The organism is Bradyrhizobium tropiciagri (assembly GCF_018130505.1).
Taxonomy (GTDB): domain Bacteria; phylum Pseudomonadota; class Alphaproteobacteria; order Rhizobiales; family Xanthobacteraceae; genus Bradyrhizobium; species Bradyrhizobium tropiciagri_B.
The window spans coordinates 1-387,770 of sequence record NZ_JAFCKH010000009.1 but is presented as its reverse complement, the minus strand read 5'-3'; the positions used below and the strand labels follow the sequence as shown (position 1 = coordinate 387,770).

The following is a 387,770-nucleotide window of genomic DNA, read 5'->3' as shown; positions in this document are numbered from 1 at the left end:
AACTGCACCAGCTGGTTGTCGACCGTGTCCAGGCTCTCGCTGCTCTCCGTCAGGAACTCGCGCAACAGATCGTCCATGAAACCAACCTTCAAATACGCAGCGGCGCGCGACATCGACGCGCCTAACGGAACCGGGCCAGCTTCTCCGCAAAGCGTTTAAGTTTGGTTGAGTAAATGGAAAAGAACGGGATCAACAAATAGATAAGGCTGCGCGATCAAATCGCGCAGCCGCTGGTAACGCCTGATTAACGAAGTTCGCCCAGGGCGCGTCTCAGGACGCGGCGATAATCACCTTGTCGCCGTCGAGCACGAGCGTCACCTTCAGCCCGCAGGCATCCGCCAGCAGGCGCGTGTAATGCGGCTGCACCGCGTGCGCATCCACCGTGTTGGACGACGTCGCACTAAGCAGATCGACGATGTTCTGCGGCACGCGCGCATTGAGGCCGGCGGACGTGATACGGAAGCTCATCGCCTCGCCCTCGCCCACCGGATCGATCGTCAGCGTGCCGCCGCGCGGAATCGTCTGCTGCGCGATCACCAGCATGTTGAGCAGCAGCTTGACCCGGTTCTTGGGCAGCAGCAGTCGCGGCAGATTCCAGCTCAGCGTGATCTTGCCGTCCTCGAGATGGCCCTTCGCCATGGTCTGGGCATCGCCGAGGTCGATCTGCGCGCCGGAGGACCCGGCGGCGCCGAACGCGAGGCGGCAGAACTGCAGCCGCGCCGAGGCGGTCTTCGCGCTCTTGCGGATCAGGTCGAGCGCGAAATCGCGGTCCTCGGGCTTGGGATTGTCATCGAGAACCTCGAGCCCGTTGACGATCGCGCCGACCGGACTGATGAGGTCGTGGCAGACCCGCGAGCACAGCAGCGCCGCGAGTTCGAGTGCGTCGGGGGCGGGACCGGGAGACGAAGTGCCAGACATTGATTGTTCCTGGAAAGCCGCACGCCGCGGGAGGAGTGCGAATCATGCATGCCTGTGGGCTTGATACACCGCGCAGACGCATGCTGCCAGCTTGCGGCGGGGCTTATAAGGCATGATCAGGAAAAGTGGGCACCGATTTTCCGAAAAAGATCATGCTCAAACAACGGCATGAGAACATGATGCGCTGCCTTGTCATCGCATCATGTTCTCAGGGGAACACGAACAGGATATGAGATTCGCCCATGAATGAGGCAGAACCGCCGGTGATCGGCTGCGACAGCGCAGCGACGCTGCTCGAATCACTCACCGAACTGGTGATCCGGGCCGGCGAGGCGATCCTCGCGGTCAACCGTTCCACGATGGACGTCACCGGCAAGAGCGACGGTTCGCCGGTCACCGAGGCCGATCTCGCCGCCGACCAGATCATCGTCGAAGGGCTGGGACGGCTGGCGCCGCATGTATCGCTGCTGTCGGAGGAACGCGTTCACCTGGCGACGCCGCCCTACAAGGACAGCTTCTTCCTGATCGATCCGCTCGACGGCACCAAGGAGTTCGTCGCCGGGCGCAACGAGTTCACCGTCAATCTGGCGCTGGTCACGCGCGGCGCGCCTCTGCTCGGCATCGTCGGCGCGCCCGCGCTCGGCTTGATCTGGCGCGGCATCGTCGGCAAGGGCTCGGAACGGCTGACGCTGAACGGCAGCACGGTCGCAAAGGCGGTGCCGATCAGGACCCGGCCGTGTCCGCCGCGCGGTCAGCCGTGGACGGTGGCGGTCAGCCGTTCGCACGGCGATCCGCGCACCGAGGGCTTCATCGACGCACGCGGAAACGCGGTCCGCGCCGTGCTGGGCTCGGCGGTCAAGTTCGGCCGCGTCGCCGAGGGCGAGGTCGACATTTATCCCCGCCTCTCACCGACATCCGAATGGGACGTTGCCGCGGGCGCCGCGGTCGTCGTCGCGGCCGGCGGCAAGGTGACCGACGCTAACGGCGGTCCACTGCAATTCGGCCTCGGCCGCGAGAATTTCCTGGTGCCGGAGTTCATCGCCTGGGGCGACCCAGGCGCCGCATCTTGATGCGGCGTTTCTGATTACTGCGCGAGACTTTCCTGAACCTCGGGCCAGCGCATCTTCGCCTCCTTGAGGAAGCGTGCCGGATCGGCGGCAAAGGCATCGCGGCTGGTTTCGCGGTTGAACAGATAGAGCCTGTTCCCGGCAACCACCCAGAACCGTGGGTTGCCCGCGCAGCTGACGCCGCGCACGAGATCGGTCGGGTCGTAACCGCCGAACTGCGGACCATAGATCTCGGGATGGGCCACGAACGACGCGCGGTTGCCCTCGTTGCGGAAACGCCAGACCACGCCGGCTTCGGCGGCCTCGAATTCCGGCCGGCCCTGGGTGGCCGCAGCATCGGTGAAATAGGCGACGGGATCGAAGCCTTCGATCGCGAGGCCCGAATAGCGGTTCGTCACGACGCGCTCGGTGGTGGTGGCCCAAGCGGCCGCATCAACACCGATGGCCGCCAAAATGCCCGCCAACAGGCCGAAAAAGGCCATTCCACGGCACCAACCATATCTTTCCTGCCGTTGTGCCGTCATAGTTGCTACCGATAACATCCGAGTCGAGGGGACACCGGGCGCAACCTAGAGCCGTGCTTGTTGGCATCAGGTTAAGGCGGCACCCGGAATTCGATAGCAGGGGTTCTTAATGAGATTCGCATCACGCCTTGCCGCGGTCGGGTTCGCCGCGCTGATGTGCTGGACGGCGGGGGCATCCGCGCAACAGGGCCCGCCGCCGCAATATCCGCCGCCACAGCGTGAATCGACCCCGTATACTTACGGGCCCGACGAACTGACCAACGCCGGGCACAAGTTCTTCGGCAATGTTTCGCGCGGGCTCGCCTCGGTGATCGAGCGCGCGGTCAGCCAATGGGGCCTGCCCAACGGCTACGTGCTCGGCGAGGAAGGCTCCGGCGCCTTCGTGGCCGGCCTGCGCTACGGCGAAGGCACGCTCTACACCAAGAACGCCGGCGACCTCCGGGTCTACTGGCAGGGTCCCTCGGTCGGCTTCGACTGGGGCGGCGACGGCGCCCGCACCATGACGCTGGTCTATAACCTGCCCTCGACGCAGGCGATCTACCAGCGCTTCGTCGGCATCGACGGCTCGGCCTATATCGTCGGCGGCTTCGGCATGACGGCGCTGACCTCCAACAACATCGTGCTGGTGCCGATCCGCTCCGGCATCGGCCTGCGGCTCGGCGCCAATGTCGGGTACCTGAAATACACCCCGCGCGCGACCTGGAACCCGTTCTAGGCCATCACCGGGCTGTGATTGCGATCAGTACGGTTAGCGATTCACGTTAACGCGGCAAACGGGCTGGCCTTCGGCCGGCCCGCCGTGGCATTGTGATTAACAATTCCTTCTTTGCTTGGAGTGACCCTTCATGATCGAACCGATCATGTACGCGGCGATCGGTTTCCTGATCTCGATGCTGTGTGGCCTGATGATCGTGCCGCTGGTGCACAACCGCGCGGTGCGGCTGACCACGAAGCGCCTGGAGGCGGCCACCCCGCTGTCGATGGCCGAGATCCAGGCCGACAAGGACCAGCTCCGCGCCGAGTTCGCCATGTCCGCGCGCCGGCTCGAGATGAGCGTCGACCAGCTCAAGAGCAAGACCACCAGCCAGCTCGCCGAGCTCGGCAAGAAGACCGACGCGATCAACCGCATGAAGATCGAGCTGGGCGAAAAGAACGCCGCGATCTTCGCGCTGGAGGCGCGCGAGAAGGCGACGACGGAGCAGCTGCGCGCCACCGAGGGGGAATTCTCCGCCAAGTCCGAGCTGCTGCGCAGCGCCGAGCAGGCGCTGACCGACAAGCAGGCCGAGCTCGGCAAGATCAATGCTGCACTCAACGACCGCTCGATGACGGCCGACAGCCGCCAGATCGAGCTGGTCGCAGTGCGGACGCAGGTCGAGGAATTGCGGAACCGGGTCGGCGATGCCGCGCGGGATTTTGCCGCGACCGAGGCCCGCCTCGCCCAGGAACGCAACCAGTCGGAAACGGTCACGCGCGACCTGACCGATGCGCGCGGACGGGTGGAAAATCTCAGCCACCGCGTCACCGATCTCGACCGCCAGCTGATTGCCCAGGTCAAGGAAGCCGAGACGCTCGGCAACCGCGTCAACGACCTCGAAAGCCGGCTGGCGACCCAGGGCAAGCTGCTCGCCGAGCGTGAATTCGAGAATGGCCAGCTCACGCAGGCCAACGCCGCCGCCGAGCGCGCCTTGCAGGAACTGCGCGAAGAGCTCGCCGCGACCGACGGCGGCGGCAAGTCGCCGGCGCTCGAGAGGCTGCGCCAGGAGAAGGCGGCGGCCGAGGAGCAACTGCGGATTTCCCTTGAGGAGCGCGGCAAGCTGCAGCGCGACATCAACGCGATCCAGCAGCAGGCGGAAAGCTCGTGGGCCACCGAGCGCATGGAGAACGCGCTGCTGCGCGAGCGCATCAACGACATCGCCGCCGAAGTCGCCAAGCTCGCGATCCAGCTCGAGGGCCCGAATTCGGCGATCGAGGCCATGCTGGCCGCGGAGCCGACGGTGCCGGCCAAGACCGCCACGAGACCTGCCAATGGCTCCGCAAACGGCGTCGCCGCCGCCAGCGGGATGCCCGAAGGCGGCGGGACGCTCGCCGAGCGCATCCGCGCCCTGCAGTCGCACGCCTCCCGGGCCCGCCAGCAAGGAGCTTGATTTCAACAGGGCAATTCGACGGGCATTTCGAGCGCCATTTCGCGGTCTTGGCTTGACACCCCTACCCGGCACTTCGTAAATCGCACGCTCTGACGAAGCGCCTTTCGACCGGCCGCCGACCAGCGGCCCTTCGCACGTTAGATCCCGGACGCATAGCTCAGCGGGAGAGCGTTCCCTTCACACGGGAGAGGTCCAAGGTTCGATCCCTTGTGCGTCCACCATTCATCTCAATAAATCAACTAGTTACCGGCTCGATCCCCGCGGAAGAGTGCCCTCAAACCACTGGGCACGATGCGGGCGCATCGCGCCTTGCGGCGGTTGCAGGTGGAGCGCTACCGCCTCTCCCATCTCCGGACGGCTTGCACACCTTTCCGCGCTCATCCCGCACGATGAACGCCGCTTCCCCCAGCCTTAGATCTGCATCACCTGACGATAGTATTTGTAGAACGCCCGGATCTGTCCTTCGCTCAACATGTGGCTGGTATCAGCCGTATCGCGGCCGCCAAACTCGACCAAGCCGACGTGATCCTGATAGCTTTCCGCTGTCGCCTGGACGAATTTCAACACCTCTGTATCGTCGACCGAGACCAGGCCGGCGGGGCCGAACAGGTTGGCCTGCTTGCGCCGGCGGAGAGTCATTTCTTCGGTGTCGCCTTCGTAGCCGAAGAAGGTCCAGATCAGCTCGGTTTGGCCCGGCCCCTTCGGAACCAGATGCCTGATCGCGATGCTGTTCGCCTGCTGGTGCATCACGCTGCTGGGATGCAACGTGCCGCCGGTCACCTTGCCGTCCGCGAATTCAGGAATCGGGGTGACGAGTGTCGGGTCCGCCAGCGTTAGCCCCTCTCCGAAGCGGCCGATCTCGCCGGTCGAATCCTTTTCCTTCTTTCCGGTATTTTCGGTGACTGTGACGGAGTGGGCTCCGCCTGCCGCGGTCCCCAGCAGGAACTTGTTGCCGGCACGCAGCAACCCGAACGTCACGTAGAACGTGTGCAACAGCGTCGCATGATACGGATCGCGCAGGTTCTCGATGTACAGCTTCCAGTTACAGGATAGCAGCTGCCGCTGATAACCGAGCACGCGGGTTGGCCGGGAGAACACCCGGTCGAGCCCTGGCAGGGCTTCGGCGAAATAGGTTTCGAGATCCGGCGGATCTTCCGAGAACGTCGCCCAGATCAAGCCGCCGCGTTCGACATGCTTCAGCTTGCGAATGCCGTGATCCACCGTGTCGAAGTCCGAAGGATATCCTCCCTCCCCTTTCAATCCACGCTTGAAGGGGACGCCGACCAGATCGCCCTTCAGCGAAAACGACCATTGGTGATAAGGGCACGTCAGGCGGCTACCGTTGCCCTTGGCGCACCACACGACACGCGTGCCCCTGTGGGAGCAAGCATTCTCCAGAACGGATAGCGCGCCGTCATGGTCGCGTGTGACGATGACACTGCGTTCGCCGATCCAGCTGCTCTTGTAGTCTCCCGGCTGCCTGACCTCGTCGACGCACCCGACATAGTTCCAGGTCGGACCATAGAACATCGCCTGAAGCTCACGGTCATAGAGATCCCGATCGACATACAGCCAATAGGGCACGCGCGACACGTCGTCCTTCGGCCACGCTCGCACCGGCGAGTTGTCTGAATTCCGGGACTCGGAGAGGTTTACTTGCTGCATTGAGGCTCTCTCTTAAAGTGGGAACACGAGCGAATTGTCGATGCGGTCGTGATCGTAGATCACCGTGCGACGGGCGAACCGAAGCCGGTCGCCATTCACCGCTATCTCATCGATTGATCGTCCGACCGAGAAGAACGTCGGCGCCTCGTCCGTCACCGAACGCACGGCGAGATAGGACATCGTGCTTGAAACCAGATCACCCTTGCGGGCGGCCAGTTTCAGTGCCCCCGGAAAATGACGGATCGTCTGCCGTGCGTGGACCGAGGTGTTGGCCGTGGCCGCGGCCCGATCGCGGAACATCGCGATCCCGTCGCAGTAGATGTCACCGATCAGCAGCCCGCTCCGGTGGCTTTGATCCGATTGAACGAGGTACACGGCGTCTTCGGTGAAGAACGACGGCCACGCGGTCAGATCCTGCGCTTCGAGACACGCGAAATACTCCTCATAGAGCTCGCGCACGCGGATCTTCAGCGGATGGTCGAGGGTTGTAGCGCTCATATCTGCAGACATCGATCAATCCCGGCTCAGGCGTGGTTCGGACCAAACGGGAGCACCGGCAGCACCAGCGGCCCGTGCGTAAGGAAAAACTGCGAGTACTCGATACGCTCGAGAGGGACGGCCGCCGCCATATTTGGAAATCTCTCAAACAGCATCGCCAACGCGATCCTGCCTTCCATTCTGGCGAGAGGAGCGCCAAGGCAGTTGTGCACGCCATGCCCGAACGACAGATGCCCCTTGTCTGCGCGCTCCGCATCGAACTTCGCTGCGGAGAGGCCGTATCGTGCGGGATCGGTCGCGGCTCCGCCGATGCATAGCAGCAGAGGCTCGCCGGCGGGGACGGACACCCCGGCGATTTCGGTCGGCGCCAGCGTATAGCGGAAGATGACGCCGGAGATCGGCGGATTGAGCCGCAACGTCTCCTCCACCAGATCGTCCCAGAGGCCGTCGCGCCGTGGCGCCATCAACTGATCAGGGTGCTTGAGCACATTGACGATGGCGTGGCCGAGGAGATGCACCGTGGTCTCATGACCCGCGATCAGCAGCAGGAAAAGCGAATCGACGAGCTCTTCAGTCGACAGACTGTCTTCGTCGTCATGCGCGCGCACGAGAGCCGTGGTGAGATCCTCGCCCGGCTCACGGCGCTTGTCCTCGACCAGTCGTTCGAGAAGAGCGACGAGGTCTCGATGGGCCGCATAGATCTCTTCGGGCGGGCCCGCTTGGGAGACGAGAACCCGTGTCCATTCGCGCAGGCTTGGCCGCTGCGACTGAGGGACGCCGAAGAGCTGGCAAATCACCGCGATCGGAAGCGCTTCCGTGAAATGCGGCACCAGATCGACGGCGGAGCGGCCGTCTGCTCCTTCTGCCGTCACATTGTTCAGCAGCTCATCGACGATGCCTCCGATCCAGGGCCGCATCGCATCGATACGCGCGCGCGTGAACGCCTTCGAGAGCAGCCCGCGCAGTCGCCGATGCGCGGCGCCGTCGCGCATCAGCATGTGTTCGCTGCGCACCAGGGGAAGCAGCGGCCAGTCGGCCGGGACCCTCCCCTCCTGGAGAGCTGCCCAGTGCGAATAGTGCTTGCCGTACGTCTTGTTGTCGCCGGCGAAGACCTCACGTATGGCATCGTGGGTCGTGACGGCCCAGGCCGCGACCTCGCCGGGTAGCGTGACGCGAACGACCGGTCCGGCCTCGCGGAACCGCGCGTAGGTCAACGGGAGTGGCTCGCCCGGCACCGGCAAGAAGAACGAATTTGTCATTGGTGGATTCCGAAATTCTGTTGAGAGCATCGCCTCAACCAAACAGGTCATCTGTGTACGTCGGCGACTTCTTCGGCTCCGGAGCTTCGGAGATCGCGAACCGGATCGTGTCCGTCCGGTCCCATTTCTCCATCCCCGCGGCCCACGACTGCTGGTCGGCCACGTAGCGCATGATCGACAGCTGCGCGTCGTCGTAGATGCCGAGCGCGTCCATGCGGTCCGGCAGGGCGGCCGCCGCGGCAAGGTACTCATTCACGCGCAATGCGATGCGGGCGGTTACGGCGTCAATCGCCTGTTGCGTGTCGAGTCCGTGATGGTGCGCGAGGACCGTGACAAAGTTGATCGGATCATCCTGTTCCATATGCAGGGAATGGATGTCGTTCACCCAGCACATGATGTCCGCCGTACCAAGCAGCAGCGTTTGGAAATCGTCGCTGGCGTAGAGCGCGTCCGAAATGTGCGCGCCTTCGATCGACTCGACGAGGTCAAGCGTCGGGAAGACGGTCGACGCATCGCGTCGCACCGAGATGTAGCTCTCGATGGTCGGTATGGAGCCCGACACGCGGTAGGCGTTCTCGCTGAGGTGCCCGGTGAGCCACGCATTGAGATTTCGCCGAAACCTCGCCACCCAATAGGCAGGCCGTCGCGGCACGCTGCGGTCGAGCAAGTCGTCGAGAGCGCCCAACAGCGGGTGGCGCCCTGCTCGCGGGGCGCCGGATTGTCCCGAGATGGCCGCGCGCATGCCTTCGATCAGATCTTCGTACGCACGCGTCCGGTCGGTCCGGACCGCGTTGTTCTGCTGATCATCCGTGATGAAGAAGAAACTGTTCCAGTCGGCCACCAACGCAAGCCCGGCAAACGGAGCATGCGGCAGCAGCGTCGACATCACGCGTCCATAGCCGAGCGCGTGGAATTTCGCCGCGACCGACGGCGAGCGCAACAGGTCGAACTCGCGACACCAACGTTCGGTCGATGCCTGGATCTCGGCAGATCTCGGATGCATGGCCGTCCGGAACGGCAGAACCAACTCCGGGAGCAGAACGGGCTTCATGACGACGCTCCGGCCTGGTTGCGACGATGAACGGTCATCGGCAGATGGTTGGGGCGCACCAGCGCGGTTGCGATCTCGCGGACTTCGGCGCCGGCGACCGGCTCAAGCCGCCAATTCGCGCAGATCGCGGCGGTCACCATCTTCAGCTCGACCGTGGCAAACAGCTTGCCGATGCATTGATAGGCGCCGGCCGCGAAGGGGATGAACGCGCCCTTCGGGATGCGGCGCCTGTTCTCCGGAAGCCACCGATCCGGATCGAAACGATAGGGATCGTGGAACCAGCGCGCGTCGTGGTGCAGCAGATAGGGGCTGTAGACCAGCTCGGAATCGGCTGGAATCGTCGTGTTGCCAATGCGCACATCGATCAACGTGCGGCGCATGAACACCAGCGGCGTATGCATCCGCAGTACCTCGTCGATGACGCGATCGAGATAAGTCAGCCGCTCCAGGTCGTCGTAGGTGGGAAGACGCCCGCCCAGCACTGCATCGAGCTCGGCGCGGACCTGGCGCGCCACGTCGGGGTTGCTGCCGATCTCGTGCATCACCCAGCCGAGCGCAGCCCCGGGCGCTTCGATGCCGGTCAATGCCAGCGTCATCACCTGGGCATGGACTTCGCTGTCCGAGAGTTGCTGCCCGTCATCGTCGCGTGCCGCGAGCAGAGCGGAAAGCACATCGCCGCGATCCTGATCGGCCTTCCTGTAGTCAAGGATCACGTCATCGATGGCGCGGTGCATCCTCGCCATGGCGCGTCGAAAGCGAATATTTCCAGGCGTCGGCACCGATTCCCAGGCCGTCGGCAGAATGGTCCGCAGCAACAGCCCACGCGTCAGCTGATGCATTCCGTCCTTGATGGCCTCGGCGGTTTCGGGGCTCGCCGTGAAGCGAAAAAGGCTTCTTGTCAGCGCGGTGAGCGCCAGATCATTCATGACGGTGTCGACGGCGATCTGATCGCCGTCGCACCAGCCTGCAACGGTCTCCCGGGCCGCCGCCCCCATGATTGCCGCGTAATTGGCGATCCGCTCCCGCGTGAAGACCGGCTGCAACATCTTGCGCTGCCGATGGTGTTCAGCGCCGGACACCGTTGCTATGCCCTTGCCCAACGCCGGCTCGAGTTTCTCGAAGATGCGTCCGCGCTTGTAGGCCCGATCACCCGGAACCAGCATCTCGCGCACCGCACCAGGATGCGTCAGGACATACACGGGAAGCGTTCCAAACCGCAGTCGGACCACGTCTTCCCCGTACCTCGCCAAGCCGGGCAGGAACTCGAGCGGACGCCTTAGCATCGGCACGATGTGGCCGAGAACAGGCCATCGACCAGGAACGTCGTACGCATCGATCGCGACCGAACGACGCTCGAACGACGATATGGTACGCGACCTGCGCAGGGCGTGGTCGCTCGCGGAATCTGACATTGCTGCAAGCCTTACTGGTCGCGCGGCATTGCCCGCCGGGACCGTGGATGTGGGGGGAGCGTTCTCGATCGGGGAAGGTGCGAGTTTCGCGGCTCGTCACGCAGCTGCTTTGTGCCGAAACTCATCGGGCACGATCGGAATTCATCACCTGTCGTTGTTGAACGTTATCTCCGATACTTATCGGACCGCGCGCACGCCGGGCGGAGACGATTGCCGAACACTGCGAGCCGCGGGTGATGACGCAAAGCCCGCAGCTTGTCTCTCGCACGATTGCCGTGATGCCCGCGGGATTGCACTTCGGTGGGCGATGTGATGCGCGACAAGTCCTGGCGCATGGTGCCTCATGTAGTTCCAGATCGATGCGCGGAAACTAGTGGAGGCAAGTATCGATCTCAAGATGACGCCGCGAATCGCGCATCAACTTGCAGTGATATTATATTTATAATGCCATTTTCGATAATTGGCCGAATCGCTGAACGATGGCGACGTGGTCGCCGAGAGACAACGACTCAACGAGGAACGCCGCGCCCCGCCGGTAAGTCGATCCGCGGCGGATGTTGGTGGTCGCATTACTGAAGGTCAGCCGCTGATCGCGAGCGAGCGGCGCAAGGCGGGAATCTGAATTATCGGCCTTCTTGAGGCCCCGGTTGGGACTTGCTCACTTTCGAGGGAATACACTTCGCGCCAGGCGCCCTAATCCGCAACGTCACCAGTTGCGGGCATGCGCATGTGTGTACTCGGATTGGAAGTGTCAACACCGAGAACGATCAACCGCCAGGACGTTTTCCCTTTTTAGTCAAGCCATACGTCTGCAGCGCACCGGTGGAATGGAGGACGTGACGTGTCACGTCCTCCTCCTCTAGAAATCCGATCGTGCATCTCGCCTGGCCGTCACCAGCGCCGGAACCAGCCGCCTCGGCTGACGCTTCCGCCGTTTGGTCCTGTCGTCGTTCGATTGTATGCATAGCTGCGAACGCCCGTGCGCGAGATGCTGCCCGCGCGGGATACGGTGCGGCCGTTGGGACCGGTCACCGACGCGGAGCGCGAGCACGTCCCGCCGCCGCAGCTTCCACTCGCGGTTCTGGTATAGGTTCCGCGTTGCGTCGTGACGCTGCCCGTCCTCGTCCATGCGCTGGCCTCCGATGCCGCCCCGATCATCAGCAAGACCGAGAGCGCGATGGTTTTGATTGCAACTTTCATGATGTGATCCTTCCAGTTTGAACGCCCGCATCCTGAGACGAGCGTCATGGCGGGAGAGTCACTTCGGCCATTTGCGTCGGAATGTACCGCCCGCATCAAAACGTAACGGAGTGTATCGGCGGCCGCGCGGATCCGAGTGAGCGCTAGACGAGCGAGCCACCCCAACTTTCAGGTGCGACGTCGGCGATCGTCTGCGAGAAGGTCCAGACGTATCCGGCCGGATCGCGACAGGAATATTGGCGCTCTCCGTAGGGATAGTCGGTCGGCGGCCCCGAAACCGACGCGCCTGCCCGGAACGCGCGCTCATAATGGCTGTCGACGTCATCGACGCGCACCATGACACCGAACCGCTTCTCCGGATGGCTGAACGACGATGTTGCACCGGCTTCGGTGAGAACGACTGCGCCGCCGCAGATGTCGAGTTGGGCGCGGTGATGACCTATGCGCAGGCGCAACCTGAATCCGAACACCCTGCAGAGCCAGTCAGCGGCCTCGCCGACCTCCCGATAGGCCAGCTCCGGAATGACGCGCGCTTCCGGCATCGATCGATTTGCATTCACTTTGAACTCCTGTCTCAGCTCGTGGAATTCTTGTCCGCTCGGTTCTATTGCGAGCGCCGCGAGGCGATGAGCGCCTGAAATGCGGTGAGCTCGTGCGCGTCGATGATGCCATCGTGGTTGGTGTCCGCCCGATCGAACAGCAGGCTCGGCCCGTTGACGAACTCGTCCCGGCTGACACGGCCGTCGCCATTCTTGTCGAGCATTGCCATGGCCTGTTGCAGGCGGCCGCCATCATCGTCGCGGCGCGCCAGCAGCCGCCGGCGTGCGTCCTGCTTGTCGAGATAGCCGTCGCCGTTTCGGTCGAGCCGGGCAAACAGGCCGGCCCGCGCCGCGGTGAATTCGGCGCGCGTGATCTTGCCGTCACCGTTGGTGTCGGCATTCGCGAGCATCTGGCCCGGATCAGACCGCGCGCCTGTTGCAAGGGCATTCCGCGCGACAAGGGCGCAACCGGATGTGGATAGGGCAACAAAAACCAGGACAAGAAGACGACGCATCGGGCGCACCTCTGTTGGAGAAGTCAGGGTCACCCTCTTCATGCGCCGCTGTATTCAGGATGTGAGCCGAGCGTGACCTAATGTAACAAAGTGTATCGATGCCGTTTTCGTGCTTTTTCTGCCGCTTTGTTCCGGTGTAGCTGGCTGAGGAGTTGGGACTTTGGCTCAAGACACTCTCATCGCCGTCGTCGAGGACGATCCGGAGATCCGATCGCTGGTCGGCGGCTTGCTGCTGCGCGAGGGATTCGAAGTCGCGCTATGCAACGGCGCGGACGATCTCGATCGCGAGCTAGGGCGGCGCCGCGTCGACCTCGTCGTGCTCGATCTGATGCTCGCCGGCGAAGACGGCCTTTCGATCTGCCGCCGTCTGCGCACCGGCCCGATGGGGACCCCCGTTCTGATGGTCACCGCGAAAAGCGATGATCTGGACCGCATTATCGGATTGGAAATCGGGGCGGACGACTATCTCGGCAAGCCGTTCAATCCGCGCGAGCTCGTGGCACGCGTGCGAGCGATCCTGCGCCGGACGCGCGACGTTCATCGCGTCGCAGCCAATCCCCCGCCGGACCTCTATCGCTTCGCCGGCTGGAGCCTGAACGCCGCATCGCGCCTGCTGCGGGATCCCGATGGCGATCCCGTCGATCTGACCGGCGGCGAATTCGATCTCCTGATGGTATTCCTCACCCATCCTCAACGCGTCCTCAATCGCGACCAGTTGCTGGACTGGACACGCGGCCGCAGCGCGGGACCGCTCGACCGCACCATCGATGTTCAGCTCAGCCGCCTGCGCCGGAAACTGGGAGACGACGCCAAGGTACCGTCCGTGATCAAGACCGTGCGCGGCGGCGGCTATCTGTTCTCGGCAACGGTCGACCGAGACCGGAGCTGACATGCGAGGTGTCCTTGGAAGCCTTGCCTTTCGAATCGGGACGGCTTTCCTTCTCGGCCTCGTTCTCCTCCAGATCGTGATTGCGGCTGCCGTGATATGGCCGGACGGCCGACCCGCGATATTCCGTCTCGTCTCGCCGCGGGAAGCGGCTGCAATGGCCCGGGCCCTCGAAGCCGCATCCGGTCAGCAGCGCGACCTGCTGGTCGCAGCGCTGAACATCGGATCCCTGATCGTCCATCTGGAAACGCCGTCACCCGATACCAAGCCGCTCGCGGAAAACGAGGCTGCCCCCTATCTGACCCGGCTCTATAACAACTATGCGGCTGAGCTCGAAGGGCGTGACTTCCGCGTCGAAGGGCGCGGCGACCAGGCAATGCAGGAGCGCGGATACGCCGCGGCGGGTCGGCCGGGCGCCGTGCGTCTGCTCGTCCGCCTGCACACGGGCGATCTTCTCGTGGTTGAACGCGCCCCGATGCTGCTGCAGCGGCTGGTGGCGCGCTTTGCCATCATTGGTGGCGCCGCCACGGTGATCCTGCTGCTCGTGCTTCTCTACTGCATTCGCGCGGTTGTGCTGCCCGCGCGGCACCTGGCGCAGGCGACCCGCGATCTCGCCGTCGATATCAACACCCCCGACCTGCCGGCGACAGGAGCCACGGAGATCGGCCAGCTTGCAGTCGCATTCAACAACATGAAGCATACGATACGCGGCCTGATGAACGAGCGGACCAGAATGCTTGCCGCCATCGCCCACGATTGCCGCACCTATCTGACGCGTCTCAGGCTGCGGGTGGACTTCATCGACGATCCGCAACAGCATGCGCGTGCGATCCGCGATCTCGACGACATGAGCCTGCTGCTCGACGACACGCTGGTCTTCGCGCGCGAAACGACGGCTGCCGGTGACAGGCCGCCTGAACGCTGCGATGTTGTCGCAGAACTGGCGTCGTTGACGCGGATCAGGCAGGAAATCGGCGAGCCGGTCACGCTCGAGACCCCGACCGCCGAACGTCTCGACGCGCGATGCGCCCCGCTGGCGCTGCGGCGCATGCTCGCGAATTTGACGGACAATGCGCTGCGCTACGGCAAGACCGCCGAACTCGGCGCGCTGCGGGAAGGCAACACGATCCGCCTGTCGATTGCGGATCGGGGGCCGGGCATCCCCGGCGATGAACTGGAGCGGATACTAAAGCCATTCGAACGACTGGAGCCCTCGCGCAGCCGGCAGACCGGAGGTGCAGGGCTCGGCCTCGCGATCGTGAGCGCGTTGGCGAAAAGTCAGGGCGGAGAGCTCAAGATCGAGAACCGGAGTGAAGGCGGCCTCTGCGCTATCCTCTCCCTGCCAGCCGCCGACTGAGGCCGCGGCCGCACGTTACATTCTGTTACCGCCAGTTCACACCGCAGAAGCGGCTCGCATCGACTATGGCTCCTTCATCAGGAGTCCCCACACATGCCGCCCGAACGCTTGAGGAAGGCCGGACAAGCCATGTCCCGGATTTTCTGGGACGCGCTATTCGTCCTCCTCCTCATCATCCTGGCTTGCCTGATGGCGGCGGCGTTCGTTCCTGCCATCGCCGCGCCGATGCCGCCCCCCGCCGATGTCGTTGCCAGCCTCGAAAAAATCATCCGGCAGGATGCAATCAGGGGAGTGACGCTGATTGTCTTCCGCCACGGCCAGCAGCTCTATCGTGTCGATGCCGGCGACATCGATCCGGACGCGCACTTCCCGGTGGCTTCCGCATCGAAATGGGTGGCGGCGGCCCTCGTCATGACCGTTGTCGACGAAGGCAAGCTGTCGCTTGACGAGCCGATCGGGGCGCGGCTGCCGAACTTCACCGGCACCGCCGGCAAGATCACGCTGCGCCAGCTATTGTCCTACACCTCGGGCCAGGGCGGGCTGCGAGGATTGGCGGATATCCGCCAGGACCCGCGGATTTCGCTGGCGGATTCCGCCTCCGCCATCGCTCGACTGCCGCTGCAGGATGCACCCGGAACGGTCTTCCGCTACGGAGGCCCCGCATTTCAGGTGGCCGGAGCGCTCGTCGAGCAAGCCACGGGAGAAAGCTGGACCAAACTGTTCGAGGCGCGCATCGCGCGTCCGCTTCGCATGGAGCATACGTCCTGGGGCAATCCACTTTGGCCCGAGCTTTCCACCGCGGAGATCCGCAATCCCAACCTTCAGGGCGGGCTCGTCACGACAGCCGCGGATTACGGAAAATTCCTCACCATGCTGGCTGCCGGCGGTCGATATGAAGGGAAGCGAATTCTTTCCGAGCAAGCCATCGCGGAGATGGAGCGTGCGCAGACGCTCGGCGCGCGCATTGCGGTTCAAGCAATCGGGACGCGGCGCAGGCTGCAATATGCGCTCGGCAACTGGTGCGAAGCGATGCGGCGCGACCGGACCTGCGACGTGGCGTCAAGCCCGGGCGCGTTCGGAACCTATCCATGGATCGATCGACGGCACGATCTCTACGGCCTGTTCTTCATGCGAGATCGCCTGCCGAATGTCGAACGCGAAATCCAGGCAACGCGGCGCGTGATCCTGCAGGCCGATGCCGGCGCTCACCCTTGAACTGAAACTCGACGATTACATTCCGTCACACTTGCTTACGCGGCGCTCACGCCGCCGTTGCAGAGCGAAGTGAACTTGCGCGGAGAAAATGGAGGTACTGATGCATCACACCGTTCGCCGCTCCCGACTTCCGCGGATCACCAACCTTGCACGTTCCACGGCATTCGCACTTGCGACACTGGCCATTCTCGCCGGTACGCCGACAGCAGGCCGCGCGCAATCTTCCGGCTTCGACCCTTCCGACGTCGATGGCGACGCGGGCATCGCCGCTCCCGGTGTATTCGTCGCCGCTCCACCGCCCGCACGAATGGAAGTTGCCCCCGTGGCGCGCCCGGGATGGATCTGGGCGCCGGGATACTGGCGTTGGACCGGGCGCCGCTATGTTTGGATCGAAGGCCGCTGGCTCGCCGTGCGGCGCGGCTATCAGTACGTCCCGGCACACGGGGGACGGCTGCGCGGCGGCTGGATATTGGTACCGGCACGCTGGGTGGCCCATGTTCTTTGATCGATCAAGCTTCCCGGGCACGACGGCTGCACCACGCCGCGTCGACGAAAACAAACAGAGCTTGACTGAGCGATACCTGGATCGTCCCAGCCATCTCGTTCTCTTCCTGCTTTGGCACGATGCCCGAGCAAGCTTGCGCGGCTTGCGCCGCCGCGATCTCGCGTCGCTGATATTGGGCGGAGGCTGCCTGTTGGCCTATGGGATCGCCGATGTCCTGACGATGCTACTGGCGCATGCCCGGACATTGCGTCAGTTCGCAGTGATCTGGACGATCGGACTTCCCGCTGCAGCCGCGCTTTCGGGATTGCTTCTGGCCATTCCTCTCACCAACCTGATCCTCGCGAAGGCGTGCTCACGCTTTCTCCAGCCGCTCCCGTTGTCTCTCCAGGCAAGGCGTCGAGCCGTCGGCCTCGCTGCGGCGCTGATCGGTGGCCTTCTGACCTTGCCGCTTGCCGGGCTTGCGGGCCTCGCCGCTTTCGTCGTTGCGGTTGACGATCCCTTCGTAAACGGCCTTCGCGCGGCCGCGGCATTCATCCTCGCGTTCGGCGCGGTTGCTGCGGCGAAGGTACGGCGCATGCGGCTGTTCGATCATGCCGAACATCCGGACGGACAATCCCGGCGAGCGATCGCTTTGCCCTGGCTGGAGACACTCGATCGCGCGCCACTTCGCTGGTTCAATTCGTGGGCCTGGCGGTTGCGGGCCGGCGGCGCCGCCTGTTCTGTTCCCTGGCTGGCCGCAGTCGCTGCGGTGAGCACCGCGGCATCCCTCGCCATCGGCACAAGTCTCGCCACACGGTCCGCCGCTCCCGCCGCCGTCGGCGCAACCGCAAGCGGGCTCGCAATGTTCATGCTGACCGTCCGTTGCTGCCCGCTTGCGTCAGCGGCCCTGCGCGCCTCTCCGGTCGGCTTCCTCCAGGCCTGGCTGCGATTGATGCGGCTGCCGTCCTTGATATCCGCCGTGTCTTTTGCGTTGCCGGCATCGGTCACCCTCGCGGCAGATCCGTCGGGCTGGGCCGCTCCGATTGGTGGCGGCTTCATGCTGATGGCGCTGAATTGCTGCTATGGCGTGTTTGCCGCCTACTTCGCCAATGCGCCGGTTGCGGCAGCGATCGGCTTCATCGCAACCATCGCCTACGCCTATTACGAGTCTTTCGAATACGGCCGCACGGTTGTGCTCGTTGTCGTGGGCATGGTCGCCTGGCTCTGGGGCCGGGCCTATCGGAGATACCGCTATGAATCGTACTGATCCGCGGTCGCAGGCTCTTCTCGAGACGAAGGGTCTCGCCGCCGGATATGGTGGGCAGAGTGTCGTCTCCGGCATCGATCTCGCCATCCATCGCGGTGACATTCTCGGCCTGCTTGGCGCCAACGGATCGGGCAAGACGACGCTCCTGAAAGCCGTCACCGGCCAGTTGCCCTTGATGGCGGGACAAGTGTCGCTCGGCGGGGTCGATCTTGCGACCGCACCGGTCGCTGCAAAAGCGCGTTTCGGTCTTGCCATCGATCCGGCAGACCTGCCTACCTCGCTGTCGGGCCGCCAGTATCTCGAGCTCGTTGCTTCCATTCGGGGATGCGAGGGTGACGTCTGGCCCACCGGCGATGTGATCGGCAGCCTTGGCCTCGGTTCATGGCTCGGCCGGCCCATCGCGGATTACTCGCTTGGTACCCGCGCGAAGGTCGCGATCGCCGCGGCGCTCGTCGGCGCCCCGCCTCTCCTGGTCTTTGACGAGTCCTTCAATGGGCTGGATCCGGAGGCGGCATGGGAGGCCAGGTGCATGATCGGCGAACTCGCCTTCACCCGGGATCACGCCGTCATTCTATCGACCCATGTGATCGAGACGGTACCGGCCTTTTGCAACCGCGCCATATTTCTCGCGGACGGACAGATCGTCGAGAGTTGGGACGGCCCCTCGCTCGTGAATGCCTCGCCGACGCCTGGCGCCTTCGAGGCTCATATCATCGGCCGATTGAGGCGATCGAAAGCGCAGCGCGCCGCAAAGCGCCTTACCGGACGTGTCGTCCTGTGAAGATCACCTTTCCGACGAGCTTTGCAGTCCGGCCAACGGCGAGACGCGGCTCAGCATCGAGGCGGATCGTTCCGGGCGGCGGTTGAGCTCGCCGAGCAGGTCGCGCACGGCGCCGTCGAATTCCTCGGACCGGGTCTTGGGATCGACCGGCTGGCCGGCATCCGGCAGGGACTGGCGGCGGCGGCCGGTGATGTCGTCATTTGCGGCGACGAGGAGACGCTCGAGATTGATGGCGTCGTCTGCCGCAGGCGCCACCGCAGCTTCGCTTCGCTGTGATTCCCCCCGCTCGCCGCGCGCGGCGCGGCGGCGCCGGCGCGAGATCATCTCGCGCACGCCGTAGCCCACCCCGAAGCCGATAGCCATCGCGATCAGAAGGATCAGAAGTCCCATGGCGTTGTCCCCGCGATCACCCTGCCGCGGTGCAATAAGCCGGGACAATGAGGCAGAGGCTTGACCATCCCGGTTCGCCGCCATGGCACGGCCAGTCCCAACCACGGAATCCTACGGGGTTTTATTTGCAAACCTCCTCCGCTACCTTCCCGGACCTCGCGGGGGCGCGGGGGAACTGCGATGCGCAAGAGCAATGACTACATCCTCAGTCTGCGGCCGTGGTCGTTGTCGACTTTCGCCGTAGCCCTGTTGGCCGTGGTATTCGCCGCCGCGATGCAGGAGCTGTTCGCGACCTTCGGCTTGCAGTTCTATTTCGCCGGTTTCGTCCCGGCGATCCTGATCGCCGGCCTGCTTGGCGGCGCGCCTGCCGGCGCCTTTGCCACCATCATCACGGTCCCGATCGTCTGCTGGGGGTTCCTGCCGCCGTATTTCGAGTTCAGCTGGCCCACGGCCGCCGACTACGACCGGATCTCGACGTTTCTCCTGTCGAGCGCGCTGATGGTCTCCTTCTCGCAGCTCTACCGGGAAGCACTCATTATCCTGCGAAAATGAGCCGGATTCCTTGCTGAAATGAGCCGGTAGCCTCTCGTTTCCAGGCGCGCGCCCCTTCCTCCATCATCACGCGCCGCTCACGGACAGCTGATCCGTGTAAGGGAACCCTGCGACATTCTGTCACGTTGGGGTGCGCCGGAAACCAACTTGGGAGACCTATCCGATGCGAACACTGATCCTCGCCGCCACCGCCGTCGCCTTGCTGTCATCCACCGCCCTCGCGCAGGACAAGGCAGGCGCCAGCCCGGCGCCCGCGGCGCAGAGCGCCGACACCACCACCAAGGGCGAGGCGTCCAAGATGGCGCCGAAGAAGAAGGCGAAGAAAACCGCCGCCAAGAAGTCGAGCGCCAAAAAGGGCGACGATGCGGCCAAGCAATAAGCAGACCCGTTCGGTAAGAACGCCGAAGGCCGCCCTCGGGCGGCCTTCCAGCATTCCCTGCGCCTCATGCGCCTGCGTCGGAGATCCGACGCATCGAAGTTCGCTGAATGAAAGTGCGGAAGGGGGAGCGAAAGTGAAACGAAACCGGTGATGCGCACCGCCATCGGATCGTACTGAAAAAAACCACCAGCCCCAGAAATTGCTCCACCTTCCGCGCCACACTTGTGGCGTACGGACACGACCGGCGCATGACCCAAACGGGGTATCACGCAAAACACGGTCGTCAGAGTTAATGCGCGCCGTTGTCGCGCGGCTCCGCAAGACCGCTGTCGCGCAGCCGCTCCGCGAACCAGAGCGATGTCATGCGTTCAACAACGCCGCCGACATAGACTTCCGTAAAGCCCACGCCTCCGCGGCCGAGCGTGACCAGCACGCCGGTCGCAAAGGCGAACCAGACATGAGGATCGGTCAGCGCCTGCAGTTTTTGCAGGTCGTGCTCGATCGGCTGGTGATTGCTGTCCTTGCGCACCTCGATCGCGAGCAGATTGTTGGGAATGTCGCGCTGATGCACCACAATGTCGGGATAGATCGATTTGCCGAGATGGTCATCGGTCGAGGCGGCCGAGCCGCGCGGCAGCCGCAGCGTGCGTTCGCCGAGCCGGTCGTAGTTGCAATCGATCTGCCAGCCGGAAAATTGTCGTTCGACATACACCGCAAGGCGGTGAGTGAGTGTCCGCTCGCCGAGATCGCGCTCCAGCAAGAACTGCTCATGCGCGTAAAACTCGGCCAGGGCGGCGATCACCTTGTTCAGCTCGGTCTGCACGACGCCTCCGACTGTACCGGACCGCCGCCGCGGCCATTGGGAAAATCCCTTACATCTGCACTTCGATCAGCCTTGGCCCCGGCTCGGCGACGGCGTCCGCCAGCGCCTTGTTGAACTCATCCGCCGTCGTGACGGCACGGGCAGGCACACCCATGCCCTTCGCCAACGCGACGAAATCGATCGTCGGCCGATCGATCTTCAGCATGTCCTGCGCGCGCTTGCCGGGCTCGCCGGCGCCGACGCCGTCGAACTCGCCGCGCAGGATCTGGTAGATGCGGTTGGCGAACACGATGGTCACGACATTGAGTCCCTCGCGCGCCTGCGTCCACAGTGACTGGATCGTGTACATCGCGCTGCCGTCGCCGACCATGCAGATCACCTTGCGGTCCGGACAAGCGACCGCGGCGCCGGTCGCGACCGGCGTCGAGAAGCCGATCGAGCCGCCCATGTTCTGCAGCCAGTCATGCGGCGCGGCCGCCGCCGTCGGCGGGAAGAAGCCGCGTCCGGTGGTGACTGACTCGTCGACCATGATGGCGTTCTCGGGGATCGCACAGGCGATCGCCTGGGCGATCGTGGCGTGGTTGAGCGCGCCGGTCGGCTTGACCAGCTCCTGCAATTGTTGCGGCTTGACGTCCTGCGCCGTCGCATGCAGCGCGTTGGCGAGCGCCTCGAGCGCGGCAACCGAGTTCTCGCCCCACGAGGTCATGCGATGCACGTCGCAGCCCTCGGCCTTCAACATGCTCGGCTTGTTCGGATAGGCGAAGAACGCCACCGGATCGTTGGCCTCGACCAGCACGATGTGACGGAAATTCTTCAGGATCGGCAGCGCCTGCTCGATCACATAGGGAATGCGGTTGATCGAGAAGCGGCTGCGGCCGCGCGCCATGCGCGGATGATAGGTCTGGCCCATCACGGTGCAGCCAGTCTTGCCGGCGATGCGCTCGGCGAGCGCCAGGCCCTGCTCGGTCAGCGCGCTGCCGGTGACGAGCAGCAGCGTGTGCGCGGCATCGCCGTGCAGGATCTTGGCCGCGGTCTCCACCGCCTGCGGCGAATAGCTCGGGCGCTGCGTATCGGCCGGCACCTCGGCGATGCCGTCGGCCTCGTTCCAGGCGGTGTCGGCGGGCAGGATCAGCGTTGCGATCTGCGGCGGCGCGCTCTTCGCCGCGGCGATCGCGGCGGCGCCGTCGGAGGCGACCGACTTGGCATCCGGCGAGGTGCGAACCCAGGCCGACATCGGCCGCGCCAGGCCCTCGATGTCCGACGTCAGCGGCGCGTTGTAGCCGATGTGATAGGTCGCGTGCTGGCCGACGATGTTGACGATGCCGGAATGCGCCTTCTTGGCGTTGTGCAGGTTGGCGAGCCCGTTGGCGAGGCCCGGCCCGAGATGCAGCAGCGTCGAGGCCGGCGTTCCCTTCATGCGGAAATAGCCGTCGGCGGCCCCCGTCACCACGCCCTCGAACAGGCCGAGCACGCAGCGCATGCCGGGCACCTTGTCCAGCGCGGCGACGAAATGCATCTCCGACGTGCCCGGATTGGTGAAGCAGACGTCCACGCCGCCCGCAACCAATGTCCGCACCAGGCTTTCCGCACCGTTCATTGTCTCGCTCCCGTTTCGAGATGTTCTTGAGGTGGGTCCAGATCAACCATTGTTCACCCGCTTCGTCAAAGGCTTGGCCGGACAATGCAGGTATCGGTTGCGGTGTGTTGCCTTTTTAAACCGTGTTGCCGGAAACTGCATGGGTCACGGCTTCGTCGCTTGCGAAAGACCGTCGATTGTGGCCTCTCTGGCCTCATATTTTGATGTTCGCGAGGACGATGATGATGCGCCCGATTGCCCTGATGTTTGCCGCGCTCACCGTGTTGGCCGGCACCGGCCAGGCCCTGGCCGAGAGCACCGATTTCACCGACTTCTTCGGCGGCGGCACCACCTACTCCGGCAGCCGCGCCAGCTCGATCCCGCGCACCACGGTCACCTACCCGACCAACTACGCGCCTGGCACCATCGTGGTGAACACCGCCGAGCGCCGGCTCTATCTGGTGCTGCCGGGCGGCGAGGCGCTGCGCTACGGCATCGGCGTCGGCCGCGACGGCTTCCGCTGGAGCGGCGTGCACCGCATCACCGCGAAGAAGGAATGGCCGTCCTGGACGCCGCCCTCGCAGATGCTGCGCCGCCGCCCGGACCTGCCGCGCCACATGAACGGCGGTATCGAGAACCCGCTCGGCGCCCGCGCGATGTATCTCGGTTCGACGCTCTACCGCATCCACGGCTCGAACGAACCGGAGACGATCGGCCAGGCGGTGTCGTCGGGCTGCTTCCGCATGACCAATGACGACGTCACCGACCTCTACAGCCGGGTCTCGGTCGGCACCACCGTCGTGGTGAAGAACTGATCGTGCCGGTATCGGCGGAACCCCGCACTGCCATGCGGCATGCGCGCTGATGCCCGCTTGAACTGCCGCAGGCCTTGCGGCAGCGTTGTCCGAATGCACCGAAATCATCACTCGATCCTGCTCCTCCTCGCGCTGGCGCTCGCGCCTCTCGCGGACGCCCTCGCGCACGCAGCCGCCGCCGAGGTTCCGGCGATCGCGGCGCGCCAGCGCCACGAGAAGAAGGCCTTCACCGACACCGAGATCGTCGAGGGCTTCCTGAAGACGGCGTTCGGCGCCGAATATCATCTCGCCGGACGGGTCGATCGCATCCGCAAATACGACAGTCCGGTGCGGGTGTTCGCCGACGGCAAGCGCGCCGACCGCAAAGCCCAGCTCGCCAAGGTCGTCGCCGACATTCGCGCCAAGGTGCAGCATCTCGACATCGCGATGACCGAGGACGCTGACGCCGCCAACGTGCAGGTCAAGCTGGTGCACGACCGCGACCTCTATCGCACCATCGCCACCTTCTACGGCCAGGAACGCGCAAAGGAGATCCGCTCCTCGCTCGACCCGCAATGCCTGTCCGGCTTCCGCAAGAACGAGAACTACGAGATCGAGCATTCCGACGTGATCCTGACCGTCGACAATGGCGACTTCGTCTTCCTCGACTGCGCCTATGAGGAGCTGTTGCAGTCGCTCGGCCCGATCAACGACACCGCCACCGTGCCCTGGACCATGTTCAACGACAGCGTCTCGATGGGCTATTTCGACGTCTACGACCAGTACCTGCTCAACATGCTCTACGATCCCCGCATCAAGCCCGGCATGACCGTGCAGGATGTCAAGGCGGTGCTGCCCGAGGTGCTCGCCGACGTCCGCGCCTGGGTGAAGAAGGTGAATCATCTGGAGTGAGGTGGAGCGGCCGTCGCACTTGACGGACGCAAACGCTTGCCACCCAACACGGTGTCATCACCCGGCTTGACCGGTTGATCCAGTATTCCAGAGGCAGTCATTGTTGAGCCGAGAGGCCACGTACCGGATCGCCCGGTCGAGCCGGGCGATGACGGCGGTGGGTGGGGATGCAGCGGCGCGCAACAACGGCTTCTGGAATCGATTACCGGCGCCTTCAAGTTCTAACGCTTCACGCAATAGGACGACCGTGGCTGCACCGCCAACGCGGCCTCCTGCTCGAAATGAATGTAACGGCTGTCGTAGCGCGGACAGGCCAGGGCGGCACCTTGGGCGATGATCGCGCGACTGATGTCGATACCACCGGCTGTGGTGCAATAGCCGACCTCGCGGTCATAGGTCTTCTCCCCGGTCAGGCGACAGGTCAGCAGCCCGGTGACGAGCGTAACCATCACCCGCCGGGCGTTCTCGCCTCGCACCGTCCCCAGCTCGGCGGCATCGACGCCATTGAGGCGTACCTTGATGCCCGCGACGACGACGGTGTCGCCGTCGATCACGCGCGCGGGGCCGCTAACGGTTTTCGTGGTGGTGGGGGTGCTGGGCGCGATGGTGGTACGGAGCACGGGATTCGGGATCGGCCAACGCCGTGCCGGGACTTCGCTGGCGACGTAAATCACCACGGCAGAAAGAACAACAGTCACGGAGAGGCGATTGAAGAAAGCGCTCCGCCCGCCCTCAGCAGGCTGTCCAAGGACACTGTACAGGCGCAGTCCTATGAAGATGGCCAGCGCCGCGAAGATGATGGTGTAAGTATCCAGGTCGTCTTCCGATACACAGGATGATTGGCCCTCAAAGGCACAGCGAATCCGTCCGCCGCCCGGCGTTGAAGCGAGCAAGTGCGGGCTGGAGAAATGTCTCGCAGGTTGCCGAAGCTTCCCGGTCGTTCAGGCGTATCGACGCGGGCTTTAATGTAGATTGGACCCGGCAAAAGTCCTTTGGGATTTGCTGCCATTTACTTGCTCTGCCGGGCCAAAGAAGCGCGGTTGTACGCGCGCCTGCGATCAGCTCGATGCCGTCGGCAGCGACGAGGCCATCATCCTGTGCCCGGCCCATCACAGCCCGCCGACCTCGGTCAGGCCAATCCCCGGCGCGCCCGGCTATGAGGCGGTTGCGACCTGCCTCGCCTCGCCCGAGGCCCCGCGCGAGAACCGAAGGCATGATCGCGGGGCGGCCGGCATGAAGACAACCCCAGCTTGCATTCGGGCCGCACCGTGACCTCAACGCACGGTTCCGGTCGGATATGCGGCCAAAACTGTGCTATAAGCGCGCCGGATGAGCGAGCTTCCCCGTACCCAGGCCCTGCGCTGCTTCATCACGGTCGCCCGTGAGGGCACCGTGTCGCGTGCCGCATCGGTGCTGAAGCTGACGCAGCCGGCGGTGAGCCTGCAATTGAAGGCGCTGGAGGAAAGCACCGGGCTGCAACTGTTCAACCGCACGCCCTCGGGCTTCACGCTGACCGAGGCCGGCGCCGCGCTGCTGCCGCTGGCGCACAAGGCGGTGGCCGCGGCGTCCGACTTCAAGGCGACGGCCGATTCGCTCAAGGAAGCGCAGCGCGGCACGCTGCGCGTCGGCACCATCCTCGATCCCGAATTCACCCGGCTCGGGCCGTTCGTGCGCAGCCTCGCCACTTCGGCGCAGCGCACCGAGGTGTTCCTGCGCCATGGCGTCAGCGACGACGTGCTGGCGCAGGTCGGCCGCGGCGAGCTCGATGTCGGCTATTATGTCGATGCCACGCCGGCGGACCAGCTTGCCCATCACAGCTTTGCCGAGCGCAGTATCGAGGACGGCCGCTTCGTGCTGGCGCCGCTGCTCAGCTACGACTACCGCGTCATCGCGCCGATCGGCTGGAGCGACAAGGTGATGGGCAAGGACTGGGGCGAGCTGGCGCAGCTGCCCTGGCTCGCGACGCCGATGCATTCCGGCCACCGGCGGCTGCTGGACGACATCTTCCGTCCGCTCGGCGCCCTGCCGAAGCGCGTCGCCTTCACCGACCAGGAGGAGGCGATGATCGACTTCGTCGAATCCGGCATCTGCCTCAGCCTGGCGCGCGACGTCGTGCTGGCGCCGCGGCTGGCGCGGCCGCGGCATTTCGTGGTCGCCGACCGGGTCAAGATCACCTGCGACCTCAGCCTCGCCTGCCTCGCCGCCCGCCGCCACGAGCCGGCCATCGCGCAGGCCTTCGCCGCGGTGCGCGCGGTCTGGAACGTCAAGCCGGCAGTCGCCGGCGCCGGTGCCGCGCGGACGCGCAAGGTGGCGAAGAACGTGTAGCTGCCGAGCGGACCGGCGAACTCAGATCGCCGCGCGGCGGGACAACGGTGTTGACCCTAACAGGCATAGCCACCGGCACGCGAAGAGCGTAGCCTGACGCGACACAGCGACCGAGAGTTTGCCGAGAGTCCGCCATGACTTTCGTTGCCTGGATGATCGTTTGGCTGGCGCTGTTCGTCGCCGGACTAGTGCTGGTGTACTGGACCGGCGTTCGCATCGAGCGATCTTCGCCGTCGCTGGCCGTGGTCTATCTCGTCACCTTCGGCGCTGCGGTGCCGATCGCCAGCTGGGTTGCGACCCAGCATATCGTTCGGATCGAGCAGGCGGGCTGCGACGAGCTCGACCCCAGCCTCGACCGGCTGAACGGCGCATCACCAGCGGAATTCCGCACCCGGTGCATCGCCACGCAGGACAATTCGGAATGGCTTGGCCGGCGCAGGCAGGCGCACGGCACGTCGTTCTGAGACGTATGAATCAGATTGAATCAGAGACAGGCCGGATAAAGTTGTCCGGCGATGTCGGCGATCTTCCCGTCGGCGCTCTGACCGACAACGACAAAGTATCGCTCCAGGCACGGACCTGCGTTGCGGCTCCACACCAGCTCAGCTTTGTTCAGTGCGGTTGCGCCTTCGGTCCTGAAGCCAGCATTGGTCATTCGGGAAATCGCGTCCTTCGCGTCGGAGCCCACGGGGAACATTGCGGTGACGAATTGCGCGAACGTCTGACGCGCCTCTTCATAGGTGCGAGGACCTTTCGGCGACATCGCCTTTTCCATGAAGGCCGGATAGGGGTCCAGGGCGCGTCAAGCCGTAAGCGAGAAACAAAACGGGGGCACCTACCCCAACGATGGCGGCGATCCCCAGCAGTATGCTGAAGATGACCAGCATTCGTTTCATCACGCGTCCTCCAGCGTCGGTAGCCACGCCAAGACATCTTACTCCAGCTCTGTGGGCCGGTTGACGAGTCCGGTGACCTTGCCGGTCAAAGCAGCGTGATCTTCGCGGGAAGGCTTACTGCTGAGCGGACAAAGCAGAACCCGGCAACGGCGCGAACTGCATCTCCGCAACCGCGGATCCGGCGTATGCGCTCGCGAGCAGGATCATGATCCGAATAGCAACCAGCATGACGCGTCCCTTTTCTTTTCCCGACTTCACTCCTGAATGCAGCAAACTCCTTGCCAGCGGGTGAGGAAGACTGGTTGCCGAGGCGTTGAATGTGTTGGTAAGCCGCCCGTTTACGCATCCCGTTCACGAAGTGAAAACCGTGTCGGCCGATCGCCCGGCCGGCTAAACACAGGGTTCACCCTGACATGGGCATTGTCGCCGCAATCAAGAAGGCGCAAGCACAATGCCTGTTTTCAGAATTTTTATTTCGGTTGTTGCCGTATTCCTTGCCGGTCTCTATCTGCACGATGCCTGCTTCGGTGACGGCGGCCCGTTTGCGCGTCCGGTCGAGACCGTCGTTGCGCGTCGCTGGCCGGACGCAGACGAATTCCGTCCCACCACGAATGTCGTTGCTGCGGCGCCTGTCGATACGACTCCGGCGGCGCGCGTGCGGGAGACATTCGCGCTGTTCACTCTGAGAGACGCCCGGCGATGCCGGCAGCTCGAACAGCCGTGCGCCTCGTGAGGCGACCGGCAAACGCGTGACGGATCGGCGCGCAGCACGGTGCGTCAGTTCGGCAGGCCGCGCAGAAACTCGATCAGCGCGGTGTTCACCTCCGCGGGACGCTCCTGCTGGGTCCAGTGGCCGCAGCCGGGCAGCATCCTGATGTCGCGCAGCTGCGGCACGACCTGCTTCATGTTGGCGATCAGCTCGGCAGAGCCGGGAAACGCCACGACCATGTCGTGGTCGCCGGCGACGTAGAGCGCAGGCACCTCGACCTTCACGCCCTCGAAGGCGGCCATCAGCTCCCAGTTGCGATCGACATTGCGATAATAGTTGAGCGGACCGCGGAAGCCGCTGCGGGCAAATTCCCCGGCATAGAACTCGAGCTCGGCGTCGCTGAGCCATGACGGCAATGGCGGAGCGACGGGCGGCAGCCAGCCGCCGCCACGCGGCACCATGCCGACGCCGGGCGGTCGCCCGCTGCTTGCGGCCATCGCGCGGATCGCAACGACGCCTTCGCCGGAGCCGCCAAACAACATCGATCGCAAAGTCAGGCGCGGGTCCTTCTCGAACTCGGCTTCGGCCACGCCGGGCTGCTGAAAATAGAGCTGGTAGAACTGGGCCTCCGCCGTTTGCGGCATCAGCGTGGTCGGAGGCACCGGACCGCGCGGCCGGTAGGGAACGCTGAGGCAGGCAACGGCGCGAAAACGATCCGGGCGCAAGCGCGCCGCGTGCCAGGCGATGGCCGCGCCCCAATCGTGGCCGACCACGACCGCGCTCGCCGCCTCGAAGGCGTTCACGACCCCGACGAGATCGCCGATCAAATGGAGCACCGTGTATTGATCGATCGCCTCCGGCCGGTCGCTCTTGCCGTAGCCGCGCATGTCGGGGGCCACGGCATGGAAACCGGCGGCGGCCAGCGCCGCGAGCTGGTGACGCCAGGAGTACCAGCTTTCCGGAAAACCGTGGCAGAGCAGAACCAGTGGGCCCTCGCCCTGCTCGGCGACGTTGAGGGTGATGCCGTTGGTCTTGATGGTCCGCTCGGTCGGTTTGCTCATGGTCTGCTCCGCTCGGGAAACGACAGACGTGGCCTACGCAGCTCGACGTTGACGAAAGCATCGTGCCACGACACCGCAACGACCGCAATGCGGTGTGCCGTCTTGACCATGGTTGCGGACCGCGAGCGGGCCGTCATCAGCTGCAGTCGAAGGTCCCGGCCGAATTGATCGCCTTCTTCGCGACGCTGTGGCTGTGCATCATGTTCTTCGCGAGGAAATCCTTGACGAAGTTCACCGTCTTCGGAGCGACCGTCACCGTGTGGCCGCCGGCTTTGGCTGCACGCCTGAACTTGGCGCCGAGCCCCTGGCTTTCGATTGTCGCCAGCAGGTCGGCCACGTCGTGCGCGCCGATCGCCGTCGGCCGCGCGGTGGCTTTCATGTAGACCGGCGTCAGCGCCTTCATCGCCTTTGCCTTGACGACCTTCTTCGCCTTCTTCTTTGCTGCCTTCTTCGATTTCTTTGCCATGCGAACCTCCCGGCTCAGTTGGTGTTGATGTTGATGACCGGCTTGAACACCTGTTGCGTGAGCACCTGATTGACCGCGATCGCCGCGGCGGTCTCGGCGGAACTGGTCGACTTCGGCGGGAACAGCAGCGGCCCGAGCGGCCCGGGAGCAAAGATCTCGGATCGTAGCCCGGCCACCTGGGCGAGGCTCGCCTTGTCCTGCAGCGCGAGACCGATCGTGACCGTGTGGGTGTCGGTGCGCGCCGCCTTGAGACCGATCGAGGCATCCACAAAGGTCCTGACCGGCGCGAAGGTGACCTTCGGGGTCGCCCCCAGGCTGACCGTCGTGACGAACTGGAGCTGATCGACCATCGTCGGCGGCCCCTTCGAGGCCGCGGTGTTCGGATTGCTCGGGCTGGTCGGCGGCGGTCCCAACCCGCCGAACAGCGTCAGGTTGACGAAGTCGCCGATCATGCGGTCGATGCCGACCTTGCCAGCGACCGGATAGATGTAATTCTCGCCCTTGATATAGCCGCTGCAATAATCGTTGTTGTTGGCGGGATCGTCGGGGATGTTGTTGATCAGGAACTCGAACGTGTCGGTGACGGTAAAGGTCCGCAGGTTCTGACGCGTGCGGTCCGCCTGTCCGTTCACCGGCGAAGAGAACGTGTTCTTGCCGCTGAAAGTAAGGAGATTGGTGGTGGGATCGACGTTGTTGGTCTCCAGCGCCTGGAGCTGGAAATTGTAGGCAATGCCGGTTGCCGCGAACAGCTGGACGTAGCGGCGCACCTCGCCCGTGAACAGCTTGTAGCTGAGCTGGTGCACCGGCCGCAGGCCTTCCCTGAACTGGTTGCCGATTTCCCTGGCCTGCGGATCGAGGTTCTTCGGACCCGTCAGCCAGTTGATGGCATAGTCGAACACCGCCTGTCTTGCCTCGCAGCGGATTTGCCGGACGATGTTGTAGGTCGAGACCCCCGTGACATCCTCGGGCAGCGGATGGATTGCGCAGCCGGTCGTCGTGACCAATAGCGCGATTGGCGCTGCCCACAGCGCGCGAAACATTGTTTGCCCCCAAAATCTACAGTTAGAAATATTTCCAGAATACAGCGTATGGTAGCACGCGCGCCGTGCGTGTAAATATCTGTTTGGGCTATCGATGGGTCGCGATGGCCCACCGCGCGGGGCAGGGCGGGCATCAGCGCGCGGGAGATTGGGCCGCGGGCACCGCCGCTGCACCTGATGTCCCCAATCCGTGGGACAGACGCCACCAGCGCAATCAATATGATGCGGGATCGACCAGCCGTCGGCTATCATCGGCCGCACGGCAAACAAGAGTTTTCGGGAGGATCTGCAATGAAGCTGGCGATGGCCGGACTTTGGATATTCGCGGGCGTGGCCCTGATCGCCTCACCGGCACGGGCCGACATCAAGGTCGGCGTCGTGGTGTCGGGATCTGGCCCGGGTTCGGCGCTCGGCCAGCCGCAGATGCGGGCGATCGCGGCGCTGCCGAAGGAGATCGGCGGCGAGAAGGTCACCTACATCGCGCTCGACGACGAGTCCGACCCGACCAAGGGCACCCAGAACGCCCGCCGCCTCGTGATCCAGGACGGCGTCGACATCCTGATCGGCTCCTCGCTGACGCCGGTGACGATGCCGATGCTCGACGTCGCCTTCGAATCCAAGACGCCGATCATCTCGCTGGCGGCGGCGACCGCGATCGTGCAGCCGATGGACGACAAGCGGCGCTGGGCGTTCAAGGTGGTGCCCAATGACGATCTGATGGCGTCGGCGATCCTGAAATACATCGCAAAGTCCGGGATCAAGACGCTGGGCTATATCGGCGTCTCGGACGGCTATGGCGAGGGCTACTACAAGGAAGTCTCCAAGATCGCGCCCGGCCTCGGCATCACCGTAACGACACACGAGGTCTACGCACGCGCCGACACCAGCGCGATGGGCCAGGCGCTGAAGGTGATCGCGACCAATCCGGAGGCGGTGTTCATCGCCTCGGCCGGCACGCCCGCGGTGCTGCCGCAGGAGGCGCTGCGCGGGCGCGGCTATCAGGGCAAGATCTTCCAGACCCACGGCGTCGCGTCGGAGGAATTCATCAAGCTCGGCGGCAAGAATGTCGAGGGCGCGGTGTTCACCGGCGAGGCATTTACCATCGCCGACGATCTGCCGGCGAACGATCCGTTCCGGCAGGCGCGCGACGAACTGGTCTCGGCCTATGAGAAGGTCAACGGTTCGAAGCCGAACATCTTCGCCGCGCATCTGTGGGATGCCGTGACGCTGTTCAAGCGCGCGGTTCCGAACGCGCTGAAAGCGGCCAAGCCCGGCACACCGGAATTCCGCGCCGCGCTGCGCGACGAACTGGAACGCGGCAAGGACGTCTATCTCAACAACGGCCTGTCGACGATGAGCCCGACCGACCACAACGGATATGACGAGCGCTCCGCGTTCCTGATCAAGGTGGAGGGAGGTAAATTCCGCTTGGTGAAGTAGCACGCGTGCACGCGCAGGTTCCTGCAACCACGTCATCAAGCTTTCACCGATTGTCTCAATCTGCATCATCGTGCGCGGCGATTTCATCGCCGCGCAGCGGTTCCCTGCACGCGGTCAAACTCTCTCCCGATTTCCTGCAAATCCCTGCCATCTACCCAAAGTAGATTCACTCCCGGTGAAGCGTGTCGATCGAACGTCTCGCGAAGATTGTGCAGGCGTCAGGCGCGCTTCCGACAATGAACCGGGAGTTACGTCATGCAGCATCTGCCGAACGACAGCTACGACCTCACGCTTGACCAATTTGGCCAAATCGAGACCGTGTACGGAGATCCCGGTTTTCCGGCATCCACTGATACCGCAGGCGGCAACGACACCGTGACGGCCACGGTCACCGCGCTCAACACCCGATTGACGATCTTCGGCGATGATCACACGATGCTGCTTGGTCACTCCCAGGGCGGGAACGACTCCCTGTACGCCGACATCGGTGGCGGCTGGAACAATGCCGTCGTGGTCGGCGATACGCAATCGATGATCGACGATGCCAAGGGCGGCAACGATACCATCGTCGCAGACGCCCACGGCACCGTCTACACCACGGTATCGGCCTTCGGCGATGTCGCGGCCGACATGTCGGGCAATGCGCACGGCGGCAATGACGACATCACGGGCTCGATCGGATGGCGCGGCGGCGCCAATTTGTTCGCGGGCGATGCCGGCGGTTCCATGATCGACACCTCGCATGGCGGCAACGACACGCTCGATGTCAGCGTGCTCACGACGGACGGCGCGGCAACCGTCAGCGGTGATGCCATCGGTTCCCTCAGGGGCATTGCGCAAGGCGGCGACGACAATCTGACTGTCACCCTGGACGGCAGCGGCCCCGTATCCGGCGCAAGGCTGTCGGGCGATTCGTCGACGTCCCTGATGGATCTCACCCAAGGCGGCGATGATGTGCTGACCGTCAAGATCGACGGCCAGGGCACGGACTCGATCTCGCAGATGTACGGCGATGCGCCGATCATGGAAGGCAACTCCCATGGCGGCAACGATATCCTGACCGGCGGCGCGGGTCGGGACTTCATGTATGGCGATGCGTGGACCTATAAGCCGGCGTCGGCCGGCTCGATCACCGGCGGTATCGATACGCTGGACGGCGGCGCCGGCAACGACCAGATGTGGGGCGGAGGAAACAGCGACTTCTTCGTCTTCGACGCCGGTTCCGGCAACGACACGATCAACGACTTCGACCAGGGCAACAAGGCCGTCGGCAGCACCGCGATGGAACACGACCTGATCGACGTGCAGAACTACGGCTTTGCGGACTGGACGGCGCTGTCGAAGCTGATCAGCGACAATAGCGCCGGCGATGCCGTGATCCATCTCTCCGCGAACGACTCCATCACGCTGGACGGAGTTCACGCGGCCAACCTGCATCAAACCGACTTCATCATCTAGGAAAGTCGCTCGGAGGCGGCGATGTCGCGCCCACAACTCGCGGGGCGACATCGCGGTTGCCGCCGCGCGACGACGAGTTCCGCCGCGCTGCTGCCAATCACATCGCGATCAAACTCTGTCCCGAATTCCAGCAAACCTCTGCCATCGACGCAAACTAGATTCGTCTCCGTGAAGCGTGGTCACAACGCGTCGCGCAACAATTTGCCGGCGTCAGGCCCGCATCCGACAATGAACTGGGAGTTACGCTATGCAACATCTGCCGAATGACACCATCGACGTCCTGCTCGATCAGTTTGGTCAAATCGAAACCCTCTACGGAGATCCGAACTTTCCGACCACCACCGACGCCTGGGGCGGCAACGACACCGTGACTGCAACCCTTCGCCAGCCCGAGGCAGGAGTCACGATCTTCGGCGACGACAACACGACGCTGCACGGCCAGTCCCACGGCGGCAACGATACGCTCACGGTCAACTTCAACTACGGCTGGAACAACGCCGTCGTGGTCGGTGATGCCCAGGCGATGACCGACAGCGCCAGGGGCGGCAACGACACGATCCATACCGAGGACCACTCGATGTACACCACCGTGCATGCGTTCGGCGACGTCGCCGGCGACATGTCCGGCGATTCGCACGGCGGCAGTGACACCATCACCGGCGCGGTGGGCTGGCGAGGCTACGACAATCTGTACGCCGGCGATGCCGGTGGTGCCATGAGCGGCACCGCGCACGGCGGCAATGACACGCTCGACATCAGCCTGAACACCCGGGAGGGCTCGGCGACAGCGAGTGGCGACGCCATCGGTTCGATCGGCGGCGATGCGCATGGCGGCGATGACCACCTCGCCCTGACCATGAGCGGCGAGAACGTCTTCTCCGGCGCCTCGATGTCGGGAGATTCCTCGACGTCCCTGACCGACAATGCCAAGGGCGGCGATGACGTTCTCAGCGTCAAGATCAGCACCGACTACACCGACGATGCGACGGACGTGCTGTACGGTGATGCGCCGACCATGTCCGGCAATGCCCATGGCGGCAACGACATCCTCACCGGCGGCGCGGCAACCGACCGCCTGTTTGGCGATGCGGCGAGCTACAACCCGGCGACGCCGGGCTCGATCACCGGCGGCAAGGACATCCTCAACGGCGGCGCCGGCAATGACCAGCTCAATGGCGGGGCCAACAGCGATACGTTCGTGTTCAACACCGGCTCCGGCAACGACCTGATCACCGACTTCGATCAGGGCAACAAGGCTGTCGGCAGCACCGCGACCGAGCACGACATGATCAACGTGCACGACTATGGCTTCGCGGACTGGACGGCGCTGTCGAGCCTGATCAGCGACAATGCCGCCGGCGATGCCGTGGTTCATCTGTCGGCCAACGACACCATCACGCTGGATGGGGTGCACGCGGCGAACTTGCATCAGACCGATTTCATCATCTGAGCACGTCAAGAAGCGGGCGTAGCTGCCGCCGCATACACGATGTCGTCCCCCGCGAAAGCGGGGGACCCGGTACGCCGCGGCCTTTCGGTCGATCACTGCTGTCTCTGGAATACTGGATCGCCCGGTCGAGCCGGGCGATGACAGCGGAGTTTGGGGCGGGCCTCCGTGGCACACGCGAGGCGGCACACCGCTGTTACAGCTTCTCCGCCCCTGCCCCGCAAATGCCCTTCAGCGCGCGCCACTCGGCCGCCGACAACAGCGGCGCGCCGGACAGCGTGTTGCCGGCGTCGGCCTTGCCCATGTGCGCGAGGCGGTCCTCGGACAGCGGATGGCTGGAGACGATCGACAGCCCCTTGCCGCCTTCCTTGCCGGTGACACGGACCATCAGTTCGCCCATCGGCTTGGCCGGGCGGCCGAGCCGGTGCATGGTCTCGATCGCAAAACTGTCGGCGTTGGTTTCGGCATCGCGCGAATAGGACGACGTCACCAGCGTGCGCGAGGCGAAGATCAGCGCACCGGAACCGGTGATGTCGCCGAACAGCAGCCCGATCAGGAACGAGGTGCCGCCATTGTGGATCAGTTCGCGCATGCTGTCGCGGTGGCGGAGATGGCCGAGCTCGTGGGCCAGCACGCCGGCGACCTCGTCGGCGCTTTCGGCCTTGGCCAGCAGCCCGTCGAACAGATAGACCTTGCCGCCCGGCAGCGCGAAGGCGTTCGGGATCGGCGTCGCCAGCACGCCCGATTGCACCGAATTGTCGAGCCCGGCGGACTGCCGGAGCGCGCCGACCATTTTTTCGAACGCAGCCTGTCCGGCGGCATTGTCGCAGCGCTTGGCGCTGAAGATCACCTTGACCTGCGCCTCGGCGACATCGCCGAGCCGCCGCTCGAAGCTGTCCGGCACCAGCGGCGTCAGCCGGTCGGCAGCGAGCGGCACGCCGAACAGCACCACGAGCACGATCGACACCGCCGCCGCCAGCGACCAGCCGACGATCGCGGCGACGCCCTTGCGGCCCGGCAGATTTTCGTCGAGCTGCCGGCAAAGCGTAACGACCTTCGCGGCAAGCGTGTCGTCGCGGATCTCGAGCCGCGCCAGATTAGGCGCGGTCAGGCAGCTCAGCCGCAGCAGGCCGGCCGGGCTGTCGGCACGGCGGATGTCGGCATAGGCCCAGCGCGCCAGCCGCTGGCCGTCCTCCCTGATCTCAAGCGCGTCCGACAGTTTGAGCGCGACCACGCGCCGCCGGTTCGACGTACCGTCGAAATAGATAGCCGACGCGCCGGGTGCGGGAGATGCGGCAGCGGCGGCGTCGCCGTCCAATGTCATGGTTCTAGAAGCCTCCGACGTCGAGACCGTCGGCAAAGCCTTCGCCGAGCGCATTGGCAAGCTCGCCGCGCGCGCTGACATTGGCGGCCGCCGCGATGTTGTGCACGATGGTGGTCGACAGCACGCGGACCCAGAGATCGCGCAGCAGGTAGATTCGCATCACCACATTCATCGCCAGCGCGAAGGCGAGATAGCCGATGCCGAGCAGCACCAGCAGCGGAATGCTCTTGGCGAACGCCTCGGTCTTGAAGAAGTCCTCGATCGAGGAGCCATCCATGCTCGCGACCAGCAGCGTACAGAGCACGACATAGGCAGCGAACACGATGCCGAGCAGCATCGTCCAGCCGATCACCTTCCAGTACAGCCCGATCAGCGCGCTCCGGCGCAGGGTGGATTCCAGCCGGACCTCGCCGAAGCGGATGCCCGACAGCCACCAGCGCCACTCGATCGCCTTGAACGCAGCCCAGACGAACGGAATGAAGATCGTGCTGTACAGCGCGAACGGCGTCAGCAGCCACAGCCACCAGCCACGCTTGAAGAACTCCCAGCCACGGCCCTCGAACGAGCCTTGAAGGTCGCCGTAGTAGGAATGGCGCATCTTGTAGCGCTCAAGCGCGGCCTCGCGCCACGGTAGCGCCAGGCCGAACGTCGCCAGAACCAGCAGCCCCCATAGCGAGGCCTTCAGCGCATAGACCCAGCCCGAGCCGCTCATCCAGAAGCGCACGCCGCGCCACACCGTGCGCGTCAGGCGATAGCGCCGGGCGCGGTAGATCGCGAACTGGCCGAACATGTAGAAGAAGGCAACCAGCGGGATCGAGGCGAACGCCCGGACATGCTCCGCCTCGATGCCAACAAGGAAATAGCCCAGATAGATCGGCACCAGGATCGCCAGCGCGACCAGAAAGCCGATCAGGAGTTCCTTGCCGCGACCGGTATATTCCGGCGCGTCGCCGTCGATATGGGTGTTCGACCAGAGATGACGGCGGATATCGGTGGCGAGCCAGAAGCGGTAAAAACCCACTGTCACGAGTTCGAGCCCGGCGCCGCGGGCCACCAGATGGAAGAACTCCTTCCGGTTCCCGGAGAACGCCACCGGCATCGGCGGCGGAACCGGCGGCTGCGGCGGCTGCGGCGGCCCCAGCGGGGTCCAGCTCATGTCATTCACGACGTCGCTCCAGGACGGGACAATCTCTGCGCATCAAAAGCACAGATTTGTCGCTGCGAGTGTGATCCAGGTTTCAAACGACGTCGAGAGCGCGGCACGGTTTTTGGCCGGATGCGGTTGGCTTGGATTAACGGGGTGTTGCGCCGATTCGGCAGCATCGCAGGCGGACTTCCAAATGCGAAGAACAACCCCATGCAAAGTAGCCGGCGGCCGCCGGCGGTCGACATGGCGGGCGGTGGATGTGGCCGATTGCCATATGCGATTGCCGGCTCGAACACCGTTTCAAACAGCCACCCCGCCCGTCCGCCGCCACGAAAGGTCCGGAATCGGCCGCTTTGTCCGGCTACCGATGCGGCCAAATGCGCGAGGTGGGCTCTTGCGCGAACCGCGGAATGGGAATGTAATTCGCTAAAACATCGGCCGGCCACGCCCCGGCCGCGAAAACGGTTGAGGAGCCGCACATGCACGGGACCATCGATCTCGGCAAAGACACCGATCTGGACGCCGCACGCGAGCGCGCCAACACGCTTGCGCTTACCGATTACGATCCCGGCGATCCCGAATTGTTCAAGTCGGATACGTTCTGGCCCTACTTCGACCGGCTGCGCCGCGAAGACCCCGTGCACTATTGCAAGGATTCGATGTTCGGGCCGTACTGGTCGGTTACCCGGTACAACGACATCATGGACATCGAGACCAACCACTCGGTGTTCTCATCCGCCGCGTCGCTCGGCGGCATCACCATCCGCGACGTGCCGCCGGACCTGCGCCGCGAGAGTTTCATCGCGATGGACCAGCCGCGGCATTCGGCGCAGCGCAAGACCGTGGCGCCGATGTTCACGCCGACGCACCTCGACGATCTCGCCGTCAACATCCGCAAGCGCTCGACCGAATGCCTCGACAACCTGCCGCGCGGCGAGGTGTTCGACTGGGTCGACAAGGTCTCGATCGAACTGACCACGCAGATGCTCGCAGTGCTGTTCGACTTCCCCTGGGAAGACCGCCGCAAGCTGACGCGCTGGTCCGACGTCGCCACCACCCTGCCCGGCGCCGGCGGCCTCGTCGCCACCGAGGACGAGCGTCAGGCCGAGCTAATGGAATGCGCGAGCTATTTCGCGAGGCTGTGGAAGGAACGCTCGAGCCAGCCGCCGAAGAGCGATCTGCTGTCGATGATGGCGCACAGCGACGCGACGCGGAACATGGACCCGAAGAACTTCCTCGGCAACCTGATCCTGCTGATCGTCGGCGGCAACGACACCACCCGCAACACGCTGTCCGGCAGCATCTACGCGCTGAGCAAGCATCCGGAACAGTATCGCAAGCTGAAGGCAAACCCGGCGCTGATCGACTCCTTCGTGCCGGAAGTGATCCGCTGGCAGACGCCACTCGCCCACATGCGGCGCACGGCGCTGGCCGACTACGAGTTCCGCGGGCGCCAGATCAAGAAGGGTGACAAGGTCGTGATGTGGTACGTCTCGGGCAACCGCGACGAGGAGGCGATCGAGCGGCCCTACGAATTCGACATCGAGCGCGCCCGGCCGCGCACTCATATCTCTTTCGGCTTCGGCATCCACCGCTGCGTCGGCCTCCGCCTCGCCGAGTTGCAGCTCAAGATCATCTGGGAAGAGATCCTCAAGCGCTTCGACACCATCGAGGTGGTGGAAGAGCCGCAACGGGTGTATTCAAGCTTCATCAAGGGCTACGAGACGCTGCCGGTCCGCATTGCCGCCTGACGCCTCACGAGCCAACCGGGATCAAGAACCATGAACGTCCAGACCGCAATCCGTGCCGACCGGGCCGAGCAGCTGCGCCAGGCGCGCGAGGAGGCCTACGCGACGCCGCTGAAGGATTTCCATCCGGGCGCGCCGAGGCTGTTCCGCGACGACACGCTGTGGCCGTGGTTCGAGCGGCTGCGCAAGGAAGAGCCGGTGCATTACTGCACCAACTCGCCGATCGAACCCTATTGGTCGGTCGTGAAGTACAACGACATCATGCATGTCGACACCAGCCACGGCATCTTCTCCTCGGACTCCACGCTCGGCGGCATCTCGATCCGAGACGTGCCGCCCGGCTACGACTATCCGAGCTTCATCGCGATGGACCAGCCGCGGCACGCCCATCAGCGCAAGACCGTCTCGCCGATGTTCACGCCGACGCATCTCGACGAGCTCGCCAAGCTGATCCGGCAGCGCTCGCAGAGCGTGCTCGACAATCTGCCGCGCAACGAGACCTTCAACTTCGTCGAGCGCGTCTCGATCGAGTTGACCACGCAGATGCTGGCGACGCTGTTCGACTTCCCCTGGGAAGAGCGGCGCAAGCTGACGCGCTGGTCCGACGTCTCGACCGCGCTGCCGAAGAGCGGCGTCGTCGATTCGCCGGAGCAGCGGCGGCAGGAAATGGACGAGTGCTACGCCTATTTCTCGCAGCTCTGGAACGAGCGCGTCAACTCGACGCCGCGCAACGACCTGCTGTCGATGATGGCGCATAGCGACGCCACGCGGCACATGGATCCCGACAATCTGATGGGCAACATCATCCTCTTGATCGTCGGCGGCAACGACACCACGCGCAACACCATGAGCGGCTCGGTGCTGGCGCTGCACGAGCATCCCGAGCAGTTTGCCAAGCTGAAGGCGAATCCGGCGCTGATCGACACCATGGTGCCCGAGGTGATCCGCTGGCAGACCCCGCTGGCGCATATGCGGCGCACCGCGCTGCAGGACACCGAGATCGGCGGCAAGACGATCCGCAAGGGCGACCGCGTCGTGATGTGGTACGTCTCGGGCAACCGCGACGACGAGGTGATCGAGCGTCCCGACGAGTTCATCATCGATCGCGCCCGGCCGCGCATCCATCTGTCGTTCGGCTTCGGCATCCACCGCTGCGTCGGCATGCGCCTCGCCGAGCTGCAGCTTCGCATCGTCTGGGAAGAGATGCTGAAGCGCTTCGACCGCATCGAGGTGGTCGGCGAGCCGAAGCGGGTCTACTCCAGCTTCGTCCGTGGCATCGAGAACCTGCCGGTGCGGATCCCGGGCTGACGCCAGCGTCGAACTTGCCGCGCATGAGCGGCGGGATTCAGAATTGAAAAGGAACGACCGAGACGGATATCTTGCCGTCCGGCTCCTGCTGGACCGTGAACTCAATCTCCTTCGACGCTTTCGCATCTCCAACACTCGCCGAAATCCCGCCGCTACAGTGCAGCGTGCGCTTGTCCGCGCTCGTCGACGTCGTGACGATCCTCTCACCGAGCTGGTAGAGCGGCTTGCTGTTCTCCGGATTCGGCTTCGCTGTCGATTCCTTGGCGGCGTAATTGACCAGCGGATTGCGATGGTCGTCCGCGACCTTCTGCAGCACCGCATTCCGTGTCTCGATGGAGTCGCACGCGACCTTGTCGCCGCCGCAACCGCCGAGCAGAAGCAGCAACGGAAAGCTCAGAACGGCAAGCGATCGATTGGAAAAATACGGCATTCAATGTGCTTTGCGTGATTAATGACAACCGACAACCAAGCCGGCGAAGCATGGTTCCAACGAGGCTTCCCGGTGCGAGCTCACTTGGCCATTCCGCGGATCACAGGAAGACCGCGAACAATCCGAATGCCGTAGTCGTAGCAGGCAATGTCGGCCGGAGGCCTGTCGCGCTCCAAGATCACGAGCGGCTGGTGGCATCGGCACTTGACGTCTGGCTTGATCTGCCCGGCCTTATCGATCTGACACCACTCACGGCGGTCAGGAAATGCCGCCCAGGCCGCGCCATCATTGAAACTACTCACGGCGTCAAATTGCGGCGCGATCACGAACTTTCCTGCTGGATCGACAAATCCCCATTTACCGGTCCCGTCGTCGAGCTTTGCCGCGAGCCCCTCGGACCACGGCAGCCGTGGCGTAAGACGCCTGGTCAAGACGTCAGGATTGCGCGCCAGTTCGGCGATCAGAGATTTGTCGAGCGTCCTGTAGCCTTCCTCGAATTCGATGCTGTACTCGCCGGCGCCGCTGGTAACGATGCCTCTCGCCAGCTTGAGTGGCCCGAGCAGAAACGATCCGTCCTCCCCGATGACAGCCCATTGTCCCTTCTCGCTGATCGTCGCGATCCCGTCGTGAAACGCATTCGCCCGATCGAAATAGCGTCCGGCCAAAAGCGTGCCATCCGTCAGGATGAAGCCCCATTTGACATCGTGCTTGACGATGGAAGGTGCATTGCACGCCAGTTCAACGTACTCGAACGCCGTATCGGGCGCCGGCCGGTCGTCAGCCGCCATGATGGTCCAGTGTCCCCGCGCGAAATCGAGATGACGGCCGTCCGGGCACTTCGGATGATCGGTGCCGAGCAATCGGGTGCCGGCCTGATCGGTATAAAGCGGCTTGCCGTCGACGACAGCGCCGAGCTTGCCGTCCAAACTCGAGGGCCGAGCAGCCTCATCCGAAAGTATGTTTCCGTCACGGTCGATCCGTCCCTCACGTCCGGCCAGCCGATAGGGCGCCCAGCCGTCACGAAAATAGCCGAGCCAGTCGAATTTCAGCGGGACGACGATTTCGCCCTTGCCATCGACGGCGCCCCACTGTTTGCCACGACTGACAATGGCGCGATCCTGCCCACGCTGGATCTTCTGCACCTGGTCGAATCGGTCGTCGTTGACCGGCACCCCCTTCAAATCCATCAACTGCCACCGGGCATCCGTGTGCGCAGGATTCGCCGCCCAGAACAGCCCATTCGGATCGTCCGAGAGCAACTGCACCTGCGCGAATACCGGTCGGACGATCCAGCTGCCGCCGCTGGCGACGATGCCCCATCGCTTGCCATACGCATGAGGAGTTAGATATGAACTCGGCCACTCGAGCCGTCGGCGCGAATCGACGTAAAACGGCTCCGCAACGAGGAACGCATCCAGCGAGAGACGGATGATCGCGCCATATTCCGCCGGCACGATCGATTGGCCGTTCTCGTCGATCACGCCCATCCGATTTCCAACAACGACCAGTGCCAAGCTATGATCGAGGCTGCTCATCTGATCGTAGGCCGGGTCAATCACGAAACGACCCGTCGCGTCGATTGCGCCATATTTTCCGGCGCTGCGAACCAGCGCCCGGTCGGCGACGAAGCGGTCGGCCCATTCAAATTGAGGAGCGACGACCGTGTTGCCGTTGCGATCGATGTAACCGCATCGAGCCCCCTCAAACCTGCATGTGGGGATCAGCGCGTCGCCCTTCTTTCGCGCCAGGCTTTCCAGCAGATCGGCCTGCCCCTCCGAACCGACGGTGCGAGGCAGGCCCGCGGCGGATTGTCCGAACGCGTCTTGCGCCGCTGCAAGCATGATGACGGCGCCGGCGAGCAGACGAAAGCATGAATTCAAGGCCGAGCTCCCTTGCCATGCGCGAGATGCGACGAGCACAACTTCAGGTAATGTAGCGCATCTCCGGCCGTCGAGCCGGTTGTTCCGGCGCATTGCTGAATCGTCGGTTACCGCTAACTATGAACAAATGTGATAGATCACTCCGGGCGGTAAGCGCCGTCGCTTCAACGCTTGGACAATACCATGAACCGGAAAGAACGACGTGCGGCCGAGAAGCAACGCGGCGCCTCCGCGGGCGGGGCGAACGCGCCCGCCTTCGCGGCCGGCATCGGCATCGCCGACCTCGCCGCCGAGGCAAGCCGGCTGCGTGCGATGGGACGCTTCAGTGAAGCGCAAGCGGTTTGCCGCGACATCCTCGCGCGCGAGCCCGATCATGTGCCGAGCCTGAACCTGCTCGGCTTGATGGCGCAGGCCTCGGGCGATCATCGGGGCGCGGTGAAGATGTTCACCAGGGCGATCGCTGCGGACGAGGTGAACGCCGCGTGCCATTACAATGCCGGCAATTCGCACCAGGCGCTCGGCAATCGCGGCAAGGCGGTCGCGCATTTCAGCAGGGCGCTGGCGCTCGGCATGGAAGGGAAGGCCGTCGGCTTCATCCTGCAGAGCCCTGTTATCGCCGCGTATGTCGAGCGGATCGCCCGGAAGTGGCCGCTGGCGGTTGCCGGCGCCGAGCTGTTCGGCAATGAAGGTCTCGCGCCGCTTGCGAAGGACCTCTTTCTGCGCTGTGCGATGGAGGCAACGACGCTGGCGAGCGTGCAGCTCGAAGTGCTGCTGGGATATGCGCGCGCCGAGCTGCTGCGGCTCGCCACTGAGCCGGGCAAGGCCGGTGGCGAGACTGGCGACGACGTCCTCGCCTTTGCCTGCGCCCTCGCCCGGCAGTGTTTCATCGGCGAATATGCCCTTGCGGAGAGCGAGGCTGAATGCGGACATGCGACCGCCCTGCGCGATCGGTTGCTGCAAGATCTTGCGTCGGGGACCGCGATCGCTCCGCTCGCGCTGGCCGTCGTTGCGGCGTATGTCCCGCTTCACACGCTGTCGATGGCGGACACGCTGCTGCGGCGGGACTGGCCCGCGGCCGTCGCCGGCCTGTTGCAGGTGCAGCTCCGCGAGCCGATCGAGGAAGCGAACGATCGCAGCGCGATCGCGGCGCTCACCCCGGTCAAGGACGGCGTCTCGCTCGAAGTGATGCGCCAGTATCAGGAAAATCCCTATCCGCGCTGGACCATCAATCCGCTCACCGCCTTCGCGGCCGATCAGGCGCGCGGCAAGGTCGTGCCGTCGGCGGAACGGCAGGCCGCATTGGACATCCTGATCGCGGGCTGCGGCACCGGCTCGCACGCGGTCCAGATCGCACAGGTCTATCCGAACGCCCGCCTGCTCGCGGTCGACATCAGCCTGACCAGCCTTGCCTATGCGCGACGCAAGACGCGGGAGCTCGGCCTGCGCAACATCGAATATGCGCAGGCGGATATTCTGGAGCTCGGCACGCTCGGCCGCAGCTTCGATCACATCGAGTCGGTCGGCGTGCTGCATCACCTTGCCGAGCCGACCAACGGCTGGCGCGTGCTGGTCTCGCTGCTGCGGCCGGGCGGCAAGATGCGGATCGGGCTCTACAGCGAACTGGCGCGCCGCGTCATCGTGGAGGCGCGCGCGCGCATCGCGGCGCGCGGCTATCGCACCACCGCCGAGGACATCAGGCGGTGCCGCCAGGACATGATCCGCGAGCCGCAGCAATGGCAGGCGCTGATCGGCGCGCGGGATTTCTACAGCATGAGCGGCTGCCGCGACCTGCTGTTCAACGTCATGGAGCACCGCTTCACGATCCCCGCGATCGCGGCATTCCTGAACGACAACGGCCTGTCGTTCCTCGGCTTCGAGCCGTTCGACGACCCGGCGGTGATCGACACGTTTCGCCGCCAGTTTGCGGACGCGGCCGACGAGACCAACCTCGATCAGTGGCACCGTTTCGAGGAACGCCATCCGGCGACGTTCTGGGACATGTACGTCTTCATGGCGGGCAAGAATGCCGACTGACGCGCCTACTCGATCACTTCATCCGCGCCGCTGATGACCGAAGCCGAGAACTCGCGGCCGAGCAGCTTGGCAGTCTTCAAATTGATGACGAGCTCGACCTTGGTGACCAGTTGCACCGGCAGATCGGCCGGCTTCTCGCCCTTGAGCACCCGTCCGGCGTAGATGCCGGCGCGCCGATGCGACTGCACGAAGTCCCCGCCATAGCTCATCAAGCCGCCGGCGATCGGGAAGTCGCGGGTCTGCGTGATGGCCGGCAGGCCGTATTTGATGGCGAGGTCGGCGAGGCGCCGGCTGCGAAATGCAAAATAGGGATCGGAGGTGAAGACGATCCCGTTGGCCGCCTCGCCGGCGACCGTCGAGAACACGGATTCGAATTCCTCTTCCTTGCTTGCGTTCAGCACCCGCAGCTGGACACCGAGAGTTTCGGCGGCAGAGTGCAGCTTCTGCACCTGCGAATTGGCGGTCGGGCTGGTCGGGTTGACGGCAACCGCCAGCGTGGTCGCGGCCGGCAGCAGCTCGTGCATCAGTTCAAGCCGCTTCGGCGACACGTCGACGCTCAGGCTCGACACGCCGGTGATGTTGGCGCCCGGCCGCGGCAGGCTGTCGACGACGCCGAGCTGAACCGGGTCGCCCCCCATCTCGAAGATGATCGTGCTTGTGGTGCCGGTGCCCTTCACGGCGAGCGCAACCGGCGCGCCGCCGGGTGCGACCACGACATCGACGTTGCGCGCGACCAGTTCGGCGGCCAGGGCAGGCAGCCGCGCATATTGCCCGTGGGCCCATTCATATTCGATCGCGACGTTGCGGCCTTCGACGAAGCCGGCTTCGCGCAGCCCCTGGTGGAAGGCGCGTAGCCGGCTGCCGAACAGCTCAGGCGATTCCGGGCAGAGATAGCCGATGACCGGCATCGACGGCTTCTGCGCACGCGCAGACGTGGTCCAGGCCGCGGCGGCGGACATCAGCATGAGGACGTCGCGGCGCCTCATGCGTCCGCGCGACGTTGCTGCACTCGAATCAGCGCTTCTCATGCCCAGGCAACCTGCCGCCATTCGCCGCCGCTCGAAGCATAGCCCACGAGACAAGGCCAGTCGCCAGCGGATTGTGCCATGCAGCTGCGCGGCAGCATCGGCTAATGCGCATCGAAGGGAATTCCAAATACCGGAATGGCTTCGTCGAAGCCCTTGATTTGTCGATTCCCCATGTCGTTCAGGGAGCGCGCGCCCCTGACGTTCGCGGCGATCACGGCATCGACGAGGATTTCCCGGTCTGCGGCAGAAGCGCACAGGCGGGCGGCGAGATTCACGGCGCTGCCGATCGCCGTATAGTCGAGCCGGTCCTCATAGCCGATCCGGCCCACGATCGCCGATCCCTCGGCGAGCCCGACGCCGAAGCCGACTTGGTAGCCGCGCGATCGCCAGCCGACAATCAGCCCCTGCACCCGCTTCTGCATCTCGATCGCAAGGTCGACGGCCCGCAGCGCCGGCTGCTCGACCGGAACGGGCGCGTTGACCAGCACCATCAGCCCGTCGCCGGAGAAGCTGATCAGCGTCGCCTCGAACTGCGCGATCACCCGGCCGAGCACGTCGTAATAGTCCGACAGCACGCCCATGACTTCCTCGGGGGTGACGCCCGCGGAAAACGCGGTGAAGCCGCGCAGGTCGCAGAACACGACGACGACGTCGGTGCGGCGGCCGTCCAGCACGCTGTCGTCGCCGGCCCTATCGACGAGATCGGCGACCTGCGGCGCGAGGAATCGCTTCAGCTTGGCGATGCGCTCCTGATGCTGCTGCGCCAGCGCCAATTCGCCGGCCATCCGGTTGAAACTGTCGGCGAGCCGCTGAAACTCGTCGCCGGTCTGGATCGAGATGCGGTGCTCGAAGGATCCGGCGCCGATCCGCTCGGTGCCTTCTTCGAGCAGCTTGATCGGCTCCGTCATCCGGTGCGCCAGGCCATAGGCCAGCAGCCCGGCGAAGATGGTGCCGACCGCGAGCAGCACCGCCGTCCGCCACAGCGACGCGTAGATCGGCGCGTAGGCTTCGGAGAGCGGCTGCTCCACCACCACGGTCCAGTCCGGCCCGGCCACCGCAGCCGCGCTGGCGGCGACCATCCGCCCACGGCCATCCTGGCTGGTCGCAAAGCCGACGCCCGGACCAATCGCTTCACGCAGGCTGCGAAACGGCTGGGAGGTCGAGGCCTCGGCACCGCGCAGCACCAGGCTGATGTCGGGATGCGCGATCAGCCGGCCCGGCTCGTCCAGCACGAAGGCGATGCCGGTCTGTCCGACCTTGATCGCCGATATCACATCCCAGATCAGCTTCAGATTGACCTCGGCGATGACGGCGCCGGCCGCCTGCCGGTTGCCCACCACGGCAACCGTCAGATAGGGCTCGGAGCCTCTGTTGTAGCTGACGTCGCTGAACCAGATGCGGTTGGCGCGGGCGCCGACCAGCGCCGGATCGGTCGAGCGATCGGTGCGGCTTTCGATGCGGTTCAGGCCGACCCGCGAGACGTAAAGCCGCTCGTGTCCCTTGTTGTCGATCAGCGTCAGGCTGGCGATCGCCGGTGCCTGCCGCAACAGGCGCTGCGCATCGGTGCGCCGCTGCTCGTCCGGCTCGTCGGTCCAGGGCTGCTGCACCAGCCAGCCGAGCTGGGTGGTGATGTCGAAGATGAAGTTATGGATCTCGGCGGCCGCCGAAGACGCCTGAACGCCGAGCAGCTGATCCAGCTGCGCGCGCTGATCGCGATAGCCGAACCAGGCCTCGATCCCGCCATTGACTGCAAGCGGGATCGCGACGGCCATGAAGAGCGCGAGGAAATACTTCGGAAAGAGGCCGCGAAACCGATCTCGGACAATCATGCCCTGGTACCTGAAAATGCGACGAGTATAGCAATATGCGAAAGAAATTGCGCTGTGCGTTGCCGCCTGGCGCTCGCTCGGGCTCCGAGCCGCTTTTTAAGCTGTAATGAGGCTGCCGGCCGAGCCCGCCGATGGACGCAGCCGCGGCCGCGTCGCCCGCCCTTGGGCGGTATAAAATTCCGGCATAGCTGCGCGACACAGATGCGAAGAGAACATGGTGCGCTCGCACGCTATGCCCTGAGGGGTGAGGCCGCGCCGTTGCGCTGGCCCGAGCCGAGGCCAAGATGGACCAGATTGCCGTACATCAGGACAGCGCGACCAGCACCGACTGGCCGGTCGCGATCTACCGCACGCTGAAGGATTTCGGCGTGGCGCAGCTGTCCTACGTCCCCGATGCGGGGCACTCCAAGCTGATCAAGCTGTCGCACGCCGATCGCGCGATCAAGACCACCGTGCTGACCACCGAGGAGGAAGGCGTGGCGCTGTCCGCCGGCGCCTGGCTCGGCGGCGACCGCGCGGTGCTGCTGATGCAATCCAGCGGCGTCGGCAATTGCGTCAACATGCTGTCGCTGATGGCGAGCTGCCGCTTCCCGCTGCTGACGCTGGTGACGATGCGCGGCGAATGGGCCGAGTTCAATCCCTGGCAGATCCCGATGGGCAAGGCGACGCCGCAGGCCTTCGAGATCATGGGCGTTACCGTGCTGCGGCTGGACAACCCTGACGATGCCGAAGAGGTGATCTCGGCCGCGGCTTCGCTTGCCTATGACGGCGACCAGCAGGTCGCGGTCTTGATTTCGCAGCGGATGATCGGCCGCAAGAAGTGGACGAAGGAGACTCACTGATGTCAGCGACTTTGGGAACGCTCGACCGCCGCGCCGCCGTGAAGGCGCTGCTCGCCGACCGCGGCGACCTGCTGGTGATCTCCGGGCTCGGCTCCTCGTCCTACGACGTGTTCGACGCCGGCGAGCATCCCGGCAATTTCTATCTCTGGGGCGCGATGGGTGGCGCGGCGATGATGGGGCTCGGGCTTGCGCTGGCGCAGCCGAAGCGCCCGGTGCTCGTGATCACCGGCGACGGCGAGCAGCTGATGGGAATCGGCAGCCTCCTGACCATCGCAACCAAGCAGCCCGGCAATCTCTCGATCGCGGTGCTCGACAACGGCCATTTCGGCGAGACCGGGATGCAACTCAGCCATTCCGGGCTCGGTGCGAAGCTGGAAGTGATCGCGAGCGGCGCGGGCATCCGTTCGGTCTCTGATATCGCAGACATGGCCGGCATCGAAGCCTTCCGCACCAGCCTGCGCGACGTCGGCAGCGGCCCGCGGCTGGCGCGGATCAGGATTGCCGCCGGCGAGGTCGAGCGCGCGCTACCACCGCGCGACGGCGCGTATCTGAAGAACCGCTTCCGCGCTCATCTTGGCTTCGCGGTGAGTTGATGCAAAGCCGCGCTCAGGCGAGCTGGATGTCCCAGAGCCCCTCGGCGCGGCAGGCGGCGACCTCGTCGCGCAGCAGCTTTGCGATCAGCGAGATCGCGCTGGAGCCGGGATGCTCGACCGGCGAGGCCAGCGCCAGCTCGCGCCGCGGCGCCGGCCGCGCCAGCGGCGCGGTCTCGAGCCGGCCATCGGCGACCTCGGCGCGGACCGAGGACGGCGGCAGCAGCGTGTATCCGAGCCCCTCCTCGACCAGGCTGGTCAGCACGCGGAACGAATCCGCCTCGAGCTTGACGTCGATATCGAGCTTGCGCTTCGCCGCGGCGTGCTCGATCAGCGCACGGAGCCCGTGCGAATGACTTGGCAGCACCAGGCGCTGGCGCAGCAGCCAGCCGATATCGACCTGCTTCTTCTGCTTCAGCCCGCTGCCGCGCGGGCCGACCGCAACGATGCTGTCGCGGCCGAGGCTCTGCACCGCCAGATGCAGATCGACCGACGGCCCGTAGATCACGGCAAGATCCATCTCGCCTCGATGCAGCCATTCGATCAAATGGCCGCTGTAGCTCTCGACGATGCAGAGCGAGATGCCGGGGTAGCGCTCCACGGTACGCCGTGCCAGCCGCGCCGACAGCACGCAGCTCACGGTCGGGATCAATCCCAGTACCACCCGGCCCGAGGGCGCGCCGCCGGCGGACTGGATGTCGTCGCGGATCTGGTCGATCTGCCGCACGATACCGCTGGTGCGCGCCAGCAGCAGCCGGCCAGCATCGGTCAGCACCATGCCGCGGCCGTTTCGCGTGAACAATTCGGTGCGCAGCTCGTGTTCCAGCAGCTTGATCTGGCGGCTCAGCGCCGGCTGCGCGACCCGCAGCGTATCGGACGCCTTGCTCAGACTCCCGAGTTCCGCGACGCACGCAAAGGTCCTAAGCTGGCGGAAATCCATACTTGCCAATCCTGGAAGGCAGGTTCATACGCTATAACAAAACAGCATAGGGAGTTTACCGGGGCCCCACAATGGCGGGCGCGTTGTCCGCAACCTCGCGACAAGAAGAACCCATGACCGCACACGACATTCAGCAAGACGACCATTCCGACATCCGCGACGCCGTCGCCAAGCTCTGCGCGCAGTTTCCCGGCGAATACTGGCGCAAGCTCGACCGCCAGATGGCGTATCCGAAGGAATTCGTCGATGCGCTGACGGAGGCCGGCTACCTCTCGGTTCTGATCCCCGAGGAATATGGCGGCGCGGGCCTGAAGCTGTCGGCGGCGGCGGCGATCCTGGAAGAGATCCAGCGCGCCGGCTGCAACGGCGGCGGCTGTCACGCCCAGATGTACACGATGGGCACCGTGCTGCGGCACGGCAATGACGCACAGAAGGCGAAGTATCTGCCGAAGGTCGCAACTGGCGAATTGCGGCTGCAGGCGTTCGGCGTCACCGAGCCCACCAGCGGCACCGACACCTCGTCGCTGAAGACTTTTGCGCGCCGCGAGGGCGATCATTACGTCGTCAACGGCCAGAAGATCTGGACCAGCCGCGCTGAATATTCCGACCTGATGATCCTCCTGGCGCGCACCACGCCGAAGGAGGGCGCCAAGAAGCGCACCGACGGCCTGTCGGTGTTCATCGTCGACATGCGCGAGGTGAAGGGCAAGGGTCTGGAGATCCGCCCTATCAGAACCATGATGAACCACGCCACCACCGAAGTGTTCTTCACCGACATGAAGGTGCCGGCGGAGAATCTGATCGGCGAGGAAGGCAAGGGCTTCCGCTACATCCTGTCCGGCATGAACGCCGAGCGGATCTTGATCGCCGCCGAATGCGTCGGCGATGCCAAGTGGTTCATCCAGAAGGCGACCAACTACGCCAAGGAGCGCAGCGTGTTCGGCCGGCCGATCGGCCAAAACCAAGGCATCCAGTTCCCGATCGCCAAGGCCTATGCGTCGATGCGCGCGGCCGAACTGATGGTGAAGGAAGCCACCCGCAAATACGAAGCCGGGCAGGACTGCGGCGCCGAGGCCAACATGGCCAAGATGCTGGCGGCGGACGCTTCCTGGGAAGCGGCCAATGCCTGCGTGCAGACCCATGGCGGTTTCGGCTTCGCCGAGGAGTACGACGTCGAGCGCAAGTTCCGCGAGACCCGGCTCTATCAGGTGGCGCCGATCTCGACCAACCTGATCCTCTCCTTCGTCGCCGAGCACGTGCTCGGCATGCCCCGCTCCTACTGAGTTCGCATCATGCTGCCGCTTGAAGGATTGACCGTCATCGCCGTCGAACAGGCGGTTGCCGCGCCGTTCTGCTCGTCACGCCTGGCGGACGCCGGCGCCCATGTCATCAAGATCGAGCGGCCCGAGGGCGATTTCGCCCGCGGCTACGACGCCGCGGCGAAGGGCCAGAGCAGCTATTTCGTCTGGCTCAACCGCGGCAAGGATTCCGCGGTGGTCGATCTCGCCACCAAGGAAGGCCGCGCGCAGCTCGAACAGCTGATCGCCGGCGCCGACGTGCTGCTGCAGAACCTCAAGCCCGGCTCGATGGACAAGCTCGGCTTCGCGCGCGAGCGGCTGCGCAAGGACTATCCGAAGCTGATCATGTGCACCATCACCGGCTATGGCGACAGCGGCCCCTATGCCGACCGCAAAGCCTATGACCTCTTGATCCAGGCCGAGAGCGGCCTCGCCTCGATCACCGGCGGCCCCGAGGGCGCCTCGCGGGTCGGCATGTCGATCGTCGATGTCGCGACCGGCGCCACCGCACACGCCTCGATCCTCGAAGCACTGATCGGCCGCGGCCGCACCGGACAGGGTGCCGACATACGGATTTCGATGTTCGACGTGATGGCCGACTGGCTCACCGTGCCGCTGCTCAATGCCGAGGACGGCAAGGCGCCCAAACGCATCGGCCTCGCCCATCCCTCGATCGCGCCCTATGGCGTGTTCCGCTCGAAGGACGGCAAGGAGATCCTGATCTCGATCCAGAGCGAGCGCGAGTGGAAGACGTTGTGCGCCAAGGTGCTCGATCAGCCCGGCCTGCCCGACGATCCGCGTTTTGCCAACATGGTCGAACGCGTGCGCAACCGCGCGCTGACCGACCAGATCGTTGGCGACGCCTTCGGCAGGCTGACGCGCGAGGACCTGTTGGCAAAGCTTGCCGCAGCCGACATCGCCTTCGCCGAGGTCAACAGCATGGATGACCTCGCGAAGCATCCGCATCTGCGCCGCATCGAGGTCGACACGCCGAACGGCAAGGTGAGCTATCCGGCGCCGGCCGCGATCGTCGTCGGCGAGGACAGGCATTACGGCAAGGTGCCCGCGATCGGCGAGCGCACCAAACGCTCTTAAGACATCTCCCGACCGGAGCAGAAAACGCATGACCGACAAACTCGACCTCGATCATCTCCGCCAGTGGATCGGACGCAGCATGGAGGCGACCGACGTCGTCACCGCGCATCTGGTGATGGGCCTGCGCGCGACGCTATTCCAGGAGATCGGCGAGCCGAAGAAGGGTGATGCCGCGCCATGGACCACGCATTGGTGCCTGGGCCAGCCGGTGTTCCCGATGGCGCAGCTCGGCCCGGACGGCCACCCGACCCGCGGCGGCTTCCTGCCGCCGGTGCCGCTGCCGCGCCGGATGTGGGCCGGCGGCGAGCTGGAATTTTTCGACAGCCTGCGCGTCGGTGACGAGCCGAAGCGGACCGCGACGATCGCTGATGTCACGGTGAAATCGGGCTCGACCGGCACGCTCTGCTTCGTCTCGGTCAATCACGAGGTGACGACGTCGCGCGGCCTCGCGATCCGCGAGCGGCAGGACATCGTCTATCGCGAGATGACCAGCACCCCGTCTGCCGCGCCGGCGAAGGCGCCGCCGCCTCCCCCGGTTGCGCAGCATCGCGAGACCCATGTGTCCGATCCGGTGCTGCTGTTCCGCTACTCGGCGCTGACCTTCAACGGCCACCGCATCCATTACGATCGCGACTACGTCACCAAGGTCGAGGGCTATCCGGGCCTGATCTTCCACGGCCCGCTGCAGGCCGCCTTCATCGTCGAGCTCGCGGCGAAGCTGCGCGGCGGCAAGCCGCCGAAGAAGTTCTCCTATCGCGGCGTGCAGCCGTTGTTCGAGGGCAGCGAGTTCTCGGTCAATGCCAGCGAGAAGGACGGCGCCATGGAGCTGTGGACCGCCAACGCCGAGGGCCAGCCGACCATGAAGGGCACGGCGAGCTGGTAACATCTGAATCGCACGAAAGCCGATTGCGCTCTTCGATCGCAAGCGGCTTTCGTTGCGGCTCGGCATCCCCTAGTGTGCGGCGATCATCCGCCAGGTCGCAAAATCATGAGTCGTTTCTGGAGTCCGGTCGTCCACAATCTGTCGCCCTACGTGCCCGGCGAGCAGCCGAAGATCGACGGCCTCATCAAGCTCAATACCAACGAGAACCCCTATCCGCCCTCGCCGCGCGCGCTGGCGGCGATCGCCGCCGCGACCGATCGGCTGCGGCTCTATCCCGATCCGCGTGCGACCACCCTGCGCGAGACCGTCGCGGCCCGCTACGGCGTCGCGGCGGACGAGGTGTTCGTCGGCAACGGCTCGGATGAGGTGCTGGCCCACACCTTCCCCGCGCTGCTGAAGCACGACGCGCCGCTGCTGTTCCCCGACATCACCTACAGCTTCTATCCGGTGTATTGCCGGCTCTTCGGCACCAGCTACGAGGAGGTGCCGCTCGACGCCGCTATGCGCGTGCAACTCGCCGACTACCGGCGGCCCGGCAGCGCCATCCTGCTGTGCAACCCGAACGCGCCGACCGGCATCGCGCTGCCGCGCGCGGCGATCGCCGCGCTGCTCGCCGAGCAGCCCGATCGCCTGGTGGTGGTCGACGAGGCCTATGTCGATTTCGGCGCCGAGAGCGCCGTGCCGCTGGTCGCGCGCCACGACAATCTGCTGGTGATCCAGACCCTCTCCAAGTCGCGCGCGCTGGCCGGTCTGCGCGTCGGCTTCGCGATCGGCCAGCGTCCGCTGATCGAAGCGCTGGAGCGGGTGAAGGACAGTTTCAACTCCTATCCGCTGGATTGCTTCGCGCTCGCCGGCGCCGCCGCGGCGATCGAGGACGATGCGTGGTTCGCCGAGACGCGGGCCCGCATCATCGCGAGCCGCGACGCGATGGTCCGCAGCCTCACCGGGCTCGGCTTCGAGGTACTGCCGTCGCTCGCGAACTTCGTCTTCGCGCGCCACCCTGGCCATCGCGGCGCCGATCTCGCGGCCCGGCTACGCGAGCGCGGCGTGCTGGTCCGGCATTTCAGCAAACCGCGGATCCAGGATTTCCTGCGTATCACGGTCGGCACCGACGATGAATGCGGCCGCCTGATTGCACTGCTGCGTGAAATGGTCTGATCGGCATTCGCGTGTTGCCGTGGTATGGTCGCGGTACCACCGGATTACGGGACAGGAGCCGTCATGCGTTTTGCGATTGGCGACACGACAGTCGACGTCATTGTCGATGATGACAATTTTACCAGCCCGCTGCCCGAGTTCTTTCCCGGATACGATCCGCAGGTGATCGAGGCGCATCGCGACGTCCTCGAGCCGGTCTTTGTCGACCGTGGCCTCGCCAGATTCGCGATCCAGAGCTTTGTGCTGCGGACCGGCGGGCGAACACTGCTGATCGACTGCTGCATCGGCGAGCACAAGGACATTCCGGAAATCCCGGCCTGGCATCAGCGCCGCACCAGCAGCTTCCTCGAGCAGCTTCGGCGTGCCGACGTCGACCCGGCCGAGATCGACCTGGTGTTCTGTACCCACCTGCATGTCGACCATGTCGGCTGGAATACGCGGCAGGACAACGGCCGCTGGACGCCGACCTTTCCCAACGCGCGTTATCTGTTCGGCCGCCGCGAGCTTGCCGACTGGATGGCGCAGCACGATGCCGGCAAGGCGCTGCCGATCCATGCCCGCGCGCTGGAGCAGAGCGTGATCCCGATCGTCGAGGCCGGCCGTGCCGATCTGGTCGATGACGGCTACGAGCCCGGCCGGGGTCTGCGGCTGGTCCCGCTGCCGGGCCACACCGGCGGCCAGATGGGGCTCGTCGTCGAGCAGGCGCGGCACCGCGCGATCTTCTGCGGGGATGCGATCCACAATCCGCTGCAGATCTTCCAGCACGGCCTGTCGACGTCGAGCTGCGTCGACCCGAAACTGGCTGCCGAAACCCGGACCAAGATTCTCGCAGAAGCCGCGGACAGCGGCCGCCTCGTGGTGCCGGCGCATTTCCGCGGCCCGCGTTGCGCGCATATCCACGCCCACAGCGGCGGCTACGCGCCGGTGTTCGACACCAACGCATAGCGTCTTCGGGGGCCGGCTTATTCGGGCAACGGCTTGCCGGCCTGCTCGCGGACGATGTACTCCGCGTACCAGTCCGGCCAGTTCGCATCGGGGCCACCGGTCCGCTTCTCATGCTCGCCATGAGCGGCGGCGGCCCGGCGCAATGCGGCGGCAAGGTCCGCCGGTGAGGCGAAACTCGTGCTGGCGCCACTGACGCGTCCCGGCAGCCGCTGCGTCACCTGCTGCAGCAGCCAGACATTGCCGTCGGGATCGTTGAAGGTGGCGAGCGAGCCGTAGCTCGGCCGCTGCGGGTCCGGCCCCTTGATGCGGCCTTCCGCCCCGCGGTGAAACACCTCGCTCACCTCGACGCCGCGCGCGAGCAGGTCGGCGCGCGCCGCCTCGATGTCGTTGACGATCAGGAAGCGCGGTAGCGCGGCGCCCTTGTCGAGATGGATCGAGGCCGGCGAACCCGGCGGCGTGAGCTGAAGCGCGCGGGACCCGTCCGGCCGGACGAAATCGGCATCGAGCCGCCAGCCCAGATTCTCATAAAACCGCTTGGCGCGGTCGACGTCGGACACCGGGATCACGACGACCTCGAGCTTCATATCGACCGTGGCCGGTTTGAAAGCCTGGTTATCGGTACTCATGGCTCGCTCCTCTAACTGTTACCAGCCCGCCAAAGACGCCCGTTGCGTCGGGATCGACCATAGCACATATTACTATGAAAATCATAGCAACAAGCCGCAACAAAGCTCGATGAAGAAAACGTGATGGCAAAGCTCAAAGCCGCCCCCTCCCCCCAGACGCTCTGTCCGGTGGCACGTGCGGAAACCGTGGTGGGTGACCGCTGGACGGTGCTGGTGCTGCGCGAACTGTTCGCGCGCAACCACCGCTTCGAGGAGATCCAAGCCTATACCGGCGGAACGCCGCAAATGATCGCGGCGCGGCTGAAGACGCTGGAGGTGGACGGGCTGGTGACACGGCGCGTCTACAGCAAGCGGCCGCTGCGCCACGAGTACCACCTGACTAACAAGGGCGAGGCGTTCTTCCCGGTGCTGTTCGCGCTGCGCGCCTTCGGCGAGACCTGGTGCAAGTCGCCCAGGGAAGGCCTTTCCATGAACTACACGCATCTGACCTGCGGCAAGCCCGCCGGGCTCGGCCCGGTCTGCCAGTCCTGCGGTGAACCGCTGCACCGCGCCGACATGGTTGCCGAGCGAACGCCCAAATACCAGCGGGAACGCGACGCGCGGTGGGAGGCCTTCAAGGCCAGCCGCTGAATTGAAACGCGCCGCCGGCGCAACACCAGGAGAGCACCATGCCATTCGTTCGTATCGACCTGAAGCGCGGCAAGTCCGCCGAGTACCGCAAGACGCTGGGCGAGATCGTCTACAAGGCGATGCGCGATTTGATCAATGTGCCGCAGGATGACAAATTCCAGGTCATCACCGAGCATGATCGCGGCGACCTGAACTATGCCGAAAGCTATCTCGGCAACACCTACAGCGACGATATCGTCTTCATCCAGATCACGCTGAACGCCGGGCGCACCGTCGAGATGAAGAAGGCGTTCTACAAGCGGATCGTCGAGGACTTCCAGAGCCAGTTGCAGGGACGACCTGATGACATCGTGATCAACCTCGTCGAGGTGGCCAAGGAAAACTGGTCGTTCGGCCACGGCATCGCACAATACGCGAGCTGAGCGCGCAGGGCTGCCAGCGCTTGCGATCGATCGCGGCAGCACGCATAGTGCTGCCGCGTACACGAACAACAAGAACCAGCAGGGAGGCAACCCATGAGGACGATCGCGGCCGCGCTATGCACATTGGCGCTGCTCACATCCGGCGCGCAGGCGCAATCCATCAAGGACTTCATGGCTGTTGTCATGAAGAAATGGACCACGCCGTTCGAGCCGTTCGATCTGATCGGAAACATCTATTATGTCGGCACCGACGGCATCGCCGTCTACATCATCAAGACGTCGGACGGATTGATCCTGATGGATACCGCGATGCCGCAATCGACCGGCATGATCAAGGACAGCATCGCCAAGCTCGGCCTCAAGGAGGCCGACATCAAGATCATCCTCAACACCCACGCCCATCTCGATCACACCGGCGGCTTTGCCGAGATCAAGAGGGAGACCGGCGCGCAGCTGATCGCCGGCGAGCGCGACAAGGCGCTGCTCGAGGGCGGCTACTATCCGGGTGACGAGAAAAACGCCGATCTGTTCTTTCCGCCGGCCAAGGTCGACCGCACCGTCAAGGAAGGCGACAAGGTGACGCTCGGCGACGTCACGCTGACCGCGCACGCGACGCCCGGTCATTCACCCGGCTGCACCAGTTGGGAGATGACGGTGAAGGACGGCAACGAGAACCGCAGCGTGCTGTTCTTCTGCAGCGGAACGGTGGCGCTCAACAAACTGGTCGGCCATCCGACCCATCCCGGCATCGTCGACGACTACCGCGCGACCTTCGCCAAGGTCAAGGCGATGAAGGTCGACGTGCTGCTTGGGCCGCACCCGGAAGTCTACAACATGCAGGACAAGCGCGCGCAGATGAAGGACGGTGCGCCGAACCCGTTCGTCAAGCCGGGCGAGAACGCCACCTACGTGGCCGGACTGGAGCAAGATTTCGACAAGCAGCTCGCCAAGCAGACGGCCGCGCTGCAGAAGGCGAACTAGCCGGTTCCTTCCGGGTCCGGCGCGCTTGACATTGCGGAGCAATCCACCGACACGTGGATTGCTTTTCGCGTCTGCGTTCTGCGCAATGGCGGCAAAGCCAAGACACCAGTAATGGGGAGCCGCCCAATGTCGTCCCGCACGCCCGCCGCCGCGAAAGGCAAGACCGTCACCGTCAAGGACGCCACCTTCGGCCTGTTGCGCGCGTGGGGTATCAAGAAGGTCTTCGGCAATCCTGGCTCGACCGAGCTGCCGTTCCTGAGCGACTGGCCCGACGACATCGATTACGTGCTCGGCCTGCAGGAGGCCTCGGTAGTCGGCATGGCCGACGGCTATGCACTGTCGACGCGCAATGCCGGCTTCGTCAACCTGCATTCGGCGGCCGGCGTCGGCAATGCGCTCGGCAACATCTACAACGCCTATCGCAACCAGACCCCGCTGGTGATCACCGCGGGGCAGCAGGCGCGCTCGATCATGCCGCTGCAGGCGTTCCTCTACGCCGAGCGCGCATCGGAATTTCCGCGGCCCTACGTGAAGTTCGCGGTCGAGCCGGCGCGCGCAGAGGACGTACCGGCCGCGATCGCGCGCGCATATTACGTCGCGATGCAGCCGCCGTGCGGGCCGACCTTCGTCTCGGTGCCGATCGACGACTGGGCGCGCGCGACGCAGCCGGTCGAGGCGCGCCAGGTCAGCCGCGAGGTCGGCGCGGATCCGGCGGCGCTCAAAGCGCTGGCTGCGGCGCTCGGTGAGGCGAGGCGCCCTGCCCTCGTGATCGGCCCCGCGGTCGATCGCGCCGAGGCGGTCGATCTCATGGTGAAGGTCGCGGAGCGCACCAAGGCCGCGGTCTGGGCCAGCCCGTTCTCGGCGCGCTGCTCGTTCCCCGAGCGCCATCCGCAATTCGCCGGCTTCCTGCACGCCTCGCCCGGCCAGCTGTCCGACGCGCTGCGCGATCATGATCTCGTCGTCGTGATCGGCGCGCCGGTGTTCACCTTCCATGTCGAGGGCCACGCCGCGATCTTCGACGGCGCGACGGCGATCTACCAGATCACCGACGATGCCGACGCCGCCGCGATGACGCCGGCCGGCCACAGCATCATCGCCACGATGAAGCCGGCGCTGTCGGCGCTGCTCGAAATGCTGCCCGAGACGAGGCGCAGCGCGCCCGCCGGCCGCGTGCTACCGCCGGCGCCGGCGGCCGGCGATCCGATCCCCGCCGAATATGCGCTGCATGCGCTCGCCGCCGCGATGGGCCCACAGGATGCGCTGGTCGAGGAAATTCCCTCGCACCGTCCGCTGATGCAGAAAGCGATGCCGATGCGCGGCCAGGACAGTTTCTACACCATGGCGAGCGGCGGCCTCGGCTACAGCCTGCCGGCCGCGGTCGGCATGGCGCTCGGCCGCCGCGAGGGCCGCATCGTCTGCCTGATCGGCGATGGCTCGGCGATGTATTCGATCCAGGCGCTATGGACCGCGGCGCAGCGCAAGCTGCCGCTGACCGTCGTCGTGATGAACAATTCCGGCTACGGCGCGATGCGCTCGTTCAGCCAGGTGATGCAGGTGCGTAACGTGCCGGGCCTCGAGCTGCCGAACATCGATTTCGTCAAGCTCGCAGAGGGCATGGGGTGCGACGCGGTGCGGGTGACGAAATCGTCCGAGCTCGCCGGCGCCTACCAGCGCGCTTTGTCGCATCAAGGCACCAGCCTGATCGAGGTGATGGTGGATTCCGCGGTGCCGCTGCTCTACGCGCAGAAGAGCTGACGACAATCCGTAGGATGGGTGGAGCGAAGCGATACCCATCGCCAGGAAGATGATGGGTATCGCTTCGCTCCACCCATCCTACAAAGTCAATCACTCCCAAACCCGTCATCCTGAGGTGCGAGCCCAGCAGCGCAAGTGCGCTGCAAGGCTCGCACCTCAGGATGACGGGATGACGGTGCGCTCTCCGGCGATGTCGCGCGCTCGATCATTTTTCGCAATTTGTCGGCCGCGTCACACTCTTGTTGCCCGCCGTGATGTCAAATCCGCTGCGATTTGACCTTCCCGTTGGGAGAGTGCCATGCCCCCTAGCACGACCGTCGCAGCCAAGGCCGCAGCCCCCGCCGCCGCGCCTCCCGCCAGCCGCGCTCATACGCCCGAGCGTTCCGAATACGACGCGCTCTCGATGCTCGATCTGCTCGACGCCCGCGAGCAGTATCACGTGCACCTGATGCGCCATCCCAAGGTGGTGGCGACCGCGATCGGCTATTACCGGATCCGCAAGGACGACGTGGCGCCCGACGGACCGCGCAACCTTGGCAATTCCGAGGTGCGGTCCTATTCCTGGCCGGCAGTGCTGGTGTTCGTCGACGACTGGATCGCAGCCACCGAGTTCGGCGCCGGCCGCCGCTACAACGCCGACGACATCGTGCCGAAGACGCTGTATCTGCCCGATGGGCGGCGCGTTCCGGTCTGCGTCATCGAGGCGCCGAAGGATCCGGTGAGCCCGCCGGCGCCTGCCGTAAAGCGGCATCCGCTGAACAATATCGGCAGCGGCCATCCGGTGTTCGTCGACGTGCAGAGCCGCAATCATTTCGCGACGGTCGCCTGCCTCGTGACCGACGGCCACAAGGCCTACGCCTTGACCAACCGTCACGTCACCGGCGAGCCGGGCGAAGTGCTGTCGTCGCAGCTCGGCGGCCGCTCGCAGCCGATCGGCACCTCGTCACGCGGCCAGGCGACGCGCGTGCCGTTCACCGACGTCTATCCGAGCTGGCCGGGCAAGTCGGTCTACGTCAACATGGACGCCGGCCTGATCGACATCAAGGATGTCAACGCCTGGACGGCGAAGCTGCAGGACGGCTCGGTGATGGGCCCGATGGTCGACCTGTCCTCGGCCAATTTCCCGATGGCGCTGCTCGGCCGTTACGTCCGCGGCTATGGCGCCGCGTCGAACCAGTGGATCAGCGGCGAGATCCAGGCGCTGTTCTATCGCTACAAGTCGAAGGGCGGCTTCGAATACATCTCCGACTTCTTCATCGGGCCGCGCACCCCGACCAAAGAACTGCCGACGCCGCCCGCGTTCGCCACGGTGCCCGGCGACTCCGGAACGCTGTGGCTGCTGGAGCCGAATGATGCCGCCGGCCGCATCGACAGTGCCGGCGCGAGCGACCGGCTGCGCCCGCTGGCGCTGCAATGGGGCGCCAACCGGCTCTACTCGGCCCTGAGCCAGCAGCCGCATTGCTACGCGCTAGCGACCTGTCTCAGCACGATCTGCGACCGCCTCGATGTCGACGTCGTCAGGGACTGGAATCTCGATCAGCCCGACACCTGGGGCGCGGTCGGGCATTTTGCCATCGCAAGCCGCGTCAGCGGCGCGCTGTCGGACGCCGCGCCGAAGCTGAAAGAGTTGATGGACAACAACGCCGCCATCATCAGCCACGATGACGGCACCATCCTCAAGAGCGACTTCAAGAAGATGGGCGATCTGGATTTCATCCCGATGGCCGACGTGCCGGATTTCTTCTGGAAGCACGGCAACCAGGGACACACGCGGCACTTCGAGGGCCCGAACCATTTTGCCGACATGGACCAGAAGCGCGACGAGGACGGCGTCGACCTGCTGACGCTGTGCAAGGACCCGAAGAACATCGATCCCAAGGTGTGGAACGAATTCTACACCAGCGTCGAGGACCTGCTCGACCAGAAGCCGATCACGATGGAGCATCGCGGCCTGCTGCCGTTCCGGGTCTGGCAGATCTTCGACAAGATGGTCGAGTTCGTGCGCAACGACGAGATGGCCAATTTCGTCTGCGCCGCGGGCGTCCTGACCCACTACATCGGCGACTCCTGCCAGCCGCTGCACATCTCCTATCTGCACGACGGTGACCCGAAGCAGGCGACCAACCACACCGTCCATCACCGCGACGGCACCACCGACGTCACGCGCGTCCCGCTCGGCCAGGGCCTGCACAGCGCCTATGAGGACGGCATGGTCAACGCCCACCGCAAGGACATCCTGACCGGCCTCGACAAGACGCCGCTCGTGGAGCAGGCCGAGCTGTTCGACACCGGCTTCGCAGCTGCCAAGGCAACGATCGACCTGATGCGCAAGACCTTCGAGGCGTTGCCGCCGGCCGACATGCTGCGCGACTACCTGGCCGCGATCAAGAACCACAAGGACACGAAGGCGATGTTCTGGGAGAAGTACGGCGCGGGCACGATCACGGCGATGCAGGACGGCACGCATCTGCTCGCCGTGCTGTGGGAGAGTGCCTGGGTCGCCGCCGGCGGCGAGAGCAAGGAGCGCGACACCACCGCGCTCAAGCCGCAGCAAGCGATGGACATCTGTGCCGACCGCGATTTCCTGCCCTCGCGCAGCATCGCCGATGTCGGCGAGCTCTTGAGCGACAAGCCGGCGAAACCGAAGAAGAGCAAGAAGAAGTAGCGCGACTATCTGCGTCGCATGGATGTGAGGGAGGCACCAGCGGTCGGGTTCCCTCCCCTTGCGGCGGAGGGAACCTGACTGGCGTGCTCACTTCACGGGCGCGAGCTCGTTCTCCGACACCGGCGCGAACGGCTCCGGCACCTCGCAGCCCGTCGCGCAGCAGCGGCCGGGCTGCTTTGACACCCGGCGCCCCTCGTCGACGAGGCCGCGGCCGAGCAGGTTCTCGACCAGTTCGGCCTTCTCCATCACGGGATAATTGCGCCAGATTTCGCGCTTCATCGCTTCCGGCGAGCCGCCGCCGTGCAGCGAGATCACGGAGTACCAGCCGGCTTCGTGCGAGACGGTGAGGTCCTCGATCAGCCGCGCCACCTCGGCGCGCTGCTCCGCCGGAATGTCGGGACGTCCGCCCATCACCGCGGCGAGCGAGGCGCGCGTCTCCGGATTGTGGTCCTCGTCCGGGCCCGGCAGCGCGACGATCAGCCCGCCGGAGACGTAATGCGCGACGCGGTGCATGTCGTAGATCTTGGTCGCCAGCAGCAGCTTGCCGATGTTGGAGAACACCGCGTCCGGCATCACCGAGCCCGCGGGATCCCTGGTGCAATAGACCGAGGATGCGACGCCGCAGGCATAGAAGCTCTCGGTGATGGTGATGAGTTCGACCATCGCCTCGCGGATATGCGCGTGCCGTTCGGCATCGAGCCCGTTGGCCTCGATCATCAGCGCGCCGGCGCCGATCAACAGATCGCCGAAGCCGGCCCGCGCGCCGATGCAGGAATGCCGGTGGTGCGTGGCGTAGGAGGTGGTGAGGAAACCGCCCTCCTCGGTTTCGCCCGCGAGGAAGACGCGGTCATGCGGCACGAACACGTCGTCGAAGATCACGACACCGACCGACTGGCCGTATTTCGCCGAGAATTTCGCCGCTGCATCGCCGGGCCGGCCCGCCGGCCGCGCGACGATGGTGACGCCGGGCGCGTCGACCGGAACGGCGCAGCACACCGCAAAGTCCTTGTCCGCCGGCACGTGGGTGCGGCAGGGCATCACGAGGAATTCGTGCATGTAGGGCGCGCCGGTCACGATCGCCTTGGTGCCGCGGATCACGATGCCGTCCGCGCGGCGCTCCCTGATATGGACGTAGACGTCGGGATTGGCCTGCAGGCCCGGCCGCTTGGAGCGGTCGCCCTTGGCATCGGTCATCGCGACGCCGAGCGTCAGGTCGTTGTCCTGCACCTCGTGCAGATAATTGAGGAAGCGCTCGCTGTAGTCGGTGCCGTGGCGATCGTCGGTCAGCTTCGTCGCCTGGTAGAGCCCGTTCAGCGCATCATGGGTGAGATAGCGCTGGGCGCAGCCGGAGGTCCTGCACACCAGCCGCACCGCCTCGAGCTTGTAGAGCAGGTCCTGCGAACTCTCGTTGATGTGGAGCATGCGGTTGACGGTCTTGCCCGAGGTGCCCTGCCGCGCCGTCATGATCGGCACGTGCTCGGCGCGATGGGCGAAATCGTAGGTGACGCCGACCCCGGCGACACCAGGGGCCAGCAACGGCTCGTCCGCGACGCTCGCCACGGCCTCGCCATTGACGAACACCCGCGGCTTGTAGCGGCGCAGGGATTCCCGGTAGTCGGCGGCCGTCATCAGCATGGTGCTTCTCCCTTGCTCATTTATTCTAACATTGTTAAATTATCTAACGGTGTTAGAATTGAGTCAAGGACGGAATCGGCGGATGCAGATGCGCGAGAGCAGGAAGGAAGCTGTCAGCCGCCACAAGCGGGAGCTGATCCTGGATGCGGCGCGCAGCGTGTTCGCCGAAGAGGGCCTCGAGGGCGCCAGCCTGCGCGCGATCGCGAACCGCGCCGGCTACACCCCGGCGGCGCTCTACTTCCACTTCGATTCCAAGGAGGCGATCTATGCCGAGGTGCTGCGGCAATCGCTGGCCTCGCTCGGCGAGACGGTGAGCGCAGCCGTCGCAACGACGCGCAGCGCCAGGCAGAAACTGCAATCCGCCGGCATGGCGTTCTTCCGCTATTATGCCGACAACCCGCGCGACCTCGACCTCGGCTTCTATCTGTTCCGCGGCGGCATGAAGCCGGCCGGGCTCGGCCACGATCGCGACCGCGAGCTGAACGCGGCGCTGGAGGCCGCGCTGCATCCGATCGCCGAAGCCGCCGAAGCGCTCGGCGCATCCAGGCAGAAGGCCAACACGGTGATGGTGGATTGCTTTGCCCATGCGACCGGGCTGTTGCTGTTACTGCACACCGGCCGCATCAGGATGTTCGGCGCCTCCGCGCCCGATCTGATGGACGCCTATCTGCGCGAGCGGATCGCGCAACTCGGAAAGGAGTGAAGCCATGCTGACGATCGATCCGAGACGATCGCTGCTCCTGATCGTCGACTTCCAGTCCCGCCTGATGCCGGCGATCCACGACGGCGCCGCGGCCGTGAGGAACGCACAGCGGTTGCTCGACATGGCCGCGCTCATGGAGATCAGGACGGTCTTCACCGAGCAGAATGCCAAGGGCCTCGGCGCGACCATCGCAGAACTTTCGATCGGCAATGCCCGGCTGGTCCACAAGATGACCTTCGATGCGGTCCGCGAGCCCGAATTCCTCGGCGCCATCCCGGCCGACCGGGACATCGTGGTCGCCGGCTGCGAAGCCCATGTCTGCGTGCAGCAGACCGTGCTCGGCCTGCTCGACGCCGGCCGCAAGGTCTACGTCGTGCGCGACGCCCTCGGCTCGCGCCGGCCCGAGGACAAGGAGACGGCCGTCCGCCGCATGGAGCGGCACGGCGCGGAGATCGTGACCACCGAGATGGTGGTGTTCGAATGGCTGGAAACCGCCGAGCACCGGCACTTCCGCGCGGCGATCGCGCTGGTCAAGTGAGAGGCATTGGGAAGCACGCCTCTTCGCGTCATTGCGAGCGAAGCGAAGCAATCAATGGCGCCACATATGCGGACGGATGGATTGCTTCGTCGCTGCGCTCCTCGCAATGACGGGGAGAGAGCGAGTACACCGCTCGCGCCGCCCTCACTTCCCGTGCGTCTCGCGCATCTTGGCCTGGATCTTGGCCATGCCGCCGATCCAGCGGTCGTAGTTCTCGGTCTTCTTGCGCATGTAGCCGAGCACTTGCGGGTGCGGGAGGATCAGGAACGTCTCCTGCTCGATGCCCTTCAGCGCATCCTGCGCGACCTGCTCGGCTGACAGATCGCCGTCGCCGGATTGCGGGCCTTTCGGGATCGAGCGCAGCATGTTGGTGTCGACGCCTTGCGGGCAGAGGATCGAGACCTTGATGTTGTCGGCTCGGTGCGAGATCGCGAGGTTCTCGGCGAAGCCGACCGCGGCGTGCTTGGTGGTGGAGTAAGCCGGGCTGCCGACCTGCGACAGCAGGCCCGCGGCGGAAATCGTGTTGAGGAAATAGCCCTCGCCGCGCGCCTTCATGCGCGGCACCAGATGCCGCGCGGCATAGACGTGGGCCATCACGTGGATCGCCCAGCTCCGCGACCATGGCTCGTCCGAGGTGCCGCCGGCGTTCTTCGACAGCGGGTCGAAGCCGCCGCCGATCCCGGCATTGGAGCAGAACAGCGCGATCGGGCCGAACATCCGCTCGGTCTCCTCGATCACATGCAGGATATTCTTCTCCTGCCCGACATCGCATTTGAACGCCGCGCCGCCGACGCCGGCTGCGACCTTCTCCGCCGCAGCATGGTCGAGGTCGACCACCACGACCTTGGATGCGCCTGCGGCGTGGAACGCCTCGCACAGCGCCTTGCCGATGCCATTGCCACCGCCGGTGACCACCACGACCTTACCCGCCACCTGCATGGCCATCCTCCCGGAGTCTGAGTGCTATCGGGGGATATGATAGCCCATCCACCGCGGTTGGCGAGGGGTTCAGCTCGCCAGCACGACGTCGAACACGGCGGTATAGTGGCAGGCGGCGCCGAGCAGCACGAAGCTGTGCCAGATCGCGTTCTGGAAACGCAGCCGGCGCCAGGAGTGGAAGATCACGCCGAAGCTGTAGAGGATGCCGCCGGCCAGCACGAAGCCGAGCGCCGTCGCCGGCAGCGTCTTCACCACGGCATCGTAGAGCATGACGCCGCTCCAGCCCATTGCCAGATAGAGCCCGATCGAGAGCCGGTCGAAGCGGCCGGGATAGCGCAGCTTCAGCCAGATGCCGAAGATGGCCACGCACCAGACGCCGACCAGCAGCGTGATCGCCAGGTAGCTCTCCTTCAACTGCACGATGAACGGCGTGTAGGTCGCCGCGATCAACAGATAGATCGCCGAGTGATCGAACCGCCGTAGCACCCACTTCACGCGCGACACCGGCCAGAGATTATAGGTCGCCGACAGCACCAGCATCGCCAGCAGGCCTGCGACATAGACCGAGACCACGGTGATCTCGAACGGCCCGGCATAGACCGCGGTCAGCACGATCAACGCGGTGGCGGCGACCAGCCCGAGACAAAGGCCGACGATGTGCACGACACCGTCGGCGATCAGCTCGGCGCGATCGTAGTTCCACAGCGCGGCGCCGGCCGCGTGGATCGAGGTCGAGGCGAGTTGCTTCAGGCGGAAGACCGTCATGCCGGAACGCTTTCCTCAGGGCCGATAGGAGATCGTATCGTTGTCAGGACGAGGCGTTCAACCCCTCGCCTGCAAAGGCGCCGGAAATGTGAAGCTTGATTTTGGCCCGATAATCGCCACCTTGCGGGTGACCGCCCGCCCCTTTTGGCCCTGTTCTGCCGGGTTTCCGTTAACCCTCCATGACCCCCAGCTTCTCAGATATCGTCGAGGAAGCGCGTCTCTCGGCGCGGGCGCTGCTCGACTATGGCGAGGGGTTCTTCAACCCGACCGTGCGGCTCGGCGTCACCGGGCTGTCGCGCGCCGGCAAGACCGTGTTCATCACCGCGCTGGTGCACGGGCTGACCCGCGGCGGGCGCTTTCCGGTGTTCGAGGCCTATGCCTCGGGACGGATCGCGCGCGCCTATCTTGCACCGCAACCCGACGATGCGGTGCCGCGCTTTGCCTATGAGAACCATGTCCGCACCCTGGTCGAGGAACGGCGCTGGCCGAACTCGACCACGGACATTTCCGAGCTGCGGCTTGTGATCGAGTATCAGCGGCAAAATGGCGCGGACCGCACGCTCACGCTCGACATCGTCGACTATCCCGGCGAGTGGCTGCTCGACCTGCCGCTGCTGGCCAAGAGCTATGAGCAGTGGTCTGCGGAAAGCCTCGCGCTGTCGCGCGAGCCTCTGCGCGCCAAGCTCGCGGCGCCGTGGCATGCGCATCTCGCGACTCTCAAGCCCGAGGCCAAGGAAGACGAGCAGGCTGCGCTCACCGAGGCACGGCTGTTCACCGACTATCTGCGCGCCTGCCGCGACGAACGCTTCGCGATGAGCCTGCTGCCGCCCGGCCGCTTCCTGATGCCGGGCAATCTCGCCGACACGCCGGCGCTGACCTTCGCCCCACTCGACGTGCCCATCGATGGCAGCGCGCCCGACGGCTCGCTGTGGGCGATGATGCGGCGGCGCTATGAGGCCTACAAGGACGTCGTGGTGCGGCCGTTCTTCCGCGATCATTTCGCGCGGCTCGACCGCCAGATCGTGCTCGCCGATGCGCTCGCCGCGTTCAATGCCGGGCCCGAGGCGCTGCACGATCTCGAGGCCGCGCTGGCCGGCATCCTCGACTGCTTCCGGATCGGCCGCAGCACGCTTCTGAGCGCGCTGTTCCGGCCGCGCATCGACCGCATCCTGTTCGCGGCGACCAAGGCCGACCATCTGCATCACCAGAGCCACGACCGGCTGGAGGCCGTGCTGCGGCGGATCGTGGCCAAGGCGGCCGAGCGCGCCGAATATGCCGGCGCCGCGATCGACGTCGTGGCACTCGCCGCGGTGCGCGCCACCCGCGAGGCGCAGGTTCAGCGCGGCCGCGACAGACTGCCCTCGATCCTCGGCACGCCGGCGCCGGGCGAGATCGCCAATGGCGGGACGCTGGACGGCGAGACGGAAGTCGCGACCTTTCCGGGCGACCTGCCCGACAATCCCGAGGAGCTGTTCAAGGGCACATTCCGCGGCCTCGCCAGCGCCGGCGCCGATGGCGCCGACTACCGCTTCCTGCGCTTCCGCCCGCCGAAGCTGGAGCGCAACGGCGATGCGGAGCCGGTGCTGCCTCACATCCGCCTTGACCGAGCGCTCCAGTTCCTGATCGGAGACAGACTGCAATGAACGAGAAGACGCCGCCACGGCGGCCGGCGACGTTCAAGCTCGACGATCCCGGCGTGGTCGTGATCGATCCCGATGACACCGGCCGCCTCACCCGCGGCACGATCCAGATCGTGCCCGAAGCCGAGCCCGCGCAGCTGCCGGCCACCGTCGACACGCCGCTGGTGCCGGCGCGGCGCGGCTTCCGCTGGGGCACGGTGTTCTGGAGCGCGGTCGCCGGCCTCGTCGTGCTCGGCACCGGGCTCGGCGTCATCAACCTGGTCGAGGATCTGTTCGCGCGCAACGAGGGGCTCGGCTTCCTCGGCCTCGCCCTTGCGGCGATCGCCGCAGTGGCACTCGCGGTCGTGACCATGCGCGAGTTGGTCGGACTGGCGCGGCTGGCGACCATCGAGAAGCTGCATCTGCGCGCGGCGGAAGTCCTGATCAGCGACGACCGCACGGCGAGCCGGGCGATCGTCGCCGACCTGCTCAAGCTCGCGCACCAGACCCCGCAGCTGGCGCGCGCCCGCAGCGCGCTGCAGAGTCACACCGATGACATCATCGACGGCGCCGACATGATCCGCCTCGCCGAGCGCGAACTGATGACGCCGCTCGACGAGGAAGCGCGGCGGCTGGTGTCGACGGCGGCGCAGCGCGTTTCCGTCGTCACCGCGGTCGCGCCGCGCGCATTGTTCGACGTGCTGTTCGTGTTCCTGGCGAGCTTGCGGATGATCCGGCAGCTGGCACGGCTCTACGGCGGCCGCCCCGGCGCGCTCGGAATGATCCGCCTGCTGCGCCACGTCATCGCGCATCTCGCGATCACCGGCGGCATGGCGGCGAGCGACAGCCTGATCCAGCAGATGCTCGGCCACGGCATCGCCGCCAAACTATCCCAACGTCTCGGCGAAGGCATGCTCAACGGCCTGCTCACCGCAAGGCTCGGCCTCGCCGCGATCGAGGTGACGCGCCCGATGCCGTTCAACGCCCTGCCGCGCCCCGCGCTGACCGATCTGGCCAAGGATCTCCTGCGCAAGCGCGAGGAAGACGACGAACGCACGTAGGGTGGGCAAACGAGCGCAGCGACGTGCCCACCATTCCCGACGTGCTCGTGATGGTGGGCACGCTTCGCTTTGCCCACCCTACGAGGTTTCAGCACAAGACGGCGCCCGTTGCTGCGCCCTCTCCCCTTGTGGGAGAGGGCAACTCCACAATCAGCCACACGCTCGCTCGGGTGAGGGGTATCCCTCCACACGCACCGCACTCGCGGAGAGACACCCCTCATCCGGCAGCCTTCGCCTGCCACCTTCTCCCACAAGGGGAGAAGGAAGGAACGCCAGCACGCGCCAGCGGAAGAAGGTGCTGTCCGGCGGCGGCAAGAGGTCCGGCGTCCAGCCGCTGAGCTTCTGCAGCGCGTAGCTATCCATCACGGTGCCGCGCCACGTCCGCACCACCCGCTCCAGCGGCTGGCGTACCGCGGAGGTCTCGTCCCACAACGGCAGCCTGTCCTCGGGCTCGCGGCCGACGTAGAGACCGGTGTGGTCGCGGATCACGTTCATGCCGGGATCGGCAAAACCCTGGAAGCGGCCGCGCTCGGTGACCTCGATGACCGGCACCTTGCCGCGCAAGAACCAGCGCAGCATCGCATAGGTACGGTAGTCCGTGGTCGCAACCCATGTCGCGCCGGTGGCCCGCAACTGGGCCTCGACACGCGCAGCAAGCTTGTCGTAGCCGGCCTCGGCGCCGATCGGATCGGTATGGCCGATCAGATTCCACGGCGCGAACATGTAGTACAGGAACACGCAGACGACGAAGGCGATGCCGGCGGGGACCGCGGTGCGCGCCCAGAAGATGGTCGATCTGACCAGCCCGGCCGACCAGCCCTCGAACGGCATCCGGGTGACGTTGATGGCGACCGCGGCAAATCCCGCCGGCCACAGGAACATCGGCCAGGTGTCGCCGACCCGCAGCGTCAGCGACTTCCAGAGGAAATAGAGAAACGGCACCAGCACCGCCGTCGACAGCAGGATCGCGACCGGCTCGCGCCGGCGATAGCCGCGCCACGCCGTCAGCGCGGTGCCGAACAGCACGACCGGCAGCAGCACGAAGCCGACCAGGCCGAACTGCATGCCGATGAATTCGCCGGCGGTGCGCAGCGTGAAGGCGCGCTCGGCGGTGGCGCGCACCGCCTGGAAGCGGAACGAGGCCCAGTCGTGCTCCGCGTTCCAGATCAGCACCGGCGAGAACACGAGGATCGCGATCAGCGCGGCGAGCCAGGGATACGGGCTGCGCAGCCAGCGCCAGCGCCAATCCGGCACCAGTGCGAACGCCAGCACCGCCGGCACCAGCATGATCGCGGTGAACTTCGACAATAGCGCCAGCCCGGTGAACAGGCCGGCGGCGAGCCACCAGCGCCCGTCATTGCTTTGCGCCAGCCGCACCAGCGACCACAGCATAGCGACTGAAAAAGGGATCAGCGCGGTGTCCGGCGCGACCTTGGCCATCAGCAGCCCGTAATACAGCGCCGCCTCCGGCAGCAGCAGCGCGAGCATCACGGCGCGGACATTGTTCGACGTCACACGGCGGACGATGTCGGCGAGCAGCAGCTGGGTCACCAGCATCGCAACGATGCCGCCGAAACGGACCCCGAGATTGGTGTCGCCGAAGATCGCCGTGCCGAAGCGGATGAACCAGGCGATCATCGGGGGATGGTCGAGGAACGACAGCACGCTTTCCTTCGACCAGGTCCAGTAATAGGCCTCGTCGGTGCGCAGATCGAGCGCATGGGCATAGACCAGCCGCATCGCGGTCATCGCGACGATCACGGCAACGACGCCGCGCCAATCGGGCGCGCGCGCGCGGGCCGGCTTAACGCGGTTGTTATCGGTGGAGGCTATCGTCACGGCGCGCTTTTTGTTCGACTCTTGCGGGGGTGTCAACGTGCGCGGCGCCCGCCATCTGCGGCTGTGCCGGCCGGCGGTGGTGTTCACCACGGGAATTAACCACTAGACTTGCCGATCATGAATCACATGGCCTCCCCTTCGCGTGAACATCTCCAGGACATGGCCCGCGGCGTCGGACTGCGGCAGGTCCGCCTGGTCTCCGGCACGATCATGTTCGCCTATCTGGTGAGCCATTTCCTCAATCACGCGCTCGGCAACATCTCGATGGAGGCGCTGTCGGTCGGCGTCTACTACCACACCGAGTTCTGGCAGTTCCTCCCGGTCGCGATCATCTTCTACAGCGCCTGCCTGGTGCATACCGCGCTCGGCATCTGGGCGCTGTACCAGCGCCGCGAATTCCGCTGGCGGGCGATCGAGCCGCTGCAGCTTGCGCTCGGCCTCAGCATCCCGATGCTGATCGTCGCCCATATCGTCGGCGCGCGGCTCGGCCAGGCGCTGTACGGCCACCAAAAGCTCTACCCGCAGGAACTGTATCTGTTCTTCATCGCTTCGCCGATGCGGCTGTGGACCATGCTGACGGTGCTGGTGATCGCCTGGGTGCATGGCTGCATCGGGCTGTATTTCTGGCTGCGGCTGCGGCCGTTCTTCCACCGCGCCGCACCGTTCCTGCTCGCCGCCGCCGTGCTGATCCCGACGCTGGCGATGCTCGGCATCTACCAGGCTGGCCGCACCACGATATCGGACTATCAAGATGCCGACTGGCGGCGCGAGGAGCTGTCGGTGCAGAAGCTCGGCACCGCGGCGCAGGGCAACATGCTCGATGCCGTCACCAGCGGCCTGACGATCGGCTATCTCGGCCTGCTCGGCCTCGTCCTGCTCGCGCGCGGCGCGCGCGCCCTGCTCGAGCGCCGCGGCGGCATGATCGCTCTGTCCTACGGCAACGGCCGCACCGTGCGGGTACCGAAGGGGCTGAGCGTGCTGGAGGCGAGCCTGCGCCACAACGTGCCGCATGCCAGCGTCTGCGGCGGCCGCGCGCGCTGCTCGACCTGCCGCATCCGCGTCATCGGCGACCACGTTGCACTGCCCGAGCCGTCGCCGCGCGAGGCTTTCGTGCTGCACCGGGTCGGCAGCGACGATCCGTCGATCCGCCTCGCCTGCCAGCTGCGGCCGACCGGCGACCTGACCTTCTTCCAGCTGTTCCTGCCGCACACGATGTCGGCCAATGCGACCGCCGATAATCCGGCACGGATCGGCCAGGAGCGCTACCTCGTCAGCCTGTTCGTCGACATGCGCGGCTCGACGCAGCTCGCCGAGAAGCGGCTGCCGTTCGATACCGTTTTCATCGTCAACCGCTTCCTCGGCGCGGTGTCGCAGGCGGTGCTGGAGGCCGGCGGCCGGCCGAACCAGTTCATCGGCGACGGCATGCTGGCGCTGTTCGGGCTGACCGTCAGCCGCGAAGAGGCCTGCCGCCAGGCGCTGCGCGCCGCGGCGCTGATCGCGGTCAATATCGACGAGCTGAACCAGTTCCTCAGCCACGATCTGCACGAGCCGATCCGTTTCGGCATCGGCATCCATGGCGGCGAAGTGATCGTCGGCGACATCGGCTATCGCGATCACATGGTGTTCACCGCGCTCGGCGATGCCGTCAACGTCGCGGCTCGGCTGCAGGACATGACCAAGGCGCTGGCCTGCGAGGCCGTGATCTCGGACGAGGTCCGCACCACGGCCGGCCTGGCCGAGGATGCACTGCCCGCACAGGAGGTCGCGATCCGCGGCCGCAACGAGCCGATGACCGTGCGCACGGTCGAATCGACCCGCGTGCTCGCGGCGCTGCTCGACGAGCGGCGTGCCGTCGCGGCGTGAAAGGTTCTGGCGCCGCAGCCACGATGTGATGGCTGTCGGCCTCTGTGTGACCTGCCGCACACCTGAACAGGCGTTCATCGAACGTGCGTGGTCGCGAGCTCGACTGATTGGCGATGGGCAACACCGCAACCCGCGCCGCGACAGAGCTCAACGCGCAACTGAAGGAGAACACCATGTTTCGCAAAGTGACCCTCGCTCTCGCCACTGCCGCTACAATCGGTGCCGCCGCGCTGGCGCCCACCGCTGCCTCCGCCAAGCCGTTCGGCGGCGGCTGGCATCCGCATCATAATCACTACTGGGGTGGCCACGGTTTCGGCATCGGCGTCGGCTTCGTCGACTCCGGCTGCTACGTCACCCGCATGGTGCTGACGCCCTACGGCTACCGCTATCGCACCGTGAACGTCTGCTACTGATCGACCCTTCCGTCGGATGGAAATGCCCCGGCCGCCAACGTGGCCGGGGCTTTTCATTGTTGCAACGCAATGCTGGTGGACGCTCCGAAAGCATCAATTGACTTCGGGTTCCCGGGTGCGACATTTGCTCCCGGTGCGCATGTCGTGAACCGAGTGCGCGAGACAAACTGAGCCTGGTGATGACCAGCTCACGACTGACTAGCTTCGGGGGAAGCGGAATGCTCGATCGACGAGACTTGATGAAACGTGCCGGCCTGGCCGCTTTGGTTACCGGGCTGGGATCGAAGGGCGCGTTCGCGCTCGACACCGTGACACTGCCGTTCGGCAACGGCGAACGGCCGCTGGTGCGCTATCCGCAAAAGCGCCCGATGATCGGCCTGACCAGCCGGCCGCCGCAGCTGGAAACGCCGTTCTCGATCTTCAACGACGGCCCGCTGACGCCGAACAACGCATTCTTCGTCCGCTATCACCTCGCCGACCTTCCCTACAATCTCGATCCCGACAAGTTCACGCTCGAGATCAAGGGCAAGGTCGACAAGCCGCTGAAGCTGTCGCTCAAGGAAATCATGAAGATGAAGGCGACGGAGATCGTCGCCGTCAACCAGTGCTCCGGCAACAGCCGCGGCTTCTTCAATCCGCGCGTCGCCGGCGGCCAACTCGCCAATGGTGCGATGGGCTGCGCGCGCTGGCGCGGCGTGCCGCTGAAGACCGTGCTCGACATGGCCGGCGTGCAGTCCGGCGCCAAGCAGGTCACGTTCAACGGCATGGACGGGCCGGTCAGCGACAAGACGCCGGACTTCGTCAAGGCGCTCGACATCGACCACGCCCGCGACGGCGAGGTGATGCTGGCCTATGGCATGAACGGCGAGGACCTGCCGTTCCTCAACGGCTTCCCGCTGCGCCTCGTGGTGCCCGGCTATTACGGCACCTACTGGGTCAAGCACCTCAATGAAATCACCGTGATCGACAGCGTGTTCGACGGCTTCTGGATGAAGTCCGCCTACCGGATCCCGGATACGCCGAACAACGCGGTCGAGCCCGGCACCGCGCCGAAGGCGACGATCCCGATCAACCGCTTCACGGTGCGCTCGTTCATCACCAGCGTCACCGACGGCGGCAAGCTGAAGGCCGGCCGCACCACGCTGCGCGGCATCGCCTTCGACGGCGGCAAGGGCATCAAGGAGGTCGCGGTCTCGACCGACGGCGGCAAGACCTGGACCAACGCCAAGCTCGGCAAGGATCTCGGCAAATACGCCTTCCGCGAATGGAAGCTGCCGGTCAAGCTCGCCGCCGGATCGTACGATCTGAAGGTGCGCGCCACCAACAATGCCGGCGACACCCAGCCGATGGACCCGCTGTGGAATCCGGCCGGCTACCTGCGCAACGTCGTCGAAACCACGCGCGTCACCGTCGCGTGAGGAGAAGCATCATGACCAGCAAGCTGCTTCTCACGCTCGGCGCGATCGCCACGCTCTCGATCGCCGCCGCCACCGCCGCCCCGTTGAACTACACGGTTCCCGAGGAAACCACGACCTTCAAGCCGGGCCCCAACCTCGACGTCGTGCAGAACAACTGCACCGCCTGCCACTCGGCCGACTACATCAAGACCCAGCCGCAGGGCGAGAAGTTCAAGAAGGATTTCTGGCAGGCCGAGGTGACCAAGATGATCAAGGTCTACGGCGCGCCGATCGACGACGCCGACGTCGGCAAGATCGTGGAATATCTCGCCGCAACGTATTGAGGGGGGTGGCGACCGTCGTGCCTGGAGACGCTCGCCACACAACACGCCGTCATCACCCGGCTCGACCGGGTGATCCAGTATTCCAGAGACCGTCGTGATTGAACCGAGAGGCCGCAGCGTACTGGATCGCCCGGTCAAGCCGGGCGATGACAGCGGCGGGTGGGGATGTAGTTGGCTTTCGCCACGACGACACCAGGTACGGTCCGCATCGCTCGCCAAACTACGCGGCGTCATCACCCGGCTTGACCGGGTGATCCAGTATTCCAGAGGCCGCAGTGATTGAACCGAGAGGCCGCGGCGTACTGGATCGCCCGGTCAAGCCGGGCGATGACAGCGGCGGCGATGTAGTTGGCTTTCGCCACGACGACACCAGGTACGGTCCGCATCGCTCGTCAAACTACGCGGCGTCATCACCCGGCTCGACCGGGTGATCCAGTATTCCAGAGGCCGTCGTGATTGAACCGAGAGGCCTCGGCGTGCTGGATCGCCCGGTCAAGCCGGGCGATGACGGCGGAGAGTGCGGACGAAGTCCCGCAGGATGGGTAGAGCGCAGCGAAACCCATCATTTTTCACCCGTACGGAAGGATGGATGGGTATCGCTGCGCTCCACCGATCCTACGAACCGCACCGTCCGCCCTGCAAGAACACCTGGTCTTTTTGCAGTGCATCAATTGATCATGAAACAGGCACCCCAGCACCAAATCGCCGCAAAGCGGGTTGTTTCGGCCCGAAAACACACTGTCGTTTGATCTACCCAGCTTTTTTCAAACTGCTATCCTGTGCGGCGCGGACAAGCCGGTTGTGCGGGGACCGGCGGGTCTGTTTCGATTTGATTCCGCGGAGACGACTGGAATGCCCAAAGGTACCGTGAAGTGGTTCAACCCGACCAAGGGTTATGGATTCATCCAGCCCGCATCGGGCGGCAAGGACATTTTCGTGCATATTTCTGCAGTTCAAAAGGCTGGTCTTCAGACGCTCAACGAGGGTCAGTCGGTCGAATACGAAGAGATTGCTAATCGCGGCAAGACATCAGCTGAAAACCTCAAGGTCTAGCGCGACCGCGCAAGACCAAGCGGCGCACTCTCGGACAGCATTCGGGAGTGGGGCCCAAGCAGCAACCCAGACAACGTGACGTTCGGCGGGGCGGGCACGATGCCCGCGCGCCATGACGCCGGGTTGCCGTGCGGTCGCCCTCGCCGGCGGGCCGCTTCCATTGCTCCAGAATGCCCGGTCAGCGCCGTACTCACAGGCAGGTGCCGCCATGGCCGGAGCCGCACGGCACCTTCTTCGACAATTCCTCGATCTTGCGCCGGGACTCCGCCTGCGCCAGCACGTCGAATATGCTCGACGGCGCAAGCTGGGTGGCTTTGCGGAAATCGTCGCTCGCCTTGCCGGGATCGTTGAGTGCCTCATGCGCCCTGGCGCGGGCGAACAGGCTCTCCACCGTCTCCTTCTGCGCGATCGCGCGGTCGAGATCCTCGATCGATCTGGCGTAGTCGTGCTGTGCCGACCGCGCGATGCCACGCAGTGTCAGCGCCTCGTGATAGTCCGGCCGGCTCGCCAGCACCCCATCGAGATCCTTCATCGCCTCGTCGATCTTCTTCAGGCCGAGCCAGGCCCGCGCGCGCAGCACGTGAGCGAACGGGTCGTTGGGCGCCTTGGCGACGATCTGGTCGAACGCCGCGACGGCCCGGTCGTATTGCGCCGAGGTCAGCATCGCGAGCCCGCGGCCAAGCTGCGCCGTCGGATTGCCGGGATTGCGCTCCAGCACGGCGTTGATATCGACCATGCCCTCATCCGTGCGGCCCTTGAGCAGCAACTCCAGCCCCCGCCAGGACTTCGCCAGCAGATTGGCCGGTGCAAGCGCCAGCGCCTGGTCGAAATCGAGCAGCGCCTTGTCGATCTGGTTGAGGCTGACATAAGCCAGTCCACGCTCGGTGAATGCCAGAGAGTCCTTGGCATTGAGCGCGATCGAATGACTGTAATCGGCGAGCGCGTCCTGCGCCTTGCCGGTGCCGGCCTTGGCCATGCCGCGGCCGATATAGGCCAGCGCATTGTTCGGATCGAGCGTGAGCGCGCGTTCCGCGTCGGCCATCGCATCGTCGAACAGCCGCATTCCCGCCACGTGGATCGCACGGTGGGCAAGCAGCTCCGCGCCGTTCGGCCTGAGCTTGACCAATTCGTCGAGATCACTTCGTGCGTCCACGGAACGACCGAGCACGGAATACGTCATGCCGCGCAGCCGCAGCGCCGCTTCGTTGTGCGGATCGCCTAACAGCACCTGACTGAGCGTGGTGATCGCGGCTGCATAATTGTGTTGCGCGAGGAGCTGCTTTGCCTGATCGATCCGCTGGTTGGTGGAGGCCGACGGGGCGGTCGGCGCGGCCGGAGCCGGTATTGCGGACGGCGGCGCGGCGGGGCCTGTGCCGGCCTTGGCAAGTTCGGCCTGCATCGCAACTGCCTGCTGGCGCTGCTGCTGCACCTCCTTGTTGCCGGGAAGCAGTGTCAGCAGCCTGTCGAAATCGGCGATCGCACGGGCATAATCGCCCTTGGCGCTGTAGAGCTGGGCACGCGCGAAATAGGCGCCGCGCTCGGTCTGCGGCGCCTGCGCGATGGCGCGCGTGAAATCGGCAATCGCACGGTCGACATCACCCTTGCGGCGATAGGCCTGGCCGCGCCAGTAGAACGCGCCTTGCGCCGCCGGGGTGATGGCAAGCGCCGTGTTGAGATCGGCCAGCGCCGCATCGAGCTGCCCGGTTTCGACATTGACCCGCGCCCGTCCGACATGCGCGGCCACAAGATCCTGCCGTAGCGCAATCGCATGGTCGTAATCGGCAAGCGCATCCACCCAGGCGCGCTGGTCGGCGCGCAGATTGCCGCGCGCTGCGAAGACGAAGGCATTGTTCGGCTCGAGCTCGGCAGCGCGATCGAGATCGGCCCGCGCCTGATCGATCTTGCCCTGGTGCTGGCGCGCATAGCCGCGCGAGAGCAGCGCGGCCACGAATTGCGGGTTCAACTGCAGCGCCGCTTCGGTATCGGCTGCGGCGGCATCGAACTTGCCATGATTGTTGTAGAACCGCGCACGGCCCGCAAAGGCTTTGACGCGGTCGTCGGCCGGCCGCGCGGCATCGTCGATGACGGCCGAACAGGCGGCCTCGACCTTGTCGCCGGCCTGCCCGGCGCACTCTTCGAGAGCGCCCGCCCGTGCCGGCCCGATGGCCGCGGACACCGATAGCGCAATCGCCAGCAAGCAAAGGTGACCGCCGATCACGACATCAGAGCAGATCGAACGGAACCGCATGGCGTGACCCCGGCAATTGATCGGAAGCTCCCGGCCTCCGGGCAATCAACGCCTAAGACACGTCACGGTGCCAGTTCCACCACGATCGGCAACCGTTCAATCTTCCGTCACCCATTTGGCGACGGTCATGACATCGGGCGGCTGCAGGTAGCCGCGCGGCCAGAGGTCGACCGCCCATTCCACCTTGGTGGCGCGCTCGACCAGCACGGCGGTGTTGTGCGGCGTCTGGCCGAACGAGAAGCCGCGGTAATGCGGATTGCCGACGTCGTGGAACTTGAACAGGTTCCACATCTGCATCACCAGCATCAGGCTGGTGGTGTTGCGGGTGGTGTCCCAGCAATCGTAATTGTGCTTGTCGTCGTTGGCGCGGAAATCCGCTTTCGCGACGCGCTTGTCGGTGCCGAGGATCGGCGCCATGCGACGATCGAACCAGATCACCGCCTTCTGCACGGCCGCGCGCTCGGCGGCGGCATTGGCGCGGCCTGCGGCCATGATCTTGCCGAGCGCGGCCCGGTCGGCCGCGGAGAAGTCGAGCGTCTCGCGGCGCCGGCAGACGAAGCCGTAGCAGACCGTCATCGCCGACGCCGACGGCGGATAGATCGAGACCGACGTATAGAGCTGCGCGACGCCGGCGCTGAGTTCGGCCGCATTGGTTGGAGCCGTTGCCGGCAGCAACAGCATGACCGCAGCCAACGCGCCGGCAAATCCGGCGCGCATCGTTCGTATCGGCTGATCGGTCTCTTGCATGATCGCTGCCCCAATTGGGCCGCAGGATTAACGCGCCCGGAATGCGATGCCAAGACACCAGCGGCATGGCTGTGGATCACATCGAGCAGCCGTTTCCTGTTTGCCTGTGATTTCCGCGCAACCGCCTCGCGCTCAGCCGACCGGCAGCGGCGCGTCGCGCTTGACCTCCTCCATCACGGCATAGGTTCGCGTTTCGCGCACGCCGGGCAGCGCCAGCAGGGTTTCGCCGAGGAAGCGGCGATAGGCGGTCATGTTGGCGACGCGCGCCTTGACCAGATAATCGAAGCCACCGGCCACCATGTGACACTCCAGCACTTCGGGTGCGGTCTGCACCGCCCGGGCGAACTTCTCGAACACGTCGGGCGTGGTCTTGTCGAGCAGCACTTCGACGAAGACCAGCAAGCCAAGGCCGAGTCGGTGCGGATTGAGCCGCGCGCCGTAGCCCTCGACGAAGCCGTCGCGTTGCAGCCGCTTCAAGCGCTCGCCGACCGACGTCGGCGACAGGCCGATCCGCTCGGCCAGTTCCACGTTGGCAATCCGGCCATCCCCTTGCAAAATCGAGAGGATTTTACGGTCAATCTTGTCGATATCTGTCATTTATCCGGTCTATTTGATTATCATCCGGATTTTCTAAGGCAAATCTGCTAATTTGTCTATCGAACTACGGTTCGCGCGCGCGTAGGTGTTCCCTGCGGACTTCAAAAGGAACGACCATGCCAGACCCGTCCCCCATCCCGCCGCCGTTCAGCGCGCCCTACGCGCCCGATGACGCAGCGATCGCCACCCGCCTGCGCCAGGACGCAGAGCTCGGCGCGGATCGCGAGGGGCGGATCGACCGCACGGCAACGCGCCTGATCGAGGCGATCAGGGCCAATGACGATCCGCTCGGCGGGGTCGAGGACATGCTGCGCGAGTTCGCGCTCTCGACCAAGGAGGGGTTGGCGCTGATGGTGCTGGCGGAGGCGCTGCTGCGGGTGCCCGACGCGCGTACCGCCGACCAGTTCATCGAGGACAAGCTCGGCCAGGGCGACTTCGTCCATCACGAGACCCGATCGAGCGCATTCCTGGTCAACGCCTCGGCCTGGGCGCTCGGCATGTCGGCGCGGGTGATCCAGCCCGGCGAGACGCCGCAGGGCACCATCGGCCGGCTGACCAAGCGGCTCGGCGCGCCGGCGGTGCGCGCCGCGACACGGCAGGCGATGCGGCTGATGGGCAGCCATTTCGTGCTCGGCGAGACCATCGCGGCGGCGCTTGCCCGCGCGCAATCGCATACCGAGCGCGGCTCGCGCTATTCCTTCGACATGCTCGGCGAGGGCGCCCGCACCGCCGACGATGCCAGGCGCTATTTCGAATCCTATGCCCGCGCCATCGATGCGATCGGCAAGGCGGCCGGCGAAAATCCCCTGCCCGACCGGCCCGGCATATCCGTGAAACTCTCGGCGCTGCATCCGCGCTTCGAGGCGGTGAGCCGCGCGCGGGTGATGACCGAGTTGGTGCCGCAGCTGGTCGATCTGGCGCACCGCGCCAAGGCGTATGATCTGAACTTCACCGTCGACGCCGAGGAGGCCGACCGGCTGGAATTGTCGCTCGACGTCATCGCCGCGGCGTTTGCCGATCCGTCGCTCGCCGGCTGGAACGGCTTCGGCCTTGCCATCCAGGCCTATCAGAAGCGCGCCGGTGACGTGATCGACTATGTCGCGACGCTGGCGCGCGGCCTGAACCGCAGGATGATGGTGCGCCTCGTCAAGGGCGCCTATTGGGACACCGAGATCAAGCGCGCGCAGGAGCGCGGCCTCGACGGTTATCCGGTGTTCACCCGCAAGGCGATGACCGATCTCAACTACGTCGCCTGCGCGCGAAAGCTGCTGGGCCTGCGGCCGCTTCTGTTTCCGCAATTCGCGACCCACAACGCGCTGACGGTCGCGACCATCCTCGAACTCGCCGACGATCCCACCAGTTTCGAGTTCCAGCGGCTGCACGGCATGGGCGAAGCGCTGTACGAACAGCTGCGCAAGGACCGTCCCGAGATCGCACATCGGACCTATGCGCCGGTCGGCAGCCATCGCGACCTGCTGGCCTATCTGGTGCGCCGCCTGCTCGAGAACGGCGCCAACTCGTCGTTCGTCGCGCTGGCGGCGGACAACCGGGTGCCGATCGCGGACCTGCTGCGTCGCCCGGCCGGAATCATCAATGCCGACAGCGCCGCCACTCATCCGGGTATTCCGCTGCCGGCCGATCTCTATCGGCCACAGCGCGAGAACTCGCACGGCATCGAATTCGGCGAGCGCAAGGCGCTCGACGCGCTGACATCGGCGATCGCGGCAGAGCGCGAGGCCGCGTCCGGCGGCGTTGCACTAGCGACGACCACGCAGGCGAGCGCCGCCGTCGCCGCGGCACGGCGCGGCTTCAAGGCCTGGAACGATACGCCCGCCGCGCGGCGTGCGGCCGTGCTGGACAAGACCGCCGACCTGCTCGAGCAGCGCCGCGCGCATTTCATCGCGCTGCTGCAGAGCGAGGGCGGCAAGACGCTCGACGACGCGCTCTCCGAGCTGCGCGAGGCCACCGACTTCTGCCGCTACTACGCGGCGCTCGGGCGAGGCGTGTTCGGCGCCGGCGAAGCGATGCCGGGACCGACCGGCGAAAGCAACGTGCTGGCGCTGCGCGGCCGCGGCGCCTTCGTCGCGATCTCACCGTGGAATTTTCCGCTGGCGATCTTCCTCGGCCAGGTCACGGCAGCGCTGATGGCGGGCAATGCGGTGATCGCAAAGCCGGCCGAGCAGACGCCGCGCATCGCGGCCGAGGCCGTCGCGCTGCTGCACGAGGCCGGCGTGCCGGCGTCCGCGCTCTATCTGGTCCAGGGCGACGGCGCTGTCGGCGCCGCGCTGGTCGCGCATCCAGCGATCGCCGGCGTCGTCTTCACCGGCTCGACCGAGGTGGCGCGCGCGATCAACCGGACGCTCGCGGCCAAGGACGGCCCGATCGTGCCGCTGATCGCGGAGACCGGCGGCATCAATGCGATGATCGTCGATGCCACCGCGCTGCCCGAGCAGGTCGCCGACGACGTCGTGATGTCGGCGTTCCGCTCCGCCGGCCAGCGCTGCTCGGCGCTGCGGCTGCTGTTCGTGCAGGACGACGTCGCCGACCGCATGATCGAGATGATCGCGGGCGCCGCACGCGAATTGAAGATCGGCGAACCATCCGAGCCGTCGACGCATATCGGGCCGGTGATCGATGCCGAGGCCAAGCAGCGGCTCGATGCGCATATCGCAACGATGACGCGGGAAGCGCGCGTGCATTTCGCCGGCACGGCTCCGTCAGGCAATTTCGTCGCGCCGCATATCTTCGAATTGTCGGCGGCTGGCCAGCTGACCGAAGAGGTGTTCGGCCCGATCCTGCACCTCGTGCGCTACCGCGCCGAGAAACTCGGCGAGGTGCTGGCCGCGATCGAGGCGACCGGCTTCGGGCTGACGCTCGGCATTCACTCCCGCATCGACGACACCATCGAGGAGGTGATCGACCGCCTCCAGGTCGGCAACATCTATGTCAACCGCAACATGATCGGCGCCGTCGTCGGCGTGCAGCCGTTCGGCGGCAGCGGCCTGTCCGGCACCGGCCCCAAGGCCGGCGGCCCGCATTACCTCGCGCGCTTCGCCACCGAGCAGACGGTGACGATCAACACCGCCGCCGCGGGCGGCAACGCGGCGCTGATGGCGGGAGTGGAGTAGCCACACGGAGACCACGTAGGGTGGGCAAAGCGCAGCGTGCCCACCATCACGAGCACGGCGTGGATGGTGGGCACGGCGCTACGCGCCTTTGCCCACCCTACGAAATCTGCCCACGGATTTGCGCCGTATCGCCCTGCCCTGGCTTGGGTTGCATCGCGCCCCGTAGATGGGTCAAATGGCCGCCAGACCGGGATCATCGTTCGCGATATTCCAGCCACCGGAAAAACACCAACAAAGCGCTACGGGAGCAAGGGCACGATGGAAAAAGGCATCTTTGACGGGCTCAAGGTTCTGGACTGCGCGAGCTTCATCGCGGCGCCCGCGGCCGCCACCGTGCTGTCCGACTTCGGCGCCGACGTCATCAAGATCGAGCCGCCGGGCGCCGGCGATCCCTATCGCAATCTGCCGAACCTGCCCGGCTATCCCTCGAGCGAGCACAATTTCGCGTGGATGCTGGAGGCGCGAAACAAGAAGAGTCTCGCGCTCGACCTCACCAAGCCGGAGGCGCAGCAGGTGCTCTACAAGCTCGTCACCGAGGCCGACGTCTTCATCACCAACATGCCGCCGCAGGTGCGCGCCAAGCTCGGCATCACCTACGACCATCTCGCCCATCTCAACGACCGGCTGATCTACGCTTCGTTCACCGGCTATGGCGAGAAGGGTGAAGAAGCCAACAAGCCCGGCTTCGACTCCAACGCCTACTGGGCCCGCTCCGGCCTGATGGATCTGGTGCGCGCCGACGAGGACACGACCCCGGCGCGTTCGGTTGCCGGCATGGGCGATCACCCTTGCGCGATGGCGTTCTACGGCGCGATCGTCACCGCGCTGTTCCAGCGCGAGAAGACCGGCAAGGGCTCGCACGTCGCGACCAACCTGATGGCCAACGGCGTCTGGGCCAACGGCGTGCTGGCGCAGGCCAAGCTCGCCGGCGCGACGTTCAAGAAGCGCAAGCCGCGCGAGGAGGCGCTGAACGCGGTCACCAACCACTACAAGTGCAAGGATGGCCGCTGGCTGATCCTGTCGCTGCTCAACGAGGACCGGCAATGGCCGACGCTGGCGCGCTGCATGGACCGCGAGGATCTGGTCGCCGATCCACGCTTCGCCACCAAGGCGGACCGCCACGCCCGCTCGATTGAGCTGATCAAGATCTTCGACGAGATCTTCGCGACCAGGGACCTCGCCGAATGGCGCAAGGTGCTCGACGGCAACGGCCTCGTGTTCGGCGTCGTCGGCATCCTCGACGACATCCCGAACGACAAGCAGATGATCGAGAACGAGGTACTGGTGCGCTTCGAGAACGACACCATGCTGACCGTCAACAGCCCGATTTTCATCGACGGCGCGAAGAAGGTGCAGCCGCGCAAGCCGCCCGAAGTCGGCGAGCACTCCGACGAGATCCTGCGCCAGGCCGGCTACGACGAGGCCACGATCCGGCAGCTGCGCGCCTCCGGGGCGGTGGCATAGAAGGCGGCGCCGTCTCCGGCGTCATTGCGCCCCCCTCGCAATGACGCCCCGATCGTGCACGTAGCCCGGATGCAGCGAAGCGAAATCCGGGGAAAGTCTCGCGACCGGACGATGCCGTCCCGGATTGCGCTGCGCTCCATCCGGGCTACGCAATCCCCGAGTTAGGTTCAGCGGCTCATCCAGGACCAGACGATGGCCACGGCGATGATGCCGACGATGACCGTGAGCCCGATCGCCCAGCTGCTGACGCGGACGGCGCTGATCTTCTCGCGCTCGGCCTGATTGGCCGCGATCTCGCGGTTGCGCTGCGTGTCCTCATCGGGGGCGCTCATCGGCCGGTCTCCGCTCAAGGTCTGGGCTGATAGGTCCTGGTCGCGAACCGGACTGTAGCATCAAATAATGACGCGCAGGCGTGTCGGTTCCGGCCGAAATCACCGCCCCTTCACGAAGCACATGCCCATGCGCGAGGTCTTTCCGGCGACCTGGCAGGCCAGCCCCTCGGCGCAGCTCCAGCCGCGGAAGCTGCGGTCGGTCTCGGCCGGCTTGGCCGCCGGCAGATAGCAATGCGCGCCCCAGCCGTCGCTGTATTCGGTGCCGGCAAGCTCGGCGCTGCCGCGCAGTTGCGGCCGGTTGGCGAAGCCGCGGGAGAAATCCGGCGCCTTGCCGTCGCGGAAGCCGGCGAGGATATCGCGGCGGCGGACCTGGTCGCCGAAGAAATGCGGCGAGGCCGGCACCACCGTCGAATTCGACGGCTTCGCCGCCATCCAGTCGACGCCGGGGAAATGGAAGCCGCCGATGCCGCGGGTCTGGTGGCAGCCCGCGCAGGTGACGTCGTTGAGCCGCCGCTCGAAGCCGCCCAGTGACTGGATGTTCTGCAGCTTCGCCCCGTCGGCGGCGGCCTTCTTCAGAGCCCCGACGACGTCGCCCTCGGAGAACACCGCGTTGCCGGATGCGCCCTCGCCCTGCACCAGCCCGAACTCGGGATTCAGGTCGCCGATGTCGAAGCCGGCCGGTGTCGGCGCGACGGCACCTCGCGCGAGGAACTTGTCGGGGATCACCAGCGTGCCACGATCGAGCTCGGCGAAATGTTTGGGATCGAGCAGCCACGCCTTGAATTCGTGCCGCAGCCCATCGTCGGCAAGAATGCGGTCGCGATCGATCTGGTTCTCCATCGGCGCTTCGGCAAAGACCTTTGCCGCGCCGTCATAGTCGAACACCTTAAGCAGATAGTCGGTGCGGAAGTCGCGCACCGCCGATTTCGGTGCATGCGCGATCTGCAAATTGGTCTCGATGCGATCGATATTCCGGTCACTGATCAGTGCAAGCGGGCCGTCCTTGCCGATGAGTTGTTCCATCGTCGGCGATGCGCTGCCCGCCGCCAGCCAGCGCCGCGCGAGCTCGCTGCAGGTCAGCGCCGCATCGTTGCCCTCGCCCTTTGCCTTCAGCACCAGGTTCAGCGTCATCGGCAGGCGCTGCGAGACCGCGTTCTCGCCGATCGGCGGCACGTCGGTGCGGGTCAGGCGATAGATCAGCCGGATCTCGCCGCAACTGTCCGGTGCCACATAGGCGCGGTCCATGCGGTTGACGATGCCTGCAAGCACGAAGCGAACGTCGGCCGAGTCGAACAGGGCACGATCGAACAGCTGGAAGGCAAAGCCGTCGCCGACGCCGATGCTCTCATCCGGCAGGCTGGCCTTGTGTCGCTCGACATAGCGATTGAACTCGCCGATCAGCGCCTCGCGCACCGGCAGCATCGACGCCAGCTTGAACAGTTCGCCGTTGGACAGCGGCGCATCCGCGGACCGCTGCGGCGCCAGCATGCGGCCGAGTCCGAAGCGGCCCTGATCGAGCTCGCGCAGAATGACAGGATCGATGATCGCCGCGCCGCGCTCCAGCGCGCGGTCCTCGCCTGCGCGCGCCGACACGGCGCCGCAGAGCAGAAGGAACACAGCAAGGAGGCATCGCAGCACGCGGGTCATGCTCCACTAACACCGCGCCGCAAATCCTATTCAAGAAAAAAGGCGCTTCACATCGCGGTGAAGCGCCATTCTTTTGGCATGATCTCCTTCGGAAAACCGCGTCGCACTTTTCCGGATCATGCCCGTCTTGATCAGCCGATCAGCGCGAGACGATCAGGCCCCTGCTGGTGACGACGACCCAGCGGCCGTCCTGCTTGCGGATCGCGTCGACCCGGCCGAGACCGGGAACGGGATCGCCGGCATAGACCTCGTAGATGCCACCACGGCCCTCGATCAGCGCGCTGCCACGGCCGACGTCGCGCAGCGCCCAGCCGTCGACCACCGGCAGGCGGCCGACTTCGGGCTTGGGCGCGGCGGGCGCCGCAGCGGCGGCGGTAGCCTGCGGCGGCGCCACGGTGCCGGTCACCTCGCGGGCGGCGGCGGGCGTTGCAGCGGGAGCCGCGGCGGCCGCGGCCTGCGGCGCGCGGAGCTTGTCGACGGCCTCGCTGAGCCTGGCCAGCTTCGCCAGCGGCTCGGCCTGCGCCTTCTCGACCTTCTCGATGCGGTCGTTGGCCTTGCCGAGCTGGGCCTGGCCGGTCTTCGCGGCCTGCTCGACGCTGGCTTTCAGCGTCGCGATTTCGGATTCGACGCGGGCGATCGAGGCGTCGACCGTCTCCTTCGCCGCTGCGTCCCTTGCGGTAGCATCCTGCGCGGCCGCGACATTGCCATGGGTGAGATGGCCAAGCCCGGCGGTCGCGAGCGCGCCGCCGATCGCGCCGGCCACGGTCGCCAGCGCCACCACCGCCGCCATCGCCGCGAACCTGCGGTTGCCGGACGATTTGGCAGGCTGCTCGGGGGTCGGCTTCGACGCCGTCGCCTCGTGCTCCCAGTTGCGGTCGCCGGGGGCCATGATCATCAGCTTGCCGGGGAAACGCGGTTCCTCGCGGCTGCCGGTCTCGACCTTCGGCGCCTCCATCCGGGTCGGCTCAACCTTGGGTTCAAGCGGGGGCGGCGTGACCTTGGGCGCGTCCATGTTCGGCGCCTCCGCCTTTGCTGTGTCCGACTTTGGCACATCCGCCTTGGGGGCGGTCTCTTCCTGCTCCGGCGCGAGCCGGGGAGCCTCAACATGGGCCGCGGCCGACACTGGCTCGCTTTTCGCCGCCATTTCGGCGCCGGCTTGGCTGCTGACCGGCTCGCTCTGCTGCTCACTCACGTTTCAAAGTCTCCAGGCTGGGTTGACAATTCGGTAACTTTTATTGCTTGCGAAATCCTTACCCCCGCGCCGCATTACCCAAATTTTAGGGAGTTTTCCGGGCCGGATTTGGGCGATGCTGCCCTGCGGCAATCCGCGCCAACTCCGTTGCGCCCGCCACCAGCCCGATTAACATACCGCCAGCATCCAGCCAGAAGGCAGGCCATGACGATCGAGAAATGCATCAAGGAATTTGATGTCGATGACGTCATTTTTGAGGAAGGCTCGACCGGGCGCGAGCTGTTCGTCGTGCTCGACGGCAGGGTCGACATCGCCAAGATCGACGGCAGCAACAAGACGATCATCGTCGGCCTCGGCAAGGGCGAGTTCTTCGGCGAGATGGCGGTGATCGACGGCTCGGCGCGCTCGGCGACCGCAATCGCCGCCGCGCCCCACACGCGGGTGATGCGGATCAACCACGCCCGCTTCGTCTATCTCGTCAGCCAGCAGCCGGCCTTCGCGCTGATGGTGATGGACGCGCTGTCGAAGCGCCTGCGCGCTTCCAACGCGGTCACCTACCGAGCGGCGGCCAACCCATGAGTGACCGTCGCCCCAGCCCGTTCAAGACGCTGTTCGACAACGACGTCGCGAGCCTGATCCAGGCCGCCGACGACGTCTACCAGATCCGCTTCAAGAATCGCGCGGCGAACGCCTATCTGGTGCGCGGCAGCAAGCGCACCATCATGATCGACGTCGGACTGTCGACCAACTATCCGCACCTCGTCGCCTGCCTCGGCCATATCGGCGTCACGCCCGAGATGATCGACATGGTGGTGCTCAGCCACGAGCATCTCGACCATATCGGGGCGGCCTATCATTTCCACGGCCAGGCCTACATCGCCGCGCACCGGCTCGCCGCCAACAAGATCATGCTGCGCGACGACTTCTCGATGCTGCGCAAGATGTTCAACGAGCCGAACGTGCCGATCGACATCGACCTCTGGCTCGAGGAAGGCAATCTGATCGACCTCGGCAATTTCCGTCTCAACGTGATGTACACGCCGGGCCACACCTCGGCCTGCATCACGCTGTTCGACCAGGACAAGGGGCTGTTGTTCGCCTCCGACACGCTGATGCCCGGCGGCGTGATGGGCGGCGTGTTCGGCTCCGGCTCGATCGCCGACTACATCCAGTCGCTGGAGCGGCTGAAGGGATTGAATGCGAAGATCCTGCTGTCCGGCCACGGCCGGCTGTCCGACACGCCGCTGGACGACGTGCGGATCGCGCTGCAGCGCTCACATGCGCTGCTCGAGGACACCGCGCAATTGTTCGACGCGCTCGATGCGCGCTCCAATTTCGAGCCGATCATGCAGTCGGTTCGCGACCTCAACAAGCTCGACGATTGATCTCCCACCGCATTTGACAAATCCGCGCCCGGCCTGTTCAACGGTGGCAACAACACCAAGAACCGGGAGCGAGGACCATGAAGCTGTACGACTCGATCGGGCCGAACCCGCGCATTGTGCGCATGTTCATGGCCGAAAAGGGCATCGAGATACCCAAGCAGGCCGTCGACCTGCGCAAGGGCGAGAACCGCGAGGACGCGCATCTGAAGCGCAATCCGCACGGCCAGATGCCGACGCTCGAGCTCGATTGCGGCAACTATCTCTCCGAGATCACCGCGATCTGCGAATATCTGGAGGAGAAGCACCCTTCGCCCGCGATGATCGGGGCGACGGCTGAAGAGCGCGCGGAGTGCCGGATGTGGACCCGCCGCGTCGATCTCAACATCGCCGAGCCGCTCGCCAACGGCTACCGCTTCGGCGAGGCGCTGAAATTCTTCGAGCGGCGGATTCCGGTTGCGCCCGAAGCCTCGCCGGGGCTCAAGATGATCGCCGCCAACCGCATCAAATGGCTGAACGACCAGATGGCCGACGGCCGCGCCTACATCTGCGGCAAGCGCTTCACGCTCGCCGACATGCTGCTGTATTGCTGGCTCGATTTCGGCAACCAGGTCGGCCAGCCGCTGGACCAATCGAACGCCAACATCGTGGCGTGGTTCAACCGCGTGGGCGAGCGGGCTTCGGTGAAGGCGTAGTGCACTCGTCGTTCCGGGGCGTGCGAAGCGCGAACCCGGAACCTGGAGGTCGTGGCGCGAGATTCCGGGTTCGCGCTACGCGCGCCCCGGAATGACGGACATCAAATCACCACCGGCTGGTCCGGCAATTCATTCGGTCCGTCTGCCGCATGCGGAAAGTGTTTCGCCAACTCGCGCGACACCGCCGCGATCCCCTTGATCGCGCCCTGCTCGAACCGGCCGGCGGCGAAATCGGTTTCCATCGCGCGGCAGACCGTTTCCCAGCCAGCATGGCCGACCTTGGCATCGATGCCGCGGTCGGCGACGATCTCGACGTCGCGGTCGGCAAGCAGGAGATAGATCAGCACGCCATTGTTGTGCTGGGTGTCCCAGATCCGCAGATGCGAGAACACATCGAGCGCGCGCTCGCGCGCCGGCTGGTTGCGGAACAGCGGCACGCCGTCGAGCGCGCCCTCGACGACGAAGCGGACCTGGCCGGCATGCGTGGCCTCGCCGGCCTTGATCGCCCGCTCGATGGCCGCGAGCACGCGCGGCGGGAAATCCCGCCGCACCTTCCAGCGGTGTTCGACGAGGTGCCTGGTGATGCGCTTGATGCTCATGTGCCTACCAGCTCCCCGAGGCGCCGCCGCCACCAAAGCTGCCGCCTCCGCCGCTGAACCCGCCGCTGCTGCCCGAGCTCGAGCCGCCGCTCCAGCCGCCGCCGGACCAGCCGCCGGGAGAACTGCCGCCGCGGCGATAAGGTCCCGAGCCGACCACCGGCCCGCCGAAATTCAGCCCGCCGAAGATCAACGCCGCAACGAAGCCGAACAGTCCCACCAAGACTGCGGTGGCAAGCGAGCCGACGGCTATCCAGGCGAACACGCCGACGACGCCCCCGGTCGCGACCGAACCCAACAGCCGCCCAAGCAACCCGCGCAAAAAACCCGCCACGATGATCACGGCGAAGATCGCGACCGGATTGGCGAGATCGACGAGGTTCGGCGCCTGCCAGTGCTCGGGCTCCGGCGCCGGCAGCTTCTCGCCATTGACCAAACGGATCATCCGGTCGACGCCGGCCGAAATGCCGCCGGCGAAATCGCCGGCCTTGAATTTCGGCGTGATGTCCTCGTCGATGATGCGGTGGGTGACGGCATCGCTCAGCACGCCTTCGAGGCCGTAGCCGACCTCGATGCGCAAGCGCCGGTCGTTCTTGGCGACGACCAGCAGCGCACCATCGTCGATCTTCCTGCGCCCGATCTTCCAGGCTTCGGCGACGCGGATCGAGAACTGCTCGATGGTCTCATCGCTGATGGTCGGCACGATCAGCACCGCGATCTGGCTGCCCTTGCGGGTCTCCAGATCCTTGAGCTTGTCGGTCAGCGCAGCGATATCACCCGACGACAGCGTCCCGGTCTGATCGACGACGCGGCCGGTGGGCTGCGGCACTGCGACCTCGGCCAGGGCCGGGCAGACGAAGCCTAGCAGCAAAGCGAGCAGAATGACGCGCGCGGCAGCCATCGCGATCGGATCGCGCGCCGCTACTTGGACGGCGCCGGCGCCGGATTGAAATCGACCTTGGGCGCGGTCGAAATCTCCTTCTCGTTCTCGACGCTGAAGTTCGGCTTCTCCTTGTAGCCGAACATCATCGCGGTGAGATTGTTCGGGAAGGTGCGGATGTCGACGTTATAGTCCTGCACCGACTTGATGTAGCGGTTGCGCGCCACGGTGATGCGATTCTCGGTGCCTTCGAGCTGCGCCATCAGGTCGCGGAACAGCGCGTCCGACTTGAGCTGCGGATAGTTCTCGGTGACGACCAGCAGCCGCGACAGCGCGCTGGTGAGCTCGCCCTGCGCCTGCGTGAACTTCTGGAACGCGGCTGGATCGTTCAGCACCTCGGGCGTCGCCTGGATGCTGCCGACCTTGGCGCGCGCATTGGTGACGCCGAGCAGTACATCCTTCTCCTGCTGCGCAAAGCCCTTCACCGAGTTGACGAGGTTCGGCACGAGATCGGCGCGCCGCTGGTACTGGTTGACCACCTCCGACCAGCTCGACTTGACCTGTTCGTCATTGGTCTGGATCGCGTTATAGCCGCAGTTGGTCAGGCTCAACGTCGCCAGCGCTGCCAGCACGGTCCAAAGCTTGCGCATGAATGTCCTCCCGGTGGAATTCCACGACACGGTAGCAGATCACTTTCGCCGGGTAATCCATCTTCTCCCGTCATTCCGGGGCGATGCGCGAGCATCGAACCCGGAATCTCGAGATTCCGGGTCTGGTGCTAGCGCACCATCCCGGAATGACGGGAATCAATTGGCCCTTGCCTAGCGCGCACCCGGCCGTTCATCATGGCAACAAAATCGATCGAGCAAAAATCGATCCCGGGAGGATCCATGGCGTCAGGACAATTCGAGACGATCGTCGTCGAGCGGCCGGAGAGCGCGATCGCGCGCATCGTCATGAACCGCCCCGAGGCGCGCAACGCCCAGAACCTGCAGATGACCTACGACCTCAACGCCGCCTTCGACCAGGCGGTGCAGGACGACGCGGTCAAGGTCATCATCCTCGCCGGCAACGGCCCGCATTTCTCCGCCGGGCACGACCTGCGGCCGGCGGGTAAGAACCAGGCCGGCGTCGATTTCCCGCCAGTCGGAAATTGGGGCGGCTTCGCCGAGCCGAACGCGCACGGCCGCTTCGCGCGCGAGCAGGAGATCTACCTGCAGATCACCCGGCGCTGGCGCAATCTCGCCAAGCCGACCATCGCCGAGGTGCACGGCAAGTGCATCGCCGGCGGGCTGATGCTGGCCTGGGCCTGCGACCTGATCGTCGCCAGCAACGACGCCGAATTCTGCGATCCCGTGGTGACGATGGGCGTCTGCGGCGTCGAATGGTTCGTGCATCCCTGGGAACTCGGCGCGCGCAAGGCCAAGGAGATGCTGTTCACTGCCGACGTCTGGAGCGCCGACGAGGCGCATCGCCTCGGTATGGTCAACCACGTCGTGCCGCGCGAAAATCTCTCCGCCTTCACGCTGGCGCTGGCGCGCAGGATCGCGGCCAAGCCGGCCTTCGCGCTCAAGCTCTCCAAGGAAGCGGTAAACCGCACCACTGACATCATGGGGCAGCCGGCCGCGATCGATCAGGCCTTCGCGCTGCATCAGCTCTGCCACGCCCACAATCTGCAGGAATTCGGCATGGTGGTGGACCCCGCCGGCCTGCACCCTTCCGTCAAGAAAACCGCCAACGTGAAGTAGACCAGATGGACCTCACTCCCAGCGACGAGCAGCGCCTGCTGCGCGAAAGTGCCGACCGCTTCGTGGCGGAAACCTTCACCGCCGATCACCGCAAGAAAGCTGCGAACGATCCGCTCGGCTTCTCGCCCGCGATCTGGAAGCAGTTCGCCGAGCTCGGCTGGCTGGCGCTGCCGATCAGCGAAGCGGACGGCGGACTCGGCGGCGGCGCGATCGAGATCGGCATTCTGATGGAGGCGTTCGGACGCGGGCTGGTGTCCGAGCCGTTTCTCTCCACCGTGGTGCTTGGCGCCGCGCTGGTCGCCGAATGCGGCACTGAAGCGCAGAAGCAGGCGGTCCTGCCGAAGGTCGCGGAAGGCGCGCTCTATCTCGCCTTCGCGCATTCGGAGCGCGCCGCGCGCTTCGATCTCGCGCATGTCGATACGACCGCCACGAAGACCGCCGACGGCTTCCGATTGAGCGGCAGCAAGGTCGCCGTGCTCGATGGCGCCGCCGCCAACCAGATCATCGTCTCCGCCCGGATCGCCAACGCCAACGGCGCATCCGGCAAGCTCGCTCTGTTCCTTGTCCCGGCCGGATCGCCCGGTCTCACCTTGCGCGATTACGCGCGGCTCGGCGGCGGGCGCGGCTGCAGCCTCGATCTGAAGAACGTCGCACTTCCGGCCGATGCATTGCTCGGCGACGGCAGCGACGCGCTGCCCGCGATCGAGGCCGTGGTCGATCGCGCGATGGCGGCGCTCGGCGCGGAGGCCGTCGGCATCATGCAGACGCTGCTCGACACCACGCTCGAATACACCAAGATCAGAAAGCAGTTCGGCCGGCCGCTGTCGGCCAATCAGGTGATCCGCCATCGCCTCGCCGACATGGCGATGCAGGTCGATGAGGCACGCTCGATGGCGCTGCGCGCGGCGCTGATGGCCGGCGCCGAACCCGTGGCACGCGGCCGCGCGGCGGCAGGCGCGAAAGCAAAGATCGGCAAATGCGCGCGCTTCGTCGCCGAGCAATCGGTGCAGCTGCACGGCGCCATGGGCGTCACCGAGGAGCTCGACATCGGCGCCTATTTCAAGCGGCTGCTCGCCTTCGACACGCTGTTCGGCGGCAGCGCCCATCATTATCGCCGCCATGCCGCGCTCAGCGGCCGGCAGGCCTGCTAATCCGGTCGAGGCAACATGCTCGCCCGAACCATACTTCTCAGTTCGCTGCCAACCCCGTTTTTGGCGTGCGCGTATTGGCACTACAAGGTCTTCACCTTGTACAAGCAACTCGGACCTCGAGTCCGAAGCCTTGGCTATTACTGGTTCTCCACGCAAGTCCAGACGCCAAGTCTCGCAACACAGCTATTCGGCACCGTTGATTTTTCTAGCTATCTCTCGAAGGACGACCTCGCGCACGTTGCCTTGGTACGCCGCAATGTGCGCGTCGTGCATGTCGTGGTCGCACTCTGGATGATAGTTGCAGTCGCGCTGTTCTGTCTTCCGGCGCTTGGCGACAATCCAACATGACGAATTAGACGGAGCGCAAGATGGATCTCACTTTCAGTGCCGAGGAACGCGCCTTCGAGCAGGACGTGCGCGATTTCATCTCAGCCAATCTGACGCCGGAGATGAAGCGCGCCACCGCGCTGACGCCGTCGGTGTTCTCCGACCCCGACATCGGCATGGCCTGGCAGCGCGCGCTGCATCGGAAAGGCTGGGGCGCACCGGGCTGGCCGGTCGAGCACGGCGGGCCGGACTGGACGCCGGCCCAGCGCTGGATCTTCGAGGCCGAAAGCGCCCGCGCCGGCGTGCCCAATGTCAACGTGATGGGCGTGAAGATGGTCGGTCCCGTCATCATCGGCTTCGGCTCGCCGGAGCAGAAGAACTTCTATCTGCCGCGGATTCTTTCCGGCGAAGACTATTGGTGCCAGGGCTATTCCGAGCCTGGCTCTGGCTCGGACCTCGCCTCGCTGAAGACCCGCGCGGTGCGTGACGGGGACGACTACATCATCAACGGCACCAAGATCTGGACCACGCATGCGCATCACGCCAACCGCATGTTCGCGCTGGTGCGCACCAATGACGGCGAGCGGCAGCAGGACGGCATCAGCTTCATCCTGATCGACATGAAGACACCCGGCATCACGACGCGGCCGATCCTGACCATCGGCGGCGATCACGAGGTCAACCAGGTGTTCTTCGACGACGTCCGCGTGCCCGTGGCCAACCGCGTCGGCGAGGAGGGCAAGGGCTGGACCTACGGCAAGTACCTGCTCGAATTCGAGCGCGGCGCCGGCATCGCGTCGGCGAAGCTGCGCGAGGCGCTGCGGACGATCGCCGAGCTCGCGGAATCCGACGTCACCGGCCGCGCCATCGAGGACCCCGACATCGCGCTGCGGATGTCGGAAGTCGAGGTCGACATCGATGCGCTCGAAATGACCGAGCTGCGGGTGCTGTCGGCGTTGCAGACCGGACAGAATCCCGGCGCAGTGTCGTCGGTGCTGAAGCTGCGCAACAGTGAAATCCGCCAGGCCGTGACACGGCTCGGCGTCGACGTGATCGGCAATGACGGCCTCGCCGTCGAGCCGGCGCGGCCGTTCTACAAGTTGAACCACGAGCCGGCGATCCCCGAGGAGCTGCTGCCGGTGGTGCCGGAATATCTCAACGGGCGGGCCTATACGATCTTCGGCGGATCGTCGGAAATCCAGCGCGAGATCATCGCGAAGATGGTGTTGGGGTTGTAAACCCGTCGTTCCGGGGCGATGCGAAGCATCGAACCCGGAACCTCGAGATTCCGGGTTCGCACTGCGTGCGCCCCGGAATGACGCGCTCAGGGTGCGCCGCTTAAGCCGCCCCCACCTTCGCATCCCGGATCGCCTGCCAGATCTTCACCGGCGTCAGTGGCGTATTCAGCTGCTTGATCCCCACCTCGCTCAGCGCATCCATCACGCCGTTGGTGATGCAGGGCGGGCCGCCGATCGCGCCCGACTCGCCGCAGCCCTTCGAGCCCAGCGGGTTGGTCTTGCAGGGCGCTGAGCCGTCGAGCGTCACCGAGAGCGGCGGAATGTCGCCGGCGCGCGGCACGCAGTAATCCTGATAGCTCGCGGTGAGCAGCTGGCCCTCTTCGCTGTAGGCGACGCCCTCGTAGAGCGCCTGGCCGATGCCCTGCGCGACGCCGCCATGGATCTGGCCGGTCACCAGCATCGGATTGACCGCGACGCCGACGTCGTCGACCGTGGTGTAGCGCACCACCCGCGTAACGCCGGTCTCGGGATCGATCTCGACCTCGCAGATATGGGTGCCGTTCGGCCAGCTCGGTCCGTCGACCTCGCCTTCGCTGTCGACCGAGAGCTTTGCGCCGGTCTCCTTCTTCGCGATCTCGAACAGGCTGATGCGCTTGTCGGTGCCCACGACCGTGAGGAAGCCGTCGCGATACTCGATGTCCTCGATGGCGGCTTCCAGCAGGTTTGACGCCTTCTCGCGCGCCTTGGTGATCATGTCGCTGGAGGACACCGCGACCGCGGTGCCGCCGACGAACAGCGAGCGCGAGCCGACGCTGCCGAAGCCGGTGGCGAGGTCCGTGTCGCCCTGCACCACGTCGATCTTGTCCATGGCGATGCCGAGACTCTCGGCGATCATCTGGGTGTAGGTGGTCGCGAGGCCCTGCCCCATCGCCATGGTGCCGGAATGCAGGATGATGCGGCCTTCGGCGGTGGCGTGCAGCGAGACCTTTTCCGTGTGGGCGCGGCCGCCGGTCCATTCGATGTAGCTGGTCAGGCCGCGGCCGTAGAGCAGGCCCTTCTTCTTCGCCGCCTTCTTGCGCGCGGCAAAGCCGTCCCAGTCGGCGAGTTCGGAGGCACGCTGCAGCATGTGCGCGAAGGCGCCGGAATCATAGACCTGCCCGACCGCGTTGGTGTAGGGCAGCTGCGCCGGCTTGATGTAGTTCGCCTTGCGGATGGCGCGCGGGTCCATGCCGATCTGGCGCGCGGCGGCATCGAACAGACGCTCGACGATGAACACCGCCTCAGGCCTGCCCGCGCCGCGATAGGCACCGACGGGGGCGGTGTTGGTCATCACCGACTTCACCTCGAAATGCACCAGCGGCAGATCGTAGACGCCGGTCTGCACGAACGGGCCGAGCACCAGCGGAATGATGTTGCCGGTGCCGGACGAATATGCGCCGGTGCCGCCGATCGAGCGCACCCGGTAGGCCAGCACGCGGCCCTTGGCGTCGAGCGCGAACTCGCCGGTCGAGGTGAGATCGCGGCCGTGGGTGCCGCCGACGAACTCGTCCGTGCGGTCGCCGCGCCAGCGGATCTTCCGGTTCAGCTTCGTTGCCGCATAGGCGACGATGCCGTCTTCCGGATAGAGGCTGGTCTTCTGACCAAAGCCGCCGCCGATATCGCCGACCAATACGCGCACGCTGTCCTTCGGCCGCTTCAGGATCGATTCGGCGAGCAGGTCGCGGGTCGAGCCCGGCGTCTGCGACTGCACGTGCAGCAAGAGGCGCCCGGTCTTCTTCTCGATCTCGGCAATCGTCGAGCGCGGCTCCATCGCGGACGGCACCAGGCGCTGGCTGACGAGGTCGAGCGACACCGTGTGCGCGGCGCTCGCAAATGCTTCCTCGACCTTGGCGGCGTCGCCATAGCTCATCGCGGCCACGATGTTGTCGGGCGCGTCCGGCCAGACCGCCGGCGCGCCCGGCTTGATCGCCTCGACCGGATCGACCACCGAGGGCTTGACCTCGTAGTCGACCGCGATCGCTTCCGCCGCGGTTTGCGCCAGCACGCGCGAGGTCGCGACCACGGCCGCGACGGCCTCGCCGGCGAAGCGCACCACCTCATGCGCCAAGAGGCGCCGCGGCGGCACCGTCATCGGCTTGCCGTCCGGCCGCTTGAAGATCGCGAGCGTGGGCAGCGTGCCGATATCGTCCTTGACGAGGTCGGCGCCGGTATAGACCGCCTCGACGCCCGCCATCGCCAGCGCCGCGCTGGTGTCGATCGACCTGATGTTGGCGTGGGCATGCGGCGAGCGCAGCACGTGCAGCCACAGCGCGCCCTCCTCCGGCTTGTCGTCGATGAAATGCCCCTTCCCGGTGACGAGGCGCTGGTCTTCCAGACGCTTGACCGGCTGGCCCGCACCAAAACGTAGATTGCCGGGAAGAATGTTCATCAGAGGGTCCTTAACGTGTGAAGTTTCGGCGGGGTTTTAGCGGATTTCGCCGGCGTGGCAACTCGCCTCCGCTGCTCGTCATTCCGGGGCGATGCGTCAGCATCGAACCCGGAATCTCGAGATTCCGGGTTCGGCTCTGTGAGCCGCCCCGGAATGACCAGGTGGTGAGAGCTTATGTAACGCGCGACCCAGTCCTCAGCCCAGATCGCGCAGCGCCGCCTCGACCACCTTGCGTTGCTCGGCGGTCAACGGCGCCTGCGGCGGTACGGGGTCGCCGACATCGTAGCCCTGGAATGCGAGCCCGGCCTTGATGCAGGCGGCGAGGTTGAAGCGGGCGAAGGCCTCGTTGATGCGCCAGAGCTTGCGTTGCAGCGCCATCGCCTCGTCCCAGCGGGTGCGGCGGCAGAGATTGTAGAGCTCGACGCTTTGCCTCGGAATGATGCAGGCCGGGCCGGCCATCCAGCCATGGCCGCCGATCAGCATCACCGCGGCCGGGATATGCGCAGAGGCCGAGAACACTTTCAGGCTGTCGCCGCAGCGGTTCATGATCGACAGCAGCCGCCCGGTATTGGTCGAGGCATCCTTGATGTAGCCGATGCGCGGATGCGCGGCGAGCCGCGCGATGACGTCGAGCGTGAGATCGGAGCGCTGGAAATTCGGATTGGTGTAGATCACGACCGGAATGTCGACCGCATCGGCGATGGCGCGGAAATAGGCTTCGACCTGCGCGTCGGCGACCGGGAAATAGGCCTCCAGGATCGCGAGGATGCCGTTGGCGCCGCGCTTCTGATAGGCCTTGGCCTGCGCCACCGCGTCCGCTGTCGTCGTCGCGGCAACGCCGGCGACCACGGGCACGCGGCCCTCCGCGGCTTCGATCGTGGTCTGCACCACCTGCATACGCTGGGCGTTGTTGAGATAGGCGAACTCGCCGGTCGAGCCGAGCGGCGTCAGGCCGTGCACACCGGCCTTGATCAGATCGTCGCAGAGCCGCCCCAGCACCTCGGTGCGGATGTGGCCGGCGGGATCGACCGGGGACACCAGATACGGAAAGACGCCGTGGAAATCAGCCATGTGCGAGCCTCGTTGACGGCGAGACATAGTCGGGATCGTGCGCGAAGGGAAGCGGCGCATCCCTGCGCAGGGCGTCCAGCACGGCGGCGAAATCGGTCGTTGCGCGGAAGCCGAGCAGCCGTTCGGCCTTGGCGGGATCGTAGATCCTGCCGATCGATTCCGGCAGCCGCCAGCCGCGCCGCGCGAACAGCGCCGGGGCATCGGGGAAATGCCGCGCGATCACGGCGGCCGCATCGCTCTTCAGCGCAGCGACGTCGCCGCGCGCGAACGGCGTCGGCGCGCTGATCACGAACACCTCGAAGCCGCTGATGCGCTCGAGTGCCACGACATGGGCATCGGCGGCGTCCTCGACCGTCAGGCGGCGATACAGCAGCTCGGTCGCTTTCAGGTTCTCGCCGTGGGTGTCGCGGATGGTGTCGTCGTCTTCCGGAAAGAAGCGGCTGGCGCGCAGCACGGCGCAGTTCAGACCGTGGTCCTTGCTGAACAGCCGGCACAGTCCCTCGGCGGCGAGCTTGGTGATGCCGTAGATGTTGCGCGGCTCGAGCGGGCCTGCATTCTCGTCGAGCCAGACGGCGTGGGCGCCCTCATCGTCGCGGATCGCCTGCGAGATCATCAGCGACGTGGTCGAGGTGAAGACGAAACGATCGTGGCCCGCGGCCACCGCCGCCTGCAGCAGATTGAGCGTGCCGGTGACGTTGACATCGACAAACGCCTGCGGCGCGAACCGCGCAATATCCGGCTTGTGCAGCGCGCCGGCATGGATCACGGCCTCGATGCCGTGCGCGGCGAACGCGCGATCGACCACGGATCGCTCGGCCACCGAGCCGACGATGTCGGTCGCCTCGCCCGGAACCACGTCGAGGCCGACCACGCTGTGGCCCGCTCGCCGCAGCCGCGGCGCGAGGAAACGGCCCAGCCAGCCGGAGGAGCCCGTCAACAAGACACGCATGACGTCCGCCCGGCCCGCCTCTTCAGAACGCCTTGGCGATCGCGGCTCGCGCGTCGCCCTGGATCTGCTTCAGATGATCCGGCCCGCGAAAACTCTCGGCGTAGATCTTGTAGACGTCCTCGGTGCCGGAGGGACGGGCGGCGAACCAGCCGGAGGCGCTCTCGACCTTGATGCCGCCGAACGGCTGGTCGTTGCCCGGCGCCTTGGTCCTGACCGCGCTGACCGCATCGCCGGCGAGGCTGGTCATGTTGAGCTGCTCGGGCCCGAGCGCCTTCAGCGCGCTCTTTTGTTTGGGCGTCGCCGCGACGTCGATGCGCTCGTAATAGGGCACGCCGAGCTCGGCGGTCAGCTCGTTGAACAATTCGCTGGGATCGCGTCCAGTCTTCGCAATGATCTCCGCCGCCAGCAGGCCGAGGATGATGCCGTCCTTGTCCGTGGTCCAGACCGAGCCGTCGCGCTTCAGGAACGAGGCGCCCGCACTCTCCTCGCCGGCGAAGCCGAAGCCGCCGCTGCCGAGGCCATCGACGAACCATTTGAAGCCGACCGGCGTCTCGACCAGCCGGCGGCCGAGCTTCTTGGCGACGCGGTCGATGATCGAGCTCGACACGATGGTCTTGCCGATCGCGGCACTCTCGCTCCATTGCGGGCGGTGCGCGAACAGATAGGCGATCGCGGTGGCGAGGAAATGGTTCGGGTTCATCAGCCCGTTGGAACGCGTCACGATGCCGTGGCGATCGGCGTCGGTGTCGTTGGCGAAGGCGACGTCGAACCGGTCGCGCATCCCGATCAGGCTCGCCATCGCATAGGGCGACGAGCAGTCCATCCGGATCTTGCCGTCCCAGTCCGCGGTCATGAAGCGGAAGGTCGGATCGACCGCGTCGTTGACCACCGACGCGTTGATGCCGTAGCGATCGATGATCGGCTGCCAGTAATGCACCGCCGCGCCGCCGAGCGGATCGATCCCGATCTTCACCCCGGCGGATTTGATCAGCGCGAGATCGACGGAGTTGCCGAGGTCGGCGACATAGGGCGTGATGTAATCGTGCAGATGCGTGGTCGCGGCCTTGCGCGCGCGGTCATAGGGCATCCGCGCGACGCCCTTGAGGCCGGCCTCGATATAGCGGTTGGCGTTCTTCTCGACGACGCCGGTGACGTCGGTATCAGCGGGGCCGCCATGCGGCGGATTGTACTTGTAGCCGCCGTCCTCCGGCGGGTTGTGCGAGGGCGTGATGACGACGCCGTCGGCAAGACCCGAGCTGCGTCCCTTGTTGAAGCTCAGGATCGCGTGCGAGATCACCGGCGTCGGGGTGTAGCCGCCCTGCGCGTCGATCATGATCTCGACGCCGTTGGCGGCGAACACCTCCACCGCGCTCGCCAGTGCCGGCTCCGCCAGTGCATGCGTATCGATGCCGATGAACAGCGGCCCGGTCAGGCCTTTCTCCCGGCGATAGTCGCAGATCGCCTGCGTGGTGGCGAGGATATGGTCCTCGTTGAACGAGTTCTTCAGCGACGAGCCGCGATGGCCGGAGGTGCCAAACGCGACGCGCTGAGCCGGATCGCTCGCATCGGGCTTGCCGGCGAAATAGGCCGTGACCAGCCGCGGCACGTTGGCGAGCAAGGCAGGATCGACGGGTTTGCCGGCGGCGGGATTTGGTGCAGTCACGTGACCTCACATATCTTTCACGAAGAGATCTCTTTCAGGAAGAGATCGCCCGATATCGCCGGCCATCAGCACGAATAAGTCTGATGCGCCGGCGTGCTACCATGACGGCCTACTCCCAATCAACCCGGCGGCATTTCGTTCCTTGACCGCCGTGACGAGCCGTCACGACACGTCGATCTGCTGCACCTTCTCGCGCAGTTCGTCGACCAGCACGCGCTTGTTCTCGCTATAGTCGACGGGAACCACGACGAGATGCACGCCGCCGCCACCGAACGCGCGCTCCAGCGTCGGGATGATCGCCTCGGTGCTCTCGATCCGCGAGCCCTTGGCGCCATAGCTCTCGGCATATTTGACGAAATCCGGATTGCCGAAGGTGAGGCCGAAATCCGGGAAGTGATCGACCGCCTGCTTCCAGCGGATCATGCCGTAGGCCGAGTCTTCCAGGATCAGGATCACGAGGTTGAGTTTGAGGCGGACCGCGGTCTCCAGCTCCTGCGAATTCATCATGAAGCCGCCGTCGCCGCACACCGCGAGCACCCGCGTCTTCGGATAGAGCATCGCCGCCATCATCGCCGACGGCAGGCCGGCGCCCATGGTCGCCAGCGCATTGTCGAGCAGCAGCGAGTTCGCCAGCAGCGTGCGGTAATTTCGCGCGAACCAGATCTTGTACATGCCGTTGTCGAGCGCGACGATGCCGTCCTCGGGGATCACCTGCCGCGCGTCATGCACGATACGCTGCGGCGTCGGCGGCCAGCGGCCCTCGGTGGCGCGATCGGTGATCTTCGCCAGAATGCCGTCACGCAGGCTGTGCAGTGCGCTGGCGCGCGGCAGCTTGCCCTCGACCCGGTCGGCCAGCAGCGCAAGGCTCGGGCCGACATCGCCGATCACTTCCACCTGCGGGAAATAGACCTGCTCGACATTGGCCGGCATGTAGCTGACATGGATCACCTGCGGCCCCTTCGGGCCCATGATGAAGGGCGGCTTCTCGATGGTGTCATGGCCGATCGCGATGATCAGGTCGGCACGGTCGATCGCCTCATGCACGTAGTCGCGCTCGCTCAGCGCGGCGGTGCCCATATAGAGATTGGTGCCGCCGGACACCGTGCCCTTGCCCATCTGCGTGGTGAAGAACGGGATCTTGGTCCGGCGCACGAAATCGCCGATGTCATCAGTGCTGCGCGGGCGCGACGCAGCGGCGCCGAGCATGATCAACGGCCGCTGCGCCTTCAGGATCATCTCGGCGGCGCGGTCGAGCGCTGCGGCATGCGCGATCGGAATCTCGATCGGATGCGGCGGGATCATCGCCACCGGCTCCGCCTCCTCGCCGGCGATATCCTCGGGCAATTCCAGCAGCACCGGCCCGGGCCGCTCCTGCATCGCGATCCGGAACGCGTCGCGCACCAGCGTCGGGATCGTCGCAGTCGAGACGATCTGCAGCGACAGCTTGGTGAGGGGACGGAAGGTGCTGACGATGTCGACGATCTGGAACTTGGCCTGGCGGCTGCTCAGAATGCCCTTCTGTCCGGTGATCATCACCATCGGCATCGCGCCGAGCAGCGCGTAGGCGGCGCCGGTCGTCAGATTCAGCGCGCCGGGTCCGAGCGTCGTCATGCAGACGCCGGGCTTGCCGGTCAGCCGGCCATAGGTCGCGGCCATGAACGCCGCGGCCTGCTCGTGGCGCGTGACGACCAGCTCGATCGAGGATGTGCGCAGGCTCTCGACGACGTCGAGGTTCTCCTCGCCGGGAACGCCGAATACACGCTCCACGCCCTCGTTCTCGAGGGCCTTCACCAGCAGATCGGAACCTTTGACCATGTCAGCCTCGCGCATTGGATTGCATGCTACCCGCCGAGCATAGCGGCATCGCATGCCGTCGGGGAGTCCTTCGCCGGCTCACGGCCGATGCGTCCTGATCCAGTCCTCGACCGCGGGCAGCACGCGCGCCACGAGGCCGGCCGAGATCGCGATCGATTCCAGCGATCGCGCCACCATCACCCGGCCGCCGCTGGTCGATCGTGACGGGGCAAAGGCGGCAAGTTCGGCGGCGTGGGCCTCGTCGGTGAAATTGGTCATGAAGTTCGGCACGAACTGGTCGCGGAAGTTCGGCCCTTGTTTCGCCAACAGCGCATCGAAATGCGCCTGTACGAAATCCCAGGCGAGCTGCGGCTGCTCGCCTGATGACGCCACCGTCGATATCATGCCCGGCACGATCGTGTCCGGCAGCTCGCTGGTCAGCGTCAAGGCCAGCGTCATCCGCGCCAGTTCGGAATCGTGCGCACCCGCGGCGGCGAAATAATAGCGCAGCCGTTCATTGGTGACGGTGCTCTTGCGCGCGAGCGCCAGCAGCCCGTCATAGCCCGCGCGGTCGGCCGTGATGCCGACGACGTGGGTGACCGCGTCGCGCAACGAATTCGGCAGCGCGTCGGGATCGAGCAGGAACGCGGCGAACCGCCGCTTCGCCTCGGCGATGACGACATCGTCGCCGAGATCGCCGAGCGTCGAGATCAGACTTGCGCGCAGCAGTGCGTTGTCGTCGTCGGCCGAGCCGCTGCCGTCCCATCCGAGCCGGTCGAGCACCGGGCGCAGCTTTGCCCGCGCATAGGCCTGGATCAGCGGCCGCTCGGGATGGCCCCGCGACAGGCGGTTGAGCGCGGCAAATGTCGAGATCACCTGATCCCACACCGTGCGATGATCGCCGGTATCGAGCGCATCGAGCAGAGCGAGATAGGACGACGGCTCGGCGCGGCCGGCCAGCACCAGCGCCCAACTGTCGGTGATGATGTTGAGCCTGTCCTCGACCTGCATCCGCGGGAACGCACTGAGCAGCGCGCCGCGGTTCTTCGGGCCGTATTCGACCCTGAAGTAGCCGATGTCGCCGAGATTGACCTTGATCGCATCGCCGCAGGCGCCGGCCGGAATCGTGGCGCTGCCCTGCAGCAGGATTTCGTCGAACGGCTTGCCGCCGACCGGCCCGATCGCGACTGGAATCTGCCAGTTGCGCGCCGGCAACTCCGCCGCGCCCGCGCCGAGCGGTGCGATCACGAAACGCTCCTGCCGCAGCGTCAGCCGCTGCGCCGTGCCGTCGCACTCCGTCTCGGCGACCACCAGCGGCACGCCGTCCTGCTCGGTGAAGGACGCGGCCACGCCGGTGATCCGCTTGCCGCCGGCGCTCTCCAGTGCCTGCCAGAGATCGGCGGTGGTCGAATTGCCATAGGCATGCTCGGCCATGTATTTGCGGATGCCGTCGCGGAACGGCTGCTCGCCGAGATAATTCTCGAGCATGCGGATCAGCGCCTGGCCCTTGTTGTAGGTGATGGCGTCGAACGCCGTGACCGCCTCGCTGTGATCGGCGATCGGCTGCTGGATCGGATGCGAGGTGCGGCGTGCATCCAGGCTCAGCGCGAACTGCTTGGCGCCGTAGCCGTTCAGCCAGCTCTGCCACTGCGGATAGAATTGCTGCGACGCCTTGGTGGCCATCCAGCTGGCAAAGCCTTCGTTGAGCCAGAGATTGTCCCACCAGGCCATGGTGACGAGATCGCCGAACCACATATGCGCCATCTCATGCGCGATGATGCCGAAGATGCCGCGCTTGGCCGTCTCCGCATTGGTTGCGGGATCGAACAGCAGCCGGCTCTCGAAGAAGGTGATGCCGCCCCAGTTCTCCATCGCGCCGCCGAACCCGCCGGGCACCGCGATCAGGTCGAGCTTCGGCAGCGGGTATTTGACGCCGAAATAATCGTTGTACCAGGCCAGCAGCTTTGCCGCGCTGTCGAGCGCAAAGCGGCCCTGCCCGCTCTTGCCTTCGGTGGTGACGAGGCCGATCGTGACCCCGCCGGCATCGACCGTGGCGCGCTCCAGCTCGCCGACGGTGAGCACGAACAGATAGCTCGACATCTTCGGCGTCGGCGCGAACACCACCTTCTTGAGATCGCCGGCGACCGGTTGCTCGCTGCTGACCGGCATGTTGCCGACCGCCAGCAGGTTGCGCGGAATCACGACGGTGAGCGCAAAGCTCGCCTTGAACGCCGGCTCGTCCCAGCACGGAAAGATCCGCCGCGCGTCCGCCGGCTCCAGCTTGCTGGTGATCAGCCGCTTGACGCCGGCCTTGGTCGGATAATCGACCGAGAACAGGCCGGCGCCGAACTTGTTGATCGCTGCCGTGAAGGCGATGCGCAGCGTGTGGCGACCGGCCGCGAGCGGCTGGGCGAAGGCCAGCGTCGCCGTCTGCGTGGCGACGTCCAGCGCCACCTGCGCGCGCTGTGCGCCGTTGTCGGCGCTGACCTCGCCGAACGTCGTGTCGACCGCGTTCAGCGTCACGCGCGCGGTCGGTTCGCGGACCTCGATCTCGACCGTCTCGACGCCGGGCAGCGCAAGGCTTGCAAGATCCGGCGTCAGCTCGACGGCATAGCTCAACGGAATGACGGTTTTCGGCAGCTTCCCGGGCGTGCTGTCGAACGAGAACGTCGGTTCGGCGCGCGCGCCCGCCGTCGCCGCCAGCAGCAGGACCGCCGCCGCAGCAAGATGACGCAGCGCCGTTCGGGGATGACTTGCGGAGTTGTTCATTGCGTCCGGTTCAGCGGGGGCTTCGAGGGGCTTGGCGCGATGGTCAATCTAGGGGAGAAATCGCTGCGACAAAACTGGCAAGGTTAAGACGGCGGCCGCATTGCTTGTTGCCCGACCGCGCCATCAAGGGCTAATTTGGGCCGCTATCCCGCTGCTGCTGCCCTGACCCAATTGATGACCGGCGAATGACGACACGATTTCTGGTCACGATCGGCCTCGTTGCGGCGTTCACGCCGGCGCTTGCCGCTGAGGGGCCGCAGGATGCCCCGCCCGAATTGACCCTGGCCGTCACCACCGATCCCGCGACGATTCAGTGCCGCAAGGTCGGAACGCAGGGCATCGATGCGCGCGCGTTCCTGCCGATGCGCCGGACCTTCAATGACGATTTCGACGAGCATCCGCTGTCGAGTGGACGCTGGGTGCCGCATTACGCCGGCGGCGCGGCATGGCCGGAAGCGCGCTACTGGGGCGGCGACGGCTCCGACTTCAAGCGCAAGACCAGCGCCAACGGCGAGCAGCAGATCTATGTCGATCCGCGCTACGCCGGGCGCGGCACCACTCCGCTCGGCCTCGATCCGTTCCGCGTCCATGACGGCGTGCTCTCGATCGTGGCACGGCGCACGCCGCCGGAACTGAGGGACGTGCTGTTCAACAACGACTACATCTCGGGCATCCTGACCACGCAGGGCACGTTCGCGCAGAAGTACGGCTATTTCGAAATCCGCGCCAAGATCCCGACCGGCACCGCGGTGTGGCCGGCGTTCTGGATGCTCGCCGACGACGGCGGCTGGCCGCCGGAGGTCGATGTGATGGAGGGGCGCGGGCAGCAGCCCGGCGCCGTCGTGATGACCACGCATTGGCGCATCCCCGCGACCGGCAAGATCGAGCATTGCGGCTTCGACTACATGGTCCCCGGCGCCGACGCGAGCTTCCACAATTACGGTGTGCTGTGGGAGCCGGACCGGCTGGTCTATTTCATCGACCGCGAGCCGGTATCTGACATCAAGGTGCCGATCGGCTTCGACGATCCGATGTACATGATCGTCAACCTTGCGATGGGATCGAAGTTCTTCCTCGGCGTCGGCTTCGTCGACGCCGCCACGCCGGCGACGGTCGCCTTCGAGATCGACCGCATCTCCGCCTACCAGATCGACATGAATTTCGCGGGAGCCAGCAATGTCAGGTAATTTCTCGCGCCGGCAGTTTGCGGGCCTTGCAGGCCTCTCGGCGCTCGGCCTGTCGGCCCCCGCCGCTGCGGCGGATGGCGCGGCGGCGCCGAACGGTGCGAGCTTTCCCGCCGATTTCGTCTGGGGCACGGCGACCTCCTCCTATCAGATCGAGGGCGCCGTCGACGAGGACGGCCGCGGCAAATCGATCTGGGACACGTTCAGCCACACGCCGGGCAAGATCGAGGACGGCACCACCGGCGACCGCGCCAACGATCACTACCACCGCTACAAGGAAGACGTCGGCCTGATCGGGGAGCTCGGTGCCAAGGCCTATCGCTTCTCGATCGCCTGGCCGCGGGTGTTTCCGGACGGCACCGGCGCACCGAACCCGAAGGGCCTCGACTTCTATAACCGCCTGGTCGATGAGCTCTTGGCCAACGGCATCGAGCCCTACGCGACGCTCTATCACTGGGACCTGCCGCAGGCGCTGCAGGACCGCGTCGGCGGCTGGCGCTCCAGCGACACGTCGAAGGCATTCGCCGACTATGCGGGCTATGTCGCGGAGCGGCTGACCGACCGCGTGAAGAACATCTTCACCCTCAACGAGGTCGGACGTTTTCTGCCGTTCGGCTACGCCCTCGGCATCGACGCGCCCGGCCTGAAGCTGCCGCCGCGCGAGGTCAACCAGGCCCGCCACCACGTCGCGCTGGCGCATGGCCTCGCCGTGCAGGCGATCCGCGCCAGGGGCCGTGCCGGCACGCGAGTCGGCCCTGCGGAAAACATCACCGCCTGCGTGCCCGCGATCAACACGCCGGAGAATATCCGCGCCACCGAGATCGCGACGCGCGAGTTCAATTCGGGCTTCCTCGGCGTCGTGCTCGAAGGCAAGTACACCGAGGGCTTCCTGGCCTATTCCGGCGCCGACGCGCCGAAATTCACCGCGGAGGAGCTGAAGATCATCAGCCAGCCCAACGACTTCGTCGGGCTCAACATCTACGCGCCGCAATTCTACGTGGTCGCGACCGACAAGCATCCGGGCTGGCAGCCGTTGCCGATGCCGGACTCGTTCCCGCATATGAGCTCGGAATGGCTGCGCATCGCGCCTGAAGTGATCTACTGGGCGCCGCGGATCGCAGCAAAACTCTGGAACATCAAGAGCATCTATATCAGCGAGAACGGTACGTCCGGCGAGGACAAGGTCCATCCGGACGGACAGATCTACGATCTCGACCGCATCATGTTCCTGCGCAACTATCTTGCCCAATTGCAGCGCGCGACCAGCGAGGGCGTGCCGGTCCACGGCTATTTCCTGTGGAGCCTGATGGACAATTTCGAATGGATCTTCGGCTACGAGAAGCGCTTCGGCCTCTACCGGGTGAATTTCGAGACCCAGGAGCGCAGACCGAAGTTGAGCGCGGCGTTCTATCGCGACGTGATCGCGCGCAACGCGGTCGGCGTGTGACGCCCCGCATGCCTGTCCGGCCTGACAGGTGAGTGGCTGCGACCTCGTGATGTCCGTGCGCTGAATCAGCCGCGCCGCCATTCGCTCGGCGTGCAGCCGAAGCGGTGGCGGAAACGCCGGGTGAAATGCGACAGGTCGCAAAAGCCCCAGTCGAACGCGATGTCGCCGATTGCTCGGCCGAACATCGTCGGCTGCTTCAGGTCGCGCGCGGCGCCGTCGAGGCGGCGATCCATCACATAGCTGGCGAATGTGCTGCCTGCCCGCTCGAACAGCTTGTGGACATAGCGCTCGCTGATGCCGATCGCGGCGGCGATGGCCGCGACGCCGAGCCCGGGCTCGCGCAGCCGGCGATCGACGGCACGGCGGACCGCGAGCCATGTCGCGTCCGCGAGGCTGGCCGCCTCGGCCGCGCCTGCGCGGCTGCCGCGCGACAGGCTGAGCGCCACCAGATCGAGCAGCACGCCGAACAGCCGGGCGTTCTCTCCATCCGAGGCGCGCAGCGCCGAGGCGTTCAGAACCTGCGCGGTCTCGGCGATCAGATGGCCGACGAACGGATCGTCGGAGACCCGCGCCGGCGCGACCTCCGGCGCCGACGGCAGCCGTTCATCCAGCGCCTCCGCCGGCACCCAGAACGAGGCAACCTGTAGCGCCGGGCCGCGATCATGCAGTAGCGAAAACTGCTGCCCGCTGTCGAAGATCCCGACTTGTCCCGGCGACAGGCTGATCTCGCGCCCCGCCTGCTGGATGCGGCAGCGGCCGGCGAGCTTGAGATTGAGGTAGTAGCAGCGCCGGCTCGACGCGGCGATGTCAGCGGTCGAGCGCCGCACGACATGCTCCGGGAAATCGACGCGGTTGACCGCGCCGTCGCCCAACCCGACGGTCTCGACATGCGCGAGGAATCCCGCCGTCGCGGGCGGCTCGGGCGTCAGGTTCATGAAGGCCTGACAGATCGCCTCGCGGTAATAGGCGAACTGCTCGCCCGGTTTGGTGTCGGCCGTATTCCAGCTCAGCCTGCGCGAACGATCCGCGGCGGCGATTTGCTGCATCAGTTCACTCCGAGCCTAGTCCGGTTCGCTTACAGCCAAGCGCGTTCCGCGGGTCCGGGTCAATATCAATTGAAAATCCATTGAAGCCGTAAGCGAGCTGCCTAGATCACACCGCCAAACCCCACTGGAGACACCGCATGTCCACTTACGTTCTCGTCCACGGCGCCTGGCATACCGGCGCAGAATTCGAGCCGGTCGCCGCTGCGATCCGCAAGGCCGGCCACGTCGTCCACACGCCGACCCTCAAGGGCAACCGGTCCGGCGACCGCAAGGACTCCGGCCTCCCCGAGGCGATCCAGTCGATCGTCGACTATCTCGCCGAGCACAATCTGAACGACATCGTGCTGGTCGGCCACAGTTATGGCGGCATGATCATCACCGGCGTCGCCGACGCCGCGGCGAACCGCATCCGCCGGCTGGTCTACTGGAATGCCTTCGTGCCCAACAACGGCGAGTGCCTCAACGACATGGTCCCGCCGACCTATCTGGGGCTGTTCGATGCGATCGCCGCCGAGCGCGGCGACGGCTCGGTGGTGTTGCCGTTCCCGATCTGGCGCGAGGCCTTCATCAACGACGGCGACCTCGAGACGGCGCAGCGCGCCTACGACGTGCTCAATCCGCACCCGCTGAAGACGTTTCAGGACAAGATCGTGCTGAAGACCAATCCGGCCGAGATGCAAATCGCAAAGTCCTACATCAACTGCACCGAGGACACCGCGATGCCGCACGGCCATCCCTGGCACCCGCGGCTGTCGCAGAAGCTCGGGCTGTTCCGCCTGGTGCAGATCCCGGGCAGTCATGAGCTGTGCTTCACCAATCCGGAACGCCTCGCGCAGGCGTTCATCGAAGCCGGGCGGGACTAGTCCAGCTGCCAGCGCGTGGCGGGCGACCGCGGGATTTCGGAATAATGAAAAAATACCCCTGAGTTGCCCGACGAGTCAAGTCGCGTTTCCAGGTGCCGGCGGCCGCCCGCTACTTTGCATGGGGTTGTTCTTCGGTATTTGGGAGCGCGCATCTTTCTACGCCACCGCTTTGTAGTCCGGCGCCGTCGCCAGGAAGCGCGCATAGGCATCGGCGTCCGGCGGGGTGAACTTCTCGACCAGCGGGTTGCGGCGCGAGGCCTTGGTGCCGATGTCGGCGAGCAACTCGTCGAAATGCTTGAAGTGGTAGGGCGCGACGCACAGCCCGCCGTAGACGCCCGCGGCCGGACGTTCGACGCGCCTGAAGTTCAGCATCATCGCGATGTTCTCGTTCATCTCGGCCGCGCCCGGCTGCCGCGCCAGCTGGCCGTCGGCGTAGCGCACCAACCAGTTCGCGGCCAGATCGGCGCACAGCACGGTGCAGAAGCTGGAGTTGAAGCCGACAAAGCCCATGTCGGGCAGATCGGGGTTGGCGATCAGCCGATACAGCCGGTACTGCCCGTCGGGCTCGACCAGTTTGGCCTGATACTCCTGCGGCAGGAACGGCACGCCGAGCTTGTAGCCGATCGCGAGCACCGCGACATCGGCGGCGACACGCTGGCCGCCGCTCATCACGATGCTCTTGCCGTCGTAATGATCGAAGGTGCCGCGCACCGCCTTGATACGGCCGTCGGCGACCATCGGATAGAAGCCGGGCGTTGCGATCGGCACCGAGCAGTTGACGCCGTCCTCGATGCGCTCCTTCGGCACCATGCCGCATTGCTTCAGCTTGAGCTGCATCTTGAGCATACTCTCGAGCCCGCGCCAGTTGGCCCACACCAGCGGCTTTGCGACCGCATGCGCGAGCCGCGCCACGGGGCCGATGCCCCAGCTCGCGAACATCTGCTCCTGCGCGCGGATGTAGAGGATGCGCTTGAAGTTGACGAGGCCGCCGACGAAGTAGGGGATGCGCCAGACCGGCTCGCGAAACACGATGGTGACCTCGCTGGCGCCGGAATTGACCGCATTCACCGCGATGTCGGTCGCCGATTTCGAGCCGCCGAGCACGACCACCTTGCGTCCCTTGGCGAGATCGGCATGGCCATATTGCGACGAGTGCAGGATCCGGCCGCCCTGCGCCCTGAAGCCGTCCTCGCCCGGCAGCGGCAACGCTTGCGGCTCGTTGAACTGGCCGGTGCAGACCGCGACGAAATCGAAATCCTCATGCCCGGTGGCGCCGTCGGTCGAGCGCAGGTCGAGCGTCCAGCCCCGCTTGCCGTCGACGCGGCGCTTCATCGCCTCGACCTTGGTCTCGAACCGAATCGCGCCGTCGAGCCCGTGGCTGCGGGCATAGTCGCGCAAGTAGGCATGGACCTGCGGCCCCTTCGGCCATTCCGGATACGACGCCGGCATCGCCTTGTCGGTGTAGCGATAGAGGTCCTTCGGGCTCTGGGTCTGCACGTCGGGATAGGAACGCGCCGGCTCCCAGACGCCGCCGAGATCGCCGCTGCGCTCGATGACGCACACCTTGTGGCCGCGCGACGCAAACGCCTTGGCGGCGGCGAGCCCGGACACCCCGGCGCCGATCACGCACACGTGCTTCTGCTTGACCATGACTCCGCTCCGCAATGAGTGAACTGCAATTTTCCAAGGCGTACGCGTCCCCGTCATCGCCGGGACCAGCCCGGCGATTGCCGCATCGTGTACGCAATTGCCTGTTTCGGCCGCCGGCCTAGTCGTTGGCCTCGGGCGGCAGGAAATCCACCTCGTGCTCGGCGGAGATCCGCACCACCTCGGCCGGGTCCTGCAGATTGTGCAGTCTGTCGAACAGCGCCTCGAGCTTCCGCATCGGCGACACCCAGAACAGCGCTCGCGCCGGCTTGTCCGACTTGTTGAAATAGCCGTGCGGGATGCCGCGCGGCATGCGCACGAGGTCGCCGGCCTTGGCCTGCACCCAGACGCCGTCGAGCTTGAGGTCGAGCACGCCCTCCTGCACCAGGATGAACTCCTCCTGGGTCGGGTGAACGTGCACCGGCACGAACTGGCCGGGATCGCTGTTGGTCTCGAACGCGAAGGTCGAGTCGGTGATGGCCTTGGGATAATAGACCTGGCCGAGGATGTTCCAGGTCTTGCCGCTGTAGCCGGTGCCGTTGCGGGTGATGCCTTTTTCGAGCGCGCCCATGTCAGCCTCTCCAGTTTGATGCGCATTGCCGGCACCGAGCCTGTCGCCGGCCGCGGGGGCTGTCTAGCCGATAAACGAATCCCTGCCCGAAACGCTCATGCTGCGCCGCAAAAGCCACCGGCGGCGCGAGGCCTTCGACCCGGCTGCGCCCCGATTGAGCAGATTGCGCGATGAAACGGCGTTCCTCTTTGGCCGAAGATACATTACGCTCGGGAAGCTTTAGACCTCAAACAACTCCGGACGGCCGGCGTGATCGCGACGGGCAACGAGATTCTTGCCAGGACGAGGCTGAAGGATTTCGCGCGCGTTAAGACCGAACGCGTCGACGACGCCGCCGAATCCGTCGGCCGTATCTTCTGCCCGCACAAGCTGACGCCGATCGATCGCTCGGAAGCGGACTTCTTCGCGATCCACAATTGCGCCGGTTTCGATGGCTTCTCCGTCAACTATGTCGCCTATGGCGGATCGGTGGCGATCGATCCCGGCTGTCTCGACCGCTTCTTCCTGCTGCAGCTGCCACTGCACGGATCGGCTGCGATCAGCACCGCCGCGCGCGAGGTGACGACCGGGCCGCAGCACACTGCGTCGCTGCTGTCCCCGACCATTCCGACCGAGATGATTTGGCGCGGCGATTGCGCCCAGCTCATCCTGCTGCTCGACCGCAAACTGGTCGAGCATCGCGCCGCCGCGCTCGGTGGCGGGGCCGCGCAAACGGTCGAGTTCGATCCGGCGGTGGCGCTGACCGGTCCGCTCGGGCAAGCGCTCGCGGCGAAGATCGACCATCTCGTCACCCACGCCGAACAACTCGGGCCGCGCAGGGAAATGTCCGCGGTCGCGTCCGCCGAGTGGCGCGAGACATTCCTCAACGCGCTGCTCAACGGTCAGCGGCACAGCCTGAGCGCTGCCATCGACGTCTTCAACGGCCGCGCCGAGACCCAGCCGGCCGCGCTGAAGCGGGCCCGTGCCTATCTGGAGACGCGCGCGACCGAACCGCTCGATCTCGCCGAGCTTGCCGAGATCGCCGGCACCGGCATCCGCGCGCTGCAGCTCGGCTTCCGCCGCCACTTCGGCGCGACCGTCACCGAGATGCTGCTCGATATCCGTCTCGCCCAGCTCAATGCGCGGCTGAAGACGGCGCGGCCGGGTGAGCGGATCGTCGATATTGCATTCGACCTCGGCTTTACCCATCTGAGCAGGATGGCGAGTGCCTACCGCGCCAAGTTCGGCGAGAGCCCGAAGGCGACCCTGCACCGGCTGAGCTGAGCGCAGGTTCCGGCCACTCCCTGCCCATCCGGCCAGTTTCGCCGCCAGCCGCAACCTTCCAGATTGAGGGAAGCCAACGGAGCTTCTCATGACCGACCCGACCACCCTCGCCTCGCTCTCAGCCGCCCTCTCGGAGACCGTCGCCGGCGTTGCGCCGGCCATCGTCTCCGTGCATTCGCATCGCCTGCGCGCCTCCGGCTTCGTCTGGAAGGCGGGCCTCATCGTCACCGCAGACGAAGCCCTCGCCGACGACGGCGAGATTGAGATCGCGCTGGCCGACGGCAGCACGCGGAAGGCGACCATCGCCGGACGCGACCACACCACCGACATCGCGCTACTGCGGTTCGATGGCGACGTCGCACCGGTCAAGCTCTCGACCGAAATCCCCGCGCTGGGATCGCTGGCGGTCGTCGTCGCCGCCGACCACGGCGCGGCCATCGCGCGGCTCGGCATGGTGTCGCGCTCGGGCTCGGCGTGGCGCAGTATGCGCGGCGGCGAGATCGATGCGCGGATAGAGCTCGATGTCCGGCTGCGCCATAGCCAGCAGGGCGGGCTCGCGCTCAACGCCGCCGACTCGCCGTTCGGCATGGCCGTGCTCGGTCCGCGCCGCGTGCTGACGATTCCTGCGGCGACGATCGAGCGCGTCGCGGCGCAGCTCGAAAAAAGCGGCCGCGTCGCGCGCGGATATCTCGGCGTCGGCCTGCAGCCGGTGCGGCTCGACGACGGTTTCGGCGCGATGGTGATGGATGTCGACAAGAGTGGCCCCTCGGCCGCAGCAGGCATCCGGCAGGGCGATGTTATCGTGGCCGTCAATGGCGAGAAACTGGCCGGCGTACGGGCGCTGTCGCGCAGCCTCGGGCCGCAGAGCGTCGGCACCGTGGTCGAGCTGACGGTGCATCGCGGCGGCGAGCCGCTGAATTTCAAGGTGACGATCGGCGAGAGGCCCGAGACGTGAGCGATGAGCCTGCGCCCGATATCGTGATCTCGCTCGAGATCGACGACCCCGCGCTGGCCGACCGGCTGGCGACGCTGCTCGGCGGCGTCGCCGGGCTGCGGCTCGCGGCGCCGGGCGAGCAGACCGCCGCGGCGATTGTCGCGCGTAGCCGTGATCCGGCAGGCAACGGCGAATTCGAGCTGACGCCGCGTGAACTCGACGTACTGGCGCTGCTCGCCGAGGGCGCCTCCAACAAGATGATCGCGCAGCGGCTCGGCATCTCCGTGCATACCGCCAAGTTTCACGTCGGCTCCCTGCTCGACAAGCTCGACGCCACCGGCCGCACCGACGCGGTCGCGCATGCGGCAAGACGTGGGGTGATCAACTTGTGAGGGGTCCCGGCCTTCGCCGTGACGACAGCGAGTTTGTGGCACATCGCTCGCCAAACAAAGCGGTGTCATCACCCGGCTTGACCGGGTGATCCAGTATTCCAGAGGCAGCGGTTATTGAGCCGAGGTGCCGCGGCGTACTGGATCGCCCGGTCAAGCCGGGCGATGACAGCGGTGGGCGGGGACGCGGCATTGCACCTCCTCCCGTCATTCCGGGGCATGCGAGGCATGAACCCGGAATCCATTCGTCCCCGATGCTGCGGCGAAATGGATTCCGGGCTCGCGCTGCGCGCCCTTGAATGACGGTGAGAGGCACACCCTACGCTTTACGTTCCGCAGCCGGAAAGCACAGCCTGACGCGCAGCCCCGGCGCGTTGTCGTGCAGTTCGATCCGCCCGCCGTGCAGGCTGGCGACGGCGGCGACCAGGCTGAGGCCGAGGCCGTTGCCAGGCGTGTAGCGGCTCTGCTCCAGGCGGTAGAAGCGCTTGAAGACGCGGTCGTGCTGGTCCGCGGGAATCCCTGGACCGTTGTCGGCGACCGCGATCACGGCACCCTCTTCACTGTTACAGCAGGTCACGCTCACCCGCCCGCCGGCGCCGCCGTGCTTGATGGCGTTGTCGACGAGATTGGCGATGGCATCGAACAGCAAGTCGCGGTCGCCGGTCATCAGCACCTCGCCGTCGCCGGCAAGATCGAGCCGGGTCGTGTCGCGCTCGGCCGCGGCGTCGTAGAGCTCGACCACCTCGCCTGCGATCTCGACCAGATTGACGGTGCGGAAGGCGCCTCTCCTCGCGCGGGTCTCGATCTCGGAGATCCGCGTCAGCGAGGCGAACATGGCCAGCACCGTATCGAGATCGGCGATGGTGTCGCCGATCAGCGCCGCATCGGCCTCACCGCTGCGTTGCGCGTGATAGGCCTTCTCGAGCCGGCCGCGCATCCGCGTCAGCGGCGTGCGCAGATCGTGCGCGATGTTGTCGCTGACCTGCTTGACGTCGCCCATCAGCGTCTGGATGCGGTCAAGCATCAGATTGAGATTTTCGGCGACGCGGTCCCATTCATCGTGGCTACCGTGCAGCGGGATGCGCTGGTCGAGCCCGGAGAGCATGATGGCGCGGCTGGTCGCATTGATGGACTCGATGCGGCCGACCGTCCGCCGCGTCACCCCGATGCTGGCGACGGCCGCGAGCAGGACGATCAGCGCGGCCACGGCGATGCCGGCCGTCGTGATCCGCGCCATGAAGCCGTCGAGATCGCCGATATCGCGGCCGACCAGCAGCCGGTCGCCATTCGCCAGCCGCTCGGTCACGCCGCGCACCAGCGGGTTCGAGGGCAACGAACGCGCGCGGAATTCAGTCCAGCCCGGCTCGTTCGCCCCGGACGGCCACTGCCCGAGGTTTCCGGCCAGCACCGCCGCATCGGGCCCGGCGAGCATATAGACGTGACCGGCAAAGCTCCGGTCGGCGATGCGCTGGCCGATCAGTGCGACCAGGCCGTCGCGCCCCGAATGCGCGAAAGCCTCGCGCAGATTGGCCTGCTCGGCCATGATCGCGCGATCCGACTCGCTGCGCACATAGGCGACGGTCGACCAGTAGACATAGGCGAAGATCGCCGAGACGATCAAACCGAACGTGCCGATCGCGATCAGCGCCAGGCGGAATGTCGACGACCTGAGGGTCTTAGCCAGGAGCACGGAGGCAGTATCCGATGCCGCGGATGGTATGGATCAGCGGATAGGCCTGCTGGTCGTCGACCTTGCGGCGGACCCGGCCGACATAGACGTCGATGATGTTGGTCGAGGGATCGAAGTGCAGATCCCAGACGTGCTGCAACAGCATGGCGCGGGACACCACCCGGCCCTCGTTGCGCGCGAGATATTCGAGCAGCTGAAACTCCTTCGGCAGCAGCGGAATCTTGCGGCTGCCGCGGCTCGCGGTGCGCGCGATCAGGTCGATCGCGAGATCGCCGACCCGCAGAATGGTCTCCTTGACGACGGTCTCGCTGCGGCGGCCCAATGCTTCCAGGCGCGCGAGGAGCTCGACGAAGGAGAACGGCTTGACCAGATAATCGTCGCCGCCGGCGCGCAGGCCGCGCACCCGGTCATCGACCTCGCCGAGTGCGCTGATGATCAGGAACGGCACCGCGATGCCGTCGTCGCGCAACTGGCGCATCACCGCGATGCCGTCGATATCGGGAAGCATGCGATCGATCGTGATGACGGCATAGTCGCGCGCCGCGCCACGGTCGAGCGCCTCGCGCCCGCTGGCGGCGAGGTCGACATCGTAGCCACTGGTCGTGAGCTGGTCGACGAGCTGGTCAGCTGTCTCTGGATCGTCCTCGACGACGAGGATACGGCGGTGGGCTCCGGTCATTTGACTAAAGTCTTCGTTTGAAGTCTCCGAACGCCCCCGCGACGGCCGCCGCCAGACTATCCCATTTTGGGGCAGGCTGGAACGCCTGGCGACGACCGCGACAACCCGTGCGCGGTTGGAGCTAGTACAAATAATCCCCGCACGTGTTGATCCATTGCACGCCGTAAGGCGTGTACGTCCGGCGCCAGCAGCCATCATAGTAGTCGCCATAGTACGGACCGCCGACGAAGGCGAAGCGGTGGAAGCGGTGATGGAAGCCGTGATGGAAGCCATGCCCGCCGTGGAATCGGGCGCCAGCAAACCGCGGCCCGAATGCAGCATGCCCGACCGGTGCACCGACAAAGCGGGAGCCGCCGAAAGCCGGGCCCCCGCCGGGGCGAGCGAACGCCATGGCACCGCCGCCGCGCATGCCACCGCCGAAGCCACCGGCATGCATGCCGCCACCAAATCCGCCGGCGTGCATACCGCCTCCGAAGCCGCCACCGCGGCCACCGCCGAAGCCGCCGCCACCGAAGCCGCCATGGCCGCCACCGCCACCGCCGTGACCGCCGCCACCACCGCCGCCGCCTCTGGCAAGGGCCGCTGCCGGCGCGAGCGCGACGCTGGCGCTGAGCGTCACCGCCATGAGACATTTGAGAAACTTGTTGTTCATGGAAAACCTCCTTGATGAGGATCGCGGCGAGCAGCGCACCGCCGCTTGCAGAACCCAAGCAGACGCGCGCGGACCACCAACTTCAACTTACAAATGCGCCAGATTCTGACGCCGGATTTAGTTTGCGCGACACCTTGCCAGTGCCGATCCGATTGCTCGCCGCCGCCACGCTTATCGATCGCGCTGCACGACCGGACCGCATGGTCGCGCATCATCACACGGGCTATTGATCACCGGTGATCCTCCGTGCGCAGCGTGGCCGGGTTCGGCGGACATTTGGCCGGATTCGGCGGACCTCGCGCGTTGAGCCCTCACGCCGGAGCTCCTAATTCTGGCCGCGATCCAGCAAGGGATGCGGCGGATACGGCAAGGAACGACAAGCCGGCCTCAGAACTCTCGCGACCTATAGCCTTCCATCACCAAACCAGGAGCTTTCCGTGAGCGACAACAACAAGCGACCATTTCTGACGCAGGCCTCGGGCGCGCCTGTCACCGACAATGTGAACATCCTCACAGCGGGGCCGCGCGGCCCGGCGCTGCTGCAGGACGTCTGGCTGATCGAGAAGCTGGCGCATTTTCACCGCGAAGTGATCCCGGAGCGGCGCATGCACGCCAAGGGCGCCGGCGCGCACGGCACCTTCACGGTGACCCACGACATCACGCGCTACACCAAGGCGAGCATCTTTGCCGAGATTGGCAAGCAGACCCCGATGTTCGCGCGGTTCTCGACGGTGGCCGGCGAGCGCGGCGCGGCCGACGCCGAACGCGACATCCGCGGCTTCGCGCTGAAATTCTACACCGACGAAGGCAATTGGGACGTGGTCGGCAACAACACGCCGGTGTTCTTCTTCCGCGATCCGCTGCGCTTCATCGACCTCAACCACGCCATCAAGCGGCATCCGCGCACCGGGATGCGCGATGCCGACATGAACTGGGATTTCTGGACCCTGCTGCCGGAGGCACTGCACCAGGTCACCATCGTGATGAGCGAGCGCGGTATCCCGAAGAGCTTCCGTCATCAGCACGGCTTCGGCAGCCACACCTACAGCTTCATCAACGCCAACAATGAGCGCAGCTGGGTGAAATTCCATTTCCGCACCCAGCAGGGCGTGCAGAACCTCACCGATGCCGAGGCGCAAGCGCTGGTCGGCAGGGATCGCGAGAGCCATCAGCGCGACCTCTACGAGAGCATCGAGCGCGGCGATTTCCCGCGCTGGACGCTGTTCATTCAGGTGATGACCGACGCGCAGGCCGAGACGTTTCCGTTCAACCCGTTCGATCTGACGAAGGTCTGGCCGAAGGCGGATTATCCGCTGATCGAGGTCGGCTATTTCGAGCTGAACCGGAATCCGGAAAACTTCTTCGCCGAGGTCGAGCAGGCGGCGTTCACGCCGGCCAATGTGGTGCCCGGCATCGGCTATTCGCCGGACAAGATGCTGCAGGCCCGGCTGTTCTCCTATGGCGACGCGCAGCGTTACCGGCTCGGCGTCAACCATCACCAGATTCCGGTCAACGCGCCGAAATGCCCGTTCCACAGCTTCCACCGCGACGGCGCGATGCGCACCGACGGCAATCTCGGCGGCACGCTGAGCTACTGGCCGAACAGCGCGGGCGAATGGACTGATCAGCAGCAGCTCAACGAGCCGCCGCTGGAGCTGTCAGGCGCGGCCGCGCATTGGGACCATCGCGTCGACGAGGACCACTGGCAGCAGCCGGGCAATCTGTTCCGCAACATGAATGCCGAACAGAAGCAGGCGCTGTTCGACAACACCGCCCGCCAGGTCGGCAACGCCGCGAAGCACATCCAGGAACGGCACGTTGCCAATTGCAGCAAGGCCGATCCGGCCTACGGCAAGGGCGTCGCGGATGCGCTGAAGCGGTTCGCGGCGGGCGAGCTGTAGTTTGCGGGTGCCGCTCGTCGGTCCGGCATGCCGAGAAAATCGGATGTACGGCTGACGAGCGGCACCAAACATTCAGTGTCGTCCCGGCGAAAGCCGGGACCCATAACCACCAAAAGTCATTGTTTATGCGACGCCGGGGCCCCAGCCTTCTTCAACAATTGAACCCTGTGGTTATGGGTCCCGGCTTTCGCCGGGACGACACCGGATATGTTGCTCCGCTGCTCAAACAATCACGGCGCCCTCAAGTCGGCTTGCCGCGGCCGTTCTTCTCGGCGGCGCGGCGGAGCGCGTCGGCGAGCGCGCCGCCGGGTTGCTCCTGCGGCCGGCGCGGGGCGGACGACGTCATCTTGGCCGAGCCCCGCGAGAAGTCGCGCGATGCGCCGGCGTTGTCCTTCTTCGGGCCGATCTCGTCGTCGAGACGCAGCGTCAGCGCGATGCGCTTGCGTGCGACCTCGACGTCCAGCACCTTGACCTTGACGATATCGCCCGGCTTCACCACCTCGCGCGGGTCCTTGATGAAGGTTTTCGACATCGCCGAGATGTGCACCAGGCCGTCCTGATGGACGCCGATGTCGACGAAGGCGCCGAACGCGGCGACGTTGGTCACCGTGCCCTCGAGGATCATGCCCGGGCGGAGATCCTTGACCTCCTCGATGCCTTCCTTGAACTCCGCGGCCTTGAACGCCGGGCGCGGGTCGCGGCCGGGCTTTTCCAGCTCGCGCAGGATGTCGGTGACGGTGGGCAGACCAAACGTGTCGTCGACGAAGGCCTGCGGCTTGAGTCCGCGCGTCACACTGGCATTGCCGATCAGCGCCTTGATGTCGCTCTTGGTTGCTTCCAGAATCCGCCGCACCACCGGATAGGCTTCCGGGTGCACGCCGGAAGAATCCAGCGGGTCGTCGCCGTTGCTGATGCGCAGGAAGCCGGCGCATTGCTCGAACGCCTTCGGCCCGAGCCGCGGGACGTCCTTCAGCGATTTGCGCGACTTGAACGGGCCGTTGGCGTCGCGGTGCTGCACGATGCTCTGCGCCAGGCCCTGCCCGATGCCCGACACGCGGGACAGCAGCGGCACCGAGGCGGTGTTGGCGTCGACGCCGACCGCGTTCACGCAGTCTTCCACCACGGCATCGAGCGATTTCGCCAGTTTGGCCTCACCGAGATCATGCTGGTACTGACCGACGCCGATCGCCTTCGGATCGATCTTCACGAGCTCGGCGAGCGGATCCTGCAGGCGCCGCGCGATCGAGACCGCGCCGCGCATGGTGACGTCGAGCTCGGGCAGTTCGCTCGAGGCGAAGGCGGAGGCCGAGTAGACCGACGCGCCCGCCTCGGAAACCACGATCTTGGTCATCTTGCGCTCGGCCAGCCGCTTGACCAGTTCGGTCGCGAGCTTGTCGGTCTCGCGTGAGGCGGTGCCGTTGCCGATCGCGATCAGCTCGACGCCGTGCTCGATCGCGAGCTTGCCGAGGATCGCGAGCGCCTCGTCCCAGCGCCGCTGCGGCTCGTGCGGGAAGATCGCGGTCGTCGCCAGCACCTTGCCGGTGGCATCGACCACCGCGACCTTGACGCCGGTGCGATAGCCGGGATCGAGCCCCATGGTGGCACGCGCGCCGGCCGGCGCAGCGAGCAGCAGGTCGCGCAGATTGGAGGCGAACACGCGCACGCCCTCGGTCTCGGCCGCGGTCCACAGCCGCATCCGCAAATCGATGTTGAGATGGATCTGGATCTTGGTGCGCCAGGCCCAGCGCACCGTCTCCGTCAGCCACTTGTCGCCCTTGCGGCCCTGGTTGGAGATCGCGAAGCGGTGCATGATCTTCAATTCATAGCGGCTGGGAACGCCGACCACCGGGTCCTGCGCCTCCGGCTTGATCGCGAGGTCGAGGATCTCCTCCTTCTCGCCGCGGAACAGCGCCAGGATGCGGTGCGACGGCAGCTTCGGCAGCGGCTCGCTGAAATCGAAATAGTCCTTGAACTTCTCGCCTTCGGTCTTCTTGCCGTCACGCACGGTCGAGGCCATGATGCCGTTCGACCACATCTCCTCGCGCAGCGCGCCGATCAGATCGGCATCCTCGGCGAAACGCTCGACCAAGATGGCGCGCGCGCCGTCCAGCGCAGCGGCAACGTCGGCGACCTGCTTCTCGGCATCGACGAACGGCACCGCGGCCTCGTTCGGATCGTTCTCGGGCTTGGCCATCAAAAGGTCAGCAAGCGGCTCGAGCCCGGCCTCCCTGGCGATCTCGGCCTTGGTGCGGCGCTTCGGCTTGTACGGCAGATAGATGTCTTCGAGGCGGCCCTTGCTGTCGGCGGCCATGATCTGGGCTTCGAGCGCGGCATCGAGCTTGCCCTGCTCGCGGATCGAATTGAGCACCGCGGTGCGGCGCTCCTCGAGCTCGCGCAGATAGGTCAGCCGTTCTTCCAGAGTGCGCAGTTGCGCGTCATCGAGCGCGCCGGTGAGTTCCTTGCGGTAGCGCGCGATGAACGGGACGGTGGCGCCGCCGTCGAGCAGCGTCACCGCCGCCTCGACCTGCTCGTCGCGAACCCCCAGCTCCTGCGCAATCTGATGATGAATCTTTGCCACGCTCGTCTCTCTGACTTCGTTGCACCGCCGGACTTCTCATTTGAGCATGGTCTCTCCGGAAAACCGGTATCCATTTTTCCGGACCATGCTCCGGCGACGCGGACGCCGCTTATGGACCATCCCGGAATGATTCATCAAGGCGCGCTGTGGATCAAATTTGGCGCTCGCCCGCAATCTATTTCAGGGATGTCGGGCGCCCGCGACTTGACAAATAGACGCGCGCCGCATTGCCGCCAAAAATCGCATCCTTTGCATCACTTGACAAATCAGTCAGCAACGTCCCGCTGGCCGCGAACCACTGCGCATAGCCGCCGGCGAGATTGACCACCGGCCAGTCGCTGCCCCACAGCATCCGCTGCGGCCCGAAGCAGGCCAGCACGTGATCGACGGCCCCGCGCAGATCGGCGACCTGCCAGTTCGGCGCCGCCTCCGTCGCAAGGCCCGACAGCTTGCAGACGATGTTGCTGCGCGCGGCAAGCGTCGCGATATCGTCCTTCCAGGCCGCGATGTCGCCGCTGGCGAGCTGCGGCTTGCCGAAATGGTCGAGCACGAAGTGCAGATCGGGATGACGGTCGACCAATTGCACGAGCCGCGGCAGATGGCGCGGCAGCACCAGCGCATCGAACACGAGCTCGTGCCGCGCCATCGCCTGCAGCGACGCGGCGAGTTCCTCGCGCAACAGCCAGTCGTCATCGACGATGTCCTGCACCATCGGACGCAGCCCGACCAGCAGCTCCCGCGCCGCGATCGCATCGACCCTCGCCGCGGCATCCTCGGCGTCGAAATCGATCCAGCCGACCACGCCGCGGACCAGCTCCGAGCCCTTGGCAACGTCGAGCATGAACGCGGTTTCCGCCTCGGTCGGGGCTGCCTGCACCAGGATCGTGCCCTCGATCCCGGCGGCATCGAGATGCGGCTGCAGGTCGGGCAGACCGAAATCGCGGTAGATCGGTGCGAGCTCGTCGGTCAGCCAGCCGTAATCGGCACGTGCCAGCGTCCAGACATGGTGATGGGCGTCGATCCGCATCACGCCGGCACCGGCGCGTTGTCGTCGAGCAGGCGTTCGGCCTTGAGATCGCGCCACAGCGCGGCTGGCACCGGCACCGACAGCGCGGCGACATTGCGCTCGACCTCCTCGGGCACATGTGCGCCGAGCACGAGGCTCGCGACCGCCGGATGGCCGAGCGCGAAATGCAGTGCCGCGACCGGCAGCGCCACACCATGGGCGCGGCAGACGCGCTCGATCGCGGCGACCTTCTGCATCACCTCGGGAGGCGCGTCCTTGTAATTGTACTTGGCGCCGGCGACCGCGCCGGTGGCGAGGATGCCGGAATTGAACACGCCGCCGAGCATGACGCCGATACCCTGCTCCGCCGCCAGCGGCATGAATTCGGCAAGGGCCGGCTGCTCCAGCAGCGAATAACGTCCCGCGAGCAGCATGGTGTCGAACGTGCCGGCTTTGGCGAAGCGCACGCACATGTCGGCCTCGTTGACGCCGACGCCGATGCCCTTGACCACGCGCTCGGCGCGCAGCTTATCGAGCGCGACATAGGCGCCCGCCATCGCCTCGCGGAACCGGGCCTCGATCGCCTCCTTGCCGTGGGTCCAGACGTCAACGTCATGGATCAACAGCAGATCGATGCGATCGGTTCCGAGCCGCAGCAGCGACTGTTCGACCGAGCGCATGGTGCCTTCATAGGAATAGTCGAACACCGCGCGATGCGGCTGTCCCCCGACAAAATTGGAGCCTTCGCCGCGTCCGTGGAACGGATCCATCCAGCGCCCGACCTTGGTGCAGACGACGATCTGATCGCGCGCTACCCGCCGCAGCGCGGTGCCGCAGCGATGCTCGGCGAGGCCATGGCCATAGAGCGGCGAGGAATCCAGGAGATTGACGCCGAGCGAAAACGCGCGCTCTACCGCAGCGATCGCCGCGGCATCGTCGAGCCGCGCGAAGAGATCGCCGAGCGGCGCGGTGCCGAGACCGAGGATCGAAACGTCGAGCCCGGTGCGGCCGAGCTTTCGGCGTGGCAATGCTGCGACGGGGGCCGGACTCGAGGACGGGTGCTGATTCATCACGACGGCTCCCTGCAGTCTTCTTGCTTGCAGGCAGACTAGCCCCGCAAGCTCGTCCGACACAAGCCGGGAGCACGATGGGGACATCACGCAGGGCATGAGTTCCGGGGCTTGCGACGACCTTCAAACCTCATCTTGTGAGATGTGAATGCATGACTCTCGAGATACACCAAGCGTTCACTGTCGTCCCTGCGAAAGCAGGGACGACACCGAATGTTTTGGTGCCGTGTCAGTCTATTCGTCGGCAAGAATCTGCTGCGTGACGTTGTCGACGATCACGGGGCTTTCGAAATAGGTCACCGTCGGCTCGGTGCCGTATTTCTCGCGAACGAATGCGCGCCACCTCTACAACGCCTATGGCGACAAGGAAGCGATCTTCCTGCGCGCCTTCGACCAGTATGCCGAAGCGTTTTTGCAGGCGGCCGGCGACGCGCTGGCGCGGGGCGGTGCGGTGGCGGGCTTGCGGAACTTCTTCGACATGATCGTCGTCAACATGACCGGCGGCTCGCCGCCGCGGGGATGCTTGACCACCCGCACCGCGCTCGATGCGGCGATTTCGAGCGCCGACGTGCGTGAGCGCGTACAGGGCGTGCTGAGCCGGCTCGAGCAGCTGATTGCGAGGACACTCGGCGCGGCGCCCACCGGACGAAGCGCCACCGATGCCAATCGGCTGGCGCGCGTCATCGTGACGTTCACGCGCGGCCTCGCGGTGATGGAGCGTGCCGGATACAGCCGCAAGCAGCTGAAGGAATCGGCGGCAACCTTCATCGACGCCGTGGTAGGTGACGCCTGAGACGTGCGGCGAGATGGCTTGCGCCGGGCGCGGCGCGCTTTGCGCAGAATGTCCGCCACGGCAAGCCGAATTGGAAGAAGCAGCCGCGACACCGGAGCGCCGGTGTCGTGGCATGCGATCACTGCTGGGACTGTAGTTCGGCGTAATTGCCGTCCTTGTCGCGCTTGTAGACAACGTAGTCGATCAGCGTGATGTCGCCCTTCGGCGTATAGCTGATGTTGCCGAGCACGGTATCCCACTTGCCGGCCTTGATGGTCGTCGCGACCTTCTTGGCATCGGTGGTCTGGGCCTTGGCGACGGCCTGGCTCCAGATCTGGAACGCGGCGTAGCTGTAGAGCGTGTAGCCGTCGGGATCGATGCCCTTGTCCTTGAACTTCTTCAAGGTTGCGGCCGCGGTGTCCTTCTTGCGCGGATCGGGCGAGAAGGTGAACAGCGAGCCTTCGGCGAGCGGACCTGCGATCGCCGCGAACTGCTTGTCGACCAGCGCGTCGCCGCCCATCAGCACCGCATTGACGCCCTGCTCGCGCATCTGGCGCAGGATCAGCGCGGCCTCGGCGTAGTAGCCGCCGACATAGACGAAGTCGATTCCGTCGCGCTTGAAGCGGGACACCAGCGCGGCGAAATCCTTGTCGCCCTTGGTATAGGCTTCATAGAGCTTTTCCTTGACGCCGGCCGCGTTGATGGCGTTGCGGGTCTCGTCGGCGAGGCCTTTGCCGTAGGTCGTCTTGTCGTGGATGATCGCGACGTTCTTGCCCTTGTAGTTCTTGATGATGTAGGCGGCCGCGACCTGGCCCTGCTGGTCGTCCCGGCCGCAGACGCGGAACGTGTTCCACAGCCCGCGCTCGGTATAGAGCGGGTTGGTCGAGCCCGGCGTGATCTGAAGCACGTTGCCCTCGGCGTAGGAGTCCGAGGCGGGAATCGAGGTCGACGAGCAGAAATGGCCGTCGACGAACGGAATCTTCATGCTGGCCATCTTCTCGGCGACCGAAACCGCCTGCTTCGGATCGCAGGCATCGTCGCCGATCTCCAGCTTCAGCTTCTTGCCGAGCAGGCCGCCCGCGGCGTTGATGTCGGCGACCGCCAGTTCGGCGCCGTTCTTGAACTGCTGGCCGAAGCTTGCCTCCGAACCCGTCATCGGGCCGACCACGGCAACACTGATATCCTGCGCCATGGCGGCGCCGGACAGCGCCAGGCTGGCGCCGAACGCAAGACAAACTCCGCGAAGTGGAAACTTCATCACATTCTCCTCGATGGTCTCAAGCCGCGAGCGCAACGATCATCGGGGACTGCCTTATCAGATGCGTGACGACCGGCAGGCGCGGACCGAAGCGACGGGGATTGGACATATGCGACATCGCGCAACAATGTGAAACACGTTGTCGTGCATTGACCGCTTGAGAATCACGAAAACAGCGACAAGCTGGACGCTTTCCAATCAGACCGAACTGTATCGGCGCCGGTGATGAGCGCGTCAGTGTGATGTGAGCGACAGGACCAGTCACGAAGACCGCGGTGCCGACCGGACATGTCGCGCCGATGGCCGCTCGCAGCCGCCGTGCGAGTTATTATAATTGACCGTCCGGTTGGTCAATAGTATGTCATGACAGGCCATGCGATCCTCGGTCGTCAGAAGCCGCAAACGGAGAGATAATCATGATCAGCGATTTGGCCGCGACCAAAATGCGCGGCGAGCGCGCTTGACCCTCCGGATTGAACATTCCGCCTGTCAGGCCAGACTCAATCATAGATCACGGATTCACGGGTGAGACTCCGATGGCACAGCCCCAAGACATCATGAAACTCGACAGCTTCGTCCGCGGCAACTGGACCGGCCCCGGCGAGCCCGCCGCCGAGATCCACAGCGCGGTGACCGGCGACGTGGTCGCGCTCGCGACGAGGAGCGATCTCGACATGCGCAAGATCCTCGCCTATGGCCGCGCGGTCGGCGGCAGCAACCTGCGGAAGCTGACGTTCCACCAGCGCGCCGGCCTCTTGAAGGCGCTGGCCGACTATCTCTCCCAGCACAAGGACCGGCTCTACCAGCTCTCGTTCCACGCCGGCTGCACCCGGACCGACGCGATGATCGACGTCGACGGCGGCATCGGCACATTGTTCAGCTATGCCGGCAAGGGACGCCGCGAGCTGCCGAACACCAAGTTCCTGCTCGACGGCGCCGTCGAGGGCCTCTCCAAGGGCGGCGCGTTCGCCGGCCAGCATGTCGTGACCTCGCTGCGCGGCGTCGCCGTGCACATCAACGCGTTCAATTTCCCGTGCTGGGGCATGCTGGAGAAGCTGGCACCGGCGCTGCTCGCCGGCGTTCCCGTCGTCACCAAGCCCGCGACGGTCACCTCCTATGTGGCCCATGAGCTGGTGCGGATCATCACCGAATCCAAGGTGCTGCCCGATGGCGCGCTGCAATTCATCGTCGGATCGACCGTCGATTTGTTCGACCATCTCACCTGCCAGGACGTCGTCTCCTTTACCGGCTCGGCCGACACGTCGCAGAAGCTGCAGCGGCATCCGGTGATCGCGCGCGAGGCCGTCCGCTTCATCGCGGAGCGGGATTCGCTCAATGCGGCGATCCTCGCGCCTGATGCCGCGCCGGGAAGCCCGGAGTTCGACCTCTTCATCAAGGAAGTGGCGAAGGAGATGACGGTGAAGGCCGGGCAGAAATGCACCGCGATCCGCCGCGCCCTGGCACCAGCGGCGCATGTCGACGCCGTGATCACCGCGCTGCGCGAGCGGCTCGGCAAGGTCGCGATCGGCGATCCCGCAAGCGACAAGGTCAGGATGGGGCCGCTGGTGGGCCTCGGCCAGCGCAGCGACGTGCTGGCGCATGTCGCTAGGCTGCGCAGCGAGGCCGAGCTGGTCGCCGGCGATCCAGACAATTTCGCGCTGGTCGATGCCGACGCCAAACGCGGCGCGTTCGTGCCGCCGCTGCTGCTGCATTGCGCCAGGCCGATGGCCGCAACCGCGGTGCACGAGATAGAGGCGTTCGGCCCGGTTAGCACCGTGATGGGCTATGACGACCTGGAGCAGGCGATCGCGCTGACCAATCGCGGCGGCGGCAGCCTTGTCGCATCGATCTATTCGCACGACATCGCGGCCGCGACCGAGCTGGCGTTCGGCATCGGCAGCTTCCATGGCCGCGTCGCCATTATCGACCGCGATTGCGCGGCCGAGCATACCGGCCACGGCTCGCCGATGCCGCAGATGCTGCATGGCGGCCCGGGCCGCGCCGGCGGCGGCGAGGAGCTGGGCGGCGTGCGCAGCCTGCAGCACTACATGCAGCGCACCGCGCTGCAGGGCTCGCCGCACATGCTGAGCGGGGTCACCGGCCGCTGGTTCAAGGGCAGCCCGGTGCTCGACGGCGCCTTGCATCCGTTCCGCTATCACTACGACGATCTCGAGATCGGCCGCACCATGGTCTCGAAGCTGCGGCAGATCACGCTCGAGGACATCGAGCATTTCGCGCACTTCACCGGCGACACCTTCTACGCCCACATGGACGAGGAAGCGACCAAGGGACATCCGTTCTTCCCGGGCCGGGTCGCGCACGGCTATCTCTTGCTGTCGTTCGCGGCCGGCCTGTTCGTCGATCCCGATTACGGCCCGGTGCTGGCCAATTACGGCCTCGACTCGCTGCGCTTCGTCAAACCGGTGCAGCCGGGAGAATCGATCCAGGTACGGCTCACCGCGAAGGAGAAGACTCCGCGCAACAAGCAGTATGGCGAGGTGCGCTGGGACGTCGAGATCACCACCGGCACCGGCGAGACCGCGGCGACCTACGAGCTGCTGACGATGAACGCGATGCGGAGCTAGAGCGTGCGCGATGAGCGACTAGCGGCGGCGGTATGCTCCCTCTCCCCGTTCTTACGGGGAGAGGGTTGGGGTGAGGGGCCGCTTCCGCACAAACGGTCATAGTTGGACTCGCGGAGACTCCCCCTCACCCGGAACGCATCTAACGATGCCTTCCGACCTCTCCCCGCACGCGGGGCGAGGTAAAGCGGAGGCCGTCGCTCAGCGCTTCTCAGAGCAGCGCGGCCAGTCGCCTCCCCCTGGCCGGCTTCGCCTTGCCGCGCGGCCGGCTGACGGCCGCGGCCGCCTCTGCGGCGCCGGTCAAAACCAGCTGCACGACGAAGTCCGCATAGTCGGCGCGGCTCATCAGCCCGCCCTCGCGGAACCACATATAGTGCCAGTTCAGCATGCCGAAGACGCTCATCGTCAGCGGCTTGAGGATGCGCTTCTGCTTCGCCGCCGGCACCGCCGCGGCGAGTGCATCCGACATGATCTCGACCAGGATGCGCTCGCTCGCGAGCAGCGGTTGCTGCTTGTCTTTCGGCAGCAGCTTGAGGCTTGCGATCTGCACCTGATGCTCGGCATCGGCATGCCGGTAGAGCTCGAGCAGGGTGACGACGATCGCGCGCAGGCGCTCCACCGGCTCGGCAGCCGAGGCGCTCGCCTCCTGGACCGCTGCGACCAGCTCCTTGAGGTGGGACGAGAGGATGTCGAAGAGGATGGCTTCCTTGTCGGAATAGTAATGATAGAGCAGCGCCTTCGAGACCCGGCAGGCGTCCGCGATGGTGTTCATCGAGGTGCCGACATATCCCGCCGCGGCAAACAGCTCCGCCGAGCGATGCAGGATGGAGCGCCGCTTGTCGTCATAGTCCTTGGCGCGCGATCGGGCCATGTCTTGTTCCACCAGCCGGCCGTCCGGCCGTCGTTTCGAGATTCACGTCAATCACGGCAAGTGCCGAACCCGCCGCCCCCCTCATTTATTGACCATCCGGTCGGATAATTCCATGGCCTGCGTGGAATGGCCGCCCGGGCGTGCAGGCATGAGCGCGGCGCCTGCCGGACAATTTTCTGATAGGGTAATGGCCAAGCGGTGAGTTAAGAAAGGAAGTTTCGCGATGGACAGCCAGGGCGCAGGCGCCAAGCCGCCGGTCAGGTCGCAGGAGGATCTTCGCGCGCATTTCGGGCAGGTGAGCCCGCTCGCGGAGAAGAAGGTTCTCCATCATCTCGACAAGTTCTGCCGCGACTTCATCGCGCTGTCGCCGTTCCTGATCATCGCTTCCAGCGACGGCAAGGGCCATGCCGACGCCAGCCCGCGTGGCGACGCCCCCGGCTTCGTCTCGGTGCTCGACGACAAGACGCTGCTGATTCCGGACCGCCGCGGCAACAACCGGGTCGATACGTTCGGCAACATCCTGGCTTCGTCGGGGATCGGGCTGATCTTCCTGGTGCCCGGCATCAACGAGACGCTGCGCATCAACGGGCGCGCCGAGGTCTCGCAGGAGCCGGACCTGCTGACGCCGCTGACCGTGCAGAACGTCACGCCGGTCATCGGCCTCAAGGTGCATGTCGAGGAAACCTACTTCCACTGCGGCAAGGCGCTGATGCGCTCGAAGCTGTGGAGCCCCGCCGCGCAGGTCGAGCGCAGCAGCTTCCCGACGCTCGGCCGGATCATCGCCGAGCAAACTGCCGCGATCGAGGTCGAGACCGCCGAGAAGGTGATGGAGGAAGCCTATCGCACGCGGCTCTACTGACGAGACCCGGCCGCGCCGGCGTCATTAGCGATAATACCCTCGGTGGCTGCGTCGCTGCTGGCCATAGGCGGCGCGCGGATTGATCCCGCAGCTGACGTCGCGGCCGGAAGCGGATGCAAGGCATTGCGCACGGGTCTGGTAGTTGCAGTCGCCCGGGTAGCCGACGCCCCTGCCCTGAACGCACCACGGATAGTCCCGGGCATCGGCTGGCGACACGCCGGCGGCCATGCCGAGGCCGAGCGTCACGGCTGATAACAGGAAGAATCTGCGCACGGAATATCTCCTCGCGTTGGCGTTGGCTGGGCCAAACAGTCTAACGAAAGGACGAACTGGAGGTTCCCGACGGGAGGAATCATGCGGCCCGCATCACGATGTGATGCGGACCGCATTCAGATCAATCTATCAGTGACCGCCGTGTCCGTGGCCTTCGGCGGCCTTCAGCGCCACCGAGAGGCTGCGCACCGGCCGCGTCACCAGCGGATCGAGGTCGAAGCGCTTCTCGAGCAGCCTGAGGATCGAGGTCGTATCGAAGTCCTCATGCGCGACACCCGAGCGGTCGAAGCGCTTGGAGACCAGCAGCGCCGGAATGCGAGTGCCCGGTCCCCACTGATCGGCGGCCCTGGCTTCGGCACCACGACGGTTGTGCGGCGGAGGCGGCACGTGATCCCACTGCCCACCGAACTCGTCGTAGGTGATGATGATCAGCGTGTCTTTGCCGTCCGGCCCTTCGGTGATCGCCTTGATCAGATCGACCAGGTGCTGGCTGCCTTCGGACTCGTTGGTGTAGCCGGGATGCTCGTTCTCCTCGCCGATCGGCTTGATGAAGCTGACCTGCTTCAGCGTGCCGTTCTTGGCGGACTGGATGAACTCCGCCTCGTCCTTCAGATGGTCCTTGCGGGCCTTCGTGCCGGGCGCGTAGGTGGCGAAGTAGTTGAGCGCCTGGTGGTGGAACTGGAAGGTCGCGTCGGGGCAGTTCGGGAACACCGCCGTGGAGAGATGGTTCGGATCGGCGCAGGTGGTGCCGGTGCCGTTGGTCCAGCCGGAGGCGCCGATGTCACCATTGGCGTTCGACCAGCCGCCCGAGTACCAGGCCCAATCGATCTTCTTGGCCGAGAGCCGGTCGCCGATGTTTGCCGTCTTGAGCGGCGGCAGGCGGCGGACATCCGCCGTTCCCGGCGAATAGGGCTGATAGAACGGCTGCGTGGTGTTGACGGCGTAGTCACCGCAAGCGAGCCCGGCCGGCAGGCCGGCCTGATTGCACTTGGCGGTCAATTGCGCGTCCTTCACCGTCGAGGTCGGCGTATAGAGCGGCGTGCTGGTCGGCATGCCGTTGGCGTCGACGATCGAGTGCAGGTCGTTGGCGCTGCCGTCGTTCGGTGCGCCGACGAACTGCGGCGCAGCCGCCGCGACGAGGAACTGGTGGTTCAGGAACGACCCGCCGAAGGCAGCCTGGAAGAAGCTGTCGGCGATGACGTAGTTCGGTGCGCTGCGGCCGTGGAGATAGGTGTAGATCGGCAGCTTCTTGGTGTCGTAGTAGCCCATCACCAGGCCGGAAGCATCGCTGCCGACCATGTAGCGGTTCTGCCGGCCGCCGTTGATCTGGTACTGCTCGCTGTAGAAGCGATGCACGATATCTTCCGTGCAGCCGCCGGGCGCGCCGGTGCCGTTGAGGAAGCCGTGGGCCGCGAAGGCGCCGAGCGGCTTCGGACAAGTGGTCGCCGAGGTCGGAATGAAGGCGTTGATCTCGAACGGCTTGTTCTTGAACGCGCTGAGGATCGCAACCGAACCCGACGTGTCGGTGCAGCTGGTCGCCAGCGGCGACGGCGAGGTCAGGTTGACGTCGTTCTGCAGCAGGCAGCCGAACACAGTCTGATTGTCCTGGCGAACCTGCAGGGTGCGCGACGGATCGGCATCGGAGGTGCCGTTGATCCGATCGCGGCCGACGTCACCCCAATGACCGTAGAGGTTATCGAAGCTGTGGTTTTCCTGATAAATGACGACGATGTGCTTGTAATCCTTCAGACCGTCGTGATCTCCGTGATCGCCGTGCTTCAGATCACGCAGCTCGTCGCGAACCTCGTTCTTGAACTGATCGATGATCTTGCCGACGAGATTCTCAGCATTCGCCGACGGCGAAGCAGCAGCGCTAGCAATAATTGCGAGCGCCGGAATGGCTCCCCAAAGCCGCATCATGTTCTCCTGATTAGAAAGATGAACGAATGTTTCTGACGCTACGCAAGACACATTTCGTTGCGATGACCGATGTGCGACACGCTGTCGCTCGATCACCTGTTTTCATCCGCGCGCAACATCGATCACGCTTCGCGGGCCGGGCGTCATCAAACTGCAAACAACTTTCGTCTATCCAGACGGGCTGTCAGTGATCCCGTCGACGAGAAACTGTCACGTCAGTGACATCTTCCGTCTGCGATCGCACACGCATTGCTTGTTTCCAGGGGCATTTTCTCGTGATGGCTCGGCATTTCCTTGCGCGCGGATTCGGCTGGTGTCGCGAAACTGCTGCAGATCGTGTCATGGGGCCGATCGCACGTGTTCTCGCGGCAGTCACGGTGACGCTGCTGCCGTTGCCTGCCGTCGCGTTTCCGCTCGGCGGCGACCAGACCGTGCTGCCGGCCGGCACCGAATTCGGGGAAGATGCACTCGCACGCCCGCGCGAGCTGTTTCATTCCGAAGCCGTCGGCGGCCGAAAATCCTATCTGGTCAATCTCGGCGATCTCGCTTTCAACTCGCCGTCGATCCTCGGCGGCAAGGCCCGGCAGGCCGAGATGAGCTGCGGCACCTGCCACGTCAACGGCGCGTCGAACGCCAAGCTGTTCGTGCCCGGCGCCTCCTCGCGCCCCGGCACCTTCGACACCACGAGCCTTGCCTTCAATCACAAGACCTTCAACAGCATCCTCGATCCGGTCCGGATCCCCAGCCTGCGCGGCGCCCGCTTCCTGGCGCCGTACGGCCATGACGGCCGCATCGGCTCGCTACGCGACTTCGTATATAATGTCATCGTCAACGAGTTTGACGGACCGCGGCCGCGGGACGAGATCCTCGACGCGCTCGTCGCCTATATCAACGACATCGATTTCCTGCCCAATCCGCACCTGACGCCGGGCGGCCGGCTCGCCGGCCAGGCCAGCGACGCCGAGCGGCGCGGCGAAAAGCTGTTCCTCAAGCCATTCCCGCATCAGCCGCAATTGAGCTGCGGCACCTGCCATATTCCTACCGGAACGTTCAATGACCAGGTGCGCCACGACGTCGGCTCGGGCGGCCTCGTCAAGACGCCCACGTTGCTGAACGCCAATTTCAACGGCCCCTACTTCCACGACGGACGCTATGACAGCTATGAGCAGGTGGTTGGCCATTTCGACCGCCTGTTCGGGCTCGGGCTGTCGCCGCGGGATACTCAGGATCTCGTCGCCTACCTGAACGCCGTCGGTGACGGCGACCGTCCGTTCGAGAAGGACGGCGTCATGATCCGGATGAAGGAAGTGCAGGAACTGTCGAGCGTTCTCGACATTGCGATCCCCGCCGCTGATACGGCCGTGGTGTCGCTGGCGGTCACCGGCGTCGGCGCCGAGTTGCGCGAGATGACCGAGCGCATTCCCGACATCAGGAATACCTCGCTCGGCGGACGCGACGAACGGCTGGCGGCGCGCGCCGCCCTCAAGGACCTCGTACTCAGCCTGCGCCGGATCGACCTCGCCGTCGCCGCCGGCCGCATCGACGAAGCCGCGACGGAGTACAACAACTTCTCCAAGCTGGTGAGCTTCGACATTCCGATCGCGTTGAAGAAGGCCGAGCCGTGGTCGCTGTTCAACAGCGATGTGCATGATCAGCACTATAACGCGCTCGGCCGGATGCTGCTGACGACGAGCCAGCAATCGCAGTGATGCGCGCTCATTGCCCGACTGCTCATTGCACGGGTGGCGGCGCGACCCAGACATCGCTCTGCTGAATCCGGCGGATCAGCGCCTGCGGATCGAACTTCCTGATCCCGGCCGGGATCTCGAAGGATTGCGCCGGTTGCGGCTCGTCGCGGATGTGGTCCGCCGATATCACCGTGCCATCTGCGGTCTTTATCTGTAGCGGAAACCTGCGCTCGCGGTCGACCCAGCCGACGAAACCGAGTCCAGATCCCGCTTCGACCCGATAGACATCGGTCTTGCGGCCGCCGATCGTCTCCTCGCCGTCGCGTTCACAGCGCCACGTTTCCGGCGCCTTCTCCGAGGCGAGTTGCGCCATCGCCAGCCATTGCCGGCAGGGATCGCCGGGGTCGAGCGGAACGAACATCTGCGTCAACGGGCTCGACTGCCGCGCATCCATGAACACAAGCCCGCGCGGGCGGACGAACCAGGCCGCAGGCTTCGCTGCATCGACCAGGAAGAAGCCGTCGGGAAAAGCCGGCGTCTCGATCAGCGCCTTTTCGCCCGATACGCGCACATGGCCTGCGGGGGTCGCGGCCCCGCCGGCCATCCTGACGAGATCGGCCGAGAATTGCTGCGCGGCCGCCGATTGCGCCGCAAGCGCAACGCCCGCGGCCACGACCATGCAGCTCACGACCTTGCTGCGCGCCGAAATCACCATGTCGCTTGCCTCTTCGCACATTCTTGTTCGGCCAGTTCCCGACCGGACCAATACGGCAGCGCCGGCCGAACCTTGGTTCGGCCGGCGCTGGTCTCAGATTAGATCACGTCCTGAACGCAATCCGATCACTCGGTGTAGGACAGCGTGACCGGCTTGCTGAAGTCGAACGCGTCGAACATGTCAGACAGCGCCGGGCTGTTGGTCGGCACGTACTCGTTCTTCTTCGAGAAGGTCGGGTTCGGCAGGTTGTCGCGGCTGCGGACCGTGAGCGGCTGGAGACCCCAGTTGCGCTCGATGAACTTCAGCAGCGAAACGTGGTCGCCGTAGTTGTGGTAGACCTTGCCGCCCGTCGAATAGGGCGAGAGGATCAGGATCGGCATACGCGGTCCGTCGCCGAAGTAGTCGATCGACTGGATGTAGCCGGAGTCCCAGTAGCCGCCGGCTTCGTCCCAGGTGATGAACACCGCGGTCTCGGCCTTCAGCTCCGGATTGTTGTCCAGCGCATTGAGCACGTTCAGGGCATAGGCCTCGAACAGATCGACCTTCGAGCTCTGCGGGTGACCGTCGAGCAGACCATCCGGCTTGCCGAACGACACCGCGGGCAGCGAGTTGTTCTGGATCGCCGTGATCAGATCGGCAGTGTCCTTGATATGGGCCTGGCGCACGGCCGGGTTGGCCATGATCGAGGTCGCATACTGGAACGGATTGCAGATCTGGCAGTAGGCAACGCCGAGCGCGTGGGCCGGATCGGCCAGCGCGGCGGCGTTGAGGTCGGGCTTCGACGCGTTGGCGGCGACCGCGGCGTTGGACAGCGCAACGGCGTCGTTATACGCACCGCCATAATACGCCCACGAGATGTTCTTCTCGATCAGCGCATCACCAATGGTGCGAACCGGCGACGGCGGCAGGTTGCTACCGCCCGACAGCGCACCGTTCGGCAGATAGCCGGGGTTGACGTTGTTGAGCATGTAGAAGTGGTTGGGCTTGCAGTTCGGCTCGGCCGCGTACGGCAGGTTGTTCAGATAGGTCACGATCGGCTTCACGCCGGGGTGCGACACGTCGGAGCAATCGGTGAAGTTGCCGTCGACGGTGTAGCGATTGACCGAGCCGGAAACCGGATTCGGATTGGCGATCGCGGTGGTCGGCGGCGTGGCGGGGTTGCCATTGCCGTCGCTCCAGAACCCTGCATCGCCGGTTCCGAGCATGAAGTGGTTCGCGCCCGTACCACCGTGGAACGACTGATGGAAGTTGTCGCCCAGGGTGAAGCGGTCGGCCAGCATCTTCAGCACCGGAGCCTGGCCCTGCTGGGCATTATAGAAGCCCATCGAGTTGCCCATGCTCTTGTTGGACGCCGAGTAGGTCGCCATCACGAACGGGAACAGGTCGTTCAGGCAGCCCGAATTGTTGTTCTTGTTCGCACTGGCGGCGCTGCAGTCTTCCTGCTGCCAGTCCTGATAGAACCGGTGCGTGGAGTCGCCGGTGTAGTCGTCGTCGCTGATCTGCTGGCCCTGCAGCGGGAACGGTCCGGTCAGCGAGCCGGCGCCGGGAACGCGGGTGTCGAGCACGTTGCTCGGCAGACCGCTGAAGCCGGTGGTGAGGATATCGAGATCGGCCGGGTCCATATCCTTCTCGACGCTCGCTTCGGCGATCGTCTTGAACGGCGGCGAGGTGTCGCTCTGACCGGTCGGGGTGCCGGCCGTGTTCGGCTGCGGCATCTGATTCGTCGCGTTGTAGGGCGACTTCGAGATCTGCGGAGCGCCGATGTAGAACGAGTTCTGGCCAGTGACCGAGAACTGCTGCGCCTGCGCGAAGTTCGGACCCGGCGTTCCATCCTCGTTGACGATGCCCTTCGACAACAGGTTGGAGATGGTCTGGCCCTTGCCCTTCGGCTTGTAGATGCCGAACGTATGGTCAAGGCCGCGGTTTTCACCGATCAGGATGATGACGTGCTTGATCGGCGAGGCGGTCTTCACCTTGTCGCCGTTGCCGTTGCCATGATCCTTGTCGCCGTGATCGTGCTTGGCGCTGTCACCATTGTCATGGTGCTTGTGATGCGAACGGTTGTCCCAGTCGCTGTGACCGCCCGGATAGTGAGCGGCATAAGCTGCGGTTGCGACGAACACCGTGGACGCGACGCAGAGCGCCGTGCTGGTTCGCCAGTTCTGTTTAAAGTTGAAAGCCATTGTCGACCTCAGGGTGTTTGCAGTTAGCAACACTCCCTCCGTAGTGCGACAATATGACGCAGACTTATCGTTGCCGTGAAAGCGCGGAAGAAATTTCGAGCTATTCAAAAATTTCTGCGAAGACACGCGCAACCATCAACGCATCGACAGCAAGCAATGCATCGCTACGATTGCCGCTGCTCAACCAGCGATCGCAATCGTTCACGACATGATGCGCGCAGCGTTGACCGCTGCACACACCAACCAAACTGAATAATGAACGGGTCTATCTAAAATGGATCAATGCGGCAGATGCTTCGACTGCATCACCTGGCGAAGCGCAGCATAGTGCTGATCGTGCACGTCTTGATTGAATAGCGACCACGGCTCGGCGCTCGCAAGCACCGCAGGAACCGCCGCAGCCATCAGATAACGATAGTTCCTGAACTCCGTCGCAGCATCGGCGTTGCGTCCCGCCGCGACCGCCATATCGATTCGCCGCAGCGTCAGCACCAACTCCTTGAGACTGTTGCGTGCAACCACGCGCTGCTGCTCGCCGCCTGACACGCTGGTGTTCTTGCGATCGGGATATTGCTCGGTGAGCTCGCGCAGCTCGCGGCCGATCGTATCGACCGCCAGCGCGACAATATCCTTGTCACCGGCCGGAATCGCGGTCGCGAGCACCGTCGAGAAGTCGTTGATCTCCTTCAACGTCGCGCTTGCGCCGTCGCGTTCATACGGCTGCGCGCCATCGCCGACGGCGGTCAGGTAAGCGACGAGGTCGAGCTTGTCCTGCGCCGAGAGGCCGAGTTCGAAGGTCCGGTCGAAATAGTCGATCACCTGCTTGAAATTGTCGAAGCGGCCGTCGTGAAAGTACGGCGCATTGAAGTCGGCATTGCGCAGGGTCGGCGTCTTGAACAGGCCGCCGGAGCCGACGTCATGCTGCTGATGATCGACGAAGCCGGACGACGGGACATGGCAGCCCGCACAACTCATCGCCGCATCATGCGGGAACGGTTTTGCGAACAACGCTTCGCCACGGCGCTCGGACTCGCTGATCTTGCCGACCAGCCGCCCGCCGGGACCAAGATCCTGATTGGGCAGAAAGTCGATATCCTGGATGTACGCCACGATCGCATCGAGCGTTGCCGGCGACGGCTCCGGTCCGGCGAACTCGTTGGTGATGACGTTGTGGACGAAGTCGCGCAGCGAGGCGAAGCGGCCGTCGGCGCCATAGGGCGCGAGATAGCGGGCGCCGCGCAGGCTCGGGATCCGCACCGGATCGAGCACCAGATTGTCGGCCTTCGGGTTGAACAACGGACCTGTGGTGTCGAACGTGCCGGGGCGGCTCGACATCTTCGGCATGAAGAATTTGGCGTTGTTGGCGCCGTTGACGTGACAGGTGCCGCAGCTCACGCCGGCCTGCCGCGCCACCTCGCCAAGCAGTCCCGGCGAATTGAATGCGAGATCGCCGAGGTTCACGAGATAGGACTTGCTGCCGGTGATCTCGGAGCGGAACACCTCGCGCGGCTTGTCGAGCGCATCCTCGTTCAGCTCGGTGGTGGCCGGCAGCACGGTCTTGTTGCCGTCGACCGGAAACGCCACCGCGCGCCCGAGCAGGGCGACAGCCATCGCGCCGCAGGCAAGTGCGGTCAATCGCAGCCGAAGCGAGTTCATCGCGCCTGGGCCTCCAGCGTCGGCCGCTGCAGGCCGAGCTTTGCCGACGCGCCCTGCAACGCCACGACCAGTTCCTCACTGGTGCGGCGCAGGTCGGCGATGTCGACGTGCGGAAGGTCGGGCGTGGCGACGATCGCCTGAAGCCGTTCGATCCGGTTGCTCACCATCTCGTCGAGCTTGCCGTCCACCGTATTGAGCGCGGAGGAGAAGATAGTGTGGTACGCGAAATCGATGCCGGCGATGTTGTTGCGCATGTCGTCGAGCGAGGTGCCGCTGATGCGCGACTCGCCGCCGTCAGCCTTGCTCTCGCCGACTTCGTAGGCGAGCCGCACCGTGCCATCCAGCAACCCCTGGGACGTCAGCCTGATGTCCCTGAGTTTGCCGTGCAGATCATTCAGGTGATCGACAAGCGCTGCTGCATCGGCAGCGACGTCAGTGCTGCCGGCGCCGAACAGCTTCGCTTCGATGGCGTGGAACCCGCTGTCGGCGTTTGGCCAAGCGTCGATCTGCGCATCGAGTTCGGGGACGAACCCTGCGGTGAACACTTCCGAGCGCTCCCAGCCGGCGCGCGCCGAAAGCCAGGCCTTCTTCGCACCGGGCAAATCCGCAGCGGCCGCGCGCTCCTGCAATGCGCGTGCGCCCGCCAGCGCGCTGCCTACCCCCTCGATCAGATACGGCCGATAGCGCTCGGCGCCCTCTTCAAGCGCGCCGGCATTCGCCGGGCGTGCGCCAGCCATCGCGGCCAGCAGAGCAAGGCACGCCGCCACTCGCATCCTGTGCATGGTCAACCCACTCATCCGCCGCGAAGGGCTCGCGGCTCGCAGTGATGCGGACTATTGTCGGTATCCTATGCGGATTTGTGACAGGCGCGCTTCTTTGTCGCATCTTTGCTATGTCGGCATCGTCGTCGACGATCACGTTCTCGCAAGCCCGGCTCTGTCCCTCGATTGAAAAATCAACTGTTCAACACGGGCAGGTTGTTGCATCAAGTCCGCTGCGCCCACTCCACCTCTCCAGCCACCATGCCTGTCGATCGCGAAGCTCTTTATTTCCTCGCATGTTATGGCACGCTTGGCGTGCTGTGCTGCACTGTTGCGTGGATCGATCTTCGCCACGGCATCATTCCAGACTGGCTGAACCTTGCGATCGCCGTCCTCGGTCTCATCCGCGTCATCGTCGACGACAGTGCGGCGGCGGCATTGACCGCACTCGGCGTCGCCGGCGTGGTCGGCCTGCTGTTCTGGTTATTCCAGCGGTTGTACTTCAGGATCCGACATGTGGAGGGGCTTGGACTTGGCGACGTCAAGTTTCTCGCTGCCGCCGCGACCTGGGTCGGGCTTGCCGGTGTTCCGACATTGCTCCTGATCGCCGCACTGGCGGCGCTTGGCGTCGCAGGCGGTCTGATGCTTGCGGGACACGAGATGAAGCGGCAGAGCTCGATGCCGTTCGGTCCCTTCCTGGCACTCGGGCTGCTGCTGACGCCGGCCCTGCAACAATGGCTCGGCTTGAACTAGTTTCTAGTGGCGCACGATGAAGGGCCTGCGCTCTGCGACCACCGGAACGAGATGGCTCTCACCGCTGCCCTCGGTGCCGGGCTGCGGCAGCGCCAACAGCGCGCCCTGCTCGTCCTTCTCCATCGTCACCTCGCGCCCGTTGATGGTGCGCAGCTTCCAGCCCTGGAAGTCTTCGCCGACCCGTAGCCGCAGCGCAGCCTTGGTGGATTGATCGAGGAAGATCCCAAAACTCTCGTCGCCTCCCGCGATCGTGCCGACGAGTGACAGTGGCGGCGGCTCGATCTCGACCTTGCGCGGCGGCGGTGGCTTGGCGACCACCGGCTCCGCAACGACGTCAGGCGGCGGCGGGCGCCGCGACGGGGAGAACACCGGACGATCGCGCGTGTTGGACAGCGTCTTGAGCGGGATGCCCCACAGCGGATTGTCGCTGAGCGGGCGGCCCGCCGGTGCCACCGGCGGCGGTGGCGCCCGGACCGATGTCACGGGTTCCGACATCACGGGCGGCTCGGCCGGCGGCTGAGGTGTCAGCACCCGTCCCCCCATGCGGGTATCGTCGAGCAGTCCGGCATCGAGCGCGTCGCCGGGCGCATCCGACACCGCAGCCGGCACCGCATGAACCGATAGTGCCCATAGCGCGAGGATCGCCGGGAGATATCGCATCACTTGGCGCCTCGCCATTGTCCGGAGACACCGAGCAGCACGCGCATCTTTCCTTTTCCCGGGTCAGCGTCCCTGGCTGTGCCCTCCGTCGGCGGCTGCACCACCAACTGGTCGATGAACAGGAACGGCATGCCGGCCTCGAGATCGTAGAGCACCTGCTGCAACTGCGGCTGCTCGATCTCGCAGCTTGCGACCATGCTGATGAAGCCAGCCTTGGCCGGCATGTTGGGAACGTCGAGCTGGGTCGACAACACGTTGCCGCCGAACTTGATCACCGCCTCCGAGACGCGCTGCAGCAGATTGGCGCCGGCAACCGTGACGGTGGCGCCCTCGAGATAGGCCGAGCCGGCCGGCATCGCCGCAGCACCGGGCGCTGCGTTCGCCTTCGGCCGACCCTCCAGTTGTGCCAACAGCGCCGCCGTCGCCCTCACCTCCCCGCGCAGCCAGATGATCTCGGTAAGCGACGACACCACCACGAACAGCAGCAGGGCGGCGAGGCTGAGATAGCTTGTCGCCGCCACCAGTGGCGAGGTGCTGATGGATGTCAGCGAACGGGACCATGTGCTCATGAGCCGGATCCGAAATAGGCGGTGATGTTGGCTTCGACGTGGAAACGTTCCGCCGGTTCATTCACCGCGTGCGTGGTCGGTGCGAAGAAGGTCGCGCGCGTGAACTGGGGCGACTGCTCCAGCAGCCGGATCAGGGACGGCGCATCCTGGGTCATTCCGACCACCTGCACCTTGCTTCCCTCGATGCGCAATTCGGTGACATAGGTCGTATCAGGCAGCACGCGCGAGAGCGCTTCCAGCACCATGACGCTCGACGGTGTCGTCTGCTTGCGCTTCGCGAGCAGGCCGATCCCGGTTTCGCTATTGGCGCCGATGCGAAGCGCGGCGCGGCGCTGCGAGATCTGGCGCTGCAGATCCTCTTGCTCGGATTGCAGCGATCCGCCGAGATAGATGTTGAGCAGCAGCGCGGCCGCCGCCGCGACCCCTGTCGATATCAGGCCGATACGAAGCAGCCGTGGAACCTGCGGACCGGCCAGGCCTCGAAGCTGCCGGTCGAGCAGCGTCACCTGCAGCGGCGCGCCGTCACTGCCGACGGCCGGCGCCGACACCACGATGGACGCCGCGCCAACGGCCCTCGCCAACCGCAGCAACGGATCGACCTTGGCCGCGGACGTCGCGCTGAACGCAACCTCGATGCGGTCGTTGGAAACCGGCTGCGGCGATCCCCAGCCGAACACGGCCTCGGCCGCGGTCCATGGCGTCAGGCGATCGACCTGGGCGCGGACCATGCCGTCGAGGAAATCGGCCGCCTGGCTTGGAAAATCAAGCAGACGGCTCACCACATGCCCGGATTGCAGCCGCACCTCGATGCGGCTGCCCTCGAAGGCCGCCTTCCACTCCACCGGCGGCGCAGGCTGCGGTGAATCATGGTCCAGCCGAAGCGAAAGGGCTGCCGGAACGCGGCCATCCTTCGATGCTGCGATGCTGGCGGTGAAGCTGCCGTCCGCATTTTCATCGAGCTGGATGTTGCGCTTGCGCACGAACCTTCCCGCGGCGCCGTCAACCGCGATTGCGACGGCACCGATCCATTGCTCGAACCATTGTCGTGCTTCAGCAAGCAATGCCATCAACCCCTCCCCCGACGCAGGACCGGAGCCTTCGGCTCGACATCGTCCTGCCAGGACAACACACGATAAGGCTCGACCTTGTCACCGAGCGCGATCACCGCTTCGGACGTGGTGCGGCGGCCATTGCGGAACTGGATCGTCAGCGTGACCCGGTAGCAGGGACTCTGCGCAGTCGCCGCCGCGCTCTGCGGGTTCGGCGCCTGCGCGCCATCCAGCGAAAGCCCGCGTCCGCCAAATCCACTCTGGTCACCCGAAGAGCTCCCGGTGGCGACAACGACCTCCGGTGCCGCGATCACCGGATCGACATCCGGGGAACCGTTGAACACCGTGACGAACGGCAATGCGCGATCGACCAGCGCGGCCGGCATGCCGGCCACCAGCGCCAGTTCGTTGACATGGGTGAAGAGTGCCTGCCGCGGCACATAGCCGAGCGCGTTGTAACGCGCGGCTTCCACGTTCTCGCTGCCCGGCGAAGGACGGGTCCGCCAGCCGACGATCCGGTCGGCATACTCGGTCGCCGCGTCCTTCTTCGCGCCGAGCACGGTGAACAGGCCGGCCAGCGTGGTCTTCGAGGCGTAGTTCAGGTCGATGCGGGCGGCCTCCGAGGTGAAGGTCACCGCAACACTCGACTGGTCGAGGCGGAATTGAAACGCACCGTGCTGCGGCCTCGCCTTCTCGTCAGACAGCGCCAATTGATAGGCCGCCAGTTCCAGCCCCGCCGACACCAGCGCCTCGGTCTGCAACGCCATGTCGTTGGCCGCCAGCGCACGGGCCGATGCGGAGAGATAGGCCGAGAAGATGATGGCGAGCGACGACAGCGCGAGCAGAATCCACAGCACCGCGACGATGACAAAGCCGCGGTCGCCCGAGGATCTATTGATGTTGCCGGTCGCGGCCATCATGTCTTCCCCGGATCGGCAGCGTTGCCCAGATCGGGAGCGCTGTCCGAATTGCGCTTGTCGCCGCAATTGCCGTCCGGCTTGGTGCAGTCGCTCGGAATCTGGACGTGGATCGGCGCGATGGTCGAGACCGACAGGACCTTCTGGCTACCGGCATCACGCACCGTCAGGCGGATCATAGCCGGCAGCCTGTCGGCGTCCCTCCACACGTTCTTCCACACCCGGTCGGGACCGGCATAGGCGAAGGACAAACGGTACGGCGCACGCAACAGCACCACCGGGCCGCCGAGATGCACCTGCTCGGAGAACGATACGCCATTGGCCAGCGGGGTGAACCGCGCCTGCGAGCGCACGGTGACGAATTCGCCGCGATCCCTGATCTCGCCGAGGCGAACGATGTCGAGACCTGGGCCCGCATTCGGCCCCAGCGACGTCCGCACGAACGTCACCGACAATTCCGATCCGTCGAACAGCGGCTGCTTGGTCTCGCGGTTGGCGGGGACGAACTCCGCCGCCGCGAGATCGGCACCGATCCGCTCCAGCGCGATGCCGATCAGCTCGCTGCGCTGGATCCGGTCGAGCCCCCGATTCCAGCTCGGCAGGAACTCGGCGGTGATGCTCGCGAGCGCGGTCAGCAGCAATCCCATCAGCGCCAGCGCGGCGATGGTCTCGATCAGCGTAAATCCGCGCTCGTGCGCGCGCGATGTGCGATGTGCCGATGTCATTCCGACGGCCTCGGCATCAGGCGCACGGTGCGGATGTCGGACAACGATCCGCCGGGAGATTTGACGCGAATTCTCACCAGCTCCGGCGTCCAGGCCACGTTGGCTCCGGGAACGTCCCAGCCGTTGCCGAGCGGACTGATGTCGATAGTCCAGCGATAGCCTTCCGCCTGTCCGCTCGACGTTCCGTTCTGCAGCTCCGCGCGCGGCGGAATGCCGACCGTCATCAAGGTGCGCGTCGCCTGCATCAGGGCCACATGTTGCTCGAGCGCTCGCACCCCGCGCACCTTGACGCCCAGCACGCTGCCGATCGCGACGATCGAGACGGCGACCAGGGCCAGCGCCACCAGCACCTCGATCAGCGTAAATCCCGCGTCGGAGCGGTTAGTTGGCGACGGAGCGAGCAACGACTTCGACCCTTCCGGTAAGCCAGTTGACGCGGACTTCGTACCCCGCATCGAGCCGCGTCAGCGCGATCGAACCGCCGCAGGAGCCGCCATTGGGGAAGAAGCGAATGGTCGAGAGCGCGGCCTGGCGCCGGCAGGTCTGCGGCAGGACGGCGTCGAACCGCACATCCTCGGGAATCCGGACCATCATGCGCGAGGAGCCCGAATGGATCACGCGGCTCGAGGCATCGACCAGGGTCGCGACGCTGCTGCTGCGCTCGATCGCGGCATTCCGATCGGCCTTCAGCAGCGTCGCGGCCTGCAGCGCATAGGCCTGCAACCGCGACCGCGACGTCTGGCGCGGGATGAACGGCAGCAGCACGGCAGCCAGCAACGCGATGATGGCGAGCACGCACACCATCTCGAGCAGGGTAAAGCCGCGCTGCGCCGCGTCAGTCATTCCCGTCATTAACTCCCGTTGGCGGCGGCCGTGGCCTTCTCCAGCGAAATATCGGCGGCGTTGCCGCTGCCGCCTTCCTGGCCGTCGGCGCCGTAGGAAACGATGTCATAGGGGCCGTGCTCGCCGGGCGAGCGATAGATGTAGGGATGGCTCCACGGATCGTTCGGCACGTTGCCGCCCTTCAGATACGGGCCGTTCCATGCGGCAACGCCCGGCGTTCGCCGGACCAGCGCGGCAAGCCCTTCCGCAGAGGACGGGAACCGGCCGGCGTCGAGATAGAACAGGTCGAGCGCGCTGGAGAAGCTCTGCAGCTGAATCCGCGCGGCCTTGACCTTGGATTCGCTGAGATAGTTGAGCACGCGCGGCCCGATCAATCCCATGATGAGGCCGATGATCGCGATCACCACCAGCATCTCGACCAGGGTGAAGCCTTCCTGCCCGGAACGGATCGGCTTTCGCGCGCGATCGGGTCTTGCGCGGGTGGCAAACAGTCCAACGATGGTGTTGCGCCAAATCATGATCGAAGATCCCTGCTCTAATTGACAAGCTGCGTGACCGAGAGCAGCGCCGTCATCACCGACACGATCAGGCCGCCGACGACGGTGCTGATAGTGATGATCGCCAGCGGTCCGACGATGCCGACGACCCGGTCCAGCGTGCGCTGCAATTTTGCTTCGTAGAATTCCGCGACCCGGCCCGCCAATGCCGGCAGTTGCCCGGTCTCTTCGCCGAGCCGCAGCATGCGGACCGCCATCGCGGGGAGATTGTCGGCGGCGGCGAGCGCGTCGGACAGTTTCCCGCCGTGGCGGACGCGGTCGGCCGCGGCAGCCCAGTTCGCTTCACTACCGGTCACCGACATGATGTCGACCAGGATGCGCAGCGCGGCGGTGAGATTGACGCCGCTGCCGAGCAGGACGCCGAGATTGCGGCAGAACAGGCTGGCGCGATAGAACTGGAAGCCGTTGCGGATGCCGGGAATCCGCGAGATGGCATCGACCAGGGCTGCGCGCACCCGCGCCTGCCGCAGCAGCCACCATGAAAGAGCAATAACGCCGGCGGCGGTCAGGCTGGCCACGGTCGCATTGGCACGCAGGAAATCAGAGATCGCGATGAAGCTGGCGAGCGCCGTATCCGACTTGCCGCCGAAATCTCCCAGCACGCTGGAGAATTGCGGCAGCACGAACAGCAGGAAGAACAGCATCACGCCGGTCGCAGCGATCAGGACGAAGACCGGATACTGCATCGCGTCGGTCAGCTTCCGCCGCATCGCCTCGGAGCGCGCGCGCTCGATGCCCAGCATTTCGAGCACGGTATCGAGCGTGCCGGAGATCTCGCCAACCCGCACCAGCGCGACATACATCGGCGGGAACAGGGACGGATGGTCGGCCACCGCATCGGCAAAACTCTCGCCGGTGAGCAGCGCCGCGCGGATCTTGGCGACCACCGGACGCATCCGCCCGACATCGGCATCGCCCGACAACAGCTCGAGCGCATCGTCGAGCCGCGCGCCCGCCTTGAGCAGCAGCGCAAGATCGCGGGTGAAGATGGTGACCTCGGCGGCACTCGGCCCGCCGAACGGGCTGCGGCTGCCGCCACCGCCGGAAGCGCGCTTGTCCTCGACGGTCTCGATCGGCAACAGCTTCAGATATTCGATGCGGCGCGCGACTTCGGCCGCGGTCGGCGCCGAAATCGTGCCGTTGACGACTTCGCCGGTCTGAGTGAGGGCGCGGTAGCGGAAATTCGGCACGGCGTCACCGCACGGTCGTGACGCGGAGGATTTCGGCGGGCGACGTCAACCCGGCACGGCATTTGGCAATGCCGTCCGCGAGCATCGTGGTCATCCCGTTTCGGATCGCCATGGCGTCGATCTTCAAGCCGTCGGTCCGCTCGCCGATCAACTCACGCAGTTCATCCGACAGTTCGAGTAATTCGAACACGCCGAGGCGGCCGCGATACCCAATTCCACCACAGCGCTCGCAACCGCACGGCTCATACACGATCTCCTCGGCACGGAAACCGAGCGCGCCGAGCCTCGGATCTTCGGCGAAATCGGCGTCCACCAACGGCCGCGTCGTCTTGCAGCGCTCGCAAAGCTGGCGGACGAGACGCTGCGCAATCACGCCGCGCAGCACCGACCGGAGAAGATAGCCCTCGACGCCGAGATCGAGCATTCGCGGCACGGCGGCCGCGGCCGTCTCGGTGTGCAGCGTCGTCAGCACCAGATGCCCGGTCAGCGCCGCGTGCACCGCGACATGTGCGGTCTCGGTATCGCGGATTTCGCCGACCATGATCACATCGGGGTCCTGGCGGACGAAGGAACGCAGCGCGGTGGCGAAGGTCAGGCCGATCGCCGGCTTGACCTGGGACTGGTTGACGCCCGGAATCTCGTATTCGACCGGATCCTCGATGGTCAGGATCTTGCGGATCGGCTCGTTGAGGATCGAGAGTATGGTCGCGAGGGTCGTGGTCTTTCCGCTGCCGGTCGGCCCGGTGATGACGATCATGCCATGCGGCAGCTTGAGCAGCCGCCGCAGCTTGGTCTCGTCAGGCGGCGAGAACCCCAGCTTGTCGACGATCAGCAGGCCGCGGTCCTTGGGCAGGATGCGGATGACGGCGGATTCGCCGTGCTGGGTCGGCATGATCGCGACGCGGATATCGATATCGGCCCGCCCGGCCCGCAGCCGCGCGGCGCCATCCTGCGGCAGGCGACGTTCGGCGATGTTGAGATTGGCGATGATCTTGATGCGGGAGACCACCGCCTGGGGCAGCACGCCCGACAGCGCGGAGACCGGCCGCAGCAATCCGTCGATCCGCAGGCGAACCATCAGCCCGGCGAGAAACGGCTCGATATGGATGTCGCTGGCGCGCAGCTCGACAGCTTTCTCGAGCAGGTCGTTGACGGCGCGGACCACCGGCGCGCCGCTGGCAAGATCGCGCAGGCTTTCGATATCGTCTTCGCGCGGCATCGCCGCCGACGGTTCGGCGGGCTGGGACTCTTCCGCGCTGAAACTCTGGTTCAGCGCGACCGCAACGTCTTCGGACGATGCAACTTTCACGACAATGTCGGTGCCGAGCACAATCTGTGCCGCGCGCTGCGTGGCCTGATCGGTCGGATCGACGATGGCCAGCACCCTGGTTCCATCGCCCGCGCTGCACGGAAAGACCATCGTCTCGCGCAGGAAACGGGGCGAGAACGATGCGACCAGCGCCTCCGCCGCCATCATCTCCTGCAGCGTGATCCGGCCCAGCGCGAAGAAGCGCGCGGCCTCATCGGCGAATTCGGTCGGCGAGAGGCTTGTGACCTCCCACAATTTCAACTGCCGATAGTCGGCGCCCCGCCCGGCCCGGTCGGATGCCCCCTCGATCGGCGCAAGATGCTTGTTCTGACGGAGGTAGTCCACGAACTGCACGGACAGATCGTTGGCCATTCTAGTTGTCCCGTCATGTGATTTCGGATGCGCTTGCGCCGCGATGTCCGAGCCCTTCGGCGTGCGCTCAGCCCCGCCGGTTATCGATCCGAAGTATGACAGCTGTGCGAAGTCACGATTCCCATGCTGTTCAAGAAACATTGAGACGGCATCGTGCGTGTCCCGGACAACACACCAGCCGCTTTGATCCGATGCGATGCCGATGGTCCTGAACGACAATCATGTAACCAATTTATTTCTGTCATGTTCGATCGCTAAGAGTCCCGCCGGGGCAAGGGGCCGATCTCGTCAGACAAATTCAGAAACATTAGCCAGTCAGAGCGAAGGGCTTCATGCAACGCGTAGGCAAGGTGGGCCGCCCCACGATCCGTGGCGGCCTTGGGGCCGCCTTTGTCCTGGCATCGCTGGGATTACTGGCGTCCTGCAACTCCGCAACAGTCGGCGATGCGGGTGTCGACGCCGCGCAGATCGACGTGACCGACAAGGTCCGCTCGCTTGATCTGTCGCCGCGGCAGCCGCAGACCGTGAGTGGAATGGCGGCGACGGGCGGTGCGGCCGGCAACGTGCGTGCATCAATGTATGAAGGGTCGACGGTGACCGCCGTCTCGGATGACCGGCCGCAACCGACCGCCAACGGCAACGGCTTCGACCTCAATTTCGAGAATACGCCGGTCGCGTCCGTCGCCAAGATCGTGCTCGGCGACATCCTGCATGTCGGCTACACGATCGATCCGCGCGTGCAGGGCACCGTCAGCCTGGTCTCGGTCCGCCCGGTGCCGAAATCCGACATGGTGTTCGTTCTCGAGAACGCGCTGCGCCTGAGCGGCGTCGTGCTGTTGCATGATACGACCGGCTATCGTCTCACGCCGCTCGGCGACGCCGTCGGCGGCGGCCATGTCGATGCCTCCGCGGCCAATCCTGAACCCGGCTTCGGCGTCTCCGTCGTTCCCCTGCAATATGTGTCGGCGCAGACCCTGTTGAAACTGACGGACAGTTTTGCAACGCGAGCCGGCGCTGTCCGCGCCGATACCACGCGAAACATCCTGCTGATCCAGGGCACGGGCGCCGAGCGCCGCTCGGCGGTGGACACCGTGCTCAGCTTCGACGTCGACTGGATGCGCGGCCAATCGGTCGGAATCTTCCCGATCTCGAGCGGCTCGCCGGCGCCGGTCATCGCCGAGCTCGAGAAGATCGTCGATTCCGGTGAGAACGGCCTCAGCCAGAACCTGATCAAGTTCGTACCGATTACCCGCCTCAACGCCGTGATGGTGGTGACCAAGAAGCCGGAGATGCTGCGCACCGCCGCGACCTGGATCAAGCGCCTCGATCGCAACGACACCGCGCGAACCACCGTCCATGTCTACCGGGTCAAGTACGGCGATGCTCGCCAGATCGCAAAGGTGCTGACCGACATGTTCCTGGGCGGGTCGTCGTCCAGCCTGCTCGACAGCGCCGATAGCCAGCTTGCGCCGGGCTCCGGGAGCACGACGAGTTCGAGTGCCGATCGCCTGTCGCTCAACGGCAATTCCAGCTCGGGCGCGAACGGCGGCTTCGCATCGCGCGGCAGCCTGGGGAGCAGTGCGACGCCGGGCCTGGCGGCCGGCGCCGGTGCGCAGGCAGCCAATGGCAATCTGAACCAGAACAAGGACGCCGCACTGGATAGCGGACGCGGCGCCAGCTCCGGCGGCAACGGCCAGCCGATGATGCAGGACGTCCGGATCACGCCCGACGCCGTGAACAACAAGCTCCTGATCTATGCCGATCAGGCCAACTACCGCATCATCGAGGCAACGCTGCTGCAGATCGACGAGCCGCAGCTGCAGGTCGCGATCGACGCCACGATCGCCGAGGTGACGCTGAACAACTCCTTGTCCTATGGCGTGCAGACCTACCTGACCAGCCAGAACCTCGGCCTGAAGCCGAACACCGGCTCGATCCTCAATACCCAGGCCACCGCGGCGCCGGCGACCACGACCGACGCGACGACGGGGGCCACCACCGTCGCCGGCTCCCTCACCAATGCCTTCATCAACCAGGCCTTCCCCGGCTTCAACTTCCTGATCGGAAATGCGACGCAGCCGAGCCTGATCCTGGACGCGTTGCATGCCGTCACCAGCGTCAAGGTGCTATCCAATCCGTCGCTGGTCGTGATCAACAACCAGGTGGCGACGCTGCAGGTCGGCGATGTCGTTCCAGTGTCGACCGGCAGCGCGACGGTACTGACCACGAGCAACACGGTGGTCAACACCATCGACTATCGCAACACCGGCATCATCCTGCGGGTGTCGCCGCGGGTCAGTGTCAACGGCACGGTGCGGCTCGACATCGAGCAGGAGATCAGCAACGTGCCCGCGACCAGCGCCAACAGCCTGACGCCGACGGTGTCGGAGCGGCGGGTCAAGAGCCAGATCGCCGTCGCCAACGGCCAGACCGTGCTATTGGCGGGCCTGATCAGCGAACAGCAGAGCGGCGCGCGCAACGCGATCCCCGTGCTGGACCAGATACCCGGCCTTGGCGATGCGTTCGGGCACCAGAGCAACGCCACCCAGCGCACCGAGCTGATCATCTTCATCCGCCCGCAGATCATCCGCGACGGCTCCGATGCGCGCAACGTTGCCGAGGAGCTTCGCTCGCGCCTGCGCGGCGGCATCGCCACCACGACGACCAACGCGGCCGTCACCACCAGCGTGCATTGAGCGTGGAGCGGAGTCCGCTCCGACATTGATGTATCGGAGCAGTCTCTCCGCCCGGCCCACCCGTCAAGCTCCCTGCAACCCGGCTAGCTGCCGCAAGCGCCGGCAAGCCAGCGAAACCAGTTAGGCAGTTCGGCGCTCTTTCCGCGTCGAACATCGGCGCGCCAGGAGTTTCCAAGTGTACGGGCACGCCCTCGAGTCTGGCCGTGGTCCGCAACTAGACGTTCAGGCTCGGCAGATCGAGGCCGTTGGCTTGTGAACACGCGACCGCGGTCTCATAGCCGGCGTCGGCGTGACGCATGACGCCGCTGGCCGGATCGTTCCACAGCACGCGTTCGAGCCGGCGCGCGGCTTCCGGAGTTCCGTCTGCGACGATCACCATGCCGGCATGCTGCGAATAACCGATGCCGACGCCGCCACCATGATGCAACGACACCCAGGTCGCTCCGCTCGCACAGTTCAGCAGCGCATTGAGCAGCGGCCAGTCCGACACCGCGTCCGAACCGTCGCGCATCGCCTCGGTCTCGCGGTTCGGACTTGCCACCGATCCGCTGTCGAGATGATCGCGGCCGATCACGACCGGTGCCTTGAGCTCGCCGCGCGCCACCATCTCGTTGAAGGCAAGGCCGAGCCGGTGACGATCGCCGAGACCGACCCAGCAGATTCGCGCCGGCAGGCCCTGAAACTTGATGCGCGCCTTGGCCATGTCGAGCCAATTGTGCAGGTGGCTGTCATGGGGCATCAACTCCTTGACCTTGGCGTCGGTCTTGAAGATATCCTCGGGATCTCCCGACAACGCAGCCCAGCGGAACGGCCCGACGCCGCGGCAAAACAGCGGCCGGATATAGGCCGGGACGAAGCCGGGAAAATCGAACGCCTGCTGCAAGCCCATGTCCTTCGCCATCTGGCGGATGTTGTTGCCGTAATCCAGCGTTGGAACTCCCTGCGCATGGAAGTCCAGCATCGCGCGGACGTGGTCGACCATCGACGTCTTGGCTGCGACTTCGACCGCCTTCGGATCGGCCGCGCGCCGCGTTTCCCAGTCGGCCAGCGTCCAGCCCTTCGGCAGATAGCCGTTGATCGGATCGTGCGCGCTGGTCTGGTCGGTGACGATGTCCGGCCGCACGCCGCGTCGCACCAGCTCTGGAAAGATCTCGGCGGCGTTGCCGAGCAGGCCGACCGAGACCGGCTTTTGCGCCTTGGCCGCCTCGGCGATCATCGCAAGAGCTTCAACGAGCGTCGCGGCCTGGCGGTCGAGATAACCCGTGCGCAGCCGCATCTCGATCCGGCTCGGCTGGCATTCGACGGCAAGCATCGACGCGCCGGCCATGGTTGCCGCCAGCGGCTGGGCGCCGCCCATGCCGCCGAGCCCAGCCGTGAGAATCCATTTGCCGGCGAGGCTGCCGCCGTAGTGACGGCGCCCCACTTCCACGAACGTCTCGTAGGTCCCCTGCACGATGCCCTGGCTGCCGATGTAGATCCACGACCCCGCCGTCATCTGGCCGAACATCATCAGGCCTTGCCGGTCGAGCTCGTTGAAATGATCGAGCGTCGCCCAATGCGGCACCAGGTTGGAGTTCGCGATCAGGACGCGCGGCGCGTCGGCATGGGTGCGGAAAATGCCGACCGGCTTGCCTGACTGGACCAACAGCGTCTGGTCGCCATCGAGCTTGCGCAAGGAGGCGACGATCCGGTCAAAGCTTTCCCAGTCGCGCGCGGCACGGCCGATGCCGCCATAGACCACGAGCTCGCTCGGACGTTCGGCGACATCGGGATCGAGATTGTTCATGAGCATGCGCAGCGGCGCTTCGGTCAACCAGCTCCTGGCGCTGAGGTCGGTGCCGTGCGGGGCGCGGATGATACGGTCGTTGTCCAGTCGGCGGTTCATGATGGATGCCCCTGTCGTCTAAGCAAGTCCGGGAAACGGATCGGTTGAAAGCACGGCGATCGCTGCAGCCGGAAGCGCGCCTGCTTCGATCAGCGCGGCCGCCTTGGCGAGATCGTCGGCCATGTAGCGGTCCGCCGCGAGCGGTTGGACCTGCGCGCGCAATGCCGCGACGACCGCTGCCAGCGGAGCGCTGGTCGTGTGCGGCGCGCGCAGCGCGATGCCCTGCGCGGCGACCAAAAGCTCGATGCCGAGAATGGCAGCGAGATTGTCCGCCATGTCGGACAGCCGGCGCGCGGCATGCGCAGCCATCGAGACATGATCTTCCTGGTTGGCACTGGTCGGCGTGGAATCGATCGAGCACGGCAGCGCGCGCTGCTTGTTCTCGGCAAACAGCGCGGCGGCCGTCACCTCGGCGATCATGAACCCGGAATTGATGCCGGGATCCGGGGTCAGGAATGGCGGCAACCCGAAGTTCAGTGCCGGATCGACGAGGGTCGCGATCCGCCGCTCACTGACCGCGCCGATCTCCGAAAGCGCGAGTGCGATCTGGTCGGCGGCGAACGCCACCGGTTCGGCGTGGAAATTGCCGCCCGAGACGATCTCGCCGGTCTCGACCAAGACCAGCGGATTGTCCGTGACCGCATTGGCCTCAATGGCCAGCGTGCGGGTGGCCTGCGCGAGCAGATCGAGTGCGGCGCCCGCGACCTGCGGCTGACAGCGCAGGCAGTAGGGGTCCTGCACGCGCTCGTCGCCTTCGAGATGCGACTGCCGGATATCGCTGCCATCAAGCAGCGACATCAAGGCTGCAGCGGCGGCGATCTGCCCGCCATGTCCGCGCAGCGACTGGATCTCGGGGCGAAAGGGCGCGGTCGACGCCATCGCCGCGTCGACCGAGAGCGCTCCGGTCACGAGCGCCGCCCGCGCCAGGCGCTGCGCGCGCAGCAGGCCGGAGATTGCATAGGCGGTTGAGAATTGTGTGCCGTTGATAAGCGCAAGCCCCTCCTTGGGCCCTAGCGTCAACGGCGCGAGACCGGCAGCGGCAAGCGCATCGCGCCCCGGCACGATCTTGCCCTCGAGCAGGGCCTGCCCCTCGCCGATCATGACGGCCGTCATGTGGGCGAGCGGCGCCAGGTCGCCGGAGGCACCGACCGAGCCCTGCTGCGGCACCAGCGGATAAACCCCATGAGCAAGCATGTCCTGCAATTGCGCAATGACCGCGCGGCGGACGCCGGAGGCGCCGCGGCCGAGCGAAATCACCTTCAGGGCCATCATCAGGCGCACGATCGGTTCCGGCGTTGCCGGGCCTATCCCGCAGCAGTGTGACAGGATGAGGTTGCGCTGAAGCAGCGCGGTGCGGTCGGGCGCGATGCGCGTCGACGCCAGTTTCCCGAAACCGGTATTGATGCCGTAGATGGCGGCGTCGGCTTGCGCCGCCTTCGCCACGATCTGCGCGGCTGCATCGACCCGCGGCCAGACCGACGGATCGAGCACAATGGCCGTGCCCGCGAGCACGCGCGCGAGATCGTCCAGGCTGACCGCCCCTGGCGTCACGACGATCGGTGCGCCGCGATCGCTCATTGTCCCCTCCAAACCCGGCCTTGCAGCGGGTTGAAGCCGATCCGGTAGACCAGCTCAGCAGGACGCTCGATGTTCCAGATCGCCAGATCGCACCATTTACCGGCCTCCAGCGTGCCGGTCTCGGCGAGCATGCCAAGCGCGCGAGCGCCTTCCCGCGTCACGCCGGTGAGGCATTCGGCGACGGTCAGCCGGAACAGCGTCGCCCCCATGTTCATGACGAGCAACAGCGAGGTCAGCGGCGAACTTCCGGGATTGCAGTCGGTTGCCAGCGCCATGTTCACCCCGTGCTTGCGGAACAGCTCGACCGGAGGCTTTTGCGTTTCGCGAATGAAATAGAAGGCGCCCGGAAGCAGGACCGCCACCGTCCCGGCTTTCGCCATCGCGACAGCGCCAGCCTCATCTGTGTGTTCCAGATGGTCGGCCGACAGTGCCGAGAACCTTGCGGCAAGCGCTGCGCCGGCGAGATTGGAGAGCTGATCGGCGTGCAGCTTGACCGGCAGCCCCAGTACGACTGCCGCCTCGAACACCCGCGCCGTCTGTTCACTCGAAAACGCGATGCCTTCCATGAAGGCGTCGACGGCATCGGCAACCCCTGCCTTCGCCACGGCCGGCAGCATCTCGTTGCAGACGAGATCGATGTAGCGATCCTTGTCGCCCTCGGCTTCGACGGGCAGCGCATGCGCACCGAGGAAGGACGTGCGGATCGCAACGCGCCGCAAATTGCCAAGACCGCGCGCCGCGGCAAGCTGCCGCATCTCGGTGTCTGTATCGAGGCCATAGCCGGACTTGATCTCGACCGTGGTCGCGCCCTCGCCGATAAGCGCATCGAGCCGCGGCAACGCAGTTGCGACGAGCTCGGCTTCGCTAGCCTTGCGTGTTGCGGCGACCGTCGAGACGATGCCGCCGCCGGCGCGCGCGATCTCCTCATAGCTCGCGCCCTTCAGCCGCAGCTCGAACTCATGGGCGCGGTTGCCGCCATAGACGAGGTGGGTGTGACAGTCGACGAGGCCGGGCGTGATCCAGCGGCCATCGCAATCGATCCGTTCAGCGGCCTCGGCATCGATCGGAAAGTCCGATTGCGCGCCGGCATAGACGATGCGGCCGTCACGCGCCGCGATCAGGCCGTTGTCGATCTCGCCGAGGTCGGGACGATCCGCCCGCATCGTCGCGAGGCGGGCATTGTGCCAGATACGGTCGAAGCGCGCGGCCATGCGGTCGTCCCCTTGGCGTCGGATGCTTGACTTATATGTCTAGACATATAATCGTGGCGCGGTTCTGTCCAGCGGGCTTGCACCATGACACGACTGCATTTCGCATTCGCGCTGCTGCCCTCGGGCTGGGCAACTGACGTGCAGGTCGCGATCAGCGACGGCATTATCGAGACGGTGATGGCAGGCGTGGCGCCCGCATCTGACGATGAACGTCACCATCTCGCCGTTCCCGGACTGGCAAGCCTGCACAGCCATGCTTTCCAGCGCGGCATGGCCGGACTTGCCGAGCTGCGCGGCGACAGCACCGACACGTTCTGGACCTGGCGCGAGACGATGTACCGCTTCGCGCTGGAAATGACGCCGGAGGACGTCGCAGCCGTCGCGACCCTGCTCTATGTCGAGATGCTCGAGCGCGGCTTTACCCGCGTCGGCGAATTTCACTATCTGCACCACGATCGCGACGGCTCGCCCTACGCCAACATCGCCGAGATGGCCGAACGCATCGCGGCGGCTGCCGAAACCTCCGGCATCGCGCTCACGCTATTGCCAAGCTTCTACGCACATGGCTCCTTTGGCGGTGCCGCGCCGCATGCCGGGCAGCGCCGCTTCATCTGCTCGATCGATCAGTTCGCCTCGCTGATGACAGCCTCGCGCGCGGCGATCCGGCATTTGCCGGGCGCCAATATCGGCATCGCGCCGCACAGCCTGCGCGCGGTCGCGTCGGACGAGCTCGCCGCGATCATCCCGCTTGCCGAGGGCGCGCCGATCCACATCCACGCCGCGGAGCAGGTGCGCGAGGTCGAGGACTGCCTCGCGTGGTCCGGGCAGCGGCCGGTCGAGTGGCTGCTCGAACATGCTCCCGTTGATCGGCGCTGGTGCCTCATTCATGCGACCCACATGACGGAGCCGGAGGTCACGGCGCTGGCCAATAGCGGCGCAGTCGCGGGCCTCTGCCCGGTGACCGAAGCGAGCCTCGGCGATGGCATCTTTGCCGCCCGCGAATTCCTCGCCGCAGGCGGCCGGTTCGGCATCGGGACCGATTCCAACGTGCTGGTCGGCGTCGCCGACGAGCTGCGTCAGCTCGAATATGGCCAGCGGCTCAAGCACCGCGAGCGCAACGTGCTCTCGGACCGGCCCGGCGCATCTACCGGCCGCGCGCTGTTCGACCTTGCGCTCGCAGGTGGCGCACAGGCCCTCGCGCAAACGAAGGTGGGACTTGTGCCTGGCGCACGCGCCGACCTCGTCACGCTCGATACGACGCATCCGTCGCTGGCGGGACGTCGCGGCGATGCGGCGATCGACGGCTGGATCTTTGCCTCCGGCGGCGGCGCGATCGACTGCGTCTGGGCCGGCGGCGACAAGGTGGTCGCGGGCGGCCGGCACAGGCTCCGCACCCGGGCACGCGAGCAGTTCAACGCAACCGTCCGGAGGCTGCTGACATGAGCCGCATCCTCTATCGCGGGAGGCCGGATGCGGCGAGCAAGCCGACGCTCTACAGGCGAATCCGGCTCGACATCGAGCGGCGGATCCTGACCGGCGAATGGCCGCCGGGCCACCGCATTCCCTCCGAGCATCAGTTGATGGCGCGTTACCACTGCGCGCGCATGACGGTGAACAAGGCACTGTCGGAGCTGGCTCAAGCCGGCCTGATCGAGCGCCGGCGGCGCGCGGGTACGTTCGTGCGCCGCCCGCAGCATCTGTCAGCGGTACTGAAGATCGCCGATATTCGGGCCGAGATCACCGCGCTCGGCCGCAGCTATGGCTATCAGCTGATCCATTGCAAGCGCCGCGCCGCGACGGCGGCCGACCGCGCCCGGCTCGGCGCGGACAAGGCCGGCAAGGTGGTTGCGATCGCCTGCCGCCATAGCGCCGACAACGTCCCGTTCGCGGTCGAGGACAGGCTGATCGACCTCGCCACGGTGCCGGAGGCCGCGACGGCCGACTTCGCCAAGGAGCCGCCGGGATCATGGCTGCTTCACCATGTCCCGTGGACCGAAGCCGAGCACACAATCAGCGCCGTCGTCGCGGATGATCGCACGGCCGAAGCGCTCGACATCGCGGTCGGCGCGCCCTGTCTCGTGATCGACCGCTACACCTGGCGCAGCGCTCGCACACTGACGGCGGTCCGGTTGCACTATCCGGGCGAGACGCACCGCCTGGTAGCCCGCTTCAGGGGGAGTTGAGGACGATGTTCCAGGCGGCACAATTCATGCAACAATCCGGACAACGCGTCGAAGGACGCGATCCGGCTCACTGGCGCTGTGCGGCAATCCGTCGCGACTGACGTATCGAGATCGACAGGTTTCAATCCATCATCTGGCAAGGGGTACAAGCATGCGTTCATTGAAAGCATTTCCCGCAATCCTCACTTTGCTCGCGTCCACCACGGCGTTTGCCGATGACGTGAAGGTCGGCGTCGGCATCTCAGGATGGACCGGCTTTGCGCCGCTCACGCTCGCCAAGGAGGCCGGCATCTTCAAGAAGAACGGCCTCGACGTCACGCTGAAGAAGATTCCGCAGAAGGACCGGCATCTGGCGATCGCCTCGGGCGACATCCAGTGCGCGGCAACGACGGTCGAGACCTGGATCTCCTGGAACGCCAACGGCGTTGCCGCCAAGCAGATCTTCCAGCTCGACAAGAGCTACGGCGCCGACGGCATGGCGGTGCGCAATGACGTCGCCACGATCAAGGACCTGAAGGGCAAGACTGTCGCGGCATCCGCGCCGGGCACTTCGCCCTATTTCGCGCTGGCCTGGATGCTCAAGAAGAACGGTCTGTCGGTAAAGGATGTCACCGTCGTGAACCTTGAGCCGGCCGCCGCGGCGCAGGCGTTCGTATCCGGCCAGAACGATGCCGCGATGACCTACGAGCCCTACCTGTCGACCGTGCGCAACGCCCCGGACAAGGGCAAGATCATCGCAACCACGCTCGACTATCCGATGGTGATGGACACGTTCGGCTGCACGCCGAAATTCCTGACCGACAATCCGAAGGCGGCCCAGGCGCTCGCCAACAGCTATTTCGAGGCGCTAGACATGATCGCGAAGGACCAGGCCAAGGCCTACGAGATCATGGGCGCGGACGTGAAGCAGTCCGGCGAGCAGTTCGGCAACTCGGCAAAATATCTCCGCTGGCAGGACAAGGCCGCGAGCCAGAAGTTCTTCGCCGGCGAATTCCTCGCCTTCAACAAAGACGCGGCGGAGCTCTTGCTCGAGGTCGGCATCATCAAGGCCGCGCCGAAGATCGAGGATCTTTACGACGCCAGCTTCATCAAGTGATGTTGCCGTCCAGCCCGCCCGGTCCAGCGTCACAGCTGGACCGGCGCGTCAATCCATCTGCACAGAGTTCGTGATGCGTCCGCTGGATCAAGTGACGTCGAAGCAGCGCGCGGCCTATGGTCTCGCTTTCTTCGTGCTGTTTGTCGCCGTGTGGTCATGGGCGACATTTGGCGGCTACGTGTCGAAGACGTTCCTCGCCAATCCGCTGACCATGGTGCAGGAAGGCTTCGACCTGCTCACCAAGCACGGCTTTCTGTTCGATATCGGCATGACGATCTGGCGCGTCCTCGGCGGCTTTGCGCTTGCCGCCGTGATCGCGGTGCCGCTCGGTGTGCTGATGGGCGCCTACAAACCGGTCGAGGCCTTCCTCGAACCCTTCGTCTCGTTCGCGCGCTATCTGCCGGCATCCGCTTTCATCCCGCTGCTGATCCTGTGGGCGGGCATCGGGGAACTGCAAAAGCTGCTCGTGATCTTCATCGGCGCGGTGTTCCAGATCATCCTGATGGTGGCGGTGACCGTCGGCGGCACGCGCCGCGATCTGGTGGAAGCCGCCTATACGCTCGGCGCCCGCGACCGCGGCATCATCCGCCGCGTGCTGCTGCCCTCCGCGGCGCCCGAGATCGCGGAGATCCTCCGCCTGGTGCTGGGCTGGGCATGGACCTATGTCATCGTGGCCGAGTTGATCGGCTCGTCGTCGGGCATCGGACATATGATCACCGATAGCCAGGCGCTGCTCAACACCGGCCAGATCATCTTCGGCATCATCGTCATCGGCTTGATCGGCCTCGTCTCCGACTTCCTGTTCAAGGCCTTCAACGCCTGGCTGTTTCCGTGGAAGCTCGCATGACCGTGCTCAGGATCGACCAGGTTTCGCGAACCTTTCCCGCGCGCGCCGGCCACGCCCCCACGCGCGCGCTCGAGCCGACGAGCCTCGATGTCGGCGACAACGACTTCGTCACCATTCTCGGCCCTTCCGGCTGCGGAAAATCCACCCTGCTCCGGATCGTTGCCGGGCTCGACCGGCCGACCAGCGGCCGTGTGACGCTCGACGGACGCGAGGTCACCGGCCCTGGCGCCGACCGCGGCATGGTGTTCCAGTCCTATACGCTGTTTCCCTGGCTCACCGTGCGGGAGAACATCGCATTCGGCCTGCGCGAGCGCGGCACTGCGCAGGCGGAGCGGCACAGGATCGCCGATGCCTTCATCCGGCAGGTCGGGCTGTCTGGATTTGAAAATCACTGGCCGAAACAGCTCTCCGGCGGCATGCAGCAGCGCACGGCGATCGCCCGCGCGCTGGCCAATGACCCGAAGATTCTTCTCCTCGACGAGCCCTTCGGCGCGCTCGACAATCAAACTCGGGCGTTGATGCAGGAGATGCTGCTCGACATCTGGGAGCGCGACCAGAAGACCGTGCTGTTCGTGACGCATGACATCGAGGAGGCAATCTTCCTCGGCAGCCGCGTCATCGTGATGAGCGCGCGTCCCGGCCGCATCAAGGCGGAGATCGCCGTCGATCTGCCGCACCCGCGTTCCTACAAGGTCAAGACGACGCCCGAGTTCGTCAGGTTGAAGGAACGCCTCGTCGAAGAGATCCGCACCGAAGCTCTCAAGGTCGCTGAAGAAGTTTGAAGACCGACTGCAACAACGCCCTTCATTCGTCGAGCGCGCGCCGCGTATGCCAATCCGTCACTGACTGGAAGGCGTGGCCCGCCCGGGCAAGCACTTCTTCGGACAGATGCGGGCCGACCAGCTGCATACTCAAAGGCATATGGTCCGAAGCCATGCCATTCGGCAGCGTGATGGTCGGACTGCCCGAAAAGTCGAACACTGCGGTGAAGCGCAGGATACTGAGCAGCACGTTCGGATCGGCGCCGTATTCGCTCATCTTCGTGAGCGACGGGATCGGCACGGGCATCGTGGGGATGAGCAGCAGGTCGATATCGCCGAACAACGCCGCCAGGCTGCCGCTGAACTTGAGCCGCTCGTGGTGGATGGCGGCGATCTCGACGCCGCTCATCGACCTGCCCTGCTCGATCAGTTGCGCGAGATCGGGACCATATTCCGACTTGCGCGACGGATAGGTTTCCAGATGCGCCTCCGCGGTCTCGATCGAGCACATCGCAATCCACATGCTGACGAGCTTTTCGTAAGCCGGGAACCTGACCTCGCGAATGTCCGCGCCGAGATCGGCGAGCGCGCGTTCGGCCTCCTTCAAGGCGCTCACCACCTGGGGATCGATCCCCTCCTGGGTGTACCTACGATCGACCCCGATCCGTAAGCCCCGGATACCGTCCCCGATTCCGGCCAGATAGTTCGGCACCGACGCCTGCAAGGCCGTCGGATCGTTGACATCGGCGCCCGCAATGACGCCGAGCATGGCTGCCGCATCGGCTGCGCTCCGACACATCGGCCCGACATGATCGAGCGAGTCGGCCAACGGAAAGACACCGTAGCGGCTCACGCGCCCCCAGGTCGGCTTGATCCCGGTCAATCCGCAGGTCGCCGACGGGAACCTGATCGAGCCGCCGGTGTCGCTGCCGATCGAGCCGTAGCAGAGGCCGGCCGAGGTCGCCACGCCGGAGCCGCTCGACGAAGAGCCGACCCAATAATCGGTGTTCCATGGATTGAGCGGCGCCTGGACTTCGGGATGATGGCTGGTATAGGCGCCCTCCGTCATCTTGAGCTTGCCGAGCGTGACAGCGCCGGCGCGCTCGAGCCGATCGACAATCGTTGCATTGAAGGACGGCACGAAGTTGGCGTGGATCGTGGTGCCGCCCGCGGTCGGCGCGAACGTCGTGTAGCAGAGATCCTTCAGCCCGATCGGAACGCCGTGCAGCGGGCCGCGCCAGATGCCCTTGGCGATCTCGTCGTCGCAGCGCTCCGCCTGCGTCATGGCCCGCTCGGCAAGGACCGTCGCGTAGCCATGGAACTTGCCATCCAGCTTTGCGATCCGGCTCAGGATCGCGGCCGTCACTTCCGACGACAGCAGCTCGCCACGACGGAACAACTGCGAGATTTCGGTGATCGACTTGTAGTGCAATGGATCCGCTGACATCTGGCGCCCTGCTGTTATCGGAAATGGTCTTGCTGACCGGCGCCGCGGGCGGCGCAGTCTGGTTGCTTCGCGGTTTGAGGCGCCTAGAACTGCACCCCGCGGGTCAAGGCGCCGTCCACCACGAGGTTCGTTCCCGTGATGAAGCTCGCGGCCTTGCTGGCCAGGAACACGGCGGCGTTCGCCATTTCCTGCGGCGTGCCCATGCGCCCGGTCGGGTTCATCGCCAGGGCGGTCTTGTACAATTCGGGATTGCCGTCCTTGATCGTGTTCCAGACGCCACCCTCGAAATAGGTGTTGCCGGGCGAGACCGAGTTGGCGCGGATGCCCTTGCCAGCGAGCTGGTAGGCGAGGCCCTGCGTGTAATGGATGATGGCGGCCTTGAACGTCCCGTAGGGACCGCTTGCAAAGTCGACCTCGCGGCCCGACACGCTGGAGATGGTGACGATCGCGGCAGCCTTGCTCTTTTCCAGATAGGGCATCGCGGCAGTGACGAGGCGCACCGTGCCCATCATGTCGGTCGAGAACTCCTTCTCCCAGCTCTCCTCATCCTGTCCGATCGACAGCGCGCTGACATTGGCGACGACGACATCGATACCACCGAGCTTCGCTGCCATGTCGCCGACCCATGCCTTGAGCGCCGGGCCGTTGGAGACATCGACCGCAGCGCCGAACGCAGCAACACCCTTCGCCTTGATCGCGGTGACCGCGGCTTCGACGTCGGCCTGGTTTCGCGCGCAGATGCCGACATCGGCGCCTTCGGCGGCGAAGGTGTCGGCGATCGCCCGTCCGATCCCCTTGGTGCTGCCCGTGACGAGAACTCTTGCACCTTTGAGTCCTAGATCCATGTTCGACCTCCTCCATCATCATTGATTGCAGGAACGTATCAATTCGCGGCGTGCCGCCGCGCACTTCACAACAAGAGCTGGGCGCGGACGTTGTCGGCGTCGACCTGCTCGCCCGCCAGCGATCGCGTGATCTTACCCTTCTCCATGATGTAGCAGCGCTCGGCGATCGCCAGGATGGTATCGAGATTCTGCTCGACGAAGATGATCGTGGTGCCGAGTTCGTCCCTGAATGATTTCAGCGCCTCGCAGATATGCTGCACGATCGACGGCTGAATGCCCTCGGACGGCTCGTCCAGGATCATCAGCGCCGGATTGCCGATCAGCGCGCGCCCGATGGCGAGCTGCTGCTGCTCGCCGCCCGACATGGTGCCGGCGGCCTGTCGCCGCCGCTCTTTCAGTCGCGGAAAATACTCGTAGACCAGTTCCGGCGGCTTCTTGCCGTCAGGGCCACCGATCAGTTCGCCGACCTGCAGGTTCTCCTCGACGGTCAATTGCGGAAAGACGTCGCGGCCCTGCGGGATGTAGCCGAAGCCGGCACGCGCCCGCGCATCGGCCTCGAGCTGGGTGACGTCGCGGTCCATGAAGGTGATCGTGCCGCGCCAGGTCTGCAACAGTCCGATCAAGCAGCGCATCAGGGTCGATTTACCGACGCCGTTACGGCCGATCACGCCGACGATCTCGCCCCGTGCGACCTGCATGCTGACGCCTTGCAGGATCGGCGTTGCGCCGTAGCCTGCCCAGAGTCCCGAAACCTCCAACATCCGATCAGTGGGCATGAGCCTTACCCAAATAGATTTCCGCGACCTTCTCGTCCTGCAAAATCGTTTCGAGGCTACCGCGGGCAAAGATCTTGCCGAGATGCAGCACGGTCACCCGCTGCGCGACCTGGCGCACGAACGCCATGTCGTGCTCGACGACCAGAACCGTCATTCCCTCCGCGTTGAACGACTTGATCAGCTCGCCGGTCTTGAAGGTTTCCTCCGGCGACATGCCGGCCGTCGGCTCGTCGAGCAACAGCAGCTGCGGCTTGAGCGCCAGCGCCATCCCGATCTCCAGCCATTGCTGCTGGCCATGCGACAATGCTCCGGCAAGCTTGTCGCTGTCCGGCGCCAGATTGAGCAGCGTCAGCAGGCGATCCTCCTCGGCGCTGCGCTCCGGGCCTGAAAACCGCTCCTGCAGCGCGATCTGGATGTTCTGCCTCACCGGCAGTTCCTTGAACACGCTCGGCGCCTGCATCTTGATGCTCATGCCGCGCTGCACGCGGGCATAGGGGCGCTCGTTGGTGATATCGACCGTATCGAAGTAGATGCTGCCTTTGGTCGGCGGATAGAGGCCGACGATCAGCTTGAACAGCGTGCTCTTCCCGGCGCCGTTGGGCCCGATCAGGCAGTGCACCTCCCCGCTGTTGACGGTGAGATCGACATCGGAGACGGCGGTCAACCCGCCGAAACGCTTGGATACGCCCTGCACATCGACAAGCGGCATGGTCAGGTCTCATCCGATTGCAGACGGCTGGCGTCCGCCAGCGCGGGACCAGTGTCAGGCCGACGGCGCCTGCTCCACCAATCGACGACCAGCCTGCCGACGCCTAGCACAAAACCTTGCGGCGCCAGCATCACCGTTGCGAGCAATAGCGCGCCCATCAGCACCAGCGCCGCCTGCTGGCTGTAGATCGTGATGGTCTGGAAGCCGAAAAGCAACAGGAAGGATCCGACCAGCGTCGCGGTCAGATCGCTGCGTCCAGAGAACGCCACCCACACGATCGGCATCGCCGCCGCCGGCAGGCCGATGCTCGACGGCGTAATGAACTGCCCCCAGGAGGTGTACAGCGCGCCACTGAGGCCGGCGAGACCGCTGCCGACCACGAAGGTCAGAAGCTGATACTTGCGGACGTCGTAGCCCAGCATCTCGGCGCGCTGTGGATTTTCCCGCGTCGCCACGATCACGTTGCCGACGCTCGAGTTCACCAGCATGCGCAGTGCGATGTAGACGATCACGATCAGCGCAACCATGACGTAGTAGAGCGCCGAGCCCTCGATATAGAAATCGCCGACGGCGAGCGGGTCCATGCCTTTCATGCCGTTGAAGCCGTTCAGCCGCGCTGTGCCGATATGCCATTCCGGCCCCGCGGTCTGTCCGAGGAAGAAGGCGAGAACGAGCGTCGCCGACAGCGTGACGATGCCGAAGAAGATGCCGCTGATGCCGCCCCAGATCATGAAGTAACCGAGAATTCCGGCCGCGACCATAGCCACGAAGACCGAGAGGACGAGCGCGGCGATCGTCGCCGTTCCGCCGCCCATGTTGATCGCCAGCACTCCGTAGCCGTAGCCGGCGATGCCGAAGAACAGGGTCTGGCCGAACGACAGCATGCCGCCATAGCCCCACATCAGGCACAGCCCGAGCGCCATGAAAATCCAGATCAGAAAGTAGGAGAAGTTGCCGACGTCGTAGGAATCGGCAAACGCCGGATAGATCAGCGCACCCGCGAGCACGGCGAGGAAACAGGACCAGAAGACCTTTCCCCGTCCGAGTGTCTGTGGACCTTCGAGCAATTTCAACATCAAGCGAATTCCTGTCTAGCGCCCACGCCGAACCAGTACGCTGGATAGTCCTTCAGGCAGGACACGGACGATCAGAATGACGGCAACAAGCATACCGATCTGACCGATGATCTGGCCGTAACTCGCATTCAATGCCATCCGGATCATCGCCAGGAACACCGCGGCGGGCGCCGTCCCAAGCAGCACATTCGCCCCTCCGATCACGACGGTCACGAAGCTCTCGACGACGAAGGTCGCGCCCATGGTCGGGATCAGCGTCATGGTCGGGGCATAAAGCGCCCCGCACAGCCCTGCGAGCGCCGTCCCGATGCCGAAGCTGATGGAGTAGATTCGCCCGGTGCGCGCGCCCAGTGCGCGCGCCATCGCGGCGTTCTGCATCGTCGCGCGCGCGATCACCCCGAAGCGGGTCTTCATGAAGATAATATAGAGCCCGGCGAGCACCGCCACCGCGCAGCCGAACAACACAAGCCGATAGGTCGAGAAGGTGTATTCGCCGATCGCAAAACTTCCCTCGGGCGTGCCGATGCCGCGCACCGCGGAACCGACGATCAACAGCATCGACTGCGTCACGATCAGGCTGAGGCCCCAGGTCGCAAGCAGGGAATCCAGCGGTCGCTTGTAGAAGCGCCGCACGACGAGGAATTCGACGATGATGCCGATAAGTCCCGCCGTCAAAGCGGCGAGGATCTGCGCGATCGGAAGCGGCACGCCGAGATTGACCAGACCGACCGTCACGTAGGCGCCGCACATGATGAACTCGCCATGCGCCATGTTGATGACGCCCATCATGCCGAACACGATGGCAAGGCCCGCCGCCGAGAGGATCAGGAACGCGAAGACGTCGGCGAACTGATAGAATACCGAGAAGAGTTCAGCCGACATCCTTGTCTCCGTGTTCGCGGCGCCGCATCATCGCGGCGCCGGGATGGTTCGAAGTCGTAACACTGGCTCACATGACGCGAGCAAGATACGTGCCCGCTGGCATCACGACTTGTTCGGAAGATGACTCGGCGTGTACTGATCCTTGTCGTTCTTCTTGGTGAGATCGCACCCGATCTCGCCGAGCCAGTAGGGTTGGATCGTCCCGTAGTCCTTCTCCACGGTCACCTCATGCTTCGGCCCGACCGAGATCAGGCGCATGCGGTGCGAGGTATGCTGGCTCTTCGGATCGATGCAGACCTTGCCTTCCGGCGCATCGATGCAGGCATCGCCCGTCGCGATCACCTTGCGCATGTCCTCGAGCTTGGTCGACTTCGCCTTCTCGACCAGCGTCTTGTACATGTAGAGCGCGTTGTAGGCGTTGTAGCCCATGTCGTTGATGTAGAGCTCGTCCGGGAACTTGGCGTGCCAGCGCTTCTTGAAGTCGTTGGCTTCGGGCGTATCGATCTCCTCGAACCAGTTCGCGGTGGCATGCATGTTGTTGAGCGCCGGCGGCTTGAAGCGCTTGTGCTCGAAGCCGAGCATGATCTTGATAGACGAGCCCATCGGCAGATTGAGGTTGGCCGCGGCGGCTTGCTCGAAGAACGAGTCCTGCGCGGCCCCGACATTGATCGTCAGCAGCCAGTCCGGCTTCGCCTTCTGGATGTTCTGGATCGTCTGCGCGAACTGCGAGACGCCGAGCGGGATGAACTCCTCGCCCACGACCTCGCCGCCGAGGTCCTTCATGATCTTCCGGTTCCACTCCGCCGAGATCTGGCCGAAATTGTAGTCGGCGGCAATGACGTAGACCTTCTTGCCGAATTTCTGGACCATCCACGGAATCAGCGTCGAGAACTGCTGCTCCGGCACCGCGCCCATGCTGATCATGCTGGCGTCGCAGACGCCGCCTTCATACTGGTTGGTGTAGAAATATGGCGTCGTGGTGCGATCCACGATCGGCCGCAGCGCCTCGCGCGAGGCCGAGGTGATACCGCCGATCAGCACGTCGACCTTGTCGCGATTGAGCAGTCGCCGGCCGAACTCCTGGTAGCGCGCATTGTCGCCCTGCGGATCGAGATGGATCAACTCGATCTGCCGGCCGAGGATGCCGCCGCTCTTGTTGATCTCCTCGACAGCGAGCTGGGAGCCGTGCAGCTTCGGCATACCCATGAATGCGAGGTCGCCGGAGACGTCCTCGAGCAGACCGATCTTCAGCGGCGGCTCGGCCGCCTGCGCGGCGCCAAATGCCGCCGTGCCGAGCACGGCACCGAGCAGAGCCATTCCAAATCTACGCGCCGAATTCATCGCGATATCCCCTGTCATTGAATGGAGCTGAAAGTCACGCCTTGAGGTAATTCTTCAGGATCGACGCCCCCATCGTGTATTTGGGATCGACCATATTGCCGAGCCGCATGCGGCCCGCCTGGCTGAGCAGCATGTAGGCGTCGATCTCGTCGAAGCCGTAATCGGCCGCCATCCATCGCACCAGCTCGCGATAGGCGATGCGCGCGGCGTCCTCGAGCGGGCGCGCGCTGCCGATCGTCATGATGAAGTCCTTTGTCTCCAGCCGCGGCCAGGCAAAGCTCCAGTTCTTGATCAGGTCGATCTGCAGCGTGACGGTCGCGCGCTGCTCCATCGCGACACCGGAGAGCTCGCCGTCGCCCTGTGTCGCGTGGCAGTCGCCGACATAGAGCAGCCCGCCTTCGGTGTGCACCGGGAAATAGATGATTGCGCCGGGCGCGACGTCGGGCAGATCCATGTTGCCGCCGTGATAGTCAGGCTGCAGCGAGGAGATCGCCTCGATTTCCGGCGAGACCCCGATCGTGCCGATGAACGGCTCGTACGGCAGCGTGATCTTGTCGCTCCAGCGCACGCCGTTGCGGTCGACATGCAGCTTCTTGACGCGTTCGGGCAGCGGCGGATTGAGCATCGCGGTGGAGGCGGTGCCGACCAGCCCGCCAAACTCCGGGATGATGCAGGTCGTGCCGGCCGGCTGCGCGCCGCGGGTCTCGACGTCGCGGATGTAGACGGCGAGGCAATCGCCCTTCTTGGCACCCTTGACCGCGATCGGCCCGCATTGCGGGTTCAGGTACGGGAAGTTCAGTTTCGCCGTCGGGCTGTCGCTCTCGCTGGTGATCACGCCGCCGAAGGCATCTTCGGTCTCGACAACCACCACCCCGCCGGGATCGATCGACAACGTCGGCTTCGCGTAGGGGCCGTAGACGTAGTGGAACGCGCCCTGCTGCTCGATGGTCAAACCATGCGTCGTGCCGGTTGCGCCCTTGGCGACGGCCCGCTTCGCCATGATCGAATTCTTCAACCAGTCTTCTGCGCTCATGCGAATAGCTCCTCAAACTCTCAGATGCCGGGATGGCGCTTGTGCCAGTCGGTGACGCGCTGGAACGCATCGCCGGCGCGGACGAGGCCTGCTTCCTCGAAATGGCGGCCGACGAACTGGAAGGCGACTGGCCCGCCGTTCGGCGCAAAACCGCCCGGCAGTGTCACCGTCGGGCTCCCGGTCATGTCGAACGGGCAGGTGAAGCGGAGCAGGCCGGCAATGAGCGAGGCGTCCTCACCGAGCGCCGCCATCTTGGCGAGCGTAGGAGCGGCAAACGCCTGGGCCGGAACCGCGATCAGATCGACCTCTTCGAACACGAGCCGCACCGCACCGCGGAACGCTTCGCGGCGCAGCACGATTTTCTGATAATCCATGCCGGACTGCTGCCGGCCGAGATCGAGCAGGCCCGCGAGCGCCGGACCATATTCATCCTTGCGCGCCGGATAGGTCTCCTCATGCGCGACAGCGACCTCGATGCCGCACAGTGGGAACCAGTCTTCGATGACCGCCTTCGGGTCGGGGAATGCGATCTCCTTGATCTTGGCGCCCAGATCGGCCGCGACGCGCAGACCCTCGGCGAGCACCTTGCTCGCGGCCTCGTCGGTTCCTTCGCCGGTCCAGCGCCGGTCGACGCCGATGGTCACGCCGCGGAGGTCGCCGGACAGGCCGGCGAGATAGTCCGGCACCGGCAGCGGCACCGACGTCGTGTCCCTGGGATCCTGCCCCGCGATCACGCCGAGCATCGCGCCGCAGTCGACGGCGCTGCGTGCCATCGGACCGATGTGATCCAGCGTCGCCGCGAGTTCGAACGCGCCGTAGCGGCTGACCCGGCCCCAGGTCGGCTTCAGACCGGTGATGCCGTTGGCCGCCGAGGGAAAACGGATCGATCCGCCGGTATCGGTGCCGAGCGATCCGAAGCACAGGCCCGCCGCGGTCGCGACGCCCGAGCCGCTCGAGGATGCGCCGGACCATAGTTCCGCGTTCCAAGGGTTCTTCGGCGGGTCGATTTTCGGATGATGATCGGCATAGGCGCCCTCGGTCTGCTGCAGCTTGCCGAGAATGACCGCGCCGGCTTGCTTCAGTCGCGCCACCACGGTGGCGTCCTCGGTCGGACGGAAGTCGCGATGGATGGTCATGCCGTGCGCCGCGGGAGCACCCTTGACCCAGCAAAGATCCTTGATCGCGATTGGAACGCCGTGCAGCGGCCCTTTGATCTTGCCGGATGCGATCTCCTTCTCGGCCGCGGCCGCTTCCGCCAGCGCCGCATCGGCCATCACATAGGCATAGCTCTTGAGCTTGCCGTCGAGCTGCCCGATCCGTTCGAGCATCGCCTTCGTCACCTCGACGGACGATAGCTTTTTCGCGTGGACCTGCTGTCCGACTTCTACCAGCCCGAGATAGTGAAGATCTGTCGTCGCCATCGCCCTTTATCCCCGCTTGACCCGGCCCAAGCGCAGACGCGGTCAATCGCCGCGCATACGTCACCGGCTTGGCGATGCGGCTGCATCGCCAATGTTTTGACGGCAAAAGAAAAAAGCCACCCGCCCCTCCGAAACGGAGGAGACGAATGGCCCTGATGCCGCGGCTATGATCTATCGCATGGGACCCGTGATCGAACGAAGCACGTAGCGCAGGGATCAGGACGTCATCGGCCGGATCGACGCACGCAAGGTTCGACAGGAAGCCCGTAGCAGAAAATTCTAAGGAAGTGCCCGGCGTATTGTCAACGAGGGCGGCTGCACAAATTTCGCGATGTGCATGCGCAGCAAATCGGCATGACCCCTTGCACCGAGATCGGCGATGATGGTTTCCTTCACGCCTCGCCGCCGAAAGCCGTCAATGACAAAGCCGTCGATTCCAGTTGGCATCATCTTCTCGCAGCACGGGCCCTATCAGGCCATGGGCTGCGAGATCTTCAAGAGCGCCATGATGGCGGTCGACGAGATCAACGACCAGGCCGAGTTCGATTTCTCGATCATTCCGCATGTCCGCGATCCGCGCGGGATCGTCTCGGAATATCACACGGCTTGCGACGACCTCATTCGCAATGTCGGCGTGGAGCACATCGTCGGCTGCTACACATCGGCGTCACGCAAGCAGGTGCTGCCGATCGTCGAGCGCACCGACCGGCTGCTCTGGCATCCGGCGCGCTATGAAGGCTTCGAATGCTCCGACAACGTCATCTATGTCGGCGCGTCGCCGAACCATAACGTCCTGCCGCTCGTACGCTACGTGCTGGACAACCTGTCGCGCGAGATCTTCTGCGTCGGCTCCAACTATGTCTGGTCTTGGGAGACCAATCGCGTCACCCGCGAGCTGGCGACGGCGGCAGGCGGGCGTATCATCGCCGAACGGCTGCTCGAACTCGGCGAGAGCGCGGTCGGACACATGGTCGACGAGATCGTGCGGCGCCGCCCGCCGGTGGTGTTCAATACGCTGGTCGGCAGCTCGAGCTACGCATTCATCCGCGCATTTCACGCTGCAACCACCGCGGCCGGCCTCGACATCCCGATGCTGAGCTGCAGCCTGTGCGAGCCCGAGCTCAAGATCGTGGGGCCTGCATCGGCGGGATGCATCACCTCGTCGGCCTATTTCGAGAGCATTCGCCTGCCCGAGAACCGCGCCTTCGTCGCGCGTTGGAAGGCGCGCTACGGCGAGGACAGCAGTCCGTCTGTCGATGGGCAATCGGCCTATGTTTCGGTCTATCTCCTGGCGCGCGCGCTGCAGCGCGCCGGCACGTCGAACATCGGCGAGGTCAGGCGCGCAGCCGCCGGCCTGCGCTACAATTCGCCACAGGGGCCGGTTTGGATCGACGGCGGCAACAATCATTGCGTCCTGACGCCGCGGCTCGCAGTGTCCAACGCCGACGGACAGTTCGATATCTTCTGGGAAGCCGACGCACCGGTGAAGCCTGATCCTTATCTGACGCAGCTCGACGTCGCCGTCACCCCCGCAAGGGACGGAGCGTCATCGGGTGCGCCGCATTTGCGGGTGGTGAAATGAGCAAGCCGTCTTCATTCTCGCTGCGCGGACGCAAGGCGCTGGTCGCCATCAAGGACGAGCGCGACGCCTCGATCGTCAAACGTCAGTTCGAACGCCTCGGCATCGACATCGTCGCATCGGAGCTTTGCGCAGTCGCCGACGGCCATCCGGACGTTGCGCTGATTGACGATGAGTTCCTGCCTCTGGCTTCGCCGGCGCAGCGCGCGGCACTTGGACAGTGCCCGGTCATCGCGCTGCTCGGCACGGAGACGCCGAGCCGATTGAAGCTGGTGCTCGAGCTCGATCCGGCGTCCTTCCTGGTCAAGCCATTGCGTTCGGCCGGCATCTACGCCGCGCTGGTCGTCGCATTCGAAAAGAGCGAGCGCACCAACGAGCTAAAGCAGCAGGTGCTCAAACTCGAGCAGCGCCTGCGGTCGCGCCGGATTGTGCTTGCTGCCGTCCTTCAGGTCATGCACGCCCGTGCGCTCACCGAGCCGGCCGCTTTCGCCTTTATTCGACGCGCCGCCATGGAGCAGCGCAAGACCATCGAAGAGATCTCGGCGGAGATCACCATGAAGGGCTACAGACCCCGCGCCGGCTAGACCATCGGCTCTTGCGGCTTCGATGCTGGTTGGGATGAGAGCCTCACTGTGTAGCCGTTGGCGCTTGGTCGAATGACTTGTTTTCAGCAATGAACCGCGCGGCCAGTACCAATGCGCCCATCGAGAACTCCTTGCCGTGCGCAGCGATCATGCGCTCGGACAGCTCGGCGAGCTCCTTGAAGAAATGATCCTTGCTGTCGGTCTGGTTCGGCACTTGGGTGGCTGTCATGAACTCCCTCCTGATCATCGTGCAAGCCGCGCGGCCGTGCGGGCTTGCGGCTATTTGAAAATGTGCGGCGGGAACGTCACGACGGCCGCCTCCCCATCGCGTGTTCCCACTGCAAGATGCTGGCCGTCGCGAGACCATCGGAGGACCTGGACGGCGCCGCGGCCGGGCGATTTGACAATCAATTCGTCGCCCTGCCCGATCCTGGCGACAACGACTCTGCCATCGCTGTAGCCTGCCGCGACCAGCGGACGATCCGGATGCATCTCGACCGTCTCGACGAGGACGAAGCCGGCGTGGCCGGTGACGACGCTGGCCGGCCGGTCGCTTCCGCCGTCAAGGCTGGTAACGTCCCAAGCGACCATCCTGTAACCACCGCTGGTCACGAGGATGCCGGAGTCCGCGCTCCATGAGAGCGATGCGACCTCAGCGGGATAGTTGGCAATCCGGACAATCCGCGAGTCGGCGAGGCGCACCAGGGTAATGTCCGCTCCCGCGATGGAGGCGGCCAGCCAGTTGCCGTCGGGGCTCCACGACAAGGTCGAGACCGAGCCCAACACGTAGGAAGCGACCGGCTCGGGCCGTGCCCCGAACGAACGAACCAGCACACCCCCATCGGTTCCCAGCGCAAAGCGCCGGCCGTCCGGCGCCACGGCCATGGCGGACACACGGCCGCCTGCCCGCTGCTGAAGCCAGCCGACATCGCCATCGGCGCGATAGAAGATGATCGTTCCATCACAAGCCGCGAGGACACCACCGTCCGGGACTGCGGCAAGCAGATCGATGCCGGCTCCGCGATTTGCGGCGACGCGCGTGATGCCGGATGCCGACACATCCAGCAACTGCCCGCCCTCCCCCGTCACAAATCCCGACTTCCCGAGCGAGGCGAGCTGAAGGGGCGCATCGCCGATGCTCACCCTCATCAAGGGTGGCACCGGCTTGCGTCGCGGTGAAATCGTCATCCGGCCCTGGTCGAGCGCAATGCGGCAACGATCCTGCGGCGGCTCGCCGTCCTGGAGCGGCGCGATCGCCAACCCGCCGTCGGCGAGCGCGAACCCGACCCCATCTCCCGCGGGATCGAACACGGCGTTCGTCACGGCCGCTCCCACCGTCCAATGCCGTCCGAGCAGTTCGTAAAGCGTTGCGGTCTCTGCTTCCATAGTGTCCATCGATCGCCTCACGTTCCGATCAGCTCATCTGCCGGCGGCAATCCGCCGGTCCAGTTCCTCAAGACGTCCCTCGAGCTCGGCGCATAGCGCATCGCAAGCTGCCATCTCGGCATTTGCCCTTTGCAGGCGCTGTCGCGCGTCCTCATGTGCGTCCGCGACCGCTTGCGCGTCGCCTGTTGCCGCAATCTCCTGCTCGATCCGATGCAGCTCGAATTCGGCGCCGCCGCCGAGCTGGCGGTTGTGCAAACTGCGCGACTGGACTGCCGATATCTGCTGCACCACCTGCAGACGCAGGTTCAACATCTCGACAATGGTCAGGCCGGCATCACTCATGCCTCGGACTCGATCTGGACCAGGATACGCTGCAGGCCACCAATATCGGATACGAAGTGCTGTTGCGCATCGTTGATGTGGGATTGCAGCGAATCCCATAGATCGACCCTCAGTAGCCGCGCCGGATCGCCGGCCATCGTCTCGAAGGCCTGCAGGCCGAACTGATGCCGCAACCCGATGCCATGCAACACGAAGTCCGTCAGCTCGTACGCATGCATCTCGATGAACGGACGCAACAACGGATGGGCACCATAGTTGATGCCTCGCCTTGCGAGTTCGATCTCGATGAAGCTCACGAAATGTCTCGTGAGCAAATTGCGGCTTTCGCCGACCAGATGCACCATGAAGGTGACGTCGCGATCCGCGCGCTCAAGCAGCTGCGTCGCCAGCGTCGCTGCGGCGGACGGCCCTTCTCCGCCCCTTGGTTCATTCCAGACATTCGCCATACCTGATCCTGTCCTCAGGTCCGGGAGCGATATTGGTGGAGTTTGCGATACAGCGTGGCTCGCGAAAGCCCGAGCTTCTCGGCGGCGGTCGCAATATTGCCGCCCGCGTTCGCGACGGCCCGCTCGATGGCACGACGCTCCATCTCGTCGAACCGCGCGACCTCTTCACCATCCGACGTTGGCCTATGACCCGAAGGCGGCGACACAGCGGGTGACTGGCCCGCAATCTCAAGGAAATCCTCCGGCAGGTCCCTGGGTGTGACGATGCCGGTGAGCGTCATCAAGACCAGGTGCTCGATAAGATTGCGCAATTCCCGAACGTTGCCCGGCCACGAATAGTGCCGCAGCAATTCCATCGTGGCAGCCTCGAAACGCGGCGGCTGCGTGCTGTAGGTCGTCGCGAAGTGCCGACTGAAGTGATCGATCAATATCTCGACGTCGCCCACGCGATCGCGCAGTGGGGGGATGGTGATCTTGACGACACCAACCCTGAAATACAGGTCCTTGCGGAACCGCCCTTCCGCCACCTCCTGTTTCAAATTCCGATTGGTCGATGCGACCAATCGGACGTCAACCGGACGCGGTTTGCTGTCGCCGAGGCGGTACACGGCCCGCTCCTCGAGCACCCGGAGCAGATACGGCTGCAGATCCAGCGGCAGTTCGCCAATCTCGTCGAGACTTAGTACGCCGCCGTGGGCCAGTTCAAATCGTCCGGGCTTGCCTTCACGCGTGGCGCCGGTGAAGGCGCCGGGAGCATGGCCGAACAGTTCGCCGCCGAGGAGCTCCTTGGAGACCGCGCCGCAATTGAAAGCAACGAAAGGCTCCTTGCCGGTCTTTTGCCCCGCAGCATGAACAAGACGCGCGAAAAGCTCCTTGCCCACCCCGGTCTCGCCTTCCAGCAGGATCGCCGACCGTCCGAGCGCAGCCCGCTCGACCCTCTCGATCGCAGAAAGCAGGACTTCACTGCAGCCGATCACCGCCTCCTTGGCAGACAGGAGTGCCGCGGAGGCTGTCGGCGCCATCCGCGATCCGGTCAGATTCACCCGCGGCTTCGACGCAAGCACGAGCATCGCGCCCTTCACGGCACCGTCGATCAACAGCGGCTCGATCCGTTGCTCGCGCAGCCCCTCGGGCAACCCCTTGGCGAGGTCCGCGGCCAGCACGCCTTCACTGCTGGGAAGCAGCTGCATCCCGATACTCAAGTCCTGCGACTGCGCAATCCGCCGCAAGCGGTTCGACGCCATATCGTTGTGGTGAACGACCCTGCCGAACCGATCGAGAATGACGACGCCATCAGCGCTGTTCATTCCCGGCATGCGAGAGATGCTGGCTTCGAGCAGCCGCATTCTTTCGATACGAATTTTTTCCGAGAGCGCCAGCTCGATGTGGTTGGCTGCGACGACCGCAAGTGCAACGTTGTGCCGGTGAAAGATCGCCTGCGGCCCGGAGAAATCCACGATACCGATGATGCTGCCGTCGATCGGGCTGCGAATCGGACTCCCGACACAGGTCCATGCCTTGATGCCCTCGGAGAAGTGCTCGGCGGCGTGGACATGAACCGGCCTTCCCGTGACGAGTGCGGTACCGATGCCGTTGGTGCCGGTTATGGTCTCGCTCCAGGCCGCGCCGACTTCGAGGCGAATATCGTGTCCTGCATCGATTGTCCGTTGATCGCCGCCCACCTCCAGCACGACGGCGTTCTTGTCGGTGATGATCAGCATCGTGGCCGCGTCGCCGAGCACCGCCGCAACGCGGCGAAAGGTCTCGGCGCTTGAACCGAGCAGGTCGTCGTTCTTCAGACGCAGCTCATAAAGATCATCCGGCGAAGCGACGAGATGGCTACCCTTGCCGCGCGCATTGACTCCCTGCTCGACACTGCGCTGCCAGGACGCCTCGATGATCCCCCGCACCGGCGCATTCTTGCGCCTGAGGTCGCCGAAGGTCAGAAAGTCTTCCCACGCCCTGTTGGTTTCGCTCTCGTCATACGGCCGCCCCTGTTCCGCTTCCGTGGCGTCCGGAGCTTTGTAGCCTTCCAGGGAAAGCGGCGGCTTGGCCATGAACGTTTCCGTCAGCATTGGAGCACCATACTCACGTTGGCAGACAGCACACCCGATGGGCAGAAACGACCTCGAGCGGACCTGGCCGGGATCGTCATCCCGGCAGGCCCGACCCTCGGCGATCATTCGACGCGATCACTCGACGCGCTCATTCAACGCTCTTGGCGATCGCATTCAACCCGAGGCGGCTTGCGATGATCTGTTCCAGTCGTTCCTCGTGGGTCTCGTCGGGAACGCTCGCGCCCTCGAGATCAGCAAGGACCTTGTACATGTCCTCATCCATCGGCTCGAAGATGCCATTCTCGCGCGTCGCCAAAGCGAGGCATCGTGATTGGCCTTGGCCCTTCAGTTCACCAATGAAGTGCAATTGCCGGCTAGAGGCGAGATCAGCGATCACGACACGGCCGTTGCGGCTGATCCGCACATAGGGTTCAGCTTCTTTCGGCTGCGCCGATGGCGTCAACCAGAGTTTTCCGGATGGCTGGGGTTGCTCAGGAGGTTTGGGATTTCGCAGCTGCTGCCAGCGACCGCCCGTCAAGTGATTGGCGACCGCATCGATCTTGCTGCGGTTCTTTTGAATGAGGTCCTTCGCCGCAACCTGCTCGCGGTGCGGACCGTCGCGCTTGGAGATGATATAGACCACGTTGTTTCCTCCTCCGACCCGCTCCGATGGCTGTGAAGGCTTGTTGCAATCGCCTTCTGCAGCCCGGAGTCTGCAAGATTGTAGCCCGTTCTCGATCGTTGTCACCGTCCAATCATCTGCTCGACGCCTACGTCACCCTTTAGCGTGTCGCCCGCCCTCTGAAGACGACGCCGTCGCGATCAAGCCGGCAATGTACTTCACAATAACTTCTCTCTCGTACCTGCCCGAACGGTACGGCGGACCACGGACCGCGTGCGGATGCCTCATGCCCGTCCGAGTTTCTCTGCGCCACCCCCCAGTGCCGGTCCCTGTGTCGGATCGATGTACTCCGCCGCATCGGCGACCAGCGTGTTGGTCGTCAGCACCAACGTCGCGACGGATGCCGCATTGCGCAGCGCAGTGTATGTCACCCGAACCGGATCAACGATGCCGGCCGAGACCATGTTGATGAATTGACCGTTCGCCGCGTCGAATCCGACGCCCGCCGGCGCCCGCTGCAGCTCGGCGATAACCTTGTCTGCATCATGGCCCGCGTTCCGGGCAATGAAAGCGGCCGGACGCGACAGGGTCTCGCGCACCAGCCTGATGCCCTCGCCGAGGTCTCCATTGATGTTGCCGAGGGCGCGCGCGACGATCGACGCGCACTGCGCCAATGCGGTGCCGCCCCCGGGCACGATGCCCTCCTCGGCGGCGGCCCGCGCGGCGCTCAGCGCATCGTCGATCAGCTGGATCGTACGCTTCTGCTCGACCGGCGTGACGCCGCCCGCAAAGATGACAGCGGTTCCGCCCGAAAGCTTCGCCAACCGCTCCTTCAGCTTGTCCTGCTCGATGTTCGGCGGGGCCAGTTCGTGTTGCCTGGCGACCTGCTGACGCCGCGCGGCGATCGCCGCGTTGTCACCGCCGCCACGAATGACCACCGTCTCGTGCGCGCTGGCCCGTACCTGGCGCGCCGTCCCGAGATCGGCCAGCCCCGCCTCCTCCAGCCTGCCGCCGAGCTCGCGAGCGATCACGCGTCCACCGGTAATGATGGCGAGATCGTCCATCATCGCCTTGCGCCAATGGCCGTAATCCGGAGGATTGACCACCAGGACCTTGCCGCGATTGCCGTCGCCGAGCAGCGTCGGCACGACTTCCGGCGCGATCTCCTCGGCGACGATGACGAGCGGCCGTCCGCTGGGGGCGACCGCCGCGCGTATCGCCGACAGCTCGCCCGGCGTCTTGATCTTCAGATCGGTCAGGAGAATGTAGGGCTGATCGAGCACCACCTCCATCTTCTCGACATCCGTCACCATATGGTGGGAGATGTAGCCGCGGTCGAAGGACATGCCTTCCACCACCTCGAGCGTCGTTTTTGTCGTCAGGCCGTAGTCGGAACTGATGATGCCGTCCTTGCCGACCCGCTCCACCGCCTCGGCGATCAGACCGCCCAGATGAGCGTCGGTGGATGCGATTGTCGCCACAGCCTGCAGCGTCTTGCGATCCGATACCGCGACGGCCGAGCCCTTCAGGATCTCGACGACGACCTCGACGGCGCGATCGATACCCTTGCAGAGATCGACCGCCTTGGCGCCGCGCTCGAGGGCAGCGACGCCCCCCTGGATCAGGCCGTTCGCGAGCACCATCGCCGTCGTCGTCCCATCGCCGGCGATTTCGTTGGTCTGCATCGAAACCTCGCGGACCACCTGCGCGCCCATGTTTTCGAAGCGATCCGGCAGCTCGATTTCGGAGGCGATGGTAACGCCGTCGCGGGACACGATCGGCGTACCGATCGGCCGGTCGACCATCGCGTTCATGCCCTTGGGGCCGAGCGTGGTTTCCACCGCTGCGGCAAGCTTCTGGACGCCGCGCGCGAGCGCACGGCGGGCTTCGATGTCATGCAACAGAACCTTCGGCATCGGCTTCACTCCCCAAACATGTGTCTCGTTGCGTTGGGCGGACTTGCTGACCGCTCCGGCTATTGGCTCTCGCGGTCGCTGGACGGCCTCACGAGGGCACGATGCTATGCTTCTCCGCGATCACGGACGGCGAGGCGACGGGCTGTCCCGCACAGCCACTGCCGCAGCCACCGCACCCGCCGCGAGATGTGCCTGCAGCCCGGTCCGCATCGGGCTCCCCGTCGCGGGCGGCCAGCAAACCTCGACACAGGGCGCTGTTGAATTCCATATTTATCCGCACCCCGCGCAACCGCTGCAGATGTGACGCCATTTCGTGCGGCCTGATCGGGCGCCCTTCGTAAGTCACGAACGCGCGGTCGCCGGGGAGAGCAGCAAGATCCCGTTCGGCCAGAATCTGCAGATACCGGACCTTTTGCCGGGCAACTTCCTCCGCATGGAAGTCGACCTGGTCGAAGGTGCGCAGATCCATCCGGCAGATCGCCGGATCCTCATAGCCAACGCCCCGCAGCGCCAGGATCATGAACTCCTGGCGCCGTTCGAATGCCTTGCGCTGGAACTTCTCCCGCAGTTCGTCGAGCGATCCTCCGGGTGCAAACTCCCTGAGCGCCTCGCCGAACGGCTTGCCCTCGCGAACACCGCGGTTGATCTGCTCGGCGACCATATGTTCGCGAAGCCGCGGTCGTGCCTCGCGAACCCAAGGCAGCGCCGACACCGCCTTTCGCATGTCATCGGCCATGAGAAATGCGAAGTTGGCCGAACACCAGTACGTCGGCAAACGGAAGACGATGTCGACGCCATCGTTATCATCGACAGTTACCTGCTCGACGAAGCCGAGCTCGGTCACGGCCTCGTCGAGTTCAGGGTCCGTCACCGATGCGAGGCATTTCCATACCTCGCTGGTCTTCCGGTCGTGCTGCTGGAGCGGCGCGCTCATGGGTCTTCAACCCGCTGCGATCACGTGGGGCGTCTTCGCAAGTTTGGCCTTCTGGGCTTCGACGTCCACGCCGTAGAGTCGCGCGGCATTGAGACCCAGGATCTTCTTCTTCGCCTGCGGCGTCAGATCGACCCCGTGCTCCTGCTTCAGATCCTCGGGCAGCTCGAAGTTCCAGAACTTCTCCACCAGCCAGCGCGGCGTCCAGATCGCATAATCGCTGCCGAACAGCAGCTTGTCTTCGCCGACCCAGAACAGCAGTTCGCTGATCACTTCGGCGAAGTATCGCGGCCGCCCGTGGATGAAGGGTAGCGCCACCGCAAGGCCGCCATAGACATTGGTCTCCTGCACGGCGATCCAGCAGAAATCGTCGAGCCTGGGCAGGCCGCAGTGCTCGATGATGAAATTCAGGCCCTGGAAGTCGGTCGCGGCGTGATCGACGTCGTGAACATCGAACGCGTCCTTGTCCAGCGGGATGATGGTCGGCCCCTTGTGGACGTGGATGTTGGTAATGCCGAGCTTCGCGCAGAGCTCGAAGCAGCGATAGGCGTTCGGGTCGGTCAGCTTCCAGCCGCGCGAGTCACCCTTCCACTCCGCCGTGTAGAGCTTTACGCCCTTGATGCCGAAGGTTTCCTTCATGTAGTGAATGTATTCGAGCGCCTTTTCGCCGTCGCGCGGATCGAAGGCACCGTTCACGATGAAGCGATCCTTGTATTTCTTCGCCATCTCGGCGTTGCGGTCGATCGTGTTGAAGCCGTTCTTGTAGAACTCGGTCAGATAGGTCGACTGCACGATCGCCATGTCGTCGGGTCCGTCGACGAAGAGGTCCCGGTACATCTGCTCGGCGCTGTACTTCTCGAACTGGTCCTTGGGCCAGAGCTGCTCCTTCGGGCTGAGCGAGCTGTGATAGGCGTAGAAGCAATCGATGAACTGCTTGCCGTGAATATTGAGCTGGTTGGCCGGACTGCCGTCCCAGAAATGGGTGTGACCGTCGACAACGAAAACTTCCTCACCGGTGGGAGTTATGAACATGATGGTCTCCAAGCGTCCTTTGTTGGCTTTGTTCGATCAATCCACGCGCGGTGCGCGAAACACTCCGAGAAGTCGTGGAGCCGCCGCAAGGCGGCTCCACTGATTCGGGACGGCTCACTCGATGAATTCGAGCACCTCGTCCATGTTGCCGAACAGCGTCACCGTATTGTCGTCGATGCGCACCATCCGGCCGTAGTGGGTCGAGGTATTCACTTCGAAGATCTCGGCGGTCATGTCCTTGCCGAGAATCTCGCTGATCTCGTCCATCTTGAAGACCAGCTTGCCCTCGCCGTCGATGCGGATGAGCGCCGGCTGATAGGTCACGATGACCCCGGGCTTCTTGCCCATGAACTCGGCGATCGCGCGGGCCTCGACGCTGTCGTTCATGGTCACGCCGCACTGATGCGAGATCGTCTGCTTGAAGACGAGGTCGCCCATCTTTTGGAAAATGTTCTGGTTGGTCGCACTTCTTGAAGCAACGGACATTGCAATCTACTCCTTGGGAAGGACGAGGCCGAGCTCGCCGAGGATCTTCTTGATGCGTTCGACCGATTGCGCGCGCGCGTCGGCGTACTGCACCGGCTTCGAGTGCGGCTGCGACCAGATCGGCTGCAAGCCGGCCGCCGCCTTGTTGGCGAGCGCCACATGCTTGTTCACCCAGCCCTGGAACAGCTTCTTGTTGTGGGCGGCGTGCTGGTTGTCGGTCGCGAGCAGATGCATCAGGTCGATCGAGTTCGCGAGATTGCGCTCATAGTCGGCCTCGGCCGCCGAGATCACCGACGGCGTGATAAAGTCGCCGTTCGGCGAAGCCACCTGCATCAGGAACCTGCTGCGGAACAGTTCGCCGACCAGCGGCTCGAACACGATGTTGGTGGCGAAATACTGCTCGAGATAGTCGCCCGATCCCATGATCGCTTCGACCGCCTCCCGGGTGCCTTGCCAGCCCTTGTCTTCGAGCCAGGTATGCTTGCCCGCGTTGTCGTCGAAGCCCGGAATGTCCATTCCGATCTCGGCGAGATACAAGGTGATGTCTTGCGCCAGACGAAGCTTGTACGACGAGTTGGTCAACGTGGCGTTGTTGATCATCTGGGTATAGCCGTAGCGCTGCGCCTGCATCAGTGACGTGCCGAGGCCGAACTCGGCATGCTTCCACGCACCAAGATGGGTCTGCAGGATCTTGACCCACGACTTGTCGAACGCCTTCGGCGCGCCGGACTTGCGGCCGTTCGCGATCACCGATTGCACCATGCCTTCGATCTTGGACTGGCGCTGATAGTGGGTCCGCTCCCACTCCTGGTCGGGAGCGCGGAAGGCGTGCCAGTTCGAGCTCAGCGCTGCGGTGGCGTCCTTGTAGTAAGCGCCCTTTCCGTTGGGGAATGCGATGATCCAGTTCTGCAACAGATAGCGCTCCGGATCCGGCTGCACGTCGACGGTCACGTCCTCGTAGTGCGTGGCCCGCTTGGCGCGCGGCTCGAAATAGCGATATCTGCGGCTGTCCGAATCCGGAAATATCGCAGCACCTGCTGCACCGGATCCCACTGAAACGTTTGGAACGGCAGTCATGGTCTTCCTCCTCCCATTGCTGGCTTTAGACTTGGCTGGATCGGCACTTGGAACCTGGTCTTGGAAATCGGGTCTTGAAACGTCTCGGGTGTCGGCCTCTCAGTTGCTGGCTGGCGTGAACTTGTCGAAGAAGATGCGGTCCGACGCGACGTCATTCATATGCAGGACCGGCGTCAGCGCCTCGATCATCGGCGATGGTCCGCAGGCATAGACGTCGACGTCTTCGCCGTATCCGGCGTCGCGCAAATGGGCTGCGACCGCCTCATGCACGAAGCCCTTTGTCCCGTCCCAATCGGTGTCATCGGCCGCATGGGAGAGCACCGGGACGAAATTGAATTCCGGATGTTCGGCCGCGAGCGCTTCGAAGCGATCGAGATAGAACAGGTCGTTGCGCGTCCGGGCGCCGTAGAAGAAATGCACCGGTCGCTCTTCGCCTGAGGCGAGGTGATCGTGCAGGATCGACCACAGCGGCGACATTCCTGATCCGCCACCGACCAGGATCATGGCTCCGGTTCTCCCTTCTCGCCGGAAGCAGGTCCCGTAGGGTCCCTTGATCCCGACTTCGGTTCCGATGGCGAGATCTCCGTCGAGTCGGGAGGAGAAGCGTCCGTTCGGGTATTTTTTGATGATGAATGCGAGCTTTTGGCCCTCGACCGGCGAATTTGCCATGGAAAACGAGCGCGTAATCGTCTCTGGCCCCGGGAGCGTGATGTCGACATATTGACCCGCCCAGAACTTCAGGGGTTGCTCCAGCGCGATCTCGAGATGCCGGATGTCGTGGGTCAGCGCCGATACGCTCGTGACCGAGCCGGTGAAGGTCTTGACCGGGATCGATTTCGATAGCAGCTCCTCGTCGTAGTTGAGCAGTTCCACCTCGAGATCCGAATAGGCCAAGGTCCGGCACAGCAGGATGTAGTCCTGGCCGCGCTCGATCTCGTTGAGGGCGAAGGTCGAGTATTTCTTGAGCTCGACTTCGCCTTCGGTCAGGACGCATTTGCACGCCGAGCACTGTCCTTCCTTGCAGCCATGCGGCAGTGCGATGCCCTGGCGGAATGCGGCGTCGAGAACGGTCTCGTTCTCGTCCACCTCGAATTCTACGCCTACCGGCTGCAGGCGAACGACATTAGCGGGCGCGCCCATATGGGCCTCCTCAAGCCAAGGCTGGCATGTCTTCCGGAGATTGGTGATCGGGAAGGAGCCGGCGCGAGCCGGCTCCTTCCGTCGCGGCTAGTTGCAGGGATTGATGGTGAATCCCTTGCGGTACTCGGCGAGGTGCGCTTCGCGATCTGCCGGGCTCATCGCCCGCAGCGTCTCCAGCGGGCTCTTGAGAATGTGGCCGCGGACATCGTCGAGCGTCCACATTTCCTTCGCGTCGAAGCGCAGGTGCGGCTGGGCCACCAGGGTCTTGCCGTCGGTGCGGACGAAGCCGAGATCCTTGATGGCGTCGGCCATATCCACGTTATGATAGACGCTTTCCCACTCGCGGCGGCCACTAAACCGGCCCATCGCCGGGGTCGGACGCCCCTCGTATTCGCCGGCGAATGCATTGACCGCCGTCCAGCGATCGAGCTCGTGGGCGAAGGTGTGGAGCTTGCCGTCGATCTCGTCGGTGACGATGTCCTCGCGGATCAGGCAAGGCACCAGGCACGACCAGCAACGATGTGGATAAACGTAGCCGACATCGCCGTTGAACAGGATGTTGGTCTGGCCGCGATGCGACAGCTTCTCATACCATTTCCAGAAGTTGCCGAACTCGGCATACCAGCCCGGATACTTGTGCTCGAACCACTCGAAATCCTTCTCGGTCTGGGCCTCGATGCGCCAGAAGTTCGCCGACCAGCCGACGGCGAAGAACTGCCCGACCTTGTGCACGTATCGCTTGTCGGTCAGGCGCTTCCAGGCGAGCTGGACGTCGTCATGATGGATCTTGATGCCGTACTTCTCCAGCGGCAACATGTAGGTCCGGTAGTAGTCCTCGAAGATCCAGCGGTGCCACATCTCCGCGTAGGACTCCTTGTTCTTGTCGCGGTTCGTGGTGCCGTACTCGATGAAGGTTCCGATCGCCGCGTCGACGATGGCGTGGTTCTGCCAGAAGGCGTAGCGCAGGTCGCGCTCGAGCAGCAGGTGGTTCTCGGGCTCCTTCAGCATCGACATCAGCAGCGAGTGGCCGTTGCCGATGTGGCGGCTCTCGTCGGACTGCACCGAGAGGAACACGGTCGGGAGCGCGTAGTCGCCGTTGCGGGCGGCTTCCGACGGCATGGCGACGAACAGCGTGTTGGTGAACGCGGTCTCGGCGACCACGGTCAGATAGATATTCGCCGCGGTGATCGCATCGCCCGTGAGGAAGCCCTCACCGAACTGACGGCCGATCGTGGTGGCGTAGCACTTGCCGAACGCCTCCTCGGTGATGTCGAACCCGGCCGGGTCGATGTAGTTCTCCATGTACCACTTCTTGAGATTCATCTGGATCGTCGAGTGGCGGAACTCGTCGACCATCTGCATCGTGAAGCCGGTGCGCAGATCTTCACCCGGAGCGAGGCGGCCGACCATGGCCATCGAACGCGCTGCCGAGATTTCCGGGAACGGGATGATCGCCAGGAACAGCTTCATCCACTCGACCCAGCGCGGCTCGACGTTGCGGAACATGTCGCCGCGCAGCGCGGCGTCGAGCGCGCCGTAAACGCGGTTGTCCTTTTCCTCCTGCATCGGGAAATAGGAACGAAGGACCTGCTTCATCGGATCCTTCGGCGCCTTCGTGATCTTGTAGTCGGTGGGGAAGGTCATCGCCTCCTGGACGTAGGAGGGATTCCACCCGAGGTCTGCAATCTTCTTTGCAGCCTCGCCCACGGAAATGCCGCGCTGGGCGGTGATCTTGTTGAGTGTTAACGTTCCAGACATCTCGTCTTTCCTCCTGATCGGGTCAGAAACCACATCGATATTCCGCTTGCCCGGCTTCCATGGACCGGGCGTCGCCTACCCGTGCGTTACGGGCCACCTCGCGGCCGCTCGCACGGCCGGACGCTTGATATCGGCAAGGGTCTCGGGAAATGCCTGTGGTGCACTGCAAGGGTGATCAGGAGCGATCTTCGGAACTGCAGTCCAGCGATCGCAATGTTTCATCCCGCACATGATGCGCCCTCCGCCAAGCATCCCCTTCCCCTCGTTCTTTTCGCGGCTCGCCCCTGATGGAGCAGTCGGCGTTGTTATGCGAGCAACAGCTTTGCAATGGGCGTGCCAGCTCGTTCGATGCGCTCGGGCGGTCGTTTCCGGCCGGGTTGCCGCCGAAATGCATGCAGGCGGCGGCGCTGCAAGCGCGCGGCCGGCGGCCGAGCGCGATGCAGCTTGCGACAGCAATTGCAGAATGAGATTCACGGACAGCGTCCAATTCGGTGTGCGCAGCAACATTTGCACTGCAAGAGAAGGGCGCGCCGCGAGGAGCGCACGTCTTAGGCGCGCATGGATCGCCATGACCCGCGGCCAGCCGGCGATCGTTCGACGTCGCGCCTGACGTATGACGCGTGAACCGTTCGCTCCGCGCGGACTGCGCGTTCGATGCAGCGCGGGCGTTCGGAGCTTCTCAGGATCGAGAGGGATCAGCCGGTTTCACCGGGTGATGGACCTGCTTGTTGTCCACGCCGCCTTGCGGACCGGCGTGGCCACGCGCTTTCGCGCCCGCGGACGGGCGGGGATTCGCCGCAACGGCCGAGCACGTCGGGTGGCTCACTCGCGCGATCCAACGGTCGCAATAGAGCGCGTAGCAATCATGACCACAGAACGACAGCGCGGTCCGGAATTCCCTCAGATAGCTCGTACCGATCGGCCTGCTGCAAAGCATGCAGAATGTCCTACGGGACAGCGTGCGGCCATTGACCAGGATAAACCTCATATGGCGCCCCTCAATGCGGAGACATGTGCTGCCGCGCGGCACTCGACGACCAATCCGCACGTGCTTCTTCGGCACTCCCCGCGAATGATGTTTTGCAACGGCCGTGCCAGTTCGCCTGAAGTTCCCTCGTGGACGAAGGTGCCTCCGGGCAACTGCGAAACTCGACTTGAGAGCGTTTGCGACGCAAATTGCGACAAAGATGCAAATTGAGACTCGTAACGACCTGCCGTTGCGCTTCGTCACGTCAGGCGTTTGCGCTGCACCATGATCCGGATGCCCGAACATCCATCGCGAGCGAGTACTCGCGATGGATAGGGCGATTGGCCTCAAGGGATCAGAACTGCGCGACCATGAATCTTGCCGGCATTGAGATCGTGCAACGCCCTGTTTGCGTCGGCGAGACGGTACTCAGCGGTCGCGAGTTCAACCAATCCCCGGTCTGCGAGCGCCATCAATTCCGTCAACTCGGCCCACGTGCCGACCAAGTTGCCGATGATGTTCTTCTCGGTGATCACCATGTCGACAGTCGGAACGCGGATGTCCTCGCCGTAGCCGACGACATAGTAGCTGCCCATCGCACGGGTCATCGCGAGCCCCTTGCTGGTCGTGCCTTTCTCGCCGACGAAATCGATCACCGCCTCGGCGCCATTACCAGCGGTCAAGGCCAGAACGGCTTCGACTTCATTGCCGTCAGCCTTCACGAGGTGATCCGCGCCTGACTTTTCGGCCAGCGCCAGCGACGCTTCAGACTTGTCGACCACGATGACGTCGGCAGCACACATGGCCTTGAGGCACTGGATCGCGATGTGGCCCAACCCACCCGCACCGACAACGACACAAAATTCGCCCGGCAGCAGATGGCGCGTGGCCTTCTTGACCGCGCGATAGGCCGTCAGTCCTGCATCGGCGTAAGGCGCCACCTCCTTTGGCGCAAGCGTCCGCGGCAGCGGAACGATATTGCGCTCCGAGGTGCAAAGGAATTCTGCGTAGCCGCCGTTGCAATCAAGGCCTGGAAACGTGCCCGGGCCATGCATGTCGAAGCCGCGACGGCAGGCGAGACAGGTCCCGCCGGTGATCTTCGGGTGAACGATGACTGGATCGCCCTTCTTCAGTCCTTCGACCTCCTTGCCGACCTCTTCGACCCAACCTGCATTTTCGTGCCCCATGATGATCGGCAACAACTTGTCGCCGGTCGGATCCATGTGCGGCTTCCATACGCCCTCGATGATATGAAGGTCAGTCCTGCACACGCCGGCGCCGCCAATACGGACAATGACGTCGGTTGATTTCGTCAGCTTTGGATCCGGCACATTCTCTTCGCTGACCCACCGGTCGTTGGCGAGCTTCTCGTCATACGCTCTCAACACTTGCGCTTTCATGGTTTCCTCCGTGCACCCAGCGAACCTCGCGCTCGCCATAGCCGAGGCGGCTCAGCATTTTTCGTGCCAGCGAGTCTGCCGTTGCAGCGCAACGTAACTGCTCATGTGTTTGAGCGAACGAGATCGGCTTTCACTTTGCCGACGCAATTGCCCCGCGCGGAGGCTTGGGCCGTCGTCAGCACCTGCGAAGATCGAGCCCGTTCAGGTTGTCATGAGCGCAAAGGCCTGCCGCGCATGTTGGACCAAGCGCGCGAGCGATGTTTTGACGTGGCAATCTTCTGAAGGCCGGATCGCCTGCCTCGCGACATGGAAGATGTCGTACGGATCCGGCCTTCGCGCGACATGCATAATAGTGCATATCGTCAACGTGGGCTGGCGCCCCAGCGACCTACACCAGCGCGTCGTGGCCGCGCTCGAGAGGCCCGGCAGTCATCGCTGGCATTGATCTCAACCAATGCGTACTTGGCGGCGCGCCTGATCGCAACACTGGTGCGGCGACCAGTCCTGGCACAATCGAGGATTGCCGATGCCACGTGAACACGCACGTCATTCTGGTGGATCGGCACATCCCGGCAGGTGTCATCCAGCACAGAGCGCATCAGTCCAACGAGCTCGATGTCAAACATGCTCGGCTCTTTTGAGATCATAGCCATCAGACCTCAGTGGCCCCTGGTCCCTAACAGCCGCGACAGATGATGAGCTTTCGATCGATCTCCTCGTCCAGCTTCCGCAGTTCGATATCCTGGGGCGATAGATGAACGTCCCGGAGGATGTCACCCCGCGGTTGCCGATGACCAATCGGCGCAAGAGGGATCGTCCTCGCGATCTGAGCAGTGGCTTGTTCTATTCGCGGAGGCGCAACGGTGACGGGACCATTGGCAGGTCCGACCGTACGATCGCCCGCAGCCATGCACGGCTCACTCGCGCACATGCCCAATACGAACGGAATTGCGACTACGCTGCTGCGCAGATTGATCGACATCATCTCTCCTATCGCGGTGTGACCGACATGATCGGCGAGCAACGAATAGGAGGAGCGCACTACGCAACTATTGCGCATGCGCGATACCGTGCTACCGCTGAAACGAGGAGATGCACGCTGCGGTAATACCGAAGCACTCAACCCGAACGTCGGGCGAGGATGGCGCAACTCGCCTGCAATGTCAGGGCTTGGACGTCATGTGTGCGATCCGACCAGCGGCTTCGATCGCCCGTCGCCTTCGGCGCAGCCATTGTGCATTACAGCCGTAACAGTTTCGAGGCGGTTCGAAGCCTCCCCGTAACAGCACACCAGCACCTTCGTTCTCCTCCGCCACCATTCGGCTCTCAGAGGATTGCTCCCCATGAATATTCTGGTCACTTCCACTCTGGCGGCGGATTGATCTTCCGGGAAGCCGCTCACACGGGCCCCAGACTTGGCGCTGGGACGCCGCAGAAGTCGCAATGAAACAGATCATTCCGACATGCCGCTCTCCCGGCGTGCACGTCGTTGGACAACCACCTGTCGAGCGACCGGCGTATCGCCGGCGCTCCCGTGCCATTGGGCACGCCCTCCCTCGCGTCAGGATCGGAGTTGAGTGAAGCGATGCCCCTGTTATCACGGCTGCTTCTTTTGATGGCAGTTGCGTTGCTGCCCGCAATCGCAATTCAAGCTTATAATGAGTTCGATCTGCGCCGCACGCGTCGGATCGAGGTGCAGAACCAGGCTCTCAACCTCGCCGAACTCGCCGGGGCAGAGCAGCGGCAGATCATCCAGGGAATACACCAGGTTCTGATCGCGCTGTCCGAGCTCGAGCCGATAAAGGCCAGAGACGGACGGTCCTGCAACGCCTACATGGCCGCCATAAAGCAACGATTTCCCGCGTTCCTCACGCTTGTCGTCACTGATTTGAACGGTGAGACCTTCTGCGATCCGCACAACAACAGCAAGCCGGTCAACGTCTCCGATCGAGCCTATTTCGCGACCGCGTTGAAGACCGGTGCATTCACCGTCGGAGAGTTCTCGCTGGGTTTGTCATCCGGTCGAACTGCCGTCCAATTCGCTCTGCCATTCTACGAGAACGACGAGCAAATGGGCGGCCTTATTATCGCGACGCTCAGCCTGGACTGGCTTGCCGACTATATCGCCAAGACGCGCGCGCTGCCGGGCGCTGCGATCGCGATCATGGACCGGCACGGGACCTACCTCGCGCGCTACCCCGACAACGCCCGCTTTGTCGGCCGGAAGGCGTCCGCCGACAATTATCCGATGCTCGATCGGGGCACGGCCGACATCGTCGATCGCGATGGCGTCGAACGGGTCGTCGGCTACGCGCGCCTGCAGGAAGACTTCGGAGGCTTCCTGGTGACTGTCGGCCTCGACAAGGCACGGGCGTTCACCGAAATCGAAAGTCGGACGCGACGTGGCGTCCTGATGATCATGCTGAGCACGGCGTTGGTGCTGATGCTCACGTCGTTGGGCGCCCGACGATTCATTTACCGTCCGCTTGAGCAATTGGTCGACGTTGCCAACCAATGGCGGCTCGGCGACCTCACTCGGCGCGCCAACGTCAGCGGCACGTCGGAAATCGCGCGGGTTGCCGGCGCGTTCAACGCCATGGCCGATGCGTTGGAGTACCGCGACCAGGAATTGTCCGAGGCGAAGGAGACCGCCGAGAACGCCGCCGCCCAAATCAAGGTGATCTTCGAAAGCACCAATGACAGCGTGCTCATCGTCGATCGCAGTTGGCGCATCAGGTACCTCAATGGGTCGGCGTTGACACAGATCGCCGAGGGCCGCGATCTCATCGGCTTGTCGCTGACCGAGGCGTTTTCAACGGCTGCCGATATGGAAATTGTGCGTCAAATTCGAGATGCGATGTCTACGCAGCGCTCGGCGTTCGTCGAAGTGTTCTGCGCGCAACTGAACGGCTGGTACGCGATCAATGCATTTCCCTCCAGTCAGGGGCTTGCAATCTTCTTTCGGGACATCACAGACCATAAGCACGCCCTGGAGGCACGCCGCCTTATGGAAGAGCAGCTCCATCAGAGCCAGAGGATGGAGTCCGTCGGCCAACTCACCGGCGGCGTCGCACACGATTTCAACAATCTGCTGATGGTCATCTCCGCAAACCTCGAACTCATCGATTCCGTGGCCGATATCGACAGGATCCGGCACTACGCCGCGGCAGCGCGCCGTGCCACCGACCGAGGAGCACGATTGACCGGACAACTGCTCGCTTTTTCCCGGCGCCAGGCGCTGAATCCGAAATTGATCGATGCAAGTCAGCTCATCGTCGAATTTCAGGGTCTGATCCGCCAGGCCGTTGGTGACGGATGCGAGGTGGAACTGCAGCTCGACGAGCAGTTGTGGCTCTGTCACGTCGACCCTGCCCTGCTCGAGACGGCTCTTCTCAACCTGGCTCTGAATGCGCGCGACGCGATGCCGGATGGCGGCAAACTTCGGATAGAGACTCGAAATGTCGTCGCAGACGAGGAAACTGTAGGGGGCTGCGCGCCCGGATCATACGTTCGCCTGTCTGTCGCGGACGTCGGCTGCGGAATGCCGCCAGACGTCCTGGACCGGGTGTTTGATCCCTTTTTTACAACCAAGGAAGTCGGCAAGGGGACCGGGCTCGGCCTCAGCATGGTGTACGGTTTTGTCCGGCAATCCGGGGGACACATTGCCATTCAGAGCAAACCGGGAGCCGGCACCATCGTCGTTCTATACCTTCCGGCAAGCGCGGAAACGAACGACGCCGACGACGATGCCATCACCGTGCCGTCGATCCCAACGGGCTCGGAGCGCGTCCTTGTGGTCGACGACAACGAGGAACTGCTAAGGGTCACATCGTCGATGCTGAAGATGTTCGGCTATCAGGTCTTCTGCGCTCCCAACGGTACAGAGGCGCTTCAATTGCTGCACAGTGACCAGCAATTTGACCTTTTGTTCAGCGATATCGTGATGCCGAATGGCATAAATGGCATCGAGCTTGCCCGCGAAGCCACCCGACTGCGCAATGGCATGAAGATCCTGCTCACTTCCGGCTATGCAGACGAGGCGCTGCAGCGGCACCAGGCCGTGGGTGAGTTTCCTATCATTGATAAGCCGTTTGGCTTGGCCGACCTGGCTCAGCGTATCCGTTCCATCTTGCGGGAAGCGTGATTCTCTCGCCCTGAACCAAGGCTTTCATGCGCTCCGTCTGACGCCACTCGCTATGTCGCCAACCGCGGAGCGCGGCGGCGCGCTCAACGCAGCGCGGGCGTACCTCTATTCGGTCCCGCTTCCAAGTCGCGCTACTTGTACAATACGGTGCTACCAGCATCGCGGCTCCACCGCGACAGCCCCGTGGACCTCCCGCCATCGGATGACAGCGCGAGGCATCGCGCCAATGCGACCGCAAGCTCCGCAGAGACCAGCGGTTGACGGACCAGCTCGGTTACGCCGGATGCAGCCAGCAGCGGCGCGGCGAGATCATGCGTCGAAGGGCTTGCGAGAATGATCGGGACACCGGGCGCGGCTTGATGGAGCGAGGTGGCCAGCTCCAGCGACGCTGCTCCATGCACGTGACACACTAACGCCGCGTCGAACCGCGCCTGTCTGGCACGACAGGCAGTCTCGGCCTCGGCTCGCTCCGTGAAGCCGACCGGCTCGTAACCAAGTGCGGCCAGAATCTCCTCATAGCGCAGCAGCCGCCGACGGTCGGCCTCGAGCACGAGGACGGTTTCACCAGTACCCCGCAGTGCCAGGTCGGGCGTAGACTGGACCGATATTGGCTCGCCCAGCCCACCGGCCGGCAGCCACACGTCAAACCGCGTTCCTGTGCCGGGCGCGCTCTTCACTGCGATGGCGCCGCCGTGCTGCTCGACGATCTCGCGGACCGTTGCGAGGCCAAGACCATTACCGTCTGCCCTTGTCGTGAAGAACGGCTCGAAGATCCGCTCCAACGTCGCTTGATCCATGCCCGGTCCCGGATCGAATACCGAAATGACCGTGAAGCGGCCGGGACCCAGCTCGATCCGCCGAACTCGCATCGGCTGCAGGATTTCGCGCGTGACGACGCGCAATTCGATGGAGCCAGGCTCCTTCATTGCCTGTGCGGCGTTGTTGCACAGATTGAGGATCACCTGCTGCAATTGCGCCGGCTCACCCGACACGGTTGCGGCGTCCCCGGCTTCGCTTACCGCAAATTTCACATGTGACGGCAACGATGCAGTCAATAAAGCCGCAGTCTCTGCGACCAGCGCATTGATCGATACGTGCCGGCGCCTGCCCTCGCCGCGCCGGCCAAAGGTCAGTATCTGTCCGACGAGCTCCCGCGCCCGTTCCCCGGCCCGGCGGATTTCCGCCAGGCTGGTTGCCGTTCGCGTTCCCGGCTTGACGCCGGCTTCTGCCATTTCGGCATAGCCGAGTATCGCGCCAACGATGTTGTTGAAGTTGTGCGCGATGCCGCTGGCGAACGTGCCGACCGTTTCCATCCGGCGCGCCTGTTGAAGACTTGTCTGAAGCCGCTCCTTCTCGTGTTCGAGCAGAACACGGCCAACAGCATTGCGTATGGCGTCGAACGCCATCCGGAACAGGGCAAATTCGGCCCACTGCGTGAGCCCGCCAATCTGCACGGAATCGAAGCCGAGAATTGCCGTCCGTTGCTGTCCGGAGGTGGCCATGATGCACAGCCAGCCACGAACACCGGCTTCCGTGAGCAAGCTCATGATGTCTCGAGGATGCGACGGCTTGACCTTGGGAATGTAGACGATATCAGCGCTATCGCCATCGAGCCCCTCGACCAGTTCGAGGCCGCGTTCCGGCCAGCCTGCCGCGAAGCCGACTCCTTCGCGTGACCAACGATACGAATTCACTGCGGCGCCGCCGCGCCAGGCGAAATAGGCCCTGTCCGCCCCGATGCACCCGGCAAGCTGCTCGAGTGCCTTCTCGACATCGCCGGCAATCTCCTCCTGGCGCGAATCGATAAAACGCATCGATATGTTGGCGATGACGTGCTCGAATGCCGCGCGACGGCGGAGCGCTATTGCCCGCGAGCGCAACAACAGGCCGAAATACACCAGCCCGCCGAGCAGCAACAATGACGTGGCGTACTGCAAGAAGCGGTTCTTGCGAGCGGCCGCGCGTGCTGCGAGTTGCCGCTTCCGGATCAGCTCGTGCAGGGTATCCTGTTCGCGGTTGCTCGTCTCGGCGATCAGCGTCCTCAGCGTCGCATCGACAGCCGGAAGCACGTCGTGCAGCAGCTGACCGTGCGCAAGAAGGGCGCGGATCGATTCGGCTTCGTCGGACGGAGCCTGAAGACGTGAAAAGCTATCGAGCTGCGCCTGCACCTCGCGCGCCGAAGCATCCGCCGTATCCAGCGTCAGATGCAGCATGGCGGCGGCGAGTGCAGACGAGGCTGCGACCAGCTGCTTGTCTTCCGACGAGGAAAGGCGGGTGCCGAACAGACCGAAATAGGCAAAGGAATTTTGCAGCAGGGCATTGTCGGTCTTGAATCTCTCGATCAGATCCTCCTGCCGGCGAGCGCGCACGACCAGGACGTCGACCTCTGCAAGCTGCTCCTTGTCCGAATCCGCCGCTTCGCGCAGTCGCACCAGCGCGCGGTCATAGGCTTCCATCATCTGGTTCAGCGAGTCATAGTTCCGCGACAGGCCCGCCCGCGCCGTCAGCACTTCACGGCTCATGCCGCGCTCGAACCGGGTGAAGTCGGCCAGCGCCTGAGACTGTCGGTCATAGCGGTCCGAATTCAGGTTGAGGCCGTTCAGCAAGAGCCACGTCAACAGCGCGAGCAGGAACGACACGCCGACGGCGACTGGCGCAACCTTCATGGCGCTCCCCGGACGGACGTGCCGCGGTATTCTCCGGTGAGGGTGTTGAGATAGCCGACCAACGCCCCCACCTGCGGATCGGTCAATTTCGCGTTCAATTGCGCGCGCGCCATCTTGCGAACCGCGTCTTCAAGCGTGGGCGCGCTTCCATCATGAAAATAGGGGGGCGTCGTAGCGACATTACGCAGGCTTGGCACACGCAGGATCACCGGATCAGGCGAAGCCAGCGGGTAAAAGATGCCATGCCGCTCAAACAGGTTGCCTCCGACATTGACGCCTTGATGGCAGGAGACGCAGCCCAGTGACTTGAACAGATGATATCCATCGAGCTCCTCGGCCGACAGCGCAGCAGCATCCCCCGCAAGCCAGCGATCGAATTTGCTGCGGGGTGTAACCAGGGTGCGCCCAAAGCTCACAAGGGCATCGACGATATTGTCGGCATCGGGCCGGCGGCCGTAAGCAGCGGCGAAGCTGGCTCGCAGTCCGGCATCGAGATTCAGTTTCGCGGTAATCTCGGAGAGAGTGCCACCCATGATCTGCGGATTTTCGAGCGACGCCCTCACGTCGGATTCCATCGTCCGGAGTTTCCCTTCCCAGCCGAAGCGGAAATTGAGCGACGAATTGAAGATTGTCGGGGTGTTGAACGGCACCTCTGTCCCATCGGCTCCCATCTCGCGCCGCCTTGCGCTCGCGCCGTTCGTACCGATGTCGTGGCACGTCGTGCAGCTCCGCGAATTGTCGTGCGATAGCCGGTTATCGCTGAAGAGACGTTCGCCGAGTCTGACCTTCAGGGGATCGAGCGTGGGAGGATCGGGTATCGGCGTGATAGGTTCTTCGAGGGCTTTCGAGACCGGCGCCAATGTTGACCATTCCGATGGCGCCGGAGAAGGCTGAAGACAGGTGAAGACGAACGCGCACAGCGCCACGACGCCGCGCTGACGCGTCAATTCGCGAACAATTCTGGTGTCAGAAAACTGGGGCAAGCGCCGCATATAGGCGGCGCCTGACCTTTCAGCAATCTATGATCGACGCGCGCAGCGGCCTCCCCTTTCAAGAATTCTTGATCGGGAAGGCGGCGTCGCGTTGCTCTCGAGGCCGATACCAACCCAGGCCCGACGCGCAGCGTCAGGCGGGTCCTGCCGGCCCTCAGGCTGCGCGCAATGATCGAGCGGCCAGCCGCCTGGCAGAAGCCCAGCGCCGCGACCAGGTGATACACGGTATCAATCATGGCAGCACCTCACGGCCCGCTCGATATCGGCTCGGCCGTGGATGCCCAGATCCCTCAGGATCCGATCATCGTATTGAGACAGGGCGGAGACTGCCCTCCTGATCTCCCGCTCCCGGCGCCAATGCGTCCAGAGCGCCTTGATCGTCCCGGCGAGCGCGCCCGGCCAGCTCCAAGGATAAGATCGGTCGACATCCGCGCGCGCGGCGCGCGCGAGCTCGACGGAAGCGTCATCCCCCAATCGCTGCGAGGCGCGCCGGTCATGACCCGCGCTTCGTTGAGCTCCCGTGAAATCCGGCTTGCTGGAAGCTCGGATGAGCTGAACCGGCATCGCGGCCGTCGGATGCAGCGATGCTCCGTACATGGCAAAGCCTTCCATGACGAATTCCAACGCCACTCGCCACGGACTGGCGGGTGACGGGTCACGTTCAGCAATCGGCACCAATGGTTGCTGATCGCTCCGCGCCGCGCGAACCGGGTAAAGACGGTGAATTGCGCCATCCCGAGATCGGGTGGCGCTCGCGCCCTCACCGATCGCGCTCTGAACTCGCCGAACGGCACGATTCGCGTTCGGAGCGGCGTTCTGCATCGACATCTGTTTTCTCCTGCACGATGTTTGCAGGAGGCACTCTGAGGTCGCGCTGTTACGCCGCCATCACATCACCGGGAAATACGGTTACAATTGCAGCCGGTCGACGTCATACAAAGGACAAGGACGACACCCCTAGAACGGCTCGACGGGCACAGCAAAGACGTAACCAACGCCGCGCTCGGTCTGGATGACGCGCGGCGCGCTTGGCTCGACTTCCAGCTTGCGCCGTAGCCGCAGCACCTGAACGTCGATACTCCGGTCAAATATGTCTTCGTGGATGCGGGTTGCCTGGAGGAGATGCTCGCGCGTCAACGGCCGCTGCGGCGCCTCGAGAAAGGCCAGCAGCAGCGCGTACTCGCCTTTGCTCAGCGCAACCGGCGTATCGTTCGGGTCCAGCAGCTTGCGGCCGCGTCGTTCAAGCTTCCAGCCATTGAAGCGATAACCGCCGCGCTCCGGATCGCGCACGCGCGCGGACCGCCCCATCTCCTGACGCCGCAAAACGGCGCGGACACGCGCCAGAAGCTCTCTGAGGCTGAACGGCTTGATGATGTAGTCGTCGGCGCCAAGTTCGAGCCCGACGATACGATCGATTTCGTCCGGCCGATGTCCGGTCGTTATGATGACAGGCACATCCGAGTGCGAGCGGATTTCCCGCAACAGATCGAGTCCATCGTCCTGACCGAGACGAAGATCGAGAATAATCAGGCTTGGCTCTGCTCCCTCGAGCAGGCGGTGCAATTCGGCTCGATTGGACGCAGCCCTGGTCGACACATTGTGCTCTTCCAGATATCTAACGACCATCTGCCGCAACGTGGCATCGTCATCAACGACGATGATGTGACCTACATCTGCCAACATAGCAATCTCGTGACTGATCCCCACAATCGGAAGGTAGACTTGCGCCCGGAGCGTGAGCCACAATTCTTTGGCTCCCTCGGCGTGGACGAATCAGTTTCCAACACCGAGGCTTGCTTCGATCGGAATCGCGTATTAGCTCCCCACGCGCGGATCTTTGGGGTAGATGCGCGTCGACATGTATCGATGATGCAGAATCATGGAATTCCCGCCTACACAATTAGGTAAGTCATCCTTCATTCTTGTTCAGGATGTCTCTCGGAATCGTGATCAAGAGCGATCTTCACGATCTGTTGTTAAGCGCAGCAAACGGCTGTCTGCTCCTACAGGCCCGCTCAATCGTGACGTGCCACCGCGGGTCGAATTTGCTTCCTGTTGCCTGCTTCATTTCTTACCTCACAGTCACGGCGGCCAGATCATTCCAGCGCCGCGGAGACGTCGATCTAGGAGGCGGCACGGGCTTGGTCTTGAAGATTCCTGCCGTCGGTTCTCACGCCCCGGCGAGGAGCCGCCGGATTGAAACGCCGTGAACACGACGGATCCACCGCGCCAGGTGGCTTTGGTCGGCAAACCCGGTCCGCGCCGCGATTTCAGCCAGGCCGTAGCGGCCGCCGCGCGCCAGCTCAATTGCGCGCTGCAACCTCAGATAGACAACATAGCGATGCGGCGTCAGTCCGACGGATCGTGAGAACACCCGCGTGAAGTGAAACGGGCTCCGCCCGGCCATACCTGCGAGCGTTTCGACTTCGATGGGCTGATCAAGATGCGCAATGACGTAGTCCTTGAGGCACTTGAGCACGTCCTTGCCCAATGTGCCTCGCGCGCTACTTTCAGGAGCCAGACTGAAACGCGTCAGCAATCCGTCGATGAAATGCTGCGCAAGTTCGCTCCAGAACAACGGGCCGTTGACATAGCGACTTGCACCCTCGGATGCCAGCTTGCGCGCAAGATCCAGCATCATCGCATCGCGCCCGTCCAGACACGCGTCCAGCCGCGAGCCGAGAGCCGAACATTCGGCGGCGGCGAGCGAGAAGCGGCCGGGGTCGACGGCAACGACCAGAGCATCGACCGTGTGTGCGGTATCGGCGGCACTTTCGGTACCCGCAGGACAGATCGCCAAGGATCCTGTCGGCGGCCTATGCCGCAGCTCCTGCCCCGCGAAGCGGCAGTCGAACCGGTCAGGCGGGGACAGGTTGAACCATACAAGGTGCTGCTGCGGCGTCCCGCTGAAGTGCAAGCCGCCTTCAAACCTGACCGATGCAACCGAGACACCGGTTTCACCGGGCGCATCGCCGCGCCAGGTCGCCGGCGACGCGCCATTGCGCTGCGCCAGCGACAATCCTTCCGTCAATGTCATGGCAGGGCTCTGTATCCAGGTTGCGCAGGATTTGACTTCGACGCATGAAGGCTCGATCCGGCGGGCGAAACGCGGAGAATGAGCGCTGCGATCGATTCGACATCGTTCAGCATGTTGTTCCTCGATAAAGCGGCGCGCGGGGCCAGACCGGCACGATCGCGGGCATCGCTCGCGGCTGACGCGGCCGCTCGGTAATTTAGCGGCAAGCCGACCCTCGTCGCTATTAGGGTGGGATTGCAAATCTGTTTCAGCCCGGCAAGGTTGGATTACGTCTGCAACAATTCGGCGCGGACACCGTGGCGGCCCCTCCTCGCCAAACGCTGACCGCAGTCCTCACACATTGCCGTCGTAACCATTTCATCATGGTGTAGAAGCCTTGGCGTAACGCGCATCACGGCATTCCTCTGATCGGTTGGATCGTCATCGACGACCGCGACCTTCGACAATCAGAGGACCGTCACATGAAACTGCTCTTTGCTTCGACGCCAGCGACCGGCCATCTCAATCCGTTGCTTGCAATCTCGCGCATCCTGCTCAGCGAGGGCCACGAGGTTGGCTTCTTGACCGGGACCGTCTTCCGCGACCGCATCGAGGGTAGCGGCCTCAAGTTCTTTGCGCTTCCGCCCGGCGCAGATCTCGACTTGCGCGACATTTTGGCCGTAGTCCCCGAACTGAAGGACATCCCGCCGGGCCCGGAATGGCTGCGCGTCGCCTGCGAGCGCATCTTCGTCGATACCATTCCGCCGCAGCATCTCGGGCTGATCGAGACGCTCAAGAGATTTCCGGCCGACATCATCGTCGGGGACGACATGTTCTTCGGTGTGTTGCCGATGCTGCTCGGACCACGCGCAAAACGCCCTCCGATCGTTCTGTGCGGCACGTCTCTCCTGCACTGGGAGCGCGAGGACGGCGCCCCGAACTTCCTCGGGCTGCCGCCGGCGACAACGGAGGCGCAGCGCGAACAATATGCCGCTATCGCCGAGCAGCATGATGCGACCGTGGATCAACCGATCCTGCGCAGCCTGAACAAGCTGCTGAAGACATTCCGCGTCGGACCGGTCAACGTGCCGCTCTTCCATTCCGTCATCGAACTCGCCGATGCCTACATGCAGCTTTCGGTGCCCGGCTTCGAATTTCCGCGGAAGTTTCCGCCGACTGTGCATTTCGTCGGCACGCCGCCGATCATTCCAAACCAGATCCCTTTGCCGTCGTGGGCACACGAACTCGATGGCTCGCGCAAGGTCGTGCTGGTGACGCAAGGCACGGTGGCCAACCACAATTTCGGCCTGCTGGTCGAGCCGACACTTGCTGCGCTCGCCGACGAGCCCGATGTGCTGGTCGTCGCAACGGCCGGCGGCCGTCCCGTCGAGGCCATCTGCGGTCCCGTCCCGTCAAACGCGCGGCTCGCCAGTTACTTGCCGTTCGAATGGCTACTGCCGCGCGTCGACGTGCTCGTCACGAACGGAGGCTATGGCAGCGTCAACCAGGCCATGAGCTTTGGCATCCCGCTGGTCACCGCGGGCATGACCGAGGACAAGGCTGACGTCAACGCGCGCGTGGCGTGGTCCGGCGTCGGCATCGATCTGGCGACCAACGAGCCGACGCCGGATGCGCTGCGCAGCGCCGTGCGCAACGTGCTCGATCGCAGCGAGTATCGCCAGCGCGCCTCGCAGATGGCCAGCGAGTTTGCCAGCATCAACACGCAGTCGGAAATCCTCTGGATCATCAACCAGCTCGTTGCCGACCAACAAGCGTCGTGGGCACCGGCCCGGGCCATGGCGCCCGCCCGCGGCCGGCGCGCCAGTGTGTGATTCGATCGCCCACGGAGGAGGAGGCAACCGCCTCCTCCTCCCCCGCCAGACAAAGCATTCAGGCGTTGACCCCATGCAAATTCGTCCCTCCTCCTTCTCCTTCACCCTGCTGCTGGGCTGTCTTGCCGCCGTGCCGTATTCCGGCATCGACATCAACCTGCCGGCGCTTGCTGCAACAGGCGCCGCGCTGGGAGTAGAGCCGTCGGATGTCGGCCTGACCATGAGCGTCTCCATGATCGGCCTCGCGCTGACACCGCTCATCTACGGACCGCTATCGGATCGATTAGGCCGCAAACCGATCGTCCTGTTCGGCCTGGTGCTGTTTGTGATGGCCAGTCTCGGCTGCATGGCCGCCCAATCCTTGCCCGCACTGATAATTTTTCGCCTCGCCCAGGCCGTCGGCGCCTCCAGCACGACGTTGACGTTTGCGGTCATCCGCGATCTGTTCGATGAAACGGCGGCGCGCACCAGAATTGCGAATGTCGTGGTTGCCATCAATGTTGTCACCGTGATCGCACCGGGCGCGGGCGCCGCACTACTCGCGATCGGAAGCTGGCGGCTGATTTACGCAACCCAGGCAGCGCTCGGAGCGACCCTGATACTCGCCGTGCTGCTCGGCTTCGCCGAAAGTGCAAGGATCGATCCGGCCGGTCGTTTTGCGCCCGCAGCCGTCATCAGAGACTATCTTCGCGTTCTAACACATCCGGTTTCGTTCGCGTTCATCCTTGTCGGCGCCGCCCAAGGTGCCGCCGTCTTTGCCTATGTCACCGGAGCGCCGCTTTTCTTCATAGGGGTGGTCGGTCTGCGGCCGGACCAGTATGGCATGATCTTCAGCGCATGCTCGGCGGCTGTGATGTGCGGCGCGTTCGTGGACGGCAGGCTCGCTCGCCACGGCGTGGCGCCCCGCCGCACATTGACCTTCGCTCTCGGGCTGCTTTCCGTAGCTGCCTGCGTGGCGCTGGCGCTGACTTTGTTCCGCGGGGCTCATCCTGCGCTCATCGTCGCGTTGTTGCTGGCGGTCGCGCTAAGCTTCGGGTTGAGCATGCCGAACATCATGAATGCGATAATGCAGCCACTGCCCGATATCGCTGGTGCAGTCAGCGCGGTCGCGGGAAGTATTCAGATGACCGCAGGCGCAATCGGCAGCGGTTTGGTCGCCGCCTTCTTCGATGGGAGATCGGCGCTTTCAATGACGGCGGTCATGGCTGCATCGTCACTTGCGGCATTGACGCTCTATCTCTTGGTTGCGCGGTCTGCAGGTCATTCACAGCAGCATTTGGTATTCGATCAATCGTCTGAAGCGGCCGCATTTGGCGCGGAGCGACCTATAGCCGGCGAGATCGCCGGGCCGCGGCGGCCAGGCAGATCGCGAAAAGTTCGTTGAGGTTGGTAATGTTGAGCTTTGCGTAGGCGCGCCGCTTGAGGGTCGCTACCGTCGCGTCCGCGATCTCGAGCTCGAGCGCGGTGCCCTCCCCTGTCTTTCCTTGGAGCGCATGCGCGCATACTTCTGCTTCCCGATGGCTAAGAGCAGGGGCGATCTCAACCAGTAACGCCTGAAAGAATGCAACGGGTGGCTTGCCATCCGCCAAACCGCTCGTCTCTCCTACCAATTCGAGATGCCGCACTTCTGCAGCGAACAAGCTGAAGGCGCGCTTCGAAATGGCGGCGACATCGGCGTGAGTAAGGCCGCCTTTCTGGCTGTGCTTGTAGAAATTGACGGACCGCCAGTTCTCGCCCGCCCGTCCGAGAATGGAGATGCGACCGTCCAGCCCAAATCTCTCGTAGATATCGCGGCGATATGCGGCGTCCGATATATCCCGCGCCCACAGCGTCAGCACAGCCGGAGCTCCGGAATCGAGACTCAGTTGGCGCATCCGCGCCAGCGCCGGATCGGCATGATGATATCCAAAGCCCATGTACGATTGGGCCGACAGGCTCGTAATGCTGGCATCTTCCAGGCCCTCCAGGACTTCGATGCGCGGCATCAGCGTAGGTGTGAAGCCAAAGACGCTCAGATGCTCGAAGTCGCAAACGACCTTGGCGAAGCGCAGCAGCGCCCGGTAGAACGACGGCTTACCGAGCGCGAGGATCACGTTCGCCAGCGCTTCCTGTTCCGGCTCACTCGAGGGTTTGTCATCAATCATGATGACAGACTAGGTCCGATCAGCGACGTATTCCAGTCAGGTTAGCGGCCGAGCCTCTGCCTTCGGCCTGCGTTGGCCATTGGCCGGTCCGGGAGAAACAACACCGATGCCCGCGCTCAGTTATGATGTCGACTTTTACTCCGACGAGTTCATCTTGGATCCGTGGCCTCACTATGCTGCAATGCGGAAGTTGGGGCCGCTGATCTGGCTGCCGCGGCATGGAAACTATGCGCTGCCGCGCTATCAAGGGGTCGCGGCTTGCCTCAGGGATCCCGAAACTTTCTCCAGCGGACAGGGAGTGGCTGCGGACAAGACGGCGTGCGACCTGATGCGGGGCAATTCGATTGCTTCCGACGGCGAACGCCACAAGGCCATTCGAACGGCGATGGCCGCTCCGCTGCTACCGGGTGCGCTGAAGGATGTTGAGCCTCTTGTCGAGGCGCTGGCGGAAGATCTCATCGAAAGGCTTGTCGAGCGGGGAAGCTTCGATGTCATGGCAGACCTCGCATCTCACCTGCCCCTGACTGTCGTACGCGACATGGTCGGCTTGCCCGACTTCGGCAAGGAGAACATGCTCCGCTGGGGCTCGGCGGCCTTCGATCTCCTCGGGATCCAGAATCAACGCGGTCAGGCTGCGTTGCGCACATTCCTCGAGCAACGCGATTTCATCGGCAAATACGCCAAACGTGAGGATCTCAAGCAAGGAAGCTGGACGCACCGGATACACACCCTTGTCGACGAGGGCGCGCTGGCGCCAGAACTCGCGCCCTTCTGTATCCGCGACTATATCAATCCCAGCCTCGACACGACCATTTCGGCTACTGGCCAGCTCATCTGGCAGCTCGCCAAAAACCCTAGCGAGTGGGAGGCACTGCGAAACGATCCAACTTTGATCGGCAACGCGGTCAACGAAGCGGTGCGGCTTGGATCGCCAATTCGTTCATTCACGCGGCACGCTACGCGTCACGTCCAATATGGCGATCACGCGATCGAACAAGGCAGCCGCGTGATGGCGCTTTACGCGTCGGCGAACCGCGACGAACGGATGTTCGAGAATCCGGACGCGTTTCGTGTCACGCGCCATGCCAAGGGGCATCTGGGCTTCGGTAGCGGCATTCATATGTGCGTCGGCATGCACCTGGCACAACTGGAAATGACCGCGCTGCTAAAAGCGATGCTTCCACGCGTTGAGCGGATTGACGTCGGCGAACCACGGGTTGCCCTGAACAACACGATCTACGCGTTCGCGGCTCTTCCTGCGAAATTTGAACGCTCAACCAGACTGGCTTCGCTCCCGCAAACGCGGCAGGCGGATTCCGGCGAGAGCGCCGCGATCCTCGAAGCGACCGTGCTCGAACGTCAGGAGGTTGCCCAGGACATCATCTGCCTGACGGTCGGATCCGGTGGAGTTGGCAATCTTCCTGATTGGACGCCCGGTGCTCACATCGATGTGCACATCCGCCCTGGCCTGGTCCGCCAATACTCGCTGACTGGTCCCTTCGGTTCGACGTACCGCATCGCAGTCCAGAAAGAGGTGCAGTCGCGTGGCGGCTCGACGGAGTTGCATCGCAAGTTCCAGCCCGGTTCGAAAATTCGAATCGGCTCACCACGAAACCGCTTTCGGCTGGCGGAGTCCGCCACGGAGAGCTTCCTGTTTTCCGGGGGAATCGGCATGACCCCGCTGCTGGCAATGGCCTGGCGCCTGCACGAGCTGGGACGTGCCTTTACGTGGCATATTTCTGCGCAATCACGAGCGCGGCTCCCATTTTCGGAGACGCTTGACGCACTTCCGTTCCGCGACAAGATCGTGCTTCACCTCGGCGACCAGCAGGGCCGAGGATCGCTGGATCCTGAGGCGATCCTGCGCAGCGCGAGGACCGACTGTCACGTCTACGTTTGCGGACCGCGGGGCTACATGGCCTTCGTCGAGCATGCTTCTCGCATGGCCGGCGTATCCGCGGAGCGCTTTCATCAAGAGCATTTCGGAGCCGAGATCGATGCATCGGGAACGCCGTTCACGGTCATCGCGAGCCGCTCGGGTCTGACCATTGAAGTCGGCCCGAACGATACCATCCTTGCCGCGCTTCAGAGGGCCGGAATAAATGTTGAGACCGCTTGCCAGACCGGTGTATGCGGCACCTGTCTCACAAAGGTGATCGACGGCCGTCCCGACCATCGCGACATGATCCTGACGGATGCCGAGAAGGCCTCGAACGAACTGATCGCAGTGTGCTGCTCGAGGTCGCAGTCTCGTATCCTACGCCTCGATGTCTAATCCATGCCAAAACTTGTACGCTACCCAGCGCGCCTGGAACAATCCGTCCAATGGGTACCCGATTCCCTCGGCAAGCCGCGCCGGCCCCGACATCGACGTTTTGCAGGCCATGCCGGGCTCGATCCCTGTGATTACGATTGTCCCTAGCCTCACCGCATCGCGCTGGTCTTCATTTTGCCAGCGATCGGTCACGTCAGTCGTGTTATCTCCTGGACCACCCAGCAAGGCCAGCAGACTAAATCGCACGCCACGCTTCTTGATATGACTCTCAAATTCCTCGAGCAGCAAGGAAGCTGGTTCCTCGATGTTCTGATTGCGGAAGGATGATTCGGGTCCGACCGGAGTAATTTTGAGCTTGATGAAGCGGGTTTCGCCCAAAGAGTCTGTCACCGGAAACGAGTGGACGCCCCAATACGTCGTCTTGGCTAGGCTGCTGGACCGACGAGCACGTGCCCACAGATAGTCAGAACGATAGCACGTCTCTGGATTTCTCTCAGAGAATGCCTTGATCCGCTCCGGGTCGGGCAGGCCATCCGGTCCAGGGACGCGCGCCTCTACGAATGTCCGCAGCTGATCCACGGTTCTTGCGAGGTAGATCGGCACGTTCTCAAACAGGATGTCCGATTGGCATTCGTCCTCGCCGATTCTCAGAGCCACGCTTCGCAATGCATGCGCATCAGCTTTCTGGTCAAGGTTCAAATCGTCGATGGAGAACCACGCGAATACACGGGACGGCCGCGTGAAGCTCAATGAACCGGTTACTTCCGCCGCTCGATCCGACGCAAGATAGACCCCGCGCACACATCGCTTGACGGAAACGCTGTCGTGACTGACCCGAAAGCCCGCAAATGCAGCCCGCAGAGCGTCAAGAACCGCATCAATTTTCGATTTGCGAGCCATACACGGCGGAATGCGTTGTCAACATGCGACCTCGGCCAACAGCTGCTCTCATTGCTTCACGGTGCTGTCGGTCGAGTTTTGGCCTCGGCGAAATATCCCTCAGTGGCTTGGCTCTTCTCTCTTCGGTCCAGGACCAGCATGCGCTAGTGGACGGCAGGCAGACCGAGATACGTCTCGATCAATTTTGGGTTCTTCGCCAATGAAGCCGCCTTGTCCGCCATGACGACCGCCCCGCGCTCGATGACGTATCCATAGTCCGCGATCTCGAGCGCCGCGCGCGCGTTCTGCTCGATCAAGAGCACGGCGACGCCCGAGTTGCGGAGGGCCGCAATGATCCGGAATATTTCCTTGGTCACCAGTGGGGCCAACCCAAGGCTCGGTTCATCAAGCATCAGCAGTGACGGCCGGGACATCAGCGCGCGCCCGATCGCGAGCATCTGCCGCTCTCCCCCTGAGAGCGTTCCGGCGCGTTGAAGGGAGCGCTCCTGAAGACGCGGAAAGGTGGAATAAACGGCGTCCAGCCTCGACGCCATCTCTCGATGGCTCTCGCTTCGAAAGCGATACGCACCAAGACGCAAATTGTCGCTCACGGTCATCCCGGTGAAGAGCTCGCGGCGCTCGGGGACAAGCACCAACCCCGCCTCCACCCGATCCTCGACCTCGGATTTTGAAACGTCCCGGCCAAGAAATTGAATCGTGCCGCGACTAGGCAACAGGCCGGAGACTGCGTTGAGGGTCGTGGACTTGCCGGCGCCGTTCGGGCCGATCACCGTTACAATCGTGCCCGGCCTGACCTGAAGCGATAGACCGTGGATGGCTTCGATCTTGCCGTAGGATACCGATAGGCCTCTCACATCCAGTATCGGACCGCTCATCCTGCACTCCCGAGATAGGCCTCGAGAACGCGAGCGTTCTGCCGAATCTCGTTCGGCCGCCCTTCGGCGATCTTGGTTCCGAAATCGAGGACGACGAGCCGGTCGGCCAGACCCATGACGAGCTCCATATCGTGCTCAACGAGCAGAATGGCGAGCCCACGGCTGCGAAGCTGATCCAGGACTTGTCTCAGCTCCATTTTTTCCGCGTGGCGCAGGCCTGCAGCCGGTTCATCGAGAAGAAGCAAAACGGGATCCAGCGCCAACGCTCGGGATATCTCCATCAGCCGCTGCTGTCCCAATGCGAGAGATCCGCCGGGCCGCAGGCCGCAGTCGCTCAGCCCCAGCAACTTCAGTTGCCGCCAGGCATCGTCGACGACAGCATTCTCCTCCCGCTTGTTGAGGCCCAGCATTGCGCTGATATAGCCGCAATGCGATCGGGAATGCGCTCCCAGCGACACATTGGCGAGGACCGTCATGTCCGGATCCATCTTCACATGCTGGAACGATCGCGCCACGCCGAGCCGGGCGATACTCCGGGCCGCGCCCGACCTCGTGCGGTTGCCGAGCAGCTCGACCGAACCACCGACCGGTGACAGCGCGCCCGATACCAGATTGAACAGCGTACTCTTGCCGGCACCATTCGGGCCGATCAGGCCGACGATCTCACCGGCCTTGACGTCAAAGCTGACATCATTGACGGCAATCAAGCCGCCGAACGTCTTACGTACCGCTTCGACGCTGAGCACCGTTGTGTTGCGCGCTACCTTGGGCCGCTCTGCCAGCTGTTCGCCGGCGGAGCCTTTGGTCGTGACGGCGAAACCGAGCCCGCTCGGTATCGCTCGCGCGATGACGCCCCACAATCCCTGAGATGAATACTGCAGCAGCAGGATCAGCGTTACGCCGAACGCAATAACCTCATACGTCCCCACTTCGCCGGACAGGAGCGGAAGCAATCGCTGCAGCAGATCCTTCAGCAACAAGACGGCGCCGGCACCGAGAAGCGCTCCCCAGACCGAGCCCAGACCACCGATCACCGACATCAAGAGATACTCGATGCTCGCCGTCGCGGAGAACGGCGTCGGATTGACGGTCCGTTGCATATGCGCAAACAGCCAACCGGCCACGCTGGCAAGCAAGGCAGCGACGATGAAGGCCTTCAGCTTCTCGCGACCGGCGTCTACCCCCATCGAACCGGCCAGCGCTTCGCTCTGCTTGAGCGCGCGTAGCGCACGGCCTGGTCGAGATGCCAGGAGGTTCTCCAGGAGCATCGTGGAGACCAGCACGATGGCCCAGATCAGCCAGAAGACCTTTCGCCCCGTATCCAACGGCACGGTACCCAAATAGATCGGTGGAATGCCGATCAGGCCGTCGTATTTGCCCAGCGCTTCGAGGTTGCCGAACAGAAAATAGAGTGCGAGCCCCCAGGCCAACGTGCCGAGCGGCAGAAAGTGGCCCGACAGCCGCATGGTCAACAGCCCGAGAACCACGGCAGCGACCGCGGTGATAGCCAGGCCCGCCATCAGCCCCAGCCACGGCGACACACCGTAGGCGATCGTCAAATATGCCGTTGTATAGGCTCCAAGACCGACAAAGGCGGCCTGCCCGAACGAGGTGATACCCGCTGCTCCCGTCAGCAGCACGAGACCCAGCGCGGTTAGCGCCGAGATGCCGATAAAATTGCCGACCGTAATCCAGAACTCCGATACCGGGAGAAGCGGTATAGCCAATAGAACGCACGCCAAGGCGAGCGCTCTGCCCCTGCCCATGGCAAGGCGCCTCACAAGCTCGATCAATTGCTTTGCTCCTGGCCCGCGTCACGGAAGCTCAACGAGCGATACAGAAGCACCGGCAAGATGAGCGTGAACACGATGACGTCCTTCAATGCGCTGGTCTCGAATGTGATGAAGCTCTCGAGAATGCCAATCATCAGCGCACCAATGGCTGCCACGGGATAGCTCACCATTCCGCCGATCACCGCAGCGATGAAGCCCTTGAGGCCGATCAGGAACCCCGTGTCGTAGTAGATGGTCGAAAGCGGCGCCAACAGGATCCCCGATGCCGATCCGATGGCGGCGGCGACGCCCAACGCCAATCTTCCCGCGCGCACGGTACGAATTCCGACGAGCCGTGCGCCAAGACGGTTCTCGGCGGTTGCCTTGAGCGCCTTTCCTTCCAGGGTTCTCCCGAAGAAGAGCGAAAGGGCCAGCATTGCAAGGAGCGCAGATACACCGATCGCGACGCTCTGCCCTGTGACCGTCAAGGCTCCGATATTGGCCTGAATATCGACCAGCGGGGACGTCCTGGATCCCTCCGCCCCAAACATCGCCAGTCCGATCCCGGTAAGGGCAAGATGCACACCGACCGAGGCAATCAACAGCACCAGGATGCTCGCGCTCTGAAGCGGCTCATAGACCAGCCGGTAAACCTTGGTCCCGATCAAGACCACGATGCTGATCGATATCAGCGCCTTGATAGCGAAAGGCAGCTGTGCCGACGCGCCAACGTAGCCCATGGCACACACGCCGGACGTCATCGCGAGATCGCGCAACATGCCGTTGACGACTGGCCAGGAAAACTCGGACCTAGCGAGCTTCCACGCTTCGCGCATCCAGACGCACAACGCGAGCACCACGAGCAGCCATATCGTGTTTGGCGTGCGTCCCGTGTTGAGGGCAACGAGGGTCAGCGCGCCATAGGAGACGAACTCGCCTTGCGGAATGAAGATGATGCGGGTGACCGTGAAGACCAGCACCAGGGCTACAGCCAGCAGCGCGTACACCGCCCCGACCGTCACGCCGTCCTGCACAAGGAAGGCTGCAATCTCGAAGTTCATGTCGCGTCAGCCTCTGGTCGATGGCCGGCCTCTCTCGCTTGCAGGAGGCACTCCATGACCGCATCGGCATCCGCGCACTTTTCCATTAGCAGCAGGCAAAGCCGCGCCAGAAGCGCGGCCTCGTTCGCCTGACCGGCAGATGTCAACGCCTCGCACAGGTTGGTATACGCCCGCTCTCGCTCATCTCGTTCCCATGTCCCCATCACTGCGCCGCCTTTGCTCGCCTCAACGCGACACCAATCGCACTCGTCAGATCTCCCGGCTTCATCGCCCGCCATCGCGCGCAGATGTGTCCGTCGGGGCGAAACAGGTATGCTGCCCGCGGCGCCGCATCGTAGAGCGCAATGAACCGGTCGCTTGTCGCCGTGGATGCGCTCGCCGATGAATGATCCGCGGCGGGCTCAATCTCGACCACCCGAACGGTGAGCCCGGTTTTGCCGGCCGCCTCCACTTCCTCACCAACCGTGGCAGCCAGCGCACCTCGCCCCGCCCAGATCAGGGTGAAGTCCTCCCCAAGTAATTGGGTGAGGTGCCTCTGTTGATCGCCCACCCGCACCGGACACTCCAACGGGGCCGCCCCTAGCCGGGGTCCACCGTTGAACTCGCCCTCGTCCCGGGTCACACAGCTCAGCGCCGATCCTTCATAGGTGCTTGCGCTGGCCTGGCGAGGGTTGATCAATGTCGCGATGCCCTCATGCCGCCCGGCAAGAGACAAGGCTGCATCGCGCATCAATTCATATCCATGCGACGGCGGAGCCATGAATTCCGTGCTCTTCATGGCGTTGGCGACGTTCGTCTCCCAAGCCATGCGGCGCTCTTGCGTGTAAGTGTCCAGGATGCTGGCGGGCGCCATGCCGCGGACGACGGCTGCCAGCTTCCAACCCAGGTTGAATGCATCTTCGAAGCCGCTGTTGAGGCCTCTCACGCCGAAGATCGGGACCAGATGCGCAGCATCCCCGGCGAAGACGACGCGCCCGGTCCGATACTGATCCAGCGAGACGGCTGCTGCCCGGTAGACGCTGCTCCAGATCAATTTCCAGGGACGGTCGATGCCCAACATCGACAGATGCGCTTTGACGATCGGAAGGACGTTCTCGTCACGCAGCATCTCGTCCTGGTCTTCATCGGCCCGAAGCTGATAATCCAGACGCCAGACGTTATCCGGCTGCCTGTGCATGAGCATTGTCCGACCGGGATTGCTGGGTGGATCGAACCACGCGAGGCGTTCGGTCGGCAGATCGAGATCGATCTCGATATCGACGATGACGTAACGGCCCTCGTAGCTCGTGCCGTTCATCCGTAGGCCGAGCGCTTGCCGTGCCCGGCTGCGCGCACCGTCACAAGCGACGAGGTAGTCCGCATGAACTGCGTAGGACGTCCCCTCCGCGGAGAGGGTCAGTTCAACTCCCTCCTCGCTCGCTTTCAGTTCGTCGAACCGCGTGCCCCAGCGAATCTCGATCAACTCGGCATGCTTTTTGGCGGCATCGAGCAGGAACTGCTCGATGTAGTATTGCTGCAGGTTCGTCATCGGCGCGAGGCGCTGATCCTGATCGTGCGGCATCGAGAAATTCAGCACTTCGTCGGTCCCGTAGAAGCTCCTTCCGTTCGTCCAGGCCAGGCCCTTGTCCTCGAACGGCTTCAGTGCACCCAGCCGATCGATGATCTCGAGAGAGCGCCGCGACAGGCAGATGGCGCGGCTACCGACGCATACGGTCTCGTCCGCCTCGATCACGAGAACCCGGATGCCTCGCTGAGCCAACGCCAACGCCGTGGCCAGGCCGACCGGGCCGCCCCCCGCGATCGCGATCTTCCAATTCGTCCGGTCGCGCCCCGCCGACAAAGGCGGCAGGGACGCCGGATGAACGGCATGTGTAAAGTTCGGGGTAGACGTTCTCACTTCTGAATCCTTGGCCTTGAGGAATTGCCGGCGCACCCTACTCCTTCTCTACGTAGAGCCAATTCCCGTCTTTGATTTCGACCATCACCTGACTGCGCTCGTCGGCTCCGTTGTGATCAACGGTTGAGAACGAGTACACGCCATGCGTCACGACGAGGTCGCGCAACTGCTCGATGCTGTCTCTCAAAGCCTGCCTGAATTCGCGGCTCCCGGGCGCCGCTTTCCCAAGAGCCTGCGTGATCGCGGCCCTGATGATCAGCTGCGCATCCCAGGCGACGCCACCGAAGAGAGACCGAGATTTCTCACCGTACTTCGCCTCATACGCCCTGAGGTAGTCCAGCGCGACTGTCTTGACCGGATTGGTATTGGGCAATTGCTCGGCAACGAGCAAAGGCGCGACCGGGAACAGCGTCCCTTCGACGTCCTTGCCGCCAACGCGCAGGAAGTCCGCATTCGCGATCGCCTGGGTCTGATAGATGGTGCCCGCAAACCCGCGCCGCTTCAGCTCGATCTGCGGAGTGGCGCCCGGTGTACCCGTCGCCGCGATGAACACGGCGTCAGGCCGCGCGGCGGCGATCTTCAAGGCCTGCGAGGCAAAGCTCGGATCGGTGGGGTTGAACCGCTCGGTCGCGATGATCGAGACATTGTACATCGCTGCAATCTTCGACGCGACGTCCAGGAACGTCTGACCATAGGCGTTGCTGACGGCGACTACTCCCAGTTTCGTCTTCCGGTTCTGTTGCATGTTGCCGAAGATCCGATGCAGCGCGATCGCCTCATTCGGCGGGAGCTTGAACATCCATCGACGCGGTCCCGCCGGGGGATCGACGATTGCGCTGCTGCCGGCGAGCGTGAGTGCAGGCGTTCCGGTCTCTTCGGCAACCTGCATGATTGCAAGCGACGTTGGCGTGGTCGAAGGTCCAACGATCACATCAACAGCGTTCTCGGCTGTAAGTTTGCGCGCCGCCGTCGTTGCGGCGCCGGGATCAGAGGCATCGTCCAGGATCGTGACCTGAACCGCCTGCCCACCGATTTCCTTCGGCCATAGCTCAACGGTGTTTCGTGCAGGAATCCCCAACGAAGCAGATGGGCCGGTCAGAGACAGAATTACGCCGATTTTCACATCGGCTTCTGCAACCGACGCACAAGCGCCGGACAGCAGAGACGCGAGCAGCAATACTCGATGGAACATGCTTCCCCCTATTATGTTTTTGTATGGTTCAAGACATCAAGACTCAGGACGCAGGCTTGCGACCTTGAGCAGCAGACTTCGATCTATTCGTTCACGGGTTGCGAACATTTGCCAAAATCACGTCACGACGGTCGCCAATCCCGACCGGAATACGCCGATGACCGGACCCGGTCTGTCATCATGATTGATGACAAGCCACCGGGCGGACCGGGGCAGGAAGCGCCCGCGGACGCGCCTCCCCCTCCTGGCGAGCCGTCATTCGACCGTGCGCCACCACACTTCCCCGAGATCGCTCCCGGCCCCGACTAGGCGCGAGCCTGGAGCGAACTGGGATTCCTCGGCTGCGACGGATCTGCCGCTGCGAGCGCCTCCGCGCGCACCGGCGGCGGCGGCATGATCAGGGTCGAGTTGATGTAGCGCTTCCGCTGCTTGGCCTCTGCGCCGGATAGCTGCACGACACGATCCCAGCCCGCCGTCACCACCGACCCCCACGGCCCAAGATCGAGGCAGGTCACGTATCGCTCCTGGCTATACGGCAGGGTCGGAATCTCGAGCAGATCAGCCGCGGCGTTATTGCCGGAAAACCGGCCCAACCCCAGGGCGTGCTGACACGACATGACGGTGTGATTTCCGGACGCATCCGTCCTGGCCCGGGCAGTATCCCCGGTTGCGAAGATTTCCGGCGCACTCGCCACCCGAAGATCCGCATCGACCAGCAGGCGGCCGAGCGCATCGCGCTCGCAATCGATCTGCTCCGTAAGTGGGCTCGCTCGCATACCGCCGGTCCAGACGACGCTGAGACTGTCAATTCGCTCGCCCGCTGTCGTCCGAACGCCGCCTGCGTCAATCTCGACGACGGATGTCGACAGCCTGCACTCCACTCCTTGCGAAGCAAGCGCCTCAACGATCACGGGACGAGGACCAGCACCGAGCTCCGGACCAATCGCATCAGCCCGTTCGATCGCGATCACCCTGACTTGCGCTCCTTTCCCGAGAATGGATCGCATCCTTGCGGGGAGCTCCGTAGCGATCTCGATACCGGTGAAGCCGCCGCCGATCACGATCGCCGTGTTGCGAGCCACGCTATCTGCCCGCCCGGCCAAACCGCGCAGATGCGCCTCGAACTGGCTCGCCTCGTCGAGTTGATCGATACTGAAGGCATGCTCTTTCAGGCCGGCAATTTCAGGACGAACCAGGCGACTTCCCGAGGCCAGCACCAGGCGATCGTAAGCAAGGCGGACCCGCGCCCCGCCCGGATCCGCGTATTCAATAGCCTTCCCATCGGCATCGATGATCTCGACCGTTCCGGCCACGAACCGCACGCCGGCAGCCTCGAACACCGCACCAACCGGCGCAGTCATTTCCGCAACATTCGCCTCGTAGAAGCGCGGGCGTAGATCCAGCGAAGCGCGCGGCGCGACGACCATCACCTCGACCTGATCGGGCCCGACGGCGTGCTTATCGAGAAGTCGCGCTGCCGAGAGCGCGCTCCAGACCCCGGCGAAGCCCGCTCCTATGATGACGATTCTTTTCACGAGTACGAACTCCTGCCACTTCCGCGCCATCGGCCAATTGGCCGCGGCACCAACTTCTAACACGGATTGTATCAGTCTGCTTTAAATGACGCAAGGCTCCAGGTCCCGGCATGCGGTATTTTGCCCGACAAGTCGTGAGGCGCCTCCGCTTGAGGGGATTAGTGCAACGAGCCGGATCGCAGTGTTGCTGCGCTATTCGGCGGCAGCGTCGAAGTCCACGAACGGGTTGGAAAGCAGCCGACTAACGGCATCTGGTTGGTGGAATCTCCGGGGTCCCGGGGAATCGATCAGCACGCCGAACGCCGCATGACGAGGGCAACCTGATGTTGTCGGCACGGCTGCGTTACGCGCTCGAGCTGACGCAAATGATTCGGGATAAATATCGCTATTTGTTCTTGGAAACGGATGTATTACATATCGGCACATCGGCGCGAATACTGATTGTAAGGATCCATGGCCCACATTGGAGCAGCGGTAGAATACGGTCTGCATTGCTTGATCTGGCTTGCGAACTACCCGGATTTCGAGGTCAGCAGCCGCGATTTGGCAGATATTCAGGGCGTGCCGGCGGCCTTTGTCTCGAAAATATTTCCGCGTCTGGAGAAGGCCGGCATCGTTCAGTCTTCCAAGGGAATCCAAGGCGGATATCGGCTCGCGCAAGCGCCTGAGGCAATCTCGATTCTCGACGTCGTCGATGCGATCGAGGGACAGAAGCCTCTGTTCGACTGCCGGGAAATCCGGGGTCATTGCGCCCTCTTTGCAGGGAAGCAACCCTCCTGGTCGGGACGAGGCCTTTGCGGCATTCATGCCGCCATGCTGCGCGCCGAGAAGACCATGCGAGACGAGTTGTCAAAAACTTCTCTGGCAAGCCTCGCGGTGGGAGCAAACCGCAATGCTCCCGCCTCCTTCGCGGATCAGGCGAAGGCCTGGTTCAGAGAGCGGGCTTCGACGCGAGACACGGCGCGTCGTGCCGGGATGCGGCGAAGCTCGAAGGCGCGAAAGGCCGCAAGCCGCTAGACCGGTCTGCCCCACCGCATCATCGGCACTTCACTGATGGCGGCCGGATCCGTCGCGGCTCAAAGGCGGACACCGCCCATTCCAGCAATGATCGCAACTGCGATCGCCGCACTGGCAAGCACCCCGACGAGCCAGATGCGATTCAGGCTCCGTTGCTCGCCTCCGTGCGCCAGCAGCACAACGCGCAGACCCGAGAGGAGATGGCTGAGAACGAAGAACACCCCGAGCGCATAATGTGGGGCCAAGCGAATATTCCATGGATCGTGGATAAGTCCCGTCGGGCCGCCGACCGCGAAAGTCCAGTCGGTCGGGATCAGCAAGATGGTCCGGGCATTGATGAAGACCGAGTTCATATGGCCGACGCAGAAGACCGCCAGGTAGATGCCTGAGGCGACCTGGAAGGTACGAAAGAATCCCTGCGGGGTTGCAGACCAGCGCCAGGCCAGGCGGAGGCCGCTGGCGACCTGAAATAGAAAGAGCGCGGCGAGCAAGGGCTCCACGACTTTCATCCGATATACGGAACGGCCGATATTCATGACGGCGGCATGCGTCTGGGGGCCCAACAGCCCCGCCAGATGATTGCCAATATGAAAGAGAATGAAGAGGCAGATCACCGCTGCACTCACGCCATGAGCCACACGCCATCTCGCTGTGCCGGCACTGGCGATGTGATCATCCGGATTCCGCGCGAACAGGACGGCCACGGCGGCCACCACCAACCAGAGCAGGCACCAAAGCCAGGCATCCGGCACCGGACTGCGAAACATGCCCTGGACGACACCTACGAACACGAACAGCGTCGGCGCGATTACGGTCGTGTAAGCCAGGCGGCGCAAGCTTGCCGGAAGATCCGGACGGCAAGCGATCGCAATTCCAAGGAACGGCAACGCTACGCACAACAATAGAGTTAGCGACGCACCCAGGCACGCGAGCGTCGACGGCTCCGTGCCGGGCGGACCGACAAAGCCATGGAAGAGCATCAGAAGAAAAGGATGCGCCACCGCGGCGAGAACCGGGATGAGCGCGATCGGATCTGTTCGCGGAGCTTCCGCACTCCCCGCGCGTTGCGCCTGCACAAGAGTATTCATCATGCTCGCTCGTCCTGCTTGCTGATCGGAAGCCATTAAAGGTCGCTTGTCCGCAGGAATGCAGGACCAAGAAATCGCATTCGGACTGTACCAGCGGGCACCGAGGCGAAGGGGTCTTGCAATTCATAACGCGGACTAATATTGTCCGTGTTATGAGACACACGGGATCAAGCCACGATTACGGTCTTCACTGGCTCGTCGGGCCGGATGCAGAAACGCTGAGCGCGCAAGACGTCGCCAGACGCCTGGGGCGACCATTCCCCTTTCTGGACAGCGGGCCGGAAGATGCCGGCGACGTTCATGCCATCATGCTGCGAGCCGAGAGAAGCATGCGGGACGAACTGTTTCGTTCGATCATTGCAGACATCTCGGGAGCCTTGCGCCACAAGGCCCGCGCCTTTGCCCGCATCGTGAACTCGTGGCGCGCGAACAGGCGGCGCCTGCGCGACCACACCCTAAAAACTGAGCGATAGGCCGCGCCAGCGTGCGCGCCCTACCCAGTTCTTCCATTTCCGGGTGGCCTCCATCGAAACCAAACCACCGGAAAGTCAACGAGAGAAAGGAAAATGAAGTGATGAAGCGAATTCTGATTATCGGCGCCGGCTTTGCTGGATTGTGGAGCGCGCTCGGCGCCGCGCGCCTCCTTGATGAACAAGGCAAGTCTGGTGAGGTCGAAGTCGCACTGATCGCCCCTCAGGCGGAACTGCACATTCGTCCACGCCTTTACGAAGTTGGCGCCGGCGGGATGAAAGCTCCGCTGATGGGGATATTCGACGCCGTCGGCATCCGCTTCATTCAGGGAACGGTCGAGACGATCCGCTCCGACAGCCGTGAAGTCGACGTCGTGTCGGGCGACGACTCCAGATCCACGGTCGGCTACGATCGGCTGGTTCTCGCCACCGGCAGCCGGCTGTTTCGTCCGGAAATTCCCGGCTTGCTCGACCACAGTTTCAGCGTTGACCAGGTCGACGAAGCCGCGGCGCTAGAGACGCACATCAAGAACCTCGCAAACCTGCCCGATACCCCGGCCCGCAACACGGTGGTGGTTGCCGGAGGCGGCTTCACCGGCATCGAGGTGGCCGCTGAGATGCCGGAACGTCTGCGTGACGCGCTGGGTTCTGCAACCAAGATTCGCGTCATCGTCGTGGAGCGGGCAAATGATATCGGCCCCGATCTTGGACCCGGTCCGCGTCCGGTGATCACCAAGGCACTCGAAGAGCTCGGCGTGGAATGGAAACTCGGTGCGGCGGTCACGTCGGTCGATGCCGACGGCGCCACCACCGAAACCGGCGAACGCATCGACGCCAAGACCGTCATCTGGATCGGTGGCCTTCGCGCGAGCCCGCTGACGGCACAGATTCCTACACCGAAGGACAGGCTCGGCCGACTGCATGTCGATCGCAACCTCTTTGTGCCGGGCACCGAGGGGATCTTCGCGACGGGCGACGTGGCCTACGCTGCGACTGATGACGACGGCAACCATACCCTGATGTGTTGCCAGCACGCCATGGGTCTCGGCCGCTCGGCGGGCCACAACGTCGCCGCGTCGCTGCTGGGCATCCCGTATATCCCCTACAGCCAGCAAAAATACGTGACTTGCCTCGACCTCGGTCCGTGGGGTGCGGTCTATACCGAAGGCTGGGACCGCGAGATCAAGATGGAGGGTGCCGAGGCCAAGGCGCTCAAACGCTCGATCAATACGGTCTGGATCTATCCACCCAACGCCAATCGTGCAGAAGCACTGGAAGCGGCCGATCCGCGGCGCGTGGTCGTCGCTTGATCCGCTCGCTACCGGTGTTTTCGAACGCGATGCGCCGATAGATATCGGCAAAACGTAGCTGGGGGACGCGGACGCACAAGGCGTCCGCGTCCCGTCAGGTATGAGGCGATCGCGAGACGAATGGAGTTGCTGCGCGATCGCAGCGCCTCAAATGTATTCGACTGTTTCGGCATGCCGCGTCTCCTCGCAGCGCGGACCGACAATTGGAACTGGTTCATGGCACATCTCGGCAACGGCGTTGAATATGGGCTGCACTGCCTGCTCTGGTTGGTGGACGCAGGAACGGAAGCGGCAAGCAGCCGCGACCTGGCGGACCTCCAGGGCATCTCGCCGTCATTCCTGGCAAAGATCTTCCCCAAGTTGGAAAAGGCCGGCATCGTGCGCGCCTCGGAAGGCATCCGCGGCGGTTACCTTCTCGCCCGTCCGGCCGATCAGATCACCGTGCTCGATGTCGTGGATGCAATCGAAGGCAAGAAGCCGCTGTTCGATTGCCAGCAGATCAGGAGAAAGTGCGCCGTATTCGGTCGCACGGCACCGCGCTGGTCCAGCGAGGGCGTCTGCGCCATCCACGCCGTGATGTTGCGCGCTGAACAGAGCATGCGCACCGAACTTGCAAACACGACCATCGCCGCACTGGCCGGAGCCGTCGACCGAAAAGCGCCCGCCAACTTCGCCGGCGAGGTGCGCGAGTGGCTCTCGCGCCGGGTCGATATGCGCGAGACGGCACGGCGGACCGGTACCACCGAAGCCAAGACGGCGCGCAGTCGCGCATCCTGACCCTGCGCAAGGCCAGCGCCGCACCTCATGAGCGCAACGAAGGGCATTCTCGGCTTTGCCGGGCGACGCGTTCAGAGGCGCGTCGCCTCGCTATGACGGTTGATCAGCGACGTACGGTTGTTGACGCCCATCTTGTGATAGATGCGGCGCAGATGCGTCTCCACCGTGTTTTCCGAGATCTGCAGCTTGAACGCGATCTCCTTGTTGCGCAGCCCCTGTTTGACCAGGCAGATGATCTCGTTCTCCCGCCGCGACGGCGGAGCCGTGATACCGGCGGCCTGCTGCGGCATCCCGGTCGCTTCCAGAATGCGATGAGGTTCTACCCTTTCAAGCACCCTCTGAAATGCACGCGACATGACAGTGTCGACCAAGCCCTCTATTTCCTCGGACGCAGCCGCCACGGCAACGGGATTGGCCCCAGTCTTGCCATGCAGGCCGACGACGAGAAGAAGGTCTTCGCGAATGGGCCGTACCGTCGCGCCGACGATATGCAGGTCGCTGCGTTCGACGAACCGCCAATAATTCTCGGCTTCCGCGCACTGCCTGATGTCGTCGTCGCAACCCTCGACGATCATCAATGCACGATCGCAAGCTCGCCGCTTCAGAACAGTTGGGTTCAGAAAGGGATCGTAACGATGGATCTCGTGATCGGAATAGTCCCGGGCAACTGAATCCGTCACGCCGTGCATGAAGAGATAGTGCACCACAGGCTCGGCGTGACTGCGATCGCAGAGAAAAATCACCAGGCTTTGCGACCGGGTAACCTCAAGAACACGGTTTACCAGTCCGTGAAATCTGCCTTCAGCTGCCGGCGACGGCGCGGGCTGCAGCATGTACTCCTCCCACATCACGTCCTGCTGCCGCGGCTTCCGCGGTCTGAAGACGTCGTGACGCACGCCGTTTCCCGGCGGGGCCCAGATTTTATCAACGTTTCATAGCATTTCGGTCGCGCGATCTCCAAGCCCCACCGCATTCACGGAAATCCGGCTCTAGGCATCCCCCTCACGACGCGCCAGCATTTCGGAAACAATAAGCCGGTAAGCCTCGGCCACCGGCGCCAGAGGAGGAAATTGCATGTACACGTCGATTTTTGAAAGCGGCTCCTTCCGCGTCGGCCGGTTGCCGATCCGTCACCAGGACACGGCCAGGTTCTCGTAAAGCCGCTCGTGTGTGGCGTCTGCGGCAGCGATTTGCACACTCGGCACCACGCGCACACCCTGGCGCAGGCCATGGGGAAGGCCGGATTCAAGGGCTTCATGAATCCCGACAAGCCGGTGGTGATGGGACACGAATTCGTCTGCGAGGTGCTCGACCATGGATCCGGTTGCAGCCGTTCGATCACCCCCGGGCTCCGAGTTACCGCCATGCCGTTCATGGTCGGATCTCAGGGCATCGAGCTGCTCGGATACAGCAACCGATTCAACGGAGCGATGGCTGAAGCCATGCTGCTGGATGAATCGATGTTGCTGCCTGTACCGCACAACGTTCCAACCGATACTGCGGCATTGACGGAGCCACTTGCCGTCGCCATCCATGCGGTCAATGCCGCCGCTGCAGGCTCAAATTGTGCGTTCGCGGTGCATGGCTGCGGGCCAGTTGGCCTCTTCATCATCGCACGCCTGCGACACGTCGGGCTGGGGCCGATCATGGCCATCGATCCCGACGTCGGTCGCCGCGCCTTCGCCGAGCGGCTGGGCGCGGACCTGGTGATTGCACCCGATGCGGACCGGCAGGCGCGGTGGTGGGAAGATCAGGGCGCGGCGCTCGGCATGTCCGATACTCCCGGGGCAGATGCGCGCCGTCCGGTCGCGTTCGAGTGCGTCGGAAAAGCGGGAATGCTTCAGAGCGTGACCGAACAATCGCCAATGGGGACGTCCGTTATTGCTGTCGGCGTCTGCATGGAGCCGGATACGATCACCCCTGCCTATCTTCTGATGAAGGAAATGTCGCTCCGCTTCGTGTTTGCCTACAACCCGGCAGAGTTCCAGGAGGCGCTCGCGATGATCGCGGCTGCGCCCGAGCGCGTCGCGCCGTTGGTCACCGGGCACAGCCGTCTCGATCAGGTGGACGCGGTCTTCGATCGTCTCAGCTCCGGCCTCGGCGAGGTCAAGGTGCTGATCAGGCCGCAAGAACTCTCACGATGACGTCCACTCTCGCGGTCGCTTCGCTCGAGAGAGCAAGCAACTGCGAGAGGCGAACGAAACGGTCTGCTGCCCGTAGGCAAGTAGGAGACAACGAACGGCGGGCAACGCGATTGCGTCGTAAGCATGTGCGTGGCGCGACGAAGAGAAAACTCCGCAGCAGTCGCTGATAGACCGGTCCATCTGCATCGCAGATGTCGCGGAAATCCAGACATTGACCGGGAGCTTGCGCGCATATTTCAAATGCAAAGCGAAATGATTTCGCGAACAGGATCATAGGAGGAAGAGCACACAATGGAGATCGGATACTTCACCATGCCTTCGCATCCGCCGGAGTGCGGATTGAAGGAGGGACACGACTGGGATCTGCAGGTTCTGCGCTGGCTCGATGAACTCGGCTACCAGGAGGCATGGTTCGGTGAACACCACACTGCGCCATGGGAGCCGAATCCCGCACCTGACCTGCTGATCGCGCAGGCACTGCAGCAGACACGAAACATTCGCATCGGACCCGGCGGATTTCTGCTGCCCTATCACCACCCGGCCGAGCTCGCCAATCGCGTAGCGATGCTGGATCATCTGTCCGAGGGACGGTTGAATTTCGGCGTTGCCGCCTCGGGCCTGCCCAGTGACTGGGCGATGTTCAACGTCGACGGCATGTCCGGCCAGAACCGGGACATGACCCGCGAGGCGCTCGAGATTATTCTCAAGCTCTGGAGCGATCCCGCGCCGTTCACATACAAGGGCAAATACTGGACGGTCACGAAGCCGGACACGATGTTCGATTTCCTGAAACCGCACATCAAGCCCCTGCAAGCGCCGCATCCGCCCATCGCCGTCGCCGGGCTCTCCAAGAACTCGGATACGTTGAAGCTCGCCGGCGAACGCGGTTTCATTCCGCTGAGCCTCAACCTGAATCCGGCATACGTCGCCAGCCATTGGCAGGCGGTCGAAGCGGGAGCGGCCAAGACGGGCCGCAAGCCGAACCGCAAGGACTAGCGGCTGGTTCGCGAGGTGTTCGTCGCCGACACGGATGAGGAAGCCTGGAAACTCTCCGCCGGGGACATGATGGGCAGGATGATGGGCGAGTATTTTCTGCCGTTGCTCGGCCATTTCGGCTTCAAGGACTACCTGAAGCATGCGCCTGACGTCCCAGACGCCGACATAACCGTCGACTATTGCGCGCGACGCAATTGGATCATCGGCTCACCTTCGACGGTGGCCGAAAAGATCGAGACGATCTACCGCGAGGTGGGTGGCTTCGGGGTCCTGTGCGTATTCGGCTTCGACTACCGGCACAAGCCGCAGGCGTGGCGGCGTTCCCTCGAGCTGTTGAAGCGCGAGGTCATGCCTCGGCTGATGCATCTCAGCGCCGAACTGGAAGAAGCATAACCGAGTAGTGCGGTTCCGGGTGAGGAGCGGCCCGCTCCTTGCCCGGCAGCGCTCCTCTGTGTGAATCAGGACGATGTGGGAGATCGGGATATGAACATCGATGCGCAGGCCTTCAGGCGAGCCATGCGTCAATGCGCAGGAGCCGTCGCGCTTGTTACGGTTGGAACACAACCCGGCCGCCGAACGGGCTTGACGGTAACATCGGCGTGCTCGCTCTCCGACGATCCGCCCTCCCTGCTCGTCTGCGTCAATCGCAACGCCAGCGCGCACGCGCCCATCCGGGATGAGAGGCGGTTCGCGATCAACTTCCTCGGCGAGAGCCATACCTTGCTCGCCCTCGCGTTCAGCGGTCAGAAGGGCGTCAATGGCGACGACCGCTTCGCCTTTGCCAGATGGACCGTCGGTGTCACCGGCACGCCGTTGCTGGAGGATGCGCTCGCAGTGTTCGACTGCACACTCGCGCAGGAGTTCGAAACCAGGACCCATTCGGTCTTTGTCGGCGAGGTTCGCGAGGTCAGGTTCTGCGCCGCCGATCCGCTGATCTATTTGAACGGCAGCTTTCACGGCGCGCGCGGCATTCAGGATTCAGTCCGCCTCGGCGATCTGGATGCACGGCGGCAGAGCTGGGGCCAATTCTCCTGACGGCCTCGAGCCGAGGTTTCAGATTCATCCAAAGAACGCCGAAATCGACTCCAGGCTGATCCCGGACTGGCGGTGGGTTCGAGTCCTACCGCGCTCACCAATGCGACTGGTTACTTACTCGTCTGATGCCGCAGCGCGAGCGCCGCACCAGATGCGAGCGCTTTTGGTTTGTTCGCAGCTCCTACCGCAATCCATGAAGCTAGATCATCTCGAGATTGCGCGACCTCTTTCCGCGATAGCCTTTGCACGCTCCAGGAGTGCCTCGGCTCGCTGAACGATCGGAATGTCGATCATCTTGCCATCAATGGCGAAAGAAGCTCGCCCCTCGGCTGCGGCCTGGTTGTTGAGGGTTACGATGCGCTCTGCGTCGGAAATTTCCTTGGCCGAGGGGCTAAAGCCCGCATTGAGTATCGGAACCAGGGAGGGGTGGATGCAAGCGGAGCCGACGAAGCCGAAATCGGCCGACCGTCTGACGATGCGCGCATATCCCTCGAGATCGCCGAAATCCGCCACGGAGCCGATGGTGCCAAGCGGCATGATGCCGGCGGCGCGCGCCGCCTGCACGACCTGCTGCTTCGGCATCAACAAGGTCTCCTCCGTCGGCTTTGCGCCGATCGCGGTCGCATAATCCTCGGCGCCCAGCGAAATGCCGGCCAGCCGGGGCGTCGACCGCGCGATGTCGTGGGCTCGGGCGAGCGGTCCCGGCGCCTCGATCAGCCCGACAAACCAGATCTTGCCGGGCGGCAATCCACGATCGATCTCCAGCCGGGTCGCCATCTCGTCGAGCAAGCGCAGATGCTCGGCGCCTTCGACCTTGGTGATCTTGATCGCGTCCACGCCCGGGATCACAGCGGCTTCAAGGTCGCGCACCGCCAATTCGAGAGGCTGGTTGATCCGCACCATGACATCCGACTTCCCGGTGTCGCGAAAGCGCTTGACGATGCCAGGGACCAGCGCGCGCGCGGCGTCTTTTTCCGCCAGCGGGACGCTGTCCTCGAGATCGATGATCAAGGCGTCCGCTCCGCGCTCGACGGCTTTGGCGACGAACCGCTCGACGTTTGCCGGCACGAACAGCGCAGAGCGCCAGACGGGAAATTTTTGCTGCATGGTCATTTCTTGGTTTCCTTCACAAGGCCCGAGGCCAGGAGTGCGTCGATATCAGCTTGACCCAGGCCGGCTTCGCCGAGGATGTCGCGGCTGTGCTGCCCGAGATGTGGCGCCGGCGTCCGGATGCTGCCGGGCGTCTCCGACAGCCGCACCGGAACGGCGTGCATCGGAAACGATCCCATCTCCTCGTCGGGATAGTCGGCGAGCAGACCCCGGGCTTTCACGTGGCGATCGTTCATCAGCCGTACCGTGTCGTTGACGGGACCTATGGTCACTTCAGCGGCCTCGAAGAACGCCACGTTGTCATCTACGGTTCGCGTCGCAATGAAGTCGCCAATGATCTTGTCCAGTTCGACGACATGAACGAGCCGCTGTTCATTGGTCTTGAAGCGCGGATCATCGCAGAGCTCGGGGCGGCCGATCGAACGCAACACCCGCATCGCCATGCCTTGCGTGGATGCCGACAGGCAGACCCAACCGCCGTCCAGCGTGCGGTAAACGTTACGCGGCACCGATCCGCTCGATCGGCTCCCGCTCCGGGGTTTGCTTTTGCCGGTCAGCCGGTAGTTCGCCGCCTGAGGCCCGAGCGAGTTCACGATCGGATCCAGCAGCGGCAGGTCGATCACCTGCCCCTTCCCGCCATTGACCTCGACCTCCCGCAGCGCGGCCATTGCAGCGAATGCGCCGGTGAGGCCGGACAGCGCGTCGGCAAGATACATCGGCGGCAACACCGGCTCGCGATCGGGAAAGCCGTTCATCTCCGCGAAGCCCGAAAAACCTTCGACCAGTGTCCCGAAGCCGGGCCGGCGATGGTATGGACCGGTCTGCCCCCAACCGGAAATGCGAACGATCACGAGCTTCGGCTCGAGCCGCAGCAACTCATCCGGAGGCAGCCCCATCTGCTCGAGCGTGCCGGGACGGAAGCTTTCGATCAGCATGGCGGCGCCGGGAATGAGCTTGCGGATCAGCGGCACAGCGTCTTCATGACGAAATTCAAGACAGATGCTGCGCTTGTTGCGCGAATGCACCTTCCAGTTCGTCTCGACACCCTTGGTACGCCAGCCGCGCAGCGTGTCGCCCTCGCGCGGCTCGACCTTGATGACGTCAGCCCCGAAGTCGGCGAGATGCTGGGTCAGCAGATTTCCCGCGACCAGCCGTGACAGGTCGATGATGCGCAGGCCCGTCAATGGGCCGCGGACACCCGGCGTGTAGTCGGCCCGAGGCAGAGCGTCTTTGGAAGAGATAGCGTCAGTGGGATTTGCCATGGGTTCGTTCTGTAAACATGATCCCGCCGGTAAGAGGCAGCCATAGACGCAACCGGCGGTCAGTCGTCGCGTCCTGGGTTTCGATGCGGATCTGATTTCCGCCCACGTTAAGTCCGATCTGCCAACGCCCTCCGACATAGGAGTGACTGACCACATCCGCATCGACGATCGAGCCTCCGACCGCCTGGTCATTGGCAGCCGCTATCCGCATCTGTTCGGGCCGATAGGCAAACGTGACCTTGTCGCCCAGCGATGGACGCCTGTCGGACTTGATCAGAACACGCTGACCATCGGCGAGACTGACGAGCGTCTGTCCATCGGCATCGGGAGCCCCGACCACGTCGCCGTTCAGGAAATTCGTCGTGCCGATGAAGTCGGCGACAAAGCTGTCGGCCGGCCGCGTGTAGATCTCCTGCGGCGTGCCTATCTGACTGATGCGGCCGCCGTTCATGACGACGATGCGGTCGGACAGCGCCAGCGCCTCGACCTGGTCGTGCGTGACGTAGATTGTCGTCAGGCCGAGACGCGTGCGCAATTCGGCAAGCCAGGTGCGGGCCCGGTCGCGCAACTTTGCATCGAGATTCGACAGCGGTTCATCCAGCAGCAGGATTTCCGGCTGATAGACCAATGTTCGCGCCAGTGCGACACGTTGCTGCTGTCCACCCGAGAGCTGATGCGGATAACGATCCTGGAAGCGCTCCATCTCGACCAGAGCAAGGCTCTCCTCGACGCGGCGCTTGCAATCGGCGGTCGATACTTTGCGCAATTTCAGTGGAAACACCACATTGTCGTAGACCGTCATGTGCGGCCACAGCGCATAGCTCTGGAACACGAGGCCGCAATTGCGGGCTTCCGGCGGCAGGAAGATCGCCTTGTCGCCGTCGAAATACGTCTTGCCGCCGACGCGGATGCGTCCGCTGGTCGGCTGATCCAGTCCGGCGATGGCGCCCAGCGTGGTTGATTTGCCGCACCCCGATGGTCCCAGCAATGTAACGAACTCGCCATCCGCAACATGGATGTTGACGTCGTCGATCGCCTTGACCGGTCCGAATCGCTTGTGCAGCTGCTCGATTACCAACTCAGCCATAAAGCTTCACTCCGAGAAGCGCGCGCGCTGCCGTGACACAGACACCGATGACGAGCACCTGTATCGTCGCTAGTGCGGACACCAGGCCGACCTCTCCTTGCGTCCAGGCTTGAAGAAGCGTGGTTCCGATCACCTCGCTGCCGGGCGCGAACAAGAAGATCGCGGTCGTGTATTCCTTGAAGAACGTGATGAAGAGGATGATGAAGCAGGCAACCAGCGCCGGCCGCAGCAGCGGCAGCACGATCCGCCAACTCGTCGTCCACCAGTCGGCGCCCTGCGTGCGGGCGGCGCGGTCGAAGTCCGGGCTCATCTGCAGCAGCATCGGCGCCACCGCACCGAGTCCCACGGGGATGAAGTGCATCGTGAATGCAGCGACCAGAATCCAGATGGTATTACGCAGACCGCCCAGGCCGGGAACGAGCGCGAACGCATAGAAGAAGCCAATGCCCGCGACGACACCAGGCACCGCACGGGGGAACAACGCGATGTAATGCAGCGGACTGCGCCAACGGAAATCGGAACGCAGCACGATGATGGCGATCAGGGCGACCAACGCCGTGGCCACGGCACCGCCGAGCGTACTGACGATGAACGAGTTCCAGATCGAGCGCAGATAGACCGGATACTCGAACATGCTGGCGAAGTTACCCAGCGTCAGCACCTCTGATATCGGCACCATCGGCGACAGCAGGCTGGTGAAGGCGCGCAGCAATAGTGCGCCGATCGGCAGCACGACTGTTGCCGTGATGTAGACCGCAGAGCAAATGCACAGCGGCCAGCGCAGGCTGTTGAGGCGGAAAGGTCGCGGTCGCGTGGCTTTGCCGCCCAGGGTCACGAAGCGTCGCGTGTTGCCGAGCAAGCGTCCTTGCAGCCATACAAGCACGCAGACGGCTGCAAGCATGAACACGGCGGCGGTCGCGACAAGTCCGTGGTCCGGACGGGCCGACGCCACTCCGTTGTTGTAGAGGAACGTCGTCAGGACGGTGATGCCGGCGGGATCGCCGAACACCAGTGGAATGGCGAGCAGCTCGAGGCCCACCGTGAAGTTCAACACCGCGCTGTAGGCGATCGCCGGTAACAGCAGCGGCAGGGTGATCCGAAACAGCGTTCGCAAGGTTCCGGCGCCGGCGACGCGCGCAGCTTCCTCCAGCGTCGGATCGGTGATCGAGGCCGAGGACATGCAATAGATGTAGGCCACCGGAGCCTGCGAGACGCCGGCGATCATCGCCATGCCCGGCAGAGTGTAGAGATTCCACGGCGCGCCATCGAAGATCGATTGCACCAGCAGCGTCAGATAGCCAGCAGGCCCGTAGATCGTGTACCATCCGAACGACAACACCAGCGCCGAGAGATAGATCGGCCATAGGAAGAGTTCGCCGAACAGCCGTGCAAACGGCATGTTGGTGCGCCCGAACAGCACCGCCGCAAGCGTGCCGAGCGTCTGCGAAATGATGGTGGTGAGCGTCGCGAACACGAGCGTGTTCCAGATCACCAGCCCGAAGCCATCGGTCCGAAGCAGGCGGCCGAAATTGCCCAATGTAAGCTGCTGCCCGGAATCGTAGAGTGCGCGATCCAGCACCGACTGATAAAGGACCGGAAGCAGCGGCGCCGCGATCAAGATCACGGTGAGCAGCGCAACGCCGTACTGGATGGCGGTGTCCCTGCCGGGTAAGGGCTTCGGCAGCACGTCCGCGGACGCCCTCGGAAGCACGCTGCCTGCTTCAAGCGACATTGAAGGTCTTTTTCCAGCGCGCCACGAAGCTGTCGTAATCCCGCACGGCGTCCCGATCGTAACCGATGTAGCAGATGTTCTGCTCTCCCACGGCCTGAACGATCGACGAGTACGTATGACGGATGCCGTCGCCGGGCTGAACTCCCGGGCGCGCCGGCGTCAAACCACCCCGCCCGAACGCGCGCTGGCCCTGCTCCGAGATAATGAAGTCGAGCATCAGCTTGGCTGCGTTGACGTTCTTCGATCCTTTCGGAATCGCGACGCCGCGCAGCACAACGGGTTGTCCGTCGCCGATGAAGCTCCAGCCAAGGATTTTCGCCCGCGCCGGATCGTTCAGACGCGGCCAGAAGGTGATGGCGGACACGAACCATCCCTCGACATACTCACCAGACGTGACCTTCTCGGTCATCGGGCCGCCCGAACGCTCGAAGCGAGGCGCGAGCTTCGCAAGCTGCGCGAACCACTCCCAGGCCTTATCACCATGCTTCTTCACGAACGCGTAGCTGATGCCATAGCCGAAGGTCGTTTGATGCACGCCGTAGCTCGTGATGCGGTTGCGCCAAGCCTTCTCGTTTGCCACCGCGACTTCAACGAACTCGGCAAGCGTTTTGGGCCGCTTGCCTTCCGGAACGAGGGAATTGTTCCAGATCATCGCCATCGGATCGGATGAGACGGTGTAGACACCCGGGAACGGCTTCGACCAGTCCGGCCACGCCTGTGCTTCCGGTGAGGTGTAGTCGAGGATTTCCCCGCGCTCCTGGAAGTCGATCCATCCGCCCGGGTCGGCCGTCGCAATAAGGTCGCAGGTGCGGCTGTTGGTGCTGCGCTCGGCCAGATAACGCTCGAAGCTCTCGCGTGACGCGGGCAGATCGAGCGTCTCGACCTTGATCTTGGGGTAGAGCTTGTTGAAGCCCTCGATCACCGGGCGCCAGTTTTCGGGTGACATGATCGAGTAGATCAGGAGGCTCCCCTCGTTCTGGGCATCTTCGATAATCTTTTGATAATTCTCGGGATATCCGGTCGGAGCCGCCTGGGCCGGTGCGCTCCGGACGCCTATTGCGGCTCCGAGCACCGACATGATCATCAAGCTTCTGCGGTCGATGCCAGACATCTAATGTTTCTCCCATCGGCACGATTTGGTATGCACATTTATTGGCGCCAATTTGTGCGCACTAATTTTTGCAAGTCAAGCGGTCCAAAGGAGGAAGCAGCCATGAAAGTCCGCAAGGAGCAGAAGAGGCTTTTGGCGGCGGAGATCGGTGGCGCAATTCTGCAAGGTGATTACCGGCCAGGCGAATGGTTACGGCAGATCGATTTGGAGGAAGCGTTCGCTGCGAAGCGGTTCGACGTCCGAAGTGCGCTCACCCAACTCGCCGCAAGCGGCATGGTGACCCATGTCGAAAACCGCGGCTACCGGGTCGCTCAGCCCGACTACAATGTCGTTCGCGAGATATTGGCGATCCGCAGCCTGCTCGAGGTCGAAGCGGCGACACAGGCATTGCCGAACATCGGACCGACCGAACTCGACGACATCAAGCGCGCCCAGCAAGCCTTCGAGGATGCGGTCGCGCGCGGCAGCAAGGCCGATCAGGCCAACACGAACGCGGCCTTCCACGACGAAATCTATCGCCATGCGCCGAACCAAACTCTAGCCAAGCTCGTCGTCGAGATCCGAAATCGCGCCAGACCAGGGCCGATTGCCTTGTGGCCGTCGTATGCGGAGTTGCAGAGAAGCGCCGCGCACCACGTCGAGATTGTGGATGCGATCGAGGCGCGCGACTTACACGCGCTTCTCAAGGCCGTGAGGCGTCATATTCTCGAGTCCGGCGCCAACTATCCGGCCGGCGATGGCCACCCGATCGGACATCGTTCGGCCGACTAGGACAGCCATTCAACTTCCGTCGACGGTCGCGCCCTGAAAACACAAAGCCCGGCTGCAAGCCAACGTCGCGCAGCGTCAAGAAAGCGCGCTGCGGCGTAGTTGGAGTAGATTTGGAAGAGCTTCGGTCCCGACGCGCCGATCGCCGAGACTGCAAGCGGAGCGAGGTAGACTCGGTCTATTTGAGCCAGGCGACCGGAGAGTCGATATCGAGATTTGCCAACTCGTATCCTCGCCTGAAGTCGACGATGTGCTTCTCCATCCAGGACCGAGCCTCGACCGGGTCGCGCCTGCCGAGCGCCTGCAGGATCCTTTCGTGGGCAAAGACCAGGCGCTCGCCGGCATTCAGACGTGAAAACACCTTCAGGAAGGCCGGATAGAACAGCTGACTCATCGGTTCACGGCTGAGCTGCAATGCCCGATTGCGCGACGCACGCGCAATAATCTGATGAAACTCAATGTCGAGTTCGACCAGGCTCTGTTTGTCTTCAAGTGCCGCCTTGGTTCTTTCGACATTGGCCTGCAGAGCAGCAAGCAGATCATCGTCAATTCGATCTGCGGCGCATACGGCAAGGGCCGGCTCGAGATAGCGCATGCTCTCCCAGAGTTCGAAGAAGGTGATCTCATGGAGCACAATGGCAGCCGTTACCTTGTCCGAGATATCGGCCTCGCGGGGCGCGGTGACGTAAAGAAGCTTGCCGCCGTCATGGCGACGGACGAGGCCGTTTTGCTCCAGGACTCGAATCGCTTCCCGGACCGTTGACCTGTGAACGCCGAAGTCGGCCGCCAGCGTCGTCTCCGCCGGTATCCTGTCGCCGACGACCCACTCGCCCGACATGATCTTGGTTTGGATGCTGCGGACCACCATCCGGTAAACCGGCTCGTTCTTGGGGGCCACCGTTCCCGCATTTGAATCTGCAAGCATTTTTAGTCCGACAATTCAAACTGGCGACTCAGTACGACAGCCTTCGTAGGCTACTTTTTTCCGAGATATAGGTCCACATATTTAGCCACGAATTGACAAACGTTCGCATTTCGCCAATTATTGTCCGACAATAAATGGGGAGGAGTGGATGCGTTACCTGCTGGCGACTTGCGTTGCGGTCGCACTTTGCGCTGCGGCACCTGCATTTTCGCAAGTGTCGAACGACGTGGTGAAGATCGGGGTTTTGAACGATCAATCCGGGCTCTATGCCGATCTCAGCGGCGCCGGATCGACGGTGGCGGCGAAGATGGCGGTCGAGGATTTCGGCGGCACCGTGCTTGGGAAGCCGATCGAACTCATCTCGGCGGATCATCAGAACAAGCCTGACGTCGGCAGCACGATTGCGCGGCGCTGGATCGACACTGAAAAGGTCGACGCGATAGTCGACGTGCCGCATTCGGCCACGGCTCTCGCGGTACTCAGCGTGACGCGCGAGAAGCAGAAGGTGCTGCTGCTCTCCGGCCCCGCCTATGTCGAGTTCACCGGCAAGGATTGCTCGCCAACCACGGTGCACTGGACCTACGACAGCTATGCGATGGCCAATGGCACCGCGCGTGCGATGGTGAAGCAAGGCGGCGACAGCTGGTTCTTTCTCACGGGCGACAATGCCGGAAGCCATTCTCAGGAACGCGAAGCGACGGCTTTCGTGCAGAAGGCAGGAGGCACGGTCGTCGGCAACGTCCGTCATCCACTGAATACGTCGGATTTCTCGTCATATCTGCTGCAAGCCCAGCAGTCCAAGGCCAAGGTGATCGGGCTTGCAAATGCGGGCGGCGACACCGTCAATGCCATCAAGCAGGCGAACGAATTCGGATTGGTGCAAGGCGGCCAAAAGCTCGCCGGCCTCCTGATGTTCATTACCGACGTCAAGGCGGTCGGGCTCGATCAGGCGAAGGGCCTGGTCATCACGGACGCCTTCTATTGGGATACCGACGATCGCACGCGAGAATGGTCACGCCGCTTCATGAAGTTGCACAATGGACGCGCGCCAACATCGATCCAGGCCGGAGTCTACGGTGCGGTCTTGCACTATCTGAAGGCAGTACAGGCAGCAGGCACCGACGAAGGCATCGCGGTCACCGCCAAAATGAAGGAATTGCCGGTCCGCGACTTCTTCAGCGACGACTACCGGATTCGTCAGGACGGCCGCCTGGTGCGCGACATGTATCTGTTGCAGGTCAAGGCGCCGCAGGAATCCAAGGAGCCGTGGGACATCTTCAAGGTTGTGGCGCGAATTCCCGGCGACGAGGCGTACCGACCGATGGCCGAGGGCCGCTGCCCTCTGGTCAAGCAAGACTGATCTTAGAAGTGACGCGAGAAGGCCTCGGCACGTCGCCGCGCGACGTGCCGGGACTTCGCAACCAATGATGCTGGAGGCGTGCTGGCGTGAACGATCTCGATTTCAATGGAAAAACAGTTCTGGTCGTCGGTGGATCGAGCGGCATCGGCAACGCGATCGCACAGGCGTTCCGCCGGCGCGGCAGTACGGTTCACGTCTGGGGCACGCGCGCCGCTGCGTCGGACTATCGGTCCGACGACGGCTCCGACCTGACCGGATTGTATTACGCGCAGATGGACGTCGGCGACTTCGATGCGATCACCACATCTGCGCTGCCGTTCGATCGGCTCGACGTGCTGGTGCTTTCGCAGGGCATCGTGCTGTACAATCGCGGCGAGTTCGAAGCGAAAGGCTTCCAGCACGTGATCGACGTCAATCTCAACAGCCTGATGGTCTGCAGTCTCAAGTTTCACGACCTGCTGAAGGCCAGCCGCGGCTCGCTCATCATTCTGAGCTCCATGGCCGGCTTCCGTTCGACCAAGGGCAATCCGGCCTATAACGCCTCGAAGGCCGGTGCAATCGGACTGACGCGCACGCTGGGAGAAGCATGGGCCGAGGACGGCATCCGCGTCAACGGCATCGCGCCGGGGCTTATCGAGACCAAGCTCACCAAGGTCACGACCGATCACCCGAAGCGGCGCCAGGCCACCGAGCAACGCGTGCCGCTGAAGCGGCTGGGACAGCCGGACGACATCGCCGGCACGTCGCTGTTCCTTGCCTCGCCGCTCGCATCCTACATCGTCGGCCAGACCATCATCGTCGACGGCGGCCTGACACTGGCCTGAGCCCTAAAGCGCGATGAGATTGGGTTGAATCGTCATCGCGCTTTGGCTCTTTATTTGAGCATGATCTCTTCGAAAGACCCCTTCACACTTTTCCGGATCATGCTCTAGGTCGACCCTGCGCCGCGCACGCGCGCGTATTCAAGGTCGCGCAACTCGCGACGACGGATCTTGCCCGTGATCGTCATCGGCAATTCGGCGACATATTCGATCGCCCGCGGATATTTGTAGGGAGCGGTAACCGACTTGACGTGATCCTGCAATTCCCGCGTCAGTTCAGGCGCTGGCGTCACTCCGTCACGCAGGACGACGAAAGCCTTCACGATTTCGCCGCGCTCTTCGTCCGGACAGCCCACCACGGCGCAGAACTGGACTGCCGGATGTTCGGCGAGTGCATTCTCCACCTCGATCGGGCCGATGCGGTAGCCGGCCGAATTGATGACATCGTCAGAGCGGCCGCGGTACCAGAAGTAACCGTCGGCATCTTTCTCGGCACGATCGCTGGTCAGGAACCAGCGTTCGTCCGGACCGTCAATGAAGCATGCTTGAGTCCGGTCCGGCTCCTTCCAGTAACCCTGCATCAGTTGCGGATTCGGCAGCTTGAGTGCGAGATCGCCCTCCTGTCCCGGCGGCAGGCGAATGCCGCGCGCATCGACCACGTCGAGATCCGAGCCCGGTGACGGCCGTCCCATCGAGCCATAACGGACCGGTTCGCCCGGATAGTTGAGCGCCACCATCAGGGCCTCGGTCTGGCCGTAGGCCTCGTCGATCCGGATGCCGGTGGCGCGCTCCCATCGCTCGGCGACGACAGGATTCATGGCCTCACCCGCGGTCACGACGCGGCGCAATCGCCCCAGATCGTTACGCGACGTCACCTCGTTCACGACTTTTGATAGCTCGGTGCCGGGCGCGCAATAAACGGTGACCTGATGCTTGCGAAGCAGCGCCGGACGATCCTTGGGAACGAACGCGCCGTCAAAGATGAACGAGCACGCGCCGCAGCTCAGCGGACCGAAGATGATGCTGGTCCCGGCCTTGCTCCAGCCGGTGTCGGCCGTACACCAGATCACCTCACCCGGACGCAGGTCGAGCCAATAGATTGCCGAAACTCGCCAGGCGTAAATGGCACGCGCGGCATGCACGACACCCTTCGGGTGTCCGGTCGAGCCAGACGTGTAGTACATGATCGCGGGGTCGTCGGCGTGCACGATCGCCTGCTCGGCGACATCGGATGCACCCGCCAGTTCCTTGTCCCATGCGAGCCAGCCGGAAACGGCGCCGAGTGCAATTCGTACCGGAATTGCCTTTTCCACCGCGGCAAACTTGGCGGCATGCTCTGCCCGGCAGATCACGGCCTTCACCTCGGCATTCTCGACGCGGTATTCGAGGTCGCGGGCGGTCAGCATCTCGATGCACGGAATCGGCACCGCACCGATCTTCATGATCGCGATCAATGAGATGAACCATTCCGGCAGGCGCGGCAGCATGACGAGGACGCGATCGCCCTTCTCCACACCATGCGCGCGCAACACGTTGGCGAGCCGGTTCGATAGTCGCGAGAGGTCTGAATAGCTATAGGTGCGAGTGTCGCCGGCCTCGTTTTCCCAAATCACGGCCGGGCCATCATGCTCGTGAGCCCAGCGGTCGATGATATCGGCGCCGAAATTGAAAGTCGCCGGGACGTCCCAGCGAAAATTCGCACGCAGCGCCTCGTAGCCTTCCGCACTCGGCTCTCTGCCGGGCGTCCAGATATCTCGCATCGTCGTTTCCTCCCGCTTGTTGCGGTTCTTGTCGTTTTGTCGCTTCGGCGTCCTGCTCGCCGCCTAGGTCGCGCCATGAGTGAGAATGCGTCGTCCGATCGCCCATCGATGCACTTCGGAGGGACCGTCATAGATGCGGAAGGCACGGACATCGCGATAGAACCGTTCCACGACGGTGTCGCGCGTCGTTCCCAATCCGCCGAGGATTTGCAGCGAACGGTCGGCCACGCGGGCGATCGCTTCCGAACAGATCACCTTCGCCATCGAGCTTTCACTGGAGCCGCGCTCGCCGCTGTCCAGCACCCAGGCGGTATGCCAGATCGTCAATTGCGCCAGGTGAATGTCCATCGCATTGTCGGCCAGCATGAAGGAAACGCCCTCATGCTCGCCGATCGGCTTTCCGAACGCGGTCCGGCGGCGCGCGAACTCGGTTGCAATCTCCTGGGCGCGGATCGCCGAACCGAGCCAGCGCATGCAATGCGTGAGCCGCGCCGGAGCAAGACGAACCTGCGCATATCGAAAGCCCTGCCCAACCTCGCCGAGCACGGCATCGGCTGGAACCCGAAGTCCGTTGAAGCGAACCACTGCATGCCCGCCGACAAAGCTCGAATCGATCGTGTCGAGCGTGCGCTCGATGGTGATGGCCGGATCGGACATATCGGCAAGGAACATCGTGGCGGCGCCTTCGGCCCCTTCGCCATATGCCTTGGCCATGATGATCGCGAAGGCTGCGCCCTCGGCGCCGGTGATCAGCCATTTCTCGCCGTCGATGACCCAGTGATTGCCGTCGCGGCGCGCCGTCGTCTGTAGTTGGCCTGGATCAGACCCCGCACCGGGGGCAGGCTCCGTCATGCAAAAGCAGGAGCGCACCTCGCCGGTCGCGAGCGGCTTGAGGTAACGCTCACGCTGGTCGGCGCGCGCGACGACATCGAGCAGATGGATGTTGCCTTCATCGGGCGCGGCACAATGCAGTGCGACGGGACCCAGCATGGAGTAGCCGGCCGCCGTGAAAACAGCCGCACGACCGATATGAGACAGATGCTGACCGCCATATTCCTCCGGTGCATGAGGCGCAAAAACTCCGGCCTCACGCGCCAGCCCGTTCAGTTCGCGACGCAACTCATCTGTCGGGCCATGGGAGGTCCAGCGCGTGTCCTTTTCGAACGGGACAACCTTGTCCTTGACGAACGTTTTCACGCGATACGCCAGCTCCGACACGTGCGGCGGCAGTGAGAAGTTCATGTCGAGCTCAGCCATGGCTTAACCTTCAGATCCGTTTGAGACGTCGCGCGCGACCAATAGAATATCTTCGCCGAGAGCCGCGAAATCGGCATAGCGGTCGTCCTTCACCGCCCCATTCACCCATTGGCGGTGCAGTTGCAGAAACACGATGCCAAGCTTGAACAGTGCCAGAACGCGCATCGAAGGCAGGTCGTCGATGTCGGTTCCCGTCAGCGCGGCATAGTGCTGCGCAACCCTGGCGCGCCGCCAGAAGCCCGGATTTGTCGTTGGCATCTGCCGAAGACGATGCAACGCCGGCGGATCATTCGGCTCAGCCCAATAGCTGAGCAGCGTCGCCAGATCGAACAGCGGATCTCCGCGCGTTCCCATGTCCCAATCGACCAGCGCGACCGGCCCCAGCGTCCGTGGATCGAGGATGAGATTGTCGAGCTTGAAATCGCAGTGAAGCAGCGTCGGCGATCGCGCTCGAAACGTTTGCTGCAACAGCCAGTGTGAGGTGTCCCGCACCAGCGCCTGCAACGCAGCGCCATCGGCGACCAGCATCCCGCGCTTCGACCACCCGGCAATCGCACGCCCGATGAATCCTTCAGGCTGGCCGAGATCCTGGAGCCCCGCCTCGCACGCGTCGACACCGTGAAGCGCCGCCAGCGTCGCAACCAGCATTTCGGAGAGCACGTCCGGCGCATCGTCGCGCCCATCCAGCTGCGATAGATCGGTCCCGCGGATAACGAGGCCCGGTCGATATTCAATCAGTTGAAAGGGAACGCCGATGACGCTGCGGTCGTCGCAATGATGCAGGCCCCTCGGGACGAACGGGAGAGCATCGGAAAGTCGTGACAGGATGCGATGCTCGCGCGCCATATCGTGCGCACCCGGCGGCAGATCGCCATCCGGCGGACGACGCAAGACGGTTGGCTGACCGTCCACAACGACGAGGTAGTTGCGATTGGCAAGTCCGCCGGCAAAGCGCCGGATCGGCTGGGAGAGGTCCAGGCTCATGCCGCGGCCGTCCAAATAGCGCGCAAGGCGTGCCCAGTCGGACTGCGCACCATCCGCAGCCGACATCGAATCGGTGCCTATCAGCTCTGATCCGGCGTCCTCCAACTCGCGCTCCAATATCATTATTGTCCGACAATAAAAGAACGAAGCTGGAAGTCAAGTAGACTCATCGCCGAATATTCCACTACGCGCCATTGCCAAAGCCATTTTTGTCCGACAATAATTGAATACTTGGACCAAGAGTCAATCCGGCCACGACGAAGCAAGGCGCATACTATGACGACATCGTCCGCCGACCATCCCAAACACGCGGCGAACGTCGCTTCTGGCGGACTGGCCCTGCTGCGCCAGCCGTCAGTGCATTACGGCGCACATGCCGAAGACGCGGTCCAGCAGTTGGCGAAGGCCCGCAGTTCCACCCGTATCTTGCCGATCGTCACGTCATCATTGCTTGGCAATCCTGTTGTCGAAGCCACGCTCGCGCGCCTCGGACCATCGGCACTCCCGGTCTTCTCCGACCTCAAGCCGCACACGCCATTCGACGTCGTGCTCTCGCTCACCGAAACGATCGAGCGCCAAAATCCCGATCTGATCGTCGTCTTCGGCGGGGGCAGTGCAATCGACGCCATCAAGATCGCCGGCCTTGCGGCCAGTGCGAGAGTTCGGGATCGGGTCGCGTTGCTCGGGCTACGTTCAGTGCCCGACAGCCTCGGAGTCTTGCGCCCCTCTCCCGGAGCACGCAGTATTCCGATCATTGCCGTACCGACCACGCTATCGGCGGCAGAATTCGGCATCATCGCCGGCGCGACCGATGTCGAGAGCCGTGTGAAGCACATCTTCATGTCCGAGACCCTGGCGCCGGACATGATCGTTTACGATCCGTGGCTCGGCGCGCAGACCTCACTCGATCTCTGGCTGTCGACCGGCATTCGCTCGGTCGACCATGGAATTGAAACTGTTCTTTCCCGAGACGCCAATCCGTTTACCGACGCCCTCGCCGTGCGTGGACTGGCGCTGCTGCGCGAAGGCCTGAGTGCAGCGCACGCCGATCCTGCCGACATCGAGGCCCGTCATCGCTGCCAGCTCGGTACCTGGCTCTCAGGATCCAGCATCGGCCGCGTCCGCTACGGCGCCAGTCACGGACTGGGCCATCAGCTCGGAGCGATTGCAGGTGTCCCGCATGGCATGACCTCCTGCGTGCTGCTTCCCGCAGTCCTTGCCTTTAATGCGCCGGTCTCTGCCACACAGCAGGCCGAGCTCGCAGCAATATTTGGCGAAGCCGGCCAATCGGCGGCAGATGCAGTCCGCTATTTCATCGAATCGCTCGGTCTACCGACACGGCTGTCACAGCTCGGTGTAGACCTAAGCACCCTGCCCCGCGTGGCGGAGACCGGCCTCAACAACGCATTTGTCAAAGCAAATCTACGCCCGATCGAAGCGGCAGCTGACGTCATGACCATTCTTCGCGCGGCTTGCTGACACCGCCCGGACGGGAAGGCCGACTTCAATCAATGACCACCGCGGTCATCACCGCGCGCTTCCGGAGCGCATCAAACGACTTACGCCGCCCGTGCGCCTCCCTCAGGGCTCGGTGTCGAGGAAGACGCACGAAGCGGCGCACTGTGTCGTTATCGAATGGCGACGTCGATGATCAAATGCGGCGGCGCCGTAACCGGCGATCGCCGCATCGTGAACTTCAAGCCCCGGTAAAAAACCCGGCGAGAGCGCGAGCCACAGCCTGCGGATTGTTTTCCATCGGGATATGACCGGCTGCCTTGATCTTGATCAGCCTGCTCGCCGGAATTTCGCGAACGAACCGCTCGGCATAGTCGATCGTTTGGAACTGGTCGTCTTCGCCCCAGACCAGCAGCTTTGGCGTGTCCGACTGGCCGAGCTGGGGCAGGAGCTCGAGCGTATGGCGATGGTCGGCCGCGCCTGCAAGCGCCAGCCACGACCGCGCGACCCGCGGATCGGTCCAGGGCTGCAGATACTCCGTCATCTCGGCTTCGCTTGCCGGCCGCGCGAGCGCCTTGGCAACCGACTCGCGGCGCGCAGCCACAACGTCCTCGGTCGAGGTCGCGGCGGCGACTGCCGGGTCGCGGAAGCGGGCGACTGCCGGCGCGGGCCAGGAGTTGTACATGACGGCGTTCACGAGCGCCAAGCGTGACACCTCAACCGCGCCGCTTACCAGCACGTATTGTGCGACGCCGCCGCCAATATCGTGACCTGCGAGCATGATCGGTCCCTTATGGCCGAGAGCGTCGAGGAAACCGGGGATCCAGGCCGCCAATCGGGGAACCGATGCCTCGGCGCCTGCGAGCGCACCTCCGGATCGTCCAAAGCCCGGGAAATCGACGGCAACGGGACGCAACCCAGCCGCGGCGATTTCGTCGAGCACGGGCTGCCAGACACGGCTCCAATATGTGCCGTGAAGCATCAGCACCAGCGGGCCGCTGTCGCCGGAAGTGAGGTAGCTGATCGGAACTCCACCGACATCAACGGTTGCGCGCCTCGTCATCGGATTAGCTTCCCGATGTAGTCATCGCCGATTCCAACCTGCTTGTAGTGTCGAGTCACCTGTTCGAGCTTGGTGAAGGCGTCCTCGTAGCCGAGCGCAACGCCATGCGGATCGACGTAGGTGTAGCCGCTGGTGACGTGAAACAACGTCACCATCTCTTCCACATCATCCGGAACGACCAGCGTGTGGGTCTCGCCAGGCGGCTCGAAAACGTAATCGCCGGCGGATGAAACCCAGTCGTGCTCCAGATAGTGCCATCTGCCGCGGAGCGTGAAGCCGTGAACCGGGCCGGCATGACGATGGCGGGACACGACGCCCGAGGCACGCGCCCGGATCAGGTTGACGAAATAGCCCTGGCTGACGTTGAGCAGGAGCGGCTTGAACGCGACGCCGTTCGCTTGCGGCACCCACAAACGCTCGTCGCCACCGATTTCGAGGGCCGAAGCTATGAGCGTATCGGCGAGCATGCCCACAGGCTGCGGCAACTGGTAGGGGATCTTGCTGTAGTCGATCGATCGCCGCGCGGGTGCGGCAACGGTTTCAACAGGGTGTGTGACGGTCATGCTTTCTCCTCGCTTTGTGAAACAATGTTTGGATACGGGCTCGAATGTCGGGAGCGATCCGGCCCAGGATGAACAGCAGCGCGATCATCGTTGCGGCCTCAGGTCGGCGCTCGCCGGTGCGAAGCCGTTTGCCCGAACAGCACGGCTTTCGCGTTCTCGGTCACTGTCGGCTGCGTGTTGATCGTTCGGGCAAGGTCGTAGGCCCTGACCGTCGCGGGCCGCGCCTGCACGGCAAGGAACCAGCGCTTCAGATGCGGAAAGTCATCCAGGTTCTGCTGCTGCCGCTGGTGCGGCACGATCCAGGGATAGGACGCCATATCGGCGATCGTGTAGTCGCCGCCGGCGATGTACTCGTGGTCCGCGAGCCGCCTATCGAGCACGCCATAGAGCCGGTTGGTCTCGTTGACGTAGCGTGCCATGGCGTACGGGATACGCTCCGGCGCATACTGCACGAAATGATGGTTCTGCCCGGCCATGGGTCCGAGCCCTCCCATCTGCCAAAACAGCCATTGCAGCACGTCCGCGCGAGCTCGGACGTCACGCGGGATGAACCGCCCGGTCTTCTCGGCAAGGTAGAGCAGGATGGCGCCCGACTCGAAAACCGAGATCGCCTCCCCGCCTCCGGGCGGCTCGTGGTCGAGCAGCGCGGGAATACGGTTGTTCGGCGCGATCTTGAGAAACTCGGGCGCGAATTGCTCACCCGCCGAGATGTTCACCGCAATGATGCGATAGGGTAAGCCGCTCTCCTCGAGGAAGATCGTCACCTTGTGGCCGTTTGGCGTGGTCCAGTAATAGAGATCGAGCATGTCGTGCCGCCTCACCGATTGGCTTTGTCTCCCGTAAATTGGCGAGCTGGCTTTTCGTTGTGAATTCGCTAGAACTGCGCAGTCGATGTGAATTTTCGCACAATGGCCGACTGGGAAAACCTGAAGTCCTTCGCCGCCCTCGCGCGCAGCGGTACGCTCTCCGCCGCCGCACGTCTCCTTGCCGTCGAGCATGCGACCATCGCGCGCCGTATCGCGGCGCTGGAGCAGGAACTCGGACTGCGGCTGGTGGACCGCCGCGGCCGACAACTGCTGTTGACCGCGGCGGGCAAGCGCGTCGCCGGTCTGGTCGGGCCGATGGACGCGCAGGCTCAGGCGATCGAGCGAACGGCCAGCGGCGAGCGAGCCGAGATCTCCGGTGAAGTGACCGTCAGCGCAACCCCGGTGCTGGCGGCCACGATGTTGGCCGAGCCGATTGTCAAACTGCGCCGTTCGCACCCTGGGCTCACCATCCGAATACTCGCCGAGACCCGCTACTCGTCACTCAATCAGCGCGAAGCCGATATCGCTGTGCGTTTCAACCGGCCGCTCGAAGGCGATCTCACGGCTTCGAAAGTCGGCGCGGTGACATTCCATTTGTACGGAAGCCGGGACTATCTGGAAACCACCAGCGCTTCGGACTGGACGTTCATCGGCTATGACGAGGCTCTCGAAGGCGCGGCTCAGCAGGCCGCCCTTCGCCGGCTTGCGGGCGACAAGCCGCTGGCGCTCCGATCGAGCACACTCGAGCTTCAGCTTGCACTCGTGCGCGCCGGCGGAGGGGTCGCCGCGCTACCCGACTTCATCGCGGCAGCCGATCCAATCCTCGCACGGGCACGGCGGGACAAGATCGCACAACGCGAAGTGTGGCTGGTTTTTCATACCGACCTGAAGCGCTCGGCTCCGGTTCGAACTGTAGCGACCTGCCTGCGGGAATTTTTGCGTGAGAAGCTCGCGGCGGCTACCCGCTGACGCGGCAAGCGTCATCGTTCCGAGCTTGGCGACGTCCTGTAGCGCAAGTGACGCTTACCCTCCTGGAAGGCGAATATCGCTACCTCACCCCGGCGCGGACGTCTTCTGCGGCATGCCCTCGGGGATGATCGTCTGCACGATCGAGGCATCGAGCGCCTCGTAATCGTGCAACGCGATGGTGTCGTACAGCTCGACGCGGGTTTGCATGCGATCGACGACGTTATGCGTCCCGCCATCGCGCGCGATGGCTGCGTAGAGTTCTTCCTGCGCCTTGTTCGCGACCCGCAGCGACGATACAGGCCAGATCACCATGGCGTATCCCATGGCCTCGAATTCCGCCGCGGTGAAGAACGGCGTCCTGCCGAACTCCGTCATGTTGGCAAGCAGGGGAACGCCCGGCATGCGCTTCGCGAAGGCGCGGAACATCTCTTCCGTGTTGAGGGCCTCCGGGAAGATCGCGTCGGCCCCCGCCTCCATGTAGAGCCTGGCGCGGGCAACGGCCCCATCCAGGCCTTCGCTTGCAGCAGCGTCGGTGCGCGCAATAATCACGAGATCGCGCCGCGCCTTCGCGGCGGCCGCGACCTTTGCGGCCATATCATGCGGGTCGACAAGTCTCTTGTCGTTCAAATGCCCGCATTTCTTCGGCAGCAACTGGTCCTCGAGATGGAGGGCGCCCGCGCCCGCCTCCTCGAAGACCCGAACGGCGTGCATGACATTGAGAGCCTCGCCATAGCCGGTGTCTGCGTCCGCGAGCAGCGGCAATCCGGACGCTCGCACGATCTGGCGGATAAAGAAGCTCACCTCGTCCACGGTAATGATGCCGAGGTCCGGAAGTCCCATGGATGCCGTCATCGCCGCACCGGACAGGTACAGACCGGCAAATCCCGCCCGTTTGGCCTGCAGCGCGGCCATCCCATTATGGACGCCGGGAAGCTTCAGGATGCGCGGCTGCCTCAACAAGTCGCGGAATCGACGGCCGGCGGATTCGGAGGAGAGATCGGAAGCAACGAGGTAGGGCATGGGACCTCCTTATGCCGCGCGCACGGAAGAAGGCGAATGGCCGCGCAGTTCGATAGGCACGAACGCCAGATTCTCCGGACCTACGTAGTTTGCCGACGGCCGGATGATCTTGTTGTCCATGCGCTGCTCGATGATGTGAGCCGCCCAGCCGGAGGTTCGCGCGATCACGAACAGCGGCGTGAACATCGCGGTCGGCACACCCATCATATGGTAGGACACCGCGCTGAACCAGTCGAGATTGGCGAACATCCGCTTGGTCTCGGCCATCACGGCCTCGACGCGGTCCGCGATCTCGAACATCTTCATCGTGCCCGCCTCCGACGACAGTCGCCGCGCGACCTCCTTGATGATCCGGTTGCGCGGATCGGAGATGGTGTAGACCGGATGGCCGAAGCCGATGACAACCTCCTTCGCCGCGACACGGCGGCGAATGTCAGCCTCGGCATCCTCGACACCCTCGTATCGCTTCTGCACCTCGAACGCGACCTCGTTCGCGCCGCCGTGCTTGGGACCGCGCAGCGCTCCGATCGCGCCCGTGATTGCGGAATGAATGTCCGCACCCGTTCCCGCGATCGAGCGGGCGGTGAAGGTCGAGGCGTTGAACTCGTGCTCGGCATAGAGATTGAGCGATGTATGCATGGATCGGATGTGCGACTGCGCGGGCTTGCGTCCATGCAGCAGGTGCAGGAAATGTCCGCCGATCGTATCATCGTCGGTCTCGACATCGATCCGGCGGCCATTCTGCGCGAAATGATGCCAATACAGCAGCATCGAGCCGAGCGAAGCCAGGAGACGGTCGGCCACGTCGCGCGCGCCGCCATGGTTGTGATCCGGCGCTTCGGGCAGCACGCAGCCGAGCATGGAGACCCCGCTGCGCATCACGTCCATCGGATGTGCGGCCGCCGGAAGCGCCTCGAGTGCATTGCGCACGGCGATCGGAAGGCCACGCAGGCTCTTCAACTTGGTCTTGTAGGCCGCGAGCTCGGAGGATGTCGGCAGGCTGCCGTGAACCAGCAGATGCGCGATCTCCTCGAATTCACAGGTTTCCGCCACATCGAGGATATTGTAGCCGCGATAATGCAGATCGTTGCCGGTGCGGCCGACCGTGCAGAGTGCCGTGTTGCCCGCAACCACGCCGGACAGCGCGACGGATTTCTTTGCAGCCGGTCGTGTCGTTTCGGTGGTCATCGATGATCCTCCCGTCTATTCCGCGGCGACAGAACGGCCGGCGGAAGCGCGGGACCAATCGAAGATGCCCGCTGATTTCGCCGTCCCGAGTTGCTCGCGGTCGACAGTGAATGTGAGACCGGTCAGCTCCTCAGCCTTCAGGTCCGGCAAGCGCTCCACCAGGGCAAGGAAACGATCCTGTTCCTGCGGCGCAATGATGCCATCGGCGAGGCTGCGGAACTTGGCAACGTATTCGGGCCGGGCGAACGGGCGCGCACCGAGCGGATGGGCGTCGGCAACCGCGATCTCATCACTGATGGTGGAGCCACCTTTGAGCGTAATGACGACACGCCCGCCGAAGGCTTTCTCCCGCGGATCGTGGCTGTGATAGCGCTGCGTCCATCGGGGATCTTCAACCGTCGAGATCTTGTGCCACAGCGCCACCGTCTCGGGACGCGCGGCACGCTCAGGCGCGTAGGAGTTCTGGTGATGCCAACCGCCATCCTCCAGCGCGACCGCAAAAATATACATGATGGAATGGTCGAGCGTTTCTCGGCTGGCCGTCGGATCCATCTTCTGCGGATCGTTCGCGCCGGTGCCGATCACATGATGCGTATGGTGGCTGGTGTGAATGACGATACTCTCGATCCCGGAGAGATCACCGATCCGCGGTCGCATTCGACGCGCGAGGTCGATCAGGGCCTGGCTCTGATATTCTGCCGAATGTTCCTTGGTGTAGGTATCGAGAATGGCGCGCTTCGGCTCGCCCTTCTGCGGGAGAGAAACGCTGTATTCCGCCTTTGGACCCGAGAGCAGCCAGGCGATGAAACCGTCTTCGCCCTCCCACGCAGGCGACGGCGCCCCTTCGCCGCGCATCGCGCGATCGACGGCTTCGACCGCCATTTTTCCGGCGAAGGCCGGCGCGTACGCCTTCCAGCTTGAAATTTCGCCCTTGCGGGACTGTCGCGTCGTGGTCGTGACGTGCAGGGCCTGCTGCACGGCCTGATAGATCGTTTCGGTGGGGAGATCGAGCAGCGCCCCGATGCCCGCCGCGGCGGAAGGACCGAGATGCGCGATGTGATCGATCTTGTGCTCGTGCAGGCAAATGCCTTTCACGAGGTCGACCTGGATCTCATAGCCGGCCGCAAGCCCGCGAAGCAGCGCGCGACCGTCGAAACCGCAATGCTGGGCGACCGCGAGGATCGGCGGAATATTGTCGCCGGGATGCGAGTAATCGGCCGCCAGAAACGTGTCGTGGAAGTCGAGCTCACGGACCGCAACGCCATTAGCCCAGGCCGCCCACTCCGGCGAGAGCCGCTGCGACCGCGCCAGGCCGAACACGGTGGCGCCGGGCTCGATGGGATGTGCCAGTGCCTGCGCGCGGGCGCTGACGACGGGACGGCGCGCCAGCGAAGCCGCCGCAACGGCAGCATTGTCGATAATCCGATTGCCGATCATCTCGATCACCGCCGGCTCGACGGCGACGGAGTCGGACGCAACCTCGGCGATCCTCCAGGCAAGCTGTTCCGCTCTCCCAAGCTTTTCGGAGGATTTGTGCACTCGGACGATATGCGATTTCACGATCAGGTTCCTTTCGGATGACGTCTGGAGGCAGCTCGCGCAAAGCATGTGCCTGCTACTCAACACGATCTCAGCGAGCGGCAACGATGGCAGTCGCGCCCAGCTCAAGACGTTCAATATCGGCGCAATCTCGCATGGAAAAGGCTTGAAAGTGCACAAATGCACACTCTATAATATTGCGAATTGCAACTTGCGAACTTGCGAATGACCCCGGGAAAGCTCTTCATCGGACGGCGTGTCCGCGAAATTCGCGAAACCGCAAAGCTCACGCAGGGGGCCTTTGCGGAGCGGTTGGGAATCTCCACGAGCTATCTCAATCAGATCGAGAACAATCAGCGTCCAGTCTCGGCGTCCGTCCTGGTTTTGCTTGCAGATCGCTTCGGCATCGACTTCAGCTCCATTTCGGCGAACGACAGCGACCGCGTCATCTCGATGCTCACCGAGGCGCTGGCGGATCCCGTCTTTGCGCCCTACTCACCGGGCTTTCAGGAATTGAAGCTCGTGGTCCAGAACGCGCCTGGCTTCGCCCAGGCTCTGCTGAGCTGCCATCAGGCCTACCGTCGCAACAGTGAACAGCTCGCGAGCTTGGACGGGCACATCGGCAACTGGACGGTCGAGCCGACCGCTTACGAGGAAGTAAGGGACTTCTTCCATCTGGTCGACAACTACATCCACGAACTCGATGTTTCGGGCGAAAGCCTCGCGCTCGAGCTCGGCATTCCGAACAGCGATGCGAATGCTGCACTCGCCAAATATCTGGAGTCGCGACACGGCATACGAATTCGCAGGACCGATCCCGACGAAAGCGCGCTGAGGCGGTTCGATGCCGCGTCTCGCACGCTGTTTATCAATCCCTATCTGCCTGCCGCCACACGCAGCTTCCAATTGGCGCTTCAGATCGCGGCGCTGGAGCGGGAGGAGCAGACCGAAGCCATTGCGGGTCGCGCTGAGTTCCGCAGCGCCGATGCGCGAGAGGTGTGCAAGGCCGGCCTTCGGAATTATTTCGCAGGCGCCGTAGTCTTGCCTTACCAGCAATTTCTGACGACGGCGCGAGATCTGCGCCACGATCTCGAATTGATCGCGACGCGCTTCGGCGCAAGCCTGGAGCAAGTCGCGCACCGGCTTTCGACGTTGCAGCGCCCTGGACAAAAGGGTGTTCCCGTATTCTTTGCGCGCGTCGATCGGGCCGGAAACATCACCAAGCGCCACAGCGCGGCCAAGCTGCAGTTTGCCCGCTATGGAGCAGCGTGCCCGCTCTGGAACGTTCACCAGGCGTTTGAATCGCCAAGCCGCATCATTCGCCAGCTTGCCGAAACACCCGACGGGATTCGCTTTCTTTGCGTCGCGACCGAGTTGGCGAAGGGGCACGGCGGCTTCGGGATGCCGCGGCCGCGCTTTGCGATCGCCCTCGGCTGCGAAGTCTCCTACGCGCGGGAATTCGTCTACGCGGACGGGCTTGATCTGACGAGCAAGTCGGCCTTTGACCCGATCGGAATCTCCTGTCGCATCTGCGAGCGCGCCAACTGTCCGCAACGCGCAGTTCCTCCGCTGAAGAGCAAGCTGACGATTCACCGCAATCGCCGGGATATCCTTCCCTACGACATCTCGCACTGATCGGGATGCCGCCGGCTCACGTCACGCGCCATCTTTTCGGCTGGCCGCGGCCGGCCTGGAAAGCTATGCTCGGGCCGGAAAATCCTTGCGAGCCGACTTGCGATCGACCGCTCAAGATGTGGAAGGCTGATTTTCGACCCCAAGCGAGCGAACGCGATGCAGACATCCACTGCCGATGATGACTATGGTTTGCCGAGGCTCAAGCTTCCCGACCTTCGGATCAACTATACCCCGATCGATCCGGATCAGGTCGACCGCCCCGTCGCCGCCTTCTGCATCGAGACCGGGGAGAACGACGACGAACTGCCGCTGCACTCGCACGCGAAAGGGCAGTTGGTGGTGGCTTCGCGTGGATCGGTCATGTGCCGCGCGCCGGGTGGACTATGGATTGTTCCTCCACAAGGGGCGGTCTGGATACCCGGGGGCGTGCTGCACAGCAACTGCGTCTCCGATTTCGGCAAGATCTACGTTGTCTTCATCGAGCCTTCCGCGACCAAGCTTCCCGACTTTTGCTGCACATTCACGATATCACCTCTCGTTCGCGAGTTGATCCAACGCCTCGCGGCATTTCCGCCCCTGTATCCGATCGAAGGCCCGACCAGCCGGCTGGGCCGCGTCCTGCTCGATGAACTGGTGCAAATGTCGACGGAACAGATGTACCTGCCGATCTCCTCGGACAGCCGGCTGCAGCAGCTTGCTGCTTCGCTGCTGCATGAACCGGGAGACCGGAGCACACTCGACGAATGGGCAGCTCGTTATGCGATGAGCGAGCGCACGCTCGCCCGCCTGATCGTGAAGGAAACCGGAATGACGTTCGGTCGCTGGCGGCAGCGGCTCCACATCCTGGTCGCCTTGCAGCGCCTGTCCGCCGGAGCGTCCGTCCAGACGGTCTCGCTCGACCTCGGATACGAATCTCCGAGTGCGTTCATTACAATGTTCAAGAAGACCTTGGGAAAGAGCCCGCGGCGCTTCCTGGCCGAGCGCACAAAACTGACGGGACTTCAAACTTTCGACTAAAGCCCCAGATAGGCACGCCTTACATCCTCGTTGGAAAGCAGGTCTTGCCCGCTTCCCTCGAGAACGACGCTTCCATTCTCGAGGACGTACCCTCGATTTCCGATGGAAAGGGAGCTCGCCACGTTCTGCTCCACGAGGAGGATCGTGATCTTGTCGTCATGCAGCCTTTTGACGACGTCGAACATCACGGTGGTGAGCGCGGGCGACAGCCCGATCGACGGTTCATCGAACATGATCATCTCCGGTTCCGACATCATCGCCCGGCCGATGGCAACCATCTGTTGCTCGCCGCCCGAGAGTGTTCCCGCCGACTGTCGTCGCCGCTCATCCAGGCGCGGAAACAATTCGTAGACGCGCTGCAAATTGGCGTCTCGCCGCCCGCGCGCCCGCTTGAGCGACCCTCCAATCACCAGATTGTCCTCCACCGACAGATTCGCAAATACCTCGCGGCCTTCGGGGACCTGGGCGATTCCGAGCTCGCAGATCTCCCAGGGGGACATGCCCACGATGTCTTTGCCGCGCCAGACAATCCGGCCACTTGCTGGACCGACGATGCCCGCAATGCTGCGGATCAGGGACGTCTTTCCCGCGCCATTGGCTCCTATCACGCAGATCAGTTCTTCCGCCTGCACGACGAGCGAGACACCGTTCAGAGCAGCCGATCCGGCATAACTCACGTTCAAGCCTTCGACGGCCAACACGGGTTCTCTAGCCACGGAAGCCGTCTCCCAGGTATCCCGCAAGAACTTCGGGATGCTTCACGATATACTCCGGCATGCCCTCGGCGATCTTCGCGCCGTGGTGGAGAACCACGACGTTCTCGGCCGCCTCCATCACAATTCGCATGACATGCTCGACGAGCAGGATCGTCAATCCGCGTTCAACCAGACGACGAAGAACGCGAACGACGGATGCCGCCTCGGTCGGACGGAGCCCCGCCATCACCTCATCGAGCAACAACAGGCGCGGTCGCGTCGACAGAGCTTTTGCTGTTTCGAGCATTTTTCGATCGGGAAGCGTCAGCTGGCCGATCGACGCATGCGCTTTTGATGCAAGGCCAACCGTCTCCAGCATCTCCAAGGCAGTTTCTCTCGCTTCCGGAACTTTCCTCGTCCAACTGAACGCGCCGACCATTGCGTTCTCCAGCACGGTCATATCGCGCATCGGTCGGACGATCTGAAACGTTCGCCCAATACCCAGACGGCATATCGCCTCGGCGCGTTGCCCGGAGATCATTCCTCCTTCAAAGCGTATCGTGCCGGCGGTCGGCCGGAAGGCGCCGGCTATCATATTGAAGCATGTCGTCTTGCCGGCCCCGTTGGGACCCACGAGCGCCGTGATGGAGCGTTCCTTCAAGCTGAAGCTGACGTCGTCGACCGCGAGCAAGCCGCCAAAACGCTTAGAAACATGACTAAGCTCGAGAAGCGCCGTCACTGCCTGACCTCCTGGGTCTGAACAATCTGGCTGCGAATGGACGGTAATCTCTTTTGCGATCTGAAGCGGCCAATCAGTGCCGGCCACACGCCATCCGGCAGGAACCAGACGACAGCGATGAGGACGATGCCGTAGGCGACATTGTTCAAGCCGGGAATCCCGATGGAGTCGCTGAATGCGCTCATCAGATGGTCCAGGGGAATGATGATGAGCGCTCCGATCAGCGGACCGAACGCCGTTCCCAAGCCGCCGACGATCGGCCCGATCAGGACGTCGATCGAAATCCCCATTCCCATGATCGAGTCGGGAAAGATCGATCCTTGAACCAGGGCCAGGAGGCCGCCGCCAACCGCCGCCCAGGCGCCGGAGATCGATACCACCAGAACCTTGTGGAGGAAGGTCCTGACGCCGAGCGCCCTGGAGGCATCCTCATCGTCGCGCATCGCCCGCCACACGTAGCCCAGGAAGGATTTCCTGATCAGCGCCGTCACGCCGACGCCGATCGCAACGGCGCCGAGCGCGACGAAGTAGTAGAAGCGAGCGCCTCCGCGTAGCATCAGCAGGGAGCTCTCCCCGGATTGAGCCGGAAAGAACAGACCCTGCATCCCGCCCACGAACTCCCAGCCGCTGAACATCACTCGGGCAAATTCCGCCGCGGCGATGGTCAACAGCCCGAAGTAGATTCCGCGCACCTCGAAGCGAAAGCTCAACCAGGCCAGCGCGGCGCCCACCGCGCCGGCGATCGCGGATCCCACGAGCAATCCCAACCACGGGCTGAGGCCATACTTGATATCCAGCACCGCAACAGAATAGGCACCGATTCCGACAAATAGCGCGTGGCCGATGGATAGCTGCCCGCCGAGGCCAAGCATGAGGCTCCAGGATTGCCCGATGAAGGCAAACAGGAACACGATCGTCAGCAGCGAGATCAGGTATGAGTTGAACACGGCCCCGAGCAGCGCGAGTGCCGCGAACAGTACCATGGTCCCAGCCACGGCGGCGAAGTCAGGACGAGACTCAAACCTCTTTTGCACCGAAGAACCCCTTGGGACGCAGAATGAGCACCACGATGAGCAGAGCGTACGACAGGGCGGTCTTCATCGACGGTGCAAACAACAGCGCGGCAACCGCCTCGGTCACGCCGATCGTCAAGCCGCCGATCAGCGCCCCGACGAAACTTCCCAGTCCTCCGACAATAACGGTAACGAACGCCAGCAGTGTAAAATCGACGGCGAGATACGGCTGCGCATCAAACAGAGGCGAAATCAAAGCTCCGGCGAAGCCGGCACACGCGGTGCCGATTCCAAACGTGATCGCGTAAATCTTCGGAATTGGGATTCCGACGATCAGCCCTCCGAGCCGATTGTCGGCGGCCGCGCGAATGTATCGGCCGAATAGCGAGTATTTGAGAAACGCTGCCAGCGCCAGGATCAGAACGGTCGTGGCACAGGCGGCCTGCAATCGGGCGAGGTCGATCCGAATGCCTCGCAGCGAAATCGTCTCGAACGACAATTGCGACACGGAGGGCCGGGGGTCCGGCCCGAACCAGATCAGCTGGATGCCGGTGAACAGGAGCGAGATGCCGATGAACAGAATGAACTGGACGTGATGCGGCCGGGTGACGAACCGCGTCACCACCGCGCTTTCCAGGCAATAACCAACCCCGAACATCAGGACGCCGGCCAGCAGCGCAGCCAGGATCGTCGGCATTCCCCACCAAAGTCCGGTACAGTATCCGACGTACAGGCCGAACACGACCATCGCACCGTGGGCAAAATTCACGACCCTGATCACGCCGAAGATGATGGTGAGGCCGAGTGCGATCAGCCCGTATACGAGGCCGATCAGGACCCCGCTTATCACCACGTTTGCCCAGAGCAGCGCCATCACCGGGCCTCGAATGGCTTGAGCGGATACTGCAAGCTTGCGTCGGCGATAGCGCGAGGCGAAATGACTTTCGGGCTGCCGCCCTGTCCCTGCAGCATGGTGACGGCGCTATTGATGTTCTGTCCGCTGCCGTCGAACTTGATCTTGCCGCAATACATCAGGATGGGATCCATATCGGTCTTCTTGAGAGCGGCGTGGATGTCCGCGGAGACCGACGAATTTGCCCGGACGACGGCGTCGGCGACGATCTGGACCGCCTCGAAGGCGCATCCGGAATTGGCATCCAGCCACTCATTGGGATAGCTAGCCTCGAAGCTCTTGATGATTGCGGCGGTATCCGGCGCTTTCGGGTTGTACCAGACCGTCGACAGGATCGCGCCGTCGCCATATTTGCCGAGCGCGTTGTAGTACGCCTTGTCCTGTACGCCGTTCGAGTTCGGCGAAAAGATCAGCTTGGGATTCCATCCCTGCTTGATGCATTCGCGGGTGATCATGATCGCGTCGTTGACGCGCGTCACCGACACCAGGGCGTCCGCTCCCGACGCCTTTGCCTTCGCGACTTCAACGGAAAGGTCCCTCGCCTTTTCGTCGTAGGGAACGTACTCGGCGATCTTCAGGGGCACATCGACCTCTTTCCACGCCTGGTCGATGCTCGCGGCCGTCGACTGCCCCATCGTATTGTTGAGATGCAGCACTGCGGCAGTCTTGGGCGGATTGTCGACGCTGGAAAGGATCGACTTCAACTCGAGCAGCGACTGCCGAACGATCGTCAGCGACGTCGGATAGAAACGGAATACCTGGGTGAAGCCCTGCGAGGTGACCTGTGTGGCGCTCGCGATGTGCACCACCATGGGCACCTTGGCGGCTTCGGCCGCTTGCAGGGCGGAGATGGTCGCCCCCGAGTCCCATGCTCCGATGAGCACGGTGCAACCCTGCCTGATGAGGTTATCCGCGGCGATGCGGCCGTTTTCGGGCTTGCTCTGCGTATCCGCGTGTACAATCTCCATCTCGACGCCAAAGCGTTCCTTGGCGAACCTGGCTCCGACGTTGATTCCACGCACGCAGGCCTGACCCGGGAAGGCCAGCACGCCGCTGCTGGGCATGATCGAACCGACCTTGACCGTGCGGGACGCAGCCCTCGCGTGCCATGGCATCAAACCGGCGGCGAGGCCAACTCCACCGCCGAGAACGGTCCGCCGCGTCAAATCCTTGTTGAAGGTGTCCCCCATCTGCATTCCTCCCTGTATGGATGTTGATTAGCTTCCCGAAGCAGGCTCAGCGGCCCGCTTCGGGAAGGACTTGTGGAACTGCGAACCTGCCTTGCCGGTAGATGAGACCTTCGTAATTGTCCCGATGGACCTCGCCTAAGACCGCACCGAAGAACACCGTGTGGGTTCCCACCGGATGCATGCCGATCACCTGGCAATCGAAACTGCACAGCGAACCGATCAGGATGGGCGACCCCGACACCAGTTCCGCCCACCTGCCTTCGCTGAAGCGGATATCCCCTTTGCTTCCATCCATCCCCGCGAACTTCTGCGCGAGGTCCACATCGCCGGCGGTCAACACGTTCCAGCCGAAGCATCCGGTCCGGACGATCGTGTCGTGCGCGCCGGCCGACTTGTTGACGCAAACCAGGACGGTCGACGGGTCGACCGACAGCGATGATGCGGCGGTGACGGTCAGGCCGTGCCGTTCCGGCGCGCGGCCCGACGTCACGATCGACACGCTCCCGCTGACATTCCTGAGCGCCGTCTTGAAGGAAGCGCTATCGATCAATCGAGCACCTCCGAGGCCCTTTGTCGGGTCCGCCGACATCAACTCGTTCGTCACGTCCAACTCCGCGAAATGGCGTCGAGGCTTCTGCAGGATTCCTGTGCGCATGGCGGCTATTCATTCGGTTTGGTGGCGGCCTCGAAGAACTGGATCACGTTGCCGTCCGGATCGCGGACCTGCGCCACACGTCCATGGCTGCCCATGTCTCGCACGGGGGCTATCAAGGTCGCGCCCGCGGCGACGACTCGATCGAGGACCGGCTCGAGGTGGTCGACCTCGAAGACCACGACCGCATTCGTGGATGGCGTAGAAGCAGACTCTTCGAGCCCCGAAACACAGAAGGCCGCACCTTCGGTCCGGAACTGGATCCAGCGCTCACCATCCGCAAAGCGGATCGAAAGGCCCGCCTTCGCATAGAACTCGGCAAGCCTCGCCGGATGACTGGCCGTGAGATAGACGTGCTTTACCTTCATGACGCACCGATCCTTTCCGCCCGGGCTAACCAACCTGCGCCTTGATCAACCTCTCCTCGGATTCGTCATAGAGTGTATCGATCAGCGCCTGATATCGCTCCATCAGCTGCTTGCGGCGCTTCTTTCGCGTCGGTGTCATGACGCCGTTCTCCGGGGACAGCTCCTCGGGGAGGATACGGAAGGCCTTGATCTGCTCGGCGCGCGCAAGGCGGTTGTTCGCCTTCGCGACCTCTCCTTCGATCATCCGTATGACGATCTCCGATTCCGCGAGGTCGGCATATTGCCTGACATCGGCATCGCGCGACCTGGCCCAATCCAACGTCGCGGTGGCATCGACCTCGATGAGGGCGGTCAGGTATTTCTTGCCCTCGCCGATCACGGCGGCTTCGGAGATATACGGGCTCTGGCGGATCTCATTCTCGATCTGGGTCGGACTGACCGACTTTCCGCCGGAGGTGTTGATGATCTCCTTCTTCCGATCGACCAGCTTGAAGCTTCCGTCCTGCCCGATTTCGGCGATATCGCCCGTATACAGCCACCCGTCGCGCAGAGCCGACTTCGTTTCTTCGGGCTTGTTCCAATAGCCCGTGAACAATCCTGGTCCTCGAACGATCATCTCGCCGTCTTCGAGCACCGCGGTTTCCCAGGCCGGATCCCGCACCGGAATGCCCACGCTACCGGCTTTCGGCCAGTCCTCCATCTGGACGAGATTTCCTCCGACCATTTCGGTCTGACCGTAGCATTCCTTGAGATTCAAGCCCCACAGCTGCCAGAGCGTCATGACCTCCGACGGCATCGGAGCGGACGACGTATAGGCGATCTTCAATTCGTCAAAGCCGACCTCCGCCAACAAGGGACCGAAGATGTGCCTGCGACATGCCGCGAACAGATCGCTCAGATACTGGTCCGGTGCCCGCCCCGCTTGCCGATCGTCGAGCGCCTTGCGCGCGATCCGCATCGCCAACTGGTAGTCTTTCCTTTGTTTGGGGCTCGCCGAGTGAACCATGCTGAGGATCTGGGTCGCAAATCTCTGATAGAAGCGCGGCGGAGCCATGTAGTAGGTCGGCTTGGCTTCCCGGATGGTCTGCGCGAAGGCGGCGGTCGTTTCCCCGAAGTGGGGAACTGCTCCGGACAACAGCGGCAATGTGGTTGCCTGGGCTCGCGCGACGGTATGCGACATCGGCAGATGGACCACCAGCCGATGAATTTCCGTCCGAATGGTCGGATGGAACGTCGTCTGAACGTGACCACCGGCGAGCAACGACAGGTGCGTCAGCATGGCGCCTTTCGGATACCCCGTCGTACCCGACGTATAGCCGATGCTCGCGAGCTCGTCGGTCTTGGCAACCGCGACCTGTTCGCGGAGAAAGGCGTCGCAATCGAGCGAGATTGCCCCGCAGAATTCTGCAAGCGAGACGACGTTTCTCGCACTGCCTTCTTCTGACCAGGACGGATCCATCACGACGATTTTGCTGAGAGCCGCGGCGTTGTTGGCGGCAAGCAGCGTACGCAGTTGCGACGCATCTCCCACGAACGCGAATCTGGCCCCGGAATCGCCGAGATAGTAATCCACCTCCTCGACCGATGACGTGAAGTACACTCCCACCGTCACGGCGCCGGCGCACATGGTTGCCATGTCGGCGAGCAACCATTCCTGGGACACGTCTCCCATGATGGCGACGCGGTCGCCGCGCGCCAGCCCCGCCTGCTGCAGGGCACCCGCCAGGCCGCATACCTTGGTCGCATAGTCCTGCCACGACACCGATATCCATTCACCGGCACGCTTCTGGCGATATGCGACGGCCGTTGGCCGCTCGATGCGTCGGGCTTGCAGAAGCTGCGGAAGGGTTACCGAGGCAAGCTGCGCGCCCGACGTGATGGACGCTACGTTCATGTTCACCGCTCCGCGAAACGCCTGCGCTTCTCCGCAAAGGCCGCCACCGCTTCGCGACGCTCGGGCGTGGCGAACGTCAGGGTCTCCAGTGCGGTGGACGTATCCAGCAGCAGATGAGCGAATTCCTTGACGATCTTGTTCACCGAGTATTTGGTCCAGATGATCGCCTCTCGCGGCCCGCTCGCCAGCATTTCCGCATATTCGATCGCCACCTCGCGAACGTCCCGATCGGAAACGGCCTCATTGATCATGCCCATCGAGACGGCTTGCTCGGCGGACACGAAGGCACCTGTCATGAGATAATGCTTGGCGCGAACTGGACCGATCAGAAGCGGCCAGATCACCGCGCCGCCATCGCCTGCCACGACGCCAGCGGTGACATGGGTGTCGGCAAATCGGGCGGTCGATTGCGCGAAGATGACATCGCACATCAGGGCGAGCGTCGCACCAAGGCCGACGGCCACGCCATTGACGGCAGCGATGATCGGAGCCTCCACCTCGAGCATGTTGCGGATCAGGTGGCGTCCACCGCGGGTCGGCGACGGAATTGGGCTCTTGTCGAGGGTCTTCTGATCGCCACCCGAGCAAAAGCCGCGGCCAGCTCCGGTCAGCACGATCGCTCGAACCGACTTGTCGCGATCGAGATCGACGAAGACCTGCTCGAGCTCGTCATGCATGTCCCAATTGACCGCATTGAGGATCTCGGGGCGGTTCATCGTGATGACCGCAACACCGCTCGGGCGCTTCTCGATCAGAAGATACTGGTACTTCGATTCTGACATGGATCTGTTCCTTAAACTGCCTTCTTCGATGGCTCGGAGTTCTGCGGCCGCATTGCCCGGATCTTGTCGAGGATTTCCTCGGTGGGCCGGACAACGTTGTTTTTGTCGTTGAAGTGCGGGATCACGTAGCGCCCGACCATGTCGATGGCTTCCATGATCTTGTGATGCGGCACCGAATCCAGGTGCAGGAGCACCTCGTCGACACCGAGCGCCTCATACTGCTCGATCTGGCGAATGACGGTATCCGGACTCCCGCATACGGTCGTGGCCGAGTGATTCAGGAGATAGTCCCAGTCCCGACCGGCGCGCTCCATCGATGGAATGCTTTCGCTCATGTAGGAGTAGTCGTCCGCGAGCTTGGCGAGGCGCGGGTATGCATCCGTCGAAATTCGCGCATAGTGCATGAGCGGTTCGGCGTAATCTTCCCTTGCCTTCTCATCCGTTGGCCCGATTCCGAGGAAGAGCGGGATGCCGACGCGAGGACGATCAAGCGGCCCCTGCTCGTCGCGTTTCCAGGATTTGCGATAGGCGTCGAGCAACTTCTTCTGGACTTCCCAGCCCTGATAGATCGAGTGACTCATCACGGCCAAGCCCTCGGCTCCCGCCCAGTTGTGGCTGCGCTCGCTCGTGGCGGCGACGCCGATCACCGGGTGCGGCTTTTGAACCGGCTTCGGCACGAGTTGGCGCGGAGGAATTTGGTAATACTTGCCTTCAAACGTGAAAATGTCTTCCCGCATCGACTTGCGGAGCAGCGCGATGCCCTCCTCCATCTGCGCAAGGGTCTCGCTGGGATCGACATTGAATGCCCGCATGGCGATCGTCGTATTTGCGCGGCCGCCATAGAACTCCATGCGGCCGTGCGACAGGATGTCGGTGACCGCCAGGCGCTCCGCCGAGCGAAGCGCGTGATTGATGCGCTGAGGCATGAGGGTGACGGCGGAACGGAGTTTCACCCGCGACGTCACCGCTGCGAGATATCCGTAGACGACCTCGGGCGCTGAGCTGGAAATGCCGCCGAGCGCAACATGCTGCTCGGAGAGCGCGACGCAATCGAAGCCGACTTTCTCGGCAAGCCGGACTTCATCGACGAGTTCGTGAAGCCGGCGCGAGTAGCTCTGCCCGACCTGGGTTTCCTGCTCCGACCAGAACCCAAATTTGAGTGCCATTCTGCTGTCCTTCCGGTGTAGCTGATGGACGAAACAATGTTACAGAACGGACGAAATTTTCCTCCGAATGCGCCTCGCCGAGGCGCGACTTTCCGTATTTTGTGCTGTCGAGAGCTTGCACCGGTGTCGCCGCTGCATGGAGCGCCCAACCCTCGTCAGGGCTTACAGAGATAAAGACGAACTCGTCCGTTCAAGCGATTGCGCGCCTGTTGAGCCGGATCGGAAAGTTTCGTAGCGGGTCAGGCTTTGAATGCGTCGACCAGCAGGCCGGCGATGCGCTCGAGGCAGCTTTCACCGATCGCAACCGTCGACCCACGCGGATCTCCGATGATCCCGTTCCGGGTGACGGAGGAAATGCCGTTCTTCCACATCAGGTCGAGCTGGTCCGGCGAGAGCAAGCCGATATGACCGGGTTCGAAGCGATCCGTACGGACGCTGTCCGGACGAATTTTCATCATCAGCGATGTTTCGGCGATGTCGGCGTGCCCGCCCACCGCAGCCGGGTCTCCGCCGGCGTCGGCAACCGCCTCTCGCCACGCTGTCAGCCACGCCTCGGAATCGACGAAGGCGTCGATCCGCGCGCTCTTCCCTACACTTCTCCGAAGGCGTGGCAGCATGTCCCTCAGGACCGGGAAGTTGCCGATATGACCGGAGAAGAAGATGATCCTGGAGAAGCCGTGCCGTACAAGGCTGGCGCAATAGTCCGAGCACATCGCCTCGAATGTCTCAGGGCGGATCGATATGGTGCCGGGAAACGTAAGGTGATGCGAGGAGCAGCCAACCCTGATCGTCGGCGCGATCAGCGTTCGGCCAAGGCGGCGGGAAACCAAATTGGCCAGGGCCTCCGCATGATCTGCATCCATGCAAAGCGGCAGGTGAGGCCCGTGTTGCTCCACGGCTCCGCAAGGAACGACCACGGTGTCGAACCCGCTCCTCAGGGCCGTCGAGACATCCTCGAATGTCATCAGCTCAAGGCGCAGATCGCCCGTCCGTTCCGGCTTGCTCATTCAGACCTTCCCGCTCTTCGCCAGAAAACGAGCCCTGGCGTCCGCAGAACTGTCCTCGTCCAGATACACCGCGAGGTCGCCGATCGTCATTGCGTCGAGCTCGTCGTCGCTCATCAGGCCCGTCAGATTCAACGAACGTTTGATCGCAGCGAACAGCTTTGCGTCCTTGCTTCGGAGTTGACGGCAAATCGATATGGCTCTGTCGGTTACCCCGTCCGTGTCGACGACTTCGTCGACGGCACCGACCTCGAGTGCCTTTGACGCATCGATCAACTCGCCCCGATACAGTAGCTGCTTGGCGGCGCGCTGGCCGAGCTTTTGCGCCGCCTGACGCATGCCCTTAACAGCGGGGAGCAGCCCATGATTGATCTCCGGAAATCCGACCTGGCATTCGGGGTTCGCCACCACGTAATCCGCATGCAGCAAAAACTCGAAAGCTCCCCCTACGGCATAGCCGCGAACAGCGCAGACGAACGGGCCTGGGTATCTTTCCATTTCACACAATAGCGCGTGAAACGTCTTCAGCCGCGGCGTTGCCACCTCGACGGTCGAGACCTCCTTGATGTCGCCACCGGCGCTGAAGAAACGATTCCCGCGTCCCGTAAGGACTATGCCGGGCGGTGTCTGCTCGCGTGCGAAGGACCGCATTCGGTCCACAAGGTCAGAGATCAAATCGATATTGAGGGCGTTCGCCGGTGGACGATTCATCGTCATCACCGCCACATCGCCTTCGCGCTCCACGGGAAGAATGTCGGAGTTTGCCATGTTCGCAAGCTAACCAGAATCGCCTTCCGTGATCTGCCGAATTCTCCGCCCATGTCTCAATGTGGCGACACAAATAAGCGCCACAGCCTGCGGAACCCGCACATTCTGCGGCCTGACATGAACCTCGATTTTCTACCTGCGATCGACATCGCGTTCGATTGCGACGTCCGCGGAGCGGCACATCGCAACGACGGCCAGATTGTCAGTTTTTAGATACAAGTCGGCATTTTGTCGAAATTCCGCACCTTGGGGAATCGTTAGCATCTCTGTCATCGAGATGTCACCACGCGAGGGGAACGCGTGGGGCCGGGCCTCGATGCCGTAACGCTTTGCCCATGGGAGGACTACGCTATGACCGTGATGGCTCTCGACAGAATCGATATCAAGATCCTGAATGAGCTGCAGCAGAACGCGAGCCTGACCAATGTCGAGCTCTCCGCCCGGGTCAACCTCTCTCCCTCGCCCTGCCTCGCCCGGGTCCGAAACCTCGAGAAGCTCGGCGTCATCGATCGCAGGATTGCCGTGCTCGATGCATCCGTGCTCGGCTTGGGTGTGACTGCATTCATCCAGGTGAAGCTCGAAAAGCAGGTGCAGCACTCACTCGATAGCTTCACCCGCGCGATCGATCGGATGGGCCAGGTGATGGAATGCTATCTCATGACTGGTGATAGCGACTACCTGCTTCGCGTCATGGCGTCGGACATCGAGGACCTCGAGGATCTCATCGTGAACAAGTTATCGCGGATCCCGGGCGTCTCCAGCATCAAATCCAATCTTGCCCTGAAGAAGATCTCGCACAAGACGGTGCTTCCCATTGACACGACGCGTCCGGTTCAGATCAGACCGTGTCAATCCACAGCCAGAAATGGCGAGAGAGCGGCGAAGGGGAGATATGACGCTTCTAGTTTTCCCGCAGGGTCCGAGCATAGCGTGACGTTCGGAGTGTCGCACGCCGATGAACCGGCTGGATTTGGCGCGAGCTGACGCACCAAGCCTCCGCTCAGATCCGCACGCGCCTCGCTGAGCAGACAAGTTCAAATTCCGGTCAGCATGCAGGCGCCTGTCCTGCAGGAACGGACCGAGAGTCCACATTCCATGTCCTCAAATCCAGCGGCCGCATTTCCGCTTTGACGGGCAGCCCGCCGATGCTCCAATGCTGGAGGGAGGTCCGCGACAGAACTTCCGACTGTGCGGCGGAAAAAACGTCAGGCGCAACACAGCCTGAAACGCGGGACCATGGAAGGCGGCATGGAACAGGTCTCTCCCCAGATCGGTGACAGGATCACCAACAGGTCGGCACCGCCCGATGATAGCACACTCCGCAGCTGGATCGGACCACGCGCGTTCAAGCACTGGACTCTCCTGCAGAACTGGATCGACGAACTCTACCCCGATATTTTCGCACCCGAATGGCTCTATGGCGGCAAGAAGCGCGGCTGGTCCTTGCGCTACAAGCAGACAAAGGCGTTCTGCACCCTCCTGCCGGAATACAAGCGGATTTCGGTCGTTGTGGTCCTGGGGCGAGCGGAGCGAGAGAAATTTGAGGAGCGGCGTCATGCATGGCGCTCGCAGTTGGTCAGGCTTTACGACGAAGCAAAAACATACCCGGACGGGAAATTCCTGACGGTTGCCATCTCATCGGCAGATGATCGGCATGATGTGACGGAGCTTTTGACTATGAAGCGCCCTCCACCGGCGCGCGGTCGAATGTCACGGAAATCCTAGGTTTCGCGACGCACCGGGAATGCAGCACCGCTCGCGCGCCCTGAGCGGAGCATCGCGGCGCATTCCTCGTTGCTATAGAAACCATTCATTCCGAATATTGGAAAGCCTCGCTCCGTGCTGCGATCAATCCGCAGCACTTTCGCGGACTTCATGAGTGACGTTGATCGTCTTATCGCTCACTCGCAACGCGCTCGAGAGGCATCAATGGCTTTCACACTGAAGATCAACGGCTCATCTCATGAGGTCGACGTCGACGGCGACATCCCGTTGCTGTGGGTGCTGCGCGACGTACTCGGCATGACCGGGACCAAGTTCGGTTGCGGGCAGGCGCTGTGCGGCGCCTGCACCGTGCATGTCGACGGCCAACCGGTCCGCTCCTGCCAGACGTCGGTTGATAGTGTCGGCGACGGCGCAGTGACCACCATCGAGGCGATCGGCCGCACACCGCAAGGCGCGGCCTTGCAGAAGGCGTGGCTGGATCTTGAGGTCGTGCAGTGCGGCTACTGCCAGTCCGGCCAGATCATGTCGGCGGCGGCATTGCTGAAGGATACGCCGAAACCCGGCGACGCCGATATCGACTCAGCGATGTCGGGAAACGTCTGTCGTTGCGGTACCTACCAGCGTATCCGGGCCGCGATCAAGCACGCCGCAGGAGTTTGAGTCATGGATAGGCTGATTCCAACGAACCGGGTCGAGGCTGAAGCAGCGATGTCGCGGCGCACCTTGCTTCAGGGCGCAGGCTTGCTGCTCGGCTTTGCCCTGACCGGTGCAAGCACGGAGCCCGTGTTCGCCGCGCCCGCCTCGCAGGTGGTCGAAAACGAGATCACGGGTACGTTCGCGCCGAACGGATTCATACGGATCAATCCGACTGGCGCCGTGACGCTGATCATGCCGATGGTTGAGATGGGACAAGGGGTCTACACCTCGCTCGCGATGCTGCTCGCCGAAGAGCTGGAAGTCAGGCTCGACCAGATTCAGGTTCAGCATGCGCCGCCAAATGAGGCGCTCTACGTCAACTCGGTCATCGGCATTCAAAATACGGGCGGCTCTTCCTCTGTCCGCGCCTTCTGGACGCCATTGCGGCAAGCGGGCGCAGTGGGTCGTAACCTGCTGATTGCGGCGGCGGCCAAGCGATGGAATGTCGATCCGGCGACCTGCCGCGCCAGGAACGGCGCTGTGTTCGACGCGACGGGCGCCAAGCATCTGAGCTACGGCGAACTTGCGGAGGCTGCGGCGAAATTGCCTGTGCCGCCCGCGGCAAACGTCAAATTGAAGGATCCGAGGGATTTCACGCTGATCGGCACGCGCGCCAAGCGCATCGATTCTTCGATCAAGGTCGATGGGCGCGCCCTCTATGGCATCGACGTACGCCTGCCGGGTATGAAGGTTGCGGCGGTTGCCATTTCGCCTGTGCTCGGCGGCAGCGCGAAAACCGTGAACGAAAGCGCCGCGCTGGCAGTCAAGGGCGTCCGGCAGGTGGTCAACATCGGCGAAGCTGTCGCCGTGGTAGCTGATCACATGGGGGCAGCGAGGAAGGGGCTCGAGGCCGCCGCCGTCACGTGGGACGATGGGCCGAACGCCAAGGTCAACAACGCCGACATCGTCAAGCAATTGGAGGAAGAGTCCAAAAAGCCAGGCGTTGTGGCCCGCAACGACGGCGATGCGGGGAAGGCCCTCGCAGCGGCGGCGCAACGGCTTGACGCTGTCTATCAGGTGCCCTTCCTGGCCCATGCGACAATGGAGCCGATGAACTGCACCGTCCATCTGCAAAAGGATCGTTGCGACATCTGGGTCGGGACGCAGGCGCCCACGATCACGCAGGCGTTGGTGGTCGAGCTCACCGGCCTGCCAAAGGCCGTGATCAAGATTCACAATCATCTGATCGGCGGCGGCTTCGGCCGGAGGCTGGAGGCCGATGGCACAGTGCTGGCCGTCAAGATCGCGAGGCACGTCGATGGCCCGGTGAAAGTGATCTGGAGCCGCGAGGAAGACATTCAGCACGATATGTATCGGCCTTACTATCTCGATCGGCTGTCCGCCGGACTTGATGCGGCCGGCAAACCGGTTGCATGGACAGATCGGATCGCCGGGTCCTCGATCTTCGCTCGCTATTATCCGCCCTATATCAAGGATGGATTGGACCCCGACGCCGTCGAAGCGGCGGCCGAGCCGCCCTATGCACTGCCCAATATTCACGTCGACTATGTTCAGGTCGAGCCCCGTGGTGTCCGGACGTCCTGGTGGCGCGGCGTTGGACCGACTCACAATGTCTTTGTGGTCGAAAGCTTCATTGATGAGCTCGCGCATGCCGCGAAGCAGGATCCCCTCGCCTATCGCAAGGGATTGCTTGGCCACAACCCGCGAGCGCTCGCTGTGCTGTCGCTTGCAGCGGAAAAGGCAGGGTGGGGATCGCCGCTCCCCGCCCGGCATGGTCGCGGGATCTCGGTACAATTCGCATATGGGAGTTACACGTCGCAGGTCGCGGAGGTCGAAGTTGCGGCCGATGGCGCTGTCAGAGTCAAGCGGATCGTCTGTGCGATCGATTGCGGCATGTACGTCAATCCCGATACGATCGAGGCACAGGTCCAGGGTGGAACGCTGTTCGGGCTGACCGCTGCGCTCCATGGGTCAATAACATTCAAGGATGGGCGGGTCGAGCAGAGCAATTTCGACACTTATCTGCCGATGCGTATCGACGAAGTTCCGGTGGTGGAGACGCACCTGATCAAGAACGCCGAAGCTCCAGGTGGCGTCGGTGAAGCTCCGACGGCCATTGTCAGTGCTGCTGTAACCAATGCAATCTTCGCCGCGACCGGAAGGCGCGTGCGCAGCCTGCCGATTGATACGGCTTCGCTGAAGTCGTCGTCCTAGTCCCTGCCGTCCCCCCGCGTCGTTCGTTCTTCGCGTCCATCGCCTGCCGCGCTTTCCAGTGGTGGCGTCGAAAGCCGCACTGTCAGCGGTTGCGATCTGAAGGCAGATCAGGATCGATCTGCAAGAATTTCACTTCCATACAACGGCGATCGGATCATGATCGGGTATCGGGTTCGGGAGGATAATTGGTTGCGCTCTCGCTGATCCCTTGGAGAACGGGTCCAGGAGCACTATCGGCGCCGTTAGCCATGCAATAAAGAGGCATGACAGCCATGCACACCAAGGCGGTTCCAACGCAAGTTCCCGTCGGACAGAACATGTTGCTGCCCACGGGTTCCACAGTCAAATTGTCCACGACTGACCTCGACAACCTGATGCAGGCGCTCGACATCGATGTCATCGCGCTGACCGAGATACTGGTGCCGAACGGCCATCGGGTCGAATTTGGGACGATTGACGTACCCGGGATCCACTACAACCTGAGCGGCGTGGGACGCATATCGATCAACGGCGCGCCACCGATGCCGTTGCGCCCTCATTTGCTCATCATCGTCCCACCGAATACTCCGTTCATGATCGAGGTTGACGGTGAAGGCGGCCCACCGAAGCTCATTTCGAAAGACTGCTGGACTCGTCAAGACGGCATCCTCCGCGTCGCAGTGCCGAACGGGCAACCTGAAATCGTTCAGGTCTGCGGCTTTTTCAACGCATCGTTCGGTCAGTCGGTGAGGCTGTTCGGAGAGCTCCGCGAACCGGTGATCGAGCAATTCGAGCCGGCGGACAAGATCGATCTGAAGCTTCGCGAGGCGATGGAAGAGCTGATGCAGCAAGAGGTCGGCGTCGGAGCCATGACGGCGTCCTTGCTGAAGCAGATTATTGTCTCGCTGGTGCGACGGTCCGTCAGGTCATCCAAGCGCTGGACTGAGCGATTCTCGATACTTGCCGACAGGCAGGTCACCCGGGCTTTTGCGGACATGGTGGCGCGGCCGGGAGCTGCCCATTCTGTTCAAAGCCTGGCACACAGTGCAGGATTGAGTCGTTCGGCGTTCATGGCGAGATTCTCGGACATCTTCGGAAAATCCCCGATGGCCATCTTGCGGGACTTGAGGATGCGCCAGGCCGCTATCGACTTGACCACAACGACGATGTCGATCGACGTCGTTGCCCTTAATGCGGGCTACGAGAGCCGTTCGAGTTTTGTGCGCGCATTTCGAAAGGCGTACGATCGCGATCCGAGCGACTACCGGCGGATGGCCAAGGATGGCGAGGCCCGGAGGGGTATCTGAGAACGAGGTTCCGGCAACGAGATCGACAGGCTCAGGTGCGACTGCGCGGACGATAGCACGAGCTTCGTCCACGCGTGCGCCAGAGTGCCCTACCCTCGCTTCAGATCCTCGACCAGCATCGCCGTGGCGTGCCGCGCGAGCGCCTGGGTCGGGGCGTTGGTATTGCCGCTGGTGATGTTCGGCATGATCGAGGCGTCGATCACCCGGAGCCGATCGATCCCGCGGACCCGGAGCCTTGCGTCGACCACCGCTCGCTCATCCTGACCCATCCGGCACGTCCCGACCGGGTGCCACATCGTCGTCACGACACGCTTCACCCATTCGCCGATCTCTGCGTCCGATTGGACATGCGGACCGGGATCCATCTCTTCCTCGATCACCGACGCCAACGACTCCTGGGCCATAACCGCGCGGATTGCCCGCACCGATTCTACCGCGGCCTTCAGGTCTTCCTCGTCGCCGACGAAGTTCGGGTTGATGAGGGGCATCGACGTCGGGTCGCCATCCGCAAGCCGCACCCAGCCACGGCTCTTGGGCTGAAGCACCACGAGTTCGAAGGTGACGCCCGAGCGGTCGCCGGTCGGGCCGAGTTGCTCGTTCAAGATGATCGGAGCGTGATAGCACTGGATCGTGGGGTCGGCGGCGAAGTCTGACGGGTTCCAGTGGGTAACCGTCTCGATGCCGTTGCCCGACGCCGGGCCATCCTTGGTGACGAGATAGCGCAGGCCCGCCTTGATGGTGCCTAGGCCCTGCGCGGCTGCCTGATAGCCGAGATCGCCCTTCACATAGGCACGAACCGGCACCATCGGGTGATCATGGAGATTTTCGCCCACTCCCGGAGAATCGACGATCACCGCGATGCCGTGTCGCCGCAGCTGCTCGGCCGGTCCAACGCCCGAGTGCATCAGGATCTTCGGGCTATGGACGGCACCGGCCGACAGCACGACTTCGCCGGCCATGATCCGCTCGAGGCCGTTGTCCTTCAATTCGATGCCGACAGCCCGCTTGTTCTCGACGAGAATCCGAATGACGGTCGTGCTGGTGAGAAGAGTGACGCGCCCTGAGGCGAGGTGCGGACGGAGATAAGCGTCGACCGCGCTGCACCGGCGTTGATGTCCGACCGTCGACTGCACCGGCGAGACGCCGATCTGGCTCTCGCCGTTATAGTCGGGATTATAGGGAATCCCATATTCCTGGAAGGCCTTGAGGCAATATTGGTTCAGCTCGTTGATGCCCTTGGGCAACTGGACCGCCAGACCACCGTTGATGCCGTGATATGTGTCGTGGAAGGTGTCGTTGCGTTCCTGCGCCATGAAGACGGGAAGCAGGTCTTCATACGACCATTTGCCGGTGTCGCCGACGGCGTCCTGCCACGCGGCGAAGTCGCGTGTCTGGCCACGAACGTAGCACATCGCATTGATCGAGGAGCCGCCGCCGAGTACTTTGCCCGAGCGATATGCTCGTCTTTTGCCGTGCTGGGGAACCGTCTCGTATTTCCAGACATGCCGGTCGTGGACCAGGATATTGGCGAAGCCCGCGGGAATGTGAATGAACGGATCGCGATCCATGTCGCCCGCTTCGATCAGCGCGATCGATGCATCGGTGTGTTCGGCGAGATAACTCGCCACGACGCAGCCGGCCGCGCCCGCGCCAACAATGACGATGTCGTAGCTCTCCTCGGACATCTGTTTCCTTCTCTTTCGCACCATTTCAGTCTAACCAACGCCCCGGGGCTTCACTGTCGCCGCGCTTCGCAAGCAAGTGGAGCGCCGTCGCCGCCTTCAGGCCGCTGTGCGCCCGCCCAATGTCGACCGCGTAACGACCGGCTCCTCAGGGGCGTTGAAGACTGAGGTCGTGAGCAGGACAGCGGCAGCGAGAACCCAGTAGTACCAAGCGTCGAGCCCGGAGAATCGGAAAGCAAACGGGGCGATGACAAACACCACGCCGACGGCGCGATCGACCCAAAGGTGCAGCCAGTACGGGATGATCTTGACGAGCCCGGCGGGATGGTCAGTCAGGGCGGCCAGAAGCAGCGCGGCCACACCAGTGACGACCGAAAGCCACATTGCGGCCGGTTCGCTCGTGCCAAGCTCCAGCACGAACGGCGCTGCGATCAAGGCGATCGCGACGGGGTAGTCGATCAGGTAAGCGTGGATGGACTTGGTGATGAAGCGGAACGACATCGATGACTCCTACTTGTCTGGTTGCTTGAGCGGGCTCTTGCGACGAGGAGAGTGCATCAATCCAGGAGGATGATCGGGACGATTACGCCGTCCCACACTGTCAGCACTCGATGCGGCCGTCGCGGTCAGCCCGGTTGAACGAACAGTAAGCATTCACGCCGACCATTAGAAATGCCGGGTCGTTATCGTTTCCATTCCCCTCGCCCGCGCCGCCTGCTGTTCTCCGGTACTAGACATGTTCCGCGACTTCATGCCGTCCGAACGACGGCTTGCCCTCGTTCTTCCCCTCCGCGAGATTGCGCACCACCATGTAGAAGATCGGCGTGAACACGAGGCCGAACAGCGTGACGCCGAGCATGCCGAAGAACACGGCAACGCCGACCGCCTGACGCATCTCCGAGCCCGAACCGCTCGACACCACCAGCGGCAGCACGCCGAGGATGAAGGCGAACGAGGTCATCAGGATCGGCCGCAAGCGAAGGCGACAGGCCTCGATCACAGCCTCCAGCCGCGATTTGCCCTCGAGCTCGATGTCACGCGCGAACTCGACGATCAGGATCGCGTTCTTGGCGGCCAGCCCCACCAGCACCACGAAGCCGATCTGGGTCAGGATGTTGACGTCCTGCCCCATGATGCGCACGCCGATGGTGGCCGCGAACAGGCACATCGGCACGATCAGGATCACCGCGAACGGCAGTGTCCAGCTGCCGTATTGCGCGGCCAGCACCAGATAGACGAACAGCACGCAGATCGGGAACACGTAGAGGCCGGCATTGCCGCCGGTCACCTGCTGATAGGACAGGTCGGTCCATTCGAACGAGAAGCCGCTCGGCAACGTCTGGTCGGCGAGTTGCTTGATGGTGCTCAGCGCCGTCGCCGAGCTGACACCCGGTGCCGGCTCGCCCTGCAGCTCGGACGCCGAGTAGAGATTGTAGCGCGCGACACGGTCAGGCCCCGATACGTCCTTGAAGTCGACGATGCTGCCGAGCATCACCATGTCGCCTGCCGCGTTGCGGGTACGCAGCCGCGCGAGATCGGAATTCTCCTTGCGGAACGGAAGATCGGCCTGCGCGGTGACGTGATAGGTGCGCCCGAACAGGTTGAAGTCGTTGACGTAGGTCGAACCGAAATAGGTCTCGATCGTATCGGTGATGCCGGCAATGGGAACACCAAGCTTCTGCGCCTTGACGCGATCGATGTCGACGAACAGTTGCGGCGTGTTCGCCGAGAACGGCGAGAACACGGAGGTCAGGTTCGGCGACTTCCGCGCGGCGGCAACCAGTTCGTCGGTCGCGGCCGCCAGCAGTTCGGGCCCGCGCCCCTGTCGATCCTGGATGCGGATGGCAAAGCCGCCGCCGGTGCCGATACCGGGCACGGCAGGTGGGGGAATCACGATGATGAATGCCCCCCGGATCACCGAGAGCCGTTTGCGCAGATCGGCCGTGATCGCGTTGGCCGACAATCCCCTCTTCTGCCGCGCCTCCGGCTCGTCGAACACCGGGAACAACGCCGCAGCGTTGCCCTGCTGCGTGCGTGTCGCGCCGGAGAAGCCGCTGAACGCCCCAACACGGACGATCCCTGGCGTATCCAGCGCGATCCGCTCGATTTCGCGCACCACAGAAGCGGTCCGCGCCAGCGACGCGGCGCCCGGCAGTTGGACTGAGATGATGAGGTAACCGCGATCCTGCGCCGGGATGAAGCCCTGCGCAGTGGTGGCGAGCAGCCAGCCGGCGCTGCCGATCAGCGCGACATAGAGCAACAGCATCAGCGCCGAATGCCGGATCACGAAGGATGCCATGGCCGCATAGCCATTCGACAACCGGTCGAACACGCGGTTGAAGACGCCTGTGAAGCTCTCCCAGCCGCGCGCGATGATGTTCCAACGCGCCGGCGGACGCTTCTCCTCGTGCGGCACCAGGATCTGCGAGGCCAGCGCCGGCGACAGCGTCAGCGAGCAGAAACAGGAGATCGCCGTCGCGACCGCAATCGTCACGGCGAATTGCTGGAAGAACTGTCCGGAGATGCCGCCGAGGAAGGCGGTCGGCACGAACACCGCGCACAGCACCAGTGCAATCGAGACCAGCGCGCCGCCGACCTCCTCCATGGTCTTGAGCGCCGCCTCGCGCCGGCTCAGACCGCGCTGCAGATGCCGCTCGACATTCTCGACCACCACGATGGCGTCGTCGACCACGATGCCGACCGCGAGCACGAGGCCGAACAGCGTCAGATTGTTGATCGAGAAGCCGAGCGCCGCCATCACCGCGAAGGTGCCGACCAGCGACACCGGGATCGCGATGATCGGGATGATCGCAGGTCTCCAGCCCTGCAGGAATACCAGCACAACGATGACGACGAGCGCCATCGCCTCATAGACCGTCTTGATCAGCTCATGGACCGACTGGGCGATGAATTCGGTCGGGTTGTAGCCGATGTTGTAGTCGAGCCCTTTCGGAAAACTCTCCTTCAGCCTCGCCATGGTGGTGGAGATTGCCTTCGCCGTGGCGAGCGCATTCGATCCGGGCCGTTGGGTCACCACCATCGCGACCGCGGACTTGCGCAATATGCGGCTACTGGTGGCGTAGGACAGCGCACCGAGCTCGACGCGGGCGACGTCGCGCAGCCGCACGGTGCGGCCATCGGAGCCGGCCTTCACAACAATGTCCTCGAACTGCCTGATGTCCTTGAGGCGGCCGGTGAAGACGAGGTTGGGCTGGAATGCGCGATCGGCGATCGGCGGCTCCGCGATCTGTCCGCCGGTGATCTGCAGGTTCTGGGCGCGGATCGCCGCCAGCACCTCGCCGGATGTCAGACCGACATCAGCGATCCGGTCGGGATCGAGCCACAGCCGCATCGAATAGTCGCGCGCGCCGAACATCTGGATGTCGCCGACGCCGTCGAGCCGCAACAGCTCGTCGCGAACCTGCAGCAGCGTGTAGTTGGAAATGTAGAGCTGATCGAACGAGTCGTCCGGCGACAGCACGAACACGGCCATCAGGATGTCGGGCGAGTTTTTACGCGTGACGACGCCGTTGCGCTGCACCTCCTCGGGCAGCCGCGGTTGCGCGATCGCAACGCGGTTCTGCACCAGCACCTGAGCCTTGTCGAGATCGGTGCCCAGCCTGAAGGTAACGGTGATGGTGAGCTGGCCGTTCGAGGTCGCCTGGCTGTAGAGATACAGCATGTCCTCGACGCCGTTGATCTCCTGCTCGATCGGAGCGGCGACGGTGTCGGCCACGGTCTGCGCCGAAGCGCCCGGATATTGCGTGGTGACGGTAACGGTCGGCGGCACCGCCTGCGGATATTCCGAGACCGGCAGCGTCTGGTAGGCGATCGTGCCGACGATCACAAGCACGATCGAGAGCACCATCGCAAGGATGGGCTGGTTGATGGAAAGCCTTCCGAGATTCATGGCTTGGTACCCACCGGGCTCTTGTCGCCTGCCGGCGCTTTGGCCCCTGCGGGAGCCTTATCTGCTGCGGGAGCCTTATCCCCGGCGGGAGCTTGCGCCATCTTCGGCGTCACCTTGGCGCCGACGCGGGCGCGTTGCAGTCCGTCGACAATGACGTGATCCTCCGCCTTGAGGCCCTCGCGGATCACCCGCAGCCCGTCGTCAAGCGGGCCGAGCACCACCGGCCTTGCCTCCACCGTGTTGTCATTCTTGACCACGAACACGATCTTGCGTGACTGGTCGGTGGCGATGGCGGTGTCGGGAATCAGCAGCGCCTCGTAGGGCGAGGAGCCGATGATCCTGACGCGGCCGAACTGCCCCGGCAAAATTGAGAGATCTCTGTTCGGGATAATCGCGCGGCTGCGCAGCGTCGCGGTCGAGACGTCGAGGCGGTTGTCGAGGAAGTCCATCTTGCCCTCATGCGAAGGCTTGGTCTCGCCGGTCAGCGTCACCTGCACCGGATTTGCGGTGTCGCGCGAACTCGGCCGCCTGCCTTCGAACCAGAGCTTGCTGTTGCGCTGATAGGTCGCCTCGTCGACATCGAAATAGACGTAGATCGGATCGAGCGAGACGATCGAGGTCAGGAGCGTCGAGCCGCCCTCGCTGCCCTGCACGAGGTTGCCCGGGGTCACCAGATGCCGGCTGACCCGGCCGGTGATCGGCGCCAGCACGTAAGTAAATTCGACGTTGAGCTGGGCCGCCTTCAGCGCGCCCTCCGCCTGGGTCTCGGCCGCATGAGCCGCCTGCAGGGCCTGACGGCGCTGGTCGACGACCTGCTCGGAGACCGCGCTGGTCTGAACCAGGGTCAGCCCACGGTCGAGCTCGCGCTTGGCAAGCTCGCCCTTGGCGCGCGCGTCGGCGAGCTGGCCTTCGGCCTGCAGCTTGACCGCCTCGAACGGGCGCGGGTCGATGATGTAGAGCAGATCGCCGGCATGGACGATCGCACCGTCCTTGAACTCGACGCTGTTGACGAAGCCGCCGACGCGAGCGCGAACCTGGACCTCCTCGATCGCCTCGAAGCGGCCGGTGAATTCGTCCCAGTCGGTGACCGTGCGCTTCACCGGCTGCGCGACAGTCACCGGTGGCGGTGGAGGCGCGGCCGCCTGCGATTGCGCTTTCTCGTCGCAACCAGCGAGCGCCAGGGCTAACAGCAGACCGATAGGTGCGCCGCCGCACCGTGGAAGGCGACGAAACGAACCGCGATCGAGCCCGGGCACCGGAGCCCGATGCTCCGCTCTGTCAGTCGTACTCACTTCCGTCTCTCCAAAGGCTTATAATGTTGCGACGACTTGGACAGGTCGCAGTGTTACCGTCGACCAGTCTCATACGCGCAGCAGCATTCGCACCGTCGTTCGCGGTGACGAACTCAAACTTGATTTCAATGACGCTGCAGGTCGATCGCAGCACCGCAAGTTTCGGCTCGACGATGCTTTGGAGAATGGCCGCGCAATGACGGCGAGGGGAAATCACCTCTCGCAATGGAGTCGATAAACGGTCGTTATTGCCGCGCGGCCTGACGCAGTAGCAAGAAAGTCCCATCAGCTGGAACGCTGACCGAGGCGCGATGGCCCGGCGCGAAGACAACCTCACGCCGAGCATTCCGGGCGGTTATGGATACGATAGCTTTACCCGAATGGTCGTCGGATTTAGCTGCTGAACGTACCGGCCGGACGCGGTTTCGCATGCACTTCAACACTGCTTTGCGCAGCGTACACACTCGTCGAGGCCGGTAGATCAATCATTCGAACGATCGGGCCCAATCATGACCAAGATTCGCGAAGTCGTCGTTGCAAGCGACCCCACAAATCACGGTGCGCTGGTTTGCCATGTCGGCGACTCCCGGTTTCCCGTCGGTGGTCCGGATGGCGTCGGCCGGATTTCTTCTGGTCCCAATCCTTACGACCTTCTCAGCGCATCTCTCGCCGCATGCACCGCCATGAGCGTTCGTTTTCAGGCCCGCCGCCAGAAACTTCCGCTGGAGCGGGTGGCGGTGGGCGTCAGCTTCCGCCATGGATCCCAAGGCAAGAGAGATTCATTCGAGCGCATCCTCGTGCTGGGCGGAGAGCTCGACGCGCCGCAGCGCGCATTCTTGCTGGAAGCCGCGAACCTTTGTCCCGTAGGCAGAATTCTCGGCACCAGTGCGGATATCAGCACGCGCCTGGATGTCACTGCTTGCGGCCACGACGAAAGCCCCCAGGCCAGCTACGAGGATGACCTGGCCGAACTCCCAATCCCGAATATCACACCGGATTGAGCGTCTCTCGCGCCGCCGGTCATTGCACCGGGCGCACCAAGGTCCATCATAGCCGCAGGGTCACCAGCTCGGTGAACAGGCCATGGCCATGACCGCGACATCCGTAAGCGGTTCGTCGAGAGCAATTCGACCGGCTCCCGGTCTGAGCCGAGCCACGCCGATGGCATCGATTCCATATCCACAGGTCATTGGACCATCGAGTTTCGCGATCGTACTTTTTATCAGCCTGCAAGGAAAGCCATACCACACACAAGGAGATGGACGATGAAAGCAATCGTCGTAACGGATCAAGCTGCGGGAACGGCCGGGATGACGCTCGTGGAGCGGCGCGAGCCGCAGGCGGCAATCAACGACGTCGTCGTTCAGGTTCATGCGTCGGGATTTGTCCCCACCGAGCTGGCGTGGCCCTCGACCTGGACCGATCGCCTCGATCGTGACCGGACACCGGCAATCCCTGGCCACGAGCTGGCTGGAGTGGTGACCGCCCTCGGGTATGGCACGACGGGGCTGTCGGTGGGACAACGGGTGTTCGGCCTCGCTGACTGGTATCGCGACGGCACCCTGGCCGAGTACCTGGCGATTGAAGCACGCAATCTCGCGCCGCTGCCGGGCGACGTCGACTTCACCGTGGGCGCGAGCTTGCCGATCTCGGGCCTGACTGCATGGCAGGGATTGTTCCAGCACGGCCGCATTCAGGCGGGGCACAGCGTCCTCGCGCACGGTGCGGCCGGCGCAGTCGGGTCGATGGTGACGCAACTCGCACGAGAGGCCGGCGCCTACGTCATCGGCACAGGGCGCGCGGCCGATCGTCAGAAGGCGCTCGACTTCGGCGCGAAGGAGTTCGTCGATCTCGACAACGACACCCTCGAAGATGTCGGCGGGGTCGATCTGGTGTTCGACGTCATCGGCGGCGACATCGGGAAGCGTTCCGCGCGGCTGATTCGAGCTGGAGGAAAGCTGGTGTCCATCGTGGGCCCGGTTGAGGAACGGCTCGCCGATGTCTTCGCGGTTGACTTCGTCGTCGAGTCCGATCGCGCCCAACTGACCGAGATCGTCCAGCGGGTGCGGGACGGACGGCTGCGGACCAACATCGGCACGATCGCGACGCTCGACGACGCCGTTGCCGCGTTCAATCCGACCAAGCGCACCGGCGGGAAGACGATCATCCGCGCTCGTCCGTAAACGACGAACGCCTTCCGGCATGCAGCGGCTGCGTCCGGTCAGACGAGCCGGCGCAACTTGGAAAACGACCCGTGGACCCCGGCGCCAGATGTCGAACGGGCTAACTGCCTGCGGCATCTCCAGCAAGGTCAACCCATCCCTTCACTCATAGGAATCGCCATGACTAACGGAATCACCATGACCAACGCCGTCATCGAATGCATCCTGAGCCGCAGCTCCACCAAGTACTATGATCCGACCGCCACCTTGAGCGACGAACAAATCCGCGAGCTGGTGCGAATCGGCACCGCCGCGCCGACATCCTTCCACTTGCAGAACTGGCGCTTCATCGCCGTGCGCACGCCGGAAGCGAAAGCGCGGCTGAGTCCGATCGCCTGGAGCCAGCCCGCGATCACCGAAGCGGCCGTTACCTTCATCGTCTGCGGCCAGTTGGCCGATTCCAGCGTCGTACCGGAGCGACTGGCACCGCTGGTGAAGGCGGGCATCATGCCGGCAAAGATGGTGCCGGAATGGGAAATCCCCGCACGTGATCTGTACATGGAGTACCCGCAGCGCCAGCGCGACGAGGCCGTCCGCACCGGCACCTTCGGCGCAGCGGCGATGATCTACGCGGCCCGCTCCCTCGGCCTGGGTTCGACGCCGATGATCGGCTTCGATGCCGACGCGGTGCACCGCGAGTTTGGACTGACCAAGGACGAGGTACCGGTCATGCTGTTGTCCGTAGGGGCGGAGCGTCCGGGAAACTGGGCGCAAAAGCCGCGTCGTCCGGTGGCTGACGTATTGGATCTCGTTTGACTGCCTGTGAACCCAGCAATTTATGGAGCCTATGATGCCAAGAAGCGCGGCTTTGAAGCCGGAACGAGTGCCGGCCGATTCGAAACCGACCCTCGATATGTTCACCAAGAACATCGGGTTCACTCCAAACATGATGTCGACCTTCGCGGCAAGCCCGATCGCGTTCAACTCATGGGCCACCCTGCTCGGCTCGCTGAGCAAGGCGCTCGACGTGAAAACGCGCGACAGCATCGGTCTCGCCGTCTCCGAAGTGAATGGCTGCGACTACTGCCTGACGGTTCACAGCTTTACGGCCGAGCATATGGCGAAGCTGCCGGCGAATGAAATCATTCTCGCCCGGATGGGCCATGCCAGCGACACCAAGCGGGATGCCGCCATCCAGTTTGCACGCAAGGTCATCATGACCCGCGGCAAGGTCAGCGACGCCGATCTGAAGGCCGTCCGCGATGCGGGCTACACGGATGCGAACGTCATTGAGATCGTCGCGCTGGTTGCAATGTACTCCCTGACGAACTTCTTCAATAATGTGTTCGATCCGGAGAAGGACTTTCCTGCCGTTGCGCCGGCTGGCTCGATCTAGGCTCGATCCGGTCGCATCCAACGAAAAGCGGCGAGCACGTGCGGGACGAACCCGGACGTGTTCGCCCTCCGCTGATACTCGAGACCATTGCATGGCGGCGAGCCCGCCTCATGGAGGCAGGCTCGAACGGCGATCGGGCGATCGATTATTCAGCCGCGAATGAGCCCGAACAGACCGAACAGCCGGTCCGCATCCTGCCAGGCCTCGGCAACTCTCCATCCGCCGGAGCGGGCGAGCCGCTCGAAGCTCTCTGCAGTGTATTTTCGGGAGCTCTCGGTGTGGATCGTTTCCGACGTCCTGAAATCGAACGTCCGCCCACAGATTGTGACGCGCTGATCGCATAGGCTGACGAGGTGCATCTCGACGGCTTTCTCGATCTCGTTCCAGCGCGCCGCGTGCTCGAACTGCTCCAAACGGAAGTCACCGCCCAGTTCGGCGTTGATCCGCTCAAGGAGATTGAGGTTGAAGGCGGCCGTCACACCTGCGCTGTCATCGTAGGCGCGCAGCAGCGTGCCGACGTTTTTCTGGAGATCGACACCGATGATGGCACGTCCGTCGTCGCCCAGGTGCTGGCCCATCTGCGTAAGCAAGGTCTTCGCCTCACTCGCGTTCAAATTTCCCATCGTCGAGCCTGGGAAAAATCCAGTCCTGCCGCCATCGGACTCGTCAAACGGAACCTTAAATACATCCAGGAAATTGCGCTCGATGGGGCGGACCCAGAGCGATGGAAAGCGCAAGGCGATTCGCTTCGACGTTTCCGCAAGGAAGGTGTCGGCGATATCGATCGGCACGTAGCCTCTCGGCTCGCGCAGCCCCGCCAGCACGAGCTCTGTCTTGACGCCGGCTCCCGCACCATACTCGATGAGGATCGCGCCGGACTCTACGAAATCGGCGATGTCATTCTGCCGTTCCCGCAGGATCGAGGTTTCGGCTCGAGTCAGGTAATACTCATCCAGCCTCGTTATCTCTTCAAAAAGCGCAGATCCGCGCTCGTCGTATAACCAACGGCTCGGCAATGTCTTCACATCAGCGGATAGTCCGGCGAGAACGTCCCGGGCGAATGAATCTTCTACGGGGTGAATGATGTCGTGTGCGTGATCCATATTTTCCGCTTTCGATGACAGGGCAGATGACGGACGGTCCGCGGTGAACTCGCGGCCGCTTTCACCACCGTGGATTTCTGCCTGGCGCAGTGAGTTGGCTATTTGACCGGCGTCGTCAGCGGGCTGTCATTGGTGTCGAGAACGAAGGCGGCGAGCAGCTTTGCCGGCTCTGACTTGCTCGCGTTGCGGCTGATCGAATGGGTCGCCCCCGGCGGCTCCGACCAGCTCTCGCCTGCCCGATAGATGCGCGTCCCGCCGTCATTCACCTTCGACTCGATCGCGCCTGAGATCACGTAGGCATAGATGAAAGCCGACTTCGCATGGGTGTGGGACGGGGAAGCCGCCCCGGGCGCGTATTCGACCTCCAGGACGACCAGGGATTTGCCAGGGATATTCGGAATGGTCGCCTCGAAATTCTTCGTGACGGTTTGCGCCTCGCGATCACGGGCGCCGGTGGGACCGGCGATCGACAAGCTGAGGGCTGCGCAGGTGGCAGCGATAGTGAATCCGAACTTCATGAGCTACTCCTATTGCCTGAGGATTGGGATCGGTCTCGCGGGATGAAGTCGACGTGAGGCCCCGGCTCGATGATGAACACCGCGAGCGTGGCGAGAACGCATGCGACCGCGGCGACAGCCATCGCCATGTGGAATCCGGAGAACAGCTGAGGACCGCCCTGCTGCAGGACTCCGCCGAGCAGAGCGATGGCGAAGAGCGACCCGACGCGGGAGACCGCACTGTTGACGCCAGACGCCGTTCCGGCGCGATCGGGCTCGACGGAGGTGAGGACGAGGGTCGTCAACGGCGCGATCGCGAGGCCCATGCCGAGCGCCAGCAAGAGGATGCTGGGGAAGATGTCCACCCAATAGGTCGCGCCCGGACCGATCCGGAGCGCCATCGCGCATCCCAAGGCGACGACGGCGCTGCCGGAGAACAGTGGCAAGCGGCGGCCGAACCGGAGGCAGAGCATACCGGCGAGCGGCGAGACGACCGTAATCAGCACCTGCAGGGGAATAAAGGCCAGGCCCGCCACCAGGGTCGGCAGGTACACACCCCTGATCATCACGAACGGGATCAAGGTCAGCATCACCGTGAATGGCCCGTAGAGCAGCACGGAGAACAGGTTCGCGCCGACGACCGACCGCGACGCGAAGAGGGACGGCGGCAGCATCGCGTCGTCGCCTAATCGCCGTTGGGTCACGATCAGGCCGGCCAAGCCGCCCAGTCCGACGATCAGGGTGACGAGCACCCAAAGGTCCGGACCGGAACCATTGGTCAGGCTGGTCAGCCCGGCACCCAGCCCGCCGAGCCCGACTGTCGAAAGGACCGCACCACCGACGTCGACCCGGGCGTAGCCGGTCGGTATGTCCCTGGGTATCCACACGGCGCCGACGACCAGCGCGCCGGCGGCCACGGGCAGAAGCATCAGAAAGGTCATCCGCCAGGATCCGTAGTCGAGAAGCACGCCTGCGATCGCGGGCGCGACACCGCTGGCGACAGCTGCGGCGGCAGACCAGATGCCGACGGCGCGGGCTTTCTTGTCGGCGGGAAACGCCTGCCCGAGCACGGAAAGGCCGTTGGGCAAGATCGCAGCTTCGCCCAAGCCTTGCAGGAAGCGACCGGCGATGAGCGGCGCGAAGCCGGGCGCGAAGCCAATCGCGGCCACGCTCAGGCCGTAGACGGTGATCCCTATGAGAAACATCCGCTTCTGTCCGAACCGGTCCCCCAAAGCGCCGGCGACCAAGGTCAAGGCCGCGAGCGGCAAGAACTCGGCGTTCATCAACCACTGCAACTCGAGCGGCGATAGGCGCATGTCACGGCCAATCGCCGCCAGCGCGACGGTGACGACGGCGCCGCTGATGAACACGAGGCAGCCGCCCAGGCTCGCCGCGGCGAGCACCTTGGTGCTGCCCTGCGCGCCGGCGGCTTTCAGCGCGGAGAGCGCAAGGCCGCTGTCGGTCAGGATCAGGGACGCGCTGCTCACGACCTATCGCTCAGGTTACGTCGCGCGATGCGCTGCGCGAGCCCAGCCGGCAGCTCGAAGGCATACCGCCATGTCCGTTCGCGAGTCACTCCTCGCAACATCATTGCAGCCAACGGGGTCCCGCGCCGACCAACGCGTGTATGGGATTTGCCAGCAGTGGACATGACCATTGATCGCAGCGCGGAGCGAGATTTTCCAATAGCCGGCACATATCGTTTCCATAGCAGCGGGGAATGCTGCAGCGGCGCAAGTTGCACAGGACATGACGGCATCACGCGGCGCATCGAGCAATAACGATCGTCTATCGAATCCATGGCGAGACACGATTTCCTTCGCCGTGGTTCGACCGCCACGGTGCGAGACGTTTCCTTTCAGAACCGGTGAAAGATCGCTCGGCGCTTGGGGCGCCGGACATTCCCAACAAGGAGTCAGTCGTGATGCTGCAGAACAACGATGTCTTTCCCTCCCTTGTCTTTGCCCGCGTCGGTGGCGGCGAAATCCATTTGCCTGCCGATCTGGCCGGTTGGTTCGGTGTGGTCCTATTCCATCGTGGTTCCTGGTGTCCGTACTGCAATGCCCAGCTCGCCGCTTTTGCGCGAGCGGCGGACGAATTCGCCGAGGAAGGCATCAAGGTGGTTTCTGTCTCGGTCGACGATCGGGAAAAGTCGGAGATGCTCGTCGAAAAGCACAAGCTCGGTTTCCCCGTCGCTTACGGTGCCGACGCGCGCGCGGTTTCCGCCGTCACCGGTGCCTTCGTCAATGACGATCCCGTCTGCCTCCAAGCAACGGGTTTCGTCCTCAATCCCGATGGCCGAGTGGTGACGGCCGTCTATTCGACCCGCGCGATCGGCCGTCTGATGCCGGCCGATGTGCTCGGCTTTGTCCGCCACCTGAAATCCTTGGCAAAGAGGTGAGGACCAACAGCAGACTAAACGGAACTCGGCATTTGGCGCAGCCGCTTGTAGAGCCGCGCAGCCGCGACGTTGTCGATACAGAACCTTTCCCGCAAGAGTCCGGGCACGAAGTCTCGCCTCGGTGCCGGCGCATGGTGCTCACGGCCTGTGTAATCGCCTCGTCGATGGCGTTCATCGATGCGACGGCGCTGCCCGTTGCGTTACCGAGATTGCGCGCGGACTTCGGAGCGGACTTCGCCACCGTTCAATGGGTTCTCAACGGGTATATGCTGTCGCTCGCCTCGCTGACTTTGATCGGCGGCGCGCTCGCGGATGTTTATGGCAAGGCGCGCATGCTCGCGCTGGGATGCGTCCTGTTCGGTCTGGCGTCCGCGGCTTGCGCGTTGGCGCCTTCACCCGCCTGGCTGATCGCTGCCCGCGTCGCGCAGGGAGCGGCCGCGGCGATCGTCACCCCCGCCAGCCTTGCTTTGATCGGTGCCACCTATCCGCGCGCCGAGCGGAACCGGGCGATCGGCGTATGGGCCGCGGCGTCGGCACTCACCACCGCAGGAGGTCCCGTCCTCGGCGGCTGGCTGACCGAAACTTTTGGCTGGCCATCCGTATTGTGGATCAACCCGCCCCTCGCGCTGGTAGCAGCAGGGGTCCTGCTCGTCTTCGCGCCCAAGGATGATCGCATCCACCGCAAGTTCGACCTGCTTGGCGCCACGATCCTCGCTTCGGCGATGGGGGCACTCACCTGGGCGCTCAGCCAGATCGGCTCCGCTGAAGCTCTGGCTACCGCGGACAGTCCGGCCCAGCTGGCCACGATGCCCTTGATCGTCGCCTGGCTTGGCATTGTCGGGCTCGCTGCCTACGCGTTCTGGGAGTGCAGAAGCAAACACCCGATGACGCCACCCCGCCTCTTGAAGAACCGCGCCTTCCTCGGGCTGAACATCGCGACCCTGAACGTCTATGCGGGAGTTTCGATCATGTTTTTTCTGCTGCCGTTTGACCTGTTCGATCGCCGCGCGCTGTCATCGACCGACGCCGGGCTGGTATTCCTGCCGTTCACGCTCGGCGTCGGGCTCTTGTCCAATATTTTCGGCAGATTGGCGGACAAGATTGGCGCGCGGGCCATGCTCGTCACGGGACCGGCAGGTGCGGCGCTTGCCTATGTCTGGATGGCGCTCGGCCGGACAGAATCCCTGATGCTCGGCGTGATCGGACCCATGGCCCTGCTGGGCGTTTCCTTCGCTGTGCTCGTGGCACCGCTCACCGCGTCGGTCATGTCGAGCGTGGACCAGGCCGACGAAGGGCTCGCCTCCGGCATCAACAATGCGGCGAGCCGGATTGCACAACTGGCCGGAGTGGCGCTGGCCGCCTGCGTCGCGTCTTTCCAGTCCGGCTACGAGGTCGGCCTCGTTGTCGCCGCCGCGACCTCGATCTGCGGCGCCCTTGTAGCTGCAGCAACCCTGACGCCGGCCGCGGCGAAAGCCGGGGCCCCGGAAAGTGCCGGCGGCTGATGATCGGTGCTCGCGTCCCGCATTTGGCCGCTATCTGAACCGGCGAAGGCTGCTGGTAGCGGCTCCCATCAGAGCGAAGGCCACTCCCGCGACCAGGCAAAAGACCGCGCCATGATCGCCGCCCAAGCCGAAGATCAACGAGACCAAGGCGGAACCGAGTGACCATCCGACGTAGCGAGCCGCGGCATTCATCCCACTCGCAGCCCCGCTACGCCCGATGGGTCCAGCCGTCATCATCGCGGTGTTGTTCGGGGTCTGGAACAGACCAAAGCCGATGCCGCAAAGCGCCAGCCGCCATACGACATCCCACTTCGCCGGAGTTGCCGGCAGGATGACCATCAGGAACAAACCGGTCGCCAACAACGTCAATCCGATGCTGCAAATCACCGATGCGGGGTAGCGGATTGTCAGGCGGCCGGCGATTGGAGCCGTGATGGCTGTCATGAGCGGCCAGGGCGTCAACAGAAAGCCGGTCTCCACTGCCGAAAGATGCAGCCCCGTCTCGAATAAGAACGGCAAGGAGACATAAGCCAGAATCTGCGCGGCATAGGAGCAGACGGATGTCCACACCGATAGGGTAAACAGCGGTATGCGGAACAGATCGAACGGCAGCATCGGCATGGGGTGCTGGAGCTGTTGTCGAACGAAGAGGCCGAAACAGACAAGACCGGCCAGGATCTCTCCTATCGCAATGCGCACATCGCCAATACCCAGCGTGCCGACGCCGACGACGAACAGCCCGAACGCCAGCGCATTGAGAGCGGTCCCGGCCAGATCGAGCGGGCGAGCAACCCGAACGTCTGGTGGTGCAGCGGCAATGAACAGCGGTACCGCGAGGCCGAACGGCACATTCACCAGAAACAACCAGGGCCATTTCGCCACGGCAAGGATCGCCGCCGCGATGGTCGGCCCCACGGCTCCGGGTATCGCCACCGCCAATGCGACCAACGCGAGGCCCTTGCCGACCAAGCGGTGCGGATAGATCACGCGCACAAATGCAACGCCGGCCACGGAAACCCCGGCCGCTCCGACACCCTGAAGCAAGCGCGCACTCACCAGCATCGGCAATGTCGGAGCGAATGCGCACCCCAGCGACGCGAGCACGAAAATAGCCAGGCCGGCGGCATAGACGCGCTTCAGGCCGAGCGATTCGACCAGGCTTGCAACAGGCAACAAGCAAACCGTTGCCGAAAGCTGATAGGCATTTACGACCCAGACGGTCGCTGCGTCACTACTCGCGAATGAACGCGAGATATCCGGCAAGGCGATATTCACGATCGCGCTTCCAAGGGAGCTCAGACCAAGTCCGAGCAGGATGCAGAGCATCGCCCAGCGGCGCTTCGACGCCGTTACACATTCGACGCCGTCCATCAGGACGTAATCTCCGGGGTGATGACAACAACCTTAAAGGCCTCGGCACCGTGCCGCGCACCGCGCCCGCCTCTCACGAGTAGTCACCGCCGCTTTGCTGGCTGAGATTGCCGAGGTAGTCGCGCTTCCCGATCTTCGCGCCGAGCTGCCGGAGGATCGCGTGCGCAATCGAGATGTGAAAGAAGAAGTCCGGCAGCACCAGGTGCCGGATATAGTCGTCGCCGCCGAACCATCCGCGCACGATCGGCGGCGTCAGCTCGTAGGTGTGGGACTGCGCACCGGCAATCTGGTCCGGCTGCACGTTTTGCAGGAAGCCGCGCGTCTCGAGCAGCCGCGCCTTCAATGCCGGATACGACATGGGGGTGTTGCGGGGGGCCGGCGCGTCGCGCTGCATCAGCTTCGCCATGTGCGCGTCAACCTTGTTGCAGTTTACGGAGAACTGCTCTCCGAACGTCAGCATGTCCGGCGCGAGCCGCTCGCCGAGAAGCCTTCCGGGCTCCATGCCCCCGGCCCGCTCGAGCGCCTGGGCGTGGTCGAGATAGTCGTCCATCACGTTCAATCCGTGCACCATGACAGGGACAGTGATGTCGTAGACCGAGAAGGTCACGTCGAACTCCATACGCTGGTTCGTACTCAGAACGTAAGCCGCCCCCGCAAGGAGGAGGCTCCCACGCATACAGGCGCCTATCGACGCAGGACGGGATATCCATTCACGTAAATCCAGTCGGTAGCCTGGGCCGGCACGTGGCACCCCTGGCAATCGGAATGGTAGTCCGTCGAGGTGGTCTTGAGCGGCTTGTCCGCGTCGAACCACGACCATCCCCACCCGTCACCCCACAACGGGTTGCCGGGGTGCGTTCCCTTGCTGTCCTTGACCATGACGAACCAGCCCTGGAGCTTGTCGGCGTGGCTCACCGTGCCCGTGGTCATCTCGTTCGTCGAAGTCGCGAACACCTCTTTCACCAGAACGGCGCCATCCGGGAAATGGCCCGTCTTCCGATAGGCATCGATCGTCCCTGGGGATGCGTAGACGGTGTGGACTTCTTTCGAGCCCTGGCCGCTGTCGGCGGCAATCGCCCAGCTGCCGAGCGCTTGGTAGAGGGTTCGGTAGTCCGCCGGCACGCGCAGATTCCCCGCGGCGTCCGCCACGTTCGCGGTCGGGCCGGCCGGAGTAGCTCCGCTGATCTGCGCGAGTGCTGCGGCGGTGCCGGCGACCAGCGAGACGGCGACAGCCAGGCCGATAGTCCTCGATAATTTCATGGGGGTCTCCTTTGCTGCTCGCGCGCGGCATGTGATCCGGCGCAACAACTTCAACCACTGTCTAAATCGCTGTTGAACCAACCGCGTGTGCTCGGCAGGCCCAGGCAAACCAAAGATCGGACGCAGCCGACGAAATTAGAAATTCCCTTTGGACATGCATTCGATAGGCACGAGGTATCGTCACCCAAGGCGCTCTGCGCCGACGTTCCGTCCGTCCGCGATCAGCCGTCGAGGAGTGCGCCGTATTCGGGATGCCGCGCGGCGTAGGACGACATGAAGGGGCACTTCGCAATAACTCTCTTCCCGTCGCGTCGCAACACCTCGAAAACACCATGCGCCAGCCTGGATCCGTAGCCAAGGCCGGATAGCTCCTGCGGAACCTCCGTGTGAAGCAGGACGACGCGTCCGTCTTCGACCTTGTAGTAGGCGACTGCAAGCGAGCAGCCGCCGAGGGGCATTTCAAAGCGGCTCATTGCCGGATTGTCCCGGATCTCGCATTCCACCTTCGGCCCCGTCACCTGGATGTCGAAGTCACCCGGCGCAGCGAGGCCAGGATTTGCGACGGCTCCTCCCGTATCGTGAAGTCGGGCTCGACGAACGCGCTGCGGATCCGTCCTTCTCCGCCGATCACGTAGGTCGCGGGAATGGGCAACATCCACGTCGACGACCCGTGCCGGGCGCCGAAGTCGAACCCTAGTCCGGAGTAGTGCGCCTTGGTCTCGTCGGGCACGCGGAACAGCACGCCATACGACATGGCAACGCCGTAGTCGACGTCGGAGAGAACCCTCAGCTCGAGGCCCAGGCTTCGCTTGAGCTGCCGCGGAAAGTCTCTCGTCTCGGGGGTCACGACCGCGAGGGTCGCGCCGACGCTCTCGAACTGATCCTTCGCGGCCTGGAGGGCGTAGAGCTCAGCGGTGCAGAACGGACACCAGCCGCCTCGGAAGAAACTCAGGACGAGGGGTCCGTTGCGGCGCAGCTGTTCCGAGGAATGAAGACGGCCGTCGGCGTCGGGCAGGAGGAAATCCGGCGCGTCGTCTCCGACCTTCAACGCGTGCGATGCCACGCCCGTATCGCGGAGCCAACCCACGAGATGGTTGTATGACTCCCAGTCCGCGGCGCTGAACGTCGTCATCAGCTCGGTGCGCATCCGGGCGAGTGTCTTGTCGGTCTGGCTTGGCATCGGTGGGGAGTTGTCAGGCTGAGAATCGATAGACTGCAAGCGGTCGGCCGGCGGCGTGCGTGTCGTGGTCATGCGGGCACCCTCGCCACTGTCGCGGCCGTTGCATGCGGCACGCTCCGGTCGGCGGCTTCGAACGACCAGTCGCGAAGGCGTGCGACCTTGACGAAAGCGTCAAGCGCCGGCGAGTAGCGGCGTCCCTGCACGGCGAGCAGCCGCACCTCCCGCGAAACCGGGCAGCCTTCGAGCGGAATGGTCTTCAGCGTCGGAAGGCGGGGCATGTGCTCGGGCGCGAGGATCACGCCGAAGCCGGCGGCGGCCATGTGCTGCAGGTGCAAATCGTGACCGCTGCAGTGGCCGAGGTGAGGTGGTTCCTCGGGGAAATACGACTGCTGGATCTTCACCGCCACGTCGCAGTCGGTGCGTTCCAGCAAGACGGTCTCACGGAGGTCGTCGATGCCGATCGAGGGACGGTTTGCGAGCCGGTGCGTCGGCGCGAGAACCGCGACGTAGCGCTCCTCGAACAGCGACCAATCATCGATGCGATCGGGCATGTCCTGCACGTCCCCGACCATTGCCGCGTTGATCTCGCCCTCAAGCAGGAGGTCGACGAGCTTCTTCGCCGCACCCTCGCGCAGCTCGACATGAAGTCCAGGGACGAACTTTGCGATCTCCGCGATCGGATCGAGGATGAGCGACGCCGAGATCGACGGGGCGAGGCCGATCTTCAGTGGCGCGACGTCCTTGCGTTGGAATTCCAGAGCTCGGCGACGCACCGCCTCTGCCGAGGCCAGTGTGCGCTCCAACATCGGAAGGACTTCCTTTCCGAGATCGGTGAGCTGCGTCAGCTGTCGCTCGCGGTAGATCAACTGGCCGCCGAGCTCCTGCTCGAGCTTCTGCACCGCCTTGGTCAGGGCCGGCTGCGTGACATTGCACTGCTCGGCCGCGCGGGTGAAGTTGAGCGTGGACGCCACGGCGAGGAAGTAGCGAACTTGATGAAGCTCCATGGGTTGTGTTCTCCGTCAAGGTGCGGCTGTCGTCGATACTGACGCGCCTTTTCGACGACGTGACGGGCACGTCGGATCATAGGGCGTAGATGCATCTTGCGTGCACACGTTGGAACGGCTCGGCCTGTTGATTCGGACGCACGGACACGCTTTCAGGAACTTCTGAGAGCTGGGCCAGTGCCCTGCGAGGTGGGCGCAAAACCGGACGGGCCTGGGGCGAGCGATAGTCCGGAGAGCCGACGCTCGGGCTGGCGCCATCCGCTGGCAGGAACCACGACCTGGCTGCGCCTTGCCGAAAGAGCGGCGTCAGGCATGCAGGGTCTCGCCGCCCTCGGCATCTGCGTAGTATTGAGGCGCCTCGCGACGGTCGTATTTGCCGTAGTCGCGCACAATCCGGACCCTCCGGACTCTCGCCTGGTCGATCGGCGCGGAAGCGTCCTCGTAGGCCTGCGCTGCGGCGGCGTCTTTCCAGGAAATCAGCAGAATCAGGTCGCCGGGCGTGAGCACGGCGTCGAAGATGTCCCAGGACACGCAGTCGGCCGCCCACGGGTTCAGTCCGAGCCACTCGGCGCAGTCGTACGGATTGTTGGTCTGCGTCCACTCGGCAGGGCGGGTAGCGTTGATCAGCGTGACCGTCGTTCCCTCCCCGACCTCGGTCTCGTCGAGCCGCTGCTCGGTGAGGGTGTACCCCGCGGGCACCCGATTGTCGGCGATGATCTGGCCGACGCGCAGGTGGTAATCCGCGAGGATTTCGTCGCGGCCCCTCTGCTGAAGCTCGTGATGGCGCATGCGGGTGCGCCAGCGGACAAGCGCCTTCTCGTCCCGCCAGTTCGAAAGCGAAAGGATCCAGCCCTCGCGGATCAGGCTCCTGTAACGAATGTTGTCGACGAAGCCATCGACCTGCTCCAGCTCGGGGCGCAACATCCTGGCGTTGTCGAGATAATCGTCCCAGCTCGCTTTATGTGGGAGGACCTCGAAAATCACTGAAAACATGATCGTATCTCGCTCCTGGAGTGCTGCGCCGTAGTCGATCTCGATGTTGCGCGCTCGGATGCGCGTAATGTCGTCGCAGCATTGAATTCCACGCGCTGAATGGGAAGTGACGTCACGCCATGAAGTCGATAGCCACGCGTTATGATGGGCCGCCGGTCGTCCGCATCTCAGTCAATTCGATAACGGCCGGCTATCGACTCCATGGCGAGAGGTGATTTTGCTTTCGACCGTCATGGGCTCAATCTCCAGCCTGTGGCGCCCGCCGCTCGAACGGACGACGTCGCTGTTCCGTTGAAAGGTCACAAGCCAGGAGGTCGGACATGCAGATCAAAGAGACAATCGGCGTTTCGATACCCGGCTCCGTCGAAGTTCCGCCGCTGGAGGATGTGGTCGTGCTCGTGGACAGCGCCGGCGGCAGCACGGTCTGTATTGAGAGCGAGCGGGGTGCCGGCACACGGGTGCGTCTCTTGCTCCCGCGCGTACACGCAGCCGGGCGCCCCGGCACCATCGTCGGCACGGAGATCGCGTACACGCCGTCATCCACCGGCGGAATATTTCACCTTGTGAGCACAGCAACAGCCATGCCGGCGTCCTGGCCGGCGCGAACATCTGGAGACCGGTTCGGCGAGTGAGTTCATGATCCCGCTCGGCCGCCTCGACCGCGAGACAGACCACGTGCTGGGCAAGCAAAGGCCCGTCGTATCGTGAACAGGAGATTCTTCGATGCTTCTACCTACCGGTACGACGGTGGCCGTCGTTGACGGCGAGACGATCCGCATGTTCCACAATTCAGGCGTGAAACCCGGGGTGCACCTGGTCGAGATCACGGCGGCTTCGCCTGCGCGCGCCCACGCCGGCTCGGGTGCACGGCATCACGCCAGTGCCGCCAACCCCGATGGCAGGCGGTCCGTCGAAGGCGACTTCGCCGCGGCAACGGCGGCATTCCTGAACAAGCTCAGCATGGACGGGACCATCGAACACCTGGTCGTTGTCTCCGACCCGCGGACCCTGGGAGAGATGCGCAAGCACTTCCACCGCGACCTGAAGGGCAAGATCATAGGAGAGCTCGCGAAAGACTTCAGCCGGCGACCGCTCGAGGATATCGCCTCGCTGATCGCTGACGCCTGACGTGCCTCTGACCGCCGTCGGAAACAGGGCCTTGGTTACAGGTTGCGGAACGTCACTTGACGGCCACAAGCCGCCATCACGCCGCATTTTCACTCACCATGTGCAACGCACGACGCCCTTGCCAGCATAGCTTTCGGTGAGATGGGGGAACTCGCCCTCGAACGTCGCCGCACGACTGATCCAGTCCCGGACATCCCATTCACCCCATCTTGCCGGGCGACGCTGTTCGCGTCGGCGCGGTCGTTCCCTCGTCCCACGGCAGCCAGGCGACTGCCAGCCGCGCGGCGGGCGCATGAATAAACCGCTTGCTTTGGTCCAACCATTTGACTATTTAACCACCATGGATTTCGAACCGATCAAAAGCAAACGCATCTTCGAGGAGGTCTCCCGCCAGATCGAAGACCAGATCCAGTCCGGCAAGCTGAAGGCCGGGGCAAAGCTGCCGAACGAGCGAGAGCTCTCGGCCACCTTTGCGGTGAGCCGGCATACGGTTCGCGAGGCGCTGCGATCGCTTGAATCGATCGGACATCTGGAATTCCGCAAGGGAGCCAAGGGCGGCGCGTTCGTCGCGAAGAGCAACCCGCAGCCATTCACCAAGATCATGCGCGGTATGGTGCAGGTCGGCGGCATTTCGCTGGAGCAACTGACCGAGGCGCGGCTGGCGATCGAATCTGCTGTGATCACGACCGTCTGCAAGCTGGATGATCTCGATCTCCGGCCGCTGGAGGCCAACGTCGACGCCGCCGAGGCGCTCACCACCGCCGGCAAGATGCAGGAGAAGACGGCGCTCAACGTCGAATTTCACCTGCTGCTCGCCGATCTGACTGACAACCCGATCCTGATCATGACGATGCGGGCGCTGATGAACATCCTGCTGGATGTCATTCAGGAAGTCGGCTCCGTCATGGGCATCGACGTCATCAAGTCGCGCCGCCGCTTCCTGAAACATCTGCGCGACCGCGACTCGGCAAGCGCGGTGCGGGAAATGGAGCGGCATCTCAACGTTCTGCACGAGCACTACGTTCGGGCGGCAAGCAAGAAATCGAAGGGTGGAGTACGCGGACATGGCTGACGCAGACGTGCTGAAATCGATGGTCGATGAAACCAGGCGCTTTGTCCGTCAGGATCTGATCCCGGCCGAGGAATGGGTCGAGGAGCACGACGAGATTCCTCAGCACCTGATCGACAAGATGAAGAGCCTCGGCTTCTTCGGCATGACGATTCCCGAGCAGTATGGCGGTCTCGGCCTGTCGATGTACGACGAGGTTTGTGTCGTGGCCGAGATCGGCTACGCCTCCCCGGTGTTCCGCTCCTATTTCGGCACCAGCAACGGCGTCGGCACGCTCGGCATGCTGATCGACGGGACGGAGGAGCAGCGCCGCAGCTACCTGCCGAGAATTGCCAAGGGCGAGCTAGTCGCTTCCTTCTGCCTGACCGAGCCGGACGCCGGGTCGGACGCCGCCGCACTCAAGACCAAGGCGGTCAAGGACGGCGATCATTATGTGATCAACGGCACCAAGCGATTCACCACGAACTCCCCGCACGCCGGGATCTTCACCGTGTTCGCGCGCACCGGCAAGGAGCAGAACAGCAGCGCTATTTCGGCGTTTCTCGTCGAGCGCGGCACGCCGGGAATAACGGTCGCCCCGCACTACAGGAAGATGGGCTTCAGAGGGTCGCACACCGCGGACGTGATCTTCGAGGATTGCAGGGTTCCCGCCAGCGCGCTGCTGGGCGGACGTGAGGGCGTCGGCTTCAAGACCGCGATGCGCTCGCTCGACCATGCGCGGCTGCACATGTCGGCGGTCGCGACCGGATTGAGCGCCAGGCTGATCGATGAGGGCGTGAAGTACGCCCAGGAGCGCGTGCAATTCGGCAAGCCGATATCCCAGTATCAGTTGATCCAGGCCATGATGGCGGACAGCGAGGCGGAAGCGCTTGCCTCCCGGGCGATGATCGAACGTGTGGCGAAGATGAAGGACGAAGGCCTCCCCGTCACCAAGGAAACCGCCTGCTGCAAGTATTTCACCACCGAAGCGCTCGGACGAATTGCCGACCGCATGCTGCAAGTGCACGGCGGCTACGGTTACATCAAGGAATACCCGATCGAACGGCTGTTCCGCGATGCCCGGCTGTTCCGGATCTACGAAGGCACCAGCCAGATCCAGCAGTTGATCGTTGCGCGCGAGATGCTGAAGCAGCGCGCCGCCTGAGACGAATTCGACTTCAATGGCGGACGGAAAGCGGTCATGAGCGGACCTCTGACGGGCATTCGGGTGCTCGATCTCACGACGGTGATAATGGGCCCCTACGCCTGCCAATTGCTGGGCGACTACGGTGCCGACGTCATCAAGGTCGAGGCGCCGGATGGCGACGTGATGCGGCTCTCCGGCCCCATGCGCCATCCCGGGATGGGCCACCTCTATCTATCGACGAACCGCAACAAGAGATCGATCTCGATCGACCTGAAAAGCTCGTCCGGACGGTCCGTGCTGCTCAAGCTCGCGGAGACGGCCGACATCATCGTTTACAATATCCGGCCGAACGCGATGACGAGGCTCGGCCTCTCCTACGACGATCTACGAGAGGTCAACCCGAAGATCATCTACGTTGGAGCGTTCGGCTTCAGCCAGCGAGGGCCCTACGCTGCCCGCCCCGCCTATGACGATCTGATCCAGGGGATGTCCGGCATTCCTTGGCTGTCATTGCAGGCCGGAGCGAGCGAGCCGCGCTATGCGCCGACCATCCTCGCGGATCGAGTGGTCGGGCTGCAGGTCGCGCTTGCCGCCACCGCGGCGCTGCAGCACCGGAACAGGACGCGCGAAGGGCAGCGTGTCGATGTGCCGATGTATGAAGGCCTTCTCTCGATCGTGCTGGGAGAACATCTTGCCGGCCGCGCCTTCGAGCCGCCGCTGGGAGACGTCGGCTATCAACGCAGCCTTGCGCATAATCGCCGTCCGCATCGAACGCTGGACGGCTACATCTGCACCCTCGTCTACAATGACAAGCATTGGCGCAGCTTCTTCGAGGTGATCGGCCAGCCCGCGATGTTCGAGGCGGACGCGCGGTTTTCGTCGCAGGGCGCTCGGCTGAAGCACATCGACGAGGTCTACGGTTACCTTGCCGGGGTGCTTGCAACGCGTACGACCGACGAGTGGCTGAACTCTCTCACGGCGGCCGATATCCCGGCCGCCCGAATGAATTCGCTGGGCGACATCCTCGCCGACGAACATCTGGCCGCGATCGGCTACCTGCGGACCTCGCGGCATCCGACCGAAGGCGAAATCGTGGAAATCTCCGTTCCCACCGAGTGGTCGAGCGCCCACCCCGAGATCAGCCGGCACGCTCCTTCGCTGGGCGAACACAGCATCGAGATCCTGCACGAAGCGGGCATCGACGAGGAACACGTCAACCGCCTGCTGAAGCAAGGCGTGGTCAGACAATCAAGAACAACAACAGGGGATGGAGACAATCAATGCGATACAAGGCTTTCTCAATAACGGCCAGCCTGTTGGCTGCGCTTTCTGCTGCACCGTGTGTTGCGCAGGTCTCTGACGACACCGTCAAGCTCGGCGTGCTCGACGATATGTCCGGCCCCTATGCCGAGAACTCCGGACCCGGCGACGTCCTTGCCGTCAAGATGGCGATCAAGGATTTCGGCGGCACCGTGCTGGGCAAACCGATCGAGCTGATCAGCGGAGACCTCCAGAACAAGGCGGATGTCGGGGTCGGCATCGCGCGAAAATGGTTCGACGTCGAACAGGTCGATGCGATCTTCGGGCTGGGAAACTCCGCGGTCGCGCTGGCTGTCCAGAAGCTCGCCGCGGAAAAGGACCGGATCACCGTCGCGACGGTCGCGGCGACCTCCGAACTGACGGGGAAATCCTGCTCGCCAAACGGCGTACACTGGGTTTACGACACGTACTCGCTGGGCAAGGGCGCCGCAAAGGCGGTCGTGAATCAGGGCGGCAAAAGCTGGTACTTCGTCACGGCGGACTACGCCTTCGGGCATTCCCTCGAGGCGAGCGCAACCCAGTTCGTCAAGTCGCTCGGCGGTACAGTGCTCGGGTCCGTCAGGCATCCGACCGGAACTGCCGATTTCAGCTCCTTCATCCTGCAAGCCCAGGCCTCGGGAGCCCAGGTGATCGGCGTGGCAAATGCCGGCGCCGACACCATCAATACGATCAAGCAGGCCGCGGAATTCGGCATCACCGACCGGGGACAGAGAGTGGTCGGCCTGCTGATGCAGGATACCGAGATCCATGCCTTGGGCCTCGCTGCGACGCGTGGCCTTCAATTCGTCGAGGCGTTCTATTGGGACCAGAACGACGAGACCCGCGCCTTCTCGAAACGGTTCTGGGCAGAGCACGGCGCGCCGCCGACTGAGGTCCAGGCCGGCACGTACAGCGCGGCAATGCATTATCTCAAGGCGGTTCAGGCGGCGGGGACGGATGAAGCGAAGGCCGTCATGGCGCGCATGAGGGCGACACCGATCAACGATTTCATGACCAAGAACGGCAGGATTCGCGAGGACGGCCGCGTCATCCGCGACATGTATCTGCTGGAGACCAAAACCCCCGAGCAATCGACCGGCGAATGGGACCTGCTCAAGGTGGTCGCAACCATCCCGGGAGACGAGGCCTTCCGCCCGGCGTCAGAAGGCGAATGTCCCTTGCTCACCAACCATTCGCGACCGTAAGCCACGCCCCTCCTCGATGAGCCGATTCGCGTTCGTAGAAATGATGCGCCGTGCGGCGGGCGCTCATGACACGGTTTGCGATCGTGGCCCGTCGTCCTTCACGACGGGCCCATTCGTCACACGCCGCGATCAACTTCGGCGCGACGCCACGGATCAGGACGCGACCTCGAAACTCGTCGGCTGCTGTCTAGCCCTGCCGACGTATGAATCTGGTGATCGTCACCTGCTCCCAGATTCCGGCGATGGCGAAGGGATCGGCGCGGTTGAAAACCTCGACTTCGGTGCGGCCGATCGCCTCGATCACGAAGAGGCTGCCAATCATCTTCTCGCCGTCATCGGACATCAGCGGACCCGACATCAGGATCTTGACGCCGAAGCGGGAGGTGTCGCTCAGAAAAGCCTTGTGGGCGTCGTAGTTGGCCAGCCGGACCGGCAGCGCGCCGATGCGGTCGAGGGCATGGATGACGAACAGCATGGTTGCTCCGGACGGTAATGGAGGCCGGCCGTTCGAGTTCGCCGCCACTACACCTCCCGCTCAGGGATTGAAACGGCGAGGCCATCGAGTTCGCCGGTCATCCTGATCTGGCACGCAAGGCGTGAATTCGGGCGCACGTCGTAGCCAAAAGCCAGCATCTCTTCCTCCATCGGCGTGCGACCGCCGACCTTCGTCCGCCACGCCTCCTCCACGTGAACGTGGCAGGTCCCGCATGCGCAGGCGCCACCGCATTCGGCGTCAATTCCGGGAACAGCGTTGCGGACGGCCGCTTCCATCGCGGTTGCGCCCTCCTCGACGTCAACGGTACGGGTGTCGCCCTTGGAAATGCTGAAGCTGATCTTGACCATGATGCCCATGCTGTCGGAACGGAAGGATAGCGGCCCATGCGGATCCGCCGGTGATGGCACGAGTCTCCAACGCGGGAGGCCCGGCACCGATCTTGTTTGCTACGGCACTTCAACGATCGGAATGCCAGGCACCGGCACCCAGCGCTCTCCGTCGAACCGTTCGACGCGCGCCTTCCTGTAAAGGCGGTAGTCGTCGGCACTCGTAGTTATGCTAAATCCCGGCAGCAGACCTGGCAGTTCAACGTTCTTCAGGGAGATAGCCTGCTTCAGAATATTCTCGGCTGACAGATCGGATCCGCACGCTGCGATGACCTTGTTCATCAACACAGCCATGTTCCACCCGACGAAGTTCAGCTGCTCCGTCGTGTCTCCTTCCGGATAATATTTCTTCATGAATGTCAGCCATTCGACGTAGCCTGGATCATTGATCCATTCGGGATCGCCGACAGTCTTCATCTGGACGGCTGAGATCGCACCCTTTGCATAATCGAGACCGGCGGGCTTCAGGATCGTCGCCACGAAATTGCTTCCAATCGGAAGAAATTGCTGGGCGCGCCATCCCAACTCCCCTGCCTTGCGAATGGCCTGCGAGGTGAACTTGCCCGTGGATGCGTTGAGGAAGACATTAGCACCACTCGAGGCGAGCGCCACAATCTGCGACTCGACCGACGGTGCCGTGACCTCGTAAGGAGCTGCCGCTACGATCTCCGCGCTGGCATTGCGCTTTGCAAGCTGATCCTTGAATCCTTTCAGGTACTCCCGCCCATAATCGTCATTCTGGTACAGAACGGCGATTTTCGCGTCGGGCAATGTGTCGGCGACGACATTCGCGTAGAGCGCAGCTTCGGTCGCAAACAGCATCATGCCCGCCAGGCTGTAGGGAGCTGCCTTGGGGTCGGCAAAACGGGCGCTGGCCGCGAAGACGAAGAGCTGCGGAATCTTCTTCGAATTGAGATATTTCTGCACGGCGGAGTTTTGCGCCGTGCCCATGCTTCCGAATATCGCCACCGCGCCTTCGCTCTCGACCAGCTTGCGCGTCTGCTCAACCGCTTTGGGCGGACTGTAGGAATCGTCCAGCGAGATCAGCCTGACCTTCCGGCCGTTGATGCCGCCCTGATCGTTGAGCATCTGAAAGTAACGCGTTTGAACCTTTCCGACGGCGCTCAAGGCGGAGGCCGGTCCGCTGTACGGCATCGTCTGGCCCAGGACGAGTTCATCGTCAGCGGCGTGCGCGCATGAGGATGCGGCGAAGACTCCCAGTGCAAGTACGATCCGACGTGACAAACGAAACATTTGGCCTCCTGCGGTCGACACCGGTTGAAATGGATGGGATTCGTCGCCAGGTCGCGGTATCCCCGCTCGACCAGGTGATCCGAGAACCCCACCTCTCTAAGCAATGATCCGTCGTACAATGGGAATGACCTTCGAGCCGAAGAGCTCGATACTCTGCATCAGATGCTCGTGAGAGAGAGTTCCTGCGCTGTATCTCATCTGGAAGCGGGAGATGTGCAGGGACCGAACGGTTTTGGCGATCTTGGCGGCAACCGTTTCAGGAGAGCCCACGTAGAGCGAGCCATGATCGGCTTCAAAGTCGAACTCGCTTCGCTGCAACGGCGGGCGACCTCTCGCGCCGTCGATCCTGTCGCGCAATTTCTTGTAGTGCGGCCACAATTCATCGCGGGCCTGCTGGTCGGTCGCCGCGACATATCCGGGAGAGTGAACACCGATCGACTGCGGCGATCTGCCGGCTTCGCTGCAGGCTCGTTCATAGAGATCGACGAATGGCCGAAATCGTCCCGGGTCTCCCCCGATGATGGCGAGCATCAGCGACATGCCGTATCGCGCGGCACGCACGACCGAGGCTGGGCTGCCTCCCACGCCGATCCAGGTCTTCAGCATGCCCGATGCCGGCTGCGGGAATACCTGCATGCCCTTCAACGGCGGCCGAAAGTCACCTTCCCAATGAACCGGCCGGTCCGTCGCCAGCCTGGAAAACAGGCTCAGCTTGTCTTCGAACAGACTGTCATGGTTCGACAAGTCATATCCGAACAGCGGGAACGACTCGACAAAGGCCCCGCGTCCCAAAATAACCTCAGCCCGTCCATTGGACACGGCGTCGACTGTAGAGAACCGCTGGAATACCCGTATAGGGTCGTCCGAACTCAGGACAGTCACCGCAGACCCCAGGCGGATCCTGTTCGTCCTCGCCGCGATCGCTCCGAGCACGACTTCCGGACACGATATCGCGAAGTCATCGCGATGGTGTTCGCCCACGCCGAAAAAGTCGACTCCCAGGGAGTCCGCGCGAATGGCCTCCTCCACGACGTTCCGAAGAACGCTGGCCTGCGAGAGGTGTTCGCCCGCCGTATCCGCGGAGACGTCCCCGAAAGTGTCCAATCCAAGTTCCAGCTCGCTCATTTTGCTTCAGCAGCTCTCAGCAGCAGCAAATCGGATTGCCGAGGCGACCGAACCGCGGCGTCAAGATGCCCCCCGCGGCCTGGCGTATGCGCAGGGCGGAGTGCTCTGCCCGCGCCACGATCCTGGAGGTATCGAATGCGGTCAGCTTTCCGTGGCGCTTGATGATACGACCGTCGACGAGAACCGTATCGACATTCGCCGGCATCGCCGATTGAACGATTGCAGTTTCGATATTGCCCCTCGGAGCGATGTTCAAATCGTTCGCGCGGACAAGAATGATGTCGGCTCGCTTGCCGGGAGTGATCGAGCCAATGACGTCGCCAAGCCCAAGCGCGATCGCTCCGTTGATCGTAGCCATCCTGATGACGTCATAGAATCCGATCGGCTTGAAATGCTCTGTCTCACTTTCCTTCCAGGGAATCGTCATGTTCCATGTCAAACGCATGTTCTCGAACATATTCGGAGGCGCGAGCGACGACGCATCCGACGAGAGCGTAACGAGAACACCTGCTGCTATGGCCTTGAGAAGCGCCGCGCGCGGATCGCCATAGTCCCCGAGCCGCAGCTCCGAGTGCGTCGCAAAGCTGAGCGGCGTGCGGGTCCTGGCGAGGACTGATCGATCGCTGTCCGTCGCCGCAATATAATGGCAGAACAGGAAATTCGGCCCCAGATATCCGCGCCGCTCGTAGTCCTCGGCATCGTCGGTGTTAGGCTTGCCTTGACTGGCATGAACCGAGATCGGGAGACCCGTCTTGAGAATTTGGTCCATTTCCGCGTGAAATACGTCCGGATCGCTTTGAAGCATTCCGCGAAGATTCACTCCGAGATGAACCAGGCCGTCGAAGCGTGCCGGGCCGTCGAACCATTCCCGCCGCACTCGATCGAGATCTTCGAACTCGTTGGCGACATCGGTCGCCAGCTGGTCGACGTGCCCGATCGAGTATCGCGCACGGATAAGAGACGCCTGGTGCGCACCCAACTCCGCATCGACATGCGCCGGGGACCTGTTGTTGTGCGACCAGTTGTTGACCGTCGTCACCCCGTTATAGGCAAGCTCCGCCAACCCCATCGATACACTGTTGTAGAAGTCGTCTGGACTATAGTGCGAGGCGGTCGCCCATTTGGCCTGATAATATTCAAAGCCGTCGTCACAAAGGAAATTGCGACCGACGGTGCTCCACATATGATAGTGGGTGTCCACCATGCCGGGCATGACAATCATGTCCGACGCGTCAATGACCTCACACGATTCTGCCGACAACCCATCACCGACTGCGACAATGGCACCGCCCTTCACCAGCAGGTCCGCCTTCGGCAACGTTCCCAGTTCTGGATCGACTGTGATGATCGATCCGCCCTTGATGAGATAGTTGCCGCGAGGAAGCGTCGGAGCTTCTCCAGCCATCTTCAGCGCCCGCCTTCCGAGGCCGAGGCCAACGATGGATAGTCAGTATAACCGCGCGCGCCGCCCTCATAGAACGTGGCAACGTCCGGCGCGTTGAGTGCGGCGTTTGCGCGGAATCTTGCCGGAAGGTCGGGGTTGGCGAGGAACAGCGCGCCGAAAGACACCAGATCAGCACTTCGATCCCGAAGCGCAGCATTGGCGCTGTCGAAATCAAATCCGCAGTTGGCCATGAGAACACCACTCCACAAGCTGCGGAAGAAGCGCATGTCGGGTAGCGTACCGCTCTCGATCGTGTGCCCCGCCTGAGGGCGGACCACGTGAAGATACGCCAGCCCGCGTGCGGCCAATTCCGTCACCGCGACGGCAAACGTAGCGGCCGGATGACTGTCGGAAATGTCGTTGAAGGGATTCGTCGGAGACAGCCTGACACCGACGCGATCAGCGCCCCACACCTCCGTGATGGCGTCGCACGCCTCGATCAGGAGTCGAGAACGGTTCAGGGCCGTGCCGCCGTAGCGATCAGTCCGCCGGTTGGTCTTGTCCCGAAGGAATTGATCGATCAGGTAGCCGTTCGCCGCGTGGAGCTCCACTCCGTCGAATCCCGCCTGGTGCGCATGTCGGGCAGCCTGGCGGTACTGATCGACGATCGTCTTGATTTCGTCTGTCTCCAACGCCCGCGGCGTCTCGAACGGCCGCATTCCTGACAATGTGAAGATCTCTCCGGCCGGTTTCAGCGCCGAGGGCGCTACGGGCAGCCCGCCACCAGGTTGCAGGGAGGGATGCGAAATCCGTCCGACGTGCCAAAGCTGTGCGAAGATGCGCCCCCCGGCATCATGCACGCGCTCGGTGACCTTCTTCCAACCCGCCACCTGTTCGCTCGAGTGGAGGCCTGGCGTACCCGGATAGCCGATGCCTTGTTGTGAAATCTGGGTGCCTTCCGTGATGACGAGACCCGCAGTCGCGCGTTGGGCGTAATATGCTGCGCTCAGATCGCCGGGCACCTCACCGGCCTCGGCGCGATTGCGCGTCATGGGGGCCATGACGATCCGGTTCGGAAGCTGGGTCGGCCCCAGCTTCAAAGGTGAAAACAGATCAACCGCACCGTCTCTCGTCATGGCCTGCACCGTCGCTGGGTAATTGAAGATCAATTGGCAGAGGAAGATTGCAGCCGGGCGCTGCGCGTTGAACCGCAAACATTCTCAAAACGAGAATCCTGAAGCGCGTTGACCTCACGACTGGAATGGCGACAGCGGGATGCTCGTAGAAATGCCTGCAGTCGGGCCGCTTTTGCGACTGCATGCATTTCGTCACGGAAGGACCGGAGAAACGGCTGACGCGTCCTATGCGTGCAGCCGCACCGGCAAGTTCTCGTAGCCGCGAATGAAAAACGAACGTACCCGCCGGGGCTCACCGACGACTTCGACGTGTTTAAACCGCTTGAGGATCTCCTCCCATATCACCCGCAGCTGCACTTCGGCGAGCCGCTGCCCCATGCAACGATGGATACCGAAGCCGAAGGACAGGTGCTGGCGTGAATTCGGACGTTCGATCCAGAAATCATTGGGTCGCTCGATCTTCGATTCATCGCGGTTCCCGGAGACGTACCAGATCGCGACCTTGTCACCGGCCTTTATGACCCGTTCGCCGATCTCCATATCCTGCTTGGCGCGGCGACGCATGTAGGCGATCGGCGTCTGCCAGCGGATCGTTTCCGACACCATGTTCGGGATCAGGCCATGGTTGGCCTTCAGGCGTTCGTATTGTTCCGGATTCTGATTGAGGGCGTAAATGCTCCCGGAGATCGTATTGCGTGTGGTGTCATTGCCGCCGCTGATCAGCAGGACAAGATTCCCCAGATACTCGAATCGATCCATGTTCTTCGTCGCCTCGCTGGTCGCGAGCATGGAGATGAGGTCGGACCCGCCGGGGCTGGCGGCGCGCTCCTTCCAGACCTCGGTGAAGTAGTTGAGGCACTCGAGCAGCTCGGCCTTGCGCTGCTCCTTGCTGATGACGAGCCCGGCGTCCTCCGACGAGGTCGCGACGTCGGACCAGCGCGTCAACTTGCGGCGGTCGGCTTGGGGGATGTCGAACAGCGTGGCGAGCGTCATGGCCGTGAGCTCCATCGACACCTTGTCGACCCAGTCGATCTCCTCACCGATCGGCAACGCATCAAGGATATCGCCCGCGCGTTGACGGATCAGCGGTTCGAGTGCGGCGATGGCCGGCGGATGAGCCACGTTGTTGACCGCCTTGCGCTGCGTCGTGTGGGTCGGCGGATCCTTCGCGATCAACATCGGCAAGGGCAACTCCTCCTCCGGATCGCGCAAGATGATGGCGGGCTCCGAGGAGAACGCGACGTGGTTGGTGTCTATGGCGACGATGTCGTCCCAACGCGTGATCGACCAAAAGGGACCAAACTGCGAGTCCGGCGTCAGATGCACAGGCGCGTCGCGGCGCAAGCGCTCGAAATACGCGAGTTCCGCACCGAGGCCGAAGATATGGGGGTCAGCGGGGTCGATCTGGTCGAGCGGCATGGACCGGGCGCAGGCTTCCGCCTCAGCGCGCGTAGCCGGTCGATTCTTCTCGGACTTCATCGGACTTGCGTGTGCGGTCATCGTCAATTCCTCCTTGATCGTTGAACGGCGGAGAGGGCTCTGCAACGCATCGTCTGGCGCAGGATCAGATCGCGGCCAGATGGCGCGCGAATGCGAACCCGGCGAGAAGCGATGTGGCGAGAGCAACCTCACGATTTCCGCATTTGTGCGGCCGTTCGCAACCGTGCAGCGAGTGCAGTTTTGCCAATCAAATTCGCAATCTTGCGATTTCAAATGAGAGGATCGGAGCGGATCATTTCTCGATCGCGGGGACGAGCCCGCCATCAGCCACCGGATCCCTGGCGGATCGGCCCAAAGAGCCAACGACCTAACGATGCGGCGCCCCTTACATGACCGAACGTGAGCTGCTCCGCATTATCGACTTCGTCGAACGGGTCCGCATCCCGTTCGATAGAAGCTTCCAATCTGCGTCGCCTGACGCGACGTGGAATATCATCCTCTTTCTTTTCAGAAGAACACTGCAGGGACATGACGTAACGAAGTCCTCGCTGGCCTCGAGCTCGGACATTCCGTTTCCGAGCGCAATGCGGCGAATCCATCAACTCATCGCGGATGGCGACGTCGATCAGATTCCGAGAACGCCGAACGCAAAAGCAACATTGCTCGTACCCAGCCAGCGTCTGAAGGCTGAATTCGTTCAGTATGCCCTGAACGTAAAGAGCCTGTTGTCCGATGTATGGAGCCAGACGACTGCGGGCGCCGACCCGGAAGATTACTATTTCGGAGCCAGGAACGTGACCGGCCAGATGGCGCCTCCCCCCTTCAAGCGTCACCCGAGCACCCGCGACACACATACAGACCTTCGGTTCCTTCTTCACAAGGACAGCTATTTCGCTTCCATGAGGAATCTTTTTTCCGACTTCCGAAACAAGTTCGCCTCGAAGCGCAATTTCTCGCTGCTTTCTACGCCCGATCTCCACCAAGCACTGTTCGCGCAGGCCAATTGCGAACGCGCATCATTCGACATCGTTTCACTCGACATTGCGTGGCTCGGGGAAGCGGTGGAGCGCGGCATGATCCAGGCACTCGATCCATTTCTGATGGACCGAGACGTCAACCCCGGCGATTTTCACCCCTCGGTCTGGGCCGGCGGAAGCTGGGGAAACCAGCAATATGGCATCCCCATATACAGTACGTTCGAGACCCTGGCGGTGCGGCGAGACCTCATTAACGACCAGCAAATCGCCATGCCGACAAATTTCGAGACGGTGATGGAGGTCGCCCGACAAACCCACGATCCGAAGCGCGGAATGAGCGGCATCGTCTGGAATGCGGGCAAAGGCCGACCCGTTGCGCAGACTTTCATGTTCCTGCTCGGCGCCTGCGGACACTCGGTGCTCAATTTGCCGGTCTCACGCAATCGGATCGATTACAGCAAGTTGACGAGCGACATGTACCGGCCGAGGTTCGAGACCGAACAGGCCTATCAAGTTCTCGAATATATGCATGGGCTGCTGAAGTATTCTCCGCCCGACATCCTGGGACTGGACGCGACGAGTGCGCTGGAGAACTTCATGCTCGGAAGGTCGGCGATGATCTATTGCTGGGGCAGCGATGCGTCCCGGCTGGAGTACGACACCAAATCGAGGGTCAAGCGCAATGTCGACTACCTCATGCACCCGCGCGGCCCGGGAGGACTCAGCACCAGCCCCGTCGGAGGCTTTCTATTGGCAATCCCTGCCAAATTGCCCAAGGAGCGATCACGACTGGCGTTCGACGTTATCTCGTGGATGACCTCCCCTTCGGCCATGAGGGAGCATGTCAAGAATGGCGTCCCCATCGCCCCCTGCTTCAGCGTGAAGGCGGATCCGGAGATGACGCCGACGACGCCGATCGTGCACATGGTCGAAACTGCCATTCGACACAATCGGCTGTCGACGTGGCAGCGGCCGCCAATCAGAGAGTATAGCCGCATGGAACGCATCATCGGGCAACATGTCTTTTCGGCGCTGACGGGCGAGGTGAGCGATCAAGCGGCCCTGAGGCTCTGCCAAGATGCAGTTGATGGGCTCATGCGTCAGTCCTTGCGCTATTGAACCCGGCGTGATGCGTCGCGTCACATCATCCCGTTGGAATTCAGCGCAGTCGACGGCACCGGCTCGACGACATCCCAGTGCTCGACGACCTTGCCGCCTTCCACTCTAAAGATGTCGACGACGGCCAAGCCCGGCTCTCCCGGAATTTTGACGATGTGAGCGTGAGTGACGACCAGGTCATCTTCCGCGATGACGCGCTTGATCATCAGCTTCATGTCCGGAAATGACGTCAACAGACCGCGTACGAACGCGACAAATCCTTGCGTGCCATCGGCGACCCGCGGATTATGCTGAATGTAGGTCGCTCCCGCGTACTCACTTGCGGCCCGCTCCGGGGCCCCGCGAAACGCCGTCTCGTAGAACGCGAGGACGACTTTCTTATTGGCTTCGAGATTGTGCATGGTGGACTCCAGCAATTGAATCGGGAACAGTCGGGTGCACGCCGTGCTGCAACCGCCATCCATGCGACAACGCGACCGCCCCCGATCCGAGAGCCGCCACCAGGCTTGCGCCGCCCCGTCAAGTCGCGAGCATTGCTTCCAGGTAGCGCGGCAGAGGCGTTGCGGGGCGACTGATCAGCTTTTGCAGATCGCCGCTGTCGTCCATGAGTTCACCGGCCGCGATAGCTCGATCGACGTCAACCAGAAAGTCAGCGAAGGCCGTCGGCAGGCCCGCTTCCGTGAGAATGTTGCGATGCTCCGCACTGCCGACGTTGCGATAGTCGATCTTGCGATCAACGAGCCTGCTTAGCTCTCGGGCCATGTCGGCGTATGTCCACGCCACATCGCCGGCCAATTCATACACTCGGCCAGGCGGCGTCCTTCCAGTCAGCGCGGCTACGGCAGCTTCGGCGTAATCACCTCGCGTCGCCATGGATTGGGCGCCGTAGCCGGCGCTCCCCAGCAGGACGCCTCGGAGCATTGCGACCCGCAGCTTGATTCGGCAGTTCTCGGCATACCATCCATTGCGCAAGATGGTGAACGGGAGCCCGGACGCCCGAATTGCTTGTTCGGTCTGACGATGTTCGTCGGCAAATGCCATGGTGCAGGTGTCGGCGTGGAGCATGCTCGTATAAACGAAATGCTTCACGCCGACGGCTCTGGCAGCATCGATGACATTCTTATGTTGTGAAACGCGACGCCCGATGTCGCTGCTTGAAATCAACAACACCTGCTCGGCACCCGAGAAAGCCGCCGACAGCGATTCCGGCACATCATAGTCGGCCGACACGATCCGCACCCCGTATCCGGAAAGCCGCTCTGCCCGATGGACGCTTCTTACGGCAAGGCACACCTCCTTGGGAGGAACCTTGAACACCAGACGCTCGACGACGTGTTGTCCCAACTCCCCGGTCGCGCCAGTTATGACTATCATCGCTTCCTCTATCCTTCGTTGTCGTCCCGCGGGAACATGATCAGCGCGGCTCACAAGCGCAGCTGATGTTCCGGGCGGGTGCGCAGGTCATCATAAGGACCAAGGTCCGCGAACGTGTCGATTGCAATTCTGCCAATCTCTCTCGCAGCATTGCCAATGATCGAGACTCGTATGCGAGAATTTGCGTCCCGCCCCCGGCAAACAACTCTATCGCAAGTTCGCATCGAGATGCATTCGGCAGTCTCTCGATTGCGCATCCTCCGCAGGAGGTCGCTGCTGTCGCTCCTGACTGAACAGGGACCTGTTCAGGGAGCCGAACGCTCGCACCAGAAACTCGATCGTTCTTCGGACGTGCAGTGATCGTGTTCGGTCCCGCCGCGCGACGAGCCATAGTTCGGAAACAAGGACTTCATCGTCGAACCTGACCAGACCTTGCTTTGCCTTGGCCATGAAGCACGGCAAAGTCGCAACTCCCATGCCTGCCTCGCAGAGCTGCATCAACAAGGGATAATTGTCGACCCGGGCGACGACATTCCGGATCTCGCCTCGACGCCCGACTGATCCAAATTCATGATCGCGGTGCCAGAAATTCGCGGATAGAGAGACTGTGTCCACCGACCTCGCGTCCCGCGTTCTGAGATGGTCGATCCTGCTCTCGGCTGCATACCGGCCGAACGGGACTTCGGCGACTTTGCGAATGCCCGCCGTGCCACGCGTCGGACGCGCCAGCGTAATTGCCAGGTCCACCCCCTCCGTCTCGACATCGACGAGATGATTTTCAGTGGTGATATCGAGAAGAATCTCCGGATTTTCAGCACGAAACGCCTGAAGCGGCCTGATCAACAGGCCGGCGAAGAAGCCTTGCATCGTCACTCGAACGATGCCGCCTCCTCGTCCACCCTGCGACTGCTGTTGAAAATGCTCGGCTGAAATCTCCATGTTCATCGCCGCCGCGATCAACCCCTCGCGACCCGGCCGCAATGTGACGCCTCGAACATCGCGCGCAAACAGTGACATGCCGATGCTGCTTTCCAGCGCCTGGATCTTCCGGCGCACCGTAGACATGTCCATGCTCAACGCCTGAGACGCGCCTTCGTAGCTCCCCGCGCGATGCAGAGCCAGGAAGACACGGATCAGGTCCCACGATCTCATCGTTGGTCCCGGAAGTGTTGCGTTTCGAGCTGTGCAGTCCTGGTCGCTGCGGTGAATTTCAAGCACGATACGTCGCCCTCGGCTGCGAGAGGTAACTCGTGGTGAACCTACGTGAAGCGGAAACGTCGCATGACTGATACGGCTTCCCGGAACGCGGAACACACGTCCGCCGGGCGCCGCCGATCTCGTCTGGGCCTCATGCTGCACTCTCGCGCGTCATGAGGGCGCCTTATCGACCGCCTTGAACACCGATAGCGGCTCCGGACTCCGGCTCGGGGCTGGCGGAATGCGCCCATCGATGTCCGTGAAGCCGTACTCCTGGGCCAATTCCGAGACGAGCAGGATCTGTCCGCTCTTCCGCATGACGTCGGGATCGGAAGCCAACGCCGCGATCGCTCGGCCGGCGAAGATCGGCGTTTCGCCTCTCTCGACGATCGACCTTGCAAGAGCAGCGGGCATGTGGTCGCTTCCGGCAATGAACTTCTCCGTCATGAGATAGCCTGGCCAGATCGAGACGGCAGCGATGCCGAACGGTCTGAGCTCATGCGCCATGTCGACGGCCATTCTGTCCACGCAACACTTTTGTACACCGAACGGAACATTGAACGTGTACCGGACGCCACCGCCGGAGGACGTATTCACGATCAAGCCGCGCTTGCCGCCGAGCATCAGCGGCACACCGAACCGGCTCGCAACGTAATGCGAGCGCAGACCGACCCGGTGCAGGCCGTCCCACAGGTCCACCGGCGTTTCCCAGAAGGGTATGTTGGTCGGCATCACTTTCGGCTCGGCAAACACGTTGTTCACGAGCACGTCGAGGCCGCCATGATCGCGAGCCACGCGGGAAAACAGATCTTCGACTTCCGAATCGACCGAGTGATCGCACTCGATGCCGATTCCCGTTCCGCCGGCTCGTTCTATTTCCGCGATCGTCTCGTCGAGCGAGCCAGGCCATTGGCCCGCGCCGCTCTTGCGGGTTCTCGCGGTGACAATGATGGTGGCGCCGGCTTCAGCGAGACCAATCGCGGATCCCTTCCCGACGCCACGGCTGCCCCCCGTCACAACCGCAATGCAACCCTCGAGCCGTTTGCTTCTCGACATCGACCGTCCTTCCATTGTGTCTTTCACGTCAATCGACCGGGAGGTCACGCGTTCGCGTCGCTCTGATCCCACACTGGAACGCCCTGCGGGATACGTCCGTCGATGTCGGTGAAGCCGTATTCGGCGGCCAGCTCGGAGACCACCAGGATTTTCCCCGTCTTCCGCATGATCGAAGGATCGCTGGCCAGCGCCGCGACGGCGCGACCTGCAAAGAGTGGCGTCTCGCCTTGTTCCGCGATCAACCCGGCAAGACGCCGGGGGACGCGATCGGGTTGAGCTGCGAGCTTTTCGCTCTTGAGAAACCCCGGCCAGATTGATACGGCGGCGATCCCGTACGGCTTCAGTTCATGCGCCATGTCGCGGGCCATTCGGTCGACGCCGGATTTCTGCACGCCGAACGGGACGTTGAATGTGTAACTGCCTCCGGCGGGAGACGACGTATTCACGATCAATCCGTTCCTTCGATTCAGCATCAAGGGCACGGCAAACCGGCTCGCGACGAAATGGGAACGCAAACCAACCGTGTGCAGGAGGTCCCAGATCGAAACCTCGGTCGTCCAGAACGGCTGGTTGATTGGCATGGTGCTGGGCGCCGCGAAGACATTGTTCACGAGAACATCCAGCCCGCCATAGTCACGCGCCAGATTGGCGAAGATTGCTTCAACGGCCTTGTCATCGGCATGGTCGCACTCGAACGCGATGCCTTTGCCGCCGACGCGATGGATCTCTTCTATCGTTTCATCCAATGATCCCGGCCACTCGCCGGTTCCGCTCTCGCGGGTACGCGCAGTCACCACGACGGTCGCGCCGGCCTCGGCGAGTCCCACCGCCACACCCTTGCCTGCGCCACGGCTCGCTCCGGTGACGAGTGCGATACAGCCATCCAACCGCCTCAACATTCTTCGATTCCTCCCAGTATCCCTCTTCGACCATCGTCGTTGCATTCCTGTGATGCGAAGGGTTCCTCCCCGCTTCTTTTCTTTCGAGGAAGTAAATTATCATACTAGTAACATATCTAGTCAATAGCGCTTTTCATGGCTGCTTGAGCCCGAAACTGAATCGCTTCGGGCGCGCGCACACCCTGTCCGCGAGAGCTCAGCGGCGAATCAAGGGTCGGCATTGCCCCTAATATCCGTGCCTGGACTTGGCTTCGGTGCAGTCCTTCAACGACAAGGACGATGTTGCCGCAGGGAGCGATGGGCTCACGGCCTCGCTCCGGCGAACATGCCAATTACGATACTAGTAAAATAGATGATCAGCGCCGCTTTCGGGGCCCGGAGCGGTTCAGCGGCCGGATCGATCGGAAACGGAGCGGCCCTTGGCACGGGGCCGTCTACCGCTCGGCTTTTTGGCCCCTGCGAGCAGCAGTTTCCTCAAGCAATGATCGAGCACGGCGAGCTCTGCACGGGTCAGTCCGCTTTCGGCTTTGGTATACGCCACATCGCGCGCGATCTCGGCGATACCGCGGTCAGCCGTTGCCAGACCCTTGGCGGTCAGCCGAACCAGTTCGGAGCGCCCATCGTCGCTTGCCGAAACACGCAAAATGAACCCTTCGTCTTGCAGCTTGGCCACCCGCTTCGTGACGGCTGCCGACGTCACCAGCAATGCACGAAAGAGGTCGGTCGGGCGCATTTCATAGGGCTTGCCCGACCGCCGCAGAGCCAGGAGAAGATACAAGTCGCTCAGGCTCAGACCGACGGCCCTGGATATCTCCTCGCCCCGGGACTTTTGCTGTTGGTTGACACCGTCCAAACGCAGCAACGTGCAAACCAGTTCCAGATCCAGCTCCGGGCGCTGCACGGCCCAGGCCGCCTCGATCGTGTCGTAGATGGAGCCGCTCTCGATCAGCTTGACCGCAGCGGCCTTCGATAGGATGCGCCTCGCACTGCTTCCCGCCATTTGGCTCGATTCCCGAACGGCCCCCAAGCTGCCAGAACGACACCATCGTTCGGCATTCGGCGAGCCGATTGCACTATCGCCCGATTATCCTGTTCCTTCATACAACGAGAAGCCGAAAGGTAAACCCGACAAGTCGCTTACCCACCGGAATGGCCGCGGCCGGTGCATACCGGCGCTTGCGACTCTGGGCCGTTTTGCACGAGGGAAGGTCGGCGGACACCCCAAGCGCGCCCTGCCGAGCCAAGCCGGAAGACGAGCGGGCCCCATACTCTCACAATGAGAATCTTATGAGATGGCCAGGCGTACAACGAACGCTACCCTACGTGTCATGGGCGCATTCCGCCGAACCTGGCGAAAAATGCTGCTGATCAGCAACGCGATTTCGACACGTAACGAACACGACCCGCATGCCGGGAAGCGCGATCACGCGACGACATGACGTCCGGCCATGCTCGACCTCCGCCGAAGGAAGCCACCGTGAATACCCTTGAACAAACCGTTCTGTATTCGATGACTGCAGTCTTTTTGATTTCCTCGGGCCTGAACATCGCCGGGCCATCCTTTGTGCGGGAGGAGTTCGCACGCTGGCATTACCCACCCTGGCTCCGATATGGCGTCGGATGTTGCGAGCTGGGCGCTGCCGTCGGGTTCGCGATGCCGGGATATCAGGCATTTGGAGCGCTCATGGCGCTCGCCGTACTCGTCGGAGTGTTCGTCTCTCTCCTTAGAACACGAGAATGGCTCCGCATGATGCTTCCCGCAATTCTCGTGTCACTTTCCACGTCCGTGCTGGTCGACAATTGGCATCTGCTCTAGTCCTGAGAGCGAAAGTAGTTTTGAAAGCCTGGTATCGCCCGCTCCGGGTCGACGGTGCAGACGCCGATACATCCGGAATTGCAACGAAGTCAGTGCAGCCCGACGCCGAGCAAGCGCTCCACCATGCCGGGATCCGCGCGCAACTGGGAGCATTCCCCGCTCCAGACCGATCTTCCACGTTCGACGACCATCACCTGATCGGCAAATTGCAGCGCGCGCTCGATTTGCTGCTCAACCAGAACGATCGTCATTGCACCTGAAGCCGCCAGCGACGTTATGATCTCCATGATCTGGTCGCAGATGACCGGAGCCAGCCCCTCAAGTGGCTCATCCAGAAGGAGAATGGATGGCCTGCCGAGCAGCGTCCTCGCAAGCGAAAGCATCTGCTGCTCGCCGCCGGATAGCTGACCGCCGAAATGACGCCGCCGCTCCGCCAATCTCGGAAACAACGCATAAGCCTCGTCGAGAGCGCCGCGACGGCGCCCCTTGAGGCCGGTGATCAAATTCTCCTCGACTGTCAATGAACGGAAAATGTCGCGGGTTTGCGGCACGTAGCCGATACCATGCTTCGCGCGCGCGGACGCCTTGAAGCCGGTGAGATCGACGTCACCCGCGACGATGCTGCCTGCATGATGGGTCGTCAGGCCCATCAGCGACGCTAGCAAGGTCGTCTTGCCGACACCGTTTCGACCAAGGATGCTGAGACGGCCGCCTTGCGCAACCTCGAACGACATGTCGTCGACGACCCGCGTCGGGCCATAGCCCGCACTCAACCCTGTGACTTCAATGCGTGTGGCATGCATCTGCGTAACTACCTAGATAAGCTCGACGCACTTCCTGATGGCTTGTGACTTCTGCCGGGTTGCCTTGAAAGATCAATCGTCCATTTGCCAGGACGAGTACACGGCGTGCGAACCTGAAGACGAGGTCCATGTCGTGCTCGATCATCAAGACGGCAATGTGCGCCGGCAGCCGGTCGATCGCTTCAATGATCCTGGAGGATTCATCCGACGGCACCCCCGCCGCCGGTTCGTCCAGAAGCAAGACCTTGGGTTCGAGAGCGAGTCCGATCGCGAGGTCAAGAAGCCGCTGCTGGCCATAGGCCAGTTGCGAGACCTGCCGATCGGCCAGATGGGCGATATCCAACACGCCGAGGACCCGCTGCCACTCGCGACGGATATCCGTCCGACCGATCGCCGAAGAGAAAACTCTCTTGGTGAGTCCCTTCTTCTGCATGACGGCCAGCGCGACGTTCTCGGCAACCGTCAGGCTGGTGAACAGCCTTGTGATCTGGAACGTCCTGATCAAGCCGGCATCGACGCGGCGAGGAATCGAATGCGTGGTCATGTCGACGCCGCCGACCAGAATGCAGCCTTCCGAGGGCTGCAGGTCGCCGGAAATGACGTTGATGAGCGTGGTCTTGCCGGCTCCGTTTGGACCGATCAGCGCGACCCGGTCACCTTCCGCGACACTGAACGAAACATCGTCGTTGACCTTCATTCCCCCGAAGGCCTTCGAGACGTGACGCAGTTCAAGCAAGGGCCGGGTCACGCGCGGCTCCTCAGTGCGGACGCAACTCGCCCCGTCAGCGAGATCGCCAGCGGTAGCAAGCCCTTCGGCGCGAACAGGACGACCGCAATCAGCAATGCCCCGACCATCGTCATCCAATGGAATGGATTCGCCGCCGAGACATAGTGCTCGAACACCTGAAAGACGATCGATCCGATCAGCGCACCCCACAAGCTTCCGGCGCCGCCCAACACAAGCATGACGAGCGCCTCCGCCGACCGTTCGAAGCTGACGCTATCAAGGCCGACGACACCTGTATTGATTGCCGCGAGCGATCCGCCGATGCCGGCAACGACACCGGACACGCCGTACATGAGTACGAGCCGGGGATAGACCCGAGCGCCGATCATGCGCGCGCGAAGACTATCGTCCTTGATGGCCCGACAGAGGAGCCCGAAGGGTGAGCGCACAATCCTGAGCAGCACGACAAAGACGACGATCAGCACAGCAACGGAAAACACGTAGCCGGTGCGACCGTAAATATCGAACGCGTAGATACCGAAAACACGCCCCGGCGAAATGCCGGACAACCCGTCGCTGCCACCCGTCAGCCCGGAGAGCTTGTTCGCCAGGGCCGCGACCAGCTGTCCCACGGCAATCGACAGGACCAGCTGCGGGAGCCCCTTGAACCTCGTGATGAGGGCGCCGGAGGCCAGCCCCATGAGGGCCCCCGCCAACGCTCCGGCGACGAGCAGGAGCAGAGGATCGGATTGCCCGGCAAGGCATAGGTTGCCCACCGCATATGCACTCACGCCAAAAATGGCCGAATGCCCAAGAGTAGCGACGCCGCTATAGCCGGTCACCAGATCGAGTGACAGCACCAGCAGTGCTATGCTGATCAATCTCGTCAGGAACGCGAGGTCGTCAGGAAACAGCACATAGCCGAAGGCAGCGAGCGTCAGCATGATCGCGACGGCACGCAATTCGACCGGAATCGCGATTCGAGCGGGAATTGCATCTTCCGCGAGGGTTCGATCGGTCACGTCAGTGCTTCCTCCCCAATAGACCATTCGGGAAAAGGAACACGACGAGGATCACCGCCAGATAGAAGAAGAATTCGCCGTACTCCGGCGCCAGGTACTTGCCGGTCGTGTCCGCGAGGCCAAGCAGGATGGAGGCTGCCACCGCCCCCGGTATCGATCCCGCTCCGCCGACCGAGACGACGACCAGGAACACCACCATGTACCTCAATGCGTAGAACGGCTCGATCGGCAGCAGTTCCGCGCCCACGACGCCGCCGAATGCCGCCAGCCCGACCGCGAGTGCGAAGGTCGCCGAGAAGAGGATCTGCGTCTTGATCCCAAGCGCCTCCGCCATGTCCCCGTTGTCGACCGCAGCGCGCAAGCGAATTCCGAACCCGGTGCGGTCGATCAACAGCCATAGCAGGCCGGCGGTGCACACCCCGCACGCCACGGCGAACAACCGATGAGCCGGGATCATCCTGAAGCCGAGATCAACCGGACCGCTCAGCATTGCGGGTAGCGGTATGGACTTGGTCGTTGGGCCCATCAAGTAGTTGGCAACGCCGATGATGACGAACGCGATTCCGATCGTGAGCAACAACTGGGTCAGTTCGTCCGACTTGCGGTAGATCCGCCGATAGAGGAGAAACTCGATCGGAAGCGCGATGACGATCGTGCCCAGGACCGCCAGGGCTATCGCGAGCGGATAGCCCAGCCCGGCACTCTTGAGGGCAAAGGATGCGAGGTATCCCCCGATCATGGAAAATGCGCCATGTGCAAGGTTCACCACTCGCATCAGTCCCATCATGATGGAGAGGCCGATGGAGATGATGAAGAGGACCATCCCGTACGAGATGGCGTCCAGGCCGATACTGAGCGACGTCCGCAACATCAGTTCGCCATTCCCGCGGCCTTGGACGATTGGGAACCGAGCACGTCGTGCCGGATCGTCCCGCGGACGACCGTCATCAAGACCTTGACCGCCTTCAGGTCGACGGACGGCTCGAACGGATCCCGGTCGAGGGCGATGAGATCTGCGGCCATGCCGGGCTCGAGGACCCCACGCCAGCTTTCCTGTCGCGTGACGTAAGCGCCGCCCTGGGCGTAGCTTCGCAGAGTCTGGCTGCGCGATAGCGCTTCCGTAGCGCCCAAGGGTTTGCCCATCGCGGCCCCGCGATCGATGGCGTTCGCCATGCCGACCCACGGAGAGAAGTCGCCGGTCGGGCAGTCCGAGCTGGACACGTAAGGCACCCCCGCATCGAGGACCGAGCGAGCCGGGTATCTGGTCACTGCATCCGGACCGAACGCCTCGAAAGTGGTGCGGTGCATCACCGACAGGAAGCTCGGTTGCGCGACCACGACGGCCCCGACATTCTTCATCCGGGCAAGCCCGCCTTCCGGTGGGCACGTGTAATGTTCAATTCGATGACGGGCTTCCGGCCGTGGCTTGACTCGCTGGGCCCGCTCATAGGCGGCGATCACCGTCGAGATCGCCCGGTCGCCGACCGCATGGACCGCAACCTGCCAACCATCGAGATGCGCCTCGACAATCGCTCGCTCGAGCTCCTGTTCATCGCGCATGAAAAATCCGGTGCCGCCCACATCGTGATAGGCGGCGCTGACGGCGGCGGTGCGGGCGCCCACGATGCCGTCGGCAAAGAACTTCAACGTGTTCGTTTGCCAATCGGGACTCTGCTGAGGCACCAGCTTGCGCCCGAGCGCCTCTTTCGGATCGAGCCTATACATGAAGCCGAGACGCATCAGCGACCGGTCGGTCCGCAGCAGCTCCCACGTGGCGTGCTCTTCGTCGAAGCCGCTGGTGAAGCCCACTGCAGCTTCGACAGCCGCGGTCAGTCCGAGCTTCATGGCGTCCGCGATCGTTGCCCGAAGTGAATCGGCAACGAGCGCGCGCTCCACCTTCGGCATGTTGCGAAAGACGGCGTCCGCGGCGCTTTCCTTCACGATGCCGTTCAACCGTCCGTCGCGATCACGTCCGAACGACCCGCCGGTCGGATCCGAGATCCCCTCCGCTATCCCCAAGGCGCTCATGGCCGCGCTATTGATGATCGCGGTATGGCCACAAAATCTGCGGATCACGACGGGGCAGTCGGGAGCCGCCGCATCGAGTTCATCACGCGTTGGATAACGATGTTCGGGCAAGCCGTTCTCGTCGAAGCCAACACCCCTGATCCAGTATCCCCTGGATTCGCGCCGTGCCGCGGTGGCAACACTGTCCAACAATCCGGAGAGCGACCGCACCGCCCGTGGATCAAGCGCGAGCTGGAGACGTTCGGCCGCGATCCCGAACAGATGAATATGCGCATCGGTGAGGCCCGGTATGACCGCCGTCCCGCGCAAATCAATCGTGACGTCCGCCGCCGGCGCGTCGCTCTGCGCGCCGATGAAGTCGACGATGCCACATCGGGTCACCAGGGTGTCGACGGGAATTCGGTCGCCTGCGTCGCGATAGATACGCCCATTGATGAAGCGGATTGAATCCGACCGACCAGTCATGCTCGTTTCCCTGCCGGCAAGTATGAGGCCGCCCGCGAGCGCAAGGCTCGCGAGCGACGTGCGATCAGTCTTTCGCCAGACCCCAGTCCGGCTGCGCGTCGAACGTCTGCAGCTCCTTGTTGAGGAGCTTGCCGTCCTGTTTTGCGACTTCGCGCAGGTAGACATTCTGACGAATATGGCGCGTGGCGGGATCGATCGACACAGGGCCACGCGGACTGACCCAGTTCATTCCTTTCACCGCGGCCAGAGCCTTCTCGGGATCCTTCTGGCCGTTCGTCGCCTCGATCATCTTGTAGATCAACCGGGCGCCGTCGTACGCCGCGACGGATGCCATCGTGATTTCATCGGGCTTGGCGCCGACCTTCGCCATATCGGCGAGGAACGCCTTGTTCTCCGGCGAGTCGTGCGAAACCGCGTAGTGGTACGTCGACAGGATGCCGAGGCCGCTATCGCCGATGTTGGGAAGATCCGGCTCAGTCACGACGTCTCCGGTCGACAACAGCTTCACGCCCGAGGCCTTCAGGCCATTGTCGATGTAGGCCTTGACGAACCCGAGGGTCGGCGGACCGGCCGGCAGGAACGTGAAGATCATGTCGGCGCCGGAGTCCTTGATCCTTTGCATGATCGGGCTGAAATCCGTCGTATTCAGCGGCATCCGAATCGCCTCCGCGACGGAGCCGCCCTCAGCCTCGAACGTCTTCTTGAAGGCGGTTTCGGCATCGATGCCGGGCCCGTAGTCGCTGACTGCGATTGCGACCTTCCTGGCTCCTCCGGCCCTGGCGACTTTGGCGGCAGGAACCGTGTTCTGCCACATCGTGAAGGACGTACGCACGATGTAGGGGCTCTTCTCGACGATCGCCGAAGTTGCCGCGTTCATCACCACCATCGGCACCTTTGCTTCCTCGAGAAGGGGAGCAACGGCCATGGCATCGGGAGTGAAGTACAATCCGGCGAGATACTGCACCTTGTCCTTGACGATCAGCTCCTGCGCCAGCGCCTTCGACTTGGCCGGGTTTGGCGATTCCTCATCGCGATAGATGAACTCGACCTGATGATCGCCGACCTTCGAGCCGTGTTCCGCGACCCAGGCACCGATGCCGTACTTGAAGTTCTGGCCGAACAGCGCATAGGGACCGGACATTGTGCCGATGATGCCAACCTTGATCGTGTCGCCCTGCGCCGGCGACATCGAGGCAGCGGCAATTGCAACGGCACCAATAAGTCCGAGCTTCACACTCATGTCACTTCCTTCTCAGCTTCGAAGAGGTGTCAGAACATTTCGAAATATTCGCGCTGCTCCCACTCGGTGACCTCCGACTGGAAACGCTCGATTTCCGCGTTCTTGATGAAAACGTAGTAGTCGACGAACTGCTCCCCGAGCGTTTCGCGGAAGAAGGGATCGTCACGCAATGCAAACACTGCCTCACGCAAGGACTTCGGCAGCAGGTTGGCCTTGGTCTCGTAAGGCGTGTCGGCTGATGCGCCGGGATCGAGTTGCCGGTCGATGCCGTTCAGACCCGCCAGCAATTGGGACGCCATGTACAAATACGGATTCGCCGCGGGCTCACCGATCCGGTTTTCAAGTCGCGTCGCCCGATCGTTCGGCCCGCCGAGCACCCGGATCATGACGCCGCGATTGTCCCGCCCCCAGATCGCCCGATCGGGAGCCAGCGAATAGGACCGATAGCGCTTGTAACCATTGATCGTCGGCGTCGAGAACACCGCCGATGCGCGCGCGTGCTCCAACAGCCCCGCCATATAATGCTTGCCGAGCTTGGACAGGCCGTCCGGCTCGCTCGTCATGAAGGCGTTGGTATGGTCTTTGCGCGAGACCAGCGATTGGTGCAGATGCCAACCGGACGACATCACATTCGGGATGCGCGGCCGGCACATGAAGGTCGCGTGATAGCCGTTGCGATTGCAGATCTGCTTCACCGCGGTCCGGAACAACACCATGGTATCGGCGGGCTCGATCCCGACCGTCGGCTGGAAGACGAACTCGCACTGGCTCGGACCATATTCCACCTCGATCGAACGAAGCGGCAGACCCAGCGCGACGATGTTCTGCCTGATCAGCTCCAGCGCAGGCTCCATCTGGTCGTAACGCTGTTCCGTCAGATACTGGTAGCCTTGCGACAGCAGGCTGATATCCGGCGGCTCACCGGGACGGCCGGGACTGCCGGCATCGGTTGGCGCCAGCCGCGCGTTCTCGATCTTGAAGACATGGCACTCGACTTCGAGACCCGCCTTGAGGTCGTAGCCCCTGTCCGCCAGTTGGCCGAGAACCGATCTGTACAATCCCCTGGAGGCAAACGGCACCGGGCGCCCGTCGGAGAAGTAGAGATCGCAGAGCACCCAACCCGTTCCCGGAGCCCAGGGAAGAATCTTGAACGTCGTTGGATCGGCGACCATGATGACGTCGCCTCCCCCCTGCATCTCGCTCATTCCGAACCCGCCGCCGGCGGTGAACACGGGAAATACGGTGCGGTGAGAGGTGTCCTTGGCCAGTAGCGTCGTCGTAATCGAACAGCCGCTCTCGAGCGACGAAAGCGCCTCGGAGGCAACCAGTGCCTTTCCGCGCAGGATGCCGTGTTGATCCGGGAAGGAGAGCCGGATGGTGTGCAGCTCTCGCTCCTCGGCCAACCGCCGCAAGCGGACGGCAGCCTCCTTCTGCTCCTCCGACCAGAGGCCGTGCTTTTCAACAAAGCTCAACGACGTGTCCTTTCGTGAAAGTGGCTGATCGGATTATTCGGCGGCCGTCAGGTGCGACACCTTCTTGGCGAGCTCTGCGGGGACCGGCGCCACCCAGGGAGCACCGCGACGGCGCTTGACGTCCACTTCCATCCAGTAGGTTTCCCAACCCCTGGTTGGACCGATGCCATCCATGGTCGCCGGGCCCTGAATGCTGCGTGCGCTTGCTGCGTCGAGGAACAACAGCGGCTTGCCGCCGGACGCCACTTTCTCGATCTCCTGGCGAAGCAGCCGCCGGTACTGAATGATCGCCTTGTCCGATTGCCCGAGATGCTCCCGGGTGCGATCCTGGATCGCGCCCATCGACTCCACCGCCCACTGATCGTGGACGTTGATGTCGGCGCCCATGCCGGTGTAGGTCTCGGTGGCCTGCTCGTGCGGATCGAAGCCGTAATCGTTCGACTTGTTCTTTCGCGAGCGATATTCCGGAAGGTCGTACAGTTCGAGCCGCTGCGCGCGCATCTTCGCCTTGTCGACCGGCGCCGAATAGCTGGTGAAGATCGCGTACCAGTAGCAATTCTCGTCGTCGACCGGCACGTGCCATTGGGTGATCGTCATCTCCGTGCTCATGGGGATGACGAATGCATGCGGGAACAGCTGGTTCGTCACGCGGACATGGGTGTGCTGCTCGTCGATCTCGCGCAGCGCAATCAGCCGGAGACCGTATTCGGTATGCTCGACATTGATGATGGGGCGATCGTAGTCGCGCAGAACTTTCGTCATCGGCATTTCGGAATCCGCCGAGGCGCCACGGAACTGCTTGCCGTAGGCGGCCGCCGTATCTTCATCCTCGAAGAAGCGATGCAGGAAGGAGGCGTGGGCCGGATCGATTCCAACCTCCAGCGCCTGCAGCCAGTTGCATTCGATCAGACCCTTGAAGGCGAAGGTGTATTCGCCGGGGGCCGCGAAGCAATCGATCTCCGGAAACGCGGGCGGCTCGCCTTCGCCGAGATAGGCCCAGAGGATGCCGCCCTTTTCGACGATCGGATAGGAACGCTGCTTGATGTTCTTGCAGAGTGACGAGTTTGCGGGTTCGGCAGGGGTCTCGAGGCACTGCCCCGAGACGTCGAACAGCCAGCCGTGGAAGGCGCAACGAAGACCGCCATTTTCGAGCCGGCCAAAGGCGAGGTCCGCGCCGCGATGCGGGCAATCGCGATCGATGAGGCCATACTGGCCTTTCTCATCCTTGAAGAGAACGAGGTTCTCACCGAGAAGCTTGACCGCCTTGATCGGACGGCTCCCTTCCAGTTCGTCGACGAGCGCTGCGGGCTGCCAATACATCCGCATCAGCTTTCCCGCGGGCGCCTTGGGTCCGATGCGGGTAATGAGGTCGTTCTGCTCTTGGCTCATCATGGCTTGGATCTCCTCTCTCCGGCTTCGAGATGCGTCGTCGGGCAAACGAGACGCGGATTAACGCTGAAACACAACCTTGCCGCCGACAATCGTCAGGTCGGCCTTGATGTCCTTGATCTGGTCCTCGGGGATCGTCATGAAGTCCGCCGACAACACGGTGAGGTCCGCGAGCTTGCCGACTTCGATGGTGCCCTTCGTGTCTTCCTCAAACATGTAGTGGGAGGCGGCACTGGTATAGAGCCGCAGCGCTTGCTCACGGGTCACCGCTTCGCTCGCGCCGTAAACGTGGCCGGACGGATCCTTGCGTGTGACCATGATGTACATGTTGATGAATGGATTGATCGTGTTGACCGGGAAGTCGGTGCCGGCGCCGAGGCTGTTCAAGCCGACTTTCTCGATTAGCGTCTTGGTAGGAACAGCGCGATTGGCGATCGCCTTACCCAGGAAGCGCTCGACGGTAGCGGCCTTGTCCCACATGAAGACGTTCTGAAAGTCGACCCTCACGCCGAGGCGCTTTGCGCGCTCCATCTGCTCGGGCAGGATCAGGCTTCCGTGGATCAGGATGAAGCGCCGGTCCTTGATCGACTTCTCCTTGTCGGCCGCCTCGAAGGCGTCGAGCACCTGGTCGATGCCCTTGTCGCCGACGACATGGACGCCCACCCGCCAATTGTAGCGATTGCAGATCGATACGAGTTCCTTGAGGCGCTCGGGCGATTGCTGGGCGATGCCGTGATAGTCGTCATGCGAGTCCGGATAGGCATCACGCATCAGCGCGGTCTTGAGGGTCATTCCACCGTCGTAGAGAATCTTGATGCCGGCGAACTTCAGCCAGTCATCGCCAAAGCCCGACGATGCACCGTTGCCGCGCATGAGCGCTTCCCAACCGGCATTTTCGGGCGGAGGTTCCGGTCGCCACATGACGCCGACCCGAAGCGAGGCTTGCCCCGCAAGCGACACCCGCTGCAATGCCGCGATATCCCTTGGCGGGGTGGCGCCTTCGACGGCACTGGTAATTCCGAAGGAATTCAGCACGCCTTCGGCAATCTTGAACTGGCGAACCTCGTCGTCCGCGGTCCACTGCGGAACGGCCTTTGCGACCCTGTCGATTGCGGTTTCGACCAGCACGCCCGTAAGGTCACCCGCGGCGTCTCGCTCGAATGATCCGCCGGACGGATTGGCAGTGTCCTTGCCTACCCCGGCTTTCTCGAGCGCCATCGAATTGGCCATCGAGAAATGCCCGACGGTGCGGAGGTAGACCGGATTGTTCGGCGCGACGCTGTCGATCTCCTGGCGGGTCAGATAGCGCTTCTCTGCGAGTTGAGACGGCGGATGCCAGGCACTGCCGATGATCCATTCGCCCGGCTTCTTCGTCGCGACGAATTGCTTGATGGCCGCGAGCGCGTCAGGGACCGTCTTGGCCCCGCTCATGTTGACGACGTATTCGGATAGACCCGCCGCTTTGAAATGCGCGTGCGTGTCGATCAATCCCGGCACCACGGTTTTGCCTTGAAGGTCGATGATGCGCGTCTGGCTCCCTGCCAGAGACCGAACCGCGGCCGTCTCGCCGACGGCAAGGATCCTTCCATCGCGAACGGCGATCGCATCCGCCACCTTCGACTGCCCGTCGAGCGTGATGACCTTGCCGTTGATCAGGACGAGCGACGGCGCATTAGCGTCAACCTGCTGGGCGAGCGCCGCACCAGAGGCGAGCAACAATCCCGCAATTGCCGACGTCAGTCGCATCCCCACGGCCGCCTCCACCTGTTCGATGAACGAACAATCGTTCGATTTACATCAGAATGACTCCAATCTCGGCCGAACGCAAGCAAAATGTCTGACGTTGCTGTCCTGAAGCGGAACAAACCAGCAGACTGAGGAGGATATTGAGCATTTTCGGGATTTGATATAACCATTGATCGAACATATGTTCTTTAAACGAACAGAAAATCGATGGAGGGCGGATGACACGGGTGAGATTTGTCCAGCGAGACGGCTCTGAAAAATGCGTCGAGCTTGATCGCGACGTCAGCGTCATGCTGGCGGCCGTGCGAAATGGCGTCAGCGGCATCGACGGTGAATGCGGTGGTTGCCTCGATTGCGCGACCTGTCACGTGTACGTCGATGCGACCCAGGCGAGCTCAGTCCTTCCGCCCAGCGACGAGGAACTCGAACTGCTGTCGGCTGTGTCCGGAGAGCGGAGGCCGAACAGCCGTCTCAGCTGCCAGCTCAAATCGCTCGCAGCGATTGATGAACTGGTGGTCTATGTCCCGGAGACGCAGTCATGAGCGGGCTCCTCATCATCGGGGCGTCTTACGCCGGCGTCCAGGCCGCGCTCACGGCACGTGATGCCGGCTATTCACAGCCTATTACAATGGTCTGCGACGAGGATTGGCTGCCCTATCAGAGGCCGCCGCTTTCCAAGGACTTTCTTCTCGGACGCACCAGCGAGCAAAATCTCGTCTTGCGCGACAATGCCTTCTTCGAGAACAAGCAGATCGAGCTGGTGCTCGGACACAGAGCCGTCGGGCTCGACCTCGGCACGCGACGTGTCACGCTGGAACGCGGCAACGATCTGGCATTCGATCAGTTGGTTTTCGCGACGGGCTCGCGCGCGCGACGGATCGCGATTCCGGGCGCCGATCTCGATGGTGTCTGCTATCTGCGCTCGGCGTCCGATGCGATCGAGTTGAAGGCGCGACTGGCTGCCGCTGCGGAAATCGTCATCGTCGGTGGCGGCTTCATTGGCCTGGAAGTCGCGGCCTCGGCAGCCAAACTGGGCAAGAAGGCCACGGTGGTGGAAGCAAGCAGCCGGCTGCTTGAGCGGGCCGTCTCGCCCATCGTGTCGGATTTTCTACTCGATACGCATCTGCAAGCCGGCGTCGACATAAGGCTCAACGAAGTGGTCGCGTCCTTCGAGGGAGCGAGCCCGCGAGTGACTGGTGTCGTGCTCGACAGCGGCGTCAACATCCGCGCCGATCTGGTGCTGGTCGGCATTGGCGGTATCGCGAATGACGAACTCGCGAGGACGGCAGGCCTCAACTGCACCAACGGAATCGTCGTTGACGAGCATGGACGATCGGCGATGCCGGACATCTTCGCGGCCGGCGATTGCGCCAATCACTTCAACCGGTTCTGCGAAAGCTGGATTCGGCTGGAGTCGGTGCAAAATGCCCAGGATCAAGCCAAGGCAGCGGGGCTGGCCATTGCGGGCAGCCAAGGGCCATACGAGAGCGTACCCCGGTTCTGGTCGGACCAGTACGACGTCAAGCTGCAGATTGTCGGCCTGGCCGGAAAGTATGACCGCAAGGCGGTTCGAGGCTCGGTCGACGCCGGGAAATTTTCAGTGTTCTACTACCGGGACGACCGGCTGGTCGCCGTGGACAGCATCAACCGGCCAGGCGACCAAATGGCCGCCCGACGCCTCATTGCCCGGGGCGTCTCTCCCTCGCCGGAGCAGGCCGAGGACCCGTCCTTCGACCTCAAATCCCTGGTGACAGGCGGAGACAAGGCTGGCGTGTTGCCTCCGGATTTGTGATGGTCCCCGCTTCAGACGCTGACGACAAGGACTGCCCTTCAGAATGCCTCGGCTAAAGCGCACGGAAGAAGAGGAAAAGGCGCGAGAAGGAAGCGAATTCATCGAGACCCTGGACCGGGGTCTCCGTGTAATTCAGTCTTTTAGCATCGATCGGCGTCCCATGACGCTCAGCGATCTCTCCAAGAGCGCGAACCTGCCCAGGGCAACGGTACGCCGCATCCTGCTCACCTTGATCAAATCCGGATTTGTCGTCGGCGATGATCGATTGTTTTCGCTGACGCCGCGGGTGCTCGTGCTGGCATCGGCCTATTTGACATCGAACCAGCTGAGCACGGTCATGCAGCCTCTCATGGACGAGGTGGCCGGAAAGGCAAAGGAGGTTTGCTCTCTTGCCATTCTGGATGGCGACGAGGTGGTTTTCATCGCGCGCTCGAGCCCGGCTCGCGTCTTCTCGACCGGACTGGATATCGGGTATCGGCTGCCGGCATTTTGCACGTCGGTGGGACGCGTGCTGCTCGGCAGGCTCGCCAACGAAGAGCTGACGAAGACGATCGAGGGAATGAAGCTCAACGCCCTGACGCAGAAGACGCTTGTCGACAAGTCGACGGTGATTGCCACGATCATCACCGACCGGACCAGGGGATACAGCCTGGTCGATCAAGAGGCGGAAGAAGGCTTCCGCTCCATCTCCGTGCCGATACACCGCTACGATGGCGCCGTGATCGCAGCGGCCAACATCGGTGCTCATGTTGATCGCATCACCACGGGCGAGATGATCGACCGCTTCCTCCCGCTGCTCAAGGAAATGTCCGTCGCCGCGCAACCCCTGCTCGTCTGAGCGACATGCCGACTCGTGGCAGGGGCGCAATCACTTCAGGCGCTTCTTGTAGGCGACCGGGTCCATATCTCGGACATCCACGCTCAAGCTGACCACATCAGGGCACTGCTCGGCCATGGTCTGCCGGAGCGTCGTACTCAATTCCACCTTTTGCTCAGGCGTTCGGCCGGCCAGCAGATAGACCGACAAATGCACGAAGCTGTCTCGCTTTCCTGCGACCAGGAAATCGCCATAGCCACGTGCGCGGACCTTGACGTCTTCCGCTTTCATGACGCCGGTTCGCCAGGCAGCCTCGAACAGGCGCTCCATCAAGCCGGACACCGCACTCCGCTCGAGCGCTCCCTCGGAATATTCGATCACCAGATGCGGCATCCTATGCTCTTCCCGTGAGTTGTACGCGTGCGCGTGAGGGGGCGCTCATCGCCCGTTCATCGCCGTCGTCCACTTGGCGATCTCGTTCCGGGTGGTGCACCAGACATTGTCGTGGCTTTTGACGTAGTCGAGGCACTTCGCGATCGTGCCGCTCAGGACCGGCCGCCCACCGATATGGCAATGCAGAATGATCTCGGTCCAGCCGGGCGTGCCCTCCTGTCCTTCGCGATAGAGCTGATCGAAGGACTCCTTGAAGCCTTCCCAGATGATCGACGGCGCATTTCGCGGTCCGAGGAAGATCTGCACGTCGTTATGTTGCGCGTTGGTCTGGGGCAGAATCACGAAAGGCCGGCCCCTGACGTGCTGCACGAACGGAATGTCGTCGCTGGCATCGTCACCGCTCCATTGGTAACCCGCATCGCTCAGTAACTCGAGTGTGTTAGCGGACGGACTTGCACCGGGGCTTGCCCATCCCATCGGCATCGAGCCGGTCGCGCCGATGATCGCTTCGGTGGTCCGTCTGATGTCCTCGCGTTCGGCGTCGATCGGCATCGTCGCATAGAGCCGATCGTTCGCCCAGCCGTGGCCGACGATTTCGTGTCCTTCCTTGACGGCAACGTCGAGGAAGTCGGGGTAGCGTTCGGCTGCCAATCCGTTCGTCGATATGTGCGACTTGATGCCGAAGCCGTCGAGCAATTCCAGCAAGCGCCAGCCGCCGGTTTTCGCACCGTACTCTGCATAGGACAGCGAGAGCGGGTTGACCTTTCCCGGTGTGTCCCGCGTTCGGTATTGGGACTGGAATTCGAAGGCTTCAAAGGCCAGCCCAATCGAAAATGCGATGCGCTCGTTGCCGGGCCAACGCCAATCTCTCCGCTGCGGGCCGAATTTTTTCACGTGAACCTCCAGGATGTCGATAAGACGCGGGGTGATGAGGGGAGCGGCTTCAACGGGCTTGCGAATTCAACGCAAGCGTCCAGTTCGCGATCTGGTTTCTGGTGGTGCACCAGACGCCGTCATGACCGGTGAGATAGTCGAGGCACTTTCTGATGGTTCCGGTCAGGACCGGCCGGCCGCCGATCTGACAGTGGAGAATGATCTCGGTCCAACCCGGATGCCCATCGATGCCTTCCTGATAGAGCCGATCGAAGGACTCCTTGAAGCCTTCCCAGATGATGCCCGGGCCATTGCGCGGCCCAAGGAATATCTGCACGTCGTTCTGGTGCGTGTGAGTGTGGGGAAGCATCACCAGCGAACGTCCATCGACGTCCCTGACGAAAGGCAGATCGTCGCTGGCATCGTCACCGCTCCACTGGTAGCCGGCCTCGGCGAGCAACCCCAAAGTATTGGATGACGGCGTCGCGCCGGAACTGGTCCACCCCATCGGCCGCGTTCCCGTGGCCGCTGCAATCGCTTCAGTGGTGCGCTTGATATCCCGACGTTCGATCTCGATGTCGTCGGCAGTGTAGATCCGGTCGTTGACCCAACCATGCCCGGATATTTCGTGTCCCTCTCCGACCGCGGTGGAGAGGAAATCCGGGTATCGCTCGGCGGCCAGTCCATTGGTCGACATGTGCGCCTTGATGCCGTATCCGTCCAGCAGCTCAAGTAGCCGCCATCCCCCGACCTTGACGCCATATTCTGCGTAGGACAGGGAGAGCGGGTTCACCACGCCCGGCGTGTCGCGCGTTCTGTACTGGGACTGAAATTCAAAGGCCTCGAACGCCAGGCCTATCGTGAACGCTACCCTTTCATTCCCTGGCCAGCGCCATGTCCTCTTTCGTGCTCTGAACTTGCTCATCGGCGACTTCCCTGTCTCGTCTTGCTCTTCTTGAGAAGCTGAGGCTGCTACGGCGTATAGATCATCGCTTTGGTATCGACGTCGGCCTTCAGAAGGCCCTCTCGCTTCATCAGCGCCATCGTCTTGTCCAGCTCGGCCAGTTCCAGTTTCTTGGCGACCGGCTGGAAGTTCATCTTGCGGACGACGTCGACCGGCAGCTTGGTGAAACCGGCAACCAGGGCAAACAGTTCGTCCTTGCCGATGTTGGCATCGAACCATTCGCCGCCGCGATTGAGCGCTCGCAGGAAACGATCGATCTTGTCCTTGTTGCCCTGAATGAACTTGCGGGTCGCGACAAACTGGGATGGCTGTACCTGCGGCTGCACTTCCCGGTAGGGAAACGAAACGATCTCCAGTGCGGGATCCTTGCCTGCGGCGATGACGAAGACATTGATCTCGAAAGCGGCATCGATCTGCTTCTGCTTGAGGGCATCGAGCATTTGAGGGAACGCCACTTCCCTGAATGTGATCTTCGACAGGTCGCCACCGGTTTGCCGGATCCATTCGCGAACATAGAGCCAGATCACGTTCTTGTTGGTATTGACCGCGACCACCTTGCCGTTCAGATCCCGCCCGGTCTTGATGCCCTCGCCTTTCCTTGCGATGACCGCCGTCTCGTCGGCCGCCCCATCGGGAAACGGCGCCAGCAGCTGGACATCGATCCCCTGCGCGACGGCCGACAAAGCAGAGACGTTATTGCTGAATGCAATGTCGTACGAACCGCCGACCAATCCGGGGATGCCGATGGCGCCGCCTGCGGTCGGCGCCAGTTCGACATTCAATCCCTCGTCCTTGAAGTAGCCGTTCGCCAATGCGGCATAGAGCGGCGCCAAAACCGACGTCGGAATTACGCTAATTCGCAGCGTCGAGGGCTCCGCGGCGCGCGCGGCGACACCGAGATGGACCAGCAGCAGCACCAGGACGAGACGCATTGCGACGAACATCTTCGCTTCCTCCAGCCCACGACAAATTTCTCAAATCCGCTATGTCTTCCCGATCCAGGGAACGAAACGCGCCTCCAGAACGATGAAAGCCCGGTTGAGGCAGTACCCGACGATGGCAAGGTAGAGCACCGCCGCATACATCAGGTCGGGCCGCAATGCGTATTGCATCTGCACGAGGTAGTAGCCCATGCCGCTGGAGCCTGCGATCATCTCGGCAAGGACGGCCACGACGAGCGTCAGGCTCGTCGCGGTTCTGAGGCCCGCCGTGACCGCAGGAAGGGTCGCGGGCAACACGACGCTGACAAGCGTTCTCAGCCATCCGATCCGAAATGTCCGGGCGGTTTGAATCAGGGTATCGTCGATTGCAGCAACGCCGGAGATGGTGTTGGTGAAAACCGGAAAGAAGCTGGCCAGCGACACGATGAAGATCTTCAACGCGTCATCCACCCCGAGAAACAGGATCAGGGGCGGGATCACGGCGGGCGTCGGTATCGGACGGATGATCTCGATAAGCGGCAGGAGAGCCAGACGAAGCACGCGGCTTTTGCCGAGCAGGATGCCAAGGACCACGCCGACGACGGAACCTACGATGTATCCGATCGCAGCTCGCCGCAAGGTCGAGGCGAGCGCATCCAGCATGTCGCCCCCCGCCAGTTCTCCGACGGCTGCACGCAGGATGGCGGTCACCGGCGGCCAATAGGCGCTGACTACCCAGCCCAGCCGGGCGGATAGTTCCCACAGCGACAGCAGCACGAGGATCAGGAGCAGGCCGTAAAGGCGCACACCGATCAGCTGCGCGGCCCGATTTGTCCGGGCGCCGGTCCGGCTGATCTCTCCGATTGTCCCGATCGTGCTCATCCAGCAGCCTTCGCGAGCGGATTAGAGGGCCAGTGGATCAATGATTTTCGATAGATCGAGCGGCTTGGAGAGCAGCTTGCTATCGACCATCAAATCCATCGTCCTCTTGATCTGATCCAGATCGCTCTTCAGCGGAGCCGCAGGCAGGGCTATGGACTTCAGGATGGACGCGTCGGTCTTGGAGTATCCGGTGATGATGCTGATGAGCGCATCGCTGCTGCGGTTAGCGTTGTACCATTCGGCACCTTTGCGTAGTCCGGCCACGAACTTTTTCATGGTTTCGGGCTTCTCGGCCAGCAACTTCCCGGTGGTGATCCATTGACCGACGTCTACGCCGAGCTGAAGCTCCGTGTACGGGTGCGCCAGTACGCTGATCCCGGGCTTCTGCATCGCGATGATTGAGAACGGCGCGACAAGGAACGCAGCGTCGACGCGCTTCTGACGCAACGCATCCTCAACCTGCGGGAATGGCACTTCCTTGAAGGTCACCTTGCCGGGATCGCCGCCGGTGGCTTTCACCCAGGTCCTTGCGTAAAGCCAGATGACGTTGTTGCGCGTGTTGACCGCGAAGGTTTTGCCCTCCAGGTCCTTTCCGGTCTTGATGCCGGAATCGCTGAGTGCAAGCACCGGCGTCGTATCGGTATCCTTGTCGGTGAGCTTGGTGCCTGGCGCAATCACGCGCACGTCGAGCCCCTGTTGGCTGGCCAGCAGAGCGGAGACGACATTGCCGTATGCAATGTCGAAACTTCCGCCAACCAGGCCCGGGATGCCGGTGGCGCCACCCGTCGAAGGCGTCGTATCGATTTCCAGCCCAAGCTCGCGGAAGTAGCCATTTTGGATCGCCGCAAACATGGGAGCGACATCGTTGATCGGGATGATGCTGACCCGCACCTTCTCGAGTTCTGCCGCTGACGCACTGAGATGGGGCAGGATCATCAGACCCATCAAAGCCAGCCCAGCGGAGAGGATAGTCTTGCGCATGTCGATCTCCCGAGAATCAGGTCCTGCCCCGCCAAGGCACCAAACGCCGCTCGGCAACATCGAACAGCATCATCAGCCCGCCGCCGAGCAGGACGAGCACGAAGATCCAGGCGAACATGTCCCGGATCTGAAATGAACGCTGGAGGTCGAGGATACGAAAGCCGACGCCGTCTTCGCCGGCGAGCATTTCCGCGAGAATGACCAGAACGAGGCCGAGACCGAGCGCGACGCGCATGCCCGCAAGGATCATTGGAAGCGATGCAGGGAGAATGATCGAGAAGATCGTGCGCTGGCGCCGCACCTGAAAGGTGCGGGCTGTTTCGAGCAAGACCGGGTCGAGCCCTCTCACGCCCTGGAAGGTGCTGATCAGGACGGGAAACACCGCGGCCAGCACAACGACGGTTATCATCGTCGCTCTGCCGATCCCCAGAAACAGAAACAGGACCGGCACCAGCGCCGACTTCGGGATCGGACGGATGCACTCGGTGAGTGGCTCGAGGAGTCCGTAAAGAACCTGGTTGGTCGCCATTGCGACGCCGATACAAATGCCGATCACGCAAGCAAGACCGTAACCAACCGCAAAAAGGGCAATGGTATGCAGCAGTGGAGAGAAGACCGCGCCATCTCCAACGAGGTCGACCAGCGAGCGAAGGATCAGCGAAGGTCGCGGCAGAAGAACGGGGTTGATCCAGCCGAGCGCGCCGGCGGTCTCCCAGATGCAGAGGACAGAAGCGGGCGATATCAGCCCCAGGAGGTTGGCGCTAAGGGCCTTAAGCCGCCACGACATGGCCCGATCCCTTTGCCAGCAGCGACGTCGTAAGATGGTGCCTCAGTTTGAGAAAGCGGGGATCCTCGCGGGTCGCGAGCTGATCCCGTGGCCGCGGCAGACCTACGTCGATGATTTCCTTCAGGGACGTCGGCCTTGCACTCAAGACCGCGACCCGATCGGCGAGGAAGATTGCTTCCTCCACGTCGTGAGTGACGAGTATCGCGGTGAACTTCCGCCGCTCCCAGAGTTGCAGGACCAGGGTTTGCAGTTCCATGCGCGTCAGCGCATCAACCGCGCTGAAGGGCTCGTCCAGCAGGAGAACTTGCGGATCGGCCGCCAGGGCGCGCGCGATGGCGACGCGCTGTTGCATGCCGCCAGAGAGTTGCCAGGGATAGCTGTTTTCGAATCCGCTCAGCCCGACCTGCCGCAGGTAGTCCTCACAGCGGGCCCGCAGTTCCGCGCGCTGGCTTCGCGGAGCGCCCTCGAGGGGGAACATCACGTTGTCGATGACCGTTCGCCACGCAAACAGCGATTTGGCGTACTGCTGAAACAGGTAGATCACACCCGGCGGCGGCGCCGAGACGGTGTTTCCACCAAGCTGAACCTTGCCCTTGGTTGGGGGTATGAGACCTGCAGCCATCTTGAGCAGGGTCGACTTGCCGCAGCCGGACGGCCCGACGATGGCGAGGAATTCGGACGGAGAGGCTTCGAGCGTGATGTCGTCAAACGCGACGAAATCGGCTCCAGCACTCTCATAGACCTTCGTTACGTGCTCGAACCCAAGCCTTTCGCTCACATCGCACCTTCCCTTCTGAGAGTCTCGATGCCCGCCTTACTTCCTGGCCTTTCGGTCGTAGACGGTTCGCCCTTCAACGATCGTCCGGACGGCCGTGATGTCCTTTATGCTTTCCTCCGGGACCGTCATAATGTCGTCTGACAGAACAACCATGTCGGCATATTTGCCCGGCTCAATCGACCCGACCTTATCCTCCGCGAATGAATATCGGGACGCGGAACTGGTGTAGAGCCTGATCGCTTCCTCACGGCCGATTCGCTCGCCGGCACCGTAGACATTGCCGTTCTTGTCGCGGCGCGTCACCATGACGTACATGTTGACGAACGGATTGAGGAGATTGATCGGATAGTCCGTTCCTTGCGCGACCGCATTCAGGCCCATGACATCGATCATCGTTCGCATCGGGAACGCCCGGTCGGCGGTGTCCTTGCCGAGGAATTTCGCGACGACGGCCGCCTTGTCCCAAAGGAACGATGTTTGCGCGTCGACGCGCACGTCGAGTTTTTGTGCACGTTGCATCTGGTCCGGTCGCATCAGGCTGCCATGGATGACAATGAAGCGCCTGCCCTTGATGGACCGTTCCGCGTCCGCGAGTTCATAGGCATCGAGAACGCGATCGATGGCGGCGTCGCCCACCGCGTGGACGCCAACACGCCAACCGTAGCGGTTGGCGGTCGCGACGAGGGCGTTGAACCTGGACGGCTCGATGACGATGGTGCCCTTGTAGTCGCGATCGTCGGGATAGCCGTCCCGCATCGCGGCGGTTCGCAGCGTCATGCCTCCGTCGATCTGCAGCTTGACGCCGGAATAGCTGAGCCAGTCATCGCCGAAGTCCGAAGCCGCACCGATCCGCGAGAAGAACAGCTCCCATTCCTCGACGGTCATGCTGGGATTGAGGCCGCCGGTCGGTGTGTACATCGCGCTGATGCGCAATGATGCCGTCCCGTCTTGTCGAACCCGCTGATGCGCGCGGAACGTCGCCGGATCGACCGCCGCGCTGATCGCGGAGGTGAGGCCGAATTGATTGAAGTATCGCATCGCGAACTTCATCTGCTCGTCCCGTTCCTCATCCGACCAGTCCGGAAGAAGATCATGAACGAGGTCTTCCGCCGCCTCCTCCAGAGTTCCGTTCGGCTCGCCGGTGGTCTTGTCGCGATGGATGATTCCGCCGTCCGGATCGGGCGTGTCCCTGGTTATTCCAGCGAGCGCCAAGGCCTCCGAATTGACGAGAGTGAAGTGGCCGATCGGCAAGCACACCGGATTGCTGGGAGCGGCGCGGTCGAGTTCCTCGCGCGTCAGAAACCGCTTCTCGGCCAACTGCGAGACCGGATGCCACTGCGCACCGCGGACCCATCGCCCCTTCGGCAGTTTGGCCGCGTGCTCGGTAATCCTCGCCAACGCCTGCTCGACCGTCGCGACGTCGTTCAGTTGCACCGTGTATTTGATCAGCCCCGCACGTTCGACATGGGCATGGGTGTCGATAAGGCCCGGCAGAACGGTGCGCCCATCCAGATCGACCACGACCGTATCCGGACCTGCAAGTGCCGAAATCTCGTCGGTTTGGCCGACGGCGACAAAGCGTCCGTCCCGGATCGCAACTGCGCTCGCCACCCCGAAATGGGCATCGACCGTGAGAAACTTGCCGTTGGTGTAAATCGCGTCGGGAGCGCTGGCGGGATGGCTACGGCTTGCGCCTGCGGCGCCCAAGGCACGAGAACCCATTTCGCTTCCCTTCCGCAATTGTTCGTCTATCGAACGTTCGTTCGTTGATTTTAGAATTCTTATGCCTCCAGATCGCAATTGTCAAAAAGACGTGGCTTCGGCCGGGGTATGGGTGATTGCCGCCGTAGAAACCGGCCGCTCAGATCGCAATGAACGCGATCAATGCATCTGAAGGATCAGCGATTTCGATCGCGTCGAACGCATTTACGGCGCTCATAACGCTCTGGTTGCACGATCGAGCTCGTTGCAGGTTCGAGTCCCGCCGGCCCCATCAGAGAGCACGGTTTACAAAATTCTGTTTAAAAGAATCGTAACGACGGCACCCGTTACGTCGGTTCGCTTGGAGGCGACTCCGACAGCGTCACTATCGCGAGCACCGAAAGTCATCTCGGAGTCGCGCGAACATATTCCTGCTGAGGGAAACGGCTTGCGCAAACCGCGTCAAAGGATTGCGAGGGAACATGGTAGCGGGGGAGGGACTCGAACCCCCGACCCCAGGATTATGATTCCCGTGCTCTAACCAGCTGAGCTACCCCGCCACGGCGTCGCTGCCGGCGGCAATACCGCGGGCGCGAACGCGCGGGATATAAAGAGGTGCGCGCACGCCTGTCAAGCAAACCCGGCCCTATCCGCAACATATTGAAGGCGGGCGCTATTTCGGCCGGACCGAGGGGTCGCCGCCGGGGCTGCCGGGCGGCGGGATCACCGGCGTGGTGCCGCCTTCCGGGGTCGGTGCCCGCATCTCGGGATCGACGCCGGCCGGCGGGCACAGCACGCCGTCGGATTTGGCAAGCTTGTCGCCCAGCGGCTGGGAGCTCTGGCCGGTGGTGGCTCCCTCCGGCTTGGCATCGGGATGCGTCGGCTGCTGCTGCATCGGCGCACAATTATTGGCGGCGGCGTGCATCGGCGACGGCGGCGCGGTCTGGGCCGGCGGCGTCACCGGCGTCGGCGGCGCCTGCGCAAGGGCCGCAACCGGCGCCAGCATCAGCGCGCAGGATAGAGCGATTGTGCGGTTTGTCCTCATGGGGAGAAAACGGCGCCGGCGCGCTGATGTTCCCGATCAGAACGTCGCTGGACTCACGATTTGCGGAATCGGATCAGCGAGAAATGTCCCATCGGCGGCATCGGCCGCCGTTCCGCGAGGCTGACGCCGCCATGCTTCGCGGCCCAATCGGTCAACCGCTCCCACGGAAATTCCGGCCGCCAGCCGAGCCGCCGCGCCAGCGGCGCGAAAGCGAGCTCGAAGACGCGGCGCGGCCCGCTTTCGGCACCGATGTGATTGACCAGGATCAGTTCGCCGCCGGGCTTCAGCACGCGGATGAAATCATCCAGCGTCGCCTCGGGATCCGGCACCGCGGTGATGACGTATTGCGCGACAACCGCATCGAAGAATGCATCCGGGAAAGCGAGATTTTTCGCGTCCATCACCGCGAGCGTCTCGACATTGGAGAGGCCCAGCGCGCGCACGCGCTGCTGGGCGCGCCGCAGCATCGGCTCGGAAATATCGACGCCGCAGAGTTTTGTGGTGCGCGCGTATTCCGACAGCGACAGCCCGGTGCCGACGCCGACATCGAGCACGCGTCCGCCGATCCGGTCGGCCTCCGCGATGGTCGATTGCCGGCCCTGATCGAACACCTTGCCGAACACCAGATCGTAGATCGGCGCCCAGCGGCCATACGCCTTTTCGACCCCTTCGCGGTCGATGTCCCCAGCCATCCCCTGCCCCGAAACTCTTTTGTGTTCTATCCCCGAACCGCTTCAGCCAGCGGCGCCAGCGCATCGCGCGGCGCGGCGCGCGACACACGGCTTGCGCTCGCACTCTTGATGAATCCGCCGCCGAGCACGCGCGCCTGCCCGGACGGTGCATCGTAGAACACACAGGCCTGGCCGGGCGAGACGCCCTCCTCGCCGCCGACGAGCTCGACCTCGTAGCCGCCATCGGCCGCGCGCAGCCATGCCGGCTGCGGCGCGCGCGTCGAGCGCACGCGGACATACATCTCGATGCCCTCGCCGATCACGCGCTCCAGCGCGCCGTCGCCGATCCAGTTGACGTCGCGCAGCGCGATGCGATCCATCCGCAGCGCCTCGCGCGGGCCGACCACGACACGGCGCGACGCCGCGTCGAGCTTCACGACATAGAGCGGGCTGCCGGCCGCGATACCGAGCCCCTTGCGCTGGCCGACGGTGAAATGAACGATGCCCTGGTGCTGGCCGATCACCTTGCCGTCGAGATCGACGATCTCGCCGGGCGCGATCGCGTTCGGCTTCAGCCGCCCGATGATGTCGGTGTAGCGGCCGGTCGGCACGAAGCAGATGTCCTGGCTGTCCTGCTTGTCGGCGACCTCGAGGCCGAAGCGCCGCGCCAGTTCGCGCGTCTCCGGCTTGGTCATGTCGCCGAGCGGGAAGCGCAGGAAGTCGAGCTGCTCGCGCGTGGTCGCGAACAGGAAATAGCTCTGGTCACGGTCGGCATCCGCCGCGCAGACCAGCGAGCGCGATCCGTCGCCGAGCCGGCGCGAGGCGACATAGTGGCCGGTGGCGAGCGCCTGCGCGCCGAGTTCGCGCGCGGTCTCGAGCAGGTCGCGGAACTTGACCGAGCGGTTGCATTCGATGCACGGCACCGGCGTCTCGCCGAGCGCGTAGCTGTCGGCGAAATTGTCGATCACCGATTCCCGGAAGCGGCTTTCATAGTCGAGCACGTAATGCGGGATGCCGATCCGCTCGGCGACGTTGCGCGCGTCGTGGATGTCGCGGCCGGCGCAGCAGGCACCCTTGCGATGCGTCGCGGCGCCGTGGTCGTAGAGCTGCAGCGTGATGCCGACCACGTCGTAGCCCTGCGACTTCAACAGCGCAGCCGTCACCGAGGAGTCGACGCCGCCGGACATGGCGACCACGATCCTCGTATCCTCAGGGCGGCCTTCGAGATCGAGATTGTTGAGCATCTTAAGGGGTCATCGGTCGTTGTCGCAGCGAGCTTTTCGCGCTCCGCAACGGAATGTGAAAAAGCCTTTGTCCAGAGAGCCCTGGAACGCATCCAAGGCCGGAAAGGCCGGTTCGGGACGCATTGCAGACTCTCTTTAATATAGGCCGCATTCCGGGGAGGCAATCAGGCGGAGGCGGCCAGCTGCCCGTCGCGGACGGCAAATCTTGCCGCCGGGCAAAAACGAGACCGCCCGGAACCCGTTCCGGGTCTGCGTGAGACCGACATAAGCACCTGAAATTATTGATCATTATTTATCCGTCCGGACTGGCCCGGTCCTTGCTGACCTCTGGGCCGGAAGTCTCATTGCGAGGTTGGCTGTGGTCAGCGTTACGTCGGAAGCATTGGCAAATCTGTCCTTTCAGGGCCCGCCCTCGCGCGCGAACCGGCCGGAACCCGCCTCGCAGGCGGGGAACGACAGTTTTGCTTCGCTGGTCGACACCAATGCGACGGCCAATACCGATAATCGCCAATATGACACGCCGCCGGCGCCCTCGCGCCGATCCGACGATGCTTCGTCTGCGACCGACGCGCGCTCGCGCGACGATGCATCGGCCCCGGCACCGCGGGATACCACCAATTCGCGCGATGACGGCAAGGTCGCCGGCGATAGCGACGGGCCGCGCAAGACCAAATCCAAGGCGAAGTCGGACGATGCGAAATCGGCCGGCGACCCCCAATCCACCGACAACAAGCCTGCGGCAACGCCGGCGGATGCGCCGCAGGACCCGGCCACTGTCGCCGCGTCCAATGTGACCGCGGCGATCCCGGCCGTGCCGCTTCCCGTCGTTCCCGCACCGGCCGATCCGACGGTCACCGCCGCGCCGTCCGACAAGCCGGCCGCACCGCTGGCGATCGCGGCCGCGGCGATTGCCGCGAGCACGGCGATTGCCGGTACCGGAGCTCCAGCGGGAACCGACACTGCAACCGCCGCGGCGGCTGCCACCGCGAACGCCGCCGGCGTGGTCAAAACCGCCGGCGTCAAGACCGGGGCGCAGGTCGTCGCCGGCGCGGATACCACGACGTCGCAGGAAACCAGCGAGGCGACCGACCAGGGAACGGGCAAGACAACGGGCACGGCGACGGCAACCGCCGATGCAACGCTCGCCGCTGCCGTCACCACCGGAATTCGTCCCGCCAAGACGGCGGCGCAAGCCGCACCGGCCGTAGCAAAGGACGGCGCCGTCACCGCGCCCGCCGATGCCGACCCCGCGGCTCAAACCAGCACCACCGCAGCAACGCCGCCGACGACGATCGTTCCCGCCGTCGCGCAGCCGGCGGCCGTCGCCGGCAAGGCCAAGGCCGCTGACGGCGCAGCCGACGCCATCAAGGCCGACGCCGGCGGCAATGCCGCCGCAGCGCCGGCGCCGTCCGCAAGCGGCCACCCGGCTGCGCAGACCGCGCTCAACACGCCCGACCCCGGCGCGCAGGCCGCAAGCACGTTCCAGCCGCAACTGCAGGCAGCGCAAGCAACGCCGGCCGCGGCTTCGCAACTCACCGTCACCACCGCCGCGCAAGCCGCCGCCGTGCCGCTCAGCGGGCTTGCGATGCAGATCGCGGCGTCCGCCAAGAGCGGCAAGAGCCGCTTCGAGATCCGGCTCGATCCGGCCGAGCTCGGCCGCATCGACGTCCGCATCGATGTCGACCGCAACGGCCAGGTGACGTCGCATCTCACGGTCGAACGTCCCGAGACGCTGTCGATGCTGCGCCAGGACGCCAACCAGCTGCAGCGCGCACTCGACAATGCCGGGCTCTCGACCGGCAACAGCGGATTGCAGTTCAGCCTGCGCGACCAGTCGCAGTCGGGCCAGAACAACAACGGCCAGCAGAATCCGCACGCCCACCGTTTGATCGTCAACGAAGAAGACAGCGTCCCCGCCGCCGCCGCGGGCCGCTCCTACGGACGCGCAGCCGGCGCCGTCGGCGGCGTCGATATCAGAGTGTAAGGAGCCAGCGATGTCAGTCGATGCAACCATGCCGACACCGGTCGTCTCTGCCCCGGCCACCAACAGCAGCGGGTCGAGCTCCGGTAGCAGCAGCAACAGCACCTCGTCGACCGCGACGCAGGGCATTGCCGACAATTTCCAGACCTTCCTGACGCTGCTGACGACGCAGCTGCAGAACCAGAACCCGCTGGATCCGCTCGACACCAACCAGTTCACCCAGCAGCTCGTGCAGTTCGCCGGCGTCGAGCAGCAGCTGAAATCGAACGATCAGCTGAAGTCGCTGATCGAGATCGAGAAGAGCGCGCAGTCGACGCAGGCGCTGGTCTATGTCGGCAACACGGTCGCGGTCGACGGCAGCAAGGCGCAGTTCGACAAGTCCGCGACCTGGAACCTGAACGCACCACAGAACACCAGCGCCACGATCTCGATCACGAGCTCGACCGGCCAGCTCGCCTATTCCGGCAATTTCAACCTCACCCAAGGCAATGCCAGCTTCGTCTGGGACGGCAAGGGCACTGACGGCACGCAGTGGCCGCCCGGCACCTACACGCTGACCGCCACCGGCAAGGACTCCAAGGGCAACGACATCGCGATCTCGACCGAGGTCCAGGGCGTCGTCGATTCCGTCGACCTCACCGCCTCCCCGCCGCTGCTGTCGATCGGCGGCCAGACCTACACCACCGACAAGATCAAGCGCGTGGTGCGCCCGTCGACCAGCAGCAGCTGATCCCGGCGCGACGCGACCAAGGCGCGGCACAGACAGCCGTCGTCTCTGCGAAAGCAGCGACGACACGGAGTGTTTGGCGCGGCTCTTCGTGGTCGGCTTCTTTCAACTGCCAAACACCTTCCGCGGTGTCATCACCCGGCTTGACCGGGTGATCCAGTATTCCAGAGAGCGTGGTGATTGCACCGAGAGGCCGCGGCGTACTGGATCGCCCGGTTAAACCGGGCGATGACGACGGTGGGTGCGGGGCGCAGCTTCGCATTCCCCTCCATGCCCGAGACCGAGCCGAATTGTCGCAGGTGCCCGTGGGCGGCAAATGCCATTTGTCTTGCGTTCGCAGACATGGCTGACTGGGGTGGGCGTTCAACACGGGAGATGGAGAGCACTAAACAGGAGACGGCTATGTTTCGCAGAAATTTTTGTTTGACGATTGCACTGGCAGTTTTGATTCCTTGCTTCGCATCGGCCCCCGCCCATGCACAAGCGACCCGAACCTGGGTCTCCGGCGTCGGCGACGACGTCAATCCCTGCAGCCGCACGGCACCTTGCAAGACCTTTGCCGGGGCCATTTCCAAGACCGCCGCCGGCGGTGAGATCAATTGTCTCGATCCGGCCGGCTACGGTGCCGTCACCATCGTCAAGTCGATCACGATCGACTGCGAAGGCACCCTCGGCTCGATCCTCGCGTCCCTGGTCAACGGCGTCATCATCAACGGCGCCGGGATCAACGTCGTTCTGCGCAACATCAGCATCAACGGTGCAGGCAATGGCATTCGCGGCGTCAATATCCTTGCCGCCAACGCCGTCTGGATCGAGAACCTGAAGATCTTCGGCTTCACACAGCAGGGCATCCGCGATGCCCGTTCGGCGAGCGGCACCCTCAGCATCCTCAACACGGCCATCCGCAACAATACCGGCGCCGGCCTCGGCGTCGCGCCGTCCGGCGGCACGGTCAAGATGCTGATCAACAACCTCCACGCGCTGAACAATGGATTCGGCATCGCAGCCGGTCCGAACGTCCAGGGCACGATCAGGAACTCGGATCTCTCGAACAACACCACGGCCGGAATCAGCAACGAAGGCGCCAACCTCGTCGCCAACAACAATTCGATGTCCAACAACGGATCCGGCGTGCTGAACTCGGCGGGCGTCATCAGGCTTTCGAACAACGACATCGCCCACAGCACGACCTCGATCAACAACGCCGGCGGCACCGTGATTTCGTTCGGCAACAACCGCACCAACACGCCCACGGCGGGAGCAATCACGCCGGCCGGCGGTGCCTCCTCCGACCTCGGTCAGCAGTAACCGGCAAGGCATTCGTGCAGTCCAAGAACCTCGGGCCGACGCCCGAGGTTCTTGCATCAACGCCCAATCACCGATGACCGGGCAACGACCCGGCACGTGAACTTTTCCAGGAGAGTGTACAAACAGGAGATGGACTATGCTTCGATTCAATTTTTCTTTGGCGATTGTTCTGGCGGTTCTGACTCCCCTGCTCGCTTCGGCTCCGGCCCATGCCCAGGCGACGCGAACCTGGGTCTCCGGCGTCGGCGACGACCTCAATCCCTGCAGCCGCACGGCGCCCTGCAAGACCTTTGCCGGCGCCATTTCCAAGACCGCCACCGGCGGTGAGATCAACTGTCTCGATCCGGCCGGCTACGGTGCCGTCACCATCGTCAAGTCGATCACCATCGATTGCGAGGGCACCCTCGGCTCGATCCTCGCGTCCTTGACCACCGGCGTCAGCATCAACGGTGCCGGAATCAACGTCGTGCTGCGCAACATCAGCATCAACGGCGCGCCCCCCTCCACTCAAGGTATTCGCGGCGTCAACATTCTCGCCGCCAACGCCGTCTGGATCGAAAACGTGAAGATCTTCGGCTTCGCACAGCAGGGAATCCGCGATGCCCGCTCGGCGAGCGGCACCCTCAGCATCCTCAACACGGTCATCCGCAACAATGCCGGCGCCGGCCTCGGCATCGCGCCGTCCGGCGGCACCCTCAAGATACTGATCAACAACCTCCACGCGCTGAACAACGGATTCGGCATTGCCGCCGGCCCGAATGTCCAGGGCACGATCAGGAACTCGGATCTCTCGAACAACGCCACGGCCGGAATAAGCAACGAAGGCGCCAACCTCGTCGCGAACAACAATTCGATGTCCAACAACGGAACCGGCGTGCTGAACTCGGCGGGTGTCATCAGGCTTTCGAACAACGACATCGCCCACAGCACGACCTCGATCAACAACGCCGGCGGCACCGTGATTTCGTTCGGCAACAACCGCACCAACACGCCCACGGCGGGAGCGATCACGCCAGCCGGCGGTGCGTCGTCCGATCTCGGTCAGCAATAGCCGGGAAAAGAATGCGAACCTGCAGGCGAGGTCGGGTTCCGGAATAACACAGTGAATCCGGAAGCTCGATCGACAAAGTGAATCGGGCTCTCCTCGCCCGCGATCTTTGCGGCGGGCTGCCATGCCCGGCAGCCCGCCGCATGTTGTCAGTCGACTTCCTGAATAACCATACGGCTTTCAGGGTCCACCAGCATCACGCGCTCGCCGGAATAAATGTAGCGATAGTGCGTCAGCGAGGGGCCCCACTCCGTCGGCACGGCTTCGAGCTCGACGTCGCGCGGCACCGGCGATCCGACGACGATCCTCTCGCGCGTCTCGACGGGACGAATCCTGTGCTCGGTGACGTAGCTGTGGATGCGGGTGCGATACTGCGGCTCGATCTGCACGGCGGCCGTAAGGCCCCTGCCCGTCGTGGTGACCGTGGTCTGAGCGAATGCCCCGGTCGTCGTCATGAGCGCGGCAACGGAAATCATCAGCAACTTCTTCATCGACCTCTCCTCCTCACCGCTTGATGCGGTTCGTTTCCGGAAACCGTCGAAGTTCGGCGATGTTCCAAATCGGGCATCATCATGCCTTACGGCAGGCGCGATCCGTCTGCGGACACGACTTGCAAGGAACACGCGCTGGGAATCGCCGGCCAGGAACCACGGCTCGATCACGTGATTAGCTGTGGAGGGCGAAGCTGTCCGGTCTCGCGCTGCGCTGACGCATATGCCGCGCGGCCGCACAAACACGTGTGGCGGGGCGGCCCTGATGAACCGCCCCGCTGCCGAAGATCACGCCGATACGCCCGCGGCATCGAGGATCAGCTTGGCGATTGCGCCGGGCTGCGAGATCAGCGCAAGGTGGCTCGCCTTGACCTCGATCGTCGTGGCGCCCATGCGCTTGGCCATGAAGCGCTCCAGATCCGGATTGATGGTGCGGTCCTCGGTCGAGACGGCGTAGAAGCTCGGCTTGCTGCGCCAGGCGGCCTGGGTGGTCTTGCCGGACAGCAGCGCCTTGTGGAACGGCTGTTGCACGGCATAGAGCACCTTCGCCCTGGCTTCCGGCAGGTCGCCGGCGAAATCGCGCAGGAACGCTTCCTCGGTCAGCCGTCCCTCGTCACCGTCGAACACGATGCCGGCGCTCGCCGGCGGCGTCGGATAGGTCTTCGCCAGCGCGGTGTAGTCCTCGCCCGCATCGGGTGCGCGCGCGGCGACATAGACCAGCGCCGACACCTTCGGATGCACGCCGGCCTCGGTGACGATCATGCCGGAGAAAGAATGCCCGACCAGAACCGTCGGGCCATCCTGGCGGTCGAGCACGCGCTGCGCCGACGCGACGGCTTCGGGCAACGTGGTCAGCGGATTCTGCACCGATGTCACGTTGAGCCCAGCCGCCTGCAGTTGCGGAATGACCTCGGTCCAGCAGGAGCCGTCGGCAAACAAGCCGTGCACCAGCACGACATTGCGTGCCTTCACCGGCGGCGTGGCGGCGGCCATGCTGCGCGTGGAAACCAGCGAAGCTGCGGCGCCGGCAAGCAGGGCGGATGCGAAAGTGCGTCTGTTCATCATCATGACATTTGCTCCATCATTGTGCAGTCAGGGTTGGCAGTTGGGTTGGATTGGTTACAGCAGGGCGTCCACCTGCGGTGAACGGACAATCTCTCCTTCGCGCGCGAAGACCTCGTGGTTACGTTCGATGCTGTCGTGATCGTAAAGATAATTGACCATGATGCCGAACGATTCCGTGATCGCGCGCTCGGCGGTGTTGCCCAGCCAATTGATGCGCTCGAGCCGCGCGCCGTTGCCGAGATGGAAGCGGGCCACGGGATCGATCCGATGTCCCGATGCCGGCGAGCGCGTCAGATATTGCGCGCACCGCTTCATCAGAAACGGCCGCACCTTGTCGCGCGTCGTCGCGTCGCGCCACCAGTTGTCGTCATCAAGCTGTCGCAGCATCGCAGCGTCATCGGCGCCGAGATCCGGCTGCTGGCCGAGCCAGCGCCGGAAGCCGGGGATCGGCGACAGCGTCGAGAAGCGCTTCAGTTGCGGAAATTCCGTCTGCAATTCCTCGACCACCTGCTTGATCAGGAAATTGCCGAACGACACGCCCCGCAGCCCGTCCTGGCAGTTGGAGATCGAATAGAAGATCGCGGTGTCGGCGCGCGCGGCACGGGCACGCGCGGCGGCTTCATCGGTGTCCTGCACCAGCAGCGGCGGAACGGCGGTGGCAAGTCCCTCCACCAGCGCGACCTCGACGAAGATCAAGGGCTCGCCGGGCAGCGCCGGATGGAAGAAGGCGAAGCAGCGCCGGTCGGGCGCGAGGCGGCGGCGCAGATCGTCCCAGCCCTTGATCTCGTGCACCGCCTCATAGGCGATCAGCTTCTCGAGCACGGCGGCCGGCGAATCCCAATCGATGCGGCGCAGCTCGAGGAAGCCGCGGTTGAACCACGAGACGAACAGATGCTTGAGATCGGCATCGAGCAGCTTCAGCTCCGGCTCGGCGGCAAGGCGTCCGGTGATCTCGCTGCGCATCGCCACCAGCGTCGCGGTGCCGCCGGGCGCCATGTTCATCCGACGCAGCACCTCCTGCCGCGGCGGATCGGCGGCCTGCGCCAGCGCGGCCGCGGCCGCCGCGGTGCCGTCGGCGAGATAGCGCGTTGCCGCCTCGCGCAGCTTCGTCGTATCCGGCTGAAACGACGTCGCGAGATAGTTCTGGAAGCCGTGCCGGCTGCCGGCATCGAGGGCGCGCACCGTGTGCTTCAATTCGCGCGCGATCATCGCGCCGGAGGCTTCACCGCGCTCCGACAACAGCGCCGCGGCGAGTTGCCGTGCGGAATCGAGCGAGGCCGGTGGGTTGCTCATTGTGTGCTCTGACTTGGTCATTGCAGCCTCCTTCAGGTGCGGAATTTCGCGGGCGGCGCATAGAGGCCGCCGGATGCGGTGACGAGATCGCCGATCGATTTCGCGGCGAGCCAGTCGCGGGTGGCCGCCGCGACGTCGATGCCGAGATCGGAGGGCAGCATCACGATGCCGCGGCGGCGCAGCGTCTCGGTCGTGTCGGCGTTCTGCCGCTTGCCGAAATCGGTGTCGCCGGCGACGGCGCGCAGCGCGGCCTCGCGCTCTTGCGGCGAGTGGCAGCGCAACAGGTTGCAGACACCGTGCTCGGTGATGACGTGGCTGACATCGTCGCCATAGACCATCACCGGCGGCAGCGCGAACCCCGCCGAGGCCGCGAGATCGAATGCGTCGAGCCGCTCGACGAAGCTCGGCGCGCCGTTGGGCTGCCGGGTCTGCACCATCTGCACCACCAGCTTGCGGCCGCGCAGATGATCGCCGGCGTCCTCGCCGGCGCGCAGCCAGGCTGGACTGTCATGACGCCGGCCACGCGCGTCCGCGCCCATGTTCGGCGCGCCGCCGAAGCCGGTGATGCGGTCCTTGGTCGCCGTGGAGCTGTTGCCTTGCGGGTCGATCTGCAGCGTGCCGCCGACGAAGAGATCGCAGGCATATTGTCCGGCGACCTGGGCCAGCGCGCGGTTGGAGCGCAGATTGCCGTCGGCGCCGACCGGAAACACGTTGGCGCGGTTTGCGACATAGCGCTCCATGCCGAGCTCGGAGCCGAAGCAATAGACATTGTCGATGAAGCCGGCCTCGATCGCGGGGATCAGCGTCGGATGCGGATTGAGCACGAAGTTGCGCGCGACCTTGCCCTTCAGCCCGCGGCGCGCCGCGAAGGTCGGCAGGATCAGCTCGATCGCGGCAGTCGCGTAGCCGATGCCGTGATTGAGCCGCGTCACCTGATAAGGCTCGTACACCGCCGCGATCGCCATCATCGCCATCAGGACGTTCTCGTTCCTGATCTTGGCGGGATCGCGCGTGAACAGCGGATCGATCGCGTAGGGCTTCGGGCCAGGCACCACCACATCGACCCAGCCGCCGGGGATGTCGACGCGCGGCAGGCGGTCGACGACCTCGTTGACCTGCGCCACCACCACGCCGCCGCGGAACGCGGTGGCCTCGGCGATCACGGGCGTGTCCTCGGTGTTGGGACCGGTATAGAGATTGCCGTCGCGGTCGGCCTTGTCGGCGACGACGAGTGCGACCTGCGGCGTCAGATCCACCAGCATCCGCGCATAAAGCTCGAGATAGGTGTGGATGGCGCCGACCTTGAGCGCCTTGGCGGCGACCAGCTCGGCGAGGCGCCGGCTCTGCGGACCGGCAAACGAGAAGTCGAGCCGGTTGGCGATACCGCGTTCGAACACGGCCAGATGATCCGGCAGCGCCAGCACCGACTGCACCACGTGCAGGTCATGGACGCGCGCCGGGTCGACCTTCGCCAGCGCCGCGGCGAGGAAATCGGCCTGCTTCTGGTTGTCGCCTTCGAGCACGACGCGGTCGCCGGAGACGATCACCGCTTCGAGCAGCTCGGTGGCGCGGTCGGGCGGACAGATTTTTCCGCTGACGCCATTGATGGCGCGGGCGCGGGCCAGTCGCGCCGCGCGGTCGGTGGGCTTGGTGGTCTCGAACATGGTCGCCTCGCTTCACTGTCGTGATCTGACGCGAAGGTAGGCGTGGCGAATTGATTATAGAAACGATATTCTATAATATGATTGATCATGAAAATGGATTAATCAGATGCTCGAGCTGGAACTCCTGCGCGCCTTCGTCGCCGTTGCCGATTGCGGCGGCTTCCATCGCGCGGCCGAGCAGCTCAATCTGACCCAGTCGACCATCAGCCAGCAGATCAAGCGGCTGGAGCTCGAAACCAGGCGGCCGCTGTTTACGCGCACCACGCGCAGCGTCGCGCTGACCGACGAGGGCGAGATGCTGCTCGGCGATGCGCGCCGCCTGCTGCAGCTCGAGGAGGCGGCGCGGCAGCGGCTGCTGGCGCCGCGGCTGTCGGGTGCGGTACGGCTCGGCGTGGTCGAGGAAGTCGCCGGCGGCTCGCTGCCGCCGGCGCTCGGCCGCTTCGCCGCGCTGCATCGCGGGGTCAAGCTCGAGGTGCAGATCGGCATCAGCGCCGAACTGATCGAGCAGCTCGATGCCGGCCGGCTCGACCTCGTGTTCGCCAAGCGGCCGCTCGGAACCTCGAAGGGACGGCTGGTATGGCGCGAGCCGCTGGTGTGGGCGGCGGCCGAGACGTTCGATCTGGTCCGCGGCGCGCCATTGCCCCTCGCATTGTATCGCGAGCGCTCGGTGTCGCGCGACGCCGCGCTCGCCGCGCTGCGCGACAGCGAGCTCGGCTGGGAGATTCTCTACACCAGCCCGAGCCTGACCGGCGTGCGCGCCGCCGCCGTCGCGGGCCTAGCCATCACCCCGCTGCCGCTGAGCGCAGTAAGTGCAGGGTTGCGCGTGCTCGGCGCTGAAGAGGGCCTGCCGCCGCTGCCCGACCTGGAATTTGCCATCTACGAAAAGCGCCGGCCCGACAAGGCCGCCGCGGAACTGGCGAGCGCGTTGCTCGCGCTGTCGCGCGGCCCGGCGCGGCCGACGATTTGAGCCCGCGAGGTGGCAAAGATGTCCTCACCTGAGACATCCGGTACCCCGGTTCCCGGCTGTTCCAACGAGAATCGTATTGAAGCCTTGGGTTTAGCCAAATTTTAAGCCGCCGGGCGTAGGTTCACCGTTGTGAGTTCAGTGGTCGAGAGTTTGTGAGTACGCCATGACAGAACCCCATCGCCCGAGGGTGAAGTACGTCATCGGGCCTGACGGCAGCCCGTTGACCATCGCTGATTTGCCGGCGCCCGGCACCAAGCGCTGGGTGATCCGGCGCAAGGCCGAAGTCGTCGCCGCGGTTCGCGGCGGTCTGCTCTCCCTCGAGGAAGCCTGCAGCCGCTACACGCTGACCGTCGATGAATTCCTTTCCTGGCAGTTCTCGATCGACCAGCATGGTCTGGCCGGGCTGCGCACCACCCGCATCCAGCAATATCGGCAGTAAATCTCGCCGAAACCGAGCATTTGACGAAAACCGGCCGCGTTTCGCGAAGCCGGTTTTTTTCATGTCCGCGTTTTTGCCGCGGTCCTTAATGGTCGTTAACCAGATGGAAACCATACCCTAGGCAATAATTGCCCAGTCGGACCCGCAGTGGGCCGCATGCTGGGGGCCGTTGGTGCAAAGTCTGGTTGCTTTCCTGAGAGGTCTTGGTGCGGCCCGACTCGCGGCCATGGTGGCGGTCACCGCCGCCCTGATCGGCTTTTTCGCCTTCGTCATCATGCGCGTCACCACGCCGCAGATGACCACTCTGTTCACCGACCTGTCGACCGAGGACTCCTCGGCCATCATCAAGGAGCTGGAGCGGCAGGCGATGCCGTTCGAGCTGCGCAATGACGGCGCCATCATCATGGTGCCGAAGGACAAGGTGACGCGGCTCAGGATGAAGCTCGCCGAGGGCGGCATGCCCAAGGGCGGAGGCGTCGGTTACGAGATCTTCGACAAGTCGGACGCGCTCGGTACCACGAGCTTCGTCCAGAACATCAACCATTTGCGCGCGCTGGAGGGCGAGCTCGCCCGCACCATCCGCGCCATCGACCGGGTCCAGGCCGCGCGCGTCCACCTCGTGCTGCCGGAGAAGCCGCTGTTCTCGCGCGAGACGCCGGAGCCGTCGGCCTCGATCGTGCTGCGGGTGCGCGGCGCGCTGGAGCCGCAGCAGATCCGCGCCATCCGCCACGTCGTCGCCTCCGCGGTCAACGGGCTGAAGCCGCAGCGCGTCTCGATCGTCGACGAGGCCGGGCAATTGCTCGCCGACGGCGCCCAGTCCGACGCCGACGCCGCGGTTGGCGACGAGCGCCGCGCCGCCTTCGAGAAGCGGATGCGCAAGCAGGTCGAGGACATCGTCTCCTCGGTGGTCGGCGCCGGCCGCGCCCGCGTCCAGCTCTCGGCCGACTTCGACTACAACAAGATCACCCAGACCTCGGACAAGTTCGACCCCGAGGGACGCGTGCTGCGCTCGACCCAGACCCGCGAGGAATCCAGCCTCACCGCCGACAATAGCGGCCAGGTCACCGTCAACAACGAGCTGCCGGGCAACCAGAACCAGGACAACGCCGCCCGCGCCCGCGACCAGAGCAAGAAGAGCGAGGAAACCAACAATTACGAGATTTCCCGCACCACCAAGACCGAGGTGACCGAGGCCGGCCGCGTCAACCGCATCTCGGTCGCGGTGCTGGTCGACGGCGCCTATGCCAAGAACGAAAAGGGCGAGATGGTCTACCAGGACCGTCCCAAGGAGCAGCTCGACCGCATCGCCGCGCTGGTGCGCTCGGCGATCGGCTTCGACCAGAAGCGCGGCGACCAGGTCGAGGTGGTCAATCTGCGCTTCGCCGAGCCGCCCGCGACGCAGCCGCTGCCGGAGCCGGCCGGCCTGCTCGGCATGCTGCAATTCACCAAGGACGACGTGATGTACGTCATCGAGCTCGGCGTCATGATGATGCTCGGCCTCGTCGTGCTGTTCATGGTGGTCCGTCCGCTGGTCAAGCGCATCGTCGCCGCCGACGCCATTCCCTCGCTCGCCGCCGTCCCTGCCCTCGCCGAAGCGCGTGCCGAAAGCGCGCCCGCGGCAACCGGCCAGGCGCTGATCCCGAGCGGCAGCGGCGCGGCGCAGCTGATTGACGTCGCGCAGATCCAGGGTCAGGTCCATGCCCAGGCCGTGCACCGGGTCGGCGAGCTCGCCGATCGCAATCCGAACGAAACCGTCTCCATTGTCCGTCAATGGCTGAGCGAGCCTGCTGAGAGCTGACATGGCCGCAGTACCGCAGACCACCAACGCCAACGACATCGCCACCGTCCTGTCGACGCTGGCGAACCGGCAGAACGGCCGGCCCAAGGGCAAGCCGCTGCCCGGCCCGAAGCGCGCCGCGATCCTGATGCTGGCGCTCGGCGAGCAGTATGGCGGCAAGATCTGGTCGATGCTCGACGACGACGAGGTCCGCGAGCTGTCGGTCCACATGTCGACGCTCGGCACCGTCGAGGCCGAGGTGGTCGAGGACCTGATGCTCGAATTCGTCTCGCGGATGTCGGCCTCCGGCGCGCTGATGGGCAATTTCGACGCCACCGAACGGCTGCTGCAGCAATACCTGCCGGCCGAGCGCGTCTCCGGCATCATGGACGAGATCCGCGGCCCCGCTGGCCGCAACATGTGGGAGAAGCTCTCCAACGTGCAGGAAGAGGTGCTCGCCAACTATCTGAAGAACGAGTACCCGCAGACCATCGCCGTGGTGCTGTCGAAGCTGAAGCCGGAGCACGCCGCGCGCGTGCTGGCGATCCTGCCCGAGGATATCGCGCTCGACGTGGTCGGCCGCATGCTGCGGATGGAGGCGGTGCAGAAGGAAGTGATCGAGCGCGTCGAGCAGACGCTGCGCACCGAGTTCATGTCCAATCTGTCGCAGACCCGCCGCCGCGACGCCCATGAGGTGATGGCCGAGATCTTCAACAATTTCGACCGCCAGACCGAAACCCGCTTCATCACCTCGCTGGAAGAAGAGAACCGCGAATCCGCCGAGCGCATCAAGGCGCTGATGTTCACCTTCGACGACCTGATCAAGCTCGACGCCGCCTCGGCGCAGACGCTGATGCGCAACATCGACAAGGACAAGCTCGGCGTGGCGCTGAAGAGCGCCAACGAGGAGGTGCGCAGCTTCTTCCTCGGCAACATGTCCTCCCGCGCCGGCAAGATGCTGATGGACGACATGGCCGCGATGGGTCCGGTGCGGCTGCGCGACGTCGACGAGGCGCAGGCGCTGCTGGTCAATCTCGCCAAGGACATGGCGGCCCGCGGCGAGATCACGCTGACCAAGAACCGCGCCGACGACGAATTGGTGTACTGATGGCCGCGCCCGCAAAGTTCATGTTCGATACGGACTTCTCGGCGCCGGACCGCACGCGCGAGCGCGCCGCGACCCCGGCCGAAGTCGCGCAGAAGATCGCCGACGCGGAAGCCAGAGCCTACCGCGCCGGCTACGACGCCGCGCTGCGCGAGGCGAAAGTCGAGAGCGACCGCCGCGGCGCGCAGGCGCTGGAGGAGATCGGCACCTCGATCAGGGGGATCGCGGCGCGCTTTGCCGGCATCGAGACGCGGATGGAGACCGAGGCGGTCGAGGTCGCGGTCGCGGTCGCCCGCAAGCTCTGCACCGAATTGATTGCCCGCGAGCCGCTCGGCGAGGTCACCGCGCTGGTCAGCGACTGCTTCTCGCATCTGGTGGCGACGCCGCATCTGGTGGTCCGCATCAACGACGCGCTCTACGAGGCGGCGCATCAGAGCATCGAGCGGATGGCGGCGCAGAGCGGCTTCGAGGGCCGGCTGGTGATCCTGGCCGAGCCGACGATTGCAACCGGCGACTGCCGGATCGAATGGGCCGATGGCGGCGTCGTGCTGGAGCGCGCCGCGATCGAAGCGAAGATCAACGAGCTGGTCGGGCGCTATCTGGCGTCCCGCGACCAGGCCGGCTGAGGGAAATGAGGACTGAACCATGAGCGACACCGACGGACACGTCCCGCTTCCCGATCTCAACGCGGCCGACGCGCCCGGGATCGACGATATCGGCTACAACGAAGACGAGAATGCCTCGCGCATCGCCGCCGACCTGGAGGCCGTATTCGACGTGCCGGTGCAGGTCTCGGCGGTGCTCGGCCGCTCCAAGATGGATGTCGGCGACCTCCTGAAGCTCGGGCCGGGCACGGTGCTCGAGCTCGACCGCCGCGTCGGCGAGGCGATCGACATCTATGTCAACAACCGCCTGGTGGCGCGCGGCGAAGTGGTGCTGGTGGAAGACAAGCTCGGCGTGACCATGACCGAAATCATCAAGGCGGAACGCACTTAACAATTTGCCGGTAGCGCGCGGGACCTGCGCGACCAGACGAACAGGAGACTACCATGCGGCTTCTCATCGTTGGCACCCTGAAGGGCCAGCTCACCACCGCCACCAAGATCGCGATGGAGAACGGCGCCACCGTGACCCACGCCGAGACCGCCGAACAGGCCATGAACGTGGTGCGCGGCGGCAAGGGCGCCGACCTGCTGCTGGTCGATGTCGGCCTCGACATCCGCGACCTCGTGATGCGGCTCGAAGCCGAGCACATCCACGTGCCGATCGTCGCCTGCGGCATCACCAGCGACGCCCGCGCCGCGGTCGCCGCGATCCGCGCCGGCGCCAAGGAATACATCCCGCTGCCGCCCGACCCCGAGCTGATCGCAGCGGTGCTCGCCGCGGTCGCCAACGACGCCCGCGAGCTGGTCTGGCGCGACGACGCGATGGGCAAGGTGATCAAGCTGGCGCAGCAGATCGCGGGCTCCGACGCCTCGGTGATGATCACGGGCGAGTCCGGCACCGGCAAGGAAGTGCTGGCGCGCTACGTCCACTCCCGCTCGGCCCGCGCCAAGCGGCCGTTCATCTCGATCAACTGCGCCGCGATCCCGGAGCACCTGCTGGAATCCGAACTGTTCGGCCATGAGAAGGGCGCCTTCACCGGCGCCGTCGCGCGCCGCGTCGGCAAGTTCGAGGAGGCGACCGGCGGCACGCTGCTGCTCGACGAAATCTCCGAGATGGATGTCCGCCTGCAATCGAAACTGCTCCGCGCGATCCAGGAGCGCGTGATCGACCGCGTCGGCGGCACCAAGCCGGTGCCGGTCGACATCCGCATCATCGCGACCTCGAACCGCAATCTGTCGGAGGCGGTGCGCGAAGGCACCTTCCGCGAAGACCTGCTGTTCCGCCTCAACGTCGTCAATCTGAAGATCCCGCCGCTGCGCGACCGTCCGGCCGACGTGCTCGAACTGGCCCAGCACTTCGCCAAGAAATATGCCGAGGCCAACGGCCTGCCGGTGCGCCCGATCTCGACCGACGCCCGCCGCGTCCTGACCGCAAACCGCTGGCAGGGCAACGTCCGCGAGCTCGAAAACACCATCCATCGTTCGGTGCTGATGGCGCAGGGCGACGAGATCGGCCCCGATGCGATCATCACGCCGGACGGCGACCGCCTCGACCTCGCCAAGACCGCGCCCGCGGTCGCGCACGCCACGCTGGCCGCCGAGCAGGTCACCCGTGCGCTGGTCGGCCGCACCGTCGCCGACGTCGAGCGCGACCTGATCCTGGAAACGCTGAAGCACTGCCTCGGCAACCGCACCCACGCCGCCAACATCCTCGGCATCTCGATCCGCACGCTGCGCAACAAGCTGAACGAGTACGCCGACGGCGGCATCCCGATCACCCCGGCCGGCAATGGCACTCCCGACTATCAGCGGATCGCGAGTGCCGGCTGAAGCGCAAAACTGAGCGGCCGCCCGGCGCAACGCCGAGCGGTTGTCCCGCCTCAGGAATAGCTCGGCGCGTCGGGCTTGCGGAAGATGCGGATGGGATCGCCGGGCGTGAGGTCGCGGCCGGTGAACATCGCATAGGCATACAGCGCGAGATACCCGACGGCGACGGCGCCGACGAGATAGAACAGCCAGGCTCCCACGCGCTTCATCAGACCGTCACGCCTCCGAGATTTCCGCGGCTTTTAGTATGCCGGCCGGCCGCGCGCCACCGGCAACATGCCGCGCCGGGCCGCTGCAGGCCTCGCATCGCCGCCAGTTCTCCCTTGAATCTGCCGGCCGGCGGCATTGAAGGTGCGCAAATAAGGCGTCTGCTTCGGGTCGGAAGAGGACATTGACAGTCAACAAAAACGGAGACCGCCCGGAGGCGGTCTCCGTCGGGAAGAAGCCTTCCGCTCAGATTTCAACCTGGACGGCAAGATTGGAGCGAACCCAATCTGCTTGCCCGGCCTTCAGCCGCTTGGCTTGAAATTCTGTGAAAGCAGGGTCGCCCCCAAGTGATGCCAGGGTACGCCCATAGGCCTCGACGCTGTCGAAGCGAGCCACGAAGGCGTAGTTTCCGACCTCGCCGCCGATCACTGACCAATAGCTGACGTCGGCTCCATGTTTTCTCCAGAGTACCGCGGCTTCTTTTGCAAGCCCTATGACAGTCGCAAGATCGCTGCCGGGTCTTGGATGCGAAACGAATTGCATGACAACTGCAGGCATTATGACCTCCATTAAAATCAAGGTACGAAAATTGCCTGATGGGGTTCATTTAACGCCGGGGAGGGTTGCAAACCCGGCCGACTCGGGCTTGATCTGAATCAATGCCTTTTGCAGATGTGCAGCAGCCCACGCCTGAAGAGCGACCCTTCCGCGCTTATGGCGCTGCTCCACGCCACCGACTATCGCTTCGGTCAAGCTGACGCGGCGGCCTCTCCTGCGCGCTAGTCCTCGTAGCCGGCCGACGGAGTGGGCGGAAGGCGGGTCCCCGCATCTTCCTCCAACCGCCGCCAGTTCCGATAGTGATATGCGCCGTCCCATTGATGGACCGGCCCGTCACAGACGGCGCAGCGAAAGATCCCCTTCCCCGCAGTGCAGACCTGCACGGCTTCGTAGGCCACATTGCAGGACTCGCAGGCAAACGCGACCGTGCCGCTGCCTTCGGCCTTCTGCGGCACCGACTCTGGACCATCGCCCAGGTTGGTTGAAGCGGCGCTCCGCGCCGCCGGCGGAGGCGCGCTCGGGTTGCGAGCGACATCCGGCTCGGCTCCGGCTTGGGCCTTTGCCAACTCTTGCTGCTTTAGCAGCCGATCGATCTTTATCTTGACGCGGCGTGCCGCCAGCAAGCCCAAAACCGCCTGCATCTTGCCCGTGAAGTTGCGACCGCCGATCGAAAATGAGTAGCGCCAGATGCCCGCGGTCTCGCCCTCGGTGATCACGAAGCGAATCGACCGATGCGTGCCGCTCTGCTGAGCCCCTCCCTGTCCGGTCATGACCTCGCACTTTCGCCCGTTCGATCCGACGGCGATCGGCGTGCGCCCGGCCGCGGCCGATCCCAATGCGTGACCATGACCTTCATGTATTCGCCCCTTGCGCCGGCCCCGCCGTGTGAATTGCCGTTGAAGGTGGAAATCGCGCGGCCGCGACGCAATCGGCTAGATGATTGCCTCCGTTACGTCTTGTGATCCTGGGCCAATCAATTGCGAGATCTTGTCAAACCGGATTGCGTCGAGCTGGCGAGGCCGTTTGACATAGGTCAAGGTGCGATCAGGGAAGCACTCGACGTTGACCGGGAACACACCGGTGCCGAATGAAGACCGCCGAACGCCCACCAAGCGCCCTGCCATCGATACCAAGCGCCACCGGGGGGATCGCGCGCCTTGCATGCGCCCGGCTTCGGGATGCGCAGATTGCCCTCGCCCCGATCGTGTCGGCCGCGGGCCTCGCCATCGGCGACCTCGAAGACCCCAAGCGCCGCATCGACGCGCGGGCGCAGGCAAGAATCCTCGAGCTTGCTGCCGGGGAATTGCAGGACGATTGCTTCGGATTCCACCTGGCCCAGGGCTTCGAGCTCGGCGAGATCGGGCTGCTGTACTACGTCATGGCCTCGTCCGAGCATCTCACTGACGCCCTGCGGATCGTTAGCCGCTACAGCGCCATCAACAACGAGGGCGTTCGCCTGCGGACGTCGCTTGAGCACGGCTTCGGAATTCAATTCGACTACGTCAACATCGAGAGGTCGTCGGATCGTCACCACGCGGAATTCTGGTTGCTTACGCTCCTCCGCATTTGCCGCGCGCTGACCGGCGGCAGACTGGCCCCGACACAGATCAAGCTGAAGCACTATCGACGCGAAACCCCACCGGATGTCCGATCTCAACTGGGGTGCGACATCGACTTTGCAGCCGACAGGGATGAACTGCTGTTTCCTGCCCAGATCGGGGCATTGCCTGTCGTGGGTGCCGACTCGCATCTCAACAGGATGCTGCTTCACTATGCGGACGAAGCGCTCAAGAGCCGCGCATCGCGACGAGCCAGCCTGCAATCGCGCGTCGAGGATCAGATCGCCCAGTTGCTTCCGCATGGCAGAGCCAATGCCGCCGAAGTCGCACGGCGCCTTGGCATGAGCCGGAGAACGCTCGCGCGTGCCTTGTCGTCCGAGGGGCTGAGCTTTTCGGCCGTGCTCGAGGGATTTCGAACTGCGCTTGCGCGTCACTACCTCGAGGACGTCGAGCTACCGATCTCGCAAATCGCATGGCTGCTGGGCTATAGCGAGGTCAGCTCCTTCACACATGCGTTCGTGCGCTGGACCGGCCACACGCCACGCGCCTATCGCGGTTCGAACAGCGTTCGATGACGGCTGGCACGAGACCCCAAATTCCTGGCGCAGACGAGCAAGACCTGGCGGATCGTCGTCCGCTAGGCGAATGCCATGCGCCCGAACTTCATGCCCCAACTCGCATCTCGTTGCCGCCGCGCCTGGGCCGCGGTCGTCGGGCCCATGACGCGGGACGACTGGCTGTTCCTGTGTTCCATCCTCTGCTTTCACAGTCTGCTGGTCGCACTGATCTGGGTTCTCCTTATGAACTGAACTCGATCTCCCTAGCGCGGACCTCGCGCATGCACATGACGCGACGGCAGGCTGACTTCGGCCAGCCTGACGGCGTCCTCTTCCCGGTCGATCGCGACATATTCGCCGTGCCAATAGGCCAGCGCGGCGGTGCGGTCCGAGGCCAACACATCGAGCACGCGGCCGATGACGATGGCGTGCGAATGCCGTTCGATGATTTCCTCGACCTCGCAGTCGAGCGCGGCAAGCGCACCGGCGAGCAGCGGCACGCCGGAGGCGCGCGTGGTCCATTCGGCGCCGGCGAAGCGCTCCGCCCCTTTCAGGCCGCCCTTGCCGGTGAAGCGCTTGGCGATGTCGAGCTGGTCCGCGGTCAGGATGTTGACGCCGAATACCCCATGGCGCGCGATCAGCGGCCACGAGGATGCGGCGCGGTTGATGCTGACGATCAGCGACGGCGGATCGACCGACAGCGACGCCACCGAGGTCACCGTCATCCCCGAAATGTCGCGGCCCCGCCCGGCCGTGATGACGCTGACGCCGCCGGCCAAATGACGCATCGCGCCACGGAATTCGTCCGCGGAGATTGCCGGCGCGACGGAGACGTTGCGGATGACGGGATTCATGACGGCCTCACAGATCGGACGTGTCGTCACTGCCTTCGAGCAGGTGCTTCAGGATCTCGCCTTCCAGCGCCGCCAGCTCCGCCGAGCCGCGGCGGCGCGGCCGCGGCAGGTCGATGGTGACGTCCTCGGCGATCCGGCCGTCCTCGATGACAAGCACGCGGTCGGCGAGCGCAACGGCTTCCGCAACGTCATGAGTCACCAGGATCGCGCCAAAGCCCTGGTCGCGCCAGACCCGCTCGAGCAGCTGCTGCATCGAGATCCGCGTCAGCGCATCGAGCGCGCCAAGCGGCTCGTCGAACGCCAGCACGCGCGGCTGGCTGACCAGCGCCCGCGCCAGCGCCACGCGTTGCTTCTGGCCGCCCGACAGCACCGACGGCCATTGTTCGCGCTTGTCGCCGAGACCGACCTCGACCAGCGCGTGCTCGGCCCTCGCCTGCGCGTCGGCCGAGGCGCGCTCGCGACCCAGCCCGACCTCGACGTTGGACAGCACCCGCGCCCAGGGCAGCAGCCGCGGCTCCTGGAACATGACGCGGATATCCTGCGCACGCGGCTGCTCGCCGAAGGCGATGCCGCCGGCGGTCGGCTTGTCGAGGCCGGCGATCAGGCGCAACAATGTACTCTTGCCGCAGCCGGAGCGGCCGACGATCGCGACGAACTGGCCGGCAGGGATGTGCAGGTCGATGCCGCGCAGCACCTCATTGTCGCCGAACGATTTGCGCAAGCCGCGGATGGTCAGCGACAGCCCGCGCGCGGCATTGTCCGAGCCGCGCCGCAGCAGCTCGGCCTCCGCGATGAAATCGGCGCGCTGCACCGGCTCGGCGCCTGCGGACTGGAAACGAAGCACTTCTTGCATTCTCGATTCTCACTTCTTCTGGAAGGCGGGGTGCCAGGACAGGGTCAGGCGCTCCAGCGCCCTTGAGGCGCTGTCGGCGAGCTTGCCGAGCAGGGCATAGATCAGGATCGAGAGCACGACGACGTCGATCAGCATAAACTCGCGCGCCTGCATCGCCATGTAGCCGAGCCCCGATGAGGCCGCGATGGTCTCGGCGACGATCAGCGTCAGCCACATGATGCCGAGCGCAAAGCGCAGGCCGACGAAGATCGACGGCAGCGCGCCGGGGAAGATCACCCGGCGGAACAGCTCGCCATCGGTCATGCCGTAGATGCGGCCCATCTCGATCAGCTGCGGATCGACGGTGCGGATGCCGTGCAGCGTGTTGAGATAGATCGGGAAGAACACGCCGAGCGCCACCAGGAACAGCTTGGCCGACTCGTCGATACCGAACCACAGGATGACCAGCGGGATCAGCGCCAGATGCGGGATGTTGCGCACCATCTGCAATGTGGTGTCGGTGAGCTTTGCGGAAAGCTGCGACAAGCCATTGGCGAGGCCGAAGGCGAAGCCGATGCCGCCGCCGATCAGAAAGCCGATCGAGGCGCGCCAGAAGCTGACCCAGATGTTGCGGACGAGTTCGCCCGACAGCAGCAGCTTCCAGCCGGCCAGTGCGACGTCAGTGGGCGCAGGCAGCACGCGCGAAGGAACAAAACCTGTGACGCAGGCGAGCTGCCAGACCAGGATGATCGCGAGCGGCACGATCCAGGGGATCAGGCCATCGACCTTCGGCAATTTCGGTGCGCTGACGCGCGGGAGTGAATCGATCAAGCTCATGATTGCGATGCCTGTTTCTGCGGACGGTAGTCGTTTCCGATGGTCTCGCCGAACGGCCCGGTGTTGACGCGGATCGACGTCACGTTGTCCGGCTGCTGCAACGACAGCAGCGGGAACACCAACTCGGCGAAGCGATAGGCCTCCTCGAGATGCGGATAACCGGACATGATGAAGGTATCGATGCCGATGTCCTGATACTCCTTGATCCGCGCGGCAACCGTTGGGGGATCGCCGACCAGCGCGGTGCCGGCACCGCCGCGGACCAGGCCGACACCGGCCCACAGGTTCGGGCTGATCTCGAGCTTGTCGCGGCGGCCGCCATGCAGCTGCGCCATGCGCTGCTGGCCGACCGAGTCCATTCGCGAAAACACCTTCTGCGCGGCGGCGATGGTGTCGTCGGTGACGTGCTGGATCAGCTCGTCGGCGGCGCGCCAGGCCTCCGCATTGGTCTCGCGCACGATCACATGCAGGCGGATGCCGAAGGACAGCTTTCGGCCGCGCTGCGCGGCCACCGCCTTCACTTTCGCGACCTTCTCGGCGACCTGCGCCGGCGGCTCGCCCCAGGTCAGGTATTTATCGACGGTGTCGACCGCGACATCGATGCCGGCATCCGACGAGCCGCCGAAATACAGCGGCGGGCGCGGCGACTGCACCGGATTGAACAGCAGGCGGCCGTCCTCGATCCGGATGTGCTTGCCCTCGACATTGACGGTCTTGCCGGCGAGCAGGTCGCTGTAGACGTTGAGGAACTCACGCGTCACCGCGTAGCGCTCGTCGTGCGGCAGGAACACGCCATCGCCCTTGTTCTCGACGGGATCGCCGCCGGTAACGACGTTGATCAGGAGGCGGCCGTTAGAGACCCGGTCGAGCGTCGCGGTCATGCGCGCCGCGACAGCAGGCGACTGCAGCCCGGGCCTGACTGCCACCAGATAGCGCAGCCGCTCGGTCCATGGCGCGACGGCCGAGGCCACCACCCAGCTGTCCTCGCAGCTCCGCCCGGTCGGCAGCAGCACGCCGTAATAGCCGAGCTGGTCGGCGGCCTGCGCGATCTGGCGCAGATAGTTGAAGTTCACCTCGCGGCCGCCGATCGACGTGCCGAGATAGCGGCTGTCGCCGTGGGTCGGCAGGAACCAGAGGATGTTGGCGTTGGTTGAGTTGCTCACGTGCGCGCTCTCCATGCGACGTCGGATATCTGTTGGGCTGGCGAGATGTCGCTGCATGAAGCGTCGCGGCCGTAGGAGGCGCCGACGGTCGCGGCGACGATGCTGAGTGACAGCACCGCGCGCGCAATCCAGCGTCGAAACAAACGCATCATGGTGAAATCCCGGATGAATTGATGGAGCGATCAGGTCTGCGGATGGCGCCAGACGATGTCGCGGATCGCGATCTGCTTCGGGATCAGGCCGAGCTTGAAGAAGCGGTCGGCGACGCCCTGCTGGGTCGCGATGATGTCGTCGGTGATCGGCCCGACCTTGAACGCCGAGCGGTTGGCGGCGATGGTCTGGATGTCGAGTGCGATGCCGGTGACCGCGCTCAGCGATTTCGCCACCTCGTCGCGATGCGTCTCCGCCCACGCCGCAGTCGACGTCGTGACGTCGATGATCTGCTGCAGCAGCGCGGCGTTGTTCTTCGCGAAATCGCGATTGGCGATGTAGAACGAGTTGGTCTTGGTGACCTCCTGCGCATTGATGAGGATGCGGCCGTTCTGCTTGGTCTCGCCGATCGCGAAGTAAGGATCCCAGATCGCCCAGGCATCGATGCTGCCATTGGCGAAGGCAGGGCCGGCGTCAGGCGGTGTCAGATAGACCGGGGTGATGTCGGCGTAGGTGAGCCCGGCCTTCTCCAGCGTCTGCACCGTGATGTTGTGCGCGCTGGATCCCTTGGTGAAGCCGATGCGCCTGCCCTTGAGCTCGGCGATCGATCGGATCGGCGAATTCTGCGGCACCAGGATGCCCTGCCCGTTGGTGATCGGCTGGCCCGCCGCGTAGACGATCGCGGCGCCCGCGGCCTGCGCGAACACCGGCGGCGAATCGCCGACCGCACCGTAATCGATGCTGCCGACGTTCATCGCCTCCATCATCGGCGGGCCCGAGGAGAACTCGACCCATTTCACCTCGATGCCCTGCGGCCGGAAATGATCTTCCAGCGTCGCGCGCTGACGCGCGATGACCAGCACGCCGTTCTTCTGGTAGCCGATACGAATCTCCTTCACGCTCGCCTGCGCCTGCGCGCGCTGCGATAGCGCGACGGCCGCGGCGGAGCCGAGCGAGAATTTGAGGAATTGACGACGTTTCATCTGCAACAACTCTCCTGACGATCGCGCGCGGTGCGCTGCGATCATGCGATGCGAGAGATGATGGGACGTGCTGATGAAGCTGTCGAGCGCTGCACAAAAATAGCGATATCAGCACTTTCATGCGGGCATCGCGCGTTTCGTTTCTTTCAACGTGCCGATGACGTGTAGCGAATTATTTTCCTCACGAGATCGCGAGGCCGTTGCACAAGATTCGATCAGCCTGCTGCGGCCGACTTCGTGCCGACGCTGACTGCGAGCTTGCCGTAGCGATCGGTGAATGCTTCGGTGTCGATCTCCTCGAGCTTGATCGCGCCGGACAGCACGCCCTGCTTCCAGGCGTCGTGCTCGGGATCGTGCTGGAACTCCGGCATCACTTCCCTGCCGAACAGTTCGAGCGACTCGCAGATATGCTCATGGGTGTTCTTGCCGGCCTGGTTGAGCAGGATCACCTGGTCGATATGCGAGGAGCGGAAGCGGCGCAGCTTCTTGCGGATTGTCTCCGGCGAGCCGATCAGGCCGCCGCGCAACGCGGCCTCCTGCGCCTCCGGATTGTCGCGCTTCCACTTGTTGTACTCGTCCCACATATTGACGGTGCCGGGCGCGGGCCGCTGCCGGTTCTGCGACTGGCCGTAATAGCGCAGCGCGAACTGGAAGAAGGTGGCACCGTCGGCGCGGCGGCGCGCCTCCTCGTCGGTCTCGGCGCACATGAAGAACGAGACCAGCGCCATGTTCGGATTGATCTCGTAGTCGGCGAGCTTGTTCAGCCGCTTGGTGATCGCGTTGTAATAGGCGTGCACCCAGGCATGCGCCGCCTCGGCGCTGACGAACTGGAAGCCGAGCGCGCCGAAGCCATTCTGCCCGGCACGCTCGATGGTCGGCAGCTGCGAGCACGCCATCCAGAGCGGCGGATGCGGCTTCTGCACCGGCTTCGGCACCACGTTGCGCAGCGGGATGTCGAAATACTTGCCGTGATGCTCGGTGCCGACCTTGGTGAACATCGGGAAGATCGCCTGCACGGCTTCCTCGAACACCTCGCGCTTGGTCTCCATGTCGCGGCCGAACGGCGTCAGCTCGGTGATCGAGGCGCTCTCGCCCATGCCGAACTCGCAGCGGCCGTTGCTGAGCAGGTCGAGCACCGCGACCCGCTCGGCGACGCGCGCCGGATGGTTGGTGGTGAGCTGGAAAATGCCGTGGCCGAGCCGGATGTTTTTGGTGCGCTGGCTCGCCGCCGCAAGGAAGGATTCCGGCGCCGGCGAGTGCGAATATTCCTCAAGGAAGTGGTGCTCGACGACCCAGGCGTAGTCGTAGCCGAGCCGGTCGGCGGTCTCGAGCTGCGTCAGCGCGTTCTGGTAGAGGCGGAGCTCGTCGCCGTCGTTCCACGGGCGCGGCAGCTGCAGCTCGTAAAAGATTCCGAATTTCATGACGTCGCTCCCAGGACTTACGCGAGGCTTGCGCGAGACTTCCACGCGACTTCCGCGAGGCCTCTTGTTGTTGCGGCCAGTGTATTGCGCGGGCAATGGAAGTCCACCCTCCGTCAATTCCACTTGGCGGAAGGAGCGTCATGTCAGGCACAACAACGGGGCGCGATCGCCGATGCGTGCCGGCCGAATCCATCGCGCCGCCGGCGGCAATTCATTGATCTAGATCAGAGCTTTCCCGGGACGATTCGATAGCTGTTCCGTGAGGCAACGAGGCCTCTCCCCATAATTTGAAGCGAGACATCGCATGCCAGCCATGGGCGACAGCGCGAGGCCACGCCGAAGACGCATGGAGATCTTCGCGTTCCTCTTCCTGACCGCAGTCCTGATGCCCGCTTTGGCCGTCGCCACGGTGGGCAGCTACGGGCTCGCGGTGTGGATCTACCAGATGGTGGCGGGTCCGCCCGGCCCTCCGCCACCGCATTAGCGACCATCGGAGCAAGCCGTTGAGCAGACGTCACAACGCAATCGACCGTCGGACCTTGATCACCGGGCGCGTGCTGGCGGCGGATGCCGTGGTGCCGCCGCCCGGCGGCGAAATCGCCAGCATCCTGGTGCAGGCGCGGCCCGAGCGGCTCGACGCACTCGCCGCGGCGATCACCTCCCTGCGCGGCTGCGAAATCTTCGGCCGCGATGAGCGAGGCAAGCTGGTCGTCGTCGTCGATGCACCGGATGCCGGCTCGCTCGGCGCCACCGTCAACACGATCTCGGCGCTGCCCGACGTCTACTCCGCCTCACTCGTGTTCCATGCCGTCGATGCCGCCAGCGCCTGATCGACCGGCCTGCGGCGAAAGGAAATGTCCATGACCGCGTCCAAGCTCGATCGCCGCCAGGTCCTCAAGCTGGAAGCCGCCGCGATGGCCGCGCTCGCCGGAGGCATGCCGGCCGCGGCGACGGCCGCCAACATCGTGACCGAGCGCAACGAAGCCGAGCTGAAATGGGACAAGGCGCCCTGCCGCTTCTGCGGCACCGGCTGCAGCGTGATGGTCGCCACCAAGGAAAACCGCGTGGTCGCCACCCACGGCGACATCAAGTCGGAGGTCAATCGCGGGCTGAACTGCGTCAAGGGCTACTTCCTGTCCAAGATCATGTATGGCCATGACCGCCTGACCCAGCCGATGCTGCGCAAGACCGGCGGCAAGTATGACAAGAACGGCGAGTTCACGCCGGTCGGCTGGGACGAGGCCTTCGACGTGATGGCGGAGAAGTTCAAGGCCGCGCTGAAGAAGCGCGGGCCGACCAGCGTCGGCATGTTCGGCTCCGGCCAGTGGACGATCTGGGAAGGCTATGCAGCCTCGAAGCTGTTCAAGGCCGGCTTCCGCACCAACAACATCGACCCCAATGCGCGCCACTGCATGGCCTCGGCGGTCGCCGGCATGATGCGGACCTTCGGCATCGACGAGCCTTCGGGTTGCTACGACGACATCGAGGCCACCGACGCCTTCGTGCTGTGGGGCTCCAACATGGCGGAGATGCATCCGATCCTGTGGACCCGCGTCGCCGACCGGCGGCTGTCTGCGCCGCATGTGCAGGTCGCGGTGCTCTCGACCTTCGAGCACCGCTCGTTCGACCTCGCCGACATCGGCATCGTGTTCACGCCGCACGCCGATCTCTACATCCTCAACGCCATCGCCCATCACATCATCAAGACCGGACGGGTCAACAAGGACTTCGTCACCGCGCATACCGTGTTCAAGCGCGGCCAGACCGACATCGGCTACGGCCTGCGTCCCGACCATCCGCTGCAGAAGAAGGCGACCGGCGCCGCCAAGGCCAATGACGCGACCGACATGAGCTACGACGAGTTCGCCAAGTTCGTCGACGACTACACGCTGGAGAAGGCGGCGAAGATGTCGGGCGTGCCGCTCAACCGGCTCGAGGCGCTTGCCGAGCTCTATGCCGACCCGAAGACCAAGGTGGTCAGCTTCTGGACCATGGGCTTCAACCAGCACACCCGCGGCGTCTGGTGCAACAACCTCGTCTACAATCTGCATCTGTTGACCGGGAAGATCTCGACGCCCGGCAACAGCCCATTCTCGCTCACCGGCCAGCCCTCGGCCTGCGGCACCGCACGCGAGGTCGGCACCTTCTCGCACCGCCTGCCGGCCGACATGGTGGTGAACAACAAGGCGCACCGCGACAAGACCGAGAAGATCTGGCTGGTGCCGGAAGGCACCATACCCGACAAGCCCGGCTACCACGCCGTGCTGCAGAGTCGGATGCTGCGCGACGGGCTGCTCAATTTCTATTGGGTGCAGGTCAACAACAATCTGCAGGCCGGTCCCAACATCAACGAGGAGACCTATCCGGGCTTCCGCAATCCGGAGAATTTCATCGTGGTGTCGGATGCCTATCCGACGGTCACCGCGCTGGCCGCCGATCTGATCCTTCCGGCCGCCATGTGGGTGGAGAAGGAAGGCGCCTACGGCAATGCCGAGCGGCGCACCCAGTTCTGGCACCAGCTCGTCAACGCTCCCGGCGAATCCCGCTCCGACCTCTGGCAGCTCATGGAATTCTCGAAGCGCTTCAAGATCGAGGAGGTCTGGCCGGAGGAGTTGATCGCGAAGAAGCCCGAGGTTCGCGGCAAGACGCTGTTCGACGTGCTCTACAGGAACGGACAGATCGACAAGTATCCGCTCTCCGACATCGAGCAGGGCTACGCCAACGACGAGTCGAAGGCGTTCGGCTTCTACGTGCAGAAGGGCATCTTCGAGGAATACGCCCAGTTCGGCCGCGGCCATGGCCACGACCTCGCGCCGTTCGACACCTATCACGGCGAGCGCGGCCTGCGCTGGCCGGTGGTCGACGGCCGGGAAACCAAGTGGCGCTTCCACGAGGGCAGCGACCCCTATGTGAAGCAGGGCACCGGCTTCCAGTTCTACGGTCACCCCGACGGCAAGGCGCGCATCTTCGCTTTGCCCTACGAGCCGCCGGCGGAATCCCCCGACGATGAATATCCGCTCTGGCTGTCGACCGGCCGCGTGCTGGAGCACTGGCACTCCGGCAGCATGACGCGCCGGGTCCCCGAGCTCTATCGCGCCGTTCCCGAGGCCGTCTGCTACATGCATCCGGACGATGCGCAGGAGGCGAAGCTGCGTCGCGGCGACGAGGTCAAGGTAATCTCCCGCCGCGGCTTCATCCGCGTCCGCCTCGAGACCCGCGGCCGCGACCGGCCGCCGCGCGGCCTCGTTTTCGTGCCGTGGTTCGATGAATCCAAGCTGATCAACAAGGTGACGCTGGACGCCACCGATCCGATCTCGCTGCAGACCGACTTCAAGAAATGCGCGGTGCGCATCGAGCGGGTGGCGACATGATCAGGCCACTCCCCACGCTGCTGCTCGCCGCCGCGCTCACTGCGGCGATCGGCTCGCTTGCCGCGCAAACCGTCAGCTCCGGCCTGCGCGGCCCAACGCCGCTGAACGACGAAGGGCCCGCGCCGCCGATGGCGCCGACCCGCAACACCGCCGAACGGGAGGCCCGCAACTATCCGGAACAGCCGCCGGTGATCCCGCATTCCATCGACGGCTACCAGATCGACATCCGCGGCAACAAATGCCTGTCGTGCCATGCCCGCGCCCGCACCGCGGAATCGCAGGCGCCGATGGTCTCCATCACCCACTTCATGGACCGCGACGGCCAGTTCCTCGCCTCGGTGTCGCCGCGACGCTTCTTCTGCACCGAATGCCACGTCTCACAGAGCGTCAGCAATCCGCCGGTCAGCAACGACTTCGTCGACATCGACACGCTGCTGAGCCGCGCAGCGCCCGGTGGACGGCGATGAGCGACGAGGCCAAACCGCTGCCGCGCGAGACATGGTTCGGCCGGGTCAAGAGCTTTGCCCTCGAACTGTGGGGCGTGCTGATCCGCCCCAGCTCGGTGTTCAGCCTCGGCGTCCTGGTGCTCGCCGGTTTCGTGGCCGGCATCATCTTCTGGGGCGGCTTCAACACCGCGCTCGAACTGACCAACACGGAGAAGTTCTGCACCAGCTGCCACGAGATGCGTGACAACGTGTTCGCGGAGCTGAAGTCGACTATACATTTCACCAACCGGTCGGGCGTCCGCGCGACCTGCCCGGACTGCCACGTGCCGCACGACTGGACCGACAAGATCGCCCGCAAGATGCAGGCCTCCAAGGAGGTGTGGGGCAAGATCTTCGGTACCATCGACACCAGGGAGAAGTTCATGGATCGCCGGCTCGAGCTCGCGGTGCATGAATGGGCCCGCTTCAAGGCCAATGATTCGCTGGAATGCCGCAACTGCCACAGCGCGGACTCGATGGACATCACCAAGCAGTCGCCGCGCGCGTCCACCGCCCATCAGCGCTTCCTGTTCACGGGCGAGAAGACCTGCATCGATTGCCACAAGGGCATCGCCCATCACTTGCCCGACATGCGCGGCGTTCCGGGCTGGCAGTAGCCAAGGGGCTCGGCCGCGGCCGGCCACCTTGCGCGGGCGGCCCGAATGGTTAGGTTGAGGCCATGAGTCGCGGCGGGTCTGGCCTGCCGGCTCTCCCCTCCACCGAGCCCCATGACCACCTTCACGCCGCATCAGGACACAGCGCTGCAAGCCGTCGCCGACTGGCTGAAGGCCAAGCCCGGCCAGGGCGACACGCCGCAGGTGTTCCGCCTGTTCGGCTATGCCGGAACCGGCAAGACCACGCTGGCCCGTCACATCGCCGAGGCCGTCGATGGCGAGGTGAAGTTCGCGGCGTTCACCGGCAAGGCGGCGCTGGTGATGCGCAACAAGGGCTGCGACAACGCCTCCACCATCCACTCGCTGATCTACCGCGCCCGCGAATCCGGCGTCGAGCAGCCGAGCTTCGAGCTGTGGGACGACGCGCCGGCCTCGAAGGCCAAGCTGATCGTGATCGACGAATGCTCGATGGTCGATGCCGAGCTCGGCCGCGACCTGATGTCGTTCGACTGCCCGCTGCTGGTGCTGGGCGATCCCGCGCAATTGCCGCCGATCCAGGGCGGCGGCTTCTTCACCGATGCCGAGCCGGACGCGATGCTGACCGAGGTGCACCGCCAGGCGCAGGACGATCCGATCGTGCGGATGTCGATGGACATCCGGGAGGGCCGCGAACTCGAGGTCGGCCGCCACGGCGAGAGCGAAGTAGTCTCGCGCAAGGAGCTCGATCCGGACCGCGTGATGGGCGCCGACCAGGTGCTGGTCGGCCGCAACAACACCCGCCGCGCCTACAACATGCGGGTGCGGCAGCGCCAGCACATCGAGGATCCGCTCCCCGTCGCCGGCGACAAGCTGGTCTGCCTGCGCAACAACCGCAAGAAGGGCCTGTTCAACGGCGGGCTGTGGCGGGTCAAGGCGCGGGCGCAGTCGAAGTCCAAGATCATCACCATGCGCGTGATGCCGGACGAGGATTTCGGCCACAAAGTGACCAAGGTCTCGGTGCGCGGCGAATGCTTCGACGGTGGCATCGAGGGCATCCCGTGGGAACAGCGCAAGCCCTACGACGAGTTCGACTACGGCTACGTGCTGACCGTGCACAAGTCGCAGGGCTCGCAATGGGACGACGTCGTGCTGTTCGACGAGAGTTTTGCATTCCAGGACTCGCGCGCACGGTGGCTGTACACGGGGATCACGCGGGCGGCGAAAAGGTTGAGCATCGTGGTGTGACGGCTCGCGCATTAGGCTGCGCGAGAACCACCCACGGTGTCGTCCCGGCGAAAGCCGGGACCCATAACCACAGGGTCAGGTTATCGAAACGAGCTGTGGCCCCAGCGTTGCGCAACAACAACTTTCGGTGGTTATGGGTCCCGGCTTTCGCCGGGACGACGCGTGGAGCGAGCAGGCCTTTTCCTCACGAAACCGTGTCGCCGCCGCCGTAACAAACCGCCCCCTTCCCCGTATCTTGATACGTCGGAGCCAGCCGGCCCGATTGCAGATGCCGGCTTCCGCTCTAAACTGGCCCCCAAATGCGATCCCGTGAGGAACCCATGCTCAGCCGCTCCCTCAGCCGTCTCTCGCTGTGCGCCGCCGCGATCGGCGCGCTGGCCGTTGCCGCATTCGCCGTTGCGCCCTCGCTCGCCGCCGAGGACGCCGTGATCATCCCGCCGCCCGCGGCTGATGCCCCGGAGACCGGCGGCATCAAGACCGCGGTGCTGGCCGGCGGCTGCTTCTGGGGTGTGCAGGGCGTGTTCCAGCACACCGCCGGCATCACCAGTGCGGTGTCGGGCTACTCCGGGGGCAACAAGGCGACCGCCGACTACAACATGGTGTCGACCGGCTCGACCGGGCACGCGGAATCCGTCCAGGTCAAATACGACCCGCAGAAGATCTCCTACGGCAAGATCTTGCAGATCTTCTTCTCGGTGGTGCACGACCCGACCCAGCTGAACCGCCAGGGCCCCGACACCGGCACGCAATATCGCTCGGCGATCTTCACCACCAGCGCCGAGCAGAAGAAGGTGGCCGACGCCTATATCGACCAGCTCAACGCCGCCAAGGTGTACAAAAAGCCGATCGTCACCAAGGTCGGCGCGCTGGAGGCGTTCTACCCGGCGGAGGGCTACCACCAGGACTATCTGACGCTGCACCCGAGCCAGCCCTATATTGCGTACAACGACATCCCGAAGGTCGAGAACCTGAAGAAGATTTTTGCTGACAACTACATCGAGAAGCCGACGCTGGTGAACGCCGCCAAGGCCACCAACTGACGGAACAATCTCCGTCATTGCGAGCGAAGCGAAGCAATCCATATCTCCTTGCGGGGATAGAATGGATTGCTTCGTCGCTTCGCTCCTCGCAATGACGACATAACCTGGAGGAGTTTGAATGTCCGACACCAAAACCGACGGCAAGGTCACGAAGAGCGAGGCCGAGTGGCGCAAGGAATTGACGCCGATGCAGTACGCCGTGCTGCGCGAAAAAGCGACCGAGCGGCCCTTCACCGGCGAATACGAGCATGATCCGCGCAAGGGCACCTATGTCTGTGCCGGCTGCGGCCAGACCCTGTTCGAGTCCGACCAGAAGTTCGATTCCGGCTGCGGCTGGCCGAGCTTCTCCAAGCCGGCGGTCGAGAGCCATGTCGACGAGGAGCGCGATGTCAGCCACGGCATGATCCGCACCGAGGTGCTGTGCTCGAAATGCGACGGCCATCTCGGCCACGTCTTCAACGACGGCCCCGGCCCGACCGGCCTGCGCTACTGCATCAACTCGGCGGCGCTGAAGCTGGACGAGAAGAAGTAAAGCCCGATCGTCATGCGCGGGTTCTGCAAATAACCCGCCATCGCATCGAACATAATGTCAGCCCCGCGCGACCAAGAACCGGTCGCGCGGGGTTTTGTTTTGGCCGCGCCGCTCGCCCGCGCGCGTCAACCAAGGACAACTCCAAGGACAATTTGATGTCGTACATATCCAGAAAAGTTTTGCTCGGTCTCGGCCTTGCCGGCCTCATCATCACGAGCGTCGTGAGTGCGCCTGCCTTTGCCGCCGACAAGGTCTCGCTGTTCAAGGTCATCACCACCAAGGACGACATCGTGATCGGCCTCACCGATGCCGAACTCGCGCAAGTCGAGGGCCAGAATGCCGGCGGGCTGGCGAAGATGCTGGTCGCCAAGGGCTCGATGAGTGTCTGGCAGTACGCGGTCCACAAATCCGCCTCCGGCGATCTCGAACAGGCGCCGCTGCGCAAGGTCGGTCTGATTGCCAGCGAGTCCCTGCGTGTCGAACCCTATGCGACGCCGCTGAAAGTGCTGCCGATCGACGACAGCAAGAAGTGACGGCTGCTTCATCGTCATTCCGGGATGGTCCGAAGGACCAGACCCGGAGTCTCGAGATTCCGGGTTCAGTCCTGCGGACTGCCCCGGAATGACCGCGAACACATCACCGTCAAGCAGAGCGCAGCGAGATAACGACGAATCCAATCGGCAATTGACGCGGAATGTGCTTTGCTCTGATCGAGCGGGGCCCAAAGGCGTCTCGCCATGCGGCTGCCGCCCGTTCCGAGGAGGGCGCCATGTCGCTTGGACTAATCCTCATCATCCTGCTTGTGATCATCCTTTTGGGCGGCTATAGCGGCCGGCTCGGCGGCTATGGCTACGGGCTCGGCCACTCCGGAATGGGCCTTTTCGGGGTAATTTTGATCGTAGTTGCGATCCTGGCCTTGCTCGACAAGATATAACAGTCATAACATATTGATATAAAACGACTTTATACATCAGCTCCGGCGCTATGCGCGGATTCAGCATGTGCCCTGTCGGGCCGCTTCTGGGGTCGCATTTCTGTCAAATGAGCCTATATTAGAGGCCGAAATGACTTGTACGGCGTGCCGCCGAGTGCAGGGCGCCGTCCCCAAAAATCCCTTTCGCTGCGCCAGCGCCAAAAAGAGAAGAGGTCGTCGACCATGCGTCCTTTGCGTCCGTTCAACTACAATACGTCCGCCGAACTGTTCCCCGCCGCGATCCGCAAGAAGAAGCGGGCCGGTTTCGCGTATCGCCGTTTCGGCACTGCCGCCGAAGCCGTGCAGTTCGCCATGGAGCAGTTGCCGGCCGACTCGCTGAACGGCGCCTATCTGCAGGTCGAGGAAGCGCGTTTCGACCAGAACGGCATCCGCTCGTTGTATGAGAGCGAAGCCTTCCCGCTGCCGCGCCGCCCGCGTCCCGCCGCCAGCCAGACCGACGCCGACGCCGCGTAAGCCTTTAACCTCTCTTCTGACGAAAATGCCCCCGGCACGGTCCGGGGGCTTTTGTTTTTGGGCTCTCTATTCGGGGCTGAGCGCGGCGCGCTCGCCAAATCACAAGCGCGGCTGCTTGTCGAGCCAGCGCCGCAGCATCCGCACATTGCGGATGTTGGCGCGGAACATGACGTCGAAGGCGTCGCCCGCCACCGGCACGAGGCCGACCACGCCGTCGAGCGCGACATTGCCGAGCATCCTCGCGGTGATGTGCCAGGGCGCGCCGAGCAGCCGGGCCTCGCGCACCAGCCACAGCGAGATCGCGGTCGTGATGATGTCGCCGACCACGGGGATCAGGCCGATCAGCCCGTCGATGCCGTAGCGGACATTGGTGCCCGGCACGATAAAGGCGACGTCGAGCAGTTTTGCGATTGCCTCCAGCCGCGCCAGCCGCTGCTCGCGCGTCAGATTGCCGAACGGATTGGCGGTGGAGTTGCGGAAGTCGAAGTGCAGACCCTCGAACTGCGGATGCAGGCCGCCGCCGGACATCGCGCCATCGGCGATCTCCCGCCCCTCCTGATCGATGACCTTGCCGCGCGCCTGCGCCCCGCCGAACGGCGGCCGCGATCGGTTGCGATGGGGCGTGAAGATGTCGTCCTCGGGCATGGCCATCACATGGTAACGCCGGCAGGGGGTTCAAGTTGCGTCACATTACCACTCCGCAATGTCGTCCCGGCGAAGGCCGGGACGACGTGGGGTTGGTTTCGGATTCAGTTATCGCGGACCCGGAGGAGGAAAGAACGTCAATGCTGGGCTGAGGCCGGCGCCGCGGGCACATACAGCTCCTCGGCATATTTGTGCGCCAACCATGACGTGATCACGCCGGGGATGAAGCCGACCAGCCCGTAGAGGATGAACTGCACCGCGCCGCTTTCCGAGCCGTGCGAAGCGTAGGTCAGCGCCGCGCCGATGAACGCCACCACGCCGACCATCAGCATCCGCAGCACCGGCGGGATGCGCCGCACATGCATCAGGATGTCGTCGACCGCCGCGAACATCAGCGACGGCACCAGGCCGAACAGATAATTGTACTGCAGCGACTTCACGAACACGACGAACAGCTTGGTCACCTCGCCGCTGTTGGTCTCGGTCCAGTAGCCGGACTGGTAGGTGGTCGCCAGCAACAGCAGGAAGCCGCCGATGAACGGCCCGATGGCTGCGAAGATGATGTAGCGTTTCATGGCGTGCCCTTGCCAAAGCTGGAACGAGTTTAGCGCAGTCCCGCATCGGTTCTAGGGAAATTCAAAAGCCCGCGCCAATGTTCCTTTGGCTGAGGCGTCAGCGATATCCGGAAACAAAATCGCCCGGCTGGAGCCGGGCGACGACAGATCAGGACGTCCGGACCGAAGCGCCTACTCACCCCACGCCGCGAACGCCTCGTTGAAGGCGCGCTCGCCGGGGGCGCCCTTCTCGATCGCGATGATGGCGCGGCGCTGGTTGGTGTAGACCAGCGGCACGTCGAACCAGGAGCGCTCCTTGAGCAGCTGCAGGTTGCGCGATCGGTCGAGGTCGACATTGGAGAGTCCGACCAGGAAGAAGCCGTCGGTGACCTTGACGGCGAGGCCGGAGAGCGGCGTGCCGCGGGCTTGTTCGTTGGACTTCATCAGGATGCCCGGCACGTTGCCGACGCCGCCATTGGCGAAGTCCTGCGGCAGGATGAAGGTCAGCTCCGCGGTATGGCTCGCCGGCAGCGACGTGTCGGTGTTGCGGCGGAACGACATCGTCATCTTGAACTTGCGGTCGGGGATGTCGATGTCGGCGCGCACCGCGATGTCGGGCTTCTGGTTGCCGGACGCCTTGACCTGCTCGGTGCGCCACACCACCGAGCCGACATACTGCTTGCCCTTCGGATCGGACGGATCCTCGTCATAGAGCACGACGCGCTGGGCGACCGGCGCGACCACCTCGCCCGACGACGGCTGGCCGACGCGGTCGGCGATCTTCTTGCTGGCCGGCGCGGAGGCATCCTTCGGCGCCTCGACCGGGGCCGGCGCCGACGGCTTCATCAGGCTGCTGACGAAGGTCGTGACCTGCTGGCGCATCAGAATGCCGGTGCCGGCCAGGATCAGCAGGATGCCGACCACGATCGCGGTCTTGAACGGGAACATCGAGCCGATGCGCGGCCTCTTCGGCTCGTGCTCGGCGTTGCTGACCCGCGACCGCTGCGGGGCCTGCGGCGGCTGCGGCGCGTAGCGCTCGGCCTCGGCGACCTCATCCTCATAGGAATACGGCACGTCGGGATCGGCGCCACGGTTCTCGAGATTGGGCTCGAGCCGGTCGAACTCCGGCGAGGGCGACGGCACGTTGGCGTAGGTCTTGCGCGCGTTGCGGTTGGCCTGTGCCGCGGCGCGGCCGAGATCGTCGGCATCGGCGGTGATGTCACGGAAGCCGCGCACGCCCGGCGAGGCCGGCGGCACCGGCGCCGGGGCGCCTTCAGGTCCGCGGCGCGGCGCACCGGGACGCGGCGGCGCGTCGGCAGCGGACGGGGTCGGCGGGCGCGGCGGCACGGGTGGCGGCAGGTCGGGGCGCAGGTTGCGCTGCGGACGCGGATCGGCCGGGCCGCGCGGGCGGGCGGCTGCGGCCTCGGCGGGCGCGCTCTCCGGCGGGCGGGGATTGCTGCGGCGGAGGCCGTCGCCACGCGGGGCGGGCGCACCGCCGCCACCGCCACGGGCGGCATCGCGGGCGCGCTGGGCGGCCTCGGACTCGACCTTGCGGACGGCCTCCTCCAGCGAGAGCCGCTCGCGGGTGATCTCGGATTCGGAGAGCGGCGGCTGCACGCCGCGAAGCTGCTGAATCAGCGCAGTCCGCGCCCGCGCGTACAGCGCGCGACGGGCTTCGCCGGGAGCGTTGGGGTCCAATCCGGCGATGGCGCGGGCGATCAGCGGGTAGTAGTCAGCCATTTCCACACAATTGGTGGGATATAGGTAATATCCCGTTAAGCCTCGAACGGATTCTGTACCAGAATAGTATCCTCACGTTCCGGGCTGGTGGATAGCAGGGCGATCGGACACCCCACCAGCTCCTCGACCCGGCGGACATACTTGATGGCCTGGGCCGGAAGATCGGCCCATGACCTCGCATTCGCGGTCGGCTGCTTCCAGCCCTCGATGGTCTCGTAGATCGGCTCGACCCGGGCCTGCGCCCCCTCGCCGGCCGGCAGATGGTCGATCTCCTTGCCGTCGAGCTTGTAGCCGGTGCAGACCTCGATGCTGTCGAACCCATCGAGAATATCGAGCTTGGTCAGCGCCAGTCCGGCAATTCCGCAGGTCCGGACCGTTTGTCGCACCAGCACGGCATCGAACCAGCCGCAGCGCCGCTTGCGCCCGGTGTTGACGCCGAATTCCTTGCCGCGGCGGCCGATCTCCTCGCCGATCTCGTTGTTCAGCTCGGTCGGGAACGGGCCCTGGCCGACCCGGGTGGTGTAGGCCTTGCAGATGCCGAGCACGTAGCCGACGGCGCCCGGGCCCATGCCGGTGCCGGTCGCAGCCTGCGCCGCCACCGTGTTGGACGAGGTCACATAGGGGTAGGTGCCGTGGTCGACGTCGAGCAGCGCGCCCTGCGCGCCCTCGAACAGGATCCGCTTGCCCTCGCGGCGCTTGAGGTCGAGCAGCCGCCACACCGTCTCGGCATAGGGCAACAGCTTCGGCGCCATCGCCGACAGCTCGGCCAGAATGCCCTTGCCGTCGATCTCTTCCAGATTGAGGCCGCGGCGCAGCGCATTGTGGTGCGCCAGCAGGCGCTCGATCTTGTGCGGCAGCGTATCGAGGTCGGCGAGGTCCATCAGGCGGATCGCGCGGCGGCCGGCCTTGTCCTCATAGGCCGGGCCGATGCCGCGGCGGGTGGTGCCGATCGCGGTCAGCGCGTTGGAGGATTCGCGCAAGGCATCGAGCTCGCGATGCAGCGGCAGGATCAGCGTGACGTTCTCGGCAATGCGCAGATTGTCCGGGCCGACCGCGACGCCCTGGCCCCTCAGCTTGGCGACCTCGTCGAGGAAGGCCTGGGGGTCGAACACCACGCCATTGCCGATCACCGCCAGCTTGTTCGGCCGCAGCACGCCGGAGGGCAACAGCGCCAGCTTGTAGGTCTCGCCATTGATCACGAGCGTATGGCCGGCATTGTGGCCGCCCTGGAAGCGCACGACGATGTCGGCCTGTTCCGACAGCCAGTCGACGATCTTGCCCTTCCCCTCGTCGCCCCACTGGGCGCCGACGACGACAACATTGGCCATTTCGAAGATGTTCCCTTCAGGTGTTTTCAGACCATGATCGCGGCGAAAACGCGTCCGCCCGCGTCCGATCATGTGCTTATGCCCAGCCCAGGACGCGGCTCAGGACACGGGCCTGGCCGCGCGCACGCAGGGCGCCTACCGGATAAAGGAAGCGGCCCCGCTGCGCAAGCAAGAAGGCCGCCCTTTAAGCCTTTTGGATAGGGTCCAACTCCTTGATATCCCCTGAAATTCCGGGGTAGGCGCGGCCGCGCGAGGCTGGCGAGAATTTAATGTTGGCGCGGCTCTGCGTGAGGGAATTTGCAGGACCTTCGAGGGACCATATGGATCATTGATCGCGGCCCGCATTGCGGCGATCATTCCGTTTTCATTAAATCAGTTTGACCCATGCCCAATTCCACACCCGCCACCATGGTCCTGCGCCGGCTCGGGATCGCCTTCAGGCTCCACACCTATGTCTACGATTCGGACGCCGAGAGCATCGGGCTTCAGGCTGCCGAGGCGCTCGGCGTCGACCCGAACCGGATGCTGAAGACGCTGATGGCCGAGCTCGACGGCAAGCCGGTCTGCGCCGTGGTGCCCGCCGACAGCGAGGTCAGCATGAAGAAGCTGGCGGCCGCGCTCGGCGGCAAGTCGGCGAAGATGATGCGCCCGGCCGACGCCGAGCGGCTGACCGGCTACCATGTCGGCGGCATCAGCCCGTTCGGCCAGAAGAAGCGCGTGCCGACCGTGATCGACGAGGCCGCGCTGACCCACGTCACCGTGTTCGTCAACGGCGGCCAGCGCGGCCTGCAGATCGAGATCGATCCCAATGACGCCGCCCTCGCCGCAGGCGCCACCATGAAGGCGCTGACTGCGGCGCGGGACTGATCGGTACGGACAGGCCGCGTCAGTGCGGCGGCGGCTTGTGGCCGGTGAGCCCGGTGCCGATGAAGTCGGACAGCCCGGACAATTCCTCTTCCGAGATGTCGTTGACGTTGAGACGAAGCTGCATGATCGCAAGATCGAGCAGATGGCCGGCGAAGGCCGCGCCGGCCGCCATCACGATGCCGCGCTGCTCCGCCAGCACGGCGATGACCTCGCGCAGGCTGCGCAGTTGCGCTTCATCCATATTGTCTTGCACGGGACTGACTATTCTCAAATGTGTTGTCATTGGGAAACCGATTGCAGTGTTGCGATCGAGGGTGATTTGAGCGGCGGCAAATACGGCACGTGCTGCTCGTCGCCGGGCTGAATGACCGGGCTGCGCACCTGCCGGACTTCGATGCCGATCGTCATCGGCGGCGGAATCAGCGTCACCGAGGCCTTCGGCCACGGCGCCGGATTCGGGCTGATGCCGGTGAAGCGATAGGCGGCGGCGATCTCGAGCGCGAGCAGCTGCAGTTCGAGCATCGCCACCCCCATGCCGGCGCAGGCACGCGGCCCGGCGCCGAACGGGATGTAGGCGTCGGTGGTGTAGCGCCGTGTCATCAGGAAGCGGTCCGGATCGGGGAAGTGGCGCGGATCGCGCTGCAACTGCCACGGACAGATCAGGAGCGAGGTGCCGACCTTCAGATCGCGCCCGGCGATGGTCACCGGCTGCATCACCTCGCGGGAGAACCACCAGGCGCCGGGGTAGAGCCGGCACACTTCCTTGACCAGCGTCGCGCTGACGTCGGCGCGCCGCACCGCGTCGGGACGCAGCTCGCCGCTGTCGTCGAGGCAGCGATCCGCCTCGTCGGCGATCGCTTCCATCAGCTCCGGGTCGGTCGCCATGTGGTACAGCACCCAGGCCGCGGTGGTGCCGGTGGTGTGATGGCCGGCGAGCAGCAGCGTCAGGATCTCGTCGTGCAGGTCCTGGTCCGACAGGCCGAGGACTTCGAAATCCTTCAGCGCGCTGGTGGCGCGGGCCCGCTCGCGCAGCCGCTCGACCACGGTCGACATCGCCAGCTTGGCGAACTTGCGGCGCTGCTTGCGGCGGTGCCATCCAATCGGGCCGACCGGCAGCACGCGGAACATGTCGTCGGCCAGATCGTCCTCGATCATGTTGACCGCCTGCACCAGCGCCTCCTCGTCGCCTGACGAGATCACCTGGGTGCCGAACACGGCGATGCAGATGGTGCGCAGCGCCAGCGCCGCGGTGAAGGAGTGCGGATCGAACTCGCCCATGCGCGCGAGCTTGGCGCCGACGGCGCGGATCTCGGCGCACATCTGCGGCATGTAGCGTTCGACGCTGCCCTTGGCCATGTGCTTGTGCAGCACCGCGCGGCGCCGCTTGTGCTCGTCGCCATGCAGCATCAGCGAGCTGCGGCCGAACACCGGCGTCAGCTTCTTGATCAGCCGCCCCTTGCCGATCTCGGTCTCCGGCGCCTTGAGGATCGGCCGGATCAGATCGGGGTCGGTGACCAGCAAGACCGGCGCCGGTCCGAGATGCAGCGGCTCCAGCCCCAGCGGCGCGGCATTGCCGCGATCAAGCAGGAACCGGAGCGGATCGTGCCGAAACGCGCGAACGTCCGAGAACATATGTGGCATCGTGGATCTCCAGTTGCCGTCCAAGGTCGAGGAATTTTGTCAGGCCGGGATTCTCGGTGAGGTCGAGCGGAATCTCGCCGGCGAGCGCGGTGAGCGGGCGGCCAAAACGGTCGCGGCCGATCACCTGCGGCGGGCCGTAGCGGCGCGTGTGGATGCCCATGCGGGCGAGGAAGCGCTCGTAGGTGAGGTCGGCCAGCGCCACCAGCGCCTCGGCGCCGCGCAATTCGGCGAAACGGAACATCAGCGCATAGTTCAGCCTGGCGACATAAGCGGGCGCGGTCGCCGTCACCACGCCGAAGCGGCTGATCTCCCAGGCATCGGGGTCGCTGGGGAAGCGCCCGGTTGCAAGCTGCGGAAACACCGACTTGGTGAGGTAGGGATGATCGGTGCGGATCGCCCTGAAGCCGCCGACCAGCTCCGGCCCGGCGAACAGCAGACAGTGTTCGGTGTACCAACTGTCGAACTCGTCGCGTTCGATGTCGCCGCTGGTCTCCAGCAGCCAGCCGCAGCGGTCGACGAACAGTTGCTTGCGCAAGCGGAGCAGCGCTTGGACACGAACCGGATCGTGCGCCTCGGTCGTGATGAGGGCATGGTACCTGTCCTGCGGGTGCGACATTTCCCTCTGCCTCCAAGATATGGGAACATCTGGAACAGAAGGGCTTAACTGTGATACCCCCGGAAACCGGGGGTTTTAGTCAATGGGTCTCGAAGACGCGATCTCGGCCATTGAGGCGTCCGACTCGATCGACGAGCTGCGCTCGTCGTTGCACCGTATTGTTCAGGATTACGGCTTCTCAGGTTTTACCTTCATCGATGCGGGACGCCCCGAGCTCGATGTGCCCTACTACACCGGCACGCACCCGCCGGCGTGGGAGCGCGCCTATCTGCAATACGACTTCGTCCATAGCGATCCGGCGCTGGCGCGGGTGCGGCGGACCAACAAGCCGTTTCACTGGGGCAGCCTGAAGCTGCCGGAGCGGCAGGGCCACAAGCGCGCGCCGGAAGTGAAGATGATGGACGCCGCGCGCGACCACGGCTTTCGCGAGGGCCTCGTGGTGCCGTTCCACTATCGCGACCGGCTCGGCGCCGTGCATTCGAGCTCGACGGTGTTCTTCTGGGAAGACGATCCGCGCTCCTTCGACAAGCTCCTGATCTGCCATCGGCATGAGCTGCATCTGTTGATGATCTACTGGGTGCAGCGCGCGATGGACATCGTCAGCCGCGACCAGCGCAATGCACCGAGCATCTTGAGGCCCGCCGACGCCGCCGAGACGATCAAGCTCACCGCCCGCGAGAAGGAGGTGATGGCCTGGGCCGCGCGCGGCAAGACGGTGGCCGACACCGCGCAGATCCTCGGCATCTCGCCGGAGACGGTGGAGGGCTTCATCAAGCAGGCGCTGCGCAAGCTCAACGCCTCCAACAAGACCCATGGCGTGGCCAAGAGCATCGCGCTCGGGATCATCGATCTCTGAGGGCAGCGGCGCTGCCGGCCTTCCGGGGCCGTTCCGGGCACGGGGTTGGATTGGACTGATACGTCACCCCTTGATTGCATTCATGCGCGATCTTGGTCATAAAGTGCAGACGGGCCTCGTATGCGATGGAGATTCCTGAACGCATCATGAGCACTTCGCCGGACGATATCGAGCAGCTGGTGCAGGCGCGATGGCGCGCGATCGGACTGTCGCAAACCGACCTCGCCGAGGTGCTGTGCGCGGAATCGGTGCCGGACACGAGCGGCCTCGACGACACCACGAAGATCGATGCCCGGCGCCTTGCGGTCGTCGCCGACGTGCTCGGCCTCGTCACGGGGATCGTCAATCCTCCGATCGTCAATCCTCCCGCGACCAATCCTCCGGCGAGCAAGGCCGGCCAGCCCCGCGCCGCCGCGCCCGCGGCGCAGTCGCTGCAATCGCTGCTCGAACTGCGGATGCTGCGGGTGTTCCGCGAGGTGCAGGACCCCGCCACCAAGCGCATCCTGATCGAGCTCGCCGAACAGATCGTCAAGCGCCAGACCACGCCGCCGGACGCCGGCTGATCCGCGGGTCCCCCATGCTGCGGATTCGCGCGCAAAAGGGGGCTTCGCGCATGGTCGCGATGCATCCGGCGCCGTTGCCGGAGCGGCAAAATCCGTGTCTGTGACGGGGGCCGGGCAGTCCATTCCGGCCCGGCGCTGGCCCGCCGGGCGGGCCGCGGCGCCATGAACCCGGGCCCTTCTCGAATGTCTGCTTCCGAATCCGCCACCACGCCTGCGTCCACCTCCTGGATCGCCAACCAGCCGTATCTCCTGCTCTGCATCACCGCGACGTGCTGGGCCGGCAACGCGATCGTCGGCCGGCTCGCCGCCGGCCACATTCCGCCGGTGACGCTGTCGTTCCTGCGCTGGACCGCGGCGTTCCTGATCATCCTGCCGTTCGCCTGGAAGCACCTCGCGCGGGACTGGGCCACGATCCGCGGCAATCTCGGCATCATGATCCTGATGTCGATCACCGGCATCGGCGCCTTCAACACGCTGCAATACTGGTCGCTCGAGTACACCACGGCGCTGAACACGATGCTGCTGCAATCGGCGGCACCGCTGGTGGTGGCGCTGTGGTCGCTGGTGCTGCTCGGCGCGCGGCTGACTCTGGCGCAGCTGCTCGGCGTGCTGCTCTCGCTCTGCGGCGTACTGGTGATCCTGCTGCACGGCGATCTCACCACGCTGTCGAAGATCGAGTTCAACAAGGGCGACCTGATCTTCATCGTCGCGCTGGTGATCTTCGCGCTGTACTCGGTGCTGACCTTGAAGCGGCCCAATATCCACGGCCTGTCGGTCGCGGCCTTCACCTTCGGCTGCGGCGCCTTGTTCCTGACCCCATTCTTCCTTTGGGAACTCTCCGCGCGTCCGGTGATGCAGCTCACCACCAACAATCTGCTGTCGCTGTTCTACGTCGCCGTGTTCCCCTCGACGCTGGCCTATCTGTGCTTCAACCGCGGCGTACAGCTGATCGGCGCCAACCGCGCCGCGCCGTTCTTCCACATGGTTCCGGTGTTCGGCACGGCGATGTCGATCGTGTTCATCGGCGAGCATCCGGAGCCGTTCCATTTCCTGGGCTTTGCCCTGGTGCTGGCCGGCGTGTTCGCGGCGTCGCGGAGGCAGAGCGCGGCGTGATTTTTCCGTTCCCTCTCCCCGTTCTTACGGGGAGAGGGTCAGGGTGAGGGGCTCTCTCCGCTCAGGCAGTAGCAGACGACTCGCGGAGACTCCCCCTCACCCGGATCGCATCTGTGATGCGATCCGACCTCTCCCCGCAGGCGGGGCGAGGTAAGAAGGCTGCGGTGACTATCCCCGCCAAATCCGCTATTTTCCCTCCTCTGCTTCGCGAACAGTTCCGGACCCGATGGCGCGCGCCAGCAATCTGATGATCGGCACCCTGACGCTGGCCCTGATCGCCGGCACGCTCGGTGGCTGGCTCGGCTATCAGCGCTATGCCGGCATCAAGCGGCTGGTGCCGTTCCGCGTGGTGTTCGAGGGCTCGGCCTCGGGGCTGCGCCGTGGCGCCAGCGTCAATTTCGCCGGCGTGCGCATCGGCGAGGTGGTCTCGATCCGGCTCGACCGCCACCGCGTGGTCGCCATGACCCGGATCGCGCGCGATGCGCCGATCAAGAAGGACACCCAGGTCGGCCTCGAATTCCAGGGCCTGACCGGGATCGCGGCGATCTCCTTCACCGGCGGCACCGACGAGGCGCCGGAGGCGGCGCCCGGCCCCGACGGGATTCCCGAGCTGACCGCCGATCCGGAAGGCACGATGGGCGTGCAGGAGAAGCTGCGCGTTGCGCTGCGCAATGTCGACCGCGTGATCGTCGAGAACGAGGCCGACGTCAAGGACACGCTGCAGGGCTTCGAGAACTTCACCAACTCGCTGTCCGGCAGCGGTGAATTGATCGCCGGATTCATCGATGCCGCCGAGGCCAGCGTCAGCGCGGCCGACGACAAGATGGCCTCGACCGACAAATTCCTCAAAACCCTCGGCAGCGACAAATATGGCGGCGAGCTGCTGCCCACCGTGATCTCGCTGCGCGAGCTGGTCCAGAGCTTCGACAAGAGGTCGGGCGTGTTCATCGCCGAGACCCGCAAGACGCTCAGCGACGTCAGCCAGTCCGTCAACAACTTCAACGCCAGAATTGGCGGGCCCGGCGGCAGGCGCTAGAGCGCGATGACCGGGTCACCGCGCTTCCGCTTGTCGTTTGAGCATGATCTCTACGCAACCCGTTCCGCGTTACTCGCGAGGCAAAACTGCTTCACACTTTTGCGGATCATGCTCTAATCGGGCTCCGCAACAACCAAGAACAACAACGGAAACGCCTCCCGTGCACGACCGGACCGCCGTAGCCTCCCCGCCTCCCGCAACCGTCACCCGCGCCACCAATGCCGTGCCGCGCCGTCTGCAGCGCTATCTGACGCTCGACGATTTCGAGCCGCAGGCGCGGCGCCTGCTGCCGAAGTTCCTCTACGGCTACATTTCCGGCGGCGCCGAGACCGACACCGCGCGGTCGGACAATCGCCGGGCGTTCGAGGAATACGGTTTCGTGCCGCGCGTGCTCAAGGACGTCTCCGGCCGCGACCAGACCACGACGCTGTTCGGCAAGAGCTACGCCTCACCGTTCGGCATCCCGCCGATGGGCTCGTCGGCGCTGTGCGCCTATCGCGGCGACATCGCGCTGACGCGGGCCGCGGCCGCGGCCGAGATTCCGATGATCCTGTCAGCCTCCTCGCTGATCACGCTGGAGGACGTCCGCGCCAATAATCCGGACGCCTGGTATCAGGCCTATCTCGCCGGCATCGATGCGCGCATCGAGCCGCTGGTCGATCGCGTCGCGGCTGCCGGCTACGACACCTTCGTCGTCACCGCCGACGTGCCGGTGCCGCCGAACCGCGAGAACAACATCCGCAACGGCTTCCAGGTGCCGCTCGCGATCACGCCGCGGGTGTTCTGGGACACCATCACCCATCCCGACTGGCTGCTGAACACCTGGGCACGCACCGTGTTCAACCACGGCATGCCGCATTTCGAGAACATGGACGCCAAGCAGGGCCCGCCGGTGCTCTCGAAAAACCTGATGCGCAACATCGGCAGCCGCGACCAGCTCGCCTGGAAGCATGTCGAGCTGATCCGCAAGCGCTGGAAGGGCAAGCTGGTGGTCAAGGGCCTGATCTCGCCGGAGGACGCACGGCTGGCGCGCGAGCACGGCTGCGACGGCGTGATGGTCTCCAACCATGGCGGCCGCCAGCTCGATTACACCTTCTCCGGCCTGCGCACGCTGCCGGAGATCGCCGCGCAGAAGGGCAACATGACCGTGATGGTGGACGGCGGCATCCGCCGCGGCACCGACGTGATCAAGGCGCTGGCGCTCGGCGCCGACTTCGTCTGGGTCGGCCGCCCGTTCCTCTATGCCGCCGTGGTGGCCGGCGAAGCCGGCGTCGCCCGCGCGATCTCGCTGCTGCATGCCGAGATCGACCGCGACCTCGCGCTGCTCGGCATCCGCAGCCTGAAGGAGATCACGCCCGACCTGGTGCGGAAGTTCCGAGACTAGGCGTAGCGCGCCGCGCCCATGCACAGGGCGGTGATCGCCAACAGCCCGGCCGCGATACGTTGCGCCACGGCCAGCCGTGAGCGCGCGGCCGAGGCATCGTCCGCGCCGCTGCGCAACTGCCTGACGGCGCTGCCGCCGACCACGATCTGCACCGTGATCGCTGTCAGCGCAGCAATCGCGCCGGCAGCGAGGATTTGTTCCGATCGCGCGAACGAGCCTTCATGAGCAAGGTGCCAGAGCGTGGCACCAGTGACGATGGCGACGGTCGCGGCGCCGATCTGCGGGCCGAGCAGCCTTTCGCCGCCAAGCCCGCCGGTGCGGGCCAGGGTGAAGCTGGAGCCGGCCCAAAACACCGATGACAGGATGTGAAGGGACAGCGCTATGATGAGGGCGGTCTGCATGGGGAAGCTCCAAATCGGCTCTGGAAATTAGATATACAATATGTATAGTCAATGTGACAAAGGCAAGGCAGACCGATGCCGCCGCGCAGCTATGTGAGCCCCACGCGCAGCGCCGCCGCCGCCGAGACCCGCGAGCGGGTGCTCGAGGCCGCCGCACGCACGCTGCGTGAGGGCGAGAGCATCGCGCGCTTCTCGCTGGACACGGTGGCGAAGGCAGCAGGCGTGACGCGGCTGACGGTCTACAACCAGTTCGGCTCGCGGCGCGGGCTGCTGGAAGCCGTGTTCGACGACATCGCGCGGCAGGGCGGGCTGCATAAGCTCATCGAGGCCATGACGATGGCCGATCCGCGCGCCGCGCTCGACCGCATGGTCGAGATCTTCTGCGGCTTCTGGAGCCGCGACCCGGCGGTCGCCCGGCTGAACGATGCGATGGCCACCGACCCGGAATTCGCCGAAGCCGTCCGCGAACGCAACGAACGCCGCCGCAAGGGCCTCACCGCGCTGGTCGACCGCATCGCCGGCAAGACCGCGTCGCAACAGGCGCGCAAGGACGCCGTGGATCTGATCTTCGCGCTGACGAGCTATCCGACCTTCGCGTCGCTGAGCGCGGGTCGGTCGCGGGAGGAGGTGAGCCGCCTGCTGCAGGCCGCCTGCCACGCAGCGCTGGCGCCGCTGGCAGACCCGTCATCCTCGTAGACCCGTCACTCTCCCAAACCCGTCATCCCTCCCAAACCCGTCATCCCCGCGCAAAGGCTTCGCCTTTGTCGCTGGAGGCGCGAGCACTTGCGAGCCTCGAAGGATGAATCGGCCCGGCTGGTGGCCGTCGACCCTTCGAGGGCCGCTCCGCTCGCACCTCCAGCAACAAAGGCGAAGCCTTTGCGCGGGGGTGACGGGTCGTACAGGTCCGCACACATTCCAGTGTGACGGGCTCAACAGCGGTGCAATCTATCCGGCGTCGTCCCGGCGAAAGCCGGGACCCATAACCACAGGGTCTGGTTGTTGAAACAAGCTGTGGCCCCAGCGTTGCGCAACGATGACCTTCGGTGGTTATGGGTCCCGGCTTTCGCCGGGACGACGCGCGGGGCGATTTCACGGGGTGACGGCGAGAGCGCCCCCTCACCCCATCTTGAACTTACTATACGCCTCGCGGGTCGCGATGATCACGTGCGCTTCGCAGCCGTTGGTGCGGTGCGGGTCGCAGCGGGTCTCGTAGTCGGCCGAGGTCATCATGTCGATGAAGGCATCAACGCTGGGATAGTAGACCAGCGCGAGGTAGTCCCATTGCTGGCCGGCCGGATCGCCGAGCGCGACGGTCTCGGCGCTGCCGGTCCACAGCAGCGTGCCGCCGCGCGCCTTGATCATGGGGACGGTGAGCGCGCTGTAGCGTAGATAGGCGTCCCAGCCCGAGCCGTGGCCATCGAGCGACCGCTGGCGAAACCGCATCAGGTTGACCATCACCACCGGCGCATCGCGATCCAGCTCGCTCAGGCCTTTGACGTTCAAGAGATCAACGCCCATCATATGCTCCTGCCAAGACCGGCCCAAACGACCGGCCCAGGCGACCGGGCCTGGCCGCGGTCCGGCCGCAAAGATTATGTCACATGCGGCCGCTACGCTGAAACGGCGTCGGCCGAACGCCTGCGTGCCACTGCGCGATCTCGGAGGTCAAGCCATGATGACCCTTCCCGAACTGGCGGCCGACGCGCTCGGCAAGTTTCTCGGCGACTACATGCAGCGCAGGTTCGGCTCCTCGCAGACCGAACTGGTCGAGATGGTGCCCTCGATCGCGCGGATCGCGATCGAATGCATCGGCAACAGCGACGCGCTCTACCACAATGTCGAGCACACCATGCTGGTGACGCTGGCCGGCCACGACATCCTGCGCGGCCGCGCGCTGCATTCGCACATGACCGCGGAAGACTACGCGCACGTCATCATCGCCTGCCTCACCCACGACATCGGCTACGTACGCGGGCTGTTCGATGCCGACTCCAAGGACGGCTATCTGGTCGACGAGAGCGGCCGCAAGGTGACGCTGCCGCGCGGCGCTTCGGATGCGGGCTTGCTGCCCTATCATGTCGACCGCTCCAAGATGTTCGTGATGCAACGGATCAAGGGCATCGCGCAGCTCGACAAGAGCCGGATCGCGCGCGCCATCGAGGGCACGCGCCTGCCGCTGTGCCCGCCCGAACAGAGCGAGGAGCTGAGCGAGGAAGCCGCGGTGCTGCGCGCCGCCGACCTGATCGGCCAGCTCGGCGATCCCAACTACATCCGCAAGGCCAACGCGCTGTATCTCGAATTCGAGGAGGCCGGGCTGAACCGCGAGCTCGGCTACGATTCCCCGGCGGACCTCGTCAACCGCTACCCGCAATTCTATTGGGACAGCGTCGCGCCGCAGATCCAGCGCGCGATCCGCTACCTCAACATCACCTCGGCCGGGCGGCAGTGGATCGCCAACCTCTACGGCAACGTCTTCCGCGCCGAACGCGACATCTCGCTGTCGGGCCCGCAGAAATAGGTTGGGTGTGGGCTGCATGCACCCACCCTCCCCGTCATCCTGAGGTGCGAGCTCTTGCGAGCCTCGAAGGATGCACGGCCACCAGCCGGGCCGATTCATCCTTCGAGGCTCGCTCCGCTCGCACCTCAGGATGACGGAATTGGGACTGCAGCTCTCTCCACACGTCGTCCCGGCGAAAGCCGGGACCCATAACCACAGGGTCAGATTGTTGAAACGAGCTGTGGCCCCAGCGTTGCGCATCAATAACCTTCGGTGGTAATGGGTCCCGGCCTTCGCCGGGACGACGCCGAATGTTTCGGTGCCACCTGAGTGATACACTCACATTCTCTCAGACAGCCCCGCACCTCGCGTCGCTTTCTGACCTCCCGCGCATGGCACCAATCCGCTCTTTCGTCTTGCCGCGGCGGCGATTTCCGGCACAACATCGACCAATAATGTCCGACCGCCGCGCTTTGCCCGCCCCCGCCGCTCCGACCACACGTTCGCCATTCAACTGGCTCAACAACCAGCCCTATCTGCTGCTCAGCCTGACCTCGCTGTTCTGGGCCGCCAACATCGTGCTGGCGCGGCATGTCGGCAGCCATGTGCCGCCGGTGACGCTGACCACGATCCGCTGGTTCGGCGTGTTCCTGATCCTCTTGCCGTTCGCCTGGCCGCATCTGCGGCAGGACTGGCCGAAGCTGCGCAGCGCGCTGCCGCTGATGCTGCTGCTGTCGATGGTCGGCTTCGCGTTCAACAACGCGATCTCCTACTGGGCCATGCAGTACACCGAGGCGCTGAACGCGCTGCTGATCCAGTCGGCGGGCCCGCTGTTCGTGGCGCTGTGGTCGCTGGTGCTGTTCGGGGTGCGGCTGACGCCGGCGCAGCTTGCCGGCATCGCGATCTCGCTGGCCGGCGTGCTGACCATCATCCTGCGCGGCGATTTCTCGGCGCTCGCGAGCATCCGCCTCAACCGCGGCGACATCATGTTCGGCGCCTCGCTGGTGTCGTTCGGACTGTACTCGGCGCTGATCCCGCGGCGGCCGAAGATCCATCAGCTCTCGCTGATCTCGTTCACCACCTGCTGCGGCGCGCTGATGCTGCTGCCGTTCGCGGCCTGGGAATTTTCCGCCGGCGTGACGCTGAAATTCGACCTGCTGACGGCGGCGACGCTGGCCTACACGCTGATCTTCCCCTCGACGCTGGCCTATCTGTTCTTCAACCGCGGCGTCGCGCTGATCGGCCCGAACCGCGCCGCGCCGTTCTTCCATCTCGTGCCGGTGTTCGGCTCTGCGATGGCGATCCTGCTGCTCGGCGAGACGCTCGAGGTGTTTCACCTGATCGGCTACGCGCTGGTGCTCGCGGGCGTCATCATCGCCTCGCGGCAGGGCTCGGCGAAGAGTTAGCGAGTTACGCCGGCTAACCGACCTTGCGCAAGCCGGCGGCGCCGCGCGGCGAGCGTGCGGGCTTTGCCGCCAGCGCGCCGGTGATGAACTCGATGAACTTCCGCACCTTGGCCGGCACGTGGTTGCGGGAGGCGTAATAGACGTAGAGCGGATAGCGCTCGTCGGGCCAGTCCGGAAACAAATCGACCAGCGCGCCGCTCTTGAGGTGATCGTCGAGGCCGAGATCGATCACCTGCGCGATGCCGAAGCCGGCGAGGCACGCGCCGAGCTTGGTCCCCGAGTCGGTGACGGTGAGCCGCCCGTTGACCGCCACGGGCACCACCTCGCCGCCGCGCCAGAACTCCCATTCGAACGGGCGCCCGGTCGCAGGATCGATGGCGTGGATGCATTGATGGTCGGGGCTCGCCAGCTCACGCGGATCACGCGGCCGGCCGTGCCGTTCGAGATAGATCGGCGAGGCCACCGTTAGCACGCGCCTGTCGAGCACGCGGCGCGCAATCAGCGCCGACGGCGCCGGCTCGCCGAAACGCACCGCGAGGTCAAAGCCGTCGCTGACCAGATCGGCGATCCGGTCGCGGGTCTCGATCCGCAGCTCCATGCCGGGGTTCTGCAGCAGGAATTCGCTCAGCTGCGGCGCCAGCACGAGGCGGGAGAACAGCGGGTCGACATTGACCCGCAACTTGCCGCGGACCGCATCGCGCGACTTCGAGGTTTCCGCCGCCGCCTCGCCGATCCCGGCCAGATGCGCGGCGACCCGCTCGACCAGCGCGCGGCCTTCCTCCGTGAGCTCGACGGCGCGGCTGGTGCGGTGAACCAGCCTGGTATCGAGCCGCGCCTCGAGCTTGGCGATCGCCTTGCTGACCCCGGATTGCGTCATGCCGAGCCGTTCGGCCGCCTTGCCGAAGCTGCGCGCATCCGCGAGCGCTGCGAGCACCACCAGGCCGCCGACCAGCCGACCGTCAACTTCGTCCATGCCGATGCCTTTCAGTCATCCAAGAGATGACCGCCGAGTCGTAGCACCCCGCCGCCGTATCGGCCACTGTCGGCGCAGATGACAACATCCGCAACGGAGACTCTGCAATGAGCGACATCCAAGCCATCGCATCCGCGATCGATGGATATTTCAACCTGATGTATGACGTCGACGACAGCCGGTTCCGCGACGTCTTCGCCGATGCCTGCATCGTGCACGGCATCCGGGACGGCAGGCACACGGTGCGGTCGGCCGCCGAATTCCGCGACTTCATCCGCAGCCGTCCCTCGGCGGCTTCGATGCAGTCGCCGCGCGACGAGGCCATCATCAGCATCGAGCAGACCGCGCCCGACCTTGCCCTCGCCAAGGTGCGCGTCAGGAACGGCCAGACCGGCTTCATCGATCATCTGGTGTTGCACCGGATCGACGGAAAATGGCTGATCACCACCAAGGCGTTTCACGTCGCGCAGGTCTTCCCGGCGGGATCGTAGCGTCCCCACCCGCGACCGAGGCGAGGTGGCATTTGCACGATTTCGGAATATTGGAATAATGCCACTGAGTTGCCCGACGTGTCAACTCGCATGTTTTGATTTGTCAGTAGCTCGTGATCTGTCGCCTGTTTGTAGCTCGTGAAGTGTCGTGTTTTCGGTGCCCCGGAACAAGGGGGAC

Annotated in this window: 356 protein-coding genes, 2 tRNA genes and 2 pseudogenes; 148 read left to right on the top strand and 212 right to left on the bottom strand. The window is 64.1% G+C overall.

Annotation, left to right across the window (positions count from 1 at the left end; translation table 11 throughout):
* Nucleotides 1-270 precede the first annotated feature (270 nt).
* The gene (chpT, locus tag JQ633_RS24290) at nt 271-918 is read right to left on the bottom strand and encodes a histidine phosphotransferase ChpT (RefSeq protein WP_211987583.1); all 648 of its coding nucleotides are present in this window, start codon (nt 916-918) and stop codon (nt 271-273) included.
* 242 nt (nt 919-1,160) lie between these two features.
* On the opposite strand from chpT, the gene cysQ reads away from it, so the two are divergent.
* Nucleotides 1,161-1,988: a 3'(2'),5'-bisphosphate nucleotidase CysQ gene (gene cysQ / locus JQ633_RS24285; protein WP_211987582.1), complete on the top strand. Its 828-nt coding sequence runs from the start codon at nt 1,161-1,163 to the stop codon at nt 1,986-1,988.
* Between the two features lie 14 nt (nt 1,989-2,002).
* On the opposite strand, the gene JQ633_RS24280 is transcribed toward cysQ, so the two are convergent.
* Nucleotides 2,003-2,467: a YHS domain-containing (seleno)protein gene (locus JQ633_RS24280; RefSeq protein WP_211987581.1), complete on the bottom strand. Its 465-nt coding sequence runs from the start codon at nt 2,465-2,467 to the stop codon at nt 2,003-2,005.
* Nucleotides 2,468-2,618: 151 nt separating this feature from the next.
* Here JQ633_RS24280 and JQ633_RS24275 point away from each other — a divergent pair, with 151 nt between their 5' ends.
* The 3 genes from JQ633_RS24275 (at nt 2,619) to JQ633_RS24265 (ending at nt 4,874) form a co-directional block, all read left to right on the top strand.
* A complete protein-coding gene (locus JQ633_RS24275) occupies nt 2,619-3,224 on the top strand; it encodes a DUF1134 domain-containing protein (RefSeq protein WP_211987580.1) in 606 nt (201 codons plus the stop codon).
* A gap of 130 nt (nt 3,225-3,354) precedes the next feature.
* Nucleotides 3,355-4,653, top strand: a complete 1,299-nt coding sequence (locus JQ633_RS24270; RefSeq protein ID WP_211987579.1) for a hypothetical protein — start codon at nt 3,355-3,357, stop codon at nt 4,651-4,653.
* Nucleotides 4,654-4,799: 146 nt separating this feature from the next.
* Nucleotides 4,800-4,874, top strand: a tRNA-Val gene (locus JQ633_RS24265).
* Between the two features lie 190 nt (nt 4,875-5,064).
* Here JQ633_RS24265 and JQ633_RS24260 read toward each other — a convergent pair.
* From JQ633_RS24260 to JQ633_RS24230, 7 genes are all read right to left on the bottom strand, one after another.
* Nucleotides 5,065-6,318, bottom strand: coding sequence for an aromatic ring-hydroxylating oxygenase subunit alpha (locus JQ633_RS24260; RefSeq protein ID WP_211987578.1), 1,254 nt, complete (start codon nt 6,316-6,318; stop codon nt 5,065-5,067).
* Between the two features lie 12 nt (nt 6,319-6,330).
* On the bottom strand, nt 6,331-6,828 hold the full coding sequence (locus JQ633_RS24255) for an aromatic-ring-hydroxylating dioxygenase subunit beta (RefSeq protein WP_211987577.1): 498 nt from the start codon (nt 6,826-6,828) through the stop codon (nt 6,331-6,333).
* 14 nt (nt 6,829-6,842) lie between these two features.
* A complete protein-coding gene (locus tag JQ633_RS24250) occupies nt 6,843-8,075 on the bottom strand; it encodes a cytochrome P450 family protein (protein ID WP_211987576.1) in 1,233 nt (410 codons plus the stop codon).
* Nucleotides 8,076-8,109: 34 nt separating this feature from the next.
* Complete coding sequence (locus tag JQ633_RS24245; protein ID WP_211987575.1) at nt 8,110-9,126, bottom strand: terpene synthase family protein; 1,017 nt, start codon at nt 9,124-9,126, stop codon at nt 8,110-8,112.
* Nucleotides 9,123-10,538: a cytochrome P450 gene (locus tag JQ633_RS24240; protein WP_211987574.1), complete on the bottom strand. Its 1,416-nt coding sequence runs from the start codon at nt 10,536-10,538 to the stop codon at nt 9,123-9,125. The genes JQ633_RS24245 and JQ633_RS24240 overlap by 4 nt, the downstream gene beginning before the upstream one ends.
* Nucleotides 10,539-11,881: 1,343 nt before the next feature.
* Entirely contained in the window at nt 11,882-12,280 is a 399-nt protein-coding gene (locus tag JQ633_RS24235; RefSeq protein WP_249159590.1) for a VOC family protein, read from the bottom strand.
* A gap of 62 nt (nt 12,281-12,342) precedes the next feature.
* Nucleotides 12,343-12,834 (bottom strand): EF-hand domain-containing protein, encoded by a 492-nt coding sequence (locus JQ633_RS24230; protein ID WP_211987572.1) that lies wholly within the window; start codon nt 12,832-12,834, stop codon nt 12,343-12,345.
* A gap of 118 nt (nt 12,835-12,952) precedes the next feature.
* Between JQ633_RS24230 and JQ633_RS24225 the strand changes: the two genes are divergently transcribed.
* The 6 genes from JQ633_RS24225 to JQ633_RS24200 all read left to right on the top strand — a co-directional run bounded on the left by JQ633_RS24225 (nt 12,953) and on the right by JQ633_RS24200 (nt 18,782).
* On the top strand, nt 12,953-13,681 hold the full coding sequence (locus tag JQ633_RS24225; RefSeq protein WP_211987571.1) for a response regulator: 729 nt from the start codon (nt 12,953-12,955) through the stop codon (nt 13,679-13,681).
* A gap of 154 nt (nt 13,682-13,835) precedes the next feature.
* Nucleotides 13,836-15,035 carry an ATP-binding protein gene (locus JQ633_RS24220; protein ID WP_211987570.1) on the top strand — a complete coding sequence of 400 codons (1,200 nt, stop codon included), beginning with the start codon at nt 13,836-13,838 and terminating at the stop codon, nt 15,033-15,035.
* A gap of 93 nt (nt 15,036-15,128) precedes the next feature.
* Nucleotides 15,129-16,250 carry a serine hydrolase domain-containing protein gene (locus JQ633_RS24215; RefSeq protein ID WP_211987569.1) on the top strand — a complete coding sequence of 374 codons (1,122 nt, stop codon included), beginning with the start codon at nt 15,129-15,131 and terminating at the stop codon, nt 16,248-16,250.
* A gap of 88 nt (nt 16,251-16,338) precedes the next feature.
* Nucleotides 16,339-16,755, top strand: a complete 417-nt coding sequence (locus JQ633_RS24210; protein ID WP_211987568.1) for a YXWGXW repeat-containing protein — start codon at nt 16,339-16,341, stop codon at nt 16,753-16,755.
* Entirely contained in the window at nt 16,745-18,001 is a 1,257-nt protein-coding gene (locus JQ633_RS24205) for a hypothetical protein (RefSeq protein WP_211987567.1), read from the top strand. Before JQ633_RS24210 ends, JQ633_RS24205 begins: the two co-directional genes overlap by 11 nt.
* Nucleotides 17,934-18,782, top strand: coding sequence for an ABC transporter ATP-binding protein (locus JQ633_RS24200; RefSeq protein WP_249159589.1), 849 nt, complete (start codon nt 17,934-17,936; stop codon nt 18,780-18,782). Before JQ633_RS24205 ends, JQ633_RS24200 begins: the two co-directional genes overlap by 68 nt.
* A gap of 3 nt (nt 18,783-18,785) precedes the next feature.
* On the opposite strand, the gene JQ633_RS24195 is transcribed toward JQ633_RS24200, so the two are convergent.
* Entirely contained in the window at nt 18,786-19,172 is a 387-nt protein-coding gene (locus JQ633_RS24195; protein WP_211987566.1) for a hypothetical protein, read from the bottom strand.
* Nucleotides 19,173-19,352: 180 nt separating this feature from the next.
* On the opposite strand from JQ633_RS24195, the gene JQ633_RS24190 reads away from it, so the two are divergent.
* Nucleotides 19,353-19,724, top strand: coding sequence for a DUF4118 domain-containing protein (locus JQ633_RS24190; protein ID WP_211987565.1), 372 nt, complete (start codon nt 19,353-19,355; stop codon nt 19,722-19,724).
* Between the two features lie 163 nt (nt 19,725-19,887).
* Nucleotides 19,888-20,103, top strand: coding sequence for a hypothetical protein (locus tag JQ633_RS24185; RefSeq protein ID WP_211987564.1), 216 nt, complete (start codon nt 19,888-19,890; stop codon nt 20,101-20,103).
* Nucleotides 20,104-20,392: 289 nt separating this feature from the next.
* On the opposite strand, the gene JQ633_RS24180 is transcribed toward JQ633_RS24185, so the two are convergent.
* Both JQ633_RS24180 and JQ633_RS24175 read right to left on the bottom strand, forming a co-directional pair.
* The gene (locus JQ633_RS24180) at nt 20,393-20,926 is read right to left on the bottom strand and encodes a hypothetical protein (RefSeq protein WP_211987563.1); all 534 of its coding nucleotides are present in this window, start codon (nt 20,924-20,926) and stop codon (nt 20,393-20,395) included.
* Between the two features lie 49 nt (nt 20,927-20,975).
* Complete coding sequence (locus JQ633_RS24175) at nt 20,976-22,523, bottom strand: acetolactate synthase large subunit (RefSeq protein WP_211987562.1); 1,548 nt, start codon at nt 22,521-22,523, stop codon at nt 20,976-20,978.
* Between the two features lie 221 nt (nt 22,524-22,744).
* On the opposite strand from JQ633_RS24175, the gene JQ633_RS24170 reads away from it, so the two are divergent.
* Both JQ633_RS24170 and JQ633_RS24165 read left to right on the top strand, forming a co-directional pair.
* Nucleotides 22,745-23,317, top strand: coding sequence for a L,D-transpeptidase (locus JQ633_RS24170; RefSeq protein ID WP_211987621.1), 573 nt, complete (start codon nt 22,745-22,747; stop codon nt 23,315-23,317).
* Nucleotides 23,318-23,410: 93 nt separating this feature from the next.
* Nucleotides 23,411-24,208, top strand: coding sequence for a DUF2927 domain-containing protein (locus JQ633_RS24165; protein WP_211987561.1), 798 nt, complete (start codon nt 23,411-23,413; stop codon nt 24,206-24,208).
* A 221-nt stretch (nt 24,209-24,429) separates the two neighbouring features.
* Here the strand turns inward: JQ633_RS24165 and JQ633_RS24160 are convergent, their stop codons facing one another.
* Entirely contained in the window at nt 24,430-25,101 is a 672-nt protein-coding gene (locus JQ633_RS24160) for a thermonuclease family protein (protein WP_211987560.1), read from the bottom strand.
* Between the two features lie 436 nt (nt 25,102-25,537).
* On the opposite strand from JQ633_RS24160, the gene JQ633_RS24155 reads away from it, so the two are divergent.
* Nucleotides 25,538-26,533: a LysR family transcriptional regulator gene (locus tag JQ633_RS24155; protein ID WP_211987559.1), complete on the top strand. Its 996-nt coding sequence runs from the start codon at nt 25,538-25,540 to the stop codon at nt 26,531-26,533.
* Nucleotides 26,534-26,667: 134 nt separating this feature from the next.
* Nucleotides 26,668-26,997, top strand: coding sequence for a hypothetical protein (locus JQ633_RS24150; protein ID WP_211987558.1), 330 nt, complete (start codon nt 26,668-26,670; stop codon nt 26,995-26,997).
* Nucleotides 26,998-27,017: 20 nt separating this feature from the next.
* On the opposite strand, the gene JQ633_RS24145 is transcribed toward JQ633_RS24150, so the two are convergent.
* Nucleotides 27,018-27,308 carry a hypothetical protein gene (locus tag JQ633_RS24145; RefSeq protein ID WP_211987557.1) on the bottom strand — a complete coding sequence of 97 codons (291 nt, stop codon included), beginning with the start codon at nt 27,306-27,308 and terminating at the stop codon, nt 27,018-27,020.
* 572 nt (nt 27,309-27,880) lie between these two features.
* Here JQ633_RS24145 and JQ633_RS24140 point away from each other — a divergent pair.
* Nucleotides 27,881-28,162, top strand: coding sequence for a hypothetical protein (locus JQ633_RS24140; protein ID WP_211987556.1), 282 nt, complete (start codon nt 27,881-27,883; stop codon nt 28,160-28,162).
* 44 nt (nt 28,163-28,206) lie between these two features.
* Here JQ633_RS24140 and JQ633_RS24135 read toward each other — a convergent pair whose 3' ends face one another.
* The 3 genes from JQ633_RS24135 to JQ633_RS24125 all read right to left on the bottom strand — a co-directional run bounded on the left by JQ633_RS24135 (nt 28,207) and on the right by JQ633_RS24125 (nt 30,705).
* The gene (locus JQ633_RS24135; RefSeq protein ID WP_211987555.1) at nt 28,207-29,199 is read right to left on the bottom strand and encodes an alpha/beta fold hydrolase; all 993 of its coding nucleotides are present in this window, start codon (nt 29,197-29,199) and stop codon (nt 28,207-28,209) included.
* Between the two features lie 136 nt (nt 29,200-29,335).
* Nucleotides 29,336-29,665: a hypothetical protein gene (locus tag JQ633_RS24130; protein ID WP_211987554.1), complete on the bottom strand. Its 330-nt coding sequence runs from the start codon at nt 29,663-29,665 to the stop codon at nt 29,336-29,338.
* A gap of 14 nt (nt 29,666-29,679) precedes the next feature.
* A complete protein-coding gene (locus JQ633_RS24125) occupies nt 29,680-30,705 on the bottom strand; it encodes a hypothetical protein (RefSeq protein ID WP_211987553.1) in 1,026 nt (341 codons plus the stop codon).
* A gap of 291 nt (nt 30,706-30,996) precedes the next feature.
* Between JQ633_RS24125 and JQ633_RS24120 the strand changes: the two genes are divergently transcribed.
* From JQ633_RS24120 to JQ633_RS24110, 3 genes are all read left to right on the top strand, one after another.
* Complete coding sequence (locus JQ633_RS24120; RefSeq protein WP_211987552.1) at nt 30,997-32,145, top strand: ABC transporter substrate-binding protein; 1,149 nt, start codon at nt 30,997-30,999, stop codon at nt 32,143-32,145.
* A 255-nt stretch (nt 32,146-32,400) separates the two neighbouring features.
* Nucleotides 32,401-33,603: a calcium-binding protein gene (locus JQ633_RS24115; protein WP_211987551.1), complete on the top strand. Its 1,203-nt coding sequence runs from the start codon at nt 32,401-32,403 to the stop codon at nt 33,601-33,603.
* 247 nt (nt 33,604-33,850) lie between these two features.
* A complete protein-coding gene (locus tag JQ633_RS24110; RefSeq protein WP_211987550.1) occupies nt 33,851-35,053 on the top strand; it encodes a calcium-binding protein in 1,203 nt (400 codons plus the stop codon).
* A 193-nt stretch (nt 35,054-35,246) separates the two neighbouring features.
* On the opposite strand, the gene JQ633_RS24105 is transcribed toward JQ633_RS24110, so the two are convergent.
* Nucleotides 35,247-36,374 carry a M48 family metallopeptidase gene (locus JQ633_RS24105; protein WP_211987549.1) on the bottom strand — a complete coding sequence of 376 codons (1,128 nt, stop codon included), beginning with the start codon at nt 36,372-36,374 and terminating at the stop codon, nt 35,247-35,249.
* Between the two features lie 4 nt (nt 36,375-36,378).
* On the bottom strand, nt 36,379-37,530 hold the full coding sequence (locus JQ633_RS24100; protein WP_211987620.1) for a DUF898 family protein: 1,152 nt from the start codon (nt 37,528-37,530) through the stop codon (nt 36,379-36,381).
* 470 nt (nt 37,531-38,000) lie between these two features.
* Between JQ633_RS24100 and JQ633_RS24095 the strand changes: the two genes are divergently transcribed.
* Nucleotides 38,001-39,272: a cytochrome P450 gene (locus tag JQ633_RS24095; protein WP_211987548.1), complete on the top strand. Its 1,272-nt coding sequence runs from the start codon at nt 38,001-38,003 to the stop codon at nt 39,270-39,272.
* Nucleotides 39,273-39,302: 30 nt separating this feature from the next.
* On the top strand, nt 39,303-40,577 hold the full coding sequence (locus JQ633_RS24090; protein ID WP_211987547.1) for a cytochrome P450: 1,275 nt from the start codon (nt 39,303-39,305) through the stop codon (nt 40,575-40,577).
* A 37-nt stretch (nt 40,578-40,614) separates the two neighbouring features.
* On the opposite strand, the gene JQ633_RS24085 is transcribed toward JQ633_RS24090, so the two are convergent.
* Entirely contained in the window at nt 40,615-40,962 is a 348-nt protein-coding gene (locus tag JQ633_RS24085) for a hypothetical protein (RefSeq protein WP_211987546.1), read from the bottom strand.
* 125 nt (nt 40,963-41,087) lie between these two features.
* Nucleotides 41,088-42,887, bottom strand: a complete 1,800-nt coding sequence (locus JQ633_RS24080) for a WG repeat-containing protein (RefSeq protein WP_211987545.1) — start codon at nt 42,885-42,887, stop codon at nt 41,088-41,090.
* Nucleotides 42,888-43,070: 183 nt separating this feature from the next.
* Between JQ633_RS24080 and JQ633_RS24075 the strand changes: the two genes are divergently transcribed.
* Nucleotides 43,071-44,921 (top strand): class I SAM-dependent methyltransferase, encoded by a 1,851-nt coding sequence (locus JQ633_RS24075; RefSeq protein WP_211987544.1) that lies wholly within the window; start codon nt 43,071-43,073, stop codon nt 44,919-44,921.
* A gap of 5 nt (nt 44,922-44,926) precedes the next feature.
* Here JQ633_RS24075 and JQ633_RS24070 read toward each other — a convergent pair whose 3' ends face one another.
* Both JQ633_RS24070 and JQ633_RS24065 read right to left on the bottom strand, forming a co-directional pair.
* Nucleotides 44,927-45,886 carry an ABC transporter substrate-binding protein gene (locus JQ633_RS24070; RefSeq protein ID WP_249159588.1) on the bottom strand — a complete coding sequence of 320 codons (960 nt, stop codon included), beginning with the start codon at nt 45,884-45,886 and terminating at the stop codon, nt 44,927-44,929.
* A 164-nt stretch (nt 45,887-46,050) separates the two neighbouring features.
* Entirely contained in the window at nt 46,051-47,778 is a 1,728-nt protein-coding gene (locus JQ633_RS24065; RefSeq protein ID WP_211987542.1) for a cache domain-containing protein, read from the bottom strand.
* A 284-nt stretch (nt 47,779-48,062) separates the two neighbouring features.
* Between JQ633_RS24065 and JQ633_RS24060 the strand changes: the two genes are divergently transcribed.
* Both JQ633_RS24060 and JQ633_RS24055 read left to right on the top strand, forming a co-directional pair.
* Nucleotides 48,063-48,620: a thiamine pyrophosphate-binding protein gene (locus tag JQ633_RS24060; protein WP_211987541.1), complete on the top strand. Its 558-nt coding sequence runs from the start codon at nt 48,063-48,065 to the stop codon at nt 48,618-48,620.
* Nucleotides 48,620-49,213, top strand: a complete 594-nt coding sequence (locus JQ633_RS24055; RefSeq protein WP_211987540.1) for a thiamine pyrophosphate-dependent enzyme — start codon at nt 48,620-48,622, stop codon at nt 49,211-49,213. Before JQ633_RS24060 ends, JQ633_RS24055 begins: the two co-directional genes overlap by 1 nt.
* 13 nt (nt 49,214-49,226) lie before the next feature.
* Here JQ633_RS24055 and JQ633_RS24050 read toward each other — a convergent pair whose 3' ends face one another.
* The gene (locus JQ633_RS24050; protein WP_211987539.1) at nt 49,227-50,150 is read right to left on the bottom strand and encodes a LysR substrate-binding domain-containing protein; all 924 of its coding nucleotides are present in this window, start codon (nt 50,148-50,150) and stop codon (nt 49,227-49,229) included.
* A gap of 113 nt (nt 50,151-50,263) precedes the next feature.
* Between JQ633_RS24050 and JQ633_RS24045 the strand changes: the two genes are divergently transcribed.
* The 5 genes from JQ633_RS24045 (at nt 50,264) to JQ633_RS24025 (ending at nt 55,529) form a co-directional block, all read left to right on the top strand.
* A complete protein-coding gene (locus JQ633_RS24045; RefSeq protein WP_211987538.1) occupies nt 50,264-51,433 on the top strand; it encodes an acyl-CoA dehydrogenase family protein in 1,170 nt (389 codons plus the stop codon).
* A gap of 9 nt (nt 51,434-51,442) precedes the next feature.
* The gene (locus JQ633_RS24040; protein ID WP_211987537.1) at nt 51,443-52,543 is read left to right on the top strand and encodes a CaiB/BaiF CoA transferase family protein; all 1,101 of its coding nucleotides are present in this window, start codon (nt 51,443-51,445) and stop codon (nt 52,541-52,543) included.
* 28 nt (nt 52,544-52,571) lie between these two features.
* Entirely contained in the window at nt 52,572-53,426 is an 855-nt protein-coding gene (locus JQ633_RS24035; protein ID WP_211987536.1) for an FAS1-like dehydratase domain-containing protein, read from the top strand.
* A gap of 105 nt (nt 53,427-53,531) precedes the next feature.
* On the top strand, nt 53,532-54,584 hold the full coding sequence (hisC, locus tag JQ633_RS24030) for a histidinol-phosphate transaminase (RefSeq protein WP_211987535.1): 1,053 nt from the start codon (nt 53,532-53,534) through the stop codon (nt 54,582-54,584).
* A gap of 63 nt (nt 54,585-54,647) precedes the next feature.
* Nucleotides 54,648-55,529 (top strand): MBL fold metallo-hydrolase, encoded by an 882-nt coding sequence (locus tag JQ633_RS24025; RefSeq protein WP_211987534.1) that lies wholly within the window; start codon nt 54,648-54,650, stop codon nt 55,527-55,529.
* A gap of 17 nt (nt 55,530-55,546) precedes the next feature.
* Here the strand turns inward: JQ633_RS24025 and JQ633_RS24020 are convergent, their stop codons facing one another.
* Nucleotides 55,547-56,155, bottom strand: a complete 609-nt coding sequence (locus JQ633_RS24020; RefSeq protein ID WP_211987533.1) for a VOC family protein — start codon at nt 56,153-56,155, stop codon at nt 55,547-55,549.
* Between the two features lie 123 nt (nt 56,156-56,278).
* On the opposite strand from JQ633_RS24020, the gene JQ633_RS24015 reads away from it, so the two are divergent.
* The 5 genes from JQ633_RS24015 to JQ633_RS23995 all read left to right on the top strand — a co-directional run bounded on the left by JQ633_RS24015 (nt 56,279) and on the right by JQ633_RS23995 (nt 62,608).
* The gene (locus tag JQ633_RS24015) at nt 56,279-56,785 is read left to right on the top strand and encodes a winged helix-turn-helix transcriptional regulator (RefSeq protein WP_211987532.1); all 507 of its coding nucleotides are present in this window, start codon (nt 56,279-56,281) and stop codon (nt 56,783-56,785) included.
* Between the two features lie 38 nt (nt 56,786-56,823).
* Nucleotides 56,824-57,207, top strand: a complete 384-nt coding sequence (locus JQ633_RS24010) for a tautomerase family protein (protein WP_211987531.1) — start codon at nt 56,824-56,826, stop codon at nt 57,205-57,207.
* A 93-nt stretch (nt 57,208-57,300) separates the two neighbouring features.
* Complete coding sequence (blaBJP, locus tag JQ633_RS24005) at nt 57,301-58,188, top strand: BJP family subclass B3 metallo-beta-lactamase (RefSeq protein ID WP_211987530.1); 888 nt, start codon at nt 57,301-57,303, stop codon at nt 58,186-58,188.
* Between the two features lie 126 nt (nt 58,189-58,314).
* Entirely contained in the window at nt 58,315-59,943 is a 1,629-nt protein-coding gene (gene mdlC, locus JQ633_RS24000) for a benzoylformate decarboxylase (protein WP_211987529.1), read from the top strand.
* 298 nt (nt 59,944-60,241) lie between these two features.
* Nucleotides 60,242-62,608: a hypothetical protein gene (locus JQ633_RS23995; protein WP_249159587.1), complete on the top strand. Its 2,367-nt coding sequence runs from the start codon at nt 60,242-60,244 to the stop codon at nt 62,606-62,608.
* An 87-nt stretch (nt 62,609-62,695) separates the two neighbouring features.
* Here the strand turns inward: JQ633_RS23995 and JQ633_RS23990 are convergent, their stop codons facing one another.
* Entirely contained in the window at nt 62,696-64,243 is a 1,548-nt protein-coding gene (locus tag JQ633_RS23990; RefSeq protein WP_211987528.1) for a 4-hydroxyphenylacetate 3-hydroxylase family protein, read from the bottom strand.
* Nucleotides 64,244-64,331: 88 nt separating this feature from the next.
* Between JQ633_RS23990 and JQ633_RS23985 the strand changes: the two genes are divergently transcribed.
* Complete coding sequence (locus JQ633_RS23985; protein ID WP_249159586.1) at nt 64,332-64,946, top strand: TetR/AcrR family transcriptional regulator; 615 nt, start codon at nt 64,332-64,334, stop codon at nt 64,944-64,946.
* Nucleotides 64,947-64,950: 4 nt separating this feature from the next.
* A complete protein-coding gene (locus JQ633_RS23980) occupies nt 64,951-65,484 on the top strand; it encodes an isochorismatase family protein (RefSeq protein ID WP_211987526.1) in 534 nt (177 codons plus the stop codon).
* A 144-nt stretch (nt 65,485-65,628) separates the two neighbouring features.
* Here the strand turns inward: JQ633_RS23980 and JQ633_RS23975 are convergent, their stop codons facing one another.
* Complete coding sequence (locus JQ633_RS23975) at nt 65,629-66,423, bottom strand: SDR family oxidoreductase (RefSeq protein ID WP_211987525.1); 795 nt, start codon at nt 66,421-66,423, stop codon at nt 65,629-65,631.
* Nucleotides 66,424-66,492: 69 nt separating this feature from the next.
* Nucleotides 66,493-67,188, bottom strand: a complete 696-nt coding sequence (gene trhA / locus JQ633_RS23970) for a PAQR family membrane homeostasis protein TrhA (RefSeq protein WP_211987524.1) — start codon at nt 67,186-67,188, stop codon at nt 66,493-66,495.
* 179 nt (nt 67,189-67,367) lie between these two features.
* Here trhA and JQ633_RS23965 point away from each other — a divergent pair, with 179 nt between their 5' ends.
* Both JQ633_RS23965 and JQ633_RS23960 read left to right on the top strand, forming a co-directional pair.
* The gene (locus tag JQ633_RS23965) at nt 67,368-68,831 is read left to right on the top strand and encodes a YcjX family protein (RefSeq protein WP_211987523.1); all 1,464 of its coding nucleotides are present in this window, start codon (nt 67,368-67,370) and stop codon (nt 68,829-68,831) included.
* A complete protein-coding gene (locus JQ633_RS23960; protein WP_211987522.1) occupies nt 68,828-69,868 on the top strand; it encodes a YcjF family protein in 1,041 nt (346 codons plus the stop codon). The genes JQ633_RS23965 and JQ633_RS23960 overlap by 4 nt, the downstream gene beginning before the upstream one ends.
* A gap of 150 nt (nt 69,869-70,018) precedes the next feature.
* Here JQ633_RS23960 and JQ633_RS23955 read toward each other — a convergent pair whose 3' ends face one another.
* A complete protein-coding gene (locus JQ633_RS23955) occupies nt 70,019-71,617 on the bottom strand; it encodes a glycosyltransferase family 39 protein (protein WP_211987618.1) in 1,599 nt (532 codons plus the stop codon).
* A 216-nt stretch (nt 71,618-71,833) separates the two neighbouring features.
* On the opposite strand from JQ633_RS23955, the gene JQ633_RS23950 reads away from it, so the two are divergent.
* The 5 genes from JQ633_RS23950 to JQ633_RS23930 all read left to right on the top strand — a co-directional run bounded on the left by JQ633_RS23950 (nt 71,834) and on the right by JQ633_RS23930 (nt 76,777).
* Complete coding sequence (locus JQ633_RS23950; RefSeq protein ID WP_211987521.1) at nt 71,834-73,570, top strand: adenylate/guanylate cyclase domain-containing protein; 1,737 nt, start codon at nt 71,834-71,836, stop codon at nt 73,568-73,570.
* Nucleotides 73,571-73,683: 113 nt separating this feature from the next.
* Entirely contained in the window at nt 73,684-73,983 is a 300-nt protein-coding gene (locus tag JQ633_RS23945) for a hypothetical protein (RefSeq protein ID WP_433995684.1), read from the top strand.
* 218 nt (nt 73,984-74,201) lie between these two features.
* The gene (locus JQ633_RS23940) at nt 74,202-75,401 is read left to right on the top strand and encodes a molybdopterin-dependent oxidoreductase (RefSeq protein ID WP_211987520.1); all 1,200 of its coding nucleotides are present in this window, start codon (nt 74,202-74,204) and stop codon (nt 75,399-75,401) included.
* An 11-nt stretch (nt 75,402-75,412) separates the two neighbouring features.
* Nucleotides 75,413-75,724, top strand: coding sequence for a c-type cytochrome (locus JQ633_RS23935; RefSeq protein ID WP_211987519.1), 312 nt, complete (start codon nt 75,413-75,415; stop codon nt 75,722-75,724).
* 852 nt (nt 75,725-76,576) lie between these two features.
* Nucleotides 76,577-76,777 (top strand): cold-shock protein, encoded by a 201-nt coding sequence (locus tag JQ633_RS23930; protein WP_057019268.1) that lies wholly within the window; start codon nt 76,577-76,579, stop codon nt 76,775-76,777.
* Nucleotides 76,778-76,967: 190 nt separating this feature from the next.
* Here JQ633_RS23930 and JQ633_RS23925 read toward each other — a convergent pair whose 3' ends face one another.
* From JQ633_RS23925 to JQ633_RS23915, 3 genes are all read right to left on the bottom strand, one after another.
* Nucleotides 76,968-79,025 carry a tetratricopeptide repeat protein gene (locus JQ633_RS23925; RefSeq protein WP_211987518.1) on the bottom strand — a complete coding sequence of 686 codons (2,058 nt, stop codon included), beginning with the start codon at nt 79,023-79,025 and terminating at the stop codon, nt 76,968-76,970.
* A gap of 96 nt (nt 79,026-79,121) precedes the next feature.
* Nucleotides 79,122-79,742: a hypothetical protein gene (locus tag JQ633_RS23920; RefSeq protein WP_211987616.1), complete on the bottom strand. Its 621-nt coding sequence runs from the start codon at nt 79,740-79,742 to the stop codon at nt 79,122-79,124.
* Between the two features lie 162 nt (nt 79,743-79,904).
* Entirely contained in the window at nt 79,905-80,369 is a 465-nt protein-coding gene (locus JQ633_RS23915) for an Lrp/AsnC ligand binding domain-containing protein (protein WP_176529485.1), read from the bottom strand.
* Between the two features lie 116 nt (nt 80,370-80,485).
* Between JQ633_RS23915 and putA the strand changes: the two genes are divergently transcribed.
* Nucleotides 80,486-83,497 carry a bifunctional proline dehydrogenase/L-glutamate gamma-semialdehyde dehydrogenase PutA gene (gene putA / locus JQ633_RS23910; RefSeq protein WP_211987517.1) on the top strand — a complete coding sequence of 1,004 codons (3,012 nt, stop codon included), beginning with the start codon at nt 80,486-80,488 and terminating at the stop codon, nt 83,495-83,497.
* A gap of 258 nt (nt 83,498-83,755) precedes the next feature.
* Entirely contained in the window at nt 83,756-84,961 is a 1,206-nt protein-coding gene (locus JQ633_RS23905) for a CaiB/BaiF CoA transferase family protein (protein ID WP_211987516.1), read from the top strand.
* Nucleotides 84,962-85,128: 167 nt separating this feature from the next.
* Here JQ633_RS23905 and JQ633_RS23900 read toward each other — a convergent pair whose 3' ends face one another.
* From JQ633_RS23900 to JQ633_RS23890, 3 genes are all read right to left on the bottom strand, one after another.
* Entirely contained in the window at nt 85,129-85,293 is a 165-nt protein-coding gene (locus tag JQ633_RS23900) for a hypothetical protein (protein WP_211987515.1), read from the bottom strand.
* A 99-nt stretch (nt 85,294-85,392) separates the two neighbouring features.
* Nucleotides 85,393-86,940 (bottom strand): hypothetical protein, encoded by a 1,548-nt coding sequence (locus JQ633_RS23895; RefSeq protein ID WP_211987514.1) that lies wholly within the window; start codon nt 86,938-86,940, stop codon nt 85,393-85,395.
* Between the two features lie 139 nt (nt 86,941-87,079).
* Nucleotides 87,080-88,132 carry a hypothetical protein gene (locus JQ633_RS23890; protein ID WP_433995683.1) on the bottom strand — a complete coding sequence of 351 codons (1,053 nt, stop codon included), beginning with the start codon at nt 88,130-88,132 and terminating at the stop codon, nt 87,080-87,082.
* 204 nt (nt 88,133-88,336) lie between these two features.
* On the opposite strand from JQ633_RS23890, the gene JQ633_RS23885 reads away from it, so the two are divergent.
* The 3 genes from JQ633_RS23885 (at nt 88,337) to JQ633_RS23875 (ending at nt 90,209) form a co-directional block, all read left to right on the top strand.
* Nucleotides 88,337-88,711 carry a Crp/Fnr family transcriptional regulator gene (locus JQ633_RS23885; RefSeq protein ID WP_211987513.1) on the top strand — a complete coding sequence of 125 codons (375 nt, stop codon included), beginning with the start codon at nt 88,337-88,339 and terminating at the stop codon, nt 88,709-88,711.
* Entirely contained in the window at nt 88,708-89,517 is an 810-nt protein-coding gene (locus tag JQ633_RS23880) for an MBL fold metallo-hydrolase (RefSeq protein ID WP_211987512.1), read from the top strand. The genes JQ633_RS23885 and JQ633_RS23880 overlap by 4 nt, the downstream gene beginning before the upstream one ends.
* A 77-nt stretch (nt 89,518-89,594) precedes the next feature.
* Nucleotides 89,595-90,209, top strand: coding sequence for a glutathione S-transferase family protein (locus tag JQ633_RS23875; RefSeq protein WP_211987511.1), 615 nt, complete (start codon nt 89,595-89,597; stop codon nt 90,207-90,209).
* Nucleotides 90,210-90,310: 101 nt separating this feature from the next.
* Here JQ633_RS23875 and JQ633_RS23870 read toward each other — a convergent pair whose 3' ends face one another.
* Genes JQ633_RS23870 through JQ633_RS23860 form a run of 3 tightly spaced genes read right to left on the bottom strand, consistent with a single transcriptional unit; the run spans nt 90,311 to nt 92,335 of the window.
* Nucleotides 90,311-90,808 (bottom strand): TPM domain-containing protein, encoded by a 498-nt coding sequence (locus tag JQ633_RS23870; protein WP_211987510.1) that lies wholly within the window; start codon nt 90,806-90,808, stop codon nt 90,311-90,313.
* Between the two features lie 4 nt (nt 90,809-90,812).
* Nucleotides 90,813-91,706, bottom strand: a complete 894-nt coding sequence (locus JQ633_RS23865) for a TPM domain-containing protein (RefSeq protein ID WP_211987509.1) — start codon at nt 91,704-91,706, stop codon at nt 90,813-90,815.
* Between the two features lie 20 nt (nt 91,707-91,726).
* The gene (locus JQ633_RS23860) at nt 91,727-92,335 is read right to left on the bottom strand and encodes a LemA family protein (RefSeq protein WP_211987508.1); all 609 of its coding nucleotides are present in this window, start codon (nt 92,333-92,335) and stop codon (nt 91,727-91,729) included.
* A gap of 240 nt (nt 92,336-92,575) precedes the next feature.
* On the opposite strand from JQ633_RS23860, the gene JQ633_RS23855 reads away from it, so the two are divergent.
* Genes JQ633_RS23855 through JQ633_RS23840 form a run of 4 tightly spaced genes read left to right on the top strand, consistent with a single transcriptional unit; the run spans nt 92,576 to nt 96,149 of the window.
* Nucleotides 92,576-93,433, top strand: coding sequence for an enoyl-CoA hydratase (locus tag JQ633_RS23855; RefSeq protein ID WP_211987507.1), 858 nt, complete (start codon nt 92,576-92,578; stop codon nt 93,431-93,433).
* 5 nt (nt 93,434-93,438) lie between these two features.
* On the top strand, nt 93,439-94,584 hold the full coding sequence (locus JQ633_RS23850) for an acyl-CoA dehydrogenase family protein (protein WP_211987506.1): 1,146 nt from the start codon (nt 93,439-93,441) through the stop codon (nt 94,582-94,584).
* A gap of 15 nt (nt 94,585-94,599) precedes the next feature.
* Nucleotides 94,600-94,932, top strand: coding sequence for a hypothetical protein (locus JQ633_RS23845; RefSeq protein ID WP_211987505.1), 333 nt, complete (start codon nt 94,600-94,602; stop codon nt 94,930-94,932).
* A 20-nt stretch (nt 94,933-94,952) separates the two neighbouring features.
* Nucleotides 94,953-96,149: an acyl-CoA dehydrogenase family protein gene (locus JQ633_RS23840; RefSeq protein ID WP_211987504.1), complete on the top strand. Its 1,197-nt coding sequence runs from the start codon at nt 94,953-94,955 to the stop codon at nt 96,147-96,149.
* 100 nt (nt 96,150-96,249) lie between these two features.
* Here the strand turns inward: JQ633_RS23840 and JQ633_RS23835 are convergent, their stop codons facing one another.
* From JQ633_RS23835 to JQ633_RS23810, 6 genes are all read right to left on the bottom strand, one after another.
* A complete protein-coding gene (locus JQ633_RS23835) occupies nt 96,250-98,577 on the bottom strand; it encodes a xanthine dehydrogenase family protein molybdopterin-binding subunit (protein WP_211987503.1) in 2,328 nt (775 codons plus the stop codon).
* Nucleotides 98,578-98,772: 195 nt separating this feature from the next.
* Nucleotides 98,773-99,648 (bottom strand): dihydrodipicolinate synthase family protein, encoded by an 876-nt coding sequence (locus JQ633_RS23830; RefSeq protein ID WP_211987502.1) that lies wholly within the window; start codon nt 99,646-99,648, stop codon nt 98,773-98,775.
* Nucleotides 99,641-100,597, bottom strand: a complete 957-nt coding sequence (locus JQ633_RS23825) for an NAD-dependent epimerase/dehydratase family protein (protein ID WP_211987501.1) — start codon at nt 100,595-100,597, stop codon at nt 99,641-99,643. Before JQ633_RS23825 ends, JQ633_RS23830 begins: the two co-directional genes overlap by 8 nt.
* Before the next feature lie 22 nt (nt 100,598-100,619).
* Nucleotides 100,620-102,260, bottom strand: a complete 1,641-nt coding sequence (gene pgm, locus JQ633_RS23820) for a phosphoglucomutase (alpha-D-glucose-1,6-bisphosphate-dependent) (protein WP_211987500.1) — start codon at nt 102,258-102,260, stop codon at nt 100,620-100,622.
* 162 nt (nt 102,261-102,422) lie between these two features.
* Entirely contained in the window at nt 102,423-104,075 is a 1,653-nt protein-coding gene (locus JQ633_RS23815; RefSeq protein ID WP_211987499.1) for an acetolactate synthase large subunit, read from the bottom strand.
* Between the two features lie 78 nt (nt 104,076-104,153).
* Nucleotides 104,154-106,823 (bottom strand): M1 family metallopeptidase, encoded by a 2,670-nt coding sequence (locus tag JQ633_RS23810; RefSeq protein ID WP_211987498.1) that lies wholly within the window; start codon nt 106,821-106,823, stop codon nt 104,154-104,156.
* A 185-nt stretch (nt 106,824-107,008) separates the two neighbouring features.
* Between JQ633_RS23810 and JQ633_RS23805 the strand changes: the two genes are divergently transcribed.
* Nucleotides 107,009-108,010, top strand: coding sequence for a glycoside hydrolase family 16 protein (locus JQ633_RS23805; RefSeq protein ID WP_211987497.1), 1,002 nt, complete (start codon nt 107,009-107,011; stop codon nt 108,008-108,010).
* Nucleotides 108,000-109,454 (top strand): GH1 family beta-glucosidase, encoded by a 1,455-nt coding sequence (locus JQ633_RS23800; protein WP_211987496.1) that lies wholly within the window; start codon nt 108,000-108,002, stop codon nt 109,452-109,454. Before JQ633_RS23805 ends, JQ633_RS23800 begins: the two co-directional genes overlap by 11 nt.
* A gap of 65 nt (nt 109,455-109,519) precedes the next feature.
* Here JQ633_RS23800 and JQ633_RS23795 read toward each other — a convergent pair whose 3' ends face one another.
* A complete protein-coding gene (locus JQ633_RS23795; RefSeq protein WP_211987495.1) occupies nt 109,520-110,500 on the bottom strand; it encodes a helix-turn-helix domain-containing protein in 981 nt (326 codons plus the stop codon).
* Nucleotides 110,501-110,637: 137 nt separating this feature from the next.
* Here JQ633_RS23795 and JQ633_RS23790 point away from each other — a divergent pair, with 137 nt between their 5' ends.
* Complete coding sequence (locus JQ633_RS23790; RefSeq protein ID WP_211987494.1) at nt 110,638-111,363, top strand: alpha/beta hydrolase; 726 nt, start codon at nt 110,638-110,640, stop codon at nt 111,361-111,363.
* A gap of 156 nt (nt 111,364-111,519) precedes the next feature.
* On the opposite strand, the gene JQ633_RS23785 is transcribed toward JQ633_RS23790, so the two are convergent.
* Both JQ633_RS23785 and JQ633_RS23780 read right to left on the bottom strand, forming a co-directional pair.
* The gene (locus JQ633_RS23785) at nt 111,520-113,013 is read right to left on the bottom strand and encodes a flavin-containing monooxygenase (protein WP_211987493.1); all 1,494 of its coding nucleotides are present in this window, start codon (nt 113,011-113,013) and stop codon (nt 111,520-111,522) included.
* 118 nt (nt 113,014-113,131) lie between these two features.
* Nucleotides 113,132-113,581, bottom strand: a complete 450-nt coding sequence (locus tag JQ633_RS23780) for a cupin domain-containing protein (RefSeq protein WP_211987492.1) — start codon at nt 113,579-113,581, stop codon at nt 113,132-113,134.
* Between the two features lie 252 nt (nt 113,582-113,833).
* On the opposite strand from JQ633_RS23780, the gene JQ633_RS23775 reads away from it, so the two are divergent.
* The 3 genes from JQ633_RS23775 to JQ633_RS23765 all read left to right on the top strand — a co-directional run bounded on the left by JQ633_RS23775 (nt 113,834) and on the right by JQ633_RS23765 (nt 116,170).
* Nucleotides 113,834-114,844, top strand: a complete 1,011-nt coding sequence (locus JQ633_RS23775; RefSeq protein ID WP_433995686.1) for an AraC family transcriptional regulator — start codon at nt 113,834-113,836, stop codon at nt 114,842-114,844.
* Nucleotides 114,845-114,932: 88 nt separating this feature from the next.
* A complete protein-coding gene (locus tag JQ633_RS23770; protein WP_211987490.1) occupies nt 114,933-115,799 on the top strand; it encodes a S1C family serine protease in 867 nt (288 codons plus the stop codon).
* Nucleotides 115,796-116,170: a response regulator transcription factor gene (locus tag JQ633_RS23765; RefSeq protein WP_211987489.1), complete on the top strand. Its 375-nt coding sequence runs from the start codon at nt 115,796-115,798 to the stop codon at nt 116,168-116,170. Before JQ633_RS23770 ends, JQ633_RS23765 begins: the two co-directional genes overlap by 4 nt.
* A gap of 316 nt (nt 116,171-116,486) precedes the next feature.
* Here JQ633_RS23765 and JQ633_RS23760 read toward each other — a convergent pair whose 3' ends face one another.
* The 3 genes from JQ633_RS23760 to JQ633_RS23750 form a co-directional block, all read right to left on the bottom strand.
* A complete protein-coding gene (locus JQ633_RS23760) occupies nt 116,487-117,857 on the bottom strand; it encodes a sensor histidine kinase (RefSeq protein ID WP_349631599.1) in 1,371 nt (456 codons plus the stop codon).
* Nucleotides 117,844-118,536 carry a response regulator transcription factor gene (locus JQ633_RS23755; RefSeq protein ID WP_211987488.1) on the bottom strand — a complete coding sequence of 231 codons (693 nt, stop codon included), beginning with the start codon at nt 118,534-118,536 and terminating at the stop codon, nt 117,844-117,846. Before JQ633_RS23755 ends, JQ633_RS23760 begins: the two co-directional genes overlap by 14 nt.
* Nucleotides 118,537-118,657: 121 nt before the next feature.
* A complete protein-coding gene (locus JQ633_RS23750) occupies nt 118,658-119,188 on the bottom strand; it encodes a hypothetical protein (protein ID WP_211987487.1) in 531 nt (176 codons plus the stop codon).
* 14 nt (nt 119,189-119,202) lie between these two features.
* Here JQ633_RS23750 and JQ633_RS23745 point away from each other — a divergent pair, with 14 nt between their 5' ends.
* The gene (locus tag JQ633_RS23745) at nt 119,203-119,418 is read left to right on the top strand and encodes a hypothetical protein (protein ID WP_211987486.1); all 216 of its coding nucleotides are present in this window, start codon (nt 119,203-119,205) and stop codon (nt 119,416-119,418) included.
* A 207-nt stretch (nt 119,419-119,625) separates the two neighbouring features.
* Complete coding sequence (locus JQ633_RS23740) at nt 119,626-121,089, top strand: catalase (RefSeq protein ID WP_211987485.1); 1,464 nt, start codon at nt 119,626-119,628, stop codon at nt 121,087-121,089.
* Nucleotides 121,090-121,330: 241 nt separating this feature from the next.
* Here the strand turns inward: JQ633_RS23740 and JQ633_RS23735 are convergent, their stop codons facing one another.
* The 3 genes from JQ633_RS23735 to JQ633_RS23725 all read right to left on the bottom strand — a co-directional run bounded on the left by JQ633_RS23735 (nt 121,331) and on the right by JQ633_RS23725 (nt 125,743).
* Nucleotides 121,331-123,667, bottom strand: coding sequence for a Tex family protein (locus JQ633_RS23735; RefSeq protein WP_211987484.1), 2,337 nt, complete (start codon nt 123,665-123,667; stop codon nt 121,331-121,333).
* 175 nt (nt 123,668-123,842) lie between these two features.
* Nucleotides 123,843-124,694: an amidohydrolase family protein gene (locus JQ633_RS23730; protein ID WP_249159585.1), complete on the bottom strand. Its 852-nt coding sequence runs from the start codon at nt 124,692-124,694 to the stop codon at nt 123,843-123,845.
* Nucleotides 124,694-125,743 carry an aldo/keto reductase gene (locus JQ633_RS23725; RefSeq protein WP_211987482.1) on the bottom strand — a complete coding sequence of 350 codons (1,050 nt, stop codon included), beginning with the start codon at nt 125,741-125,743 and terminating at the stop codon, nt 124,694-124,696. The genes JQ633_RS23730 and JQ633_RS23725 overlap by 1 nt, the downstream gene beginning before the upstream one ends.
* A gap of 310 nt (nt 125,744-126,053) precedes the next feature.
* On the opposite strand from JQ633_RS23725, the gene JQ633_RS23720 reads away from it, so the two are divergent.
* A complete protein-coding gene (locus JQ633_RS23720) occupies nt 126,054-126,536 on the top strand; it encodes a TetR/AcrR family transcriptional regulator (protein WP_211987481.1) in 483 nt (160 codons plus the stop codon).
* Nucleotides 126,537-126,654: 118 nt separating this feature from the next.
* Here the strand turns inward: JQ633_RS23720 and JQ633_RS23715 are convergent, their stop codons facing one another.
* Complete coding sequence (locus JQ633_RS23715) at nt 126,655-127,773, bottom strand: branched-chain amino acid ABC transporter substrate-binding protein (protein ID WP_211987480.1); 1,119 nt, start codon at nt 127,771-127,773, stop codon at nt 126,655-126,657.
* Between the two features lie 557 nt (nt 127,774-128,330).
* Here JQ633_RS23715 and paaZ point away from each other — a divergent pair.
* Nucleotides 128,331-130,358, top strand: coding sequence for a phenylacetic acid degradation bifunctional protein PaaZ (paaZ, locus tag JQ633_RS23710; RefSeq protein ID WP_211987613.1), 2,028 nt, complete (start codon nt 128,331-128,333; stop codon nt 130,356-130,358).
* A 208-nt stretch (nt 130,359-130,566) separates the two neighbouring features.
* On the opposite strand, the gene JQ633_RS23705 is transcribed toward paaZ, so the two are convergent.
* A complete protein-coding gene (locus JQ633_RS23705) occupies nt 130,567-131,226 on the bottom strand; it encodes a TetR/AcrR family transcriptional regulator (protein WP_211987479.1) in 660 nt (219 codons plus the stop codon).
* A 223-nt stretch (nt 131,227-131,449) separates the two neighbouring features.
* On the opposite strand from JQ633_RS23705, the gene JQ633_RS23700 reads away from it, so the two are divergent.
* Complete coding sequence (locus JQ633_RS23700) at nt 131,450-132,085, top strand: pyridoxamine 5'-phosphate oxidase family protein (protein ID WP_211987478.1); 636 nt, start codon at nt 131,450-131,452, stop codon at nt 132,083-132,085.
* Nucleotides 132,086-132,109: 24 nt separating this feature from the next.
* On the opposite strand, the gene JQ633_RS23695 is transcribed toward JQ633_RS23700, so the two are convergent.
* Both JQ633_RS23695 and JQ633_RS23690 read right to left on the bottom strand, forming a co-directional pair.
* Nucleotides 132,110-132,358, bottom strand: coding sequence for a DUF3551 domain-containing protein (locus JQ633_RS23695; RefSeq protein WP_211987477.1), 249 nt, complete (start codon nt 132,356-132,358; stop codon nt 132,110-132,112).
* A 129-nt stretch (nt 132,359-132,487) separates the two neighbouring features.
* Nucleotides 132,488-134,278, bottom strand: a complete 1,791-nt coding sequence (locus JQ633_RS23690; protein ID WP_249159584.1) for an alkaline phosphatase family protein — start codon at nt 134,276-134,278, stop codon at nt 132,488-132,490.
* A gap of 341 nt (nt 134,279-134,619) precedes the next feature.
* On the opposite strand from JQ633_RS23690, the gene JQ633_RS23685 reads away from it, so the two are divergent.
* Entirely contained in the window at nt 134,620-135,987 is a 1,368-nt protein-coding gene (locus JQ633_RS23685) for a cytochrome c peroxidase (RefSeq protein ID WP_249159583.1), read from the top strand.
* Between the two features lie 22 nt (nt 135,988-136,009).
* Here the strand turns inward: JQ633_RS23685 and JQ633_RS23680 are convergent, their stop codons facing one another.
* From JQ633_RS23680 to JQ633_RS23665, 4 genes are all read right to left on the bottom strand, one after another.
* A complete protein-coding gene (locus JQ633_RS23680; protein ID WP_211987475.1) occupies nt 136,010-136,681 on the bottom strand; it encodes a hypothetical protein in 672 nt (223 codons plus the stop codon).
* A gap of 125 nt (nt 136,682-136,806) precedes the next feature.
* A complete protein-coding gene (locus JQ633_RS23675) occupies nt 136,807-138,864 on the bottom strand; it encodes a phospholipase C (protein WP_211987474.1) in 2,058 nt (685 codons plus the stop codon).
* A gap of 279 nt (nt 138,865-139,143) precedes the next feature.
* Entirely contained in the window at nt 139,144-140,520 is a 1,377-nt protein-coding gene (locus JQ633_RS23670) for a cytochrome c peroxidase (RefSeq protein WP_211987473.1), read from the bottom strand.
* On the bottom strand, nt 140,517-141,302 hold the full coding sequence (locus tag JQ633_RS23665) for an EfeM/EfeO family lipoprotein (RefSeq protein WP_211987611.1): 786 nt from the start codon (nt 141,300-141,302) through the stop codon (nt 140,517-140,519). The genes JQ633_RS23670 and JQ633_RS23665 overlap by 4 nt, the downstream gene beginning before the upstream one ends.
* 165 nt (nt 141,303-141,467) lie before the next feature.
* Between JQ633_RS23665 and JQ633_RS23660 the strand changes: the two genes are divergently transcribed.
* On the top strand, nt 141,468-142,034 hold the full coding sequence (locus JQ633_RS23660) for a prepilin peptidase (protein WP_249159582.1): 567 nt from the start codon (nt 141,468-141,470) through the stop codon (nt 142,032-142,034).
* Nucleotides 142,035-142,037: 3 nt separating this feature from the next.
* Here the strand turns inward: JQ633_RS23660 and JQ633_RS23655 are convergent, their stop codons facing one another.
* From JQ633_RS23655 to JQ633_RS23610, 10 genes are read right to left on the bottom strand one after another with little or no spacing between them, the layout of a single operon-like run.
* Nucleotides 142,038-142,694, bottom strand: coding sequence for a hypothetical protein (locus tag JQ633_RS23655; protein WP_249159581.1), 657 nt, complete (start codon nt 142,692-142,694; stop codon nt 142,038-142,040).
* Entirely contained in the window at nt 142,694-143,263 is a 570-nt protein-coding gene (gene gspM, locus JQ633_RS23650; protein WP_211987471.1) for a type II secretion system protein GspM, read from the bottom strand. The genes JQ633_RS23655 and gspM overlap by 1 nt, the downstream gene beginning before the upstream one ends.
* Nucleotides 143,260-144,330: a PilN domain-containing protein gene (locus JQ633_RS23645; protein WP_211987470.1), complete on the bottom strand. Its 1,071-nt coding sequence runs from the start codon at nt 144,328-144,330 to the stop codon at nt 143,260-143,262. The genes gspM and JQ633_RS23645 overlap by 4 nt, the downstream gene beginning before the upstream one ends.
* Nucleotides 144,330-145,232: a general secretion pathway protein GspK gene (locus JQ633_RS23640; RefSeq protein ID WP_211987469.1), complete on the bottom strand. Its 903-nt coding sequence runs from the start codon at nt 145,230-145,232 to the stop codon at nt 144,330-144,332. The genes JQ633_RS23645 and JQ633_RS23640 overlap by 1 nt, the downstream gene beginning before the upstream one ends.
* On the bottom strand, nt 145,229-145,954 hold the full coding sequence (locus JQ633_RS23635) for a PulJ/GspJ family protein (protein WP_211987468.1): 726 nt from the start codon (nt 145,952-145,954) through the stop codon (nt 145,229-145,231). Before JQ633_RS23635 ends, JQ633_RS23640 begins: the two co-directional genes overlap by 4 nt.
* Nucleotides 145,951-146,409: a prepilin-type N-terminal cleavage/methylation domain-containing protein gene (locus tag JQ633_RS23630; RefSeq protein WP_211987467.1), complete on the bottom strand. Its 459-nt coding sequence runs from the start codon at nt 146,407-146,409 to the stop codon at nt 145,951-145,953. The genes JQ633_RS23635 and JQ633_RS23630 overlap by 4 nt, the downstream gene beginning before the upstream one ends.
* The gene (locus JQ633_RS23625; RefSeq protein ID WP_211987466.1) at nt 146,336-146,797 is read right to left on the bottom strand and encodes a type II secretion system protein; all 462 of its coding nucleotides are present in this window, start codon (nt 146,795-146,797) and stop codon (nt 146,336-146,338) included. Before JQ633_RS23625 ends, JQ633_RS23630 begins: the two co-directional genes overlap by 74 nt.
* 8 nt (nt 146,798-146,805) lie before the next feature.
* Nucleotides 146,806-147,315: a type II secretion system major pseudopilin GspG gene (gene gspG / locus JQ633_RS23620; protein ID WP_211987465.1), complete on the bottom strand. Its 510-nt coding sequence runs from the start codon at nt 147,313-147,315 to the stop codon at nt 146,806-146,808.
* 17 nt (nt 147,316-147,332) lie between these two features.
* Complete coding sequence (locus tag JQ633_RS23615; protein WP_211987464.1) at nt 147,333-148,544, bottom strand: type II secretion system F family protein; 1,212 nt, start codon at nt 148,542-148,544, stop codon at nt 147,333-147,335.
* Between the two features lie 4 nt (nt 148,545-148,548).
* Nucleotides 148,549-150,225 carry a GspE/PulE family protein gene (locus JQ633_RS23610; RefSeq protein ID WP_211987609.1) on the bottom strand — a complete coding sequence of 559 codons (1,677 nt, stop codon included), beginning with the start codon at nt 150,223-150,225 and terminating at the stop codon, nt 148,549-148,551.
* 332 nt (nt 150,226-150,557) lie between these two features.
* Here JQ633_RS23610 and gspD point away from each other — a divergent pair, with 332 nt between their 5' ends.
* Nucleotides 150,558-152,921 (top strand): type II secretion system secretin GspD, encoded by a 2,364-nt coding sequence (gene gspD, locus JQ633_RS23605; protein WP_211987463.1) that lies wholly within the window; start codon nt 150,558-150,560, stop codon nt 152,919-152,921.
* A 214-nt stretch (nt 152,922-153,135) separates the two neighbouring features.
* Here gspD and hutU read toward each other — a convergent pair whose 3' ends face one another.
* Genes hutU through hutI form a run of 3 tightly spaced genes read right to left on the bottom strand, consistent with a single transcriptional unit; the run spans nt 153,136 to nt 157,595 of the window.
* Complete coding sequence (gene hutU / locus JQ633_RS23600) at nt 153,136-154,806, bottom strand: urocanate hydratase (protein WP_211987462.1); 1,671 nt, start codon at nt 154,804-154,806, stop codon at nt 153,136-153,138.
* An 18-nt stretch (nt 154,807-154,824) separates the two neighbouring features.
* Nucleotides 154,825-156,384, bottom strand: a complete 1,560-nt coding sequence (gene hutH / locus JQ633_RS23595; protein ID WP_211987461.1) for a histidine ammonia-lyase — start codon at nt 156,382-156,384, stop codon at nt 154,825-154,827.
* Nucleotides 156,381-157,595, bottom strand: a complete 1,215-nt coding sequence (hutI, locus tag JQ633_RS23590; protein WP_211987460.1) for an imidazolonepropionase — start codon at nt 157,593-157,595, stop codon at nt 156,381-156,383. The genes hutH and hutI overlap by 4 nt, the downstream gene beginning before the upstream one ends.
* Before the next feature lie 84 nt (nt 157,596-157,679).
* Here hutI and JQ633_RS23585 point away from each other — a divergent pair, with 84 nt between their 5' ends.
* The 5 genes from JQ633_RS23585 (at nt 157,680) to JQ633_RS23565 (ending at nt 162,503) form a co-directional block, all read left to right on the top strand.
* Nucleotides 157,680-159,038: a formimidoylglutamate deiminase gene (locus JQ633_RS23585; protein ID WP_211987459.1), complete on the top strand. Its 1,359-nt coding sequence runs from the start codon at nt 157,680-157,682 to the stop codon at nt 159,036-159,038.
* Nucleotides 159,035-159,778 (top strand): histidine utilization repressor, encoded by a 744-nt coding sequence (gene hutC, locus JQ633_RS23580; protein WP_211987458.1) that lies wholly within the window; start codon nt 159,035-159,037, stop codon nt 159,776-159,778. The genes JQ633_RS23585 and hutC overlap by 4 nt, the downstream gene beginning before the upstream one ends.
* 151 nt (nt 159,779-159,929) lie before the next feature.
* Complete coding sequence (locus tag JQ633_RS23575; protein WP_211987457.1) at nt 159,930-160,874, top strand: ABC transporter substrate-binding protein; 945 nt, start codon at nt 159,930-159,932, stop codon at nt 160,872-160,874.
* Nucleotides 160,875-160,947: 73 nt separating this feature from the next.
* Nucleotides 160,948-161,721, top strand: a complete 774-nt coding sequence (locus JQ633_RS23570) for an ABC transporter permease (RefSeq protein ID WP_211987456.1) — start codon at nt 160,948-160,950, stop codon at nt 161,719-161,721.
* Nucleotides 161,718-162,503 (top strand): ABC transporter ATP-binding protein, encoded by a 786-nt coding sequence (locus JQ633_RS23565; protein WP_211987455.1) that lies wholly within the window; start codon nt 161,718-161,720, stop codon nt 162,501-162,503. The genes JQ633_RS23570 and JQ633_RS23565 overlap by 4 nt, the downstream gene beginning before the upstream one ends.
* Nucleotides 162,504-162,525: 22 nt before the next feature.
* Here the strand turns inward: JQ633_RS23565 and JQ633_RS23560 are convergent, their stop codons facing one another.
* The 9 genes from JQ633_RS23560 to JQ633_RS23520 all read right to left on the bottom strand — a co-directional run bounded on the left by JQ633_RS23560 (nt 162,526) and on the right by JQ633_RS23520 (nt 172,012).
* The gene (locus JQ633_RS23560; protein WP_211987454.1) at nt 162,526-163,929 is read right to left on the bottom strand and encodes an amidase; all 1,404 of its coding nucleotides are present in this window, start codon (nt 163,927-163,929) and stop codon (nt 162,526-162,528) included.
* A gap of 83 nt (nt 163,930-164,012) precedes the next feature.
* On the bottom strand, nt 164,013-164,774 hold the full coding sequence (locus tag JQ633_RS23555; protein WP_211987453.1) for an SDR family NAD(P)-dependent oxidoreductase: 762 nt from the start codon (nt 164,772-164,774) through the stop codon (nt 164,013-164,015).
* Nucleotides 164,775-164,839: 65 nt separating this feature from the next.
* Nucleotides 164,840-165,550 carry an ABC transporter ATP-binding protein gene (locus tag JQ633_RS23550; protein ID WP_211987452.1) on the bottom strand — a complete coding sequence of 237 codons (711 nt, stop codon included), beginning with the start codon at nt 165,548-165,550 and terminating at the stop codon, nt 164,840-164,842.
* On the bottom strand, nt 165,540-166,259 hold the full coding sequence (locus JQ633_RS23545; protein ID WP_211987451.1) for an ABC transporter ATP-binding protein: 720 nt from the start codon (nt 166,257-166,259) through the stop codon (nt 165,540-165,542). The genes JQ633_RS23550 and JQ633_RS23545 overlap by 11 nt, the downstream gene beginning before the upstream one ends.
* Nucleotides 166,260-166,261: 2 nt before the next feature.
* Nucleotides 166,262-167,335 (bottom strand): branched-chain amino acid ABC transporter permease, encoded by a 1,074-nt coding sequence (locus JQ633_RS23540; RefSeq protein ID WP_211987450.1) that lies wholly within the window; start codon nt 167,333-167,335, stop codon nt 166,262-166,264.
* Nucleotides 167,336-167,350: 15 nt separating this feature from the next.
* A complete protein-coding gene (locus JQ633_RS23535; RefSeq protein ID WP_211987449.1) occupies nt 167,351-168,217 on the bottom strand; it encodes an ABC transporter permease subunit in 867 nt (288 codons plus the stop codon).
* 102 nt (nt 168,218-168,319) lie between these two features.
* Nucleotides 168,320-169,534, bottom strand: a complete 1,215-nt coding sequence (locus JQ633_RS23530) for an urea ABC transporter substrate-binding protein (RefSeq protein ID WP_211987448.1) — start codon at nt 169,532-169,534, stop codon at nt 168,320-168,322.
* 58 nt (nt 169,535-169,592) lie between these two features.
* Nucleotides 169,593-170,591 (bottom strand): acetamidase/formamidase family protein, encoded by a 999-nt coding sequence (locus JQ633_RS23525; RefSeq protein ID WP_211987447.1) that lies wholly within the window; start codon nt 170,589-170,591, stop codon nt 169,593-169,595.
* 20 nt (nt 170,592-170,611) lie between these two features.
* A complete protein-coding gene (locus tag JQ633_RS23520; protein WP_211987446.1) occupies nt 170,612-172,012 on the bottom strand; it encodes an amidase in 1,401 nt (466 codons plus the stop codon).
* A 418-nt stretch (nt 172,013-172,430) separates the two neighbouring features.
* Between JQ633_RS23520 and JQ633_RS23515 the strand changes: the two genes are divergently transcribed.
* Nucleotides 172,431-173,594: a transporter substrate-binding domain-containing protein gene (locus JQ633_RS23515; protein WP_211987445.1), complete on the top strand. Its 1,164-nt coding sequence runs from the start codon at nt 172,431-172,433 to the stop codon at nt 173,592-173,594.
* On the top strand, nt 173,591-174,175 hold the full coding sequence (locus JQ633_RS23510; protein WP_211987444.1) for an ANTAR domain-containing response regulator: 585 nt from the start codon (nt 173,591-173,593) through the stop codon (nt 174,173-174,175). Before JQ633_RS23515 ends, JQ633_RS23510 begins: the two co-directional genes overlap by 4 nt.
* A 43-nt stretch (nt 174,176-174,218) precedes the next feature.
* Here the strand turns inward: JQ633_RS23510 and JQ633_RS23505 are convergent, their stop codons facing one another.
* From JQ633_RS23505 to JQ633_RS23440, 14 genes are all read right to left on the bottom strand, one after another.
* Nucleotides 174,219-174,404: a hypothetical protein gene (locus JQ633_RS23505; protein ID WP_211987443.1), complete on the bottom strand. Its 186-nt coding sequence runs from the start codon at nt 174,402-174,404 to the stop codon at nt 174,219-174,221.
* A gap of 50 nt (nt 174,405-174,454) precedes the next feature.
* Nucleotides 174,455-175,561, bottom strand: coding sequence for a WD40 repeat domain-containing protein (locus JQ633_RS23500; RefSeq protein ID WP_249159580.1), 1,107 nt, complete (start codon nt 175,559-175,561; stop codon nt 174,455-174,457).
* A gap of 33 nt (nt 175,562-175,594) precedes the next feature.
* Nucleotides 175,595-175,903, bottom strand: a complete 309-nt coding sequence (locus JQ633_RS23495) for a hypothetical protein (RefSeq protein WP_211987441.1) — start codon at nt 175,901-175,903, stop codon at nt 175,595-175,597.
* Nucleotides 175,900-176,349 carry a hypothetical protein gene (locus JQ633_RS23490; RefSeq protein ID WP_211987440.1) on the bottom strand — a complete coding sequence of 150 codons (450 nt, stop codon included), beginning with the start codon at nt 176,347-176,349 and terminating at the stop codon, nt 175,900-175,902. The genes JQ633_RS23495 and JQ633_RS23490 overlap by 4 nt, the downstream gene beginning before the upstream one ends.
* 14 nt (nt 176,350-176,363) lie before the next feature.
* Entirely contained in the window at nt 176,364-178,406 is a 2,043-nt protein-coding gene (locus JQ633_RS23485; protein WP_249159579.1) for a sigma-54-dependent Fis family transcriptional regulator, read from the bottom strand.
* A 148-nt stretch (nt 178,407-178,554) separates the two neighbouring features.
* Nucleotides 178,555-179,049 carry a hypothetical protein gene (locus tag JQ633_RS23480; RefSeq protein WP_211987438.1) on the bottom strand — a complete coding sequence of 165 codons (495 nt, stop codon included), beginning with the start codon at nt 179,047-179,049 and terminating at the stop codon, nt 178,555-178,557.
* Between the two features lie 263 nt (nt 179,050-179,312).
* The gene (locus tag JQ633_RS23475) at nt 179,313-180,944 is read right to left on the bottom strand and encodes a molecular chaperone GroEL (RefSeq protein WP_211987437.1); all 1,632 of its coding nucleotides are present in this window, start codon (nt 180,942-180,944) and stop codon (nt 179,313-179,315) included.
* Between the two features lie 88 nt (nt 180,945-181,032).
* A complete protein-coding gene (locus JQ633_RS23470; RefSeq protein WP_211987436.1) occupies nt 181,033-181,878 on the bottom strand; it encodes an iron-sulfur cluster assembly protein in 846 nt (281 codons plus the stop codon).
* 6 nt (nt 181,879-181,884) lie between these two features.
* Nucleotides 181,885-182,907, bottom strand: a complete 1,023-nt coding sequence (locus tag JQ633_RS23465) for an amidohydrolase family protein (protein WP_211987435.1) — start codon at nt 182,905-182,907, stop codon at nt 181,885-181,887.
* A gap of 114 nt (nt 182,908-183,021) precedes the next feature.
* A complete protein-coding gene (locus JQ633_RS23460; RefSeq protein ID WP_066512343.1) occupies nt 183,022-183,393 on the bottom strand; it encodes an MmoB/DmpM family protein in 372 nt (123 codons plus the stop codon).
* Nucleotides 183,394-183,399: 6 nt separating this feature from the next.
* The gene (locus tag JQ633_RS23455; protein ID WP_211987434.1) at nt 183,400-184,470 is read right to left on the bottom strand and encodes an aromatic/alkene monooxygenase hydroxylase subunit beta; all 1,071 of its coding nucleotides are present in this window, start codon (nt 184,468-184,470) and stop codon (nt 183,400-183,402) included.
* A gap of 99 nt (nt 184,471-184,569) precedes the next feature.
* Nucleotides 184,570-185,610 carry a 2Fe-2S iron-sulfur cluster-binding protein gene (locus JQ633_RS23450; protein WP_211987433.1) on the bottom strand — a complete coding sequence of 347 codons (1,041 nt, stop codon included), beginning with the start codon at nt 185,608-185,610 and terminating at the stop codon, nt 184,570-184,572.
* A gap of 87 nt (nt 185,611-185,697) precedes the next feature.
* Complete coding sequence (locus tag JQ633_RS23445) at nt 185,698-187,368, bottom strand: aromatic/alkene/methane monooxygenase hydroxylase/oxygenase subunit alpha (protein ID WP_211987432.1); 1,671 nt, start codon at nt 187,366-187,368, stop codon at nt 185,698-185,700.
* Nucleotides 187,369-188,682: 1,314 nt separating this feature from the next.
* The gene (locus tag JQ633_RS23440) at nt 188,683-189,735 is read right to left on the bottom strand and encodes an NAD(P)-dependent alcohol dehydrogenase (RefSeq protein ID WP_211987431.1); all 1,053 of its coding nucleotides are present in this window, start codon (nt 189,733-189,735) and stop codon (nt 188,683-188,685) included.
* Between the two features lie 1,489 nt (nt 189,736-191,224).
* Here JQ633_RS23440 and JQ633_RS23435 point away from each other — a divergent pair.
* Nucleotides 191,225-193,879 (top strand): ATP-binding protein, encoded by a 2,655-nt coding sequence (locus JQ633_RS23435; protein ID WP_249159578.1) that lies wholly within the window; start codon nt 191,225-191,227, stop codon nt 193,877-193,879.
* Nucleotides 193,880-194,010: 131 nt separating this feature from the next.
* Here the strand turns inward: JQ633_RS23435 and JQ633_RS23430 are convergent, their stop codons facing one another.
* The 6 genes from JQ633_RS23430 to JQ633_RS23405 all read right to left on the bottom strand — a co-directional run bounded on the left by JQ633_RS23430 (nt 194,011) and on the right by JQ633_RS23405 (nt 200,574).
* Nucleotides 194,011-196,545 carry a two-component system VirA-like sensor kinase gene (locus JQ633_RS23430; protein ID WP_211987430.1) on the bottom strand — a complete coding sequence of 845 codons (2,535 nt, stop codon included), beginning with the start codon at nt 196,543-196,545 and terminating at the stop codon, nt 194,011-194,013.
* Nucleotides 196,542-197,492 (bottom strand): cytochrome-c peroxidase, encoded by a 951-nt coding sequence (locus tag JQ633_RS23425; protein ID WP_249159577.1) that lies wholly within the window; start codon nt 197,490-197,492, stop codon nt 196,542-196,544. The genes JQ633_RS23430 and JQ633_RS23425 overlap by 4 nt, the downstream gene beginning before the upstream one ends.
* A complete protein-coding gene (locus JQ633_RS23420; RefSeq protein ID WP_211987428.1) occupies nt 197,489-197,773 on the bottom strand; it encodes a hypothetical protein in 285 nt (94 codons plus the stop codon). The genes JQ633_RS23425 and JQ633_RS23420 overlap by 4 nt, the downstream gene beginning before the upstream one ends.
* Nucleotides 197,766-198,365 carry a DUF1127 domain-containing protein gene (locus JQ633_RS23415; protein WP_211987427.1) on the bottom strand — a complete coding sequence of 200 codons (600 nt, stop codon included), beginning with the start codon at nt 198,363-198,365 and terminating at the stop codon, nt 197,766-197,768. Before JQ633_RS23415 ends, JQ633_RS23420 begins: the two co-directional genes overlap by 8 nt.
* 129 nt (nt 198,366-198,494) lie before the next feature.
* Nucleotides 198,495-199,220 (bottom strand): response regulator, encoded by a 726-nt coding sequence (locus JQ633_RS23410; RefSeq protein ID WP_211987426.1) that lies wholly within the window; start codon nt 199,218-199,220, stop codon nt 198,495-198,497.
* Nucleotides 199,221-199,707: 487 nt separating this feature from the next.
* Nucleotides 199,708-200,574, bottom strand: a complete 867-nt coding sequence (locus tag JQ633_RS23405) for a helix-turn-helix domain-containing protein (protein ID WP_211987425.1) — start codon at nt 200,572-200,574, stop codon at nt 199,708-199,710.
* A 461-nt stretch (nt 200,575-201,035) separates the two neighbouring features.
* On the opposite strand from JQ633_RS23405, the gene JQ633_RS23400 reads away from it, so the two are divergent.
* Both JQ633_RS23400 and JQ633_RS23395 read left to right on the top strand, forming a co-directional pair.
* A complete protein-coding gene (locus tag JQ633_RS23400; RefSeq protein WP_211987424.1) occupies nt 201,036-202,385 on the top strand; it encodes a glycosyltransferase in 1,350 nt (449 codons plus the stop codon).
* A 73-nt stretch (nt 202,386-202,458) separates the two neighbouring features.
* Nucleotides 202,459-203,769 carry a multidrug effflux MFS transporter gene (locus JQ633_RS23395; RefSeq protein ID WP_211987423.1) on the top strand — a complete coding sequence of 437 codons (1,311 nt, stop codon included), beginning with the start codon at nt 202,459-202,461 and terminating at the stop codon, nt 203,767-203,769.
* Here JQ633_RS23395 and JQ633_RS23390 read toward each other — a convergent pair.
* Nucleotides 203,711-204,529: a helix-turn-helix transcriptional regulator gene (locus JQ633_RS23390; protein WP_211987422.1), complete on the bottom strand. Its 819-nt coding sequence runs from the start codon at nt 204,527-204,529 to the stop codon at nt 203,711-203,713. The genes JQ633_RS23395 and JQ633_RS23390 overlap by 59 nt on opposite strands.
* Before the next feature lie 106 nt (nt 204,530-204,635).
* On the opposite strand from JQ633_RS23390, the gene JQ633_RS23385 reads away from it, so the two are divergent.
* Entirely contained in the window at nt 204,636-206,804 is a 2,169-nt protein-coding gene (locus JQ633_RS23385; RefSeq protein ID WP_211987421.1) for a cytochrome P450/oxidoreductase, read from the top strand.
* Here the strand turns inward: JQ633_RS23385 and JQ633_RS23380 are convergent.
* The 7 genes from JQ633_RS23380 to JQ633_RS23350 all read right to left on the bottom strand — a co-directional run bounded on the left by JQ633_RS23380 (nt 206,787) and on the right by JQ633_RS23350 (nt 216,036).
* Nucleotides 206,787-207,704: a catalase gene (locus JQ633_RS23380; RefSeq protein WP_211987420.1), complete on the bottom strand. Its 918-nt coding sequence runs from the start codon at nt 207,702-207,704 to the stop codon at nt 206,787-206,789. The two genes, JQ633_RS23385 and JQ633_RS23380, sit on opposite strands and share 18 nt — an antisense overlap.
* A gap of 143 nt (nt 207,705-207,847) precedes the next feature.
* Entirely contained in the window at nt 207,848-208,579 is a 732-nt protein-coding gene (locus tag JQ633_RS23375) for an ABC transporter ATP-binding protein (protein WP_211987419.1), read from the bottom strand.
* Nucleotides 208,576-210,372 carry a branched-chain amino acid ABC transporter ATP-binding protein/permease gene (locus tag JQ633_RS23370; protein ID WP_349631598.1) on the bottom strand — a complete coding sequence of 599 codons (1,797 nt, stop codon included), beginning with the start codon at nt 210,370-210,372 and terminating at the stop codon, nt 208,576-208,578. Before JQ633_RS23370 ends, JQ633_RS23375 begins: the two co-directional genes overlap by 4 nt.
* Entirely contained in the window at nt 210,369-211,412 is a 1,044-nt protein-coding gene (locus JQ633_RS23365) for a branched-chain amino acid ABC transporter permease (protein ID WP_211987418.1), read from the bottom strand. The genes JQ633_RS23370 and JQ633_RS23365 overlap by 4 nt, the downstream gene beginning before the upstream one ends.
* Nucleotides 211,413-211,614: 202 nt before the next feature.
* On the bottom strand, nt 211,615-213,345 hold the full coding sequence (locus JQ633_RS23360) for an FAD-dependent monooxygenase (RefSeq protein ID WP_211987417.1): 1,731 nt from the start codon (nt 213,343-213,345) through the stop codon (nt 211,615-211,617).
* Nucleotide 213,346: 1 nt separating this feature from the next.
* Nucleotides 213,347-214,501: an ABC transporter substrate-binding protein gene (locus tag JQ633_RS23355; protein WP_211987416.1), complete on the bottom strand. Its 1,155-nt coding sequence runs from the start codon at nt 214,499-214,501 to the stop codon at nt 213,347-213,349.
* Nucleotides 214,502-214,806: 305 nt separating this feature from the next.
* The gene (locus JQ633_RS23350) at nt 214,807-216,036 is read right to left on the bottom strand and encodes an NAD(P)/FAD-dependent oxidoreductase (RefSeq protein WP_349631597.1); all 1,230 of its coding nucleotides are present in this window, start codon (nt 216,034-216,036) and stop codon (nt 214,807-214,809) included.
* A gap of 453 nt (nt 216,037-216,489) precedes the next feature.
* Here JQ633_RS23350 and JQ633_RS23345 point away from each other — a divergent pair, with 453 nt between their 5' ends.
* Nucleotides 216,490-217,053 carry an RrF2 family transcriptional regulator gene (locus JQ633_RS23345; RefSeq protein ID WP_211987415.1) on the top strand — a complete coding sequence of 188 codons (564 nt, stop codon included), beginning with the start codon at nt 216,490-216,492 and terminating at the stop codon, nt 217,051-217,053.
* A gap of 59 nt (nt 217,054-217,112) precedes the next feature.
* Here JQ633_RS23345 and JQ633_RS23340 read toward each other — a convergent pair whose 3' ends face one another.
* A complete protein-coding gene (locus JQ633_RS23340; RefSeq protein ID WP_249159576.1) occupies nt 217,113-218,144 on the bottom strand; it encodes a hypothetical protein in 1,032 nt (343 codons plus the stop codon).
* Nucleotides 218,145-218,470: 326 nt separating this feature from the next.
* On the opposite strand from JQ633_RS23340, the gene JQ633_RS23335 reads away from it, so the two are divergent.
* The 3 genes from JQ633_RS23335 to JQ633_RS23325 all read left to right on the top strand — a co-directional run bounded on the left by JQ633_RS23335 (nt 218,471) and on the right by JQ633_RS23325 (nt 220,698).
* Nucleotides 218,471-218,614, top strand: a complete 144-nt coding sequence (locus JQ633_RS23335; RefSeq protein ID WP_211987414.1) for a hypothetical protein — start codon at nt 218,471-218,473, stop codon at nt 218,612-218,614.
* 101 nt (nt 218,615-218,715) lie between these two features.
* Nucleotides 218,716-219,921, top strand: coding sequence for an NAD(P)/FAD-dependent oxidoreductase (locus JQ633_RS23330; RefSeq protein WP_249159575.1), 1,206 nt, complete (start codon nt 218,716-218,718; stop codon nt 219,919-219,921).
* 120 nt (nt 219,922-220,041) lie between these two features.
* A complete protein-coding gene (locus JQ633_RS23325) occupies nt 220,042-220,698 on the top strand; it encodes an RrF2 family transcriptional regulator (RefSeq protein WP_349631596.1) in 657 nt (218 codons plus the stop codon).
* Between the two features lie 71 nt (nt 220,699-220,769).
* Here JQ633_RS23325 and JQ633_RS23320 read toward each other — a convergent pair whose 3' ends face one another.
* Entirely contained in the window at nt 220,770-221,531 is a 762-nt protein-coding gene (locus JQ633_RS23320) for a helix-turn-helix transcriptional regulator (RefSeq protein WP_211987412.1), read from the bottom strand.
* A 318-nt stretch (nt 221,532-221,849) separates the two neighbouring features.
* Between JQ633_RS23320 and JQ633_RS35455 the strand changes: the two are divergent.
* The 4 genes and pseudogenes from JQ633_RS35455 to JQ633_RS23305 all read left to right on the top strand — a co-directional run.
* A pseudogene (locus JQ633_RS35455) lies at nt 221,850-222,164 on the top strand (alcohol dehydrogenase catalytic domain-containing protein); the annotation flags it as partial.
* A complete protein-coding gene (locus JQ633_RS23315) occupies nt 222,141-222,842 on the top strand; it encodes a zinc-binding dehydrogenase (protein WP_433995685.1) in 702 nt (233 codons plus the stop codon). The pseudogene JQ633_RS35455 and the gene JQ633_RS23315, both read left to right, overlap by 24 nt.
* 291 nt (nt 222,843-223,133) lie before the next feature.
* Nucleotides 223,134-224,231: pseudogene (locus JQ633_RS23310) on the top strand (LLM class flavin-dependent oxidoreductase).
* A 90-nt stretch (nt 224,232-224,321) separates the two neighbouring features.
* Nucleotides 224,322-224,873 (top strand): flavin reductase family protein, encoded by a 552-nt coding sequence (locus tag JQ633_RS23305; RefSeq protein ID WP_211987410.1) that lies wholly within the window; start codon nt 224,322-224,324, stop codon nt 224,871-224,873.
* 204 nt (nt 224,874-225,077) lie between these two features.
* On the opposite strand, the gene JQ633_RS23300 is transcribed toward JQ633_RS23305, so the two are convergent.
* From JQ633_RS23300 to JQ633_RS23280, 5 genes are read right to left on the bottom strand one after another with little or no spacing between them, the layout of a single operon-like run.
* Complete coding sequence (locus JQ633_RS23300) at nt 225,078-225,986, bottom strand: HpcH/HpaI aldolase/citrate lyase family protein (protein WP_211987409.1); 909 nt, start codon at nt 225,984-225,986, stop codon at nt 225,078-225,080.
* Complete coding sequence (locus JQ633_RS23295; RefSeq protein ID WP_211987603.1) at nt 225,983-227,245, bottom strand: CaiB/BaiF CoA transferase family protein; 1,263 nt, start codon at nt 227,243-227,245, stop codon at nt 225,983-225,985. The genes JQ633_RS23300 and JQ633_RS23295 overlap by 4 nt, the downstream gene beginning before the upstream one ends.
* Nucleotides 227,229-228,332 (bottom strand): ABC transporter ATP-binding protein, encoded by a 1,104-nt coding sequence (locus tag JQ633_RS23290; protein WP_211987408.1) that lies wholly within the window; start codon nt 228,330-228,332, stop codon nt 227,229-227,231. Before JQ633_RS23290 ends, JQ633_RS23295 begins: the two co-directional genes overlap by 17 nt.
* Complete coding sequence (locus JQ633_RS23285; protein ID WP_211987407.1) at nt 228,325-230,064, bottom strand: ABC transporter permease; 1,740 nt, start codon at nt 230,062-230,064, stop codon at nt 228,325-228,327. Before JQ633_RS23285 ends, JQ633_RS23290 begins: the two co-directional genes overlap by 8 nt.
* Nucleotides 230,054-231,175 carry an ABC transporter substrate-binding protein gene (locus tag JQ633_RS23280; RefSeq protein ID WP_249159573.1) on the bottom strand — a complete coding sequence of 374 codons (1,122 nt, stop codon included), beginning with the start codon at nt 231,173-231,175 and terminating at the stop codon, nt 230,054-230,056. The genes JQ633_RS23285 and JQ633_RS23280 overlap by 11 nt, the downstream gene beginning before the upstream one ends.
* A 102-nt stretch (nt 231,176-231,277) precedes the next feature.
* On the opposite strand from JQ633_RS23280, the gene JQ633_RS23275 reads away from it, so the two are divergent.
* Nucleotides 231,278-231,946 carry a GntR family transcriptional regulator gene (locus tag JQ633_RS23275; protein ID WP_211987406.1) on the top strand — a complete coding sequence of 223 codons (669 nt, stop codon included), beginning with the start codon at nt 231,278-231,280 and terminating at the stop codon, nt 231,944-231,946.
* Nucleotides 231,947-232,121: 175 nt separating this feature from the next.
* On the opposite strand, the gene JQ633_RS23270 is transcribed toward JQ633_RS23275, so the two are convergent.
* Nucleotides 232,122-232,868, bottom strand: a complete 747-nt coding sequence (locus JQ633_RS23270; protein WP_211987405.1) for a FadR/GntR family transcriptional regulator — start codon at nt 232,866-232,868, stop codon at nt 232,122-232,124.
* A gap of 148 nt (nt 232,869-233,016) precedes the next feature.
* On the opposite strand from JQ633_RS23270, the gene JQ633_RS23265 reads away from it, so the two are divergent.
* Together JQ633_RS23265 and JQ633_RS23260 are read left to right on the top strand one after the other, a co-directional pair.
* A complete protein-coding gene (locus tag JQ633_RS23265; protein ID WP_211987404.1) occupies nt 233,017-234,228 on the top strand; it encodes an ABC transporter substrate-binding protein in 1,212 nt (403 codons plus the stop codon).
* A gap of 86 nt (nt 234,229-234,314) precedes the next feature.
* Entirely contained in the window at nt 234,315-235,052 is a 738-nt protein-coding gene (locus JQ633_RS23260; RefSeq protein WP_211987403.1) for an SDR family NAD(P)-dependent oxidoreductase, read from the top strand.
* A 104-nt stretch (nt 235,053-235,156) separates the two neighbouring features.
* On the opposite strand, the gene JQ633_RS23255 is transcribed toward JQ633_RS23260, so the two are convergent.
* From JQ633_RS23255 to JQ633_RS23245, 3 genes are all read right to left on the bottom strand, one after another.
* The gene (locus tag JQ633_RS23255; RefSeq protein ID WP_249159572.1) at nt 235,157-236,809 is read right to left on the bottom strand and encodes an acyl-CoA synthetase; all 1,653 of its coding nucleotides are present in this window, start codon (nt 236,807-236,809) and stop codon (nt 235,157-235,159) included.
* A 63-nt stretch (nt 236,810-236,872) separates the two neighbouring features.
* A complete protein-coding gene (locus JQ633_RS23250; protein WP_249159571.1) occupies nt 236,873-238,066 on the bottom strand; it encodes an acyl-CoA dehydrogenase family protein in 1,194 nt (397 codons plus the stop codon).
* Between the two features lie 3 nt (nt 238,067-238,069).
* On the bottom strand, nt 238,070-239,155 hold the full coding sequence (locus JQ633_RS23245; protein ID WP_211987402.1) for a phosphotransferase family protein: 1,086 nt from the start codon (nt 239,153-239,155) through the stop codon (nt 238,070-238,072).
* A gap of 171 nt (nt 239,156-239,326) precedes the next feature.
* On the opposite strand from JQ633_RS23245, the gene JQ633_RS23240 reads away from it, so the two are divergent.
* Nucleotides 239,327-240,529, top strand: a complete 1,203-nt coding sequence (locus tag JQ633_RS23240; RefSeq protein ID WP_211987401.1) for an iron-containing alcohol dehydrogenase — start codon at nt 239,327-239,329, stop codon at nt 240,527-240,529.
* Nucleotides 240,530-240,746: 217 nt separating this feature from the next.
* Here JQ633_RS23240 and JQ633_RS23235 read toward each other — a convergent pair whose 3' ends face one another.
* The 3 genes from JQ633_RS23235 to JQ633_RS23225 form a co-directional block, all read right to left on the bottom strand.
* On the bottom strand, nt 240,747-241,568 hold the full coding sequence (locus tag JQ633_RS23235; RefSeq protein ID WP_211987400.1) for an alpha/beta fold hydrolase: 822 nt from the start codon (nt 241,566-241,568) through the stop codon (nt 240,747-240,749).
* Nucleotides 241,565-242,035, bottom strand: coding sequence for a 2,4'-dihydroxyacetophenone dioxygenase family protein (locus JQ633_RS23230; RefSeq protein WP_211987599.1), 471 nt, complete (start codon nt 242,033-242,035; stop codon nt 241,565-241,567). Before JQ633_RS23230 ends, JQ633_RS23235 begins: the two co-directional genes overlap by 4 nt.
* Before the next feature lie 194 nt (nt 242,036-242,229).
* Nucleotides 242,230-242,937, bottom strand: a complete 708-nt coding sequence (locus JQ633_RS23225) for a glutathione binding-like protein (RefSeq protein WP_211987399.1) — start codon at nt 242,935-242,937, stop codon at nt 242,230-242,232.
* Nucleotides 242,938-243,039: 102 nt separating this feature from the next.
* Here JQ633_RS23225 and JQ633_RS23220 point away from each other — a divergent pair, with 102 nt between their 5' ends.
* Nucleotides 243,040-243,906: a LysR family transcriptional regulator gene (locus JQ633_RS23220; RefSeq protein ID WP_211987398.1), complete on the top strand. Its 867-nt coding sequence runs from the start codon at nt 243,040-243,042 to the stop codon at nt 243,904-243,906.
* A gap of 84 nt (nt 243,907-243,990) precedes the next feature.
* Here the strand turns inward: JQ633_RS23220 and prpB are convergent, their stop codons facing one another.
* From prpB to JQ633_RS23205, 3 genes are read right to left on the bottom strand one after another with little or no spacing between them, the layout of a single operon-like run.
* Nucleotides 243,991-244,926 carry a methylisocitrate lyase gene (gene prpB, locus JQ633_RS23215; protein WP_211987397.1) on the bottom strand — a complete coding sequence of 312 codons (936 nt, stop codon included), beginning with the start codon at nt 244,924-244,926 and terminating at the stop codon, nt 243,991-243,993.
* Between the two features lie 9 nt (nt 244,927-244,935).
* Nucleotides 244,936-246,114: a bifunctional 2-methylcitrate synthase/citrate synthase gene (prpC, locus tag JQ633_RS23210; RefSeq protein ID WP_211987396.1), complete on the bottom strand. Its 1,179-nt coding sequence runs from the start codon at nt 246,112-246,114 to the stop codon at nt 244,936-244,938.
* 15 nt (nt 246,115-246,129) lie between these two features.
* Complete coding sequence (locus JQ633_RS23205; RefSeq protein WP_211987598.1) at nt 246,130-247,674, bottom strand: MmgE/PrpD family protein; 1,545 nt, start codon at nt 247,672-247,674, stop codon at nt 246,130-246,132.
* A gap of 204 nt (nt 247,675-247,878) precedes the next feature.
* Between JQ633_RS23205 and JQ633_RS23200 the strand changes: the two genes are divergently transcribed.
* Together JQ633_RS23200 and JQ633_RS23195 are read left to right on the top strand one after the other, a co-directional pair.
* Nucleotides 247,879-249,288, top strand: coding sequence for a helix-turn-helix domain-containing protein (locus JQ633_RS23200; RefSeq protein ID WP_211987395.1), 1,410 nt, complete (start codon nt 247,879-247,881; stop codon nt 249,286-249,288).
* A gap of 156 nt (nt 249,289-249,444) precedes the next feature.
* Nucleotides 249,445-250,305 carry an AraC family transcriptional regulator gene (locus tag JQ633_RS23195; RefSeq protein ID WP_211987394.1) on the top strand — a complete coding sequence of 287 codons (861 nt, stop codon included), beginning with the start codon at nt 249,445-249,447 and terminating at the stop codon, nt 250,303-250,305.
* Here JQ633_RS23195 and JQ633_RS23190 read toward each other — a convergent pair.
* The 12 genes from JQ633_RS23190 to JQ633_RS23135 form a co-directional block, all read right to left on the bottom strand.
* On the bottom strand, nt 250,302-251,006 hold the full coding sequence (locus JQ633_RS23190; RefSeq protein WP_349631594.1) for an ABC transporter ATP-binding protein: 705 nt from the start codon (nt 251,004-251,006) through the stop codon (nt 250,302-250,304). The genes JQ633_RS23195 and JQ633_RS23190 overlap by 4 nt on opposite strands.
* 7 nt (nt 251,007-251,013) lie before the next feature.
* Entirely contained in the window at nt 251,014-251,739 is a 726-nt protein-coding gene (locus JQ633_RS23185) for an ABC transporter ATP-binding protein (protein WP_211987392.1), read from the bottom strand.
* Nucleotides 251,736-252,722, bottom strand: coding sequence for a branched-chain amino acid ABC transporter permease (locus JQ633_RS23180; RefSeq protein WP_211987391.1), 987 nt, complete (start codon nt 252,720-252,722; stop codon nt 251,736-251,738). Before JQ633_RS23180 ends, JQ633_RS23185 begins: the two co-directional genes overlap by 4 nt.
* A gap of 34 nt (nt 252,723-252,756) precedes the next feature.
* The gene (locus JQ633_RS23175; RefSeq protein WP_211987390.1) at nt 252,757-253,626 is read right to left on the bottom strand and encodes a branched-chain amino acid ABC transporter permease; all 870 of its coding nucleotides are present in this window, start codon (nt 253,624-253,626) and stop codon (nt 252,757-252,759) included.
* The gene (locus tag JQ633_RS23170) at nt 253,626-254,855 is read right to left on the bottom strand and encodes an ABC transporter substrate-binding protein (protein WP_211987389.1); all 1,230 of its coding nucleotides are present in this window, start codon (nt 254,853-254,855) and stop codon (nt 253,626-253,628) included. Before JQ633_RS23170 ends, JQ633_RS23175 begins: the two co-directional genes overlap by 1 nt.
* A gap of 46 nt (nt 254,856-254,901) precedes the next feature.
* The gene (locus JQ633_RS23165) at nt 254,902-255,510 is read right to left on the bottom strand and encodes a flavin reductase family protein (RefSeq protein ID WP_249159569.1); all 609 of its coding nucleotides are present in this window, start codon (nt 255,508-255,510) and stop codon (nt 254,902-254,904) included.
* Nucleotides 255,511-255,515: 5 nt separating this feature from the next.
* Entirely contained in the window at nt 255,516-255,875 is a 360-nt protein-coding gene (locus JQ633_RS23160; RefSeq protein ID WP_211987388.1) for a VOC family protein, read from the bottom strand.
* Nucleotides 255,876-255,900: 25 nt separating this feature from the next.
* A complete protein-coding gene (locus tag JQ633_RS23155) occupies nt 255,901-257,769 on the bottom strand; it encodes an AMP-dependent synthetase/ligase (protein ID WP_211987387.1) in 1,869 nt (622 codons plus the stop codon).
* Between the two features lie 2 nt (nt 257,770-257,771).
* Nucleotides 257,772-258,551: an enoyl-CoA hydratase/isomerase family protein gene (locus tag JQ633_RS23150; RefSeq protein WP_211987386.1), complete on the bottom strand. Its 780-nt coding sequence runs from the start codon at nt 258,549-258,551 to the stop codon at nt 257,772-257,774.
* 11 nt (nt 258,552-258,562) lie between these two features.
* Nucleotides 258,563-259,717 (bottom strand): LLM class flavin-dependent oxidoreductase, encoded by a 1,155-nt coding sequence (locus tag JQ633_RS23145; RefSeq protein WP_211987385.1) that lies wholly within the window; start codon nt 259,715-259,717, stop codon nt 258,563-258,565.
* A 239-nt stretch (nt 259,718-259,956) separates the two neighbouring features.
* Entirely contained in the window at nt 259,957-260,724 is a 768-nt protein-coding gene (locus JQ633_RS23140) for a creatininase family protein (RefSeq protein ID WP_211987384.1), read from the bottom strand.
* Nucleotides 260,725-261,489, bottom strand: a complete 765-nt coding sequence (locus tag JQ633_RS23135) for an enoyl-CoA hydratase/isomerase family protein (protein WP_211987383.1) — start codon at nt 261,487-261,489, stop codon at nt 260,725-260,727. It lies immediately after the preceding gene.
* Nucleotides 261,490-261,840: 351 nt separating this feature from the next.
* On the opposite strand from JQ633_RS23135, the gene JQ633_RS23130 reads away from it, so the two are divergent.
* The 5 genes from JQ633_RS23130 to JQ633_RS23110 all read left to right on the top strand — a co-directional run bounded on the left by JQ633_RS23130 (nt 261,841) and on the right by JQ633_RS23110 (nt 267,371).
* Nucleotides 261,841-262,473, top strand: a complete 633-nt coding sequence (locus JQ633_RS23130; RefSeq protein ID WP_249159568.1) for an Lrp/AsnC family transcriptional regulator — start codon at nt 261,841-261,843, stop codon at nt 262,471-262,473.
* A gap of 264 nt (nt 262,474-262,737) precedes the next feature.
* On the top strand, nt 262,738-263,214 hold the full coding sequence (locus tag JQ633_RS23125) for a DUF3788 domain-containing protein (protein WP_211987382.1): 477 nt from the start codon (nt 262,738-262,740) through the stop codon (nt 263,212-263,214).
* 204 nt (nt 263,215-263,418) lie between these two features.
* Entirely contained in the window at nt 263,419-263,874 is a 456-nt protein-coding gene (locus JQ633_RS23120; protein WP_211987381.1) for a (2Fe-2S)-binding protein, read from the top strand.
* A 3-nt stretch (nt 263,875-263,877) separates the two neighbouring features.
* Nucleotides 263,878-266,085 carry a xanthine dehydrogenase family protein molybdopterin-binding subunit gene (locus JQ633_RS23115; protein WP_211987380.1) on the top strand — a complete coding sequence of 736 codons (2,208 nt, stop codon included), beginning with the start codon at nt 263,878-263,880 and terminating at the stop codon, nt 266,083-266,085.
* Between the two features lie 272 nt (nt 266,086-266,357).
* On the top strand, nt 266,358-267,371 hold the full coding sequence (locus JQ633_RS23110; protein ID WP_211987379.1) for a helix-turn-helix transcriptional regulator: 1,014 nt from the start codon (nt 266,358-266,360) through the stop codon (nt 267,369-267,371).
* 89 nt (nt 267,372-267,460) lie between these two features.
* Here JQ633_RS23110 and JQ633_RS23105 read toward each other — a convergent pair whose 3' ends face one another.
* From JQ633_RS23105 to JQ633_RS23090, 4 genes are all read right to left on the bottom strand, one after another.
* Entirely contained in the window at nt 267,461-269,056 is a 1,596-nt protein-coding gene (locus JQ633_RS23105) for a GMC family oxidoreductase (protein ID WP_211987378.1), read from the bottom strand.
* A 96-nt stretch (nt 269,057-269,152) separates the two neighbouring features.
* A complete protein-coding gene (locus tag JQ633_RS23100; RefSeq protein WP_211987377.1) occupies nt 269,153-269,554 on the bottom strand; it encodes an SPW repeat domain-containing protein in 402 nt (133 codons plus the stop codon).
* A gap of 229 nt (nt 269,555-269,783) precedes the next feature.
* Nucleotides 269,784-272,963, bottom strand: a complete 3,180-nt coding sequence (locus JQ633_RS23095; protein WP_211987376.1) for an efflux RND transporter permease subunit — start codon at nt 272,961-272,963, stop codon at nt 269,784-269,786.
* The gene (locus JQ633_RS23090) at nt 272,960-274,162 is read right to left on the bottom strand and encodes an efflux RND transporter periplasmic adaptor subunit (protein WP_349631602.1); all 1,203 of its coding nucleotides are present in this window, start codon (nt 274,160-274,162) and stop codon (nt 272,960-272,962) included. Before JQ633_RS23090 ends, JQ633_RS23095 begins: the two co-directional genes overlap by 4 nt.
* Before the next feature lie 602 nt (nt 274,163-274,764).
* On the opposite strand from JQ633_RS23090, the gene JQ633_RS23085 reads away from it, so the two are divergent.
* The 4 genes from JQ633_RS23085 to JQ633_RS23070 all read left to right on the top strand — a co-directional run bounded on the left by JQ633_RS23085 (nt 274,765) and on the right by JQ633_RS23070 (nt 277,813).
* Nucleotides 274,765-275,256: an OsmC family protein gene (locus JQ633_RS23085; protein ID WP_211987375.1), complete on the top strand. Its 492-nt coding sequence runs from the start codon at nt 274,765-274,767 to the stop codon at nt 275,254-275,256.
* Nucleotides 275,257-275,520: 264 nt separating this feature from the next.
* Nucleotides 275,521-276,438, top strand: coding sequence for an NADP-dependent oxidoreductase (locus JQ633_RS23080; RefSeq protein WP_211987374.1), 918 nt, complete (start codon nt 275,521-275,523; stop codon nt 276,436-276,438).
* A 177-nt stretch (nt 276,439-276,615) separates the two neighbouring features.
* Nucleotides 276,616-277,233, top strand: a complete 618-nt coding sequence (locus JQ633_RS23075) for a nitroreductase family protein (RefSeq protein ID WP_211987373.1) — start codon at nt 276,616-276,618, stop codon at nt 277,231-277,233.
* Between the two features lie 34 nt (nt 277,234-277,267).
* Nucleotides 277,268-277,813 (top strand): carboxymuconolactone decarboxylase family protein, encoded by a 546-nt coding sequence (locus JQ633_RS23070; protein WP_211987372.1) that lies wholly within the window; start codon nt 277,268-277,270, stop codon nt 277,811-277,813.
* Nucleotides 277,814-277,962: 149 nt separating this feature from the next.
* Here the strand turns inward: JQ633_RS23070 and egtD are convergent, their stop codons facing one another.
* The 3 genes from egtD to JQ633_RS23055 all read right to left on the bottom strand — a co-directional run bounded on the left by egtD (nt 277,963) and on the right by JQ633_RS23055 (nt 280,900).
* Nucleotides 277,963-278,916: an L-histidine N(alpha)-methyltransferase gene (egtD, locus tag JQ633_RS23065; RefSeq protein WP_211987371.1), complete on the bottom strand. Its 954-nt coding sequence runs from the start codon at nt 278,914-278,916 to the stop codon at nt 277,963-277,965.
* A gap of 98 nt (nt 278,917-279,014) precedes the next feature.
* Entirely contained in the window at nt 279,015-279,434 is a 420-nt protein-coding gene (locus JQ633_RS23060) for a cupin domain-containing protein (RefSeq protein WP_211987370.1), read from the bottom strand.
* Nucleotides 279,431-280,900, bottom strand: a complete 1,470-nt coding sequence (locus JQ633_RS23055; RefSeq protein WP_211987369.1) for an MFS transporter — start codon at nt 280,898-280,900, stop codon at nt 279,431-279,433. Before JQ633_RS23055 ends, JQ633_RS23060 begins: the two co-directional genes overlap by 4 nt.
* Nucleotides 280,901-281,337: 437 nt before the next feature.
* Between JQ633_RS23055 and JQ633_RS23050 the strand changes: the two genes are divergently transcribed.
* Together JQ633_RS23050 and JQ633_RS23045 are read left to right on the top strand one after the other, a co-directional pair.
* Nucleotides 281,338-281,814, top strand: a complete 477-nt coding sequence (locus tag JQ633_RS23050; protein ID WP_211987595.1) for a redoxin domain-containing protein — start codon at nt 281,338-281,340, stop codon at nt 281,812-281,814.
* A 131-nt stretch (nt 281,815-281,945) separates the two neighbouring features.
* Nucleotides 281,946-283,316 carry an MFS transporter gene (locus JQ633_RS23045; RefSeq protein ID WP_211987368.1) on the top strand — a complete coding sequence of 457 codons (1,371 nt, stop codon included), beginning with the start codon at nt 281,946-281,948 and terminating at the stop codon, nt 283,314-283,316.
* Between the two features lie 30 nt (nt 283,317-283,346).
* Here JQ633_RS23045 and JQ633_RS23040 read toward each other — a convergent pair whose 3' ends face one another.
* From JQ633_RS23040 to JQ633_RS23010, 7 genes are all read right to left on the bottom strand, one after another.
* Nucleotides 283,347-284,687 carry an MFS transporter gene (locus JQ633_RS23040; protein WP_211987367.1) on the bottom strand — a complete coding sequence of 447 codons (1,341 nt, stop codon included), beginning with the start codon at nt 284,685-284,687 and terminating at the stop codon, nt 283,347-283,349.
* 73 nt (nt 284,688-284,760) lie between these two features.
* Nucleotides 284,761-285,306 carry a DUF1993 domain-containing protein gene (locus tag JQ633_RS23035; RefSeq protein WP_211987366.1) on the bottom strand — a complete coding sequence of 182 codons (546 nt, stop codon included), beginning with the start codon at nt 285,304-285,306 and terminating at the stop codon, nt 284,761-284,763.
* Between the two features lie 65 nt (nt 285,307-285,371).
* Nucleotides 285,372-285,947, bottom strand: a complete 576-nt coding sequence (locus JQ633_RS23030) for a cytochrome P460 family protein (RefSeq protein ID WP_211987365.1) — start codon at nt 285,945-285,947, stop codon at nt 285,372-285,374.
* 221 nt (nt 285,948-286,168) lie between these two features.
* On the bottom strand, nt 286,169-286,420 hold the full coding sequence (locus JQ633_RS23025; RefSeq protein WP_211987364.1) for a GNAT family N-acetyltransferase: 252 nt from the start codon (nt 286,418-286,420) through the stop codon (nt 286,169-286,171).
* A 41-nt stretch (nt 286,421-286,461) separates the two neighbouring features.
* Nucleotides 286,462-287,199: a peroxiredoxin-like family protein gene (locus JQ633_RS23020; RefSeq protein ID WP_211987363.1), complete on the bottom strand. Its 738-nt coding sequence runs from the start codon at nt 287,197-287,199 to the stop codon at nt 286,462-286,464.
* Nucleotides 287,196-288,131 carry a LysR family transcriptional regulator gene (locus JQ633_RS23015; RefSeq protein ID WP_211987362.1) on the bottom strand — a complete coding sequence of 312 codons (936 nt, stop codon included), beginning with the start codon at nt 288,129-288,131 and terminating at the stop codon, nt 287,196-287,198. The genes JQ633_RS23020 and JQ633_RS23015 overlap by 4 nt, the downstream gene beginning before the upstream one ends.
* A 306-nt stretch (nt 288,132-288,437) precedes the next feature.
* Nucleotides 288,438-289,124, bottom strand: a complete 687-nt coding sequence (locus JQ633_RS23010; RefSeq protein ID WP_211987361.1) for an antibiotic biosynthesis monooxygenase family protein — start codon at nt 289,122-289,124, stop codon at nt 288,438-288,440.
* Nucleotides 289,125-289,444: 320 nt separating this feature from the next.
* On the opposite strand from JQ633_RS23010, the gene JQ633_RS23005 reads away from it, so the two are divergent.
* The 6 genes from JQ633_RS23005 to JQ633_RS22980 all read left to right on the top strand — a co-directional run bounded on the left by JQ633_RS23005 (nt 289,445) and on the right by JQ633_RS22980 (nt 294,951).
* Nucleotides 289,445-289,756: a hypothetical protein gene (locus JQ633_RS23005; RefSeq protein WP_211987360.1), complete on the top strand. Its 312-nt coding sequence runs from the start codon at nt 289,445-289,447 to the stop codon at nt 289,754-289,756.
* 91 nt (nt 289,757-289,847) lie between these two features.
* Nucleotides 289,848-290,252, top strand: a complete 405-nt coding sequence (locus JQ633_RS23000) for a host attachment protein (RefSeq protein ID WP_211987359.1) — start codon at nt 289,848-289,850, stop codon at nt 290,250-290,252.
* Between the two features lie 136 nt (nt 290,253-290,388).
* Nucleotides 290,389-291,324, top strand: coding sequence for a FadR/GntR family transcriptional regulator (locus tag JQ633_RS22995; RefSeq protein WP_211987358.1), 936 nt, complete (start codon nt 290,389-290,391; stop codon nt 291,322-291,324).
* The gene (locus JQ633_RS22990) at nt 291,317-292,465 is read left to right on the top strand and encodes an acyl-CoA dehydrogenase family protein (RefSeq protein ID WP_211987357.1); all 1,149 of its coding nucleotides are present in this window, start codon (nt 291,317-291,319) and stop codon (nt 292,463-292,465) included. Before JQ633_RS22995 ends, JQ633_RS22990 begins: the two co-directional genes overlap by 8 nt.
* Nucleotides 292,466-292,501: 36 nt before the next feature.
* Entirely contained in the window at nt 292,502-293,752 is a 1,251-nt protein-coding gene (locus JQ633_RS22985) for a CaiB/BaiF CoA transferase family protein (protein ID WP_211987356.1), read from the top strand.
* On the top strand, nt 293,728-294,951 hold the full coding sequence (locus JQ633_RS22980) for an ABC transporter substrate-binding protein (RefSeq protein WP_211987355.1): 1,224 nt from the start codon (nt 293,728-293,730) through the stop codon (nt 294,949-294,951). The genes JQ633_RS22985 and JQ633_RS22980 overlap by 25 nt, the downstream gene beginning before the upstream one ends.
* 187 nt (nt 294,952-295,138) lie before the next feature.
* Here JQ633_RS22980 and JQ633_RS22975 read toward each other — a convergent pair whose 3' ends face one another.
* The 7 genes from JQ633_RS22975 to JQ633_RS22945 form a co-directional block, all read right to left on the bottom strand.
* Entirely contained in the window at nt 295,139-295,426 is a 288-nt protein-coding gene (locus JQ633_RS22975; RefSeq protein WP_211987354.1) for a YciI family protein, read from the bottom strand.
* Between the two features lie 47 nt (nt 295,427-295,473).
* Nucleotides 295,474-295,794 carry a 2Fe-2S iron-sulfur cluster-binding protein gene (locus JQ633_RS22970; protein WP_211987353.1) on the bottom strand — a complete coding sequence of 107 codons (321 nt, stop codon included), beginning with the start codon at nt 295,792-295,794 and terminating at the stop codon, nt 295,474-295,476.
* A 99-nt stretch (nt 295,795-295,893) separates the two neighbouring features.
* Nucleotides 295,894-297,087, bottom strand: a complete 1,194-nt coding sequence (locus tag JQ633_RS22965) for an ABC transporter substrate-binding protein (protein WP_211987352.1) — start codon at nt 297,085-297,087, stop codon at nt 295,894-295,896.
* A gap of 96 nt (nt 297,088-297,183) precedes the next feature.
* Nucleotides 297,184-298,212: an LLM class flavin-dependent oxidoreductase gene (locus JQ633_RS22960; protein WP_211987351.1), complete on the bottom strand. Its 1,029-nt coding sequence runs from the start codon at nt 298,210-298,212 to the stop codon at nt 297,184-297,186.
* Between the two features lie 16 nt (nt 298,213-298,228).
* A complete protein-coding gene (locus JQ633_RS22955) occupies nt 298,229-299,617 on the bottom strand; it encodes an amidohydrolase family protein (protein WP_211987350.1) in 1,389 nt (462 codons plus the stop codon).
* Nucleotides 299,618-299,619: 2 nt separating this feature from the next.
* A complete protein-coding gene (locus tag JQ633_RS22950; RefSeq protein WP_211987594.1) occupies nt 299,620-300,732 on the bottom strand; it encodes an alkene reductase in 1,113 nt (370 codons plus the stop codon).
* A gap of 225 nt (nt 300,733-300,957) precedes the next feature.
* Nucleotides 300,958-302,232 (bottom strand): cytochrome P450, encoded by a 1,275-nt coding sequence (locus JQ633_RS22945; protein ID WP_211987349.1) that lies wholly within the window; start codon nt 302,230-302,232, stop codon nt 300,958-300,960.
* Between the two features lie 329 nt (nt 302,233-302,561).
* Between JQ633_RS22945 and JQ633_RS22940 the strand changes: the two genes are divergently transcribed.
* Complete coding sequence (locus JQ633_RS22940; protein WP_211987348.1) at nt 302,562-304,268, top strand: extracellular solute-binding protein; 1,707 nt, start codon at nt 302,562-302,564, stop codon at nt 304,266-304,268.
* Between the two features lie 20 nt (nt 304,269-304,288).
* Here JQ633_RS22940 and JQ633_RS22935 read toward each other — a convergent pair whose 3' ends face one another.
* The 6 genes from JQ633_RS22935 to JQ633_RS22910 all read right to left on the bottom strand — a co-directional run bounded on the left by JQ633_RS22935 (nt 304,289) and on the right by JQ633_RS22910 (nt 309,794).
* Complete coding sequence (locus tag JQ633_RS22935; protein WP_211987347.1) at nt 304,289-304,669, bottom strand: nuclear transport factor 2 family protein; 381 nt, start codon at nt 304,667-304,669, stop codon at nt 304,289-304,291.
* 118 nt (nt 304,670-304,787) lie between these two features.
* Nucleotides 304,788-305,642 (bottom strand): SDR family oxidoreductase, encoded by an 855-nt coding sequence (locus tag JQ633_RS22930; RefSeq protein ID WP_211987346.1) that lies wholly within the window; start codon nt 305,640-305,642, stop codon nt 304,788-304,790.
* 207 nt (nt 305,643-305,849) lie between these two features.
* Entirely contained in the window at nt 305,850-306,794 is a 945-nt protein-coding gene (locus JQ633_RS22925; RefSeq protein WP_211987345.1) for a LysR family transcriptional regulator, read from the bottom strand.
* 216 nt (nt 306,795-307,010) lie between these two features.
* Nucleotides 307,011-307,895 carry an SDR family NAD(P)-dependent oxidoreductase gene (locus JQ633_RS22920; RefSeq protein ID WP_211987344.1) on the bottom strand — a complete coding sequence of 295 codons (885 nt, stop codon included), beginning with the start codon at nt 307,893-307,895 and terminating at the stop codon, nt 307,011-307,013.
* A 44-nt stretch (nt 307,896-307,939) separates the two neighbouring features.
* The gene (locus JQ633_RS22915) at nt 307,940-308,794 is read right to left on the bottom strand and encodes an SDR family NAD(P)-dependent oxidoreductase (protein WP_211987343.1); all 855 of its coding nucleotides are present in this window, start codon (nt 308,792-308,794) and stop codon (nt 307,940-307,942) included.
* 385 nt (nt 308,795-309,179) lie between these two features.
* Nucleotides 309,180-309,794, bottom strand: coding sequence for a MarR family winged helix-turn-helix transcriptional regulator (locus JQ633_RS22910; protein WP_211987342.1), 615 nt, complete (start codon nt 309,792-309,794; stop codon nt 309,180-309,182).
* Between the two features lie 477 nt (nt 309,795-310,271).
* Here JQ633_RS22910 and JQ633_RS22905 point away from each other — a divergent pair, with 477 nt between their 5' ends.
* The gene (locus JQ633_RS22905) at nt 310,272-310,610 is read left to right on the top strand and encodes a DoxX family protein (protein WP_211987341.1); all 339 of its coding nucleotides are present in this window, start codon (nt 310,272-310,274) and stop codon (nt 310,608-310,610) included.
* Between the two features lie 89 nt (nt 310,611-310,699).
* Here JQ633_RS22905 and JQ633_RS22900 read toward each other — a convergent pair whose 3' ends face one another.
* From JQ633_RS22900 to JQ633_RS22860, 9 genes are all read right to left on the bottom strand, one after another.
* The gene (locus JQ633_RS22900; RefSeq protein WP_211987340.1) at nt 310,700-311,413 is read right to left on the bottom strand and encodes an ABC transporter ATP-binding protein; all 714 of its coding nucleotides are present in this window, start codon (nt 311,411-311,413) and stop codon (nt 310,700-310,702) included.
* Nucleotides 311,394-312,110, bottom strand: coding sequence for an ABC transporter ATP-binding protein (locus JQ633_RS22895; RefSeq protein WP_211987593.1), 717 nt, complete (start codon nt 312,108-312,110; stop codon nt 311,394-311,396). The genes JQ633_RS22900 and JQ633_RS22895 overlap by 20 nt, the downstream gene beginning before the upstream one ends.
* A gap of 47 nt (nt 312,111-312,157) precedes the next feature.
* A complete protein-coding gene (locus tag JQ633_RS22890; RefSeq protein ID WP_211987339.1) occupies nt 312,158-313,189 on the bottom strand; it encodes a branched-chain amino acid ABC transporter permease in 1,032 nt (343 codons plus the stop codon).
* Nucleotides 313,164-314,030 carry a branched-chain amino acid ABC transporter permease gene (locus JQ633_RS22885; protein WP_211987592.1) on the bottom strand — a complete coding sequence of 289 codons (867 nt, stop codon included), beginning with the start codon at nt 314,028-314,030 and terminating at the stop codon, nt 313,164-313,166. The genes JQ633_RS22890 and JQ633_RS22885 overlap by 26 nt, the downstream gene beginning before the upstream one ends.
* A gap of 2 nt (nt 314,031-314,032) precedes the next feature.
* Nucleotides 314,033-315,655 carry an amidohydrolase gene (locus JQ633_RS22880; RefSeq protein WP_211987338.1) on the bottom strand — a complete coding sequence of 541 codons (1,623 nt, stop codon included), beginning with the start codon at nt 315,653-315,655 and terminating at the stop codon, nt 314,033-314,035.
* 64 nt (nt 315,656-315,719) lie between these two features.
* Nucleotides 315,720-316,895 (bottom strand): ABC transporter substrate-binding protein, encoded by a 1,176-nt coding sequence (locus JQ633_RS22875; RefSeq protein WP_211987337.1) that lies wholly within the window; start codon nt 316,893-316,895, stop codon nt 315,720-315,722.
* 29 nt (nt 316,896-316,924) lie between these two features.
* Nucleotides 316,925-318,367: a glutamine synthetase family protein gene (locus JQ633_RS22870; protein ID WP_211987336.1), complete on the bottom strand. Its 1,443-nt coding sequence runs from the start codon at nt 318,365-318,367 to the stop codon at nt 316,925-316,927.
* Nucleotides 318,368-318,400: 33 nt separating this feature from the next.
* Nucleotides 318,401-319,759: an aromatic ring-hydroxylating dioxygenase subunit alpha gene (locus tag JQ633_RS22865; protein WP_211987335.1), complete on the bottom strand. Its 1,359-nt coding sequence runs from the start codon at nt 319,757-319,759 to the stop codon at nt 318,401-318,403.
* Between the two features lie 57 nt (nt 319,760-319,816).
* Nucleotides 319,817-321,502 (bottom strand): amidohydrolase, encoded by a 1,686-nt coding sequence (locus JQ633_RS22860; RefSeq protein ID WP_211987591.1) that lies wholly within the window; start codon nt 321,500-321,502, stop codon nt 319,817-319,819.
* Nucleotides 321,503-321,720: 218 nt separating this feature from the next.
* Here JQ633_RS22860 and JQ633_RS22855 point away from each other — a divergent pair, with 218 nt between their 5' ends.
* Genes JQ633_RS22855 through JQ633_RS22845 form a run of 3 tightly spaced genes read left to right on the top strand, consistent with a single transcriptional unit; the run spans nt 321,721 to nt 324,132 of the window.
* Nucleotides 321,721-322,044, top strand: a complete 324-nt coding sequence (locus JQ633_RS22855; protein ID WP_211987334.1) for a 2Fe-2S iron-sulfur cluster-binding protein — start codon at nt 321,721-321,723, stop codon at nt 322,042-322,044.
* Entirely contained in the window at nt 322,041-323,294 is a 1,254-nt protein-coding gene (locus JQ633_RS22850) for an NAD(P)/FAD-dependent oxidoreductase (RefSeq protein ID WP_211987333.1), read from the top strand. Before JQ633_RS22855 ends, JQ633_RS22850 begins: the two co-directional genes overlap by 4 nt.
* Before the next feature lie 43 nt (nt 323,295-323,337).
* On the top strand, nt 323,338-324,132 hold the full coding sequence (locus JQ633_RS22845; protein ID WP_211987332.1) for an IclR family transcriptional regulator domain-containing protein: 795 nt from the start codon (nt 323,338-323,340) through the stop codon (nt 324,130-324,132).
* Between the two features lie 30 nt (nt 324,133-324,162).
* Here the strand turns inward: JQ633_RS22845 and JQ633_RS22840 are convergent, their stop codons facing one another.
* The 13 genes from JQ633_RS22840 to mnmA form a co-directional block, all read right to left on the bottom strand.
* Nucleotides 324,163-324,504: a 5-carboxymethyl-2-hydroxymuconate Delta-isomerase gene (locus tag JQ633_RS22840; RefSeq protein WP_211987331.1), complete on the bottom strand. Its 342-nt coding sequence runs from the start codon at nt 324,502-324,504 to the stop codon at nt 324,163-324,165.
* 45 nt (nt 324,505-324,549) lie between these two features.
* On the bottom strand, nt 324,550-325,398 hold the full coding sequence (locus tag JQ633_RS22835; protein WP_211987330.1) for a polysaccharide deacetylase family protein: 849 nt from the start codon (nt 325,396-325,398) through the stop codon (nt 324,550-324,552).
* Between the two features lie 49 nt (nt 325,399-325,447).
* The gene (locus JQ633_RS22830) at nt 325,448-326,302 is read right to left on the bottom strand and encodes a polysaccharide deacetylase family protein (RefSeq protein ID WP_211987329.1); all 855 of its coding nucleotides are present in this window, start codon (nt 326,300-326,302) and stop codon (nt 325,448-325,450) included.
* 47 nt (nt 326,303-326,349) lie between these two features.
* On the bottom strand, nt 326,350-327,258 hold the full coding sequence (locus JQ633_RS22825; RefSeq protein WP_211987328.1) for an ABC transporter substrate-binding protein: 909 nt from the start codon (nt 327,256-327,258) through the stop codon (nt 326,350-326,352).
* A 66-nt stretch (nt 327,259-327,324) separates the two neighbouring features.
* Nucleotides 327,325-328,143, bottom strand: coding sequence for an ABC transporter permease (locus tag JQ633_RS22820; RefSeq protein WP_211987327.1), 819 nt, complete (start codon nt 328,141-328,143; stop codon nt 327,325-327,327).
* A gap of 21 nt (nt 328,144-328,164) precedes the next feature.
* Nucleotides 328,165-329,124, bottom strand: coding sequence for an ABC transporter substrate-binding protein (locus tag JQ633_RS22815; RefSeq protein ID WP_211987326.1), 960 nt, complete (start codon nt 329,122-329,124; stop codon nt 328,165-328,167).
* 16 nt (nt 329,125-329,140) lie between these two features.
* Nucleotides 329,141-329,911, bottom strand: coding sequence for an ABC transporter permease (locus JQ633_RS22810; RefSeq protein WP_211987325.1), 771 nt, complete (start codon nt 329,909-329,911; stop codon nt 329,141-329,143).
* Nucleotides 329,895-330,689 (bottom strand): ABC transporter ATP-binding protein, encoded by a 795-nt coding sequence (locus tag JQ633_RS22805; RefSeq protein WP_349631592.1) that lies wholly within the window; start codon nt 330,687-330,689, stop codon nt 329,895-329,897. The genes JQ633_RS22810 and JQ633_RS22805 overlap by 17 nt, the downstream gene beginning before the upstream one ends.
* A gap of 36 nt (nt 330,690-330,725) precedes the next feature.
* Nucleotides 330,726-332,411, bottom strand: coding sequence for an amidohydrolase (locus tag JQ633_RS22800; RefSeq protein WP_211987324.1), 1,686 nt, complete (start codon nt 332,409-332,411; stop codon nt 330,726-330,728).
* 462 nt (nt 332,412-332,873) lie between these two features.
* Nucleotides 332,874-332,950, bottom strand: a tRNA-Met gene (locus JQ633_RS22795).
* Nucleotides 332,951-333,063: 113 nt separating this feature from the next.
* Nucleotides 333,064-333,435 (bottom strand): hypothetical protein, encoded by a 372-nt coding sequence (locus tag JQ633_RS22790; protein ID WP_211987323.1) that lies wholly within the window; start codon nt 333,433-333,435, stop codon nt 333,064-333,066.
* A 53-nt stretch (nt 333,436-333,488) separates the two neighbouring features.
* Nucleotides 333,489-334,127: a class I SAM-dependent methyltransferase gene (locus tag JQ633_RS22785; RefSeq protein ID WP_211987322.1), complete on the bottom strand. Its 639-nt coding sequence runs from the start codon at nt 334,125-334,127 to the stop codon at nt 333,489-333,491.
* Nucleotides 334,128-334,153: 26 nt separating this feature from the next.
* The gene (mnmA, locus tag JQ633_RS22780) at nt 334,154-335,350 is read right to left on the bottom strand and encodes a tRNA 2-thiouridine(34) synthase MnmA (protein ID WP_211987321.1); all 1,197 of its coding nucleotides are present in this window, start codon (nt 335,348-335,350) and stop codon (nt 334,154-334,156) included.
* A gap of 382 nt (nt 335,351-335,732) precedes the next feature.
* Here mnmA and JQ633_RS22775 point away from each other — a divergent pair, with 382 nt between their 5' ends.
* The 4 genes from JQ633_RS22775 (at nt 335,733) to JQ633_RS22760 (ending at nt 340,417) form a co-directional block, all read left to right on the top strand.
* On the top strand, nt 335,733-337,334 hold the full coding sequence (locus tag JQ633_RS22775; protein ID WP_211987320.1) for a flagellar hook-length control protein FliK: 1,602 nt from the start codon (nt 335,733-335,735) through the stop codon (nt 337,332-337,334).
* A gap of 10 nt (nt 337,335-337,344) precedes the next feature.
* Complete coding sequence (locus JQ633_RS22770; protein ID WP_211987319.1) at nt 337,345-338,061, top strand: flagellar hook assembly protein FlgD; 717 nt, start codon at nt 337,345-337,347, stop codon at nt 338,059-338,061.
* 177 nt (nt 338,062-338,238) lie between these two features.
* Entirely contained in the window at nt 338,239-339,366 is a 1,128-nt protein-coding gene (locus JQ633_RS22765) for a right-handed parallel beta-helix repeat-containing protein (RefSeq protein WP_211987318.1), read from the top strand.
* A 136-nt stretch (nt 339,367-339,502) separates the two neighbouring features.
* Nucleotides 339,503-340,417, top strand: a complete 915-nt coding sequence (locus JQ633_RS22760) for a right-handed parallel beta-helix repeat-containing protein (RefSeq protein WP_211987317.1) — start codon at nt 339,503-339,505, stop codon at nt 340,415-340,417.
* A gap of 146 nt (nt 340,418-340,563) precedes the next feature.
* Here JQ633_RS22760 and JQ633_RS22755 read toward each other — a convergent pair whose 3' ends face one another.
* The 4 genes from JQ633_RS22755 to mdcA all read right to left on the bottom strand — a co-directional run bounded on the left by JQ633_RS22755 (nt 340,564) and on the right by mdcA (nt 344,927).
* A complete protein-coding gene (locus JQ633_RS22755) occupies nt 340,564-340,905 on the bottom strand; it encodes a DUF1236 domain-containing protein (protein ID WP_211987316.1) in 342 nt (113 codons plus the stop codon).
* A 288-nt stretch (nt 340,906-341,193) separates the two neighbouring features.
* A complete protein-coding gene (locus JQ633_RS22750; protein ID WP_211987315.1) occupies nt 341,194-341,973 on the bottom strand; it encodes an alpha/beta fold hydrolase in 780 nt (259 codons plus the stop codon).
* Between the two features lie 51 nt (nt 341,974-342,024).
* Entirely contained in the window at nt 342,025-343,263 is a 1,239-nt protein-coding gene (locus JQ633_RS22745) for a malonyl-CoA decarboxylase (RefSeq protein WP_249159567.1), read from the bottom strand.
* Between the two features lie 32 nt (nt 343,264-343,295).
* Nucleotides 343,296-344,927 (bottom strand): malonate decarboxylase subunit alpha, encoded by a 1,632-nt coding sequence (gene mdcA / locus JQ633_RS22740; protein WP_211987314.1) that lies wholly within the window; start codon nt 344,925-344,927, stop codon nt 343,296-343,298.
* Between the two features lie 106 nt (nt 344,928-345,033).
* On the opposite strand from mdcA, the gene JQ633_RS22735 reads away from it, so the two are divergent.
* The 7 genes from JQ633_RS22735 (at nt 345,034) to flbD (ending at nt 351,650) form a co-directional block, all read left to right on the top strand.
* Complete coding sequence (locus JQ633_RS22735; RefSeq protein WP_211987313.1) at nt 345,034-345,894, top strand: LysR substrate-binding domain-containing protein; 861 nt, start codon at nt 345,034-345,036, stop codon at nt 345,892-345,894.
* A 163-nt stretch (nt 345,895-346,057) separates the two neighbouring features.
* On the top strand, nt 346,058-346,333 hold the full coding sequence (locus JQ633_RS22730; RefSeq protein ID WP_002714638.1) for a DUF1153 domain-containing protein: 276 nt from the start codon (nt 346,058-346,060) through the stop codon (nt 346,331-346,333).
* Nucleotides 346,334-346,505: 172 nt separating this feature from the next.
* The gene (gene fliF, locus JQ633_RS22725) at nt 346,506-348,131 is read left to right on the top strand and encodes a flagellar basal-body MS-ring/collar protein FliF (RefSeq protein WP_211987312.1); all 1,626 of its coding nucleotides are present in this window, start codon (nt 346,506-346,508) and stop codon (nt 348,129-348,131) included.
* A 1-nt stretch (nt 348,132) separates the two neighbouring features.
* Nucleotides 348,133-349,218, top strand: a complete 1,086-nt coding sequence (fliG, locus tag JQ633_RS22720; RefSeq protein ID WP_211987311.1) for a flagellar motor switch protein FliG — start codon at nt 348,133-348,135, stop codon at nt 349,216-349,218.
* Nucleotides 349,218-349,841: a FliH/SctL family protein gene (gene fliH, locus JQ633_RS22715; RefSeq protein ID WP_211987310.1), complete on the top strand. Its 624-nt coding sequence runs from the start codon at nt 349,218-349,220 to the stop codon at nt 349,839-349,841. The genes fliG and fliH overlap by 1 nt, the downstream gene beginning before the upstream one ends.
* Before the next feature lie 19 nt (nt 349,842-349,860).
* Nucleotides 349,861-350,211, top strand: a complete 351-nt coding sequence (fliN, locus tag JQ633_RS22710; protein WP_211987309.1) for a flagellar motor switch protein FliN — start codon at nt 349,861-349,863, stop codon at nt 350,209-350,211.
* A 53-nt stretch (nt 350,212-350,264) separates the two neighbouring features.
* Nucleotides 350,265-351,650 carry a sigma-54-dependent transcriptional regulator FlbD gene (gene flbD / locus JQ633_RS22705; protein WP_211987308.1) on the top strand — a complete coding sequence of 462 codons (1,386 nt, stop codon included), beginning with the start codon at nt 350,265-350,267 and terminating at the stop codon, nt 351,648-351,650.
* Nucleotides 351,651-351,700: 50 nt separating this feature from the next.
* Here flbD and JQ633_RS22700 read toward each other — a convergent pair whose 3' ends face one another.
* The 3 genes from JQ633_RS22700 to JQ633_RS22690 form a co-directional block, all read right to left on the bottom strand.
* Nucleotides 351,701-351,856, bottom strand: coding sequence for a hypothetical protein (locus JQ633_RS22700; RefSeq protein WP_211987307.1), 156 nt, complete (start codon nt 351,854-351,856; stop codon nt 351,701-351,703).
* 244 nt (nt 351,857-352,100) lie between these two features.
* Nucleotides 352,101-352,412 carry a hypothetical protein gene (locus JQ633_RS22695; protein ID WP_249159565.1) on the bottom strand — a complete coding sequence of 104 codons (312 nt, stop codon included), beginning with the start codon at nt 352,410-352,412 and terminating at the stop codon, nt 352,101-352,103.
* A 221-nt stretch (nt 352,413-352,633) separates the two neighbouring features.
* Nucleotides 352,634-353,182: a hypothetical protein gene (locus tag JQ633_RS22690; RefSeq protein ID WP_211987305.1), complete on the bottom strand. Its 549-nt coding sequence runs from the start codon at nt 353,180-353,182 to the stop codon at nt 352,634-352,636.
* A gap of 317 nt (nt 353,183-353,499) precedes the next feature.
* Between JQ633_RS22690 and JQ633_RS22685 the strand changes: the two genes are divergently transcribed.
* Nucleotides 353,500-354,546 carry an AraC family transcriptional regulator gene (locus tag JQ633_RS22685; protein ID WP_249159564.1) on the top strand — a complete coding sequence of 349 codons (1,047 nt, stop codon included), beginning with the start codon at nt 353,500-353,502 and terminating at the stop codon, nt 354,544-354,546.
* Nucleotides 354,547-354,791: 245 nt separating this feature from the next.
* On the opposite strand, the gene JQ633_RS22680 is transcribed toward JQ633_RS22685, so the two are convergent.
* From JQ633_RS22680 to JQ633_RS22655, 6 genes are all read right to left on the bottom strand, one after another.
* Nucleotides 354,792-355,382: a flavin reductase family protein gene (locus JQ633_RS22680; protein WP_211987304.1), complete on the bottom strand. Its 591-nt coding sequence runs from the start codon at nt 355,380-355,382 to the stop codon at nt 354,792-354,794.
* A 7-nt stretch (nt 355,383-355,389) separates the two neighbouring features.
* The gene (locus JQ633_RS22675) at nt 355,390-356,235 is read right to left on the bottom strand and encodes an ATP-binding cassette domain-containing protein (RefSeq protein ID WP_211987303.1); all 846 of its coding nucleotides are present in this window, start codon (nt 356,233-356,235) and stop codon (nt 355,390-355,392) included.
* 9 nt (nt 356,236-356,244) lie between these two features.
* Nucleotides 356,245-357,051 carry an ABC transporter permease subunit gene (locus JQ633_RS22670; protein ID WP_211987302.1) on the bottom strand — a complete coding sequence of 269 codons (807 nt, stop codon included), beginning with the start codon at nt 357,049-357,051 and terminating at the stop codon, nt 356,245-356,247.
* Nucleotides 357,048-358,229: an FMNH2-dependent alkanesulfonate monooxygenase gene (ssuD, locus tag JQ633_RS22665; RefSeq protein ID WP_211987301.1), complete on the bottom strand. Its 1,182-nt coding sequence runs from the start codon at nt 358,227-358,229 to the stop codon at nt 357,048-357,050. Before ssuD ends, JQ633_RS22670 begins: the two co-directional genes overlap by 4 nt.
* Nucleotides 358,230-358,396: 167 nt before the next feature.
* Nucleotides 358,397-359,347 (bottom strand): sulfonate ABC transporter substrate-binding protein, encoded by a 951-nt coding sequence (locus JQ633_RS22660; RefSeq protein ID WP_211987300.1) that lies wholly within the window; start codon nt 359,345-359,347, stop codon nt 358,397-358,399.
* 215 nt (nt 359,348-359,562) lie between these two features.
* The gene (locus JQ633_RS22655; RefSeq protein WP_211987299.1) at nt 359,563-360,768 is read right to left on the bottom strand and encodes an LLM class flavin-dependent oxidoreductase; all 1,206 of its coding nucleotides are present in this window, start codon (nt 360,766-360,768) and stop codon (nt 359,563-359,565) included.
* Nucleotides 360,769-361,072: 304 nt separating this feature from the next.
* Between JQ633_RS22655 and napE the strand changes: the two genes are divergently transcribed.
* From napE to JQ633_RS22600, 11 genes are all read left to right on the top strand, one after another.
* Nucleotides 361,073-361,252, top strand: coding sequence for a periplasmic nitrate reductase, NapE protein (gene napE, locus JQ633_RS22650; RefSeq protein ID WP_211987298.1), 180 nt, complete (start codon nt 361,073-361,075; stop codon nt 361,250-361,252).
* 19 nt (nt 361,253-361,271) lie between these two features.
* Entirely contained in the window at nt 361,272-361,598 is a 327-nt protein-coding gene (locus tag JQ633_RS22645; protein WP_211987297.1) for a chaperone NapD, read from the top strand.
* Nucleotides 361,599-361,628: 30 nt separating this feature from the next.
* Complete coding sequence (gene napA, locus JQ633_RS22640; RefSeq protein WP_211987296.1) at nt 361,629-364,139, top strand: nitrate reductase catalytic subunit NapA; 2,511 nt, start codon at nt 361,629-361,631, stop codon at nt 364,137-364,139.
* Nucleotides 364,106-364,606 carry a nitrate reductase cytochrome c-type subunit gene (locus JQ633_RS22635; protein ID WP_211987295.1) on the top strand — a complete coding sequence of 167 codons (501 nt, stop codon included), beginning with the start codon at nt 364,106-364,108 and terminating at the stop codon, nt 364,604-364,606. Before napA ends, JQ633_RS22635 begins: the two co-directional genes overlap by 34 nt.
* Entirely contained in the window at nt 364,603-365,241 is a 639-nt protein-coding gene (locus JQ633_RS22630; protein WP_211987294.1) for a NapC/NirT family cytochrome c, read from the top strand. The genes JQ633_RS22635 and JQ633_RS22630 overlap by 4 nt, the downstream gene beginning before the upstream one ends.
* Nucleotides 365,242-365,352: 111 nt before the next feature.
* Nucleotides 365,353-366,462, top strand: coding sequence for an ATP-dependent DNA helicase (locus JQ633_RS22625; RefSeq protein WP_211987293.1), 1,110 nt, complete (start codon nt 365,353-365,355; stop codon nt 366,460-366,462).
* 320 nt (nt 366,463-366,782) lie between these two features.
* Nucleotides 366,783-367,502, top strand: coding sequence for a peptide-methionine (S)-S-oxide reductase MsrA (msrA, locus tag JQ633_RS22620; protein WP_211987292.1), 720 nt, complete (start codon nt 366,783-366,785; stop codon nt 367,500-367,502).
* A gap of 118 nt (nt 367,503-367,620) precedes the next feature.
* Complete coding sequence (gene msrB / locus JQ633_RS22615; RefSeq protein ID WP_211987291.1) at nt 367,621-368,034, top strand: peptide-methionine (R)-S-oxide reductase MsrB; 414 nt, start codon at nt 367,621-367,623, stop codon at nt 368,032-368,034.
* A 155-nt stretch (nt 368,035-368,189) separates the two neighbouring features.
* Complete coding sequence (locus tag JQ633_RS22610) at nt 368,190-368,567, top strand: hypothetical protein (RefSeq protein WP_249159563.1); 378 nt, start codon at nt 368,190-368,192, stop codon at nt 368,565-368,567.
* A 236-nt stretch (nt 368,568-368,803) separates the two neighbouring features.
* Nucleotides 368,804-368,968, top strand: coding sequence for a DUF3309 family protein (locus JQ633_RS22605; protein ID WP_211987290.1), 165 nt, complete (start codon nt 368,804-368,806; stop codon nt 368,966-368,968).
* Nucleotides 368,969-369,190: 222 nt separating this feature from the next.
* Nucleotides 369,191-369,481: a hypothetical protein gene (locus JQ633_RS22600; protein WP_016844322.1), complete on the top strand. Its 291-nt coding sequence runs from the start codon at nt 369,191-369,193 to the stop codon at nt 369,479-369,481.
* A gap of 99 nt (nt 369,482-369,580) precedes the next feature.
* On the opposite strand, the gene JQ633_RS22595 is transcribed toward JQ633_RS22600, so the two are convergent.
* From JQ633_RS22595 to JQ633_RS22580, 4 genes are all read right to left on the bottom strand, one after another.
* Nucleotides 369,581-370,132, bottom strand: coding sequence for a DUF4112 domain-containing protein (locus JQ633_RS22595; protein ID WP_211987289.1), 552 nt, complete (start codon nt 370,130-370,132; stop codon nt 369,581-369,583).
* A 131-nt stretch (nt 370,133-370,263) separates the two neighbouring features.
* Nucleotides 370,264-370,701, bottom strand: a complete 438-nt coding sequence (locus tag JQ633_RS22590; protein WP_211987288.1) for a DUF5413 family protein — start codon at nt 370,699-370,701, stop codon at nt 370,264-370,266.
* Nucleotides 370,702-370,872: 171 nt separating this feature from the next.
* Nucleotides 370,873-372,420 (bottom strand): hypothetical protein, encoded by a 1,548-nt coding sequence (locus JQ633_RS22585; protein WP_211987287.1) that lies wholly within the window; start codon nt 372,418-372,420, stop codon nt 370,873-370,875.
* Between the two features lie 35 nt (nt 372,421-372,455).
* The gene (locus JQ633_RS22580; protein ID WP_211987286.1) at nt 372,456-373,748 is read right to left on the bottom strand and encodes an adenylosuccinate synthase; all 1,293 of its coding nucleotides are present in this window, start codon (nt 373,746-373,748) and stop codon (nt 372,456-372,458) included.
* Between the two features lie 384 nt (nt 373,749-374,132).
* Between JQ633_RS22580 and ybaK the strand changes: the two genes are divergently transcribed.
* Complete coding sequence (gene ybaK, locus JQ633_RS22575) at nt 374,133-374,615, top strand: Cys-tRNA(Pro) deacylase (RefSeq protein WP_211987285.1); 483 nt, start codon at nt 374,133-374,135, stop codon at nt 374,613-374,615.
* A gap of 19 nt (nt 374,616-374,634) precedes the next feature.
* On the opposite strand, the gene JQ633_RS22570 is transcribed toward ybaK, so the two are convergent.
* From JQ633_RS22570 to JQ633_RS22560, 3 genes are read right to left on the bottom strand one after another with little or no spacing between them, the layout of a single operon-like run.
* Nucleotides 374,635-374,856 carry a hypothetical protein gene (locus JQ633_RS22570; RefSeq protein WP_211987284.1) on the bottom strand — a complete coding sequence of 74 codons (222 nt, stop codon included), beginning with the start codon at nt 374,854-374,856 and terminating at the stop codon, nt 374,635-374,637.
* Nucleotides 374,857-374,894: 38 nt separating this feature from the next.
* Nucleotides 374,895-376,256 carry a cytochrome P450 gene (locus JQ633_RS22565; protein ID WP_249159562.1) on the bottom strand — a complete coding sequence of 454 codons (1,362 nt, stop codon included), beginning with the start codon at nt 376,254-376,256 and terminating at the stop codon, nt 374,895-374,897.
* Nucleotides 376,195-376,872, bottom strand: a complete 678-nt coding sequence (locus JQ633_RS22560; RefSeq protein ID WP_211987283.1) for an acyl-homoserine-lactone synthase — start codon at nt 376,870-376,872, stop codon at nt 376,195-376,197. Before JQ633_RS22560 ends, JQ633_RS22565 begins: the two co-directional genes overlap by 62 nt.
* An 82-nt stretch (nt 376,873-376,954) precedes the next feature.
* Here JQ633_RS22560 and JQ633_RS22555 point away from each other — a divergent pair, with 82 nt between their 5' ends.
* From JQ633_RS22555 to JQ633_RS22535, 5 genes are all read left to right on the top strand, one after another.
* Nucleotides 376,955-377,728: an autoinducer binding domain-containing protein gene (locus tag JQ633_RS22555; protein WP_211987282.1), complete on the top strand. Its 774-nt coding sequence runs from the start codon at nt 376,955-376,957 to the stop codon at nt 377,726-377,728.
* Between the two features lie 146 nt (nt 377,729-377,874).
* A complete protein-coding gene (locus JQ633_RS22550; RefSeq protein WP_211987281.1) occupies nt 377,875-378,291 on the top strand; it encodes a hypothetical protein in 417 nt (138 codons plus the stop codon).
* Nucleotides 378,292-378,474: 183 nt separating this feature from the next.
* Nucleotides 378,475-379,404 (top strand): DMT family transporter, encoded by a 930-nt coding sequence (locus JQ633_RS22545; protein ID WP_211987280.1) that lies wholly within the window; start codon nt 378,475-378,477, stop codon nt 379,402-379,404.
* A 226-nt stretch (nt 379,405-379,630) separates the two neighbouring features.
* A complete protein-coding gene (locus tag JQ633_RS22540) occupies nt 379,631-380,440 on the top strand; it encodes an MlaD family protein (protein ID WP_211987279.1) in 810 nt (269 codons plus the stop codon).
* Nucleotides 380,441-380,663: 223 nt separating this feature from the next.
* Nucleotides 380,664-381,824, top strand: coding sequence for an alpha-hydroxy acid oxidase (locus JQ633_RS22535; RefSeq protein WP_211987585.1), 1,161 nt, complete (start codon nt 380,664-380,666; stop codon nt 381,822-381,824).
* Here the strand turns inward: JQ633_RS22535 and JQ633_RS22530 are convergent.
* Complete coding sequence (locus tag JQ633_RS22530) at nt 381,821-382,225, bottom strand: hypothetical protein (RefSeq protein WP_211987278.1); 405 nt, start codon at nt 382,223-382,225, stop codon at nt 381,821-381,823. The two genes, JQ633_RS22535 and JQ633_RS22530, sit on opposite strands and share 4 nt — an antisense overlap.
* A 75-nt stretch (nt 382,226-382,300) precedes the next feature.
* Between JQ633_RS22530 and JQ633_RS22525 the strand changes: the two genes are divergently transcribed.
* Nucleotides 382,301-382,921 carry a TetR/AcrR family transcriptional regulator gene (locus JQ633_RS22525; RefSeq protein WP_211987277.1) on the top strand — a complete coding sequence of 207 codons (621 nt, stop codon included), beginning with the start codon at nt 382,301-382,303 and terminating at the stop codon, nt 382,919-382,921.
* Nucleotides 382,922-383,341: 420 nt separating this feature from the next.
* Here the strand turns inward: JQ633_RS22525 and JQ633_RS22520 are convergent, their stop codons facing one another.
* On the bottom strand, nt 383,342-383,743 hold the full coding sequence (locus JQ633_RS22520) for a DUF1330 domain-containing protein (RefSeq protein ID WP_211987584.1): 402 nt from the start codon (nt 383,741-383,743) through the stop codon (nt 383,342-383,344).
* Nucleotides 383,744-383,897: 154 nt separating this feature from the next.
* Here JQ633_RS22520 and JQ633_RS22515 point away from each other — a divergent pair, with 154 nt between their 5' ends.
* Both JQ633_RS22515 and JQ633_RS22510 read left to right on the top strand, forming a co-directional pair.
* On the top strand, nt 383,898-384,743 hold the full coding sequence (locus tag JQ633_RS22515; RefSeq protein WP_211987276.1) for a metal-dependent phosphohydrolase: 846 nt from the start codon (nt 383,898-383,900) through the stop codon (nt 384,741-384,743).
* A gap of 434 nt (nt 384,744-385,177) precedes the next feature.
* Nucleotides 385,178-386,128, top strand: a complete 951-nt coding sequence (locus tag JQ633_RS22510) for a DMT family transporter (RefSeq protein WP_211987275.1) — start codon at nt 385,178-385,180, stop codon at nt 386,126-386,128.
* A 13-nt stretch (nt 386,129-386,141) separates the two neighbouring features.
* On the opposite strand, the gene JQ633_RS22505 is transcribed toward JQ633_RS22510, so the two are convergent.
* Nucleotides 386,142-387,101, bottom strand: a complete 960-nt coding sequence (locus tag JQ633_RS22505; protein ID WP_211987274.1) for a LysR family transcriptional regulator — start codon at nt 387,099-387,101, stop codon at nt 386,142-386,144.
* A 107-nt stretch (nt 387,102-387,208) separates the two neighbouring features.
* On the opposite strand from JQ633_RS22505, the gene JQ633_RS22500 reads away from it, so the two are divergent.
* A complete protein-coding gene (locus JQ633_RS22500; protein WP_211987273.1) occupies nt 387,209-387,592 on the top strand; it encodes a nuclear transport factor 2 family protein in 384 nt (127 codons plus the stop codon).
* Nucleotides 387,593-387,770 lie beyond the last annotated feature (178 nt).

Bases quoted from the DNA above. Each gene is read 5' to 3' on its own strand.
- JQ633_RS23395 (WP_211987423.1), top strand. From the start codon at position 202,459: ATGCAAATTCGTCCCTCCTCCTTCTCCTTCACCCTGCTGCTGGGCTGT.
- JQ633_RS23400 (WP_211987424.1), top strand. From the start codon at position 201,036: ATGAAACTGCTCTTTGCTTCGACGCCAGCGACCGGCCATCTCAATCCG.
- JQ633_RS24145 (WP_211987557.1), bottom strand. From the start codon at position 27,308: ATGGAAAAGGCGATGTCGCCGAAAGGTCCTCGCACCTATGAAGAGGCG.
- JQ633_RS23225 (WP_211987399.1), bottom strand. From the start codon at position 242,937: ATGCTCGATCTCTATTACTGGACCACGCCAAACGGCCACAAGGTGACG.
- JQ633_RS24010 (WP_211987531.1), top strand. From the start codon at position 56,824: ATGCCATTCGTTCGTATCGACCTGAAGCGCGGCAAGTCCGCCGAGTAC.
- JQ633_RS23900 (WP_211987515.1), bottom strand. From the start codon at position 85,293: ATGAGCGCCCCCGATGAGGACACGCAGCGCAACCGCGAGATCGCGGCC.
- JQ633_RS23565 (WP_211987455.1), top strand. From the start codon at position 161,718: ATGACCGTGCTCAGGATCGACCAGGTTTCGCGAACCTTTCCCGCGCGC.
- JQ633_RS24205 (WP_211987567.1), top strand. From the start codon at position 16,745: ATGTTCTTTGATCGATCAAGCTTCCCGGGCACGACGGCTGCACCACGC.
- JQ633_RS22560 (WP_211987283.1), bottom strand. From the start codon at position 376,872: ATGTCGCACCCGCAGGACAGGTACCATGCCCTCATCACGACCGAGGCG.
- JQ633_RS22500 (WP_211987273.1), top strand. From the start codon at position 387,209: ATGAGCGACATCCAAGCCATCGCATCCGCGATCGATGGATATTTCAAC.
- JQ633_RS24240 (WP_211987574.1), bottom strand. From the start codon at position 10,538: ATGTCAGATTCCGCGAGCGACCACGCCCTGCGCAGGTCGCGTACCATA.
- egtD (WP_211987371.1), bottom strand. From the start codon at position 278,916: ATGGATCACGCACACGACATCATTCACCCCGTAGAAGATTCATTCGCC.
- JQ633_RS23275 (WP_211987406.1), top strand. From the start codon at position 231,278: ATGAAAGTCCGCAAGGAGCAGAAGAGGCTTTTGGCGGCGGAGATCGGT.
- JQ633_RS23570 (WP_211987456.1), top strand. From the start codon at position 160,948: ATGCGTCCGCTGGATCAAGTGACGTCGAAGCAGCGCGCGGCCTATGGT.
- JQ633_RS22510 (WP_211987275.1), top strand. From the start codon at position 385,178: ATGTCCGACCGCCGCGCTTTGCCCGCCCCCGCCGCTCCGACCACACGT.
- JQ633_RS23170 (WP_211987389.1), bottom strand. From the start codon at position 254,855: ATGGGGGACACCTTCAACAAGGATTTGACGCGGCGGACCGTTCTCGGC.
- JQ633_RS23075 (WP_211987373.1), top strand. From the start codon at position 276,616: ATGACCAACGCCGTCATCGAATGCATCCTGAGCCGCAGCTCCACCAAG.
- JQ633_RS22600 (WP_016844322.1), top strand. From the start codon at position 369,191: ATGCGTCCTTTGCGTCCGTTCAACTACAATACGTCCGCCGAACTGTTC.
- JQ633_RS22830 (WP_211987329.1), bottom strand. From the start codon at position 326,302: ATGAGCAAGTTCAGAGCACGAAAGAGGACATGGCGCTGGCCAGGGAAT.
- JQ633_RS23990 (WP_211987528.1), bottom strand. From the start codon at position 64,243: ATGCTGATGACGGCCGCCGACTACCGGGAATCCCTGCGCCGCTACAAG.
- JQ633_RS23640 (WP_211987469.1), bottom strand. From the start codon at position 145,232: ATGATGGCCGCGACCGGCAACATCAATAGATCCTCGGGCGACCGCGGC.
- JQ633_RS22695 (WP_249159565.1), bottom strand. From the start codon at position 352,412: ATGCCTGCAGTTGTCATGCAATTCGTTTCGCATCCAAGACCCGGCAGC.
- JQ633_RS22520 (WP_211987584.1), bottom strand. From the start codon at position 383,743: ATGGGCGTTGATCTCTTGAACGTCAAAGGCCTGAGCGAGCTGGATCGC.
- JQ633_RS24260 (WP_211987578.1), bottom strand. From the start codon at position 6,318: ATGCAGCAAGTAAACCTCTCCGAGTCCCGGAATTCAGACAACTCGCCG.
- ssuD (WP_211987301.1), bottom strand. From the start codon at position 358,229: ATGGAGAGCGCGCACGTGAGCAACTCAACCAACGCCAACATCCTCTGG.
- cysQ (WP_211987582.1), top strand. From the start codon at position 1,161: ATGAATGAGGCAGAACCGCCGGTGATCGGCTGCGACAGCGCAGCGACG.
- JQ633_RS22585 (WP_211987287.1), bottom strand. From the start codon at position 372,420: ATGGCTGACTACTACCCGCTGATCGCCCGCGCCATCGCCGGATTGGAC.
- JQ633_RS23705 (WP_211987479.1), bottom strand. From the start codon at position 131,226: ATGGCCCGATCGCGCGCCAAGGACTATGACGACAAGCGGCGCTCCATC.
- JQ633_RS22755 (WP_211987316.1), bottom strand. From the start codon at position 340,905: ATGAAGAAGTTGCTGATGATTTCCGTTGCCGCGCTCATGACGACGACC.
- JQ633_RS24210 (WP_211987568.1), top strand. From the start codon at position 16,339: ATGGAGGTACTGATGCATCACACCGTTCGCCGCTCCCGACTTCCGCGG.
- JQ633_RS22985 (WP_211987356.1), top strand. From the start codon at position 292,502: ATGAGCGGACCTCTGACGGGCATTCGGGTGCTCGATCTCACGACGGTG.
- JQ633_RS23440 (WP_211987431.1), bottom strand. From the start codon at position 189,735: ATGAAAGCGCAAGTGTTGAGAGCGTATGACGAGAAGCTCGCCAACGAC.
- JQ633_RS24110 (WP_211987550.1), top strand. From the start codon at position 33,851: ATGCAACATCTGCCGAATGACACCATCGACGTCCTGCTCGATCAGTTT.
- JQ633_RS22670 (WP_211987302.1), bottom strand. From the start codon at position 357,051: ATGAGCTTGATCGATTCACTCCCGCGCGTCAGCGCACCGAAATTGCCG.
- JQ633_RS23960 (WP_211987522.1), top strand. From the start codon at position 68,828: ATGAACGAGAAGACGCCGCCACGGCGGCCGGCGACGTTCAAGCTCGAC.
- JQ633_RS23895 (WP_211987514.1), bottom strand. From the start codon at position 86,940: ATGACCCGCGTGCTGCGATGCCTCCTTGCTGTGTTCCTTCTGCTCTGC.
- JQ633_RS22685 (WP_249159564.1), top strand. From the start codon at position 353,500: ATGAAGACCGCCGAACGCCCACCAAGCGCCCTGCCATCGATACCAAGC.
- JQ633_RS23795 (WP_211987495.1), bottom strand. From the start codon at position 110,500: ATGCAGCAAATCGCCGCCGCGGATCGTTCGCGCAGGCTGAGCTGGAAT.
- JQ633_RS23070 (WP_211987372.1), top strand. From the start codon at position 277,268: ATGCCAAGAAGCGCGGCTTTGAAGCCGGAACGAGTGCCGGCCGATTCG.
- JQ633_RS24255 (WP_211987577.1), bottom strand. From the start codon at position 6,828: ATGTCTGCAGATATGAGCGCTACAACCCTCGACCATCCGCTGAAGATC.
- trhA (WP_211987524.1), bottom strand. From the start codon at position 67,188: ATGACGGTCTTCCGCCTGAAGCAACTCGCCTCGACCTCGATCCACGCG.
- JQ633_RS23315 (WP_433995685.1), top strand. From the start codon at position 222,141: ATGCTGCTGGATGAATCGATGTTGCTGCCTGTACCGCACAACGTTCCA.
- JQ633_RS22595 (WP_211987289.1), bottom strand. From the start codon at position 370,132: ATGGCCATGCCCGAGGACGACATCTTCACGCCCCATCGCAACCGATCG.
- JQ633_RS24055 (WP_211987540.1), top strand. From the start codon at position 48,620: ATGTCAGCGACTTTGGGAACGCTCGACCGCCGCGCCGCCGTGAAGGCG.
- JQ633_RS23985 (WP_249159586.1), top strand. From the start codon at position 64,332: ATGCGCGAGAGCAGGAAGGAAGCTGTCAGCCGCCACAAGCGGGAGCTG.
- JQ633_RS23715 (WP_211987480.1), bottom strand. From the start codon at position 127,773: ATGAAGTTTCCACTTCGCGGAGTTTGTCTTGCGTTCGGCGCCAGCCTG.
- JQ633_RS24135 (WP_211987555.1), bottom strand. From the start codon at position 29,199: ATGAGCAAACCGACCGAGCGGACCATCAAGACCAACGGCATCACCCTC.
- JQ633_RS23510 (WP_211987444.1), top strand. From the start codon at position 173,591: ATGAGCAAGCCGTCTTCATTCTCGCTGCGCGGACGCAAGGCGCTGGTC.
- JQ633_RS23125 (WP_211987382.1), top strand. From the start codon at position 262,738: ATGGAACAGGTCTCTCCCCAGATCGGTGACAGGATCACCAACAGGTCG.
- JQ633_RS23750 (WP_211987487.1), bottom strand. From the start codon at position 119,188: ATGAACAACAAGTTTCTCAAATGTCTCATGGCGGTGACGCTCAGCGCC.
- JQ633_RS23005 (WP_211987360.1), top strand. From the start codon at position 289,445: ATGCAGATCAAAGAGACAATCGGCGTTTCGATACCCGGCTCCGTCGAA.
- JQ633_RS22630 (WP_211987294.1), top strand. From the start codon at position 364,603: ATGAGCGACGAGGCCAAACCGCTGCCGCGCGAGACATGGTTCGGCCGG.
- JQ633_RS23025 (WP_211987364.1), bottom strand. From the start codon at position 286,420: ATGAGCCGCTTTGAAATGCCCCTCGGCGGCTGCTCGCTTGCAGTCGCC.
- fliG (WP_211987311.1), top strand. From the start codon at position 348,133: ATGGCCGCAGTACCGCAGACCACCAACGCCAACGACATCGCCACCGTC.
- JQ633_RS22955 (WP_211987350.1), bottom strand. From the start codon at position 299,617: ATGGCTGGAGAAGCTCCGACGCTTCCTCGCGGCAACTATCTCATCAAG.
- JQ633_RS23880 (WP_211987512.1), top strand. From the start codon at position 88,708: ATGAGTGACCGTCGCCCCAGCCCGTTCAAGACGCTGTTCGACAACGAC.
- JQ633_RS22950 (WP_211987594.1), bottom strand. From the start codon at position 300,732: ATGACGAGAGACGGTGCGGTTGATCTGTTTTCACCTTTGAAGCTGGGG.
- JQ633_RS23420 (WP_211987428.1), bottom strand. From the start codon at position 197,773: ATGATTGATACCGTGTATCACCTGGTCGCGGCGCTGGGCTTCTGCCAG.
- JQ633_RS23375 (WP_211987419.1), bottom strand. From the start codon at position 208,579: ATGAGCGGTCCGATACTGGATGTGAGAGGCCTATCGGTATCCTACGGC.
- hisC (WP_211987535.1), top strand. From the start codon at position 53,532: ATGAGTCGTTTCTGGAGTCCGGTCGTCCACAATCTGTCGCCCTACGTG.
- JQ633_RS23000 (WP_211987359.1), top strand. From the start codon at position 289,848: ATGCTTCTACCTACCGGTACGACGGTGGCCGTCGTTGACGGCGAGACG.
- JQ633_RS23140 (WP_211987384.1), bottom strand. From the start codon at position 260,724: ATGAGCAAGCCGGAACGGACGGGCGATCTGCGCCTTGAGCTGATGACA.
- JQ633_RS23965 (WP_211987523.1), top strand. From the start codon at position 67,368: ATGACCCCCAGCTTCTCAGATATCGTCGAGGAAGCGCGTCTCTCGGCG.
- JQ633_RS23530 (WP_211987448.1), bottom strand. From the start codon at position 169,534: ATGGCTCTGCTCGGTGCCGTGCTCGGCACGGCGGCATTTGGCGCCGCG.
- JQ633_RS23860 (WP_211987508.1), bottom strand. From the start codon at position 92,335: ATGCGCAAGCTTTGGACCGTGCTGGCAGCGCTGGCGACGTTGAGCCTG.
- JQ633_RS23250 (WP_249159571.1), bottom strand. From the start codon at position 238,066: ATGGCTGAGCTCGACATGAACTTCTCACTGCCGCCGCACGTGTCGGAG.
- JQ633_RS23935 (WP_211987519.1), top strand. From the start codon at position 75,413: ATGACCAGCAAGCTGCTTCTCACGCTCGGCGCGATCGCCACGCTCTCG.
- JQ633_RS23855 (WP_211987507.1), top strand. From the start codon at position 92,576: ATGGCGTCAGGACAATTCGAGACGATCGTCGTCGAGCGGCCGGAGAGC.
- mnmA (WP_211987321.1), bottom strand. From the start codon at position 335,350: ATGCTCAACAATCTCGATCTCGAAGGCCGCCCTGAGGATACGAGGATC.
- JQ633_RS23785 (WP_211987493.1), bottom strand. From the start codon at position 113,013: ATGGTCAAGCAGAAGCACGTGTGCGTGATCGGCGCCGGGGTGTCCGGG.
- prpC (WP_211987396.1), bottom strand. From the start codon at position 246,114: ATGACCACCGAAACGACACGACCGGCTGCAAAGAAATCCGTCGCGCTG.
- JQ633_RS24140 (WP_211987556.1), top strand. From the start codon at position 27,881: ATGCCTGTTTTCAGAATTTTTATTTCGGTTGTTGCCGTATTCCTTGCC.
- JQ633_RS22900 (WP_211987340.1), bottom strand. From the start codon at position 311,413: ATGCATGCCACACGCATTGAAGTCACAGGGTTGAGTGCGGGCTATGGC.
- JQ633_RS23945 (WP_433995684.1), top strand. From the start codon at position 73,684: ATGGGCAACACCGCAACCCGCGCCGCGACAGAGCTCAACGCGCAACTG.
- JQ633_RS24125 (WP_211987553.1), bottom strand. From the start codon at position 30,705: ATGTTTCGCGCGCTGTGGGCAGCGCCAATCGCGCTATTGGTCACGACG.
- JQ633_RS22855 (WP_211987334.1), top strand. From the start codon at position 321,721: ATGACACGGGTGAGATTTGTCCAGCGAGACGGCTCTGAAAAATGCGTC.
- JQ633_RS23825 (WP_211987501.1), bottom strand. From the start codon at position 100,597: ATGCGTGTCTTGTTGACGGGCTCCTCCGGCTGGCTGGGCCGTTTCCTC.
- JQ633_RS23255 (WP_249159572.1), bottom strand. From the start codon at position 236,809: ATGCGAGATATCTGGACGCCCGGCAGAGAGCCGAGTGCGGAAGGCTAC.
- JQ633_RS22840 (WP_211987331.1), bottom strand. From the start codon at position 324,504: ATGCCGCATCTGGTGATCGAATATTCCGAGGGAGCGCTCGAGCGGAGT.
- JQ633_RS23655 (WP_249159581.1), bottom strand. From the start codon at position 142,694: ATGCGATATCTCCCGGCGATCCTCGCGCTATGGGCACTATCGGTTCAT.
- JQ633_RS23345 (WP_211987415.1), top strand. From the start codon at position 216,490: ATGGCCCACATTGGAGCAGCGGTAGAATACGGTCTGCATTGCTTGATC.
- JQ633_RS23845 (WP_211987505.1), top strand. From the start codon at position 94,600: ATGCTCGCCCGAACCATACTTCTCAGTTCGCTGCCAACCCCGTTTTTG.
- JQ633_RS23405 (WP_211987425.1), bottom strand. From the start codon at position 200,574: ATGACATTGACGGAAGGATTGTCGCTGGCGCAGCGCAATGGCGCGTCG.
- JQ633_RS23905 (WP_211987516.1), top strand. From the start codon at position 83,756: ATGGAAAAAGGCATCTTTGACGGGCTCAAGGTTCTGGACTGCGCGAGC.
- gspD (WP_211987463.1), top strand. From the start codon at position 150,558: ATGCAACGCGTAGGCAAGGTGGGCCGCCCCACGATCCGTGGCGGCCTT.
- JQ633_RS23625 (WP_211987466.1), bottom strand. From the start codon at position 146,797: ATGACTGACGCGGCGCAGCGCGGCTTTACCCTGCTCGAGATGGTGTGC.
- JQ633_RS22550 (WP_211987281.1), top strand. From the start codon at position 377,875: ATGAGCACTTCGCCGGACGATATCGAGCAGCTGGTGCAGGCGCGATGG.
- JQ633_RS24150 (WP_211987558.1), top strand. From the start codon at position 26,668: ATGACTTTCGTTGCCTGGATGATCGTTTGGCTGGCGCTGTTCGTCGCC.
- JQ633_RS23810 (WP_211987498.1), bottom strand. From the start codon at position 106,823: ATGAACAACTCCGCAAGTCATCCCCGAACGGCGCTGCGTCATCTTGCT.
- JQ633_RS23085 (WP_211987375.1), top strand. From the start codon at position 274,765: ATGACCAAGATTCGCGAAGTCGTCGTTGCAAGCGACCCCACAAATCAC.
- JQ633_RS23365 (WP_211987418.1), bottom strand. From the start codon at position 211,412: ATGAACTTCGAGATTGCAGCCTTCCTTGTGCAGGACGGCGTGACGGTC.
- fliN (WP_211987309.1), top strand. From the start codon at position 349,861: ATGAGCGACACCGACGGACACGTCCCGCTTCCCGATCTCAACGCGGCC.
- JQ633_RS23145 (WP_211987385.1), bottom strand. From the start codon at position 259,717: ATGGCACTCAAATTTGGGTTCTGGTCGGAGCAGGAAACCCAGGTCGGG.
- JQ633_RS23160 (WP_211987388.1), bottom strand. From the start codon at position 255,875: ATGAAGGTAAAGCACGTCTATCTCACGGCCAGTCATCCGGCGAGGCTT.
- JQ633_RS22815 (WP_211987326.1), bottom strand. From the start codon at position 329,124: ATGCGCAAGACTATCCTCTCCGCTGGGCTGGCTTTGATGGGTCTGATG.
- JQ633_RS23230 (WP_211987599.1), bottom strand. From the start codon at position 242,035: ATGCTCGCCGATACGCTCATAGCTTCGGCCCTCGAAATCGGTGGCGAC.
- JQ633_RS22845 (WP_211987332.1), top strand. From the start codon at position 323,338: ATGCCTCGGCTAAAGCGCACGGAAGAAGAGGAAAAGGCGCGAGAAGGA.
- JQ633_RS23835 (WP_211987503.1), bottom strand. From the start codon at position 98,577: ATGAACATTCTTCCCGGCAATCTACGTTTTGGTGCGGGCCAGCCGGTC.
- JQ633_RS24165 (WP_211987561.1), top strand. From the start codon at position 23,411: ATGCACCGAAATCATCACTCGATCCTGCTCCTCCTCGCGCTGGCGCTC.
- JQ633_RS24275 (WP_211987580.1), top strand. From the start codon at position 2,619: ATGAGATTCGCATCACGCCTTGCCGCGGTCGGGTTCGCCGCGCTGATG.
- JQ633_RS22935 (WP_211987347.1), bottom strand. From the start codon at position 304,669: ATGCACAATCTCGAAGCCAATAAGAAAGTCGTCCTCGCGTTCTACGAG.
- JQ633_RS24215 (WP_211987569.1), top strand. From the start codon at position 15,129: ATGCCGCCCGAACGCTTGAGGAAGGCCGGACAAGCCATGTCCCGGATT.
- msrA (WP_211987292.1), top strand. From the start codon at position 366,783: ATGCTCAGCCGCTCCCTCAGCCGTCTCTCGCTGTGCGCCGCCGCGATC.
- JQ633_RS23240 (WP_211987401.1), top strand. From the start codon at position 239,327: ATGACGACATCGTCCGCCGACCATCCCAAACACGCGGCGAACGTCGCT.
- JQ633_RS23180 (WP_211987391.1), bottom strand. From the start codon at position 252,722: ATGGTACTGTTCGCGGCACTCGCGCTGCTCGGGGCCGTGTTCAACTCA.
- JQ633_RS24065 (WP_211987542.1), bottom strand. From the start codon at position 47,778: ATGATTGTCCGAGATCGGTTTCGCGGCCTCTTTCCGAAGTATTTCCTC.
- JQ633_RS22690 (WP_211987305.1), bottom strand. From the start codon at position 353,182: ATGACCGGACAGGGAGGGGCTCAGCAGAGCGGCACGCATCGGTCGATT.
- JQ633_RS24050 (WP_211987539.1), bottom strand. From the start codon at position 50,150: ATGGATTTCCGCCAGCTTAGGACCTTTGCGTGCGTCGCGGAACTCGGG.
- JQ633_RS23790 (WP_211987494.1), top strand. From the start codon at position 110,638: ATGTCCACTTACGTTCTCGTCCACGGCGCCTGGCATACCGGCGCAGAA.
- JQ633_RS23940 (WP_211987520.1), top strand. From the start codon at position 74,202: ATGCTCGATCGACGAGACTTGATGAAACGTGCCGGCCTGGCCGCTTTG.
- JQ633_RS22760 (WP_211987317.1), top strand. From the start codon at position 339,503: ATGCTTCGATTCAATTTTTCTTTGGCGATTGTTCTGGCGGTTCTGACT.
- JQ633_RS22975 (WP_211987354.1), bottom strand. From the start codon at position 295,426: ATGCTGTTCGTCATCCATGCCCTCGACCGCATCGGCGCGCTGCCGGTC.
- JQ633_RS22515 (WP_211987276.1), top strand. From the start codon at position 383,898: ATGATGACCCTTCCCGAACTGGCGGCCGACGCGCTCGGCAAGTTTCTC.
- JQ633_RS23950 (WP_211987521.1), top strand. From the start codon at position 71,834: ATGGCCTCCCCTTCGCGTGAACATCTCCAGGACATGGCCCGCGGCGTC.
- JQ633_RS22590 (WP_211987288.1), bottom strand. From the start codon at position 370,701: ATGAAACGCTACATCATCTTCGCAGCCATCGGGCCGTTCATCGGCGGC.
- JQ633_RS23505 (WP_211987443.1), bottom strand. From the start codon at position 174,404: ATGACAGCCACCCAAGTGCCGAACCAGACCGACAGCAAGGATCATTTC.
- JQ633_RS23645 (WP_211987470.1), bottom strand. From the start codon at position 144,330: ATGGCATTGCTTGCTGAAGCACGACAATGGTTCGAGCAATGGATCGGT.
- JQ633_RS23885 (WP_211987513.1), top strand. From the start codon at position 88,337: ATGACGATCGAGAAATGCATCAAGGAATTTGATGTCGATGACGTCATT.
- JQ633_RS23155 (WP_211987387.1), bottom strand. From the start codon at position 257,769: ATGAACGTAGCGTCCATCACGTCGGGCGCGCAGCTTGCCTCGGTAACC.
- JQ633_RS23535 (WP_211987449.1), bottom strand. From the start codon at position 168,217: ATGTCGGCTGAACTCTTCTCGGTATTCTATCAGTTCGCCGACGTCTTC.
- JQ633_RS22635 (WP_211987295.1), top strand. From the start codon at position 364,106: ATGCGCGGTGCGCATCGAGCGGGTGGCGACATGATCAGGCCACTCCCC.
- flbD (WP_211987308.1), top strand. From the start codon at position 350,265: ATGCGGCTTCTCATCGTTGGCACCCTGAAGGGCCAGCTCACCACCGCC.
- JQ633_RS22965 (WP_211987352.1), bottom strand. From the start codon at position 297,087: ATGTTTCGTTTGTCACGTCGGATCGTACTTGCACTGGGAGTCTTCGCC.
- JQ633_RS23100 (WP_211987377.1), bottom strand. From the start codon at position 269,554: ATGTCGTTCCGCTTCATCACCAAGTCCATCCACGCTTACCTGATCGAC.
- JQ633_RS23030 (WP_211987365.1), bottom strand. From the start codon at position 285,947: ATGAAATTATCGAGGACTATCGGCCTGGCTGTCGCCGTCTCGCTGGTC.
- JQ633_RS22680 (WP_211987304.1), bottom strand. From the start codon at position 355,382: ATGAATCCCGTCATCCGCAACGTCTCCGTCGCGCCGGCAATCTCCGCG.
- JQ633_RS22810 (WP_211987325.1), bottom strand. From the start codon at position 329,911: ATGTCGTGGCGGCTTAAGGCCCTTAGCGCCAACCTCCTGGGGCTGATA.
- JQ633_RS24105 (WP_211987549.1), bottom strand. From the start codon at position 36,374: ATGACATTGGACGGCGACGCCGCCGCTGCCGCATCTCCCGCACCCGGC.
- JQ633_RS24020 (WP_211987533.1), bottom strand. From the start codon at position 56,155: ATGAGTACCGATAACCAGGCTTTCAAACCGGCCACGGTCGATATGAAG.
- JQ633_RS22610 (WP_249159563.1), top strand. From the start codon at position 368,190: ATGTCGTACATATCCAGAAAAGTTTTGCTCGGTCTCGGCCTTGCCGGC.
- JQ633_RS23130 (WP_249159568.1), top strand. From the start codon at position 261,841: ATGACCGTGATGGCTCTCGACAGAATCGATATCAAGATCCTGAATGAG.
- JQ633_RS23415 (WP_211987427.1), bottom strand. From the start codon at position 198,365: ATGTCGATGCAGAACGCCGCTCCGAACGCGAATCGTGCCGTTCGGCGA.
- JQ633_RS24270 (WP_211987579.1), top strand. From the start codon at position 3,355: ATGATCGAACCGATCATGTACGCGGCGATCGGTTTCCTGATCTCGATG.
- JQ633_RS22970 (WP_211987353.1), bottom strand. From the start codon at position 295,794: ATGGTCAAGATCAGCTTCAGCATTTCCAAGGGCGACACCCGTACCGTT.
- JQ633_RS24195 (WP_211987566.1), bottom strand. From the start codon at position 19,172: ATGGGACTTCTGATCCTTCTGATCGCGATGGCTATCGGCTTCGGGGTG.
- JQ633_RS23770 (WP_211987490.1), top strand. From the start codon at position 114,933: ATGACCGACCCGACCACCCTCGCCTCGCTCTCAGCCGCCCTCTCGGAG.
- JQ633_RS24040 (WP_211987537.1), top strand. From the start codon at position 51,443: ATGCTGCCGCTTGAAGGATTGACCGTCATCGCCGTCGAACAGGCGGTT.
- JQ633_RS22990 (WP_211987357.1), top strand. From the start codon at position 291,317: ATGGCTGACGCAGACGTGCTGAAATCGATGGTCGATGAAACCAGGCGC.
- ybaK (WP_211987285.1), top strand. From the start codon at position 374,133: ATGCCCAATTCCACACCCGCCACCATGGTCCTGCGCCGGCTCGGGATC.
- JQ633_RS24090 (WP_211987547.1), top strand. From the start codon at position 39,303: ATGAACGTCCAGACCGCAATCCGTGCCGACCGGGCCGAGCAGCTGCGC.
- JQ633_RS22960 (WP_211987351.1), bottom strand. From the start codon at position 298,212: ATGAGCGAGCTGGAACTTGGATTGGACACTTTCGGGGACGTCTCCGCG.
- JQ633_RS22895 (WP_211987593.1), bottom strand. From the start codon at position 312,110: ATGAAGGTCAACGACGATGTTTCGTTCAGTGTCGCGGAAGGTGACCGG.
- JQ633_RS23010 (WP_211987361.1), bottom strand. From the start codon at position 289,124: ATGTTTTCAGTGATTTTCGAGGTCCTCCCACATAAAGCGAGCTGGGAC.
- JQ633_RS23475 (WP_211987437.1), bottom strand. From the start codon at position 180,944: ATGCCGAAGGTTCTGTTGCATGACATCGAAGCCCGCCGTGCGCTCGCG.
- JQ633_RS24075 (WP_211987544.1), top strand. From the start codon at position 43,071: ATGAACCGGAAAGAACGACGTGCGGCCGAGAAGCAACGCGGCGCCTCC.
- JQ633_RS23385 (WP_211987421.1), top strand. From the start codon at position 204,636: ATGCCCGCGCTCAGTTATGATGTCGACTTTTACTCCGACGAGTTCATC.
- JQ633_RS23120 (WP_211987381.1), top strand. From the start codon at position 263,419: ATGGCTTTCACACTGAAGATCAACGGCTCATCTCATGAGGTCGACGTC.
- JQ633_RS23850 (WP_211987506.1), top strand. From the start codon at position 93,439: ATGGACCTCACTCCCAGCGACGAGCAGCGCCTGCTGCGCGAAAGTGCC.
- JQ633_RS22910 (WP_211987342.1), bottom strand. From the start codon at position 309,794: ATGGCGGGAAGCAGTGCGAGGCGCATCCTATCGAAGGCCGCTGCGGTC.
- JQ633_RS22945 (WP_211987349.1), bottom strand. From the start codon at position 302,232: ATGACCGCACACGCAAGTCCGATGAAGTCCGAGAAGAATCGACCGGCT.
- JQ633_RS24045 (WP_211987538.1), top strand. From the start codon at position 50,264: ATGACCGCACACGACATTCAGCAAGACGACCATTCCGACATCCGCGAC.
- JQ633_RS23870 (WP_211987510.1), bottom strand. From the start codon at position 90,808: ATGAGCATCAAGCGCATCACCAGGCACCTCGTCGAACACCGCTGGAAG.
- JQ633_RS22785 (WP_211987322.1), bottom strand. From the start codon at position 334,127: ATGGCTGGGGACATCGACCGCGAAGGGGTCGAAAAGGCGTATGGCCGC.
- JQ633_RS23195 (WP_211987394.1), top strand. From the start codon at position 249,445: ATGCAGACATCCACTGCCGATGATGACTATGGTTTGCCGAGGCTCAAG.
- JQ633_RS22880 (WP_211987338.1), bottom strand. From the start codon at position 315,655: ATGACTGGTCGGTCGGATTCAATCCGCTTCATCAATGGGCGTATCTAT.
- JQ633_RS22565 (WP_249159562.1), bottom strand. From the start codon at position 376,256: ATGCCACATATGTTCTCGGACGTTCGCGCGTTTCGGCACGATCCGCTC.
- JQ633_RS24060 (WP_211987541.1), top strand. From the start codon at position 48,063: ATGGACCAGATTGCCGTACATCAGGACAGCGCGACCAGCACCGACTGG.
- JQ633_RS24220 (WP_211987570.1), top strand. From the start codon at position 13,836: ATGGCCCGGGCCCTCGAAGCCGCATCCGGTCAGCAGCGCGACCTGCTG.
- JQ633_RS24015 (WP_211987532.1), top strand. From the start codon at position 56,279: ATGGCAAAGCTCAAAGCCGCCCCCTCCCCCCAGACGCTCTGTCCGGTG.
- JQ633_RS22865 (WP_211987335.1), bottom strand. From the start codon at position 319,759: ATGATGAGCCAAGAGCAGAACGACCTCATTACCCGCATCGGACCCAAG.
- JQ633_RS24175 (WP_211987562.1), bottom strand. From the start codon at position 22,523: ATGAACGGTGCGGAAAGCCTGGTGCGGACATTGGTTGCGGGCGGCGTG.
- JQ633_RS23540 (WP_211987450.1), bottom strand. From the start codon at position 167,335: ATGTTGAAATTGCTCGAAGGTCCACAGACACTCGGACGGGGAAAGGTC.
- JQ633_RS23265 (WP_211987404.1), top strand. From the start codon at position 233,017: ATGCGTTACCTGCTGGCGACTTGCGTTGCGGTCGCACTTTGCGCTGCG.
- JQ633_RS23280 (WP_249159573.1), bottom strand. From the start codon at position 231,175: ATGTCTGGCATCGACCGCAGAAGCTTGATGATCATGTCGGTGCTCGGA.
- JQ633_RS23445 (WP_211987432.1), bottom strand. From the start codon at position 187,368: ATGTCTGGAACGTTAACACTCAACAAGATCACCGCCCAGCGCGGCATT.
- JQ633_RS23040 (WP_211987367.1), bottom strand. From the start codon at position 284,687: ATGGACGGCGTCGAATGTGTAACGGCGTCGAAGCGCCGCTGGGCGATG.
- JQ633_RS23220 (WP_211987398.1), top strand. From the start codon at position 243,040: ATGGCCGACTGGGAAAACCTGAAGTCCTTCGCCGCCCTCGCGCGCAGC.
- prpB (WP_211987397.1), bottom strand. From the start codon at position 244,926: ATGCCCTACCTCGTTGCTTCCGATCTCTCCTCCGAATCCGCCGGCCGT.
- JQ633_RS23295 (WP_211987603.1), bottom strand. From the start codon at position 227,245: ATGGCAAATCCCACTGACGCTATCTCTTCCAAAGACGCTCTGCCTCGG.
- gspM (WP_211987471.1), bottom strand. From the start codon at position 143,263: ATGAGCACATGGTCCCGTTCGCTGACATCCATCAGCACCTCGCCACTG.
- JQ633_RS23955 (WP_211987618.1), bottom strand. From the start codon at position 71,617: ATGACCGCGATGCGGCTGGTCTATGCCCATGCGCTCGATCTGCGCACC.
- JQ633_RS23285 (WP_211987407.1), bottom strand. From the start codon at position 230,064: ATGTCGCTTGAAGCAGGCAGCGTGCTTCCGAGGGCGTCCGCGGACGTG.
- JQ633_RS23115 (WP_211987380.1), top strand. From the start codon at position 263,878: ATGGATAGGCTGATTCCAACGAACCGGGTCGAGGCTGAAGCAGCGATG.
- JQ633_RS23805 (WP_211987497.1), top strand. From the start codon at position 107,009: ATGACGACACGATTTCTGGTCACGATCGGCCTCGTTGCGGCGTTCACG.
- JQ633_RS23330 (WP_249159575.1), top strand. From the start codon at position 218,716: ATGAAGCGAATTCTGATTATCGGCGCCGGCTTTGCTGGATTGTGGAGC.
- JQ633_RS24070 (WP_249159588.1), bottom strand. From the start codon at position 45,886: ATGCTGATGTCCGCCGCCGCGGCCTGGACCACGTCTGCGCGTGCGCAG.
- JQ633_RS23550 (WP_211987452.1), bottom strand. From the start codon at position 165,550: ATGCCCACTGATCGGATGTTGGAGGTTTCGGGACTCTGGGCAGGCTAC.
- JQ633_RS23035 (WP_211987366.1), bottom strand. From the start codon at position 285,306: ATGGAGTTCGACGTGACCTTCTCGGTCTACGACATCACTGTCCCTGTC.
- JQ633_RS22890 (WP_211987339.1), bottom strand. From the start codon at position 313,189: ATGGTCTATTGGGGAGGAAGCACTGACGTGACCGATCGAACCCTCGCG.
- JQ633_RS23410 (WP_211987426.1), bottom strand. From the start codon at position 199,220: ATGTTGGCAGATGTAGGTCACATCATCGTCGTTGATGACGATGCCACG.
- JQ633_RS23300 (WP_211987409.1), bottom strand. From the start codon at position 225,986: ATGACCATGCAGCAAAAATTTCCCGTCTGGCGCTCTGCGCTGTTCGTG.
- JQ633_RS23270 (WP_211987405.1), bottom strand. From the start codon at position 232,868: ATGCTTGCAGATTCAAATGCGGGAACGGTGGCCCCCAAGAACGAGCCG.
- JQ633_RS24250 (WP_211987576.1), bottom strand. From the start codon at position 8,075: ATGACAAATTCGTTCTTCTTGCCGGTGCCGGGCGAGCCACTCCCGTTG.
- fliH (WP_211987310.1), top strand. From the start codon at position 349,218: ATGGCCGCGCCCGCAAAGTTCATGTTCGATACGGACTTCTCGGCGCCG.
- JQ633_RS23755 (WP_211987488.1), bottom strand. From the start codon at position 118,536: ATGACCGGAGCCCACCGCCGTATCCTCGTCGTCGAGGACGATCCAGAG.
- JQ633_RS23815 (WP_211987499.1), bottom strand. From the start codon at position 104,075: ATGGTCAAAGGTTCCGATCTGCTGGTGAAGGCCCTCGAGAACGAGGGC.
- napA (WP_211987296.1), top strand. From the start codon at position 361,629: ATGACCGCGTCCAAGCTCGATCGCCGCCAGGTCCTCAAGCTGGAAGCC.
- JQ633_RS23135 (WP_211987383.1), bottom strand. From the start codon at position 261,489: ATGGCAAACTCCGACATTCTTCCCGTGGAGCGCGAAGGCGATGTGGCG.
- JQ633_RS22930 (WP_211987346.1), bottom strand. From the start codon at position 305,642: ATGATAGTCATAACTGGCGCGACCGGGGAGTTGGGACAACACGTCGTC.
- JQ633_RS24235 (WP_249159590.1), bottom strand. From the start codon at position 12,280: ATGCCGGAAGCGCGCGTCATTCCGGAGCTGGCCTATCGGGAGGTCGGC.
- JQ633_RS23555 (WP_211987453.1), bottom strand. From the start codon at position 164,774: ATGGATCTAGGACTCAAAGGTGCAAGAGTTCTCGTCACGGGCAGCACC.
- hutU (WP_211987462.1), bottom strand. From the start codon at position 154,806: ATGAACCGCCGACTGGACAACGACCGTATCATCCGCGCCCCGCACGGC.
- JQ633_RS23575 (WP_211987457.1), top strand. From the start codon at position 159,930: ATGCGTTCATTGAAAGCATTTCCCGCAATCCTCACTTTGCTCGCGTCC.
- JQ633_RS23500 (WP_249159580.1), bottom strand. From the start codon at position 175,561: ATGGAAGCAGAGACCGCAACGCTTTACGAACTGCTCGGACGGCATTGG.
- JQ633_RS22505 (WP_211987274.1), bottom strand. From the start codon at position 387,101: ATGGACGAAGTTGACGGTCGGCTGGTCGGCGGCCTGGTGGTGCTCGCA.
- JQ633_RS23015 (WP_211987362.1), bottom strand. From the start codon at position 288,131: ATGGAGCTTCATCAAGTTCGCTACTTCCTCGCCGTGGCGTCCACGCTC.
- JQ633_RS22735 (WP_211987313.1), top strand. From the start codon at position 345,034: ATGCTCGAGCTGGAACTCCTGCGCGCCTTCGTCGCCGTTGCCGATTGC.
- JQ633_RS23060 (WP_211987370.1), bottom strand. From the start codon at position 279,434: ATGAAGTTCGGATTCACTATCGCTGCCACCTGCGCAGCCCTCAGCTTG.
- JQ633_RS22605 (WP_211987290.1), top strand. From the start codon at position 368,804: ATGTCGCTTGGACTAATCCTCATCATCCTGCTTGTGATCATCCTTTTG.
- JQ633_RS22555 (WP_211987282.1), top strand. From the start codon at position 376,955: ATGGGTCTCGAAGACGCGATCTCGGCCATTGAGGCGTCCGACTCGATC.
- chpT (WP_211987583.1), bottom strand. From the start codon at position 918: ATGTCTGGCACTTCGTCTCCCGGTCCCGCCCCCGACGCACTCGAACTC.
- hutH (WP_211987461.1), bottom strand. From the start codon at position 156,384: ATGAGCGATCGCGGCGCACCGATCGTCGTGACGCCAGGGGCGGTCAGC.
- paaZ (WP_211987613.1), top strand. From the start codon at position 128,331: ATGAAACTCGACAGCTTCGTCCGCGGCAACTGGACCGGCCCCGGCGAG.
- JQ633_RS23875 (WP_211987511.1), top strand. From the start codon at position 89,595: ATGAAGCTGTACGACTCGATCGGGCCGAACCCGCGCATTGTGCGCATG.
- JQ633_RS23685 (WP_249159583.1), top strand. From the start codon at position 134,620: ATGGGGCCGATCGCACGTGTTCTCGCGGCAGTCACGGTGACGCTGCTG.
- JQ633_RS24230 (WP_211987572.1), bottom strand. From the start codon at position 12,834: ATGAAGAGGGTGACCCTGACTTCTCCAACAGAGGTGCGCCCGATGCGT.
- JQ633_RS23305 (WP_211987410.1), top strand. From the start codon at position 224,322: ATGAACATCGATGCGCAGGCCTTCAGGCGAGCCATGCGTCAATGCGCA.
- JQ633_RS23665 (WP_211987611.1), bottom strand. From the start codon at position 141,302: ATGCACAGGATGCGAGTGGCGGCGTGCCTTGCTCTGCTGGCCGCGATG.
- JQ633_RS23430 (WP_211987430.1), bottom strand. From the start codon at position 196,545: ATGAAGGTTGCGCCAGTCGCCGTCGGCGTGTCGTTCCTGCTCGCGCTG.
- JQ633_RS23525 (WP_211987447.1), bottom strand. From the start codon at position 170,591: ATGAGCGCAGAAGACTGGTTGAAGAATTCGATCATGGCGAAGCGGGCC.
- hutI (WP_211987460.1), bottom strand. From the start codon at position 157,595: ATGGCCGCGCGCTTCGACCGTATCTGGCACAATGCCCGCCTCGCGACG.
- JQ633_RS23920 (WP_211987616.1), bottom strand. From the start codon at position 79,742: ATGCGCGCCGGATTTGCCGGCGCGTTGGCTGCGGTCATGCTGTTGCTG.
- mdcA (WP_211987314.1), bottom strand. From the start codon at position 344,927: ATGTTCGAGACCACCAAGCCCACCGACCGCGCGGCGCGACTGGCCCGC.
- JQ633_RS24130 (WP_211987554.1), bottom strand. From the start codon at position 29,665: ATGGCAAAGAAATCGAAGAAGGCAGCAAAGAAGAAGGCGAAGAAGGTC.
- JQ633_RS23700 (WP_211987478.1), top strand. From the start codon at position 131,450: ATGGACAGCCAGGGCGCAGGCGCCAAGCCGCCGGTCAGGTCGCAGGAG.
- JQ633_RS23725 (WP_211987482.1), bottom strand. From the start codon at position 125,743: ATGAATCAGCACCCGTCCTCGAGTCCGGCCCCCGTCGCAGCATTGCCA.
- JQ633_RS23840 (WP_211987504.1), top strand. From the start codon at position 94,953: ATGGATCTCACTTTCAGTGCCGAGGAACGCGCCTTCGAGCAGGACGTG.
- msrB (WP_211987291.1), top strand. From the start codon at position 367,621: ATGTCCGACACCAAAACCGACGGCAAGGTCACGAAGAGCGAGGCCGAG.
- JQ633_RS24035 (WP_211987536.1), top strand. From the start codon at position 52,572: ATGACCGACAAACTCGACCTCGATCATCTCCGCCAGTGGATCGGACGC.
- JQ633_RS22915 (WP_211987343.1), bottom strand. From the start codon at position 308,794: ATGTTGAGGCGGTTGGATGGCTGTATCGCACTCGTCACCGGAGCGAGC.
- JQ633_RS23745 (WP_211987486.1), top strand. From the start codon at position 119,203: ATGAGGATCGCGGCGAGCAGCGCACCGCCGCTTGCAGAACCCAAGCAG.
- JQ633_RS22875 (WP_211987337.1), bottom strand. From the start codon at position 316,895: ATGAGTGTGAAGCTCGGACTTATTGGTGCCGTTGCAATTGCCGCTGCC.
- JQ633_RS23925 (WP_211987518.1), bottom strand. From the start codon at position 79,025: ATGCGGTTCCGTTCGATCTGCTCTGATGTCGTGATCGGCGGTCACCTT.
- hutC (WP_211987458.1), top strand. From the start codon at position 159,035: ATGAGCCGCATCCTCTATCGCGGGAGGCCGGATGCGGCGAGCAAGCCG.
- JQ633_RS22540 (WP_211987279.1), top strand. From the start codon at position 379,631: ATGGCGCGCGCCAGCAATCTGATGATCGGCACCCTGACGCTGGCCCTG.
- JQ633_RS23200 (WP_211987395.1), top strand. From the start codon at position 247,879: ATGACCCCGGGAAAGCTCTTCATCGGACGGCGTGTCCGCGAAATTCGC.
- JQ633_RS23150 (WP_211987386.1), bottom strand. From the start codon at position 258,551: ATGTCAGAATCGAAGTACCAGTATCTTCTGATCGAGAAGCGCCCGAGC.
- JQ633_RS23635 (WP_211987468.1), bottom strand. From the start codon at position 145,954: ATGACATCGGCACATCGCACATCGCGCGCGCACGAGCGCGGATTTACG.
- JQ633_RS23520 (WP_211987446.1), bottom strand. From the start codon at position 172,012: ATGGCGACGACAGATCTTCACTATCTCGGGCTGGTAGAAGTCGGACAG.
- JQ633_RS23110 (WP_211987379.1), top strand. From the start codon at position 266,358: ATGCACACCAAGGCGGTTCCAACGCAAGTTCCCGTCGGACAGAACATG.
- JQ633_RS22525 (WP_211987277.1), top strand. From the start codon at position 382,301: ATGCCGCCGCGCAGCTATGTGAGCCCCACGCGCAGCGCCGCCGCCGCC.
- JQ633_RS24025 (WP_211987534.1), top strand. From the start codon at position 54,648: ATGCGTTTTGCGATTGGCGACACGACAGTCGACGTCATTGTCGATGAT.
- JQ633_RS23515 (WP_211987445.1), top strand. From the start codon at position 172,431: ATGACAAAGCCGTCGATTCCAGTTGGCATCATCTTCTCGCAGCACGGG.
- JQ633_RS22745 (WP_249159567.1), bottom strand. From the start codon at position 343,263: ATGAGCAACCCACCGGCCTCGCTCGATTCCGCACGGCAACTCGCCGCG.
- JQ633_RS23450 (WP_211987433.1), bottom strand. From the start codon at position 185,610: ATGGGCGCGCCCGCTAATGTCGTTCGCCTGCAGCCGGTAGGCGTAGAA.
- JQ633_RS22820 (WP_211987327.1), bottom strand. From the start codon at position 328,143: ATGAGCACGATCGGGACAATCGGAGAGATCAGCCGGACCGGCGCCCGG.
- JQ633_RS23460 (WP_066512343.1), bottom strand. From the start codon at position 183,393: ATGTCCGTTGCTTCAAGAAGTGCGACCAACCAGAACATTTTCCAAAAG.
- JQ633_RS22770 (WP_211987319.1), top strand. From the start codon at position 337,345: ATGTCAGTCGATGCAACCATGCCGACACCGGTCGTCTCTGCCCCGGCC.
- JQ633_RS23675 (WP_211987474.1), bottom strand. From the start codon at position 138,864: ATGGCTTTCAACTTTAAACAGAACTGGCGAACCAGCACGGCGCTCTGC.
- JQ633_RS24170 (WP_211987621.1), top strand. From the start codon at position 22,745: ATGATGCGCCCGATTGCCCTGATGTTTGCCGCGCTCACCGTGTTGGCC.
- JQ633_RS23325 (WP_349631596.1), top strand. From the start codon at position 220,042: ATGGAGTTGCTGCGCGATCGCAGCGCCTCAAATGTATTCGACTGTTTC.
- JQ633_RS22940 (WP_211987348.1), top strand. From the start codon at position 302,562: ATGACCGAACGTGAGCTGCTCCGCATTATCGACTTCGTCGAACGGGTC.
- JQ633_RS23095 (WP_211987376.1), bottom strand. From the start codon at position 272,963: ATGAATCTCGGAAGGCTTTCCATCAACCAGCCCATCCTTGCGATGGTG.
- JQ633_RS22800 (WP_211987324.1), bottom strand. From the start codon at position 332,411: ATGGGTTCTCGTGCCTTGGGCGCCGCAGGCGCAAGCCGTAGCCATCCC.
- JQ633_RS23915 (WP_176529485.1), bottom strand. From the start codon at position 80,369: ATGACAGATATCGACAAGATTGACCGTAAAATCCTCTCGATTTTGCAA.
- JQ633_RS22570 (WP_211987284.1), bottom strand. From the start codon at position 374,856: ATGGATGAAGCGCAACTGCGCAGCCTGCGCGAGGTCATCGCCGTGCTG.
- JQ633_RS23495 (WP_211987441.1), bottom strand. From the start codon at position 175,903: ATGAGTGATGCCGGCCTGACCATTGTCGAGATGTTGAACCTGCGTCTG.
- JQ633_RS22980 (WP_211987355.1), top strand. From the start codon at position 293,728: ATGCGATACAAGGCTTTCTCAATAACGGCCAGCCTGTTGGCTGCGCTT.
- JQ633_RS22530 (WP_211987278.1), bottom strand. From the start codon at position 382,225: ATGCAGACCGCCCTCATCATAGCGCTGTCCCTTCACATCCTGTCATCG.
- JQ633_RS22625 (WP_211987293.1), top strand. From the start codon at position 365,353: ATGACCACCTTCACGCCGCATCAGGACACAGCGCTGCAAGCCGTCGCC.
- JQ633_RS23175 (WP_211987390.1), bottom strand. From the start codon at position 253,626: ATGGCGCTGCTCTGGGCAAACGTGGTGATAAGCGGGGTCCTGATCGGC.
- JQ633_RS23865 (WP_211987509.1), bottom strand. From the start codon at position 91,706: ATGGCTGCCGCGCGCGTCATTCTGCTCGCTTTGCTGCTAGGCTTCGTC.
- JQ633_RS24190 (WP_211987565.1), top strand. From the start codon at position 19,353: ATGCGCAAGAGCAATGACTACATCCTCAGTCTGCGGCCGTGGTCGTTG.
- JQ633_RS23485 (WP_249159579.1), bottom strand. From the start codon at position 178,406: ATGGCCAAGCCGCCGCTTTCCCTGGAAGGCTACAAAGCTCCGGACGCC.
- JQ633_RS22925 (WP_211987345.1), bottom strand. From the start codon at position 306,794: ATGAGATCGTGGGACCTGATCCGTGTCTTCCTGGCTCTGCATCGCGCG.
- JQ633_RS24155 (WP_211987559.1), top strand. From the start codon at position 25,538: ATGAGCGAGCTTCCCCGTACCCAGGCCCTGCGCTGCTTCATCACGGTC.
- JQ633_RS23585 (WP_211987459.1), top strand. From the start codon at position 157,680: ATGACACGACTGCATTTCGCATTCGCGCTGCTGCCCTCGGGCTGGGCA.
- JQ633_RS23470 (WP_211987436.1), bottom strand. From the start codon at position 181,878: ATGAGCGCGCCGCTCCAGCAGCACGACCGGAAGACCAGCGAGGTATGG.
- mdlC (WP_211987529.1), top strand. From the start codon at position 58,315: ATGTCGTCCCGCACGCCCGCCGCCGCGAAAGGCAAGACCGTCACCGTC.
- JQ633_RS22850 (WP_211987333.1), top strand. From the start codon at position 322,041: ATGAGCGGGCTCCTCATCATCGGGGCGTCTTACGCCGGCGTCCAGGCC.
- JQ633_RS24245 (WP_211987575.1), bottom strand. From the start codon at position 9,126: ATGAAGCCCGTTCTGCTCCCGGAGTTGGTTCTGCCGTTCCGGACGGCC.
- JQ633_RS22860 (WP_211987591.1), bottom strand. From the start codon at position 321,502: ATGCGACTGACGTCGGCAATTGCGGGATTGTTGCTCGCCTCTGGTGCG.
- JQ633_RS23380 (WP_211987420.1), bottom strand. From the start codon at position 207,704: ATGGCTCGCAAATCGAAAATTGATGCGGTTCTTGACGCTCTGCGGGCT.
- JQ633_RS23680 (WP_211987475.1), bottom strand. From the start codon at position 136,681: ATGGTGATTTCGGCGCGCAGCAAGGTCGTGAGCTGCATGGTCGTGGCC.
- JQ633_RS23465 (WP_211987435.1), bottom strand. From the start codon at position 182,907: ATGTTCATAACTCCCACCGGTGAGGAAGTTTTCGTTGTCGACGGTCAC.
- JQ633_RS22750 (WP_211987315.1), bottom strand. From the start codon at position 341,973: ATGATGATGAACAGACGCACTTTCGCATCCGCCCTGCTTGCCGGCGCC.
- JQ633_RS23930 (WP_057019268.1), top strand. From the start codon at position 76,577: ATGCCCAAAGGTACCGTGAAGTGGTTCAACCCGACCAAGGGTTATGGA.
- JQ633_RS23560 (WP_211987454.1), bottom strand. From the start codon at position 163,929: ATGTCAGCGGATCCATTGCACTACAAGTCGATCACCGAAATCTCGCAG.
- JQ633_RS23335 (WP_211987414.1), top strand. From the start codon at position 218,471: ATGCGGGACGAACTGTTTCGTTCGATCATTGCAGACATCTCGGGAGCC.
- JQ633_RS23355 (WP_211987416.1), bottom strand. From the start codon at position 214,501: ATGTTCCATCGAGTATTGCTGCTCGCGTCTCTGCTGTCCGGCGCTTGT.
- JQ633_RS23165 (WP_249159569.1), bottom strand. From the start codon at position 255,510: ATGCGCACAGGAATCCTGCAGAAGCCTCGACGCCATTTCGCGGAGTTG.
- JQ633_RS22660 (WP_211987300.1), bottom strand. From the start codon at position 359,347: ATGAAACGTCGTCAATTCCTCAAATTCTCGCTCGGCTCCGCCGCGGCC.
- JQ633_RS23830 (WP_211987502.1), bottom strand. From the start codon at position 99,648: ATGGCTGATTTCCACGGCGTCTTTCCGTATCTGGTGTCCCCGGTCGAT.
- JQ633_RS23545 (WP_211987451.1), bottom strand. From the start codon at position 166,259: ATGCCGCTTGTCGATGTGCAGGGCGTATCCAAGCGTTTCGGCGGGTTG.
- JQ633_RS24280 (WP_211987581.1), bottom strand. From the start codon at position 2,467: ATGGCCTTTTTCGGCCTGTTGGCGGGCATTTTGGCGGCCATCGGTGTT.
- JQ633_RS23290 (WP_211987408.1), bottom strand. From the start codon at position 228,332: ATGGCTGAGTTGGTAATCGAGCAGCTGCACAAGCGATTCGGACCGGTC.
- JQ633_RS23690 (WP_249159584.1), bottom strand. From the start codon at position 134,278: ATGATGCGGCTTTGGGGAGCCATTCCGGCGCTCGCAATTATTGCTAGC.
- JQ633_RS24115 (WP_211987551.1), top strand. From the start codon at position 32,401: ATGCAGCATCTGCCGAACGACAGCTACGACCTCACGCTTGACCAATTT.
- JQ633_RS23020 (WP_211987363.1), bottom strand. From the start codon at position 287,199: ATGACCACGACACGCACGCCGCCGGCCGACCGCTTGCAGTCTATCGAT.
- JQ633_RS24120 (WP_211987552.1), top strand. From the start codon at position 30,997: ATGAAGCTGGCGATGGCCGGACTTTGGATATTCGCGGGCGTGGCCCTG.
- JQ633_RS24095 (WP_211987548.1), top strand. From the start codon at position 38,001: ATGCACGGGACCATCGATCTCGGCAAAGACACCGATCTGGACGCCGCA.
- JQ633_RS22730 (WP_002714638.1), top strand. From the start codon at position 346,058: ATGACAGAACCCCATCGCCCGAGGGTGAAGTACGTCATCGGGCCTGAC.
- JQ633_RS23080 (WP_211987374.1), top strand. From the start codon at position 275,521: ATGAAAGCAATCGTCGTAACGGATCAAGCTGCGGGAACGGCCGGGATG.
- JQ633_RS23980 (WP_211987526.1), top strand. From the start codon at position 64,951: ATGCTGACGATCGATCCGAGACGATCGCTGCTCCTGATCGTCGACTTC.
- JQ633_RS23455 (WP_211987434.1), bottom strand. From the start codon at position 184,470: ATGACTGCCGTTCCAAACGTTTCAGTGGGATCCGGTGCAGCAGGTGCT.
- JQ633_RS23995 (WP_249159587.1), top strand. From the start codon at position 60,242: ATGCCCCCTAGCACGACCGTCGCAGCCAAGGCCGCAGCCCCCGCCGCC.
- JQ633_RS23780 (WP_211987492.1), bottom strand. From the start codon at position 113,581: ATGGGCGCGCTCGAAAAAGGCATCACCCGCAACGGCACCGGCTACAGC.
- JQ633_RS23730 (WP_249159585.1), bottom strand. From the start codon at position 124,694: ATGCGGATCGACGCCCATCACCATGTCTGGACGCTGGCACGTGCCGAT.
- gspG (WP_211987465.1), bottom strand. From the start codon at position 147,315: ATGATTTGGCGCAACACCATCGTTGGACTGTTTGCCACCCGCGCAAGA.
- JQ633_RS23105 (WP_211987378.1), bottom strand. From the start codon at position 269,056: ATGTCCGAGGAGAGCTACGACATCGTCATTGTTGGCGCGGGCGCGGCC.
- JQ633_RS23050 (WP_211987595.1), top strand. From the start codon at position 281,338: ATGCTGCAGAACAACGATGTCTTTCCCTCCCTTGTCTTTGCCCGCGTC.
- napE (WP_211987298.1), top strand. From the start codon at position 361,073: ATGCCAGCCATGGGCGACAGCGCGAGGCCACGCCGAAGACGCATGGAG.
- JQ633_RS24100 (WP_211987620.1), bottom strand. From the start codon at position 37,530: ATGAGCTGGACCCCGCTGGGGCCGCCGCAGCCGCCGCAGCCGCCGGTT.
- JQ633_RS23390 (WP_211987422.1), bottom strand. From the start codon at position 204,529: ATGATTGATGACAAACCCTCGAGTGAGCCGGAACAGGAAGCGCTGGCG.
- JQ633_RS23975 (WP_211987525.1), bottom strand. From the start codon at position 66,423: ATGCAGGTGGCGGGTAAGGTCGTGGTGGTCACCGGCGGTGGCAATGGC.
- JQ633_RS23045 (WP_211987368.1), top strand. From the start codon at position 281,946: ATGGTGCTCACGGCCTGTGTAATCGCCTCGTCGATGGCGTTCATCGAT.
- JQ633_RS23320 (WP_211987412.1), bottom strand. From the start codon at position 221,531: ATGCTGCAGCCCGCGCCGTCGCCGGCAGCTGAAGGCAGATTTCACGGA.
- JQ633_RS23610 (WP_211987609.1), bottom strand. From the start codon at position 150,225: ATGGCCAACGATCTGTCCGTGCAGTTCGTGGACTACCTCCGTCAGAAC.
- JQ633_RS22655 (WP_211987299.1), bottom strand. From the start codon at position 360,768: ATGAAATTCGGAATCTTTTACGAGCTGCAGCTGCCGCGCCCGTGGAAC.
- blaBJP (WP_211987530.1), top strand. From the start codon at position 57,301: ATGAGGACGATCGCGGCCGCGCTATGCACATTGGCGCTGCTCACATCC.
- JQ633_RS24185 (WP_211987564.1), top strand. From the start codon at position 19,888: ATGCGAACACTGATCCTCGCCGCCACCGCCGTCGCCTTGCTGTCATCC.
- JQ633_RS23630 (WP_211987467.1), bottom strand. From the start codon at position 146,409: ATGCGGGGTACGAAGTCCGCGTCAACTGGCTTACCGGAAGGGTCGAAG.
- JQ633_RS22920 (WP_211987344.1), bottom strand. From the start codon at position 307,895: ATGTCGAGAAGCAAACGGCTCGAGGGTTGCATTGCGGTTGTGACGGGG.
- JQ633_RS22580 (WP_211987286.1), bottom strand. From the start codon at position 373,748: ATGGCCAATGTTGTCGTCGTCGGCGCCCAGTGGGGCGACGAGGGGAAG.
- putA (WP_211987517.1), top strand. From the start codon at position 80,486: ATGCCAGACCCGTCCCCCATCCCGCCGCCGTTCAGCGCGCCCTACGCG.
- JQ633_RS22675 (WP_211987303.1), bottom strand. From the start codon at position 356,235: ATGCAAGAAGTGCTTCGTTTCCAGTCCGCAGGCGCCGAGCCGGTGCAG.
- JQ633_RS23670 (WP_211987473.1), bottom strand. From the start codon at position 140,520: ATGAACTCGCTTCGGCTGCGATTGACCGCACTTGCCTGCGGCGCGATG.
- JQ633_RS23800 (WP_211987496.1), top strand. From the start codon at position 108,000: ATGTCAGGTAATTTCTCGCGCCGGCAGTTTGCGGGCCTTGCAGGCCTC.
- JQ633_RS23235 (WP_211987400.1), bottom strand. From the start codon at position 241,568: ATGACGAGGCGCGCAACCGTTGATGTCGGTGGAGTTCCGATCAGCTAC.
- JQ633_RS22790 (WP_211987323.1), bottom strand. From the start codon at position 333,435: ATGAGGACAAACCGCACAATCGCTCTATCCTGCGCGCTGATGCTGGCG.
- JQ633_RS22545 (WP_211987280.1), top strand. From the start codon at position 378,475: ATGTCTGCTTCCGAATCCGCCACCACGCCTGCGTCCACCTCCTGGATC.
- JQ633_RS22700 (WP_211987307.1), bottom strand. From the start codon at position 351,856: ATGAAGCGCGTGGGAGCCTGGCTGTTCTATCTCGTCGGCGCCGTCGCC.
- JQ633_RS23340 (WP_249159576.1), bottom strand. From the start codon at position 218,144: ATGATGAATACTCTTGTGCAGGCGCAACGCGCGGGGAGTGCGGAAGCT.
- JQ633_RS23490 (WP_211987440.1), bottom strand. From the start codon at position 176,349: ATGGCGAATGTCTGGAATGAACCAAGGGGCGGAGAAGGGCCGTCCGCC.